Origin of the sequence: Rummeliibacillus sp. G93 (genome assembly GCF_023515935.1) — a bacterium.
GTDB classification, from domain to species: Bacteria; Bacillota; Bacilli; order Bacillales_A; family Planococcaceae; genus Rummeliibacillus; species Rummeliibacillus stabekisii.
Genome location: NZ_CP097314.1, coordinates 1728387 through 2189759, shown reverse-complemented (window position 1 = coordinate 2189759; position 461373 = coordinate 1728387). Strand labels below are relative to the sequence as shown.

The 461373-nt window shown below is 36.3% G+C and carries 455 protein-coding genes, 17 tRNA genes, 1 other RNA gene, 5 pseudogenes, 2 riboswitches and 4 other annotated features (2 of these 484 running past the window's edge); of the genes and pseudogenes, 368 read left to right on the top strand and 110 right to left on the bottom strand.

Annotation, left to right across the window (positions count from 1 at the left end):
* The 4 genes from sppA to M2M59_RS10915 form a co-directional block, all read left to right on the top strand.
* Positions 1-72, top strand: the 3' end of a protein-coding gene (gene sppA / locus M2M59_RS10930; RefSeq protein ID WP_249774592.1) for a signal peptide peptidase SppA. Its footprint begins 939 nt before the window's first position; 72 of the gene's 1011 nt are visible here — the last part of the coding sequence; the start codon falls outside the window, past its left edge; the stop codon is at positions 70-72.
* A 13-nt stretch (positions 73-85) separates the two neighbouring features.
* The gene (locus M2M59_RS10925) at positions 86-622 is read left to right on the top strand and encodes an RDD family protein (RefSeq protein ID WP_249774591.1); all 537 of its coding nucleotides are present in this window, start codon (positions 86-88) and stop codon (positions 620-622) included.
* Positions 623-843: 221 nt separating this feature from the next.
* Positions 844-1350 (top strand): thiol peroxidase, encoded by a 507-nt coding sequence (tpx, locus tag M2M59_RS10920; protein ID WP_147196000.1) that lies wholly within the window; start codon positions 844-846, stop codon positions 1348-1350.
* Between the two features lie 63 nt (positions 1351-1413).
* Positions 1414-2349 carry a class I SAM-dependent methyltransferase gene (locus M2M59_RS10915; RefSeq protein WP_249774590.1) on the top strand — a complete coding sequence of 312 codons (936 nt, stop codon included), beginning with the start codon at positions 1414-1416 and terminating at the stop codon, positions 2347-2349.
* 50 nt (positions 2350-2399) lie between these two features.
* On the opposite strand, the gene M2M59_RS10910 is transcribed toward M2M59_RS10915, so the two are convergent.
* Positions 2400-2858 (bottom strand): universal stress protein, encoded by a 459-nt coding sequence (locus M2M59_RS10910; RefSeq protein WP_066788870.1) that lies wholly within the window; start codon positions 2856-2858, stop codon positions 2400-2402.
* Between the two features lie 231 nt (positions 2859-3089).
* Here M2M59_RS10910 and ald point away from each other — a divergent pair, with 231 nt between their 5' ends.
* A complete protein-coding gene (gene ald, locus M2M59_RS10905) occupies positions 3090-4202 on the top strand; it encodes an alanine dehydrogenase (protein ID WP_066788867.1) in 1113 nt (370 codons plus the stop codon).
* 110 nt (positions 4203-4312) lie between these two features.
* Here ald and M2M59_RS10900 read toward each other — a convergent pair whose 3' ends face one another.
* Entirely contained in the window at positions 4313-5410 is a 1098-nt protein-coding gene (locus M2M59_RS10900) for a M24 family metallopeptidase (protein ID WP_249774589.1), read from the bottom strand.
* 148 nt (positions 5411-5558) lie between these two features.
* Here M2M59_RS10900 and M2M59_RS10895 point away from each other — a divergent pair, with 148 nt between their 5' ends.
* Together M2M59_RS10895 and M2M59_RS10890 are read left to right on the top strand one after the other, a co-directional pair.
* Positions 5559-6239, top strand: coding sequence for a metal-dependent hydrolase (locus tag M2M59_RS10895; RefSeq protein WP_249774588.1), 681 nt, complete (start codon positions 5559-5561; stop codon positions 6237-6239).
* Positions 6240-6304: 65 nt separating this feature from the next.
* Complete coding sequence (locus M2M59_RS10890) at positions 6305-7615, top strand: DRTGG domain-containing protein (RefSeq protein WP_150284808.1); 1311 nt, start codon at positions 6305-6307, stop codon at positions 7613-7615.
* Between the two features lie 87 nt (positions 7616-7702).
* On the opposite strand, the gene M2M59_RS10885 is transcribed toward M2M59_RS10890, so the two are convergent.
* Entirely contained in the window at positions 7703-8020 is a 318-nt protein-coding gene (locus tag M2M59_RS10885; RefSeq protein WP_223823560.1) for a YtpI family protein, read from the bottom strand.
* Between the two features lie 178 nt (positions 8021-8198).
* Here M2M59_RS10885 and M2M59_RS10880 point away from each other — a divergent pair, with 178 nt between their 5' ends.
* From M2M59_RS10880 to M2M59_RS10840, 9 genes are all read left to right on the top strand, one after another.
* Positions 8199-9134 carry a DHH family phosphoesterase gene (locus tag M2M59_RS10880; protein ID WP_249774587.1) on the top strand — a complete coding sequence of 312 codons (936 nt, stop codon included), beginning with the start codon at positions 8199-8201 and terminating at the stop codon, positions 9132-9134.
* Positions 9135-9161: 27 nt separating this feature from the next.
* The gene (gene dnaE / locus M2M59_RS10875) at positions 9162-12248 is read left to right on the top strand and encodes a DNA polymerase III subunit alpha (protein WP_249774586.1); all 3087 of its coding nucleotides are present in this window, start codon (positions 9162-9164) and stop codon (positions 12246-12248) included.
* Positions 12249-12318: 70 nt separating this feature from the next.
* The gene (locus M2M59_RS10870) at positions 12319-12681 is read left to right on the top strand and encodes a VOC family protein (RefSeq protein WP_249774585.1); all 363 of its coding nucleotides are present in this window, start codon (positions 12319-12321) and stop codon (positions 12679-12681) included.
* A gap of 210 nt (positions 12682-12891) precedes the next feature.
* Positions 12892-13539 carry a FadR/GntR family transcriptional regulator gene (locus tag M2M59_RS10865; RefSeq protein WP_249774584.1) on the top strand — a complete coding sequence of 216 codons (648 nt, stop codon included), beginning with the start codon at positions 12892-12894 and terminating at the stop codon, positions 13537-13539.
* A 1-nt stretch (position 13540) separates the two neighbouring features.
* Complete coding sequence (gene accD / locus M2M59_RS10860; RefSeq protein ID WP_066788844.1) at positions 13541-14398, top strand: acetyl-CoA carboxylase, carboxyltransferase subunit beta; 858 nt, start codon at positions 13541-13543, stop codon at positions 14396-14398.
* Positions 14398-15354 carry an acetyl-CoA carboxylase carboxyl transferase subunit alpha gene (gene accA / locus M2M59_RS10855; RefSeq protein WP_066788841.1) on the top strand — a complete coding sequence of 319 codons (957 nt, stop codon included), beginning with the start codon at positions 14398-14400 and terminating at the stop codon, positions 15352-15354. Before accD ends, accA begins: the two co-directional genes overlap by 1 nt.
* 138 nt (positions 15355-15492) lie before the next feature.
* Entirely contained in the window at positions 15493-16452 is a 960-nt protein-coding gene (pfkA, locus tag M2M59_RS10850; RefSeq protein WP_066788838.1) for a 6-phosphofructokinase, read from the top strand.
* Between the two features lie 18 nt (positions 16453-16470).
* Positions 16471-18231, top strand: coding sequence for a pyruvate kinase (pyk, locus tag M2M59_RS10845; RefSeq protein ID WP_249774583.1), 1761 nt, complete (start codon positions 16471-16473; stop codon positions 18229-18231).
* A gap of 70 nt (positions 18232-18301) precedes the next feature.
* Positions 18302-18691 carry an FxsA family protein gene (locus M2M59_RS10840; protein ID WP_249774582.1) on the top strand — a complete coding sequence of 130 codons (390 nt, stop codon included), beginning with the start codon at positions 18302-18304 and terminating at the stop codon, positions 18689-18691.
* Here M2M59_RS10840 and M2M59_RS10835 read toward each other — a convergent pair.
* Complete coding sequence (locus tag M2M59_RS10835; RefSeq protein ID WP_249774581.1) at positions 18672-19730, bottom strand: AI-2E family transporter; 1059 nt, start codon at positions 19728-19730, stop codon at positions 18672-18674. The two genes, M2M59_RS10840 and M2M59_RS10835, sit on opposite strands and share 20 nt — an antisense overlap.
* Positions 19731-19884: 154 nt before the next feature.
* Between M2M59_RS10835 and citZ the strand changes: the two genes are divergently transcribed.
* From citZ to M2M59_RS10760, 15 genes are all read left to right on the top strand, one after another.
* On the top strand, positions 19885-21000 hold the full coding sequence (citZ, locus tag M2M59_RS10830) for a citrate synthase (protein ID WP_147195974.1): 1116 nt from the start codon (positions 19885-19887) through the stop codon (positions 20998-21000).
* A gap of 183 nt (positions 21001-21183) precedes the next feature.
* Positions 21184-22449, top strand: coding sequence for an NADP-dependent isocitrate dehydrogenase (icd, locus tag M2M59_RS10825; RefSeq protein ID WP_066788824.1), 1266 nt, complete (start codon positions 21184-21186; stop codon positions 22447-22449).
* Between the two features lie 75 nt (positions 22450-22524).
* Positions 22525-23463: a malate dehydrogenase gene (gene mdh / locus M2M59_RS10820; RefSeq protein WP_249774580.1), complete on the top strand. Its 939-nt coding sequence runs from the start codon at positions 22525-22527 to the stop codon at positions 23461-23463.
* A gap of 118 nt (positions 23464-23581) precedes the next feature.
* Positions 23582-24028: a MaoC/PaaZ C-terminal domain-containing protein gene (locus tag M2M59_RS10815; RefSeq protein WP_249774579.1), complete on the top strand. Its 447-nt coding sequence runs from the start codon at positions 23582-23584 to the stop codon at positions 24026-24028.
* Positions 24029-24056: 28 nt separating this feature from the next.
* Positions 24057-24767, top strand: a complete 711-nt coding sequence (locus tag M2M59_RS10810) for a response regulator transcription factor (protein WP_066788816.1) — start codon at positions 24057-24059, stop codon at positions 24765-24767.
* Entirely contained in the window at positions 24767-26302 is a 1536-nt protein-coding gene (gene pnpS / locus M2M59_RS10805) for a two-component system histidine kinase PnpS (RefSeq protein ID WP_249774578.1), read from the top strand. Before M2M59_RS10810 ends, pnpS begins: the two co-directional genes overlap by 1 nt.
* A gap of 315 nt (positions 26303-26617) precedes the next feature.
* Entirely contained in the window at positions 26618-29242 is a 2625-nt protein-coding gene (gene polA / locus M2M59_RS10800; protein ID WP_249774577.1) for a DNA polymerase I, read from the top strand.
* A 12-nt stretch (positions 29243-29254) separates the two neighbouring features.
* The gene (mutM, locus tag M2M59_RS10795; protein ID WP_249774576.1) at positions 29255-30127 is read left to right on the top strand and encodes a bifunctional DNA-formamidopyrimidine glycosylase/DNA-(apurinic or apyrimidinic site) lyase; all 873 of its coding nucleotides are present in this window, start codon (positions 29255-29257) and stop codon (positions 30125-30127) included.
* Between the two features lie 15 nt (positions 30128-30142).
* Complete coding sequence (coaE, locus tag M2M59_RS10790; RefSeq protein ID WP_147196136.1) at positions 30143-30736, top strand: dephospho-CoA kinase; 594 nt, start codon at positions 30143-30145, stop codon at positions 30734-30736.
* A 148-nt stretch (positions 30737-30884) separates the two neighbouring features.
* Entirely contained in the window at positions 30885-31907 is a 1023-nt protein-coding gene (locus M2M59_RS10785; protein WP_066788803.1) for a glyceraldehyde-3-phosphate dehydrogenase, read from the top strand.
* A 201-nt stretch (positions 31908-32108) separates the two neighbouring features.
* A complete protein-coding gene (nrdR, locus tag M2M59_RS10780) occupies positions 32109-32588 on the top strand; it encodes a transcriptional regulator NrdR (protein WP_066788799.1) in 480 nt (159 codons plus the stop codon).
* 21 nt (positions 32589-32609) lie between these two features.
* Positions 32610-34412: a DnaD domain protein gene (locus M2M59_RS10775; RefSeq protein ID WP_249774575.1), complete on the top strand. Its 1803-nt coding sequence runs from the start codon at positions 32610-32612 to the stop codon at positions 34410-34412.
* Position 34413: 1 nt separating this feature from the next.
* Positions 34414-35358, top strand: a complete 945-nt coding sequence (gene dnaI, locus M2M59_RS10770; RefSeq protein ID WP_249774574.1) for a primosomal protein DnaI — start codon at positions 34414-34416, stop codon at positions 35356-35358.
* Between the two features lie 58 nt (positions 35359-35416).
* Positions 35417-35651: a binding site (T-box leader), on the top strand.
* 98 nt (positions 35652-35749) lie between these two features.
* The gene (gene thrS / locus M2M59_RS10765) at positions 35750-37672 is read left to right on the top strand and encodes a threonine--tRNA ligase (RefSeq protein WP_249774573.1); all 1923 of its coding nucleotides are present in this window, start codon (positions 35750-35752) and stop codon (positions 37670-37672) included.
* 241 nt (positions 37673-37913) lie between these two features.
* Positions 37914-38132, top strand: a complete 219-nt coding sequence (locus M2M59_RS10760; protein ID WP_147195958.1) for a hypothetical protein — start codon at positions 37914-37916, stop codon at positions 38130-38132.
* A 401-nt stretch (positions 38133-38533) separates the two neighbouring features.
* On the opposite strand, the gene M2M59_RS10755 is transcribed toward M2M59_RS10760, so the two are convergent.
* Positions 38534-38881 (bottom strand): DUF2019 domain-containing protein, encoded by a 348-nt coding sequence (locus M2M59_RS10755; protein ID WP_249774572.1) that lies wholly within the window; start codon positions 38879-38881, stop codon positions 38534-38536.
* 115 nt (positions 38882-38996) lie between these two features.
* Between M2M59_RS10755 and M2M59_RS10750 the strand changes: the two genes are divergently transcribed.
* From M2M59_RS10750 to M2M59_RS10725, 6 genes are all read left to right on the top strand, one after another.
* On the top strand, positions 38997-39461 hold the full coding sequence (locus M2M59_RS10750) for a hypothetical protein (protein ID WP_249774571.1): 465 nt from the start codon (positions 38997-38999) through the stop codon (positions 39459-39461).
* Positions 39462-39857: 396 nt separating this feature from the next.
* A complete protein-coding gene (locus M2M59_RS10745; protein ID WP_147195951.1) occupies positions 39858-40205 on the top strand; it encodes a hypothetical protein in 348 nt (115 codons plus the stop codon).
* 67 nt (positions 40206-40272) lie between these two features.
* Positions 40273-41256, top strand: a complete 984-nt coding sequence (locus M2M59_RS10740) for a 3-oxoacyl-[acyl-carrier-protein] synthase III C-terminal domain-containing protein (protein WP_249774570.1) — start codon at positions 40273-40275, stop codon at positions 41254-41256.
* Between the two features lie 188 nt (positions 41257-41444).
* Positions 41445-41807: a hypothetical protein gene (locus M2M59_RS10735; RefSeq protein WP_249774569.1), complete on the top strand. Its 363-nt coding sequence runs from the start codon at positions 41445-41447 to the stop codon at positions 41805-41807.
* Between the two features lie 120 nt (positions 41808-41927).
* A complete protein-coding gene (locus M2M59_RS10730; protein WP_249774568.1) occupies positions 41928-42425 on the top strand; it encodes a barstar family protein in 498 nt (165 codons plus the stop codon).
* 24 nt (positions 42426-42449) lie between these two features.
* A complete protein-coding gene (locus tag M2M59_RS10725; RefSeq protein ID WP_249774567.1) occupies positions 42450-42833 on the top strand; it encodes a hypothetical protein in 384 nt (127 codons plus the stop codon).
* A 77-nt stretch (positions 42834-42910) separates the two neighbouring features.
* Here the strand turns inward: M2M59_RS10725 and M2M59_RS10720 are convergent, their stop codons facing one another.
* Positions 42911-43633, bottom strand: a complete 723-nt coding sequence (locus M2M59_RS10720) for an HAD-IIB family hydrolase (protein ID WP_249774566.1) — start codon at positions 43631-43633, stop codon at positions 42911-42913.
* Positions 43614-44822, bottom strand: a complete 1209-nt coding sequence (locus tag M2M59_RS10715; RefSeq protein ID WP_249774565.1) for a glycosyltransferase — start codon at positions 44820-44822, stop codon at positions 43614-43616. Before M2M59_RS10715 ends, M2M59_RS10720 begins: the two co-directional genes overlap by 20 nt.
* Positions 44823-45019: 197 nt before the next feature.
* Positions 45020-45162, top strand: a sequence feature (ribosomal protein L20 leader region).
* An 88-nt stretch (positions 45163-45250) separates the two neighbouring features.
* Here M2M59_RS10715 and infC point away from each other — a divergent pair.
* From infC to rplT, 3 genes are read left to right on the top strand one after another with little or no spacing between them, the layout of a single operon-like run.
* Positions 45251-45757 carry a translation initiation factor IF-3 gene (infC, locus tag M2M59_RS10710; RefSeq protein WP_066788772.1) on the top strand — a complete coding sequence of 169 codons (507 nt, stop codon included), beginning with the start codon at positions 45251-45253 and terminating at the stop codon, positions 45755-45757.
* A 32-nt stretch (positions 45758-45789) separates the two neighbouring features.
* The gene (rpmI, locus tag M2M59_RS10705) at positions 45790-45990 is read left to right on the top strand and encodes a 50S ribosomal protein L35 (protein ID WP_066788770.1); all 201 of its coding nucleotides are present in this window, start codon (positions 45790-45792) and stop codon (positions 45988-45990) included.
* 42 nt (positions 45991-46032) lie between these two features.
* A complete protein-coding gene (rplT, locus tag M2M59_RS10700) occupies positions 46033-46392 on the top strand; it encodes a 50S ribosomal protein L20 (protein ID WP_066788767.1) in 360 nt (119 codons plus the stop codon).
* A 107-nt stretch (positions 46393-46499) separates the two neighbouring features.
* Here rplT and M2M59_RS10695 read toward each other — a convergent pair whose 3' ends face one another.
* The gene (locus tag M2M59_RS10695; RefSeq protein ID WP_066788764.1) at positions 46500-46937 is read right to left on the bottom strand and encodes an RrF2 family transcriptional regulator; all 438 of its coding nucleotides are present in this window, start codon (positions 46935-46937) and stop codon (positions 46500-46502) included.
* Between the two features lie 169 nt (positions 46938-47106).
* On the opposite strand from M2M59_RS10695, the gene hmpA (M2M59_RS10690) reads away from it, so the two are divergent.
* The 7 genes from hmpA (M2M59_RS10690) (at position 47107) to argF (ending at position 53863) form a co-directional block, all read left to right on the top strand.
* A complete protein-coding gene (hmpA, locus tag M2M59_RS10690; RefSeq protein ID WP_147195935.1) occupies positions 47107-48294 on the top strand; it encodes an NO-inducible flavohemoprotein in 1188 nt (395 codons plus the stop codon).
* 166 nt (positions 48295-48460) lie between these two features.
* Positions 48461-48700 carry a hypothetical protein gene (locus M2M59_RS10685; protein WP_147195933.1) on the top strand — a complete coding sequence of 80 codons (240 nt, stop codon included), beginning with the start codon at positions 48461-48463 and terminating at the stop codon, positions 48698-48700.
* Between the two features lie 413 nt (positions 48701-49113).
* A complete protein-coding gene (locus M2M59_RS10680) occupies positions 49114-50754 on the top strand; it encodes a DUF5776 domain-containing protein (protein WP_249774564.1) in 1641 nt (546 codons plus the stop codon).
* On the top strand, positions 50755-51102 hold the full coding sequence (locus M2M59_RS10675; RefSeq protein ID WP_249774563.1) for a DUF1294 domain-containing protein: 348 nt from the start codon (positions 50755-50757) through the stop codon (positions 51100-51102).
* Between the two features lie 54 nt (positions 51103-51156).
* Positions 51157-51600 carry a dUTP diphosphatase gene (dut, locus tag M2M59_RS10670; RefSeq protein ID WP_147195929.1) on the top strand — a complete coding sequence of 148 codons (444 nt, stop codon included), beginning with the start codon at positions 51157-51159 and terminating at the stop codon, positions 51598-51600.
* 68 nt (positions 51601-51668) lie between these two features.
* Entirely contained in the window at positions 51669-52757 is a 1089-nt protein-coding gene (locus M2M59_RS10665) for a M42 family metallopeptidase (protein ID WP_249774562.1), read from the top strand.
* A 137-nt stretch (positions 52758-52894) separates the two neighbouring features.
* A complete protein-coding gene (argF, locus tag M2M59_RS10660; RefSeq protein WP_249774561.1) occupies positions 52895-53863 on the top strand; it encodes an ornithine carbamoyltransferase in 969 nt (322 codons plus the stop codon).
* A gap of 73 nt (positions 53864-53936) precedes the next feature.
* Here the strand turns inward: argF and sspI are convergent, their stop codons facing one another.
* On the bottom strand, positions 53937-54143 hold the full coding sequence (gene sspI / locus M2M59_RS10655) for a small acid-soluble spore protein SspI (RefSeq protein WP_066788746.1): 207 nt from the start codon (positions 54141-54143) through the stop codon (positions 53937-53939).
* 116 nt (positions 54144-54259) lie between these two features.
* On the opposite strand from sspI, the gene M2M59_RS10650 reads away from it, so the two are divergent.
* The 8 genes from M2M59_RS10650 (at position 54260) to M2M59_RS10615 (ending at position 65077) form a co-directional block, all read left to right on the top strand.
* Positions 54260-55021: a TrmH family RNA methyltransferase gene (locus M2M59_RS10650; protein ID WP_249774560.1), complete on the top strand. Its 762-nt coding sequence runs from the start codon at positions 54260-54262 to the stop codon at positions 55019-55021.
* Positions 55022-55413: 392 nt separating this feature from the next.
* Positions 55414-56451 carry a phenylalanine--tRNA ligase subunit alpha gene (gene pheS / locus M2M59_RS10645; RefSeq protein WP_066791894.1) on the top strand — a complete coding sequence of 346 codons (1038 nt, stop codon included), beginning with the start codon at positions 55414-55416 and terminating at the stop codon, positions 56449-56451.
* Between the two features lie 17 nt (positions 56452-56468).
* Entirely contained in the window at positions 56469-58874 is a 2406-nt protein-coding gene (pheT, locus tag M2M59_RS10640) for a phenylalanine--tRNA ligase subunit beta (protein ID WP_249774559.1), read from the top strand.
* Between the two features lie 511 nt (positions 58875-59385).
* Positions 59386-60414 (top strand): ABC transporter ATP-binding protein, encoded by a 1029-nt coding sequence (locus tag M2M59_RS10635; protein ID WP_147195922.1) that lies wholly within the window; start codon positions 59386-59388, stop codon positions 60412-60414.
* The gene (locus M2M59_RS10630) at positions 60395-61342 is read left to right on the top strand and encodes an ATP-binding cassette domain-containing protein (protein WP_249774558.1); all 948 of its coding nucleotides are present in this window, start codon (positions 60395-60397) and stop codon (positions 61340-61342) included. Before M2M59_RS10635 ends, M2M59_RS10630 begins: the two co-directional genes overlap by 20 nt.
* Before the next feature lies 1 nt (position 61343).
* Positions 61344-62306 carry an oligopeptide ABC transporter permease gene (gene opp4B, locus M2M59_RS10625; protein WP_249774557.1) on the top strand — a complete coding sequence of 321 codons (963 nt, stop codon included), beginning with the start codon at positions 61344-61346 and terminating at the stop codon, positions 62304-62306.
* A gap of 28 nt (positions 62307-62334) precedes the next feature.
* Positions 62335-63249 (top strand): ABC transporter permease, encoded by a 915-nt coding sequence (locus M2M59_RS10620; RefSeq protein ID WP_249774556.1) that lies wholly within the window; start codon positions 62335-62337, stop codon positions 63247-63249.
* Positions 63250-63262: 13 nt separating this feature from the next.
* Entirely contained in the window at positions 63263-65077 is a 1815-nt protein-coding gene (locus tag M2M59_RS10615; RefSeq protein ID WP_249774555.1) for an oligopeptide ABC transporter substrate-binding protein, read from the top strand.
* A gap of 327 nt (positions 65078-65404) precedes the next feature.
* Here M2M59_RS10615 and rnhC read toward each other — a convergent pair whose 3' ends face one another.
* Entirely contained in the window at positions 65405-66349 is a 945-nt protein-coding gene (gene rnhC, locus M2M59_RS10610; RefSeq protein ID WP_249774554.1) for a ribonuclease HIII, read from the bottom strand.
* Between the two features lie 88 nt (positions 66350-66437).
* On the opposite strand from rnhC, the gene zapA reads away from it, so the two are divergent.
* From zapA to uvrC, 12 genes are all read left to right on the top strand, one after another.
* On the top strand, positions 66438-66710 hold the full coding sequence (gene zapA, locus M2M59_RS10605) for a cell division protein ZapA (RefSeq protein WP_066788715.1): 273 nt from the start codon (positions 66438-66440) through the stop codon (positions 66708-66710).
* The gene (locus M2M59_RS10600) at positions 66703-67242 is read left to right on the top strand and encodes a CvpA family protein (protein WP_066788709.1); all 540 of its coding nucleotides are present in this window, start codon (positions 66703-66705) and stop codon (positions 67240-67242) included. Before zapA ends, M2M59_RS10600 begins: the two co-directional genes overlap by 8 nt.
* A gap of 128 nt (positions 67243-67370) precedes the next feature.
* Positions 67371-69074 (top strand): DNA polymerase/3'-5' exonuclease PolX, encoded by a 1704-nt coding sequence (gene polX, locus M2M59_RS10595; RefSeq protein WP_249774553.1) that lies wholly within the window; start codon positions 67371-67373, stop codon positions 69072-69074.
* A gap of 14 nt (positions 69075-69088) precedes the next feature.
* Positions 69089-71455, top strand: a complete 2367-nt coding sequence (locus M2M59_RS10590; protein ID WP_147195913.1) for an endonuclease MutS2 — start codon at positions 69089-69091, stop codon at positions 71453-71455.
* A gap of 16 nt (positions 71456-71471) precedes the next feature.
* The gene (locus tag M2M59_RS10585) at positions 71472-71885 is read left to right on the top strand and encodes a DUF350 domain-containing protein (RefSeq protein ID WP_066788703.1); all 414 of its coding nucleotides are present in this window, start codon (positions 71472-71474) and stop codon (positions 71883-71885) included.
* 272 nt (positions 71886-72157) lie between these two features.
* Complete coding sequence (locus tag M2M59_RS10580; protein ID WP_147195911.1) at positions 72158-73840, top strand: AMP-binding protein; 1683 nt, start codon at positions 72158-72160, stop codon at positions 73838-73840.
* A gap of 91 nt (positions 73841-73931) precedes the next feature.
* The gene (locus M2M59_RS10575) at positions 73932-74516 is read left to right on the top strand and encodes a fatty acid metabolism transcriptional regulator FadR (protein ID WP_066788700.1); all 585 of its coding nucleotides are present in this window, start codon (positions 73932-73934) and stop codon (positions 74514-74516) included.
* A gap of 60 nt (positions 74517-74576) precedes the next feature.
* Positions 74577-75350: an enoyl-CoA hydratase gene (locus M2M59_RS10570; protein ID WP_249774552.1), complete on the top strand. Its 774-nt coding sequence runs from the start codon at positions 74577-74579 to the stop codon at positions 75348-75350.
* A gap of 21 nt (positions 75351-75371) precedes the next feature.
* Positions 75372-76145, top strand: coding sequence for an electron transfer flavoprotein subunit beta/FixA family protein (locus M2M59_RS10565; RefSeq protein WP_066788698.1), 774 nt, complete (start codon positions 75372-75374; stop codon positions 76143-76145).
* Positions 76146-76175: 30 nt separating this feature from the next.
* Positions 76176-77153 carry an electron transfer flavoprotein subunit alpha/FixB family protein gene (locus M2M59_RS10560; protein WP_249774551.1) on the top strand — a complete coding sequence of 326 codons (978 nt, stop codon included), beginning with the start codon at positions 76176-76178 and terminating at the stop codon, positions 77151-77153.
* A gap of 160 nt (positions 77154-77313) precedes the next feature.
* Positions 77314-77628: a thioredoxin gene (gene trxA / locus M2M59_RS10555; RefSeq protein ID WP_066788693.1), complete on the top strand. Its 315-nt coding sequence runs from the start codon at positions 77314-77316 to the stop codon at positions 77626-77628.
* A 67-nt stretch (positions 77629-77695) separates the two neighbouring features.
* Positions 77696-79495 carry an excinuclease ABC subunit UvrC gene (gene uvrC, locus M2M59_RS10550; protein ID WP_249774550.1) on the top strand — a complete coding sequence of 600 codons (1800 nt, stop codon included), beginning with the start codon at positions 77696-77698 and terminating at the stop codon, positions 79493-79495.
* A gap of 55 nt (positions 79496-79550) precedes the next feature.
* Here uvrC and M2M59_RS10545 read toward each other — a convergent pair whose 3' ends face one another.
* A complete protein-coding gene (locus M2M59_RS10545; RefSeq protein ID WP_066788683.1) occupies positions 79551-79973 on the bottom strand; it encodes a DUF2507 domain-containing protein in 423 nt (140 codons plus the stop codon).
* A 274-nt stretch (positions 79974-80247) separates the two neighbouring features.
* Here M2M59_RS10545 and M2M59_RS10540 point away from each other — a divergent pair, with 274 nt between their 5' ends.
* From M2M59_RS10540 to M2M59_RS10415, 27 genes and pseudogenes are all read left to right on the top strand, one after another.
* Positions 80248-80856 (top strand): succinate dehydrogenase cytochrome b558 subunit, encoded by a 609-nt coding sequence (locus tag M2M59_RS10540; protein ID WP_066788680.1) that lies wholly within the window; start codon positions 80248-80250, stop codon positions 80854-80856.
* Between the two features lie 61 nt (positions 80857-80917).
* A complete protein-coding gene (gene sdhA / locus M2M59_RS10535) occupies positions 80918-82669 on the top strand; it encodes a succinate dehydrogenase flavoprotein subunit (protein WP_066788678.1) in 1752 nt (583 codons plus the stop codon).
* A gap of 2 nt (positions 82670-82671) precedes the next feature.
* On the top strand, positions 82672-83445 hold the full coding sequence (gene sdhB, locus M2M59_RS10530) for a succinate dehydrogenase iron-sulfur subunit (RefSeq protein WP_066788675.1): 774 nt from the start codon (positions 82672-82674) through the stop codon (positions 83443-83445).
* A gap of 188 nt (positions 83446-83633) precedes the next feature.
* A complete protein-coding gene (locus M2M59_RS10525; RefSeq protein WP_147195901.1) occupies positions 83634-84074 on the top strand; it encodes an acyl-CoA thioesterase in 441 nt (146 codons plus the stop codon).
* 84 nt (positions 84075-84158) lie between these two features.
* Positions 84159-84377, top strand: coding sequence for a helix-turn-helix domain-containing protein (locus M2M59_RS10520; RefSeq protein WP_147195899.1), 219 nt, complete (start codon positions 84159-84161; stop codon positions 84375-84377).
* 75 nt (positions 84378-84452) lie between these two features.
* Positions 84453-84920 (top strand): MarR family winged helix-turn-helix transcriptional regulator, encoded by a 468-nt coding sequence (locus M2M59_RS10515; protein WP_066788665.1) that lies wholly within the window; start codon positions 84453-84455, stop codon positions 84918-84920.
* 1 nt (position 84921) lies between these two features.
* Positions 84922-85716, top strand: a complete 795-nt coding sequence (racE, locus tag M2M59_RS10510) for a glutamate racemase (protein WP_249774549.1) — start codon at positions 84922-84924, stop codon at positions 85714-85716.
* Between the two features lie 81 nt (positions 85717-85797).
* Positions 85798-86391, top strand: a complete 594-nt coding sequence (locus M2M59_RS10505; RefSeq protein WP_150284757.1) for an XTP/dITP diphosphatase — start codon at positions 85798-85800, stop codon at positions 86389-86391.
* Between the two features lie 14 nt (positions 86392-86405).
* On the top strand, positions 86406-86906 hold the full coding sequence (locus M2M59_RS10500) for a metallophosphoesterase (RefSeq protein WP_249774548.1): 501 nt from the start codon (positions 86406-86408) through the stop codon (positions 86904-86906).
* 77 nt (positions 86907-86983) lie between these two features.
* Positions 86984-87057, top strand: a tRNA-Arg gene (locus M2M59_RS10495).
* 538 nt (positions 87058-87595) lie between these two features.
* The gene (locus tag M2M59_RS10490; protein ID WP_147195894.1) at positions 87596-88042 is read left to right on the top strand and encodes a YhfM domain-containing protein; all 447 of its coding nucleotides are present in this window, start codon (positions 87596-87598) and stop codon (positions 88040-88042) included.
* A 294-nt stretch (positions 88043-88336) separates the two neighbouring features.
* Entirely contained in the window at positions 88337-88723 is a 387-nt protein-coding gene (locus M2M59_RS10485; protein ID WP_249774547.1) for an RNA polymerase sigma factor, read from the top strand.
* Positions 88696-88839, top strand: a complete 144-nt coding sequence (locus M2M59_RS16530; RefSeq protein WP_371923781.1) for a sigma factor-like helix-turn-helix DNA-binding protein — start codon at positions 88696-88698, stop codon at positions 88837-88839. Before M2M59_RS10485 ends, M2M59_RS16530 begins: the two co-directional genes overlap by 28 nt.
* Positions 88832-89746: an anti sigma factor C-terminal domain-containing protein gene (locus tag M2M59_RS10480; RefSeq protein WP_147195890.1), complete on the top strand. Its 915-nt coding sequence runs from the start codon at positions 88832-88834 to the stop codon at positions 89744-89746. Before M2M59_RS16530 ends, M2M59_RS10480 begins: the two co-directional genes overlap by 8 nt.
* 136 nt (positions 89747-89882) lie before the next feature.
* A complete protein-coding gene (locus tag M2M59_RS10475; RefSeq protein WP_249774546.1) occupies positions 89883-90374 on the top strand; it encodes a YjdJ family protein in 492 nt (163 codons plus the stop codon).
* 502 nt (positions 90375-90876) lie between these two features.
* Positions 90877-92061 carry a sensor histidine kinase gene (locus M2M59_RS10470; protein WP_249774545.1) on the top strand — a complete coding sequence of 395 codons (1185 nt, stop codon included), beginning with the start codon at positions 90877-90879 and terminating at the stop codon, positions 92059-92061.
* Positions 92058-92732, top strand: a complete 675-nt coding sequence (locus tag M2M59_RS10465) for a response regulator transcription factor (protein WP_249774544.1) — start codon at positions 92058-92060, stop codon at positions 92730-92732. Before M2M59_RS10470 ends, M2M59_RS10465 begins: the two co-directional genes overlap by 4 nt.
* Before the next feature lie 302 nt (positions 92733-93034).
* Complete coding sequence (locus M2M59_RS10460) at positions 93035-94066, top strand: alpha/beta hydrolase (RefSeq protein WP_249774543.1); 1032 nt, start codon at positions 93035-93037, stop codon at positions 94064-94066.
* A 194-nt stretch (positions 94067-94260) separates the two neighbouring features.
* Positions 94261-95025, top strand: a complete 765-nt coding sequence (locus tag M2M59_RS10455) for a class I SAM-dependent methyltransferase (protein WP_249774542.1) — start codon at positions 94261-94263, stop codon at positions 95023-95025.
* Positions 95026-95690: 665 nt separating this feature from the next.
* Positions 95691-95936 (top strand): hypothetical protein, encoded by a 246-nt coding sequence (locus M2M59_RS10450; protein ID WP_147195882.1) that lies wholly within the window; start codon positions 95691-95693, stop codon positions 95934-95936.
* Positions 95937-96037: 101 nt separating this feature from the next.
* Positions 96038-96700: pseudogene (locus M2M59_RS10445) on the top strand (HAD family hydrolase).
* Between the two features lie 492 nt (positions 96701-97192).
* Positions 97193-98179 (top strand): LacI family DNA-binding transcriptional regulator, encoded by a 987-nt coding sequence (locus M2M59_RS10440; protein WP_249774541.1) that lies wholly within the window; start codon positions 97193-97195, stop codon positions 98177-98179.
* 241 nt (positions 98180-98420) lie between these two features.
* Positions 98421-99704, top strand: coding sequence for a histidinol dehydrogenase (gene hisD / locus M2M59_RS10435; protein ID WP_249774540.1), 1284 nt, complete (start codon positions 98421-98423; stop codon positions 99702-99704).
* Positions 99705-99766: 62 nt separating this feature from the next.
* Positions 99767-101089: a GntP family permease gene (locus M2M59_RS10430; RefSeq protein ID WP_147195876.1), complete on the top strand. Its 1323-nt coding sequence runs from the start codon at positions 99767-99769 to the stop codon at positions 101087-101089.
* Positions 101090-101309: 220 nt separating this feature from the next.
* A complete protein-coding gene (locus M2M59_RS10425) occupies positions 101310-101822 on the top strand; it encodes a class I SAM-dependent methyltransferase (RefSeq protein WP_249774539.1) in 513 nt (170 codons plus the stop codon).
* 821 nt (positions 101823-102643) lie between these two features.
* On the top strand, positions 102644-103462 hold the full coding sequence (locus M2M59_RS10420; protein WP_249774538.1) for an MBL fold metallo-hydrolase: 819 nt from the start codon (positions 102644-102646) through the stop codon (positions 103460-103462).
* Between the two features lie 32 nt (positions 103463-103494).
* A complete protein-coding gene (locus M2M59_RS10415) occupies positions 103495-104082 on the top strand; it encodes a nucleotidyltransferase family protein (protein ID WP_249774537.1) in 588 nt (195 codons plus the stop codon).
* Between the two features lie 84 nt (positions 104083-104166).
* On the opposite strand, the gene M2M59_RS10410 is transcribed toward M2M59_RS10415, so the two are convergent.
* A complete protein-coding gene (locus tag M2M59_RS10410; protein WP_249774536.1) occupies positions 104167-104988 on the bottom strand; it encodes a purine-nucleoside phosphorylase in 822 nt (273 codons plus the stop codon).
* A gap of 346 nt (positions 104989-105334) precedes the next feature.
* Between M2M59_RS10410 and M2M59_RS10405 the strand changes: the two genes are divergently transcribed.
* From M2M59_RS10405 to M2M59_RS10335, 14 genes are all read left to right on the top strand, one after another.
* On the top strand, positions 105335-106696 hold the full coding sequence (locus M2M59_RS10405) for an amino acid permease (RefSeq protein ID WP_371923780.1): 1362 nt from the start codon (positions 105335-105337) through the stop codon (positions 106694-106696).
* A 250-nt stretch (positions 106697-106946) separates the two neighbouring features.
* Complete coding sequence (locus M2M59_RS10400) at positions 106947-107942, top strand: tetratricopeptide repeat protein (protein ID WP_249774534.1); 996 nt, start codon at positions 106947-106949, stop codon at positions 107940-107942.
* Between the two features lie 105 nt (positions 107943-108047).
* Positions 108048-109340, top strand: coding sequence for a trigger factor (gene tig / locus M2M59_RS10395; protein WP_066788625.1), 1293 nt, complete (start codon positions 108048-108050; stop codon positions 109338-109340).
* A gap of 322 nt (positions 109341-109662) precedes the next feature.
* Entirely contained in the window at positions 109663-110928 is a 1266-nt protein-coding gene (gene clpX, locus M2M59_RS10390; RefSeq protein WP_066788621.1) for an ATP-dependent protease ATP-binding subunit ClpX, read from the top strand.
* 172 nt (positions 110929-111100) lie between these two features.
* Positions 111101-113428, top strand: a complete 2328-nt coding sequence (gene lon, locus M2M59_RS10385; RefSeq protein ID WP_249774533.1) for an endopeptidase La — start codon at positions 111101-111103, stop codon at positions 113426-113428.
* The gene (gene yihA / locus M2M59_RS10380) at positions 113425-114006 is read left to right on the top strand and encodes a ribosome biogenesis GTP-binding protein YihA/YsxC (protein ID WP_249774532.1); all 582 of its coding nucleotides are present in this window, start codon (positions 113425-113427) and stop codon (positions 114004-114006) included. The genes lon and yihA overlap by 4 nt, the downstream gene beginning before the upstream one ends.
* 353 nt (positions 114007-114359) lie before the next feature.
* Positions 114360-115724 (top strand): glutamyl-tRNA reductase, encoded by a 1365-nt coding sequence (gene hemA / locus M2M59_RS10375; RefSeq protein ID WP_249774531.1) that lies wholly within the window; start codon positions 114360-114362, stop codon positions 115722-115724.
* A 91-nt stretch (positions 115725-115815) separates the two neighbouring features.
* Positions 115816-116646 carry a cytochrome c biogenesis protein CcsA gene (ccsA, locus tag M2M59_RS10370; RefSeq protein ID WP_066788609.1) on the top strand — a complete coding sequence of 277 codons (831 nt, stop codon included), beginning with the start codon at positions 115816-115818 and terminating at the stop codon, positions 116644-116646.
* Between the two features lie 18 nt (positions 116647-116664).
* Positions 116665-117597, top strand: a complete 933-nt coding sequence (hemC, locus tag M2M59_RS10365; protein ID WP_147195858.1) for a hydroxymethylbilane synthase — start codon at positions 116665-116667, stop codon at positions 117595-117597.
* Positions 117587-118351: a uroporphyrinogen-III synthase gene (locus M2M59_RS10360; RefSeq protein WP_249774530.1), complete on the top strand. Its 765-nt coding sequence runs from the start codon at positions 117587-117589 to the stop codon at positions 118349-118351. Before hemC ends, M2M59_RS10360 begins: the two co-directional genes overlap by 11 nt.
* Positions 118348-119331 (top strand): porphobilinogen synthase, encoded by a 984-nt coding sequence (gene hemB, locus M2M59_RS10355; protein WP_249774529.1) that lies wholly within the window; start codon positions 118348-118350, stop codon positions 119329-119331. Before M2M59_RS10360 ends, hemB begins: the two co-directional genes overlap by 4 nt.
* Entirely contained in the window at positions 119331-120623 is a 1293-nt protein-coding gene (hemL, locus tag M2M59_RS10350) for a glutamate-1-semialdehyde 2,1-aminomutase (RefSeq protein ID WP_147195852.1), read from the top strand. Before hemB ends, hemL begins: the two co-directional genes overlap by 1 nt.
* A 135-nt stretch (positions 120624-120758) precedes the next feature.
* The gene (locus tag M2M59_RS10345; RefSeq protein ID WP_249774528.1) at positions 120759-121406 is read left to right on the top strand and encodes a hypothetical protein; all 648 of its coding nucleotides are present in this window, start codon (positions 120759-120761) and stop codon (positions 121404-121406) included.
* Between the two features lie 320 nt (positions 121407-121726).
* Positions 121727-121940: a binding site (T-box leader), on the top strand.
* A 48-nt stretch (positions 121941-121988) separates the two neighbouring features.
* Complete coding sequence (locus M2M59_RS10335; RefSeq protein ID WP_249774527.1) at positions 121989-124637, top strand: valine--tRNA ligase; 2649 nt, start codon at positions 121989-121991, stop codon at positions 124635-124637.
* Positions 124638-124706: 69 nt separating this feature from the next.
* Here M2M59_RS10335 and M2M59_RS10330 read toward each other — a convergent pair whose 3' ends face one another.
* Together M2M59_RS10330 and M2M59_RS10325 are read right to left on the bottom strand one after the other, a co-directional pair.
* The gene (locus M2M59_RS10330; protein WP_249774526.1) at positions 124707-125501 is read right to left on the bottom strand and encodes an ATP-grasp domain-containing protein; all 795 of its coding nucleotides are present in this window, start codon (positions 125499-125501) and stop codon (positions 124707-124709) included.
* 4 nt (positions 125502-125505) lie between these two features.
* The gene (locus tag M2M59_RS10325) at positions 125506-126372 is read right to left on the bottom strand and encodes an ATP-grasp domain-containing protein (RefSeq protein ID WP_249776005.1); all 867 of its coding nucleotides are present in this window, start codon (positions 126370-126372) and stop codon (positions 125506-125508) included.
* Between the two features lie 85 nt (positions 126373-126457).
* Between M2M59_RS10325 and M2M59_RS10320 the strand changes: the two genes are divergently transcribed.
* A complete protein-coding gene (locus tag M2M59_RS10320) occupies positions 126458-127702 on the top strand; it encodes a bifunctional folylpolyglutamate synthase/dihydrofolate synthase (protein ID WP_249774525.1) in 1245 nt (414 codons plus the stop codon).
* An 84-nt stretch (positions 127703-127786) separates the two neighbouring features.
* The gene (locus tag M2M59_RS10315; RefSeq protein ID WP_249774524.1) at positions 127787-129493 is read left to right on the top strand and encodes a sensor domain-containing diguanylate cyclase; all 1707 of its coding nucleotides are present in this window, start codon (positions 127787-127789) and stop codon (positions 129491-129493) included.
* A 428-nt stretch (positions 129494-129921) separates the two neighbouring features.
* Here M2M59_RS10315 and M2M59_RS10310 read toward each other — a convergent pair whose 3' ends face one another.
* From M2M59_RS10310 to M2M59_RS10300, 3 genes are read right to left on the bottom strand one after another with little or no spacing between them, the layout of a single operon-like run.
* Entirely contained in the window at positions 129922-131316 is a 1395-nt protein-coding gene (locus M2M59_RS10310) for a pilus assembly PilX N-terminal domain-containing protein (protein WP_249774523.1), read from the bottom strand.
* Positions 131313-131774: a type II secretion system protein gene (locus M2M59_RS10305; RefSeq protein ID WP_249774522.1), complete on the bottom strand. Its 462-nt coding sequence runs from the start codon at positions 131772-131774 to the stop codon at positions 131313-131315. The genes M2M59_RS10310 and M2M59_RS10305 overlap by 4 nt, the downstream gene beginning before the upstream one ends.
* 3 nt (positions 131775-131777) lie before the next feature.
* Positions 131778-132212 carry a type IV pilus modification PilV family protein gene (locus tag M2M59_RS10300; RefSeq protein ID WP_249774521.1) on the bottom strand — a complete coding sequence of 145 codons (435 nt, stop codon included), beginning with the start codon at positions 132210-132212 and terminating at the stop codon, positions 131778-131780.
* Between the two features lie 401 nt (positions 132213-132613).
* Between M2M59_RS10300 and M2M59_RS10295 the strand changes: the two genes are divergently transcribed.
* The 26 genes from M2M59_RS10295 (at position 132614) to pheA (ending at position 153816) form a co-directional block, all read left to right on the top strand.
* On the top strand, positions 132614-134014 hold the full coding sequence (locus M2M59_RS10295) for a VanW family protein (RefSeq protein ID WP_249774520.1): 1401 nt from the start codon (positions 132614-132616) through the stop codon (positions 134012-134014).
* A gap of 11 nt (positions 134015-134025) precedes the next feature.
* The gene (locus tag M2M59_RS10290) at positions 134026-135690 is read left to right on the top strand and encodes a GspE/PulE family protein (protein ID WP_249774519.1); all 1665 of its coding nucleotides are present in this window, start codon (positions 134026-134028) and stop codon (positions 135688-135690) included.
* A gap of 11 nt (positions 135691-135701) precedes the next feature.
* Positions 135702-136745 (top strand): type IV pilus twitching motility protein PilT, encoded by a 1044-nt coding sequence (locus M2M59_RS10285; RefSeq protein ID WP_249774518.1) that lies wholly within the window; start codon positions 135702-135704, stop codon positions 136743-136745.
* A complete protein-coding gene (locus M2M59_RS10280) occupies positions 136742-137950 on the top strand; it encodes a type II secretion system F family protein (RefSeq protein ID WP_249774517.1) in 1209 nt (402 codons plus the stop codon). The genes M2M59_RS10285 and M2M59_RS10280 overlap by 4 nt, the downstream gene beginning before the upstream one ends.
* A 36-nt stretch (positions 137951-137986) precedes the next feature.
* On the top strand, positions 137987-138532 hold the full coding sequence (locus M2M59_RS10275; protein ID WP_249774516.1) for a type II secretion system protein: 546 nt from the start codon (positions 137987-137989) through the stop codon (positions 138530-138532).
* Positions 138533-138677: 145 nt separating this feature from the next.
* Entirely contained in the window at positions 138678-139658 is a 981-nt protein-coding gene (gene pilM, locus M2M59_RS10270) for a type IV pilus biogenesis protein PilM (RefSeq protein ID WP_249774515.1), read from the top strand.
* Positions 139655-140242, top strand: a complete 588-nt coding sequence (locus tag M2M59_RS10265; RefSeq protein WP_249774514.1) for a hypothetical protein — start codon at positions 139655-139657, stop codon at positions 140240-140242. The genes pilM and M2M59_RS10265 overlap by 4 nt, the downstream gene beginning before the upstream one ends.
* Positions 140239-141096, top strand: coding sequence for a hypothetical protein (locus tag M2M59_RS10260; protein WP_249774513.1), 858 nt, complete (start codon positions 140239-140241; stop codon positions 141094-141096). Before M2M59_RS10265 ends, M2M59_RS10260 begins: the two co-directional genes overlap by 4 nt.
* A 12-nt stretch (positions 141097-141108) precedes the next feature.
* Positions 141109-141864 (top strand): prepilin peptidase, encoded by a 756-nt coding sequence (locus M2M59_RS10255; protein WP_249774512.1) that lies wholly within the window; start codon positions 141109-141111, stop codon positions 141862-141864.
* Between the two features lie 84 nt (positions 141865-141948).
* On the top strand, positions 141949-142578 hold the full coding sequence (locus M2M59_RS10250) for a hypothetical protein (protein WP_249774511.1): 630 nt from the start codon (positions 141949-141951) through the stop codon (positions 142576-142578).
* 94 nt (positions 142579-142672) lie between these two features.
* Positions 142673-143284, top strand: coding sequence for a Maf family protein (locus M2M59_RS10245; RefSeq protein WP_249774510.1), 612 nt, complete (start codon positions 142673-142675; stop codon positions 143282-143284).
* A complete protein-coding gene (radC, locus tag M2M59_RS10240) occupies positions 143274-143972 on the top strand; it encodes a RadC family protein (protein WP_305882080.1) in 699 nt (232 codons plus the stop codon). Before M2M59_RS10245 ends, radC begins: the two co-directional genes overlap by 11 nt.
* 95 nt (positions 143973-144067) lie before the next feature.
* Positions 144068-145084 carry a rod shape-determining protein gene (locus M2M59_RS10235; RefSeq protein ID WP_147195809.1) on the top strand — a complete coding sequence of 339 codons (1017 nt, stop codon included), beginning with the start codon at positions 144068-144070 and terminating at the stop codon, positions 145082-145084.
* Positions 145085-145098: 14 nt separating this feature from the next.
* On the top strand, positions 145099-146001 hold the full coding sequence (gene mreC / locus M2M59_RS10230) for a rod shape-determining protein MreC (RefSeq protein ID WP_147195807.1): 903 nt from the start codon (positions 145099-145101) through the stop codon (positions 145999-146001).
* Positions 146001-146528, top strand: coding sequence for a rod shape-determining protein MreD (gene mreD / locus M2M59_RS10225; protein WP_066788529.1), 528 nt, complete (start codon positions 146001-146003; stop codon positions 146526-146528). Before mreC ends, mreD begins: the two co-directional genes overlap by 1 nt.
* 23 nt (positions 146529-146551) lie before the next feature.
* Positions 146552-147223, top strand: coding sequence for a septum site-determining protein MinC (gene minC, locus M2M59_RS10220; RefSeq protein WP_066788527.1), 672 nt, complete (start codon positions 146552-146554; stop codon positions 147221-147223).
* A gap of 1 nt (position 147224) precedes the next feature.
* Positions 147225-148022, top strand: a complete 798-nt coding sequence (gene minD, locus M2M59_RS10215; protein WP_066788525.1) for a septum site-determining protein MinD — start codon at positions 147225-147227, stop codon at positions 148020-148022.
* Between the two features lie 187 nt (positions 148023-148209).
* On the top strand, positions 148210-148731 hold the full coding sequence (locus M2M59_RS10210) for a peptidoglycan DD-metalloendopeptidase family protein (RefSeq protein ID WP_147195805.1): 522 nt from the start codon (positions 148210-148212) through the stop codon (positions 148729-148731).
* A complete protein-coding gene (locus tag M2M59_RS10205; RefSeq protein WP_184117454.1) occupies positions 148731-149351 on the top strand; it encodes a M50 family metallopeptidase in 621 nt (206 codons plus the stop codon). Before M2M59_RS10210 ends, M2M59_RS10205 begins: the two co-directional genes overlap by 1 nt.
* A 35-nt stretch (positions 149352-149386) precedes the next feature.
* Positions 149387-149461, top strand: a sequence feature (ribosomal protein L21 leader region).
* A gap of 13 nt (positions 149462-149474) precedes the next feature.
* Positions 149475-149783 carry a 50S ribosomal protein L21 gene (gene rplU / locus M2M59_RS10200; RefSeq protein ID WP_066788515.1) on the top strand — a complete coding sequence of 103 codons (309 nt, stop codon included), beginning with the start codon at positions 149475-149477 and terminating at the stop codon, positions 149781-149783.
* Between the two features lie 15 nt (positions 149784-149798).
* Complete coding sequence (locus M2M59_RS10195) at positions 149799-150140, top strand: ribosomal-processing cysteine protease Prp (RefSeq protein WP_066788512.1); 342 nt, start codon at positions 149799-149801, stop codon at positions 150138-150140.
* Positions 150141-150152: 12 nt separating this feature from the next.
* Positions 150153-150449 (top strand): 50S ribosomal protein L27, encoded by a 297-nt coding sequence (gene rpmA / locus M2M59_RS10190; protein ID WP_066788509.1) that lies wholly within the window; start codon positions 150153-150155, stop codon positions 150447-150449.
* Between the two features lie 198 nt (positions 150450-150647).
* Positions 150648-151184: a Spo0B domain-containing protein gene (locus tag M2M59_RS10185; protein WP_249774509.1), complete on the top strand. Its 537-nt coding sequence runs from the start codon at positions 150648-150650 to the stop codon at positions 151182-151184.
* Positions 151184-152473, top strand: a complete 1290-nt coding sequence (gene obgE, locus M2M59_RS10180) for a GTPase ObgE (protein ID WP_147195800.1) — start codon at positions 151184-151186, stop codon at positions 152471-152473. The genes M2M59_RS10185 and obgE overlap by 1 nt, the downstream gene beginning before the upstream one ends.
* Before the next feature lie 18 nt (positions 152474-152491).
* Entirely contained in the window at positions 152492-152947 is a 456-nt protein-coding gene (locus M2M59_RS10175; RefSeq protein WP_066788500.1) for an ACT domain-containing protein, read from the top strand.
* Positions 152948-152958: 11 nt separating this feature from the next.
* The gene (gene pheA, locus M2M59_RS10170) at positions 152959-153816 is read left to right on the top strand and encodes a prephenate dehydratase (protein WP_249774508.1); all 858 of its coding nucleotides are present in this window, start codon (positions 152959-152961) and stop codon (positions 153814-153816) included.
* A 41-nt stretch (positions 153817-153857) separates the two neighbouring features.
* Here pheA and M2M59_RS10165 read toward each other — a convergent pair whose 3' ends face one another.
* Entirely contained in the window at positions 153858-154391 is a 534-nt protein-coding gene (locus M2M59_RS10165; RefSeq protein WP_184117457.1) for a transcription repressor NadR, read from the bottom strand.
* Between the two features lie 204 nt (positions 154392-154595).
* On the opposite strand from M2M59_RS10165, the gene M2M59_RS10160 reads away from it, so the two are divergent.
* The 10 genes from M2M59_RS10160 (at position 154596) to M2M59_RS10115 (ending at position 163485) form a co-directional block, all read left to right on the top strand.
* The gene (locus M2M59_RS10160; RefSeq protein WP_249774507.1) at positions 154596-155750 is read left to right on the top strand and encodes a pyridoxal-phosphate-dependent aminotransferase family protein; all 1155 of its coding nucleotides are present in this window, start codon (positions 154596-154598) and stop codon (positions 155748-155750) included.
* A 213-nt stretch (positions 155751-155963) separates the two neighbouring features.
* Positions 155964-157277, top strand: coding sequence for a LysM peptidoglycan-binding domain-containing protein (locus tag M2M59_RS10155; RefSeq protein ID WP_249774506.1), 1314 nt, complete (start codon positions 155964-155966; stop codon positions 157275-157277).
* Positions 157278-158138, top strand: a complete 861-nt coding sequence (locus M2M59_RS10150; RefSeq protein WP_066788485.1) for a phosphotransferase — start codon at positions 157278-157280, stop codon at positions 158136-158138. It abuts the gene before it with no gap.
* 125 nt (positions 158139-158263) lie between these two features.
* Complete coding sequence (ruvA, locus tag M2M59_RS10145) at positions 158264-158884, top strand: Holliday junction branch migration protein RuvA (RefSeq protein ID WP_249774505.1); 621 nt, start codon at positions 158264-158266, stop codon at positions 158882-158884.
* A gap of 19 nt (positions 158885-158903) precedes the next feature.
* The gene (ruvB, locus tag M2M59_RS10140) at positions 158904-159908 is read left to right on the top strand and encodes a Holliday junction branch migration DNA helicase RuvB (RefSeq protein ID WP_147195788.1); all 1005 of its coding nucleotides are present in this window, start codon (positions 158904-158906) and stop codon (positions 159906-159908) included.
* Between the two features lie 19 nt (positions 159909-159927).
* A complete protein-coding gene (gene queA / locus M2M59_RS10135) occupies positions 159928-160977 on the top strand; it encodes a tRNA preQ1(34) S-adenosylmethionine ribosyltransferase-isomerase QueA (RefSeq protein ID WP_249774504.1) in 1050 nt (349 codons plus the stop codon).
* Between the two features lie 3 nt (positions 160978-160980).
* Complete coding sequence (tgt, locus tag M2M59_RS10130) at positions 160981-162123, top strand: tRNA guanosine(34) transglycosylase Tgt (RefSeq protein WP_147195784.1); 1143 nt, start codon at positions 160981-160983, stop codon at positions 162121-162123.
* A gap of 44 nt (positions 162124-162167) precedes the next feature.
* The gene (gene yajC / locus M2M59_RS10125) at positions 162168-162440 is read left to right on the top strand and encodes a preprotein translocase subunit YajC (protein WP_066788467.1); all 273 of its coding nucleotides are present in this window, start codon (positions 162168-162170) and stop codon (positions 162438-162440) included.
* Between the two features lie 136 nt (positions 162441-162576).
* On the top strand, positions 162577-162807 hold the full coding sequence (locus tag M2M59_RS10120) for a hypothetical protein (protein ID WP_147195782.1): 231 nt from the start codon (positions 162577-162579) through the stop codon (positions 162805-162807).
* A gap of 45 nt (positions 162808-162852) precedes the next feature.
* On the top strand, positions 162853-163485 hold the full coding sequence (locus M2M59_RS10115) for a DUF421 domain-containing protein (protein WP_066788463.1): 633 nt from the start codon (positions 162853-162855) through the stop codon (positions 163483-163485).
* Here M2M59_RS10115 and M2M59_RS10110 read toward each other — a convergent pair.
* On the bottom strand, positions 163480-164997 hold the full coding sequence (locus M2M59_RS10110) for a putative polysaccharide biosynthesis protein (RefSeq protein WP_147195780.1): 1518 nt from the start codon (positions 164995-164997) through the stop codon (positions 163480-163482). The genes M2M59_RS10115 and M2M59_RS10110 overlap by 6 nt on opposite strands.
* 83 nt (positions 164998-165080) lie before the next feature.
* Here M2M59_RS10110 and M2M59_RS10105 point away from each other — a divergent pair, with 83 nt between their 5' ends.
* The 13 genes from M2M59_RS10105 (at position 165081) to M2M59_RS10045 (ending at position 182796) form a co-directional block, all read left to right on the top strand.
* On the top strand, positions 165081-165380 hold the full coding sequence (locus tag M2M59_RS10105; RefSeq protein WP_066788457.1) for a post-transcriptional regulator: 300 nt from the start codon (positions 165081-165083) through the stop codon (positions 165378-165380).
* 539 nt (positions 165381-165919) lie between these two features.
* Positions 165920-168187 (top strand): protein translocase subunit SecDF, encoded by a 2268-nt coding sequence (gene secDF, locus M2M59_RS10100; protein ID WP_147195778.1) that lies wholly within the window; start codon positions 165920-165922, stop codon positions 168185-168187.
* A gap of 133 nt (positions 168188-168320) precedes the next feature.
* Positions 168321-169736: a S8 family serine peptidase gene (locus M2M59_RS10095; protein WP_249774503.1), complete on the top strand. Its 1416-nt coding sequence runs from the start codon at positions 168321-168323 to the stop codon at positions 169734-169736.
* Between the two features lie 120 nt (positions 169737-169856).
* Complete coding sequence (gene recJ, locus M2M59_RS10090; protein WP_249774502.1) at positions 169857-172214, top strand: single-stranded-DNA-specific exonuclease RecJ; 2358 nt, start codon at positions 169857-169859, stop codon at positions 172212-172214.
* Entirely contained in the window at positions 172205-172717 is a 513-nt protein-coding gene (locus M2M59_RS10085) for an adenine phosphoribosyltransferase (protein WP_066788449.1), read from the top strand. Before recJ ends, M2M59_RS10085 begins: the two co-directional genes overlap by 10 nt.
* 160 nt (positions 172718-172877) lie before the next feature.
* Positions 172878-175070, top strand: coding sequence for a RelA/SpoT family protein (locus tag M2M59_RS10080; RefSeq protein WP_150284688.1), 2193 nt, complete (start codon positions 172878-172880; stop codon positions 175068-175070).
* Between the two features lie 18 nt (positions 175071-175088).
* On the top strand, positions 175089-175535 hold the full coding sequence (gene dtd / locus M2M59_RS10075; protein ID WP_249774501.1) for a D-aminoacyl-tRNA deacylase: 447 nt from the start codon (positions 175089-175091) through the stop codon (positions 175533-175535).
* A 375-nt stretch (positions 175536-175910) separates the two neighbouring features.
* The gene (gene dinG, locus M2M59_RS10070) at positions 175911-178697 is read left to right on the top strand and encodes an ATP-dependent DNA helicase DinG (RefSeq protein ID WP_249774500.1); all 2787 of its coding nucleotides are present in this window, start codon (positions 175911-175913) and stop codon (positions 178695-178697) included.
* A 98-nt stretch (positions 178698-178795) separates the two neighbouring features.
* Positions 178796-179278: a cell wall elongation regulator TseB-like domain-containing protein gene (locus tag M2M59_RS10065; protein ID WP_147195768.1), complete on the top strand. Its 483-nt coding sequence runs from the start codon at positions 178796-178798 to the stop codon at positions 179276-179278.
* 380 nt (positions 179279-179658) lie between these two features.
* Positions 179659-180954: an asparagine--tRNA ligase gene (asnS, locus tag M2M59_RS10060; protein WP_066788436.1), complete on the top strand. Its 1296-nt coding sequence runs from the start codon at positions 179659-179661 to the stop codon at positions 180952-180954.
* Positions 180955-181043: 89 nt separating this feature from the next.
* On the top strand, positions 181044-181775 hold the full coding sequence (locus M2M59_RS10055; protein WP_150284686.1) for a DnaD domain-containing protein: 732 nt from the start codon (positions 181044-181046) through the stop codon (positions 181773-181775).
* 15 nt (positions 181776-181790) lie between these two features.
* On the top strand, positions 181791-182453 hold the full coding sequence (gene nth, locus M2M59_RS10050; RefSeq protein WP_147195764.1) for an endonuclease III: 663 nt from the start codon (positions 181791-181793) through the stop codon (positions 182451-182453).
* The gene (locus M2M59_RS10045) at positions 182446-182796 is read left to right on the top strand and encodes a YpoC family protein (protein ID WP_249774499.1); all 351 of its coding nucleotides are present in this window, start codon (positions 182446-182448) and stop codon (positions 182794-182796) included. Before nth ends, M2M59_RS10045 begins: the two co-directional genes overlap by 8 nt.
* Before the next feature lie 85 nt (positions 182797-182881).
* On the opposite strand, the gene M2M59_RS10040 is transcribed toward M2M59_RS10045, so the two are convergent.
* Positions 182882-185548 carry a penicillin-binding protein 1A gene (locus tag M2M59_RS10040; RefSeq protein ID WP_249774498.1) on the bottom strand — a complete coding sequence of 889 codons (2667 nt, stop codon included), beginning with the start codon at positions 185546-185548 and terminating at the stop codon, positions 182882-182884.
* Between the two features lie 35 nt (positions 185549-185583).
* Positions 185584-186192, bottom strand: a complete 609-nt coding sequence (recU, locus tag M2M59_RS10035) for a Holliday junction resolvase RecU (RefSeq protein ID WP_249774497.1) — start codon at positions 186190-186192, stop codon at positions 185584-185586.
* 171 nt (positions 186193-186363) lie between these two features.
* Here recU and M2M59_RS10030 point away from each other — a divergent pair, with 171 nt between their 5' ends.
* The 12 genes from M2M59_RS10030 (at position 186364) to M2M59_RS09975 (ending at position 201493) form a co-directional block, all read left to right on the top strand.
* Positions 186364-186540, top strand: a complete 177-nt coding sequence (locus tag M2M59_RS10030; RefSeq protein WP_184117458.1) for a hypothetical protein — start codon at positions 186364-186366, stop codon at positions 186538-186540.
* 113 nt (positions 186541-186653) lie between these two features.
* A complete protein-coding gene (locus M2M59_RS10025) occupies positions 186654-187019 on the top strand; it encodes a YppE family protein (RefSeq protein WP_249774496.1) in 366 nt (121 codons plus the stop codon).
* A complete protein-coding gene (locus M2M59_RS10020) occupies positions 187012-189294 on the top strand; it encodes a DEAD/DEAH box helicase (RefSeq protein WP_249774495.1) in 2283 nt (760 codons plus the stop codon). Before M2M59_RS10025 ends, M2M59_RS10020 begins: the two co-directional genes overlap by 8 nt.
* A gap of 2 nt (positions 189295-189296) precedes the next feature.
* The gene (locus M2M59_RS10015; RefSeq protein WP_249774494.1) at positions 189297-190556 is read left to right on the top strand and encodes a ribonuclease H-like domain-containing protein; all 1260 of its coding nucleotides are present in this window, start codon (positions 189297-189299) and stop codon (positions 190554-190556) included.
* A gap of 58 nt (positions 190557-190614) precedes the next feature.
* Positions 190615-190938 (top strand): cell division regulator GpsB, encoded by a 324-nt coding sequence (gene gpsB, locus M2M59_RS10010; protein WP_066788409.1) that lies wholly within the window; start codon positions 190615-190617, stop codon positions 190936-190938.
* A 67-nt stretch (positions 190939-191005) separates the two neighbouring features.
* Positions 191006-191389: RNase P RNA component class B (gene rnpB / locus M2M59_RS10005), an RNA gene on the top strand.
* Positions 191390-191472: 83 nt separating this feature from the next.
* A complete protein-coding gene (locus M2M59_RS10000; RefSeq protein ID WP_249774493.1) occupies positions 191473-193209 on the top strand; it encodes an EAL domain-containing protein in 1737 nt (578 codons plus the stop codon).
* 2 nt (positions 193210-193211) lie between these two features.
* A complete protein-coding gene (locus M2M59_RS09995) occupies positions 193212-194339 on the top strand; it encodes a THUMP domain-containing class I SAM-dependent RNA methyltransferase (protein ID WP_249774492.1) in 1128 nt (375 codons plus the stop codon).
* A gap of 142 nt (positions 194340-194481) precedes the next feature.
* A complete protein-coding gene (locus M2M59_RS09990) occupies positions 194482-196383 on the top strand; it encodes an ATP-dependent DNA helicase (RefSeq protein ID WP_249774491.1) in 1902 nt (633 codons plus the stop codon).
* Positions 196384-196567: 184 nt separating this feature from the next.
* The gene (locus M2M59_RS09985) at positions 196568-199369 is read left to right on the top strand and encodes a response regulator (protein WP_249774490.1); all 2802 of its coding nucleotides are present in this window, start codon (positions 196568-196570) and stop codon (positions 199367-199369) included.
* A gap of 11 nt (positions 199370-199380) precedes the next feature.
* Positions 199381-200214, top strand: a complete 834-nt coding sequence (locus tag M2M59_RS09980) for a CheR family methyltransferase (RefSeq protein ID WP_249774489.1) — start codon at positions 199381-199383, stop codon at positions 200212-200214.
* Between the two features lie 124 nt (positions 200215-200338).
* On the top strand, positions 200339-201493 hold the full coding sequence (locus M2M59_RS09975; RefSeq protein WP_147195743.1) for a fused response regulator/phosphatase: 1155 nt from the start codon (positions 200339-200341) through the stop codon (positions 201491-201493).
* A gap of 64 nt (positions 201494-201557) precedes the next feature.
* Here M2M59_RS09975 and M2M59_RS09970 read toward each other — a convergent pair whose 3' ends face one another.
* From M2M59_RS09970 to M2M59_RS09955, 4 genes are all read right to left on the bottom strand, one after another.
* The gene (locus M2M59_RS09970) at positions 201558-203159 is read right to left on the bottom strand and encodes a b(o/a)3-type cytochrome-c oxidase subunit 1 (RefSeq protein ID WP_249776003.1); all 1602 of its coding nucleotides are present in this window, start codon (positions 203157-203159) and stop codon (positions 201558-201560) included.
* A gap of 116 nt (positions 203160-203275) precedes the next feature.
* Positions 203276-203758: a cytochrome c oxidase subunit II gene (locus tag M2M59_RS09965; RefSeq protein WP_249774488.1), complete on the bottom strand. Its 483-nt coding sequence runs from the start codon at positions 203756-203758 to the stop codon at positions 203276-203278.
* A 22-nt stretch (positions 203759-203780) separates the two neighbouring features.
* Positions 203781-203906, bottom strand: coding sequence for a cytochrome c oxidase subunit 2A (locus tag M2M59_RS09960; RefSeq protein WP_147195739.1), 126 nt, complete (start codon positions 203904-203906; stop codon positions 203781-203783).
* A gap of 444 nt (positions 203907-204350) precedes the next feature.
* Complete coding sequence (locus M2M59_RS09955) at positions 204351-204806, bottom strand: chemotaxis protein CheX (protein WP_147195737.1); 456 nt, start codon at positions 204804-204806, stop codon at positions 204351-204353.
* Positions 204807-205141: 335 nt separating this feature from the next.
* Here M2M59_RS09955 and M2M59_RS09950 point away from each other — a divergent pair, with 335 nt between their 5' ends.
* The 20 genes from M2M59_RS09950 to M2M59_RS09855 all read left to right on the top strand — a co-directional run bounded on the left by M2M59_RS09950 (position 205142) and on the right by M2M59_RS09855 (position 216726).
* A complete protein-coding gene (locus tag M2M59_RS09950) occupies positions 205142-208759 on the top strand; it encodes a dynamin family protein (protein WP_249774487.1) in 3618 nt (1205 codons plus the stop codon).
* A complete protein-coding gene (locus M2M59_RS09945) occupies positions 208714-209571 on the top strand; it encodes a sulfurtransferase (RefSeq protein WP_249774486.1) in 858 nt (285 codons plus the stop codon). Before M2M59_RS09950 ends, M2M59_RS09945 begins: the two co-directional genes overlap by 46 nt.
* 66 nt (positions 209572-209637) lie before the next feature.
* Complete coding sequence (locus M2M59_RS09940; protein ID WP_249774485.1) at positions 209638-210906, top strand: hypothetical protein; 1269 nt, start codon at positions 209638-209640, stop codon at positions 210904-210906.
* A 198-nt stretch (positions 210907-211104) separates the two neighbouring features.
* Positions 211105-211176 (top strand) — tRNA-Gly (locus M2M59_RS09935).
* Between the two features lie 77 nt (positions 211177-211253).
* Positions 211254-211330, top strand: a tRNA-Arg gene (locus tag M2M59_RS09930).
* A 4-nt stretch (positions 211331-211334) separates the two neighbouring features.
* Positions 211335-211411, top strand: a tRNA-Pro gene (locus M2M59_RS09925).
* A gap of 19 nt (positions 211412-211430) precedes the next feature.
* Positions 211431-211506 (top strand) — tRNA-Ala (locus M2M59_RS09920).
* Positions 211507-211526: 20 nt separating this feature from the next.
* A tRNA-Met gene (locus M2M59_RS09915) sits at positions 211527-211600 on the top strand.
* A gap of 9 nt (positions 211601-211609) precedes the next feature.
* Positions 211610-211702: transfer RNA gene (locus M2M59_RS09910), tRNA-Ser, on the top strand.
* Between the two features lie 29 nt (positions 211703-211731).
* A tRNA-Met gene (locus M2M59_RS09905) sits at positions 211732-211808 on the top strand.
* Between the two features lie 152 nt (positions 211809-211960).
* A tRNA-Met gene (locus M2M59_RS09900) sits at positions 211961-212037 on the top strand.
* 3 nt (positions 212038-212040) lie between these two features.
* Positions 212041-212117: transfer RNA gene (locus M2M59_RS09895), tRNA-Asp, on the top strand.
* Between the two features lie 30 nt (positions 212118-212147).
* Positions 212148-212223 (top strand) — tRNA-Phe (locus M2M59_RS09890).
* Positions 212224-212229: 6 nt separating this feature from the next.
* Positions 212230-212305, top strand: a tRNA-Thr gene (locus tag M2M59_RS09885).
* 10 nt (positions 212306-212315) lie between these two features.
* A tRNA-Asn gene (locus tag M2M59_RS09880) sits at positions 212316-212392 on the top strand.
* A gap of 3 nt (positions 212393-212395) precedes the next feature.
* A tRNA-Ser gene (locus M2M59_RS09875) sits at positions 212396-212486 on the top strand.
* Between the two features lie 9 nt (positions 212487-212495).
* A tRNA-Glu gene (locus M2M59_RS09870) sits at positions 212496-212567 on the top strand.
* Positions 212568-212819: 252 nt separating this feature from the next.
* Positions 212820-214520 (top strand): ABC transporter ATP-binding protein, encoded by a 1701-nt coding sequence (locus M2M59_RS09865; protein WP_249774484.1) that lies wholly within the window; start codon positions 212820-212822, stop codon positions 214518-214520.
* A gap of 96 nt (positions 214521-214616) precedes the next feature.
* Positions 214617-215258 (top strand): Yip1 family protein, encoded by a 642-nt coding sequence (locus tag M2M59_RS09860; RefSeq protein ID WP_184117459.1) that lies wholly within the window; start codon positions 214617-214619, stop codon positions 215256-215258.
* A gap of 184 nt (positions 215259-215442) precedes the next feature.
* The gene (locus M2M59_RS09855; protein ID WP_249774483.1) at positions 215443-216726 is read left to right on the top strand and encodes a Na+/H+ antiporter NhaC family protein; all 1284 of its coding nucleotides are present in this window, start codon (positions 215443-215445) and stop codon (positions 216724-216726) included.
* Between the two features lie 24 nt (positions 216727-216750).
* Here the strand turns inward: M2M59_RS09855 and M2M59_RS09850 are convergent, their stop codons facing one another.
* Both M2M59_RS09850 and hmpA (M2M59_RS09845) read right to left on the bottom strand, forming a co-directional pair.
* The gene (locus tag M2M59_RS09850) at positions 216751-216978 is read right to left on the bottom strand and encodes a hypothetical protein (protein WP_147196719.1); all 228 of its coding nucleotides are present in this window, start codon (positions 216976-216978) and stop codon (positions 216751-216753) included.
* Between the two features lie 111 nt (positions 216979-217089).
* The gene (gene hmpA / locus M2M59_RS09845; protein ID WP_249774482.1) at positions 217090-218277 is read right to left on the bottom strand and encodes an NO-inducible flavohemoprotein; all 1188 of its coding nucleotides are present in this window, start codon (positions 218275-218277) and stop codon (positions 217090-217092) included.
* 308 nt (positions 218278-218585) lie between these two features.
* On the opposite strand from hmpA (M2M59_RS09845), the gene M2M59_RS09840 reads away from it, so the two are divergent.
* Entirely contained in the window at positions 218586-219257 is a 672-nt protein-coding gene (locus M2M59_RS09840) for a TerC family protein (protein WP_066788352.1), read from the top strand.
* 99 nt (positions 219258-219356) lie between these two features.
* On the opposite strand, the gene pepF is transcribed toward M2M59_RS09840, so the two are convergent.
* Positions 219357-221174 (bottom strand): oligoendopeptidase F, encoded by a 1818-nt coding sequence (pepF, locus tag M2M59_RS09835; protein ID WP_147196723.1) that lies wholly within the window; start codon positions 221172-221174, stop codon positions 219357-219359.
* 161 nt (positions 221175-221335) lie between these two features.
* Positions 221336-222709, bottom strand: coding sequence for an NADP-specific glutamate dehydrogenase (gene gdhA / locus M2M59_RS09830; RefSeq protein WP_249774481.1), 1374 nt, complete (start codon positions 222707-222709; stop codon positions 221336-221338).
* 159 nt (positions 222710-222868) lie between these two features.
* On the opposite strand from gdhA, the gene M2M59_RS09825 reads away from it, so the two are divergent.
* Positions 222869-223333 (top strand): YaiI/YqxD family protein, encoded by a 465-nt coding sequence (locus M2M59_RS09825; protein WP_150284666.1) that lies wholly within the window; start codon positions 222869-222871, stop codon positions 223331-223333.
* Between the two features lie 62 nt (positions 223334-223395).
* Here M2M59_RS09825 and M2M59_RS09820 read toward each other — a convergent pair whose 3' ends face one another.
* The gene (locus M2M59_RS09820) at positions 223396-224187 is read right to left on the bottom strand and encodes a squalene/phytoene synthase family protein (RefSeq protein WP_249776002.1); all 792 of its coding nucleotides are present in this window, start codon (positions 224185-224187) and stop codon (positions 223396-223398) included.
* Positions 224188-224375: 188 nt separating this feature from the next.
* Between M2M59_RS09820 and M2M59_RS09815 the strand changes: the two genes are divergently transcribed.
* The 3 genes from M2M59_RS09815 (at position 224376) to coaW (ending at position 226670) form a co-directional block, all read left to right on the top strand.
* Complete coding sequence (locus M2M59_RS09815) at positions 224376-225110, top strand: SDR family NAD(P)-dependent oxidoreductase (RefSeq protein WP_147196727.1); 735 nt, start codon at positions 224376-224378, stop codon at positions 225108-225110.
* A gap of 33 nt (positions 225111-225143) precedes the next feature.
* The gene (locus M2M59_RS09810) at positions 225144-225563 is read left to right on the top strand and encodes a MarR family winged helix-turn-helix transcriptional regulator (RefSeq protein WP_066788341.1); all 420 of its coding nucleotides are present in this window, start codon (positions 225144-225146) and stop codon (positions 225561-225563) included.
* Positions 225564-225845: 282 nt separating this feature from the next.
* Positions 225846-226670 (top strand): type II pantothenate kinase, encoded by an 825-nt coding sequence (coaW, locus tag M2M59_RS09805; protein WP_147196729.1) that lies wholly within the window; start codon positions 225846-225848, stop codon positions 226668-226670.
* 72 nt (positions 226671-226742) lie between these two features.
* On the opposite strand, the gene M2M59_RS09800 is transcribed toward coaW, so the two are convergent.
* Complete coding sequence (locus tag M2M59_RS09800) at positions 226743-227135, bottom strand: reverse transcriptase-like protein (protein ID WP_147196730.1); 393 nt, start codon at positions 227133-227135, stop codon at positions 226743-226745.
* Positions 227136-227215: 80 nt separating this feature from the next.
* On the opposite strand from M2M59_RS09800, the gene M2M59_RS09795 reads away from it, so the two are divergent.
* The 4 genes from M2M59_RS09795 (at position 227216) to M2M59_RS09780 (ending at position 232470) form a co-directional block, all read left to right on the top strand.
* Positions 227216-227407 carry a zinc-finger domain-containing protein gene (locus M2M59_RS09795; protein WP_147196927.1) on the top strand — a complete coding sequence of 64 codons (192 nt, stop codon included), beginning with the start codon at positions 227216-227218 and terminating at the stop codon, positions 227405-227407.
* Positions 227408-227978: 571 nt separating this feature from the next.
* Positions 227979-229349, top strand: coding sequence for an aspartate kinase (locus tag M2M59_RS09790; RefSeq protein WP_249774480.1), 1371 nt, complete (start codon positions 227979-227981; stop codon positions 229347-229349).
* Between the two features lie 243 nt (positions 229350-229592).
* Positions 229593-230900, top strand: coding sequence for a hemolysin family protein (locus tag M2M59_RS09785; RefSeq protein WP_147196734.1), 1308 nt, complete (start codon positions 229593-229595; stop codon positions 230898-230900).
* A 358-nt stretch (positions 230901-231258) separates the two neighbouring features.
* On the top strand, positions 231259-232470 hold the full coding sequence (locus M2M59_RS09780; RefSeq protein WP_249774479.1) for an MFS transporter: 1212 nt from the start codon (positions 231259-231261) through the stop codon (positions 232468-232470).
* Between the two features lie 311 nt (positions 232471-232781).
* Here the strand turns inward: M2M59_RS09780 and M2M59_RS09775 are convergent, their stop codons facing one another.
* Positions 232782-232979 (bottom strand): cold shock domain-containing protein, encoded by a 198-nt coding sequence (locus M2M59_RS09775; protein WP_066788321.1) that lies wholly within the window; start codon positions 232977-232979, stop codon positions 232782-232784.
* Between the two features lie 327 nt (positions 232980-233306).
* Here M2M59_RS09775 and M2M59_RS09770 point away from each other — a divergent pair, with 327 nt between their 5' ends.
* The gene (locus M2M59_RS09770) at positions 233307-235187 is read left to right on the top strand and encodes an ABC-F family ATP-binding cassette domain-containing protein (protein ID WP_249774478.1); all 1881 of its coding nucleotides are present in this window, start codon (positions 233307-233309) and stop codon (positions 235185-235187) included.
* Positions 235188-235205: 18 nt separating this feature from the next.
* The gene (locus M2M59_RS09765; protein ID WP_066791884.1) at positions 235206-236330 is read left to right on the top strand and encodes a conserved virulence factor C family protein; all 1125 of its coding nucleotides are present in this window, start codon (positions 235206-235208) and stop codon (positions 236328-236330) included.
* A gap of 411 nt (positions 236331-236741) precedes the next feature.
* Here M2M59_RS09765 and M2M59_RS09760 read toward each other — a convergent pair whose 3' ends face one another.
* Positions 236742-237629, bottom strand: coding sequence for a LysR family transcriptional regulator (locus M2M59_RS09760; RefSeq protein WP_147196740.1), 888 nt, complete (start codon positions 237627-237629; stop codon positions 236742-236744).
* Positions 237630-237777: 148 nt separating this feature from the next.
* Between M2M59_RS09760 and M2M59_RS09755 the strand changes: the two genes are divergently transcribed.
* The 4 genes from M2M59_RS09755 to M2M59_RS09740 all read left to right on the top strand — a co-directional run bounded on the left by M2M59_RS09755 (position 237778) and on the right by M2M59_RS09740 (position 241886).
* Positions 237778-238518, top strand: coding sequence for an acetoacetate decarboxylase (locus M2M59_RS09755; protein WP_147196741.1), 741 nt, complete (start codon positions 237778-237780; stop codon positions 238516-238518).
* A gap of 67 nt (positions 238519-238585) precedes the next feature.
* Positions 238586-239611, top strand: coding sequence for a ketopantoate reductase family protein (locus M2M59_RS09750; RefSeq protein WP_249774477.1), 1026 nt, complete (start codon positions 238586-238588; stop codon positions 239609-239611).
* A gap of 386 nt (positions 239612-239997) precedes the next feature.
* Positions 239998-240561, top strand: coding sequence for a GNAT family N-acetyltransferase (locus M2M59_RS09745; RefSeq protein ID WP_147196744.1), 564 nt, complete (start codon positions 239998-240000; stop codon positions 240559-240561).
* 134 nt (positions 240562-240695) lie between these two features.
* Positions 240696-241886 carry a hypothetical protein gene (locus M2M59_RS09740; RefSeq protein WP_249774476.1) on the top strand — a complete coding sequence of 397 codons (1191 nt, stop codon included), beginning with the start codon at positions 240696-240698 and terminating at the stop codon, positions 241884-241886.
* 40 nt (positions 241887-241926) lie between these two features.
* Here M2M59_RS09740 and M2M59_RS09735 read toward each other — a convergent pair whose 3' ends face one another.
* Entirely contained in the window at positions 241927-243138 is a 1212-nt protein-coding gene (locus tag M2M59_RS09735) for an NAD(P)/FAD-dependent oxidoreductase (protein WP_249774475.1), read from the bottom strand.
* A gap of 236 nt (positions 243139-243374) precedes the next feature.
* On the opposite strand from M2M59_RS09735, the gene M2M59_RS09730 reads away from it, so the two are divergent.
* From M2M59_RS09730 to M2M59_RS09710, 5 genes are all read left to right on the top strand, one after another.
* The gene (locus tag M2M59_RS09730; protein WP_249776001.1) at positions 243375-244799 is read left to right on the top strand and encodes a hypothetical protein; all 1425 of its coding nucleotides are present in this window, start codon (positions 243375-243377) and stop codon (positions 244797-244799) included.
* Positions 244800-244833: 34 nt separating this feature from the next.
* Entirely contained in the window at positions 244834-245415 is a 582-nt protein-coding gene (locus M2M59_RS09725) for a hypothetical protein (protein ID WP_371923779.1), read from the top strand.
* On the top strand, positions 245412-248609 hold the full coding sequence (locus tag M2M59_RS09720) for an AAA family ATPase (RefSeq protein ID WP_249774474.1): 3198 nt from the start codon (positions 245412-245414) through the stop codon (positions 248607-248609). The genes M2M59_RS09725 and M2M59_RS09720 overlap by 4 nt, the downstream gene beginning before the upstream one ends.
* Before the next feature lie 130 nt (positions 248610-248739).
* Positions 248740-249879 (top strand): cation:proton antiporter, encoded by a 1140-nt coding sequence (locus M2M59_RS09715; protein WP_249774473.1) that lies wholly within the window; start codon positions 248740-248742, stop codon positions 249877-249879.
* Positions 249880-250038: 159 nt separating this feature from the next.
* Positions 250039-250109 (top strand) — tRNA-Ala (locus tag M2M59_RS09710).
* Positions 250110-250353: 244 nt separating this feature from the next.
* Here M2M59_RS09710 and M2M59_RS09705 read toward each other — a convergent pair.
* Positions 250354-250668 carry a CHY zinc finger protein gene (locus M2M59_RS09705; protein WP_249774472.1) on the bottom strand — a complete coding sequence of 105 codons (315 nt, stop codon included), beginning with the start codon at positions 250666-250668 and terminating at the stop codon, positions 250354-250356.
* A gap of 108 nt (positions 250669-250776) precedes the next feature.
* Here M2M59_RS09705 and M2M59_RS09700 point away from each other — a divergent pair, with 108 nt between their 5' ends.
* The 6 genes from M2M59_RS09700 (at position 250777) to M2M59_RS09675 (ending at position 258027) form a co-directional block, all read left to right on the top strand.
* A complete protein-coding gene (locus M2M59_RS09700; RefSeq protein WP_249774471.1) occupies positions 250777-251502 on the top strand; it encodes a ZIP family metal transporter in 726 nt (241 codons plus the stop codon).
* A 95-nt stretch (positions 251503-251597) separates the two neighbouring features.
* Positions 251598-252239: a PAQR family membrane homeostasis protein TrhA gene (locus tag M2M59_RS09695; protein ID WP_249774470.1), complete on the top strand. Its 642-nt coding sequence runs from the start codon at positions 251598-251600 to the stop codon at positions 252237-252239.
* 401 nt (positions 252240-252640) lie between these two features.
* Positions 252641-253732 (top strand): transglutaminase domain-containing protein, encoded by a 1092-nt coding sequence (locus tag M2M59_RS09690; protein WP_249774469.1) that lies wholly within the window; start codon positions 252641-252643, stop codon positions 253730-253732.
* A 186-nt stretch (positions 253733-253918) separates the two neighbouring features.
* Positions 253919-255262 (top strand): sigma 54-interacting transcriptional regulator, encoded by a 1344-nt coding sequence (locus M2M59_RS09685; protein WP_249774468.1) that lies wholly within the window; start codon positions 253919-253921, stop codon positions 255260-255262.
* A 140-nt stretch (positions 255263-255402) separates the two neighbouring features.
* Positions 255403-256749, top strand: coding sequence for a branched-chain amino acid transport system II carrier protein (gene brnQ / locus M2M59_RS09680; RefSeq protein ID WP_249774467.1), 1347 nt, complete (start codon positions 255403-255405; stop codon positions 256747-256749).
* A 171-nt stretch (positions 256750-256920) separates the two neighbouring features.
* Positions 256921-258027 (top strand): PRK06851 family protein, encoded by a 1107-nt coding sequence (locus M2M59_RS09675; RefSeq protein ID WP_249774466.1) that lies wholly within the window; start codon positions 256921-256923, stop codon positions 258025-258027.
* Positions 258028-258495: 468 nt separating this feature from the next.
* Here M2M59_RS09675 and M2M59_RS09670 read toward each other — a convergent pair whose 3' ends face one another.
* Together M2M59_RS09670 and M2M59_RS09665 are read right to left on the bottom strand one after the other, a co-directional pair.
* Positions 258496-258903 (bottom strand): hypothetical protein, encoded by a 408-nt coding sequence (locus tag M2M59_RS09670; protein ID WP_249774465.1) that lies wholly within the window; start codon positions 258901-258903, stop codon positions 258496-258498.
* Positions 258904-259055: 152 nt separating this feature from the next.
* On the bottom strand, positions 259056-259880 hold the full coding sequence (locus M2M59_RS09665; RefSeq protein ID WP_249774464.1) for a non-homologous end joining protein Ku: 825 nt from the start codon (positions 259878-259880) through the stop codon (positions 259056-259058).
* Between the two features lie 180 nt (positions 259881-260060).
* Here M2M59_RS09665 and M2M59_RS09660 point away from each other — a divergent pair, with 180 nt between their 5' ends.
* The 17 genes from M2M59_RS09660 (at position 260061) to M2M59_RS09580 (ending at position 278548) form a co-directional block, all read left to right on the top strand.
* Positions 260061-261872 carry a DNA ligase D gene (locus M2M59_RS09660; protein ID WP_249775999.1) on the top strand — a complete coding sequence of 604 codons (1812 nt, stop codon included), beginning with the start codon at positions 260061-260063 and terminating at the stop codon, positions 261870-261872.
* A 106-nt stretch (positions 261873-261978) separates the two neighbouring features.
* Positions 261979-262200 (top strand): WYL domain-containing protein, encoded by a 222-nt coding sequence (locus tag M2M59_RS09655; RefSeq protein WP_147196773.1) that lies wholly within the window; start codon positions 261979-261981, stop codon positions 262198-262200.
* Positions 262201-262759: 559 nt separating this feature from the next.
* On the top strand, positions 262760-263056 hold the full coding sequence (locus M2M59_RS09650) for a WXG100 family type VII secretion target (protein ID WP_147196775.1): 297 nt from the start codon (positions 262760-262762) through the stop codon (positions 263054-263056).
* Positions 263057-263339: 283 nt separating this feature from the next.
* Positions 263340-266765: a type VII secretion protein EsaA gene (gene esaA / locus M2M59_RS09645; RefSeq protein ID WP_249774463.1), complete on the top strand. Its 3426-nt coding sequence runs from the start codon at positions 263340-263342 to the stop codon at positions 266763-266765.
* The gene (gene essA, locus M2M59_RS09640) at positions 266755-267228 is read left to right on the top strand and encodes a type VII secretion protein EssA (RefSeq protein WP_147196779.1); all 474 of its coding nucleotides are present in this window, start codon (positions 266755-266757) and stop codon (positions 267226-267228) included. The genes esaA and essA overlap by 11 nt, the downstream gene beginning before the upstream one ends.
* A complete protein-coding gene (locus M2M59_RS09635; protein WP_249774462.1) occupies positions 267218-267481 on the top strand; it encodes an EsaB/YukD family protein in 264 nt (87 codons plus the stop codon). The genes essA and M2M59_RS09635 overlap by 11 nt, the downstream gene beginning before the upstream one ends.
* On the top strand, positions 267481-268770 hold the full coding sequence (gene essB, locus M2M59_RS09630) for a type VII secretion protein EssB (RefSeq protein WP_249774461.1): 1290 nt from the start codon (positions 267481-267483) through the stop codon (positions 268768-268770). Before M2M59_RS09635 ends, essB begins: the two co-directional genes overlap by 1 nt.
* Before the next feature lie 12 nt (positions 268771-268782).
* Positions 268783-273243 (top strand): type VII secretion protein EssC, encoded by a 4461-nt coding sequence (gene essC, locus M2M59_RS09625; RefSeq protein WP_249774460.1) that lies wholly within the window; start codon positions 268783-268785, stop codon positions 273241-273243.
* Between the two features lie 2 nt (positions 273244-273245).
* Complete coding sequence (locus tag M2M59_RS09620) at positions 273246-273656, top strand: hypothetical protein (RefSeq protein ID WP_249774459.1); 411 nt, start codon at positions 273246-273248, stop codon at positions 273654-273656.
* A 13-nt stretch (positions 273657-273669) separates the two neighbouring features.
* Positions 273670-273975: a WXG100 family type VII secretion target gene (locus M2M59_RS09615; protein WP_066788226.1), complete on the top strand. Its 306-nt coding sequence runs from the start codon at positions 273670-273672 to the stop codon at positions 273973-273975.
* Positions 273972-274640 carry a DUF5081 family protein gene (locus tag M2M59_RS09610; protein ID WP_249774458.1) on the top strand — a complete coding sequence of 223 codons (669 nt, stop codon included), beginning with the start codon at positions 273972-273974 and terminating at the stop codon, positions 274638-274640. Before M2M59_RS09615 ends, M2M59_RS09610 begins: the two co-directional genes overlap by 4 nt.
* Positions 274637-274948, top strand: coding sequence for a hypothetical protein (locus M2M59_RS09605; protein ID WP_249774457.1), 312 nt, complete (start codon positions 274637-274639; stop codon positions 274946-274948). The genes M2M59_RS09610 and M2M59_RS09605 overlap by 4 nt, the downstream gene beginning before the upstream one ends.
* Positions 274945-276075, top strand: coding sequence for a pre-toxin TG domain-containing protein (locus M2M59_RS09600; protein WP_249774456.1), 1131 nt, complete (start codon positions 274945-274947; stop codon positions 276073-276075). The genes M2M59_RS09605 and M2M59_RS09600 overlap by 4 nt, the downstream gene beginning before the upstream one ends.
* A gap of 60 nt (positions 276076-276135) precedes the next feature.
* Entirely contained in the window at positions 276136-276906 is a 771-nt protein-coding gene (locus M2M59_RS09595; RefSeq protein ID WP_249774455.1) for a hypothetical protein, read from the top strand.
* Positions 276907-276918: 12 nt separating this feature from the next.
* Entirely contained in the window at positions 276919-277170 is a 252-nt protein-coding gene (locus M2M59_RS09590) for a hypothetical protein (protein WP_249774454.1), read from the top strand.
* Between the two features lie 29 nt (positions 277171-277199).
* Entirely contained in the window at positions 277200-277586 is a 387-nt protein-coding gene (locus M2M59_RS09585; protein ID WP_249774453.1) for a hypothetical protein, read from the top strand.
* Between the two features lie 452 nt (positions 277587-278038).
* The gene (locus tag M2M59_RS09580; protein ID WP_249774452.1) at positions 278039-278548 is read left to right on the top strand and encodes a GNAT family N-acetyltransferase; all 510 of its coding nucleotides are present in this window, start codon (positions 278039-278041) and stop codon (positions 278546-278548) included.
* A 114-nt stretch (positions 278549-278662) separates the two neighbouring features.
* On the opposite strand, the gene M2M59_RS09575 is transcribed toward M2M59_RS09580, so the two are convergent.
* The 3 genes from M2M59_RS09575 to M2M59_RS09565 all read right to left on the bottom strand — a co-directional run bounded on the left by M2M59_RS09575 (position 278663) and on the right by M2M59_RS09565 (position 280699).
* Entirely contained in the window at positions 278663-279133 is a 471-nt protein-coding gene (locus M2M59_RS09575) for a VOC family protein (RefSeq protein ID WP_249774451.1), read from the bottom strand.
* Between the two features lie 613 nt (positions 279134-279746).
* On the bottom strand, positions 279747-280241 hold the full coding sequence (locus tag M2M59_RS09570) for a GNAT family N-acetyltransferase (protein ID WP_249774450.1): 495 nt from the start codon (positions 280239-280241) through the stop codon (positions 279747-279749).
* A gap of 140 nt (positions 280242-280381) precedes the next feature.
* Positions 280382-280699: a hypothetical protein gene (locus tag M2M59_RS09565; RefSeq protein WP_249774449.1), complete on the bottom strand. Its 318-nt coding sequence runs from the start codon at positions 280697-280699 to the stop codon at positions 280382-280384.
* 305 nt (positions 280700-281004) lie between these two features.
* Between M2M59_RS09565 and M2M59_RS09560 the strand changes: the two genes are divergently transcribed.
* The 3 genes and pseudogenes from M2M59_RS09560 to M2M59_RS09550 all read left to right on the top strand — a co-directional run.
* Positions 281005-281394, top strand: coding sequence for a VOC family protein (locus M2M59_RS09560; RefSeq protein WP_249774448.1), 390 nt, complete (start codon positions 281005-281007; stop codon positions 281392-281394).
* Positions 281395-281459: 65 nt separating this feature from the next.
* Positions 281460-282044: a GNAT family N-acetyltransferase gene (locus tag M2M59_RS09555; RefSeq protein ID WP_249774447.1), complete on the top strand. Its 585-nt coding sequence runs from the start codon at positions 281460-281462 to the stop codon at positions 282042-282044.
* Between the two features lie 82 nt (positions 282045-282126).
* Positions 282127-282657 (top strand): annotated as a pseudogene (locus tag M2M59_RS09550) (DinB family protein); the annotation flags it as partial.
* A 181-nt stretch (positions 282658-282838) separates the two neighbouring features.
* Here M2M59_RS09550 and M2M59_RS09545 read toward each other — a convergent pair.
* Complete coding sequence (locus M2M59_RS09545; protein WP_147196815.1) at positions 282839-283018, bottom strand: hypothetical protein; 180 nt, start codon at positions 283016-283018, stop codon at positions 282839-282841.
* A 33-nt stretch (positions 283019-283051) separates the two neighbouring features.
* Positions 283052-284041, bottom strand: coding sequence for a zinc-dependent alcohol dehydrogenase family protein (locus tag M2M59_RS09540; RefSeq protein ID WP_249774446.1), 990 nt, complete (start codon positions 284039-284041; stop codon positions 283052-283054).
* 566 nt (positions 284042-284607) lie between these two features.
* On the opposite strand from M2M59_RS09540, the gene M2M59_RS09535 reads away from it, so the two are divergent.
* A complete protein-coding gene (locus tag M2M59_RS09535) occupies positions 284608-284859 on the top strand; it encodes a hypothetical protein (protein WP_147196818.1) in 252 nt (83 codons plus the stop codon).
* Entirely contained in the window at positions 284856-285368 is a 513-nt protein-coding gene (locus tag M2M59_RS09530) for a DinB family protein (RefSeq protein ID WP_147196820.1), read from the top strand. Before M2M59_RS09535 ends, M2M59_RS09530 begins: the two co-directional genes overlap by 4 nt.
* Before the next feature lie 116 nt (positions 285369-285484).
* On the opposite strand, the gene M2M59_RS09525 is transcribed toward M2M59_RS09530, so the two are convergent.
* Both M2M59_RS09525 and M2M59_RS09520 read right to left on the bottom strand, forming a co-directional pair.
* On the bottom strand, positions 285485-286108 hold the full coding sequence (locus M2M59_RS09525; RefSeq protein WP_147196822.1) for a LysE family translocator: 624 nt from the start codon (positions 286106-286108) through the stop codon (positions 285485-285487).
* 233 nt (positions 286109-286341) lie between these two features.
* On the bottom strand, positions 286342-286485 hold the full coding sequence (locus tag M2M59_RS09520; RefSeq protein WP_249774445.1) for a hypothetical protein: 144 nt from the start codon (positions 286483-286485) through the stop codon (positions 286342-286344).
* Positions 286486-286768: 283 nt separating this feature from the next.
* Here M2M59_RS09520 and M2M59_RS09515 point away from each other — a divergent pair, with 283 nt between their 5' ends.
* Positions 286769-286951 (top strand): hypothetical protein, encoded by a 183-nt coding sequence (locus M2M59_RS09515; RefSeq protein ID WP_147196826.1) that lies wholly within the window; start codon positions 286769-286771, stop codon positions 286949-286951.
* A gap of 122 nt (positions 286952-287073) precedes the next feature.
* On the opposite strand, the gene M2M59_RS09510 is transcribed toward M2M59_RS09515, so the two are convergent.
* Entirely contained in the window at positions 287074-287604 is a 531-nt protein-coding gene (locus M2M59_RS09510; RefSeq protein ID WP_249774444.1) for a GNAT family N-acetyltransferase, read from the bottom strand.
* Positions 287605-288061: 457 nt separating this feature from the next.
* Between M2M59_RS09510 and M2M59_RS09505 the strand changes: the two genes are divergently transcribed.
* Positions 288062-288415, top strand: coding sequence for a YunG family protein (locus M2M59_RS09505; RefSeq protein ID WP_249774443.1), 354 nt, complete (start codon positions 288062-288064; stop codon positions 288413-288415).
* A 794-nt stretch (positions 288416-289209) separates the two neighbouring features.
* Here the strand turns inward: M2M59_RS09505 and M2M59_RS09500 are convergent.
* The 3 genes from M2M59_RS09500 to M2M59_RS09490 all read right to left on the bottom strand — a co-directional run bounded on the left by M2M59_RS09500 (position 289210) and on the right by M2M59_RS09490 (position 292366).
* Positions 289210-290238, bottom strand: coding sequence for a GerAB/ArcD/ProY family transporter (locus tag M2M59_RS09500; protein ID WP_249774442.1), 1029 nt, complete (start codon positions 290236-290238; stop codon positions 289210-289212).
* Positions 290235-291653 carry a spore germination protein gene (locus M2M59_RS09495; protein WP_249774441.1) on the bottom strand — a complete coding sequence of 473 codons (1419 nt, stop codon included), beginning with the start codon at positions 291651-291653 and terminating at the stop codon, positions 290235-290237. The genes M2M59_RS09500 and M2M59_RS09495 overlap by 4 nt, the downstream gene beginning before the upstream one ends.
* A 455-nt stretch (positions 291654-292108) precedes the next feature.
* Entirely contained in the window at positions 292109-292366 is a 258-nt protein-coding gene (locus M2M59_RS09490) for a hypothetical protein (protein ID WP_249774440.1), read from the bottom strand.
* Between the two features lie 322 nt (positions 292367-292688).
* On the opposite strand from M2M59_RS09490, the gene M2M59_RS09485 reads away from it, so the two are divergent.
* The 4 genes from M2M59_RS09485 (at position 292689) to M2M59_RS09470 (ending at position 294687) form a co-directional block, all read left to right on the top strand.
* On the top strand, positions 292689-293126 hold the full coding sequence (locus M2M59_RS09485; RefSeq protein ID WP_249774439.1) for a hypothetical protein: 438 nt from the start codon (positions 292689-292691) through the stop codon (positions 293124-293126).
* A gap of 83 nt (positions 293127-293209) precedes the next feature.
* The gene (locus M2M59_RS09480; protein WP_184117461.1) at positions 293210-293383 is read left to right on the top strand and encodes a hypothetical protein; all 174 of its coding nucleotides are present in this window, start codon (positions 293210-293212) and stop codon (positions 293381-293383) included.
* Between the two features lie 132 nt (positions 293384-293515).
* Positions 293516-293839, top strand: coding sequence for a holin (locus tag M2M59_RS09475; protein ID WP_249774438.1), 324 nt, complete (start codon positions 293516-293518; stop codon positions 293837-293839).
* A 2-nt stretch (positions 293840-293841) separates the two neighbouring features.
* Positions 293842-294687 carry a GH25 family lysozyme gene (locus M2M59_RS09470; RefSeq protein WP_249774437.1) on the top strand — a complete coding sequence of 282 codons (846 nt, stop codon included), beginning with the start codon at positions 293842-293844 and terminating at the stop codon, positions 294685-294687.
* A gap of 75 nt (positions 294688-294762) precedes the next feature.
* Here M2M59_RS09470 and M2M59_RS09465 read toward each other — a convergent pair whose 3' ends face one another.
* Complete coding sequence (locus tag M2M59_RS09465; RefSeq protein WP_249774436.1) at positions 294763-295002, bottom strand: hypothetical protein; 240 nt, start codon at positions 295000-295002, stop codon at positions 294763-294765.
* 456 nt (positions 295003-295458) lie between these two features.
* On the opposite strand from M2M59_RS09465, the gene M2M59_RS09460 reads away from it, so the two are divergent.
* The 14 genes from M2M59_RS09460 to msrB all read left to right on the top strand — a co-directional run bounded on the left by M2M59_RS09460 (position 295459) and on the right by msrB (position 306204).
* Positions 295459-295659 carry a hypothetical protein gene (locus M2M59_RS09460; RefSeq protein WP_249774435.1) on the top strand — a complete coding sequence of 67 codons (201 nt, stop codon included), beginning with the start codon at positions 295459-295461 and terminating at the stop codon, positions 295657-295659.
* 17 nt (positions 295660-295676) lie between these two features.
* The gene (locus M2M59_RS09455) at positions 295677-296549 is read left to right on the top strand and encodes a hypothetical protein (protein ID WP_249774434.1); all 873 of its coding nucleotides are present in this window, start codon (positions 295677-295679) and stop codon (positions 296547-296549) included.
* A 272-nt stretch (positions 296550-296821) separates the two neighbouring features.
* On the top strand, positions 296822-297661 hold the full coding sequence (locus M2M59_RS09450) for an SMI1/KNR4 family protein (protein ID WP_249774433.1): 840 nt from the start codon (positions 296822-296824) through the stop codon (positions 297659-297661).
* Positions 297662-298076: 415 nt separating this feature from the next.
* Positions 298077-298277 (top strand): hypothetical protein, encoded by a 201-nt coding sequence (locus M2M59_RS09445; protein ID WP_249774432.1) that lies wholly within the window; start codon positions 298077-298079, stop codon positions 298275-298277.
* A gap of 280 nt (positions 298278-298557) precedes the next feature.
* A complete protein-coding gene (locus tag M2M59_RS09440) occupies positions 298558-298995 on the top strand; it encodes a BrxA/BrxB family bacilliredoxin (protein ID WP_147196843.1) in 438 nt (145 codons plus the stop codon).
* Entirely contained in the window at positions 298983-299771 is a 789-nt protein-coding gene (locus M2M59_RS09435) for a class I SAM-dependent methyltransferase (RefSeq protein ID WP_249774431.1), read from the top strand. The genes M2M59_RS09440 and M2M59_RS09435 overlap by 13 nt, the downstream gene beginning before the upstream one ends.
* Positions 299772-300268: 497 nt before the next feature.
* The gene (locus M2M59_RS09430) at positions 300269-300850 is read left to right on the top strand and encodes a YpjP family protein (protein WP_249774430.1); all 582 of its coding nucleotides are present in this window, start codon (positions 300269-300271) and stop codon (positions 300848-300850) included.
* A 419-nt stretch (positions 300851-301269) separates the two neighbouring features.
* Positions 301270-302214: a thymidylate synthase gene (locus M2M59_RS09425; RefSeq protein WP_249774429.1), complete on the top strand. Its 945-nt coding sequence runs from the start codon at positions 301270-301272 to the stop codon at positions 302212-302214.
* A gap of 12 nt (positions 302215-302226) precedes the next feature.
* Complete coding sequence (locus M2M59_RS09420) at positions 302227-302706, top strand: dihydrofolate reductase (RefSeq protein ID WP_150284610.1); 480 nt, start codon at positions 302227-302229, stop codon at positions 302704-302706.
* A 223-nt stretch (positions 302707-302929) separates the two neighbouring features.
* Complete coding sequence (locus tag M2M59_RS09415) at positions 302930-303769, top strand: DegV family protein (RefSeq protein WP_066788113.1); 840 nt, start codon at positions 302930-302932, stop codon at positions 303767-303769.
* Between the two features lie 73 nt (positions 303770-303842).
* Complete coding sequence (locus tag M2M59_RS09410; RefSeq protein ID WP_249774428.1) at positions 303843-304658, top strand: GDSL-type esterase/lipase family protein; 816 nt, start codon at positions 303843-303845, stop codon at positions 304656-304658.
* Positions 304651-305232 (top strand): YpmS family protein, encoded by a 582-nt coding sequence (locus tag M2M59_RS09405; RefSeq protein ID WP_066788105.1) that lies wholly within the window; start codon positions 304651-304653, stop codon positions 305230-305232. The genes M2M59_RS09410 and M2M59_RS09405 overlap by 8 nt, the downstream gene beginning before the upstream one ends.
* A gap of 14 nt (positions 305233-305246) precedes the next feature.
* Positions 305247-305780, top strand: coding sequence for a peptide-methionine (S)-S-oxide reductase MsrA (gene msrA / locus M2M59_RS09400; RefSeq protein ID WP_066788102.1), 534 nt, complete (start codon positions 305247-305249; stop codon positions 305778-305780).
* On the top strand, positions 305773-306204 hold the full coding sequence (msrB, locus tag M2M59_RS09395; RefSeq protein WP_147196855.1) for a peptide-methionine (R)-S-oxide reductase MsrB: 432 nt from the start codon (positions 305773-305775) through the stop codon (positions 306202-306204). The genes msrA and msrB overlap by 8 nt, the downstream gene beginning before the upstream one ends.
* A 52-nt stretch (positions 306205-306256) precedes the next feature.
* Here the strand turns inward: msrB and M2M59_RS09390 are convergent, their stop codons facing one another.
* Positions 306257-309220, bottom strand: a complete 2964-nt coding sequence (locus M2M59_RS09390) for an EAL domain-containing protein (RefSeq protein ID WP_249774427.1) — start codon at positions 309218-309220, stop codon at positions 306257-306259.
* Between the two features lie 302 nt (positions 309221-309522).
* On the opposite strand from M2M59_RS09390, the gene M2M59_RS09385 reads away from it, so the two are divergent.
* The 5 genes from M2M59_RS09385 to M2M59_RS09365 all read left to right on the top strand — a co-directional run bounded on the left by M2M59_RS09385 (position 309523) and on the right by M2M59_RS09365 (position 313137).
* Positions 309523-309744, top strand: coding sequence for a YozE family protein (locus tag M2M59_RS09385; protein ID WP_066791881.1), 222 nt, complete (start codon positions 309523-309525; stop codon positions 309742-309744).
* A gap of 101 nt (positions 309745-309845) precedes the next feature.
* Positions 309846-310550, top strand: coding sequence for a purine-nucleoside phosphorylase (gene deoD, locus M2M59_RS09380; protein ID WP_066788093.1), 705 nt, complete (start codon positions 309846-309848; stop codon positions 310548-310550).
* Positions 310551-311598: 1048 nt separating this feature from the next.
* Positions 311599-311979, top strand: a complete 381-nt coding sequence (locus M2M59_RS09375; protein ID WP_249774426.1) for a VOC family protein — start codon at positions 311599-311601, stop codon at positions 311977-311979.
* Positions 311980-312183: 204 nt separating this feature from the next.
* Entirely contained in the window at positions 312184-312561 is a 378-nt protein-coding gene (locus M2M59_RS09370) for a VOC family protein (protein WP_249774425.1), read from the top strand.
* Positions 312562-312786: 225 nt separating this feature from the next.
* A complete protein-coding gene (locus tag M2M59_RS09365) occupies positions 312787-313137 on the top strand; it encodes a YunG family protein (protein ID WP_249774424.1) in 351 nt (116 codons plus the stop codon).
* Between the two features lie 342 nt (positions 313138-313479).
* Here the strand turns inward: M2M59_RS09365 and M2M59_RS09360 are convergent, their stop codons facing one another.
* From M2M59_RS09360 to M2M59_RS09340, 5 genes are read right to left on the bottom strand one after another with little or no spacing between them, the layout of a single operon-like run.
* Entirely contained in the window at positions 313480-313779 is a 300-nt protein-coding gene (locus M2M59_RS09360; RefSeq protein ID WP_249774423.1) for a spore coat protein, read from the bottom strand.
* Between the two features lie 12 nt (positions 313780-313791).
* Positions 313792-313989, bottom strand: coding sequence for a hypothetical protein (locus M2M59_RS09355; protein WP_249774422.1), 198 nt, complete (start codon positions 313987-313989; stop codon positions 313792-313794).
* Between the two features lie 17 nt (positions 313990-314006).
* Positions 314007-315143 carry a zinc-dependent alcohol dehydrogenase gene (locus M2M59_RS09350; protein WP_249774421.1) on the bottom strand — a complete coding sequence of 379 codons (1137 nt, stop codon included), beginning with the start codon at positions 315141-315143 and terminating at the stop codon, positions 314007-314009.
* A 22-nt stretch (positions 315144-315165) separates the two neighbouring features.
* On the bottom strand, positions 315166-315528 hold the full coding sequence (locus M2M59_RS09345; RefSeq protein ID WP_249774420.1) for a spore coat protein: 363 nt from the start codon (positions 315526-315528) through the stop codon (positions 315166-315168).
* Between the two features lie 16 nt (positions 315529-315544).
* Complete coding sequence (locus tag M2M59_RS09340; RefSeq protein ID WP_249774419.1) at positions 315545-315784, bottom strand: spore gernimation protein GerQ; 240 nt, start codon at positions 315782-315784, stop codon at positions 315545-315547.
* A 920-nt stretch (positions 315785-316704) separates the two neighbouring features.
* Between M2M59_RS09340 and M2M59_RS09335 the strand changes: the two genes are divergently transcribed.
* From M2M59_RS09335 to M2M59_RS09320, 4 genes and pseudogenes are all read left to right on the top strand, one after another.
* Positions 316705-316854, top strand: a complete 150-nt coding sequence (locus M2M59_RS09335) for a hypothetical protein (RefSeq protein WP_184117462.1) — start codon at positions 316705-316707, stop codon at positions 316852-316854.
* 135 nt (positions 316855-316989) lie between these two features.
* Positions 316990-317487 (top strand): hypothetical protein, encoded by a 498-nt coding sequence (locus M2M59_RS09330; protein WP_249774418.1) that lies wholly within the window; start codon positions 316990-316992, stop codon positions 317485-317487.
* 181 nt (positions 317488-317668) lie between these two features.
* Complete coding sequence (locus M2M59_RS09325) at positions 317669-318106, top strand: nucleoside 2-deoxyribosyltransferase (protein ID WP_147196864.1); 438 nt, start codon at positions 317669-317671, stop codon at positions 318104-318106.
* 325 nt (positions 318107-318431) lie between these two features.
* Positions 318432-319124: pseudogene (locus tag M2M59_RS09320) on the top strand (aspartate/glutamate racemase family protein).
* A gap of 441 nt (positions 319125-319565) precedes the next feature.
* Here M2M59_RS09320 and M2M59_RS09315 read toward each other — a convergent pair.
* Complete coding sequence (locus M2M59_RS09315) at positions 319566-320360, bottom strand: SDR family NAD(P)-dependent oxidoreductase (RefSeq protein ID WP_249774417.1); 795 nt, start codon at positions 320358-320360, stop codon at positions 319566-319568.
* 156 nt (positions 320361-320516) lie between these two features.
* Complete coding sequence (locus M2M59_RS09310) at positions 320517-321362, bottom strand: aldo/keto reductase (protein ID WP_249774416.1); 846 nt, start codon at positions 321360-321362, stop codon at positions 320517-320519.
* 617 nt (positions 321363-321979) lie between these two features.
* On the opposite strand from M2M59_RS09310, the gene M2M59_RS09305 reads away from it, so the two are divergent.
* From M2M59_RS09305 to M2M59_RS09275, 7 genes are all read left to right on the top strand, one after another.
* Positions 321980-322384, top strand: a complete 405-nt coding sequence (locus M2M59_RS09305) for a DUF2512 family protein (protein ID WP_190323429.1) — start codon at positions 321980-321982, stop codon at positions 322382-322384.
* A 121-nt stretch (positions 322385-322505) separates the two neighbouring features.
* Entirely contained in the window at positions 322506-324005 is a 1500-nt protein-coding gene (locus tag M2M59_RS09300) for a lmo1851 family serine protease (RefSeq protein ID WP_305882078.1), read from the top strand.
* A 152-nt stretch (positions 324006-324157) separates the two neighbouring features.
* Positions 324158-325057 carry a CobW family GTP-binding protein gene (locus M2M59_RS09295; RefSeq protein WP_249774415.1) on the top strand — a complete coding sequence of 300 codons (900 nt, stop codon included), beginning with the start codon at positions 324158-324160 and terminating at the stop codon, positions 325055-325057.
* Between the two features lie 177 nt (positions 325058-325234).
* Positions 325235-325978 (top strand): CAP domain-containing protein, encoded by a 744-nt coding sequence (locus tag M2M59_RS09290; RefSeq protein ID WP_249774414.1) that lies wholly within the window; start codon positions 325235-325237, stop codon positions 325976-325978.
* 278 nt (positions 325979-326256) lie between these two features.
* Positions 326257-327675, top strand: a complete 1419-nt coding sequence (locus tag M2M59_RS09285) for a spore germination protein (RefSeq protein ID WP_249774413.1) — start codon at positions 326257-326259, stop codon at positions 327673-327675.
* Entirely contained in the window at positions 327672-328703 is a 1032-nt protein-coding gene (locus M2M59_RS09280; protein WP_249774412.1) for a GerAB/ArcD/ProY family transporter, read from the top strand. The genes M2M59_RS09285 and M2M59_RS09280 overlap by 4 nt, the downstream gene beginning before the upstream one ends.
* A complete protein-coding gene (locus tag M2M59_RS09275) occupies positions 328691-329782 on the top strand; it encodes a Ger(x)C family spore germination protein (protein WP_249774411.1) in 1092 nt (363 codons plus the stop codon). Before M2M59_RS09280 ends, M2M59_RS09275 begins: the two co-directional genes overlap by 13 nt.
* A 48-nt stretch (positions 329783-329830) precedes the next feature.
* Here the strand turns inward: M2M59_RS09275 and M2M59_RS09270 are convergent, their stop codons facing one another.
* The gene (locus tag M2M59_RS09270) at positions 329831-331189 is read right to left on the bottom strand and encodes an MATE family efflux transporter (protein ID WP_249774410.1); all 1359 of its coding nucleotides are present in this window, start codon (positions 331187-331189) and stop codon (positions 329831-329833) included.
* Positions 331190-331264: 75 nt separating this feature from the next.
* Between M2M59_RS09270 and M2M59_RS09265 the strand changes: the two genes are divergently transcribed.
* Positions 331265-332347, top strand: coding sequence for an undecaprenyldiphospho-muramoylpentapeptide beta-N-acetylglucosaminyltransferase (locus tag M2M59_RS09265; RefSeq protein ID WP_147196886.1), 1083 nt, complete (start codon positions 331265-331267; stop codon positions 332345-332347).
* A gap of 102 nt (positions 332348-332449) precedes the next feature.
* On the opposite strand, the gene M2M59_RS09260 is transcribed toward M2M59_RS09265, so the two are convergent.
* The gene (locus M2M59_RS09260; RefSeq protein WP_066787918.1) at positions 332450-332998 is read right to left on the bottom strand and encodes a GNAT family N-acetyltransferase; all 549 of its coding nucleotides are present in this window, start codon (positions 332996-332998) and stop codon (positions 332450-332452) included.
* 605 nt (positions 332999-333603) lie between these two features.
* Between M2M59_RS09260 and dapF the strand changes: the two genes are divergently transcribed.
* From dapF to odhB, 6 genes are all read left to right on the top strand, one after another.
* The gene (gene dapF / locus M2M59_RS09255; protein WP_249774409.1) at positions 333604-334575 is read left to right on the top strand and encodes a diaminopimelate epimerase; all 972 of its coding nucleotides are present in this window, start codon (positions 333604-333606) and stop codon (positions 334573-334575) included.
* Positions 334576-334598: 23 nt separating this feature from the next.
* Positions 334599-336332: a sensor domain-containing diguanylate cyclase gene (locus tag M2M59_RS09250; protein WP_249774408.1), complete on the top strand. Its 1734-nt coding sequence runs from the start codon at positions 334599-334601 to the stop codon at positions 336330-336332.
* A 143-nt stretch (positions 336333-336475) separates the two neighbouring features.
* Positions 336476-337156: a response regulator transcription factor gene (locus M2M59_RS09245; RefSeq protein WP_147196892.1), complete on the top strand. Its 681-nt coding sequence runs from the start codon at positions 336476-336478 to the stop codon at positions 337154-337156.
* Positions 337153-338571 carry a HAMP domain-containing sensor histidine kinase gene (locus M2M59_RS09240; protein WP_249774407.1) on the top strand — a complete coding sequence of 473 codons (1419 nt, stop codon included), beginning with the start codon at positions 337153-337155 and terminating at the stop codon, positions 338569-338571. The genes M2M59_RS09245 and M2M59_RS09240 overlap by 4 nt, the downstream gene beginning before the upstream one ends.
* Positions 338572-338802: 231 nt before the next feature.
* Entirely contained in the window at positions 338803-341613 is a 2811-nt protein-coding gene (locus M2M59_RS09235; RefSeq protein ID WP_249774406.1) for a 2-oxoglutarate dehydrogenase E1 component, read from the top strand.
* A gap of 31 nt (positions 341614-341644) precedes the next feature.
* Complete coding sequence (odhB, locus tag M2M59_RS09230) at positions 341645-342895, top strand: 2-oxoglutarate dehydrogenase complex dihydrolipoyllysine-residue succinyltransferase (protein ID WP_249774405.1); 1251 nt, start codon at positions 341645-341647, stop codon at positions 342893-342895.
* A gap of 964 nt (positions 342896-343859) precedes the next feature.
* On the opposite strand, the gene M2M59_RS09225 is transcribed toward odhB, so the two are convergent.
* The 8 genes and pseudogenes from M2M59_RS09225 to M2M59_RS09190 all read right to left on the bottom strand — a co-directional run.
* Complete coding sequence (locus M2M59_RS09225) at positions 343860-344285, bottom strand: ferritin-like domain-containing protein (protein ID WP_249774404.1); 426 nt, start codon at positions 344283-344285, stop codon at positions 343860-343862.
* 461 nt (positions 344286-344746) lie between these two features.
* Complete coding sequence (locus M2M59_RS09220; RefSeq protein WP_256467858.1) at positions 344747-345838, bottom strand: Ger(x)C family spore germination protein; 1092 nt, start codon at positions 345836-345838, stop codon at positions 344747-344749.
* A gap of 512 nt (positions 345839-346350) precedes the next feature.
* The gene (locus M2M59_RS09215; protein WP_249774402.1) at positions 346351-346851 is read right to left on the bottom strand and encodes a P-loop nucleotide/nucleoside kinase family protein; all 501 of its coding nucleotides are present in this window, start codon (positions 346849-346851) and stop codon (positions 346351-346353) included.
* A gap of 411 nt (positions 346852-347262) precedes the next feature.
* Positions 347263-347733, bottom strand: a complete 471-nt coding sequence (locus tag M2M59_RS09210) for a DinB family protein (protein WP_249774401.1) — start codon at positions 347731-347733, stop codon at positions 347263-347265.
* Positions 347734-348143: 410 nt separating this feature from the next.
* Complete coding sequence (locus M2M59_RS09205; protein WP_249774400.1) at positions 348144-349310, bottom strand: Ger(x)C family spore germination protein; 1167 nt, start codon at positions 349308-349310, stop codon at positions 348144-348146.
* A complete protein-coding gene (locus M2M59_RS09200; RefSeq protein WP_249774399.1) occupies positions 349303-350766 on the bottom strand; it encodes a spore germination protein in 1464 nt (487 codons plus the stop codon). Before M2M59_RS09200 ends, M2M59_RS09205 begins: the two co-directional genes overlap by 8 nt.
* Positions 350763-351917, bottom strand: coding sequence for a GerAB/ArcD/ProY family transporter (locus M2M59_RS09195; RefSeq protein ID WP_249774398.1), 1155 nt, complete (start codon positions 351915-351917; stop codon positions 350763-350765). The genes M2M59_RS09200 and M2M59_RS09195 overlap by 4 nt, the downstream gene beginning before the upstream one ends.
* Positions 351918-352493: 576 nt before the next feature.
* Positions 352494-352680, bottom strand: a pseudogene (locus tag M2M59_RS09190) (cysteine hydrolase); the annotation flags it as partial.
* Positions 352681-353043: 363 nt separating this feature from the next.
* Between M2M59_RS09190 and M2M59_RS09185 the strand changes: the two are divergent.
* Positions 353044-353265, top strand: coding sequence for a polysaccharide deacetylase family protein (locus M2M59_RS09185; protein ID WP_249774397.1), 222 nt, complete (start codon positions 353044-353046; stop codon positions 353263-353265).
* 123 nt (positions 353266-353388) lie between these two features.
* Positions 353389-353628 (top strand): polysaccharide deacetylase family protein, encoded by a 240-nt coding sequence (locus tag M2M59_RS09180; RefSeq protein ID WP_249774396.1) that lies wholly within the window; start codon positions 353389-353391, stop codon positions 353626-353628.
* A 132-nt stretch (positions 353629-353760) separates the two neighbouring features.
* Here M2M59_RS09180 and M2M59_RS09175 read toward each other — a convergent pair whose 3' ends face one another.
* Together M2M59_RS09175 and M2M59_RS09170 are read right to left on the bottom strand one after the other, a co-directional pair.
* Complete coding sequence (locus tag M2M59_RS09175) at positions 353761-354609, bottom strand: MBL fold metallo-hydrolase (protein ID WP_249774395.1); 849 nt, start codon at positions 354607-354609, stop codon at positions 353761-353763.
* 230 nt (positions 354610-354839) lie between these two features.
* Positions 354840-355535 (bottom strand): VC0807 family protein, encoded by a 696-nt coding sequence (locus M2M59_RS09170; protein WP_249774394.1) that lies wholly within the window; start codon positions 355533-355535, stop codon positions 354840-354842.
* 241 nt (positions 355536-355776) lie between these two features.
* On the opposite strand from M2M59_RS09170, the gene M2M59_RS09165 reads away from it, so the two are divergent.
* The 3 genes from M2M59_RS09165 to M2M59_RS09155 all read left to right on the top strand — a co-directional run bounded on the left by M2M59_RS09165 (position 355777) and on the right by M2M59_RS09155 (position 357255).
* On the top strand, positions 355777-356055 hold the full coding sequence (locus tag M2M59_RS09165) for a hypothetical protein (RefSeq protein WP_249774393.1): 279 nt from the start codon (positions 355777-355779) through the stop codon (positions 356053-356055).
* A 189-nt stretch (positions 356056-356244) separates the two neighbouring features.
* Entirely contained in the window at positions 356245-356445 is a 201-nt protein-coding gene (locus M2M59_RS09160) for a cold-shock protein (RefSeq protein ID WP_147198058.1), read from the top strand.
* Between the two features lie 180 nt (positions 356446-356625).
* Positions 356626-357255, top strand: coding sequence for a CPBP family intramembrane glutamic endopeptidase (locus M2M59_RS09155; RefSeq protein WP_249774392.1), 630 nt, complete (start codon positions 356626-356628; stop codon positions 357253-357255).
* 459 nt (positions 357256-357714) lie between these two features.
* On the opposite strand, the gene M2M59_RS09150 is transcribed toward M2M59_RS09155, so the two are convergent.
* Positions 357715-358107: a DUF1259 domain-containing protein gene (locus tag M2M59_RS09150; protein ID WP_147198063.1), complete on the bottom strand. Its 393-nt coding sequence runs from the start codon at positions 358105-358107 to the stop codon at positions 357715-357717.
* Positions 358108-358276: 169 nt separating this feature from the next.
* Here M2M59_RS09150 and M2M59_RS09145 point away from each other — a divergent pair, with 169 nt between their 5' ends.
* From M2M59_RS09145 to M2M59_RS09130, 4 genes and pseudogenes are all read left to right on the top strand, one after another.
* Entirely contained in the window at positions 358277-358888 is a 612-nt protein-coding gene (locus M2M59_RS09145; protein WP_249774391.1) for a histidine phosphatase family protein, read from the top strand.
* Positions 358889-358944: 56 nt separating this feature from the next.
* Complete coding sequence (locus M2M59_RS09140) at positions 358945-359562, top strand: NUDIX hydrolase (RefSeq protein ID WP_249774390.1); 618 nt, start codon at positions 358945-358947, stop codon at positions 359560-359562.
* A 30-nt stretch (positions 359563-359592) separates the two neighbouring features.
* Positions 359593-359941 (top strand): annotated as a pseudogene (locus M2M59_RS09135) (DUF6176 family protein).
* A 56-nt stretch (positions 359942-359997) separates the two neighbouring features.
* A complete protein-coding gene (locus tag M2M59_RS09130; protein WP_249774389.1) occupies positions 359998-360372 on the top strand; it encodes a P-loop NTPase fold protein in 375 nt (124 codons plus the stop codon).
* Positions 360373-360688: 316 nt separating this feature from the next.
* Here M2M59_RS09130 and M2M59_RS09125 read toward each other — a convergent pair whose 3' ends face one another.
* Both M2M59_RS09125 and M2M59_RS09120 read right to left on the bottom strand, forming a co-directional pair.
* The gene (locus M2M59_RS09125; protein WP_249774388.1) at positions 360689-360970 is read right to left on the bottom strand and encodes a hypothetical protein; all 282 of its coding nucleotides are present in this window, start codon (positions 360968-360970) and stop codon (positions 360689-360691) included.
* Positions 360971-361002: 32 nt separating this feature from the next.
* The gene (locus tag M2M59_RS09120) at positions 361003-361947 is read right to left on the bottom strand and encodes a bile acid:sodium symporter family protein (RefSeq protein WP_249774387.1); all 945 of its coding nucleotides are present in this window, start codon (positions 361945-361947) and stop codon (positions 361003-361005) included.
* Positions 361948-362122: 175 nt separating this feature from the next.
* Here M2M59_RS09120 and M2M59_RS09115 point away from each other — a divergent pair, with 175 nt between their 5' ends.
* The 4 genes from M2M59_RS09115 (at position 362123) to M2M59_RS09100 (ending at position 364674) form a co-directional block, all read left to right on the top strand.
* Positions 362123-362482 carry a YnfA family protein gene (locus tag M2M59_RS09115; protein ID WP_150284567.1) on the top strand — a complete coding sequence of 120 codons (360 nt, stop codon included), beginning with the start codon at positions 362123-362125 and terminating at the stop codon, positions 362480-362482.
* A gap of 150 nt (positions 362483-362632) precedes the next feature.
* Positions 362633-363523 carry a LysR family transcriptional regulator gene (locus M2M59_RS09110; RefSeq protein WP_147198077.1) on the top strand — a complete coding sequence of 297 codons (891 nt, stop codon included), beginning with the start codon at positions 362633-362635 and terminating at the stop codon, positions 363521-363523.
* Between the two features lie 84 nt (positions 363524-363607).
* Positions 363608-363973 (top strand): CidA/LrgA family protein, encoded by a 366-nt coding sequence (locus tag M2M59_RS09105; RefSeq protein WP_223823546.1) that lies wholly within the window; start codon positions 363608-363610, stop codon positions 363971-363973.
* Entirely contained in the window at positions 363973-364674 is a 702-nt protein-coding gene (locus M2M59_RS09100; RefSeq protein ID WP_249774386.1) for an LrgB family protein, read from the top strand. Before M2M59_RS09105 ends, M2M59_RS09100 begins: the two co-directional genes overlap by 1 nt.
* 53 nt (positions 364675-364727) lie before the next feature.
* On the opposite strand, the gene M2M59_RS09095 is transcribed toward M2M59_RS09100, so the two are convergent.
* The gene (locus M2M59_RS09095) at positions 364728-365474 is read right to left on the bottom strand and encodes a glucosaminidase domain-containing protein (RefSeq protein ID WP_249774385.1); all 747 of its coding nucleotides are present in this window, start codon (positions 365472-365474) and stop codon (positions 364728-364730) included.
* Positions 365475-365655: 181 nt separating this feature from the next.
* Between M2M59_RS09095 and hutG the strand changes: the two genes are divergently transcribed.
* From hutG to M2M59_RS09075, 4 genes are all read left to right on the top strand, one after another.
* The gene (gene hutG / locus M2M59_RS09090) at positions 365656-366603 is read left to right on the top strand and encodes a formimidoylglutamase (RefSeq protein WP_249774384.1); all 948 of its coding nucleotides are present in this window, start codon (positions 365656-365658) and stop codon (positions 366601-366603) included.
* Between the two features lie 14 nt (positions 366604-366617).
* Complete coding sequence (locus M2M59_RS09085) at positions 366618-367169, top strand: NAD-dependent epimerase/dehydratase family protein (RefSeq protein WP_256467856.1); 552 nt, start codon at positions 366618-366620, stop codon at positions 367167-367169.
* 107 nt (positions 367170-367276) lie between these two features.
* Positions 367277-367702, top strand: coding sequence for a DUF4871 domain-containing protein (locus M2M59_RS09080; protein ID WP_249774382.1), 426 nt, complete (start codon positions 367277-367279; stop codon positions 367700-367702).
* A gap of 70 nt (positions 367703-367772) precedes the next feature.
* Positions 367773-368393, top strand: a complete 621-nt coding sequence (locus tag M2M59_RS09075) for an NUDIX hydrolase (RefSeq protein ID WP_249774381.1) — start codon at positions 367773-367775, stop codon at positions 368391-368393.
* A gap of 125 nt (positions 368394-368518) precedes the next feature.
* Here M2M59_RS09075 and M2M59_RS09070 read toward each other — a convergent pair whose 3' ends face one another.
* The gene (locus M2M59_RS09070; protein WP_249775997.1) at positions 368519-369400 is read right to left on the bottom strand and encodes an SDR family oxidoreductase; all 882 of its coding nucleotides are present in this window, start codon (positions 369398-369400) and stop codon (positions 368519-368521) included.
* 175 nt (positions 369401-369575) lie between these two features.
* Between M2M59_RS09070 and M2M59_RS09065 the strand changes: the two genes are divergently transcribed.
* Positions 369576-369743: a hypothetical protein gene (locus M2M59_RS09065; RefSeq protein ID WP_249774380.1), complete on the top strand. Its 168-nt coding sequence runs from the start codon at positions 369576-369578 to the stop codon at positions 369741-369743.
* A gap of 116 nt (positions 369744-369859) precedes the next feature.
* On the opposite strand, the gene M2M59_RS09060 is transcribed toward M2M59_RS09065, so the two are convergent.
* Positions 369860-370255 (bottom strand): hypothetical protein, encoded by a 396-nt coding sequence (locus M2M59_RS09060; RefSeq protein ID WP_066787817.1) that lies wholly within the window; start codon positions 370253-370255, stop codon positions 369860-369862.
* A gap of 303 nt (positions 370256-370558) precedes the next feature.
* On the opposite strand from M2M59_RS09060, the gene M2M59_RS09055 reads away from it, so the two are divergent.
* Entirely contained in the window at positions 370559-371797 is a 1239-nt protein-coding gene (locus M2M59_RS09055; RefSeq protein WP_249774379.1) for a D-serine ammonia-lyase, read from the top strand.
* 319 nt (positions 371798-372116) lie between these two features.
* Positions 372117-373310: a NupC/NupG family nucleoside CNT transporter gene (locus M2M59_RS09050; protein ID WP_249774378.1), complete on the top strand. Its 1194-nt coding sequence runs from the start codon at positions 372117-372119 to the stop codon at positions 373308-373310.
* Positions 373311-373385: 75 nt separating this feature from the next.
* On the opposite strand, the gene M2M59_RS09045 is transcribed toward M2M59_RS09050, so the two are convergent.
* A complete protein-coding gene (locus tag M2M59_RS09045) occupies positions 373386-373550 on the bottom strand; it encodes a hypothetical protein (protein ID WP_158512583.1) in 165 nt (54 codons plus the stop codon).
* 114 nt (positions 373551-373664) lie between these two features.
* Here M2M59_RS09045 and M2M59_RS09040 point away from each other — a divergent pair, with 114 nt between their 5' ends.
* The 5 genes from M2M59_RS09040 (at position 373665) to M2M59_RS09020 (ending at position 380135) form a co-directional block, all read left to right on the top strand.
* The gene (locus M2M59_RS09040; RefSeq protein ID WP_249774377.1) at positions 373665-373835 is read left to right on the top strand and encodes a hypothetical protein; all 171 of its coding nucleotides are present in this window, start codon (positions 373665-373667) and stop codon (positions 373833-373835) included.
* 184 nt (positions 373836-374019) lie between these two features.
* Positions 374020-377739, top strand: coding sequence for a hypothetical protein (locus tag M2M59_RS09035; RefSeq protein ID WP_249774376.1), 3720 nt, complete (start codon positions 374020-374022; stop codon positions 377737-377739).
* Positions 377740-378043: 304 nt separating this feature from the next.
* Positions 378044-378598, top strand: coding sequence for a short-chain dehydrogenase (locus M2M59_RS09030; protein WP_249774375.1), 555 nt, complete (start codon positions 378044-378046; stop codon positions 378596-378598).
* 111 nt (positions 378599-378709) lie between these two features.
* The gene (locus M2M59_RS09025) at positions 378710-379234 is read left to right on the top strand and encodes a hypothetical protein (RefSeq protein ID WP_249774374.1); all 525 of its coding nucleotides are present in this window, start codon (positions 378710-378712) and stop codon (positions 379232-379234) included.
* Positions 379235-379736: 502 nt separating this feature from the next.
* Positions 379737-380135 carry a DUF2283 domain-containing protein gene (locus tag M2M59_RS09020; protein ID WP_249774373.1) on the top strand — a complete coding sequence of 133 codons (399 nt, stop codon included), beginning with the start codon at positions 379737-379739 and terminating at the stop codon, positions 380133-380135.
* Between the two features lie 396 nt (positions 380136-380531).
* Here M2M59_RS09020 and M2M59_RS09015 read toward each other — a convergent pair whose 3' ends face one another.
* Both M2M59_RS09015 and M2M59_RS09010 read right to left on the bottom strand, forming a co-directional pair.
* Entirely contained in the window at positions 380532-381023 is a 492-nt protein-coding gene (locus M2M59_RS09015; protein ID WP_249774372.1) for a GNAT family N-acetyltransferase, read from the bottom strand.
* A gap of 78 nt (positions 381024-381101) precedes the next feature.
* Positions 381102-381620 (bottom strand): DinB family protein, encoded by a 519-nt coding sequence (locus M2M59_RS09010; RefSeq protein ID WP_249774371.1) that lies wholly within the window; start codon positions 381618-381620, stop codon positions 381102-381104.
* Positions 381621-382369: 749 nt separating this feature from the next.
* Between M2M59_RS09010 and M2M59_RS09005 the strand changes: the two genes are divergently transcribed.
* Positions 382370-382798 (top strand): ester cyclase, encoded by a 429-nt coding sequence (locus tag M2M59_RS09005; protein ID WP_249774370.1) that lies wholly within the window; start codon positions 382370-382372, stop codon positions 382796-382798.
* Between the two features lie 133 nt (positions 382799-382931).
* Here the strand turns inward: M2M59_RS09005 and M2M59_RS09000 are convergent.
* Positions 382932-383005, bottom strand: a tRNA-Arg gene (locus M2M59_RS09000).
* 111 nt (positions 383006-383116) lie between these two features.
* A complete protein-coding gene (locus tag M2M59_RS08995) occupies positions 383117-383584 on the bottom strand; it encodes a PTS sugar transporter subunit IIA (RefSeq protein WP_249774369.1) in 468 nt (155 codons plus the stop codon).
* Positions 383585-383667: 83 nt separating this feature from the next.
* Between M2M59_RS08995 and M2M59_RS08990 the strand changes: the two genes are divergently transcribed.
* The 4 genes from M2M59_RS08990 (at position 383668) to M2M59_RS08975 (ending at position 388728) form a co-directional block, all read left to right on the top strand.
* Positions 383668-384651, top strand: a complete 984-nt coding sequence (locus M2M59_RS08990; RefSeq protein WP_249774368.1) for a LacI family DNA-binding transcriptional regulator — start codon at positions 383668-383670, stop codon at positions 384649-384651.
* Between the two features lie 173 nt (positions 384652-384824).
* A complete protein-coding gene (locus tag M2M59_RS08985; RefSeq protein WP_249774367.1) occupies positions 384825-386228 on the top strand; it encodes a sucrose-specific PTS transporter subunit IIBC in 1404 nt (467 codons plus the stop codon).
* A gap of 71 nt (positions 386229-386299) precedes the next feature.
* The gene (locus tag M2M59_RS08980) at positions 386300-387787 is read left to right on the top strand and encodes a glycoside hydrolase family 32 protein (protein WP_147198116.1); all 1488 of its coding nucleotides are present in this window, start codon (positions 386300-386302) and stop codon (positions 387785-387787) included.
* Positions 387784-388728, top strand: coding sequence for a carbohydrate kinase family protein (locus tag M2M59_RS08975; protein WP_249774366.1), 945 nt, complete (start codon positions 387784-387786; stop codon positions 388726-388728). The genes M2M59_RS08980 and M2M59_RS08975 overlap by 4 nt, the downstream gene beginning before the upstream one ends.
* A gap of 93 nt (positions 388729-388821) precedes the next feature.
* Here M2M59_RS08975 and M2M59_RS08970 read toward each other — a convergent pair whose 3' ends face one another.
* From M2M59_RS08970 to M2M59_RS08960, 3 genes are all read right to left on the bottom strand, one after another.
* A complete protein-coding gene (locus tag M2M59_RS08970; RefSeq protein WP_147198120.1) occupies positions 388822-389010 on the bottom strand; it encodes an H-type small acid-soluble spore protein in 189 nt (62 codons plus the stop codon).
* A gap of 17 nt (positions 389011-389027) precedes the next feature.
* Positions 389028-389201: a hypothetical protein gene (locus M2M59_RS08965; protein WP_184117469.1), complete on the bottom strand. Its 174-nt coding sequence runs from the start codon at positions 389199-389201 to the stop codon at positions 389028-389030.
* Between the two features lie 119 nt (positions 389202-389320).
* Positions 389321-391345, bottom strand: a complete 2025-nt coding sequence (locus M2M59_RS08960) for a bifunctional 2',3'-cyclic-nucleotide 2'-phosphodiesterase/3'-nucleotidase (protein ID WP_147198122.1) — start codon at positions 391343-391345, stop codon at positions 389321-389323.
* A gap of 493 nt (positions 391346-391838) precedes the next feature.
* Here M2M59_RS08960 and M2M59_RS08955 point away from each other — a divergent pair, with 493 nt between their 5' ends.
* The 6 genes from M2M59_RS08955 to M2M59_RS08930 all read left to right on the top strand — a co-directional run bounded on the left by M2M59_RS08955 (position 391839) and on the right by M2M59_RS08930 (position 396914).
* Entirely contained in the window at positions 391839-393947 is a 2109-nt protein-coding gene (locus M2M59_RS08955; protein ID WP_249774365.1) for a bifunctional diguanylate cyclase/phosphodiesterase, read from the top strand.
* Positions 393948-394141: 194 nt separating this feature from the next.
* Positions 394142-394744, top strand: coding sequence for a hypothetical protein (locus tag M2M59_RS08950; protein ID WP_147198126.1), 603 nt, complete (start codon positions 394142-394144; stop codon positions 394742-394744).
* A gap of 82 nt (positions 394745-394826) precedes the next feature.
* The gene (locus M2M59_RS08945) at positions 394827-395042 is read left to right on the top strand and encodes a DUF1540 domain-containing protein (RefSeq protein ID WP_150284543.1); all 216 of its coding nucleotides are present in this window, start codon (positions 394827-394829) and stop codon (positions 395040-395042) included.
* Between the two features lie 148 nt (positions 395043-395190).
* Positions 395191-395412, top strand: coding sequence for a DUF2829 domain-containing protein (locus tag M2M59_RS08940; protein WP_249774364.1), 222 nt, complete (start codon positions 395191-395193; stop codon positions 395410-395412).
* Between the two features lie 92 nt (positions 395413-395504).
* Positions 395505-396257, top strand: coding sequence for a 3-oxoacyl-ACP reductase (locus M2M59_RS08935; protein ID WP_249774363.1), 753 nt, complete (start codon positions 395505-395507; stop codon positions 396255-396257).
* A 147-nt stretch (positions 396258-396404) separates the two neighbouring features.
* Entirely contained in the window at positions 396405-396914 is a 510-nt protein-coding gene (locus M2M59_RS08930) for a QueT transporter family protein (RefSeq protein ID WP_249774362.1), read from the top strand.
* An 84-nt stretch (positions 396915-396998) separates the two neighbouring features.
* On the opposite strand, the gene M2M59_RS08925 is transcribed toward M2M59_RS08930, so the two are convergent.
* Both M2M59_RS08925 and M2M59_RS08920 read right to left on the bottom strand, forming a co-directional pair.
* Entirely contained in the window at positions 396999-399215 is a 2217-nt protein-coding gene (locus tag M2M59_RS08925; protein ID WP_249774361.1) for an MMPL family transporter, read from the bottom strand.
* Between the two features lie 163 nt (positions 399216-399378).
* On the bottom strand, positions 399379-400005 hold the full coding sequence (locus M2M59_RS08920; RefSeq protein ID WP_147198139.1) for a TetR/AcrR family transcriptional regulator: 627 nt from the start codon (positions 400003-400005) through the stop codon (positions 399379-399381).
* A 396-nt stretch (positions 400006-400401) separates the two neighbouring features.
* On the opposite strand from M2M59_RS08920, the gene M2M59_RS08915 reads away from it, so the two are divergent.
* Together M2M59_RS08915 and M2M59_RS08910 are read left to right on the top strand one after the other, a co-directional pair.
* Entirely contained in the window at positions 400402-403008 is a 2607-nt protein-coding gene (locus M2M59_RS08915) for a cation-translocating P-type ATPase (RefSeq protein WP_249774360.1), read from the top strand.
* Between the two features lie 153 nt (positions 403009-403161).
* Complete coding sequence (locus M2M59_RS08910) at positions 403162-403545, top strand: RidA family protein (RefSeq protein ID WP_147198143.1); 384 nt, start codon at positions 403162-403164, stop codon at positions 403543-403545.
* Between the two features lie 1044 nt (positions 403546-404589).
* Here the strand turns inward: M2M59_RS08910 and M2M59_RS08905 are convergent.
* On the bottom strand, positions 404590-405888 hold the full coding sequence (locus tag M2M59_RS08905; RefSeq protein WP_147193329.1) for an NCS2 family permease: 1299 nt from the start codon (positions 405886-405888) through the stop codon (positions 404590-404592).
* An 86-nt stretch (positions 405889-405974) separates the two neighbouring features.
* A riboswitch (purine riboswitch) is annotated at positions 405975-406075 on the bottom strand.
* Between the two features lie 133 nt (positions 406076-406208).
* On the opposite strand from M2M59_RS08905, the gene M2M59_RS08900 reads away from it, so the two are divergent.
* Positions 406209-406358 (top strand): hypothetical protein, encoded by a 150-nt coding sequence (locus tag M2M59_RS08900; RefSeq protein ID WP_184117471.1) that lies wholly within the window; start codon positions 406209-406211, stop codon positions 406356-406358.
* Between the two features lie 40 nt (positions 406359-406398).
* Here the strand turns inward: M2M59_RS08900 and M2M59_RS08895 are convergent, their stop codons facing one another.
* The gene (locus M2M59_RS08895) at positions 406399-406590 is read right to left on the bottom strand and encodes a hypothetical protein (protein ID WP_147193330.1); all 192 of its coding nucleotides are present in this window, start codon (positions 406588-406590) and stop codon (positions 406399-406401) included.
* Positions 406591-406724: 134 nt separating this feature from the next.
* Between M2M59_RS08895 and M2M59_RS08890 the strand changes: the two genes are divergently transcribed.
* The 5 genes from M2M59_RS08890 to M2M59_RS08880 all read left to right on the top strand — a co-directional run bounded on the left by M2M59_RS08890 (position 406725) and on the right by M2M59_RS08880 (position 410087).
* On the top strand, positions 406725-406928 hold the full coding sequence (locus tag M2M59_RS08890; protein WP_221297921.1) for a DUF3797 domain-containing protein: 204 nt from the start codon (positions 406725-406727) through the stop codon (positions 406926-406928).
* A gap of 218 nt (positions 406929-407146) precedes the next feature.
* Positions 407147-407281 (top strand): hypothetical protein, encoded by a 135-nt coding sequence (locus M2M59_RS16475; protein WP_256467855.1) that lies wholly within the window; start codon positions 407147-407149, stop codon positions 407279-407281.
* A gap of 258 nt (positions 407282-407539) precedes the next feature.
* Positions 407540-407623, top strand: coding sequence for a putative holin-like toxin (locus M2M59_RS16525; protein ID WP_223823582.1), 84 nt, complete (start codon positions 407540-407542; stop codon positions 407621-407623).
* 324 nt (positions 407624-407947) lie between these two features.
* Positions 407948-409081 carry a DUF4145 domain-containing protein gene (locus M2M59_RS08885; RefSeq protein WP_249775996.1) on the top strand — a complete coding sequence of 378 codons (1134 nt, stop codon included), beginning with the start codon at positions 407948-407950 and terminating at the stop codon, positions 409079-409081.
* A 142-nt stretch (positions 409082-409223) separates the two neighbouring features.
* On the top strand, positions 409224-410087 hold the full coding sequence (locus tag M2M59_RS08880; RefSeq protein WP_249774359.1) for a pyridoxamine kinase: 864 nt from the start codon (positions 409224-409226) through the stop codon (positions 410085-410087).
* A gap of 24 nt (positions 410088-410111) precedes the next feature.
* Here M2M59_RS08880 and M2M59_RS08875 read toward each other — a convergent pair whose 3' ends face one another.
* Entirely contained in the window at positions 410112-410651 is a 540-nt protein-coding gene (locus tag M2M59_RS08875) for an ECF transporter S component (RefSeq protein WP_249774358.1), read from the bottom strand.
* Positions 410652-411033: 382 nt separating this feature from the next.
* On the opposite strand from M2M59_RS08875, the gene M2M59_RS08870 reads away from it, so the two are divergent.
* Positions 411034-412671 (top strand): catalase, encoded by a 1638-nt coding sequence (locus M2M59_RS08870; RefSeq protein WP_249774357.1) that lies wholly within the window; start codon positions 411034-411036, stop codon positions 412669-412671.
* Positions 412672-412722: 51 nt separating this feature from the next.
* Here the strand turns inward: M2M59_RS08870 and M2M59_RS08865 are convergent, their stop codons facing one another.
* Positions 412723-413319 (bottom strand): GNAT family N-acetyltransferase, encoded by a 597-nt coding sequence (locus tag M2M59_RS08865; protein ID WP_249774356.1) that lies wholly within the window; start codon positions 413317-413319, stop codon positions 412723-412725.
* Positions 413320-413580: 261 nt separating this feature from the next.
* Between M2M59_RS08865 and M2M59_RS08860 the strand changes: the two genes are divergently transcribed.
* The 10 genes from M2M59_RS08860 to M2M59_RS08815 all read left to right on the top strand — a co-directional run bounded on the left by M2M59_RS08860 (position 413581) and on the right by M2M59_RS08815 (position 419696).
* Complete coding sequence (locus M2M59_RS08860; protein ID WP_249774355.1) at positions 413581-414363, top strand: MBL fold metallo-hydrolase; 783 nt, start codon at positions 413581-413583, stop codon at positions 414361-414363.
* Between the two features lie 11 nt (positions 414364-414374).
* Positions 414375-414605: a hypothetical protein gene (locus M2M59_RS08855; RefSeq protein ID WP_249774354.1), complete on the top strand. Its 231-nt coding sequence runs from the start codon at positions 414375-414377 to the stop codon at positions 414603-414605.
* A gap of 38 nt (positions 414606-414643) precedes the next feature.
* The gene (locus M2M59_RS08850) at positions 414644-415384 is read left to right on the top strand and encodes a PHP domain-containing protein (protein WP_249774353.1); all 741 of its coding nucleotides are present in this window, start codon (positions 414644-414646) and stop codon (positions 415382-415384) included.
* Positions 415385-415552: 168 nt separating this feature from the next.
* Positions 415553-415981 carry a GNAT family N-acetyltransferase gene (locus tag M2M59_RS08845; RefSeq protein ID WP_249774352.1) on the top strand — a complete coding sequence of 143 codons (429 nt, stop codon included), beginning with the start codon at positions 415553-415555 and terminating at the stop codon, positions 415979-415981.
* A gap of 15 nt (positions 415982-415996) precedes the next feature.
* Positions 415997-416527, top strand: a complete 531-nt coding sequence (locus M2M59_RS08840) for a GNAT family N-acetyltransferase (protein WP_147193338.1) — start codon at positions 415997-415999, stop codon at positions 416525-416527.
* A 444-nt stretch (positions 416528-416971) separates the two neighbouring features.
* Positions 416972-417742 (top strand): GNAT family N-acetyltransferase, encoded by a 771-nt coding sequence (locus M2M59_RS08835; RefSeq protein WP_249774351.1) that lies wholly within the window; start codon positions 416972-416974, stop codon positions 417740-417742.
* Positions 417743-418038: 296 nt separating this feature from the next.
* Positions 418039-418389, top strand: coding sequence for a DUF2200 domain-containing protein (locus M2M59_RS08830; RefSeq protein ID WP_147193340.1), 351 nt, complete (start codon positions 418039-418041; stop codon positions 418387-418389).
* A 160-nt stretch (positions 418390-418549) separates the two neighbouring features.
* Positions 418550-419026, top strand: coding sequence for a DUF2975 domain-containing protein (locus M2M59_RS08825; protein ID WP_147193341.1), 477 nt, complete (start codon positions 418550-418552; stop codon positions 419024-419026).
* A gap of 10 nt (positions 419027-419036) precedes the next feature.
* Positions 419037-419252 (top strand): helix-turn-helix domain-containing protein, encoded by a 216-nt coding sequence (locus tag M2M59_RS08820; protein WP_066787531.1) that lies wholly within the window; start codon positions 419037-419039, stop codon positions 419250-419252.
* Between the two features lie 69 nt (positions 419253-419321).
* Positions 419322-419696, top strand: a complete 375-nt coding sequence (locus M2M59_RS08815) for a DUF3997 domain-containing protein (protein ID WP_147193342.1) — start codon at positions 419322-419324, stop codon at positions 419694-419696.
* A 102-nt stretch (positions 419697-419798) separates the two neighbouring features.
* Here the strand turns inward: M2M59_RS08815 and M2M59_RS08810 are convergent, their stop codons facing one another.
* From M2M59_RS08810 to M2M59_RS08790, 5 genes are all read right to left on the bottom strand, one after another.
* Positions 419799-420434, bottom strand: coding sequence for a response regulator transcription factor (locus M2M59_RS08810; RefSeq protein WP_249774350.1), 636 nt, complete (start codon positions 420432-420434; stop codon positions 419799-419801).
* Positions 420409-421455, bottom strand: a complete 1047-nt coding sequence (locus M2M59_RS08805) for a sensor histidine kinase (RefSeq protein ID WP_249774349.1) — start codon at positions 421453-421455, stop codon at positions 420409-420411. Before M2M59_RS08805 ends, M2M59_RS08810 begins: the two co-directional genes overlap by 26 nt.
* Positions 421452-422144, bottom strand: a complete 693-nt coding sequence (liaF, locus tag M2M59_RS08800) for a cell wall-active antibiotics response protein LiaF (protein ID WP_147193345.1) — start codon at positions 422142-422144, stop codon at positions 421452-421454. Before liaF ends, M2M59_RS08805 begins: the two co-directional genes overlap by 4 nt.
* Before the next feature lie 93 nt (positions 422145-422237).
* Positions 422238-422891: a PspA/IM30 family protein gene (locus tag M2M59_RS08795; protein ID WP_147193346.1), complete on the bottom strand. Its 654-nt coding sequence runs from the start codon at positions 422889-422891 to the stop codon at positions 422238-422240.
* 14 nt (positions 422892-422905) lie between these two features.
* Entirely contained in the window at positions 422906-423250 is a 345-nt protein-coding gene (locus M2M59_RS08790) for a lmo0954 family membrane protein (protein ID WP_147193347.1), read from the bottom strand.
* Positions 423251-423422: 172 nt separating this feature from the next.
* Between M2M59_RS08790 and M2M59_RS08785 the strand changes: the two genes are divergently transcribed.
* The gene (locus M2M59_RS08785) at positions 423423-423986 is read left to right on the top strand and encodes an NUDIX hydrolase (RefSeq protein ID WP_249774348.1); all 564 of its coding nucleotides are present in this window, start codon (positions 423423-423425) and stop codon (positions 423984-423986) included.
* Positions 423987-424054: 68 nt separating this feature from the next.
* Here the strand turns inward: M2M59_RS08785 and M2M59_RS08780 are convergent, their stop codons facing one another.
* On the bottom strand, positions 424055-424339 hold the full coding sequence (locus tag M2M59_RS08780; RefSeq protein ID WP_066787509.1) for a winged helix-turn-helix transcriptional regulator: 285 nt from the start codon (positions 424337-424339) through the stop codon (positions 424055-424057).
* A gap of 125 nt (positions 424340-424464) precedes the next feature.
* Here M2M59_RS08780 and M2M59_RS08775 point away from each other — a divergent pair, with 125 nt between their 5' ends.
* The 4 genes from M2M59_RS08775 to M2M59_RS08760 all read left to right on the top strand — a co-directional run bounded on the left by M2M59_RS08775 (position 424465) and on the right by M2M59_RS08760 (position 427397).
* Positions 424465-425082: a nitroreductase family protein gene (locus M2M59_RS08775; RefSeq protein ID WP_249774347.1), complete on the top strand. Its 618-nt coding sequence runs from the start codon at positions 424465-424467 to the stop codon at positions 425080-425082.
* A gap of 148 nt (positions 425083-425230) precedes the next feature.
* On the top strand, positions 425231-425818 hold the full coding sequence (locus M2M59_RS08770; protein WP_249774346.1) for a Maf family protein: 588 nt from the start codon (positions 425231-425233) through the stop codon (positions 425816-425818).
* Between the two features lie 22 nt (positions 425819-425840).
* Positions 425841-426317 (top strand): metal-dependent hydrolase, encoded by a 477-nt coding sequence (locus M2M59_RS08765; RefSeq protein ID WP_147193352.1) that lies wholly within the window; start codon positions 425841-425843, stop codon positions 426315-426317.
* Between the two features lie 189 nt (positions 426318-426506).
* Entirely contained in the window at positions 426507-427397 is an 891-nt protein-coding gene (locus tag M2M59_RS08760) for a 3-hydroxyacyl-CoA dehydrogenase (RefSeq protein ID WP_147193353.1), read from the top strand.
* A gap of 90 nt (positions 427398-427487) precedes the next feature.
* Here M2M59_RS08760 and M2M59_RS08755 read toward each other — a convergent pair whose 3' ends face one another.
* Positions 427488-428018, bottom strand: a complete 531-nt coding sequence (locus M2M59_RS08755; RefSeq protein ID WP_249774345.1) for a ribonuclease H-like YkuK family protein — start codon at positions 428016-428018, stop codon at positions 427488-427490.
* A gap of 152 nt (positions 428019-428170) precedes the next feature.
* Positions 428171-430114: a catalase gene (locus M2M59_RS08750; RefSeq protein WP_249774344.1), complete on the bottom strand. Its 1944-nt coding sequence runs from the start codon at positions 430112-430114 to the stop codon at positions 428171-428173.
* 253 nt (positions 430115-430367) lie between these two features.
* On the opposite strand from M2M59_RS08750, the gene M2M59_RS08745 reads away from it, so the two are divergent.
* The 6 genes from M2M59_RS08745 (at position 430368) to M2M59_RS08720 (ending at position 434751) form a co-directional block, all read left to right on the top strand.
* Complete coding sequence (locus M2M59_RS08745) at positions 430368-430568, top strand: cold-shock protein (protein WP_066787490.1); 201 nt, start codon at positions 430368-430370, stop codon at positions 430566-430568.
* A 102-nt stretch (positions 430569-430670) separates the two neighbouring features.
* Positions 430671-430973 (top strand): YunC family protein, encoded by a 303-nt coding sequence (locus tag M2M59_RS08740; RefSeq protein ID WP_147193355.1) that lies wholly within the window; start codon positions 430671-430673, stop codon positions 430971-430973.
* Positions 430974-431328: 355 nt separating this feature from the next.
* On the top strand, positions 431329-432459 hold the full coding sequence (locus M2M59_RS08735; RefSeq protein WP_147193356.1) for a betaine/proline/choline family ABC transporter ATP-binding protein: 1131 nt from the start codon (positions 431329-431331) through the stop codon (positions 432457-432459).
* Positions 432460-432484: 25 nt separating this feature from the next.
* Entirely contained in the window at positions 432485-433120 is a 636-nt protein-coding gene (locus tag M2M59_RS08730; RefSeq protein ID WP_147193357.1) for an ABC transporter permease, read from the top strand.
* A 12-nt stretch (positions 433121-433132) separates the two neighbouring features.
* The gene (locus M2M59_RS08725) at positions 433133-434053 is read left to right on the top strand and encodes an osmoprotectant ABC transporter substrate-binding protein (protein WP_147193358.1); all 921 of its coding nucleotides are present in this window, start codon (positions 433133-433135) and stop codon (positions 434051-434053) included.
* A 5-nt stretch (positions 434054-434058) separates the two neighbouring features.
* A complete protein-coding gene (locus M2M59_RS08720) occupies positions 434059-434751 on the top strand; it encodes an ABC transporter permease (protein ID WP_249775995.1) in 693 nt (230 codons plus the stop codon).
* Positions 434752-434798: 47 nt separating this feature from the next.
* Here M2M59_RS08720 and M2M59_RS08715 read toward each other — a convergent pair whose 3' ends face one another.
* The gene (locus tag M2M59_RS08715; protein ID WP_147193359.1) at positions 434799-435362 is read right to left on the bottom strand and encodes a flavodoxin family protein; all 564 of its coding nucleotides are present in this window, start codon (positions 435360-435362) and stop codon (positions 434799-434801) included.
* Between the two features lie 155 nt (positions 435363-435517).
* Here M2M59_RS08715 and M2M59_RS08710 point away from each other — a divergent pair, with 155 nt between their 5' ends.
* Positions 435518-436093, top strand: coding sequence for a superoxide dismutase family protein (locus tag M2M59_RS08710; protein WP_249774342.1), 576 nt, complete (start codon positions 435518-435520; stop codon positions 436091-436093).
* 339 nt (positions 436094-436432) lie between these two features.
* On the opposite strand, the gene M2M59_RS08705 is transcribed toward M2M59_RS08710, so the two are convergent.
* Complete coding sequence (locus M2M59_RS08705; RefSeq protein WP_249774341.1) at positions 436433-437482, bottom strand: DUF5105 domain-containing protein; 1050 nt, start codon at positions 437480-437482, stop codon at positions 436433-436435.
* Positions 437483-437774: 292 nt separating this feature from the next.
* Positions 437775-437990, bottom strand: coding sequence for a hypothetical protein (locus M2M59_RS08700; protein WP_147193362.1), 216 nt, complete (start codon positions 437988-437990; stop codon positions 437775-437777).
* Between the two features lie 247 nt (positions 437991-438237).
* Here M2M59_RS08700 and M2M59_RS08695 point away from each other — a divergent pair, with 247 nt between their 5' ends.
* On the top strand, positions 438238-438573 hold the full coding sequence (locus tag M2M59_RS08695) for a nucleoside triphosphate pyrophosphohydrolase (protein ID WP_249774340.1): 336 nt from the start codon (positions 438238-438240) through the stop codon (positions 438571-438573).
* Positions 438574-438666: 93 nt separating this feature from the next.
* Positions 438667-438767: riboswitch (SAM riboswitch) on the top strand.
* A 129-nt stretch (positions 438768-438896) separates the two neighbouring features.
* Positions 438897-440000: a 5-methyltetrahydropteroyltriglutamate--homocysteine S-methyltransferase gene (locus M2M59_RS08690; protein WP_249774339.1), complete on the top strand. Its 1104-nt coding sequence runs from the start codon at positions 438897-438899 to the stop codon at positions 439998-440000.
* A gap of 51 nt (positions 440001-440051) precedes the next feature.
* Here the strand turns inward: M2M59_RS08690 and M2M59_RS08685 are convergent, their stop codons facing one another.
* Positions 440052-440465 carry a PH domain-containing protein gene (locus M2M59_RS08685; protein WP_249774338.1) on the bottom strand — a complete coding sequence of 138 codons (414 nt, stop codon included), beginning with the start codon at positions 440463-440465 and terminating at the stop codon, positions 440052-440054.
* Between the two features lie 183 nt (positions 440466-440648).
* Here M2M59_RS08685 and M2M59_RS08680 point away from each other — a divergent pair, with 183 nt between their 5' ends.
* The 7 genes from M2M59_RS08680 (at position 440649) to M2M59_RS08650 (ending at position 445988) form a co-directional block, all read left to right on the top strand.
* A complete protein-coding gene (locus M2M59_RS08680; protein ID WP_249774337.1) occupies positions 440649-441614 on the top strand; it encodes an NAD(P)H-dependent flavin oxidoreductase in 966 nt (321 codons plus the stop codon).
* 111 nt (positions 441615-441725) lie between these two features.
* On the top strand, positions 441726-442397 hold the full coding sequence (locus tag M2M59_RS08675) for a reverse transcriptase-like protein (protein WP_249774336.1): 672 nt from the start codon (positions 441726-441728) through the stop codon (positions 442395-442397).
* Positions 442398-442440: 43 nt separating this feature from the next.
* Positions 442441-443103, top strand: coding sequence for a response regulator transcription factor (locus tag M2M59_RS08670; RefSeq protein WP_244946649.1), 663 nt, complete (start codon positions 442441-442443; stop codon positions 443101-443103).
* Entirely contained in the window at positions 443093-444139 is a 1047-nt protein-coding gene (locus M2M59_RS08665) for a sensor histidine kinase (RefSeq protein ID WP_249774335.1), read from the top strand. Before M2M59_RS08670 ends, M2M59_RS08665 begins: the two co-directional genes overlap by 11 nt.
* A 63-nt stretch (positions 444140-444202) precedes the next feature.
* Positions 444203-444781, top strand: a complete 579-nt coding sequence (locus M2M59_RS08660; RefSeq protein WP_244946623.1) for a YdhK family protein — start codon at positions 444203-444205, stop codon at positions 444779-444781.
* Between the two features lie 112 nt (positions 444782-444893).
* Positions 444894-445214, top strand: coding sequence for a four-helix bundle copper-binding protein (locus M2M59_RS08655; protein ID WP_147193370.1), 321 nt, complete (start codon positions 444894-444896; stop codon positions 445212-445214).
* A 174-nt stretch (positions 445215-445388) separates the two neighbouring features.
* Positions 445389-445988 (top strand): YdhK family protein, encoded by a 600-nt coding sequence (locus M2M59_RS08650; RefSeq protein WP_249774334.1) that lies wholly within the window; start codon positions 445389-445391, stop codon positions 445986-445988.
* A 291-nt stretch (positions 445989-446279) separates the two neighbouring features.
* Here M2M59_RS08650 and M2M59_RS08645 read toward each other — a convergent pair whose 3' ends face one another.
* The 5 genes from M2M59_RS08645 to M2M59_RS08625 all read right to left on the bottom strand — a co-directional run bounded on the left by M2M59_RS08645 (position 446280) and on the right by M2M59_RS08625 (position 448214).
* Positions 446280-446495 (bottom strand): DUF3006 domain-containing protein, encoded by a 216-nt coding sequence (locus tag M2M59_RS08645; RefSeq protein WP_249774333.1) that lies wholly within the window; start codon positions 446493-446495, stop codon positions 446280-446282.
* A gap of 94 nt (positions 446496-446589) precedes the next feature.
* Positions 446590-446829, bottom strand: coding sequence for a ComEC/Rec2 family competence protein (locus tag M2M59_RS08640; protein WP_249774332.1), 240 nt, complete (start codon positions 446827-446829; stop codon positions 446590-446592).
* A gap of 23 nt (positions 446830-446852) precedes the next feature.
* Entirely contained in the window at positions 446853-447113 is a 261-nt protein-coding gene (locus tag M2M59_RS08635; protein WP_249774331.1) for an MBL fold metallo-hydrolase, read from the bottom strand.
* 296 nt (positions 447114-447409) lie between these two features.
* Positions 447410-447607, bottom strand: a complete 198-nt coding sequence (gene tatA / locus M2M59_RS08630) for a twin-arginine translocase TatA/TatE family subunit (protein WP_066787432.1) — start codon at positions 447605-447607, stop codon at positions 447410-447412.
* A 91-nt stretch (positions 447608-447698) separates the two neighbouring features.
* Positions 447699-448214: a hypothetical protein gene (locus tag M2M59_RS08625; RefSeq protein WP_249774330.1), complete on the bottom strand. Its 516-nt coding sequence runs from the start codon at positions 448212-448214 to the stop codon at positions 447699-447701.
* Between the two features lie 147 nt (positions 448215-448361).
* Here M2M59_RS08625 and M2M59_RS08620 point away from each other — a divergent pair, with 147 nt between their 5' ends.
* The 5 genes from M2M59_RS08620 (at position 448362) to M2M59_RS08600 (ending at position 451607) form a co-directional block, all read left to right on the top strand.
* Positions 448362-448769 (top strand): hypothetical protein, encoded by a 408-nt coding sequence (locus M2M59_RS08620; protein WP_249774329.1) that lies wholly within the window; start codon positions 448362-448364, stop codon positions 448767-448769.
* Positions 448770-449134: 365 nt separating this feature from the next.
* Positions 449135-449473: a hypothetical protein gene (locus M2M59_RS08615; protein WP_249774328.1), complete on the top strand. Its 339-nt coding sequence runs from the start codon at positions 449135-449137 to the stop codon at positions 449471-449473.
* 41 nt (positions 449474-449514) lie between these two features.
* Entirely contained in the window at positions 449515-450276 is a 762-nt protein-coding gene (locus M2M59_RS08610) for a class I SAM-dependent methyltransferase (protein WP_249774327.1), read from the top strand.
* 86 nt (positions 450277-450362) lie between these two features.
* Positions 450363-451007: a hypothetical protein gene (locus tag M2M59_RS08605; protein WP_249774326.1), complete on the top strand. Its 645-nt coding sequence runs from the start codon at positions 450363-450365 to the stop codon at positions 451005-451007.
* 78 nt (positions 451008-451085) lie between these two features.
* Positions 451086-451607, top strand: coding sequence for a P-loop nucleotide/nucleoside kinase family protein (locus tag M2M59_RS08600; protein ID WP_249774325.1), 522 nt, complete (start codon positions 451086-451088; stop codon positions 451605-451607).
* A 150-nt stretch (positions 451608-451757) separates the two neighbouring features.
* On the opposite strand, the gene M2M59_RS08595 is transcribed toward M2M59_RS08600, so the two are convergent.
* Positions 451758-452192: an Rrf2 family transcriptional regulator gene (locus tag M2M59_RS08595; protein WP_249774324.1), complete on the bottom strand. Its 435-nt coding sequence runs from the start codon at positions 452190-452192 to the stop codon at positions 451758-451760.
* 183 nt (positions 452193-452375) lie between these two features.
* Here M2M59_RS08595 and M2M59_RS08590 point away from each other — a divergent pair, with 183 nt between their 5' ends.
* Complete coding sequence (locus tag M2M59_RS08590) at positions 452376-453014, top strand: NAD(P)-dependent oxidoreductase (protein ID WP_147193377.1); 639 nt, start codon at positions 452376-452378, stop codon at positions 453012-453014.
* Between the two features lie 126 nt (positions 453015-453140).
* Here M2M59_RS08590 and M2M59_RS08585 read toward each other — a convergent pair whose 3' ends face one another.
* Positions 453141-454055 (bottom strand): EamA family transporter, encoded by a 915-nt coding sequence (locus M2M59_RS08585; protein WP_249774323.1) that lies wholly within the window; start codon positions 454053-454055, stop codon positions 453141-453143.
* A 184-nt stretch (positions 454056-454239) separates the two neighbouring features.
* Between M2M59_RS08585 and recQ the strand changes: the two genes are divergently transcribed.
* Positions 454240-456009, top strand: coding sequence for a DNA helicase RecQ (gene recQ / locus M2M59_RS08580; RefSeq protein ID WP_249774322.1), 1770 nt, complete (start codon positions 454240-454242; stop codon positions 456007-456009).
* 121 nt (positions 456010-456130) lie between these two features.
* Here recQ and M2M59_RS08575 read toward each other — a convergent pair whose 3' ends face one another.
* Complete coding sequence (locus M2M59_RS08575) at positions 456131-456421, bottom strand: hypothetical protein (RefSeq protein ID WP_066787410.1); 291 nt, start codon at positions 456419-456421, stop codon at positions 456131-456133.
* Between the two features lie 385 nt (positions 456422-456806).
* Here M2M59_RS08575 and M2M59_RS08570 point away from each other — a divergent pair, with 385 nt between their 5' ends.
* From M2M59_RS08570 to M2M59_RS08560, 3 genes are all read left to right on the top strand, one after another.
* The gene (locus M2M59_RS08570) at positions 456807-457004 is read left to right on the top strand and encodes a DUF6501 family protein (protein ID WP_066787407.1); all 198 of its coding nucleotides are present in this window, start codon (positions 456807-456809) and stop codon (positions 457002-457004) included.
* Positions 457005-457190: 186 nt separating this feature from the next.
* Positions 457191-458054, top strand: coding sequence for an AAA family ATPase (locus M2M59_RS08565; RefSeq protein ID WP_249774321.1), 864 nt, complete (start codon positions 457191-457193; stop codon positions 458052-458054).
* A gap of 10 nt (positions 458055-458064) precedes the next feature.
* The gene (locus M2M59_RS08560; RefSeq protein WP_249774320.1) at positions 458065-459966 is read left to right on the top strand and encodes a vWA domain-containing protein; all 1902 of its coding nucleotides are present in this window, start codon (positions 458065-458067) and stop codon (positions 459964-459966) included.
* A 709-nt stretch (positions 459967-460675) separates the two neighbouring features.
* Here M2M59_RS08560 and M2M59_RS08555 read toward each other — a convergent pair.
* Positions 460676-461373 carry the 3' portion of a murein hydrolase activator EnvC family protein gene (locus tag M2M59_RS08555; RefSeq protein ID WP_249774319.1) on the bottom strand. Its footprint extends 682 nt past the window's final position, so 698 of the gene's 1380 nt are visible here — the last part of the coding sequence; its start codon lies beyond the right edge, outside the window — the gene reads right to left on this strand; its stop codon occupies positions 460676-460678.

Sequence of the window (461373 nt, the reverse complement as noted above, 5' to 3'; positions counted from 1 at the left end):
AAAGAAGCAATTAGCAAAATGTTGTCTACTAGCAGCGCGCCAAGAATGATGTACTTATACGGTGAAGAATAAAGGGGGCGTTGAAATGTCAGAGACACTAAATGAATCTGCAACAAGTTTAAGCCCACTCGAAATAAAGAAAGTACCAGAGTACCATTTAAAGGCAGCAGGTTTTTGGACTCGTTTTTGGGCTTATTTGATTGATTTGGTCGTGATCAGTTCGTTTACAGCCTTAACTATCGGCCCACTTTTTGATTTGATGGGTTGGGATGATGCACGAATTCTTTATCTATCTCCCTACAAATTTGTTGCAGCCATTCTGTTTTATGGTTATTTTGTTTTAATGACGAAGTGGCGAGCTCAAACACTCGGAAAGATGGTTTTCGGTATTAAGGTAGTAAGTGACAAAGGAATCCCATTAACATGGGGTACTATACTTTTTAGAGAATGGATAGGGCGCTTTATATCTGTAAAGATTTTAATTTTATATATTGTGGCCGCATTTACGCCGAAGCATAAAGCTGTCCATGATTATATTGCAGATACTGCTGTCGTTCATGAGAAAAGCTATGAAAAGGTAGAAAAAACGATTGCAATAGAGCAGAGTGCGCATACAGTTTAATTACCGTGACTGAATTTGCGTTAATAAGATAGATTCCCCATACTCAAAAATTGAGAAGCAAAGAATTTTTGGGTTTGGGGATAATAGTATGTAAAATCGTGAGAGTTCTTAATCTCAGTGGGTGTAACAGAAAACATACTGAGTCAAGTTTCATGATAAGAGTCTTCCTAGTTGCAACAAGCTAAAAGATTCAAGTAATATTAAGTCAAGGAGGCGTTGAAATGGTACAAGTAACATTTAAAAATAATCCCGTAACATTAGTAGGTCCAGAAATTAAAGTTGGTGACAAGGCACCTGAGTTCACTGCATTATCTACTGACATGCAAGAAAAACATTTATCAGACTTCGCAGGCAAGAAAGTTTTAATCAGTGTGGTTCCATCATTAGATACAGGTGTTTGCGATGCTCAAACTAGACGTTTCAATGAAGAGGCAACAGGCTTAGGTGAAGACGTTGTGGTTCTAACAATTTCTTGTGACCTTCCTTTTGCACAAAAACGTTGGTGCGGTGCAAACGGTATAGAAAATATTTATACTTTATCAGATCATCGCGATTTGTCATTTGGTGATGCATATGGCGTACATATGCAAGAGTTGCGTTTGCTAGCACGTTCTATTTTCGTTGTTGACCAAGATGGAAAAGTGGCATATGTAGAATATGTGCCTGAAGGAACAGACCATCCTGATTACGACCATGCAATTGATGCTATCAAATCACTTAGCAAATAAGTAAATTTCTAGCTGGGGACCCACTCTATCGTCGAGTGGGTTTCCGTTTTGAAGGAGAGCATTATGGAAACTATTGAAGTCCTTTTTTCATTTATAGATAAAGAAACAGAAAAACATGCAGAATCAGATCAATCAACCTATCTAGACGGTTTATTAATAACGTTAAACAGATGGCTAGATGCTGAAATAAAGCCTGAAGTTGAACCAACAAAAGAAGAAATTCGTAAAGCTATCCAGTTGGCGATTCTTAAAGGAATGAGACAAAGCTCTCAACCGAATCATCAGATGACGCCTGATTCGCTTGGCCTTTTGGTAGGTTACTTTGTGGAACAGTTTTTCGAGAAAGAAATCAAAGAAGATCACCAAATTACAATGCTTGATCCAGCGATCGGCACAGCGAATTTGCTGATGACGGTTATGAATCTCTTAGGTGACAAGATTGAGGGATTCGGTATTGAAATTGATGAGCTTTTAATTCAAATTGCGGCATCATCTGCAGAGTTAGAGGGGCAGCCATTGTCGTTATATCTACAAGATGCTCTTGAAAACTTGATGATTGATCCAGTAGATGCTGTTATTTGTGATTTGCCAGTAGGCTATTATCCAAACGAAGAAATAGCTAAGCAATATGATGTAAAAGCTGACGAAGGAATGACATATGCCCATCATTTGTTCATTGAGCAATCGTTGAGATATACAAAAGATGGCGGATATTTATTCTTCTTGGTGCCTGATCATCTATTCGAATCAGAGCAATCACAGCTTTTAAATAAGATGATTGCTAAAACTGCTTGGATACAGGCAGTTGTCCAACTGCCGGATACTTTGTTCTCAAGTAAAGCACATGCAAAAAGTTTATTTGTTTTGCAAAAGAAAGTGGATGGCGGAAAAGCCGTCAAAGAAGTGTTGCTTGCAAAAGTGCCAAATATGAAAAACATGCAAGCATTAGAGCTGTTCTTCGCTAAAGTGCGCAAATGGAAAAAAGAAAACAAAGCATAATTAAAAAGATAAAAGCCTGCAGAGCAACTAAATGCTCTGCAGGCTTTTTATTATTTGCTTTCTTCTACTGAATCTGTGCGTACCACAAGCACATCACATTTTGCAGATCGTACAATGCTTTCAGATACACTACCGATTAAAAATCGTTCAACTGTATTGAGCCCTGTAGCACCGCAAATAATTAAATCTGCATTTACTTTTTTAGATACATCTCTAGTAATAATTGTTTTAGGTGAACCGTATTCGATTAAGATATTGACATTTTTTATACCAGCAGCTTCTGCTTCTTTCTTGTAGCCAGCTAATAGCTCATCCGCGAATCCTTGCGCGCGTTCTTGAATGGAACGGTCATATGCTTCAATGGCTGCAAATGAACGTGTATCAATAATATTGACTAAATAAAGTGAAGACTCATTACGATTAGCTACTGCAACGGCCTTTTTGAATGCATACTCCGCTTCTTTTGAACCATCTACTGCCACAATAATGTTTTTATAATCTAATGCCATATTCGATTCCTCCTTTTTATAAATCTAGTATACCACCATTTCCCATCAATTTACGTTCACTTTTTTACATATTTAAGAAGATTATAAAAAGTAGTGAACGAGCCGCTATTATTAATATTCAAAATTATTGACAAAAATAGAAGAATATTTGTTACAATAGACATGTTATTATGTGAACATTCAAATACATAACAAACAATGATCACTTTTTTATATTTAGGAGGATGGGATATGAAAATCGGTGTTCCAAAGGAAATTAAAAACAACGAAAACCGTGTAGCAATGACGCCAGCAGGTGTTGTGAATTTAACAATGCATGGTCACGAAGTTTTTATTGAGACGAATGCAGGTCTAGGATCTGGCTTTACAGACGAAGACTACAAAGCTGCAGGTGCTCACATTGTAGAGACTGCTGCTGAAGCATGGAAACAAGAAATGGTGATGAAAGTAAAAGAACCGATCTCTTCTGAATTCGGTTATTTCTATGAAGGACAAATTCTCTTTACTTACCTACATTTAGCTCCTGAGCCAGAATTGACTCAAGCATTACTAGATAATAAAGTGGTTGCGATTGCTTATGAAACAGTTCAATTACCAAATCGCAGTTTACCGCTATTATCGCCGATGAGCGAAGTAGCTGGACGTATGGCAACACAAATTGGGGCGCAATATTTAGAAAAACAAGAAGGCGGCAAAGGTATTTTACTTGGCGGTGTACCAGGGGTTACTCGCGGTAAAGTAACAATTATTGGTGGCGGTATGGCTGGAGCAAATGCAGCGAAAATCGCTATCGGCATGGGCGCAGAAGTAACAGTTATTGATCTAAGCCCTGAACGTCTTCGCCAGTTAGATGATCAATTTGGCACAGATGTACAAACATTAATGTCAAATCCGTACAACATTGCAGAGTCTGTAAAAAATTCTGATTTAGTTATTGGCGCTGTACTAATTCCTGGTGCAAAAGCTCCTAAACTGGTAACAGAAGAGATGATTAAATCAATGTCTCCTGGTTCTGTTGTTGTGGATATTGCAATTGACCAAGGCGGTATTTTTGAAACTTCTGACCGTATCACAACACATGATGAGCCAACTTACATCAAGCATGGCGTTGTACACTACGCAGTTGCGAATATGCCTGGTGCAGTTCCACGTACTTCAACTATGGCCCTAACAAACAACACAGTGCCATTTGCACTTGAAATTGCAAACAAAGGCTATAGCCGCGCATGCCTTACAAATGAAGCGTTGAAAAAAGGGGTTAATACTCTTGATGGAAATGTAACATTTGAGGCAGTAGCAGAAGCATTAAACTACCCATATGTATCTGTTGATTCATTATTATAAGTAGATAGATTAAAGGCAAACCAACTTACAGGTTTGCCTTTTTTTGAGTTTCATGAGATTTACACAAAAAAGAAGGATGAGTTGTGTTCATCCTTCTTTCATAGTAATCATTATTTTGGTTGAATGATTTGCAATTCTTTCGGGAAGCTTGTAAGCACTTCTACGCCGTTTTCTGTCACATATACATCATCTTCAATGCGTACGCCAGCCGTGTCGTTTTTATAAATTCCTGGTTCAATGGTAAAGACCATACCTTCTTGCATCGCCATTTCATTCGCGCCATGCACCGAAGGGAATTCATGCACTGAAATGCCAAGACCATGTCCTAGACGGTGTGTAAAATACTCGCCGAATCCAGCATCTTCAATTACTTTACGTGATGCATGATCAAGTTCTTTAGCGAGTACACCTGGCTTAACCAGTTCAATTGCTGCTTCATTTGCTCTTTTCACTGTTTCATAAACTTCTTTTTGGGCATCTGAGATTTCGCCGAATGCAACGGTTCTCGTAATATCTGAACAATAGCCTTCATAAACAACGCCTAAATCAAAAAGTACAAGATCGCCTTTTTGGACTTTTTGAGTTCCTGGTGTCCCATGCGGAGAAGCTGCATTTAATCCTGTCAGAACCATTGTGTCAAATGACATATAAACGCCTTTTGCCTTCATTGCTGCTTCAATGGCAGATAGTATTTCGATTTCAGTTTTGCCTTCAGCTATTTCATTGCAACCAACTTCAATCGCATAATCCGCTAATTTTGCTGCTTCACGCAATTTTTCCAATTCGTCCTCAGATTTAGTGAGGCGCATTTGGTTTAGTTGTTCATCTAGACCAACATATTTTGTGTCGTTAAAGAAATGTTGAAGAGCTTCTAAACGTTCTACTGTTAAGTGTGATTTTTCAATTGCAAGTGTGTGTAATGGGACGTTTCGGGTATTAGTAGTATGGTGGAAGATTTCCCATGCGTTTTCTGTATCCTCATGGCCTACAGCTTCAAACGCCCACCCAGCAGCTTTTGCATCAGGCACTTCCATTTTAGGGCAAATCATAAATGGTTCTGCTTCTTTAAAAATCATGATACCCAACAAGCGTTCATGTGGGTCACTACGGAAACCTGATAGGTAAAAGACATTGTCTGGCGTAGTAATGAATGCCGCGTCAATATTTTTTTCTTGTAAGTATTGTTGAATCAGCTGCACTTTATTCATAAAAAAATCCTCCCTTTAGAGACTAGAGACTTTGAGTGTTATTTATTGAGTATAAATACTCTCCCTATACAGTCTATCATAAAAAGAGGGAAATGAAGTACCAAGCGAGAATACAACTATGAGAAACTTTTGAAAGGAAGATTACTTTATGAAAATTTCATTCCATGGACATTCGATTGTTAAAATTCAAACCAACAACCATACTATTTTAATTGACCCTTTTATCACTGGAAATAGCCAAACCGATTTAAATGTAGATGATCAAAATCCGGATGTCATTTTACTGACTCACGGACATAATGACCATGTAGGAGATACAGTTGAAATTGCTAAAAAATCCAATGCACTTGTGGTAGCTCCGAATGAATTAGCAGATTATCTGTCATGGCAAGGATTAGAAACACATCCAATGCATATTGGCGGAGCACGTCAATTTGATTTTGGTAAGGTCAAGCTTACTCAAGCATTCCATGGCTCATCTTATGTAACAGAGGACAAGCAAATTATTTATACAGGTATGCCTGCGGGGCTCCTTTTATTTATCGAAGGAAAGACAATTTACCATGCAGGTGATACAGCTTTATTCAGTGATATGAAATTAATCGGAGAGATGCATCCGATTGATATAGCATTTTTACCGATTGGAGATAATTTCACAATGGGGCCTGAAGATGCTGCAAAAGCTGTCGAATTTTTAAATCCACAAGAGGTTGTGCCTATTCATTACAATACTTTCCCTGTAATTGAACAGGATCCACAGGCTTTTTCTAACATGGTAGGCAATGGTTCTGTAAGAATTATGAATGCCGGCGATCAATTTGAATTGTAACTATAACAGTTTGAAGTAAATATGGTACACTTAAGCCAAGAGACCGTTTAGAAATAGGTGATTTTTTGGCTACAAAACATGAAAAAATACTCCAATATATTGAATCATTGCCAGTGGGCGATAAAATTTCAGTCCGCCAAATCGCAAAAGAAATGTCTGTTAGCGAGGGTACTGCCTATCGCGCGATTAAAGAAGCTGAGTCAAGGCGTCTTGTCAGTACGATTGAACGTGTGGGCACCATCAGGATTGAGAAAAAGAAAAAAGAAAATATTGAGCGGCTTACATTTGCCGAGATTGTCAATATTGTGGATGGACAAGTATTAGGCGGCATTAACGGTTTGCATAAAACCCTTACGAAGTTTGTAATTGGCGCCATGAAACTGGAAGATATGATGCGCTATACAGAAGCAGGGAGCTTGCTTATCGTCGGCAACCGGGCGCGTACGCATGAGATGGCTCTTAAAGAAGGAGCTGCTGTCCTCATTACAGGTGGTTTTGATACCACTGATGAAGTGAAAAAACTGGCAGACCAGCTTGAGCTTCCTCTTATTTCAACAAGCTATGACACATTTACAGTTGCAGCGATGATTAACCGAGCCATTTATGACCAGTTAATCAAGAAAGAAATTTTATTAATTGAGGATATCGTGATTCCGTTAAAAAGAACATCCTACTTGAAGACAACAGATACAGTAAGAGAATATAACTTATTGAATGCTGAAACTACTCATGGCGGATTCCCTGTAATTGATAAGCATGGCAAAATTGTAGGTATTGTAACATCACGTGATTTGATTGGTAAACATGAAAGTGATCATATCGATCGATTAATGACCCGAAATCCAATTACAGTATCATTAAAAACGAGTGTAGCAACAGCTGGCCATCAGATGATTTGGGAAGGGATTGATTTGCTTCCTGTAGCAGATGAACATGGCATTTTGCAGGGGGTTGTAAGCAGACAGGATGTCTTGAAAGCACTGCAAATGGCACAAAGGCAACCACAGCACGGAGAGACGATTGATGATTTGGTGAAGAAGGAAATGGAGATGGACGTGTCAAACGACGAGATGGTGATCAAATTTAACGTGACACCTCAAATGACCAATCAATTTGGCGCGATTTCATACGGAGCTTTTACTACATTAATCGTCGAATCGGGTTCCTTCGCACTCAAAAAAGTTAAACGTGGTGAAAGTGTAATGGAGAATATCTCGATTTACTTTATTAAACCGATCCAAATCGAGTCAACAATTACAGTAAAACCACGAATTTTAGACATGAGCCGCAAGTTCGCTAAGATGGACTTTGAGGTTTATAGTGAAGACTTGCTTGTCGGCAAGGCTTTAGCTACTTTCCAATTGCTTGAGCGATAAGGGATAATCCACATGTGGGTGAAAATATAGCGAAACGTATAGACGTAATCGGTTAAAGAAGTGAAAAAAGTGATGCACAGCTGTGCATCACTTTTTGTTCAATTTTTCTTCTTCAGCGATATATTGACCATAATGGCGTACTCGTTTGCTGTAGCTTATGAACACAAAGAAGCCAAATACAATCAAAATAGCGCAAATCACATATGTAAGTACTGTATGATAAAGGATGATTTGGTTTATGCCAAACAAGACTAACAATACTCCAAGCGATACACCTGCACGGCCTGCATACCACTTTTTGCGAATCGGTAAGTTTGTTCGGAATTGTTTTGTTTTGAAATATAGGTAAAATACAACCGTTATCACGACTAATAATGCTAAAATAATATTTACTATATTACTCATCGTGTTCCTCCTAAATGCAAAGCTATCTTTATTCTACTGATATTGTGTAGAAAAAGATAGTAGAAAGTAGGAGACGAGAGTTTGTAATTAAATGTGCAGACAGATAATTAATAGATTAGCGAAGAAAGCACAATTCAACTATTGGAGCTTCATTTATCGTTTAAAGGAGACAAAAAATATGAAAAAAGAGATTATCGATACAATTGCTGAGTACGACACGATTATAATTCACCGACATGTTCGTCCAGATGCAGATGCATACGGCTCACAGTTAGGGTTAAAAGCTATTTTACAAGCAACTTATCCAGAGAAAACAATCTACGCGGTAGGAGAGCACGACCATGTCTTTAGCTACTTAGGTTTGCCTGATGAAATATCGGATGAGGCCTATAACAAAGCTTTAGTCATTTGCACTGATACAGCCAACACGGAACGAGTTGATGATCAACGTTATCATACCGGTGACTTTTTAATAAAGATTGACCACCATCCCAATGATGATCAATATGGCGACCTACTATGGGTGAACACTGCTGCTAGTTCAGCGAGTGAAATGATTTATGAATTGTATAAGGAAGGTAGCGAAACAGCCGGGTGGAGGATGAATCAAAACGGTGCCAGGTTATTATTCGCAGGTATCGTGGGGGACACCGGACGTTTTATTTATCCAAGTACAACAGAAACTACCTTCAAAGTAGTGGGTGACCTCATTTCCTATGGTTTTGATCGGACTGAGCTTTTTAATAGTATGTATGAATTGGATCCTAATCTGTTACAACTACAAGGATATATTTATCAAAATTTCGCAATGGATGAAACAGGCGCGGCATATATAAAATTGTCAAAACAACTACTAGAAGAATATGGCGTGAGCGCAAGCGACACTTCAGCATTAGTCAGCACGCTTGGCGATATTAAAGGAATTAAAGCATGGGCCATGTTTGTAGAGGAAGATAGCCAGATACGTGTTCGATTACGTTCTAAGGGTCCTATCATCAATGAATTGGCTAAAAAATACCGTGGTGGAGGTCATCCTATGGCATCTGGTGCCACAATCTATCAGTGGTCAGAGGCTGACGAAGTGATTCAACAATTAAAAACACTTTGCCAGTAAGGATTAAAAAGAAAGGTAGAGATGATAATGCAGCCTGTCTATTCACAAATCGTTACAGCGGCTGATATGCTCAAAAGTACCATACGCATCGATGAACTCCTTACATTTTTAAAAAGGGAAGGGGCCAAGGCAGCAGCGATTACTGATTCTAAATTATATGGTCTATTGCCTTTTTGGCGAGCATTCAAGCATAGTTCAATACACCCTGTCATTGGCTTAACGGTACAAGTTGAGTTCTCCGCTGGTATATGCAGGCCGCTTGTACTGTATGCCCAAAATAACGAAGGATATCATCACCTATTGAAAATCAGTTCGTCGACATCATTGCGAGAAAACGAAGCATTGCCACTGCGATGGCTGCATGGGTATCGGACAGGTTGCATTGCTTTGCTTCCTATTAATGATGAGAATTGGCAACAGGAAAAGGTATTTGAGGATATCGAGCAAATTGCGGAAATCTTTGATGCAGAGCACTTTGCCATTGGCATAGACCGACCAGGTGGAATTAAATCGCCTAGGGAAGACCAAATAGTTCACTATTGTACAGAACGTGCTATTACGATTTGCGCCACTCATTTGAGCACTTTTCTACAAGAAGATCATGCTGATGCATTTCAAGTGGCCAGGGCGATCGCATCAGGAACCAAAATGGCAGATCAGGAAAAACTGACATTACGAGAAAGACAGCAATATATACCTACTTCAGTTAATTGGAAAGAGTGGTTCCATGACAAAGAAGAGTGGTTAAAGGCAGCAGAAACTTTGCTTCTTTCTTGTCAGGTAGAACTAGATTCCAAGAAAAGCTATATGCCCAAATTCCCTACACCTGATGGAGTAGATGCAACCGATCTTTTGAAGGATAAATGTCTAACAGGATTACGCGAAAGAGTTCCGAATGCAAACGAAAATTATCATAGCCGCCTACAATATGAATTAAGTATTATCACTAAAATGGGGTTTGCAGATTACTTTTTGATTGTAGCTGATTATATTGAATACGCAAGGAGCAAAAATATATTGACAGGACCCGGCCGGGGATCTTCTGCCAGTTCATTAGTGGCGTATACAATGCGTATTACAGATGTCGACCCATTGCAATATGGTTTGCTTTTTGAACGATTTCTAAACCCAGAACGTATTACACTTCCTGATATAGATGTCGACTTCGCCGATTATCGTAGAGAAGAAGTCATTCATTATGTAGCAGAGAAGTATGGGGCAAACTATACATCGCAAATTATTACATTTGGAACATTATCTGCGAAGGCAGTCGCAAGGGATGTAGCGAGAGTATTCGGCTTTAATACTGAAGAACTATCTTATATATCCTCACTCTTGCCAAATAGGCCTGGGCTGTCATTGCAAGAAGCGTGGCAGCAATCAGATGTACTCAGAAACCATGTCAATTCTAGCGATCTGCATAAGAAATGGTTTCAAATAGCTCTTCAATTGGAAGGTTTACCGCGAAATGCATCAACACATGCGGCGGGCGTTGTGCTATCGCCAGAGCCGCTTGTCAACATTGTCCCGATAGAAAAAGGCAATGAAGGGCTCTATTTAACTCAATGGCCGATGGGAGATGTAGAATCTGTCGGAATATTAAAGATGGACTTTTTAGGACTTCGCAATTTAACAATCCTAGAGAGAATACGCTCTATGATTTTATATAATGAAGAACGCTTTTTACAGTTTGAGAAAATTCCATTACATGATTCGAAAACCTTTGAATTACTGAAAAATGGTGATACCAATGGTATTTTTCAATTAGAATCAGAAGGAATGAAGCAAGCCCTTAAAGAGATTAAGCCAACTTCCTTCAATGATATTGTTGCCGTGAATGCTTTATATCGACCCGGCCCTATGGAATTTATTCCTGTCTATAGTAAAAGGAAGCATGGGCTAGAAAAAGTTGAAATGCTGCACCCTGTGCTAGAGCCGATCTTAGGTGAAACATATGGTGTCATCGTCTATCAAGAGCAAATATTGCAAATTGCCTCCCGTATGGCCGGATTCTCGATGGGAGAAGCTGATCTCTTACGCCGAGCTGTAAGTAAAAAAAAGAAGGAATTGCTAGATTCAGAACAAGAACACTTTGTATCAAGTAGTATTGAACAAGGGTTTGACAGAAAAGTAGCAGAGGAAGTTTATCAGCTCATTGTCAAATTTGCTAATTATGGATTTCCAAAGAGCCATGCGGTAGCGTATAGTATGATCTCATATCAAATGGCATATTTGAAAGCTCATTTTCCGGCCTATTTTTATGCAGCCATGCTCACATCTGCTATGGGTAATCAAGAACGATTCAATAAAATTCTGCAAGAGGCGAAGCAAAAAGGCATTGCTATTCTATCACCTTCCATCAATCGTAGTGGACGTTCATTTTACGTACAGAATGGATCCATTCGCTATGCTCTCTCAGCTATTAAAGGCGTTCCACATCCATTTTTAAACAAGCTAATAGAGCTGAGAAGGAATGGTCATGGAAATTGGCAGGATATATTTGATTTAGCTTTAGACTTAACAGCTGTCCATTTTAATCGTAAAACCGTAGAGCCACTTATTAAAGCTGGAGCGCTAGATGAATTCGGCAAGGATCGTGCTGTACTGTTGGCTACGATTGATGCGGCTGTGAAGCATGCGGAATTGTATCGACCAGATCAAGAAACAACATTATTAGATGATGACTCCTTCTTCTTTGGAAAGCCAAAGCACGCTAATGCAAGCCCAATCCCAGAAAAATTAAAGCTCCAGTACGAAAAAGAAGTGCTCGGTACATATATATCGTTGCACCCGATTCAAAAGGTGAAGCAGGCTCAACATTTGGTAACACCAGCTTTTGATAACCTAAAAGGGCTAACAGGAAGACATTTTGTGAAAGTGGTTGGTTTAGTAACAGAGATAAAGCAAATTCGGACGAAAAAGGGCGAATTGATGGCTTTTGTACAACTAGAAGACGAGACGGGTATCCTTTCACTTACCGTGTTCCCGAAAGAATATCTTCAGGCAATCGAATGGCTAAAGGAAGAACAGATTATAATGGCAGAGGGCAACTTGGAGCAAAGAAAAGGGCAGGTTCAGGTAATCTATAAAAAAGGGACCGTCCTTTCATCGTAAAAAAGAGGATATTGAGTTGATTAAAAAGAATACCCCCTAGAGAAGGAAAAAATTTGCTGGAGGGATTTTTATGATACTCGGATTGCACCACGCTCAAATTACGATACCTAAAGGAACTGAAGATCAAGGGAGAGAATTTTATTGTGGCATTCTCGGATTGTCAGAAAGGGAAAAGCCTGAATCACTGAAGGGTAGAGGTGGTTTTTGGTTGGAAGTCGGAGATCGAGAAGTCCATGTTGGAACAGAAGAAGGCTTTGACCGATTAACAACAAAAGCCCATCTGGCCTATCAAGTGAAGAATCTATCAAGCTGGAAAGAAAAATTAGAGCAGAACGGAATTCAGATTATTGAGGGTGTTCCAATTCCTGGTTTCAACCGTTTTGAGTTCAGAGATCCATTCGGAAATAGAGTTGAAATGATTGAGGCGCTTTAGTTTGTCAGCCTATCTTTTTAACTCTTTTACAAACTTTGCTGTAAAACCAAAAATCACTATGAAATCATAGAGAATTTGTCTAAACTGTGTGACTATCGCACAGTTTTTTTCTATAGCACTTTACTAAAATATATATTTTTTGCTATCATTATAAACAAAAGTGGTCTGACCACATTTTTCGACAATTTATTTATAGTAGGGAGATATAGCATGAGCGCTGAAAAGCCTGCTACAAAAATGTTTATCCAAATTGTGCGGGAATTACGGGGGATTATTCAAGATGAAGAAATTCCACCCGGGGGCAAAATCCCATCAGAACGAGTGCTGGCTGAACGATTAAATGTTGGGCGTTCATCCATAAGAGAAGCGCTCCGTAGTCTAGAATTGCTGGGTTTAATTAAGACGCGCAGAGGTGGAGGTACCTTTGTAGCTGATTTTAATAACCATCAATTAGTCGAAGTATTGGCTATGTTTATTCTGCAAGAAGAAAAAGATATTAGAAACGTGCAAGCGGCACGGATGATTATTGAGCGTGATGCCATTCGAATAGTGGCTGAGGATGAGGCGCTCAGAAGTCTGCCGGTTTGGGAAAGTCTGTTAACGAATGTGATTATGAATGGAAAGATTGAGCGTGAAGACGTCATGAGAGAAATTATGATTGCATCACAAAATAGGCTTGTCTTAAAAATTTGGATTCTCTTAAAACAATACAGTAATGAACCCTATAAAAATCAATCAACGGCCGAAGAACAGCCGATAATTAAAATGTTTTTGAGTGAACTGATGCTAGGCCATACACAAAAAGCGATTGTGGCTTTTGAGGAATGGGCAGCGCTACTACATAAAGGGAGAGAATGACATGAGTATTCGCGATATATTTAAGAAAAATAAACCTAATCGAAAAACGATGACAAGCAAGGGACAACATGATGTACCTGAAGGAATTGTGACAAAATGTCCTGAATGCAATCATGTTATGCTGACAAAAGATTTGCAAAAAAATCAAAAAGTTTGTCCGAATTGCCAATATCATCACAAATTAACTTCCCAAGAACGTATAGAGGATTTCTTGGACGAAGGCACTTTCGAATCATTTGATGATCATTTGCAAACAGTCAATCCGTTAAATTTCCCCGGGTATGTTGAAAAAGTGAAATCTGATATGAAAAAGACAGGCTTAAATGAAGCTGTTTTAACGGGCACAGGCATGTTAGAAGGAAATAAAGTGGTTGTCGCTGTGATGGACTCTTTCTTCCGCATGGGGTCTATGGGATCTGTAGTCGGTGAAAAAATCACAAGAGCGATTGAAAAAGCGACAGAGCTTGGTGTACCATTTATTATCTTCACTGCTAGCGGCGGTGCGAGAATGCAAGAAGGTGTAATATCGCTCATGCAAATGGCTAAAACTAGCGTTGCATTAGAACGTCACGGAGCAAAAGGAAATTTGTTTATTTCCATCATGACTCACCCTACAACAGGGGGAGTATCTGCTAGCTTTGCATCCCTTGGTGATATTAACTTGGCGGAACCACAAGCGCTGATTGGTTTTGCAGGGCGCCGAGTAATCGAACAAACTGTAAGGGAAAAATTGCCGAATGATTTCCAAACAGCGGAATTCTTACTGGCACATGGTCAACTAGATGCTGTTGTCCCTCGCTCTGATATGCGTAAAACGGTTGGCACTTTAGTGAAATTGCACGTGAAGGAGGCAGTCTAATGGTAAAAACATTACCTTTTGAAGAACCACTTGTTCAATTGAAAACAAAAATTACTGAGTTGAAGGAATATACTTCTGACGCAGAAGTAGATTTAACAAAAGAAATTACACAATTAGAAGAACGATTCACCAATCTTGAAAAAGATATATATCATAATTTAAAACCGTGGGATCGCGTGCAAATCGCGCGCCATCCTGAGCGTCCGACAACACTTGATTATGTGAAGGTTTTATTTGACGATTTTATCGAACTTCACGGTGACCGTAATTTCGGTGATGACGAAGCAATCGTAGGGGGAGTCGCTTCATTTGAAGGAACACCAATCACGATTATTGGCCATCAACGCGGGAAAGATACAAAAGAAAACATTCGTCGCAATTTTGGTATGCCTCATCCCGAAGGTTACCGAAAAGCGTTACGCTTAATGAAGCAAGCTGAGAAATTTAAACGACCTATCATTTGCTTCATTGATACAAAAGGAGCTTATCCCGGAAAAGCAGCAGAAGAACGCGGACAAAGTGAAGCGATTGCTCGGAATTTATTAGAAATGGCAGGATTGAAGGTACCGATTATTAGTGTTGTTATCGGTGAAGGAGGAAGCGGCGGTGCACTTGCTTTAGGTGTTGCAAACCATGTGCATATGCTGGAAAACTCCACTTACTCTGTTATTTCGCCTGAAGGTGCCGCTTCTATTCTTTGGAAAGATGCAACGCTAGCTCAAAAAGCGGCAGAAGCGATGCGTATTACGGCTCCAAATTTAAAAGAAGAAGAGATAATTGAAGAAATTGTTCCAGAAGTTTTAGGAGGCGCACATAAGGATATAGATACACAAGCATCCTATTTGAAAGAAGTTCTTTCCAAATCATTGAGTGAGTTGAAAACACTAGATGAAGAACAATTAATCGACCAACGCTACAACAAATTTAGGAAAATTGGTGTTTTTTCCGAAGAATAGTACAAAAAGACGTCTGACAAGTGCAATTAATGGTATATTATAAAGTAAAAGGCTGTTTTAAACGAAGAAAAGTCGTTTGAATCAGCCTATTTCTTTCATTCTATAGGATCAATCCTATCAGCAGGAGGATTTATACAAATGAAAAAAATTGGTGTGTTAACAAGCGGTGGAGATGCGCCTGGTATGAATGCAGCTGTTCGGGCAGTTGTCAGAAAAGCAATTTTTCACGGCATGGAAGTCGCGGGCATTTATCACGGCTATCAAGGGTTAATCAATGGTAATATTGAAAATCTAGACGTAGGCGATGTAGGTGATATCATCCAGCGGGGTGGCACGATGCTACATTCCGCCAGATGTCTAGAATTTAAAACAGAAGAAGGGCAAAGAAAAGCAATCAGCCAGCTTAAAGAGCATGGCATCGAGGGCTTAGTCGTTATCGGCGGAGATGGTTCTTATCGAGGAGCCTTAGCTTTGAGCAAATTAGGTTTCCCTAGCGTAGGTGTTCCAGGAACGATTGATAATGATATTCCTGGCACTGATTACACCATCGGTTTTGATACAGCTTTAAATACCATTATTGAAAGCATAGACAAAATCAGGGATACAGCAACTTCCCATGAGCGCTCGTTCATTATTGAAGTAATGGGACGCGATGCAGGTGACTTAGCATTATGGGCTGGCCTTGCTGGCGGTGCTGAAACTATCCTTATTCCAGAAGTTCCATCAGATATTGATGGACTTGTCAGACGCTTAGAGCAAGGATATGAACGTGGCAAAAAACATAGTATTATTATCGTCGCAGAAGGTGTTATGTCTGCAGGCGAGTTAGCTACACTATTAAAAGAAAAAGCGGATATAGAAACAAGAGTATCAGTATTGGGACATATTCAACGCGGTGGTTCGCCGACGGGTCGCGATCGTGTATTAGCCAGCCAACTCGGTGCAAAGGCAGTGGAAGTTTTAATGGAAGACCGAGGCGGAGTGGCAATTGGCATTCGTAACCATCAGGTGGTAGACTATGAATTGAGTGAAGCGTTTAATAAAGCACATAAAGCGGAATTATCTATGTATACCCTTTCGCAAGAACTATCGATCTAAAATTGGAGTGGTACTATAATGAGAAAAACTAAAATTGTTTGTACGATTGGACCAGCTAGTGAATCTAAAGAAACACTGATTGCCTTAATTGAAGCTGGAATGAATGTGGCTCGATTAAACTTTTCACACGGAAGTCATGAAGAACATGGAGCGCGAATTAAAACGATTCGTGAAGCAGCTCAAGCAACGGGAAAAGTAGTAGCAATCTTGCTTGATACTAAAGGACCTGAAATACGTACACATAATATGGAGAATGGCGCTATTGAGCTTACTGCAGGCCAAACGATTGATATCTCTATGTCTGAAGTGCTTGGCAATGAAAAAATGTTCTCAATTACGTACGAAAAATTAATTGAAGATGTGAGAGAAGGTTCTGTCATTCTACTTGATGATGGATTAATTGAACTTCAAGTGACAGGCATAGATAATGAGGCAGGCATTATCCATACGCTTGTCGTGAACGCAGGAGTACTTAAAAATAAAAAAGGCGTGAATGTTCCAGGCGTTTCTGTTCAATTGCCAGGAATTACTGAAAAAGATGCAGAAGATATCTTATTTGGTATTCAGCAAAATGTAGACTTTATCGCAGCTTCTTTTGTACGTCGACCATCAGATGTAATGGAAATTCGTCATTTGCTAGAGGAAAACGAAGGCAGCCATATCCATATCATTCCTAAAATCGAAAACCAAGAAGGCGTTGATAACATTGATGAGATTATCCAAGTCTCTGACGGCTTAATGGTGGCTCGCGGTGACTTAGGTGTAGAAATACCAGCAGAAGAAGTACCTGTTGTCCAAAAAAGTTTGATTTCTAAATGTAATTGTGCTGGCAAACCGGTTATCACAGCTACTCAAATGTTGGATTCTATGCAACGCAACCCACGTCCAACACGTGCAGAAGCAAGTGACGTAGCCAACGCTATACTTGATGGTACAGATGCTATCATGCTTTCAGGAGAAACAGCAGCAGGCCTATATCCTGTAGAAGCTGTTAAAACGATGGACAAAATTGCCCACCGAATTGAGGAAACATTAGACCACCAACGTTTCGTTAATGAGCGTAGCAAAGAAAAAGGAACAAATCTGACAGAGTCGATTAGCCAAGCAGTAGCAGATACTTCATTGAACTTGCAAGTTGCGGCCATCTTAGCGCCGACTGTAAGTGGAAACACAGCTAAAATGATTGCGAAATACCGTCCAGGTGTTCCAATTATCGCTATGACGTCTTCACAAGAAGTTTGCCGCAACCTGGCTTTAGTATGGGGCGTCGTACCAGTAGTAGGACCAAAAGTTACATCAACAGATGAAGTATTGGAGCAAGCAGTCCATTCTAGTCTAGAAAAAGGATACGTAAAACATGGGGACCTAGTTGTCATTACAGCAGGTGTACCAGTAGGTGAAGCTGGTACAACCAACTTAATGAAACTGCATGTAATTGGAGATATGATTACAAAAGGGCAGGGCATCGGCAAGACTACAGCAATCGGTAAAGCACTAGTAGCACGCAATGCTGAGGAAGCATTAGCACAAGATCCGACAGATCGCATTATAGTAACAATTGGTTCTGATCGGGATATGATGCCTGCCTTAAGTAAATGTGCTGGTTTGATTACAGAAGAAGGCGGTTTAACAAGTCATGCCGCAGTAGTTGGCCTGAACTTAGGCATACCAGTTATCGTAGGGGTTAAAGACGCCACAAAAATTATTTCAGAAGGGCAAGAAGTATCAATGGATGCCGTTTCTGGGGTAATCTATTACGGTTCTTCGCGTATACTGTAGTTTGACAGTTGCTAATTAGCCATGACTATATTCAGTAATGGTGCTTCTCCAACAAAAAGAGGTGAAGGACATGAAAAAGTTTCTCCTACTATTAATCGCAATTCCGTTCATTGAACTGATTTTTGTGATGCTTTGTGGAAAGATGATTGGGCTTTTACCCACACTATTGTTGATCCTTTTCACAGGAATATTAGGTGTATATATGGCGAAAACAAAAGGATTAAAAGCCTTTGAACAGCTACAGAAGTCGATCAAAAACGGACAAGCTCCTGGTGATGCCATTATTGATGGAGTATTAACGTTGATAGGTGCTATTTTATTAGTCTTGCCTGGCTTTGTTTCGGATATTTTAGGTTTATTGCTTATGCTTCCATTCGTACGGAAAATGGCGAAACCCGGAATTTATTACTGGCTACGTAAAAAAATGAAGAGTAAGCAAACTATCTTGATGCAAAGATAGGATGTTGCTTGAATTTAACGGCTATTAAAAGAACAAATGGACTGATGATAATGCCTGCTACTCCAAAAAGTAATAAGCAAATGGCACTGATGATAAATGCATGGACTGAACGGATTTGCATGGTAGAAGCCCACATCATAGATTCTGCAAATTGCCTGATTAGTTGAATAGCCACATAAATCACGAGAAGTTGGATACCTAGAGCAACTTTTCCTATAATGATGAATACGGCGCCTAAAGGAATTAGAAATAAACCTATTCCTAAAAAAGGCAGAAAGTCACAAACAGAAACTAAGAAGGCTTTACCGACAGGTTGTTCGAAACCCAATGCATAAAATGATATCGACAGTAATGCAAATGTTAATATAGCAAGCCGAATTTCGACACCAATGAAATAGCTGAATAATAAAGCAGCTTCTTCAAATATCCTTTGAATAGATTCTCTAAAACGAGCAGGAATATAGACAAAAAACCATTGTCTATTCCTGCTTGTTTCATATAGAGCAAAGTAGAAAGCAATGATAAATATCGTTACTTCCACTAGATTTTGCATAATATCTTGGATGGATTGAAAAATCTTCGATAACATAACATCGATTAGAGAAAGTAATTGATCTTGAATTTGAGCGATAATTCCTGATGGAATATGAATCAATGCAGACATTTCGGATAAGCGGCTTTTAAGCACAGGCAACGTATCGATTAGAACAGTTGCTATAAATAAAAAGACAGCAGCAATGCTCGCAATAATGAAGATTTCAGCCAGTAATGCTGCTAAAAAAGAGGGGACTTTCAAACGTTTATGTAAAAAATGAAGAATAGGCGATAGAAAGTATGCGAACACAATGGCGAGCGTAATTGGCAATATGGCCCAAGAAAATAGAGCTAAAAGCAGTACAAAGCCCCAAAATTTGAGCTTTGATTGCAATTTTTTATCAGAAATTTTTATAATTATTCCTCCAACTCCCACTAATTCCTTTAAGTTACATTTAATCGAAAATTCTATTAATTGCTTAATAAATGCATAGATAATCTCCAAAAATCCAATTTTTTAATGAATGAGTGTTTTTCATTCACAAATACGACAAAGTTTATTATAATATCATTGTAAGCGATTTACTTATAGGTTCATATGGATCACGTTCAATGTTGATATTATCAACATAATTTGGTACAAAAAGGAGCGAGATAAAATGGCAACAACTAAAGGTTTAGAAGGCGTTGTAGCAGCTGAAACAAAAATTAGCTCAATCATTGATGATACTCTTACATATGTAGGCTATAACATTGATGATTTAGCTGAAAACGCATCTTTTGAAGAGGTAGTGTACTTACTATGGCACACACGCTTGCCTAAAGCGGACGAACTAGCAGAAATGAAACAACAGCTAGCTGAGCAAATGGAAGTGCCACAAGCAGTGCTAGACCACTTCAAAACTTACGACATCAAAGCAGTACATCCTATGGCTGCCTTGCGTACAGTAGTTTCTTTACTAGCTTTATATGATGAAGATGCTGAAGTTATGTCAGACGAAGCGAACTATCGCAAAGCAATCAAATTGCAAGCTCGCATGGCAACAGTTGTAACAGCATTTGCTCGTATTCGTGCAGGCAAAGAACCGATTGCACCGAAAAAAGATTTATCTTATGCGGCAAACTTCTTGTACATGCTTTCTGGTAATATTCCAGAACCAATCGAAGAAGAAGCATTCAATAAAGCTTTAGTGCTTCATGCAGACCATGAACTAAATGCTTCTACATTCACTGCTCGTGTATGTGTAGCTACATTATCTGATATGTATTCAGGTGTTACTGCAGCGATTGGCGCTCTTAAGGGCCCTCTTCATGGTGGTGCCAATGAACAAGTGATGAAAATGTTATCAGAAATTGGTTCTATTGATAATGTTGAATCTTATATCCAAAATAAATTAGACAACAAAGAAAAAATCATGGGCTTCGGACACCGCGTATACCGCCAAGGCGATCCTCGCGCGAAGCACTTACGTGATATGTCTGAAAAATTAACAAAACTTAACGGCAATCCTGAACTTTACGAAATGTCAGTGAAAATTCACGATATGATCGTAGAGCAAAAACACCTTCCAGCAAATGTTGATTTCTTCTCTGCATCTGTTTATGACGCGTTAGGTATTGAACACGATCTATTTACACCAGTATTTGCGGTTTCACGCGTATCTGGTTGGGTAGCTCATATTCTTGAACAATATGCGAACAACCGTCTAATCCGTCCACGTGCAGAATACGTTGGACCAGGCATGCAAACTTATGTGCCAGTAGAAGAAAGATAGTTTGCAAGATTTGGTAAGTAAACGGCAAACATTGGAATATTCCTAATGTTTGAGCGTTGAACCCAGCATTACAGGCAGCGGCTGCCAAGAAGGTGTCGTGCACGTAAATGTAGGGTAAAATAAATAGGGCGACGCTTCTATAGCGCTTGCCCTATGTGTATGAATATAGGAGGCAAGGAACAAATGGCTAATGACAAAATCGTAGTAGAAAATGGTGTACTAAACGTACCAAACAATCCTGTAATTCCATTTATCGAAGGTGACGGTATCGGTCCTGATATCTGGGCAGCTGCTTCACGCGTTATCGATGCTGCAGTAGAAAAAGCGTACAATGGTGAAAAGAAAATTGAATGGCTTGAAGTTTTAGCTGGCCAAAAAGCATTCGACAAAACAGGTGAATGGCTGCCACAAGAAACTTTAGACAAAATCAATGAATATTTAATCGCTATTAAAGGTCCTCTTACAACACCAATCGGTGGAGGTATCCGCTCTCTAAACGTGGCGCTTCGCCAACAACTTGACCTTTATGTTTGCTTGCGTCCTGTACGTCATTTTGAAGGTGTTCCTTCTCCAGTTAAACGTCCAGAAGATGTTGACATGGTAATCTTCCGTGAAAACACTGAAGATATCTATGCTGGTATTGAATACAAAGAAGGTTCAGATGAAGTGAAAAAAGTCATCAACTTCCTTAAAACAGAAATGGGCGTAAACAAAATCCGCTTCCCAGAAACTTCTGGTATCGGTATTAAACCTGTTTCAAAAGAAGGTACAGAACGCTTAGTACGTGCTGCAATCAACTATGCAATCAAAGAAGGCCGCAAATCGGTTACTTTAGTTCATAAAGGTAACATCATGAAATTCACTGAAGGTGCTTTCAAATCATGGGGCTATGCAGTAGCTGAAAATGAATTTGCAGACAAGACTTTCACTTGGAACCAATATGATGCTATTAAAGAAGAAAAAGGCCAAGAAGCTGCTGATAAAGCTCAAGAAGAAGCATTATCTGCTGGTAAAATCCTTATTAAAGATTCTATCGCTGATATCTTCTTACAACAAATCTTGACTCGTCCAAAAGAATTTGATGTTGTTGCAACAATGAACTTAAACGGCGACTATATTTCTGATGCACTGGCTGCACAAGTTGGTGGTATCGGTATTGCTCCAGGAGCGAATATCAACTATGTATCTGGACACGCTATTTTCGAAGCTACACATGGTACAGCTCCTAAATATGCTGGTTTAGATAAAGTAAACCCATCATCAGTACTACTTTCAGGCGTATTAATGCTTGAACACTTAGGCTGGAAAGAAGCTGCTGATTTAATCACTGCTTCTGTGGAAAATACAATTGCTTCTAAAGTTGTAACTTATGACTTTGCGCGTCTAATGGACGGTGCGAAAGAAGTAAAAACATCTGAATTCGCAGATGAACTAATCAAAAATATGTAATTTAACAAAAAGGAAAAGGGAACAGTTTTGCTCCCTTTTCCTTTTTTTACACTATACGAAAAGGAGCGGGTAAGAATGGCAACTAATCGAAAAAAAATTTCCGTTATTGGAGCAGGTTTTACTGGTGCAACAGCTGCATTTTTATTAGCGCAAAAAGAATTGGGTGATGTTGTTTTAGTTGATATTCCTCAAGCAGAAAATTCTACGAAGGGTAAGGCTTTAGATATGGCAGAAGCTGCACCTGTACTAGGATTTGACGCGAAAGTCATCGGCACAGCAAACTACGAAGATACCAAAGGTTCGGATATCGTCATTATTACCGCAGGTGTTGCTAGAAAGCCCGGTATGAGCCGAGATGATTTGGTGCAAATCAATCAATCTGTCATGAAATCTGTTACTGCAGAGATTGTAAAGCATGCGCCTAATTCTACTATTATCGTGTTGACCAATCCGGTCGATGCGATGACATACACCGTATATAAAGAGTCAAGCTTCCCGAAAAATCGTGTTATTGGCCAGTCAGGAGTTCTAGACACTGCACGCTTCCGCACGTTTGTCGCTGAGGAATTAAATCTTTCTGTTAAAGATATTACTGGCTTCGTGCTTGGTGGTCATGGCGATTCAATGGTGCCACTTACCCGCTATTCGTATGCTGGGGGAATACCGCTTGAAACATTAATTCCAAAGGAACGCCTAGATGAAATTGTGGCTCGCACACGGACAGGCGGAGGAGAAATCGTCAACTTGCTTGGTAATGGCTCTGCGTACTACGCGCCGGCTGCTGCTCTTGTAGAAATGGCTGAGGCCATCTTACGTGATCAACGTCGGATTTTACCTTCCATTGCCTACTTGGAAGGTGAATACGGCTACAATGGGATATATCTTGGAGTACCAACAATTCTCGGAGGCGATGGCATCGAGAAGATTATTGAGTTGGAATTAACCACAGATGAAAAAGCCTCTTTGGACAATTCGGCTGAAGCTGTAAAAAATGTGATGAATGTACTTTCCTAGCATCTAAAGCAGGGGATGGGCAATAGTTGCCTATCCCTTTTAATTTTGGATAATAACTCGATTTTTCAGTCAATTGCTGATACTATGGAAATATAGAAAGCTCTAAAGGGGGGTTCTTGTGTTACTCGATAAAAAAAGAAAACTCGGAAAAAGTTTAGAAGAACTAGCCGTAGGCGATTCAATCTTGCTGACAGAGAAAATTGAAGATAAAGATCTCTTGTTGTATTTAGGTCTTACCAATGACAATAACCCATTATACATTCAACATGACTATGCTGCGGAAACATCTTTTGAAAAACCCGTAGTGCCTGCAATCATGCTTGCAGGTGTTGTTAGTTCTGCCGTTTCTAAGCATCTGCCAGGACCAGGCTCCTATATAAGAGAGCAACACTTCCAATACCCAAAACCCTTGTATCATTACGATACGATAAGTATTGAGTTAATATTGAAAGAAATCAAACGTGAGCAATCTGAAGTTATTATTTCAGTCGAAGGAAAAGACAGTAAAGAAGAGATTGTATTAAAAGGAACTATTGTCGCAGTTCCGCCTACACATCCATTATAAAGTTTTCTACTACTGCGGAGGCAAAAACATGAACCCAAAGGTTTTAATTATTGAAGATGAAATTTCGATATCAACATTATTAGAATACAATTTAAAACAAGCAGAATATGATGTAATTACAGCTTTAGATGGCCAAGAAGGCTTAAAGCGTGCTATAGAAGAACAACCAGATTTGATTTTGCTAGATCTGATGTTACCAAAATTAGACGGTATGGAAGTTTGCAAAGAACTTCGTGTACAGAAGATCAACACACCTATTATTATGCTGACAGCAAAAGACGATGAATTTGACAAAGTGCTAGGGCTCGAATTAGGCGCAGACGATTATATGACAAAGCCTTTTAGTCCCCGTGAGGTCATTGCCCGCGTTAAGGCAGTTTTAAGACGATCAAAAGTAGGCGAACGGCAAGCGAAAGAAGAGACAAGTGAGCTAGTTTATCATATGGGACATCTTAAGGTGCTTCCAACACGCTTTGAAGCCTATTTAGACGGAAAACCACTTGAATTTACACCAAAGGAATTTGAACTATTAATCTATCTATTACAAAATAAGAATAGAGTGCTTACCCGCGATCAATTATTAAGCTCTGTTTGGCATTATGATTTTGCTGGCGATACGCGGATTGTAGATGTCCATATCAGCCATTTGCGTGAACAGATTGAAGAAAATAGCCGAAAACCTAAGTACATAAAAACAATTCGTGGTTTAGGCTATAAATTTGAGGAGCCTAAAGTTTAATGCACTCATTGCGATTCCGTTTACTGTCTATATTTGGTACATTATTTCTTGTTACATTGGCTGGTCTGGGCTTTACACTAGGGCAGCTTTTTCCGCTTTTAGTAAAAGATTCGATGGCCACCAATACATTGGAGTCTAAAGAAAATGTGTCACAAGCCATTGAAAAGCTGCCTTATCCTATTACTCAAACAGAAAAAAATCAGGTTATAGATTCAATTGCCCACAATACAAAAGCGCAAGACTTAACAGATATCCGCTTACAGCTTTGGTTGTTAATCGGCATTATTTTTGTAGTGGCATTTATTTTGTTGTTATTTGTGACCGACCGTTTAATTAAAAATCTAGCAAGGCCTATTGATCATGCGAGAAAGACAGCCCTTCAATTAGCTGAGGGTAATTACCGTGCAAGAACATACGAAATAACAGGCTCACCTACGCTCCGATTAAGCAAGGCGATGAATGTCCTAGCAAGAAGTTTGCAGGAAATCATGACGACAAGAGAGATAGAACAAGAACGTTTAAAAACCTTAATTGAAAATATGGGAAGCGCGCTAGTGATGATTGGTAGGAAAGGTGAAATTACCATTACCAACCGTATTTTTACGGAATTGTTTCATCAGGAGTACGCAGAGATACAGCAACAGCAATTCCGTCATTTGGGATTGCCGGAAGAGTTGGTCGATTTTGTAGACCATGTATTCATGACAGAAGTGCCATATAGAAAGCAGCTGCATTTAAAAATACAGCAAGAATTCCGCGATATAGAAGTATATGGAGCGCCGGTAGTTGGTGAACATGGCCTTTGGCTTGGCGTTGTAATCGTAATTCACGATATTACGGAAGTGGTCATGCTTGAACAGATACGCAAAGATTTTGTAGTGAATGTTTCGCATGAACTAAGGACCCCTGTTACGTCGATTAAAGGTTTTTCAGAAACACTCTTGGATGGTGCTTACAATGATCAAAGCACTTTACTGTATTTCTTAGATATAATCAACAAGGAGAGCAATCGGCTACAAATTCTTGTCAATGATCTTCTAGACTTATCGAAGATTGAGCGACTAGGATTTACGGTCAATATGGAAAAAACAAGCTTGCGTGATATTATTGTTCAAACGGTTGAAATGATTCACTCAAAGTTAGAAGCGAAAGAGATGGAGTTTGAAGCAGAAATAGACCAAGATGTCATCATTAATGGAGACCCCCATCGGTTGGTCCAAATACTCTTGAACCTTATGGACAATGCCATCAATTATTCAGAAGAAAATTCAAAAATTATATTAAGGCTTTATAAAAAAGGACATGAGGGAATTATTGAAATAGAAGATGAAGGGGTAGGTATCCAAGAAGAGGAGATTCCTCGGGTATTCGAACGTTTTTATCGTGTGGACCGTGACCGTAGCCGTAAATCAGGTGGTACCGGTTTAGGCCTAGCAATCGTCAAGCATTTAGTAGAAGCACACCATGGCAAAATACAAGTTGACAGTGTTGAGGGAAAAGGAACAACCATGCGACTGTTTTTCAATCTAGCGTAAAACGAGGAATTAGTTTCCTCGTTTTTTTTATTTGGTTAAAATGCATTTTGCTCTTTTTAAATGAAGTATAAGGGTAAAGATTACTATCTATAAATGCGTGTGTGCCGCTTACTCTCGATTAGATTAAGTAATTTCCACTGAGTCATAAATAGGGTCTGCGTCTTTTTTTCTTTCCAGAAGCATGCATGGTAAAATATGAAGAAGAGCAAAGTGTATCTATCAAAGTGGGTTATCGACAGAATGAAGAAAAGCCTCAGTATATAATTTGTTGAATGATAACTATACGAAGAAAAACATATCTAGGAGAGTGCCAAAATGACAAAGGAAAAATTGCTGTTATTGGATGGAAATAGTCTGGCATACCGAGCATTTTTTGCGCTGCCGTTGTTAACGAACGACCAAGGTATTCATACCAATGCGGTGTATGGCTTTACCACCATGCTACAAAAGATTTTAGAAGAAGAAAAGCCAACAAAGATGCTAGTAGCATTTGATGCAGGGAAAACCACATTCCGCCACAGCACCTATTCAGAGTATAAAGGTGGGAGACAAAAAACGCCGCCGGAACTATCGGAGCAATTCCCTTATTTAAGGAAATTGCTAGATGCGTATCGTATTAAACAATATGAATTAGATCTCTATGAAGCAGATGATATCATCGGGACACTAAGTAAAGAAGCAGATGAGCAAAAACTCGAAGTGATTATTGTATCAGGTGACAAGGATTTAACGCAGCTCGCATCTGATAACACAACCGTGTATATTACACGCAAAGGAATTACAGATATCGAACATTACACACCAAGCCATATTGAAGAAAAGTATGGGCTAACACCTCATCAAATTATTGATATGAAAGGCTTAATGGGCGATTCATCCGATAATATTCCAGGAGTGCCAGGTGTCGGGGAAAAAACAGCCATCAAATTGCTTAAACAATACCCGACCATTGAAGAACTCTTTCAGCATATCGATGAAGTTAGTGGTGCCAAGCTGAAGGAAAAACTGGCAGCAAATGAAGAACAAGCAAAAATGAGTAAGGAGCTTGCAACCATCAATCGTCAAGCACCGATAGATATTAAGATTGAAGAGTTAAATTATGAAGGACCTGATGTCGATACGCTGTTCTCTTTATGGCAAGATCTATCCTTTAAGTCTCTGATTCAAAAGAGCGAATTTGAAACCGAGGAAAAGGAAATTGAAGCCATCGAACTGGATATCGTCGAAACAATAACAAAAGATCAATTGGCAAGTCCAATGGCGATTCATTTGGAACTTGAAAATGAGAGCTATCATACATGCAAACGTTTTGGTCTGGCCTTATCAAACGGAAACAAGACGTATTATATCCCATTTGAACAATTGCAAAATTCACCCGAGTTAATTGATTGGCTTCAGGATGAAAATCAGAAAAAATATGTTTTTGATTCCAAAGCGATACAATCAGCTCTTTATCGAAGCGATATCCATTTAAAAGGAGTAGAATTCGATTTAATACTGGCGGCTTATATCGTGAATCCAGCAATGTCTACAGATGATTTGGCAGCTGTAGCAAAAGAATTTGGTTATCGCGATGTCCAAACCAATGACATTATTTATGGTAAAGGTGCGAAGAAAGCGATCCCGAGCCAAGAAGTCATTGCAGAACATGCCAGCAGAAAAGCGAATGCTGTTTTCCACTTGCAGACAAAGCTTGAAGAACAATTAAAAGAGAATGAACAATTTGATTTATACCGAAATTTGGAATTGCCGCTCGCTTCGATTCTTAGTGAAATGGAAAGTGAAGGAATTACAGTAGATCGGGAACGACTTGTTGAGATGGGCCGAGAGCTTGCTGAAAAATTAAAGAGTATTGAAGAAGAAATATACCAAGCAGCTGGCGAAAAATTCAATATCAATTCACCTAAACAGTTGGGTGTTATTCTATTTGAAAAATTAGGCCTGCCGATAATTAAAAAGACCAAAACCGGCTATTCTACAGCTGCTGATGTGCTCGAAAAATTGGCACCGGAGCATGAGATTATCCAGCATATTTTAGAATACCGTCAACTAGGAAAGCTGCAATCCACTTATATTGAGGGCTTGTTAAAAGTGATTTTAGAAGATGGGAAAATCCATACACGCTATCAGCAAGCATTAACCTCTACTGGACGATTAAGCTCTATTGATCCTAATCTGCAAAATATCCCAGTGCGTTTGGAAGAGGGACGAAAAATCCGCCAAGCATTTGTGCCTTCTCATCCCGAATGGAAGCTATTTGCTGCCGATTATTCGCAAATTGAATTGAGAGTTCTCGCACATATGGCGAATGATGAAAATCTGAAAAGCGCTTTTGTGCATGATCAAGACATTCATACAAAAACGGCTATGACGGTATTCCATGTAGAAGCAGATGAAGTGACTTCCGATATGAGACGTGCCGCAAAAGCAGTAAACTTTGGGATTGTTTATGGTATTAGTGATTATGGGTTATCTCAAAACTTAAATATTACGCGAAAAGAAGCTGCAGACTTTATCGAACGCTATCTATCCAGTTTCCCAGGCGTTAAAAAATATATGGCAGAAAGTATTCAAGAAGCTAAAGAAAAAGGATTTGCAGCAACCATCTTAAATCGTCGCCGCTATCTACCTGATCTGCATAGTTCTAATTTTAATCTACGAAGCTTTGCAGAACGGACAGCAATGAATACACCAATCCAAGGCAGTGCAGCAGATATTATCAAAAAAGCGATGATAGATATGGCAAAAGCTTTAAAAGAGCATAACCTAAAAGCAAAAATGTTGTTACAGGTGCACGATGAATTGATTTTTGAAGCACCGAATGAAGAAATCGCCATACTAGAAAAATTAGTACCTGAAGTGATGGCGAATGCCATTAAACTCCAGGTGCCACTAAAAGCAGAATTCGCTTCAGGCGATACGTGGTATGAAACAAAGTAAGGAAGTGATAACATGCCTGAATTACCAGAAGTAGAAGGTGTTGTACGTTCGCTTCAACCTGTCGTGGCGGGAAAAACTATCCGTCACGTCGAGGTTTCAAATACGATCTGTACATCGATCAACAAAGGGAAGGCGTGTATTATAAAAGGAATGGACCCTGAGACCTTTTCTAACAGGTTGAAAGAGACAAAGATAATGGATGTTGAACGACGATCCAAATATATATATTTCTATTTGGAGGATGGGGCAGATGAAGCGATTCTCGTGAACCATTTAGGCATGACAGGCGCATGGTTTCATGTCCATTCGCTCAACGAAATCAAAGAAGAAAAGTTTCGTAAGCATATCCATGTCATATTGGCTTTTGAAGAAGATGAATTTCTTGTTTATGCGGATATTAGGCGGTTTGGGGAGTTAAGGCTCCTTGATTCGATTGCGGATTATCCACCTTTGCTTGAGATTGCTCCTGAACCATTTTCACCGGGGGCACTGGAATATTTCCTAATGAAATCTGCCTTGCCTAAATATGCGAATAAACCTGTGAAGGAAGTAATCATGGACAGTCATGTCGTAGCTGGATGTGGCAACATATATGCAACAGAAGCGCTTTTTCGCATGAAAATTCATCCGAACAGGAAAATGGCGCGCATTAGTGAAAAGCGGAAAAAAGACTTATTCGCACACATTGTCGCTATCTTACAAGAAAGTATAGAAGCAGGTGGTTCTAGTATATCAGACTATCGGAATATAAATGGAGAAGCAGGGAGCATGCAAAATCGTCTTCAAATGTACGGTAGGAAAGCGTGTCCAATATGTCATACTAATACAAAACAAATGGTAATCGCGGGCAGGAATTCGGTCTATTGTCCGCATTGCCAACATTAAAGGTGAGTGAGTAATTTGATTATCGGCTTAACTGGGAGCATTGCCAGCGGAAAAAGTACAGTAGCGAAAATGCTGGAGGAAGTAGGACTGCCGATTGTAGATGCAGATCTTGTAGCGCGCATCGTTGTGGAACCAGGTACCCCCACATTGGAGAAAATAAGCGAAGTGTTTGGCAAAGAAGTACTACTAGAAAACGGTGAATTAAACCGTGAAAAATTGGGAGAGATCATCTTCCATAATCCCGCTAAAAGGGTAGAGTTAAATTCGATTATGCATCCAGCAATACGGCAAGAAATGCTGAGACAACGCGATGAACTAACTGAGGCAGGGGAGCCACATATCGTAATGGATATTCCTTTATTGTTTGAAAGCCATCTGCAGCATTTTGTTGAAAAAATCCTTGTTGTCTCTGTGACAGAAGAGAACCAATTAACTCGCCTGATGGAGAGAAATCATTTGTCAAAGGAAGAAGCGTTAGCACGAATTGCTACGCAGCTGCCTCTCTCTGAAAAAGAAAAAGGTGCAGATGCAGTCATTTATAACAATCGTGACTTAGAGAATACACGTACACAATTGTTAGCTATTCTAAAAGAGTGGGACATTATTTAATCAAAGTATACAATTGTCTGAAAATATACTGAAAATATAAACTTTAAGCTATAAGCACTATAATAGGTTTTCCTTTCTGTTTAATGTGTTATACTATTTGTGAGATAAGTAATTAAGTATAACGCGCTAAACAGGGAGGATTTTTTTCATGACAGTTTCTATCGCTATTAATGGTTTTGGTCGTATCGGCCGTATGGTTTTCCGCCAAGCGATTTTGCAAGATGATCTTAATATTGTGGCAATTAATGCTAGCTATCCTGCTGAGACATTGGCTCATTTGGTGAAATATGATACAACACACGGTAAATTTGAAGGTGAAATCGAAGCCACTGAGAATGCTTTGATTGTTAACGGCAAACACGTACAACTTGTAAGCGACCGTAATCCAGCAAATTTACCTTGGAAAGAGTTGGGTGTTGATCTTGTCATTGAAGCAACAGGTAAATTCAATGAGCGTAGCAAAGCAGCTTTGCACCTTGAAGCAGGCGCAAAAAAAGTTATTTTAACAGCGCCGGGTAAAAATGAAGACATTACAGTAGTAATGGGTGTAAACGATGATAAACTTGATCTTGCAAAACATGATGTCATTTCTAATGCTAGCTGTACAACAAACTGTCTAGCGCCTGTCGCGAAAGTACTAAACGACACATTCGGAATTGAGAACGGATTAATGACGACTGTCCATTCTTATACGAATGACCAAAAAAATATAGACAATCCACATAAAGATTTGCGTCGTGCAAGAGCATGTGCTGAATCTATTATTCCTACATCTACAGGTGCCGCGAAAGCGCTAACACTTGTATTGCCGGAATTACAAGGGAAATTGCACGGTATGGCATTACGTGTTCCAACACCAAACGTATCACTTGTTGACCTTGTTGTAGATTTGAAACGTGATGTTACAGCTGAAGAAGTGAATGAAGCATTCCAACAAGCAACTGAAGGTTCGCTAAAAGGAATCCTTGAATTTACAATGGAGCCTCTTGTATCAAGCGACTTCAACAGCAATCCATCTTCTGCAATTATTGACGGTCTGTCTACGATGACAATTGGTGACAATAAAGTTAAGGTGCTTGCTTGGTATGATAATGAATGGGGTTATTCTGCGAGAGTAGTAGACTTAACGAAAAAAGTAGTCGCAGGTTTAAAAGAAACTGTAAATGTATAGAATTTAATGTCAGATAGCCTTCTAACCTACTACTAGGTTAGAAGGTTTTTTATTTAGTTATGACCTATAAGTACTCAAAAAGAGGCACATGCATTCTATTTATACTCTTGTTCCGTTTTTGGTACACTTTTTTCGGCTATTTCGCACATTTTTTGATATAATAGATAAACTAATATGTTGCGTAATCAGGAGAGAAAAATTATGAAATGTCCAGCTTGTCAATATAATGGAACAAAAGTGATCGATAGCCGGCCTGTTGATGATAATAAAGCGATACGCCGCCGAAGAGAATGTGAATCTTGCAGTTATCGCTTTACTACATTTGAAAAAGTAGAAGAAATGCCGCTGATTGTCATCAAAAAAGACGGCTCACGCGAAGAATTTAGCCGTGAGAAAGTATTGCGGGGGCTCATCCGTGCATGTGAAAAACGGCCAGTCGCTTTAAATGTGTTAGAGGAACTGGTTTTTAATATTGAACAATGTCTCCGTAGGATCGGCAATGCAGAAGTTCGTTCTGAGGATATTGGCGAGATGGTCATGGAGCGTCTCTCTAAAATAGATGAAGTTTCGTATGTCCGCTTTGCATCTGTTTACCGCCAATTTAAAGATATTAATGTGTTTATTGATGAATTAAGAGAGCTGATTGAAAGACAGTCAAAGGAAACCGAAAGTGGACACTAATCAAGGTGGAGATGTTGGCTAATGAACTTATTTAAAGAACTGCAACCAGTTGATCGCTTAACTATTCGTGTGCCTTTTCCCTTGTCCAGCTATGATCGAAAATTAATTACATTACTATATCAACCGTTGATCGGTGCAGAGCCGATCAGCCTTTATTTTTTATTATGGGCAGAAGGAGAGAATATAGAGGATTACTCCATGTCCCATTATCATTTAATGAATTCATTAGATTTGCCTATTGCGCGTATCTTTGAATCAAGGATTGCACTAGAAGCAATTGGTCTTTTACGCACATGGCGTAAAGGCGAGCAAGAAACACGTTCTTTTATATATGATGTCATGCCGCCGCTTGATGCCGCTGCTTTCTTTGATGACCCGCTTCTTTCCATGTTTTTGTTTAGCAAGATTGGCGAAACGGCTTACCGTAATTTGCGCCAGCGTTTTGTGACAAAAGGGTTATCGAACTTTGGATATCAAGAGGTGTCACGTTCATTCACGGATGTGTATCGTCCCGTTTCGCATAATATCCCATCAGATGGTATCCAATTGACAGGATTACAGGAAAAGCCGAAAGAGCTTCCGTTCCACTATGAAGAATTCGATTTTCAATTGCTGCGGACGAGTCTGTCTGAACAGCTTGTCCCTTCTTCCATTCTGACTGCAGAAATTAAAGCTACGATTGCAAAGTTGGCCTTTTTATATCATTTGACTCCATTTGATATGCAAAAAGTGATTCTTCTAGCATTAGATGACGGGATGAATTTAAGTGATCTACGATTGAAGAAAGAAGCAGCTGATTATTATAAACTCACCGTTTCAAAAGAGCCACCGTCCATGCAGCCGATTGCCCAAAAACAAGAAGTATTTGAGCATACGCCAATTATAGAAGAAGACTTAAATCCGATGGAAATGGAATTAATCCGATGGTTTGAATCTTCTTCACCCATCGATGTCCTAAAAGATGTAGCGGGCGGTAGAGAACCGTTCCCAAATGATATTCAATTAGTGGAAGACTTGGTAATGCAATATGAGATGTCAACGCCTGTTGTTAATGTACTCATACATTATGTTTTTCTGCGCAATCACGGAAAGTTGAACCGCAAATACATTGAGACCATTGCCTCTCATTGGCGACATACAGGTGTAAAAACAGCGCGGGAAGCAATGAAATTAGCGAGGGAATTTGAAGAACAAAAAAGCAATGACCCAAAACAACAGCTTCCTAGCGAAAAGAAAGATTATACAAAAGAATATAAAGTTCTCAAAGCAAGCGCAGGTGCATTTTATCATTTAGCTCATTTTGTAGACAAGGATTTTCAAAATCCTGCTGCTTTAAAAAAAGAGGCTATTACAATACTGGAGCAAGCCTCACCGAAGGAATTGCTAAGCATGCTTGTAAAAGGGAAAACGCCGTTTGAAAAGGATGTCAAGGTGGTAGAAGATTTCACAGCCAAATATGACGACATCAAGAAACCAGTTATGAATACATTAATTCATTATGCTTACTATGTCAGTAACGCTAATTTAAATAATTCTTTTCTTCAGTCTATCGCAACAAATTGGCGAAAGAATAATGTTCAAAGTGCTGAAGGGGCGTTCAAATTTGCGGAGGATTATCAGCTCCAAAAGAATCGAAAGCAATATACCCCGAAAAATCAAACATACAACCAAAAGCAAAATGTACCTGACTGGTACTATGAAAATAAAATGAAACAACAGCAGAAAAAAGAGGAAAACAAAGAAACAACTCATACCGATTATGATAAGAAACGGCAAGAAGTAATGAAAAAATTAGGATTGAAAGAAGGAGAGGTGGATTCATAACATGCAGCCGATTAACAGAGAACTGAAAAAAATGATGGATTCACAATTTCAATCACGCTATAACGAAATGCAAAAAGAAATCTTAGAAAATCAAAATGTTCAAAAGTTTCTCGCTGAAAACGATCAAGTTGCCAATAGGGAAATGGTCGAAAGAGGTTTAGGCAAGCTTTATGAATATGTCAATCAGCATCATGACTGTAGTGCTTGCGAATCTGTCGCTCTCTGTAAAAATGCGATCAATGGCTTCATTCCAAAGCTCACAGTCATTAGAGGGCAAATCGATCTTGAATACATTCCATGCCAAACTAAGAGGATGGAAGATAACCGTCGCAGGGCAGCTTCGATGATTTCTAGTATGCATATGCCTAAGGATGTATTGAAAGCTCGTATTGATGACTTGGATAAAAGCAATCCTTCTAAGGCGACAATCAGTGATGTAGCAGAACTGTTTATTCAAAAAGTACGCAAAACAGGTGAATTACCGAAGACAGGCTATTATATATATGGCAACTTTGGTGTTGGTAAATCATATGTGCTTGGCGCCATTGCCAATGAACTGGCAACCATGGAAATTAAAACAGTTATGGTATATGTCCCAGATTTTCTAAGTGAATTAAAGAGTGCTATTGGTGATCAAACGCTGTCAGAAAAAGTGGATTTCGTCAAAAAAGCACCCGTCTTAATGCTGGATGATATAGGGGCAGAGAACTTGTCTGCTTGGACGAGAGATGAAATTATTGGTACCATTCTTCAATATCGGATGAATGAGGGTTTGCCAGTCTTCATTACCTCCAATTATGACTATGATCAATTGGAGAAACATTTCGCGACAACACAAAAAGGGGAAGTAGATGTCATGAAAGCAGCTCGTATCATGGAGCGCGTCAAGGCACTTACTACAGACTTCGAGATGATTGGTGAAAACAGAAGGCTTTATCAAGATTAAATGATTTTACTTGATTTTCAAAAAGATTCAGTTTATAATTTCAAACATAATCTAAATATTAAATGCTTAGAAAAGGACAACAATTGTCTGTACGGCTTAAAGAGAGAGAAGCAACTGGTGAGAGCTTCTTAGTAACGGCATTCAATTTACCCCCTTGGAGCAGCGTCAGTGAAAGAGAACAGTAATTGTCGCCGGAAGCGGTCCGTTAACCGATCTTGAGCTTCGTCTATACAAGGATTTTCTTGTGTAGAAGGAAGAAGGGTGGAACCACGAGCACAAACCTCGTCCCTTTGCGGATGAGGTTTTTTTGTGTATTTAAAAACAAATGGACAAAAAATCTCCTAAGCTTGTGGCCTAGAGCTCTTGAAAAAACAAAAAGGAGAGATGAAAAATGATTAAATTAACATTCCCAGATGGCTCAGTAAAAGAGTTTGAAAAAGGCATTACAACAGATGAAGTTGCATTATCTATCAGTCCAGGACTACGCAAAAAAGCAATCGCCGGCAAATTCAATGGTGCTTTAGTAGACACAAAAACACCACTTGAAAGTGATGGTACTATTGCTATCTTAACACCGAATGATGAAGAATCATTAGAAGTTATGCGTCATTCAACTGCACATTTACTTGCACAAGCTGTAAAACGTTTATTCGATGGCGTGAAACTTGGTGTTGGACCAGTCATTGAAGGTGGCTTCTACTATGATATCGATTCACCTGAACCAATCACTTCAGACGATTTCCCGCGCATTGAAAAAGAAATGAAAAAAATCATTTCAGAGAATCTTGAAATCGTTCGTCACGACGTATCACGTGCAGAAGCGCAAAAACGCTTTGCAGATGATGAATACAAAGTGGAACTTCTTGAAGCTATTCCTGAAGATGAACAAGTATCAATCTACGAACAAGGCGAATTCTTCGACCTTTGCCGTGGTGTCCATGTACCTTCAACAGGAAAAATTAAAGAATTCAAGCTGCTTTCTATCGCTGGTGCTTATTGGAGAGGAAACTCCGACAACAAAATGCTTCAACGTATTTACGGTACTGCTTTCTTTAACAAGGAAGATTTAAAAGCACACCTACAAATGTTAGAAGAAGCAAAGGAACGTGACCACCGTAGAATTGGGAAAGAGCTTGAATTATTCACTAACAACAAATTAGTAGGCATGGGCCTTCCATTATGGTTGCCAAATGGTGCGACAATCCGTCGTACAATCGAACGCTATATCGTTGATAAAGAAGTCTCTCTTGGCTACAAACATGTTTACACACCAGTTCTTGGCTCAAAAGACTTGTATGTAACTTCAGGCCACTGGGATCATTACCAAGAAGATATGTTCCCGCCAATGGAGATGGATAACGAAACACTAGTGCTACGTCCAATGAACTGTCCGCACCATATGATGGTGTACAAATCATCTATGCATTCATACCGAGACCTTCCGCTACGTATTGCAGAGCTTGGTACTATGCACCGTTACGAAATGAGTGGCGCTGTATCTGGCCTTCAACGTGTCCGCGGCATGACTCTAAACGATGCACACTTATTCGTTCGTCCAGATCAAATCAAAGAAGAATTCAAAAAAGTAGTGGAACTTATCTTAGCTGTATATAAAGATTTCAACTTGGATGACTACGAATTCCGTCTGTCTTATAGAGACCCACAAGATACTGAAAAGTACTTTGATGATGATGAAATGTGGAATAAAGCGCAAAGCATGTTGAAAGAAGCAATGGATGAATTAGAATTGGATTACTATGAAGCTGAAGGGGAAGCGGCATTCTATGGCCCTAAACTAGATGTTCAAGTAAAAACTGCTATCGGCAAACAAGAAACATTGTCCACTGTACAGCTTGACTTCTTATTGCCAGAACGCTTCGACCTGAACTATGTAGGAGAAGACGGCAAACAACATCGTCCTGTTGTTATTCACCGCGGTGTCGTATCAACAATGGAACGCTTTGTTGCATTCTTGATCGAAGAATATAAAGGTGCATTCCCAACTTGGTTAGCACCAGTGCAAGTTCAAGTGATCCCTGTTTCCAACGATGTGCACTTCGATTATGCGAAGAGCGTACAAGAAAAACTTCAAGCAAAAGGCTTGCGTGTGGAAATGGATTACCGAGACGAAAAACTGGGTTACAAAATCCGTGAATCACAAATGAAAAAGATTCCGTACATGCTTGTACTAGGAGACAAAGAAATGGCTGATGGCAGCGTCAATGTCCGCAAGTATGGCTCTAAGGATTCTGAAACTGTTCCATTTGATGAATTCCTAAACAAAATTTTAGAAGACGTACAACATTTGGGCTAGATGTATCAAAAGCGGCTTTTCGTTTATTAGACGAAAAGCCGCTTTTTGATTTCAAATAAATTTAGATAATTATTCTTAAGTAGTTTATTTTTATTTAAAAGTAAGTTACTATTTTTTTAGGCTATTTTATTAAAATTTTACTTTAAGAATTCAATCTCAAGAAGGTATCTTGCTGCTCTTCTTATGTCATCTATAAAGTATGGAGAATATTTATAGTTGATGGCAAAAGGAGGGATATAAAGTGCACATATTAATTGGTATTTTATTAGAATTGATAGTAGCAGTAAGTTTAATTTGGCTAATCAATTTGTTAATAAAAGATTATAAAGAGAGTAAATCGAGTTTACCTAAAACCATTATTTCGATAATACTTGAGGTTACTTTAGGGGTTCCTGGTTTTTATGTTACATTTGTGATCGCTTGTTTTCTATTTGGAATTATTCTTTTGTTTTATTATTAAACTCTAAGATTTATATGTGAATTTTAAATTATTCATTATGAGACAAATAAATTTAGGAATTTAGGGGACAACAAAGGTTAAAAGGGGACTTATATATTGAATTACTTTAAACTTTTTATCTTTATTTTTATATTTATATTTTCTGCTTTTTATTTGCAAGCTATTTGGGATATGCAAAAGGATTTAAGTATTAGTACGATCATTTTATCAATCGTATGTATTTATTACTCGATAGTAATGGCATCTAGATTAATGGAAACAACAAAAATTTTCGTATTACCTATCTTCGTAATCATTAGTCACTTTATTACAAATGGGATTTTAAAGATGGATCATCTTATTAAATAATATATAAAAAACGTAAAATTCAAAGGACTACTAACAAAAATCTTTTGAATTTTTTATTTAAGATAGTCTTTTAAATTTCCTTCATCCCATTCGCTAAGTAATATTTCCGTACTAAAACCAAACAGATCAGGTTTCCTCGCTAAAGGTTTTAATACCTCTTTTGCTTTTTCCTCATTTACTGATAGAAAGTGAATAGCAGACTTGAACTTTACATAATCATTTGGATGATCAAGTAACTTCTCTAACTCATTAGTGTCTATTCTTTTTAGTTCTTTAAAGTTTTTGAAACATATATCATATAATCTATTTGTTTTCCTAGGTTTTTCAACAACTTCAAATGCAGAATTTCCATAATCAATAGCAGATTTAATACACTTTTCTATCAAGAGATTTATATTCATAGAACACTCCATTGATTAGGAATAAATTTTACTTTTAATATTAAATATAATACCGGTTGAATTCAAGTTTATCTATAGAGGTTATTAAACTTTTAGCAAAAAGGAGAGATAAGGAATGATTTATCAGAGAAGAGATTTGGAATTGTTAGAGGACCGGTATGAAAATGAATTTGTACTTTCTGTCCTAACAAATGAAGAACCAAGAGAACTAAATCATATGTTAGAAGCAAAACCAGAAACCATTTTTAAAGATTATTGGGAGAAACAATATAGTTTTGTAATTTTATTTTCTAATTTCATGTTAGCAAAATTAGGCCTAGAATATCTACTTCTTAAAAAGAACAACTCATTTTCTTTAATAAGTATCTCAAGAAAAAATAACTTTAATAAAATCCTAAGCATTCTTAGGGAATATGAATATGTGAATGGATTTTGTTTTTTCATGATTAAATCATTAGACGGTTTAAATTTCGAGTTAGCAATAGATAGTCAGGAAAGAGTAAAAGTAACTCAGTTATCAAATAATGAAATTGTTATTTTTCAGTTTGATGTAGAAGAAGTAATTTTAATTAAGTATTAAATTCTTTGAGGTCCTAAAGTTAGTGAATTATTTATTCAGATGAAACATAACTATAGAGAGCTATAATAATAAACAAAAGAAAAGAAGCAAAGTAAGATTTATAGTATGTAAAGGTGAGTTAAAGCTCTTAATTCCAACTATATCTAAGTCAACGCTTCTGTTAAATGCTAGTAGAAAATTATTATGTTAGATGTCTTTGTAGGTATAAAGTATACTTAATTTAAAAATATACAGAGACAATTTTATGTGAAAAATATGTGAAAAATACGTCTTTATATCCTCTTTTATCAAAAATGATTTTGCAACTTTATTATTAGTTTGTTAAAATGTTCTAGGGAAAAGGTAAAAACACCATATTTTCTTAAATATTTATATTAAAAGGGGAAAAGTAAGACTATGTCAGTATCCACTTATAAAATCACAAAAAATATTTCAGCTAAAAAAGTAGAAGTAACTGTGGGAGAACAAATGTCAATCCCAGAAGCACAACGTTTTGCTACCGAATTTCAACAAACAGTTGCTTCTGTTGATGCAAGTAATTTTGAGCTGGATGTAGATTGCACAGGCATGAAAGTCCTGAATCAAGAAATGGCTGAATCATTAGAAGGCGCTATGGGACTCTATCTTCAAGCAGGATTCAAAAAAGTTATCTTTGTAGTGCAAAATAACACAATATTAAAAATGCAATTATCACGTATTGCCCGTAAAGCGGGATTAACAAATGCTGATGTTATCAACAAATAAATAAAAACTGAAAAGGTTATAGTAATTTACTATAGCCTTTTTGAACATCAAAGGAGAATTTTGCAGCATGAATAATATTAAAATTAAAGATGTGGCTATTTTTCATCCTCAAAATAGTGTAGATAATGATTATTATACTGAACATTTTGATAAACAAGGTAAAGATGTTCGGGGTCTTTTAAAAGCAATGGGAAGAGAACGTCGATATATAAACGATGATCCAAATGAAACGCCCTTAACAATGGGAATTAAAGCGGTGAATGCTGTTTTAGAAAAAACAAAGCTTACTGCAAAAGATTTGGATATGATTATTTTTACCTCACAAACGCCAGAAACTACTTTACCTTCAAATGCTATTCGATTATTTGATGCTATTAAACCGAAAGCAGAAACAATTGTATACGATTTGAATGCGAATTGTGCAGGTATGACGGTAGCACTAGAACAAGTCAGTCATTATATGAAGTCTAATACTTCGTTACAGTATGCATTAATTGTCGGAGCGGATTATTGGTCCTTAATTAGTGACCCTGAAGATCCACTATGTTATACATGCTTCGCCGATGGTGCTGCGGCTATGATTATAGAAAGAACAACAGAAGATGTTGGTTTTATTGATTCTACATATCATGTAAATACAGTTTTTGCTGAGAAAATGATGTATCCAGCAGAAGGATTAACAAAGGGGATTAGGGAAACAGGTGACTTAAAGTATGCTAGAACCATTCCTTTTGATGGTGGCATAGTTTTAGATGCGACCTATGGCATGCTTGAGACCCTATTTAAAAGGAATAACGTAAATCCTAGTGAAGTAAAATACTGTTTTTCACAATTTGCATTAAGTAACATTAAGAAAATTAAAGAGCATTTTAGCTTAACTGATGAACAAGTGGTATACGTAGGGGATGAGTTTGGCTATACAGGTACAAGTAGTCCCTTTATAGCTTTACACGAAGGGGTAAAGTCTGGCCAAATAAAGCGAAATGATTATGTGATTTTCTGGACAATTGGTGCAGGGTTTGAACTCGTGGCAACACTTATAAAATATTAAACGTGTATATCTTACATTTATGTTAAGAATTTAAACGACAAAAGTAGACCTTAAGCTCTTATAGAGTTTAAGGTCTTTTATAGTATTATTAATAATAATGTGTATGTATGTAAATAAGAGTAAAATAGATTTAGATATTTCGAAAACGCCAATTTGTAGTATTTAAAAATATATTAAAGAGGTGATGTATGAAAATTTTAGAAAATATTATAATTCCTTTGTTTCTTAGTATTTTGCTAGTATACGATTTCTTTCCTAGTTTGCAAAACATCTTCTATATACCAAGATCACTTTTAATTGCCTTGATGTTAATTGCTATAGTTTTATTCGCTATTATAAATTATACCAACAAAAATAAAGAGAAGACCTCTGTGAAATTTAAGGTATTCATTACTGTTTATTTACTAGCGCTTACAGCTTTATTAACTGCACTAGGAGGCCATTCTTTATCAGGGATTTCTATAAAAAACCCTCTTATTTGGTTGATAGCAATTGTTACAGTTCTAGAAGGCTTTAAAACTAAAAAACAGCAAAATAATATTTTGGATTAGTTAATACAATAAGACACTGGAGTACTTCATCTTATCTTCCATTAACATGGAACTAATTATTTCTTATTTATTGTCAAGGCAATAAAAAACTAGAGTGATACAAATTATTAGGAGAAAAACATGAATACAATTGATTTTGAAAATATTGAAGTACTTTTTCATATGACATATGAAAAGAAATTATTTAAAAATTTATATGAACATACAATAGAATCTTACAAAAACAGTGAGAATTTTACTTCTTTAATAGAGGGAGAGAAATGTAAAAGTTTGAGGCGCTTTTATAAAGAATTTGCGAAAAAACTTGAATTCCCCCCTTACTTCAACAATAATTGGGATTCTCTTGATGAATGTCTTAATGATTTAGAATGGCTAAATAGCAAACAATACGTGTTGTTTTTCCAAGATTTCCACTTACTATTAAGTAAAAATGATAAAATACAAAAAAGAATTTTTATGGGTTTATTAGGTTCATCGGTTAAAGAGTGGAGAGAAGGAAGGAATTATGATTCGTTTCCTACTTTACCTAGTCCTTTCCATATTGTTATTCATGGGAATGATGCTGTATTGAATGAACTAAAATCCAATAAGGGAATAAATGGAATTCATTTATTCTAATTACAAATATAAAAGAGGTTAAGTATGGGGTATAAAAAAACTGTTTATCTTGCATTTTTCTTTTCAGAAATAAAATGTCATAGTAAAGCCATTTCAACTCTGAAAAACGGTTTGGATACATTGACTGATAAAAGAGAGAGATCAAGCGTTATGATTAATATAGGGATGGAGTTAACAAAAATTAAGAAGTATAAAGAGGCAGTTAAATACTTTCATAAAGGATTATCAATGGTAGAAAATGAAGTTTTAGAATACCATCCAACCTTTATATATATCCTTAAAGTTATCCATGATTATGAAGAAAATGGACTTTATCAAAAATGGTACTATAATTTTATTAATCGTGTATCCTATGATAAAAAATTTAAACGAATTATAAAAAAATGTGATGAACCAGTACCTAGATAAACTAATTCTAAATTAACTTGGTATCATTAGAAGACAATATAAAACGGCTTTCGTGTATTCGAACGAAAGCCGCTTTCTTATTTCTTCACAAGTGAATAAAAATGTTCCCAACCTTCTAATATACCTGCAGCAAATTCATGTTCTGCAAAGTGAATGTTTGGATAACCGCGTAGTTTTTCGAGTTCAGGCTGATGGTTAGCAACGACGACAGCTGGAAATCCTTGAGTTAGCATATCTTCGTCATTTCCTGAATCACCTGCTGCAAGTACTCTTGCTGTTCCGGATGCATATTGTTCTATTACATATTGCAGAGCAGAGCCTTTATTAGCTCCTTCTGGCAATATATCAAAGTCTTTCCCTGAACTATATATGCAATGGCAAGGGGTCTCTGCATTTTTTAATTGCAGTATAGCTGCTTCTACTATATTTTCATCTTGAATGGTGTAGGATAGGCGATTTTCATTAGGTACAGGATGTTTTGCAATTGAAGGAAGGAAGGTCATGATGAATTTGATATGTTCCGGCTGCCAGTGTGCCTGTGTTTTCTGTTTCCAGCCAATATCTTGTTGGAAATCAGGCCCTGTGTAGATGGTAGCCCCAGCATCGCAAACCAAAATATCCGGCAGGGGAATCCCATGTGCTTCTAACAATTGTAGTGTAGATTGTTTGTGCCTACCTGTAATAAAAATAGTAGAGAATGTTCCTTCTATTGTACGAAGCAGTGTACGAAGAGCTTCTTCGTCACCAACTAATGTATTATCTAAATCAGTTGCAATAATGTTATTTTTGAATGCATTCATGTTGTAACTCCTTATAGATAGTGCTGATTTGGCCAGCAATTTCGCACCAGTCAAATTGCTTTTCAGCATTTGTTTTAGCATTATACCCAAGCACTTTATTTAATGCTTCATTGTTTAAGAGGATATTCATCGCCTCAGCGAATTTTTCAGCATCGCCTCTCGCTACATGAAGACCAGTGCGTCTAGGGAGAACGACATCTTGCAATCCGCCAACTTTAGAAGCAATAACTGGGCAACCGCATGCTTGTGCTTCAGCTGCCACCATGCCGAATGATTCGTAGAATGATGGAACAATAGTTGCAATGGCATTGCGATAATAATCGGCAAGTTCTTTTTCTGTTTTTGGCCCTAAGAATAGGATACGATCTTCAAATCCTTTAATTGCCTCGCGTAAATCTTTGTTTTTAGGATCGTTTGTCATGTGATCGATGGCATTTTTACTCCCACCTATGACAAATAATTTAATATCATCTGGCACTTGATGGTTCTGTAATAATAATTTGAAGGCTTCAAGTAAGACATAAATGCCCTTTGGTTTTTCCAAACGGCCGACATATAAGTAGTATGGATCCTGATGAAGATTAAGCGGGGTCTCAATATACCTTGCAGAAACGCCAATGGAAACCACTTTGATAGGAGCAGGGGATGGAACTGTGCTCTCCATCAACTCTTTTTCATTTTGAGTGGTAGCAATAATTTCATCAGCTTCTGTAAGCACCTTGTTCTCCATTTGAAGACGAATTTGACTTGCTTCGCCAATACCATTTTTCTTAGCTATGCCGAGTGAATGATTAGTGTGCACCCATGGTATGTTAAATTCGTTCTTGAGCATGCTGCCTAAAATACCTGACATCCAGTAATGCGTGTGTACGAGTGAGTATTCTTCTATATGAATAAGCTGTAGCATCTCTTTATAAAAAGCAGGCAGTAAGTCAAAGATCTTTTCTTTTTCAATGGCTCCTATATGACCTGCAGCAATGCGTATTACGCGATTATTCTTTCCGAAGTGTTCTATTTGAGGCGACTGTGCATTTGACCAATGTGTAATCACATCTACTTCATAATCTTTTTCTTCTAAAGCCAGCGCCAGTTGTTTTACATAGTTGTTTTGCCCGCCTGCTTGTTTACTACCAAGTGGAACAAGCGGATCACCATGTTCTGAAATAAATAATATTTTTTGTTTCAACATTTTTCTCTCCCCCACTAAAGTAATTAATAAAATTTCTGAAAACCTAGCATATGTTGTTCTATAGCCTTTTAGACTGGAATTGAAACATTGCGAAGTAAGATAGCGAGAGTTTGTGTCGAGTAAAAGAAGATTTGTATTATTAATTGACAGTGTTTTGCGAGCATGTTATTATAGTTAAGGTTATGAATACAAGTTTGTGGTTGAAGTAGAGGCTGCCCGCTTCTCACCTGTTCGATTTTTGATGTTGACAGGTACTATGATAGAACGGATCACGCATTTTCGCGTGTACATATATCTCGCGGGCGGACATTTCGACTAATGTCCGCCTTTTTTTGTGGACATCGAAAGTACCGTACCGATCATCGGGCAACTAGCCCAAACCATGTATTCGCGACACTACTTGGAGGTGGATTGTTATTAGCAAAGACATGTATGTAAACGAAGGCATTCGCGCACGTGAACTTCGTGTAATCGACCATAATGGTGATCAGCTTGGAGTAAAAACACGCAATGAAGCCTTGACAATTGCAGAACGTGCAAATTTGGATCTTGTCCTTGTGGCTCCTCAAGCCAAGCCACCAGTAGCTCGTATCATGGATTATGGTAAATTCAAATTCGAGCAACAAAAGAAAGATCGCGAAGTACGCAAAAACCAAAAAGTCATCGTGATGAAAGAAGTAAGATTAAGTCCTACAATCGATGAACACGATTTCCAAACAAAATTGCGTAACGGAATTAAGTTCCTTGAAAAAGGGGACAAAGTAAAAGCTTCTATCCGCTTTAAAGGCCGTGCAATTACGCACAAAGAAATTGGCCAAAAAGTATTAGATCGCTTTGCAGAAGCTTGTGCCGACGTTGCAACGGTTGAACAAAAACCGAAAATGGAAGGCAGAAGTATGTTCTTAGTGCTTCAACCTAAGAACGAGAAAAAATAAGTTTTAGTCGAACAGTTTAGGAGGAATTCGAAATGCCAAAAATGAAAACTCACCGTGGCGCAGCTAAACGTTTCAAAAAAACGGGTACTGGTAAATTAAAATATGACCGTGCTTACGGCAGCCACTTATTCGCAAACAAATCTACAAAAGCTAAACGTCACCTACGTAAAGCTAACATCGTGTCACCTGGTGACTACAAACGCATTAAATCTTTACTTACAAACATTAAATAATAATATAATATATTCAGTAATGAATAGCAGGAGGTAATTTGTATGCCACGCGTAAAAGGCGGTACTGTAACACGCGCTCGTCGTAAAAAAGTTTTAAAATTAGCTAAAGGTTACTTTGGCTCTAAACATACATTATATAAAGTTGCTAACCAAGCAGTAATGAAATCTGGTCAATATGCTTATCGTGACCGTCGTCAAAAGAAACGTGATTTCCGTAAACTATGGATCACACGTATCAATGCTGCTGCTCGCATCAACGGTCTTTCTTACAGCCGTTTAATGCACGGTTTAAAAGTAGCTGAAATCGAAGTTAACCGCAAAATGTTAGCTGATCTTGCTGTAAACGATGCAGCTGCATTCGCTCAATTAGCAGACGCTGCTAAAAAAGCTGTTGCAAAATAATTATAAAAAAAGCCTATGATTAACTTCATAGGTTTTTTTGTGCTTTTTTTGATAATAAAAAACCTTCGTTCTTGAATAAACGAAAGGTTTTTTTATTATATATTGAGCTAATCATTAAACAATATAGCAGCAATTTCCTCTTTCGAATGAAGAAAATCGGCTAATGTATATTCATCCAAGACCGACATATATGCATGGAGGGCTTTATTTAGCGCGCCCTTTAAGCTGCATACAGGTGAAATGATACACCCAACGGATTCCGGGTTGAAGCAATCGACTAAATAGAGATCTTCTTCTGTTTCCCGAATCACTTTGCCTAGTACAATTTCTTCTGGTTTTAATGCAAGACGAATACCGCCACCGCGGCCTCTTATTGTTTCTATATATCCAAGTTTGCCTAGCTCATGTGTCACTTTCATTAAGTGATTTTTCGATATGCCATAGGCTTCTGATATTTCTTTGATTGTGGCTAATTTTTCTGCATCCATCGCACCGAGGTAGAGGAGGACACGTAAAGAGTAATCAGTATACAAAGTTAATCGCATGAGGATCACCACCATTTCTATATATCCATTATACCATGTTAGACTGAATTCATCTTTTTTAAAAGATATATTTGAAATATGTCTTTTTTGTTAAAGATGTATTTATAATATTGCTTTAAGAATTAGATAGGTGTATCTTTGAGTTGTTAAAAGAAAAGGAGTGTTTGATATGTTATCACAACAAACTATGGATATTGTAAAATCAACTGCACCAGTATTAGAAGTACACGGAAATAATATTACAAAAACCTTCTATAAAAATATGTTCGCAGCACATCCTGAATTATTAAATATTTTCAACCATGCAAACCAAGCAAAAGGACGTCAACAAGCAGCACTAGCAAACACAGTGTATGCAGCTGCCGTACACATTGAAAATCTTGGTGCTATTATGCCGGTTGTTAAACAAATTGCACATAAACACAGAAGTTTAGGTATTAAACCAGAACATTATCCAATTGTTGGCGAACATTTACTAGGTGCAATTAAAGAAGTGTTAGGTGATGCAGCAACAGATGATATCATTAATGCGTGGGCAGAGGCATACGGCGTCATCGCAGATGCATTTATCTCTGTAGAAGAAGAAATGTACCAAGAAGCTGAAAAACAACAAGGTGGTTGGAGATTCTTTAAAGAATTCGAAATCGCTGATAAAGTAGTAGAGAATGAAGAAATTACATCATTCTACCTAAAACCAGTAGATGGTAAAGTATTGCCAGAATATCAACCAGGTCAATATATCACAGTCCAAGTAACAATTCCTGGTGATGAATTTACTCACAATCGTCAATATAGCTTATCTAGAGCCGCAAATAACGAAGCATTCCGTATCTCAGTAAAACGTGAAGACATTAATGACCCAGAAGGTAAAGTGTCTCTATACTTGCACAACCAAGCTAAAGTAGGAGACCGCATTCAAGTAAGCGCACCAGCTGGCGACTTCCAATTAGATTTAGCTTCTAAAGCGCCAGTAACATTTATCGCAGGCGGCGTGGGTATTACACCGCTAATGGCAATGTTCGACACATTAGCAGCACTTGACGCAAACAGAACAACAACATTGATTCATAGCGCTCGTACTTCTAAGTTGCATGTATTTGATAACGAGATCCAAGAAAATATTGCGAAAATGTCAAATGCAAGTTATATCGCATTAAATACAGATGAAGTAGGCTATATCACAAAAGAATTCTTACAAGAAAATGTGAGTCTTGAAAATGATGTATATGTGTGTGGTCCAGCTGTATTTATGGAAGCTATTATCAACCAGTTGTATGCATTAGGCTTCAAGGAATCACAAATTCACTTTGAATTCTTCGGACCTGCACAACAATTGAACGTTGCTGTTAACGCATAATTAAATGCTATTCAATCAAGGGCTGATGCTTCGGTCCTTGATTTTTTAGATTGGACAGTAAAGCTACTAACTGTTAAACAAACAAGTATTCCCCTGTTGGGTTTGATGATATAATGGAATAAGATCATTTAAGGTCTGAAAATTAGCTTTATTAAGGAGAGTTAAGATGGATAAACAAGGTCAAGAAATGTTTTTGCGCTTTATTTTACAACGAGTTCAAGAGGGTAAAGAAGAGGAAGCAAGAGAAATTCTTTTAGAAAATTTCAAAAAGCAAGATGAGGGAACGTTTTCACAAGAAGATATTCAAGAATTCATACCGAAAATGATTGCTCTATTAAAACCTGAAAAACTAGAAGAAGTTAAAGCTGCGGTAAAACAATTTTCAGGGAGCTTTGGCGAAAAATAAACTATAGCTATCTTAATAACGCCATGTAAAAGGCAAGATTTCGTTCTACGATATCTCGCTTTTTTATATTAAGAAATCATTCCTAATTTAAAATGAACGAAATATCGAACGATAGCATCATACATATGTAACACAACAACTACTAGATGAGATGTCCTATAATTGCAAAGTACTATTGTAAAAAAATATTGTAAACAAACATCCAGGTTAAATTTATCTAAAAAAAATACTATTACTAGTTCAAATTGTATTCTTATTTTACAAGATAAGCATAATTTTTATATTTAAATGAGACGTAATTGTAAGTTTTGTAACAATATTGATAAAAATATTACCTGTTAATTCTACTAAAATTTTGCTATCCTTAGTAAGGTCAATATTTAGTAATATTACTAATACTAGGAGGAATAGGAATGAGGATTCTTAAAAATATAGTTATGCTAATGGCAGTAGCTATATTTTGTTTAGTAGGTACAAATGTCGCATTAGCTAAAGAACCTGTCATCGCAGATATATCGAAATGGCAAGGAAATATTAATTGGAGTCAAGCAAGTAAGGATTTGGATTTTGTCATTATCCGTACTCAAGACGGTAGTTTAGAAGATTCATATCATAAGAGCTATGAAAAATCAGCACAAGAACACGGAATACCATTCGGTGTATATGGTTATGCGCGTTACACAAATAAAGCGCAAGCTGAAGAAGAAGCCGTTAATTTTTATACAAGAGCTAGCAAGCAAACAAAATTCTATGTAGTTGATGTAGAAGCTACTGATAGTGGTTTCACAAGAAGCGATATTGTCGCAAATACAACAGCTTTCATAAACAAACTAAAAGCTATTAGCAATAAACCTGTAGGTCTTTATACAGGTGACGCTTACTATAAACAATATGGATTGCAAAACGTAAAAAACAGAGATTTCCTATGGATTGCACGCTACGGTAACAATGATGATGTAGCTGAGAATTGGGAAAAGCCAACAGTGGAAGATTATGATCTTTGGCAGTATACTAGCCAAGGGAATGTTTTAGGTATTGCTGGAAATGTAGATTTGAATAAGCTAAAAGATGGTAAGACGCTAGAAACTTTCTTCAAACCAGATATCACTTTAGCAGGAACTTCAAGCTATTATCGTACAAACCCTAAAAAAATTGTAGTGAAAAAAAGCTCTGCAACCCTTTATAACAGTGTGAACTTTTCTTCATCTACTAAAGTTAAAACAGTAAAAGCAAACACAATTCTATCTACTAAAGCTGTAAAATATACGAAGGGTGGAACACCTCGCCTTCAAACAACAGATGGCAAGTATATTACTGCAAATCGAAAATATGTGTCAAAAGTAGTTTCAAATATTAGTGATTTTTATACAACTCCACCGGCAAAAATTGTTGTTTCTAAAGCTAGTGGCGCTAGTACTTATAGTACCACAAACTTTACTTCTTTAAACAAGTTGAGAACATTACCTAAAAATACATTGCTTGATATTACAGGTGTTGAATATACAGCAGGCGGCACACCAAGATTAAGAACAGCTAATGATACGTATATTACAGCGAACAAACAGTATGTTAAAAAGGTTATATCTTCAATTGACAATTACTATACAGAAGCACCAGAAAAAGTAGTTATCCAAAAAGATAATGTAACAAACTATAATAGCACGACATTTAACAGTGACACAAAAACAGGTAGCTATGATAAAGGTGATGTTGTAAACATTACAGATGTTGAATATACAGCAGGCGGCACACCTAGATTAAAAACTAGCAAAGGCACATATATCACTGCAAATAAAGCATATGTGATAAAAACAATCTCAACAGTTGACAATTATTTCACTAAAGCACCTGAGAAAGTGATTGTAACAAAAGCCTCTGCAACTTTATACAACAGTACAGTTTTCTCATCAGCTACAACTGTTAAAACTATCAAAAAAGGCACGGTCCTTGATATTGCCGGAATCGCATTTGATAAAAATGGTACACCACGATTGAAAACTACTTCAGGCCAATACTTAACAGCCAATAAATCGTATGTACAGGAAACAAAATAATTGATTCCAAAACACGCCATTCAGCAAAAGATTGAATGGCGTTTTTATTTTTATAAATATCACATAAGGGAGAACTCTATTTTGAAATCTACCTATTATATAATCTATTTTATTGTTATCTCATTCATTGGTTTTGTCACAATGGGGGTGGATAAAAGAAAGGCAATTTATAAACGATGGCGTATCCCTGAAAAAAGGTTATGGTTTATTGCCTTGATAGGTGGTGCTGTTGGAACATGGCTAGGCATGATGGTGTTTCATCACAAATCTAGAAGAATTCATTTTGTTATCGGTTTTACAGTGTTAGCAATTATCGATATTAGTATAATGTTATTTCTTTTCAATTGATTTCTTTTTCGATACGATGGAGAAGAAATATTTATAAAAGGCAGGTTAAAAAAGATGGATTATTCATTAACATTAAAAATACAACGCATACATAAAGATGCCAAAATACCATATCGCGCTAATCCGGGGGACGCAGGTTTAGATTTATTTGCTGTGGAAGATACCGTGATCAAAGCGGGTGAATCTGCGTTAATCCCAACTGGTATTATCATTGAATTGCCTATGGGGACAGAAGCACAAATACGCCCTAGAAGCGGCTTAGCATTAAAGCATTCCGTAACGGTGCTAAATAGCCCTGGTACAATCGATGAAGGATATAGAGGGGAAATCAAAATTATATTAATTAATCATGGACAAGAAGATTTCTTGGTAGAAAAACATATGCGAATCGCTCAAATGGTAATTGCACCAGTATTAGCCGTGAACCTTGAAGAGGTAAACGAAGTTTCTCAGTCAGATCGTTCCCAAAAAGGATTTGGTTCTTCAGGTAAGTTTTAATTTTATTTTGAAAATTACCATTGTTAGCATTATAATGAATAAGTATTGATACTTAGGGGGGCGAAATAGTGGTTGTATTAGATGAAACTTTAACGATGTTTAAAGAATTAACAGATGCACGCGGTATTGCGGGTAACGAAAAAGAAGCACGCGATGTTATGACAAAGTACTTGAAGCCATATGCAGATAAAGTGGAGAATGACAATCTTGGCAGCGTGATTGCAGAAAAAGTCGGGAATCCAGATGGACCGAAAATTATGCTTGCAGGGCATTTAGATGAAATCGGCTTTATGATCACGCAAATTGATGACAAGGGATTTTTGAAATTCCAAACGGTTGGCGGCTGGTGGTCGCAAGTAATGCTTGCTCAGCGTGTCCAAATCGTAACGCGTAAAGGTGAAACAATTGTGGGTGTTATCGGTTCAAAACCTCCGCATATCTTGCCGGCATCAGCACGTAAGCAACCTTATGAAATTAAAGATATGTTTATTGATATTGGAGCAACTTCTAAGGAAGAAGCGGAATCATGGGGAGTACGTCCAGGTGATATGGTAACGCCATACTTTGAATTTACTGTCATGAAAAATGAAAAGCACTTACTTGCAAAAGCATGGGATAACCGCATTGGCTGTGCGATTGCCATTGAGGTATTAAAAGGATTAAAAGACGAACAACATCCAAACATCGTCTACAGCTGTGGGGTAGTGCAAGAAGAAGTAGGACTACGTGGTGCAAAAACAGCTACACATAAAATTAACCCGGATATCGGTTTTGCAGTTGATGTTGGCATTGCAGGAGATACACCAGGAGTAACGCCAAAAGAATCAAACAGCAAAATGGGTGACGGACCACAAATCATTATTTATGATGCATCTATGGTTGCTCATAGAGGTTTAAGAGACTTGGTTGTAGATACAGCGGAAGAAAATAATATTCCTTATCAATATGAAGCAATTCCTGGTGGAGGTACAGATGCAGGTTCTATACATTTAACAGCAAATGGTGTGCCTGCTTTATCTATTGGAATTGCTACACGCTATATCCACTCGCATGCAGGAATCTTACACCGTGATGATTTTGACAACACAGTAAAATTAATCATAGAAGTCATCAAAAAATTAGATCGTGAGACTGTGAATAACATTATTTTTGAATAGTAATTCTGAAAAGGGAAGTCAAAACTTATTGGCTTCCCTTTTTTTGTATGTTTAAAGTATTATAAAAATACACTTGAATTTATAATTATACATATATACAATAGACAATAACCAATTAGTTGGAAGGGGATGTACAGATGAAATTGTTGGATAAGATGCAATTTAGAACAGTAACATCGTTGAAAGGTAAAGATTTATTGGAGTTAAGGGAATGCACAAGTTTAGAAGTAAGCCAGCTTATAGATCTGGCCATTAAGCTGAAAAAGATCACAAAAGAAGAAGTTTGTCCGCCGTTATTAGAAGGCAAAACACTAGGGATGATTTTCGAAAAAAGCTCCACGCGTACCCGTGTTTCCTTTGAAGTAGCAATGAATCAGCTTGGCGGAAAAAGTATGTATATGAATGCAAACGATCTTCAACTAGGTCGTGGTGAGTCGATTTTAGATACTGGTCATGTTCTCTCAGGATATTTAGAAGGCATCATGATTCGGGCAAATTCTCATGAGAAAGTAGTTGAACTTGCAAAACATGCATCCATTCCTGTTATTAATGGACTTACAGACCTAGCTCATCCTTGCCAAGCATTAGCTGATTTGGAGACAATTTATGAAGTGAAAGGGACATTCAAAGGACTTAAACTTGCCTACATAGGCGATGGCAATAATGTTGTCCACTCATTAATGAATGCCTGCGCACATGTTGGGATGGATTTAGCTATTGCTACACCAAAAGGATATGAACCTAACCAAGATATCATGAACGAGGCCAAAAACATTGCATCAGCAAATGATAGTACCATTCTGCATACGTTTGATCCAATTGAAGCGGCATCAAATGCTGATATCATCTATACCGATGTTTGGACTTCGATGGGGCAAGAAGATGAATGCGAAAAACGTCTGCAAGATTTTAAGGAATTCCAAATAAATGATGCACTTGTCGCACATGCTAAATCCGATTATATATTTATGCATTGTTTGCCTGCACATCGCGAAGAAGAAGTGACTTCGTCTATTATTGATAGCGGCCATTCTGTTATCTACCAGCAAGCAGAAAATCGTCTTCATGCTCAAAAAGCACTGCTTGTCTCTATATTAGCCGATTAAGCAATAATAGAAAATCTTTCTCGTACGATAGAAAAAGTAGCAGCTTCTTATGGAAGAAGTGCTACTTTTTGGTTTAAGCGAAAGCTCTTGAAAGTTCGTTCATGAAAGAATCTTGTTCTTTTTTATCAGCTTGCTGCCACCATGTTTCAAAGAATACGCCAAGACCTGGAAGTAAATGTTCTTCACCGCGTTTAATCGCATCTTCCACAATATTTTTTAATTCGTCTGGGCTGTTTCCTGTCACATTATGCTTAATGGCATCGCGTATTTGGAAATTCATTCGGCATCCCTCCTGACAATATTTTTGCCATTTACTCGATTGTTATACATACTTTTGTTAAACTGAAAGAGAGTAATGATTACGAAGTATTAACAGAGGTAAAGGCGGAAAGAATGATGAAAAGAATAGAATCTCCCCAAAATTCACTTGTGAAGTATTGGAAGAAGCTAACGACAACACGTAAAGAGCGTGATCGTTCAGGTGAATTTATAATAGAAGGTTTCCATTTGATTGAAGAAGCTTTGAAAAGTAATGTAGATATATTAAACCTAATCATCCGCGAAGATGTTGAAATTCCTTCCCATTGGAATCTGGATCAGCTTTTTATTGTGGAAGTAACTCCGCAGGTAGCAGCAGAATTTTCGGAAACGGAACATTCCCAAGGCATCTTCGCTCATGTAAAAAAACCGAGTACCCAAGATTCAGAAAAAGCTAGCTGGTCCAAGTTGTTGCTAATTGATGCCGTGCAAGATCCAGGCAATGTGGGCACTATGATCCGTACTGCGGACGCTGCTGGCATTGATGCTGTAATTTTAGGCAAGGGTACAGCAGATCCTTATAATCCAAAGACTGTCCGCTCTACACAAGGCTCCATTTTTCATATCCCTGTTATCACTGGTGATTTAACAGAATGGATTGATACCTCGAAGGAGAAAGGAATTCCGGTTTATGGAACTGCATTACAAAATGCTGTTTTATATCATGAGGTAAAAAAAGAAGGCAAATTTGCTTTAATTATGGGCAATGAAGGTGCAGGCATACATGAAGATTTGTTGGCTAAAACAGATAAAAATGTCATAATCCCTATACTGGGTCAAGCTGAATCTTTAAATGTAGCTGTTGCGACGGGTATCGTACTGTATTATTTCGCTACCTAAACGAATGGAAAATCGATAAATATGTGTGTGATTGTTCGCATAAAAAGAATTTCTTGATGTCATGTAGATGATTGATTATAATGAATTTGTATAAGGATTATAAAAAATGCAAAGATCGGGAAGAGTACATTTTACAAGCATTTTAGGGAGTGCATGCCTGTGACTGGAAGCATGTGCAATGCAAGTTAAATGGAAGTTCACCCCGTTAGCAGCCGCCAGGACCAGCAATATGCTGTAAAGGTGAGCCGGTGAATAACCGTTAAATCAATGAAGTGGTTGTATGGTGTCCCAACTGGCACATCTGCAATAACTAGGGTGGTATCGCGAAGTATTCCTCGTCCCTTTTTAGGGGCGGGGTTTTTTTATTTTTGGAAGGAGGAATTAATTTGGCAATGCTAGAACAATTAACTCAGCTAAAAGAAGAAGCATTAAGCAAGGTTTCGGCTGCTGAGGACATGAAACAATTAAATGAAGTGCGTGTAGCATTTCTAGGGAAAAAAGGTCCCATCACAGAGTTATCAAAAGGGATGGGGAAACTACCTGCAGATGAACGTCCAAAAATGGGCGCTTTAGTCAATGAGGTGCGTGCAGAAGTGCAGCAAGCGCTAGATGCTCGTAAAGTGGAACTAGAAGAAGTGGCGATCAATGAGCAGTTAGCGAAGGAAGCAATTGATATTACATTGCCAGGACGCCCAGTTAAAGTTGGTGGAGCTCATCCTTTAACACGTGTGATTGAAGAAATTGAAGATTTATTTATCTCTATGGGATATGAAGTGGCAGAAGGGCCAGAAGTAGAGAAAGACTACTATAACTTTGAAGCGCTAAACTTGCCAAAAGGACATCCAGCAAGAGATATGCAAGATACTTTCTATATATCTGAAGAAATCCTTCTTCGTACACATACATCACCTGTGCAAGCTCGTACAATGGAAGCGAAAAAAGGTGAATCAATTAAAATCATTTGCCCAGGGAAGGTTTTCCGACGCGATAATGATGATGCAACACATTCACACCAGTTTACTCAGATCGAAGGCCTAGTGGTTGGCGAAAATATCCGGATGAGCGATTTAAAAGGTACATTAGATCTTTTTGCAAAGAAAATGTTTGGCGACGACCGTGAGATTCGTTTGCGTCCAAGCTTCTTCCCTTTCACAGAGCCATCAGTTGAGATGGATATCTCTTGCTTTAAATGCGGAGGAGAGGGTTGTAATGTCTGCAAACATACGGGCTGGATTGAAATCCTTGGAGCAGGTATGGTCCATCCTAATGTATTAACTATGGCGGGTTATGATCCGAAAAAAGTATCAGGATTTGCTTTTGGTATGGGACCGGAGCGTATTGCCATGCTGAAATACGGTGTAGATGATATACGCCATTTCTATACAAATGATGTACGCTTTTTATCACAATTCCATCGCGTTGAAGAGTAAGGAGGAAGACGAGAGAGATGTATGTATCACTAAAATGGCTATCACAATATGTGAATCTTCAAGAGTTAAGTCCAGAAGAAATAGCAGAGAAAATTACCCGTTCAGGGATTGAAGTAGAAGGTGTCCACCATTTATCAGAGGGCTTAAAGAAACTGATGGTGGGAGAAATTAAAGAGAAAGTAAAACACCCAGATTCTGACCATTTGAATATTTGCCAAGTAGACTTCGGTGAGATTGAATTATCACAGATTGTCTGCGGGGCACCTAATGTAGAAGAAGGACAAAAAATTGTAGCAGTTCGTCCAAATGGCTATGTCGGCGGCAAGAAAATCAAAAAAGGTAAGCTTCGTGGTGAAGTGTCCAACGGCATGATTTGCTCATTGCAAGAGTTAGGGATGGACAGCAAAGTAGTACCGAAAAAATACGCAGATGGAATATTTGTATTGCCTGAAGACACGCCAGTTGGAATGGATGCAATCGAAGCGTTAAGCCTGGATGATGTCGTACTAGAATTAGGTCTTACACCAAACCGTTCTGATGCCATGAGCATGCTTGGGGTTGCTTATGAAGTTGCTGCTATCCTATCAGAAGAAATCAATCTGCCGGAGCCGACATACACAGCTTCTAATGAAAAAGCTTCTGATGTTTTAAAGGTAAGCGTTGAAGCGAAAGAACAAAATCCTATGTATACTGCAAAAGTAGTGAAGAACGTCAAAGTTGGTGAATCGCCATTATGGCTTCAAGAACGTTTAATGGCAGCAGGCGTACGTCCGTTAAATAATGTAGTGGATATTACAAACTATGTGTTAATGGAATATGGCCAACCACTTCACGCATTCGACTATGACGCACTTGGTACAGGTGAAATACTTGTTCGCTTAGCAAACGATGGTGAAAAAATTACAACACTTGATGGCCAAGAACGCGAATTAACAAAAGAGAACTTAGTCATTACAAATGGTAAAGAAGCTGTAGCAGTTGCAGGTGTTATGGGCGGTTTAGATTCTGAAGTAACCGATACTACAACAACTGTTGTTATTGAATCTGCATATTTTGAAGGTCAATCAATCCGTCAAACAGCAAAATCACTTGGATTAAGAAGTGAAGCAAGTGCTCGATATGAAAAAGGCATTGATTCAAATCGTGTCATCCCAGCAGCTGAACGTGCGGCACAATTGTTAGCAGAGCTAGCAGGTGGCGAGGTATTGGAAGGCACTGTAATGGTAGATGAATTAGAAAAAGAACCAACACGTGTCGTGGTGTCTCCTGACTTTGTGAATGCACGCTTAGGAATGAAAATTTCACTAAACGAAATGGTTTCTATTTTAAAACGTTTAAAATTCACTGTTGAAACAGCAAATGGACTTCTATTTATTGATGTGCCGACACGCCGTCAAGACGTTAAAATTGAAGAAGATGTTGTGGAAGAAATCGCTCGGTTATATGGGTACGATGAAATTCCAGCTACTCTTCCGGTTGATGAAGGAAAATCTGGCGGATTAACGCATTATCAAGCGAAAAGACGAATTGTCCACCATTTAATGCAAGGTATTGGCCTTGAGCAAGCATTAACTTATTCGTTAACATCTGATGATCTTTCACAAAAATATGCAATAGAAACGGCGCAAACTACACGTTTATTAATGCCAATGAGTGAGGAAAGAAGCACGCTGCGACAAAGTATCTTACCACATCTTATTGAGGCTGTGACGTATAATGTGTCGCGTCAACAAGATACCGTAGCATTGTATGAAATTGGTTCAGTCTTTTTAGGGCAAACGGAAGAAGGCCTGCCACATGAAGAGGAACATATCGCCATTGCTTTAACAGGCGATTGGCTTAACCATAAATGGCAAGGCGAAAACAAAAAAGTAGATTTCTTTGTACTAAAAGGAATTTTAGAAGCGATGTTTGCAAAATTGGATATTGAAGGAAGAATTTCTTTAGAAACTGCTGTTATCGATGGAATGCATCCTGGACGTACAGCAAAAGTTCTTTTAGATAACAAGTCTATCGGTTTCCTTGGTCAAATTCATCCATCTGAGCAAAAAGCACAAGGCATTAAAGAAACTTATGTAGCTGAATTGAATATAGAGGCTCTTCTTAATACAATCATTGAGCCGTTAAAATATGTACCAGTTCCACGTTTCCCATCCGTTTCACGCGACATTGCACTAGTTGTTAATTCAGCTGTAAAAGCGGGAGATTTGGAAGAGATTATTCGACGTGCAGGAGGAGATCTGTTAAAAGATATCCATGTGTTTGACTTGTACGAAGGAGATAAAATGGATGCGGGTAAAAAATCACTTGCCTTTACATTGACGTACCAAACGCCTGAGCGTACATTAACAGACGAAGAAGTGGTAGGCGCACATGACCAAGTATTGAAAGAGCTAACTGAAGCGGGTGCAGAAATCCGCTAATTATCTAAACACAAGCAAAGTATTTCTTTGCTTGTGTTTTTTTAAAAAAGAAAATTTATCACTTTAAAGTAGAAGAGAGTATGGAAGAATTTTTAAAAAGTAGTTTTTAAAATAAAATCCCTATGCTATAATATTAAAAAAAGTTATCTGACTAAATAAAAATTTTGGACTATTCAATTATAAAGAATATATGATTCTTGAATACATATTGAATTTCTGATTTTAGTTAGTTGTATTAAATAATATAGTTATATAAATCGGAGTGATGTTTGGACGAACTGAATTGAAAAGAAGTTGTTAGCATATGAATGTAATACGGGATAAATTTAACTTAAATTTAAAAAGTGTAAACGAATTGTAAAAATATATAGACAAATTAGAAATATATGATATATTAGTAAAAATAAGAAGTTTAGAGTGTCGAAATATCTGAGTAGAAACCTAACGTTTTTTTAAATTAAATTATTAGAATTTTCATTCCTTACTTACTATTTAGAAAGGAGTATATATTATGAAATCGAAGAATGATATTTTAAATATAAAAAATTTACATACTAGTTTTAGAATCAAAGATCATTATTATCATGCGGTAGAAGATATATCGCTTACACTAAAGGAGAATGAAGTGTTAGCCATTGTAGGAGAATCAGGTTGCGGAAAAAGTACACTCGCTACTTCAATCGTTGGTCTTCACCCGCCAGGCAATACCAAAGTGACTGGTGAGATTCTCTATAAAGGAAAAAACTTAGTAGAGTTTAAGGAAGATGAGCTTAATAAAATTCGAGGAAATGATATCGGTTTTATCTTCCAAGATCCTTTAGCAGCTTTAAACCCTTTAATGAAAATTGGTGAACAAATTGCTGAAACATTAAAATATCATACGAAGCTTGATGAAAATAAACGCAAAGAGCGTGTATTAGAATTGTTAGATCAGGTTGGTATTGTCAATCCAGCACGTGTAGCGAATCAATTTCCTCATCAGCTTTCAGGAGGTATGAGACAGCGTGTGGTAATTGCCATTGCAATTGCTTGTAAACCGAAGATTATGGTTGCGGATGAACCGACAACTGCGTTAGATGTAACGATTCAAGCACAGATTCTCGATTTGCTGAATGATTTACAAGAAGAGACAGATGCAGGGATTGTCCTAATCACTCATGACTTAGGGGTAGTCGCAGAGGTGGCAGATCGAGTAGCTGTTATGTATGCTGGCCAGATTGTTGAATTAGCAACAGTAACCGAGTTATTTAGAAACCCACTGCATCCTTATACAAGGTCATTATTAAACTCGATACCACAAGCTGACAGCAACAACGAGCGATTAGAAGTAATCCAAGGTATGGTGCCAACATTAACGAAAATGCCGCGTAAGGGTTGCCGATTTGCACCCCGTGTGCCATGGATTGATGAAACCAAGCATGAAGAGAACCCAGCATTGCACGAAATTTCTAAGGATCACTTTGTAAGGTGCACTTGCTGGAAGGACTTCCATTTTGAACATCAAGAAGGAGGACTGCAACATGAGCTTCATGCAAATTAAAGATTTAAATGTACATTATCCAATTCGCGGAGGTTTTTTCAATACAGTGGTTGACCATGTATACGCGGTGGACGGTGTATCAATGGAATTTGAAAAGGGTAAAACATACGGCCTTGTTGGCGAATCTGGTTCTGGGAAATCGACAACAGGAAAGGCAATCATTGGTCTTGAAAAAATTACATCTGGTCAAATTATTTACGAGGGCCAAAATGTGACCAATCAACGTCGCAAAAGGAATAGCGCGTATAATCGCGATATCCAAATGATTTTCCAAGATTCTACTTCTGCTATGAATCCTAGAAAAAGAATTCAAGAGATTATAGCAGAGCCTATTAGGAATTTCATGAAGGTATCTCCGCAAGAAGAAAAACGCAGAATTATTGAATTGCTTGAAATTGTCGGCATGTCTGAAGAGGCCTTGCTTAAATACCCACATGAATTCTCAGGTGGTCAAAAACAACGTCTAGGCATTGCACGAGCTGTCGCTTGCAATCCCAAAATGATAATTGCTGATGAACCGGTATCAGCACTGGACTTATCTGTACAAGCCCAAGTACTCAACTTTATGAAAGACATTCAAAATGAATTCGGGCTTAGCTATTTATTTATCTCGCATGATTTAGGGGTTGTTCGTCACATGTGTGACCATATCTCAATTATGTATAAAGGTAGATTTGTAGAAAGTGGCACGCGACAAGAAATTTACGCTAACCCTCAACATGTCTATACAAATCGTCTACTATCTGCTATTCCAAATATAGAACCAGAAACAAGAGATGAACGAAAAATTAAACGTCGGGCAGTCGAAGCTGCTTATAAAGCTGACTCCCATAAATATTTTGATGAAAAAGGTAAAGTGTATCCATTAAAAGACCTCTCGCAAACGCATAAGGTTGCTATGATGGGTGCGGAGAGAGGAGGAATGTAGTATGTGGAAAACAATTGTACGACGCGTACTCGTCATGATTCCTCAACTATTTGTCTTAAGTTTACTAATTTTTGGTTTAGCAAAATTAATGCCAGGTGATCCGTTCACTGGTATGATTACGCCGCAAACCGATCCTAATGTTATTGAAGAATTGAGAGAGAAAGCAGGTTTGAATGATCCATGGTATGTTCAATATTATCATTGGATTGTCAATGCCTTCCAAGGCGATTTTGGTGATAGTTATGCGTTCAAAGATAGTGTATCAAGCTTAATTGGCGAACGTGCTATGAACACATTTTGGCTTTCATTATTTACTGTTTTCTTAGTGTATTTGATTGCAATTCCACTTGGTATTTATGCTGGACGCTTTCAAAACTCGCTTTTTGATAAAGGAACTGTGCTTTACAGTTTTGTATCGTATGCAATACCAACATTCGTACTTGGTCTATTAATTCTATTCTTCTTTGGATATAGGCTGGATTGGTTCCCAACAAGTGGATCAGTAGACGTTAAATATGATCCAGGTACATGGGGCTACTTTATGAGTAAGCTGTATCATCTTATCTTGCCTGGATTTACAGGAGCTATTTTAGGGACCACAAGCGTTATTCAATATTTACGTTCAGAGGTCATTGATGCGAAAACGCAGGATTATGTAAAAACTGCCCGCAGTAAAGGTGTACCAATGAAGAAAATATATTCGAAACATATTTTCCGTAATTCACTTTTACCGATTGCAGCATTTCTAGGTTTTACAATAACTGGCTTGTTAGGCGGCTCTATCTTTATAGAAACAATTTTTGGTTACCCTGGTATGGGGCAACTCTTTATAGAATCGTTGGGACAGCGCGATTACTCTGTAATAACTGCCTTGGTTATGTTATTTGGTTTCCTTGCGTTACTGGGAAGTCTATTATCAGACATTATTATGAGTATTGTTGACCCGCGTATTCGTATTGAGTAAAAAATTGTTGGAAGATAGGTGAGAAAATATGGTAAATGTTCAAGGTCAACCAATAAATAAAACTGAAGCAAAAGAAAGTAAACCTGCTACAGGGTTACAGGTTATATTTCGTGAATTTTTAAAAGACAAATTGGCGACGATTTCTTTAGTATTATTACTAATTATTATTTTCGGTGCATTTATTTGGGCGCCATTTATTGATAAAGATGCATTAATGCAAATTAATTTAAGAACTATCTTTATGGAACCAGGTGAGGATGGCTACTTTCTGGGTACAGACCAAGGCGGAAGTGATGTCCTAGGCCAGTTGGTGATAGGAACGAGAAACTCATTGTTCATCGCATTCTCCATTACAGCAATTACAATGGTGGTCGGTATATTACTAGGTTTGATAGCTGGATATTTCGGTGGGTTGATTGATAATATCATTATGCGTGTTACAGACTTTGTCATCACATTACCAATGTTAATGTTAATTATTGTTTTCGTCACAATTGTGCCAAAATACAATCAATTTACGTTCGTTCTTATACTGAGTGCCTTCTATTGGGTAGGTACTGCAAGGTTAATTCGAAGCAAAGTGCTTTCCGAAGCACGAAGAGATTATGTTAACGCATCGAAAACAATGGGAACAAGCGATTTTTCGATTATGATTAAAGGGATATTGCCAAATATAAGCTCCCTTTTAATCGTTGAATTAGTGTTAAGTTTAGCCGGAAATGTAGGGATTGAAACAGGCTTGTCTTATTTAGGCTTTGGTTTGCCACCGAATGTGCCAAGTTTAGGTACGCTAGTAGGTTATGCAAAGAGTCCTGATGTTATTTCTAATTACTGGTGGGTTTGGTTACCCGCATCATTATTAATTTTGATATTGATGCTGGCAATAAATTATGTTGGACAGGCATTCCGCCGTGCAGCAGACTCTAAACAAAGATTAGGTTAAGGGAGGAAATTAGATGAAGAAGAGAAGTAGATTGTTACTCACTGTGCTTGCGGCATTAATGCTTGTATTAGCAGCTTGCAGCGGCAACGGTGACAAGGGCAAAGATAAAGGCAAAGATTCAGGTGGCAAGACAGCGGTTAAAGTGGATACTAGCAAGTTTCCGCTTGAAGCAGAAAACAATGATGAAGCTATCAAGGGTGGCACATTAAAAGTAGGTTTACAAACCGATGGACCATTCAAAGGGATGTTTTTATATGAACTATATGAAGATGCATATGATGATCAAATCCTTCGATATACGTCTAATACATTATTCCCTACAAAAGAAGACTTCTTACTAGATGATGATGGTCTCGCTAAATTAACTGTAGACGATAATGCTAAGAAAGCAACAATTACAATTAAAAAAGATGTGAAATGGTCTGATGGTGAGCCATTCACAGCGGATGATGTTATTTATCCGTATCTAATCATTGGTAATAAAGATTATACAGGTATCCGTTATGATGCGGACTTCCAAAACATCGTAGGTGCAAAAGAATACCATGCTGGAAAAGCGAAAGATATTTCTGGTATCAAAAAAGTAGATGATCACACAGTTGAAATTTCATTTAAGAAACTATCACCAGCAATCTACTCTGGTGGTGATGGACTATGGGGTTATGCAGCTCCGAAACATCAATTAAAAGATATTGCTATTAAAGATTTGCAAAAATCTGATGCAGTACGTAAAAACCCAGTTACATTAGGTGCATTCGTCATCAACAAAATTGTAAAAGGTGAATCTGTTGAACTAGTTGCGAATAAAAACTACTGGAAAGGTCAACCGAAAATTGACAAAGTCGTTATTTCTACTGTTTCTTCTGCAACAGCAGCAGAAGCAATGAAAACTGGTAAGTTTGACGTTTTAGCACCGAACTATCCAGCAAATGACTACAGCACTATTAAAGATTTTAATAACATCACAGTTTTAGGTCGTCCAGAGCTTGCATACTCTTATATTGGATTTAAACAAGGTAAATGGGATTCTAAGAAAAGTGAAGTTGTAGTAGATGAAAATGCAAAGCTTGCAGATCCTAACCTGCGTAAAGCTATCGCTTACGGTATGGATATTGAAACAGTAGCAGAACAATACTATGAAGGCTTGCGTACTCGCGCAAACTCATTGATTCCACCAGTATTCTCAGCATATTATGATGATTCTTTAGAAGGATACAAATACGATCCTGAAAAAGCGAAAAAAATCTTAGATGATGCAGGTTATAAAGATAAAGATAATGACGGCTACCGTGAAGATAAAGACGGTAAACCATTAACAATTAATTTAGCGGGTATGGCTGGTTCTGATAAAGATAACAAAATTGTTCAATATTATATTCAAAACTGGAAAGCAATCGGATTGAAAGTAGAATTAACTACTGGCCGTCTAATCGAGTTCAACGCTTTCTATGACAAAGTAAAAGCAGATGATAAAGATATCGATATGTATATGGCTGCATGGGGTACAGGTACAAACCCATCACCAATCGGCTTATACTCTAATAAAGCTCCATTCAACTATGCTCGTTGGACTACACCTGACCTAGAAAAAGAATTGGAAGCAATCGATTCGAAAAAAGCATTAGATAAAGAGTATCGTGCAGAAGCATTCCGTAAATGGCAAGAAACAATGTATGAAGACGCAGTAACAGTTCCAATGTACTTCCGTACAGAAATCGTTCCAGTTAATAAACGTGTGAAAAACTGGTCAATTGATTACTTGGATGAATGGACAGATCGATTAGCAGAAATCGAGTTAACTGCTGACGAACCGGTTAAAAACCAATAATAAAAAAAGTTGACCAGTCATTTAATGGCTGGTCAATTCTTTGTTTTAGAGGTAGTCCAAGCTCGCACAGTAAGTTGTAACTCCTGCTTTGTAAGCATTTCCTTAATATAACTATTAGAGATGGTTATTCAGTTGCTAATCAAAATTATTGAATTCAATATTGTTTTTCAATGCAGAAATAATTCCGTTTTTTATCTAGGGAATGAATGAAATAAGGTAAGAAAAGAATTTGGACCATAGATAAATCCTGCGAATAATGATGTTTGATCGACCTAATCATTCGCGGAGGTTTATGTATGGTTTTTATATTTAACTTTTGCTTTTGATTTACACAGGACGCGATTTCGATGCAATTCGAGAAGCCTTTCCAGTATTAGCAAAATGCCATTTTGTTATATTATTAAGTGCTTCCTCACCTTGCGCTAGCAAAATTTGTGCGGCTACTTCATCAACCTTAGGTCCAGCACCTTTTGGTAAAGTGGTGCCTACAAGTTTGCTCAATTTGTCCATTTCATTTAAAAAAGCACATCTAGCTAGAATAGAGGCGGCTGCTACTGCTACGTGTAGCTGTTCCGCTTTCGTGGCAAACAAAACCTGATCTCTAACGACTTCGTTATCGCCTTTTAAGTAATTATAATAGGTATTTCTCTCTGCGAATTGGTCTATTAATATATGATCTGGTTTGTCTGGTGCTATTTTTTGAAGTAGCTTTAATAATGCTTGATTATGAAGTTTGGCTTTCATCTTTCCTTGAGACATGCCTGAAGCTTGCATGGCATTGTATTTTGGATTTCGTAAAATGAGAACATGGTGGTGCAGGCTCGCTTTTAAGTCAGGAGCGATTTTACGCATATAGTCATCCGTCAGCATTTTGGAGTCTTTAACCCCAAGTTCTTTGACAAGCTGGATGCGTTCTTTTGGTACATACACAGCTGCTACAGTTATTGGTCCAAAATAGTCGCCAGTACCTGTTTCATCTGATCCTACTACCGATAAATCGGCAAAATTTGGAGGCAACAAATCACCTTTTGATGACGTCTTCTTTACAGATGAGGCTGGATCTATGCCACCCTGGCTCCATTTTTCTGCTTCACGATCTCCGCCGTTGCCCTGAAACATTACTTTACCTGAGCGATAGACAGTAATCGCACAATCTGGCATCTTGGCTGCGAAAATAACGCCAGGGGCCTTTCGTTCGACCATATGGCGAGAGTAAGTGCTCATGACTTCTTTCTGTACTGTAGCGTTGAGGTTTAATACAATAGTAGACATTTTATCAAATTCCCTTCTTCTCTATGAATTCACAACATAGACACTTCATGGTATTATAAGAAATAGGACTAAAAAGGAGGTTTCGGCTTTGTCAGAGCAAAGTAAAAATCGAGTTTCAGTTGAAATATATGGCCATATCTATCACATGGCTGGAACAGAAACAAAAGAACATATGCGCTCTGTAGCGGATACTGTTGACCAAAAAATGCGCGAAATAAAGCAGGCAAACATCAGCCTCGACAGTGCCAAATTAGCCGTCCTCACTGCTTGCAATGCAGTCAATGATTATTTAAAATTAAAAAATCAAGTGGAATTGCTTGAAACAGAATTGAAAAAATTAAAGGATGACGTGAATGGTTGATTTAATCATAATTATATTATTGCTTGCTGGATTAATAAATGGAGCTAGAAAAGGCTTTGTGCTTCAGCTAATCCAAATGGCCGGCTTTTTGGTTGCTGTACTCGTTGCATACTTTTATTATAAACCGCTTGCGGAGAAATTGGTGCTATGGATTCCATATCCTTCCGTTAGTGAAAATAGTACATTAAAGTTTGCGGTAGAGCAATTAAACATAAGCCAAACTTTCTATCAGTTGTTAGCATTCGCCTTGATTTTCTTCGTGGTGAAATTTGCTATACAAATCATTGCATCACTGTTTGATTTCTTGCGATACATACCAGTACTTGGCGGATTGAATCGGTTATTAGGTGGTGTATTAGGCTTTATAGAAGCATATTTGCTAATCTTTATCGTGCTATATGTATTTGCATTGCTGCCACTCGACCGTATACAGAACTACATCGAAAAATCTATCTTAACAAAGTTAATCCTTGAGTACACACCGATCATATCGAAGGCATTTCAGCATATGTGGTTCGTTTATATGAAATAAAGGGTAGGAACTTTCCATGGGGAGCGCTCTTTATCCAACTGAATGTGAGTGTATCCATCGGGATAAATCAAATAAGGCTTCTCTCTGCAGCAAGGGAGAGGTCTTTTGTATATATCAGGAGGGATTATATGAATAAAAAAAATATTATCCATACATTAGAACAAATTGCGCTTTATCTCGAATTAAAAGGTGAAAATCCATTTAAAATTGCAGCATTTCGTAAAGCTGCACAAGCATTAGAGACCGATACAAGAAGTATGAGTGAGATCGATGACATAACTGCTATCAAGGGAATCGGCAAAGGAACTGCGGCTGTCATTACAGATTTGCTTGAAAATGGACGTTCCGAAGTACTGCTAGAATTGCAAAATGAAATTCCTAAAGGGTTGCCACCATTATTAAAGCTACCTGGGCTTGGTGGGAAAAAGATAGCGAAGTTATACAAAGAGCTTGGTGTTGATTCTGCGGAAAGTTTGCGGGTAGCATGTGAAGAAGGAAAAGTAGCTGCTCTTTCTGGCTTTGGTAAAAAAACGCAAGATAAAATAATGAAAGAACTGCAAAGTTTTGGCGAAAAAGCAGAAACGCATCCTATTTGGCTTTTGGATGAGCTAGTTACACAACTCAATGTATTGCTGGAGGAAATACAAGAAATTGATGAATTTTCTGTTGCAGGCAGTTTTCGTCGTGTGAAGGAACAAAGTAAAGATATTGATTTCATTATCGCTACTGAGAATCCGGCCGCTGTGAAAGAAGCGTTGCTTTCCAAGTTAAGCTATCAAGAAATCATAGCTTCTGGAGACACAAAAATCTCGGTAGAGCTACAAACTGAAGGAATACAAGTGGATTTCCGCCTTGTTTCCAATGAAGAATATGCAACAGCTCTTCATCATTTTACAGGATCCAAAGACCATAATGTTCGCATGCGCCAAATCGCCAAAGAGCATGGGGAGAAAATCAGTGAATACGGAATTGAACAGCAAGACGGGAGAGTCTTGACATTTGATTCCGAAACGGCGTTTTTCGCTCATTATAATCTTCCTTTTATTCCGCCAACAGTGCGTATGGGCGGCAAGGAATTTGACCGATTAGATCAAATACCTGATTTAATAAAGCTTAGTGATATACAAGCAGATTTGCATATGCATACAACTTGGTCAGACGGCGCTTATGCAGTTCATGAAATGGGACAAGCGTTGATTGATAAAGGCTACCAATATGGTGTGATAACAGACCATTCTCAATATTTAAAAGTGGCGAATGGTCTGACGCCAGAACGACTAAAATTGCAACGTAAAGAAATTCAACAATTCAATAGAGAACACCCTGAATTTACCCTATTAGCTGGGACGGAGATGGACATTTTGCCTGACGGGTCACTTGATTTTGATGACGAAGTAATGTCAGATCTTGATTTTGTGATAGCTTCCATCCACTCAAGCTTCAGCCAACCACAGGAAAAAATTATGGAGCGTCTTCATGAAGCGTTAAAAAATCCGCACGTCGATATGATTGCTCATCCTACAGGGCGAATCATCGGCAAAAGAGACGGTTATAACCCAGATGTGCCCCAATTGATTGCGTGGGCGAAAGAATATGGTAAAATTTTAGAGTTAAATGCTAATCCGTATCGCTTGGATTTATGCATGGAGCATTTAGAAATGGCAGCTCGTGCTGGTGTACCGATTGCCATTAATACAGATGCTCATGCAATTGACCAATTACGCTTTATGGAAGTTGGCACAAAATACGCCCAAAAAGCTTGGCTGAAAAAAGAAAACATTGTTAATACATGGTCACTGAAAGACTTTATGACTTATTTACAGAAAAAATAGGAGGTGTACTTTTAGTGATAGGAACACGAGCACTAAAAACACTAGAGTTTGATAAAGTGCGGGCTCAAGTTGCGACTTACTGCACGTCATCTCTTGGAAATCATGCTATTAGCGAGCTGGCTCCAGAAACAGAGTTTGATCGTGTTAAAGCACTTTTAGATGAAATGGATGAGGGACTTTCCATTTTGCGTATCAAAGCGAACGTACCGCTTGGCGGCATTTTTGATATCCGTCCTCATGCTAAACGCGCTCAAATAGGCGGCATGCTGAGCCCTCAAGAATTAATGGAAATCTCAAGTACTATTCGTGCGAGCCGCATTTTCCGAGAATTTATTGAAGATATAGAGGAAGAGGGGGATATTCAAATCCCCCATTTTAGCCAAAAGAAAAGTGAAATTCCAATTTTGACTGGACTTCAACATGAAATCAATTCATGTATTGATGACAATGCGGCAGTCATGGATTCTGCAAGTTCTGAGCTTCGCAGCATTCGTCAGCAGCTTCGTGCCCAAGAAGGCAGAGTTAGAGAAAAATTGGCAAGCTTGACGCGCGGGAGCAATGCATCAAAAATGCTGTCTGACTCGATCGTGACAATTCGAAACGATAGATTCGTTCTTCCTGTTAAGCAAGAATATCGCTCACATTATGGCGGCATTGTCCATGACCAATCTGCATCAGGGCAAACATTATATATCGAGCCAGAAGCAGTTGTTCAAGCCAATAATGAGATCCATCGCTTAAAAGCAAAAGAAAAAGTGGAAATTCAAAAAATCTTAATCCATCTTTCTGCTCTTGTACAAGAGGTAGCACATGAACTTTTCGGATTGGTTCGCCTTCTCGGCGAGATTGATGCTATCTTAGCTAAGGCAAAGTATGGACAAGCGAACAAATGTACCATGCCAGTGATGAATAATGATGGTTATATCAAATTAACAAAAGCTCGGCATCCTCTATTGCCAATCGAAAGTGCTGTTGCCAATGATATCGAATTTGGCAGTGATATAACAGCTATTGTTATAACAGGCCCAAATACAGGTGGTAAAACGGTTACATTAAAAACTGTGGGCTTATGCACATTAATGGCTCAAGCGGGTATCCCGGTCCCTGCTCTTGATGGTTCAGAGCTCGCTGTGTTTACACAATTATTTGCAGACATTGGCGATGAGCAATCAATTGAACAAAGTTTATCTACTTTTTCGAGTCATATGGTCAATATAGTTGAAATCTTAAAAGAGTTTGACGATCAATCGCTTGTACTATTTGACGAATTAGGAGCAGGAACAGATCCTCAAGAAGGAGCTGCCCTGGCTATTTCCATTTTAGATGAAGTTCATGGAAGAGGTGCTCGCGTTATGGCCACCACTCACTACCCAGAATTAAAGGCGTATGGTTACAATCGTCCTGGGGTTGTGAATGCTAGCGTCGAATTTAATGTAGAAACGCTTAGCCCAACATATAAATTGTTGATTGGTGTGCCTGGTCGTAGTAATGCCTTCGAAATTTCTACTAGGCTTGGTTTGCCTGAAAACATTATAGAGAACGCAAAAGCATATACAGGTACAGACCGCCATGAAGTGGATGCCATGATTGCCTCGTTGGAAGAAAGCCGTCGCAAAGCAGAGGCTGACGCTGAACGCTCTCACCACTTGATGGTAGAAGCGGAAGCATTGCAAAAAGATCTCGACGAAAAGCTAAGAGAGTATGAAGAAACAAAAGAAGAGCTAGTTAAAAAGGCGAAAGAAAAAGCACGCAAATTAGTAGAAGAGGCTAAAAGGGAAGCGGAAGAAGTCATCGGTGAGCTTCACAAAATGCAAATTAACGCGAATAAAGCGATTAAAGAGCATGAAATCATTGATGCCAGAAAACGCCTTGAAGAAGCAGCTCCTAAGGAAAACCGTGTCTTAAAGAAACAGCGTCAAGTAAATGCGCGCGCAGTTAATTTGCAAAAAGGTGATGAAGTAAAAGTAATTAGCTATGGCCAAAAAGGGACATTAATTGAACAGGTGTCAGACCATCAATGGATTGTCCAATTGGGTATTCTGAAGATGAAGATTGACACATCCGATTTAGAATATGTAAAACCTGAAAAAACGAAGGAATCCGTAAACGTATCTGCAGTCCGTAATCGAGATTCCAATGTCAAATTAGAACTTGACTTGCGTGGTGAGCGCTATGAAGACGCAATGATGCGCACTGAAAAATATTTAGATGATGCCATGTTGTCAAACTATCCTAGGGTATCTATCATTCATGGCAAGGGAACAGGGGCTTTACGTCAAGGGATCCAAGCTCTTTTAAAACGTCATAGAGGCGTCAAAAGCTACCGTTTTGGTGAAGCTGGCGAGGGTGGTTATGGCGTCACGGTTGTCGAATTAAAATAGCAAATGAGGGGAATTCATGCTACTGAATAGTTTTTGGCACCACCCAATGGTCCAAACTGCGGGTTACTTTAGTCTTGTTGTACTGTGCCTTGTCATCGCAATGGCCATTTTTGAACTTGTGACAAAATATAAGAATTGGCAAGAAATCAAAAACGGCAATATGGCGGTGGCATTAGCTACAGGAGGGAAAATATTGGGGGTTTGCAATATTTTCCGCTATTCCATCGAGCGGCACACATCGCTCCTTGCCATGATTGGCTGGGGAATGTTTGGTTTTGTTTTATTGATTTTCGCATATATTCTTTATGAATTTCTTACGCCTACGTTTAAAATCGACCATGAGATCGAACAGGACAATCGCTCAGTTGGCTTTATATCCTTTACCATCTCAGTAGGTTTATCATTCGTTATAGGCGCAAGCATTTCATAGTAGTTTAGGAGTCTGGAATGGAAAAATTAGCAAAAGTCTTAATGGTAGTCTGCCTATTATTTATTCTTACAGGGATTATTTATCTTTTCTTGCATTAAACGAAGTAGAACCAAGCATAAAGAGCTTGGTTCTTTTTTTATAAACTATGTTCGATTTATATAATAATCTTCTATTCTCTAAAGAAAAAATGAATAATAATTGAAAGCGCTCTCGCATTAAATTATAATTAAAGTTAGAAATATTCTAATTAATAAGAATAGGGGGCATTTCGTGTGACGGAAAAGATTTGGCTAAAGAATTATCCTCCTGACATACCTGCAAGATTAGCGTATGAAGAAATTCCTTTACAAGAATATTTAACAAGAGCAGCTGAGAAATCGCCAACGAAGATTGCCATACATTTCTTAGGAAAAGAATTAACGTATCAAGAACTGTACGAATCATCCTTAAAATTTGCGAATTATTTACGAAAGATTGGCATTGAAAAAGGGGATAGGGTAGCAGTAATGCTCCCAAATTGCCCGCAAAACGTCATTTCTTATTTTGGTATTTTGTATGCAGGGGGTATTGTGGTACAGACGAATCCGCTCTATACAGAAAGAGAAATAGAATATCAATTAAAAGATTCAGGTGCCAAGGCTATTGTTTCACTGGATATCCTTTATCCACGCATTATGAAAGTGTGGAAAGAAACGGATTTAGAAAATATGATTATTACCGCTGTAAAAGACTATTTGCCGTTTCCTAAAAACATGATCTATCCATTTATTCAAAAAAGGGATACTGGCTTTACCGTGTCAGTACAGCATAGTGGCTCCAACCATCTTTTCGCTGAAATCATAAAAATCGGTGAATTGAATCCCGTTAAGTTGGATTTTGACTTTACAGAAGATGTAGCATTATTGCAATATACTGGGGGGACTACAGGATTTCCGAAAGGCGTGATGTTAACGCATCAGAATCTTGCATCAAATGTCCAAATGTGTAGGGCATGGATGACGAAAACTGTTCCGGGAGAAGAAATCATTATGGGTGTTTTGCCATTCTTCCATGTTTACGGTATGACAACTGTCTTGCTTTTAACAGTCATGAATGGCGATCGAATGGTCTTAATGCCAAAGTTTAATGCGAAAGATACATTGAAAACAATACAAAAACAAAAACCAACGCTCTTCCCAGGTGCGCCTACTCTCTATATTGGTTTGCTCAATCATCCTGAGCTAACCAAATTTGATTTATCATCCATTAAAGCTTGTATTAGCGGCTCTGCACCGCTGCCTGTAGAAGTTCAAGAAAAGTTTGAACATATAACGGGCGGCAAATTAGTGGAAGGCTATGGTTTAACCGAATCCTCACCGGTTACTCATGCTAATTTTATTTGGGGTGGCAAACGTGTAAAAGGATCGATCGGTGTACCTTGGCCAGATACAGATGCCATGATCTTTAAAATGGGAACGACAGAAGCTGCAGAAATAAGAGAAGTGGGTGAAATTGCAGTTAAAGGTCCTCAAGTAATGAAGGGCTATTGGAATCGGCCGGAAGATACTGATATGACGCTTATTGATGGATGGCTTCTTACGGGAGATATAGGCTATATGGATGAAGAAGGCTATTTCTATGTAGTAGACCGCAAGAAAGACATCATTATTGCTGGCGGCTTTAATATCTATCCTCGGGAAGTTGAGGAAGTACTATATGAGCATGAAGCTGTGCAAGAATGTGTGGTTCTTGGAGTACCGGATCCTTATCGTGGAGAGACGGTAAAGGCTTTTATTGTATTAAAGGATGGCTACAAAGCAACAGAAGAAGAGCTTAATAAGTATTGTCGAGCGAAGTTAGCTTCATTTAAGGTTCCAAGAATATATGAATTCCGTTCAGAATTGCCTAAAACAGCTGTAGGGAAAATTTTAAGAAGAACACTTTTGGATGAAGAAAAAACACAAGTTACGCAATGACTCTTTCTTGACAATCCGCGCGATTGAATATAATATGAAAATATGAATGAATAGTCATTCATATTTTCATAATTACGCGGTGGTGATTGATTTGAAGAAAGACAAACCAAAATACAGACAAATTATTGATGCTGCTGTCATAGTGATTGCGGAAAACGGTTATCACCAAGCGCAAGTTTCCAAGATTGCTAAGCAGGCAGGCGTTGCAGATGGAACAATTTATTTATACTTTAAGAACAAAGAAGATATCCTCATTTCTGTTTTCAGTGAAAAGATGTCTGTCTTTGTGGAAAATTTAAAAGTAATTATTCAAGAAAGCATAACAGCCCAGGAAATGTTGGCAAGGATGATAGAAGGGCATTTTAAGGTTTTATCGGAAGATCATCATTTGGCAGTAGTTACGCAATTAGAGCTACGCCAATCCAACAAAGACTTACGCCTCAAAATTAACCACATATTAAAAGAGTATCTAGACTTGCTGGATGATATATTGCAAAGGGGTATCCAAGCAGGTGAATTTATAGAAGATATGGATTTGCGGTTAGTTAGGCAAGTGATTTTCGGTACAGTTGATGAGGTGTCCACAACATGGGTCATGAAAGATCAAAAATATGACCTTGTTGAAATGGCGCCACGGGTACATGAAATTTTGTTAAAGGGCATTCAGACACAATAAACAGAGGCAAAATACACTATTTTGCCACATACATAGGGAAAACAAAGGAGGATTTGGAGAATGCAATATCTAAGTTATAAGGTGGAAGAAGGCGTTGCGGTTACCGCAATTAATCGACCGCCAGCAAACGCGCTCTCCCGGGGGTTAATTGAAGAGGTAGACGAGCTTCTCAATGCAGTTGAAAATGATGCAAGTGTACGTGTCATCTTGCTGCATGGAGAAGGTAGATTCTTTTCGGCTGGAGCTGATATTAAGGAATTTACAGAAGTATCTTCCGGCGAAGAATTTCAAACGATGTCAGCGAGAGGGCAAGAAGTCTTTGAAAGACTTGAAAATTTCTCGAAGCCTGTGATTGCAGCAATACATGGTGCAGCACTAGGCGGTGGTTTAGAGCTTGCGATGAGCTGTCATTTCCGCTATGTGAGCGATACGGCTAAGCTAGGATTGCCAGAGCTACAACTTGGGTTAATTCCTGGTTTTGGTGGTACGCAACGCTTGCCTAGATATGTAGGGGCAGCAAAAGCAGCTGAAATGATGTTCACTAGCAATCCAATTACTGGAGAAGAAGCAGTGAAATGGGGCTTAGCGAATCTGGCATTTTCAGAAGAGCAATTACTAGAAGAGTCGCTTAAAACTGCAAAGAAAATAGCGAAGAAGAGCCCAATTGCTTTAAAAGTGGCCATTGAAATGTTGCAATTTTCTAAAACCGCTCAATTTTATGAAGGCGTCCAAAAAGAGGCGGAAGGGTTTGCGCATATCTTCACCACACAAGACGCTAAAGAGGGAATCGCTGCATTCATCGAAAAAAGGGAACCTGTTTTTAAGGGACAATAAAAGTATTAGGGGGTAAGTACTATGAATATTTATGTATTAGTAAAAAGAACTTTTGACACAGAGGAAAAGATTGTTTTAAATGGTGGAGCAATTCAAGAAGATGGAGCAGAATTCATCATCAATCCGTATGATGAATATGCAATTGAAGAAGCAATCCAAGTACGCGATGCACAAGGCGGAGAAGTTACAGTCGTAACAATTGGTGGAGAAGATGCTGAAAAACAACTTCGTACAGCTCTTGCAATGGGAGCAGATAAAGCTGTGTTAATTAATACAGAGGATGACGTAGAAGATTTAGATCAATATTCTGTCGCACATATTTTAGCTGAATACTTAAAAGACAAAGACGCTGACCTTATTTTAGGTGGTAATGTAGCAATTGATGGTGGATCAGGACAAGTAGGGCCACGTCTAGCTGAACTTCTTGGCATTAACTATGTAACTACTATTACAAATCTTGAGATTGATAGCGACACAGTCAAAATTGTACGTGATGTTGAAGGAGATTCAGAAGTCATCGAAACATCATTGCCATTATTAGTTACAGCGCAACAAGGTTTGAACGAACCACGCTATCCTTCTTTGCCAGGAATTATGAAGGCAAAGAAAAAACCTCTAGAAGAATTAGAATTAGATGATTTAGATATTGATGAAGATGATGTAGAAGCAAAAACAGAAACAGTCGAAATCTTCTTACCTGCCGAAAAAGAAGCGGGTCGTGTCTTGCAAGGTGAATTAAAAGACCAAGTAAAAGAACTAGTTCAACTACTTCATACAGAAGCAAAAGTAATCTAAGCTACGATTTATTGCGGAGGAGGAAAACATATGTCAAAAAAAGTATTAGTATTAGGCGAAGTACGTGAAGGATCTTTAAGAAATGTTTCATTTGAAGCGATTGCAGCAGGGAAAACAATTGCGGATGGTGGAGAAGTTGTAGGCGTTTTAATCGGCGACTCAGTAGAAAACGTGAGTGCTGAAATGATTCAGTATGGCGCAGATCGTGTTATTACTGTGGAACACCCTCATCTAAAACAATATACTTCAGATGGTTTCAGCCAAGCATTTATGGCTTGTGTAGATGCTGAACAACCGGAAGCGATTGTTTTTGGTCATACGGCACTAGGTAAGGATTTATCGCCAAAAATTGCAAGTAAATTACAAAGCGGCTTAATCTCTGATGTAACTAAAATCGAAGGAGAAGGCGAAGACGCTGTATTTATCCGCCCGATCTACTCTGGTAAAGCATTTGAGAAAGTAAAAGTTAAAGAAGGCGTCCTATTTATAACAATTCGTCCAAACAATATTGCTCCATTAGAAAAAGATGAATCTCGCACTGGGGAAGTTTCAAGCCAAGCAGTAGATATCACAAATTTGCGTACAGTAATCAAAGAAGTGGTACGCAAAGCATCTGAGGGCGTAGACTTATCGGAAGCGAAAGTCATTATTGCAGGCGGACGCGGTGTAAAGAGTGAAGAAGGCTTTAAGCCATTGCAGGATCTTGCTACACTATTAGGCGGAGCAGTTGGTGCTTCACGTGGTGCTTGTGATGCTGATTACTGTGATTATTCATTGCAAATAGGCCAAACAGGTAAGGTTGTAACACCGGATTTATATATTGCATGCGGTATCTCAGGTGCAATTCAACATCTTGCAGGGATGTCAAACTCTAAAATTATCGTAGCAATCAATAAAGATCCAGAAGCAAATATCTTCAAAGTAGCAGATTACGGTATTGTAGGCGACTTGTTCGAAGTGGTGCCAATGCTAATTGAAGAATTTAAAACGATTTTAGTGAATGCATAATAAGTTGAAAGCTCTGCCACGAAGCAGAGCTTTTCTTTTAAAATGGAAGTGTAACAGAAATTAAATAAAGACCAAGTGAAATAAATGAGCAGAATTTTCGCTTTGTCTAGTTTCTTTATGCTACACTACCGATACATACCATTTAAGGAGGAAATGTAACATGGCAATTGTACATTCAACAGACGCAACATTCTCAAATGATATTTCAAAAGGTTTAGTTTTAGTAGACTTCTGGGCAACATGGTGCGGACCTTGTAAAATGATCGCTCCTGTTTTAGAAGAATTGGACCAAGAATTAAATGACAAAGCAACAATTGTAAAAGTGGATGTTGACCAAAACCAAGAAACTGCTAGCCAATTTGGTATTATGTCAATCCCAACACTTGTTTTATTTAAAGACGGTCAACCGGTTGATAAAACTGTTGGGTTCCAACCAAAAGAAGCATTAGCAGAATTAATCAACAAACACGCTTAATTCTTCTGTTCTATAAACAAACCCGGGTCCTACTCTTAGGCACCCGGTTTTTTTTAGAGGTGATACAATGAATGATTTAATTAAACAAAAACTAGCTATTTTACCTGACCAGCCAGGCTGTTATTTAATGAAGGACAGGCAAGGGACCATAATCTATGTAGGTAAGGCGAAAGTATTGAAAAATCGAGTTCGTTCGTACTTTACAGGTTCTCATAATGGTAAAACGCAACGACTTGTAAGTGAGATTGAAGACTTTGAGTATATTGTTACTTCCTCCAATAAAGAAGCTTTTATTTTAGAGTTAAATCTAATTAAATTGCACGATCCTAAATATAACATTATGTTAAAGGACGATAAAACCTATCCATATATTAAAATAACCAATGAAAAAAATCCGCGCTTGCTAATCGTAAGAAAGGTCAAAAAGGACAAGGGTAAGTATTTTGGCCCCTATCCTAATGCTTATGCAGCTACTGAGACAAAGAAGCTGCTGGATCGTCTTTATCCCTATCGAAAGTGCCAAAATATGCCTAACCGTGTTTGTCTGTACTATCACTTAGGACAATGCCTAGCACCTTGTGTAAAGGATATCGAAAAAGAGACATATCGGCAGATGACTGCTGAAATCACTAATTTTTTGAACGGTGGGCATAATGCAGTAAAAAAAGACCTAGAGCAAAAAATGATTGCTGCTTCTGAGAAATTGGATTTTGAGCGTGCGAAAGAATATCGAGATCAAATCGCCCATATTGAAGCGGTAATGGAAAAACAAAAAATCACAACTAATGATTTTACAAACCGTGATGTTTTTGGCTTTGCTGTTGATAAAGGCTGGATCTGTGTTCAAGTCTTCTTTGTAAGACAGGGCAAGCTGATAGAAAGAGATGTTTCCCTTTTTCCGACATATGGAGAGCCTGAGGAAGAATTCTTAACATTTGTAGGTCAATTCTATGAAAAGAATGAGCATATTCAACCGAAAGAAGTCTTACTGCCTAAGGGTGTGGATGGAGATATACTTCAAGAAGTGCTAGAGGCAAAAGTACTGATTCCTCAAAAAGGAAAGAAAAAAGAGTTGGTTGATTTGGCATCTAAGAATGCGCAAATTGCTATCAGTGAAAAATTCCAGCTGATTGAAAGGCAAGAACAACGAACAATTGGTGCATGTGAGGAACTTGGCAATGCAATGAATATCACAATCCCATTACGCATTGAAGCATTTGATAACTCTCATATTTTTGGAGCCGATACTGTATCCGCCATGGTTGTGTTTATTGATGGTAAGCCGAATAAAAAAGAATACCGCAAATTCAAGATTCAAAGTGCAAACGCCCATGATGATTATGGTGCAATGAAAGAAGTAATCCGTAGACGATACTCACGTGTTTTGAAAGAGGGTTTGCCGCTGCCGGATTTGCTTGTTACAGACGGAGGCAAAGGGCAAATGGAGATAGCCAGAAGCATATTAGAGGATGAGCTAGGTTTAGATATTCCAATTGCAGGTCTTGCAAAGGATGATAAACACCAAACTTCCCAATTGCTTTACGGCAATCCGCCTGAAATCATTCCGCTAAAGCGTACAAGCGAGGCTTTCTATCTATTGCAGCGTATCCAAGATGAAGTACACCGATTCGCTATTACCTTCCATCGGTCATTGCATGAGAAAAATGCCATTACTTCTATCTTAGATGAAATTCCTGGTGTCGGGCCCAAAAGGAAACAACAATTATTGAAACACTTTGGCTCGATTAAAAAGATTAAAGAAGCTGATATTGAAGCTTTTCGGGAAGCAAAGGTACCTGAGAAACTAGCACAGGTGATCGTAGACTTTTTTGCTGAGAAAGAGAAATCCTTAAATAACAAAAAGTAGATAAGCGAGCTTATCTACTTTTTTAATAGTACTTATAAATGTTAGAGGTCTGTAATCATCCCTCAATAGGATCCTTCAAATCCCATTTAATATGAAATTTAACATGGCTTTGTTTGGGTTTTATTTCTTCCGCACATTCTGTAAGAAAGCCACATGCTTGTTGTTGGCTTTGGGCTAAGAATCCCGCTTCAAGGCGGAAACAACGTTGGTTGAACTTTAAGTGTTCATCTGTTCCTGCCAATGTACAAAATGCTTCATCTTTTGACAGCTTGTCGATTGTCAAGTCACCCCAGCCTGCTTCTTTAAAAAAGACCGGGACTTGGTCTAAATCTGTTGCTGGGAACTTACGGGCCAACTCTTTTCCGCACCAGTAAAGGATATCTTCTTCATTTTTTCCCAAAATAGAGGAAAGTACATGGTCACGGATGAGTTCATAGCCAAACTGAGTGACTTCTTCTTTATTTGTTTCGGTAGGCATGGCAATTCCTTCTTTCTTATATTTTTTAACGGTTTTTTGATTAAAAAGAAGCCTTGGTTATAGAAGAGAAATTATGTATCTTTTCTAGAATAATATGTCTTATCGCAACATTTGAAAATAGCTTTGTTACCTTGACGCTTATGAGGGATGAGAGTACAATAAACTTGTCATAATATTGTACCATTATGAAACAAGCAGTCAATAGAATGTCCGTTACAATCTAGTGGCGAAAAATTGACAGTCTTCGTTTCCAGTACTGAGGGGGGTAACAGTCTTGTCGAAAGATCGAGAGTTTTATTGGCGTCGTCTGCATTCTCTTCTTGGAATCATTCCAGTAGGGATTTTTGTGACGCAACACTTGTTAGTAAACTTCCAAGCTACAAACGGTGAAGAATCATTCAACAAAGCTAGTGATTTCATGGGGAATCTTCCATTCTTATGGTTCCTAGAGTGGTTCATAATTTACATTCCATTAATGTTCCATGCATTCTATGGTGTGTACATTGCGTTCACTGCTAAACCAAATAACCAACGTTTTGGCACATTCCGTAACTGGATGTTCATGTTACAACGTATTACAGGGGTTATCCTAGTAATCTTTATTGCATGGCATATCTTCCAAACACGTATTCAAAAGGCGCTTGGCACAGAAGTAGACTATGATATGATGGTAAAAGTACTATCTAACCCATTCATGGTAGCATTCTATGCATTAGGTATTATTTCAGCTACATTCCACTTAGCGAATGGTATTTGGTCATTCTTAGTAAGCTGGGGAATTACACAATCTCCAAGATCTCAACGAATTGCAACTTATATCACAATGATTTTCTTTGTAGTGTTATCTGTAATCGGCATTTCAGCTCTATTTGCATTTGCATAAGATGATAGACTGATAGACGTGAAAGCGCTTGATTACTATTTGAACGAGGAGTGAGAAAAACATGGCTAAAAGCAAATTGATCGTCGTTGGTGGCGGTTTGGCCGGCTTAATGGCTACTATGAAAGCTGCCGAAATGGGCACTGAAGTTGAATTATTCTCGTTAGTTCCGGTAAAACGCTCACACTCTGTTTGTGCGCAAGGCGGAATTAATGGTGCCGTTAATACAAAAGGTGAAGGTGACTCACCTTGGATTCACTTTGATGATACAGTGTATGGTGGGGACTTCTTAGCAAACCAACCACCTGTAAAAGCAATGTGTGACGCTGCACCTGGCATTATCCACTTATTTGACCGTATGGGCGTTATGTTTAACCGTACCCCAGAAGGTTTACTAGATTTCCGACGTTTCGGCGGTACACAACATCACCGTACAGCATTTGCTGGTGCGACTACTGGTCAACAACTTCTTTACGCACTTGATGAACAAGTTCGTCGTTGGGAAGTAGAAGGACTAGTGACTAAGTATGAAGGCTGGGAATTCCTTGGCTTAGTTCTTGATGATGAAGGCGTTTGTAAAGGTATTAAAGCACAAGACCTTACTACACACGAAATCAGAGCATTCCGTTCTGACGCTGTAATCATGGCTAGTGGTGGTCCTGGTATCATCTTCGGTAAATCAACAAACTCAATGATCAACACAGGTTCTGCTGCATCTATCGTTTACCAACAAGGCGCAAAATACGCTAACGGTGAAATGATTCAAATTCACCCAACAGCAATCCCAGGCGATGACAAATTACGTCTAATGTCTGAATCTGCTCGTGGTGAAGGCGGTCGTATCTGGACTTATAAAGACGGTAAACCTTGGTACTTCTTAGAAGAAAAATATCCTGCATACGGAAACTTAGTACCACGTGATATTGCAACACGTGAAATCTTCGACGTATGTATTAATCAAAAATTAGGTGTTAACGGAGAAAATGTTGTATACCTTGACCTTTCTCACAAAGACCCTCATGAATTAGATGTTAAACTTGGCGGCATCATCGAAATTTATCAAAAATTCGTTGGTGATGACCCACATAAAGTACCGATGAAAATTTTCCCTGCTGTTCACTATTCAATGGGCGGATTATGGGTAGATTACGATCAACATACAACTATTCCTGGCGTATTTGCAGCTGGTGAATGTGATTACTCTCAACACGGTGCAAATCGTCTTGGCGCGAACTCACTATTATCTGCTATTTATGGCGGTAGCGTAGCTGGTCCAAATGCAGTTGAGTACATCCGTGGACTTGACAAACATGTTGAAGACCTACCATCTTCTCTATTTGATAGCGCAGTAAAAGAAGAACAAGAGAAATGGGATGAAGTACTTCGTCTAGATGGTACTGAAAATGCTTACTTACTTCACAAAGAACTTGGAGAAGTAATGACAGAAAACGTAACAGTTGTTCGTTACAACGACAAGCTTGAAAAAACTCTTGTGAAATTGCAAGAACTAAAAGAACGTTATAACAACATTAATATTAACGATACATCTAAATGGTCAAACCAAGGTGTTCAATTCACTCGCCAATTGAAAAACATGCTTGCACTTGCAAATGTTATTACAAAAGGTGCTTTGCTTCGTGACGAATCACGTGGGGCTCACTATAAACCTGATTTCCCTACTCGTGATGATGCAAACTTCCTTAAAACAACAATTGCTGAATTCACGCCTTCATTTGATCCAAAAATTAGCTACGAAGAAGTTGATGTTTCACTAATCAAACCTCGTGAACGTAACTATGCGAAAGGAAGTCACTAATAATGGGTAACGAAGCGCAAAAATTTGTTGAAGTTGAAGTTCAACGACAAGACAATGCGGACTCTAACCCTTACTGGGAAAAATTCCGTGTTCCTTATCGTCCAAACATGAATGTAATCTCTGTATTGATGGCAATTCGGGAAAATCCTGTAACGACTGACGGCAAACAAACAACACCTGTTTCTTGGGACATGAACTGTCTTGAAGAAGTATGTGGCGCTTGTTCAATGGTAATTAATGGACGTCCACGCCAATCATGTTCATCATTGGTTGATCAATTGACACAACCAATTAAATTACAACCAATGAGTACTTTCCCTATCATCCGCGACTTGCAAATTGACCGTAGCCGCATGTTTGATTCATTGAAAAAAGTAAAAGCATGGGTTCCAATTGATGGTTCTTATGATTTAGGTGAAGGTCCTCGTATGCCAGAACGTAAACGTGAATGGGCATATGAATTGTCTAAATGTATGACTTGTGGAGTCTGCTTAGAGTCTTGTCCGAATGTAAATAGCCATTCAGACTTTATCGGTCCTGCACCACTATCTCAAGTTCGTTTATTCAACTCACACCCAACTGGTGCGATGAATAAAGACGAACGCCTAAACGCAATCATGGGCGATGGTGGACTTGCTAGCTGTGGTAATGCTCAAAACTGTGTAGTTGCATGTCCAAAAGGTATTCCTTTGACTACATCAATTGCAGCACTTAACCGTGACACTACAGTTCAAATGTTCAGAAACTTCTTTGGTTCTGACCACATGGTGGACTAGTTTTTAAGAATGATAGAAGCTCCGTACAATATTCATTGTGCGGAGTTTTTTATCTTTATTTTGAGATTCATAATGCTACGCTATTTACTAAAAAGTTTACAACTATGGATAGTAATAGATTTTGAGTTACATGTTCTGTATAATTAATGAATAGCTATTCATTTTTTCTTTACAGAGGGGGAATTGCCATGTTAAAAAGCTACATAAACAATATCGAAAATTGGAAAGAAGATTTTACTTTTTATGTACCGATTGAGGTACGTTTTTCAGAGACAGATTTATATGGCCATATGAATAACACTGTCCCGTTCGTTTATTTCGAGCAAGCGAGGATTGATTACCTAAAATCGTTAGGATTAATGCAAGAATGGTTAAATAATGGTGAAACGATACCTGTGGTAGCAGATTTGCAATGCGATTTTGTAAAGCAAGTTTATTTCGGAGAACAGTTGAAAGTCTATGCCAAAATTGCAGACATGGGCGCGTCTTCAATGGATATCCACTATTTAGCGGTAAATGAAAAAGACGAGATTTGTTTTGGGGGCCGCGGGGCAATGGTACAAATAAGTGCTAAAACAGGTAAATCTGTCCGTTGGCAGGAAGAACAATTGGCAAAGCTAACACGATAAAGTCAAATAGCCCCTGAAATGCCGTCACAGCTAACCATGTCCCTACATAAGTTACAATGTGAGGGGATTGGAGGGGCGCCCGGAATGAGTCGTTTTAATCATTCAATATTAACGAAAAGAGAACACGAAATTTTTCTTCTATTAATGAAGGACTATGCTACAAAGGAAATTGCCAAAGAGCTGGGCATCAGCGAGAAAACAGTACGAAACCATATTTCCAATACAATCCAAAAATTGGGTGTATCTAGTCGTGCTCAAGCAATGCTTGAACTCATAAGATTAGGAGAGTTTTCGCTAGACTAAAAAGGATACTTGCCATTTTCCTAAAAAAACTTCACAATAGGAATAAGTAATCCTTTTGAGGAGTGGATAAACTACATGTCGAACCAAGAGCCACAACAATTTCAAACAAACGAACAGATTGCATTATTAGAAAAGAATCTGCGCCACATTGCTGCTCTAATTAAGCAAAGAGGCAGAGAAATATTAAGTAATTATACAATTACCCCACCACAGTTTATCGCTCTACAATGGCTTCATGAGTTAGGTGACATGACAATCGGAGATCTTTCGAATAAAATGTATTTAGCGTTCAGTACAACGACCGATTTAGTAGATCGTATGGAAAAAAATGCGCTTGTGCAGCGTATTCGAGATACTCAAGATCGTCGTGTCGTTTGTATCCATTTGCTTGAAGAAGGAGAGCGCATTATTGAAGAAGTAATTGAACAACGCCAAAATTATTTGGCAGACCTAGTAAAAGACTTTTCTAGTGACCAGGTTCAATCTCTATCAATATTGTTAAGTAAATTATACGAAGAAATGAACCAGGATAGAGGCGGTTAAAGTGAATGCTCCCATCGGAGTTATTGATTCAGGAGTAGGTGGGCTAACCGTTGTCAAAGAAATGCTGCGCTATTTGCCAAATGAGTCGATTATTTATTTAGGCGACACTGCGCGCTGTCCTTATGGAACAAGATCTAAAGAGCAAGTCATCGAATTTACAAACCAAATTGTCGAGAAGCTTTCGAAAATGGATATCAAAATGCTTGTCATTGCTTGTAATACGATTACAGCTGTTGCTTTAGAAGGCTTACAAAAGCGTTGTCCCTTCCCTGTCATTGGTGTCATCAATGCAGGAGCTAAGGCGGCGATTAAAGCGACAAAGACACGCAGTATCGCGGTTATTGCTACACCTGGCACAGTAAAAAGTGGAGCATACGAAAATGCAATATATTCGTTGAATTCTTCTAGCTCTATCACAGCGCTCGCTTGTCCAAGGCTTGTGCCGCTTGTGGAAAGCGGCCAATACCAGGGCGAGTTTGCACTTAATCTAGTAGAAGAAACACTAGCTCCATTGAAAAATAGTAGGTTTGATACAATGATTTTAGGCTGTACACATTATCCAATTATTCAAGAATTGATTGAAGAAGTAGTTGGAGAAGAAGTGCATGTGGTATCTTCGGCAGAAGAAACTGCAAAGCATGTGGAAGAAACACTTGAGTTTCTGCATATTGAAAGAATGGATGAACACCCACCTAAGCATCTTTTCTATACAACAGGTTCGGTACCTATTTTTCAGTCCATCGCAAGCAGTTGGTTACCCTTAAAAGATTTGCAAGTCAAACGAATACAACTATAGTGCGAAGCCCGAGACATCATGTTTCGGGCTTTTCAATTGGAAACATGCTAAAATAACCTAGAGAAGAAAGGGGCGTACATAATGAAACAAATTATTATTGCAACAAAAAACAAAGGAAAAGCAAAAGACTTTGAAGCTATTTTTGAGCCATTAGGATTTGAAGTACTAACATTATTCGATGTGGCACCTGACATGGAAATCGAAGAAACAGGAAGTACATTCGAAGAAAACGCCGTATTAAAAGCTGAGACAGTCGCTAATCGATTACATACCTATGTTATAGCAGATGATAGCGGCCTTGAAATAGACGCTCTACACGGCGAACCAGGCGTATATTCAGCGCGTTATGCAGGAGACCATGATGACGAAGCAAATATGGATAAGGCCCTTCGGAATTTAGAAGGCGTTCCTACAGAAGATCGCACAGCCCGTTTTACATGCTGCCTAGCTATCGCAGGTCCAGATGTGCCGACAGAAACAGTGAAAGGTACGTGTGAAGGCGTGATTTTGACTGAAAGACGAGGCGATCAAGGCTTTGGATATGACCCGATCTTTTATGTGCCAGAAAAAGAAAAGACGATGGCAGAAATGACGCCAGCAGAAAAAGGTAGTTTATCACATCGCGGCAATGCAATCCGCAAGCTTGCAAGTGATTTGCCTACTTGGCTCCAATAGGGAGGGAAACACCTATGAAAATATTGGTTATGAGCGATACACATGGCGATGCAACTATAATACAAGAAGTGAAGAAACAAAACTTAGATGTTGATGCCATCTTTCATTGCGGCGACAGTGAGCTTCCGTTTGATGCGTCAGAACTGAAAGATGTGTTTAAAGTCAGAGGCAACTGTGATTATGATATGAACTTTCCTACTGAAGTCATCAAGGAAATAAACGGTGAGATTATTTTTATAACACATGGCCATTTGTTTGGCGTCAAATCGAATTTAAACGCCTTATCATTCCGAGCGAGAGAAGTTGGAGCAGATGTAGTGCTGTTCGGTCATTCCCATATCCTAGGTGTAGAACTGGTTGATGAGATCCTTTATGTCAATCCAGGAAGCCTTTTACTGCCAAGAGGACGTAAAGAAAAAAGCTATGCGATAATCGAAAAGACTGGCAATAGTTGGTCTGTTTCCTTTTATACAGAAGAAAAACAAATTATTGCAGAAAAAAATTTAGTAATTTAGTAAATTAGCGTTGACTTATTCTCTAAACCTGCTATAATAAATATTGTCCTCATGATAATACTTCATGAAGACAACTTGTCCCAGTAGCTCAGCTGGATAGAGCATACGCCTTCTAAGCGTACGGTCGGGAGTTCGAATCTCTCCTGGGACGTAATTAAAAACGGGTATAAACCGCGTTATTTCAACGCCTTCTGGCGATTAAGCAATCGGTCAAAGTAACGGTCAATTAACCGTAAACACTCAACTTCCGGCCTTAATCGACAGGAGGTTTTTTGTTGTCTAAAAAGCGGACTGGCTACGTGGAGCTACCGATTTAAACAGTATTTTCAAAGGTGAACAAAAACAGCCAAATCATCGCGCAGATTTTACGATTGAAAAGCGCTTAATTCGTCAACCAAATGCAAGTCGCCGGATTAAGACCACGCACTATTAGCGATTATGAAATGTATGTGAATGGCTTTAAAAAAAGACCGACATAGTTACATGAAGGATATAAATGCTGACGCTATATACGATTGACTTGTGTCAATGAATATAAAGCCACAGACAAAATTAATTCGCTTAAAGTGTTTGAGGGCGTTCCTAGAGCGTTGCTTTGATAATGGTTTGTTACGGAAGATATGCTATAATCATAAGGGAAAAATTGGAGCTTTTCCAAAAAATAAACTTCTAATTATATAAAAGGGGATATTGCCTTGAAAAATTTTAAGTTTTTAATTGTTTTTATAGGAATCCTTTTAATTTTCATATCGGGTTGTACAAATCCAATAAAAAATGAAGAACAAAATCTCGTGGTTCAAAAGCGTATTGGTGATGAAAATAATTATGAAGAATTTAAAAAAATCAGCAACAGTGAGCAAGTAACAAAAGTGAGAGAGATATTAAATAACATTGATTGGGAAAATGTAAAAGTAGATATGCAACCTGCTCAACCTGCTGATTATAAATTTGCCTTTCAATATAAAAATCCTAACATAGAAGCAAAAGCTGTATTGTATGAACTTTGGATAAGGCCAAATAAAGATAAGGTAGAACTTGTCATTGACGCTGAAAGTAAATACGCTCACTTAGACAAGAATGAGTCAGCAGAACTCTTCGAAATTCTCTCTGGCGAAAAAACATCTGAACTAAAATAATTATTTGATCCCAGCTTGAGGTCTTTTATTAACCGTTTAGTTTTCCTACCTGGATTATTGACTACACCCTCCAATACAGATAATGCGGTCATATATACTTTCTACTTAAGTATTGAATCAGATTCATCTTTCTTTATGCTATTTGCTGACTAGGGGTTATTAGATGAATGATATAGAGTTTTTAATATGGCAAGTTATCGGATAGTCTTAAAAGAAGGCTATCTTTTTTATGAATTGTTTTATGTATTGTTTACTTTTTAGAAACTCATTCGTTAATTATTTAGGAGGGTGGTTATGGATGAACAATTAGGAATGTACATAAATAAAAAATTGAAAGCTGTATATTTTCTTTTAATAAAAATGGGGGCTATCAAAGAGGATGCGGAAGATATCATTCAGGAAACTGCTATTCAGTTTGTCCAATATTTAGATACAATCCAGGAAGATTATATTGATGCGTGGCTTTTCAGAGTTGCAATCAATAAATATTACGATAGCCTAAGGAAGCGTAAGTATAAAGATAAATATGTGAATTCCGTTAAGATAGAAGATTTATTAGATTGGACAACACCAGAGGACATAATGATAAAAAATGAATTACATACAATGCTGTCAGAGTGTCTAGGTAAAATACCACAAAAGATGCGGAACTTTTGCTCCTCAAATATTGTGGAGAATTGACCTTAAAGGATATAGCTATTATTTATGGTACTACAGATAAATCAATTAAAACAATGTTAGTCAGAGCAAAAAAGAAAGTTAGAAAAGTGATTGAGGAGGTTCAACGTTTTGGATAAAGATTCTATTTTCAATAAGAATGATGGGTTCCAACCACTTATAAAAAAAGCTAAAAGGAAATCATTAAAGAAGACAATTATTATATCCACAATAGTTACGATAGGTGTCTTATTAGTTATAGGGTTTATTTTTATTATTGCGCATTATCAAATGCAGCGTTCGATGTCGGAATATCTTTCAGTGAAAAGGGACCAAAGCGAAGTTTATGGTGCGAATATACGTTATGATAAATCTACAACTAGTTATAATTTAGAATCTTCTATTAATCAAGATCAATATGTAAAAGATGTTGCGGGAATTCCGTACACATGGTATAACGAACAAACTTGGTTTAAAATCTACGATTCTCCAACAACTATTTATAATAATGAGATAACAGCTTCTTCAAATAATGAGCAACAATATTATCGAAATGGACAAAGAGTGGTTAATTTTTATGTCCCCGGTGGAAAAAAGATAGAGGATGACAGGGAATTTCTAAGGTCTTTACCATTATTCAACATTGTGGAATTAGCTATTTCATTTAAGGAAGAAATGAGTACCCATCAAATGCTAAATCAATTTCCAACTGCCCAATGGGCGTGGGTTCAAAACCCGGATGCAGATATATCAATAATGCCTAGGTATGTAATAGGTGACTACGCATATGGTTTTACAATTACAGCTCCTAAAAAAGGGATAGAAGGGATAGAAAAAGACGTAGAAAACTTCAGGGTGAGATTATCAAATCTGTCTAAAGAAGATGAAAAAGATACTCATGTAAAACCACTTTTAAAATCAATCCGACAAAAAGGCGCTGTATTGGTTAGTGGCGTCATTGTAACAGGAAAGGTCCAAGATTTGTTGCCGTTAATTAAAAAAGATTCGGTAAATCATGTGAGTGTAGGTGTCATCATACCCTATTAATAGTAAGTGCTAGATTAAAAGTTAATATAACTTAAGTTCAATTCTTTTTTTCTCTAACGAAATAGTTAGAGGATGAAGTAAAGAAAATCAAATGTGACGAAAACTATATAAAAAGGATATTGAAGGGTGATTTTATTTGCTAAGATTTTTCATTCAGTTTGGTATGACCATTATCTTATTATTTTTGTCTACTATTGTTGCATGGTATGAGGGTAGCGCAATTATTGAAAATCCATGGGAATGGAAGTATTCAACCCCATTCTCTCAATTATTACATGGAGAAGTACATAGAGGTAGCGATATATCACAATTAGACTATTTTATTTATGCGATAAAATACCAACCCACTTATCCAGTTATTATGACAATAAGCAGTTTATATTTGCTAATTCTAATAGGATATTATTTCTTAAAAGAAAGGCATAAATGGTTTTCATCTTATTTATTCATTTTAAGTGGAGGATTATTTTTCCTTAGTTATTTAATTTGTAATTCTCCAACCATAGGTGGAAAAATTCATTTGTTTGTTTTATTAGTGAGTGGTTTTTTGTGTATAGGGTGTGCCGCAATAATTTACTTCCAAGTTATTAATTGTAATTCTCCTAATTTGAAAGATATTACAAACTAAACACGAATAGATAGTAAGGTAACCAATATGAAATTTACAAATGTCAGAGAAAAGCCCGAAATAATAAAAAGAATACTAAGAAATTGTGAAGAAGTAAGTAGAATGCAAAGGAAGAATAGCAATAAAATGAAAAAGATTTCCCAACTTTTAAGTATGGTAGAGAGTTTTCTGAATGGAAAACTAACTGATTTACGTTTTAGGATGTTTTTTCACTTTCAGAATTTGCTGCTTTAATATTTTTATTGCTGGTTTAACTATTGTTCAACAACTGGGCCATTTATTTGAATAAAGCCTTAGAATAAATTAATGAATTTGGGTTAAAATTTAGGTAAAATTGTAAACTGAAGTACATAATCTAAAAGATGCAATCATGCCTGGGATTTTAAAGAAAAACTATACAAGTTTCTCTCGTAGAGTTAACATACCATACAATTATACGAATGAAATGGCAAAGGATTTTAGGAATAATGGTATAGACGCGGAAGTTGGGGGATATAAAAGTATGAATGCAATTAGGGAGCAAAGAAAATGGCGTTGGTTGGACTATGTTCTATTTCTTATTCGTACAATATGGATTACGAATATTGGCTACTTGATAGTCGTAGGAACGACAGGCTTAAACAAGTGGATTTTACTTTTTTGGGCTATTAGTTTATACATAATACCCCACCTCTTTTATAGGCCTGGGCTTATAAAATTCCCTAAGTATGTATTTGCTGAGGTATTGCTAACGGGTTCAGCTTTTATTTACCTTTCGATCCAATATGAAATATCAGAGACTTACAGTTTTCTATTCTGGCCTATGCTTACTGTAGCTTATGCTTGTCAAGTGAAGCCGTTAATTTGGTTAGGACCTTTCTTATATATTTCTATATTTTTTGCTGGCACATTGGCCGGTGATCTCTTCGCTGATGAGGGTTTCTTTGCTCGCTTCATTGATACAACTATTTTTTATGGTATCGGGTTATGTTTAGGAAGGATGACACTTGTCAATAACGCAAATAAATCGTTAATAACTTCCATTGAGGAAAAAAACGAAGACTTGGAATATTACTCAAAAAAGATTGAGGAACTGACGATTAAGGAAGAACGAAATCGAGTTTCACAAGATTTGCATGATACAGTAGGCCATATTTTCACTTCAGTCATAACGAGTTTAGATGCTCTTCCTTTTCTATATCGGGCAGATAAATTAGAAGCAGAAAAAAGTATAAAAGAGATTTCGGATTTAGCACGAGATGGATTGCATGATGTGAGAAAGACAATTCACCAGATGTCGCCCGTGCCTCATCAAACACTTATTGAATCTGTGCAAGAATTGATTATTGATTTTATGAGACATACATCAACGGATATAAAACTGATAGTCGAAGGAGAAGCGACCAAAGTTGGCGAAAGGGTAAAGTTTGCGATTATTCGTTGTATACAAGAAGGGCTTACAAATGCGAAAAAACATGGGCAGGCTACCATTATTAATGTGACTATTTCGTTTAATCAAGAAGGATTAATTCTACTAATTGAAGATAATGGAATGGGCTTTAGTGAATTGCATTTAGGGTTCGGCTTACATTCAATGAAAGATCGAATATCAGCGTTGGCAGGTACAGTGGAATTTTATTCGAAATTGAATGCTGGTATGAGAATAACGTGTCACATACCTACGGCAAAGGAAGTGTCATTATCATGATAAAAGCGGCAATCGTCGAAGATCAAGAGATTTTAAGAAAGAGCTTAAAAATTGTGATAGAAAGCATTTCTGACATTGAGATTATTGGAACTGTGGAAAATGGAGAGAAGGCCATTGCTTTATGTGAAAGGGAAAATGTTGATATTCTTCTAATGGATATTCAAATGCCGGTGATGGATGGTGTAAAGGCGACAGAAGAAATTAAAAAACAATGGCCCCATATAAAAATTATTATACTTACTACTTTTCAAGATGTTACACACGTTTTGAATGCCTTACATGCTGGTGCAGAGGGTTACATATTAAAGGCTGTTGATCCTGAATTTTTGGTTCAGGGAATTAAAATGGTGTATCACGGAGGTTCTCTTATTCCTCAACAATTAGCCAAAGAAGTGTTTGGTCAGATACAATTAACTAAAAACGAACACTCGGAACAACTCGATCATAATTCTATGAAAAACCCATATGATTTAAATAATCAAGAATTAAAAGTATTAAAATGTTTAACTCAAAGATTGTCCAATAAAGACATTTCAGAAAAGATGTTTCTTTCGGTAGGAACTGTGAAAAATTATGTTTCTAACATTTATTCGAAATTAAATGTAAAAAACAGATCTTCAGCTATTATGAAAGCAATGGAAGAGAGTCTTATAGAAGATAAGAAATATTGAAAAAAGAGAGTGTAGACAAAGTCAAATTAACTTTGTCCACACTCTCTTTTTTTATTGCAACTAACTTGAACTTCATGGGAAATTCATAAGGAGGTCCACCATTTACATGGATCGCCTAATAGATTATAGCCAATCGTCATAATTGGTCGTTTTTTCAAAATAGTGATGACTTATTATTGACTTATTGACACTACAGTATATGACCTTTTATCTGTAGAGTTGAAATATGAAATGAAACAAGCATGTTTTAAATAAAGATTCGATAATTCAACTTACAAAAAATGTAAGAAAGGGAAGAACAGATGAAAATCATAAAGAAGCTAATAAAATATATTGGAGCCATTATTTTAATAGGGCTAATCATAGCACTTTTTTGCCCTACTTGGACTTCGCATATAAAAGGTGATAACAGTATAAGTGCATTAGAACAAGTAGAGATAAATGGAAGTAATCATGAAATAATGATACGTGGCACTGATAAGGATAATCCTGTTATTATTTTTGTACATGGAGGACCTGGATGCTCGGAAATACCATATGCAGAAAACTACCAAGACTTACTGGAAACTAAATTTACGATTGTTAATTATAATCAGCGAGCAAGTGGAAAATCCTATCATTTTTTTGAGGACTATTCTAATCTTTCGTCAGACATACTAGTGGATGACTTAATGGCTTTGACGGATTATATATCAGAGCGGCTCGACAAAGAAAAAGTAATACTAATTGGTCATTCTTATGGTACATATATTGGCACGCAGGCTGCTCATAAAGCACCTGAGAAGTATGAAGCATATATTGGTATTGGACAAATGAGTAATCAAGTAGAAAGCGAGATTGAAAGCTTAAACTACGTTATTAAGCAGGCTGAAAAAGCTGGTAATACAGATGATGTAATATATTTACAAGGGTTAACTGAAAAAATTAAAAATGGCGAGATGTTTACCCCGCGGTATTATGTTATTAAATATGGCGGAAGTGTCAGACTCATTGAAAACCCCGATGGAGATAACTTAGGTATATTACTCAGTAGTGAGTATAACTTATTAGACCTAATCCGTTATAATCGTGGGTTGGCCTATTCTCAGAAGTCTTTGTTAGAGGACATATTAAAAAATTCATTACCTACTAACGTAACGAAACTTGAATTACCGGTTTATTTTATTATGGGCAAATATGATTATATGACTACAAAAAATGAGGCGAAAAAATATTTTAATATGATTGAAGCCAACAAGAAAGGATTTATTACTTTTGAGCAATCAGCGCATTATCCACAATATGAAGAGAAGGGAAAATTTTATAAATGGATGCGCGATACATTTTTAAAATAAATAGGGTAGTTTTTTCTTACATTGAAAGGGAAAGTGTGAAGAATTGCGACTTTAATGTTATATAAAAAGTCATAGGCTATGCATTTGATAAACTTTCAAGAGAAATAATACTTTATATTTTTGTGGTAGCAGGATTATTTAAAAAAATAAAGAACAATTAAAGGTTATCAAACTTTTTTAGTGGAGGTAATAAAATGAATGAGCAGAGTTCCCAAAATAAAAAAGCTTGGGAGTATAGAGCGTATGAATTTTGGAACAAAAGAGATGGAACACCTGAAACTAAAGCAAAGATAATATTAAAAAATCCTGAAATACAACTTAAAAAACATAAAGAGTTCTTTCAAAACATCAAAGGAAAAAAGATTGCCAATTTGTGTGGTTCAAATGGCAGGAAAGCAGTTCCATTAGCGATAATAGGTGCTGTAGTCACTGTGTTTGATATATCAGAAGAAAATAAAAAGTATGCTCTTGAACTAGCAGAAAATGCAAATACGTCTATTGAATATATTGTTACGGATATTTATGACATTGATTTAGTTAAGTCTGAAAATTCTTTTGACATGCTTTATTTAGAGGGAGGAATTTTGCATTACTTTAATGATATTGATAAGTTTATGTCCATTCTCTTTATTTTGCTAAAGGAGGGTGGGGAAATGGTTTTAAGTGACTTCCACCCATTAAGAAGGTGCATAGTTAAAAACCCTTTAAATGATAGTGAATATCAAATTCAACTGAATTACTTTAATAAGGAATTGCATAATGGAGATATAGCTTATAAAAATCATTTTGATGAGAATGAACAAAAAGAGTTTCCTAATGTTTCAATTAGATTATTTACACTGAGTGAAATAATAAATTCTGTCATTAAAACAGGTTTTAAGTTAAGGAAGTTTGATGAACATAGAGGTTGGGAAAATGAGAATATACCTTGGGAGTTCACTATTTCAGCTTTTAAATAAATAGCAAAAGTTTGAACTAATATTGATATGCTTCAAGCCTTGATATAATAAGGTTTGAAGCAATTTTAGTTTTTAAAAAAATGGAAAGAATCCGAAAGGGAAAGGAGCTACTTTTACACTGATTTATTCATCGAGTAGTTCCTCAAAGATTGAGATGAATTTTGAAGAATCACCCTCACGAAGTTCCTTTAAAGTCGAAGTGGTGATATCAATTGAAGCCCAAGCAGCGGGAGAGAAATGTACGCCTACATTAGAAAATTCAAGGGAGAAATTAAATTGGAAAAGACAAATGTTATAACAAAGCCTCTTGGCGATTAAGTAATCGGTCAAAGTGACGGTCAAATAACCGTAAATACTCGACTTCTCGTCTTAATCGACAGAAGTTTTTTTATTGTCTAAAAAGCGGAATGGCATGAGTCTGTTGGTTTAAACGGTATTTTTGCAGATAAACAGAAACAGCCGAATCCTCGCTAGTGGAAAAGATTGAATTGGAAAGTAAGACGGGTGCAAGATTAATAGACATCGAGGTTATTCGAGAGAGATTAAATCCATAGTTATAAAGACAATTGTAGTCAATACCTTGGCAGTTATCCGCCTTTTTTGATGACATACTTAATTTTGCTATAATCAATTAAAAGAATGGATAAATGGTGGGGGCAGTATAAGTGACTGATGTTTTAGCTGGTACTTTTCTTTTAATTGTTGGCTTTTTACTTATATGGATTGGTTTATTTCGCTTTGATTGGATTTATAAAGGTTTCAAAGAATTGGATAAGGGCAAAATTGGTTTACTTCCAACATGTATAGAAAAATACGTGGATTATTGGTTTTATAAGATAGTTATTATTAGTATGGGCTTACTTCTTATTTTTCTAGTTGGGTTTGGTGTAATTGAATGGTTACGTAGCTAAGTGGCAATTATAACTTAAGGAATACATAATTGAAATTATAAAATCTAAGCAATTATTAAAATGACAAACAAATATATGAACTGTAGTAGGAGCTGAATAATATGAAAGCAATTATTTTTGATTTTGATGGTACATTAGCGGATTCGGGTGAATGTGGATTGCTAGCTACACAGAAGGCGTTTAAAGAATGTGATTTGCCCATTCCGACCAAAAAAGAAATCGATTATTATATGGGTATTCCCATTGAACAGTCGTTTCATGAAATGACCAATCATACATTAAACGATGAGCAATTTGCAAAGCTATTACAACTTTTTCGCCTATCTTATAAAACCTTAGAGGAACAAACTATTTCAGCCTTTCCACATTTAAATGAGGTATTGAGCACATTCCATAAGAAAGGCTTATTATTATTTGTTGTATCAAGTAAAAAGACAGATGTGTTACATCGAAACTTATAAAAGCTAGAGATGGATCGTTTTTTTACAGATTGGATTGGGTCCGATCAAGTAGAGCATTATAAACCACATCCAGATGGTATCTTAAAGATTGTAGAACGATATTCGTTAAAAGTTACAGAATGTGTAATGGTTGGTGATGCAATTTTTGATATACAAATGGGAAAAGCTGCAGGTTGTGAAACAGTAGCAGTGAATTGGGGAAGTCATTCTAAGGAACAATTGCTGAAAGAAAAGCCGAGCTTTTTTGCTCTTGAAGTAAGGGATTTATACAATTTAACGAAGTTAATGTCAATTGATAGCTAATTTTATACACGGTGAACCCAAAAACAATTGTAGAATCAATATCCTAGTAGTATTTAATGAATACTCCAGAGACGTAATAAATTTATGAAACATAAAATGCTTCAAATCTTTTCTTATAAAAGATTTAAGCATTTTTATTTTTGAAGAATCAATTAGAAAACATACAAATATATCAATATCCCTTACCACCGATAACCCATCCTGCTGCTAGAATGATTTGTTTTTTAAGCTTTTATCGGCTGAGAAGGATAGCTAGTAAGATATGATAGTGCCAGAGCTACCCAACACTATTAAAACCTGTCCGACATATGAGGGAAAATACTGCTTCCCTAAAAACTGTATGTAAATAGATTATTTAGGTCTTGCTTTCCACCCAACTTCTAAGGTAGTTTGTTTATGAGAATAATTTATCTATGGGTCAGTGCAAGAGAGATATTCAGCTTACGCTAATTTGGTGAGATGAAATTTGGATTGAAAGAGGTTATGTACATCATGAAACAAGGAGTTACTGCCAAGGATGTAGCAAAGTTGGCTGGTGTTTCGCAATCTTCAGTATCAAGAGTTTATTTTGAAGGTGCGTCAGTATCTGCAAAAACTAAAGAAAAAGTTTTAGCAGCAGCAGAAGAGCTTGGCTATAGACCAAATGAATTTGCACGAAGTTTGATTACAAACCAATCCAAGATAATTGGATTAGTGATGAAAGGCGTTCAAAATCCTTTCTATCCGCAGGTCTTGAAATTATTTACAACTTCCCTAAAAAAACATGGCTACAGTGTACTATTTGTTTATACCAATAATGATGAAATTCAAAAAGAAGATATTGAAATATTATTCAATTATAACGTGGCGGGTGTAGTCATAACTGATGCCTCTCTTTCTTTGTCGGTTACAGAAGATTTCATCAAGTATCAAATACCATTAGTGTTATTTAATCGAAAAATAGATAACAATAAATTTTATTCAGTATGCTGCAACAACTATGAGGCAAGTAAAAGGATTGCTGAATATCTTTTAAGTATAGGTTGTACAAAAATGATTTATATTTCAGGGAATGAAAATACATCTACAAGTAGAGAACGTGAAAAAGGATTTAGTGCTATGTTACAGGGAAGTAAAGTACTCTATCAGAAGTACAGTTCTGATTATACGTATGAAGGCGGGTATAACATAGCCTGTGAAATTATTGAAGAAAAGCAATTGCCAGATGCGTTTTTTGTGGCCAATGACATTATGGCATTAGGGGTAGTAGATGCATTAAAGGATCATCAAATTGCTATTCCAAATGAAACGAAAGTGATTGGCTTTGATAATATTGAGATGGCAGCTTGGCCTACATACAATCTAACGACATGGGAGCAACCAATTACAGAAATGGTAGAAGAGACTGTAAAATACTTGCTTAATGAACTAGAAGAATATTCAGGTGAAGCTAAAAATCTCGAAATTGACGGATCTCTTATTTTACGAAAAACAACTTAATACTAGAAAATTGTAAAAAGGATTTTTTACTTAAGCATCTTGCTATTTGAAAGGCTTCATACAACGTTTTGTGTGAGGGTCTTATGAGAATAGAAGGATGCTTTTATTATTGCTTAAAGCGTGAAGGTAAAGTAGTAAAAATAAATACTTGTTGACAACCATTTGTTTTTAGAATAATCTTACTTATATATTTTCTGCATACGTATGCAAAAATGAATTTTAAACAAAAGGGGATATAAAAATGGTTAAAGTACTGAAAGAAGGAAAATCAAAAGAAGAAGTAAGCATAAATGACTCAAAGGTATCTCAAATTGTATCGGAAGCCATTCAAGATATAGAAAAACGAGGAGATCAAGCAGTTTTTGAACTATCGGAAAAATTCGATAAGTGGACTCCTGAATCGTTTCGTTTAACTGATGCACAAATAAATGAAATCGTTTCCAAAGTTCCTAGTGATGTAATTGAGGATATTAAATTTGCTCAAAAAAATATCCGTGAATTTGCAGAAGCACAATTAGCTTCTTTACATGATGTGGAAGTAGAAAATATCCCGGGTGTAATTTTGGGTCACAAAAATATTCCAGTTAACAGCGTTGGATGTTACATACCTGGTGGTCGCTACCCAATGGTTGCATCAGCCCATATGAGTGTTTTAACAGCTAAAGTAGCAGGTGTAAAACGTGTAATTGCATGTACGCCACCTATTAACGGGGAAATTCCGTATGCTACAATTGCAGCGATGTCTTTAGCAGGTGCTGATGAAATTTACCTTCTAGGAGGTATTCAAGCAATGGCAGCAATGGCAATTGGTACAGAAACGATCCAATCAGTAGACATGATTGTTGGACCGGGGAATGCTTTCGTTGCTGAAGCAAAAAGACAGTTGTATGGTCGTGTAGGGATTGACTTATTTGCGGGTCCAACAGAAACATTAGTGGTTGCTGACCATACTGCTGATGCAGAAATGATAGCAACGGACCTTTTAGGACAAGGTGAGCATGGGCCTACTTCTCCTGGAGCGCTTATTACAACTTCTGAAGTATTAGCTGAAGAAACTGTTAAAGAAATTGAACGTCAATTGAAAACATTGCCTACTGCTGATGTTGCGCGTGTATCTTGGGAAGATTACGGTCAAATTCTTCTAGTAGATTCTATTGAGGAAGCTAGAATTGAAGCAGATCGTCTTGCTTTTGAGCATGTAGAGATATTAACTGAAGATCCAAATTACTTCCTTGAAAATATGACGAACTATGGTTGCTTGTTCTTAGGACCAGAGACAAACGTTGCTTATGGCGACAAAGTAATTGGGACTAACCATACATTACCGACTAAAGGTGCTGCTCGTTATACAGGTGGCTTATGGGTAGGGAAATTCATTAAGACTGTTACCTATCAAAAAATAACACAAGAGGCAAGTGCTTATATTGGAGAATATGCAGCGCGTCTTTGTCAGTTAGAGAACTTTGCAGGACATGCAGAGCAAGCTCTTCTACGTGTGAGAAGATACGGAAAAAAGAATGATTAACACTAAGCCTAACGGAAAGTGAGTGAAAACAAAAAAGCACAAAGGGGAATTGAGGGGAAAATATGTTAGGGATGATTGGATTATTTGGCGGATTGGCACTATTAATATTTTTAACAATGAAGGGTATGAATTTACTCATTGTTGCACCTATAACTGCATTGATTGTAGGACTATTAAATGGGCTTCCGCTATTCCCACAGCTTACAGAGAATGAGGGGGCAAACTTTTTAACAAATTATATGTCAGGTTTTACAGGCTTTATTGCATCTTGGTATTTAATGTTCTTAACCGGTGCTATATTTGGTAAAGTCATGGAAGATAGTGGAGCAGCGGATAGTGTTTCGCAGTGGATTGTCAATAAAATAGGTATGAAACAAGCAGCATTGGCAATTGTCGTTGCCTGTGCGGTTTTAACCTACGGTGGCGTGAGCTTGTTTGTTGTAGCCTTTTCCGTTTACCCTATGGCACTTAGCCTATTTAAACAGGCAGATTTGCCAAGGCGTTTTATTCCAGCGGCTTTAGGTTTTGGTTCCACAACATTTACTATGACATCTGCAGGTTCACCAGAGATTCAAAATTGGATTCCAATTCAATTTTTAGGAACCACCCCATATGCAGGATGGGAAGTCAGTTTTATCGTGGCTGTGTTTATGATGGTATTCGGTTATTGGTGGCTTAAAAAGATGATCAACAAGGCTTTGGCGAATGGTGAACGGTTCGTTAGTAGAGAGACAGATATACTTACAGAAACTCGGACAGATTTACCAAATCCTATTTTAAGTATTGTCCCACTACTTGTTGTATTGATTATTTCTTTTGCTTTCCATAAATCATTAGGAACGTCAGCTTTGATTATCGCATTAACTGGCGGTATATTAGCAAGTTATCTTATCAATAGAAAGTTTTTCCGGAATTTTGGTGGGGCAGTAGGAGAAGGGGCAATGGGAGCTATTATTGCTATTGCAAATACAGCTGCAGTTGTCGGTTTCGGTGGTGTCGTAAAAGCAACTCCTGCTTTCGAATCAGCCGTAAAGGTTATGACAGATATACCTGGAAGCCCACTAGTAGGTGGTGCTCTAGCAGTAGCTGTTATTGCAGGCTTAACGGGTTCTTCATCGGGTGGACAAGCTATTGCACTACCGTTATTAGCACCACATTATTTAGATTTAGGAGTCAATCCAGAGGCGTTACATCGAACAGTAGCCATTTCTTCGGGTTCACTTGATTCGCTTCCGCAAGGTGGTTATGTTGTAACGACCATTCGTTCAATCTGTGGAGAAACTCACAAAGATGCTTATCCCGCATTTGGCGCATTAACTGTTATATTACCGATATTAGGGGTTATATTAGCCGTAATCTTATTCTCTTTCGGTATTGGCATTTAGAAATATATTAGAATGGATACCCAACAAATGATTGAAAAATTGTTTGTAGGGTATCTTTTTTTCTTGCCCCAAATAGAGGACTACTTTATATAAAACGAGAATTTATCTAATAGAGGAAACTATTGTTTTGAGAGGAGAATGCATATTGAGTGAATGGAGAGAGCTTAATGAGGACTCAAAGACCATATGGGAACAGAACGCTAAACACTGAGATGAGTACATGGGAAATGAAAGCAACAGATTTCACCAAGAACTTATTAGACCCTATACTGAAAAATTATTAAAAGTGAAAGACAAACAAACTATATTAGATATTGGTTGTGGAAATGGAAATTTTTCAAGGAGACTCGCCGAATTAGGAGCTCATGTGGTTGCTTTTGATTATAGTGAGCAAATGGTAGAAAGTACGAAAAACAGGTCTGAAAACTATTTGAATCAAATAGACTATAGGGTGGTTGATGCTACTAATTATGATGAATTATTTTCGCTTGGTAATAAAAAGTATGATAGTGCAGTAGCAAATATGGCCTTAATGGACATAGCTGATATAACTCCATTAGTAAATTCTCTACATAAGTTGTTAAAGACAAATGGAACTTTTGTTTTCTCTATTACGCATCCCTGCTTTCAAACACCTGGTCTAAGAAAGATCAATGAAACAGAAGATATTGAAGGGAAGATAATGATTAAAAATAGTATCCAAATATCAAAATATCTAAGCCCTGAATCATAGAAAGCTATTGGGATTAAGGGGCAAGCCATCTCACACTTCATGTTCCATAGACCATTATCATATTATATGAATTTATTTTTTGAAGCCAGTTTTGTATTAGATGGTTTAGAAGAACCTAGTTTCCAAAAACAAAGAGATGAAAATAAGTTTGATTGGAATGAGTTTCCCCCTGTTCTCATATTAAGGTTTAGAAAGATTTAATCTTTTCCCTAATAATGGAGGAGGTCTCTCATTTGATCGGTTTAAAAAATCCCTGTGAAGTAGTGGCCTATAAAGAAATTAAAAACGTATTATTTTGTTAGAATAATACGTTTTTGAGTGGTCATGCATTATTATTAGTCACTTTTGTTCTCTCTGCTACCAGTCTTGAGTTTGTTCTGATGATCGTGTTGTTTCGCTTTTAGTTGATGTTTTTTAGTCAAGTGGGACTTGTTTTTCTGAGTGCTATTTCGTTTTCCGCCGCCACAGCCGCAACCCATAGATATTTACCTCCTTGTTTGAAGTTTCTCAAATGCCTTTGCTTATAGTTGGAATCTTATTCTGTCAAGGTGAAATAGCTATATTAAAAGATAAGTCTATACCAATAAAAATCAAGGTATAGATTGATATGTTCATTTCAATATATACAAAAAGAAAAATTTTGCTTGGACAAATGTACCTGATTATTATTAGATATTGTTCGAAGAAAACATAAATCAAAAAATTACTAACGACAATTATCTTTCAGTCATAAGAACGGTGGTCATTAGAAGCTTTAAATCATACAATAATTGTCTATTACCTTGGTTTCTAAAATGTATCCAAAATGGAGGGTGTTTAATGTGAGTTATTATATTTGTAATACATGTGGCGTTCAGCATGATCAATCTACACAGGAACCGAACGAATGCAAGATTTGTACTGAAGCTAGACAATATGTAAGTGTGAATGGACAATCTTGGACTACTTTAGAACAACTTGTCCAATCTAAGCGATATATAAATGAATTTACTCCTGAAGAAGAAAGATTACATAGCATTAAGACAGTACCTTCTTTTGGAATTGGCCAAAATACATACCTGATTCAACATGGGAAATTTAATGTACTTTGGGATTGCATTACTTATATTGATAAGGAAACAATTACGAAAATTAATGAACTAGGTGGAATCCAAGCAATAGCCTTATCACATCCCCATTATTATTCTAGTCAAGTAGAATGGGCAGAAGCTTTTAATGCGCCCATTTATATTCATGAAGATGATAAAGAATGGATAACGAGAACAAGTAAACAAATAGTCTTTTGGACAGGTGATCAATTAAAGCTGCATGAAGGTATTGTGTTACATCGTTTAGGTGGCCATTTTAAAGGAGCTACCATTCTTGAATGGCAAAATAAAAAAGAAGGCGTTTTATTTGTCGGAGATATTGTCCGTGTAGTGGCAGATCGTCAATGGGTTACTTTCATGTATAGCTATCCAAATTTTATTCCGTTACCAGCAAACACTGTTGACCGTATGGCAAACCGTTTGAATTCTATTCAATTTAATAAGTTGTATGATGCATTCCATCGTGTTATTTCGGATGATGCACAAAATCGAGTTCAACTATCAGCAAAAAGATATATTGCAGCACTGGAAGGAAAGCTATTCAACACTTAATATTAAAACATTATTTTTAGGCAGGTGGAATAATGGTACTAGCAGAGGAAAAAGATATTATAGAAGTTATTAAAAAGGATAGCTGGATGATGGATGTATTAAAGACTGCAAAAATATTAGATTTGCCTGATTGGTGGATATGTGCAGGTTTTGTGAGATCAAAAGTATGGGATGTCTTACATGATTTTAATGCAAGAACCCCTTTACCTGATATAGATGTTATTTACTTTGATTCATCAAATATAAAAGAATTAGAAGAAAAGAATCTGGAAAGAAGACTTAAAGCCCTTATGCCCAATATCCCTTGGTCAGTAAAAAATCAGGCACGAATGCATCTTTTAAATAATATGGCTCCTTATACGTCATCTATTGATGGGATATCCAAATTCCCTGAAACGGCAACTGCATTAGGGGTTAAATTAGATGAAAAAGATAATGTACTTTTAGCGGCTCCATGGGGAGTTAAGGATGTAATCAATTTGAAGGTAAAACCTACTCCTTATTATTTAGAGAAAGATACGAGAAGTAGCATTTATGCAAACAGGGTTACCAAGAAAGACTGGAAATCCATCTGGGGAAAAATAGAGGTTTCTGAAATTGGTTATGATACTCTAAAATAAAGAAAATACTCATTAACAGAGAAAACACACGCCATCTTTAGAGAAGTTGGCGTGTGTTTTTTATTCCCATGTTAACGGGAGTGATTATTCAATTTCTTCAAGTAAACCTTTAATCAAGCCAACGAATTTTGTGTTGACTTGGCTAGCTACTTCAATTACTTCCTCGTGGTTTAATGGTTGGTCAAGAATGCCACATGCCATATTTGTTAGACAAGAGATCCCAAGTACTTTCATGCCAGCGTGTTTTGCAACGATCGCTTCTGGAACAGTAGACATGCCGACTGCATCAGCGCCAAGAGTTCGAATCATGCGGATTTCAGCAGGTGTTTCATAAGTTGGACCGCTCCACCAAGCATAGACACCTTGTTTAATTTTAACATCCTGTTTCTTAGACACGATGATTGCAAGTTTACGTAAATCTTTATCATACGCCTCGGATAGATCGGGGAAGCGTGTGCCTAGCGTATCATTGTTTGGACCGATTAACGGGTTAGTACCTGTCAAATTAATATGATCTGTTATTAGCATTAAATCACCAGGTGTGAAGCCCGTATTAACAGCGCCACAAGCATTTGTCACAATGATGCTTTCAATTCCAAGCGACTTCATTACGCGTACAGGGAAAGTGACTTCGTCTAATGTAAATCCCTCATAATAATGGAATCGTCCTTTCATTGCTGCTACTATTTTGCCGCTTAGCTCTCCGACAACTAGCTCATTAGCATGGCCAATGGCTTCTGACTTCGCAAAATGTGGAATTTCACTGTATGGGATATGAACTGGATTTTCTATTTCATCAGCAAGATTTCCTAAGCCTGAACCTAAAATCAAGCCGATTGTTGGTGTGCTGTTAATTTTATTTAAAATATAGTCTCTAGCTTCATTAATTGCGTCTAATTGATGCATTATATAGTCCTCCTTCAAATGAGCAACAGCGCTCATTTGCACGTTATACTTTTAGCTTAAAGCAATAAAGGCTCAATGTACACTGAATCATTTCGCAAATTATCTCTTGAAATTTAAACTCAAAAGAGATCATAACGGAAAAGATAAAAAACAAAAGAGTTTTACGGAAAAATTCTCTTTTCCGCAAAGTTACTTGATGACCGTCCTTGTTTTTTTGGGAAATACAATTGTATTTATAAGTGAAATTGAGTACACTTAGAGGGTGAAAATTATTTTAAGAAAGTTTGTTTTCTATGCTGAAATGCAGAGATAACTAGACATCTAGATGAACAGAGGGGGTAAAATTATGGCGAATGAAGAATTGAAAAGGGGACTTAAATCTCGGCACATACAAATGATTGCACTTGGTGGAACTATTGGTGTGGGGCTGTTTATGGGTTCATCAAGCACCATCGGTTGGACAGGTCCTTCTGTTATGCTTGCCTATGCGATTGCTGGTATATTCGTATTTTTTATTATGAGAGCTATGGGTGAGATGCTATATCTAGAGCCAATTACAGGTTCCTTTGCGACTTTCGCTCATCAATACATACATCCACTTGCAGGCTATCTGACTGCATGGAGCAACTGGTTTCAATGGGTTATTGTAGGGATGTCGGAAGTAATTGCGGTCGGCTCATATATGCAGTATTGGTTTCCTAACTTGCCGCCGTGGATACCTGGCTTAATTGTCATTGTTATTTTAGGTTTGGCAAATTTAGTTTCAGTAAAGTCATTTGGCGAATTTGAATTTTGGTTTGCTCTAATTAAAATAGTAACGATCATATTAATGATAATAGCTGGATTTGGATTAATCTTCTTCGGTCTTGGCAATGGTGGACATGCAGTTGGGTTCTCAAATCTATGGTCAAATGGCGGGTTCTTTACAGGTGGATGGAAAGGTTTCTTCTTTGCCTTATCACTTGTGGTTGGCTCATACCAAGGTGTGGAATTAATCGGAATTACTGCTGGGGAAGCAGAAAATCCAAAGAAATCACTGAGTAAAGCAATCAACTCTATTATATGGCGAATTCTAATTTTCTATATTGGTGCTATCTTTGTGATTGTAACAGTTTATCCATGGGATCAATTAAAAGAAGTGGGTAGCCCATTTGTTGTTACCTTTGCAAAAGTTGGTATTACAATGGCGGCTGGTTTCATTAACTTTGTGGTGATTACAGCAGCTATGTCAGGCTGTAATAGCGGGATTTTCAGTTCTGGCCGAATGATCTATACACTTGCAGAAAATGGTCAAGCACCAAAAATATTTGCGAAGGTTTCTAAAAATGGTGTGCCATACTGGAGTACAATCGCAGTATTAATCGGCTTAACAGTAGGGGTTGTGCTCAACTTTGTATCACAATCAAAAATATTCGTTTATGTATACAGTGCTAGTGTTCTACCTGGGATGATGCCTTGGTTTGCCTTATTGATAGCACAAATTAAATTTAGAAAAGTGCATAGCGATCAAATGCCATCGCACCCATTCAAAATGCCATTTGCGCCAGTTTCTAACTACGTAACGATTTTATTCTTACTTACTGTATTGGTAGGTATGTGGTTCAATAAGGATACACAAATCTCCCTCATTGTCGGCATTATCTTCTTATGTATAATGACAGCATTATTCTTTTTATTAGGAATGAATAAAAAGCGTGTTAAAGAGTAATTTTCTAAAAAAATTAGACTGTAGACTAACTCATATTATTGGGTGTCTACAGTTTTTTTATTTTTAAATATTCCTCTCTACTATTAGAGAGGGATTTATCTTTTATAACTCAAATTTGTTTATTTTATATCAAAATAACATATAGCTATAGAAACCTACATGAGCGAAATATAGACCAAATTGTCGAAGGAAATTATTTTGGGTCAAAATGTTTTTATGCTATGATGAATTTTAAGGGGAGTGAACACAATTGCGCAGAAAAAAAGGAAAACTTCAGAAGCATGAAAATGTTATTGTGTTCCCAGGAACGGTGGAGAGACTCGTAGCCGAGGGCCAGCAGTTCGCTGAAAAGTACCAATATGACCAGGCTGTTGAATGCTTAAGAGAAGCTTTGCAATACACCGAGGGAGACGAGGCATTGCTCAGTGTTTATGCATTCTCTTTGTATGAAATAAGGAACTTTAAAGAAGCGAAAGCCGTTTGTGAAAAACTCCTCGCGATTGGGCCGCAATTATACATAGAAACGATGGAACTTTATTTAACTGTGCTAATGGAGTTGAAAGAATACAAACAAGTAGAAACCCTTATTGAGTCTTTACTTGAAGAAGATGTCATTCCGCCCGAATCGCAAGAACAATTTATCCGTATTAAAAACCTCAATGCTGCTATTGCAAAAGCAAAAATAGAAGACAGTCTTGATGATGTAGAGATAGAGCATGCCAGTGATGAATTTGAAGTAGATACATTCTTTTCTAAAACAACAATTGAGCAGATGCAAAAGCTGCAAGCAGCTAAAGAAATGAATATACGCCCGATTAAAGATTTATTGGTGGCGATTATTGAGGATGAAAGGTCTCATCCTTTGATCCAAAGCTTTATTCTCTACCTTCTTGTCGCACAAGAAATCCCTGCGATAGTAGAGGTAAAAAAATTGGGGCATTCAAAAGTAGTGAACACAGAGGAATTGCTGTTACCGGATGAATTACCAGTAGCAAAGAAAGTGTTTGAATTGGTAAGCGATGCGCTCGACCAAGAACCTTCTACTTTACAGATGGTCCAATATCTATTGGCCAGGCATATCTTTGCAGCCTATCCTTTTGAATGGTTTAATTATGGAGCAGAAGAGATTGCAGAAGGGTATATTGACTTCGTACATGGAATGTTCGGCGTTGTCAAAGAGACAGATTATGACTTGATGGAGTTATTAAATACCCTTGAAGAGCAATCTGAACTGTTCGATACATGAAATCAGTTGAAAGTATAGCTATCTATGATATACTAAAAAAGTTGAGAAAGTCGTATTAACGAATAAATTGTCCAACATGTGAATTTAATTTTGGAGGTATTATACATGTCAGCAAAATGGGAAAAACAAGAAGGCAACACTGGAGTATTAACAGTAGAATTGCCTGCTGAAAAAGTAAATGCAGCTTTAGATAAAGCATTCAAAAAAGTTGTGAAACAAATTAACGTACCAGGCTTCCGTAAAGGTAAAATGCCTCGTCAAATGTTCGAAAAAAGATTCGGTGTAGAATCATTATACCAAGATGCACTAGAACTTTTAGTGAACGAAAACTATCCATTAGCAATCGATGAAACTGGTATTTCTCCAGTGGATCAACCAGAAATCGATTTCGAAATGGAAGACCTAGGCAAAAACAAAGACTTCAAATTTACTGCAACAGTTATTGTAAAACCAGAAGTTGAACTAGGTGATTACAAAGGCTTAGAAGTGAAAAAACAAGAAACAACTGTTACAGACGAAGAAATTGAACAACAATTGAAAGATCAACAAACTCGTCTTGCAGAACTTGTTGTTAAAGAAGATAGCGCTATCGAAAATGGCGATACAGCTGTAATCGACTTTGAAGGTTTCCAAGATGGCGAAGCTTTCGAAGGCGGCAAAGGCGACAACTACTCACTTGAAATCGGTTCAGGATCTTTCATTCCAGGATTCGAAGAACAATTAATTGGCGCAAAAGCTGGCGAAGAAAAAGAAGTAGTTGTAACTTTCCCAGAAGAGTACCACGCAGCAGAATTAGCTGGTAAAGAAGCTACTTTCAAAGTAAATGTTAAAGAAGTAAAAGGTAAAGAACTTCCTGAATTGGATGATGACTTTGCACAAGAAGTAGATTCAGAAGTGAAAACACTAGATGAACTACGCACAAAATTAAAAGAAAAAACAGCTACTGAAAAAGCTGCAGCAGCTGATACAGCACTACGTGATGAACTAGTAGAAAAAGCTGCTAATAACGCAAAAATCGATATTCCAAATGCAATGATCGAAACTGAAATCGATCGTATGATGCAAGAATATGATCAAAACTTGCAAATGCAAGGTTTAAACCTTGATCTTTTCTACCAATTCTCTGGTCAAGATGAAGCTGCATTGCGCGCTCAAATGAAAGAAGATGCAGAATCTCGCGTACGAGTAGCATTAGTTCTTGAAGCGATTGGCGAAGCTGAAAAAATCGAAGCAACAGAAGAAGACATCAATGCAGAATTAGAAAAAATGACTGAGCAATTCAAAATGGATGCAGATCAAATCAAATCAATCCTAGGCGGCACTTCCGTACTAGAACATGATGTGAAAATCCGCAAAACTGTAGAATTCTTAGTTGATAACGCAAAAGTAACTGAATAATACAGTTTCTATGTAAACTTGAACAAGGTACGGGTTCTGTATCCGTACCTTGTTTCTTCACATATATGAAATGTAACTTCAACCAGAACGGTACCCCACACTGATTGGTCATGTTCCAACTGGGCTTTTAGGGGTAAATACCCCCACATAAACTTCTCGCTTTTTCATTTCAAAAGTAGGGTTTTTACAACCCATCAAAGCGGAATAAATTTTATAAATCATAACGATACATACTATAAGTAATTTTTGTAGCAAGAATTCATTATATTTGATAATATAAATGGAATCTTGTAACATTGTTGCTTGAATAGGGGTGAAATAATTGTTCAAATTTAATGATGAAAAAGGCAATTTAAAATGCTCATTCTGTGGTAAACCACAAGAACAAGTTCGTAAACTTGTGGCAGGGCCAGGCGTCTATATTTGTGATGAATGTATTGACTTATGTTCTGAAATCGTTGTAGAGGAACTAGGCACTGAAGAAGAAGTAGAGCTTAAAGATATTCCAAAACCAAAAGAAATTCTTGAAACATTGGATGATTATGTCATCGGACAAGAACGTGCGAAAAAAGCATTATCTGTAGCTGTATATAATCATTACAAACGTATAAATACTCAAAGCAAAGTAGACGATGTTGAATTATCTAAATCAAATATCGTTTTAATCGGACCAACTGGTAGCGGTAAAACATTGCTTGCCCAAACGTTAGCACGTATTATTAATGTTCCTTTCGCTATTGCTGATGCGACTTCATTAACTGAAGCAGGATATGTTGGGGAAGATGTAGAGAATATTCTTCTTAAATTAATCCAAGCTGCAGATTATGATGTAGAACGCGCTGAAAAAGGAATTATTTATATAGATGAGATTGATAAGGTAGCCCGCAAGTCGGAAAACCCATCAATCACTCGAGACGTATCTGGTGAAGGTGTTCAACAAGCATTGTTGAAAATCTTAGAAGGAACTACAGCTAGCGTACCACCACAAGGCGGCCGTAAACATCCGCACCAAGAGTTTATCCAAATCGATACAACTAATATCTTATTCATCGTAGGCGGAGCATTTGATGGAATTGAATCCATTATTAAACGCCGTATGGGTGAAAAGGTTATCGGTTTTGGCTCTAATCTTAAAAAAGATGCAGACGACAAAAATCTAATGAAACATTTAATTCCAGAGGATTTATTGAAATTTGGCTTGATCCCAGAATTTATTGGCCGTTTGCCTGTACTTGCGAGCCTAGAACTTTTAGATGAAGATGCACTTGTTCAAATTTTAACTGAGCCAAAGAACGCGTTAACAAAACAATATCAAAAAATGATGGAGTTAGATGACGTAGAACTTGAGTTTGAAAAAGATGCATTGTACGAAATCGCTAAAGAAGCAATCGAACGTAAAACAGGTGCACGTGGTTTGCGTTCCATTATTGAAAACATCATGCTAGATGTTATGTTTGAACTGCCATCACGTGATGATATAGCGAAATGTATCGTAACGAAAGAAACAATTACAGAAAAAGCAAGACCAAGACTTGTATTAAAAGACGGTACAGAGTTAGATCCAAATAACAAAAAAACGTCTGCGTAAGAACTGATCCAATAGCTGGTTCGATCAAGTGCCAATCAGCACTTGACCGGCCAGTTTTTTGAGTTTTAGGCGAATTGACTAACTTGTAACAATATGAATGAAATAATTTGAATGAACCATACTTATAACGTGCTTTTATAGTTAGAACTTAAAGTCGGAGGTGATCGCTCGTATGGCAGAAGTAACTAGAACACAAGACTTACCACTTTTACCGCTTAGAGGGTTGCTCGTGTATCCAACAATATTGTTACATATTGACGTAGGTCGCGTACGCTCAATTGAAGCATTGGAAAAAGCAATGGCGGATGATCATTTGATCTTCCTTGCTACCCAAAAAGCAATGGATATCGAAACACCAGAAGAAGAAGATTTATATAAAACAGGTACTGTAGCATATGTAAAGCAAATGCTTAAACTTCCTAATGGAACTTTACGTGTGTTGGTTGAAGGTCTTCATCGAGCAAAGATTGAAACAATAACTGACCATAAAAAATATATGACAGCGAATATTGAAAACTTTATTGATTCAAAGGAAGCAGATTTGGAAACTCAAGCTCTAATGCGTACGCTGCTTTCTTATTTTGAAAAGTATACGAAAGCATCAAGCAAGATTTCTCATGAGTCGTTTGCTACAGTTGCAGATATTGAAGAACCAGGTCGATTTGCTGACACTGTGGCATCTTATTTGCCACTCAAAATGCACGGCAAACAAGAAATCCTTGATACAATTGATGTCAAGGAACGTTTAAGTATTTTGATTAATCGTTTGCATGATGAACAAGAAGTATTAAATTTAGAGCATAAGATTAACTCAAAAGTTAAGCGTGCCATGGAAAAAACTCAAAAAGAATTCTACTTGCGTGAGCAAATGAAAGCAATTCAAGAGGAACTTGGCGACCGTGAAGGGAAACAAGCAGAGGTAGCGGAGTTACGTACGAAAATTGATGCAGCGAAAATGCCTGAAGAAATAAAATTGGTAGCCCTTAAAGAATTAAGCCGTTACGATAAGATCCCTGTTGCATCTGCTGAGAGCGGTGTAATTCGCAACTATTTAGATTGGCTTGTGGCCCTTCCTTGGAGTAAGGCTACGAAAGATAGAAGGGATATTCATGTCGCTGAAAAAATCCTTAATCGGGACCATGAAGGTCTAGAAGATGTTAAGGAAAGAATACTTGAGTATCTTTCTGTTCAACAGCTTACAAATTCATTGCGCGGACCGATCTTATGTTTAGCAGGTCCTCCAGGAGTCGGTAAAACGTCCTTGGCAAAATCAATTGCAGAGTCGTTAAATCGTAAATTTGTACGAATATCGCTTGGTGGAGTACGGGATGAATCAGAAATCCGCGGACATAGAAGAACCTATGTCGGTGCTATGCCTGGACGTATAATTCAAGGTATGAAAAAAGCAGAAACAATCAACCCCGTATTTTTATTAGATGAGATCGATAAAATGTCTAATGATTTCCGTGGGGATCCATCAGCTGCATTGTTAGAAGTACTTGACCCAAATCAAAACAACACATTTAGCGACCACTATTTAGAAGAACCATACGATTTATCGAATGTCATGTTCATTGCGACAGCTAATGACTTAAGTACAATTCCTGGCCCGCTTCGGGATCGTATGGAAATAATCTCAATTGCAGGGTATACAGAGTTTGAGAAAGAGCAAATTGCTATTAACCACTTAATACCAAAGCAAATGAAAGAAAACGGCCTATCTAAATCACAGCTGCAAATCCGTGATGATGCCATTCTTGACCTGATACGGTATTATACACGAGAAGCAGGTGTTCGAAGTCTTGAACGAGAAATTGCTTCTTTATGTAGGAAAGCTGCGAAACAAATCGTTTCAACAGAAAAGAAACGAGTTGTGATTACAGCGAAAAATTTAGAGGATATGCTTGGCAAACACCGCTTCCATCATGGTCAAGCAGAACAAGAAAACCAAGTTGGCGTTGCAACTGGGTTAGCATATACAGTAGTAGGAGGCGATACGCTTCAAATTGAGGTTTCGCTTACTCCAGGTAAAGGCAAAATTCAACTTACTGGTAAACTAGGTGATGTAATGAAGGAATCAGCACAGACTGCATTGTCTTACGTGCGATCAAAAGCTGATCAACTCGGCATAGACCAAGATTTCTTCGATACGCATGACCTTCATATTCACGTGCCAGAAGGAGCTGTTCCTAAGGATGGTCCTTCAGCTGGAGTAACAATGGTGACTGCTATTACATCTGCTATCACCAAAAAGCCGATTCGAAAAGAAGTAGGAATGACTGGGGAAGTCACTCTACGAGGAAGAGTATTGCCAATTGGGGGCTTAAAAGAAAAATCTCTTGGCGCCCACAGAGCAGGTTTAACAACCATCATTTTACCGAAAGATAATGAACGTGATATAGATGATATACCAGAAAGTGTGCGAAAAGGGCTTACGTTTAAGCTCGTGTCAAACGCGGATGAAGTATTAAACATCGCGCTCGACGGAGGGATTTCATGAAAGTCAATAATGTAGAAATGGTCATTAGTGCTGTAGGACCAAAACAATATCCAGAGGATGGTCTGCCAGAGTTTGCTCTGGCAGGTCGTTCAAATGTTGGTAAATCTTCATTTATCAACAGAATGATTGGGCGCAAAAGTATGGCGCGTATTTCATCTAAACCAGGTAAAACACAAACACTCAACTTTTATAAAATTGAAGAACAATTATTCTTTGTCGATGTTCCTGGCTATGGCTATGCCAAAGTTTCTAAAACAGAGCGCGAAGCATGGGGCAAAATGATCGAGCAATATTTAACTGGACGAAGCATTCTGAAAGCAGTTGTCCAAATTATCGATATCCGCCATGAACCAACTGATGATGATTGTATGATGTACGACTTTTTAAAACACTACAACATTCCAACCATTGTTATTGCTACGAAAGCTGATAAGATTAAAAAGGGAAACTATGAAAAACATAAAAAAATTATAGAAGAAGTCCTGGACATGGATCCGAACGATCCGCTTATTTTATTCTCATCAGAAAAAGGAATGGGTATGGAACAAGCCTGGGCTGAAATTGAAAAAAGAATGTAAGATACATAAAACGCTGCAAATATGCAGTGTTGTCTATGTAATCGAAATTTGCTCTTGTAGAATCTACAGGAGCAAATTTTTTTGTTTAGTTCCGTTTGTTTGAATTAATGAATTATGGGGATTATAAGTAGTAGCAGGTTTTACAAAGTGCAAAGGTATTAAAAAACTGAAAATTACGTTATAAAACAGGTTAATTGTACTTCGAAGTATAATTTGCTAAAATATAAATTATAATAATTCTAAACAACAAGATGTCAATACGTCATAGGGTGTTCACAATTTATAAACAAGAATGATGACGATTTATGATATAATAGACATCGTGAAAATGAACGTGTGAGGTGTAGAGATTCATGCATACCATCGTAGTAGGCTTGAATTATAAAACAGCGCCCGTCGAAATTCGGGAAAAATTTTCTTTTACTGAAAATGAAATACCAGAAGCGATGAGAGCATTACAAAGCCAAAAAAGCATATTAGAAAACGTGATTGTTTCTACATGTAACCGTACAGAGATTTATGCAGTAGTAGACCAGCTGCATACTGGCCGTTATTACGTCAAACAATTTCTTTCTACATGGTTTAAAGTTCCTGTTGAGTCATTCGAAAGTCATTTATATATCCGTGAAGAAGATGAAGCAATGATGCACTTATTCAAAGTTACTTCAGGTATAGATTCAATGGTTTTAGGTGAGACGCAAATACTTGGACAGGTAAAGACAAGCTTTTTACAAGCGCAAGAACTTGGTGTGACAGGCACTGTTTATAATAGATTATTTAAACAAGCGGTTACATTTGCGAAACGTGCGCATGGCGAAACAGCCATCGGTGAAAATGCTGTGTCTGTATCGTATGCTGCAGTAGAACTGGCAAAAAAAATATTTGGTTCTCTAGAGAATAAACATGTAGCTATACTTGGTGCCGGCAAAATGGGTGAGCTTGCAGTCGAAAACCTTTATGGCAGCGGCGTTGGGAAAGTAACTGTTATAAATCGTACGTTCTCTAAAGCAGAAACCCTTGCAGAAAAATTCCATGGTACAGCTAAATCCATGCAAGAACTACAATGTGTATTACTAGAGGCAGATATTCTAATTAGCTCGACAGGTGCAACAGAATATGTTATTGATCATGAATTAATGCAATTTGTTGAAAAACTTCGCAAAGGCAAACCTTTATTCATGGTTGATATTGCTGTGCCTCGTGATTTAGATCCGCGCATTGGTGATATTCCAAATGTATTCTTGTATGATATTGATGATTTGCATGGCATTGTTGAGGCAAACCTCGCAGAAAGAGAACGCGCAGCAAGCCAAATTGTTTCCATGATTGATACAGAAGTAAATGATTTTAAAGATTGGATGACAACTCTAGGCGTTGTGCCTGTTATTGCAGCCCTTCGTCAAAAAGCTGCTCGCATTCAATCTGAAACAATGCAAAGCATCGAAAATAAAATGCCAGATTTAACAGACCGTGAGAAAAAAGTATTAAATAAACATACAAAATCTATTATTAATCAATTGCTCAAAGATCCGATTCTACAAGCGAAAGAAATGGCCGGTTCACAAAAATCAAAAGAACAGTTAGCGCTGTTCCAACGTATTTTTGGTATTGAAGAGGATGTACAAGATGAAGTGAAAAAACAACAGCTTCAACAAAAAGAGCGAATGGATAAAACAGTATTAGAAGCACAAGCATCTGATGCAAAATGGTCATATTAAGAAACTTTAAGAAGAGCGTTTTCGTGTCTATGTGGTAAACTATAGGTGCGGAAACGCTTTTTTTAAGATTTATGTCGCAAAGGAGCATATTATGGCTGATTTGACGATGACAAGGCTGCATGAAGCAATGGTCGTCTTATATGCGATCAGTCTTGTCTTTTATTTTATCGATTATTTAAATAAAGACCCGAAAGCCCATCGCATTGCGTTTTGGTTAATTTCTGTAGTATGGGTACTTCAATCAGCATTTTTAGGACTTTATATTATACAGACGCATCGATTCCCAATACTTTCGCTATTTGAAGGAATTTACTTTTACGCGTGGCTTTTAATTACTATTTCGATTTTTTTACATTGTTTATACCGAGTAGATTTGCCTGTCTTCTTTTTAAATGTGATTGGTTTTATATTTATGACTATCCACACATTTGCACCAAATCAGTTGGCACTTTCGCCAGTCGGCAAGTCACTTATTTCTGAATTGCTCTTTTTCCATGTCACATTTGCCATCTTATCCTATGTAGCCTTTTCGCTGTCCTTTGTTTTTTCAACATTGTATCTCATTCTTTACAATGTATTGAAGAAGAAAAAGTGGACAAAGCAATGGACGCGTTTACCATCATTAGATCAAGCACAAAAAGGCATGACGTGGGCTATATTGGTGGGTATACCTATTTTGCTGATTAGTTTAATTCTCGGGCTTCAATGGGGTTATTCATCGTTAGAGCATTTCACTGTTTTAGATACAAAGATTATAGGGTCTTTTCTCTCTCTATTAATCTATTGTTTTATATTATATGGCTATCGAAAAGGAAAGCTTCATACGACGATGTATGCTTGGACAAATGTGTATGCCTTCCTTGTTATCATTGTAAATTTCTTTTTGGGAAGCCGTTTGTCAAGTTTTCATTTTTGGTATTAATAGAAAGGTTGGATGTACGTGCGTAAAATTACTGTTGGATCAAGACGAAGCAAACTAGCATTAACTCAAACAAATTGGTTTATTGACCAATTGAAGAAAGCTGGGGCGCCGTTTGAATTTGAAGTGAAAGAAATTGTGACAAAAGGCGATAAAATTGTTGATGTTCAATTGTCTAAAGTAGGCGGCAAAGGCTTATTTGTAAAAGAAATTGAGCAAGCTTTATTTGACAAAGAAATCGACTTTGCTGTCCACAGCATGAAAGATATGCCTGCAGTACTTCCAGAGGGGCTAGTTATTGGCTGCATTCCGAAACGTGAGGATCCACGCGATGCCTTCATTAGCAAAAATCATGTGAAATTTGCAGATTTACCAAAAGGAGCAGTTGTAGGTACGAGCAGTTTGCGCAGAAGCGCACAATTGTTGCTTGCACGTCCAGATTTGGAGATCAAATGGATTCGCGGTAATGTAGATACTCGTTTAGCAAAACTAGAAAACGATGAGTACGATGCGATTATCCTAGCAGCTGCAGGGTTGAAACGTTTAGGCTGGAGTGATGAGGTTGTTACAGAATACCTATCAACTGAAGTATGTCTGCCAGCAGTAGGGCAAGGTTCGCTTGGAATTGAGTGTCGAGCTGATGACGAAGAGCTACTATCTGAGCTGGCGAAATTAACAGACAAAGCAACGTGGGAAGAAGCTCATGCAGAGCGGGCGTTCCTTGCTGCAATGGATGGCGGCTGCCAAGTACCAATTGCTGGCTTTGCACGTTTTGAAAATGATGGCGTGAATTTCAAAGGCCTAGTAGCTGCTCCTGATGCCTCTGTTTTTTATAAAGAATCAGTTGCTTCAAAAGATGCAAAAGCTGCAGGAGAAGAAGTGGCAGAAAAACTAACAAGCCAAGGCGCATATGAGTTAATTCAAAAAGTAAAGGCTGAGCAAAATGCCAACTAATCTGCCATTGAGTGGACATAATATTGTCCTGACTGGCACGAAGATGACACATTCAGTATCTTCACATATTTTAGAAAGGGGCGGCAATGTATATCATTTGCCGCTCATTGCTGTACAAGAAGCCACTTCTTCAAATGATGGTGAAAAATTAGCGAAAGCCTTAAACAGCGAATGGCTAATCTTTACTAGTCAAAATGCTGTAGAAGCATTTTCACAAAAGCTTGCCCGCGCTTCATTAAGCATAGAAAAAAGCAGAGCCAAGATTGCTGCAGTGGGTGAGAAAACTGCAAGTGCATTAGAAAAAATAGGTTTTCAGATTGATTTTATGCCGTCTACATACAGTGCGGATAAATTTGTTGTCGAATTTCCTAAAGTGGCTGGGAAGGTTGAAAGTTGTCTATTCTTGAAAGGTAGTTTAGCAAAGGCTACTATAAAGAAAGGGCTGCCGTTTCCAGTCGATGAATGGACGGTTTATGAAACCATTCAAAATACAGAGCATATCAGTGAATTAACGACATTAATCCAAAAATCAAAGGACGCAACAATTATATTTGCGAGTCCTTCTGCTGTGGATGTATTTAATAAATATGTCGTACCGCAAACAAGCTGGAGAGGTTATCAAATCGCAGCTATTGGACATGTTACTGAGCAGGCTCTCTTAAATGCCGGAGCAATGGTAGATGTTAAACCAGAAAAATATACGATGTTGGCCATTATAGAAGAATTGGCTAAAAAGAAAGGACGATCATCATGACAGATTTACATTACAAAAGACATAGACGTTTACGCCAATCTAGTGCGATGCGTGCGATGGTAAAAGAAACTTACTTACACAAAGAAGACTTTATTTATCCAATCTTTGTTATCGATGGCGAAAATATTAAAAATGAAGTGTCATCAATGCCAGGTGTATTTCAATTCTCACTTGATCGTTTAGGAGAAGAAATGGATGAAGTTGTTTCTCTTGGTATTCCATCTGTTATTCTTTTTGGACTTCCAGCAGAAAAAGATGAAGTAGGGTCACAAGCTTATCATGATCATGGCATCGTCCAAGAAGCTACTCGTTTTATTAAGAAAAATTACCCTGAAGTTGTGGTAGTTGCTGATACTTGTCTATGTGAATTTACTTCTCACGGCCATTGTGGCGTTGTATCAGAAGATGAAAAAATCTTAAATGATCCATCATTAGATTTATTGGCTAAAACAGCGGTTTCACAAGCAGAAGCGGGAGCAGATATTATCGCACCTTCTAATATGATGGACGGGTTTGTAGCTGCTATTCGTAAAGGATTAGATGAAGCGGGTTATGAAGATGTTCCGATTATGTCTTACGCAGTAAAATATGCATCTGCTTATTACGGTCCATTCCGTGACGCAGCAGATGGTGCACCACAATTCGGCGACCGCAAAACGTATCAAATGGATCCATCAAACCGTATGGAAGCAATGCGTGAAGCTGAATCTGATGTAGAAGAGGGAGCGGACTTCTTAATTGTAAAACCAGCCTTGTCTTATTTGGATATTATGCGAGATGTTCGCAATAACTTTGATTTACCTGTTGTTGCCTACAATGTAAGTGGTGAATATGCGATGGTCAAAGCAGCTGCAATTAATGGCTGGATCGATGAAAAACAAGTCGTATTAGAAACATTACTTGGCATGAAACGTGCAGGCGCTGATTTAATCATTACTTATCATGCAAAAGATGCAGTTCGTTGGATGGAGGAGAAATAATGACACGTTCACATGAAAAATCAAAAGCAGCTTTTCAGGAAGCAATTCACTTAATGCCGGGTGGCGTCAATAGCCCTGTTCGTGCATTTAATGCGGTAAATATGGATCCGATCGTAATGGAAAAAGGGAAAGGTGCAATCATTACAGACGTAGATGGCAATGATTATATCGACTACGTATTGTCATGGGGTCCTCTTATCTTAGGTCATACACATCCTGATGTGGTAGCTGCGATTCAACGTGTAGCTGAATCAGGTACAAGCTTTGGTGCTTCTACTGTGATTGAAAATGAATTGGCTAAAGAAGTAATCAAACGTGTACCATCTATTGAAATGATTCGTATGGTTTCTTCGGGTACAGAAGCGACAATGAGTGCTATACGTGTAGCGCGTGGTTATACAGGTCGCGACAAGATTTTGAAATTTGAAGGCTCTTATCATGGCCATGGCGACTCATTACTTATTAAAGCAGGCTCAGGTGTGGCAACACTTGGTTTGCCGGATAGCCCTGGGGTGCCGTTAAGTATTGCTCAAAATACGATAACAGTTCCTTACAATGATTTAGAGTCTGTAAAACAGGTCTTTGAGATGTATGGAGAAGATATCGCAGCGATTATTGTTGAACCTGTAGCGGGAAATATGGGCTGTGTGCCACCGCTTCCAGGCTTTTTAGAAGGATTGCGAGATATCTCTACAAAAGCAGGTTCACTATTAATTTTTGATGAAGTTATGACAGGTTTCCGTGTTGGATTCAACAGTGCTCAAGGATATCTTGGGGTTACACCAGATTTGACTTGTCTTGGGAAAGTAATTGGTGGTGGTCTGCCGGTTGGAGCTTTCGGTGGTTCTCGTGAAATCATGGAACACATTGCACCAGCAGGACCAATTTATCAAGCAGGAACATTATCAGGCAATCCGCTTGCTATGACAGCTGGCCTTGAAACGTTGAATCATTTAACGCCAGAGTCGTATGACTACTTCAAAAAGTTAGGTGACCAATTAGAAGCAGGCTTCCGTGAGGCAGCTGAAACATACAATATCCCGCACACAGTAAATCGTGCAGGGTCTATGATTGGTTACTTCCTAACAAATGAAAATGTTATTGATTTTGAAACTGCTAAAACATCTGATCTGCAATTATTTGCAGAGTACTATACGCTAATGACAGAAGAAGGGATTTTCTTACCGCCATCCCAATTTGAGGGTGTTTTCCTTTCAACGGCGCATACGGAAGAACATATTGCACAAACAGTGAAAGCCTTCCAAAAAGTATTTAAACAATTAGCACGTTAAGACATTCAGCAGAGCGTATATGCTCTGCTGTTTTTTTATTTCTTAATTCTATTTTAATATATTAATTAGATAACTAGCTGGTTCTATAAACTCATTAGTATACATATAGATAAAGATAGAGGAGGGAATGTAAATATGAAAAAGATTACCTGGGAAATAAATGAATCATTCGTTTTTCCTGAAATATATGGTAAACCAACTAGCTTAAACAAAGTGAAAATTACACCCCGTTGGGAACAGCAAGAGGATGAATTATCCGTATCACTTACTGGTATTTATCACATTGCCGCTAATGTGGAATTCGATGACACTCAAGAGGTAATGCAGCAATTAGAAAACGAGAGTACGCTTGTAGATGAAGTGGATGTTGAAGGTAATGAAGGCTATTTTGAGTATGCTATTCCTCTAAATGTAAGCTTGCCAAATGATAAGATTGACCAATCAACCGTTGTCCTAAACACAAAAAATCTTCAAACAAAAGTGTCCGATAATGGAATTTGCGTGATTAGTTGTCAGGTAGATTGCGAATATAAAAATGTTGAAGAAAAAGAAGTGGTTGAAACCCCAAGAGTGGAAGCACAGTCAGAAGTAGTTCAAAATGAAGAGGTCCAATTAGCGGAGACGGAAAAAGTTGTACAACTTACAACGAATGAATCGCCAATGGACCTTCTAGAAAAGCCAATTGTAGTAGATCAAGATGAATCTATCTTAAGTCAAATACTGTGGGATTTAGAGGAACATTATTCGGTTGAGGAAATACCATTAAATAATGTCAGAATGTAGTAAGTACCAAAGACCTATAAAGAGCAGTAGGATGATAATATCCCAGGTTGTCGGAAAAATAATGATTCGTACGAATTGAAAGCATGTGAATGGGATAATAATCCCTTTACAATAGAAACGTGTTTTCCGCAACCAAGGCGGCAGCAAGTATGGATTATATCGTCTTCTCATGTAGAAGCTCCTTTCTATTTTAATGAAAAACCCATTCCTAGTATTTTATGTAGCTAGGGATGGGTTTTTGTAGGTCATTTAGAGAAAAGTAGCTTTGCGAAAAAACTTGAAAAATTAGGGACTATTCGCTACAATGTATACAGCTATATATATATGCTTTGAAGGGGAGGAGTAGAACGCTCCTACTTGTTAGAGAGGGAACGGTTGGTGAAAGTTCCTCAAGTAGACGTTTGAATGTAGCCCTGGAGCAGTTTTTGTGAACATTGAAGTAGCAAAAACCGGTGAAGAGCCGTTATACAATGAAGAGTCAGTTTTTTTATGCTGAAATTAAGGTGGTACCGCGAATATTCCTTCGCCCTTTTATAGGGTGAAGGATTTTTTTGTATAACGAGCATTTAAGGAGGAGATCTAATGGAAGAACAAAACACATCCATGTCGACTAAATATGAACCACAGACGATTGAAAAAGGCCGCTATGAATGGTGGTTGAAAGGCGATTATTTTAAAGCGCAGCCTGACAGCGAGAAAAAACCTTACTCAATTGTTATTCCGCCCCCAAACGTAACAGGGAAATTGCATCTAGGCCATGCATGGGATACAACATTGCAAGATATTTTAATTCGTATGAAACGTATGCAAGGGTATGATGCGCTTTGGCTACCTGGAATGGACCATGCAGGTATCGCTACACAAGCAAAGGTGGAAGCGAAGCTAAGAGAACAAAATATCTCTCGCTATGATTTAGGACGTGAAAAATTCCTTGAAAAAACATGGGAATGGAAAGAAGAATATGCTGGCACAATTCGTGAACAATGGTCAAAACTAGGTTTATCTCTAGACTATTCACGCGAACGTTTTACATTGGATGAAGGTCTTTCAGAAGCAGTAAAAGAAGTATTCGTTAAATTATATGAAAAAGATTTAATCTACCGTGGTGAACGAATCATAAACTGGGATCCACAAGCAAAAACAGCATTGTCAGATATCGAAGTAATTTACAAGGATGTTCAAGGTGCTTTCTATCATATGGAATACCCACTAGCAGATGGCTCAGGTAAACTTGAGATTGCGACAACACGTCCTGAAACTATGCTAGGTGACTCTGGTATTGCTGTTAATCCGAACGATGAACGTTATGCACACTTAGTTGGCAAAACAGCTATTCTTCCGATTGTCGGCCGTGAACTTCCGATTGTAGCAGATGATTATGTTGATATGGAATTCGGTACAGGCGTTGTTAAAATGACGCCAGCACATGATCCGAATGATTTCGAAGTCGGCAACCGTCACAATTTAGAACGCATTAAAGTAATGAATGAAGATGGTACGATGAATGAATTGGCTGGCAAATACCAAGGTATGGACCGCTTCCAATGCCGCAAGCAGCTCGTGAAAGACTTACAAGAGCAAGGCGTCCTTATCAAGATTGTTGACCATATGCATTCTGTTGGCCATTCTGAACGTACAGGAGTAGTAGTAGAGCCTTATCTTTCAAAACAATGGTTTGTAAAAATGGCACCTCTTGCAAAAGAAGCGCTAGAATTACAGGAAAAAGAAAACGAAAAAGTAAACTTTGTACCAAATCGTTTTGAAAACACCTACACACGCTGGATGGAAAATGTCCACGATTGGTGTATTTCACGCCAACTATGGTGGGGCCATCAAATTCCGGCTTGGTACCACAAAGAAACAGGCGAAGTGTACGTAGGTAAAACTGCTCCTGCAGATGAAGAAAATTGGACGCGTGATGAGGATGTCCTTGATACATGGTTCTCATCTGCTTTATGGCCTTTCTCCACAATGGGCTGGCCAGATGTAAATAGTGAAGATTTTAAACGCTATTATCCAACAAGCGCATTAGTTACAGGCTATGACATCATCTTCTTCTGGGTATCACGCATGATCTTCCAAGGGCTTGAGTTTACAGGTGAGCGTCCATTCAAAGACGTTTTAATCCATGGTTTAGTACGCGATGGGGAAGGACGTAAAATGTCCAAATCACTAGGTAACGGGGTTGATCCAATGGATGTAATCAGTCAATATGGTGCTGACTCACTTCGTTATTTCCTAGCAACAGGATCATCACCTGGCCAAGATCTTCGTTATACAACTGAAAAAGTTGAAGCTGTTTGGAACTTCTCCAATAAAATTTGGAATGCCTCACGTTTTGCTTTGATGAACATGGATGGCATGACATATGAAGAGATCGACCTAACTGGTGAAAAATCAGTTGCGGATAAATGGATTTTGACACGATTAAATGAAACCATCGAAGAAGTAACAAGACTTGCTGATAAATACGAATTCGGTGAAGTTGGCCGCCATTTACACAGCTTTATCTGGGATGATTTCTGTGACTGGTATATTGAGATGGCTAAATTACCGCTTTATGGTGAAGATGAAGCCGCGAAGAAAATGACACGTTCAGTTCTAGCTTATGTTCTCGACAATACAATGCGTTTGCTTCATCCTTTCATGCCTTTCATCACCGAAGAAATTTGGCAAAATCTACCGCATGAAGGCGAGTCTATTACTGTTGCTTCTTGGCCTGCAGTAAAGGATGATCTTCACTTTGCTAAACAATCTCAGGATATGAAATTGTTGATGGACATTATTCGTGCTGTTCGTAACATCAGAGCAGAAGTGAATACACCAATGAGCAAAAAAGTACCGATGTATATTTCTGCAAAAGATGCCCAAACACTGGCTGTCCTAGAAGAAAACAAAGCATATATTGAAAAGTTCTGTAATCCAGAAACACTTTCACTAGGTGAAAATCTACAAGTCGACATGAAAACCATGTCAGCTGTCGTGTCAGGCGCTGAAATTTTCTTACCGCTTGAAGGTCTAATCGATGTGAAAGCAGAAATCGAACGACTTACAAACGAATTGAAAAAATGGGAACAAGAAGTCAAACGTGTTCAAGGTAAACTAAACAATGAACGCTTTGTATCCAAAGCCCCAGAAGATGTAGTTGCTGCAGAGCGTGAAAAAGAAGCAGACTACCTAGAGAAATTTAATACAGTAGAAAAACGTATTGCTGAATTAAAGAATATGTAAAGAAAAAGCCGCCCTTTTGGATAGGGGCGGCTTTTTTTGTGAATAGAAAGTATTGCAGCTCAAAAATTTTTATATACTGGCAACCAAATAATTCAACAAAATCTCTGCTAAATCATCGTTAAATAATTTATAAAAAGATCTTGCGCCGACAGGATCCTCGATTTCATTTAACATCCAATCACCGTTCGGAAGAAGTAAGAAGTCAATGCCGATATAGTCACTTTGCAGAGCTTTTTGCAGAAGCAAAATTTGTTGCGTTTGAGTCTCTGATAAAGAATATTTTTCAATTGATCCGCCACGTGTGTAATTCGAACGGAAATCATCATTGCCAACGCGTTTGACGCAGCCAATGATTTGATCACCAACAATCCATGCTCGAAGGTCTGTGGCATATGTTTCGATATAAGGTTGTAATAGTGTTGGTCTATCATGCCATTTCTTTTCATAATGCGAAAGTTGTTCAGCGTTCTGGCATAGTGCAACTTCATCGCCGCCATGCCCATCTACTGTTTTGATGACAACAGGGAAGTCCCGCACTTCGTCTAATATTGGAACAGTAGGAATACCGAGGGAATTAGCAAACTCTATTGTTTTTCTTTTATTATTTGCCAGGTCATTCACAAATGGTTTATTTACAATTCTAATTCCTGCTGATTGTATCTTAGATGCAATAGATGCTGAGCGTGTGCGGTTCCATACAAATAGAGGATTATCCAAGCGAGCTAGAAAACTGTCGATATCTAAATCATCCACAAAGATTAACTTTAAATCCAGATCTTTTCTCTTAGCAGCTTCTATCATTTCTTCAATAAAAAATCTATTATTGAAGGCATCCTGCTCCTCATATAAGATATATGCTTTCATATGATCACCCAATTATCTTCAAAATATATTGAATAAATGGCACACCGACATTGATGCCAGTCACTTCATATAAGTTGCGAATATGCGCTGCAGCGTTCACTTCACATACGAGTGGCACTTCGTTGGGTCCAAATAGAAGGTCAACACCTGCAAATTCGGCGCCAACTGCTTTTGCCGCACGGAGCGCAATATCTTTTTGCTCCTTTGTTAATGCAATTTTTTCTGCAACGCCACCGTTTGTGATATTCGCCCTGAAATCTGTTTCCGAATGGCGATACATAGCAGCTGCTACCTCATCGCCGATTATATTGACGCGAATATCTCTGCCACGGCTAGAGGAAATAAACTCTTGAAAGACAAAATCAACGCCTCTCAATTCATCTACTTTTTCATAGAAGTCCTTTTCGGTTGAAATAAGATACACTTTCATGCCGAATGAGCCGTGGCCTTCTTTTATAATCATAGGTAAGCCCAACGTTTTAAGAACATTTTCAAAATAACCGCTATCTCTTATGGTGAATTTAGGATACACCTTTGGTGCAATGATAGTTGTTGGCATTGGTATTCCTTTACTAGCAAGCTGTATGTATTGTTTTGCTTTGTTATCGCATGTTTCAATTACTTCTGGGTCATTGAATATAGGAATTCCTTTATTTTTTAGGTAAGTGGCTAATAAAATATCTTTATCTAAGAAAATCACAAAGTCAGGCTTTTTCTCTAGTTCCTCGTCAAGCTTCATCATAATCTCATAGTTTTTAAAAATCATGGGTCTCACATCAAGAGCTTCCGCCGCTTCCGCCATCAACCTTGCTTGATCTAAAAACTTATCATTTATTAAGCTACCATTATATATAATCCAGCATGTTTTCATCATCAAAACCCTCTCACACAAGTGCTATAATATATTTTAAAGTGTAGCATGAAAAATGTAGAATACATAGAATGGAGTTTTTACCTTGATACCTAAATTAGACTATTATAAGGAACGTTTCCATATATCGAGCGATTCAGAAATCAAACCGGGATTAACTGCAATTCAAGAAGCACTAGAGTTAGTAGGACACCCGGAAAAAAACTTGCCGATTATCCATTTAGCAGGCACTAACGGCAAGGGGTCTACGCTTACAATGATTGAGCGAATAGCTCAAAGCCATGACTTAAAAACAGCCTCTTTCATGTCACCATGCATGAAGGACGTACATGACCAAATCAAATTAAACGGGGAGCCAATTGCGCCTGATGAATTAGCTGCCATTTTTAGTATCATGAGAGATGCAGATTTAGACGGAAAATGTACTGATTTTGAATTACTAACAGTTGCAGCTTTTCTAGCATTCCAGCGTTTTCAAGCGGATATTGTGTTAATTGAATGCGGAATGGGTGGACGTTATGACAGCACAAATGTTGTGATGCCCATCGTTTCAGTTGTGCCTAGCATTGCGTTAGAGCATACAAACTTTTTAGGTGATACACTAGCCAGTATCGCGGGCCATAAGGCAGGCATTATAAAACAAGGTAGACCGATAATTACAGGCGATCTGCCAGAAGATGCAATGGCAGTTTTTATAGAAGAAGCCAAGCAATGTGAAGCACCGCTTTTTGTATATGGAAAAGATTTCTCTGTTGAGGGAGAAGAGAAATCAGAAACCTATATCGCACCAAATTTTCGAATTAATAATCTAGACCGTAGCTTGCCAGGAATGCACCAGCGTAGCAATATGGCGCTAGCAATCACAGCATTCCTCCAAGTTGCACAGCATCTACATATACAAGTTCACCCAGAGGCTATTCAAAATGGGATTAGCCATGCGGAACTTGCAGGCCGCTTTGAGAAAATTTCCAGCAAATTATACATTGATGGAGCTCATAATCCCGCAAGTGCAAGAACACTAGTAGATACCGTTAAAGAACAGTTCAGAGGTCAAAAGATACACTTTATTGTAGGTATGTTGAGAGACAAGGATGTAAAAGGTGTTTTGCGTATTTTAGAAGAAGTAGGGAATGGTTTTACATTTGTTGATGTAGATAATGAGCGTGCGATGCCTGCTGAAAACTTATATAACTTATCTAGTAGTCATGTTAAAGAGGTCTCAAAGAAAAATATTCGTCATATAATAGAGGAAAAAAATGATGAAATAGTCATTATAACCGGCTCTTTATATTTGCTTGCAAGTTGGCGAGAGGAACTATTAAATGGGTAAAAATGTCTATTTTTGATAATTGAAACTATTTTAACTTGTGGTATAATTTACATTATCTATTTGCTGAATGGGAGGAAAGCAGGAGTGAAAAAGTCGTTTGCATTTCAACTTGTGGTCTTCATGATATGGATCGTTTGCATACCTCTCAGCATCTATACGGTATATCAATATTATCCGCCGAATGAAGCTACTAATTGGCCATTGTTAGCAGGTTTTACGGCATTAAGCCTTTTAACCTCGGCGTTTCCAGCATTCATTAATGGAACTCCCTTTTTCTTAACACAATGGGTAAGTCTCGCTTTGTTTTTGCGTTTTGGATTATTTATTGAAATAGTAGTTTTTCAGATTTCATTAGTTCCTTTACTATATAATTTGAAATTAAATCGCAATATGTTATATCGGATTCCATGGAATTCTATTATGTTTTTCCTTGTATCACTTCTCAGCGGATTAGCCTTTTTGTGGCTTGGTGGAGATATACATTCCATGAACACAGTGGACATTGTAGGATATGGTTTGCTCTATATTGTTGTAAACATCACAGCAAATCATGCTCTTATCAAAATCAGTGGGATACTATTAGGACAACGGATAAGATTCTTTACAATTGATGATACTTGGGATTATCTTATTTGTGCGTTTGCACTTCCGATGGGTCTTAGTCTTTATCTGCTTGGTCAGTATGTAGGTGTACTTTCAATAATCCTTCTTGGTATTCCATTTTATATGGCCACGCGACTATTGCAGCTTTATACCACTACGAGTAAAGTTAATAAAGAACTTTCAGAAGCGGCTCATTTTGGCCACCAATTAGCAGATCAACTGGATTCGGAAGAAACGCTAGACTTATTTATTGAACGCGTACCGAAAATGGTTTCTATAGATGGACTTTATTTGATTGATCGCCGACAGCAGACGGGTACATTATCTGTACTACGAGCTTATGAAAATGGAAAACAAATCTTAAAGAATGCAACACATAAAGAATTAAGCCATAGTTTGTTATCTGAAACGATAGAAAGTGCAGATAAAACTGTATTTTGTAAACGTGAAGAATGGTTGCCATATAGTGGTTCCTTTTTACTTCCGAATACGCAAAGTGCTCTGGTTTTGCCGTTTTGTCGAAATCATCAATTGGAAGGTGTACTACTGCTAACATCACGTAAGAAGAATAATTTCCAAGACTATCAGGTGAAAATGCTTGAATTAATTAGCTCCTACTTTATTGTTTCATTAGAAAAGGCTCGGTATGTAGAAAAAGCAAAACATAGCAGTGAAAGATGTGGTTTGACAGGGTTATATAATTATCGTTATTTTGAAGATTATCTAAATTCCAAGATGAATGAATTGAAGGAACACACCATTTCCAACCTGTCTCTTATTATGCTCGATATCGACTATTTCAAAGGTATAAACGATCGATATGGTCATGAGAGCGGTAACGAAATACTTCGTGGTTTAGCCGCAGTCTTGAAACGAGAAGTCGGGGAAAAGGGTACACTTGCACGCTATGGCGGCGAGGAATTCGTCATCCTCTTGCCAAACTATACAAAACAACAAGCATTGCTACTAGCTGAAAAGCTACGCGAGCGAATTGAAATGCAACCGTTTGAAATCGTGCCGGACCTGCTTGAAAACGTCAAGCACCTGATTGTCCACATCACCGCAAGCATCGGCGTATCTTCAGCTTATGAAGATACCGACAATGCTACAAACCTACTCCGCAACGCTGATCATGCAATGTATAAGGGAGCGAAGGAGCAGGGGAGGAATAAGGTGGCGGGGTTTTAGATATAAACAAGTAAAAGGTTTCTTTTAATGAACTGCACCTCTATTGTTAGATCCGTTTAACAATGGGGGTGTAGTTTTTTAAAGAAGAAATTAATAAATGAACAAAAAGAAATAGATAGTAACCTTGGTATATGTTCTTAGAATGATTGAAAGATGAAAAACAATGACTCACTCAAACAGGAAATGCATTACGGGGGAGAATTAATCTCTTAATAAGCGAAAAAAAGAAAATTAAGAAGTACATTAATTACTATAATATTTAATAATGATAGAATTAACAAAAACTGGCCAGCATGAGTAAAATAACTTGCCAGCCAATTAACTGTATAAATAAAACTTTAACATGAAGGGATTACTATTTTTAATACCAAACTCATTTTTAATAGTCATTCGTTAAAGGATATTGTTTTGTTTATTTTCTTTTAAAGTTATTTTTCTGTTAATGAACCTAGGAGGGTAGTTAATTCTTTAGGTTCATTATAGGATACTGATGTATCTTCAATCTCATAATTAGGATCATATATAAGTGTAGTATTACCACTAGCTTCAAATATCTTAGAAATAATAACTCCTCTTATATCAGTATTTCCAGATGTTCGGAAAGTTGCATTCGGTGCTAAAAAAAGTTTAGTATCAAGGGTTGAATTACCACTTATAGATACATCATTTCCACCTGTATAAATATTCCCTTGTATACCATTATTCCCAGAAATATTTATGTTGGAGTTTTTACTATAGAGCGAGCTATATATAGTTGAATTCCCTGTAAAGTCTAATGTATCTATACCTTTATAAAAAACTTTGACTTTTGAATTATCTTGTGTATTTCCATTTAGTGTGCCCTTTCCATTAACTGAAAATTTATCTTTAATATAAATGGCTAATTTTCCTTTCCCGACTATATTAATATCATTGGAATAGTCAAGGCTATTAACAAGTAACTTTTTATTTGTATCTCCGACATCTATAGTAAGTGAAGCATTTCCCGACAAGTTTATATTGTCGAATTTCATATCAGTGGTCATTGCTAATACTTTATTATTGTTGCCAGATTCGATTATAGAAGGATTTGATTGATATGATAATTTTTCTAAATTAGTATATTCTTCATCCGGAAAGTCAGGGAGTTTTACTTTTATAGGGGTAGCATAATCTATCTTTATATCTTTTGGAATGACTATATCATTTAAGTTACTAGATTCAGTTGCAACCCCACCTCCAATAACTTTTGCATTTCCACTCATAGTAATATTCTTTGAAACATGCACAACATATTTACTGAACATATTTTGCGAGATGTTTTCAACATTTGCATCAAATATTACTTTATACTCCTGTGTGACTGTTCGGTTTTTATTTCCAATTATACCTTTTGAATTTAACGTATATATTAATGGGCCATCACTTTTGGAATTTGTTACCCATACGTTAGCTTGGGGTATTTTATTAAAATTTTTTTCAAACCCACTAATCGTACTGGGTATAGGTGAAATATTTTTTAATACTAATTTATAAAACTCTTCTTCAAACTTATATTTTGTTTTTTGTTCAGGGGAAAGACGATTATATATGTCTTTAATAGAATTATATGCATCATAAACTATCTTATCCAAATTCACTTTCGTTTGAGTAATTCCTGACTCGGCAATATAGTAAGCTGCTTGGTCGATTCTTTCATGATCGGCTTGTTTCATAGTAGAAGCTGTTGTACTCATTAAGCTTATTGCTAAAATAGAAATTAAAGCTATTACAAAGACCGCCAAGATCAACGTATAGCCTTGTTGGTTCTTAAGGGGCGTTAAGTATTTGTATATTTTTTTCATTGGTTAGCACTCCTAATGTATACAGTAGTTGTAACTTGACTACCCTTTAAATTTTTAATAATTATTATATATCGGTCACCTGTGTTGCTAATAGAGAAATCATTTATATTATTTGCATAAATAGAACCATTTAGTTTTATAGATTTTGATTGCTTATCAAATATGTACTGTTTATTGTTTACACTTATTCCAGTATATAAGATTTCGTTCTGCTCATTTTTAATATTTGTTTGGTTAGTTAGAGTAACGTTGTTTGTCTTTCTTATATCTTTCGTAATAGTTTTTAAAACATATGAAATTTCCTTCAGCTGTTGATTTGTTGTAAATTGCTTATTATATTGCTCGGTACTTTTAACTTGTATATTTATTATAAAAATTGCTAGAAAACCGATAATTACAATTGATGCAAGTATTTCAACAAGGGTAATTCCTCTTTGATTTGTTAATCGTTTTTTCATAGATTAATTTTCCTTCCAAACGATTATTTTTTCCATTAAAGCTTTTTGCTTATTATCCAAATTTGATGTCACTTGGATTACAATACTTTTTAATGGGGTGTTACGGCTTTTAATGGACAAAGTAACTTTGTAATTCTCAATTGTTTTAGAAAATTTAGTTGCTGAATTTAACTCTGCTATATAATTTAGACTAGGACCAGTTAAAGTTTTTACATCAAGGCCACCTTTTGTACTTGCGTTATAAGCTTTTTCCATCTCTGTTTGCGCAATATAAGTAGCATCCACAATTCTTTCAGAATTTTTGGTAGTCTTAGAGGTTTGAATGAACAAAGTAAAAAAAGACAAAAGGATAATAACTATGAGTGCGAAAGAAGCAATTACTTCTATAAGGGTGGCACCTTTTTCATCAACGATTATTTTTCTGTTTTGGCTTGCCATTTCTGCTGTCCTTTCTGCCGTTTAGCTAGTGACCTCGAGAAGGGAGTACTAATTCTTCCAAGGTACACCTGCTCAGCTAATGGTTTACTTTTGTTAAATTAAAGGTATGTACCAATATTTGGAGCTTTTAAAAAATAATTCAATAGAAAGATTGGCTAGGATGTTTGTTGATTAACGTAAATTTTTCTTAGAGATGAGTGATTGAATTGTAAAATTAAGAGATTGATTTATTTATTTTACATTTAGTTCACAAAGGTTTCTATGATTTTTATCATATTAACTTAATTGAATTTCCAAATTATTTTTTGTTTAAGTGTAAAAAGTCATATCTTTTGCTCCAAACACCATTTATAATAACAATATCTTAGAAATATAAATTAAGCAACGAGATAGGTGATGAGATGAAAGTCACTCCAATATATAAAATTATTACAGGTTTGTTCTTACTCTCCATAATACTAGCATCCGCGAGTTATGTGAATTTGCATGTTTTTGCTGCTTCTAGTGGTTCGACAATCGGATCTGTCGCTGTAGAGGACTTATCAGATGGCGAAGTTAAAAAGCAATTAAACCGTGTAATAAATAAATGGAAGAATACAGAGCTATCAGTCCTAGTGGGTGAAGAAAAAGTCCTTTTGAAAGCAGAAGATTTCCAATTTGATATTGATGAATCTATCAGTACATATAAAAAACGCACTGCAAAACCTTGGTATGCATTTTGGGAAAAGAAGCCGATTGTTCATGAACCATTACAGGTTAGTGCTACTGATTCCTTAGTGGACAAAATAAGTGAACATACAAAACAAAATAGCGATGAGATTGTATCGCAAGTACTTGAAGCAGCTTCTTATTTAAGGAAATTCCCTCTTAAGATAAAGGATGCTGATTTTTCAATCGAAGATGGTGAACGAATTTCTTTCCAAGCTGTTCCAGTCAAGGATGCTGATTTAAGTAACATCGTTGCATTAGCTAAGCAATTAGATGGTTTTATTATTGAACCTAACAAACCTTTTTCTTTCAATGGATTCGTAGAGCAAGCAGAAATTAGCAACGATGACTCATTAAGCCTCGTGGCCTCTGCTTTATATAGTACTGTTTTACAAAGTTCATTCGAAATTACAGAACGCCATCAAGCTGAAGAAATACCGACATACGTCAAGCCAGGTTATGAAGCGATAGTTAGCCCATTTTTAGAGAAAGATTTGAAATTTATTTCTCACGGAACAGTCCCTGCCAAGATAGCTGCTACGGTCAGCGGCAATGAATTAAAGGTATCGCTTTATTCATTGTCTGGAAGCCCTGAAGTATTAGTTTACGAGAAAGATAGAAGAGCCATTGAACCACGTACCATATACCGCTATATGTCCAATTTAGCGGAAGGGGATAGTAAGACTGTAGAGAAAGCGAAACCAGGTTTACAAGTTTACATTTATCGAACGATAACAGATAAGAATGGTAAAACAGAAAATCAATTAATGAGTCAAAATTATTATCATCCAATAAATCAAGTCATTGAAACATCGGCAAAACAAACTGCACCAATAGATAATAGTTCTGAGCCTACTACAGATGGATATGTGGAGAATCAGCAGGGGACGGATCAGGGATTAGGTGAACCACAGCAAGAGGAGTCTACAAGCCAACAACCTATGCCTAGTAAGGACAAGAATTCAAAAGATGATTCAGAGTTGAATTCTTCAAAAGAGCCTCAAGCAACCACAAGTAAAAATGGAGGTAGTGTTCCAAAAGGAAGCCATTACAATAAAACAGGTGATATTGTTACTCCGAATGATTCCAAATAAGGGGGATTCTCATGGTACTTTCAAAAAGAAAAAGGCTTGGTGATTTATTAGTTGAAGCAGGCGCCATAACCTCACAGCAACTTGACTACGCCCTTCAAAATAAATCGAAAGATGAGAAACTGGGCGACTTTTTGATTCGGGAAAATTTGCTTACAGAGCAACAGCTGATTGAGGTGCTGGAGATTCAGCTAGGTATACCTCAGATTAGTATTAGTCAATTTGTGATTGATCCTGAGCTTGTGCACCTATTGCCTAAAGAAATTGCAAAACGTTCGCTCATTATGCCTTTAACTCGTGAAAAAAATAAGTTGTTGATTGCAATGGCCGATCCAATGGATTATTTCTCGATTGAAGAAGTCCGTATGGCAACTGGCTGTCAAATTGAGACAGCAATCGCCTCAAAAGATGAGTTAAATAAAGCCATTAGTAAGTACTATGATTTGCAGGAGACTATGGATGCAGCTCTTAATGATTTAGTTCCAACTGAAACATTTGAAGAGCCGGAAATGTTTGACGATGATTCACCGATAGTCAAATTAGTCAATCAAATCATCTCTAATGCAGTAGTACAAAGAGCAAGTGATATACATTTTGACCCCCAAGAAACGGAGCTGCGGATTCGATATCGAATTGACGGAGTTTTGAGAACAGAGCGGTCATTGCCACGCAATATGCAAAATATGATCATCGCCCGTATTAAAATTATGGGTAATTTGAATATTACAGAAAACCGATTGCCCCAAGATGGACGAATAAAAGCGAATATTAATCTTCATCCTGTCGATATTCGGCTTTCTACTCTGCCAACAGTATATGGCGAAAAAGTCGTTATGCGGGTACTAGACTTAACTAACTCTCATGGAGATTTGCAAAAGCTTGGTTTTTCTTCAGTCAACTTGACCCATTTTAAAGAAGTAATTAGTAAACCAAATGGTATTGTCTTAATTACAGGTCCTACTGGTTCAGGGAAATCTTCTACACTATCTACTACACTTAACTATTTAAATAGTGAGGAAGTGAACATTATTACCGTAGAAGACCCAGTGGAATATCAAATTGAAGGTGTGAATCAAATACAAGTCCGTGAAGAAATTGGCTTGACCTTTGCTGCAGGTTTACGTTCCATTCTGAGACAAGACCCTGACATCATCATGATAGGTGAAATTCGAGATACCGAAACGGCCCAAATAGCTACACGTGCGTCTTTGACAGGTCATCTAGTACTGAGTACGTTACATACAAATAGTGCAGCAGAATCTATTTCACGCCTATTCGATATGGGTATTGAACCATTCTTGCTATCATCTTCAGTAGTTGGCGTCGTGGCGCAGCGTCTTGTACGCCGAGTATGCAGGGATTGCGGAAAGTACGAAGACGTTTCATCTGAAGAAAAAGATATTTTTTCAAATCATGACATAACCATTTCACATGTTAAGCGTGGGGGCGGCTGTCCATCTTGCAATAACACAGGGTATAGAGGGCGTTTTGCTATACATGAATTATTAATCGTAGACGAAAAAGTGAAAGAATTAATTTTGAACAGAGCTAGTCTAGCGGAAATCAAAAAACATATGGCAACACATGGTTATCGTACATTGCTTGAAGACGGGCTTATAAAAGTGGCGGATGGCCTAACAACAACCGAAGAGATTCTTCGAGTAGCAACTGATGAATAAGGTGTGATGAAATGACAAAATCAATCGTTGAATTACTAACATATGCAGATGAAGCCAATGCATCCGACCTGCATGCCACTGTCGGCGTGCCACCATATTACAGAATCAATGGAGCATTGCAGCCATATGGGGAACAAATACTAACGCCGGATGATTTAAATAAGATGATTTTAGAAGTTTTGCCACCTCATCGAATGGAAGAATTCGAGACAAAAGGTGAAGTAGACTTTAACTATTCACTTCCAGGGCGATGCCGTTTTCGAATGAATGCCTATCATCAGCGAAATAGCTCCACATTGGCAGCGAGGAAAATCACAGCGGAAATTCCTACAATCGATGATTTGGGCATGCCTGCTGTATTAAAAGAATTGTGTCAAAAACCTCAGGGACTCATTCTTGTGACAGGGCCAACAGGATCAGGTAAATCAACGACACTAGCAGCAATGATTGATTATATTAACAAGCATCAAGCGAAACACATCATTACATTAGAGGACCCTATTGAATATTTGCATAAGCATGGACAATCGATTGTTAATCAGCGAGAAGTAGGATCTGATACTAGGAGCTTTGCCAATGGACTGCGAGCAGCTCTTCGCCAAGATCCAGATATTATTCTAGTAGGCGAAATGAGAGATTTAGAGACGATTTCAACAGCTATTACAGCTGCTGAGACAGGGCATCTCGTTATGGCGACATTGCATACAAGCAGTGCGCCGACAACAATTGACCGTATTATTGACGTCTTCCCGCCGCATCAACAAGGCCAAATTCGTATACAGCTTGCCAATGTGTTGCAAGGCATTATTTCTCAACGCCTGTTTAAACGGATTGACAAACCAGGGCGCGTTGCTGCTACCGAAATCTTAATTCAAACACCTTCTGTCGCCAATCTAATTCGCAATGACAAAGTGCATCAGCTGACTAACATTATGCAGACAAACCGAGCGCTAGGTATGCATACAATTGATAGTTCGATCCAACAGTTGCTCGCAAAGCGCTTAATCGACTTCGAAACAGCGAAGGTATATATGAATGCGGGTGATTTTGCATGACGGTCTACCGCTTTACAGGACGGAATATACAGGGTGTCATGGAAAAAGGCTCGATAGAAGCTGAGTCGAAACAATTAGCGATAAAGAAATTACGTGACCGTGGCATTAACCCTCGGCAAATAGATGAATCGAAAAGTATTCTGCATAGGGATTTGACTATTGGTAAAGCGATGAAAAATGAAGATTTCGTTATTTATTGCCGGCAATTTGCAACACTAATTCGTGCGGGGATTTCTATTGTAGAGGCAACCCATATACTAGCGGACCAAACATCAAGTAAAGGCTTGAAGAAAGCGTTAAAGGGTGTCGAAGAAGACATACGTTCAGGGATTGCCTTCTCGGCCGCTGCTGCCAAGTATCCAAAAATCTTCCCCGTTCTTTTTGTCAACATGATGAAAGCAGGGGAAGCAACTGGTAATCTTGATGAAACGCTGGACCGTATGGCGTTTAGTTATGAGAAGTCATTTAAATTGAAGAAGAAAATCCAATCAGCAATGAGTTATCCGATTGTACTTGTTATTTTGATTATTCTGGTATCTGCGTTTATGCTTTTGTGGCTTGTGCCACAATTTACAGCAAATTTCGCGAGCTTTGGAGCAGAATTACCCGCTATTACATTAATGGTTCTAGGGTTTAGTAATGCGTTAAAGGCCTATTGGTGGATTTTCTTTCTCGTAGGGAGCGCTATTATTGGAGCCTTTCTATACCTCTTTCAAAAGAACCCAAAGTTTAACTTTTATGTTCATTATATTTTGTTGAAAATGCCGATTTTCGGGAAAGTGCTGCAAAAGTCAGCCATAGCTCGGATGACGCGGACGCTCGCTTCACTTTTCAGCAGCTCAGTGCCAATTCTAAATGCATTAAGTATTGTCGAGAAAGTTATCGGCGATCCAGTGATTGAAGAGGTTGTTCATAAATCGCGTACCTCACTTGAAAAAGGAAGCTCGTTAGCAGAACCATTAAAGGAAAGCTGGGTCTTCCCACCCCTCGTTACGCAGATGGTCTCAATCGGTGAACAGACTGGCTCCCTCGACTACATGCTTGAGAAAATAGCTGAGTTTTATGAAGACGATGTGGACCGTACTGTAGATTCATTAAAAGCGTTAATCGAACCAATTATGATTATCCTCTTAGCAGGTATCGTTGGTTTTATCATGGCAGCTGTTCTGTTGCCGATGTATAGCTTGTACGAACAAGTTGGTTAGAAAAGCAGTCCACATTGAGAGGGGGTGAAAAGGAAATTGACAGATGAAAAGAAAGCAAATTTCCTAGGTGAAGAACCTACATACAAAAAAGGAGGAATTATTATGTTTGATAAAATGAAATTAAAATTAAAAAAAGTCATGAAAAATGAAGAAGGTATGACCCTAATTGAGTTGTTAGCAGTGTTGGTAATTATAGCAATAGTAGCTTTGATTGCAGTACCTGCGATTGGGAACATAATTAATAACTCAAAAGATAAAGCGATTCTAGCGGACGCTTCAAATATTATAGCTGGAGCTAAAATTGCGGTCCAAGATGGGGCTTGTACTGAGGCTAAGACTGATACCTCTGTAACCTGCTCTGAAACTAATTTAAAAGATGGATATGTTGAGAATGTAAAAGGATCAGGATTTTCAGCTACTAGAGGGACAGATGGTGCATGGACTGTAACTTATCCGGAATTAGCCAACATTAAAAATGATAAATTTAAGCCTTATGAAAGTAATGCAACAAGTAAAACTACTGTTACTGAAAAGAAAATAAATGATGTTCTAGGTAAAACAAACACTAAAGCAACTGATTAATACTAGAACAGCAGCCTTGGCTGCTGTTCTCCATCTCTTTAATCTTTCGCTGAAGAAAGCAACAAAAGCAAACCCCAAACAGTTGCTTTCTCCACCGAAGCATTAAAGCTATAAAGCTTTTTCTTTTCTCCTAGGGGGTACTGATATGTTGTTTAAAAAGAAAAGACGCCATGTGGCGCTCGTATATAATGATTTTATGTTAAAGGCACTGGCATCAAACAGTGATGATTTGTCTCAAGCTAGATACTTTTCCGTTGCACTTGAGGAAGGAATGGTCGTAGAAGGCATCATTGAGGATGAATTTGCCTTTTTTGAGTTGTTAAAAGTACAGGTGAAGAGTTGGGGCATTAAAGGATATGATGCCCGTTTTTATGTACCTGAGAGTACGGTCATGATGAAGAGCATTGACCATCCTTCTGACCTAAAGGGCAAAAGTGAAATAAGAGCATTTGTTGAGATGGAGATAGGGCGGTCGATTCATTTGCCCTTTGAAAATCCATTGATTGATGTATATGATGCAGATGAAAATGATGGTAAGGCTACTGTTTTCGCCACGAATGCGGATGAAGTAAGGAAAATTACAGGACTCTTGGATGATGCAGGCCTTCATCCGTCTGTTGCTGATATTAAGGTGATCTCACTGCTTCGCCTTGTAAATGAAGCGATTGATGGTTTGATTGAATCGACGACACTTCTTATAGATTGGAGCATTAATGAACTGTCACTCGCTATTTATTCTGGAGGAGAAGTGGAATTTTTGCGTTTCCAAACAGTCGAGACAGAGCGTGCGAAATGGAGAACACGCATGACGGAAGAAGGCTTTGATTATGTTTATGAAGATGATGTCATGAACTACCATGCTGCGCTTATGGAGCCTTTAGCTGAAATCGAGCGGATTATTAATTTTTATCGATACTCATTAAATAAAGGGGAAAAGGGTGTGGATCGGCTGTTATTGACAGGGGATAACCCAGAAATAGCATATATAGCGGACATGCTTGAAAGCCAATTGAATTTACCTGTTGATGTGTTTGATGATGAGTTAATGGCAAAGGTTACGCCTGACTTCCATGCACAGCAAGCAGGTTTAGTTAGCCTTGCAATGAAGGAGGCTCCAACAGCATGATTCCAAATATTAACCTCCTTCCAAAAGTTGAACGTAGGACGTCCAATAGATCGTTATTATGGCTCTCTGGCACGATTTTGTTTTTGATCTTCCTTGGCGTAGTATTTTATTATTACTCATTGCAAAGTGATGTTAATTCACTCACTCAGCAGCATCAAAACCTAGCAAGCCAGATAGAAGCTTCGCAAAAAGAATTGGCCACTCTGCAGACAGCGGGACAAGGCTCATTTGACCAATCTGTACAGTATGTCGAATCGGTATCCTATCCGGTAACGCCTATTATTGACAGCGTGAAAGGCTATTTGGCCTCTTATGAGAAGCTGACTTCACTTACATACGGTGAAACAGGTGTGACCGTCATTATTGATTTTGAAACGCTCCATGGCATCGCTACATATGTCCAAAATGTTATGACAGACCCATTAGTTAGCGATGTACAAGTAACTAGTGTCGAGTCCTTCGACCCAGCAAAAAAAGAGTATGATGAAGCTGTAGAAAGCGATCATTTAATCCCACGTTACAAGGCGACGATGGTGCTTTCTATTAACAGAGCAAAATTACTGGCAGAAGGTGATACTCAATGAACTCACTCGGACAAAATAAAAAAGTGACAACCATTCTAGTTATTGCGCTCGTCTTCTTAATAGCATTTGCGATATACTACTATCTTCTTATGCCGAAAATGGAAGAGAGAGATGCACTGAATGCGCAGATAAAAGATACACGAGCAGAATCTGCTACGCTATATAATCAAATTAAAACAATGAAAGACAATCAACAAGCGACGAAAAAAAGCCCGACAGAGTTGATGGCTAAGGTACCGACATCAATTGAATTGAGTGATTTAATTAAATCGATAGAACAAGTCGAATTGGGCAGTGATACGCAGATAGTGGATATGGCGTTTAACAACTATGATGCGTCAGTAAAGGAAACTCTACAAACTACAATTGAAGATAATAATTTGGATAACGGCCAATCAACTAATGCTAACAATACATCAGATGGCCAAGCCCAAGCAACAGGCGATATAAATACAGATGAAAATACAAATACTCAGACAACAACTGATGCTGCAACGAGTAATAATACAAATACTGAAAATGCAAACGAAGTGGTAACAAACGAACAAAATAATGATGAGACATTGCCTGTTTCTCCGATTTCGCTTGATAGTCTACCAGATTCATTAAAGTTGGTTACGATGAATGTGACGGTCGCAGCGAAAGGTGAAAAAGAAATTAAAGAGTTTTTAAAGGAAATTGAGATATTGCCGCGAATTATGCGTATAGATGCAGTGACGTATGAATCCCCGAATAAAGACGTTGAAGCATCAACAGAATCAGAAGAAAATACAAAGGACGAGTTATTGCAAGCGACCATTCAACTTACAACTTTCTATTATGTCGGTCAAGTGGATGATCAAAACGTGAAATAGGAAGTGACTAATTTGGACATTGTGTATGCATTTGTATGTATGATTTTTGGCTTTGTTTTTGGTTCTTTTTTTAATGTCGTAGGACTAAGGGTGCCACGGCATGAGTCTATTGTTTCGCCACCTTCTCATTGTGAAAGGTGTGGCCGGCGTTTGTCAGCTTTAGACTTAGTGCCTGTCTTGTCCTATCTATTCCTAAGAGGGAAATGCCGAACTTGTGATGCGAAAATTGGCTTTTTCCATCCTTTTATGGAATTGTTGACAGGCCTTTTTTTCGGGCTTGCTTATTTGCATTTCGGGCCTTCTCGAGAGCTAATTGTCGCTCTTCTCTTTATATCATTATTGGTGATTATCACCGTTTCTGATATCGTCTATATGTTAATTCCTGATAAAGTTTTATTGCCTTTTGCGATTATATTGATCATTTTACGAGTGGTATCACCACTTGAACCCTGGTGGGACGCATTTGCGGGAGCGGTCATTGGCTTTAGTATTTTATTTTTGATCGCACTTGTTTCAAAAGGAGGAATGGGTGGCGGAGATATAAAGTTATTCTTTGTCATTGGCCTTGTACTTGGTATTCAGCATACAATGCTGGCACTCTTTCTATCAGCACTCATTGGGCTTGTAGCAGGCCTTTTCGGTATAGTATGGCAGAAAAAAGGACGCAAACAGCCAATCCCTTTTGGTCCTTGGATTGCGTTAGCAAGTGTAATCGTCTATTTTTACGGCGAGAACTTGCTCGAATGGTACAGTAATTTGTTTTTTTAAAGAGAAAAGTTTTTAGGACAAGGCGACAGCAGTCTTGTCTTTTTTTATGCCATTTCTGATAGGGTAATAGGGAGGAGTGATGACATGAAATTTAATCGTGGCAAGAAACGAGAAAAGACACATTTTATGATGGCTGCAGTAGTACATGGCATTTTGATTGGAGTAGCAGGGGTATTGCTCTTCTTTTTCATCCTAAATGCTGCTGAAAAACGGACAATCGCTGAGGAAAAGGAATTACCGAAAAGCAGCGCATTGCAAAAAGTAAAAAATACGAGTAGCGAATCAAAGTTCTATGCCATGCAATACGGCGTGTATTCATCTGAACAAGCTGCAAATGATTTTCTAGCAGGTCATCCTGAATTAGTGAACGTCGCAATTGTGCCGGCAGGAAAACAATATTACTTATGGGGTGGGATTGACCATAGAGAAAAGAATATCAAAAAAATTGTCAATAAAGATTCCTTCATCAAACCTTTCGCATTGTCAGGAGCTAGTTGTGATGAACAAGGATTAAAAATGTTACCACAGATGCTTAGAGCCGACAACTTGTCGAAATTAAATTTTAATAATTCTAAAAAAGCAACAGTATTACCAATGAATTGGAATACGAATGTGAAGGCAGTTACTAAAGGATCCAAAGAATTAGAAAGTGTAAAATTGCAGTTATTGGCTCATTATGCAGCCCAAAACGACTGCCTTAATATTAAATTTTAAACTGTTAAAGCATACAAAAAATAAATTTCACCTATTTTCCGTAATTTCCCTTATTTGTACTGGTCGATTATGATAGCAAAAAGGGGGAGAGCACATGTCTATCGTTTTAAAGAAAAATATCATTCTATTGAATCCTGAGGGAAATTGTGAAGAACTTTTTGAAGAGCTTCAACTGCCTTTTTCAACCACACATCAACACATCCCGGTGGGTGATCATTTGCCGGAAAATCCTTTCGAATATGCTAATACAACCGTTGTCATCAAATTGCTTCGTATGAAAGCACCTCATGAGTCGCTTTGTTATTTGCATGTGAAGCGCGTTATTAGCATAGAGGGCATTCTTTTGCCATTGCCCCAATCCAAAAATGAAGCAAGAAACTTTCTAAAACGTTTATCTAATAGGCAACACCGCGTGACGACAGCTGTAGGGATCCGATATGATCAACAGCTCTCGTCTTTTGTTGTTGCATCAGATGTGACGATGAAATGCTTGTCAGAGAAAATAATCCAACAATACATTGAAACAGGGGAACCTTTCGAACAAGATATTGGTTATAATATTATGGGAGTCGGACAGAACTTAGTCAGTAGGATAGATGGCTGCAAATATAATGTTGCAGGCCTTCCTACCAAAATATTAAAAGACTTTTTGAGCGAAAAAGGGATTATGTCGGCATCAGAGGAGGCGGAAGTGCATGGCCACTAATATGGACCTTCCCATGATGATCCGCGATGTGCATGTTGATGATAGACCAAGAGAGCGTCTTAAAAGGCAAGGAGCCGAAAGTTTATCGAATCAAGAACTCATCGCTATATTGCTTCGGACAGGCACAAAAAAAGAATCGGTGCTTCATCTTTCTAATCGTATATTGACGCACTTTGAACGGCTGCATGAGCTGAAAAATGCAACAATTGAAGAAATCACCGCAATTAAGGGGATTGGTGAGGCAAAGGCGATTCAACTTTTAGCTTCCATAGAACTTGGCAAAAGACTACATAAGCAGAGGACAGACGAACGCTATACGATTCGTTCTCCAAAGGACGCAGCGAATTATTTAATGCCGGATATGACATCGCTTTTGCAAGAAAACTTTGTGACGCTCTTTTTAAATGTCAAAAATCAAATTATTCATCAGCAAACGATTTTTATCGGTAGTTTAAATGCAAGTATTGTGCACCCACGGGAAGTATTTCGTGAAGCGGTAAAACGTTCGGCTGCTTCTATCATTTGCGCACACAACCACCCAAGTGGTAACCCTGCTCCAAGTCCGGAAGATATAGACGTGACGAAGCGTTTGCAAGAAGCTGGTTTAATTATGGGGATTGAGCTTCTTGACCACGTAATTATAGGAGATCATCAATTTATAAGTTTAAAAGAGAAAGGTTATATGTAGTACTGTAATTTTTCCTACTTATCCGTTATAATGAAACGTATGATTTTCAAGACTTCTTAAAGTTTATGGCTAAAAATAGAAAGGAAGAACAAAACGTGTTTGGATTAGGTGGAAAAGATGTCGGGATTGACCTCGGCACAGCAAATACATTGGTATTTTTAAAAGGAAAAGGCATTGTGCTTCGTGAACCATCAGTAGTAGCGAAGAATACAAAAACAGGTGAAATTGTAGCAGTTGGTAATGATGCGAAAAATATGATCGGTCGTACACCAGGATCTATTGTAGCTATTCGTCCGATGAAAGACGGAGTTATTGCAGATTTCGACATTACTACAACAATGATTGAGTATTATATGAAAGAAGCAATGAAAGCTTCAGGCGGCAACTGGAAAAAACCAAATGTGATGATTTGTGTACCATATGGTATTACTTCAGTAGAACAGCGTGCCGTTATTGATGCCTCTCGCCAAGCTGGCGCAAAAGAAGCATACACAATTGAAGAACCATTTGCAGCTGCAATTGGCGCAAATCTACCAGTCTGGGAACCTACAGGTAGTATGGTAGTTGATATCGGTGGCGGTACATCTGAAGTAGCGGTAATTTCATTAGGTGGTATTGTAACAAGTGAATCTGTCCGTGTTGGCGGGGATGCGATGGATGCTGCTATAACAGCTTATATCCGTAAAACATATAATCTGACAATCGGTGAACGTACAGCTGAAACTATCAAGATGGAAATCGGTTCTGCTAGCCCAGAAGGTGAAGTAGAGACAATGGAAATTCGCGGTCGCGATCTTGTGACAGGACTTCCTAAAACTATTGAAATCACATCTATTGAAATTGTAGATGCTTTAAAAGAGTCGATTGCGGCTATAATTGACGGCGTAAAGAAAACACTAGAACAAACGCCACCAGAATTATCTGCTGATGTAATGGAACGAGGAATTGTACTTACTGGCGGTGGCGCGCTGCTTAAAAACTTGGACAAAGTGATCAGCGACGAAACAAATATGCCTGTATTTATTGCAGAAAACCCATTAGACTGTGTAGCGATTGGAACTGGTATGGCACTTGACAATATCGATTTAATGCGTCGCCACCAATCAAAATAAGGGGGAAATAGGCAATGCCACAGTTTTTTTCGAATAAGCGATTAATATTGCTGCTTGTCGGCGTAATCCTCTTAGTGGCATTGATTAGCTTTACCTTACGTGATCGACAAGCCTCGCTTCCCGAGCAGATTATTAAAGATACGGTTGGTTTTGGACAATCGATTGTTGCTAAGCCTGCAAGCTATATTACAGGATTAGTCAATAATGTAGACGATTTAATGAATACGTATGAAGAGAATAAACGTTTAAAATCGCGCTTGGAGGAATTCGGCACATTACAAGCTAAAGTCAATGAATTAAAAGTAGAAAATGACAAGTTAAAAGATTTAGTTGATAAAAAAGATGATTTGCGCAACTTCAATCCGATTCAGGCTAATGTAATTGCGCGAAACCCTGACCAATGGGAAGAAAAGCTGATTTTAAATGAAGGTTCAATGAACGGCGTAAAAGTAAATATGGCAGTGCTTACATCTAAGGGATTGATTGGTAAGATAGTACAAACTACACCTTATACATCCCAAGTAGAACTTCTATCGACAAATAATACAAATTATCGTGTATCTGCTGTGATTGCGAATAAAAAAACAGAGGCATTTGGTTTAATAGAAGGGTTTGATCCAAAGCGCAGCGAATTAGTCTTAAAACGGATTGATTCAAGCCTTGCTGTTAAAAAAGGTGATAAAGTAACGACATCCGGCCTTGGCGGTATATTTCCTAAAGGTATCTTAATTGGAGAGGTTACAAAGGTTTCTACAGATGACTATGGGTTGACAAAACTTGCTTATGTTAAACCGGCAGCTGATTTTTCTATGCTTGATCATGTGGTAATTGCCAAACGCCAGTCAATTGCTATTGACGGTTCAGATGGAGCTAATACAGACAAATCAACTAAAACAGACGGAGGAGATCAAAAGTAATGGCGCGATTTCTAATTCCGTTTGTTGCTGTTGTGCTCTTCTTTTTGGAACCTGGTTTTTCATTGTATTCACCCATCGAATGGCATGGCCATCTCTATTATTTAGTGCCTCGGTTTTTAATTCTGTATTTAATCTTTTTGTCAATTTATTATGATCGTAAGCGTGCAATGATGTATGGATTAATATTTGGGGTATTGTATGATATTTTCTATATTGATATTATTGGATTATATACATTCTTGTATCCGTTCATTTGTTTTGTGGCGGGTTCTACAGTGAAATATATACATCAACATCTTGCTATTACTACCATTCTTTCCTTAGTGCTTGTAGCGCTTTTGGAAATTGTCTTGAACCAATTTTTCTTACTCATTTCTTTTACGTCTGTACCCTTTACAGAATTTTTAAATCAACGGTTGATTCCAACCATGATTGCGAATTCTATTTATCTCATCATGCTCGGATGGACGTTTAAGTATTTAATCGAAGCTCGTGTGTTATTAAAGGCAAATCAATCAACGTTATAGCAGAGAAGCGTGAGGTGAAGCATTTGACAACTAAGCAGCTAGTCTTAATTAAAGGAACGAAAGAAGGGCTCGTGCTTCAGCTAGATGATCAGTGCGCTTACTCTGATTTATTAGATGAATTAAAGCGCAAAGTCACAGAGGAAGGGCTCGAAGGACAAGCAGAAGTTACTATCCATGTAGGAAATCGATATTGCAACCAAGAGCAGCTGAAAGAAATTCTCCATATTGTTCAAGAATCAAAGTCATTAAAAGTGACAAAGATTAAGAGCGACGTAATTACGATGGAAGAATGCAATGAAAAGCTTTTGAGAAACCAATCATCTACTTACATAGGTATTGTACGATCTGGACAAGAAATAAAGGCTGACGGTGACCTTGTTGTCATTGGGGATGTAAATCCGAATGGCAAAGTGGTTGCTGGCGGCAGTATTTATGTAATGGGCCGATTAAAGGGAATGGCGCATGCGGGGTTTAACGGCAATCGCGATAGTGTAATCGCAGCCTCATGGCTTGAAGCGACACACCTAATGATTGCCGATTTAATGGAATTAATGACCAATGAAATTACCATTCTCGCAAACAAACCTGAAATGGAATGTGCGTATATTCATACAAACGGCCGCATTGCGATTGATCGGTTGCAGGATTTACGAAATCTGAGACCAAATTTATCGACATTTAAGGGAGGAAGCTAATGTGGGTGAAGCTATTGTAATTACTTCGGGTAAAGGTGGAGTAGGTAAAACAACTACTACAGCTAATTTAGGTACTGCATTGGCACTTCAAAATAAAAAAGTTTGCTTGGTCGATACGGACATCGGTTTACGAAATCTAGATGTTATTCTAGGGTTAGAAAATCGGATTATTTACGACTTAGTAGATACGATTGAAGGACGTTGTAAGGTCCATCAAGCATTAGTGAAAGATAAGCGCTTTGATGAATTGCTTTATCTTTTGCCTGCTGCTCAAACGTCTGATAAAAACGCTGTGACACCACAACAGATGAAAACTCTGATAGACGAATTAAAGCTTGAGTTCGACTATGTTTTAATAGACTGTCCAGCAGGGATTGAGCAAGGCTATAAAAACGCAATAGCAGGAGCTGATCGTGCAATTGTTGTGACAACTCCTGAAATTTCTGCTGTTCGTGATGCTGACCGCATTATTGGATTGCTTGAAAAAGAAGAGATTGAACCGCCGAAATTGATTATCAACCGAATTCGGCCGCAACTGATGAAAAGTGGAGATGCACTAGATGTAAATGAAATCACAACACATCTTTCCATTGATTTACTCGGTATCATCCCAGATGATGAACATGTTATTCGTTCTTCTAACAAAGGTGAACCAATCGTTATGGAACCATCTACACAAGCAGCTATTGCTTACCGAAATATTGTTCGCCGTATTTTAGGTGAATCTGTGCCGCTTATGACATTAGAAAATGAACATAAAGGTGTCTTTGCCAAAATCAAAGCCTTGTTCTCAAGATAATTGTCTATAGCTACATAATGTAAAAGTCTTTTGGAAAAGAATTTCCGAAAGGCTTTTTATTTTATTGTCTTGTTTCCTAGCCTAGTACAAGAAAATTAGTAATAGGTTTGGATTGATTATAATTCTGTACTGTTTATCCACACTGCCTCATAAACTATTAGAAAAAGTCTTTTGGGGGTGTGGAGTTTTGAAGAAATGGAAGATTGCTGTATGGATTGCGATTATGTTATTTACCGTTCTTTTTTTGGAGAAAAAGCAAATAATAAAGAGCGATGTAACAGATTACGTTCTTTCAAATGATGACCTATTTATATTAACAAAGTGGACAAAGAGCGTATTCCATGAGGAGGAAAAGGTGCCTGTTATGGCTCCGGTGACAGATGCGTATATCAGTAACTATGATACAATGCAAACTTTTTCAAAGGGCGTTTTGCTCTCTTATGATAAACCAATGACTATTTACGCGAAGCATGACGGCTTTGTCACATTTACAGGCAACACAAAGTCTCTAGGCAAAACGATGACTGTTACATATGATACGGGAGAGAGGGTCACGTATGGCTTATTGAAGACATTAGATTATTTGCCGTATACCTCGCTTAGAGAAGGCGAAGCCCTATCATCAATGGAGCCGGGCACGTTTTACTTGCAGGTGGAACGCAAGGGTGCCGTTTTAGATCCTGGTTCATTAAAAGAATGGCTACAATAATGCTGAAAGTGAAGCTTCACCCAACACTTTTGCCTATCATCGTTTGGCTAGTTCTGACAGGACAGTTTGCAAACTATGCACTGTTATTTTTATCATTGTGCATTCATGAGTTAGGGCACCTGATAGTTGCATATCTTGTGGGGGCCAATATAAAATCCTGTGTGATCATGCCTTATGGAGGCGAAATACAATTCAGCAAGAGCTGGCAAATGACCAAACAACAACAGTTGCTCATTACCATGGCAGGTCCGTTTGCCACTCTTCTCTTATTCCTCCTAGCACTCTTTTTTTTGCCACAAAATTTGAGCGTGCCCTTGCAAACAATTCAGCTTTTATTACTCTTATTGAATTTATTGCCGATTTGGCCGTTAGATGGAGGACGGATCGTTGAAATCCTGTGGAGTGAAAAAAAATCAATTATCCAAACAAAAACGTCTTTTTTAGCTTTTTCTATGTCCTGTTGTTTCCTGTGCATGCTAATGGCATTATTATATATACCGGAATCTTTCTTTTTTATTTTGATACTTATTCTCTTATTCATTCAAAATATACAGGCATTTCGATACCGTCGATATGAACAAGCTTTCGAAAACATCGTATTAAATAGGTTGACGCCATAGTTTTGGTATGATAAAATTTCTAATGTTATGTAGCACCCGTGCTACAACCGCGCTGAAAAGGTTTAAGCATCAATTATGATCACCTATTGAAGGCGAGTCTGAGTTATCTAAGGAGGTGCAGTTATGTACGCAATTATTGAAACTGGTGGTAAACAAGTTAAAGTAGAAGCTGGCCAAGCAATCTACGTTGAAAAAATCAACGCACAAGCTGGTGAAACAGTTACTTTTGACAAAGTTCTTTTTGTTGGTGGCGATGACGTTAAAGTTGGTGCTCCATTCGTTGAAGGAGCAACAGTTACAGCTAAAGTTGAAAAACAAGGCCGTGCGAAAAAAATCGTTGTTTTCAAATTGAAAGCTAAAAAGAACTACCGTCGTAAACAAGGTCACCGTCAACCATACACAAAATTAGTTGTTGAAACAATCAACGCTTAATGATGGGGTGATATTGTGATCACTATTACAGTTCATAGCGATGAAAATCGAAAGTCATATGGCTTTGAAGTCTCAGGTCATGCCTATTCAGGCGATCCTGGTCATGATTTAGTATGCGCCGGCGTATCTGCCATTGCTTTTGGCAGTGTCAATGCGATTGGACAAATACTTCAATTACAACCGGGGATTGAGCAAGGCGAAAACGGGGGATATTTATCCTGTGTTATCGACCAAACGACTCTTGATGCTGAGCTTGATGCAAAACTGCAAATTATTCTCCAAACAATGGTAACGCAATTCTATACGATGGTTGCCAGTTACGGAGATTTTATCGAATTAAAATATAAGATGATCTAGGAGGTGGAACATATGTTACTAGTATCTTTAGATTTGCAATTCTTCGCTTCTAAAAAAGGTGTAGGTTCTACTAAGAACGGTCGTGACTCTGAGTCTAAACGTTTAGGCGCTAAACGTGCTGATGGTCAATTTGCTACTGCTGGTTCTATTTTATACCGTCAACGCGGTACTAAAATTTACCCAGGTGAAAACGTAGGTCGCGGTGGTGACGATACTTTATTCGCTAAAATCGATGGTGTTGTAAAATTCGAACGCCTAGGTCGCGATAAACGTAAAGTCAGCGTATACCCAGTTGCTCAAGAAGCTTAATAGCAGGGTATGAAGACTAGACGGCTGTCTCAAGAGTGTATCTGCACCTTGAGACAGCCTCTTTCTTTATAATAATCATACCTTATCAAAATCGGCTTTCGCTCTATTTTGCGAAAGTCGTTTTTTCAAATAGAAGAAAAATATTTCTGGAATTGGTATACTAATATTACAATTGTTCAAGCAAAGGAGCGTGAAGTCTTGTCGAAGCATCAATCACTCAACGTAAATGAAGTGCTGCGCTTTGCGAACCATGATTTTATGAATCAACTTCAATTAATCAAAATGAACCTTGATTTGGGTCGCCTAGAAGAAGCGAAAAATGCTGTTGAACAAACAGCAGAGCAATGCAAAACCTTCTTTTCAATCAACAAAATGGGTTTGCCAAAGACAATCGACTGGATTCATACACTAGAATGGCGCTATCCAAGTATTCATGTGAACGTAGAAACTAACATTGATGAAAAGATTAACCAAGAAGCAGACAATGTGGTATGCGATTATTTAGAAGGCGCTATTTCACATATCTATGAAGCGCTTGATCCATTCGTAGACCAACAGCTATCGTTGCAAATATATGCTAGTAACCAACAATTTGAAATAGAATTTCATTTAATTGGCCATTGGAGCCAAAAAGAGCATTATCATATTCTAAAGCACCCATTCATCATGAATGAAGAAATTTCTTTTACACAAAATGAATGGCATATGATTATTACGAAAAAGGAGGGAATTTAATGTTTGTCGATCACGTAAAAGTTTATGTTAAAGGTGGAGATGGCGGCGATGGAATGGTAGCCTTCCGCCGTGAAAAATTTATTCCAAACGGTGGCCCGGCAGGCGGTGACGGAGGGAATGGCGGAGATGTTGTATTTATCGTAGATGAAGGTCTACGTACATTAATGGATTTCCGTTTTAAACGTCATTTTAAAGCAGACCGCGGCGAACATGGTATGAGCAAAAATATGCATGGCAAAAGGGCTGGAGCTATGTATGTATCTGTTCCTCCAGGTACTGTTGTGACGGACGAAGAGACAGGTCGCGTTATTGCGGATTTAGTAGAACATGGACAAAAAGCAGTCATTGCTAAAGGTGGCCGCGGTGGTCGCGGAAACTCTCGTTTTGCTACACCTGCAAACCCGGCTCCGGAACTTTCAGAAAAAGGTGAGCCTGGCCAAGAGCTAAATGTAGTTTTAGAACTAAAAGTATTAGCTGATGTTGGATTAGTTGGATTCCCAAGTGTGGGCAAGTCAACCTTATTATCTGTCGTGACCTCTGCTAAGCCTAAAATCGGCGCTTATCATTTTACTACAATAGTGCCTAACTTAGGAATGGTACGTGTAGAGGATGGACGAAGCTTCGCTATGGCAGATTTGCCAGGTTTAATTGAAGGCGCATCAGAAGGAGTTGGACTTGGACACCAATTTTTACGTCACATTGAGCGTACTCGTGTAATCGTCCATGTAATTGATATGTCTGGTATGGAAGGTCGAGATCCATATGAAGATTATTTGACAATCAACAAAGAGTTAGAACAATACAATATGCGATTGACTGAACGACCGCAAATTATTGTTGCCAATAAAATGGACATGCCGGAAGCGGAAGAAAACCTAGAAGAATTCCGTACTAAAGTAGGAAGCGATGCTAGAATATTCCCGATTTCTGCTGTTTCACGCCAAGGCTTGAAAGAAATGCTATTTGCTGTAGCAGATCTATTGGATGAAACGCCAGAATTCTCATTGAATGAAATCGAAGAGGAAGAAACTGAAGCAACGGTTCTTTACAAACATGAGGCAAAAGGCAAGGACTTTGTTATTACACGTGATGATGACGGAGCATTTGTGTTATCTGGGGATTCAATTGAACGCCTATTCAAGATGACAGACTTTAGCCGCGAAGAATCTGTTCGCCGCTTCTCACGCCAAATGCGAGGTATGGGTGTGGATGATGCTCTACGTGAACGTGGCGCTCAAAACGGCGATACGGTTCGTTTGTTGAAATTTGAATTTGATTTTGTTGAGTAGGATTCGGGGGGGAAAAGGATGAAAAATATAGCAGATCAACGCTATTATTTAGTACGCGAAGATGTGTTAACAGATGCCATGCAAAAAACATTGGAAGCCAAGCATTTATTGCAAACAGGTGCTGTTTCTTCCATATGGGATGCTGTGAAACAAGTCGATTTATCAAGAAGTGCGTTTTATAAGTATCGAGATGCTGTTTTCCCTTTTCACTCCATTGTACAAGAACGCATTTTAACTGTTTTTTTGCAGCTTGAAGACCGTAAAGGAACGTTAGCAAGGCTTTTAAACACTGTAACCGACGCGCATTGTAATATCTTAACAATCCATCAAACAATCCCTATCCAAGGCCGTGCAAATGTGACACTTTCACTTGATGTAACGGTAATGGAAGGGGAATTGGATGAGTTAATCCAACGTCTCAAAAAATTAGACTTTGTCGAATCGGCGGAGGTAATTAGCTCAGGCGCTTTATAGGAGGGAGTTTATTGTCACAGGATCAACGTGTAGCTTATTTAGGACCAGAAGGAACTTTTACACATTTAGCAGCACAGCAACTCTTTTTAGATGATCAGCTTTCTTCATTTCAAAGTATTCCTGCTTGTATTGAAGCAGTTGCGAGTAAGCGCGTGAGTTATGCAATCGTGCCGCTTGAAAATGCGCTAGAGGGTACTGTACCTCTAACAATAGATTACTTGTTTCATGAAGCGGAATTATATGTCGTAGGGGAAGTATTGACGCCGATTGAACAGCATCTTTTAGTGCATCCGCAGCAAGCTAAGAATTGGGAAACATTAACGGATATTTATTCGCACCCGCATGCACTAGCTCAGTGCCATAAATATTTGTACAACCATTTTCATGGAGTTCCGTTGCGTGAGACAGCTTCTACTGCTGCTGCAGCCAAGTATATTGCTGAGCATCCGAATGAGTGCATCGGAGCGATTGGCAACAAAGCGGCTGCTGAAACGTATAAGTTGAAAATTGTAGAACGTTATATTCATGATTTTCACTTTAACCATACACGATTTTTCATATTAGCGAATGAAAATCAACGCTTGTTGCAACAGGGCCATGAGGAACAGATAAAGACCACGTTAATGATTGAACTGCCTAGCGACCGTTCAGGAGCTTTACATCAAATATTATCTGTCTTCGCGTGGCGTCAAATTAATTTGAGCAAAATCGAATCACGTCCATTAAAAACAGGCTTAGGTGATTACTTCTTTACTTTAGATGTATTGGAAGACGAAAATGCGCCAATGATGAGAGGTGCAATGGAGGAACTGGCTGCGCTAGATTGCACTGTGAAAACTTTAGGCAGCTACTTTACATATAAAAAGTAACAAAAAAAGTGTCCAGACATGATGGACACTTTTTTGTATCTCTAATTATTACTTAGAAGATAATTTTTTTGTTGTAAAAGGCTTTCGGCCAGGTCTAATTGCTCTTCTGTAGGAGCAGATATTGTATGCAGATGTGAACCGCCTGTTAATGCCGATAAGGGTGTAGCATTGGTCTCACGTGATTTTTGAAGGAATTGTTGCACCTCAAAACGATTTTTAACCATTATAGCCGCGGTGATTTCACCATATAATGGATGTTCTACTGTCACATCTTTCACAGTAATGCCTGCATCCACTAGCGTGTTCAACTCATCTTCTGTTTGGTCAGCTGTATGGTGAACTGCGATTTGGCGTTCAAATACTTGCTGCTTAGACTCTATGCTCATATAAAGATAGCCTTGGCTCGTAGCGATGATAGGCTCATTGCGGGCTTTTAATAAAGCAATGTCATTTACTATTACTTGCCGAGATACATTTGTTTTCTTGGCAAATTCTGTTCCAGTAATGGCTTGTCCAGTTGTTTTCAGTAAATCTAATAAATAAGCCCTGCGTTCTTCTCCTAATAATTTTTTCATACATAACACCTCAAAATAGCTTAAGTGTCTTTAGTGTACCATGAAATCAATTGTCGTATCTGTTTAATTGGCACTTGTATGTAGCAAAACTTATGTCGTCTTGCTGTGCTAAGCTCTCCTAGACACCTACTATCATAATCTTTGGTATAATAAATTTAGGAAAAGATAAAATACCTTTATTAAACTGTTAAAGGAGAAAAATGTATGTATTCAAATATTCTAAGACATCCAGGTCCAACACCTATACCGAAGAAAGTGCAGCTTGCAATGAGCCAAGATATTATTAGCCATCGAAGCGAAGAATTCGTTAAGCTATTTCGTGAGACTACTAATCGCGTAAAACCTATCTTTGGAACAAAACAAGAAATCTTACTGCTCCCATCTGGTGGTACTGCCGCATTAGAAGCAGCTGTTGTTAACACTGTTTCCCCTGGTGAGGAAGTTGTCGTAGTTAGTATCGGTGCCTTTGGTGATTATTTCGTTTCTATTTGCGAAAAACATGGGTTCCATGCGCATGTATTAAGAAAACCTTGGGGCGAAGCATGTACCGCTGAAGATCTTGCTACATTTTTAGAACCTTTATCAAATATTAAAGCTGTATTTGTCACTTATAATGAAACTTCGACAGGTATCTTAAATCCGGTTAAAGAACTGGCGAAAGTTGTACGTGAGAAATCAGATGCATTGTTTATCGTAGACGGAGTAAGCTGTATTGGTGGGGTTCCTGTCAAAATGGATCAATGGGGCATTGATATATTGGTAACAGGATCACAAAAAGCAATGATGCTGCCGCCAGGTCTTGCTTTTGTTAGTGTCAGCGACAGAGCGTGGAAAGTAATTGAAGAGAATGAAACCTCTGCCTATTATTTGAATTTATTAAGCTACCGAGAATGGGCACAAAAAGGTATGACGCCAAATACACCAGCAATTACATTGATTTATGGTCTTTCTGCAGCATGCGATTTGATTGAAGCAGAAGGCTTTGATCAAACAGTTGCTCGCCACGAACTTATGAAGGATATGGTACGTGCAGCTATGAAAGCTTTATCTATTGGGGTGTTAACTTCTGATGAATATGCTTCACCTACAATCACAGCTATTATGGCACCTGAAGGAATAAATCTTTCTCAATTCCTTGGACATTTAAAGAAACAATATCATCTTGATTTTGCTGGGGGACTAGGCGAACTACAAGGGAAAATCTTCCGTTTTGGTCATATGGGATACTGCTTCCCAAGTGATATTTTGCAAGCTATTTCTTTAATAGAAGCAGGTTTGCAAGATTTTAATTATTCTTTCGAACCGGCTGCAGGTATATCTGCAGCACAAAAGGTTTTTCTGGAAGCACAAAAAAAATAAAATAATCTTCAGTTATGAGATTATAAACCTGTTCCTGAATGTGGGAACAGGTTTTTTTGTTGTACAGCTAATAACTAAACTCCCTTTTTCAAGAAATTTCTTCTAGTTTGTCGATTTGTTGCATAGTGTAACATGAAAGGCCAATCAAATGACGAATTAAGTGTCCAATTCCCGATGCTTTTCATATGGTAAGGAGACGGAAGGAGGAAAAACGTGCGCGTTCATACTGTCAAAAAGGGCGATACATTGTGGAAAATTGCAAGGCAATACGGCATTTCCTTTGAAGAATTAAAACGATTAAACGCCCATCTAGCGAATCCTGACTATATTGTTCCTGGTATGGAGCTATTCCTGCCTGAACCAAAAAAAGAGGTGCCAAAAGAGCACCACACACCGCCGGTGAAAGAAATGCCGAGAGTAAAAGAGGTGCCGCACCAACCAAAAGAGCTGCCGGTTGTCCCCCCGAAGGAACAAACGGTGTTGCCGCCAAAAGAGCACCATGTACCAAGACCGAAGGAACAACCAAAAGAGCATCATGTTCCAAAGCCAAAAGAGCAACCGAAAGTAATGCCGCCAAAGCCGCCGATGCCTGTTAAAGAAAAAGAAGTTCCGGTTCCTATTCCAGTTCCGGTACCAGTACCTCCACCGGAGCCAGTGCCAATGCCTCATCCACACCCGTTTGAAGAAAGTCGACCTGTAAGAGCTAGAGTGGAGATCATTGAGCAACATGAAGAACAATTCATCATTCAACCTAAAAGAGAGGTAGTTGAGTACAAACCAAGCTTACCTCCAGTACCGCCTGTAATGCCATACTTACCTCAACCCCCACTGCCTCCAAAATATGAAGGATGTAAGGAAGAGGTATATCAACCTTGCTACCCTATAATGCCAATGCCAATGCCAAAACCGGTCCCACATTTCTGCAGCAGTTGTGGTTGCGGAGGTGGCCATCCAATGATGCCAATGCCGATACAGCCACTTTGGCATGCACCTGCACCCCATTGGATGGGCCCAATGCAGCCACAGTGGCAAATGCCGGAATCTACAAGAGAGTGTGAATCAACAACGTTTGATCAGCATGCAGTGCCAATGCCACCACAGAACATAAGTGGCTGTAGCAGCTGTGGCGGAGGACAACAAGTGATGCCATGGCCAATGCCTGCACCGCAGTGGGGACCGCCAATGGCACAACCAATGCCACAGTGGCAAATGCCTGAAAAAACTCAAGAATGTGAATCATCTTCATTAGATACACCAAAACACCATGACTTCCATGGGCATGATTATTATGGTCAATTCCCGCAGCAAATGGAGCAAAGTGGCATGCCGCCAAATATGGCTCCTCAATATGACCAGCAGTGGCAGTTCGATCCTTATGCTATGCCTCAAGCCATGCCGTATTATCCAATGCCACCTCACCAATGGCATGGAGCTTGCAACTGTCCAGCTTGCTTATCGGCTCAAGGATACTCCTACCATCCATACTATGCGCCACAATTCCCGCAAGCGGGTTATGAGACCTATTAGTTGAACAATTTTCAGATAAAAAAAAGAATCAAAAAAAATGTTTGGCAATGTCAAGCGGGCAATAAAGAAGTAATGGTCAAAAAATATGAGCATATACTGGTTGCGAAAAAAGTGAAAGCGGTTCATGATACGCTTGCTGACATGGAATTTCCACATACGTTACCTAATACAAAGTTAGAAAATAATATTCTGACTCAACCATGGGTGAAAAACGCACGGCGATTTAACTATAAATCAAAAATAGATCGCAAAAAATCTCTTGAGCTCATTCACCAATTGCACAAAACGGGGAAGAATAATAATTGGTCTAAGGCTGATTATTATTTGCCCGCTTATGATTTGCAATTGAAATGGCAAGAACGCCTTCAGAAATTCATTATGCATATTCCACAAATCTCAATATACTTAGGCAACGAAAAATGTGACCAACTTGTTCTTTATGCAAGAAAAGCGCTCAAAGAACTGCAAAATGTAGAGCCTTTGACAAGCAAAAAAACAATTTTGCATGGGGACGTCGTTCACCATAACTTTTTAAAAGATGCCAAAGGGAAAGACTACATGATCGATTTTGACCTTTGTGCGTACGGCCACCCAGAAGAAGAGCTCATCATGTGGATGCATCGCGTTTTGCCGCATGTCCAATACAATTTAAAATCGCTCCTAAAAGAGCAGCCGTTATTATCAGACTTTCCTAAAAGCTATTTGCAAGCATTGCGTTATCCGAATGAGTTGTTGCGTGAATGGTTGTATGTAAAAACAGTCGAAAATGAAAAGCAACAAACGTTTGTGGAGGATTTATTACGCTTTACGGAAGTGGCGCTCTCTTCTTGGCCAAAATTATGGTATGATTGTGGTAGGTAAAATAATGATATTTTTATATTTTAAGATAGGTCTTTCAGGGCCTATCTTTTTTAAGGCGAAGGCGAACATGCATCCGCCGTTTAAAAGTGCTATAATGAATATCGTTACGCAAAAAGGAGAATGTTATGTACGACTACATAATTGGCACGGCTACACGTATTACCCCCGAATATATTGTCGTTGAACAGCAAGGGATTGGCTGGCAGTTATTTACGCCGAACCCGTTTGCTTTTCAAATGGACAAGGCCGATGTAAAGTTCTATACACATTTGCATGTTCGGGAAGATGCGCAGCTATTATTTGCCTTTCAATCACTAGAAGAGCGAGAGTTATTTCGAAAGCTGATTCAAGTGTCCGGTATTGGACCAAAAGGAGCGCTTGCCATATTAGCTAGTGGCAATCCACAACAAGTTATCCAGGCGATAGAACAAGAGGATGAGAAGTTCCTTGTTAAATTCCCTGGCGTTGGGAAGAAAACTGCTCGCCAAATGATACTTGATCTAAAAGGAAAGCTTGGCAGCCTGCTTGATAATATAGAATTAGCAAGTGCCCAAGATGAACTGCCACTATTTGGTATTCATCATAATAAGGATGAGTTAGAGGATGCTTTGCTAGCACTTGCAGCATTAGGTTATTCTGAAAAAGAATTAGCCAAAATTCGCATACCGCTTGAAAATAATGAGGGCTTAAATACAACAGAAGATTATATGAAACAAGCTTTGAAGTTACTGTTAAAACAACAATAACGGATAGGAGGTAAATAAAATGGAAGAACGAGTCGTATCAAGCGAAGCTACTGCGTTTGATGAAGGTTTGGAGTTGTCATTGCGCCCACAAAATCTTGCGCAATATATTGGTCAGCAAAAGGTCAAAGACAACCTAAAAATCTTTATCGAAGCGGCAAAAATGCGAGAAGAAAGCTTAGACCATGTCTTGCTTTATGGACCTCCGGGGCTTGGGAAAACAACCTTAGCCGCTGTCATTGCGAATGAAATGGGTACAAATATCAAAATGACGAGCGGTCCAGCAATTGAACGTCCTGGCGACTTAGCAGCGATTTTGAGCTCCTTAGAACCTGGCGATGTGCTATTTATTGATGAGATTCATCGTTTGCCTCGAGCAATAGAAGAAGTTCTATATCCAGCAATGGAAGATTTTTGTTTGGATATTGTGGTCGGTAAAGGGCCAGAAGCAAGATCTATTAGGTTGGATTTGCCTCCTTTTACATTAGTTGGCGCTACCACTAGGGCAGGAGCGCTATCTGCTCCACTTAGAGACCGTTTTGGTGTATTATTACGATTAGACTACTATGATGAGTATTCTTTAGCAGAAATAGTGTGCAGAAGTGCAGAGCTCTTCGATGTCGTGATTGACCAAAATGCTGCAGGCGAATTAGCAAGGCGCTCAAGGGGTACCCCGCGAATTGCCAATCGCTTGTTAAAAAGGGTACGCGATTATGCCCAAGTGATCGGAGACGGGGTAATCTCTCACTTCCTATCACAAGATGCATTAGAACGTCTGCAAGTTGATCCACTGGGACTAGACCATATAGATCATAAATTGATTGTAACTATGATCGAAAGATTCCGTGGCGGGCCGGTCGGATTAGATACGATTGCGGCAAGCATAGGTGAGGAATCAACTACCATTGAAGACGTTTATGAACCTTATTTAATGCAGATTGGTTTTATTCAGCGTACACCAAGAGGACGAATCGTTACAGCTCTAGCCTATAGTCATTTCGGTTACGAAAAAACACAAGAATCTTAATATAAAGAAGGAAAGACAAATGAAATTAGAAGACTTTGATTATGAATTACCAGAAGAATTAATTGCCCAAGTACCACTTGAAGACCGTACTTCTAGCCGGTTGATGGTATTAGATCGTGAAACAGGCGAGGTATCACATCATCATTTCAGAGATATTGTCAATGAACTCCAAGAAGGAGACTGCTTAATCTTAAATGATACACGCGTGCTTCCTGCCCGTTTGATTGGTGTGAAAGAAGAAACAGGTGCCCATATTGAGGTATTATTGTTAAAACAAACGAGCGATGATGAGTGGGAAACATTAGTCAAACCTGCAAAACGCGTAAAAGTAGGAACTGTTCTTACTTTTGGCGAGGGTCTGTTAAAAGCTACTTGTACTGGTGAGTTGGCGCATGGTGGTCGAATGTTTAAATTTGAATATGAAGGCATTTTTATTGAAATCTTAGAAAAACTAGGAACAATGCCACTGCCGCCGTATATCCATGAAAAATTAGAAGACCAAGAGCGCTACCAAACGGTTTATTCAAAAGAGCTTGGATCAGCAGCAGCACCAACAGCAGGACTTCACTTTACAGAGGAACTATTGGAGGAAATCCGACAAAAAGGCGTGAAAGTTGCATTTTTGACATTGCATGTCGGCATAGGAACATTCCGTCCAGTAAGCGTCGAGAATATTGAGGAACACGATATGCACGCTGAATTCTATCACTTAACTGAAGAAACAGCCAGCATTATTAATGAAACACAGGCTAATGGTGGACGTGTAATCGCTGTCGGTACTACTTCTACTAGAACACTTGAAACAATCGCGCATCGCAATAATGGAAATATAGTCGCTGAGTCTGGTTGGACTACCATATTCATTTATCCAGGGTTTGAATATCTAGCTGTTGATGGTATGGTGACGAATTTTCATTTGCCAAAGTCTACATTGGTAATGATGATAAGTGCCCTTGCAGGGAGAGAAAATGTTCTGAACGCTTATAAAACTGCTGTAGAAAACAAATATCGTTTCTTCAGCTTTGGCGATGCCATGTTCATCCGACCTAAAAGAAAGAAAGGAAATTAAATTATGTCTCAAGCAATTCGATATGAGCTTATTAAAACAGATAAGCAAACAGGAGCACGTCTCGGCATCGTGCATACACCGCATGGTTCTTTTGAAACACCAGCATTTATGCCAGTAGGTACACAAGCGTCTGTCAAAACGATGGCGCCAGAAGAAGTAAAAGAAATGGGTGCCGGTATTATTTTGAGCAACACATATCATTTATGGCTGCGTCCTGGCCATGAAATCATTCGTGAGGCTGGTGGCTTGCACAAATTTATGAATTGGGATCGCGCAATATTAACAGATTCTGGCGGCTTCCAAGTATTTAGCTTAAGCGATATCCGCCGCATTGAAGAAGAAGGCGTTCATTTCCGTAATCACTTAAATGGTGATAAGCTATTCCTAAGTCCAGAAAAAGCAATGGAAATCCAAAATGCTCTAGGTTCTGATATTATGATGGCATTTGATGAATGTCCTCCGTATCCTGCAACTTTTGAGTATATGAAGAAATCTGTTGAACGTACATCACGTTGGGCTGAAAGATGTTTAGAAGCGCATGCAAGACCACAAGATCAGGGTTTATTCGGTATTGTTCAAGGTGGGGAATTTGAAGAACTTCGTAAGCAGTCTGCAAAGGATCTTGTGTCGCTTGATTTCCCTGGCTATGCAATTGGTGGATTATCCGTTGGGGAGCCAAAGGATATTATGAACCGCATGTTGGAATATACAACTCCGCTCTTACCAACAAACAAGCCGCGCTACCTAATGGGCGTGGGTTCTCCTGACTCATTGATAGATGGAGCTATTCGTGGGATTGATATGTTTGACTGTGTACTGCCAACACGTATTGCCCGTAATGGTACATGCATGACAAGCCAAGGAAGACTGGTCATAAAAAATGCTAAATTTGCTCGTGATTTTGGACCGCTTGATCCTAACTGTGATTGCTATACTTGCAAAAACTACTCACGTGCATATATACGGCATCTAATTAAAGCGGATGAGACATTCGGCATTCGTTTGACAAGTTACCACAATCTGTATTTCTTGCAAGATTTAATGCGCCAAGTGCGCCAAGCAATCCGTGAAGATCGCTTAGGCGATTTCCGTGAAGAATTCTTCGAACAATATGGTTTTAATAAACCAAATGCGAAAAACTTCTAAACCTAGTATAATGAAACAGAGAGACAAAAGGGGGATTTTTGGACATGCAATTACAAGCTTTTCTACCAATGATTATTATCTTCGTGCTTATGTATTTAATGTTGATTCGTCCTGCTCAAAAGCAGCGTAAAAACACTCAAAACATGCAAAGCAACTTGGCAAAAGGAAACAAAGTTGTAACAATTGGTGGGCTTCATGGTATCGTTGAAGCCATCGATGATGCTTCAGTCGTTCTAAAAGTAGAAGATGGCACAAAAATGCGTTTTGAACGTGCGGCCATCGGCAAAGTTTTAGATGATGCAGCTGCTGTAAAGTAGTCTCGTGTATAAAACGCGTAGCTATTGGAATGCTAATAATGTAAAAAAAAAGCCTTTATTTCTTTAGAAATAAAGGCTTTTTTATTTTATACGTCGAATAATAAACATATTCATCTTTTTTAAAGGAAGCGATTATTTGCCTAAAAAACAATGGAATACTAAAAAGAAAGCACAGCAAATGGGCTATGATGATACAATTCACGAAAGATTAGCAGCTAAGCAACGAATGGCCCAAAATAGATTTGGCAATAGAAAGCCGAAAATGCCGACTAAGCCAAAGTGGGTTCGCTCTTTAGGATATATTATTTTTATTATCTTGATAGCCGCTCTCATAGTGATAGCCTTCTATATATTTTTGAATGAATAATTTTACGGGGAATGCAAAGTATAAAGAATAAAAGGGGTCATAAGATTGAACGATTTAATGGTTGTTTCTTTTCGTATGTTCCTTCTTTACTTTATTCTTATCATTATAATTAAGCTAATGGGAAAACGTGAAGTTGGCGAATTAAGTATGATTGATTTAGTCGTATTTATATTATTAACAGAAGTAGCTGCATTTGCAGTGGAGGATAAGAAGAGAAACTTTTTCGAGTCGTTGCTGCCTATGATCGTTTTGCTTGTGCTGCAGGTGGTCATTTCCTTTATCTCTCTGAAGTTTAAAAATGTTCGAGATATCATTGATGGAGATCCCACTCTCATTATTCGAGATGGGGTGCTTCAGGAAAAGGAAATGAAAAAGCAGCGGTATAATTTAGATGATTTATTTCAGCAATTGCGAGAACAGCAAATAGGATCGATCCAGAGTGTGGCCTATGCCTTTTTAGAGTCATCAGGAAATTTAGCTGTATTTAAAAAAGGTGAGATGCATCCTATATTGCCGCTCATCGTTGATGGCGAAATACAGACAAAGCACCTCATCCTTATACAGAAAGATAAATTATGGCTTATAAAAAAATTAGAGGAAGCTGGATATAAAAATCCAAAGGATATATTCTATTGCTGTTTTGAAGATGATTCCCTTCATGTTCAATTAAAATCATAGTCTTCTGCGTATTGTTTTTGTTAAGTAGCGGAAATCGTTGACGCGGATTTGGTCAGCGAGCATTAAGACAACAAAAACTAAACCAAGCGTAATAGAACAATTCATCCAAAGATTTAATTGGTCTGTCGGCAGGATGTATTCTCGGAAAATAACTATCAACACAGATGCCCAATAAGGGATAATGACTAGCTTAAAACCTGTATCCACAAATTTCTTTTTTCGAATTGTTGCAATATGCAAAAATGAAGTAATGAGTACACCAAACCCAATGGCAATAATGGCGCCGGTTTCAGCTATTTGCGGCTGGGAAGCAAGCGCGAGCATGACAACCAGCTTTCCGATGCCGCCATACACAGAATTCATCATCGCTGCTTTAGCTTCATCTAAAGCCTGCAAGATAGAATTCAGAGGGCTTTGTATATAGTAAAAGAAAAAAATAGGTGCTAAAATTTTCATATAGCCTCTGTCTTCAGATAAATTAAAAAGTTTCACGGCTAAAGCATCTCCATAAAGATAAAAGAAAACAGCGCTAAAACAACCGACGATGGTCGACAACCTAAGCGCGATATGGACTCGTTCTCTCAATAGAGAATTCTTTCCTCTTGCTACAGCATCGCTGACAGCTGGAATCAGCACAACAGCTAAGGCTGCAGGAATAAAGGCAGGGAATAATAGTAATGGTATATGAACACCTGAAATAATGCCATATTGCTTCGTGGCAGCAGCAGCTGTTAAACCAGCTATTGTAAGGGCCTTTAAAAAGACAATTGGTTCTAAAAACCAAGTAAATGAACCAAAAAGGCGACTGCCTGTAGAAGGCAATGCAATGCCAAGTATTGGTTTTGGAGAAGAGTAGCCTTTCGATCCAACAATAATTCCTTTTCTCTTCGCATGGAGGTATTTCCAGTATAAGTAAAGTAATGCTACCGCCTCAGCAAGTCCAGTAATGACCATTGCGTAAGTGGCTGTGAGCGCAGGAGATTCTTGGTTTACCCCGTAAGGCAAAAGCCATGTGATCATGGCGATGCGGATAATTTGCTCAAGTGTTTGGCTCCATGCAGTTTCACCTATGCGAGCAAGTCCTTGGAATAAACCTTTTAAAAGTGCAGACGCCATAGATAGCGGCACGGTAAATAAAGAGACATATAATAGCATGGCCACTTTTGGGTCATGCAATAAATCTTTAGCGATATAAGGTACTGCAAACATGATGATGGGGAAGAAAAGCAAAATAGATAAATAACTTAACAGCCTAGAAGTACGCATCAACTTGCTGATTTCCAAACGCTTTCCCTTTGCTTCTAATTCAGCGACAATTTTAGCGATGGCAATGGGGATGCCGAGCTGTACTAGGGATAAGAAAAAGATAAATGCGGGATAGGCGGTCATATAAACGCCGACAGCTTCTTCGCCTGCAACGCGCATAAATTGCATACGATACAAAAAACCTAATAGTTTAGATAGTAGTACGGCGCCCATCAATAAAAAGGTGCCATGAAAAAATGATGTCATAAGTTCCCTTCTTTCTATCAATACATTCTGCAAAATAGTAAATTTAAACTTGTACGTTCAAAACTTGAAAGGGCGTGAGTAGTTTGGTAGTTCAATATGAAAAACTATTTAATAAAGTAATGCCTGTGTTAGCTATGAGGAAAGCTGATTTTCGTATGGAAGGTTTAAAAAGTATTACAGAGCAAGATATATGGCGTTATTTAGTATTGAAAAAGTGGAAAAAATATAGCGAAGCAGATTTAGCTTTGCATAAGGTAATTGCAGATATTTTTTCTTTAACTGCTGCTCAGTATATGACCTTTAGCCAAGTGGAAGAACTAAAAACCTCAAATTGGTTTGCCCCAATTAATGAGGATGAATTAAAACTATTAATTGGAAGATAGATAAATGGGGTTTTATGGTTTTTATGTTTCATTTATAATGTAGAAACAAAAAATTTTATTGATGATATTTTTCCTTTATCTGTATGTCAAAATAACATGGATATTGATAAAACTCCTTCTAAAATGACAGAAAGTATCGAAGATTGATTTGACAGGTAGGCAATCGTGTTTCATAATAAACGTGTTATACATTCAAATTGAGAAAACGAAACAATAGAAGGAAAATTACAGAGAATGCTGCTTAAGTGGCGAATCAATCGCGTAATTGTGCATTTGTTTTGAACTAGGACAAACTTTTATACAAAGTAGTAATGAACAATTTACACAACCATACATAACTTATGATTCGTTTACTTTGGTCAGTAATTTTACTGCAAGTGTTTCCGCATGACTGGGTACTTTGTGCCTTTCTCAAAACAGTAAATATAAGAGTTTTGTCAAAGAAAGTGGCCCACTCATGCCCGATTGGTTCAACTAATCAATCAGTAGAGATTAAACCTTTGCTGATTAAAGTTTCACTTTATTAGGAGGAAGTTTTAATGAAATTGAAAAGCCGAATCGTCGCGTTTCTACTGATTGTCGTTGTAATCGGCTCTCTTATGGGAACGACCGTAAAAGGCGTACTAAGTAACATTAACTTAGGCCTAGACTTGCAAGGTGGATTCGAGGTGCTTTATCAAGTTGAGCCGCTGAAAAAAGGACAAAAAATCACTGAAAGTGATGTAAAAGCAACTGCTGATGCGATCAGCAGACGTGTCAATGTCCTCGGCGTAAGTGAACCGAGCATCCAAATAGAAAGCGGCGACCGAATCCGCGTTCAATTAGCGGGCGTCAAGGACCAAGAGTCAGCGAGAGATGTTTTGTCAAATCAGGCAAACCTTACTTTCCGTGACGTGAATGATAAAGTATTGCTTGATGGGAATGACCTTCAACAAGGCGGAGCTAAGCCATCTTTTGATGAACAGGGCCGTCCAATGGTTACCCTAAAACTGAAAGATCCGGATAAATTCGGACAAGTGACAAGCAAAATTGCAGCAATGGGCACACCAAATAACTTATTAGTCATTTGGCTAGACTTTGAAGAAGGCAAATCTTCTTATAAGAAAGAAGCTGTCAAAGCAGATCCTCAATTCGTTTCTGCTCCACAAGTAACAAAGGAAATCAACTCTAAAGATGTCCAAATTACAGGGAGCTTTACTGTACAAGAAACGAAAGACTTAGCAGGTATTTTGAATGCCGGTGCTCTTCCAGCGAAGCTGAAAGAAATGTACTCCACTTCTGTGGGAGCACAGTTCGGTGATGAAGCGCTAAAAAGCACGGTAATGGCTAGTATCATTGGTGTAGCAGTTATCTTTATCTTTATGCTATTAGTTTACCGTTTACCAGGTTTAGTAGCAGACATAACGCTACTGATCTTTACATTTATCACATTAGTTATTTTTGATTGGATCAATGCTGTATTGACATTGCCGGGTATCGCAGCGTTAGTGCTCGGGATAGGTATGGCAGTTGATGCTAATATCCTTATGTATGAGCGGATTAAAGAAGAACTGCGTGTCGGCAAAACAGTCAAAGCCGCATTTAAATCAGGCTCTAAATCTTCATTTACAGCTATTTTCGATGCCAATATTACGACATTGCTTGCGGCCGGCGTATTATTCGTCTTAGGTGTAAGCTCTGTAAAAGGTTTTGCGACAACATTAATCATTTCTATTCTAGTCAGCTTCTTGACTGCAGTATGGGGGACACGTGTCCTCTTAGGACTACTGGTGAATAGTGGCTACTTAGATGGAAAAGTTCGATGGTTCGGCGTCAATCCAAAACGCGTCCATAAAATTGAAGAAGGCGTGGATACACTTGATTTAACAACACGTTTTGATCGTCTCGATTTTGTGCACAACCGCAATAAATTCTTTGCTTTGTCAGCAGTTTTAATCATCGCAGGGATGATTGTGTTAGGCATTTTCCGTTTGAATCTAGGTATTGACTTCTCTAGTGGTTCCCGTGTAGAAGTTCAATCAGAACATTCTCTCACAACGGATGGTGTGGAGTCTTATCTTAAAAAGGCTGGTTTTAAATCAGATGATGTCGTAATTTCCGGTAACAAAGATCGGGCTGTCATCCGTTATAAAGATGACTTCACAAAAGATGAAGTGAAACAGATGAAAGCGGACTTCAAGAAAGAATTTGGTCATGAGCCAGCAATCAGTACCGTGTCCCCTACAATCGGTCAAGAACTGATTAAAAATGCGATCAAAGCATTAATTTATGCAGCGATTGGCATAATAATCTACGTTGCATTCCGATTTGAATGGCGAATGGGTGTTGGTGCGATTGTCTCGCTATTGCATGATGTATTCTTTATGGTGGCGATCTTTAGTTTATTCCGTATAGAAGTAGATATTACATTTATCGCAGCTGTACTGACTATTGTCGGTTATTCGATTAATGACACCATCGTTACATTTGACCGGATTCGTGAAAACTTACACCGTGTGAATAAAATTAAGAGTCCAGATGAGTTGGCGCATATTGTAAACAAATCACTTCGCCAAACATTAGGACGTTCTGTAAATACAGTATTAACTGTGATTATCGTTGTAGTTGCGTTAATGATTTTCGGCGCAAGCTCTATCACTACGTTCTCGATCGCTTTATTGATCGGTTTAATTACAGGTATTTACTCTTCCATCTACATCGCTGCACAAGTTTGGTATGTATTGAAAGTGCGTGAGATGAAGAAAAAAGGTAATGTAGATGTAGGCAAAAAGAAAAAACAATGGGGCACAGACGAGCCTGTTGTGTAAAATTTTAATCCATCCACTTGATGATGATCGTGTGGATGGATTTTTTTATATTTCTAAAAAATTTTTATAACGTTTTTACTGGAGTTGATTTATAATCGAGCTTGACGCTATACCTAAAACAGGAGACTACATAATGAAGAATAATAGATTGCTCATCAGTTTATTGACTACATTCGCGCTTTTAATTCTATGCTTTCCTTATTTAGCAAAGGCAAGCAATCCTACAACTCAACAAGCTATGATTATTTATCGCAACTCAGTTGGAGAAAAACAGGTTTTAACTGCAGCAAAACATGTAGAACAAAATTATCATCACTTACAGACAATTGCTGGCACTTTTAATAAAGCAGATATTAGGAGACTCAAAAAGAGCTCCTCAATTGTAAAAGTTGAAACAATAAAAAAAGATACACATCTCTTTTCAATGCCTGAGAAAAAACAAGGCAGTGAGATACCATCAGCACTTAATTGGAATATGTCTTTAATCCATGCAAGCAATGCATGGACGAATGGGCTTAGTGGCAAAAGTGTAAAGGTTGCACTCATAGATACAGGAGTGACTTCCAAAGTCAATTGGCCAAATGTTTACCGCTATTCATTCGTTCAGGATGTACGTTCAACTTTAATAGACGAAAGTTCTCCTTATGATAACGATGGCCATGGTACCTTCATCGCAGGCATTCTATTAGGTAATGCAAGAAATAACTTATTAGGTGTTGCGCCGGATATGTCACTATACAGTTTAAAGGTTTTTAAACCTGATGGAGCGCCCATTCAGGCAATATTAAAAGCGCTTGATTGGTCAATTGCACATAAAATAGATATTGTAAATCTATCACTTGGTATGAAAATGGATGATGCTATTTTAAGGAATGCTATTGCAAAAATATCAAAAGCAGGTATCATCTTAGTGGCAGCAGCGGGGAATGATGGCAATGGGGAAAATGTTGAATATCCCGCACGTTATAGCCAAGTTATTGCCGTCTCATCCATAGACAAGCAAAGCCGTATTTCATCTTTTTCGAACACGGGTACACAGATAGAGTTTGCAGCACCTGGTAACAGTGTTTATTCTACTGATCTTCAAGGAAATAGAAGATTAGGTTCAGGCACATCATTTGCCACGCCACATGTGACTGGTTTTCTCGCATTACTGAAGCAACAATATCCCCGCGCGACCAGTAGTCAATTAAGGAAAGCTCTACGGGACTATACGATTGATTTGGGTGTAAAGGGGAAGGATCCTTTATATGGCTATGGATTGATTGATTTCAGTCATCCTCTGCCGAATGACGTACAGGATATACAGATAAGCAATATTACCAGCTCTTCTGCAGTAGCTGTAATTAAAGCAACTAAAAGTCTGAATAGCCAAAGTGGAAACTACCGTATTTACTTAAACGGAAGCTATGTAAAAACTATCAATACAGATCGCTATAAATTCACTAATTTGAAGAAAAAAACGACGTATAAAGTGGAAATCAAGACAAGAGGGAAAGATGGAAGGCTGTCGCCTGGAGTTGAAAAGACATTCCGTACGCAATCCTAACAAGTAATTTTGGTATTGGTATAAGAGCGGTAACTCTAGCATGTAGAGGTCTTATTTTGGCCATTCTGCTTTCAATCTATAAGCTTACTTCTGTATAATAGAATGATAGGGAGTGACGAAATGACAGCAACAGAGAAGAGATGGCGTATCAATCGCCCTGATGAACGACTTGTGGAAATGCTAGAAAAAGAGCTTCGTTTATCACCTATCTCAGCTAAAATATTAGTCGCACGCGGTTTTGACACTGTTGAATCTGCGCGTGCTTTTTTAATGGTCGATGAACATTCAGTACACGATCCTTACGATTTGTATGGTATGCACGATGCAGTAGATCGTATAAAACAAGCGATACAAAATAAAGAAAAAGTTTTAATATATGGAGACTATGACGCCGATGGCATTACAAGCACTACGGTTCTAAAAACGGCTTTAGTAGATTTGGGAGCTGATGTCCATCACATTATTCCTAATCGTTTTATTGATGGATATGGACCAAGTGAGCGATTGTTTCGACAAGCATATGAAGATGGATTTCAGCTGATTATTACTGTCGATAATGGAATCGCGGGCAATCATGAAGTGCAAGTCGCTAAAGAGTTGGGGATGGATATCATAGTGACAGATCACCATGAGCCTGGTGAAGAGTTGCCTAATGCAGATGTGATTATCCATCCGAGACATCCGGATGGCCATTATCCTTTTGGAGAGCTTGCTGGTGTTGGGGTAGCATTTAAAGTAGCACATGCTCTCTACGGTGAGTTGCCGCAACATCTCCTCCCCTTTGTCGCGATTGGTACAGTTGCCGATTTGGTGCCATTATTGGATGAAAATCGTTATTTAGTGAAAGCGGGAATAGAAGCGCTTCAACAATCTAAACAACCTGCTATTCAAGCACTTTGCCAAATTGCTGGTGTTAAAGCACAAGATATTGATGAAGAGACAATTGGTTTTGGTTTTGCACCACGGCTAAATGCATTAGGCAGACTCGGAGATGCTGCACCGGGGGTCGACTTCTTAATGACGCAGGATAAAGAAGAAGCGCAGTCTATGGCGAACTATTTAAATGAACAAAATAAAGAACGACAAGCAATCGTGGCGAACATTACCGAGCAGGCAATTGAAATGGTGGAGAATGATCCTGAGATTGGCGATGCAAAAGTACTAGTCCTAGCTGATGAAGGATGGAACCCAGGTGTTGTTGGTATAGTCGCATCAAGGCTTGTAGAAAGATACTATAAACCGGCAATCATACTCTCAATAGATCTCGAAAAAGGGACTGCTAAAGGTTCTGCCCGCAGTATTGAAGGCTTCCATATGTATAAGGAGCTTGCGAAAAATAGCGAAATATTGCTAGCATTTGGCGGTCATCCAATGGCAGCAGGAATGACACTTGCTGTAGAAGAAATTGACGAGCTCCGCATCCGCCTTGATGAACAAGCGAGGGCAGGTTTAACAGATGAAGACTTCACTCCAGTCCTAAATATTGATATTCCGCTTGCTGTAGAGGAAATTGACGTTACTTCTATTGAAGATGTACGTCGTTTGTCTCCATTTGGTACTAGTTTTGCAAAGCCTGTCTATGCGATTGAAAATGCGACAATCCAGTCAATGCGCAAAATTGGAGCAGACGAGAATCATATCAAACTCCAAATCGCATCCAGGAATGGCGATTTAGATGCAGTTGGTTTTCATAAAGGATATTTGGCTGATGAATTGACGTATGGCATTAAAATAAATTTTGCAGGCGATTTGCAGATCAACGAGTGGAATGGCCGGAAAAAACCCCAGCTTATGCTTGCAGATGTCCAAACAGATGAATGGCAATTATTTGATCTACGGGGCATCCGCCAAGTTTCGAGATGGCTTCAAAGTATTCCTTTAGAAAAAGTTACATTTATCGCTTTTCAAAACAGAACCCTGCAGTATTTTGATTCCCTCATACCTGCTGAAATAATGATTTATGAAGAAAAAATGACTCCGCAGCAAATAGAAAGCTATGTTGTGCTGCTCGATTTACCAACAAACGCTTCACTGCTTGAAAAATTATTAGAAGAAGCAAATCCAAGACGTGTTTATGCCCATTTTTATATTCCAGAGTCACATTACTTTGATGCTATGCCAACAAGAGAACAATTTGTTTGGTACTATTCCTTCTTAAAGAAAAGGCGTACATTCCATCTGAGAGAGCATTTAATGGAATTGGCAAAACATAAAGGCTGGAGCCGTGATTCGTTAATTTTTATGACACAGGTGTTTTTTGAACTAGGATTTGTTACAATAGAAAATGGTCTCGCTCAAATTGTGGACAATCCACCGAAAAAGGATTTAACAAGCGCGAACATTTATCAAGAACGGCAGCAGCAAATGGAATTGGAACAAACTTTATTGTATGCGCCTTATAAGGATTTAAGAGAGTGGTTTGACTCGCGGATGAAGAGTCAAACAGTTTCTGAGGAGGAACATAGCAAATGGATTTAAAACAATATGTGACAATCGTAGAGAATTGGCCAAAAGAAGGCATCTCTTTTAAAGATATCACTACAATTATGGATAATGGTAAAGCATATAAATATGCAACTGACCAAATTGTCGACTATGCTAAAAAAGTGGGCGCTGAATTAATCGTAGGTCCAGAAGCTCGTGGCTTTATTACAGGATGCCCTGTTGCTTATGCACTTGAGATTGGTTTTGCTCCAGTTCGTAAACCCGGCAAATTGCCACGTGAAGTCATTTCAGCTGATTATGGCTTAGAGTATGGCAAGGATACTTTAACTATGCATAGCGATGCTGTAAAACCAGGCCAAAAAGTGCTGATTGTCGATGATTTATTAGCGACTGGCGGAACAGTGGAAGCTGCAATTCGCTTAGTAGAAGAATTAGGCGGCGTTGTGGTAGGCTGCGCATTCCTTATTGAACTAGAAGAACTTCATGGTCGCGATAAAATTGAAGGGTATGACGTCTTCACTTTAATGCAATATTAATTTTTTATAATAGCGAGTCTGTGGTCAAGTAGATTATAGACTCGCGAAATTTGTCGAAATATCAATATTTCGGGACTAATAGCCTTTACAAACAGGCTATTTTTTTTATACAATTAACTTTATACTCAATCGGCAAATTTATGAAATAAGGTGGGCAATCATGGCGAAAGATCAAGTGATGACAGTCGAAGAAGTTTTCGCAATACTCTCATCATATATGAATGATGAACATGTAGCATTTGTAAAAAAAGCATACGAAGTGGCAAAAGAAGCGCATAAAGAGCAATTTAGAAGCTCTGGTGAGCCATATATCCTGCACCCTGTGCAAGTTGCGGGCATTTTAGCTGATCTCCAAATGGATCCAGAGACGGTTGCAGCGGGCTTTTTACACGATGTCGTAGAAGATACATCTGTTACGCGCGAAAACCTTGTGGAAGAATTCAATGAAGAAGTCGCCATGCTTGTAGATGGCGTGACGAAATTAGGGAAAATCAAATATAAATCTAAAGCAGAACAGCAAGCTGAAAACCATCGCAAAATGTTTGTCGCTATGGCCCAAGATATCCGAGTAATTTTGATTAAATTAGCGGACAGACTACATAATATGAGAACGTTAAAACACTTACCTGTAGAGAAACAGCGCCGTATTTCAAAAGAAACACTCGAAATATTCGCTCCACTAGCACATCGCTTAGGGATTAGTGCGATTAAATGGGAGTTAGAGGATACAGCTTTGCGCTACTTGAATCCTCAGCAATATTATCGAATTGTCAACTTGATGAAAAGAAAACGCGTAGAACGTGAGAACTATTTACAATCAGTCATGGATGAAATCAACGATCAGTTAGGTGAAATCCACATCCATGCAGAACTTTCGGGCAGACCAAAGCATATTTACAGTATTTACCGGAAAATGTCTATGCAAAATAAACAATTCAATGAAATATACGATCTTTTAGCCGTGAGGGTAATTGTAGATAGTATTAAAGATTGTTACGCTGTCCTTGGTACAGTCCATACTCTCTGGAAACCTATGCCAGGAAGATTTAAAGATTATATAGCTATGCCAAAACAAAATCTTTATCAGTCTTTGCATACCACTGTGATTGGTCCATATGGCGATCCGCTTGAAGTCCAAATTCGCACGAAAGAAATGCATAAGATCGCAGAATTTGGGGTAGCTGCACACTGGGCTTACAAAGAAGGTAAAAATGTTGATCAAAGCAAATCGAATATTGACAATAAATTAACATGGTTTAGAGAAATTCTTGAATTCCAAAATGAATCATCGAACGCTGAAGAATTTATGGAATCGCTAAAATTTGATTTGTTTTCTGACATGGTTTATGTATTCTCGCCTAAGGGTGATGTAATCGAATTGCCTGCAGGTTCTGTTCCTATCGACTTTGCTTACCGTGTCCATTCAGAGATCGGTAATAAAACCATTGGTTCAAAAGTGAATGGTAAGATGGTGCCCCTAGATACGAAGTTGAATACAGGCGATATTGTTGAGATTATGACTTCAAAACAATCGTTTGGTCCAAGCCGTGACTGGTTGAACATAGCCCAATCATCTCAAGCGAAACATAAAATTAAGCAGTTCTTCAAAAAGCAATTACGCGAGGACAATGTGACTAAAGGGCGCGAAATGATTGAAAAAGAGATTGCTGAGCAAGACTATGATCCAAAAGAAATATTAACACCTGAAAACTTTAAACGCGTATGTGAAAGATTAAATTATGCCAGTGCAGAAGAGATATTTGCGGCAGTTGGATTCAATGGAATGACGGCTGTACAAGTAGTCAACCGCTTATCTGAACCATTGAGAAAGCAACGTAGTCAAGAAGAAACGCTGGAAAAAATCACAAAAGAAATGAAAGTGCCTCAAAAAGAAAAAGTAACCGAAACAGGTGTTGTGGTAAAAGGTTTGGAAAATTTATTGATCCGTTTGTCTCGATGCTGCAATCCGGTGCCGGGTGATGATATTGTCGGTTTTATTACTAAAGGGCGAGGTGTTTCTGTGCATCGTGCAGATTGTCCTAATATTAAAGCTGAGGATCAAGAACGGTTGATTGATGTTGAATGGAGCAAAAACCTAGAATCAGAACAAAAACTATTTGATGTAGATATTGAAATATCAGGTTTTGATCGTGAAGGTTTACTGAATACAGTGATTCAAGTAGTTACTGAAACAAAAACGCCAATTATTGCTATTAGCGCCCGTACTGATCGGAATAAGATTGCAACAATCAATATGACGTTGAAAATTCGCCATATCCATAACCTGTATAAAGTGGTAGAACGCATTAAACAAATTCCAGATATTTATCTAGTGCAACGTGTCATACATTAAAATTGGAGTGACGATTACATGAAAGTAGTAGTACAACGAAGCAAAGAAGCCTCTGTTACAGTGGACGGAAAAGTAACAGGAAGCATCGAACAGGGCTTTGTTTTGTTAGTCGGCATTACACATGGAGATACGAAAGAGGATGCAGACTTTATTGCTAAAAAAATCGCTAAAATGCGCATTTTTGAAGATGAAAACGGCAAAATGAATCTTTCGATAAAAGAGTATGGTGGAGAAATTCTTTCCATTTCGCAATTTACTTTATATGCGGATACAAAGAAAGGAAATCGTCCAAGCTTTACAGATGCTGCCCGGCCTGAAGAAGCTCATCTTTTATGGGAGTATTTCAACAGCACTCTATTTGCTCTTGGCCTACATGTCGAAACTGGCATCTTCGGTGCTATGATGGATGTGAAGCTGACCAACAGTGGACCAACAACTATAATTATTGATTCAAAAACCCGATGATTTAAAATCCTCGGGTTTTTTTCTCTCTTCGGATAATGGTAGGTAGAGGAGGTGTAAAATAACTTATTTAAAGTGAAAATGATGTTGAGATAGAACAATATTAGCCCCTAATTGAACCTCATCGACTCGATTAATTTCATAAAATGGTGTTTCTTCCTGGACAGTGATTCCCACGGAAAACATCGTCTGAAGCATAAAAAAACTAAATGTTGTAAGCAAGTTCTTCATTCATTTTTTCATTTACTAAAATACTACAATCCTAGCAACTACTTTTTTGCTAAAAATCAACGAATAAAACCTAACACCAGAGTCAGCTAAACTGGCTTAAATATGATAAAATCTTGTATATACCATTACGGAAAGTTGTGAAGAAGATTGGAAAGCCAAACGTATGCAATTGTAGATTTAGAAACAACAGGTCATTCCTCACAACAAGGGGACCGAATCATTCAAATTGCCATAGTCTTGATGAAAGACTGGGAAATACTATCAACCTATACGACCTTCATCAATCCTGAGCAAAGAATTCCTTATTTTATTCAGGATTTGACACATATATCTGAAAAAGAAGTGAAAAATGCCCCTACTTTCGAAGAAAAAGCAGAAGAAATATATGAAATACTACAGGATACAGTGTTTGTTGCTCATAACACCGATTTTGATTTGCCTTTTTTACAAGCTGAGTTTAAAAGAGCAGGATTGCCAAATTGGGTTGGAAAGCATTTAGATACAGTAGAGCTGGCTAAAATTTTATTCCCAACAGCCTATAGCTTTAAACTTCAAGATTTAGCACTAGAGCTCGGGATAAGATTAGCTAATGCACATAGAGCGGATGATGATGCAGCCGCGACAGCATATTTATTAAAGGCATGTTGGCACAGGCTTTTAGCACTGCCTTTATTGACTCTTGAACAGCTTCATGAGCGTTCTTTTCAACTTAAATCTAATATTTCAAGATTGTTGTTAGATGCTATTCATATAAAAAGAACTCAACAGAGTGCTACTTCGGATCATCATTTTTATTATCGGCGTTTAGCGTTAAAGCAGCCGCCTAATGATGGAGAAGATAGACAGGAAATCATTGATTATCCAGTAACCTTTCAAGAAAAGAAGCAGCTTTTTGAAAAAGCATTTCAACACTTTGAAGTGAGAGAAGATCAGTTCAAAATGATGGATGAGGTGTGGGAAGCCCTCCTGAATAAAGAGGAAATTATGACAGAAGCCTCTACAGGAATTGGCAAAACACTCGCATATTTGATACCTTCCATTATTTATGCAAAAAAATATCATTGTACGATGGCAATTAGTACATACACATCTCATTTACTTGATCAATTATTGCAAGAAGAATTGCCGAAGGCCGAGTCAATATTACAGAATAAGGTGTCAGCTGTTATCGTAAAAGGGATGGATAATTATATTGATTTAGATCGTTTTTGCGATTTGCTTGAGGTAAAGGATGTTTCTTACGATGAGAATTTCACCAAATTACAATTGATTGTCTGGCTCCAAGACACAGAAACAGGAGATTTAGGTGAAGTAACACTAACAGGTGGCGGAAAATATTTCGTCGATAAAATAAGGCGGATGGAAACAACAGCGGAAAACAGGAGGAGAAGAAAACCGACTTTTGATTTTTATTTGCAAACACTCCATGCGTGCAAAAAAGCAGATTTAATCATTACAAATCATGCTATGGTGCTTGCTGATTTAAATCGGCCTGACCCAGTTTTTAAAAATGTGAATGGATGGATTTTAGATGAAGGTCATCAATTTATCCAAGCGGCGACAAATCGTGCGGAAAAAGTCTTTTCATACTCTAAATGGAAGCATTTATTTGGCCAGTTAGGTTCATCCGAATCAAGCGGTATTGAACATCCATTCTATCTTAATTTAGTGAGTAGTCATACAATATCAACAAGACAGCTAACAGCATTGGATGAGCAATTTAAAGATTTAACTTCGTTGTTTGATAAGTCGATTATGGCCTTGTTAAGAGGGCTACCTTCAGAAAAAACAAAAAAAAGCCATCATAAACAAAGCTACTTACTATCACAGCTTAATTTACAGACGACTGTATTTAAAGAGTATAGCTATCGGTTGAATCAATGGCTTTCACTTGCCAACTATATGACCAATGCTTATTTGCGTTATCCTGATGAATTATCGACAAAGCAAAAGGTACATCTTGCTGATTGGCAATACCAATTGAATGAACTGCAAGTCTATCTAGCTGAATGGGACTCAATTTTCTTGCAACAGATTGAAAATGATGCTGCTTGGATGGAGCTAGACCTAAGAAACCTTCCCGGCAGTGTACATGTCTATAAAAGACCAGCAGAAGTGGAAGAGTCAGTAGCGAGAATTTTCCAATCCTTCCGCCAGACTGCTGGCATCATATGGGCATCAGGGACGTTAACGGTACCTAAAAATCCACGTTTTATTGCAGAGCAATTGGGTCTTGAAAAGACGGTTCCGCTACACCAATTCCAAGCTCCATCGTCTTATTATAGCGGTGCAAGTGTCTATGTTGTAGAGGATATGCCAGACATACAGAATGTATCTCAAACTGTTTATATTGAATCTGTAGCAGAAGCGATAGTTCAGACGGTGCTAGCAACAAATGGCAGATGTTTTGTATTATTTACATCACAAGACATGCTTCGAAAAACAGTTGATCTTATACAAGAAACTGGTACTCTGGATGATTATATGTTGTTTGCACAAGGTATGTCTTCGGGCAGCAGGATGCGACTTCTAAAGATGTTCCAGCGTTTCGAGCGTTCAGTGCTGTTTGGAACTAATAGCTTCTGGGAAGGTGTAGATGTCCCTGGTGACGCATTATCTGCTGTCATCGTTGTGCGGTTGCCTTTTTCTTCACCTGAAGATCCTTACTTTAAAGCGCGTGCCGCAAGAATTACCCAAAAAGGTGATAATTCGTTCTATAAATTATCACTCCCAGAAGCTATATTACGCTTCAAACAGGGCTTTGGAAGATTAATCCGATCATCTGAGGATAAAGGTGTTTTAATAGTGCTCGACAGGCGTATAGAAACCAAATCCTACGGTAAAGAATTTACAAATGCATTGCCAAATGTGCCTGTGAAAAAAGTAACGCTCGATGCTATGGTTTTAGAGTTGGAAAATTGGTATAATAGCTAGTTTGAAGTGGGTTTCTTGGAGCTGAAGGCTATGATTCATCTCCAAGAAGCAAGCTCGATATCCAAAATAAAATAAACAAAGAAATATAAGGTGATTGTATGAAAAATTGGATAAAATTCTTCGCTATATTTTTACCGCTATTAGCTCTCACAATTCTGGTGATTGTTGGATGGAAAGCATTTTCGCCTTTTTATCAAACAGAGAAAACTGCGAAAGCGGCAGTTTTGCATAAACAAGAACTGTCATCCGTCACGGAGTCGTATGTATACCATGGAAAAGAATCTTATGTGACGGTAATTGGTAAAGATAGCTCAGGAAAAAGAAAAGCACTGATTGTGTCACAAGAGAATAAGAAGGAAAAACCAACAGGAATTTATTTGAAAGATGGGATTTCCAAAAAAGACGCAATAGCTGAAGCATCTAAAAAAGGAGATGTGAAAGAAATTCTTCACGCCAAACTAGGTATCGAAAAGCCTGGAGTTGTTTGGGAAATTACCTACAAAAATAAAAAGGGTCAATTGAATTATGTGTATATCCTCTTTGAAGATGGTCGTTGGTGGAAACGTTTAACGAATCTATAGAAAAAATATAGATGATTAATATGATTGGACCTTTGATTGGGTAAAAAACAGGAGTTCTTAAAGAATTTATCCTTTTTACACGAAATTTGCTGAGAATTTGTATATAATGGTGTTATAGTATTGACGCTTCACATTTCCTTTGAAGATTCAAGGTGACAGAAACCGTAGGTAATGAATTAGTCCATTGTGATTACTAACTTAGGTAACGGCTGATTCATATCACCAATCGTTTCGGCTTAATGAATTGCGGCTCAGCCTTTACTTCAATTAGAATTGTGAGTGTAAGAATTTCGTCGCTTATGTGATGAGAAGTTCAATGAAGTTGCTTATTATGATTTTTAAAATTATCATAATAGATATTTAGCATGCTGGAGGACAATATGAAAAAAATTTCTATTCAAGACATGCCAAAACATGTCGGCGAAACAGTAAAAATCGGCGCTTGGCTAGCAAATAAAAGATCAAGCGGAAAAATCGCTTTCTTGCAATTGCGTGATGGCTCTGGCTTTGTGCAAGGAGTTGTTGTAAAAGCGAATGTGAGTGAAGAAACTTTTGCTGCGGCAAAATCTATTTCACAAGAAAGCTCTTTATATGTGATTGGTGAAGTAACTGAAGATACTCGTTCTTCTTTCGGTTATGAGCTACAAATACAAGAAATTCAAGTAGTTTCAGAAGCTCATGATTATCCTATTACACCTAAAGAACATGGTGTTGAATTTTTAATGGACCACCGTCATATTTGGTTGCGTTCAAAAAAACAACATGCCATTATGGTAGTGCGAAATGAAATCATTCGTGCAACGTACGAGTTCTTTAATGGAGAAGGATTTAAAAAAGTGGATCCGCCTATCCTAACAGGTTCTGCTCCTGAAGGAACTTCAGAATTATTCCATACAAAATATTTTGATCAAGATGCATTCCTTTCACAATCTGGGCAACTATACTTAGAAGCTGCAGCTATGGCGTTAGGGAAAGTATTCTCATTCGGCCCAACTTTCCGAGCTGAAAAATCAAAAACACGTCGCCATTTAATTGAGTTCTGGATGATTGAAGGCGAAATGGCATTCTATGAGCATGATGAATCGCTAGAAGTACAGGAACAATATGTTGCATATATCGTGCAATCTGTTCTTAAAAATTGCAAACTAGAATTAGAATTACTTGGACGCGATACAACCAAGTTAGAGAATATACAAGCTCCATTCCCACGTATCTCATACGATGAAGCAATTGAATTATTGCATGAAAAAGGATTTGACGATATTCAATGGGGTGAAGATTTTGGTGCTCCGCATGAAACAGCAATTGCTGAACACTATGATAAACCTGTATTTATCACATGTTACCCAGTAGGCATTAAGCCGTTCTATATGCAACCTCACCCAGAACGCAATGATGTTGTATTATGTGCTGACTTAATTGCCCCAGAGGGTTATGGAGAGATCATTGGCGGTTCAGAACGTATCTATGATTATGAACTAATGAAACAACGTATAGCGGAACATGGTTTGGATGAAGAAGCTTATGCATGGTATTTAGATTTAAGTAAGTACGGTGCTGTTCCTCACTCGGGCTTTGGATTAGGCTTAGAGCGCACAGTTGCTTGGATTACTGGCGTTGAGCATGTTCGTGAGACAATTCCGTTCCCACGTCTACTTAACCGTATTTATCCTTAATAAATTTTAATTTTCAAGGCATGGCAAGAAGAATCGCATTTGCGCTTCTTCTTGTTCTATTTAGTGACTAAAAGGGAGGGGTTCTTGAAATGAAAGAAACGGAACGGCTCCAAGTATGGATTGAGCAGGGAAATGTAACCATTTCTCAGCTTTTTTTTCAATTCTACAAATTGCTTCAGATTTCGGATGAAGAAGCCATGCTGATCATGCATTTAAATGCATTTCAAGAAAGCGGCAATTCATTTCCAACACCAGCTAATATTGCGGAACGTATGACTATGAGTGAAGATATGATCGCTACAAATATGCAACGGCTTATGCAAAAAGGGTATATGGAAATACATCAAAAGTTGGACGAGCAAGGTGTTTTATATGAAGTAATAAGTCTGATGCCACTTTGGAAGAGAATACTTGATTATATGACCACTCAAAATCAAAAAGATGAAACTACAAATGAAAAGTTAAAAGAGGGACAATTATTTCAACTTTTTGAGCAGGAGTTTGGACGTTTTTTATCGCCAATGGAAACAGAAATGATTTCTATGTGGCTAGATCAAGATCGTCATACACCAGAGGTTATCCGAAAAGCTTTAATGGAAGCAGTACTTTCTCAAAAGCTAAGTCTGCGCTATATCGATCGCATTTTATTTGAATGGAAGAAAAATCATGTTAAAACGATTGAAGATGCAGAGAAACATTCGAAGAACTTTCGTAAAAATACTGTAAAAACAACCAAGGATTATCAAGCCCCTAAAGAATCAGACATAAAGAAACCAAATAATAATATACCTTTTTACAATTGGCTTGATCAACAAAAGTAAAAGGGGAGGGTTAGAATGTTATCAAAAAAACAATGGACATACTGTTTAGAAGAAATGGATAAGATGTTTCCAGAAGCACATTGTGAACTAATTCATAGTAATCCTTTCGAGCTTACTATCGCTACGTTGCTTTCTGCTCAATGTACAGATGCTCTTGTCAATAAAGTCACACCATCTCTATTTCAAAAGTATAAAAGACCAGAGGATTATTTAGCGGTCCCAGTAGAAGAGCTTGAACAGGATATCCGTTCTATAGGTTTATTTCGCAGTAAAGCTAAAAATATCCAAAAGCTATGTCAAAGACTTTTAGAGGTCTATCAGGGAGAGATCCCAGATACACGCGAGGAATTAGTGACGTTGCCTGGGGTAGGGAGAAAGACAGCAAATGTTGTATTGTCAGTTGCTTTTATGCAACCGGCATTTGCAGTTGATACACATGTAGAAAGAGTGACGAAACGTCTAGGATTGTGCAAATGGAAAGATAGTGTGCTACAAGTGGAAGAGACGGTCATGAAGAAGACCCCACCGGAAAGGTGGTCTAAAGCACATCATCAACTTATATTCTTTGGTCGTTATCATTGTAAAGCGCAAAGACCACAATGCCACATTTGTCCATTACTTGAGCTTTGTCGCGAAGGACAAAAGCGATTAAAGAAAGGTCTTGTCAAGAATGATTGAATGTAAGAAAGAAGCAATAGAGAAAGATCGTGTAGACGAATGGTTTCAGCAATGGCTGACATTAGAAAAAAAAATCCATGCAACACATTCAAAACGGGAAGACGCAAAAGCTTATATGTTAGAAGCAATTCTTTTATATGAAGGATTCATCATTCAAGCTTCTAAAACATCGGAGCAACAATTGATCAGTGAAACATATGAAGTATTGCCGATTAATGGGTTAGAAAGATTGGCCTTTATTAAAAATAGGCCAGGTCAATATGCTTGCTATCGTCAACTGGCTGAATTGTTTGGTGAAACGAAGAAAAGGTGTGCTAGGTTAAGGCTTAAACATGCTAAGTGAAAAGTGTATTATAATCCACTATTTTATATTTATGAACAATAAAAAAAGCGTGAGAGATTTAATCTCTCACGCTTTTTTTATTCATTTAATGATCTTGATCATTTTGAGAGTTACCCCTGTTACCTCTGTTATTGTTTGGATTATTCTCCTGCCCATTGTTGCTATTTTCATTCCTATTACCGTTACCATGACCATTTCCCACACTATTTGTATGAGCATTTACCTGTTCGTCATTTGAGTTACCATCATCTTGCCCATTGTTGTCACCGGGTTCTTGTTCCTGAGCTGGAGGCTCGTTTTCATTCCCATCTCCTGGCTGTTCTTCTTCAGTTGGTGGGGTAGGCTGTTCAACCTCACCTGGTTGCTCTGGTGACTCATTTTCATCTGACTTAGGTTCTTCAGGCTCTTTTTCAGGTGCTTTTATTTGAATCGATGTTGTAGCAGCATCACTTATTTTGCCATCCATTACTGCGACTACAGAAAATACATAGGTTTTGCCATCTTCTGGACCACCATATGTGTAAGATGTATTCGATGTTTCTGTTAAAGACTGGCTGCCTCCGCCATCTACCGAAACAGATACCTTATACCTTACTGATTGATCTTCTGGATGATCATGTGACCAAGATAAATTAACTGCCTTTGCATTTTCATCATAAGTTGCTTTTAAACCAGAAGGTGCATGAAGTTCTTCGTCTTCTTTTTTCTCTTCTTCTGGGTCTTTATTCTCAGCAACCGGTTGTTGACCTTTTACATAAAGCTCATTGCCTACTCTTACGACAGAATTAGGCTGCTTGAAATTAGGCGTTTCTTTATTGGCTGATATCTGAGACATAATTGTTTTAAATAGTTTTTGAGGAAGCAATTTCTCCTCGTTTGTCGTAATTGGTGATTTATAGTCGGTATAACCGCCCCAAACAGCGATTGAATAATTGGTTGTATAACCTGCAAACCATGAATCTGGCACGGCGGAAGCAGGAAGTCCATATTCACTGAATTGAGCAGTACTATAGTTGGTTGTACCCGTTTTCCCCGCTACATCAAGGCCCGGGATTCCAGCTGCTGAACCACTCGCACCGTATTTAGAACTTACCACATCACGGAGCATGTCAGTTACCATGAATGCTGTATAGTCGCTCATAGCAGGCACAGGGTCAGGTGTATACGATTTGGATGTTTTGCCGTCTCTGTATACAATTTTCTTAATTGCATGCGGTGCTGTGTAAATACCATTATTACCAAATGCAGCGTAGGCACTTGCCATTTCAATAGGAGTTAAGCTAATCTTCCCACCGCCAATTGCATCTGCTTCATATAATTCGTTCGTGTTAATGCCAAGGTTTTTAACAAATGCTTTGGCTTTATCTGCACCAACTTCTTTGAAAGTTTTTACTGCAGGTATATTTCGAGAGTTATATAGTGCTTGTCGAATGGTTACAGATCCTTTATATTGATGGTCGAAGTTGTTAATTGGTTGGCTTGAGCCCGTATAATTCATTGGTTCATCCACAATTGTTTTGCCAGTTGACCATTTTAAATTCTCAATAGCAGGACCATAATCTACTAACGGCTTCATCGTAGAACCTGGTTGACGTTTGTTCAATGCCTCTGCATAGTTGAAGCCACGTTCAGGACCGTAGTTGCGACCGCCACCAACAGCGACAATTGCACCTGTTTTAGTATCAATAACAGATAGGCCAGCTTGAATATCTTTAGTAGGGAAGTTAGCGCTATTATTCATTGTGCTTTCAACTACTTTTTGTGCGTTTGTATCAAGTGTCGTATAGACGCTTACACCTTCCTCTAACGCTTTTTCATCTTTATTTTCACTTAGTTCTTTTAGTACAACATCAATGAAGGCATCGTATTTAGACGCAGTAGTCTGTCTCTTGCTTTCAGGGAGAAGGCCTTTTTTGATGTCTACTTTTCGTGCTTTTTCCATCTGTTCTTTAGTAATGACTTTATGCTGATACATTAAGCCTAAAACAATATTACGACGTTTTTCTGCTCGATCCGGATTTTTAAACGGATTGTAGGCGTTTGGCGCTTGTGGCATGCCGGCAAGCAAGGCCTTCTCGTCTAATGTTAGATCTTTTAAATTTTTTCCATAAAATTTCTTGGCTGCTGTCCCAAAGCCAAATGTTTGCCCGGACATCAATACCTTATTGAAGTACATTTCAAAAATCTCTTCTTTTGAATACTCGCGTTCCAATTGGATTGCAAGGTAAGCTTCTTGGGCTTTACGTTTAAGTGTTTTGCCGTTATTTAAGAAAGAGTTTTTGATCACTTGTTGAGTTAAAGTACTGCCGCCTTGTGCGCCAAAACCAAACCTAAAGTTGGCAAGCACGGCCCCTCCAAGACGAACAAAGTCGATTCCGTGGTGTTTGAAGAATCGAGAATCCTCTGTTGCTAAAATGGCATCGCGCATATCTTTTGGAATATTGTCATAATCGACATGTTCGCGTTCTTGATTCCCCATTGTATAGAAGACCTTACCATTTGAATCAAAGAATTTAGTTGAAACAGGGTCTTTTAGCAACTCTTCATCTAATTTAGGCGCTTGCGCCGCATAAATGGCAAAAATAGATGCGCCAATTACAAATAATGCTATACCTAACGCTAAAACAGCGATTATAATCTTTTTGAACAAAGAACGATTTGGTTTTTTACCGTTGCTTTTTTGTTTGTTGCCCCTTCTTTTTTGTTCTTCTAGTTGCTTTCGCTGTTTCCGTGAATTAACTTGTTGATCCACAGTATTTCCTCACTTTCTCATAACTTAAATTCAAGCTATGGTAGCAATGTTGTGATTGCCTTTAAATAATCTAATCGAGGAGTAAGCCCAAGATGTATTTCGGTAGCTTGCTCCTCAAAATCAGATAATGGAATGGATTTTCTTCCGCCATCCAACATTCGTTTCCATGCTGCTAACAGCATGTCACATGGTACTATAAAATAACGATCTAAGGAAGTAAAGCGTACAATTAAGAAACTGATTCCTTGTTGATTCGCTATGCCCTCCATATGTTTGACCTGATGAGCATGGACGTTTTTTAAAGGGAAAGAAGTCTTATTTTCTGTCTCTTTTGCATCAAAGTCAATATAGGCCCCATTAAAAACACCATTATAATCCGTTGTAGATGGTGTGCGAAAATAGGCTTCGCGTATAACAGCAGCGCTTCTGGATGGATACTCTACTTTGACGATTTGGACAGGAACAGGTTTCTTATGAATTACCGCAATGTTTCTCTGCAGATAATACACGTTGGTTTCATCAATATAATCTTCCAATGATTTACCCCGGTTACTATAAGAGATGTTTTTCTCTTTCCTCGTTTTTTTGCTTTCGTCTGGCGTAGGAGCCGTGTATTTTTTTCCATTCGGATATCGAATTGCCATAATACCACCTCGTCTGCCATCTATCATACCACAAACACGAACATAAACATTTGACAAATACATTGTCGGAATTTAAAAAATTAAACTTTAATCGTCGAATGAACACTTGTTTTGTCCACTTCCCCGAATTTAGTAATCAACATGGTAATGTAATAGCAAGGGGGCGATAATATGCGGAAAATTGATCACTTATTGAATCTAATTGAAATGGTAGATGAACTTTTACGGAATAGGGTGAACCACGAAGAAGAGATGTATACCAAAACGCATGAAAAAAATATAGCACTTGTAGCAAACCGCCTTGATATGATAGAAGAACAGAAAGAATATTTGTTCGCTGTTAAGTAGTAAAAGACAAATATATTTGTTAAAATAAAAACAGCTAGAAAAGAAAACCTTGTTAAACAGGTTGAAGAAAATTAATAAATTAATTAGTTCATATAAATTAAACGGAGATGTGAATGATGATTGAAAAGATGACAGAAGAATTACTAAATGAATGTAAAGAAAGCTGGCAACGGTTTTTAAATATGCGAGAAACAAACACATCTCCGGACTTTTTTAAGGAAGTTAAGCCATATGCTGACGCATACCATGCAAAATTAGCCATTTGGCAAGCAGAAGTAGAGAAATGGCTTGATCTCCATAAACCAAAACATGTCCATAAAATTCAAATAAAAAATGCAGTCGATGCGATGGACCAATTTATTGTCCAATCTTTTTATCAGCAAACCAGCAGGAAAAGGCTCTATCAATCTATTCAATCTGTTACCTATACATTGGAAACATTGCAGCGAGCGTTAAAAAAGGATGATACAGATGCTTAATAAGAAAAAAAACATTCAGGAATTGCTTGAAGAATGGCAACGAAGTAAAGAAATGCAAGACCGAATTGAATATGTACACACAATTCCAGCAAAGCAAGCAGATTTAGTCAAACTGCCAAGCAATTTGCATCCATCATTGAAAAAAGCGTTAGAAAAAAGAGGAATAGACCAATTGTATGCTCATCAACGGCAAGCATTTGATTATGCGATGAAGAACGAATCCTTTACTGCCGTAACGCCTACAGCTTCAGGAAAATCATTATGCTACCATTTACCCGTGCTGCAATCAATCATGGAAGATCGAACAGCAAGAGCCCTCTATTTATTCCCTACCAAAGCTTTGGCACAAGACCAAAAAAGCGATTTAAACAAGTTAATAGAAGACAGTGAAGAAGAAATATTAAGTTATACATACGATGGAGATACAGCGCCTGGTATCCGGCAAAAAGTCCGAAAAGCAGGCCATATTGTGATGACGAATCCAGATATGCTGCATTCAGGGATACTGCCGCATCATACAAAATGGGTTTCATTATTTGAGAATTTGCAGTATATCGTTGTAGACGAATTGCATACGTATAAAGGGGTCTTTGGTTCACATGTCGCTCATGTGCTAAGGCGCCTTTTACGTATTTGCCATTTCTATGGTAGCCATCCGACTTTTATTTGCACTTCGGCTACTATCAAAAATCCGCGAGAACTTGCTGAAAACCTAACCAATACAGACCATAAACTGATTGCAAAAAATGGTGCGCCTGCAGGTAAAAAAACTTTTTTGTTTTATAACCCGCCCATTATCCATCCGACATTTGGTGTGAGAAGAAGCGCAATACTTGAAGTGCGAGACTTGGCAAGGGAATTATATAATGCAAGAATACAAACAATCATCTTTGCTAAGAGCAGAGTGCGTGTTGAGATGCTAGTCACCTATATGAAATCCTTAACCGTAAAAAAAATTCACGATGAAAGTATTAGGGGATATAGAGGGGGCTATTTGCCATCTGAACGTAGGGCGATAGAGAAAGGGCTTAGAGATGGTACCATCCAATGTGTTGTATCGACGAATGCTTTAGAGCTAGGTGTAGATATTGGTCAGTTGCAGGCATGTATCATGACTGGGTATCCAGGCAATATCGCCAGTGCTTGGCAACAAGCAGGCCGTGCTGGCAGACGACAGGATGATGCGTTAATCATATATGTAGCGCAATCAACTGCCTTAGACCAATACATTATCAAAAATCCATCTTATTTATTTGAAAGCTCGCCAGAGGAAGCGCGCATCTATCCAGAGAATATACTTATATTAATGGACCATCTAAAATGTGCAGCATTCGAGTTACCTTTTCAAGAAGGTGAAAAATACGCTGAGTTCGAAATAGATGATTTTCTAGACTACCTTTGCGAAGAAGGCATTCTAGTGAAATCTTCGGATAAATGGCATTGGATGAGCGACAGTTTTCCCGCACATGATATTAGTTTGCGCTCTGCCTCTCAGGAAAATGTAGTCATTATTGACCAAACTATTCCTGCCCATACAAAAGTGATTGGAGAGATGGATAGATACAGTGCAATGACATTACTGCATGAAGAGGCGATATACCTTCACCAAGGCATTCAATATCAAGTTGAAAAATTGGATTGGGAAGAAAAGAAGGCTTACGTTACAGAAGTGGATGTAGATTATTTTACAGATGCAAATTTAGCGGTAGAATTAAAGGTAATAAGTGAAGATAAAGAACGAACAATAGGCCATCTACAAGTCGGTTTCGGGGATATAATGACACTTGCCACTGCAACCATCTTTAAAAAAATTCGTTTTGGTACACATGATAATATCGGTAGCGGTCCCATTCATTTGCCTCCTGAAGAATTGCATACAAGCAGTACATGGCTGTCGTTTGACCAACCAGAAAGCTGGAAGGAAGATGACTTAACAAATGCTATGACTGGTGTTGCCTACGCAATGAATAGTTTTATTCCTTTATTTTTGCAAAGCGATATTAGCGATGTACATGTTGTTCCGCAAGTAAAAGCGACGCATATTGGCAAACCAGCATTCTTCGTCTATGATAGATATCCAGGCGGAATAGGGCTTAGTGAACGGGTTTTTGATTTATGGGAAGAGTTGATTGAACATGTTTACAGTCATGTCGCAAGCTGTCCTTGCAAAAATGGTTGTCCTTCGTGTATTGGAGCCCAAGACTTAGAAGGCGAAGGCAAGAAACAAGTACTCTCATTTTTACAAATGATCACACATGCAGAAATGGATGATTAATCTTGTCATACGAAAATAAAATACTCCAGATGAAAAAAATGATTAAAAAATCCTCTTCAAAAGCGGAAGAGAAAAAAACGCCATTCGCAAAACCAAGTGACCCTGCATATACAAAAGACTGGGAAATGGCAGGACTGAAAAGAATAGAAAATCAATTTGGAATGGTTTTTTTGCTTGAAACCCATTATCCACTTGAGACGAAACATGGAGATTTCCTCCTGGGAGATCTATATAATGCATTCCGATTATGGAGCATGCCTGATAATTCACATCCAATAGAACTTACAAAAGACGATCAACTTATTTTTTATGATACTGAAACAACAGGATTGCGTGGCGTTGGAACACAGATCTTCCTCAACGGAATATTAGAAGTATCACAAGCCGGATTTATACTAAAGCAATATGTTTTAGCTGAACCAAGCCATGAAACAGCATTTTTATATGAATCTAAGCTTTGGGAACCCAATAAAACGCTTGTCACTTACAATGGCAAGAGCTTTGATTGGCCTCAACTCCAAACGCGTTTTACGTTGCATAAAAAAGATTTGCCGAACTTGCCTGAACAAAGGCATATTGATCTTTTACATGGTTCCAAAAGAATTTGGAAAAATGATCTTTCGCGTATGAAATTAACGCAAATAGAAGAGGAAAAATTAGGCTTCAAACGGGTTGGAGATATCCCTGGGTATCTGGCACCAATCATTTATTTAGATGCAATTAAAAGCGGTAATCCTGATGCCTTGCTGAAGGTGTTAGATCATAATAAATATGATTTATTATCATTGGTTACCCTATACATCCATGCAACAAATTTATTGTGTGAAAGTGAAGAGGATGAATCATCTACTACTATTACAAATATCGGTAAGTGGTATGGTGATCTTTCTGACTATGAAAAAGGTAGCAGAGTATTAGAAAAGGTAACAAACCAATTTAATAGTAATGAAGCAGGCTATGCCCATTATCATTTGGCGTTTCAGAGAAAAAAACAACATCTCTATGAAGAGGCGTACCAATCTTTTATGAATGCAGTTCCTTTTCTCAAAGAAAGTGAACAGCTTATTGCATATATAGAGCTCGCAAAAATAGATGAGCATAGGCGTAAAGATTACCAATCAGCTCTCTATTACGCCTATAAAGCAGAGCGGACCCTAAATAATATGCAAAGTCTGGATAGAGATAAAAAATTGAAAAAGTTTAATGAAATTAGCCATAGGCAACTGCGGCTAAAAAAGAAGCAATCATTGCACGGGAAATAAAAGGAACGTCGAATGAATTATGCTATAATGTTGAGACAGACGTTTATATGGAAGGAAGATGAATATGGATATGAAACTATCTGCGAAAGCTATTTTAGATAAAGACTTTAAAACGGGAATCAGAGGATATAGCCAAGACGAAGTAGATCAATTTTTAGATATTATCATTCAAGATTATGAAAAATTTGAAAAAGCTTTGGCAAAAAAACAAGAAGAGGTGGATGCGTTAAAGGATGAGTTAAAAAATGCGCAGTCACAAGCTTCTACTGATGGAAGAAGACAAACTTCTTCATCTTCGTATGCAACAAACACTAATTTTGATATTTTAAAAAGAATTGCCAATTTAGAAAAACACGTTTTTGGCGATAAATTATATGATTAATCTTATTCAACTAAATAGGTCTTGAAAAATTATAACAATACCTGTATAATAGTTGACGTCATCATAAAAGAACAAGTAATCGCTGCAATGTTAAACATTGTTGAGGAAAGTCCATGCTCGCACGGCTCTGAGATGAACGTAGTGTTCGCGCTTAGCGAATCAATAAGCTAAGGCAGTCTATAGGCTGACGGCAGGAGGAAAACCTAAGTCCTTTATGGATATGGTTGAAACTCCTTGAAAGTGCCACAGTGACGAAGCTGCATCGGAAACGTTGCAGGTGGAACGAGGTAAACCCCGCGAGCGAGCAACCCAAATTATGGTAGGGGCATTCTCCAAAAAGAAATGAATGGATGGAGAGACGGAAATTTATTTCCGTAGATAGATGATTACTACCCATTAGTACAAGGCATAGCGCCGTTATAGTACTCGGGCACAAAACATGGCTTACGTTCTTTTAATGATGCTTTATATTTTATATGAATATTTGGCTCTCCAGTTATTGGAGAGCCTTTCTTTTAGGAGATGGTGTATAAAATGGATCAGCATATTGCAAAAAATACTATTCATACAGAACATCTCGCCAAACTTTGTCAATACATAACACCTAAAATTCTGGATTCTATATCAGAAGGAATCATGATTACAAATTTAAAATCTCAAATAATTGATGTAAACCCTGCTTTTGAGTTTGTAACGGGTTATAAAAAAGAAGAAGTTATAGGTAAAAAACCTGATGTACTTCAATCAGGAAACCATAAAAAAGACTTCTATCAAAAGATGTGGGCTAGTATCGCCAGTGAAGGCGAATGGCAGGGAGAAATATGGAATCGTCGCAAAACAGGAGACGTATATCCAGAATGGTTGAAAATCACTAAAATAACCAACGATGAAGATACTATCATTGGGTATTGCGGCATTTTCTCAGATTTATCAGATGAGAAAAATGTGGAGAGCGAGCTGAAAAAACGTGCTACAACTGATATGCTGACAGGCGTCTCAAACCGCTTCGCTTTTACTGAACGTATGAATGTATTGCTAAGTACATCTAAAACGCATAATTATCAGCACGCTGTATTATTTTTAGATTTAGATCGTTTTAAACAAGTTAATGATACACTAGGCCATGCAATTGGAGATCAATTACTGGTTGAGGTTACAAGACGTATAAAGACATTACTTAAAAATAAAGATATATTTGCACGATATGGCGGTGATGAGTTTGTTTTAACATTTACAGACATTCACCATCCAAGAGAAGCGTTACATTTGGGCGAGAAGATCATTCAATTGCTCGAAAGTCCATTTTATATCCATACCCACGAATTATTTATCACAGCTAGCATCGGTATAAGTGTTTATCCCCATGATGGAGATGATACAGAAACATTGCTCAACAAAGCAGACATTGCCATGTACTATGCAAAAGATCATGGGAAAAATCAATTTTCATTTTACTTTGATGATTTGAAAACAGACGCAAAGAGAACGTTTACGCTGGATAGTGAACTGAGAAAAGCGATTAGCAATAAAAATGAGTTTGAGATATATTACCAGCCTAAAGTCAATTATCAAAAACAGCAGATTATTGGAATGGAAGCATTGGTCCGTTGGCATAATGAGATATTAGGAAATGTGTCTCCAGGTGAATTTATCCCTTACGCAGAGGAGACAGGACTGATTATTCCTCTTAGCGAAATTATTTTAGAAAAAGTATGCCTGGATGCTCATGAGCTAATAGGGTATGGCTACAAAATGCCAATTGCCATTAATATATCGAGTATCCATTTTCATCAACCGAATTTTATTACTTCGATACAGCAAATATTAGAAAGAAATAATTTGCCAGCAAATCATTTTGAATTAGAATTGACTGAAAGAACAATCATGAATAATGAAAAAGAAACAACGCGTAAATTAATTCTGCTAAAACATATGGGTTTTAAATTATCTCTTGATGATTTTGGTACAGGTTATTCTTCTCTTAGCTATCTAGTCGAATTTCCGCTTGATTGCGTAAAGATTGACCAAAGCTTTATCAAACAAATTTGCAGTGTTAGTGATAAGCAAGCGATTGTGCATGCGATAATCCAGATGGCGCACAGATTACAAATGAGCGTCATTGCAGAAGGTGTTGAGCAGCGTGATCAAGTTAAATTGCTCGGTGAAATGGATTGTGATATGATTCAAGGATATTATTATTCAAAACCGGTTCCATTAGATGAGATAATGGAGTTCCTTGAATTTTGGGAACTAGAAATAGAAGGGAAGTAAGTATGACTAAATATCAACTAGTAGCGACAGCAGCCATGGGGCTTGAGTCGATTGTGGCCGATGAACTAAAAGCCTTGGGCTATCATACAAGAACAGATAACGGGAAAGTTTATTTCGAAGGCGATGAGAGAGATATCGCTAAAACCAATTTATGGTTGCGCGTAGCGGACCGCGTAAAAATTGTAGCTGGAAGCTTCCCAGCTAAAACTTTTGAGCAATTGTTTGAGGGAGTAAAAGCGATTGAATGGGAAAAGTATTTGCCTGTTGATGCCGAATTTCCGGTTACAGGAAAATCTGTAAAGTCTAAATTATTCAGCGTTCCTGACTGCCAAGCGATTACAAAAAAAGCCATTGTGGAACGGTTGAAGGGCCACTATATGCGTTTAGGCTTTTTGGAAGAAACCGGCGCTAAGTTTAAAATTGAGGTTTCTATCCTAAAAGACATTGCAACATTGACAATAGATACTAGCGGAGCAGGGTTACATAAAAGAGGCTATCGTCTTGATCAAGGTGAAGCCCCTTTGAAAGAAACGCTTGCTGCTGCTTTAGTATATATATCAAAGTGGAATCCGAATCGACCATTTGCAGACCCATTTTGCGGTTCAGGAACGATTGCTCTTGAGGCTGCTATGATTGGACAAAACATGGCTCCTGGTTACAACCGTGACTTTATTAGTGAAGAATGGCCGTGGATAAAATCTAGTATATGGAACGATGTGCGTATGGAAGTTGAGGATGTAGCCAACTACGATCAACCACTTCAAATCTTTGGTTCTGATATTGATCATAGAATGGTTGAGATTGCACAATCAAATGCACGAGAAGCTGGGTTTGCTGACTTGGTATCATTTAAGCAAATGCAAGTAACGGATTTTACAACAATCTTATCGGATGGTGTAATGATAGGAAACCCGCCGTATGGTGAACGTATCGGTGAAAAAGAGACTATTGAAAAAATGGTTCAGGAAATGGGTAAGATGATGAATAAATATCCAACTTGGTCTGTTTATATGCTCTCTTCCATGGAGAATTTTGAAGAATTATATGGTAAGAGAGCTACAAAGAAACGTAAGCTTTTCAATGGTTTCATTAAGACGGATTACTATCAGTTTTGGGGTAAAAAATCTTGAAAACAGTGACTAAATAGTAGAGCTATAACATATTTTAAATTTAGATAAAGTTGTCTATAATAGGATTATTAAAGATTTAAGTGCGTATGTAGCGGATGGGGAAACCTATCCGTTTCGTTGTCTAGTCGAGAGGGGAATAAGAATGAGACAGTCAATACCATTTGCCTTATCCAAAGATAAGTCTTTCTTTGATTCATTAGGAGACTGGATAGGCGATATTTTGTATGACGAACTTCCTGAAAAAGGATTCGAATGTCGTGATGAACAAATTTTTATGGCTTACCAAATTGAAAAAGTGCTTCGTGAGAAAGCGGTGCTCTTTGCTGAAGCAGGAGTGGGTACCGGTAAGACAATCGCTTATTTATTGCCTGCGATTGCCTATGCACGCTATACGGGAAAGCCTGCTTTAATTGCATGTGCTGATGAAACGTTAATCGATCAACTGGTTAAAGCTGGTGGCGATTTATATAAATTACAGGATACACTTGATATGAAGATAGATGTTCGCCTGGCAAAGTCAAGAGATCAATATCTATGCATCAAACGCTTTGAAGAGGCTGAAAAGTATGCTGATGGCCCTTATCTGGACGACATTGCAGAAACAATGCCTGAAGGTGTTTTCGGCCAAGGAACATTAAATCTCTATGGCCAACACAGCGATTACCCAAATATAAGCGATGAAGAATGGAATCTTGTGAATTACAATTCTATTCAACAATGTTCTGTTTGCGAATTGCGCAATAGATGTGGCCAGACACTGCATCGGGCACATTACCGAGAATCTACAGACCTAATCATTTGTTCGCAAGACTTTTTAATGGAGCATATTGCCACAAAAGAATCCCGTGAACGAGAAGGACAATTGTCGCTGTTACCTGAAGTATCGATGATTGTACTTGATGAAGGGCATTTGCTTGAGTATGCTGCACAAAAAGCGCTGACATATAAAGTGCAAGATTATACCATTGTTCAATTAATTGACCGTTTAATGGTTGACGGTCTACGCGAAAAAACGTTATACACAATGGAACAATTGCAAGAGGGGCATGAATTGTTTTTTGATCAATTGCGAGATGATGTTATTGAATCAGCCGATGAACGTAAAAGAATTAATAAATCTCCTCAACTATTAGCGTTAGGAAAAAAAGTAATCAATATTATTGAGGTGCTTTTAGAAGAATTTGTATTTGAATCAGAACTATATGTTATTCCGGAATATGAATTAAGAATGGCTGAAGAATTTTTAGAACAATATCAATCAGCAATGAAGATTTTTGCAACTAGCAATGATGCAGTCAATTGGCTAGAAGAAACGGATGGCAAAGAAACACTAGTCATTATGCCGAGATTGATTACTGAAGTTTTAGAAGAGAAATTATTCACCAAAAAAGTTCCTTATGTCTTCTCTTCTGCCACTCTGTCAGTTAACAAGGATTTTAGTTATATAGCAGGAAGCTTAGGTATTAAAAATTATCACTCTTTCTCTGTACCTTCTCCATTTGATTATGAAGAAGTGATGAAAATTTTCTTGCACCAGAGTCCACAGCAGGAAAAAGCTCAAAAAGTAGAAGAACTATTAATGGACAAACAGCAAACACTTATACTATTTAAATCTCAAAAAGCTATGCTCGAATTTAAAGAAAAACTGCCGGATGAGTTCAAGTCAACAATTGGCTTTGAAGGAGATCGTGAATTATCGTCCATTGTTCGGGACTTCCAAGAAGGCAAGCTCAATGTTTTATGTTCTTATCATCTTTGGGAAGGGTTAGACTTGCCGAAACAAGCATTAACGCGAGTAATTATTTTTGATTTGCCATTCCCGCCGCACGATCCATTATTTGATGCTAAACGGGCTTTTGCAAAAGATCCTTTCCAAGAAGTAGATTTACCTTTTATGCTACTTCGTTTACAGCAGGGGATGGGACGCTTGATTAGAACATCAGAAGATTACGGTGAAATCCATTTGTTATTTAATGAAGAAGAAGTAAAATATCAAGAAGAATTGATTCCAATCTTGCCGGCTAAACTAGCAGAATACAAATAACCATGACCCTTAAAGTATGCTCTTAGCATACTTTTGGGGCTTTTTTCGTTTTTTTCGTAATCCGGAACATTTTTTAGCATAAACTATCGAATAGTGATAGAATATATTAAGTATACTATTCTTTACTACTAGGATTATTTACAAATTTTTATATAAATCAATATTAAGAAAGGCGGGAGATTATATGGATTATAAGAAAAGGCAATGGATTGGCTTTGGATTAATTATCGTTTTCCTATTGATTCTGTTATCAACGATGATTTCCAACTTAAATTCATTAAGAAAGAATATGACCGAGATTGTCGATGATCGCTATGAAAAGGTGAAAGTTGTCTTAGACATGAGACAGCTCTTTTCCCAATCAGACCGAGAAATCTTGTATGCTGCGCTAAATGAAGGTAAGAATAAAGCTGAAAAAAGCGTTGAAATATTAGAGAAAAACCAAACAGCTATTATGAAGGATATATCTCAGTTAAGCTCGGTAGTTAATACTGCAGATGGAAAAAGATTGTCACAGCAACTAAATGATCAGTATCAATCTTATACTGCAACTGAAACTAAGATTATTCAAGCGGTGACTAATAAAGACAACAATGCAAATCTCGAGTCTCTGATGAATGACCAAATGGCTAAACGTAGTGAAGTAACGAAGACACTCAATGATTTTAAAACGTATCAAGAAAAGTTAATGGATACAAAAGTAGATGAATCTCAAAAAAGTTATGAGAGTACTTTATTCTTAAGCATTATAGGATCAGTGATTGGAATTATCTTCGTTTCAGCAATCCTGCTATGGATGCTCCGCAAACTTTCTCAAGATTTGTCATCTATTGCTGGTGTCATTAAAGATATTGATTATCATAATTTATCTAGTATCCCACGGATTAATATCAGCACAAAAGATGAGATTGGTGATATTGCTCATTCATTTAATGCAATGGCAGAATCATTAGAGCAATATAATTTGAATGAGAAAAAATATACACAAGAAATGAATGACCAAAACTGGATTCAAACCGGTTTAGCAGAAATCGGTACAATGTATCAACGCATTGAAGATATTCAAGTTTTAGCAAATCGACTTTTAACAAAATTAGCGCCAATGATAAATGCTTCATTCGGAGTCTTTTACCTTCGAAAAGGTGATGGAAAAGATACTCGATTTATCAAGCTTGCTGATATCGCGGGAGACGGAGAAAATATTGGCCGGGAAGCTTTCCGGGTCGGAGAAGGTATTATTGGCCAATGTGTGTCTGAACAAAAATCACAAGTTATTACACATATACCCGATAACTATCAATTAGTAACCACAGGGCTTGGTCAAGTTAGCCCAAAAAGTATTTTAATTGCACCAGTTATCTTTGAAGAACAAGTAGTAGCAGTCATTGAAATGGCTAGCTTAGAAACATTTACACCAGTTCAAGAAAAATTCATCCAAAAAGTGCTTGAAACATTAGGCATTACGATTAATAGCGTTGAAGGACGTATGGAAATTGAACGTCTCTTGAAAGAGTCACAAGCACAAACGGAAGAGCTTCAAGCCCAATCAGAAGAGTTGCAAGCTCAATCAGAAGAATTGCAAACACAAGCTGAAGAGTTGCGAATGATTAATGAACAGCTATCAGAAAGAACATATGAAGCTGAAGAAAAATCGCATCAGCTAGAAGAGACGAAGAAAGAGTTAGAAGAGCAAGCTTTAGAGCTGCAGCGCAGTTCGCAATATAAATCCGAATTTATGGCGAATATGTCTCATGAGCTTAGAACGCCTCTTAACAGTATTATTATTTTGTCTGAAATGCTTCAAGATCCTAAAGATAGCAGTACAGCCGAAGAAAAACGTGAATTCGCCCAAATTATTGGCTCATCCGGTCAAGACTTATTAACCTTGATCAACGATATATTAGACTTGTCAAAAGTTGAAGTCGGAAAATTAGTAGTGGAATTTGAAGAAATGAATGTTAGTGAGATTCCTGATCTTCTTTACCAAAACTTTAAGCATATTGCGAAAAATAAAGGCTTATCCTTTGAAGTGAAAATGGAGGACAATATTCCAGCGCTATTCTATACTGACCATCAACGATTCCAACAAATTATGAAGAATTTACTTTCAAATGCCTTTAAATTTACGGATGATGGTTCTGTAGATGTTCATTTCAAAAAAGCAGATATGGAACGGGTTTACAAACATGTTCAAGGTGCAAATCCAACTATTGATTGGATTGAGATCAATATATCAGATACAGGTATTGGTATCCCGAAAGATAAACAAGAATTAATTTTTGAGGCATTCCAACAAGCGGATGGTGCAACTATTCGCAGATATGGCGGCACTGGATTAGGTTTATCTATCAGTAGAGAGTTTGCAAAATTGCTTGGCGGGAATATAATTTGTGAAAGTGTTGAAGGGCAAGGAAGTACCTTTACATTATTCCTTCCAAATTTACCTGAAGGCGTAAATGTAATGGAAGAAAGCGATGTTACGGATCTTATTGCAGCTACAGTAGAAGCAGAACGATGCCAGGAACAAGATAAAACATTGGACACTTTAGTAAGCTTCAGCGAAGAACAGCAGAAAGAACAAGCAAACTCAAATAAATTAACAGATAAAAAGATACTAATCGTTGATGATGACAACCGAAACATCTTTGCCTTACGTAAAGTATTAGAAGCAGAAGGCATGAATATAATCACTGCGCAAAATGGCTATGAATGCTTAGACATCCTTCATGAAGAAAATACAATTGATGCCGTCCTAATGGATATCATGATGCCAGGCATGGATGGTTACGAAACAATGCAGCTGATTCGCCAGCAAGAACAGTATCAAGAACTGCCAATTATAGCCTTGACAGCAAAAGCAATGAAGGGTGACCGTGCTAAATGTCTAAAAGCCGGTGCATCTGACTATGTAAGCAAACCATTAAAAGTAGATCAATTATTGTCTGTGCTTCGTGTATGGCTCACATCAACGGTGGTAACCAGATAGCGGTGAAAACTATGAAAGATTCTATTACACAAGAAGAAAGAGAAGAAATTGAAATAAAGTTACTGTTGCAGGCGATTTTTGATGTTTCGGGTTTTGATTACCGTGATTATATGCGCTCATCTATTAAGCGAAGAATAGAGAATCGAGCTCGCATAGAAAATGTAAGGACGATTAGTTATTTAATCGAAAAGGTTTTATATGAAAAAGGGTTTGTAGAAAAATTAATTGATGATTTCTCCATCAATGTAACAGAAATGTTTCGAGATCCTGAGTTTTTTGAAGCGTTTCGTTTACAGGTAATTCCGCATTTGAGAAACCTTCCTGAAATCAGGATTTGGCATGCAGGCTGTTCAACAGGCGAAGAAGCCTTTTCCATGGCTATCTTATTAGAAGAAGAAGGCCTTTACGATCGAGCAAAAATCTATGCGACGGATATAAGTGAGAAAGTTTTATCTACTGCAAAAAAAGGCATTCTTCCGTTGAACCGCATGCAAACCTATACTCGGAATTATTTAAATGCTGGTGGGAAACATGAGTTTTCTAAATACTATACTACAGATTATGATTATGCTTATTTAGACGAAAATCTAAGAAAAAACATTGTTTTCTTTCAACATAATTTAGTAACAGATGGGTCATTTAACGAATTTCATATCATAATTTGCAGAAATGTTATGATTTATTTTACAAGTGATCTTCAACTAAGTGTGAACCAATTATTCTATGAAAGCCTCTGTAAAGGGGGCTTTATGGGAATTGGTAGCAAGGAGTCTCTGCGGTCAACTCAGTTTTCAGATAAATATGCTGTTATTTCAGCTAAAGAGAATATATACAGAAAGATCTAACAGAAGGAGATGCTTATGCATTTCCTTTCCTTGTTTTATTTAGAGTGATGCTTTACATTTTTTTATTTAATGATGTTTAATTTTCTACTATTAGGGTATTACATTATCAGTAAGGGGGAGAAGAATGACAATATTAATAGTAGATGATAATCAAATCAATCTCTTTTTAATAGAGAATATACTTAAACGTGCAGGTTATACAGACTATTCCTCTCTTACATCTGCCAAAGCCATGTTCGATTATTTAGAAACAGAAGTAAAAGAATCAACAAACACATCTGTTGATTTGATTCTTCTGGATATTATGATGCCTGAAATGGACGGAATTGAAGCATGTAAGATACTACAAGATAACCCTAAGTTTAAAGATATACCAATTATTTTTGTGACAGCTATTGAAGATTCAAAAAAAGTTGCCGAAGCGTTAGATGTCGGCGGCATTGACTATATTACCAAACCAATTAACAAAACAGATTTGCTAGCCAGAATTCGTGTAGGCCTTCGATTAAAATACGAAAAAGATTGGCATAAAAAACATGAAAAGAAAATACAAGATGAACTTGAATTATCCATGCAAGTGCAAAGAGGGCTTCTTAGCAAACCTTTAATAGAAGAAAGATTTAATGTCAATGCATCCTATTTGCCTGCAAATCAATTAGCCGGAGATATGTACTATTGGCAAAAGATAGATGAAGATCGATATGGTGTAATCTTATTGGATGTAATGGGCCACGGCATTACATCATCTTTAGTGTGTATGTATATATCTTCTGCATTACGAGATGCTATTCGCAAAAACCCCGACCCTGTGGCACTAATTGAAGAACTAAATAGATGGATGAATATACTGAATCAAGAAAAAAATACGTTCCATTATTATTTTACTGCCATATATTTAGTTATTGATACGAAGAATAATACTATTGAATATGTGAATGCTGGCCATCCACCTGGGTTTTTATTAGTCGAAGATCAAAGAATTATTACCTTATCGACCAATTGCTGCCCTGTAGGATTGTTTAGAGAAATGAAAGTGAAAAAAACAACCATTGAATTTAAAGAAAAAATTCAAGTTCTTATTTATACGGATGGGGTAATGGAAGCATTAGATGATATCAATCATGATGGGCTAGAAGAATTGAAGAAATTAGTGATTAACCAGAAGTTTGATAATATTCAAATGCAGGAACCTATTGAGTATGTATTACCTAAAGAACTGCAAATTGATCAACCTGATGATATGTGTGTAATTATGATTCAAGCGGGAAATATATCGTAGATACATATACAGGAAAAAAACGTTCTATTTCAATTAAGAAATAGAACGTTTTTTATTTGCTAGATTACCAAAGCTTATAGCCTTTAGAACCTAGTGGAGCATTTTGTATAATATCATAGATAGGGAATGTGTAAGCAATCAATATTAATGCTGCTAGAATTACAAGCCATACTTTGAAATTTTCCAAAATAGCAGGTGTTTTCTCTGCTTGTGGAGAAATTTCAGCGATTGGGAATTCTTCTTCACCTTTAGGTGCAAACCAGCAAAGTTTTACAAAGATATACAAGAAGATGATAATACCAATGAACAATAATGTGCCACCAACAGCTTGAGCAACTTGGTAAGATGCCCATGTCTTAGCAATTTCTGCACCGCCATAATCAGAGAAAGCAGAACGGCGAGGTGCACCCAGTAAACCTTCAATATGCATGGAGCTAGACATAATGGCCATACCAACAACCCAAACGATTGTTTGGATAATACCAAGGCGATTTAACTCTTTTGTAAACACTCTTCCTCTTAAGTGAGGAACCAGCCAATAAGCCGCACCGAAAAATGTTAGAATAACGGTAGTTGCCACTGTTAAGTGGAAATGTCCTGTTACCCAAATGGTATTATGGATAAGTTGGTTCATTTGGTTAGATGCATTGACAATACCACCAGCGCCTGCTGGGATAAAGATTAACATACCCATAAACGGAGCGAAGAATCTTGCATCTCCCCAAGGTAATTTTTTTAGCCAACCAAACAGTCCTTTAGCACCTTTTGAACGTCCGGCTAATTCAAACGTTGCAAACATTGAAAATGCTGTCAATAAAGAAGGAATAGATACCATCATAGTTAGAACTACTTGAACATATTTCCAAGATGGGTCAATACCAGGTTCAGTCAATTGGTGATGAACTCCGACTGGGATAGAGAATAATACGAATAAGATAAATGCAAGGCGAGCAAGAGAATCTGAGAAAATTTTCCCGCCAATAATTTTTGGAATGATGGTATACCATACCATGTAAGCTGGTAATAACCAGAAATACACAAGTGCATGCCCGAAATACCAGAATAAAGTACGTGATAAAAGAATATCAACTCGTTCTACTAGGCCAAGTGACCAAGGTAACAATTGGAATAATACTTCAGCAGCTACCCCGAGAGTTGCAACAAACCACATTAAGTTATTGCAAACGACCATGAATGAAAGTAAAGGTGAAGTTTGTTTTGGATTTTCTTTGCGCCATTGTATCCAACGCATTGCTTGTGCAAGTCCTCCGATCCAAGAACCAACAATAACAAGTGTTAGGCCTAAATAGTAAATCCAGTGTGCTTGTAATGGGGCATAGAAAGTATAGAGAACAGATGCTTCATTTAAAAGAACCATCGCAGCTGCCATTGCAGTACCTGCTGTCATGACCCAAAATCCAATCCAACCTAGTAATCTTTGTTTATTTGATAGGGTACCAGATGTACGGCTAACAGCTGCAATTTGAAAACCATAGATAAAGAATGTAGTAAGTATTAAACCTAGCAAAACACCATGTACAGTTAAAACTTGATAATAGCCAATGCCAAAGGGTAATTCAAAATGCCCTGAACGAACTAAAACTTGCAATAGACCTGCAGTTCCACCCAAGAATAGAGCTATGAATGCAACATAAATATGAGCCATAGAAAGTTTAGCATCTTTAGGATTTACTTTAAGAAGCTCAGCTGTTTTTCTATTAACCTTACTTGCAACGGTTAGACTATCATTTTTGACTTTTGATTGATCGATGACTGTTTGACTCATTTTTTATCCACCACCTTAAGCATAGAATGCATTTGCGCATGGCCAACTCCGCAATATTCGTTACATACAATTAAATACTCGCCAGCTTTATCGACTGTTGTCACATATTCAGAAACATAGCCAGGTTCTAACATCATGTTGACATTCGTACCGGATATTTCAAAGCCATGTACAACATCTTTAGAAGTAGCTATAAACTTAACCTTAGATCCTACAGGTACTTCTAGTTCTGGTGGGTTATAGTAAAAGGCAGAAGCGAGAACTACTATTTCATAATCCCAATCTTTACCGGAAACTTTGTGAATACCAGGTTTGTTAAATGGTGCAATTTGATCTACCTTTTCATGATTTATTGTGTTTTTGGCACTTGGTGGATGACTGCCGTTATGAAATGCCATGATTCCTGTAATTAATAAAAATACGATTAAAGATCCGCCACCAAATAAAAGCCAATACTTTTCATATTTATGCAGATGCATTTTTTTCCCTTCTTTCCTTTATTTAAAAACGTTCTAAAAATAGGCCAAAGCATGCAGCCCACGTAATTACTATAAAAGCGCCTAACGCAAATACTAAATAGAGTGTTCCTTTTAGGTTTTCTTCTTCTTCATGTTTCTTGGGTGCCATCGAAATCGCTCCTTTCAATTAAATCAAAACATTTATTCTGCAAAAGTTTGCAAGAGAGGAGCTTCTTAAATAAATAATCTAGAACGAGATGAATTAAGTTTTCACTTCATCCCTAAGAGTGGGCTGTGACTAACCGAAGAAAGAAGGCTTCTCTGAATAAAGTTTTGTTTTATTGTTTGAGTAAATGATATAAAAAAAATATAGGTTTAGATGTGATAAAAATCACACCTTCTTACAAAAAGTGTGAAAGAAGTGTGAATAGGAATGTGTGTTTTAGAAGGTTAACTAGCTGAGATGATAAAAATCTAGGAAGAATAGTGATATGAGGAGGGGGGTTGAATGGGAGCACCTTTGGAGAGTGATTAAAAACTCCTAGATTTGTCTTTAACAAACTATGAGTAATCTGGATATAAAAAAAGAAGCTTTGAAAAAAGCTTCTTTTTTCTAACTCGGATCCATCGCTAGCAATATGGTTAACTTTCCGATGGCATCTATTTCAACAGGGAGTATGATTGCTTGATTATAGCCAAGCAGTTTTGTATGGCCCACCATAACAGTTGGTGGTGTAATATCTAATACTAATTGTTGTGCAGCAACATATGTACAAAGATTGCCAGCAATCATATTGCCAAACTCTCCTGTAAAAGATTCCAGCATTTCACCTTCAAGCTTCATTCCGAACATGGCTTCACTAATAGTACTGAAAGTTTCTGGAGAGGAATCTATAATGATTCTTCCCTTTAAATCTCCCACCATGCCGATTAAAACTCCGATTTCGGATTGTTCGTAAGGTTCTTTAGAAATGGATGGAGCTGAGACATGGACGTCGTTCGGTAATACAGTTTTAAGTGATTGAATCATGCTATTGAGTATAGTTTGTACTTGTATCGATGTGCTCATTGAGAACTCCTTATGTTATGACCTTTTTAATATAGTATCACGCAGCAAAAGAATTGAATAGTTGTTGACGTCACATAGTTTTTTTATTATGATGAAATTAACAAATGAGAATGATTTTCATATTCACTGATTATTTTCTTTAAAAGGAGCGTTTCAGATGGTTTATGCATTCATTGGTGCAACACTTATTATTTATGGGGCAATAGGCAAATATATTTTTAATCAAACCTCTACGCATTTAAAATAATTTTTTCAATCCTTCTAATAATAGAAGGATTTTTTTATTATAGGCATGGTAAAATAGCGTTAAGGCAAAAAAGGAGGAAATGATTTTCATGAGTCATTTTGAAGAACAACTACATCTGCTGCTAAAACAGACTGCAATGCAATATTTAATCTATCAACATAACGAAGACCAGGAAAGGCTTCAAAAAACGAAATTATTTGCTGAAAAGCTAATTAATAAAGAATATATGATTGCCTTTGCAGGTCATTTCTCTGCAGGTAAATCTACTATGATTAATGCGCTGACAGGGGATGATCTCCTTCCTTCTTCTCCTATACCAACAAGCGCAAACGTTGTAAAAGTACATAAATCGGATGAGAACTATGCCATTGCATACCTAGTAGATCAAGATCCTATCAAATTTGATGACGGATATGATATTAAAACAGTAAAAGAATTCGCTAAGAACGGTGCCTTGGTTTCTCAAATTGAAATTGGCCATAAAGATTCTGTTTTGCCAAAAGGCATAACAGTAATGGATACACCAGGTGTGGATTCGACTGATGATGCGCATCGTTTATCTACGGAAACAACGCTGCATTTGGCTGATATTGTTTTTTATGTAATGGACTATAATCATGTCCAATCAGAATTAAACTTCCAATTTACAAAGAATTTAATGAAGCATAATCCTAATGTTTATCTTATTGTGAACCAAATTGATAAACATAAGGAGAGTGAACTAACCTTTCAGGAATTTTCCGATTCGGTGTATCAATCGTTCTCAAATTGGGGCGTAGAACCCAAAGGGATTTACTTTACCTCATTAAGAGACTTTAATCTTCCTTACAATGATTATAATAAAGTAAAAGAAATAGTCATGAATAGTATGGAAGGTTGGCAAGATCATTTAATTGCTGGAGGTAAGACAGCCCTTGAGCAGCTTCAAATAGAACATGCACAATATTTAGAAACTAATAAAAAACAGCTATTAGAAAATAATGAAGCCATTTTATCGCAAGAAGAGTGGGAAAATAACGAAGAGATTACAGCAGACTTTGAAGTTGTACTTCAACAGTTGAAATTGTATTCAGCATCAAATTGGCAAAAGAATTTTGATCACAGCCGTGATGAATTATTAGAAAATGCTGCTATAATGCCTTTCGAATTACGAGAAAAATTGAAATATTATTTGGAAAGTGTACAGCCAGATTTCAAAGTTGGTATGCTTTTTTCTGGTAAAAAAACGCAAGCAGAAAAGGATCAGCGCAAGGAATCTCTGTATTCACTTTATAAAGAAATAGCGTTCTCCCAAATTTCTGGTCATATGCGTTCTTTAATGAAGAGCTCATTGAAATTAGTTAATGCTTTAACCGATGATTTTTCTCATGAAATCGATGATTTTGATTTGCAGCCACCATTTTCCGTAATTGAAGAACAAGTGAAACTTGATTCTGGTATTACAGGGGATGCGCTTTTAAACTTTGCCAATCGTGTAGCAAGTGCCACAAAGAGGTGGTATAAGCAAGACACGGATCAATGGAAGTTTGAAAAAAGCGCTTATATAGAAGAGTTGTCCTTTACGACAGTTGAGCCCTTAAAGAAAAAATGTGCAGTCTTGAAAAACAAAGTAGAAGTAATTGATGGCGCAAAAGCAATTGAAGAACAGGAAAAATATTTTGCTATCCAAAAAACGGTCTCGATTCAGACAATGAATCCTGAAGCAGATCAATGTGTATCTGAGTGGGAGCAAGAACATGAAAAGGCAATGGGCAATATCCGGCCGTTTGATCCATCTATGCTCGTAAAAAAAGAGGAGCAGGATCAAGAAGAGGAATTGGAGGATAAAATTTCATCTCCATCTATACACTCGACAACTGCTCTTCAAAACGCTGTAAGGACAGCAAGCGCTATTGAACCAATTCAAGGATTTTCAGAGGTTGCAAATTATTTAAAAAATAAAGTGAACCGCTTAAAGCAAAAAGACTTTACAATTGCACTTTTTGGAGCATTTAGTGCAGGGAAATCTTCTTTTTCAAACGCATTGATGGGGCAAAAAGTGCTGCCAGTGTCACCAAATCCTACGACAGCTGCTATTAATAAAATTCGTCCTATTTCAGAAGGCCATCCGCATGAAACGGCAGATGTCCACTTAAAGACTATTGGACAATTAGAAAATGACATTATTGCAAGTTATGAAGCAATTGGTATTACGATTCGTTCGCTAAATGAAGCATATGAGCGGGCAGAAGAGGCTTTGGCTAAACCACTCGACGATGAAAGACTGCATGTTCATAAATCCTTTGTGCGTGCCTTCAAAGAAGGCTACCCTACATTTAAAGAAAAATTGGGCAATACTATCAGGACAAACCGCGAAGAGTTTGAAAAGTTCGTAGCCGAAGAAAGCAGAAGCTGCTTTGTCGATAGTATTGATTTCTATTACGATTGTGAATTAACCCGTTTAGGTGTGACATTAGTAGATACACCGGGAGCAGACTCTATAAATGCACGGCATACGGGGGTTGCGTTTGAGTATATTCGTAATGCGGATGCTATATTATTTATCACGTATTACAATCACGCATTTGCAAAAGCCGATCGAGAATTTTTAATTCAACTTGGTCGCGTGAAGGATGCATTTGAACTAGATAAGATGTTCTTTATCGTTAATGCAATTGATCTTGCAAAGGATGCAGAGGAAGCAGAAGACGTAAAAGATTATGTGAAACAAGAACTCCAACGTTTCGGCATTCGCCATCCAAGACTATTTGGTGTTTCGAGTTTATTAGCATTGCAAGAAAAATTAGAAAGTCAGGATTTACATTCTGGTTTGCCATTGTTTGAAGAGAATTTCCATCATTTCTTATCAGAAGAATTGACAGCACTAGCAGTTCAAGCACTAGCTGAAGAAACGGAAAAAGCCCAAGAAAGACTTCGGATATTGATTCAGCAAACTGAAGACAATATGAAGCGAAAAGATGAACGTCTTGCTGAACTAGCTAAGTTAGAACAGTATATCCACACAAGATATATCCACTCTGCAGCTCAAACGATAACAAAAGATACAAAACAGGAACTGGATGAACTGCTCTACTTTGTATTACAGCGAGTTTACTATCGATACCCGGATTTCTTTAAAGAAGGCTATAACCCTACAACCTTCGCATCAAAATCATCTTCAGTTGCATTGGCCATTGCTTTGAAAGAAGTCCTAGCAAGTTTAGGGTTTGATTTTGAACAAGAAATGCGTGTTACTAACTTTAGAATTGCGAAATTTATCATGAAAAAAATTCACGAACGAGACCAAGATGATATGAAACAGCTCAAAGACATTAATGCTAGTTTTTCATTTATGCCATTTGAGGCAGAAGAACCTAATATTTTAGAATTCGTTGGTCCTTTTTCTGATAGCAAACCATATGAATCCGTTAATAAATATTTTAAAAATAATAAGTCCTTTTTTGAAAAAGGCGATAATTTGAAGTTGCGTGAAGCACTTGAAGAGCTAACTAAACCAGATGCCAAAAAGTATTTAGATGAACAATCAGCACGCATGAAAAAATGGCTTGAAGACATTATTGGAAAACTTGCTGAAGAATTGCGTCTACACATCTCGAGACAAGCTATTAACCAAATTGATATTGAAAAAACGTTGCTTCATGAAGGTACGAAGCTTGAAGAATGGAAACACATTTACAACACACTAATGAATGGGGTGGAGAAGTGATGGGTGAAGTTTTTCTTTCAGTAAAGGATATTCCTCTTGACTCTCAAGGAAAATATAAATGGATTGATGCTCGTTTTAATCTCCAGAATTCTGCCGAAGGTTCGACTGTTTATCAAAAACAGCACATTGGAGAAGCTGTTTTCTGGGATTTGGAGAAGGATTTATCAGACATGGAGCAACATGCGGGACGCCACCCAATGCCAACGAAAGATAAACTACAGGCTCTATTTGAAAGAAGTGGATTGCAAATGGACGATTCTATACTAGTCTATGATCAAGGCGGAACACCATTTGCAGCAAGAGCGTGGTGGTTACTAAAGTATGGCGGGTTTCAGAAAGTACAGATTGTCCAAGAAGGGTATAATGCTTTAGTTAATGAAGGCTTTAAAACGTCGAACGAATTGCCTGTTGTCCAACAGACAAGCTTAAACTTAAAATGGCAGGAACACCTATATGCAGACCGCATAGCAGTAAAGGAAATCGTAGATGGTCATGTGGATAGAACATTGCTTGATGCCCGATCGAACGCTCGCTATAAAGGAGAGATAGAGCCGATAGATCAAATTGCCGGCCACATCCCAGGAGCAATAAATTATGATTGGGAGCAATTATTACAAGATGGTAAACTTTGTCCTAATGAATCATTGTTGGAATTAGTATCTAAGAAAGAACCGATTACGGTTTATTGTGGAAGTGGCGTCACTGCTGCCCCGTTATTCGCTATGCTAAAGGAAATGGAATATGAAGACATACAGTTATATACTGGAAGCTACAGCGATTGGATTCAACACTTTGATATAGAGAAAGTTTAATATAAACATCCGCATTTTAGGAATGCGGATGTTTTTTATTTCAAATTACAAGGGATTTCTTTTTTTATGTCGAATGTTCTCGTTAAGAGTGTTGGAAGCGGGGGGATTAGTATAATTACTAGAGATCATGCATTAGAGATGATTACTGAAAATTTTAATGAGTTCTTTGATGAGTTAGAAAATATGAACCAATTAGAAACAGAAGCATTAAAAAATGAAATTCAAGGACGAAATATGTATATTCAGCAGCTGAAAAGTGAAAAAGAACTATTGTTAAAAGAAATAGGCATCATCAAGAAGGTAAATAACAACCTTTTAGAAGAAAGGAAGAAATTACGAAAGGAAATAGATGCGAAAAATAAAATCATGGACTTCACGGATGGCATGACCGTTCTACTTAATAAAAAATGTACCCTAGGGGAAAAGCAAAAAGTAATTGAACATCTATTTAGAATAGGCATTGACGATGAAAATTCAAAGTTATATATAGAAGAATTTATTGACGTTCTTTCCAATTGTTTAAGTTTATTAGATGTGAATCAAAGCAAAAGAATAAAAAGTCTTTTAAAGAAAAATATTGATTTTTATCATGAGCTTTTTTCAAATACAACTCCTCAAGCTCAATTAAAAATCTTACACATGTACAAAGTGAAAAATTGGATTGAGCTGCTAGAAAATTTCTTAGAAAGAACTGTGCAATCTAATAGCTTAAAGCGCTTTTCTGATATAGAAGGTCTAAATCTACTTTTATACATAATTTATTATAAGAAATTAAGCAAACTTGAACAAAATAAAACGTTTAAACTTTATTATCATGATCAGAATAAACCACTTTCTGCGAAGCTATATAAAAGTTATCATGACTATTCGCTAAGCAAAACTTTACGAGAGCTAAACAAATTTATTTCTATCATTAGTGAAGAACAAAAAAATATAGACTTGTTGAAAGGAGAAATTATACAATATTTCCTTGAGAAAGTTTTTACTGCAAAGGAAGTAGAAAATTATAGAATGTTTAAGAAGTACAATATTCAAACTGCGGAGAAGAAAACTAAACAATTCGGTATAAACTTTAGTGAATTAAGAAAATATGGTTATCAAATATCTGGTCGGACAGATGAACAACGTTGGCAAGCTTTAAATGATTTTGTAGAAGAATACGGTTTAGAGGTAACTGTAGCAGAGTTATCAAAGAGAATTAAACTTAAATCCAGAGAAGAAGACCAAAAAAAGTATTCCAATGCACTTTGTAAATGGAACAGCGATTTGGAAAAGTTAAAAATACAATATTATCGTGGAGATTTTCCTTGGCCGAATTTTGAAAAAAAAAAGTAGTGTTATCGGTGTGTGAAAATAGACTGTCTTACGCTATCCAACCCATTTATATTTATATTGATTTTTTGAAGCTTAGCTTGTAGACTTATTAAGGTAGTGCTTCTGAAAGAAATGGTATAAACAAGATTGTTTATAATTTTTTTAAGAAAAGTATTGCATTTATAAAAATGTCGGTATATAATTAATCTTGTCTTTAACGCGGAAGTAGTTCAGTGGTAGAACATCACCTTGCCAAGGTGGGGGTCGCGGGTTCGAACCCCGTCTTCCGCTTAATAGTAGAATGGTCTGGATTACTAGTAGGACATACATAATTTTCGGCTTTTAGCTTGAAATTCTATTTCTAACAAGCGCCCATAGCTCAATTGGATAGAGCGTCTGACTACGGATCAGAAGGTTGTGGATTCGACTTCTGCTGGGCGCACCATTTCCGGGAAGTAGCTCAGCTTGGTAGAGCACTTGGTTTGGGACCAAGGGGTCGCAGGTTCGAATCCTGTCTTCCCGACCATTTATATTCTATACACATTGGGGCCTTAGCTCAGCTGGGAGAGCGCCTGCCTTGCACGCAGGAGGTCAGCGGTTCGATCCCGCTAGGCTCCACCAATTTTAATATTTAATACTATGGCGGCCTAGCTCAGCTGGCTAGAGCGTACGGTTCATACCCGTAAGGTCGGGGGTTCGATCCCCTCGGCCGCCATATTTCCCTGGAGGAATACCCAAGTCTGGCTGAAGGGATCGGTCTTGAAAACCGACAGGCGGGTCAAACCGCGCGGGGGTTCGAATCCCTCTTCCTCCTCCATTTTCTCAAGAGCATACTCATATTATTATCGCGGGGTGGAGCAGTTCGGTAGCTCGTCGGGCTCATAACCCGAAGGTCGCAGGTTCAAATCCTGCCCCCGCAACCAAATGATTTGGTATTTTACGAAAGCATATTCGTATTATTATCCTGGGTGGAGCAAATTGCAATACGAAGGTTGCGATTAACATTGACGCAAGCGAAGCGTGGAAGATGTTATTATGCTTTGTTGATTGAAAAGATTATATTCTATACTATTATCGCGGGGTGGAGCAGTTCGGTAGCTCGTCGGGCTCATAACCCGAAGGTCGCAGGTTCAAATCCTGCCCCCGCAACCAAATGGTCCGGTAGTTCAGCTGGTTAGAATGCCTGCCTGTCACGCAGGAGGTCGCGGGTTCGAGTCCCGTCCGGACCGCCATTTTTTAGTTTAATATATTCTTATTTTGATGGGTCGGTAGCTCAGTTGGTAGAGCATTAGATTGAAGCTCTAAGTGTCGGCAGTTCGATTCTGTCCCGACCCACCATCAAATGCCGGTGTAGCTCAGTTGGTAGAGCAACTGACTTGTAATCAGTAGGTCGAGGGTTCGACTCCTTTCGCCGGCACCATATTTACTATTCCGAAGTAGCTCAGTTGGTAGTAGCATCTGACTGTTAATCAGAGGGTCGCAGGTTCGAGTCCTGCCTTCGGAGCCATATGGGGAAGTACTCAAGTGGCTGAAGAGGCGCCCCTGCTAAGGGTGTAGGTCGGGCAACCGGCGCGAGGGTTCAAATCCCTCCTTCTCCGCCATACAATAATGGCCCCTTGGTCAAGCGGTTAAGACACCGCCCTTTCACGGCGGTAACACGGGTTCGAATCCCGTAGGGGTCATTACATAACCTAACCTTCAGAGCATTCTGTATTGTTCTGAAGGTTTTTTGTATGCAAAAAGATGTTTACCATTAATTTTGAAGTGTGCCAGCCTTTATTCATTAAAAAATATAATAGCTTTCCATAGACTGTTTGCTAATATGAGGTTTAAACCTATCTTGACAATTAAATTAGGTAAAATGGGTCGCTTTCTATATAAAAGTTCTGTATGATATTTAGGATAACGAAATTTTCAGAAAGGACTTCATACATATGCTAAAACAGTTTTTTAGTTACTACAAACCACATAGGAAATTGTTTATAATTGATTTTTGTTCAGCCATTATAGTGGCTATTTTAGAGCTAGCGTTTCCTGTAGCTGTTCAAAAGTTTATTGATACGCTGCTTCCTACAAACAACTGGGGAATGATCACGAAAGTAGGAGGCCTTTTGCTCCTGGTGTATCTATTGAGTACCATCTTAAACTTTATTGTTAATTATCTTGGTCATAAACTTGGTATAAATATTGAAACTGATATGAGAGAAGAATTGTTTACACATGTTCAAAAGCAGTCTTTCCGGTTTTTTGATAATACTAAAACCGGCCATATCATGAGCCGAATAACGAATGATTTATTTGATATTGGCGAATTTGCACATCATGGGCCAGAGGATTTCTTTATCGCTATCATGACTTTTATTGGCGCTTTTTGGATCATGTTTACCGTGAATCCAACGCTTTCATGGATTGTGCTTGTAATGGTTCCAATTTTAATGGTTCTTGTTTATGTATCTAATGTAAAAATGAATAGGGCATGGACGGGTATGTACGGAGAAATAGCTGAAATCAACGGACGAGTAGAGGATAGCGTTTCAGGTGTTCGAGTAGTACAATCGTTTACAAATGAAACCTATGAAAAAAATCGTTTTAAAAAACAGAATGGATTATTTCGCCTCGTTAAATTAAGTGCTTATAAAGTCATGGGAGCGACAAACGCTAGTATCTATTTTATGACGAGGCTCTTGACTTTACTAGTCCTTGTAGTAGGAGCATGGCTAAGTTTTCATGACAAATTGTCATATGGTGAGCTGGTTAGCTTTATCTTGTATACAAATGTGTTAATTAAGCCGATTGATAAAATCACAGCATTACTGGAGTTGTATCCGAAAGGCATGGCGGGCTTTAAACGCTTTCAAGATTTACTCGCTCGTGATCCCGAAGTTCAAGATAAGCCGAATGCTTTAATTGCTCCACATTTAAAAGGTGCTATTTCCTTCAATAATGTAGATTTTAGTTATGATCATTCAAATGAAATTCTACAGAATTTATCTTTCGATTTAAAAGCAGGCGAAATGACGGCTTTTGTAGGGCCTTCAGGAGCGGGGAAGACAACAATTAGCTCGCTTATCCCACGTTTTTATGATGTTAATAGTGGTTCAATTACCATTGATGGAATAGATATTCGTGATATGACGAAGCATTCATTGCGCAAACAAATTGGTATAGTTCAGCAGGATGTATTTTTGTTTACTGGTACCATTCAGGAGAATATTGAATATGGCAAACTAGGAGCCTCATTTGAAGAAATTCAATATGCTGCAGAAAAAGCAAATCTTTCCGAACTAATAGAAAGTTTGCCAGATGGCTATCAAACAGAAATTGGCGAGAGGGGATTAAAATTATCAGGCGGGCAAAAGCAACGTTTAGCGATCGCTAGAATGTTCCTTAAAAATCCTCCTATTTTAATCCTAGACGAAGCGACTTCAGCACTTGATACACAGACCGAAAAAATTATTCAAGATTCACTAATGGAATTGGCGAAAAACCGTACTACTATCGTTATTGCTCACAGACTTGCAACAATTCGGAATGCTAATCGTATTATGGTAGTAACAAAAGATGGTATAGCAGAAGATGGAACGTTTACTGAATTGATGGAAAAAGGCGGCATTTTCGCGAAATTAAATGCTTAGATATATGAAAGTTATGGAGGATAGTTTAGCCTAATATAAAAGAGGTATATGAACTATAAAGACTTTTTAAAAAGAAAAAGGAGAGTATTATTTTCTATGAATCAACCTGACGACTATAAAATTCAGCCATTCTTTTCAATATGGCTCCATCCAAAGAAAACTGCCAGCTATGTGATCGAACATAAGAATTGGACATATGTTATTCTCTACGTCATACTTGGCGGAATGGCGAGCACAATGATAGGCTTGTCTGGACAAGAGTTATATCCTTCTTTTTCTATTTGGCTACTGTTGCTTGGCTGTATTTTAGCGGGACCATTCATAGGGGCAGTCAGCGTCATTATTTCTTCAGGCGTCATTTGGCTTGTAGGGAAATTATTTAAAGGAAAAGGAAGCTTTGAAGATATATTTAAAGTAATTAGTTTATCATCGATTCCTAATATTACTCTTGCTCCATTTATGCTAGTATGGATGGCTAATGCTCCTCAAAGTTTTTTTAATATGAACGATGAAGCATTAACAAATGGTGCTGCGATTATTAGTATTGTGCTGTCATTAGCGGTCTTTATAGTCACTATTTGGACGTTTGTCATCCAAGTGGGAAGTGTCGCAACTGCACATCGCTTTTCGAACTGGCGATCATTTTTTACGCTCGTATTGCCAGGCATTGTAATTGGATTAATTCTTATCGGAATTGTTTTGCTACTTGTCATTACATTTGGTTTTATTGTGTACTAATCCTAAGCCGGATTTCCTCAAGTAAGGAAATTTCGGCTTTTTTGCATGTTTTAATGATTATGAGGGAAGTAAATATTTATTGGAAAAAGCGCGAAGGGAAAACTGAAAACAATAAAAATTTACATTGTAAAACCATTTCGGTATGATTAACTTTGTGTATTTAAAAAGTGGAGGATTTTTTAGAATGAATCATGGCAACAAGTGGGCTTTATTGCCTTTTCTTATTTTTATACTCTTATTCATTGGTTCTGGCCTTTTGACAAAAGACTTTACAGCTATGCCACTTAATATGGCTGTTGGAATTGCCTGTATAGCTGCTTTTGTAATGAATCGCCGAGATGGAACAGAGAAAAAGCTAGAAGTATTTTTAAAAGGTGCGGGAAACAAAGATGTCATGCTAATGGTTTTAATTTTTCTTTTAGCAGGCGCATTTTCAAGTGTGGCTAAAGAGATGGGCGCCGTGGAATCAACCGTCAATCTAGGATTAACATACCTGCCACAGAATTTTTTATTAGTAGGGTTATTTATTATTGGCTGTTTGATTTCATTGTCAATGGGCACCTCGATGGGGACTGTAGTGGCGTTATCTCCTATTGGCGTGGGGATAGCAGAGGCTACTGAAATCTCAGTAGCATTAACCATGGCAACAGTGGTAGGAGGAGCCATGTTCGGCGATAATCTATCAGTTATATCAGATACCACTATTGCAGCTGTTCGAACACAAGGTACAGATATGCGTGATAAATTCAAGGTGAACTTTTGGATTGTGTTGCCTGCAGCTGTGGTAACAGCAATTATTATAGGGATCTTGACAGCAGGAAACAGTCATGCACTTAAAGACTCCTATGATTATTCAATCCTTTCTATAATTCCTTACATTATCGTGCTGGTTGCAGCCATAATTGGAGTGGATGTAATAAAAGTGTTGCTAGGAGGCATTATTGTATCTTTTGCAATTGGTTTGATAAACGGCTCATTAAGTTTTCTATCGTTTGTAGAAGCGGCGAGTAAAGGAATAGCTGGTATGGAGGATATAGCTATTATTGCAGTATTAATCAGCGGACTTGTAGCATTAATACAGCATGCTGGAGGTATTGACTTCCTTCTAACGTTTATATCCAAAAGAATTCGTTCAAAAAAAGGGGCAGAATTCGGCATTGCAAGTTTAGTGAGTGTGACTGATATCTCGACTGCTAATAATACAATTGCGATTTTAATGACAGGACCTCTAGCAAAAAAAATAGCAGATCAATATGAAGTCGATCCTAGAAAATCTGCAAGTTTATTAGATATATTTGCTAGTGTATGGCAAGGATTTGTTCCCTATTCTCCTCAGTTACTAGCTGCGGCGAGTGTTGCAGGTATCTCAACGGTAAGCATTATGTTTTATTCGTTTTATCCTATTTTAATGGCTGTTTGTGCAGTAGGGGCTATTTTAATCGGTTATCCGCGTTTAAAGAAAAAATAAGGATGTGCAATTATGAACACATCCTTATTTTTTATTGAAAATATTGTCTTCTTGTAAAATTTCACGTGAAATTGCAATCGCACCTTTTTTTCTTAAGTGCATGATCGCTTCTTCATCAGCTGTTAGTATTTTTTCAATATATTCATCTTGCTTTTCGCTTGGAATATGCATACCTTTAAATTCATCTCTTAGAGCATATTCATAAATTTCCATTTCTTCGTTAGAAAGAAACGTATTTGCTTTAGAATCCATATGTTATAACACCTTCAAAATAGAATTTGTAATTTAATTATACACCAATGAACAAGTTAAATAGCAACTGAAACATCATGAAAAAAGATTAAGCTTAATCGCTTAATCTTTTTATATTTCAGGTGTCTCCGTATCAATTGTCATAGATGGACCAAAGAATTCGTAGAAGATGTGGTCTTCCTGTAGTCCCATAGCTAGCAAATGTTTAACCATGGCCACCATAAAAGGAATGGGTCCGCATATATAGACATCTGTAGAAGTGTCAATATGCTTTTCCAAAAACTCTTTTGATACAAAGCCATCAGTCTGAGTAATTAACTCATGGTAGTATAGCTGTGAATGGTCATTCGCTAATTCCTTCAAGGCATCACTAAATGTTAATAAATCTTGGGTGCTAACACTTTGGATAAAATGGATTTTTTCCTTATTTTCTTTAACAGCTGATTGAACCATACTAAAAAGTGGTGTAATTCCAATGCCGCCAGCTAAAAAGGCGACAGAAGTGTCAGCTTTTGTGTGGTAGAAAAATTCCCCTGCTGGTGCGCTGATTTGTATTTTGTCTCCTACATTTAATGAATCATGCAAATAGTTGGAAACAATGCCCGCTGGGTCAGTTATGATTTCGCGTTTAACAGAAATTCGATATGAATCTCCATCATAGGTTTTAGACAAACTATATTGCCTCTTATGTGCATACTTTTGCCCGGGAATTGGTACATGTACTGTAATATATTGACCTGGCTTATAGTCAGGTAGTGGTGCATCATCAGCGGGTTTTAAGTAGAATGAAGTCACTAATCTATTTTCTGGAATTTTATCAACAAGGGTAAAGTCTTTAAAGAATCTCCATCCGCCAGGCTTATTTTCTGTTTCCTTGTACATCTCTTCTTCAGTATTGATGAAGGCATCCGCTAACACCCCGTATGCCTCAGTCCACGCATCCATGATTTTTGGTGTTGCTGCGTCGCCAAGTACTTCTTTAATGGCGATTAATAAATTCTCACCCACGATTGGATAATGCTCAGGTTTAATGCCAAGACTTCGATGTTTCTCAGAAATTTGTCTAACGACAGGCATAATTTCCGAAAGGTTTTCAATGTGAACAGCTGCAGCATATACGGCATTAGCTAACGCTAATTGCTGACGTCCTTGTTTTTGGTTTGTTTGGTTAAAAATATTTAATAGTTCTGGGTGTATTTCGAAAAGCCGTTTGTAAAAGACCGTTGTAATCTCTTTACCGTGTGCCTCTAAGGCGGGGGCAGTAGATTTAATAATTTCCATTGTTTCTTTACTAAGCAATGCCACCATTCCTTCCATTATACATATAGGTTATTTTTTGCTTAATACTTAAAAATATACCTTATTTAATGTTCATTAAACTTGGTTAGAAGTATGATTATACTCTCTCATTAGATGAGTAATAGAGGTTGAAATGGGGGATTACTTTATACCGGATTTTCTTGATAAGAGTTTATTGAGGGTTCAAGATGACGATGCATAGAAAGAATACCTCGTACATAAAAATATAAATATCGAAGTTTTTTGCTTTTTATTTTGAGGGAGTAATGTACAATAAACTAGAGAGCTTTTAGAAAGTAGGAGAATAAATGGAAGCAGAATTTATTGCAAAGATTGTATCAATTATTTTGCTAGATATTGTATTAAGTGGAGACAATGCAGTAGTCATTGCACTCGCTTGCCGAAACCTAGCAAAAAACCAACGAAAAAAAGCCATATTGATTGGAACAGGCGGTGCAATCGGTTTACGGATCGTCTTGACATTTATTGCTGTTTGGCTACTACAAATTCCATTCGTAAAAGTGGTAGGCGGCTTGCTCTTATTTTATATCGCGTATGATTTAATTCGTTCAAAAGAAGAAGATCCGGATATAAAAAGCGGCAATAACTTATTCGCTGCTGTACGCACCATCATAGTTGCGGATTTCGTTATGAGTCTTGATAATGTTTTGGCTATTGCAGGTGTTGCCAATGGTCATAATGGCCTTGTTGCATTAGGCCTGCTTGTTAGTATTCCTTTAATTATTTTTGGTAGCCAAATCATTATTAAATTAATGGAGAAATTCCCTATTTTAATATGGATTGGCGGTTTGCTCATTGCTTATACGGCAGGGCATATGATTGTCAATGACAAATATGGACATCGACTAGTTGAAGCTACAACACCACTAATGAATATAATTATCCCAATCATTAGTATGGTCTTACTTATACTCGTAGGGCTCTGGACAAAAAAGAGACAAGTTAGGAATATAAAATAAAGTGTATGCATCGTCTATGATTCACTCGCTAATTACTCTAAAATGGAGAACAAAAAAACGTAACAATGCTAATAACAGCATTGTTACGTTTTTTCTATATTAGTTTGTTGTTTGATGAATTTCTGCAGTTAATTCTTCTAGTTGATCAATTAAAGAACCAATGAATGCGATGGTTTCTTGTAATGGTTTGTCAGTAGTGATATCTACATTGGCCATTTTTGCAAGTTCAACAGGCGATTTTGTACCCCCTGCTTGCAATACTTTTAACCAATCTTCCACAGCGGGCTGGCCTTCTTCTAGGATACGTTTTGATACCTGTGTAGAAATGGTAAGCCCTGCACTGTATGTGTATGGATAAAGGCCCATATAGTAATGTGGTTGGCGCATCCATGTCAACTCTGCTCCATCGTTAATTTCAACATCGTCGCCCCAGAATTCTTCTAAAACCGAGCGCGTAATGTTGCTTAAAATAGCTGCATTTACACTTTCACCTGCATCGATTAATTCATACACTTTACGCTGGTAAGCAGCTTCCAATAAGTGTGTCACAAAATTATGATAGTACGTGCGTGCAATAATGCTTGAGATAACCCAGCGTTTAAAGCGGGGGTCCTCTGAATTCTTTAACAGATAATTCGCCATAAGCATTTCATTCAATGTAGACGGTGCTTCAACAAAGTATTTAGAAGAATCACTATTGAATAGGGTTTGATGTTTTTGAGCATTTCTAAAATGCCCTGCATGGCCAAGCTCGTGTGCTAAAACGAATACTTCATTCATGCGTTCAGTCCAAGAAATCAAGATATAGGAATGGAATCCATATGGACTTGAACAAAAGGCACCAGTTGATTTTCCTTCATTATTGGCGAAATCGATCCAGCGCTCATCAAAAGCGGCATCAATCATGGCAAGGTAATCCTCACCCATGACGCCCAGCGCTTTCTTCATATAATCACGAGATTCTTCGATCGTAACTGAAGGTTCATAACTTGGATCCAATGGGATTTTTAAATCGGCAAATGTCATCTTGCCAATGCCATGCTCTTTTTGGAGAAGCTTAGCATATCTTCTCATATGAGGTGCTAATTCTTTCATAATCAAATCGATTTGGCGGTGATATAAATCTTGCTCAACTTCTTGGTCAAATAATAAATAGTCCGTTACTGAATCATATCCACGTAAATCAGATAGAGTTTTTTCTGTTTGAACATGGGTATTATATGTTTTAGCAGTAGTATGTTGATAATCAGCCAGCTTTGTTGAGAAAGCTTTGAATGCTTCGCGACGAACTTCTGTATCTGATTCCAACTCCCAATCTCCTTCGAAAAGGTTATAGCTTAGTGGGTAGCTTTTACCGCCAACTGTAAAGTGATCAAACTTCATATCTACTAGTTTGGTTGTATTGTATAATCCGTATGGCGCATCTAATGTTGAGCTAAGTGCTGCCAGCGTTTTTTCTACTTCTGGGTGAAGCTGATGAGCTTTTTTGGCAATTAATCGATTAAGATAGTGTGCATATGTCGGCTCTATTTCTATCGCTTTTTCTAATTCTTCTGATGAAAGTTCCAATATTTCACCATCTATAAATGATACTAGACTAGCAAACTGAGAAGAAACCGTGCTAAATTTACTTGCTCGGATTTGCGCTTCATTGTTTGTTTGATCTTCTTCAAGCTGGAGAGAGACATATGTTGCATAAGGGATTAGTGAGGAGACAAGTGCCTCGCAGTCACGTATGACTTCTATTACTTGTTGGGCGTTGTTAATATTCCCCTTATGCTTAACGTTAAATTCATTTGTGTCTTTTATAAGCTTTTTTACGCCTTCCTCATAAGCTTCCTCATTAGAAACCAGATGAGTCAAATCCCATGTTTCTTCTACAGGTACTTCATTACGCTTTAGTATATTTTCGACCATCTTTACCACTCCTTTATTTCGTAACACGAATCATCTCTATTATAAATCTTATATTCTATAAAGTAAAACATTTCTGACAAATTGGATTGGAAGTCAAGTTATTGCTTTTGATAATAACAAAAATAAAACTCTATAAATATAAAACTTCAATTTATCACTTACTATATAATTCCTTGAGCAATCATTGCATCTGCTACTTTTAGAAAACCAGCAATATTGGCGCCAATCAAAAGGTTTCCGTCATGTCCGAATTCTTTTGCTGCGTTTTTACTGTTTTCGTAGATTGATTTCATAATATCATGCAGCTTTTCATCTACTTCTTCAAAAGTCCAAAAGATTCTCATGCTATTTTGAGCCATTTCTAACGCAGATACAGCTACACCGCCAGCATTAGCGGCTTTAGCTGGAGCAAATAATATATCATTAGCCAAAAATGCTTGAATGGCTTGTAAGGTTGAGGGCATGTTAGCTCCTTCACCAACAGCTTTGAGACCATTTTTAATTAGCAATTTAGCCGATTCTTCGTCGATTTCATTTTGAGTAGCGCAGGGGAGGGCAATGTCACATGGAATAGTCCAGATGCCTTTGCAGCCTTCTTTATAGGTTGCATTCGGACGGGAGACTACATATTCTTTAATACGGCCGTTTCTCATCTCTTTGATGTCTTTGACAACCGATAAGTCTATGCCATCTGGATCAAAGATATATCCATCTGAATCCGAGCAAGCAGTTACCTTGGCGCCTAGCTGCTGCGCTTTTTCTATAGCATACGTGGAAACATTACCTGTTCCGGATACGACAACCGTAGCATCTTCGAATGCTAGACCCTTTTCTTTCAGCATTTCTTGCACAAAGTAAACAGTACCATATCCAGTAGCTTCTTTTCTCGCTAAAGATCCTCCAAATCTAGGGAGTTTGCCTGTAATGACACCAGGTTCGTATGCGCCTCGTATTCGATTATATTGGCCAAATAAAAATCCAATCTCACGTGAGCCAACTCCAATATCGCCAGCAGGAACATCGACATCGGGTCCTATATATTTATGTAATTCCGTCATAAATGCTTGGCAAAATCGCATGATTTCTGCATCAGATTTTCCTTTAGGATCAAAATCGGCACCGCCTTTTGCGCCGCCGATTGGCTGGCCTGTCAAAGAGTTTTTAAATATTTGCTCAAAGCCTAAAAATTTCACGATACTTTCATTGACAGAAGGATGAAAACGAAGGCCCCCTTTATAAGGTCCGATTGCGGAACTGAATTGAACGCGGTAGCCACGGTTTACTTGGATTTTTCCACTGTCATCTTCCCACGAAACACGGAATTTCACTACACGCTCTGGTTCTACAATCCGTTCTAAGAGGCTTGCTTTCATATATTCTGGCTTCTTTTCAAATACGGGTGTTAATGAGTAGAGGATTTCTTTCGCTGCTTGAAGAAATTCGGGTTCATGACCGTGATGTTCTTTCAGGTTATTGAATACTTTATCAATATAGGAAGTTGCGATTTGCTTTGAATCTCTCATATTGGTAACCATTTAATACCCCCATATAATTAGACTTATCTCTCTATATTATACAAAATGATGTGAATTTTCAATCAATTATTATTATAAAAATACGGAAGCGTTAACATATGTGACAGATCAGTACTTTACTGTTAGCATGAAAAGTGAAAGTGTTGAGGAGTGAATGGAATGCCTAAAATTTGTATTGATGCAGATGGCTGTCCTGTAGTACCTGAAAGTATTCAGGTTGCAAAAGAGCTTGAACTTGAAGTAATTGTTTTCTGTGATACAGCGCACTTGATACAGATAGACGGAGTGCAGACCGTTATTGTTTCAAAAGGAGCCGATGCGGTTGACTTTGCTTTAGTAAATCAAATCCAAAAAGGGGATATAACTATTACCCAGGATTATGGTCTAGCAGCAATGGTGTTAGCTAAAGGAGGTTATGCTATTAACCAAAATGGCTTACAGTATACATCAGAGAATATTGACCAGCTTCTTTATGCAAGGCATTTTAATCAAAAGGTGCGCCAAGCAGGTGGAAGAACGAAAGGGCCAAAGAAAAGAACGAAAGAAATGAATGGGCGCTTTATCGAGAAATTTAGAAGCCTTTGTCTATCTATTCTTGAAAATAAAGCTGGCGGCATTTATTAACCGCCAGCTTTATTTTTTTCTAGATTGATTTTACTTGAGACTTAAAATTGGTGTGAAGAACTTTAATTTATATCTGAAGTTACTTCTTCTACAGTTTGTTCTACTTCGCTCCGCGTCATTTTAACATGGCCTTTTCTCATTGCATCGAGTGTTTTGTGAGCTAATGCTAAAGGAATTTTACAAAACATCAAGATACTGCGTTTTTTAATGCTTTTATTATATTCATCAGCTTTTGCCAGGTTTTCCTCTGCATATTTAAATAAATCATCGCGTGTCCAGCCTTCAGGCATGAAGCTTACGCCACGTTCACTGTCTTCATCCTGGTTCCGCAAAATATTAACAGCTTGTAGTCCTCGCCCATAACCAATAGCGAGATCACGATCAGTCTCAACTCCAGCTCCCCATAGCCATATATCTGATAACATGGTGCCTACCAAGCCAGCTACATAATAAGTATATTCATCGAGGTCTTCTTTCGTTTTAACAATCCATCCTTTTGCAGCCCATTTGGCCATACCTTCTGCCATTTCACTAGTAGAATCTGCAACTGTCTTGCGAATACCCTCTGGACAGAGTGATAGCCAATCAAAAAGGCGGAGAGAAACTTCTGGTAATTTGTCTTTATAAGGAGCGATCATTAATTGATAGGCATCCTCGTTTGCAGAAGATTTTAATAGTTGGCTAATCTCATTTAACAAGTCTGTTTTTACGGTAGTCGGCAATTCTTCATGATCTTCGATTTCATCGATTGCCCGCATGCACAAATAGGCAGCAGCCACTGTTGTTTTCAAGTCCTTTTTCAAAAATGTAATAGGAATAAAAAACGTACGGCTTGTCTCCTTTAAAACAGTCATTGCTTCTTTATATATATCTTTGTGTGCTTCCAATTAAAACTTCCTCCGTTCACTTTCAAACATATTCTATAACTATCCTATATCAATTAATGAAAAATGAAAAATATAATCTATAGTTTTGCTAAAACAAAATTATTATGATATTATTTAGATGCTTAAATACTTGAAAATAAAAGGAGATTTTTTACATGGGACGTTTAGAGAATAAAATTGCAATCATTACAGGTGGAGCTTCTGGTATGGGTGCACAAATGGCAAAATTATTCGCATCAGAAGGCGCAACTGTTATTGCGGCTGATATCAGCGAACAAAATTTAGCTAATGTTTCAGAAATTGACGGCGTTGAAGGTATGAAACTAGATGTGACTTCAGATGAAAATTGGGCTGAATTGACTAAAAACATCGTAGATAAATATGGTCGCATTGATATTTTAATCAATAATGCTGGTATTTCATCTCAAAAATCACCTGATGATGTTACGGCAGATGACTGGGCTTTATTGCATAAAATCAACTCTTTTGGACCATTCCTTGGAATCAAACATGTAAAACCGTATATGATTGAAGCAGGCAAAGGTGCAATTGTAAATACTTGCTCATATACTGCATTAATCGGTTCAGGTACGAACCCATATACAGCATCTAAAGGTTCACTTCGTGCGATTGCACGTGCAGCAGCTGCTGAACTTGGAAAACATAACATCCGTGTTAACACTGTTTTCCCTGGTGTAATTGAAACACCAATGACTGCAAATATTGGTCAATTTAAAGAAGCAATGGATGGTTTAATCCGTGCTACTCCAATGGGCCGTCTAGGTAAACCAGAAGAAGTAGCGAATGCTTCTTTATTCTTAGCATCTGATGAAGCTTCTTATATTACAGGTGCAGAATTAGTTATTGACGGTGGATATTCAGCACAATAATGATTCGTAAATTTAGAAAAGAAGGTGATGCATATGACCGAAAATCCTTCCTTATTTGAATTGCTTCATGAAATGGATAAAGTAAATGGGAAAATGATTATCCGTTGGAAGAAATTATTTAAAGTAAATATCGGTATTTCTCATATTTTGGTTCTGAGTTATCTAAAAGAACACGGCCCAAGCAGACCTTCTGATATTGCAAAATATCTAGAATTTGCTCCTGCATCTTTGACGCATTTATCGGACAAGTTAATTGCCAATCACTACTGTGTCCGAAACGCAAGTTCTAAGGATCGTCGTATTACATTTTTAGAAATCACTGATGAGGGATTAAATGTACTCAAAGAGGCAACAATCCTAGGTCAAGATATGAAACGAGAATATTTTAAAGTTTTATCTGATGAAGATATTAATCATCTATTAGCTATTTATACAAAATTAAATGATCAATAACTAAAAGTCCCCATTTTTCGCCTACAAAATTTAGGTTTAAGATTATTGGCATTCGTTAAGAGTAGCCATTATCTTGCTTCTAAACACTCAAAAAGATCCATTCAGTTGGATTAACATAAGTACCCATAAGAAAGGTTTAACTCTTTCTTATGGGTACTTTACTTTTCTGTTTTTTTATAATAACGAGCTCGTAATGGGACTTTTTGGAGAAGCTAAAAAGCTATTTGCACAATTTCTTCATACAGAGTAAAGTAGGAGTGGGCGGAAAAAGGAGATTAATATATGTCACAAGCAATCGGTTTAGATGCAGGAGGAACTCTTACAAAACTTGCATATTTAGATGAAAACAACCAATTAAAATTAAAGCACTTTCCTTCTAATAACATGCCAGCTATTATAAATTGGATTAATTCGAAGCATAATATAAAGGAAATTGGAATTACTGGAGGCCGTGCCGAACAAGTAAAGACAATGCTTGACCAAGATACAAACTTACATTATATAGTTGAGTTTGAAGCTACATTAAAAGGTGTTCGGTATCAGCTGGAAAAAGAAAACCACAATTTCGACAAATGTATCATTACAAATATTGGTACAGGCACATCTATCCATTACATGAATCAAATAGAGCATATGAGAGTTGGGGGAACAGGAGTCGGAGGAGGCACCTTAATTGGCTTGTCAGCTCTTACTACAGGTATTATCAATTACCAAGAGATACTTCAACTTGCTAAAAAAGGAAGTAGAATGGGTATTGATCTTTTAGTACAAGATATTTATCAGGGGATGGAAACACCAATCTCTCCTACCTTGACTGCCAGCAATTTTGGCAAGGTTGGAATTAATGATGTTTTAGAATATAAGACAGAGGATATTTTAGCAACTATTCAAGGATTGGTTGGTGAAGTAATTACTACGCTTAGTATTCAACTTGCAGAGCAAAATGAAGTAGAGCAAATTGTATATATCGGCACAACATTAGATAATAATGAAAAACTACGAGATATTATCGCCGACTATACGATATTAAAAAAGAAAACGCCTGTATTTTTAGAAGATCATGGTTTTAGCGGAGCAATTGGTGCGTTAATTAATGTTACACAATAGTTTTACTAGTTACTTTTGAATATGCAAATAATGCCAGTAGCAAGCTCAACAGCGGTTGCTGCTGGCATATTCCTATGCATTATTTTTTTGTATACCTTCTCTCGCCAGGGCATCAGCAGCTTTATTTTGCGTATCAGGAACCCACTTGATAAAGAAAAAGTCGAACTCTCTTATTAAAACAAGTGCTTTTTCCAAGTATGGCTGATATTCTGCATTTTTCACAAATTCTTTTTCTACAGAAGCCACGACAATTTTGGAATCGGATCGAAATGATACCATCCCCTTCGTTAACTTTTTTGCTTCTTCTAAGCCACGTACAAGTGCCATAAATTCAGCTACATGGTTATTGGCCATACCTATAGGCTCGCTCAATTTTATGAAATGGTCTTCCCCTTTAATAAAGATCCCTATGGCACTAGGGCCTGGGTTTCCAGCACTTGCTCCATCAATGTAAACTTCTAGCATGTCTAAACTCCCTTCACTTGCATGTTATCGCTTATTTTTAGTAAAATGAAACGTATACGAAAAAGAGGTGATATATTTTGATCAACCAGGTCACCGTCGTTAAAGAAATCGATGAATTATTAGAAAATTATTGTGATGGCTGCCTCGCCAAACAACAACTGCGTACAGAACGCGGTAAAGCCGGTGCTCATAAATTTTGTATTGAATCCTGCACAGTTGGCGAACAATTGCACTTCTTAGGACAAGAATTATTAAAAGTCTATAGTAAATAGATTGTACTATAAATTAGAGTATTGAGAGTATTTTTCTCAATACTTTTTTTGTACTAGGAATTCTTAATGGGATGAAGGAATATAGATAATTTTAACAAAGGTGAAGCCTACAAAAGGTTAAAATGAAAGGATAGATGTTTTTTTAGAGGATTATGTAAAGAAAATACTTGTCGAGCACTTTTTGATATATATTTTATAGAATAATGAAACAATGGTCATTGTAACAGCCTCTAGCTATAAATGGTAAAGCATTAGAAACAGCACATTTATTTTTCCAGACGTTTAGATGATTAATTACGGTCATTGGAAATTAAAAAGAAGTTATATAGAAGCAGGGATACTGAATGCTGATATCAAATACTAAAGAGAGTTTGTAAATAATCAAAAAAATTTCTTCTTTATTGAACTCTGCCTACCTATAAGTATAAAAGGCCAGCTTACATATAAAATTTAAGTTAATGTTAAGAAAAATTAGATAAATATTTTTATATTTATTGACTAAATATTGTATTATTTATACACTGTTTTAAAACATTATTCAAAATGTTGTACATAATTGGGAGATGATTTGATGAAAGTATGTAAATTTGGCGGTACTTCAGTAGCGAATGCGGAACAAATAAAAAAAGTTGCATCAATCGTTAAATCGGACAAAACAAGACGCTTAGTCGTTGTATCCGCTCCAGGAAAAAGATTTCCGGAAGATATCAAAGTAACAGACTTGCTTATCGATTTGGTTAATGGTGTCATTGCCGGAGTTGATTATCAAGAGAGACTTGAAAAGGTTGTATCTCGTTTTCATGTGAATGCAGTTGACCTAGGGTTAGATGATACGATTATTGAAGAATTAAGAAGAGATTTGAACACACGCATTCATTATAGTATACAGATCAGCGAGCAATATTTGTTTGATACAATAAAAGCTTGCGGTGAGGATTATAGCGCCAGAATGATTGCAGCATATTTGAATAAAATAGGGGTAAAAGCAAGATATATTAGCCCAAAGGAAGCGGGGCTTATTGTAAACGAAGCCCCATCTAGAACAATGGCAATAGATGAAGCGTATAAGAATCTAGCAGCTTTGAAAAATTCAGAAGATATTGTTATTTTTCCGGGTTTTTTTGGATTCACAAAAGCGGGTAGGCTACGGACATTTGACCGAGGGGGTTCAGATATTACAGGCTCTATTTTAGCAGCGGCTGTTCAGGCAGATGTATATGAAAATTTTACGGATGTAGATTGTGTATTTACTGCCAATCCTAAAGTTGTCAACCACCCTTCAGAAATTCAGGAGATTACATATAGAGAAATGCGAGAATTGTCTTACGCAGGCTTCTCGGTGTTTCATGATGAAGCACTGATGCCAGTGGTGAAATTGGGTATACCGGTTCATATAAAAAATACAAATAATCCAGAAGCAAAGGGAACAAAAATAGTTGAAAAAAGGAACGTAAACCCACATGCTATTACAGGTATTTCAGCTGATGCTGGATTTTCAATCTTATATATCAGCAAATACTTAATGAATAGAGAGATTGGTTTTGGCCGTAAACTACTCCAAATTCTTGAAGAGGAATATATCTCTTATGAACATACACCTTCTGGTCTTGATGATATTTCTGTTATTATAAGGAGCCATCAATTAACACCTGAAAAGGAAGAAAGGATTATTAAGAGGGCATACAATGAATTGCATGCAGATGATGTTTATTTCCGGCATGGATTTTCAATGGTCGTTCTTGTAGGAGAAGGAATGAATAATAGTACGGGGCTAGCCGCAAGAGCAGCGACTGCCATTTCAAGAACAGGGGCTAATATAGAAATGATCAATCAAGGATCATCTGAGGTTAGTTTAGCGTTTGGTATACTTGAAAAATACGAAGATACGATTCTTAGATCACTATATGAAGAATTTTTCGCAATGGCAGCGTATGCCAATTAAAAAATAAACTTATATTAAAAGGCAGTTGCCTAAAGATAAATCAAAATGCATCATTTCTATTAATAACATACATTCATCTGCACATCATAGACAAAAGAGCATTGAATGACAAAATATTAAAATTTTTCGTTAAACAATGGTTAGCATTTGCATTTTTGAATGTTTAACCTTTTAATAAGAAGTAGTTGAAAAAACAGGAGGTGAACTCTCTGCGTTAAAACAAATAACGTAGAGAAATCATATTTGGACAGTGAGATAGCCAGTAATTTAGTTCTGTTTGTGCTTTTAATTGCAATGACAGGGTTTTTTGTCGCCACAGAATTTGCGATTGTAAAAGTAAGGCAAACGCGAATCGATCAACTTATTACGGAAGGTAATAGAAAAGCTATAAAAGCCAAGAAAGTATTAAGTCATTTGGACGAATACTTATCAGCTTGTCAATTAGGTATTACGATTACAGCCCTCGGCTTAGGCTGGATTGGAGAACCAACAGCCCATAAAGTCTTTACACCCCTAATGGAGATGGCTGGTATTGATGGAAGCTTAGCTAAATGGCTTTCTTTCGCCTTTGCCTTTGCGGTTGTCACGTTTGCGCATGTGGTTATTGGGGAATTGGCGCCAAAAACTTTTGCAATCGAACAGGCAGAAAAGATTACATTAAGGTTTGCAGGTCCTTTAATTATTTTTCACATTGTAACTTATCCACTCATCAAAATATTAAATGGTTCAGCAAGAGTGTTAACAAGTCTCTTTGGCTTGAAGTTGTCAACAGAGCATGAAGAGGCACATAGCGAGGAAGAATTGCGCATGATTTTATCAGACAGCTATAAAAGTGGAGAAATAAATCCATCTGAATATAAATTGGTTAATCGCATTTTTGAATTTGATGAACGAATTGCTAAAGAAATCATGATTCCTCGTACTGAAATGATTGGCTTTAATAAAGAAACCACATTAAATAATGTATTTGAATTAATGAATGAAGAACAATACACTCGTTATCCGGTCATGGATGGTGATAAAGACCATGTCATCGGCATTGTTAATATGAAGCATCTCTTATCAGCTATTGTGATGGATGCCGCAAATGGTCAAAAAACCGTTGAAGAGTATATGCAGCCTGTCATCCGTATTATTGATACGGTACCAATCAATAGCCTTTTACTAAAATTTCAAAGGGAAAGCATTCATATGGCCATTTTGTTAGATGAATACGGAGGTACGTCAGGTCTCGTAACTATAGAGGATGTTATAGAAGAAATTGTTGGAGATATTCGAGACGAATTTGATGAGGATGAAGAGCCTGAAATTCAAAAGGTAGCTGACGGCCATTTTAAATTTAATGGAAAAGTGCTATTAGAACAAGTTAATTCTATGTTAGGTGTTCAAATAGATGAAGAAGATATAGATACAATTGGCGGATGGTTTATGTCACAACATGATAATATCAAGGAAGGCGTATTTTTTGAGAAAAACGGTTTCCAATTTATTGTAAAAGAAGTGAATAAACATCAAATCATTCGTGTCGAAGCAAAAAAAGTAAGTATTTAAAAGGATTATTAGCCATTAAATTAGACTAAAACCAGTAGGAGGATATTATGTTCAAAATATGAGCATAAATCCTCTATTCTTTTATATATTAGATTTGTTAAGGTGAAATATAAAGTATTTAGATAGGGTAGGAAAAAGCCCTAAATATGTGGCTATTAATTACTTATTACTGTAGAGTGTAACATATTGAAAAGCATGCTATAATTCTAAGAAATATTTTTTGATAATACAAAACTTTTGATGAATCTAAATCCCCCAGATTTATCTCATATATGAAAGGAGTCAAAATTTAATGAATAGTCCAATATAATATTCCCCGATTAAGCCAAAATCCAAATGAAATATCGGGGGATATATAATGAAATTGAATAGAAATTTTTTTTTATTACTATTGGGTCAATCACTCGCAAATATAGGAGATGTTTTATATATAGTCAGTGTAATAAGTACAATTTTTGTATTAACAGGTTCAGCAATTGCAGCATCGTTCGTGCCTTTTACAATTGCTTCTTCCATGTTTATATCCAGTCTGCTGACACCTCTCCTGGTTGAGAAATTAAATCTCAAATGGTTACTTGCTGGGTCACAAATTGCAAAAACTATTTTACTCTTTATTCTTGGGTTTATGTTAATAGGTCTAACAGCAACCAATTATTATTTTATCTTTTTAATAATAGGATGGATTGCTTTTTTTGACGGTTGTGCAAATCCAATAAGACAGACATTGACTCCTTACTATGTTAAACCTGAGCATCTAATTCAAGCTAATGGAATTTCTGAAACTGTTACGCAAGTAATACAAGCAGGTATGTGGTTCGTAGGAAGTTCATTGTTGATTATTGTGAGCTCTCAACAACTTATTTGGTTAGTTGGTTGTTTATTTATAATTGCAAGCATATTACTTTGCCTTTTAGAAAGTGTTAGCAATCATGAAACAACCGAGATAAAAGGGAAATTAGAAAAGATTAAAGAGGGTTGGAAAACTTTATCTAATACTCCAGTGTTAAGAAGGATTGCTTGGATAGAATTTTTGGAAACAATTGCAGCCACAGTTTGGATAGCTGCTATTTTATATGTGTTTGTCAGCGATGCATTAAACGTTGAAGAAAAATGGTGGGGATTTATCAATGGAGCTAACTTTTTAGGTTTGATTTTAGGAAGTGCTTATTGTATTAAATTTTCTTCTTTTGTAGAGAAGAAAATAGGAACCTTTATTTTTGTTGGTTCATTCTCAAGTTTCTTATTCACAATATTATTTAGCCTAAACAGCATTCCTATTATATCCTTACTTTTATCACTCTGTGTGGGACTCTTTGGACAAATTAAAAAAATTCCTCAACAAACGGTTATACAAACTAGTGTATCAAAAGAACAGTTGTCAACTGTTTATACCTCCTTAGGGGCTATCGGAACTGGGATTTTTGGTGTTGGCTCTCTTGTTATGGGAGTATTAGCAGATTTTTTAGGAATCAGAATGGTATTCGTTATATCGGGCCTATTACTTGCGATTGTAAGTACAATTGCTCACAAAAATAAGCAATTGTTTGTTAGAAATGTTATGGAACGATAAAATTAAAGATGAAGTATTTTATTAACTAAAACTTCCTTATTTTTAACGACTGTATGATAATTTATGAATTAGGACCATCACTTTTGATGGTCTTTTCTGTTGAACTTATTGTACGAGGCTTTAGTAAAAGAAGAAAGGGTGCTACATATTAGATATGTAGCACCCTTAAATTTTTTTATCTTATTTATTAAGTCTTGATAAGTAATTAGTTGATAGCTCCATTTTTATATACAGCAGCATTAAACGCTAACTATAAAACTGATAGAAACTTTATCTTAACTTACAAAAATTTCGCAAATATCATTGTTGATTTATAATTTAACAACATTTGCTGCTTGGGGACCGCGATTTCCTTCAATGATATCAAACATTACTTCTTGTCCGTCATCTAAAGTACGAAAGCCTTCTTGTTGAATGCCGGTGAAATGGACAAAAACGTCATCGCCGTCATATTCTATAAAACCATAGCCTTTATCGTTATCGAACCATTTTACCTTTCCTTGATGCATTCATGATCCTCCTCACAACAGTCCATATTTAATTAAATTCATTGCTGAACACTGATTAAACTCTGGATGAAATCTTTAAACGAGCAAGTTAAGGCTCATTCTAGTATTCATCAGTGATGGGTAAACTATACATGATTATATAAAAATTGTCAAATAACTCTCACAATAGATGAGCTAAGAGCTTTTTAGGCGAGATTTGAGCCTAAGAGAAGTATACTAAATAGATCATGTCTATTATGCGGAATCAAAGCTTTCAAATGGCTGAAGAAAGGCTTTAAAATATGGTAGACTTTATATATCAACTCCATTAGAAAGAGAAGGAAAATTATGAGTCACTTAATTGTATCTAATTTTACTAAAACAGTAGGAGATAAAACACTGTTTAGAAATATTGATTTTACTATAACAGAAGGTGAAAGAGCAGGACTTATCGGTATTAATGGTACGGGGAAATCCACATTGCTGTCTATTTTAGCAGGCGATTTGGAAGCTGATACGATAGAACTTGACCATCCAAATAAATATAGGATTGCATACTTGCCACAAAATCCCACTTTTAAAGAAGGAGAAACCGTTTTACAGGCGGTCTTTTCTGGCGATTCCCCAATACTCGCTCTTAATAGAGAATATGAGGAAACAGTTTTTGCTTTAAGCAGCCAGCCCGATTCAACATCGCTGCAAGAAAAGCTATTTCGGCTTCAACAGCAAATGGAACAACAACAGGCATGGGATATTAATGCATTAGCTAAATCATCATTGACAAGGTTGGGCATCGATCAATTTGAAGAACAAGTGAGTCACTTATCTGGTGGCCAGCAAAAACGTGTAGCCTTAGCCAAAACTCTTATAGAGCCGGCAGATCTCTATTTATTGGATGAACCAACGAACCATTTAGATGTTCAGTCAACGGAGTGGCTTCAAGATATGGTTTCTCGTTTAAAGGGAGCAGTCATTTTTATTACACATGATCGTTACTTCCTTGACGCTGTGTCAACCCATATTTATGAGTTGGCAAACCAAACACTATATAAACATACAGGGAATTATGCAGCCTTTTTAGAAGCGAAGGCACTAAGGGAAGAGATAGAGAAAGCAACAAATGCGAAGATGCATAATCGTTACCGTTCCGAGCTTAAATGGATTCGTAGAGGAGCAAAGGCACGATCTACAAAACAGAAGGCTCGTATTCAACGCTTTGATGAATTATCCAAGAACCTGGACAAAATAGAAGAGGAAGACTCATTAGAAATTGGTCTTGCAACAGCACGATTAGGAAAAAAAGTGATCGAAGGTAATGAAGTTTCAAAAGCTTATAACGAAAAACAATTAATAAGCCACTTCTCCTTCCTTTTACAACAAGGTGATCGTATTGGTATTATAGGCCCAAATGGTGCTGGGAAAAGTACATTATTGAATATCCTGGCAGGCAATATTCAGCCGGATGAAGGAACTATTGAATTCGGCTCGACTGTTCGAATTGCACATTTTACACAGCAGCTTCCTAAAATGGACGGCAATATGCGTATGATTGAATACATTAGAGAAACAGCAAATGATATTGAAGATGCTTCAGGTGAACACCACTCTGCAGCTGCAATGCTAGAGCGCTTTTTATTTCCAATGCACTCTCACGGTACGATCATTCAAAAGTTATCTGGTGGCGAAAGAAAAAGATTGCACCTGTTAAAATTACTAATGGAACAACCGAACGTTTTATTGCTTGATGAACCGACAAATGATTTGGATATTGAAACTCTATCGATATTAGAAGACTTCATTGAACAATTTCCGGGTGTGGTTGTAACCATATCACATGATCGCTTCTTCCTTGACCGAATTGCGAAGAAGTTATGGATTCTAAAAGATGGAACAGTAGAACAAAGTCTGGAGGTATATAGCGATTACTTAGCAATTGAGCAAATACAAGAACAGCAATCAGAAAAAATTGCTCAAACTCCAAAGGCTAAACCAAAAGAAAAAACACAAAAGAAAAAGGTAACTTATAAAGAAAGATTAGAGTGGGAATCGATGGAAGGGGAAATTGCAAAAGTGGAAGAAGCCATTATGGCATTAGAAGAGGAAATTGCTAAAGCCGGCTCAGATTTTACTTTGCTTCAAAATTTAACTTCTGACTTAGAGCATCAAAATGCAAAATATGAAGAGCTCATAGAAAGATGGGAGTATTTACAAGGGATTATGAACGAATAGGAAGGAATGAAAGAAAATATGAATATTAAAAGTATAGAACCTACACCAAGCCCAAATACAATGAAAGTCATATTAGACCAAGAGCTTCCTTTTGGGACAGCCCATAATTATTCTGAGAACAATAAAGAAGACGCACCACAAGTAATCCAAGAAATATTGAAAATCGAGGGTGTGAAAGGCGTTTATCATGTTGCAGACTTTTTGGCAGTCGAACGAAATGCTAAGTATGATTGGGCTCAGCTATTGGCCGCAGTGCGCAATGCTTTTGGAGAAAATAACGAGCTTTCAGAGGCTCAAAAAGTGGACGAACATTATGGCGAAGTATATGTACATGTCCAAATGTTTAAAGGTATGCCATTGCAAGTAAAAGTGTTCGATAGTCTATCTGAACAACGTTTTGGTCTTTCAAAAAGATTTGTTGATGCATTTAACGATATGCTGAAAAAAGATGAAAACTATATTATGGAGCGTAAATGGGTAGATTATGGTGTCCGTTACGGTGATAAGGATCAAATTGGACAGAGCATGGTGGATGAACTGGAGGCCGCATATCCTGAAAAACGTATTCAAGAAATAATCGATGCAAGTAAAGAAGAAAAGAACATAGTAACAAGAGAAAAACGAAAAATTACTATTCAGGAGTTTGAAGCAGATGATTGGGAGACACGTTTCCAATTGCTTGATCAAATGGCTGACCCGGATACAAGTGACCTTCCATTATTGGAACTTGCGTTAAATGATGAAAAAATGTCAATACGCCGCTTGGCAACGGTATATTTAGGAATGATTGAGGACAAAGCAGTCGTACCATTTTTAAGTAAAGCATTAAAAGATAAAAGTGCTTCTGTTCGTCGCACAGCTGGAGATTGCATGAGCGATCTAGGGTTTGTTGAATTTGAACCAGCAATAATAGAAGCTCTGCAAGACAAAAATAAGCTTGTTCGATGGAGGGCTGCCATGTTCTTATATGAAACAGGTACCCCAGCAAGCCTTGAAGCATTAGAAAAAGCGAACAACGATCCTGAATTCGAAGTGAAGCTGCAAGTGGAAATGGCCATTGCCCGTATTTCTAAAGGGGAAGAGGCCATGGGATCTGTCTGGAAACAGATGACTGAAGCTCGAGCAAATAATGATGTAAAATAAGTGGATTGAATCGAACCTATTTTAAAAGAAAAATGCCAGCATAATCAACTGTGATATGCTGGCATTTCTATATTATATTAAGAGCTGATTATATCTTCTCTCCTTCGTCCTTTTGAAAAGTACATGGAATAACTATTATAAAATGATACAACACTAAACATAGCTAGCAGAAGTCGGATGACTATACTATAAATGGGTGCAAAAATGCTTGCAGTTAGTAATAAAAGTCCTAATACGCAGAGGAAAATGGCTGTATTCAAATCCTTCATGTAAACAACAACTCCTTACTTTTGTATGCTTATAAATTCGCTATGAAGGATGGATTAACCTCTTTTTTTTGAAAATTTTCACATTAATTGTCTGTTTATAAAAATTGCTTAAATATCCATCGTTAACACTTTTAATCTATTTTCAAGTAATTTTGAACATTTTAGAGTTCTCTTTAAAATAAGTAATAATAAAGTCTCTAAATTCTTTTGCTGATGGGGATAATAAACCATCTTTTACCCATGACAGGCCGACAGTGTAGGTAGGGCGGATATCAGCTATCTTTACGTAATGTAAATGGTATTTTCTGCATACCGAAATGGGAAGTAACGCCACACCTTGTCCAAGTTTAATGATTTCTGCCAATAGGCTAGAATCTACTTCAAAATTATTTATTGGTGTAAAACCTTCTTTTTCGCACAGCTCGTTTGTAAATCTACTGTATTCTTCATTACCGGCTAGAGATATAAAAGGTTCATTTGCAATATCTCTTAAAGAAATCTCCGAATGATCTGCCAACTTGTGACTAATAGGTAATACAAGGACAATATCCTCATCTACCAAAACGCAACTTGTTATTTCTTCATCCACTATAGGCGGACCTGCAATACCTAAATCTATATCCCCCTTTTTCAAGCTTGTTATAATGCCACGTTTAACTCCAATACCCTGTTGAATTTTTGTATCAGGATTGAGTGCGATATATTCACTAATTAGTCCTGTGAGAAAACGAGGATTGGAAATAGATATTTTAATTGTGCTTGTATTTTCTTGATCCTTTGACTGAATCTCCATTTTTGCATTTTCAATTTCTGTAAAAATTTTATTCACATGTTTCAAAAGAATTTTTCCTGACGAACTTAAATGAATATTTCTTCCTTTCCGGTCAAATAACTTTGTCCCTAATTCATCCTCGAGTCTCTTAATAGTAAGGCTTAACGAAGGCTGAGCAATATTTAATTGTTTGGCAGCCTTAGAAATATGCTCAGTGTAGGCGACTGTCTGAAAATAGTGTAACTGAAGTAACTCCATGTTTTGAATACCACCTATTTATTATAATAAATACATTTATATATTATTATGTATTAGATTAAATGTAAAATACGTTTTAAAATGATGAGTGTTAGGAACAAAAAGAAGAAAATATAAAGTATCTAATTTCAAAGGGAGTGTTTATTAGATGAGGAAGGAAGAAGTAGTTAGACAGTTTACTACTCCGTTAGATGCAGGGGCGTTCCCGGTTGGACCATATCATTTTTATAACCGAGAATATTTAAATATTTTATATAGAACTGACCTTGAAAGTTTAAAGAAAATCGTACCCGAACCTTTAGAGATTAAAGACCCACTCGTGAGATTTGAAATAATGAAAATGCCAGATGTAACTGGTCTTGGATCCTACACGGAATGCGGGCAGGTCATACCTGTAAGCTTTGAAGGAGAAGAGGGTGATTATCTACATGCCATGTATGTAGACAGCTTTCCGGCAATTGCATCCGGTAGGGAGATAGCGGCATACCCAAAAAAACTAGGCAAGCCTAATCTATATATAGATTCAGACGCCTTGGTTGGAACATTAGATTATGGTTCCTTGAGAGTAGCAACAGCTACTATGGGTTACAAACATTATCCTCTCGACCATTCAGAGGCACTAAAAGAAATTGTTAAACCAAACTATATGCTTAAAAAGATGCCTGGATATGATGGGTATCCAAGAATTTGTGAATTGGTCCGAAGCCAAATTACAGATGTGAAAATTCTTGGAGCCTGGTCAGGACCTGCGAGGTTGGAGCTGTTTGCCCATGCATTGGCTCCAATGGCGGATTTGCCTGTACTTGAGGTAGTGTCAGCTTCACACATCCTGACCGAGCTTTCATTAGCGTCGCCAACTGTTATTTATGATTATCTAGCGGATAAATAGGCAGGCATTAATAATTGGTCAGAAAAAAATAGGTGTTCTAAAATGAAAAAGATAAGGGGAATTTAAAATGCGAATTGCAGTGTTAGGAGCAGGTTCTTTAGGAACTATTGCCGGTGCTTATATTGCTGCCGGCGGACAAGATATAGAATTGATTGATGTTTATCAAGCACATGTAGACGCCTTAAACGAGACTGGAGCAAAAATAACTGGTACTACAGATTTTCATGCAGAGGTAAAAGCGATTACACCAGAGAATATGTCAGGGGTATATGATTTAGTGCTACTTTTAACAAAGCAGCTTTATAACCATTCAATCTTACAAGACTTGTTGCCATTTTTGAATGACCAAAGCACAGTACTTTCATTGCAAAATGGTATACCTGAAGAACAGGTAGCATCTATTGTTGGGAGAGAACGAGTAGTTGCAGGTTCTGTAGAATTTGGTGCGACTTTTATTAAACCAGGTGTATCAGAGCTAACAACGGAGTTTAATCGCTTTAAAGAATATGCCTTTCAGATTGGTGAATTAACTGGCGAAGTAACAGAAAGAATAGAGCAAATCAAAAAAATCTTAGATCTTGTAGGTGGTACTCATATTTCTACTAACCTAGTTGGAACAAAATGGTCCAAACTGTTAATTAACAATGCATTTAGCGGCTTATCTGCATCTCTTAATACAGAGTTTGGTGGGGTACTTGATCATGAAATTAGTGTAGAAAGTGCAGTGCATATTGCAGATGAAACAATTAAAGTGGCACATGCAAATGGTGTGGAATTTGCTGATATGGGCGGTTTTGATATAGCTTCATTAGAAGTGAAAAGTGGAAAAGATATTCCTGAACGTATTCAAACACTGCGTGATATTATGAAATCGTCACGACTGTTAAAGGCAAGTATGCTGCAAGATTTGGAAAAGAACAGAAAAACTGAAATTGATTATATAAATGGGGTTATTCCTCGTTTAGCACTAGAAAAGGGAATACCGACTCCATATAATGATTTGGTTGTCAGTTTGGTGAAACAAGCTGAAGAAACCAAAGAATTGCCGATATTCGATTCTAATATTAAATTTTTTGAGGAATTAAATAACTAATAAATAATTTAAAAAAGAGTGTAAACCAATCCGGTTTACACTCTTTTTCTTATAATACTGGGAATCACTCATATAGATAGAAATTTGGGGTTATAATAAAATTGCAAGTACTCAATAATATTATTCTAAAAAAGTAATAGGTATATATGTAAAAAATTCTAAAACCAAATTTATCATTTTTAATATTAATTAATTTTTCAAAATTGAGGTTATTTAAGTAGTTAATATAGGTGAAAATTAATATTTTCATTAAAAAGAGGAGGTATCGTTTACGTTTAGCAATTTAGGCAATAGAAGAGAGGGGAATATTATTATTTGAATTGTGTCTAACTTGTGTCTATAATGTATATATTCTATTGTAAAATAAATTCAGGGAGGTTATTCAAGTGGTATCTATTACATTAGTTCCGCATGATATAAGCTTTGCTGAAGAGATGTCTAATATGACAAGCGATCCAGCAATTCGGCAAGCTCTTGGTATGACAGATGCCCAATGCTCATTGGAAGGGACACGTGATTTTATACGCCTTGTTCAGCTAGAAGAAAGAATGGGCCAACAAGTTTCACGTATGATTTTTAATGAAAGAAATCAATTAATAGGTGTTATTTCATTAAAGTTGATTGATGAATTACAAAAAACCTGCCATATTGGTACGTGGATAGGCAAAGCTCACTGGGGAAAAGGATATAATGAATTGGCTAAGGCAGAGATATTAAAAATTGCCTTTTTGCAATTAGATTTGGAATATGTATTTGCGGGAGCGCGTTTAGGAAATATACGTTCTCAAAAAGCACAAGCCAAACTACCTTATATAACATTGCATGTTGAACGCCAATTTGAACATGAATGGAAGAAACTTGAACAGCAGGAACGAACCCCATGTATCTTAAATATGATTCGAAGAGAGGATTTCTTAAACTGGTATGAGCAATATAAGGCTGTCAGCTAAAATCTTGCTGAGAATATAAAAGTTATCTAATTCACCTTTTTTGGTATTAGATAACTTTTTTCCATTGTATGCTTTTTTCTCCTGCTATCTATGGTAAATTAATAGAGAGAATGAAAATGAATCAGGAGGCATATATGAGCTTCAAGAAAATCACCGTGTTTATCGGCATAGTGTTAGTCCTTTTAGGAGGAATATTTGGTTTTCGTCATTTCAAAACAACTAAAACAAGTGCTAAAACGAACCTCACATTTCAGGATATAAAGAAAAAAGATTTTTTACATAAACAGCAGGCTGTTTTATATGCTTCTCACACAACAGAACTACTCCAAGAGGGAAAAGGGAGCGGCCAAGCTATTTTTATAGATGAGGATGGCAATGCACAACGCTTACGGTTAGACGGACTGGAAAGCGGAAGTACATACTATCATAAAAAGAAGCTTTATATAGAAGACGCTAATCAAATTTTTTTAATCGGAAAGAATACAAAAAAGCAAAAGATGCCTAGCGAATTGAGAGGTATAAAATCGGGTTATCTGCCAGCAACGGATCAGTTTTATAGCTTGTATAATACAGGTTTCAGCACGAAATATGATTACAAAACATCTATTCGTTTCGGCAATAGTAAAGAGAAACGATTCCACGTATCACAAGTCCCTAGCTTTATCTCTGGTGTAGGGGAATTATCAGACCGTTTAGTTGTACTCACCCAAAATTTAATTAATGATCATTTTTCATTGCAAGAAGTATTTCTTCGAGAAAAAGAGGCCAAAGTTATAAAACTAACAGAACTTCCATTAAAACATCCATCTAATCTAGATATAATAAGTCCGATTATGGCAGATAAAAACAGCTACTATTTTGTAATGACGGATTATCAATCAGAAAAACGAGAAGACCTATCGTTAATTATTTATAATAGACAAACAAAAGAAACTGAAATTAAACCATTTATCAGCTATCGTTCAGAAGAACAAGTAGATAATGGATTGCCTAATAACTTTAACCATTCTTCTTATCTATACAAAAATCATTTTTATTATGTAAACGGTTTAGGAGAAGTGTATCGGTATAATTGTAGGGATGGAAAAATACAGAAATATTTGAACTTAGAATTTGAGTCAACGGCGAATCACAGGCTTGAGCAAGTTAGATTCCAAAATGGCCGAATCCACCATCTTTATTCAGATGAGGAAGGGAACTTTTTTATAGAAACATATAACTTGTCTTCGAAAAAAAGAGAAAAACTTCAAAAAATCAAAATGAATGGTTTAATCCCTCAAAATGATAAAGATTACTTTTTAACTAGTATTGAAATATTAAACTAGAAAACGATTCTCTAAGGAGAATCGTTTTTCTATGAAGAAATTAAGATATGCCGTATTTGCGGTTCACTTGAATGGTCTTCGTCTTCGAAGAGGACTTATGAAGAATCAAATCACGAATGACTTTAGAGCCTATCATGCTATACACTGTTCCATTGCCTCCATATCCTAATAGGTAATATTGATGCTTATTCGTAGGGTGTTCTCCAACAAAAGGTAAATCATCTTTCGATTCTCCAAATGTCGCAACATAGGAATATTCAATCTCTAAAGGCAGCGTTGGAAATAACTTCTGTGCTTCCTCAAGCAGTTTTTGAGATTGCTTTTTTAGTAATTCATCGCTTATATCACTATTAGGATTCTCTTCATCTAAACCGCCGACAATAATTGAACCATCAATTGTAGTTCTCAAATAGAGATAAGGTCGTTTTGTTTCCCATATGAGGGCTTTTTTATACCAACTTGTTAAGTCCTTGATTGGTTTTGTTACAATGACGTACGAACGGTTGAGGATAGCTCCTTTTCTCTTACCTACTGGTGTTGGCTCATAGCCGGTTGTATAGACAATATGCTTTGTACTGAAAACACCATCTGATGTTTTAACGGATAGAAGTTCGCCGTTTTCTTCGACATTTAATACAGAAGTAAACGGTAATAGGTGACCACCAAGATCTTCAATTTTTCGTAATACACCAAATACTAGTTTTAAAGGATTCACTTCTGCATCATGATATGTTAAAAGGGCGGCAGGTTTTTTAAATGGCATCTTACTGCCTATTTCATCCTCATTCCAATAGTCACAATCAAATCCATTCTTTTGTAATGTTTTATATTCGCGCTGTATTTTAGCAATATCCTCTTCTGTACTTGCATAGCAGATACTAGGTCTGCGTATAAAATCTGCTCCATCAGGCAATTGGGCAGTCAAAGACTCTAGATCCGACATGGCCATATCACAAGATTTATAAAAAGATATAGCTGCCTTTTCACCGATTTTATCAATTAATTCACAGAGCATAATGTCATTTTCATATTGAAGCAATCCTGTATTGGCGCTCGTACTACCTTCTCCGAAGGCTCTTTTCTCTAATATAGCAACCTGTAAACCTTCTTTTGCAAGCGCATAAGCAGTTAAGCAGCCAGACATGCCCCCGCCTACTATGATAGCATCATAAATTTCAGATGGTGTTACTTCTTTCGGTTCAAAAGAAAGGACTGTATTTGGCCAATAAAGTTTTCCGTCATGTATTTCCATTTTATTCACTCACTTTCTATAGGAGTTTTTACCCTCTTTTGCTTAAAGTCTAACGTGCTATGATATAGTTATATATAGAATAAGATACAGCTAACAGGTTGTTAAAAAGTGCATGTATAGAGTTGAACAACATAGATGCACTAATATAGCTACTTTTCACCTACAGTGCTTGAAGTATGCTCTAATTAATGACATTTTCATAAAATAAAAAATAACTGGGGGTGTAGTGGTTGGAAATGTTGGAATCTTTAAAAAATATGAAGTCAATTTCAATTTTTAACGAGAACATTGAACGTGGGGAATTTCATAAAACTATGCGGGATATTGCTTCACTTTCCGGTGTATTAAATGAACTATCTGCCAAACAAATGTATCAATCACCTTTGGAAATTATTCAGTTTTTACGTATGCTCGAATTGCTAAAACTACAAGCAGTTGGTTTAGCGGAAGCTATTGATGATGAAGATATGTTACTCTCTCGCTACTGCGAGTATTATCAGGAGGGGGTAGCGCCATCAAATGAGCGAGTTAAACAGATTATCAATACGCTTTCAAAGCACAGCTGGATTTCTAAGGAGTCAACTCAGCTAAAATTACTTGACCGAGGCAAAAGGATGATCGACTCATTAATCAGGCTAGCTAATGATTCACTTGCTTACCATATGCAAGATGATATCTCACGTTTGCTATATCAAGCTAAGCGAGACGCAGAGATTAGTGAAGCTTATGATTCTCAAGGGGTATCTGGCGGTCATACGTTAGCTTCAATGATTCAAAATTTAGAAGATGCTATAGACCAAATCGAATCAAGGCAATTAGAGTTCTTGGCAGATAAAAACGCATTGCCTCAGTTAGAAAAAATTCATTTTCTGATGATGGAACTTGATAAAAAGTTATCCGAACGCTTATTAGAAGAAGATGTATTAAATCAAAGCCCACTTATAAGCAGAGGGAAATCTTCCCTCAAAAAGGGAACAGCCCTAAGTAGTGGTCTGTTAAATAAATATAATCGTTTTACTTTGATGAATGATACACCTTTGACAGGAAACATTTCACTTGAGAAAGTACGTCAATTTATCATTGCTATGTATGAGCCTTCTAACGACTCTAATATTCCGAATGCTCACGAAATTCTGAGCTTTATGGAGCAGGGGCTTTATGAAGATGAAGTAATTGATGGTATATGGTTGCCCATAAAATTTACAGCACCCATCAGTCCTTTAGATATTGAGGAAAGTATAGACTATTTGGAGAACTATGAACCTCAAATCTCAGATGAAGATATAAAGCAAAGTGAAATATTATTCGAAGAGTTATTAATTAATCAAGATGAAATAGATGAAGCTTTTCAAGAAGCATCATGGCAAATGACCAAAGCCATGATTTCAACGGATAATGTAGAACAGTATTTAGAAAATACGGAAGAAGCTGAAGTAGAACAACTAATAATAGAATCAGCATCTCCTGGTTGGGGAGATAGCATCCGGACAATGCTCGCGCTGTCTGCATTAGTAGGCAATCACAAAATAACAGAGGAATCAAAAAAGGCAGTCCAAACATATGACAAAGAATGGGAGTGGATTAATGATGACGATAGAAAATATACACTCAAGCAATATAACCCAGAATCTAAATCCGTTATCAATGTTGCAAAATCTTAGAGCGTTTTTAACAACTGAAGAGGAGCTTGTGTTTATGCAGCTATTGTTCTCTTCTTCCTCTGCCATTCGAGGTCAAAATTATGGTTTGAAGAAAAAAGAAGCTGAAAAAATGCTAGGTATTAAGAATGATGATCATGCATTTTACTCATTTATCAATCGCTTGAATCAAGCAATCGCTAGATATTTTAAAGTAATTTATGATGAAAAAAGAGACCAGCTGATTATCATGATGCGAGTACCAGCTAAACAAGCAAAAACTACTTTAAATAAAGAGGCGCTTGCCATATTACTTTATATGTTTTATCAACAAGAGGTCTTAAGCCATGAATTTACCCTACTCCAGCAATTACTTACAGATTTTGGTCACGAAATGCAGCATGCAAGCCGTAAACTACAGAATAATATAGATATTTTAAAAAAGATTGGTGCTGTAGAAGAAGTACATCGAGCACAGCAGGAACAGGCATATAAGGTAACGGCGATCGGTGTACATATGTTTTCCAACTCTTTCTTAAGAAGAGCGACAGAGTTTGCTCAATCATCACAGTTAAGCAAGGAAGAAGTGGTTAAATTCTTTAGACGCTATAATTTATATGAGCAGGAGGAGAACCAATGATTCCATACAGTTTGCAATTTAGTGGCATCCGAGATTATAGACCAACGAAAATCTCTTTTGGAAGTGAAAGTGAACATGTATTGATTGCTGGTCCAAATGGTGCAGGGAAATCAACTATTACATTCGCAATAGGAGCTGCTTTGTACTCTTCTCAAGTTGACATTGAAGGTCTCCGTTCTGCCAACTTGCCTCCTGATCAACCATGGCATGCAGAGGTATTTCTAACATTCCATAATACAGGGCTTTCACAGATTGACGCTCCGTCATATGTGGGTTTTCAGCTTTTGATACAACAAAAACCAGGAAATGTGATCCAACGGCAATACGCTGTGTATACAGGGGAATTTCCTGAAGAGATGGAGTTGACAACGACATATCGATCAGGCGATATCCAAAAAAGTAATCTATCCAAGTATAGGGAAGATTTGCAATATAAGTACCAAATACATCCAGATGTATTTTATCTTATATGGTATCAAAACGAAGTCAATCAATTTGCGGCTATGTCACCTGAAGAGCGTTTTCGGCGGTTCAGCGAAATGTACCATATAGAAGAAATGCAAAGGGAATGGGAAGCAAGCGTTGAAAGCTTTAAGCAGATCGAAGCAGATTTCAAGTTAACAATTGGCAATCTGAAGTTAATCGAAAGCCAATTAAAAATGGCAGAGGATGCCTATAAACACTTTAGTAATAATAAAAAAACGTTGAAAAAAAATGGTGAGAAAAATGTATGGTTAATGCACTGTATTCGAGAAAAATTACGAGTTGAAAAAAATAGACATGAAGAAGATATAGCCATAAAGGAAAGGTATATAAATGGGCTAGTAGAAAAACGAGAGATCATGCAACAGCAGTTGGCAGAATTAAAGGATAGAAAGACACTAAAACAACAGCAACTGAACGAAGCGGAGCAATACATTCAACAATTGAAGAACAGTGAAAAAAAGCTAAATCAAAAAAATGAAGTTATAAAAAAACAAATTCAACGATTGCAAGAAAAATTGAAAGACACAGAACAACTCCGAAAAAAAATGATGTATACCGAAGAAGAAATAGTCGTAGAAATGGACAAGTGTAAAATACGAGAGAAACAGCTGACTAAAGATATCGATTCATTCGTACATGAAAAAAGGCTTCATTCCAGGACAATCAACGACTTACAGTATAGAAAAGTACAAGAAGAATTATCGATACAGTCTCTTGATGAGCGAGAAGACGACTATCAAAATATATTATCTCTTTACATAAGCAGCCATCAAGTAGAAGTAAAGCTGTTGGAAAATAAAAAGGAATATAATGACTTAGCAAAAGAATTGCCAAGAATTGAAGAAGCAGAAACAATGTTGACTGAAGAAATTAAATTGCTAAAACAAGATAAAATGCTATCCCGTCGCCAATTAGATGCAATATCAACCCTTAGGAAGCAAGGAATCACTGCCTATACATTGAGAGATTTAGTAGAGTTGGATGAACGTGCAACTTTGAAAGATGAAATAGTACTTGACCCTATTAAATACACTATATTTTACATGGCAAGGACATGTCAGCCCGCGAATGATTTATACCATGTGCCTTTGCCATCCATCATACCAACTAAGTTTATAGACAGTTTGCCGACAATAAAATTAAAAATAAAAAAGGGACTCAAAGAGCAAGAAGTGATTTTAGCATCAAAAGTACTTTTTTGGGTGGATCAATTTTTACAAACCACCCCTCTCTTGAAGATGAATGGTATTGAAGATGCACGAGGCGTCAGAGGGAGTCAGGAAAAGAATACATTCATTCTTAGTACGAGATCTTCAGAAGAAAGATTGATTTTATTACAAAAAAGATTCGAACATAATCAACAAAAAAAATTGGAGATTAAAGTCAATTTAGCGAAATATGAAAAAGAAATTGGTGACTTGCAAAGTGTATTAAAAGATGTAAAAAAAGCAGAAGCATTCAATTTAGAGCTAGACCAACGAAACGATAAAGTAAAGCTTATTGCAGAAATAAACAAGCAGCTGGAAGAACAGCAAAAACAATCAGAGGATGTACAAGAGAAAATAATACATCTACAGCAAGAGTTCGCATTTGTAGTGCATCGCATGCAATTTCTAGAGCAACAACTTAATATTTATTCGCGGATTGGTGAATTAAAAGAAGAACAGCAGCAATTAACCAACCTAGAACAAGAAGAAAGAGATATACTAGACAAATTAAATCTTATTCGAGCGAGTAAAGAAGAGTATTACGTTAAAGTGCAATCATTGCATGATTTTACAAGAGATTTTAACCGCAATATAAGAGATTTAGGGTTTGATATAGATGACAATAAACGGGAAATGACTAATGTGGAGAAGGATAGAACACATTTAGAAGAAAAAATAGAAGCTAATCAAGCGGAAATTACCCGCTACGAAATACTTCTGCAGGAGCTAAAACACCTCATTCCTGATTTATACGAAATAGCAATGCAGAAGCAAATTGATACTAGCCTGTCGATGCCAATACTGCTCTCGGAAAATGAAAAAGCGCGAGTTGCCTTTGAAAATGCACGTAAGGGAGAAGTTGATCCACAAGCCGAAGAAAACTATAAAAAACGGAAAGAAGAGTACGAGAAAAAACAATCTGATGCCGCTTTGATGGAAGAATTAGTAGAAGAAAAAAGGCTATTGTTAGTAGATAAAGAAGATAAGTTGGATACAACGGTCCATGGACTTGTTGAAGCTTTGAACAAGAAATTCCAAACCTATATGAGCCTATTTAACTTTGAAAGCGAAATCATGTGGGAACGATATAAAGACAAACGGGGACGAGCTATTTTTAAATTATATGTAAAGGCGCATAAAGCGGGTCATGGCAGAAGGCTAGAAGATGTGAGTGTAAAAGCGAGAAATGGAAAATATGGAAGGGGTGTATCGGGCGGGGAAGAATCATTAAGCTCACTCCTATTTGCACTCACCTTATTGCAACATTTAGATACAACACCAGGTTATATAATACTAGATGAATTTGATAGTGCATTAGATGAAAACCGAAAAGAAAAGGTTTTTGAATTGTATGCTAGAGAACTAGAGCGCAAGCTTATTATCTTGTCACCTAAAGCACATGATGACAGGTACTATGAAAAGTATAGCAAGGTTTTCATCGTCCAGCATAACGCTGTAAAAGTGGAAAGTGCAATCAAAGGTATACAGCTTGTAAAATAAGACTAATTCTTTTACAGATGGCATGGAGTATAGTATACTAGGTGTATAAATTAATATTTAAATGTAACACATGGTGGAGTCAGTCAATCTGGCACCGCCATGTGTTTTTTTATTTTCAAGGAGGGAAAATGTGTTTATTTTACAAATTGTGCTTGTATTACTAGCGACTAAATTGGCCGGCCATTTGAGTGTTAGGCTAGGGCAGCCATCTGTATTAGGGAAGATTATTATTGGTATTGTTATTGGACCTGCTTTATTAGGATGGATTGACGATACGGATATTGTGAAACAGTTCAGTGAAATCGGTGTTATCCTCCTTATGTTTTTGGCGGGGCTTGAAACAAATTTATCGGATTTAAATCGAAACAAAAAGGCTGCGTTACTAGTTGCAGTAGGTGGTATCATTGTTCCTATTTTATTGGGATATGCAGGATCCATTTATTATGGCTTATCAACAGCGCAAGCTATATTTATAGGATTGCTTTTATCCGCTACTTCCGTCAGCATTTCGGTACAAACATTAAAAGAACTTGGTTGGTTAAATAGTAAAGAAGGTTCTACTTTGCTAGGTGCGGCAGTTTTAGATGATATTATTGTCGTCGTCTTGTTGGCAGTAGCAATGAGTTTCTTTGGGGACTCTGATGTTAGCATTACTTGGTTGATCGGTAAAAAAGTCATCTTCTTTGCTATCATTATTTTAGTATCAATCTGGGTTGTACCTGCGTTTTTGAGACTGTTTTCAAAATTAAAAGTAACAGTGCCATTGCTTAGTGGAGCGTTAATTATTTGCTTTGGCTTTGCCTATTTCGCAGATTCTTTAGGTATTGCAGCGATTATTGGATCGTTTTTCGCGGGGATTGCCATATCTCAAACCAAATTTAAAGAGGAAATTGAGGAAAAGGTTGAGCCGATTGCAAATGGCTTATTTGTACCATTTTTCTTCGTAAGCATTGGCTTATCCGTTAGTTTTGCAGGTATCGGAAATCAAATATGGCTTATCGTTGTATTTTCATTGATTGCGCTTCTTTCGAAATTCATCGGGTCAGGTCTTGGTGCTAAAATCTCAGGCTTTTCTATGCGTTCATCAATGGGAATAGGAGCAGGTATGATATCTCGTGGTGAGGTTGCATTAATTATTGCAGCAATGGGACTAGATTCAAAACTATTGCCACCAGAGTATTATACGCCAATGATTATTGTTGTCGTTATTACAACATTAGCTACACCTCCACTCCTTAAAGGAATATTTGGGAAGAGACAAGAAAACTAGAATACAAAAAACGCTCAATCATCTGATTGGGCGTTTTGTATATAGACTTAAGATTGTTATTAACTAATAACAAGATAATATTCTCTTGTTTGAAACACAGAGAATAAGATATAATAAATCTATAAAAAAGGGGCATTAGCAAACTCCAAATATTTACTCGGGGATATAGTATAGCGGGAATACGCCACAATGGCATTGTGGAATCAGGGGTTCGATTCCCCTTATCTCCATTAAAATTACGTTGTTTTTAGGTCGGTTTTTAACCAACACACTCCATCAATTCAGTAATTTGAATTGTGGGGTGTTTTTTAGATTTTTTGGATAAATCAATTAAAAGCCAATACTCAAAAGCGTTAAGTACACAAATGCAAAGCAGAAAAGATGATGATAATAAAAAAGTTAAACCAAAATATATTTAATGTCACATATACGTCGGTTTTTGTAGTAAAAACGGGTCAATAAATTTAAAAATTTTCAATCCATATCAAAATAAATTGGGTAATGATTCACACAGCCGTCATTAAACTTTGCATTGCAAGAAGGACAGTGATTTGTATTCATATACTGATGAATGGTGAGTTCAGTTTTACAAACCCCACATAATATGGCTTCTACATCAAACTTTTCTTTAGTCCATTTTTGAATTGGATGATCGGCAATTTCATCATGGCATTTATAACAAGGATAATATTCGCCGCAGCAAGCAAATTTGATAGCAATGACATCGAGAACTGTATGATAGTGAGTACACCGTGTTTCTTGATCAATAACATTTCCTAAGACTCGCAATTTACAATCTCCTTCAAGTTTTTCTACAATTGTAACATATCCCTTTCCAACAACTTGAATAAAATGAAGCTTATATCCATATATTTAACAGAATGTGGAGGTGGATATATGGGGATAGGAATTATTGGCTTTTTGGCAACTGTCAGCGGCCTTGGTGTTGGAGGTATACTTGCAACTATTTTTAAAGGAACAATACGAAAAGCGGCTGCTATTAATGGCATTTGCGCAGGTATTCTCCTAGGGCTGCTTTTTATCGAAATCATTCCAGAAAGCTTGCAGTTAAGTGGTGTGATGATATTTGGCATAGGTGTATTTTGGGGAATAATTGCGTTTAGCGTATTGCATGGATTCATGCACGGTGAGATGGAATCAATGAATTTTCAAAGGGAGCAACATGGTAGGGCAGGAGCTATTTTAGCCTTAAGTATAGCAATTCACAATCTACCTCTAGGTTTGTCATTAGGATTCGGCGAAACAACTGGAATGAGTAGTTCATTACTGTTTCCTATTGTTTTACATAATATTCCTGAAGGGCTGGCAATATTTATTCCTTTATCACTTGCAAAGATATCATTTAAACGACACATATTCATTCTGCTAGCAGTGTCATTTCCAGTAGGACTTGGAGCAATTCTTGGAAGTGTCATTGGAGCGTCCTATCCAATTTTTTGGGCTATTCTTCTTAGTTTCTCTATAGGAATGATTATAAGCGTAGTTTGGAAGGAAATTATAATGGAAGCAGCAGGACGCACTTCATTTTTATATGTTTTGAAATATCTTATTTTGGGTATGTTCGTCATGGCGAGTTTTCTTTTCTTTTTTCCACCAATATGATAATTGTAATAGTCAATCAGTGACATTGGGCAGTTGGAAATATACCTAAGAACTTTCATAATAATTATACAAGCAACAACAAAGGGGGAAAAGTTATGAGCGAATCAATAAATATGGCAGAACATGATAATCATAACGAGGAGTTTTGGAATGTCATCACACATGGTATAGGGTTTTTGCTTTCCATTCCCGCTTTAATTTTGTTAATGCACAAAGCAAATGTTGTTTCATCATCAATATATATGGCAAGCTTTATAGTATTTGGATTAACAATGATGATTCTTTATCTGTCTTCCACTTTATTTCACGGATTCAAGAAATATAAGCATATTTTTTCAAAGTTAGATCACTTTTCTATTTATCTTTTCATAGCAGGTACATATACGCCAATCGCATTAATTGGGGTTGGGGGCAAGCTAGGCATAACCATTTGCTTAATTGAATGGATTCTGACATGTATTGGAATTTTCTGTAAATGCTTCTTCATCTATCGCTACAAAAAGCTATCCTTATTATTCTATATAAGTATGGGATGGCTTGTAGTTATTGCTATTAACCCATTAGTTGCACATATTACATGGACGGGATTTTTGATTTTGCTAGCAGGTGGCATTTTTTATACAGTCGGTGCTTATTTTTACCAAAACAATAAAATTCCCTACAACCATGCAATTTGGCATTTATTTGTCTTAGCAGGTAGTGCATCGATGTATTGGTGTATTATTGATTATTTATAAACTTCAAAAGCGCAAGAGGCTGGGACATAAAAAATTAGCTCCTTCCAATGTTGAATAATTGAACTTTATATAATAATTTTAAATGGAACGGAACACGGTTGATCGTAATTTTATGTAAGTTTTTCATTATGACTACATTCAAGAGAAAAATTATTAAAAAAAACCGGCAAATGTGAAATTGATTTCACATAGAGTTCGGTTTTTTTAATACCTAAAATACTCTTGTCTCAGTATTTTTTCTTGTGGTAAATATCAGGATACTGCATAACATAGACAATACGTTGGATAGAGTGGCAAAATATGCTTCTTTCAATTTAGTGATTTTGTATTATAGTTAATATATAGATTCACTTAAAATGATATGTTTTTGATAGATTATAATATTGAAAGAAGGAAAGCATATGAAGAAATTTCTTGCCGTATTGCTTGGAATCTTCATTTTTTTAGGTGCTGCCATTTATTATATCCATTTAAATGTATATGCATCAGGTGGTACGCCGAAAGTTGAGTCTCAGCAGCAATTAAAGCACGAAATCTTAAAAAACTTGAATGAAGTAAAACCAGACTTCACCATTCAAACAAAATACCCCATTTATAAGGCTAAAGAAGCAGAACAACAGCTGAAAAGCGTTTTCAAAGAAATAAGCTCTGTCGGCAATTATGGTTTTGGTAATTTAGATGGTTACTCTTACTATATATCTTCCACTATGGGTTTTACTAAAATCGAAATAAAAACATTCTATTTAACTACTGCAGATCAAGAGAAAAAGATACACCACAAAGTAAAAAAAATAATTCAAAATAATCATGTTCAGAAGATGACGGATTTTGAAAAGGTATTTTTCATCAATGGCTATTTGGCCTCACATATTGAGTATAGCGAAAATGCAACTCATGGTGGTCATTCTGCATATGCTGCATTATTTGACCATAAAGCAGTATGCCAGGGATACGCATTAGCTGCAGATTTGCTTTTAAGAGAATCAGGACTGCAAACCAAATACATTACAGGTAAAGTTAAAGGTGAAAACCATGCCTGGAATAAAGTAAAGCTGGATGGTAAATGGTACAACCTTGATATCACTTGGAATGACCCTATGCCTGACCGAGGTGAACGATACAGACTTAACTACTTTTTGATTAGTGATAATCAACTTGCAAAAGATCATATGTGGAATTATGACTCGCTCTTTCAAGCGAAAAGCAAAAAATACGAAGGTTTGATGAATGCTCAAGCATTTACAGTAGACAACAATAATGTTTTTTATACATTACCAAATGATTCAAATCTATATAAGTGGAATACAACTACAAGACAAAAATCAGTTCTTCTTCAGCACGTGATGCCTCTACAAAACATAGAGGCAAAGGACCACTGGTTACTATTAAAAGACTACACAGGCAATATGTCCAAAGTGAAAGAAGATGGAACAAAATATAGCGGAACGATTTTCGCTAGCATTAACCAATATACAGAGTCAGCCAGCAAATGAATAGCAAAATGGTTAAATGTATTAAAAAGTCTAATATATATGTAGATTAACTTTTATTCAATCTCAAACCTTTCGAACTGCTTACAGTTTGAAAGGTTTTTTACTAGTTCTATAAAGTTTGGTTACGTCCAGAGTTTCGAAAATTGTGATATTATTATAGAAAAATATCCAAAAGGAGTGCGAGTGATGCACTTACAAGGAATTACGCCTCTACATGATTATGAGAATATTTTGATCGTTAATGAAGAAGGAAAAACAATCTTTTATGATATGGCTGATCTATCTATACTTCAACATTTAGGATTTAAACCTGAGAACTTTATTGGGGAAAAAGTGACCCATCTATATAAAGATTTACCTAACGAAGAAAGTACCATATTAAGCGTGCTTCAATCAGGGGAGCCGTTGTGTGGTGTAACCCAGCGATTAACCGCACAGAATGGTTTTTCATATTCTTCCTTTAATTCTACGTTTCCGATTAAAGTGAATGGGAAGACAATGGGAGCAATAGAGTTTTCCAAAATTTATTATGGAAATGGAATTATACAAACTCTTGAAAGTTATTCATCTCACAAAATTTATCGAAAAAATAATACCATTTACACGATTGATGATTTATTAACTTGCAGTCCATCTATGCAACATATTAAAGATATCATTAATAAAATTTCTAAAACCGATTCACCAATATGGATAGAGGGTCCACAAGGCACGGGAAAAGAAATCATTGCTCAGTCTTTACATAATTTAAGTGATCGATTTACAAAGCCATATATATATTTTAATTGTAGTGCCATCGAACAAGAGAATATTGATGCTGTTTTATTTGGTCATTCTGAACATACAAAACCTAGTATTCTTAAAGAGGCCCAGGGTGGAACTTTGTATATTGATGATGCTCATAAGCTGCCATTAACTACACAAGTGAGACTATACAGAGTTATTGAAGAACAAGTTTTTAATGTAAATAGTAATGACCCAACAAAAGTAAGTGTTCGTTTGGTTTTTGCCACACCAATAAAAGGGGAAGAATTAATTAAAGAACAAACACTTAGAGAAGATTTTTTCTATCGTATGAGTGTAGTGTCGATTCAAATGCCTCCCTTAGTAGAAAGAAAAGAAGATATTAGTGTATTGGTACATTATTTTATTCATTTCTTTAATCAACATATGCATGTCCAAATTACTCATATAGATGAGAAGGTGCTTGAGCTTTTTGAGCAATATCCATGGCCAGGGAATGTTAGGGAACTAAAAAATGCAATTGAAACAGCATATAACCATACAGAAGATTCTTCTATAAAAATAGAAGATTTGCCTAAACGTATTGTAGATTTTCAACAGGAATCAAGAGTAATAAATAAATATGAAAGTAAAGGTAATCTAAAAGAATGTGTAGATTTTTTTGAAAGGGATTTAATTGTTAAGGAATTAAAAAATTCACATGGCAAGTTAGCTGAAACTGCAAGAAAATTAGGGATTTCAAAACAATTATTAAAGTACAAGATGCAAAAATATCATTTAAGGTAAAAAAATTTTTACGGAGGAGGGGAAATTTTTCCCTTCTTTTTTTATCTGAATATTTAATTTAAGATAAAAAAGTCAACAAAATTTGACACTTAATGTTCTTGGGGAAGGACAAATGTTTACTTGAAAACGGAGGTTTTTCAATGTCTAAAATGTTTCAACACAGTATAATTGTCGGGCTCGCTTTGTTTGCGATATATTTCGGTGCTGGGAATTTGATTTTTCCACCTTCCATTGGTAATGTATCTGGCACTAGTTGGATACCTGCTCTTATTGGGTTTTGTATAACAGGCATTGCATTACCGCTCATGGCGGTCATTGCCACCCTAAATGTAGGCGGAAAATTTGAAAACTTAACAAAACCTATTAGCCCATGGTTTCATAAAGTGTTTAATTTATTGCTCATGGTAGGAATCGGTATGTTTGTTACTATTCCACGTATGGCAGCTACTACGCATGAGTTAGGAGTATCTAAAATTTTTCCTTATATACCTTCTTTCGTTACGATTGTTTTATTTTTTGCCGTTAGCTTCTATTTCGCAATGGATCGGTCGAATGTAATTGATCGTATAGGGAAATGGCTTACACCTGTTCTTGTTGTTGTTTTAGTCATCATCGTTTTTAAAGGTATGTTTAGTCCAATTGGTATGCCGGCTCCTCCTTCAGTGAAAGATGCTTTTTCGAATGCATTTATTCATGCATACCAAACTGGAGATGTCGTAACAGGCATTTTCTGTGCACCCATCTTTCTCGCTGCCATAGTGGGGTATGGTTATAAAGGTGCTTCTATGAAAAAGATTGCATGGCGAGGAGTAGCAATTGCTGGGGCAGGGTTATTCATTGTCTATGGAGGTTTGTTATATCTTGGGGCAACAGGGAGCAGTATATTTCCAAAAGATTTGGCTGATACAGCGCTTGTATCGGAGCTAATCCACACGATCTTGGGGGGCTTTGGAGGTGTACTCTTAGCGATCGCCATTGCTTTGGCATGTCTGACATCGGCTATAGGTGTCATTGTAGTAATAGCGGAATTCTTAGATGATTTAACTAAAAAAGTGTTGAGCTATAAAGTATGGGCTGCGATTGTTTGCATTACTGGTATTTGTATGGGGTCGTTAGGTGTAGCTAGAATAGTTGATTATACTATGCCGATTTTCACAGCTCTTTATCCGGTCGCCATTGTATTAATCTTGCTTGGTACATTCAATCGTTTTGTACCTAATTCAGGTTCCTATAGAGGAGCGATACTTTTGACGTTTATTGTTAGTCTTGTTGAGACCTTTGGAGGGATAGGTATTAAAGTGCCATTACTATTTAACGTCTTAAAGTATTTACCACTCAGTGAGAATGGATTTGCTTGGTTGGTTCCCGCTATTTTAGGATTTGTAGCAGGCGGTCTATTATATAGAAAGAAGTCATCTCATCATGAATTAAATCAAGCTATTGAAGATAGGGAAAAAGAAGAATTAAAATTAGAGAAGATTCAATAGGTAGAATAAACTTAGAGTTGAGTATTATTTCTTTTGAGGTTAAGAAATCAGCAATTTATAGATAAAGTAATGTTTTCCCTCTTTAAAAGTTTTGTTAGGCAGTCACCTATAGGCCCTTCTTAGCATATGCTAATTAAGTAATACATCTACTATGAGAGGGGCAATACATCATTGAAAGGAAATGAATTTCATTATTTTGCAGGGGGCAATACCTCAAAGGGTTTTTATAGTTTATTTGAATCTGCACTTAACAAGTTAGATAAGTTATATATCTTAAAGGGAGGACCAGGAAACGGCAAGTCGACTTTAATGAAGAAGATTGCTGGGTCAATGGTGGCAGCAGGCTTTGATACAGAATATCTTCACTGTTCATCAGATGCTGATTCATTGGATGGTATAGTCATCCCTTCTTTAAAAATTGGAATAGTTGATGGAACAGCTCCCCATGTAATTGAGCCAAAGATTCCAGGTGCTGTTGAGGAATACGTTAATCTAAGTGCAGCATGGGATACCAAACAGCTTGCAGAAAATAAGGATGTCATTCAACAATTATCTGCTGAAAAACAAAAAGCTTATACTACTGCGTATGAAAACTATAACAAGGCGCTTGCAATCCATGATGAATGGGAAGCTATATTTATCAGCAATACAGACTACGATCAGTTAGATGAATTAGCAGAAGATCTTCAAAAACAATTTTTTGGCGATCTAACTTTAAATAAAGATTCAGCAATCTTTCATAGATTCTTAGGTGCTGCCACACCTAACGGAGCAGTTGATTTTGTACCAAACCTTACAGAAGGTGTGCGCAAGCGCTATTTCTTAAAAGGAAGACCAGGTACTGGTAAATCTACACTACTCAAAAGATTAGCTAAAACGGCGAAAGCAAAGGGCTTTGACGTAGAAATATACCATTGTGGTTTTGATCCAAACAGTCTAGATATGTTGATTTTTAGAGAATTAGGTATAGCAATCTTTGATAGCACAGCGCCTCATGAATATTTTCCTACCCGGGAAGGTGATGAAATCATTGATCTATATAACCTAGCCATCACTTCGGGTACGGATGAAAAATATGAAAGCGAACTTCAAGAGATTCAAGAGGCCTATAAAAGTTCAATGGATGAAGCGACAGTCTACTTGGCAAAAGCAAAAGCTGCACATGAAAAACTAGAAAACATTTATGTAAATGCTACTGATTTTAAGATTGTCGATCAAATTACAACTCAATTAGAGGAAGCTATTCAAAATAAAGCTGAAGTGTTCAATAGATTGTAAGGAATCCTCAGCCCTTAATAACAAAATTAGGATAAGAAATATTATAAAAAGAGGAAAAAGCAATTGCGTTTGCAACACCAACTCGATGAGACTTTACAACTGCTGACATTACAGTTAGAAAATTAGAAAATAAAATGCTTTCTATTAAAGAAACACAGGAAAAGGTTATTCAACTTATTACTGAGAAGCTTAAATAACGATTAGTTGGGTTATCTTTATTAAGCTCCAATTTGATGCTTTAAGCATTAAGTTGGAGCTTTTATTTTTGATAACAAATGGTGGTTCACAAGCTGAAATTTAATAGTTTACATAATTATTATGAATGAAACTCAATGTCGAATAACCGTTGTCGAAATTTGGTTGGTAGTTAAAGTGATACTTAATTAAAAAGTAAACAATTCCTGTACTTCATTCGACATGATTCACCAGAATGAGATAAAAGGGCAAGTAAAAAGGTTTTCTGTCGAACTATAAAAATTTCTTTTGTTGAGCGACTTTTCTAACAGGCTTAAAGAAAGATTTATACTGAAGCAATGTATACATCATCACTATTACAGTCCAAACAACAAAAAGAGTGCCGAAAAGATTAAAGAAGGAATGAGAAGCGAGAAAAAATGTATACCAACTCAATAGACAAAAAACAATCATTCCAATATATGCCCACTTCTTTAATTGCATATAGCCGTATGCTATACCCAATACAATGCTGGCTAGCAATATACGAAGCAAATCCTCTGGAAAGTCAGAAATGCCGAGAATAGGTGCGTGTTCAATTGAAAGAGGCAACTGCTGGGTAAAAAAAGTAATGAATATTAAGAAAGTGCTTCCTAAGATGAATAAAAAGCTAATATAAGTAACTCCCGCTGGCCTTTCCATTTTAAACCTCACTTTCTTAGAACAGATTTCTTTAATATATAATGAAAGTACTCTAAGTATGTCTTTAGAATTAAACCTTTTAAGGCATCTTGAAATCGACTTAATAAGGAAATGCTAAAAGACCTTCAGAATTATCTCTGAAGGCCTTTAACTTAAGAAGTTTTTTCTTTCAAAGTTTTGCGTTTACGTGTTGTTTTCTTCGGCTTTGTTTTATCAAGGGATGCTTGTAATGCTGACATTAAATCCGTGACATTATCAGGCAAAGGCCGCTTAGCTTCAGATGCAGTAACCGTACTGTCTGCTTTTTTCTCTTCAATTAAATCCATCAAACGTAGACGATATTCATCCTGATATTTATTAGGGTCAAATGCTGTTGTGAGTTGATCCACTAATAGCAAAGCAGTGTCCAATTCTTTTTGAACAACAGCTTGTTCACTTGGAATGTTTGGTACTTCACCGATGCTTCTTACTTCGTCTGGAAAGTGAATGGTTTCCATTACAAGTGCATCTTTAAACACTCTTACGATGGCTAATTGTTCTTTTGAACGAATAATTATCTTGGCCACTCCGATTTTACCTGATTCTTCTAGCGTTTTTCTTAATAAAGTGTATGCTTTACTGCCATTAGCATCTGGTGACATATAGTAACTTCTTTCAAAATAGATTGGATCAATTTCTTGAAGTTTTACAAAATCGATTATTTCGACTGCCTTGTCTTCATTTTCTTTTCGTAAATTCTCAATGTCTTCTTGATCTAATACCACAAACTTATTTTTTGCATACTCATAAGCTTTAACAATTTCATCCTCTGTGACCTCTTGATCACACCCCTCACACACCTTTTTATAGCTGATTGGAGTATTGCATTTTTTATGAAGCTGGCGTAGCTTCACATCTTTGTTTTCTGTTGCAGCATGCAATTTGATTGGAATATTTACCAATCCAAAGCTGATACTTCCTTTCCAAACGGTATGCATAATCATCACCCTCTTTTCCTTTAGTATTGAATGGATGTTAGGTTTTATGTATGCCAAATTAAATTAAGTGAAAACTACTGAGCGTATAAGTTTTTCATATCTAACAAAATGGGGAAGTAATTAATGCTAGTTGATTCAGGATAAATGGAAAAAGAAAGAAGGTGCACTTTTTTGAAACCAATGCTTTTAACAGCTACAGAGACTATTCCTTCTGGTGCTGACTGGCTATTTGAAACAAAATATGATGGGTTTCGCTGCATTCTTGAATGGAATAAGGATATAGAGCTATATAGCAGGAATGAAGGGAATCTAAGTAAGCAATTTCCTGAGATTTTAGATTTTTTAGCATCTATTAAAGAGAAAATGAAAAGTTATTTACCATTAGCTCTGGATGGCGAGCTAGTTTATTTAGCCAATGATTACAAAAGTGAATTTTCTATCGTACAAAGCAGAGCGCGTCTTCGTAGCAAGGAAAAAATTAATGATCAACGCAATCATTTTCCATGTCAATTTGTTGTTTTCGATATATTACAAATAAAGGGAAAAGATATCACGAATCTTTCTTTCTTAAAGCGAAAAGAAAAGCTAAAGGATCTATTTGAAAAAGTATCATTACCAGTTACGGTGATGCAGAATAATTTAGCATCAGTGCAAATGGTAGAACCTTTTGACAATCCCAATCAATTGTGGAAACAACTAGTTATATATAATGGGGAAGGATTGGTTGCGAAAGAAATATCAAGCCAGTGGATAGAAAATACTCGTACCAATAGCTGGCTAAAAATAAAAAACTGGCGATATGTAAATGTTATGGTTACCGCATATGAACAGGAAAATAACTTTTTTATAGGAAGTGTTCTTAGTGAAAAAGAATTTGTAGAAGTTGTAACATTTAAACATGGCATGAAAGAAGAGGAGATAAAAATTCTTTCCCAGTTATTCAAACAAAATGGAGTCAAAATAAACCAAAACCGGTGGGAGCTATCTCCATCGATTGTTGTTAAAATTGCCTGCATCGATTTTGTTGGAGGGAAATTGAGAGAGCCTAGATTTGAAGCATTTCAGTTCAATATAGAGCCAGAAGATTGTACATGGCATAAACTAGAAAAGGATCTATACCCCTTACCTTCCTCTGTTGAAATAACTCATCCCGACAAACCAATTTTCCCATTGGTAAGGATTAAAAAGAATGATTATTTGTACTACTTGCAAGTTATTTCCCCCTATCTATTGCCATTTTTATTCAATCGTCCACTCACATTAATTCGTTACCCACATGGTGTGCCGGGAGAAAGCTTTTACCAAAAAAGTGCCCCAGTCCATGTACCTTCATTTGTGACAGTAAAAGATGATCAGCTATATTGCAATAATGTTGAAACGCTTCTTTGGCTTGGAAATCAACTAGCAATTGAATATCATATTCCTTTTCAGCCAGTGAATTCAAGTGGTCCCACGGAAATTGTCTTTGATCTCGACCCTCCCTCTGTTGAAGCATTTCATTTAACCCTTGAGGCTGCACAACAAATGAAAGTAATTTTTGATGGGCTAGGTTTCTTATCTTTTATAAAAACATCGGGAGGTAAAGGAATGCAGATCTATATCCCATTACCTGCAAATTCTTTTACCTATGAAGACACAGGATTGTTTACAAAGTTTATCTGCGACTTTTTAATCGAACAAGCTCCATCACTTTATACAATTGAGCGGCTCAAAAAAAATAGGAGGAAAAAACTCTACTTGGATTATGTCCAACACCGTGAAGGAAAAACCATTATCGCTCCTTATTCACCAAGGGGGAACGAAAGCGGGTTTATTGCAACCCCTCTTGAATGGGAAGAAGTGAAACCAGGCTTAACACCGGACCAATTTACAATACCAGTCATGATCGAAAGGGTACGCGCTAAGGGAGATTTATTCCGTCATTTTCGGAAGAATGTGAACAACAACGAGGAAGCGCTAACGCGATTTTTGAGAGAATTAAAAGGGGAGTAAAGAGAACGTCTATTTTAAAGTCATACCAAACATTACTAATTGAAGTAAGTACGTTTGTTCGGTATAATTAATAAGAACATATATTCTTATTTTTGGAGGCAATGAAATGAAAGAGCAGCTGATAAAAGCCATGCAGTATAACCAATTGATCGAGGTGGTATATATGGCTAAGGGTGGTAAAATGACTAAGAGGCGAGTTCGAGTAATTAAGATTGTAGGCAACAAGTTTCAAGCGTATTGTTTCAGTAAGGGTAGTATTCGCACGTTTATCATTGAGAATGTTCTCGCTATGTTTCCAATAGTCTGTCAAAAGAAAAATGTGATTTGAAAAAGAAAACTCCTCAAGGATTTCTAATATAGATTATAACCTTCAAAGCAAAAACGTCAGTATACTTGCTTGGAGGTTTTTTTGTAAAATAATATAACCTATTTAATTATTTTGATATAATTTTATATCCATTATTATGCTGTATTTATATGTAATTGGATAAATAAGAGAAAAGAAAGAGAAGCTCAGTTAGTTTATGGAGCAAATGTACTTGGAGTATTATATAGCTTGGAAAGATATTTTCTAATATTTAAGATAGTTTTAAGTATTTTTGCCTATTTAATTTTAAAAAATTGTCCGATAGTTAGCCCTCTAAAGAGAGAGTTGAGAAAAAAAGGTACTTTTGGATTAATGTGATTATCATTTACCATTATGGAAAAAAACTCTTGATATAGCTGGTTTCATACATAAGGAATATGTTATCTCATATTCGAGATAATAAGTATATTAATATAATTTATGTTGACCATAGTGACCTTGTCAAATAAAATTTTTATAGTAATCAATTTTCCATTTGCTAAGTATGGAGGAAATTTTAAGAAATAAGGAGCTGTTGAGAATGTCAGGACAAATTCGTATGACCCCCCAAGAATTAAAAAGTAAAGCTACAAAATATGGGTCAAGCAGTGATCAAATTAGAACAATATTAGATGAGTTATCAAACCTTCAAGAACAATTACGTTCTGAATGGGAAGGTAAAGCATTTGAACGATTTGACGACCAATTCGAACAACTGAAACCAAAGGTTAAGAACTTTGCACAACTACTTAATCAAATCAAAGATCAACTTGACCAAACAGCAGATGCTGTAGAACAACATGATGTACAACTTTCTAAAAACTTCGGATTACAATAAAAATTCGTTATCCAGCATTTTGCAGTCTTACCTTCACCTCTAACAAAACAACAAAAGTGAGGGTTAACTGCCCGGAGAACAAATATTTAGCAAGATCGGAATGTTTGCGAACGGAATAATGCTCAGCTGTGTAGAAACGACTGCTGAGTGAGGTGTCATTTTATTCAACGATGGTTCACTGGTGTAAACGAAATAAATTAGTAGTAAACCTACTAGCTTGAGGACCGTTGAAAACTTTCGACGGTCCTATTGCTCTTTAGATGAAAAATAATGAGGTGTAGAAATGAAGAAATATCGGTTGCCATTTTTTATTGTTTTAGCTCTCCTTTTAGCGGCAATCATTGCATACATACCATTTCAATCGGCAACAAAAGAAAGAACAGAAAAAGCAGATTTTAAAATGGATGTCGCAATTGTTAATCTGGATGAACCTGTAGACTATAATGGGAAGAAATATAACTTTGGAGAAGAATTTAAAAAGAGTTTGGAAAATGACGATTCACATCGTTTCCATTTAGTAGATACAGCAGAAGCAGAGGATGGCATTGCAGATAAACGTTATAATATGGCAATTACCATTCCAAATGATTTTACAAAAAGAGCACTTTCAATCGATAAGGTAAGCCCTGAGCCAATAGAGCTTTCCTACAAATTAAACGAATCAGATAATGAAATTACAAAAGCACAGGCTCAAAAAATATCAGGTGACTTATTAAACTCATTTAATCAAAAAGTAATTGATGTCTTTTTTGCAAGCGTGATAGGGAACCTGCAATCTGCTCAAAATAATGTAAAAGGCATTGTGAAAAAGCAAGACCAACTAGCAGCAACTTACACCTCAGATATCCATGATCCATTAAGAGACTATTCTTCTACCTTAACGCAAATTGAAGACAGCACGAATGGAACAAGAAACTCATTTGTAAAACTGAACAAAGGGTTAAACAACTTTGCACAAGAAGCTCAAAAAAGTGTCAATGGTACTTCAGGATTATCGAATACGATGACAATGATGCAACAGTATATAACGGATGGAAATGATGGACTTAATTCGCTTATAAGCAAAATTACCGAAAACAATGATTCTTTAATGGCCGGCAATACTGAGGAATCATTAGAATATATCAAAGACCAACAAAAACAATTAAACGAATCATTTGAAGCAGATACAGGTTTACTAACAGAGATTCAAACATCTTTAAATTCTACAAGAGATGAAATATCTCGCTCTACCGTAACTTTAAAGGAACGAATTTATAATGATTTATCGAAAGAAGCTTCAGATTTAATTAATGAATCATTAAACGATTCCTTATCAGATCCTAAAAATGAAGCAAAATTGAATGCTCTTTTCTCTGTTCCTAAGGGCACGATTGAAAAAAATATTTTAAACAGCATTGATCAACTACCTTCCCTAGACGAAGAGCAATTAAAAGATTTAGATGTATCTGATACAACGAAAGATCAATTACGTAAGATTATGGCTGCAGCTAAACAATATGCTGTTGAAAACAAGCATCCTATTATTTCAAATGGCCAGTTATCTATTAATGATTATATGCAACAAATGAAACAAAAGCTTGCGACCGAAGGAGCAGTAATTGCTGATGAAGTAAATATTCCTGCGCAAGAAGCTGGCAGCCGAACATTCGCTATTAGTGCTCCAAATGGATTTGTAACAAAGAATATTGTATTAATGCTGCCAAATGGCGTTGTTTTAAATAATATTCAACCAGGTAAAATTGATTTGCCCACCGTACCGCAAGGAAAAATGAAAGTATATGCAACGTTTGTCTTAGCTGATTACGCTACAGATATTCTGGCTCCAGTTCATTGGTCTTGGTCAATTAATAGCCATAGCGAAGAGACAAATACAGCATTGATGAAGAATATGGTGACACGTGTGTCACTGCCAGCTAATTCACTAAATACAAACGAGGCACCTGTTCCCTCGCAAGATGCACCAATTATTGAAGAGGATGCCCAAGAAACAACTATCGAAAAACCAGAAGTTAATAAAGATACTGGCAAGACAAATGAATCTAATCAAACAACTGATAAAAATGAAGAGTCAACGAACGAACCAAAGGAATCAGAGGAAAAGAATCCAAATGTACAATCAAACTCTTCTAAAAATGCAACGATTAAGGAGAAACAATCCACAAAAACAGGCGATTCAGACGAAAAAGAGTCACCTAAAAAACCAAAGAGTACCGAAACAAAAACTATTACCGATAATGCGATACACCATGAGGTTACAACAATACTTGCATCGCAGGAGGATATTCCGACTCAACTAGTCATGTCCATTTGGAATTATCAGCGATTACAAGCATTATTGAACCTTTATTATAGTATCGATGTAACGAATCCGGAGCAATTTGCACAATTAAGCCACTCCTCATTTGAGCAAGTAGGTAGTGCGAATGCTGATTCCCTTTATTATGCTCTTTCGAATAAAGGGATGAAGGAATTCATCATTTCTACTCTTAAACAAACATTAATAGACCGTACTACTGCAAAACTAACGAATGATATGGAATCTCTTAATAAACAAGTCATTTCTTATAATGATGCACTGAATGGTATTGCAGAGAAGATACCTAACCTATCGCAACAACTAAATGATTCGAAAGAAGTCGCAGAACAACAAGTAGCTGATATTGATGCACTAATACCAACTGCTGCAGAATGGAAAGAAGCAAGTGGTCATCTAGCTGATACTGGTTCGAAGTTAACTGAGCAAAATGAAAAAGGAGGAAAAATAAGCATAGAATTGGAGGATGGTCTTAGTGATTTATTAACCACAAGCGACACGGTAGCTAGTCGAGCAGAGGCAGCATCTCTTCAAGCTGGCACTGTTTATGATACATTTGATGGCATAAATCAAAAAGCAGAGCAAATTAAAATAGGCGGAACAAACATTGCTCACAAAGCTGATCAGTTAGCTGATAATCTTATTCAAAAGGTATCAAATGATAATGATTATGCATCAAACTTTAGCAATGTCCTTGCGAATAGCAAAATTGGTAATAAATCAAATGAAGCACTCTATGCATTCTTATCAAGCCCTATTGATATGTCAAAATCATCGATAAAAAATGCACGAGATACTCGTTCTACATTCTATTTACTTATAATTTCTGCATTCTTAGCTTTGTTTACAGCATATGTAATTGCTGGATTTAAACGATTCAGCTTTAAGAAATCAGATTTTGAAGACGCTGCACAACAAAGTATAATGGCAACCAATTTGCCAATCACTTTATTTACGACAGTTATTGCTGCTATAGAAGGGTTAATTGTTGGTGCGATTTCCCTAAGCATTAATAAGTCAGCCATTGTTTCACCGTCAATATGGATGGCGCTTACAGCATTATGTATGGTTTTATTCGTACTTGCAGCAACATACTTACTTCGCCAATGGAAAATGGTTGGTATGTTTATTATCTTATTGGTGATTAGTATGTACCTATTCTTTACTGAAGCGCTTGGTTTTGACTTTGAAAGATCCCATATTATTCAACAATTTTCCCGTCTATCACCATTGCATTATTTAGAAAAAGCAATTTCAACTATTTTAAATACAAATAGTAGCAGTCTTTTAACCATATCTATAATCGTTATTTTAGGTTTGATTTTCTTTGTATTAAACCTATTTGTTTTTAAATTTAGACGTCCGAAAGAAGAAGTGATATATGAAGCGTAAGGGGATTATATTACTGTTAATTGTTATCGCTTGGATCATGCAAGCAGTGTCTGTCCAAGCTGATGAAAAGAATGGACAGTTAGACATTGATATCCATCGCATTAATCAAAACAAAACAAAAGTCGACAGAACCGATCATTCTGTTGAAGGGACGGAAGATTTATTTACTGATGAAAGTCTTCAACTGGATAAAGAGATCAGACAAAAAGAGACAGATAAGAAATCAGAGACGCTACATTCCCTTTTTCGAAATGACTTTATGGAACAACAAACACCTTCAACAGATCAATTATTCAAGCAGCCGATTAGTCTGAGTAATATACAACGAGAAGAAACTGCAGAGAGTCCAGCGATTAGCTGGCTCTTTGTCACTATTATTGCTCTGATTATCAGTCTTTTTTGTACAGGACTGTTCCTTTTACTTAAAAAACTAAGTGTAGGTGAAACATATGATGAATCATAAACGCGTCACAATTGATTTTATGCAGATCGGTGGCGGCAGCTACGATATTGCCATTTCTCAAAAAATGACTGTCAAACAATTATTGCAGGCTCTTGCCGCAAGTTTGCATACTTCAATCGATTTGAATAGCGTTATTAAATTACCTTTAAAACAAAAAACAATGATGCCTGAAGACAGATTCATGGATTATTCAATATCGAATGGAGAACTACTGGTCGTCTACATCGAACAAGACAAAAAAGGGGAGTCATAATGGAAGACAAATTAATATTAGGAGCGGTCGAATTATCTGCAAAAAAGAAAGATGACCGACTAATTCTATCTTTGCCACAAGCTGATACCTCTCTTCGCAATACACAGGAATTACAGCTTTTAAATCAAGACAAAAATTACTTTATACAAGCTGATGCTCAGGTGCAAGACGAGAACTTAGAGTTTCATTACTTATTAACAGATATGCGTTTTTTTGAACAGATAAAACAATTAGACCGAGAGCACAAATTACGCATGCTCTTTAATATAGGGCGTTTCAGCTCTATGTTAAACGGGCGTACAACTCTCGTTTTACATCCGGATAATCTAGTCTTTGATATCAACTTAATGCCTTATATGCTTTATCGTGGCATAAAAAATATTCTTCCGCCATTCCAGCATGAAGAAGAAGTGTTTTTAAAGGCTTATAAATGTCTAGCGATTGCTACGTTTTCTAAGGAATTTAAATTTGATGATCTTATGAACGGTGCTTATGAACGAGCAAAGCAGACATCCTTCGAAAAAGCTGTACATCAGTCACAGAACGTAGAAGAGCTGCAAGCATTATTAAAAAAATATTATGAGGAAGAACATAAGAAAGCAGCTCTAAAGTTTGAAAAAGTATCAAAAGCTCAATTTAAAGGTTTTAAAATTGCAACGATTGCTTTAGGTGTTGTTAGTATTGTGTTAATTTCTCTTGTTTTATATGCTTTTAGCTCTAAAATCCCAACAGAAGAGCTGTACAACCAAGCAAATGCATCCTATATCAATGAAAATTATATAGATGTAAAAGAATCTTTGAAAGACCAAAAAATAGAGGATATACCCAAAAGTATAAAAAAGATTTATGCGATTTCTAGTATTAAAACTAGTTTGCAAGAGGAAGAAAAACAAACAAACGCAATAAATTCTATATCGTCTATTTCAGATGAGCGTCTTTTAAATTATTGGATTAATATAGCAAGAAACGATTTTAATGGAAGCTTAAAGATTGCAAAAAGCCTAGATGTAAACGATTTGAAAAAGTTCAGCATCATCTTGTATGAAAATCAGTTGAAAAAAAATACAAAGATGAATCAACAAGAAAAAGAGGATAAATTAAAAAATCTTGAAGTTCAATTAAATGAAATAACTGAAGAAGAAGCAGCTGCACAAGAAGCTCAAGAATCTGAAACGCAAAAAGCAGCTGAAGAAAAACAAAAACAAATAGAGGCACAAGAAAAACAGAAAGTAGAAAAGCGAAAGAAGGAAAGCAAGGAAAAACAAGATAAAAAAACAGACAAAGAATAGGAGGTGAAGGAAATGAAATATATATTGACGGTATCTAAAGGAGACTCCTTCCATCGATATGAATTCCTCGCATCTCAACCAGAGGAAATCACGATTGGTGGAAATACAAAAGCAACTATTACGATGTCATCTGCAAAGAGCGAGATTATTTGCAAGTGGGATGGCCGAGAGTTAACTGCGGATGATAGATTACTAAACTTTAACCAAGTCGAAACGATTGGATCCCTCTCACTTATTGTCTATGAAATGGAAGAAATGTGTTTTGATTTACTAGATATAACACAGTGGACAATCGGAAATGTGGAAGATGATTCAATTTATTTACATAAGGAGAATCCAGGAAGAATATTTATCCAAAATACAGGGCAGCAGGAATATTCCTTCTTTGCTGTTAATAGCAAGCTTATTGTCAATATGTACGCTAAAGAAGAAGGACAATTTTTTGATGGTGATCTGTTAGCAATTGCCGATATTTTATTCACTATTCAGGATTCACAGTTATTCGTGTATAGTCCGAAAAACAGCTGTAAGATTCATTTGCCAAGCTTGGCCATTAAACATCCAGTAGTAAAACATACGTATCATCGTTCACCGCGTGTCCGATACCACCAACCTGATGAGGAAAAAATTATTGCCAATCCGCCAACAAGGCCATCTAAACCAAGCGAACAGCTGGGAAGATTGATTGTGCCGCCATTAGTGATGTTGGCTGCCATGATTTTGGTATCCATCTTTAGGCCTTATGGTATTTATATTGTTGTTATGCTTTCAGCGACCATTGTGACTGTCATTTTCTCGGTTACCTCTTATGTACGAAATGTGAAAAAATACAAAAAAGATATGAAAGAACGAGATGAAAAATTCAAAGCATATCTTCTAGAGAAATCGAAGGAATTATATCTTGCACAAAAAGAGCAGGCGGATGCATTAACCTATCATTTTCCACAGATACCTGAGCTATTACAGCTGTTGCAGGAGCAATCTGCAAGAATGTATGAAAAAACGCCATTTCATAATGATTTCTTATCCTATCGCTTAGGTAAGGGACCAGTGGATGGTAGCTTTCCCATCAAAATTAATGTAGAAGAATTCACTTTAGAAGAAGATCCGCTGATGGAAAAAGCCATTGAATTAGAACGTCAGTATAATCATGTTGACGATGCACCGGTTATAGCTGATTTAAGAAGCGGTGCAGTAGGTTATATCGGAAAACGTCCACTTGTCTTGCAGCAACTGAAACAAATGATCGCACAACTAGCATTCTTTCATAGCTATCATGAATTGCAGTTTGTGATGGTCTTCAAAGAGCAAGAGAGGCAAGAATGGGATTGGATGCGTTGGCTTCCACATGCGAGCTTACAAAATATAAACGTCCGTACATTTGTCTATCACGAACGTTCTAGAGAGCAAGTAATGAACTCACTTTATCAAATGTTAAAAGAACGCAAATTGGAAACGGAAAAGAAGAATACCCGAGACGCAAAAGTTTTCATTCCACAAATCGTTTTAGTGATTACAGATGAAACCATTATTATGGATCATACCATAATGGAAATTCTTCAAGATGATTGCAGGCAGCTGGGTGTTTCTGTTGTATACGTGCAAGATGTTGTAGAATCGCTACCTGAGCATGTATCAACAATTGTACGAGTTAAAGATTCAACGACAGGGGAATTATTTATTCAAAATAATGAATTGAAAAAGCAATCATTTGAATTGGATTCTGTTGTTTCAGATAGTCTGCTTGAAGAGTTGACGAGAAGGTTAGCAGGCTATGAACATCTGCAAAGTCTAGAAAATCGTATTCCTGAGAGTATAACGTACATGGAAATGTACGGTGTGCAAACAGTTCAAGATTTGCAAGTATTAGAACGCTGGCAAAAACATAAACCGTATAAAAGTCTAGCTGTACCGCTTGGACTTAGAGGAAAGGACGATTTGGTTTATCTTAACCTTCATGAAAAAGCACATGGACCGCATGGTTTAGTAGCAGGTACTACAGGTTCTGGTAAATCGGAAATCATCCAGTCATATATTTTATCTTTAGCAACTAACTTTCATCCTTATGATATCGGTTTCTTATTAATCGACTATAAAGGAGGGGGGATGGCAAATTTATTCAAAGATTTGCCGCATTTACTTGGCGTGATTACTAACCTAGATGGTGCTCAATCTATGCGAGCGTTAGCATCGATTAAAGCCGAGCTTCGAAAACGCCAGCATATTTTTGGTCAACATGAGATTAACCATATTCATCAGTATCAAAAATTGTATGAAGAAAATAAGGTACAGGATCCAATGCCTGAACTCTTCATTATTTCGGACGAATTTGCAGAATTAAAAGCCGAACAGCCTGATTTTATGAAAGAACTAGTATCAACAGCGAGGATTGGACGGTCTCTTGGTATTCATTTAATCTTAGCAACTCAAAAGCCAAGCGGCGTTGTAGATGATCAAATTTGGTCAAACTCGAAATTTAAACTCGCTCTTAAAGTACAAAATGAAAGCGACTCAAACGAAGTTCTCAAAACGAAAGATGCAGCTGAGATTACACAGCCAGGGCGAGCTTACTTGCAGGTAGGGAACAATGAAATCTACGAGCTTTTCCAAAGTGCATGGAGTGGAGCTACCTACAAAGGCAACCAGACAGCAGAGGATGTAGAAGATTTTACTATCTATACAATTAACGAGCTAGGTCAGTATGAGGTGTTAACAGAGGATTTAAGTGGCTTATCGCAACAGGACGTACCAAAACGGCAATCCACAGAATTAGAGGCAGTAGTTGAAGAAATTCATCAAGCTGCAATAGTACAGAGCATTCAAGCACTGCCAAGACCTTGGCTGCCACCGCTAGAAGATAGAATTAGCCGACATGAATTAGGCGATGTAGTGAAAGAAAAGCAACGTTTAACAGCAAAAATTGGGATGATTGACTTGCCTCATGAACAAGCGCAAATACCATTTGCACTGGACTTTGCACGAGATGGTCATGTCGCTATTTTTGCAAGCCCAGGCTATGGGAAGAGCACTATGCTTCAAACAATAGCCATGCAAATAGCGGAGAATTATACACCAGAAGAAGCCCATTTTTATTTACTCGATTTTGGAACAAATGGTTTACTGCCACTTCGTAAACTACCGCATGCAGCAGATATGATTCGTTTAGATGAAGAATTAAAGCTGCAAAAATGGATGAAACGCATGTCAGAGCTTATCAAGGCACGTAAAAAGCTTTTAAGTCAAATCGGTGTCTCAAACGCTGCGATGTATAAGGAATTAACGCATGAAGAATTACCTGATATTCTGATTTTCGTAGATGTAATGGATGCTGCAAATGAATCACCATTAAAAGATGATTTTGATAGTTTGATGACAATCATTGCACGAGATGGGGCAGGCCTAGGCATCTTCCTTATTCTAACTGCAAGTAGGCAACTAGCTATTCGTACACCAATCTTGATTAATATCAAAACTCAAATCGTACTGTATATGATTGATCAGTCTGAAAGCAGAGGAATTATGGGGAAAGCAGATGTATCCATTGAAGAGATGCCAGGCCGTGCGTTGATTAAATTAGATGAGGTCACACTCATGCAAGTAGCACTACCTGCAGAAGGTTTGGATGATGTGCAAATTGCCGAAAACCTACGTAAGGCAATTGATGAGATTCAAAATCAGTGGCATGGTAAAAAGCCTGCACCAATTCCGATGGTACCAGAAATCGTAACAGAAGATTTCTTCTGTGCACTGCCGTCTGTTAAGGATGCATTAGGAAATAATAAATGGCCAATTGCCGTGGATATGGAAAAGGTAGAAGCGGTGTCAATTGACTTTAACTCACATCAGCATTTACTCGTTATTGCGGATACTGAAAGAAGGTTTATGCAAGCATTTGAAACCATTTTATATGCAATGGATCAATCGAATATTGTTCCTCAGCTATTAATAGTCGACCAAGTAACAGCCGTCTATAGTTCCTTGCATAGTGGCCAATCGCAATATGTCCAAAACAATGATGATGTAGCTGCATTAATTGAACAATTACTTGAAGCACAGCAGGCGAGACAACAATCTTATATCGAACAAAGAGAAAATGGCATTACTTCTTTAAAAGCGTTTGTACAACAACTAAGCCCTATTGTTGTGTTGTTTACTGATATGGAGGCAATTATTAATCAACTGTCATCCACATCGCAGTCTCAATTAGCGAAGGTTATCTCAGAAGGGGCTACTTACGGCCTGCATCTAATTTTCGGTATGAATAGCCAAATGACAAGAAGCTATGATGAAGCTTCAACGGCTTTGAAGAAATTAAGTACAGCATTATCAATGGTCCGATTAAATGATCAATCCGTTTTAGAAGTACAAAGACCATATCGTGAAAAAGAGTTGAATGCTTCAGAAGGCTATATGATAAAAGGTAATCATGTTGAGAAAGTGAAACTATTATCCGCAATGAAAGTAGGGGTGTAGACATGGCGTGGGAAGATTTTAATATACTTGATTTCTTTTTATTAAATGGGAATGAAAAGAAAGCTAAACAATATCGTCAATTATCCCGTGCTCTAACTAATGATAAGGAAAAGTTGGAAAGTCGCATGGATGATATAGAAGATTCTACAGATGCATATCAGCAAGAACATCCATCGTTAAAGAGCGAAGGATTTCCTGCAAATTTATATAAGACAAAACAATCACTCGTTGACCAGAAGATGCTAAAGCTAATGGAAGAGTTAAAAGGTGAAAAAAAATCCTATACCTCAGCGATTAATATTGCCAATGAACGAGCTGGACATTATCAAAGGTTGGGAGAGGAAGAGAGAGAAAGAGAAAGAGAACGAGAAAAAAGAGAAAGAGAAAGAGAACTAGAAAAACAAAAAAAGTAATAGGAGGGTCAATATGTCTCAAGATGTTGAAATTAATGGCAGCCAATTAAATGAAGCTATTGCTCAAGCAAAAGTAATCAAAAGAGCACTTTACGACGCAAAAGCAAGTGCTGAAGGTTTTTCCAGTACATTAAGCGGTTCAGAATGGTCGGGTCGTGCCAAAGATGAATTCACAGCTTTTTTGGATATCATCATCCAATATCATGATGACATTTGTGGGGCAGCTCAAAAAAATCTGGAATCCCTAGAGAAATTAAAAAAACATATGGATGAGTTGATGCAAGAAGACATTGTTGTTGAAGTGGAGGGGATTGGATGACAGCAAAATTTACTGCAGAGGAATTACTACTCCTTGCCTCTGCATTTGATTGCCGCATGCTTTTTGGCTTGCCGGATAGGCAATTGCTAGTAATGAATAATCAACAAGGCTTTGGTGAGGCAAAACAAGGCCTTGTTGATAAAAATATTATGGATGTGGAAGGTAAGTTAACAAAGGATGGCTTCACTCTTGTACAGGTTTTAGAGCAATATGCTTCAAGCGACCGTTATATAAGGCTTGATAACCTGATGACAGGTTTTGGCAAGGATGAGCACCTCATTACTATCAAATGGCTCGAAGAGGGGAAATTCCAGTTGTTTGTTCACCAGGATATAGCTTTTCTAAAGAGAATTATGGAAGGTTACCCACTCTTTAATCGCGAACCCTTACAGGAGGATACGAGCTATTTAAAGAGGCAAATTCAAATGGAAGAGACTGAAGAATACTTTGAATCAGGGAACCCGACTATTCAATTGGAATGCTTTACTATCAATTATGAAGAACAATCCTCAACTGCTGAGCAATGGATGTTTTTTGAAAATAATGGGCAGCTGCAAGGTATTGATATAGAACATAATATAGCCTATCAGCTAAGCCAATATTTTCTTGTGAAGAAAATTTACGATTTTTATCGTTTTCCTTATAAGGAGGCCCACATCCAATGAGTCACGAAATAAAGATGAGTGTAGACGAAATGGTGTCTTTTCTGAAATATATTGAAAAAATTATTACAGAATTAGAGGTCAATATGAAACCTGCTATCGAAAATTTGAATAATATTCAATTCTACCTAGATGGCAAGGCAAAAAAGATTATGGGTTCCTATACGGATGCGAATAATCGGATGCTGGAGTTAAATAATTTATATAGCCGTGCTTTCTCTGTAGTCAACGGCATTATGAATAGCATGATAGAAGAAGATGAAGCCCTTGCCACAGAAATAGCGAAAGGACTGGGGCTGATCGAAGAGTGAAGCTATTATACGAAGCGGACAAGTGGTCAAAAGTTGCTAGCGCTTTAGAAAAGGTTAATGAAGCCCACAAATACGATAATAAATATGAAAAGTCAGATGATCTATTCAAAGACTCCAAAGCTGAAATATCAGAAAAGGATATAGATCATGCCATTTCTTTTAAACCCAAAACCTATGAACCAGTGGCGAAACCCATTCGCCAAGATTATAAAAAGTTATATGATTATGCTAAGGGTATTGGCAAAGTAATTGATGAAAAGGTAGATGATCCCTTCTATAAATCGATAGACGGGTATATTCAATCAATGGCTGACCTAAATATATCTTCTTATAATACAACCAACACGATACATGTTGAAGAAGGCTGGTTGTTCAAGACCGATAAAGCAAGCATTACAATAGATGATCTATATGAAGCAGACACCACTTATTCAGAAAATCTAAAAGAAGAATATAATCAATGGAAACTGCAAAATAAAGATCAAGAAGATGTTTCAGAAGAAGATTATCGTACTGCGGCTCTTAATACAGGAGCCTTCGAATACGAAGGTTTACGAGCAGGCCAAGAGAAGAAGGAATTTTGGTTTAACCTTATTGCTGCAGGACTTGTCATTGGCTTGACGATTGTCTGTCCCCCAGCAGGATTAGTAGCCGGTGGTATTTACACTGCTGTTGATGTGGGCGGAGCCATAAAAGGGGAAGATCTGATTTCGGGAAGAAAGCTCTCGGATGAAGAACGAATCATGCGAGGCGTTTTTTCCATTGCTCCTGCAGCAGGCGGACTGGCTATACGTATGACTCTCAAAAATGTTCCCGCTCTTGCTAATGTGGTGGTTAAAACATCGAAAGCTCTGGATAAAGCTGCCAAGCCAATCAAAAATTCTGTAGACAATCTTGCATTGAAAACAAAACAAACTGCAGCAAACGCCATTCGAAATGCAAATCATCTGGGAAGACAACATGCCAACCAGCTAAAATATATGCTGAAACATCCAGTGAACGCAGCAGTAACGTCCAAAGCAGGAGAAACGACCATCAAGAAATCAGCTAAATTCATCGACGAAGCATTGCGGCCAGTACATATCAAGACAGTGCAGACAACAACAGGTGAGAAAGTAGTCGCATGACTTCAACGGGGTGAAAATGCAGGGAAAGTTTCGAAGAAGGCTGATGATTATGTTGCTAGGATGAAAGCGGATAAAGAAATAATCTCAGTTAAAAATGAAAATCTTAAATTTGAACATGTTGGAGAATATTTTGATCATATAAATGAAATTGGAAAAAGAAATGATCTAACTACAGAGGAAAAGCTTCAGAGAATTCATAAGGCTTATGATGCTTTAGGAGATGCAAAAGGTGATATTACTGTAGTATCAAACACAAAATATTTAATGAACGAAGCATTTGATAGTGATACAGGTAGAATGCTTATTGATTGGCCGCCTAAAATGGGCTTTATCGAAGACTCAATACAACCTATAAATAGAAATAATCCACTTCCAGAGCAATGGGATAGGATTGGTGGGAAAGGAGGCGAAAATTTTACCACACTGCCTGATAAAGGTAATCCATATTCATATGATCAAAGGGCAATACCATATTTAGAGAATCCATTTGCAAGACATACAGGAAACTTTGATAATGAAATTTACTTTAATGCAATAGATGCAATTAGGAGTAATGATCTTATAGAATTAAATGAAATTATTGGTGCTAATGGAAAAAAGGCGATAGACCAAATGGACTTTGATAGATTAACAGCTCAATACAAACAATTCCAAAAAAATATTAATATGAACATTGGAAACGTTGATGCGACATATGGGTTAAAAGGTTTTGCAGCCCCATGGCTTAATAGTAAAACTGGTGAAGTGTTAATGAAGGGTGGAGCTGAACAGATTGTAACACCAATAAATGGATTGGCATTAGAAAATTTGGGGATTATATCAAAATACTAAGAGGTGAAGGTTTTGACAAAAGAAGAATTCGTTGATCGTGTCAATAAAGAAAATATAAGACCTGGAGATTACGTAATAACTCTAAACAGAATAACGGATGCACCTTTAGTGATGGGTTGTGTACCTGTAAATGGTAGTTGGAAAATATTTGAAACATTTGAACGTGGAGGACACTATATAATTAAGGAATTTGACAATGAGAATGATGCATTTGAATATTTTTACGAACTAGTACGCAGAACATCTGAAAAATTTAATAGATAGGATACATGATTTTAAAGGAGTTAAAACTATTGAATATAAAAATAAAGAGAAATACTGGCATAATGGGTGGAGCAACATCTGTATCTTTAAAAGTAAACAGTCAAGTAGTTAAAAAGTTGAAAAACAATGAAGAGTATTCAATATCTTCAGCTGAAGGGAAAGTAAAAGTTAAAGCAAATCAATGGTTTTTCGGGAGTGAAGAAAAACAAGTAGAGAGTGGCAGCAAAGTAAATATTAAAATAAATAACACAGCTTTATTATTATATGTTATTTCACTAATTATTGTATTTGCAGGTGGCTTTACGAGTATAATTGCTTTTACTTTTATAGGATTGATTGGAATTGTAATTACAGTTATTTATTCTACAAAACGATGGTTTAAACTTGAAGTTGAAAATACTGTTAATCAAAACTGAATATTTAATAGTAAATAATCAGTCTTGCGCCAATGAACAAGTCGTTGTTTTTTGGCGCTCCTTTGTAATTCAGTAACGTTACGAGATATAGTTTAACTCCATAAGTTAAAAGTGACAAAAATGAAAATAAACAAATTGTACCCCTTATAATTGAGGTTTTTGGAGGGGAATAAATTGACTAAGGAAGAATTTATTGAGCGTAATAATAAAGAAAATATTAAACTTGGCTCTTACATAATAGTTTTACTGAAGTAACGGATATACCATTTAGTAATGGGCTGTGTACCTGATAATGGGAGGCGGAAAATATTCAAAACTTTATAACGTGGAGGTCACTATATAATTAACGAATTAAACAATGAAAATGATGCATTTGATTATTTTTATGAGCTAGTCCGCAGAACATCTGAAAAATTAAATAGCTAGAAAATAAAATGTTAGGAGGTTTAATAATGTTAGAAAGCAAAAGGACAATTCTCGTTAAGTACACAGAAGATGAGATGGGATATTTAGAGAAATTGCTTAGTAATCCCAATATGGTGAAATATATTGGGAATGGGAAAGTACGTAGTAGGGAACAAACACAAATTTTTTTCAATTGGATTGTTGATCAGTATAACATAAATGAAAATTATGGTCTTAAGATCATTAAAGACAAAACTTCTAGTAAAAATATAGGCCACGCGGGACTCGTTCCACAAATTGTTGAGGGAAAGGAATTTGTAGAAGTAGGTTATTGGATTGAAGAAAATTATTGGGGAAAGGGATATGCATCGGAAATTGCTCAAAGCTTGATAACCTTTGGTTTACAAGTTTTGAAACTTCCTGAAATAATTGCTCTTATTCAAAAAGAGAATATTGCTTCAGAGAAAGTAGCCCTTAAAAATGGCATGAAAAAAGAAAAAGAGATAATGGTAAATGGGAAAATTGTTAATTTATATAAAATCTCATTGAAAAAATAAAAAGAAAAAAACACGCTTGAAGGTTTTCAAACGTGTAAGTAAATGGAGGTAATTAGGCAGTTGGCAGACCGTCTAGTTCAATTATAATCCGTTTTTCACTTAATTATTCACAAATCAATTTAAACCTTTTTCTTTAATTTGTTCCCATGTTTTTAATGACATTTGTTCAAATGCCTCCTCGAAGTTTAATCTAAGAGGTGATATACATTCCAGGCTATTTCCATCTGGGTCTTCAAAATATATAGCTGCATGAGCTTGTGGATTATTATTTAACACTAGTGGTTGCTCCTCATCAGAAAACCCAAAAGCTGATTTTATAGCTATGCCTCTTTCTTCTAACCAATTTTTAATATCATTCATATTTGGTCTGTCAATTCGAAATGCAACATGTCTTAGCGATGGATGATAAGGAGTTCTCACTTTTTCTGTTTCCCATAAACCTAACCAGCTTTTTCCTTTATCAATCCAAAAAAACACTACTTTTTCTGATTGATAGGCAATCTCTAGATCCAATTTTAGATAGAATTCAACTGATCTTTGCAGATTTCTAACTGGTAAATGCGCTTCATACAGTCCTTTAATCATAGGATTTTACCCGCTTTCATTTATGAAATTGTACTTTTAATATAAAGATAATTCATTTTATATGATATACAACTTTCGATTGAACTTAGTTTTAAATTAGAAAACAGATTCCTTTTACTCTACACATAGGCAAATTATTGGGTATCAGTTGACTGCAAAACCGCAAAATTAAATTCAAAGGGGGGCCTGGAGCAGCCCTTTTTTATTTTGCATTAAGCAAGTGGAAAAGTGGATTTAAATCATTTAGCTGGCAAAAAGAAGCTAGCTTGATATATAGGTGAAGAATCCAAGAAGGATGAACCTAAAAATAAAAATACAGAAAACATTATGGAAGGAGAGTTGACTATCACATAGTATGAGGAATTAAAAAAGAGAACGGAAGAACTAGAAAAGGCGTTGGGAAAAAGATAGAGAAGTGAGCGGTATTCATAAAGCTGGTCGGTCCTGGGCTAAAAAAGAAGGGATTATGGATGGGAAAAACACTAAAAAGTTTGTAACACTAGCAATGCTGTCAAGTGTACTATTTAAACAATTCAATAAAAAGAAGTAGTACTAGCAGCCCCTATGGCAGAGATTCAAACTCTATCAAGGGGCAAATTAATTTGGTAGGGTATTAAACTGTTAAATGCAATATATGCTGCGGACCTTTAGGGCCTTCATAAAATTCATTCTTATCTTCAAACCCTGTCTTCAAGTAAAGGTTGTAAGCAGGAATGTTTTTCTTATTAACACCAAGCACTATTTCATTAATTTCTGGTAAATTTTCTTTCACAAATTTAGGCAATAGCTTGAGCCCCATTTTTGCTAAACCCTTTCCTTGATTTCTCGAATCAATTGAAAAAGCAGTGAGTAAACGGGCATTAGAATTGTTGCTGTACTTCAAAAGCTTAGCCCCATCTTCTAAAGCAAAATAACCAACAGGTAAATGGTTCTCCATAATTAATAAATGTTTAGTACTATTAGAAACTTGGGGGTTTTGAATCTTATCTAATGGCATACTTGTGAATTCCAATTGTTCTGTTGATAAATGGTAAGCTGATAACTGCTTCTCATATGTATTTTTGTATTCAACCAATTCAATTGAATTTTTTAAGGTTTCTGTTTGCATCCAGTCGACCTCCTAATATTTAGTTATTTCAGTATAATCTAATAATAGGTTATATACAATAAATATAGAGGATGGATAAAACTCTAAGAACCAAATCTCTCTAAAGTAATGAGACGAAACTTAATTAGGCGAAAGAATAGTTAGCTTTTTGAGACGAGTTTACGTCTTCTTTTTTTCTTTGCTTTTTTCTGTTTGTAAGTTATATAAGAAGTTTTTAATGATGCGTAACTTCCGATGGCAGAATAACCATAAAACCATCCCATAAATAGGCCAGCAAGTAAATCGCCTCTATGACTAATAAATACTGAAATAAATAATCCTAGCACGAGAGCAACTGTTGGAACCCAGAAAGGCTTTATATGAAAAAATCTTTTTAAAATCTGTGTAATAATCATAACAACAGGGACTGCAATCACTGCATCCCAAAAGTTTGTATGTATCGTTGGAAAATGTTCCATTGTGCACCTCACTGTATAAATATATTTGTTTACAATATTTCCATCTAGGCAGGGGATTATACTAGAGAATTAATCTGCCTCGAACTTAGGCGAGCTAAAAGGGAGCTTTTCGGAGTCTACTTACACACTTGAATTAAATATTTGTCCAAAGTCAAAGCCTATACTAGAAGAGAGATAATATGATTGATACAGATAACTTGTATAAAAGCCTTTATTATCCACTATTTAAAGGAACACCAAATAAAAAGGGATTTAAACGTTTTCTATAGAAGTTATTAGTAATTTTAAAAAAGGTGGTCTTTGTTATGAATATAAATACAAATGCATCTCCAATTGCCTGTAAAATAAACAATGTTTTCATTCATGTTAGTGACCTGAAAAAATCTTCAGAATGGTACTGTAACTTACTTGGTATTCCATTTATTGAAGATCGTATTGAATCACCTGTATTCAATATTCCTCTTCCTTCAGAGACTGGACTTACACTGGATGATCATAGTTTTGACCCTGGATTTAAATTAAATCCCTCAGATCATGTATTATTTAATTTTTTCGTAGAGGATATTGATGAAGCGTACGATTTTATTGTGGGCAAACAGATTACCATTACAAAAGAAATTGAGCGTATTGGTGATTTCGCTTATTTTAACTTTAGCGATTTAGATGGCAATATATTAATGATTTGTAATAACTAAATATCAAAGAGTCATGGTTTTTGCACATGGCTCTTTAACTAAAATAATAAAGGAGACCAAATTTGATGAGAACAAATAATTTTCCATTAATAGAAACGGATAGATTGATCTTAAGAGAGGTTAGCAAGGATGATGCGGATGATCTGCTAATATATTTATCTGATAAGGAAGTAATGAAGTATATGGGGCTAGAGCCATTTCATTCTGTTGAGGATGCATTAGATGAAATTGCGTGGTATAAGTTAATATTTGAAAAGGGAACAGGAATGAGATGGGTAATTTCGTTAAAAGGGCAGGATAAGGTAATCGGTAGTTGCGGTTTTCTAAATAGGGCTACACAGCATTACCGTGCTGAAATCGGATATGAATTAAGTAAAGAACACTGGGGAAAAGGAATAGCCAGTGAGGCCATAGAGGCAGTTATTAGTTATGGATTTAAAGAGTTAAATTTACATAGAATAGAAGCATTAATTGAACCACTTAATTTACCTTCTCAAAAAGTATTGGAAAGAAAGGGGTTTATAAGAGAAGGACTTCTGAGGGGCTACGAGTTTACTTGCGGGAAATTCGATGATGTTTATATGTATTCGTTGCTGAACCAGGATTTTAAAAGAAAAGAAGAAATAGGTAATCACTCTACTTCTGTTTAAGTATTTATTTTTGTAGGAAAAGTTTAGGTTAGCTCATTTTTAGCGATTTACCACATTGGAGGTCAAAGCTAGGAGGGATTGAATGGATATTGGAAATGAATATCTGAAAGTTATAAAAGAGAGATTTAAAAGAGTAAAAGATTTAGCAGATAAAACGATAAGTCAATTATCAGAAGAAGACCTTCATTGGAAAGTAAACGAAGCTTCCAATAGTATTGCCATAATAGTTAAACATGTGAGTGGAAATATGATATCTAGATGGTCCGATTTTTTAACGTCAGATGGTGAAAAACCTAACAGAAATCGTGATCAAGAATTTAAAGAAGATATGCCATCTAAACAAGAAATGATCTTAATTTGGGAAAAAGGATGGGATACCCTACTAAATACATTAAAAGAATTAGAGAGCCCAGATTTATTAATAAATATAACCATTCGCGGAGAAAAACACACTGTGTTAGAAGCAATTGAGAGACAAATGGCTCATTATTCTTATCATGTGGGACAGATTGTTTATATTGGTAAACAAATAAAAAGTGAAAATTGGAAAACTCTAAGCATCCCGGTAGGTAAATCAGAAGATTATCTTCAACAGATGCTAAATAAACATCAGTCTTCTAAACAGAAGAGCATAGACAGTGAATTATTATTAAAAGAGAGTAGCCTAAAGTTGCTCTCTTTGTTCCTAGTTTACGACATATTTCCACCTTCACTATAGTAAGTCACGATATTAAGAGAGTTGTCACTACAGGGGAGAAAGTTGAGAGCAAAATAAAAAAGACAGGTTTACCTGTCTAATCATTTTTCTTATCAATCTTGTTAATAATAACACGCAGTAAATCATTCTTTTCTTGTTGAACTTTAAGTAATTTAACTAAAAACCAAATAATAAATGCAACTGGAATTAAGTAAAAAATGATTGGTAGGATAAAAATAAATAAGTTGAACACAGCTACTCCAGTTCCCATCCCCATTAAAAACCCCCCTTTTTTTCTCATACTATATCCTTAGCTCGTTAAGAATACTTTTCCTCTAGATATTTTAGTAGTCTCAACAATATCAATAGCCTTTTGTACATCTAATAAGTCAAATGTAGAATCTACCTCCATCAAACGCAATTTATTTTCAGCTAATAATGATATTAAAAGTTTAAAAGTATCTTGCCACTTATCTACTGATACATCTTTATTCCAATTTCTCAAATGAAATAAATTTGCATTCACTTTTGCTTTTTTTAGAATATCTGCCCAGTTTACCTGTTCACCTGATAAAAGACCAATGGTAATGAAATCTCCATTAGGACGTACACTAAAAGCTAGGTCGTTTCCCGATGAACCTCCTATAGAATCTATAGCAGCATCAGCCCCCAGTCCGTTTGTTAATTCCATAACTGTTCCATATAGGGGAACCTTAGAAGTATCTATTACATTAGAGGCACCGAGACGAAGTAACTCATCTGTATATTTATTGTTTCGAGTTACTGCAATCAACCGAAAACCTAAAATCTTTGATAATTGAGCAAAAATATGACCAATTGCTGAACCACAAGCATTAACCAATAAAACATCATGTGGTTTTAATTTTAAAGCCTCTGTACAAACCAACCATGCAGTAATGGGATTAATGTACATTTGTGAGGCAGTAAAATCATCTATGAAATGAGGTATAGGGACGGCAAATTCCGATGACGTCTTTACAAACTCTTGCCATGTACCTTCCCCGCGTAAAGGTAGCACACGTTTACCAATGAGATTGGTAGAAACTAAAGAGCCTACTTCTTCTACAATGCCCACTCCTTCATAGCCTGGAATATTAGGTAAAGATATACGGTGAGAATATGACCCTCTAATTGGTATTAAGTCAGAAGGATTGATAGGCCGGGCTAACATTCGAACAAGGACTTCATGATCCTTGGGTGGTTCGATATTTTTAGACTCAACTTTTAATACATTTTTAGGACTACCAAAATCATAGAATTTAATACATTTTCCTTCCAATATTAATGTCTCCTTGAGATAAATTAGTTTTGTTTAATTATATCATTGTAAAAATAGTCTATTGTCATAAAAAATTATTCCACAAAATGAAGATTGTGGGGTTTATTTTTTGTTTGATTGGGTAAATACCCATTAGGTACTTTTTAAATCATTATTTTTATAGAACTGTAGGAGGGGCGAATGGAAAATCATATTGAACAACTTAAGATGGAATTTCAGGCACTAAGTGTAGATTTGAATAATTTAAAACGAGAAATCTATGAGGTACTTGAAAGTTTTAATACATAACAGTCCATGTTTTCTACCTATTTTTTACTTAGTATATTCAGTAGAAAATATTATCTTTTAAAGGAGCTTATTTAGCTCTTTTTCTTTTTGCTTTTTTCTTTATTTTTTGTGTTTATGTATGGTCTAGGATTCACCTATTCATTGCTATATAAATTCTCAGTTGAAAAAATAAATACGATGATAAAGGTAATTATTTCTTTCTGTCGAATCTATAACAAAGCTTTATAAATGAAACTGAAGAGGAGATGGACTAATAATTATCGAGAGGAATTTACACTTTGAAACTTTTACCATGGAAACAGTATGACACTTGGTCATGGAGGGAATTTACATTACTTCTTTTGCTCGAATTTTTATTTGTAATAGTAGTTGTTAAATATGGAATTCAATCACTTTATCAATTGTTGTTTAGCAATACATTATACTCAGGAACATTGACAGGTTTGACGATTGCCATTGTACTTTTAACGGGATTAACAAAAGCATCATCGTTAAGGTTTTTAAATACTTTTAAAAGGGGCAAATTATGAGCAAATGTGAAAAAGAAATACTATTGAAAGAGTTTGGTAGCTGGCTTGATTTTGTGAAACAAATTGATGAATCTATCTGGGATAAACCCCTGGGTGAAGGTAAATGGGCAGTCTGTGATGTAGTTAGCCATATCTTACTTTGGGATAAATACTTTTATGAAGAAGCTATTAAACCAATTGCTGAAGAAAAGCCAGTAACGGTTGAACACCTAGATTTTGATCTCTTTAATCAAGAGGCACGTGAGTTTGCTAAAACAAAAACCAACCAAGAGTTGGCCAAGCTAGCAAAAGAATATCGTAAATGTATTATAAACTCTATTCAGGAACAACCGGCAGAAAAGTTTACAAGGCAGAATAAAGATGCTCAAGGAAATAATTTCGTTATCAAAAACTACTTAAAAGATTTTATTTGGCACGATCAACATCATATGAAGCAAATAGCTGAGATAGGAAAGAAAAGGAAAGAAAAGCAGGATAGGTTTATAACCTTTAAAGGTATTATTTCATAATTAAAGCTCCTTCCCATATTTGGGGAGGAGCGAAGTTTTTCTTTCGCTTAGTATTTTTATTAGCATCCGTTAAATATCATTGTCCTTAATCAACAATTATTAAACTTGAAGCGCTTCTAATGATTTGGACGAGTAAATAGCAACTTTGCACCGAATCCGATTAAAACGATACCTGTTATTTTATCAATCGTACTCTGAACTTTAGTAGACATGAGCCATTGCCTTATATAACCTAATAAGAAAACTATTGCAGTAAACCATAAGATTGATAAAAGTGCGTAACCACAGCCCATAATTATAAATTGGAGGCTTGTATTGAGACCTGGTGATACAAATTGAGGTAAGAATGTTAAAAAGAAAATAGCAACCTTAGGGTTTAATGTATTAGAGATTAAACCTTGTTTAAAGGCAGATTTTTTTTGAGGAATCACATTCGTTACACTTTCGGAAGCATTTCCTTTTTTCTTTTTAATAAACGATGTTGCTCCTAGGTAAATCAAATAAAAAGCCCCTAGAAATTTAATAATCTCGAATGTAATTGCTGATTTCATTAAAATAATAGAAAGTCCAAAAGCGGCAGCCAAGGTATGGATTATTGAACCACTCGTTAAACCAAGAGCCATCTTTAGTCCATCATTCTTTCCGGTACTGATTGTTCTTTTTGTGATTAATGCAAAGTCTACACCTGGAGACATAACAATAAAGATCGTTAGTAGTAAATATCCGAGAAAGTCGTTCATACTTGATCTCCCATTGAAAAGTAATAGTTTATACTAACGTATTTATATTCTTATTTCAACCAGTCTAGGGAAAAATAAGACAAGATTAATGACATGTTATTTTAAGAATGGTGTAAGAATTTAGTATGATTAACTAGTAGGAAGATTGTAAATGCTATTGAGTGCAAAGGTACACAAAAATGGACGAAAAAGACCAGAGAACAGTAAATGTTAGCTGGACTTTTTGTTTGAAATTATTTCGATGTTTCACTATGTTTTTTCGTCTTCTCAGTCCTCGCAAATAACCAATAAATAATAGCAACTATACCGATTAGTGCCAAGGCAAGCCCTCCAAGCATCGCCATTGCTAAAATAAATCCAATATCCCCAAAATTCATTTTAAGTCTCCTTTTTATAGGTAGTATTAGTTTTGTATCTCATCATTATTACTGTTCATTAATGGCAAGATTCCCCTTTAGCAAGCGGATGTTTTTTGGGCGAGCTGACTCGATTAAAGAAAAGTAATGCGTATAGTCTATTGGTTAGTACGAATAGATGTTGTATAAACATTCGATATTAAAGAATTAGAACCATTTAATGATGCTATTTCGAAGGAAATAGAATCAACATTAGATGTAAAGCTGCCATCTACATATGTAGAATTAATAAGAAATAAAAACAGTGGAACTTCAGCTTTTAATACAGACTTTAAATGGAATTGCTATAGATGATGGAATTGGTGAAAATAATTATTTACTTAAAGAATGGGAACTACCGAAAGGACTAATTCTATTAGGCGTTGATGGTCACTCTTGGGTAGCTTTAGATTATCGTAATTATGATGGTGATAACCCGCCCGGTTGAAGTCTTCATCGTCATCCTCATATTCATCATTGTCTTCCAAAGGTTCTGGCTCTTTGTATTCCGAAAAGCCTTATGAGTGCATGTTAAAAGCCTACAGTTCAATCTATGTAGGCTTGAAAAAGTTAATCTGTAACTAATTTTGAATATAGGCTTAAATCAATAAATTTCCCATTTGATTTTTCACACTTTCTCATTGTTCCTTCAAATGTAAAGTTCAATTTTCGTAAGACTTTTATAGAGTTAATATTTTCTGGTTCTATCTTTGCTTCTATCCTGTTTATATTTAATGAATTAAATGCGTACTCTATTAAAGAAGAAATGGCTTCAGGTGCGTACCCTTTGCCCCAATATGCTTTACTAATATCGTAACCGATTTCTACTTTTGCGTTTTCAAAATCAATAGAATTATAACCACATGAACCGATAATTTGATTTGATTCCAATTCAATTATTGAATAACGAATAGCTCTCTTTTCTTGAGATAGCTTATCAAGTAAATTAATCATTTCTTTCGCTTGGCTTATATTATTGAAACTATTGATATTCATAAACTTCGTCACTTCTGGATCTGACCAAATTTTAAATAAGCTTTCTGAATCTGAAGTTGTCATTTTCCTTAAAAATAATCTTTCTGTGTATAATTCTTTAATCAATATTTTTACCTCCGATTTTATTTTATTATGGGGAAAAGATATTGATATCTGCGCATAGTCCAGTCCCTTCTTTGTAATATCAATTTTATTGTAATAGTTCACATATATTGACACAAGTATGTTGATAAAATCACCAAGTAATTTAGAGTTCTAGCAATTATTTTTGTGTTGTACTTTAGGTCTTAATAGGTAATGTGTTAGGAGTTATTTATGTTGAATAACTTTAATCAGTAAATAGTTTTTGCAAGTATATTTTATTTGTATTTTAAATTGGTATAGTAAAGATGAAAAAATAAATTGAACTAGAGTTTTTGGTGATTATGCATGAATTAGCCAACACCGAGATTTATTACTTGCGGTGGCTACGTAACTGCAAATCGTGAGTATGTAAAGCATATACAAAGGGAGAGAAACCTCAATTATAATTAGTAAAAGAATAAAAGGGTGGGAATTCTATATGGAGAATAAAACATATAATACTAAAGAAATATTGGAGGTTTTGTTTAAATCCTGGTCTTTAGAATCTAGTTCAAAATGGAGTAAAGAAAATGCCGCAATGGGACAATGCGGCGTAACGGCATTAGTTGTAAATGACTTATTAGGCGGAGAAATAAATAAAACTAAATTGCCTGGTGGCTGGCATTTTTATAACATTATTAATAGAAAGCGATATGATTTTACTGATTCTCAATTTAAAGAAGATATCCTGTATATGGATACTCCTTCAAATAGAGAAGAAGCCTATAAAGATACCAATGAAAAACAGTATAAGTATTTAAAACAACAGGTTTTCCTTAATTTAAGTAAATAAAATAAATATCAAGATATTATCATAAATAAATAGACGGCCTCTCATGTACTAAAAAAACAGGAGACTAGCCGCTTTTTTTATTTTATTTTGATTCGGGTCCATACTATTTTTTCATAGCTTTAACCGAGATTATCCAAGTTGTACTTTTTCCTTCAGGTTATGTATCTCCATAGCGCCTAGTTTTCTATTGACATTCAATTTTTCTTCTTTAGCTTCTTTTATTTAATTTCAAACCACATTCTGAAGGGTTTCGTACCTGGCTACTTTAAACGTGTAAATCGTACGTCGTATAAGTATTAGATAAATATAAAAAGGGAGTTACTGGCGTCTTTGACTACACTCCCTTTTAATTTATTAGAATTTCTGCGTATACTTAATTTCTGAATGCCTCGGCTCACCATTATGCCAACTAATCTCCTGCTTGCCATATCCACTTGGCGATGCATCCACTTGGATAATTCAGCCTCCAGCAGCAACATTTACAGCATTATCATGTAAATCAATTTCTACAACCATGTCAGGTTGAATTTTTTGACCATATTACGCCTTTGCTCTGATGTTTTTTACAAAATGAATCCCAATTCGAATTCGGATATTTTGATATTAAGTTGAATAAAAGTTGATGGACGGATAATAACCGTCATCACCGCCTATCTTAACAACACACTCCTCAACTAAACGCAGATATAATCATTAATTTATTATTGAATACCACAGGCTATAATTGAGTAACGTTCTTCGAATATTAACCATAAACAACTGCTAAACAATAAGAAACTAACAACGAAAAAGAACTATTTTACATATTTACCTCTTCTTTTATTGTTCCAGATAATAAATAATGGTAATAATACAGTGACCGGAATATATAAATACTGGAAATGATCTCTAAGAAATTCTACAACACGGATATTTATAAAGCCTATGCTTCCGAAAAAAAGAATAATATGCACTAAAGCCATCGCCAATTTTGGATGCTTCCGCGCTTTTTGAAAATATATTATTCGTATATTTAAAATAATTAAGCTGCATGAAATAATGCTCCAGGCGAGCCACATATATAGAAAGAAAACATCTAGCCTTTTGACAAAAGTAACTTCAATTGATTTTAAAATGTATAATACTGGCTCAGTAATATATGGCAAGGATGCTTTGGCGAAGTACATTTCTACAATAAGAATTATAAAAGCGACAAATAGTGTAATAGTAAGTTGGTAAATTAAGATATCTTTAAAACGCACCTTATCTTCGGTCAATACAAATTTTCGTAATATTAAATAACTCTCTAAACCTGTAAATGAAGATAAGCCAAAAAGGGTCCCCTTTATCCATTGGTGACCAGTACTTGTTCCAATAGGAAATATTTGAGAAAAAGATAACTGTGGTAAAGTATAAAATAAAAAAAATACAAATATAAAGACAAAAGGTATTAAAAAAACGGGCATGTTTACAACAGTTGAGGGTCTACTGACGCTGATATAATAAGAAATAAACAACATTATTACTAATGTAATCGAATTAGGTGTTTTCTGTTCTACCCATATATTCAAGGTATATTGCATATAAATGAAAGAGAAGATCAGTAAAAATATCCAAATTAAAATAAAAATCCACCGTGTTAGTTTCCCAGGTTCAAAGTATTTGTAGAATTTTTCATATAAGCATAACTGAATAAAAATAATTACTGCAGAGATTAAGAACATTATCCAACTATCACGACCGCCAGCATTAATAATTATTTCTGGATATGCAATAAATATAATACCTGTTGTTCTAAAAAAGAGCATGAGAAACAGCTGAACTTTTGTAATGGTAAAATTCATGTTTTCTTTCCTTTCGGATCAAAACTGCTTGGTTGTGAAGTTGATCTTGAATGCTTCTTGCGGTATACAATTTGTGGAATTTTCTTAGGCTCAAAAGGCACAATTGGCGAAAAATATGGTGATTTTAAAGAGCTTAAATTACATAAATGTATCGTAAGAATTAGGAAGCCAGCCATTATGCCGAAGAAACCAAAGAGCGCAGCTGCGAACATAAATGGGAAACGCAACACTCGCACAGAGGTATTTAACTCTACCGATGGTACGACATAGCTAGATATTGCAGTCAATGCTACAACTATTACTACCATGTTGGAAACTAAACCAGCGTTGATTATGACATCTCCAACCACTAATCCACCGACAATACCTATGGTTTGAACCAAAGATTTTGGTAACCGAATACTAGCCTCTCGAATTAACTCAATGATCATTTCAACAATTAATGCTTCAACTATTGGCTTAAAAGGAATTTCACTTATATTTATTTTGAGTTTCTTGCTTAATTCGATAGGGAGAATTTCATAATGATAACTGACTATAGCAATATACAAGGCAGGTAGATAAACAGCTGTAAGGAAGCTAGCGATTCGAACCATTCGATAAAAGGACCCTACAATAACACGGCTATTAAAATCATCAGGCGATTGGTAAAAAGAAAATAATGTGACAGGTGCAATATAAGCAGTAGGCGAATAATCGGTCATTATAACAATTTTTCCTTCAGAGAGATTAGCAAATACTCGGTCTGGTCTTTCTGTATTCATAATTTGAGGGAAAGGGGAATAGGGAGAATCCTCAATGAAATCATTCAACTGGCCAGATGTATATAATCCATCCGCTTGTTCTTTTATTCCTTCTAACTTTCTTTCTAAAGCAGAGAGATTGTCTTGGTTAGCAAAACGGGCTAAATACATATAATAAATATCTGCTTTGTTATCTATTCCAACAGTCACTTTTTTTACGATTAAATCAGGCACACGCATTCTTTTTCTAATGAGCGCCAAATTTGTGTCCTGATCTTCAACAAAACCTTCATGAGCACCTCGTAGGATAGCTTCGTTTATTGGCTCATCTGGAGATCTATGAGGTAAATTTGGCATTGTGAAACATACCATTTCTTGAGATCTCAATAAAAGTAGCACCGCGTATCCTTGACAGACATATTCTACTAACTTTTCGAGGTTATAACTTTCTTTATAAGTGGCGGTTGTCGCATCCCAGTCTTTTTCATTAAATGTTGTTTGCACTTTCAACGTATTCACTATATCTTGTACATCTTTTACATTGGCCATTGAACTATAGTAGCAAAGAATGGCATATTGATCTTTGGGGAACGAGATTTCTCTAGCTACAAAATCAACTGAATTATAAAAAGTGGCTTTTAATTTTTCAATCATCGATTCTAGTTGGAGCATAACTTCCTCCTCTTAGTCTTTTGCTTTTGAATACAATAAGACCATTACTTTCTCTCACACATCTTATTTTTTCATTATGTGATAACTTATTCTGTTTCAAACAAATAAAAGCTTTTGTAAATATATAAGAAATGCAAATATGAGAAAGAAAAAGTATTGGGTTTTTATATACAAAAAAACACAAACATGCTAAATATACTTAGTTTAATAAATGGCTTATCGAACAACCGGGAGCATCGAATTTACGCACTTACTGCGTTTATTTGGTGTTCCTTTTTTATTGCTTTAATAAGGGGGGCTAGTAATGGAAGAATGGGCAGTTAACTTGCTTGCAAGAATATAAAAAGAACCGCACAGCGTTACATCAGATAAAAGGTATATTTAAGACGGTATCTTTTAAATGTAGAAAATCAACTTTTAATAAAACTAACCAAAAAGTAACCGAAAACTAACATTTAAAATGAAAATCCGCCTCTTTTTTTGTTTTTCCTCGCAATGATATTTATATATTTGCGACGGTCGGTTAATGAGTCTACAAATGAATAATTGTGATGGTTTGTGAGATAATCATTTAATCGTTTAAGTGCAAAGTCATGCAAAACATTGAACGTATCTTGCACTTGAAGGACAGCAGCTTGTAATGAATCAGCAAGCTTTAAACTATCTAGCATAAAAGTGGGAATGCAAAAATGATAAGCAAAACTATTGTCCATTCCTGATATTCTCGAAATGGGGGATATAAGCCAAATGATTTCCAGTATGCCAAAGTACGTGGCATAATTAATGGGCGAATTGTTGCCATAGCTCTTCTTTTGAGACTCGGTTATCTATGTAAATATTGTTTTTAAAACACCTTGATTTATGGGGTCCAAATAAGACAATAATTTTTAATTTGTATGCAATGTACTTTATATTGAGTTGAGCTGGCGAAGTTATCTTTTTGCTTAAATATAGATTTTTTTATAAAAAGGTATTTTGTTGAAGAATTATGTTAAAGTAAAAAAGGTTTTTAAATTAACAACTTCGAGGAAAAAAATGCTTAAACTATTATCGATTAATATAATACCAGTAATAATAATACGTGTTTTATTATTTTTCTTAACACAAACTACGTGGCCTATTATTTATTTAGTCAAAATTTTCTTTGAACTATTTACCCCCATCCTACTACTGAGATTGAATTACAAAGTGGCCGTAAAAAAAGAGAAAACTTATTTTATATCCAATTCTTTTCTTATTCTTTTTAGTAGTTTGCTTGGAGTAGCGTTAGGCTACTTATTCTGGGGATTAGATGCTAGTGGATTTTCACTCCAAGACGATTTGGGGCAAAATATATTAAAAAACCCTGATAACGAAACAGCCGGAATTGTTAAGTTAGAGGCAATAATCAACGTGACACTTAGTATTTTGGGGAGTCTACTTTGTTCTATCATTTTAATTATGAGAAATCGCAAAAAATCTACTATTCTTTAATCAGCAAATATATGGAGTTATGATGGGTAACTAAGCACACCTAAAAGGTGTGCTTTTTATTTTAGGGAAAATGGGGTGTTGCAGTGGACGTGACAACAATTGAACAAATCGCCGGGAGCCAATTTATTTGGACTATATGCAGCATTCTATTGTGTGTAGCTGCATTGTTGTACTTAAAAAGCGAAAACAAAGAGAGAGAAAAAAAGTTAGAAGAAACTCAAAAAGAGCAGAAAGTGAATCAGAACGCCGATACCTAGAACTGAAAGAAGAGTCACGCAAACGAGAAAAAAACTTATGGCCAACTTAAAAAGTCTTACTGAATCTCAAGAGAAAGTGTAAAAGCGATTGAAGGATTAAGCCAGTCTTATACCGGTCTTAAAAGTGACTTTTTGCATTTAGCAAAAAGAGTAGAACTGAAAGAAGAAAAAAGGTATTGGAGGAACAACCATGTTAGCAGTATTAGTTTTAGCGACCATTATTGCGCCAACTGTGATAGCTTTAGAGAATTAGTTAAAAGATCCTTACCAACTAAAAAGAATTACATCCCGCTCATCGCATTCGTGATGGGTATTTTTATTGGAATAGTTTCATTTCCGTTTACAGAACTTGAGGTCACATTACGACTTTGGGCAGGTGGGATTGCTGGTCTAGCAAACACAGGTTTGTTTGAAATCACAAATTATCGAGAAGGTTTAAGTAAGGAGGGTAAGTAATTATGGGTAAAATCGTAGACATTTCTAAATGGCAACCAGAAGTGAACTATAAAACTTTTGCAACAGAGATAGACTTGGCTATCTTACGAGTACAAGATGGCTCTACAACAAAAGATAAGGTCTATCAAACGGATGCTGCAGGATGTGAGCAATATAAAGTTCCGTATGGTGTATATGCATTTACACGCTTTATTTCTGTAGGAGATACCAAGGTTGAAGCAAGAGATTTTTATAGCCGTGCAACAGCTAATGGGCGTAAACCATTATTCTTTGTTGCTGATGTTGAAGATAAAACAATGAGCGATATGAAAGCAGGAACCAATGCCTTCATAGCAGAGTTACGTCGCCTTGGAGCTAAAAAGGTGGGTGTTTATGTAGCACATCATCTATACAGTGAATTTAATTTGGACTATTCAAAAGCTGATTTCGTGTGGATTCCTCGCTATGCAAATTATGGTGTTTCAGTGATTAAACCTAATTATCCATGTGATCTACAACAATACACAGATAAAGGTAAGATTGCGGGCATTGCTGGCAATGTTGATTTAAACCGTTTAAATGGAACAAAAACTTTAGATTGGTTTTTGGGAAAAGAAGATGTGAAGGCAGTTTCAAAGCCAGTAAACCAAGGTTATTACCCCAAGAAATATGACAGGTTAGTTTCTCTAACAGACTTTGGTATCTATGAAGATAAAGAGTTTAAGAAAGAACTGAAACGCCATAATAAGGGCACTAAACTTGATATCATCGACATTGCTCGTACTAAAAATGGTACACCACGTTTTATAGTATGCGGTGGCTATTGCACGGCTAATCGTAAGTATGTAAAGGCGTATACAGTTAAGTAATATCATACTGTCCATACAGTTATAGATACGTTAAAAGACCAGGGCTATTAACACCTGGTCTAATTTTATTTCTTCCTAATCGAAATCTTTTACCCTTTCAATAAATGGTTTACCATCCACTATACCGTTATTAAATAATTCTTGAGCAGTTTTAAATCTTTGGGTGTAGGAATCTTTAGAACGCGTGAGTAAAAAACTTAACTCTTCACTATAAAGTCTACTAATCCACCATTCTTCACCATTGTAATCTAAGCTTACTTCTTGATTCTCATCTTCAATAGCTCTTCTAACATCTTCCCATTCCTTTTGATTCATTTTATGTTCCCTCCTTTTTAAACTAATCTCAATCACTGCATTTTCCATTTATACATCCTTATAACCCAATTGCACTAAAGTTAATAGCAAAAATTCTCTAGAATTCTTATCCAGACAGGAATCAGAGTTTATAGAAATAAAGAGTTCAAAAGAGAATTAAGCCCTATAAAATTACTAAGCTAGATAAGTTTGATAGTACTCTATCAAAAGAATAATAAAAGGATTCACTGGGTTTATTTAACGTATATACCAAGTGTGCGTATACTTATTCAAGTGTAAAAATGAATCTAAAAGTCTCCTACTTATACATAGGTCTTTAGATTCGTATTTACGATATTCCTTATAAGGAAAAATTTTAATGGTATAATAGTTAACGGTTTACTATTATGGTAAGTTATTTACAAATAAACATAAGAATAATAGTGATTTTATTTTATTTATGAAAGGGTGGTTTTTTTGAAAGGATACATCGGAGTATTTGTTTTAGTAGTAGTTCTAAGTATTATTTTATTAACTGTTTTCAATGCTGTCTTTACAGGTGGCGGTGATATTTTACAAGAAACTCTTATGGCCTCAACAATGGTCATTTCTGTTTTACTATCAGTAATAATTACGCAGTTATTCTATTTAATTAATTTATTCAAAAATAAAAAATAACGAAATGAGGAGACAGCATGAAAAAACTAATAGGTATTTTATTGTTATCAACGTTATCATTTAATTTAGTATCTCTTGATGTGAGTGCTAAAGAATCCGAAGAAATTAATGAGGAGAATCCTATTATTGAACCAATTGAATTGAATACTAACCAAATTCAAGAACTTCAAGATTTAGGATTTGATAACGATGAGATTTATTCCATGTCTAAAGAAGAATATGATAATTTTGGAAACCTAAATGGTGAGCTAACAGATAAAGATGAAAATTATTATAAAGTGGTTACAAATCTTGAAGGAGAGATTATAGAATCAACAGAAATCTCGGAAGAAGTAGCAGAAAATTTACTAGATATCCAAAATAACCAAATTTCTCTCTTAGCAGCCAAAGTCAAAGAAACAAAAACAACAGGTTTATTAAAGATGTCACTTTCTTCTTCAAAATTATCAGGTGGTAAAATTTTATTGAAAAATTCTTATAGATGGTTAAAAGCTCCGGCTATTGGTTTGAAAGATGTTGTAGCTATATCTCATGGAGCTAATGCAGTTAAAGTTAAGGGAACTTTAGTTTCTAAACATAAGTATAGTGATGGCCAGGGAGTTCATAATGTTAAAGCGAGTGCCACTAAACTAAATTATTATGGAGTAGCAAAGACATTTGATGTAAAGGTAATTGGTGCGGATGTCTCACCGTATGATCAACATGGATATATTTCGGTGCAAGTTGAAAAAGCAAATAAAAATGATATTAAATCAAATGGTTATGGTCATTATACTCATGTTACATTAGGTATAACTGGAACCGTTGATATAAAGAGCGGAAACATTTCGATTGGCGGAGCTATAAAAAAGACTGCTATGAATGATGTAATGGTTACTTTTAAATATTAACATATTTAGACTGCCTTTTTGGCAGTCTTTTTATTTATTTAAATATTTATCTAAGGTCAAAGGTCAAAAAAACCAAAAATATATATCTAAATTTAGATAAAGTGCAAAAACAATAGTTTAAAAGCTAATAAGAAGCTAATCCAACATTCTGTAGTTCATATTATGCATTTTAGCTATAAACAGGTAAATGCACATATTATAAAAGAATATTACGAAATTTTATGGTAATATTTTAAAGAAGAGTATTATTTTATAGTAAATGAAGGGCTAGCATGTTTGATTATATTTGGGATAAAGATGAGGAAATAGACATCGAGGAATTAGAACTTTTTAATGATGCTATTTTGAAAGAAGTAGAATCAACATTAGGTGTGAAACTGCCATCTACATACGTTGAGTTGATGAAAGAAAAAAATGGTGGAACTCTAGCATATAATGAACTTCATTCAAAAAAAGTCCCTGAGGGTGAGCTTTTAATACAGAGTCTAAAAGGAATTGCTTTAGATGATGGAATTGGTGAAAATAATTATTTGCTTGAAGAATGGGAACTACCTGAAGGACTTATTTTATTAGGCGGTGATGGTCATACATGGGTAGCTTTAGACTATCGAAATTATGACGGTGATAATCCGCCTGTTTATTGTATAGAGTCAGGAAAGAGAAAAGGGAAACAAATATCAGATGCCTTTGAAGGGTTCTTAAAACAGTTAAAAGAACCAGAACCTTTGGAAGATGATGATGACGAAAATGACGATGATGATTTGGATTTTAGCCGGATTTATACTAAAGAAGAATTAGGTAAGTATATAGAAGAAGGAAGCTCATTATTTCATATTTCAGGAGGATTGGAACAATTTGCTCGTGAAAAAGGAGATATGAATTGGTATATTGACCAATGTCTAAAAGCGTTAAACAAAAAAGAGCTGGATCACATTTCTTGGACAGTAGGAGAGTGCGTCTTAATTAAATTAAAGGTTGAGCCTAAAGAAAACTGGCCAATTAACAGTTTAAAAGAGATTGTAAATCATCTAATGACAGTTCCATTGTATGATGACGTTCCAGATTTTACTGCACAAAGACTAGGAAAACGATTACAAAGAAAAATCTCTTGAATAATAAAAGCTGGTACTAAGTTTCCGCCACCGCCCCCATGGCCAGGATCACTTATCAAAACATTTGCCTTATTAGCGCTAACAAAATTTGTAGGGATTGTCATACAAGCGCATAACAATAAATAATATATAATTTTTGATATTTTTTTCAAGAAAAATTATCCTTCTTTCTATAATTGTAATATACTGTAATAATACCTCACCTTTTAATATATTTAACTGTTATTACATAAAAAGGTTATAACGTACTATTCAATATAGTTAAGTATTACCAGTAAAAGATTTGATAATTTGAATTGATAAAAATAGCTAAGGAAAAAAGAATTACGAAATTTCTAAAGATACATTTATGTCATTAATAGTGGAAGGTATTTCCCTATATATGCTGAATTTTGTATATAAAGGGGGATATATTATGCAAAAATATTTAGTGGAAATAATAATGAGCGATGGGCAAAGTTTTAAACTAAGAACGAATACGGATGTAAGAGAGATCGATCCAGTGAAGGTTGACGAACTTGGCGGCAGTGAAATGTTAATAATTGATGATGAATTAATGCTTGAGGTGGGGCAAATCGAGGAGTTACCGATGTTTCCTATAAAAGTAAGAAATTAAATGAGCTACTATTATATTCTGAAATGCAACAACGCGGCCTTCCATGTCATTAAACATGTGAATAGCCGCGTTTTATAATAAGAGAAAGTTTGTTTTAAAAGCATTATTGAATATCATTAGAAATACAAAAATGAAAATCACCAAAAAGTCACGAGAAAATCACCAAAAAATCACGTAAAAAATGAAAATCCGTGAAAAAATATGTAATTCGAGATAAAATAGAAGAGCACAAACCTTATAATTCAAGGGATTATGAAGGAATATGAAAGGGGACGAAATTATGAACCCATACGAAGAATATATGCAAGGCATTGTACAACCAATGCGAGATGAATTAGTGAACGCCGGTTTTACGGAATTAAGAACCCCGGATGAAGTGGCTGAACATATGCAAGAATCGAAAGGTACCTCATTGATTGTTATTAACTCTGTATGCGGATGTGCGGCCGGTCTTGCACGTCCAGCAGTTATTGAAGCTATACAGCAAGCTGAGTATAAGCCGGACCACTTAACGACAGTGTTTGCTGGTCAAGATGCTGAAGCGACAATGCAAATGAGGGGCTTCTTTGAGGAAGTGCCACCAAGCTCTCCTTCTATTGCTATTTGGAAAGATGGACAGTTGGCTTACTTTATTCCGCGTGAACAAATTGAAGATCATGCAATGGAACAAGTGCGCGATCATTTAGTAGGCGTGCTAGATCAAATATGTGCGGAATAAAAACTATAGTAACAACAGTGGGAAGGCCCAACCAGCATTCATTTGAATTAGCGGAAAAAGCCTGTAAAGTACTTAAACTACCATTCATCGAAAGAAAGAAGAAGTCTCTTCAAAAAATAGCGGAAGAACATCATGCAAATTTAATTGTTGCGGGTAAACTCTCATATGAGTATCTTCCATTTGAATCTGAGGAACCCTTTTTCTTTCATCCTAGCTCAGCTGCCTTTCGCTTGAAACGGATAGCGAGGGGTGAGCATGAGCCTTTCTTGGATGTAGCCAAACTGCAAAAAGGAGATACCTTTTTAGATTGTACGTTAGGGCTTGGCTCGGATAGTATTGTGGCCGCTTATGCAGTAGGTGATATAGGATTAGTCATTGGCTGTGAAGGCAATCCGAATGTAGCGTTTATTGTACGTGAAGGCATGCGGTCGTATGACAGAGCGCAATTGCCGCTACTTTCTTGTATGGATCACATACAAGTTGTTAGTAGTTTAGCGATTGACTATCTTAAACAGCAACAGGATAATGCATTCGATGTCGTTTATATGGACCCTATGTTTGAAGAGACAATAGAGGAGTCAAAAAACTTTTCACCGTTGCGTGTTGCAGGACTGCAAAATTCATTAACAGATGAATGGGTGGAAGAGGCAAAAAGGGTAGCAAAAAAGCGAGTTGTGTTAAAAGCTCATTTCCGTTCTCCGTTGTTTGATCAATTTCATTTCAAACGAGACATTCGCTATAATTCAAAATTTCATTATGGTGTGATTGAACTATAGGCCTGCGATTATTCGCAGGCTTTTGTTATACAAAAAAACAGTGGATACTATCCACTGTTTTCTCCTGAATTTCAGGTTTGTAGTTTGTTTTAAAAATTAGGGTACTCTAAACTAATGACCAAAACTAGCACTCAGTAAGGGTTTACATCCCTTACTGAGTGCGTTTGTTTTATAATCGCATTAGTCTGTAATACAAAGAGACATTAAATAGAATAATAGCAATAAAAACCCGATACCCATTGCGATTGACATAAAATTTGCCCTCCTTTTGTACAAAAACGAACGCTTTATTTTGCATTAAGGGCAGTGAATAATTAAAAATGAAGCCCGTAAATGCCCGAATGGTTCTACTACCAATCTGATTGTCCTAGATTGCAGTGTCACTTTATTTCTACTATATTGTACAATGATTTAGAAAAAGATGAAACCTTTACTTCTGATTTTCGTATATACTAGTAAGTGAAAAGACAATATTTGTTCAACGGCAGGTGAAAAGTATGAGAAATAAACTTCAAAAACTCCTTGTATCAACAGTCGCCGTTCTGACTTTAGGTGTTATCACATCTAATCACTCCATTTGGGAAAACTTATTAGAACACGGCGAAAGTCATAAAACGCCTTATACAAAAGATGTTTCAAAAGAATACATACAACATGCTCAGCCAGAAGTAGACCAATTCACAATGTCTGGTCAGCTAATAGATCAAGCAAAAGAACAATCATATTTAAAATTTGGGAATCGTATTGGTCCTAAGATAAGCAATGAATTTGATCATATTATATTTCCCAAGATTGAAGAAGCTATTCATATGACAGTGGATCATCTGAATGTCAACGAGATGCGTGACTTGGCGATGACCGAAAAACCAAGTGGTGACTATTCTGAAAAGATTTTCCATATTTATCAAGCATCATCAGGACAAGATATGATTCGTTTCCATGTACGCACGGAACGCAGACCAGTAGATGGCTATTACTACAATTTTCATTATCACACTTATAAAGACAAATTTACTTCTCATAACAATCTAGGTGAGATTTATTGGTCTAAAGACACACCACCAAAATGGTTAAGTTAAATTCTGAATATTAAAGAAAATATTTTGTGAACTCAATAGAAGTATAAGTTATCTATATTTCTACCAATTACTTTAAAACATCTTATCTTTTGCAATAACAGTTTGTCAGTAAAGATAAGTTCGTGAATGGCTTCTTTTTTAAAAGGAAACAAGTACTTTAAAACAGATATGCTTATAAAGATTTGGCGTCAATAGAAATAACAAAATGCTAAATTGTTAAATAAAAGCCAGATGCAAAGTAAAAATGCATCTGGCTTTTAATATTATTTATAATAGATATCTTTTAGTAAATGCATGTATGTACATAGAATGCTAACTAAAGAATTGAAAGTTAATACTATCTGGCTTTTTGTTTTATTTTACGTCATTTCTCGTCAATGTTATCATGAAATAGATAAATAAATTGGAGGCTATACTTAATGAAACAATACCAAGACCTTTGCCGCCATATTCTAGAAAATGGAATTGAAAAGGGTGACCGTACGGGGACTGGCACAATTAGTGTGTTTGGCTATCAAATGAGATATGATTTGCAAGAGGGTTTCCCCTTAATGACAACTAAGAAAACCTCTTTCCGATTAATTGCAACCGAGTTGTTATGGTTTTTAAAAGGTGATACGAATGTACGTACACTAATCGAAGAAAACAATCATATTTGGGATGAATGGGCTTTTGAAAAATGGATTAAAAGTGATGCATATGAGGGGCCAGATATGACAGACTTTGGGCATCGTGTATTAACAGATGAGACGTTTAAAAAACAATATGAAGAACAGATGGCCATTTTTCAACAGAGAATATTAGAAGATGAAGCATTTGCAAAGGAATTCGGCGATCTTGGTCCCGTTTATGGCAAACAGTGGCGCTCGTGGCCTGACGGTATGGGTGGTACGATAGACCAAATACAAAATGTTATTGAATCTATTAAGAAGAATCCTGATTCCAGACGGCATATTGTAACAGCTTGGAATCCTGCAGAAGTAGAGGACATGGCGCTGCCTCCATGCCATTCATTCTTTCAATTTTACGTAGCGGAAGGTAAACTCTCTTGCCAGCTATATCAACGAAGTGCAGATGTTTTTCTAGGTGTTCCTTTCAACATTGCTTCGTATGCACTTCTTACCCATTTAATCGCTAAAGAATGTGGTCTAGAAGCTGGGGATTTTGTTCATACGCTGGGTGATGCTCATTTATATAAAAACCACTTGAATCAAGTGAAGGAGCAACTTTCTCGCAAACCCAAGACATTGCCAAAGCTTGTTATTAAAACGGACAAGAATTCAATTTTTGATTATGAAACCAAAGATTTGGCTATAGAAGGATATGACCCTTACCCGCGCATAGCAGCGCCTATTTCTGTCTAAGGAGATGAGTTTATGATTTCATTAATTGTAGCGCATGATGAAAATCGAGTGATTGGTTATCAAAATAAAATTCCTTGGTATTTGCCAGAGGATCTTGCATTTTTCAAAAAAACAACAATGGGTAAACCAATGATTATGGGGCGTAAAACATTCGAATCTATCGGCAAGCCATTGCCTGGAAGAACAAGTATTGTCGTGACAAGAGATCCATTATATCAAGTAGAAGGAGCAACGGTGGTCCATTCTTTTGAAGAAGCTTTGAAAGAAGCGGAAAAAGAAAACAAAGAAATTATGGTAATCGGTGGAGAGCAATTATTTAAAATGGCACTTCCAGTTGCAGATATCTTGTATATAACGAAAATACAACATGCCTTTAAAGGGGATACATACTTCCCGGTCTATGGTGATGAATGGAAGAAAGCTTCTGAGTCAGAGATACATGAAACAGAAGACCATATCAAATATTCTTATATTGTCTATAAAAAATCATAACCTAAAATAACGTAGAATATCTATAGTGGATATGGGTAATCATTTAATTATGGTGTTATTAAACTTTCAAGGTATCTCTGCATATTGTATAGATAAATACTTCACAAAAAGTTCTTATTCTCCCCCAAACAATTGACAAATGTCACATGTTTGAACAGCTGTAGACGGGTAAAATAAAGTATAAATACTTAAAACAGTGGATGGAATAAAAGGAAGTGTCATTATGGGACGAATTCAAATTGTAACAGATTCGACTGGAGAATTAACTAAAAGTGAAATTGAACTATACAACATTCATGTGGTACCGCTATCAATTCAAATAAATAATGAAACATATATAGATGGTGTTAATTTAAATCCGATTGAATTTTTAGAAAAAATGGCAGAGTCTACTGAATTGCCTAAAAGCTCTCAGCCAGCAGTAGGGGTGTTTAAAGAGTTATTTGATGAGATTGGGAAGAATGGCGATGAAGTATTAGTTATTACTATGACAGGAAGTATGAGCGGCACCGTGAAATCTGCGGAAGCTGCAGCTACCATGACTGATACAAATGTAGTCGTTGTTGATTCTCGATTTACTTCATTTGGGCTTGGCTTTCAGGTGTTAGAAGCAGCACAGATGGCTAAAGAAGGCAAAAGCATGGATGAGATTTTACAAAGAATCGACTATGTGCGAGAACATACCCACCTTTTTGTTGTAGTAGATACACTAGAAAACCTGGTTAAGGGCGGACGTATCGGAAAAGGGATGGGCATGATCGGTTCTTTATTAAACATTAAACCGATTGCCAACTTAGAGACAGGCGACTATAATCCTGTAGCAAAAGTGCGAAGTCATAAACAAGTAGTCAAATATCTAACCAATCAATACATCCAAGACACAGAGGGACGTGTTGTTCGAGGTGTTGGCATTGCACATGCGAATGGTTTAGAGATGGCAAACCCTCTAAAAACTAGGATTGAAGAGACAGGCTATCATGATGTAAAATTTGGCTATACGTCGCCAATTATTAGTACACATACAGGGCCAGGTGCAATTGGCTTTTCTTACTATACTGATTAATTTAGGCGGCAGGGAAGTTCCCTGCCTTCTTTCATTTTGAGCGACAGAGCCGATGTGAAAGGAGGGCAAAATAATGAAAAAGTGGATAGTTTATTTGCTGTCTGTTGTAATGCTCGCTGGCTGTGAAACACAGGACGCCGTGCATAATATAAAAGAAGAAACCAAAAAAATATTGGTGACACAAATGTTTAAACCCAAGGATGTCCAGTACGTAGCACTCGGGGATTCGCTAACCCAGGGAGTAGGCGATGAAGCGGAAAATGAAGGATATGTGGGCCGTTTAAAAACCGATATGGAAACATGGCAAGGCGTAAAATCTGTGACAATCCACAATGAGGCTAAAAAAGGTAGAAGAAGCGATCAACTCATTGACCAATTACAATCTGGCAAGCTTGACGATACACTGAGAAAAGCTAATATAATCACGTTGACTATTGGCGGCAATGATTTAATGAAGATTGTACGTGAACATATCACAGAATTAAAAAAGAAAGACTTTGATAAAGGAAGACCCAAATTTCAGCAGCGTTATGAGACCATAATGCAAATGATTAGGGAACGTAATCCCATAGCTCCTATCATCTTGATCGGTGTATATAATCCGTTGACGATCTTTACCAAAGAAGAGTCGGAAATGAACACGATCATGGATGAATGGAATTCTGATATTAGAGGCTTTGCGGAGAATGATCCATATGCTGTTTTTGTAAATGTAGAGGATTTATTTGATACAAACGCGAATTTGGTTTATCATACTGATTTCTTTCATCCCAATGCTAGAGGGTATGATCAAATGACTGCTCGCATTATCGAAACACTTGAAGAAGAAAATCTAAAAAAACTATCACAAGGACAATTTGATTTTCAGGAGGATAGTATAGATGAATAAATGGAAAATAGCCTTTCTATTGCTCTTTACACTTGTGATTGTAGCTATTGTATCATTCTTCTATTTAATTACAAGACCGATTGATACAACACCTAATCCAACTGTTAAGCAATTACCCAATGGCAGTCATTTAGAAGTACAAACGACCAAAAAAGATTTTGAAAATATGGCAAATCGATTGATTGAAAGTTCGATGAAAACGTCTAAAATTCCAGTCACAATGGAAGTTGATCAAGATGTCACATTAAACAGTACATTGACCGTATTTGAAATGGAATTGCCTATTACCATGACGTTTGAACCTTCATTAGAAGAGGGTAATTTACTCTTGAAACAAAAAACTGTTGAAGTCGGCATGCTTGATATACCGCCAAATACAGCTCTCAAACTATTGAAGGACTCCGTTGATTTGCCTAGCTGGATGGTCATTCAGCCGAAAGAAGAACAAATTTATTTTAATCTTACTGATATTGATATCCCTCTTGGTGAAAACTTAATAGGGCATGTACAAGCAAAAGAATTCAATTTAGATAAGAATCGCATTATACTTGATGTAATCATTCCTACTAAATAGGGAGGGCGTAATATATGTCAACATCTATTGCAACATTTGCAGGAGGCTGTTTCTGGTGTATGGTAAAACCATTTGATGAACAGTCAGGTATTGAATCCGTCATATCAGGCTATACAGGAGGTTATGTTGAAAACCCAAGCTATGAACAGGTATGCACAGATTTAACTGGTCACTATGAAGCAGTACAAATTACATTTGATCCAGAAGTTTATCCATATGAAAAGTTAGTTGAAACATTCTGGACCCTTATCGATCCAACCGATGCAGGCGGCCAGTTTCATGATCGAGGCAAATCCTATATGACAGCGATATTTTATCATGATGAAGATCAAAAGAGAATTGCAGAAGAGTCTAGAAAGAGACTAGAGGAATCAGGGAAATTTAATAAACCCATTGCGACGAAAATATTAGAAGCTAAAAAGTTCTATCCAGCCGAGGATTATCATCAACATTATTATAAAAAAAACCCGACTCATTACGAGCTTTATTCCATTGGGTCAGGAAGAACAGCATTTCAACAGCAAAATTGGGGGTCTCATAATGAATAAAGAGGACAAATTGAAAGAGTTAACACCGCTGCAATACCATGTTACTCAAGAAAGAGGGACAGAAGCTCCTTTCACAAATGAATATGATGAGCATTTTGAAGAAGGGATTTATGTAGACATTGTTTCTGGAGAACCGCTCTTTACGTCGAAAGACAAGTATAACTCTGGGTGTGGTTGGCCTGCATTTACTAAACCTATCAAAGAGGAACAAGTTTCCGAACATAAAGATACAAGCTTTGGTATGCAGCGTGTAGAAGTACGTAGTAAAGAGGGGGATTCTCATCTTGGTCACGTATTCCCAGATGGGCCACAAGAAACAGGTGGACTTCGTTATTGCATTAACTCAGCAGCTCTTCGTTTCATCCCTAAAGAAGATTTAGCTTCTGAAGGCTATAGCGAATATGAAAAGCTGTTTGATTTATAAAAACAATAAAAGAAGGCAACAGCGCAATACAGCGTTGTTGCCTTTTTGGGTATTACTTATAAATAGAAAAGTATTCTACCGGGTTTGTGTAGATAAAATCTGTGTCTGGGATCTGTTTACTGGATTCATTTAATTTGTTTAATAGATGTATCGTAGAAGCAAGAGATGTTTCATCCTCTTCCTCTAGTAGAAATGCAACACCGTATGCAAAAAGAGAACCCTTCACTTCATTTTGCCATTTGAGTACTCCATTTAAAATGAACTTTTTGTTTAAAAGACTAAAACAAAATTGATATTTCATCTGGGGTTGTATGGCCAAATTCATCGAAGAGATAATTTTCATACCGCCAAAGCTGATATTTTCGATGAGAATCTTGTTTGTACCTACTTCGACTTTTTCGTTTTGCATTTCTATTAAGGTCATATCTGCTTGAACGTAAGTAGGTAATTGAAAACGTATAAATGCACGCCGTTCTTGGTCAATTATAGTGAGTTTATAGGCACTACTAGGAGAAAGAGAGCCAGTTTTTAGAATTTGATAGAAATCTTTTTTTTGTAGAGGCTTTGAAAAAAGATAACCCTGTATATAATGGCAGCCATTATGGAGTAAGAATTGTAACTGTTCATATTCTTCCACACCTTCAGCCACAACAGTCATTCCCAGCTCTTTCGCTAAATGGATAATCGAAAGTATGATGCCTTTATCCACACTACCCTCACTGGTTATATGCCGTGTGAAAATTTGATCAATCTTGATAATATCCGGTTTAAAAGTCCGAATTGACATAAGGGAAGAATAACCTGTCCCAAAGTCATCTATTGCTATTTTAATCCCTAAATCTCTTAATTGTTGAAGTGAAGACAACACATTTTTCTCATTCTGCAGAAGAGTACTTTCAGTGATTTCTAATTCGATAAATGTTGCTGAAATATCATATCGAGTAAGTAGAGTTTTTACATATTCGGCTAACCCTTTTTTCATAAAGCGTGTTGGTGAGATATTAATAGCAATTGGTTTTAAATCAATTCCCTCGTCTTTCCAGTTTTTAAGCTGGGCGCATACTTTTTCAATCACCCAATCTGTAATAGCATTTATGAGGTGGTTTTCTTCCGCCAAAGGTATAAACTCACCGGGCGAAACATATCCCCATTCAGGATGATTCCAACGCAATAGTGCTTCCGCTCCGTATATAGCACCACTGATCGGTTCAACTTGAGGCTGATAAAAAATTTCAAATTCCTCATTGTTAATCGCTTTCCGCATATCTTGATCTAAATTATATTTTTTATAAGAATGGATACTGTCTGTATATGAATATACTTGATAGTTTGCTTTACCTTGCCGTTTTGCATGATATAATGCTGAGTGCGCATTTTCCAGTAATGTTTGCTTATCCGTACCATCTATACCATAAAAGCTAATGCCAATACTTGTTGATAGATGCATTTCAAATTCCTGTATGGTTAATGGTTTTCTACTTACAGTAATAAGCATTTCAGCTAATGAGTATACCTCTTCCTTATCTTGGATTTTCCAAAGTAATACGATAAAATCATTGCTATTGAGCCTTCCGAAATAACTGTTTGGAGGCATTAGTTTACTAAAACGATTTGCAAGAGTTTTCAACGCTTCATCACCGATATGATAGCCTAAAGAATCATTTATTATATTTAGCCGGTCAATATCCAAATAAAGCAAAGCAAATGGGTGTTTTCTGTTACATAAGCTTTCCATCACTTCGTAGATACTATGCTGATTTGGTAAATTTGTAATAGCATCATAACGTGCCAAATGGTTGATTTTCTCTTCTAGAAACTTTTCATGGGTGATATCAGTTACAAATCCAAAAAGAATTGTTGCATCTCCCTTTTCATTCGTGGTGGGGATTGTTTGCTCGAACAGCCATTTAACATCACCTGCACCATCAATTAATCGATAGGTAAACTTTGCACTTTCTCCTTTCGCGCTTTTCTCTAAGTAAGGACCGATTTCATGGTGATGACAAGGGTGGACCATATTTCTCCAGATATCTTTATCTGTATATAAAGTTTCTAACGGAATTTTTAGGATATCTTCCATTCCTTTGGAGGAAAAAATCATTTTTCCCGTTTCTGCATCCCTCATCCAAATGCCAGCTGTTAGATTGTCAAAAATAAAGGCATAACGTGCTATAGTATCCTTCAGTTCCGATTCTAGCAGTTTCTCTGCTGTCTCATCTTTAATGACGCCATTTAGTTTATAAGGAATTCCATTCTTCCATAGGACGACTGCTTTCACTTTTATGTAGCGGAGATTGCCCGTTAAGCCATGATAAATACGAAATTCAGTTGTGTAATCTTTCCCTCTAATAGCCTTTTGCACTTGATCATAAATTAATCTATAATCATCTGGATGAACTAATTTAAAGGGTTCTTCCATTTTCATGCTGGGTGTTTGTGGCAATCCAAAGAGTTTAAAAAAGTGCTTTGAGCATTTAAGGCGGTCTTCAGCTATCCAATATTCAAAACTTCCAATTTCGGCTATTTGCTGAGCGTTGTTTAAATGCTTTTGGCTGGAAAGTAAGGTGTCTTTTAATTTCACTTGTTCAGTCATATCACTCATCACTAAATAGACAGCCTCTACCTTCTCTTCGTAAATTAATGGGATAAATGTAAATAAGACATGAAGCGTCCCGTATTTATAATTAGTAACTTCGATCTCATATCGTTGGGTATTGCCTGAGACAGCATGTAAAAATGCTGTATGTATAGTTCTGTATGATTTCTTTGCAATAGATTCAAAATCTTGTATTTCATTTATTTCCTCACCCAAGATATGGAAAGTTTCTTTATTCTGTATAATTACCTTCCCACTGGACGAAAGAATTAGAAAAGTATCTGGATGGTTTTCTGCTAGTGATGAAAGCATATTTAATAGAGCAAAAGTGATTGGACTTTCTTCTTGAGAAAAAGGGTTACTATTAGGTATTAACGATGAGTTTAAATGAATTAAATTTTCGAAATTTTTATCTGCCAATTCAATCACTTCCTTCTATTTTTTATTAAATATATAAAATAGTTGATAATTATGAATTATAAGTGCAAAGAACTAGAAAGTGAATAGGTTTAAAGGCTAAAAAAAGATATTTTTCATGCTGTATTAGTAAAAATGGCATTGCTAGCATGATATGATAGACTAGTGAAAGTAGATTCCCTTATTTCCTTAATTAGAAACGCAAAGTGTATTACTTTGCACTTGAAAATTCAACTTTCTGTGTAAATTAGAGGCGAACGGGTACAATTATGTTAAATATTCTTACTGAAACGGAGGGGAATCAAGTGAAACCTTCATTTTACCAATATGTATTAACATTTAGAGGAGGAAAAAATGATCCAAAGGCAGACTTTGCGGAAGCAGCATTTGATGATCATAGTTTTCCTAAAGCAGAGGAGGATTTCTCCGCTCTGTCGAAATATATAGAGGAAAACGATAATGACCAATTAAAAGCCACAGTTTTTGATGAGTTATGGCAATTATATGAAGAAAAATTTTCAGAATAATATTTGTCAGATGTCAGACGTTCTTGCTACAATAAGGGTGTATGTATTATAAATATTGATTATAATAAATGTGTTATAGTCAAAAGAAAAGGGGATACAAAATGAGTATTCATATTAATGCCAAACAAGGCGATATTGCAGAGATCGTATTACTTCCAGGAGATCCACTTCGTGCAAAATATATTGCAGAAACTTTCTTAGAAGATGTTACTCAATACAACGAAGTTCGTAATATGTTCGGCTATACAGGTACATATAAAGGCAAACGTGTTTCTGTACAAGGTACAGGCATGGGCGTACCTTCCATTTCAATTTACACAACAGAGTTAATGCAAGAGTACGGATGTCAAAAACTGATCCGTGTTGGTACTTGCGGCGCTCTAAAACGCGATGTAAAGGTTCGTGATGTGATTCTTGCTCAATCTGCTACTACAGACTCTAAAATGAATGAAATTATCTTTAAAGGCATTGATTATGCGCCAACAGCTGATTTCGATTTATTAAAAAAAGCTTACAAAGCAGGAGAAGAAGCAGGTTTACACTTGCGTGTCGGTAACGTTTATACTGCTGACCTTTTCTACGGAGAAGACAATCAAAACGAAAAATTAGCAGATTATGGCGTATTGGCAGTCGAAATGGAAACAGCTGCACTTTACACACTAGCTGCTAAATTCAACCGTCAAGCACTATCTGTTCTTACAGTATCTGACCACCTTCTAACAGGTGAAGCTACTTCATCTGAGGAACGTCAAACTACTTTCAATGACATGATGGTAGTTGCTCTTGAAGCAGCTATTCAAGATTAGTTGATATATCAACGTTTTAAGGTGCAATAAAGTTAAATCAAATAAAGCAGGCGACCAAAAAACGACCATTTATTAGGATGTCGTTTAGCGAGTCGCTTGCTTTTTCTTTGCCTTTTGCGAAGTGATAAAGGTATATTATGCTCGTTTAATTTCGGTATAGCCATGTTCTTCTTGTATATTCTTTCATAAAGATTAATAACAGTGTCTTATTAACCGCTTTTTGAATCAGTATATGAATGGAGCCTTAAAGTACTGTCACAAGTTAGTTTGCTAACTTTATAATAAACAAAGTCCTCACTTATTTATTGCATTGAAAAAGAAAAAATCCATTACCGAAGTTACAAGTTTCTTTCCTCCATCCAATTTGTATTTCTTGAGCTGGATAGTGGTAAGGTGGGAAATAAGGATTTTGGTAATAGACTGTTGTATTAGGTACAACTAGATTTCATGCAAAAAACTCCTATCTATTGTTATTTAATCGTTGTTCGCTCACTATAGTGAAATGAATACCCATATCACAATCAAGGATTTAGTCAAGGATCCTTGATTTCGTTAAGATTATTGCCGTTTGGTATCCGATGTATTCCCCTCGAAAGTCTTTTTTTCTGATATGCTATGCATACGGATGACGGTCTTTGATTTATAAAAATCTTTAATCAAGACCATGAACTCTCTGGCATTCTTGATAATCAAAGGGTGGTATTAAATCAAAAATTGTTTGCATGGCATGAAGATCTCTCTTTTAGCTCTTCTAGAAGATTTCTATTCATTTACATCTTTAGACGGATCTTCTCCAAAAGATTTAGAACTTCCTTCCATAAGTAAATGACATAAGCTATTCGATCGCGATTAGTTATGTTAGGACCTTTTCCATGTAAAGATAGAACATGGTGAATAAAACAATCCCCCCGCATTAATCAGAATATAATCCATTTTCTCTTTATATTCTTCAGGTAACAGAAAAAAATATCTTTCATTCTCTTTTAAAAGGAGATTTTCGTGTCAATATGGAAATCTATATATCAACTAAAAGGAGAATAGATAAATTATGATTAAGCCAAAGATTGATAATTCTGTTACTGTGTTACTAGTATCTAATTTTCAAGAATCTAAACATTATTATGAAAATGCATTAGGATGCGAAGTAAATGAACAATGGGCAGTTCGAGATGATTTCGGATTAGGTTTCAAATTAGTAGAAGCTATGAATTCAGAAGATATCCGTCCTAATAAAGGTATTTGGAATTCCTATTCATATGTAAAAAATCATGATGTTTTGGATGCACTATATGAAGAGTTCAAAACGAACGGTGCAATTATTGTGTCACAACCTCAATTGATAGAATATGACTGGGGTTCTTGGAAAGATTTTTCCGTCAAGGATTTGGATGGTTATATTTTGGGATTTGGTTCAGGTCAAAAAAGTTAATACTAGTGGTGTTATCTTTATTGTTAAATAAGCTATAAATGTAAGATTAATCTCTTGTTCTGTAGTATTGAGTAGAGGAAAGGAAGGGTTTGCAAAAGAAAACTACTATATCAACATGTAGGTGTGTTAGCGAACCCTAACAAATATAGAGAAAGGTTAAATTGTATATTCTAAAGAAAATTGAATTTGAAAGGAGAATATTTTATGGAAACTAATATGATTCAAAAAGTGGGACAAGTCGGGATACCTGTTAAAGATTTAGATAAAGCAATTCATTTTTATAAAGACATACTTGGTCTTTCTCTTTTATTTAAAACTGATAGCATGGCTTTTTTTGAATGTAACGGTCTGCGACTTCTGTTAAGCCTCCCAGAAAAAGAGGAATTCACTAACTCAAGTTCAGTTATTTATTTTCAAGTTGAAAATATTAATAAGATTTATGGGTATTTAGTAGGTGAAAATGTTACTTTTATCGATGAACCACATGTTGTATCGAGAATAGGGCACACAGAAACATGGATGGCATTTTTTAAAGATACAGAAAATAATACTCATGCTTTAATCTGTGAATTACAAATTTAATAAAAGCATGGTCTAAAATTGGCGATTTTTTTGGTATTACCTGACCAAACAAGGATAAGGAATTGAGATAGATTCACTTCACCAAGACAGAAGAAGCAAGATAATTCGCTAATATAAGATTTGGGAATTTGTAATTAGGATATTACATGGCAAATCAACAGTATGTAAAAGTCTATACAAAGGGAAAGAAATCTAAATTAAAGGAATGAAAGGGTGCAGTTCAAAATGGAGAATAAAACATATAAAACTAAAGAAATATTGGATGTTTTGTTTAAAACATGGTCTTTAGAATCCAGTTCAAAATGGAATAAGGAAAATCCTGCACTCGGACAATGCGGCGTAACAGCATTAGTAGTAAATGATATATTAGGTGGAGAAATAAATAAAACTAAGTTGCCTGGTGGATGGCATTTTTATAATATTATTAATGGAAAGCGATATGATTTTACTGATTCTCAGTTTATAGAAGAAATCATATATAGGGATATTCCTTCAAATAGAGAAGAAGCATCTAAAGATACTAATGAAAAACAGTATAATTATTTAAAACATAATGTTTTGTTTAATTTAAGTTAATAAAATATACAGGATGTTATTATAAAAATCTGCAACATCCTATTTTAAAAAAGCATTAGACTATCTGCATTTTTTTATTTTAGTTTGGATCTGACCTTGGTGCTTGTGGTATTGGAAATGAGAGGGTATATGAAGTGTATATCCTAGTGCAATAGAGCATCTTCGTTATTTTGATATTGCACCCTTTGTGGATCACTTCATGTACCGCTTACCTTTAAGTGTATAAAAAAATGACTGCAGGGAAAATCAACTTTCGTCGACTTTGTCTACAGTCTGATAGCCACCTTTAGGTTAAATCTCTTTTATGTTAATTATAAAAAATATACATTATTTGATGTATATTTATAGAGTGGGTAAGTTAATTACGGTTTCAATATTTTGTAGATTTAATTCGGTTTGCTTGTCACGATCCCATGCTTGGTACCAGCCTTTTTCCATTACATAATTTAAAATTATTTCATGCATATCAAGAGATTCCTCTAAATGACGAATAAGGGTAGCTTTAATCTCTGGCGTTCCTGACTCAGTAATGGCCATGGCATAATTTCTTATGCCACTCTTAGCTGAATTGAGTAAATCCATTGCTACTACTTGTTCAGTCAGAGCATCCATGCCAGTTAACTTTTTTATTATAGTATTCATGTCTTTCAACTCCTAATTAGGCTTTGCTTTAGATAGGATGGAAGCAAACTCCTGTAATTGTCTAGTGGAAGTATCAACGTCTTGTTGCAATATTTTTTTTAGTCCTTCATCAGAAACTAGGCCTTTCATTGTTTTGGACTTAGTTAAACAAAGGGTTTTATATGTGGCGATTTCTTGTACCTCAAGGACTTCATGTAATGCATAATCCACTTTATAAACCTCCTTTATTAGGGTTTGAGAAGGACCTTAATACAATTATCAGTCCTTCTGTCAAAGATTTCATAACCACGTTTAGCATCACTCAATGGCAGTACATGGCTCACAACATCGCTTGGATCGATTTTTCCTGTAGAAACTAACTCAAACATATATGGCATATAGTGGATAACTGGAGCTTGTCCTGAGCGAATATTCACATTACGTTGAAAAATATCCCCTAGTGGGAAACCATTGTACCTTCCTCCATATACACCTGTAACTTGAATGGTTCCACCTTTTTTTACTGCTTGGGAAGCAATGATAAATGCGCTCATAGTGCCACCTTGAAGCTTTAATCCGCTCGCAAGGAACTCTAAATCGCTCATTTTCCCATCCATGCCCACTGCGTCAATAACAACATCGGCTCCACCCTTAGTCATTTCTAAAAGATGCATTCCAACATTTTCGTATTGTTCAAAATTTACGACTTCTACGTTATTTGTACGTTTAGCATGTTGCAAGCGGTAATCAATATAATCTACAGCTATTACACGCTTTGCTCCTTTAAGCCAACAAAACTTTTGAGCAAAAAGACCAACTGGACCACAGCCAAGTACAATTACAGTATCCCCGTTTTTAACACCTGCATTGTCTACGGACCAGTAACCCGTAGTCATTGCATCAGCGATAACGCTTAATTTTTCATCAGGTTCTTCACATTTTTCCGGAATTTTAAAGTGGGTGAAGTTGGCAAAGGGCACTCGTAAATATTCGGCTTGGCCACCAGGGTAGCCGCCAGTTGTACCAGAGTATCCGAAATAAGCTCCCATTTCTCCATTATCATTGGAATTATCGCATTGGCTTTCAAGTTGATTTTTACAATAGACACATTCACCGCAGGCAATATTAAAAGGAATAATGACTCTGTCTCCCTTTTTTACCTTAGTTACTCCAGGTCCTACCTCTTCAACAATTCCCATTGGTTCATGCCCGATTACATAATCCTTTTGCAAATTAGGAATCATTCCATGAATTAAATGCAAATCAGAGCCACAAATTGCTGTGCTTGTTACTTTAATAATCATGTCATCTGGCTTTTCAATCCGAGGATCTGGAACTTCTTTCACTTCCACATTCTTAATTCCTTGATAAGTTACTGCTTTCATCTAGAACCTCCTAAGTTTATTGTTAATCGGGTGTTCGATCAAACATACCTTTTCTATTCGTTTCACCTGGGAACAGTTTCATGTTGCCAACCATTATGGTATTTTTAGCTGATAGCTGGTCGAGTTGATACTGTTCATTCAATTCATAAGGATGAAACCATTTTTTATTAATCATCAGCTCCGTTATTTCCTGATGCATAGCAATCCCTTGCAATAGTTGTTTACGTAAAAGTGCTCTAAGATTAGGTGAAGCGGTCTCGGTTAAGGCTACGGCCGTATTCCGAACACCTTCTTTTGCACGAAGTAAAAAATCCATAGCAAAAGTTGTATCTGCTAGTTCGGGTATGTTCATAGAGTTTCTTGGGTCTAAGTGATCATTATTCAAATTGGCTACCTACCTTTCAGTTAACGATTGGAGTGGGACGATTTTGAGGGACAGGTGTTTGAAATGGTGCAAGTTCATAGATTGTCTTTAACTCAGTAAGAGCTTGTATGGATTGTTCCACATCCTTTTGCATTAAAGCCTTCAGTTCTTGATCAAATACCAGCCCTTGCATTAACTTTGACTTCGCTAAACAGAGTGTTTTAAAGTTAATGGCTTCATGTAAATCCAACGACTCATGCGGTGCTAATTTTTTCATCCAGTTTAACCTCCTTTTTAGGTACATTGATATTTTTCCAGTTGAAATTTTATTTATACATGGATATTTTCATGGTGGAATCGAGCATAGAAGCAAAATGGCATTATATTATTAAATATTCCTAAGGATTTATAGTAAGCCGAGTCCGTTTTGAACTAACACTTACAGTACTTGGACGCTTGCCACTTAAACCATTACGCAAGAAGTATACGTTTTCTTAATCACTGTCAGCCGCGCGTTTAAGAAACTGGTTGAGTTAAAAATTATTAGCAAAGGAAATAAATTGAAGCTTAACGGATTCAAAGGGGCGTACGTTTATCTCAAAATGGCATATCGAGAGGAAGCGACTGAAGCCAATGAGGATAAGGTTAAAAGGTAATGAGGAAGAAGGTAGTATTAAATCTTTTAATATTCTTTACCATCCATCTTAGATACTTCTGTTATTTTTGCTTTTAAATCTCCACCAGGAGTTGTGTCGTTTTCTTTCTTTGGTTTAACTTTCAGACTTGCATAATAGATTAAATATGAAAATGGCCGCAAAAATAAAGAAAAAAACAGGTGACTAAGCGACTAAAAAAGCGACCAAGTCGTGAAATTTAGATAAATTTATTGATTTTAACTGCAATTTAAAGATACTATATATACAAATAAACTCAGTTAAATCAAAAATTTTATTAATCGTTAAACATAATATAGGTCACTCCAACTAACGGATGATAGCTGCTTTTGAAATGGCAATTCATGACTAGTTGTGTCTTATTTTAAAGCAGTGACCATAAGTGACGTTTAAAATATAGTTATGATTGGCCATTTTTTGGGTTTAATTTTCATTAAATAATTGGAAGGTTTACTTCGTTAAAAAAGAAAATTATGTTTGTTGAATATATTCTCTTTAAAGACAAAGAAAGTAGGTGAGCAAAGTGGGGAAATATCAACTGGATACCAAAGGTCAGGTAGCTGTTACTAAGTATCACGAAAAAAATAAACCTGCCAAATTTGATAAAAAGCAGCAACTTGAAAAAATACGTGCGGAGTATTTGAAAAAGAAGCAACAACAAACTGAAAAATAATGCGAATGAAAACATAGGAGTCTACAATCTTCCTATGTTTTTGTTTTTTGATAACGCAAAAAATCCCCATAAATTTCAGCATTAGAATAAAGATAATATTTTTGGAAAGGATTTTTACATACTTCTGAAACTATTGTGTCTAAATTACGTAGATATAGTAATTATTTGTTGATAGGAGCGCTTATTATTTTATCTTATTATTTTTTATGTGGTTTAGGTGCATTTTTAGTAATAGTTTCATTGTCTTATTTTGTCCTTATGTATAGCCTTAGAGAATTTGAATGGACAATTTTAAAATTTTTTGGACTCTTTCTAATTGGTATTTTTCTCTTATGGATTACTATTCCAAGTTTAAAATCTGTATTAACGAGGGATTTTGAAGTTCTTAAAGGAAAATGTACTGTAGAAATCACATCATCAACATTTGGAAGACACACTAATGATACAACCATCAATGTGCTTGATACAGATGAACAATTTGAGTTTCAAGGGATTCCTGATCTTGATGCTTATGGCACATCCATACCTTTTTATTGTAAGGTTACGGTGACCAAAGACCACATGTGGGGAATGAAATATAAAATTTATGATTTAAAAACGAGAAAATTATTGGAATCTCGCTTAGGTGAGTAAGGATTTTTTTACTAATATATTATACATATAGATAATAAATTAATGCAGATAAGGCAAAGGGCGAGTGTTTTCAATACGGCCCAAATCTTAATTTAATGATTTTACTTGATATTTAATGATAATATTTAAGGAATAAACTTTATTAAAAAGTTAATCGTTGTTTGAAAATAGGAGGAACAAAATGGCTAAAATTTATCTTGCAAGTCCATTCTTTGATGTAGATGGTAGAGAGGAAATTGTACATGTAGAAAAAGCAGAACAGGTATTGAGGGCATTAGGGCACACGGTCTTCTCACCAAGAGAAAGTCAATTACCTGAATTCGAATTTGGTTCTTTTGAATGGAGAACATTCGTATTTAAAAACGATATGGAACACATTAAATGGGCGGATATGATATTTGGGATTATCGGAGAAAACTATGATGATACCGGTACAGCATGGGAATTAGGCTATGCTTATGCTATGGGTAAACCTGTTCTACTGTTTAATCCAAAAGGAGAAATCATTAATTTGATGATTACTGATAGTTTACATGCTTATTTTGAAGATTGGAATGAAGTTGAAAGTTATGATTTTGACACTCTTCCAAGTAAACCTTATTTAAAAGAAGTGAAATAAAGTAGGTGAGGGCTAATGCCCTTACCTTTTTTTATTGTGAATGAACTTGCTGTTAAATATTTCAATACAATGTATAAGAATTAATTTTCTATAATAAAAATAGTTTCTAATTATTTAAGGAAGAGATATAGGACCGGGAAATACAAGAAAACTTTAATGATTTCTAAATGCCTATCGTATATGAAAAAAGGATCTATGAGTAAGATTATCACAGACATTTCTAACAGTGCTTTACTACAAGAAGGAAATGGTTCTTAAAATATAGAATTTAAAGAATATAGGATGTTAGTCCTACACATACAATCTATAAGGAGGGATTAGTGCATTGAAAACAATAGGATTAATTGGCGGTATGAGTTGGGAATCATCAAATGAATATTACCGTTGAATAAATGAAGAAATAAAGAATAAATTAGGTGGATTACATTCAGCCAAATGTATTTTATATAGCGTTGACTTTGAAGAGATTGAACGTTATCAAGCAAGTGGAGATTGGGAAAGTGCCGGACACACTTTGGGGGATGTGGCATTCTCTTTAGAAAAGGCAGGAGCAGATTTTATTGTTATTTGCACAAACACAATGCATAAGGTAATAAATTATATTGAAGAAAAAATAAATATACCAATTCTACATATTGCTGATGCAACAGCAAATGAAATAAAGAAAAATAAATTGAATTCAGTAGGATTACTTGGAACTAAATATACAATGATCCAAGACTTTTACAAATCAAGAATTGAAGACAATGATATAAAGGTATTAATTCCAGTTTATGAGGATATAGATCTTATAAATAAAGTGATTTATGAAGAATTATGTTTAGGGAAAATCAATCATGCGTCAAAAGAATATTTTAAAAAAGTTATCAAGAATTTAATTGATAGAGGAGCCGAAGGAATTATATTAGGATGTACAGAGATTGGATTATTAATAAAAGAAGAGGATTCCGAAGTTCCAATATTTGATACAACAGTAATTCATGCTTTTGAATCAGTTAATAAGGCAATTGGAAAATAAAAATTTCTTCTTTATCTCATCGAATATCTTGAAAGTAGGGTGGAAAAGGTGCAAAAAGAATATAGCCATTAGAAAAATCAGATAAATCAATAGAATAAAACATAAATTGGTGATTTTCAGTTGCTTATCAATAGTGTAGGGGCCTCTCCAGACATATATGCACTAATTGCTAGTATTCTTAATCTTCATATATATTACAAGGAATTTCTTAATGTACATTATGGTAAAATTTGCCGGCGAATTTCACAATCTTCATTCTATTTTGGGTAATATATTTGGAATGGAAACACTTATAATACATCTGCTTGGTGCTTCTTTCGATGCGGTCATAACTCTAATATTTTTATTTTTCAATACAAAATCAAGAAACTTATATACCCCATAGGATTGCTCCTATAGGGTATATTTTTTAAAACTTAATCGGTTTATTGATACATATTTTTAAAACACACTACGAACTAACCCACCGTCTATTCGCAAGGCAGAGCCATTAATGGCTGAGGCTAGGGGACTGCTTAAGAAAGTGACAAGATGGGCAATTTCTTCTGGTCGGATTAATCTTTGAATGATAGAGGTTGGACGATTTTCTTTCATGAATCGAGTTTCCGCTTCTTCCATTGTCAAATTTTCGTTAGGATAAAGCGTGTTTAACATTGTTTCTACTCCTTCAGTTAGAGTAGAGCCCGGCATAACCGTATTAACTGTCACGCTCGTTCCTTTCGTTAGCTCAGCTAAACTGCGAGAGAGTGAGAGCTGCATTGTTTTCGTTGCACTATAATGAGCCATTTCAAGAGATGGCATGATCGCTGCTTCACTGGCAATAAAGATGACTCTTCCTGCTTTCTTTTGAATCATTTGATTTAAGTACCAACGGGTAAGTCGAACACCACTCATGATATTCGTTTCAAAGAATTTAAACCATTCTTCATCAGAGATATCAAAGTATTCGGCAGGTTCAAAAATTCCCAGGTTATTAATAAGGATATCTATTTCCGCATAATCCTCAATCATTTTTTGGCAGCCTTGTTCTGTTCCTAAATCAGCTACTGCTGAATGAAGAATTGCATCTGGATATTTTGATTTAATTTCTTCAATAGTTTCATTCACTTTTTCTTCACGACGTCCATTAATCAGTACAGTAGCACCTTCTTCTACTAGCGACATAGCGATCGCTTTCCCAATGCCTGAAGTAGATCCTGTAACTAATGCCGTTTTTCCTTTTAAATTCAGTTGCATGTAGTTCCCTCCCAGATTGTTTTCTTAGACATTAACTTATCTTTTATAGAATAAATTTTGTTTAAATTTTTCTTCGTATGGAACACTCCACATACTTTAAATACCTTAGAAAAAAGATATAGACGAATAGTAACGTCTATATCTCCTTATTTCTTATTAAAAGTCAAAGTTGTCCGGATCTGGACCAACGCGATGATCTTGATTCAAGCTATCAATTTGTTCCATATCTTCAGCTGTTAGCTCAAAATCAAATATTGATGCATTTTCAACAATACGATGTTCTTTAGTCGATTTTGGAATTGTCACGATGCCATTTTGCAAGTCCCAACGTAGAATAATTTGTGCAATAGATTTATCATATTTATTGGCAATTTCCTTAAGCTCTGGGTTATCCAATAATTGACCTTGCATCAATGGAGACCAGGCTTCCAGTTGAATACCATGTTCTTGACAGAATGACTTAAGATCTTTTTGAGTCAATCGTGGGTGGCATTCCACTTGGTTGATCATCGGTTTAACCTCTGCATCCTTCATTAAATCTTCAAGGTGATGAATTTGGAAATTACTCATCCCAATTGCTTTAACTCGTCCATCTTTGTAAAGAGTTTCTAAAGCTCTCCATGCATCTTTATATTTACCTTCTACAGGCCAATGAATCAAATATAGGTCTAGATAATCCAATCCGAGTTTTTTAAGGCTCGTTTCGTACGCTGCTAAAGTAGATTCATACCCTAAATCGTCGTTCCAAACTTTCGATGTTACAAATAATTCTTCTCTAGATATGCCGGCTTCTTTAAGTCCTTCACGGATTCCTTGGCCAACTCCTTCTTCATTACCATAAATAGCTGCAGTATCAATGCTGCGGTAACCATGTTTAATGGCTGTTTTAACAGCATTAACTAAATCTGGCCCTTCCTCTACTTTAAATACGCCTAGACCAAACCATGGCATTTTTAAGCCGTTATGCAAAGTTGTTGTATCTTGTAAGTTTTTCGCTACCATAAATAAACCTCCTGATTGTTATAAACTGAAATGGACTTAATTATATTTTCGTCATACAGGAACCAACTCTATCTTGTCAAATAACGTTTATTTATCCTGTTTAAAAGTGAAGAAATGTGATATTAACACTTATATCTCTTCCCTTTAAATCAGAAAAAACACCTTATTATGCCACATATTGAATGTTTCAAATATGTTTTCAAAAGAGCATTTATAGAACCTGTACGAACTAATAGTATTACCAACAATAAAGTTAACCATTACTCAAAATGTTCGATTGTCCCACATGATTTGAACGTCAAGATGATCAATAACGAATTGTTAATGGTTAAAGCTTGCTGTACAAAAGCTATTATGAAATATATTCACCATAAAGAAAAGTACGTACTTATAAGTGCTATAGATACTTACAAGTTCCAAAGGTACATTTTAGTGCCTATAGATTAGTTCATGATGTAAGAAGTAGCGTTTGACAGAAAATTTTAGGCTATGCGAGTAAATCAAATGGAGTAATACGTATATCATCACCCAAAAAATTCATACTAACCCATGATTGATCTAATCAATCAACTCATTTAATCATTTATATGTTGTGTCATGCGAAAGGGGATAGAATGATGAAATATGTGAGTGCATTCATACTAAAGCTAATTATGACTGCAGCAATACTATTAATCATTAATACAGGCATTTATGGAGGAGATGTTTCTACGACTCTCTGGATTAGCCTTGTCCTTGCCATTTTTGCTTTTGTTTTGGGAGACATTCTTATCTTCACCGTCTTTAGTAAGCGCTATGCCTATGTAATGGGCAATACTATTGCCACCTTTTCGGATGCTGTTTTAGCATTCGTCATTATTTATTTCATGGGTTCAGCTTTATATGTAGAGACTGTGGATATTCTTGCCGCATCATTGTTATCCTCTATTGTGCTTGGGGTAGGAGAATGGTTATTCCACAAGTATATGGAAACAAAGGTGCTTGAACCAAAACCAGTGAGTTGCAATGTATCTTTTGATTAAGTGATGTGAAAAGACTGCCAAGGAATTTTTGGCAGTCTTTTTCTTTTCGTTCGCTTTAATTCCTGCTATTATGATAGAAGGTGTGTTTTATACACTCTTAGATTGAAAGTGGTGAACGAATATGGATGATAAAACGAAGCAAGAACAAGAACAAAATGAACCACAATCAGAACAAGATACTAATCATGGGAAAGTCACAGGAAAATACATACGTATGAAGCCATTTGCTTTCATCATGATGATCATGGTTTTGGTTCTTGGTACATCAGGTATAACGATTTTTGCGTTAACAGTTGGCGAAGATAAAGTAGTGGAAGTTCGCACACCAGCACATGGCGAATTTCAAAAGTTGTTTAATGCATACGATGAGCTATCAAAAGGTTATTACAAGAAAATTGATACAGACAAGCTAGTAAACGGTGCAGTAGACGGAATGATCAGCGCATTAGGAGATCCATATTCTGACTATATGAATAAAAAGGAAGCTTCAGCGTTTAATGAAAGCATTTCTTCTAGTTTCCAAGGCATAGGTGCTGAGGTGCAAGAGAAGGATGGCCATATTGTGGTCGTATCACCGATTAAAAACTCGCCTGCAGAGAAATCAGGCATCAAAACGAACGATATTATTAAAAAAGTAGATGGCAAATCTATTGATGGAATGACAGCATCACAAGCCGTATTATTAATTCGCGGTAAGAAGGGGACAGAGGTTACACTTGAAATCCAGCGTGGAAGTTCTAGTAAGCTAACCACTTTTAAAATTACTCGTGCAGACATTCCGGTGGAAACTGTATATGCTGAAATGATGAAAAATAAAATTGCTCATATTCAAATCACAAGCTTCTCAGATGGTACTTATAAAGAGTTGCTTAGTGCATTAGATGATATGGAAGAAAAAGGTATGAAAGGGTTGGTTCTGGATGTTCGTCAAAATCCAGGTGGCTTGGTTGAATCAGTAGAGAATATTGCAAATCTATTTGTTCCAAAAGGACAACCAATCGTACAATTCGAAGACCGTTCAGGCAATAAACAAGTCTATAAAGCAGAAGATGGCCGTAAGGTAAAAGTGCCAACAACTGTTCTTATCGATGGAGGAAGTGCATCAGCTTCTGAAATCTTAGCAGGAGCATTAAATGAGTCCTCCCATATCAAATTAGTAGGTGAAACTTCATTTGGTAAAGGGACGATGCAAACCGCTGAGAATCTACCGGACGGATCTAATCTTAAATTCACAATGGCGAAATGGTTAACACCAAAAGGTAACTGGATTCATGAAAGGGGCATAAAGCCTAATGTAAAAGTGAACTATCCAAGCTATGCATCACTTCCTTATTTGGACCCTGATAAAACCTTCAAGGAAGGTGCATTATCTGATAGCGTTAAAGTTGCTGAAAAATTACTTCAAGCTGCAGGTTATAACCCTGGTAAAATTGATGGTTTATACGATGCCTCAACGAAGTTAGCGGTGGAACAATTCCAGAAAGACAACAAGTTGAAGGAAACAGGTATTCTGAAAGGCGATACAACGTACGCATTAATGAATAAAATTCGCTTGAAAATCAAAAAAGAAGATCCACAGCTGAAAAAAGCAGCAAGCATTGTAAAAGCTGAAATGAAATAGATTAGTTAAGGAGCTGGCATTCATTTGTCAGCTCTTTTTTGAAAAGACTCTATCACTATATTTAGTGAAGATACATTTACGAACTGTTTGTCCCTTTTTGGAGGGAAATACATTCTCTGCTGAAAGAGCAGTTAAATAGAAGGAGATTTAAAATGAAAGATGTATATTTATTCAGCGGTTTCTTAGGAAGCGGCAAAACAACCTTATTAATGGATACCATTCGCCAATTGAAAGAACAGAATTTAAAACCAGCCATTATCATGAATGAGCTAGGGGCTTTAAATTTTGATTCACAAGCAATCGAGGAAAATATACCTTTAAAAGAAATGCTAAATGGATGCATTTGTTGTACAGGTGCCGAAAAAACGGAGGCACAAATTCAATCACTGTTAGCAGATTCTGAGTTTGATGTGCTTATTATAGAAACCACTGGAGCGGCTCATCCAGTAGAAGCATTAGATGCAGTCTATTCACCGCTATTTGCAAATGAGTTAAATATTAAAGGTATTGTCACTGTCGCTGATAGTAAACGTTGGTTGGAAAGAGAAGGTATGTCAATCCAAACACGTTCCTTATTTTTAGAGCAGATTCGCCATGCACATTTGATTTTGGCAAATAAGATGGATTTACTGACAGAATCAGAAAGGGCAAAAGTTACTTTTGAGATGCAGAATATTAATTCACATGCGCTGATCGTTCAAACAACCAATGCCTCTCTACCGATTAAGTATCTTCAAAGATTACAAGCTACAGCTAGGCCGGCTTCTATTCAACAAGCAACCATTGGGGAGCATTTGCATTTAGGTTCTCGTCTTGTTACTTTCAATTCTGAGGAAAGTTTTACACAAGAAAAATTTGAAGAATGGATTAAAACGCTTCCTAATTCTGTTTATCGAATGAAGGGCTTTGTACCAATCGAGGGAATTAGAAATCCTATGCTGTTTCAGTATGCATATGGATTAACACAATGGCTTCCTGAGTATGTGAAAATGGAACCAAATCTAGTGATTATCGGAGAAAATGTGAATGAATTAGACCTGCCTAAAGCCTAAAATATTGAGATGTCAACCCTCTTAGAATAGCAATAAGGTGATAGACTTCAACTATCTTCCAAATAAAACCCTATAACTCTGCGGTCTCAGCTCCTTGTTGGAGAAAGTGGCAATCCTTGGCGACTTTTTTGCTTGATTCTTCGTTTAAGCTTGGAACACGACAAGGAGGAATGCAAGATGAACAAACTAACAAAATGGGCAATCCCATTCAGCTTACTTTTAACAGCAGGAGTGCACAGCGGAGCAATAGATGCTTCAGCTAAAACCGTTACGAAAGAACATACGAAGCAAACTTCGATGTCAAATCATACATGGCATTATCAATCAACTAAATATAATACACATCGTTATATTATGTTGAATAACTGCTTTACAAATGGTACAAATGCGAATACGCATAAACCTACAACTAAGCCGAATACAGATACATCAAAACCGAATACAGATACATCAAAACCAAATACAGATACAAACACAACAACACCGTCAAAACCAAATACTGATGCACCAAGCAAACCATCTACTGACTCTAATGCAACATCTGCTTCTCAATTTGAAAAACAAGTCATCACTTTGACTAATGCAGAACGTGCAAAAGAAGGTCTGCCTGCTTTACAAGCAGATACAAAATTGATGGGCTCTGCGAAAGCTAAATCTAAGGATATGGCAGACAAGAATTATTTCGATCATACAAGCCCAACTTACGGTTCACCTTTTGACCAAATGAAATCTCTTGGTATTACGTATAAATCAGCAGGCGAAAATATTGCCAAAGGTCAAAAGACACCGGAAGAAGTAGTGAAAGCTTGGATGAATTCAGAAGGTCACCGCGCTAACATTATGAACAAAAACTATACACATATTGGTGTAGGTTATGATGCAAAAGGAAATGTCTGGACACAACAATTTATTCAAAAATAGAATAAAGTATTTGAACTGAGATCAAAGCATCCTGATTTCAAAGATAAGAGGCTCTCGGAATATTTATTATTCTGAGAGCTTTTTTATGTCTTCATAAATCAAAAACTAGCCTAATATGCAACCTATATATGAATTAATTGGAAATAAAGGATCAGTCATTTATTGGCTGTTTTTTTGTTTGAAATGTAATTTTATATTCCATACTGAAAAGAGAAAGAATGACAAGGTAACTAGAAGGTGCCAACCATATTCATCAAGAATGAAAGAGGAGGTATGAAATGCTCCAGCTAGAATCGATGGTTGAAAAATTAAAAGCAACTTTTTATAATTCAGTTGATTTTATAGCAAGAGAAATCTCGTTTCCAAAAGATCAATATGCAATTCTTTGCTATTACAGTTCAATGGCGAATAAAAAAGATGTACAAGATATAGTGAATGTGTTGAAAGTACAGACAGCTTTTAACGAAAAAGATTGGGATGCAACAACCGCTTCTCAAAAAGAAGCATATAATCTAGAAACATTAGTTGAATATGTCTGTCAGGGATATACTGTGCTCCTTTTATTAAATTCTCAACAAATGGTTCGTTTCACCATGCCTAACTTGCCTCATCGTTCTCCTGATGAACCGACAAATGAAGCCATCTTACGTGGTGCCCATGAAGGGTTTATAGAAGATACTGACGTAAACTTAGGGCTTATTCGTAAAAGGATGCGAGTACCTGATTTAATTGTAAAGAAGATCACTGTTGGTACAGACAACAAAGCGGATGTTTATTATATGTATTTAGCTCGTTTTGCTAACCAGGAAAACCTAGCAGATTTAGAGCGAAGACTCAATAATATGAAAGATAAAATAGATGGATTATATGCTTCAGGCCAATTGAATGATTTTATTGAAGATAATCCGATGTCACCTTTTCCGCAAATAATGAATACTGAAAGGCCTGACAGAGTATTTGCTAATCTTACAGAAGGGAAAATTGTGATGATGTCCGATTTTTCACCAACTGCTTATGTTACACCTGTCACATTATTTTCATTTTATCAATCGCCTGATGATTTTAATAGTCGTGTAATCGTAGGTTCCTTTTATAGAATGGTTCGGGTTTTTAGTTTTATCACAGCTATTTTTTTGCCTGCCTTCTATATAGCAATCGTCAGTTTTCATTATGAAGTCCTGCCCATTGAATTAAGTAAAAAATTAAAATTAGATATCAGTGAAATACCCTATAGGCCTATATTTGAAGCTTTAATTGTTGAAATTATCATTGAGTTAATTCGAGAGGCTAGTGTACGCTTACCTCAAGCTTTAGTTCAAACAATCGGCATTGTTGGTGGTTTGGTTGTCGGAGATGTCATCATCAATGCAGGGTTGGTTTCCAATATGGTTGTTATTGTTGTTGCATTAACTGCGATTTCTAGTTATGTCGCACCGTCGGTTGAACTTAATACCTCAGTCCGTGTGCTGCGCTTTCCGTTTATGTTTGCAGCAGCATTATTAGGATTCTTTGGTATATTAATTGGAGCCCTAATACTAGGCGTACATTTATGCAACTTAGGCTCTTTGAAATCACCATACATTTATCCAATTGTTCCATTTGATCCAAAGAAAACGAAACAAATCCTATTTCGTGGGAAACACACAACGTCAGGTACACAGCCAAGCAGTTTTGATCCGAAAGGGAAGAAACTATGAATTTTACTATAACAAAAGTCCAATTATTTGTAATGCTCTTTTTTAGAACGACTGGAATAATCTTTATTGCTTATTCAGAAGCGCTTCTTAATGCTGGTGGACGTGATGCTTGGATTATGTTCTTTATTGCAGCTGCCTTTGTTTTTCTACAATTATGTGTATACGAAAAATGTTATAAATACTTCGAGTTAGGAAAAATTACACGTTGGATTTATATTTTCAGTTGGTTTATTTTATTAATTTTATCATTAGTATATATTCAATATACTTTAAATATTTGGGTTCTTGGGAATACCCCAAATTATGTTACCTTGTTGCTGATGCTTTTAGTTTCTTATTACATTAGTGTCAGTCGGCCATCAACCGCTGTAAATATGCCAGTTTTCATTATTCCTTTCGTCTTTGTATTTGTATTCTTTCTATTATTTGCTGTACCTGAATTAAGGGTGAGTCAACTGTTTCCGATTGGTAAAAGTTCAGGGCACGAATGGATTATGGGGATGCTTTATGGGTTAGCTTCGTTTACTGGTTTAGAAGGTTATTTAGTATTAAGGAAATATGTATTGACTGAAGATAAAATGCGCTTCAAAGATATACTTATTTATCAAACCATCATAACTGTGTTTTCTGGTTTTTTGATGTTGGTTGTTAAAATGTATTTTGCGCCAGCTTCATTGCCATACATCACAGAGCCCACCTTATATATTTTAAAGTCCATTGAAGTTACATTTGTTAAGAGACTAGATATTTTCTTCCTTTATATGTGGCTAGGCTGGAGTCTTATCTCATTCAGCTTGATTGTATTTAATATTCGTATAGCTTATTTTCAAAAGGAGCGAAAACATAAAAAAATCCCCATGGTTGTATTACACCTCTTAATATTTTTCAGCAGTATAGCTTTTTTGAATATACGATCTGTAGAATTTTTAAGAGCTCATTTTCAATATATCTATATTCCTTTTACTGTTATTTTACCGGCATTCATCATTTGGAAAAATAAAAGGAGGGAAACAAAATGCGCAAAATAATTGTTTTTCTTCTTTTAAGCTCTGTATTCCTTAGCGGATGTTGGGATCAACGTTTGTACAAAGAGCTCTCTGTTATTTCTGTAGTAGGCGTAGATGGAACCGTTGGAGATTTAAAAGCCTTTTATGCATATCCTAGCTCGAGTGATGACCCTACAAAATATATAGTGCTTGAGGGCGTGGGCAAAACAGCGAGAGAAGTGAGGATTAATGCGAATAAAAAAACTGAGCAAACAATGGATATAGCGGAATTGACTACCATATTAGTTAGTGAAGAAACTGCTAAGAAGGATTTATATTCTCTTTTAGATGTATATTATCGATCTGCTGAGAGTCCTATGACAGCTAAAGTTGTGATTACTGATGGATCGACAAAAAAGTTTTTGGAACTTAAAGAAAACTTCCCGAAAGAGATTGGTGAGTATTATTTAGACTTTATACAGTCTTATGAAAAATCCTCAATATATCCCGTAACAAATTTAGAAATTGCAGCAAATCAGATGTTTAGTGAAGGTAGAGATCTTGCATTACCGTACTTAAAAACTAGTGGTGATAAAGGGCTGCCTGAAGGAGAAGGAATTGCATTATTTAATGGTAAAAATTATACGGGTGAGCATCTAACGCTAAGAGAATCCACTTTTGCGACACTAATAGGCTATAAGAAATCAGATATTGTTGAGTTAGCATATCTGATGCGTAAAAACGGAAAAAATATATCTGTTGGATTTAATGCTATCCGTTTTAAGAAGAAAATGAAAGTAACGCGGAGTGGGAATAACATAAAGGTTAAATATAACATTTATATGCCTATTGTAATGACGGAATATCCTCCAGATCATTTAGATCGAACTAAAAGAAGAAAAGAATTAGAGAAATTTATTGAAGGTAGAGTTGAGAAGGATATAGCTAGGATGTTTAAAAAAAGCCAAGAAGCGTCGTCTGATGTAGTTGGAATCGGAGAGGATATACGAGCCTATTATCCAAATTTATGGAAAGACGGAAAATGGAAAGAAATATATAAAGACATCAAAATAGAAACAAAGGTAGATGTTAAAATCGTGCGTAGTGGAAGTATTAGATAATTAAAAAGGGAGTTCCCGTCTTATTGGAACTCCCTTTTTTTAATATAGCTATAAAACTTGTGCGTTTTCCATCTTACGCTGTACAAACCGAAGCCGAATACTTAATGTGACAGCACCCATTGCCAGCCCTGCAATCAAACCAATCCAGTAACCATAAGGGCCAAGGTTGGTCATATTTGCTAGTAATATACCGACAGGCAAGCCGATGATCCAATAAGAGACAAGTGCCATAATGAATGTAATGGTGACATCTTTATATCCTCGCAGTGCGCCTTGGATTGGCGCTTGGATGGCGTCTGAAAGCTGGAAGAAAGCAGCATATGTTAAGAAATGGCCAGCAAGTCTTACCACTTGCACATCATTGCTGTACACGCTAGCTATATGACCTTTGAATATAAGTAAAACAGTAAGAGAAATCATACAAAAAGTAACCGCAGTGATTGTACATAAACGACTATATGTTTTGGCATCTTGAAATCTCTTGGCGCCTGCTTCAAATCCAACTAAGATGGTCGCACCCATCGAGATACTGAGCGGAATCATATAAAGAAGACTGGCGAAGTTCATTGCAATTTGGTGTGCGCCGATCACTTCTGTACTATATTTGCTCATCATCATTGTGACGACAGAAAAGATACTGCTTTCTGCAAATATAGCTAAACCAATCGGCAAGCCAAGCTTAACAATTTCAAACGCTTTGGTTGGATTTGGTCTAGGTAATTTTGAAAAAAGTGAAAAATCTGCAAACGGTGTCTTTTTCATTGTAATAATGATGGCAGCACCACAGATTAGCCAATAGGTAATGGCAGATGCTACACCAGAACCAACACCACCCAATTCGGGGAATCCTAAATGTCCGAATATGAATAAATAGTTAAAAACAATATTGATGGGTGCTGCCATCAATGTAATTAACATGCTAACCCTCGTTTGGCCGAGTGCATCAATGAAGCATCGCAATACACTGTAAATGAATAGTGGCAATAAACCAAAGCACATGGCGATTAAATAATGGTAGGCCACACGGTAAACATCTGGCTCAAGCGACATGCCTTTCAATAATGGTTTCAAGCTAAGCGTTAATCCAGTAAAGATAATGATGGCTAACAGAATCGCTACATAAAAACCTTGTTTAACAGTAGCAGATGCTTCTTTCTCTCTTTTTGCACCTACAAATTGTGCTACAATAGGTGTGATTGATGTTAAGATGCCTGATAAACCAGTATAAACAGGAAGCCAAATAGAAGAACCAATTGATACGCCAGCTAAATCTTGTGTACTGTATTTACCAGACATCAATACATCAAAAAATGACATGAGGTATAATGCCACTTGGGTAATTAAAATTGGCAGCACGATGGTCGACATTTTCTTCCATTTCGTGCCTACTTTTGTTGTTTCATGCATTTTGTTCAACTCCATTGAATATGAATGTTTCTAAAAGGGATAATAAGACGTTGATTTACTTTAAGGAGATTTAAAATGACAAATCAAACAGTAATTTTAACGGGCGGGGGCACAGCAGGCCACGTCTCGCTCAATCAAGCAATCATACCATCTTTTCTAGAAAAAGGCTATGAGGTTCACTATATAGGTTCAAAAGAAGGGATAGAAAAAGAGATTATCGGCCAGGCATTTCCCAACTTGCCTTATCATCCGATATCTAGCGGTAAATTAAGACGCTATTTCTCTATGAAAAACTTTACGGATCCTTTCCGTGTCTTAGCAGGGATTTCGCAGGCCTTGTCTATTATGAGGCGCGTAAAGCCAGTAGTAGTATTTTCAAAAGGCGGTTTCGTGTCGGTGCCAGTTGTGATGGCGGCCAAAATGTCAGGCATTCCAGTTATCGCACATGAATCTGACGTAACACCAGGCCTTGCCAATAAATTGGCTTTGCCATTCGCTTCACATATCTTCACTGTTTTCAAACAAACGTTAAAACATTTACCTGCAGAGAAATCGGCATGTACAGGTTCTATCATTCGTCCTGCTTTATTTGAAGGGAGCAAGGAGAGGGGCCTACAATTATGTGGGTTTGGGGCAGATAAAGAGACCATCATGATCATGGGGGGGAGCCAAGGCTCTAAGTTCATTAATGATGCGGTTCGTGCCAATTTAGTGGGACTTCTAAAGAAGTACAATATCATCCATCTATGTGGGAAGGGGCATATCGATACAGCACTAGTTGACCTGCCATCTTATAAACAATTTGAATATGTAACAACTGAATTGCCAGATTTACTGCATGCAACTGATTATGTAGTATCTAGAGCAGGGTCTAACTCTATCTTTGAATTTTTAGCACTTCAAAAACCGATGCTATTAATCCCTCTTTCTTTAGAAAAATCTCGCGGTGATCAGATTTTAAATGCCAAACTGTTCTTTGAACAAGGATTAGCCGAAGTACTGCAAGAAGAAGAGGTCAATCAACAAAGCTTCTTAAAAGCGCTTCAATTGTTAGAAAAACATAGTGATTCGCTAATCAAAAATATGCAGGAAGCAGAATCTCCAAAAACACCAGATGAAATGGTGGATCTGATACTTCAATATGCAAAAACGGAATAAGATACTCAGGCAAGGCAGTTCAAAGGAATAATTTCTGTAGTAATATTAAAAGCCCCTCATTCTATATAGAATAGAGGGGCTTTTGTTGGCAATACCGGTAATTTACATGGCTTGTTCTGTGGACTCGCCATTTCGGGTAGCCATATATAAATAAAAGGTATCCTTTTGGATTTTGAATAACTCAAATTGTTTCTCGCCTTGATTAATTTCCTTATATAGAGATGGGTGGCTTTCTTTAGCATCTACAGCATAACCTAGCTTTAATGCAGCACGAATTGATTTAGTATTTTCTTTGCGGATTTTTAAGAACACACATTGAAAATCGAGTTCAAAAAATAACTCTTCTAAAAACAATTCTTTCGCCTTTTGATTATAGCCTTTACCTTGATAAGGTACGCCAATCCATGTTCCTAAGAAGCCTGCGCCGTCTTGCACATCATACAAGGTAATACTGCCAATTGGTTGGCCCCAATCGTCTAAAATCGTGCGAGAAACTACTTTACCGTTTTCTTCATCTTCCATAAGCTGGTTTGTCATAAACCAGAATTCATCGGCTGTCTTAGCCTTTTGACGAACAAAAGGGAAGACAGATGGGTGACTTAACAACTCAAAAAGCTCATTACATTCTTGTAATTCACGTCGCTTAATCATATTGAACGCCTCCTTTTGGGGGTGAACATCGAAAACCCAGTTCTAGCCCCAACGAAATTTTTCATTTAATGTTGCATAAAAAATTTCGGGGTGGGAATCGAACCCACTAGAACCAGCGATCACTGGTGGCGCACCATTTGCCTTCCCTATTGATTCTATATATTATAGACTCATTTATGAAATTATTTTGCTCTTTAACTATACTAAGATTTGCGCAAATTGCAAAGAAAAAAATACAGTTTTTAATAAAAAATTTGAACAAAGAATGATAATTGTGAACACCGTTTTTTTGCTGGAGGGAAACATAATATTGGATGAAAAGTATAGTGTTATTCCCTTATTTTCTTTAATATTCACTTAATTATGGAAAATTAATATAAATTGCGTATAATATAGAGTTAAGAATAGATAGTTTTTACTATAATGCCCTATGTTTTTACTGATTATTTCTATAATGTAGCTCTTGCTTAAGGATTTTGCAAGAATTATTCATTGAAATTTGGGCATTCAATTATGTTTATAAAAGTACAAATAATGATGTATTAGTGTCCTATGGCTGCTTGTACAATTACATATTAGACTTACACGAAAAGAGGGGACCAAATATGATTTTAGACATTCAAAAAGTCCACGGTTCAGGAAATACTTTTTATTTATATGAAACTAAAAATGAGAAAGAACTGGATTGGGCAAATTTAGCCATATGGCTTTGCGACAAAGATATAGAAGATGGCGCAGATGGACTGCTCGTTGTGTCGCCATCTTCTATCGCATTAGCCAAAATGAGAGTATTTAACGCAGATGGCACAGAAGCATCGATGTGCGGCAATGGACTTCGATGTGTTGCACGCTATGTATTAGAAAAACATAATCTCTTGGAAGCCCAAATTGAAACGATGAAAGCTATTTTACATGTTGCAAAAGAACAGCCTTTAGCGGAAGGTATTCCTACTTACAGTGTTGAAATTTCACCTGTTTCCTTCGAACTCACTTCACTTCCAATGAAATATGAAAATAAAACAACTCTTATTAATGAGATCAATGTTGAACTTGATGAGCAGCTACAATTTACTGCCATTTCAGTGCCGAATCCACATTTAATTTCTTTTGTTCCAAAAGATTTAATAGCCACTTCGTCACATCAAGAGAAAGTGGCATCCTTTTTAAATGGCCCAAATAGTATTTGTCCAGATGGCGTAAATGTGAGTTATGTATATACAATGGGACCTGACGAGATATATGTACGCACTTTTGAAAGGGGAGTAGGCTTTACAAATGCTTGCGGCACGGCTATGACTGCTTCTGCATTAGTATCTCGCCTACTGAATTATACATCCAAAGAAAAAATTACTGTCATGAATCCAGGTGGGTTCGTCAAATGTATGGTCGGTATAAAACAAGATGAGCAATATAATTTGAGATTAATAGGTAACGCAACGATTACTGCATTATATACGTTAAAGTCTGAGGGCGCTCAATATTCATTTGAAAGCAAAGAAGAGACAGTAGAACAGCTCGCCTACCAAAAACTTAGTCATGAAGCGAAGGAAAAACACAAGACATTATTTGGCGATTGATGTTTGATGAGGAGGGAAAATGCATGATGCAAGAAGCATTTATTACAAGAGAACAATTTTATGCAATGTATCAGTTAGACCAGTCTCTTGTTTTTCTCATGAAAAAGGATGTTAACGGTTATCAATACGTTTATACAAACCAAGCAGCTAAGGATTTTTTTTCAGATAATCTGGAAGGTAAATATTTAACAGAAATAGTTAATCGAGTATCTGTGCCATTAATAGAGAAAAATTATGAAGAGGCCATCGCTAATCATAATCAAGTGGCTTATCATGATTTCTATTTGGAAAATGACAGAATTCAAACAAATAAAACAGTTTGTACCCCCATAAAATACAATAAAGATACATATCTATTAGCTTCAACTTCAAAAATTGAAGAACTAAAAATCGGAACTTCAGAAGGAAATGCCAGTAATACAGCAGCTTTTAATAGCTTGAAAATAAGCCCATCAATGATGAAGCACCTCTTTGATACGTTCAACGTTGCAGTAAATATATGTATTACTGACACGCAGGGGGTCATTGAATATGTCAATGCCAGTTTCGAACAAACAACAGAGTATTCTGCTTCGGAGTTGATCGGGAATACCAATGCCATGTTGAACTCGAGAAAACAATCTCGCGCATTTTATAAAGAATTATGGTCCCAAATATCGAGCGGTTTTATATGGCGCGGAGAAATGTGTAATCGAACCAAGTACGGCAGAAACTATTGGCTAGATACAACGATTGTGCCTATCACAGATGAACAAGGGGAAATTAAGCATTATTTAGGTATAAGTTTTGATGTATCTAATAAAAAAATGCAAATGACGAAATTAAAAAATACTGAAAAGCTTTTTCAGCTTATTACAGAACATACCAAAGACTTTATCGTCATAACAAGCGATGAGGGTATTATTCAGTATGTTTCACCTAATCATGAGGCAAAACTAGGCTATGGGAAAGATGAGTTAATAGGAAAGTTTTATATGGATCTACTGTCAAAAGGTAGTGCTGAAAAAATGCAAAAAGAGCTGGCGCAACATGGAGAATTCGATAGTATAAAACTAGAATTAGAAATTTGTTCAAAGGATCGCCGTACCTTTTGGACTGAAGCACAATTGACAAAAGTAAGAGATTCAAAACGTAAGGGTATATATCAAACTGTTCTAGTAGCTCGTGAAGTAACAGAACGAAAAGAAATGGAAGAACAACTGCGATATTTAGCTTATCATGATGCCCTGACGAAGCTTCCTAATAGAAGATATTTAATCGAGAAAGTTACCGAATACATCCGGATTGCAGACAGTTCAGGAAGCTCTTTAGCTCTATTATTTATTGATGGCGACAATTTTAAAGAAATTAATGATACGTATGGACATGAAATAGGTGATGAATTTATAAAAAGCTTTGGAGAAGCACTTTCTTCAAGTGTAAGAAACAGTGACCTTGTGGCAAGGATAGGTGGAGATGAGTTTATTATCGTCTTAACTGATTTATCGATAGATGAGATGAAAAGGAAAGAGCAAATTGGTCAAACAATCAGACGTATACAAGACATTTTGCATACTGGTTGGATGATAGGACCACATACCTTTTCCCCTACTTCATCTATTGGGGTTGCCTGCTATCCAGAGCATGGTTCTACTGTAGCTATGTTACTAGACCAGGCAGACCAGGCATTATACTATGCTAAAAGAGTAGCAGGAAAAGACTCTTATCATTATGTGAAGAGTATACAAGAAACCAGAGATTCAACCTTAGTACGTTAGCTTGTCCACCATCTATAATAAGCACTTTTACAAACAGTTTTGTTGTTGATTATAGAACGTACCAATCGAAACAGCGTTTAAACGTACAATTCGTGTCATAAATTATGTGACACCTCAAACTAGTAAGAATGGTGGCAGTATGTATGAATAAACGAATTTTATTAATTGAAGATGAAAAGAATATCGCAAGATTTATAGAACTGGAGCTTTCTCATGAAGGTTTTAGTGTATCAACATGCTTTGATGGTCGTGAAGGTTTACGAAAGGCGCTAGAAGAAAATATGAAAATCGATGTGATTCTCCTTGATGTCATGCTCCCTGGTTTAAATGGCATTGAAGTATGTAGAAGAATTCGAAGCCATTCCCAGGTGCCTATAATACTTATTACTGCGAGAGACGCAGTAATGGACCGGGTGGCTGGTCTCGATGCAGGTGCAGACGACTATATTGTAAAACCATTTGCCATCGAAGAGTTGCTTGCTCGTATACGTTCTATTTTAAGGAGAACAGCAGCCGCCCCAGAAAGTAGAGACTTGCTAAAATATAAAAATATCACAATAGACCAAGCTGCCTATACAGCATATGTAGATGAAAAAATGATTGAGCTCACCAAAACAGAGTTTGATTTATTGCGCCTTCTTATTGAAAACAAAAATCGAGTTTGTACAAGAGACCATATACTGGAGCGCGTTTGGGGTTATCAAAGTGATGTGGAGACAAATGTCGTAGACGTTTACATACGACATTTAAGAGCGAAACTTCCTGACAGTGCCAGCACATATATTGAAACAGTGCGGGGCGTAGGGTATGTGATGCGTGAATGAACAGAAAAAATTTATTCTCTTTCCGTAGAACATCGTTGAAAACTAAGTGGGCACTTACCTCGGCGGTTGTGATTTTCATTAGCTTTGCCATTATTTGTTCCGTGTTGTACTGGTCCATGCACACATGGTTATTATCGCAAGAACATCAATCAGTCAATCGGACAATGGATGATTTACAAGTCTTCTTTGAATCTCAAGGAAGTGGCATGACAATTGATGAAATTCGCTCGAATCGTGGATTAATGAATTCAATTATCGATAAAAATCAAACAGTACGTATTTTAAATAAAGATGGCATTGAAATTTTGCGGATTAACGATACCATTAATCAAATACCAGAAATCAAGAAACAAGTACCCTCACAAGGCTATATTGTAGAAAAGGAAAAATTAGAAGGAATAGATTGTTTTGTGGCTACAAGTAAATTGCAAATGTCGCCTTTTTTGGGGTATATACAATTGACACACCCTTTAGACTCTTTTCATTCATTGATGAATTATCTTTTAATGGCGATGTGCATACTCGGTTTAGGGGCATTAATTATTTCCTTTTACATTGGTCATTTTCTTGCGAACTTTCTTTTAAGACCGCTTCATGAGCTAAGATTAGAAATGCTGAATGTCGCGGAGGAAGGGTTTGGTACGCCTATACTAATGGAATATAGCTATGAAGATGAGATTGGTGATTTGCTTCAAGTTTTTCGCAAGATGATGGCAGAATTAGAGCAAACATTTCTATTACAACAGCAATTTGTCCAAGACGCTTCCCACGAACTTCGAACACCTATTCAAGTAGTAGAAGGGCATCTTTCATTAATCAAAAGATGGGGGAAAGATGATCCAGCCGTTTTACAGGAATCTTTAGAAACCTCTTTAATAGAAATTAAGCGAATGAAAGATTTAGTAGAAGAAATGTTAGAACTAGCTAGAGGTGAGGGTGTTGCCCAAGATTCTCATTGCAACGTGGAAGAGGCAATAATAGAGATAGTTGAAGAACAGCTACATTTATATCCATCAGTGAAGATTGAAATAGTGAAGCATCACTTTACAAATGTCTATGCAGCGATATCCCAACATGCATTGGGCCAAATCGTCCGAAATCTGCTTCAAAATGCCATTCGTTATAGCAACCTTGATGCCAAAATTTTTGTCTGCTTGACAATTGAAGGGAAAAATTGCAAAATCGAAGTCGAAGACCATGGTATTGGTATAGCTGAGTCTGATTTACCTTATATCTTTGAGCGATTTTATCGTGTAGATCAAGCAAGATCTCGAGAAGAGGGCGGCACAGGTTTAGGATTGAGTATCGTTCATATGCTCGTCAATAAATATGGCGGCAAAATTTTTGTTTCCAGTAAATTAGGGGAGGGAACTAAATTTCAGATAACATTCCCGTTAGAAAACAACCAAATTTGATGTCTTTTATGTAATTATTACATCATTCAAGAAAAAAAATGCTCAATTCTCTCAAAAACATTGAATTTTTTGTGAAGAGTAGTAAGATTGAAAGGAAAATTGTTCTTTTAAACCAATCTAACTTGCTGTACCGAATTGGCTGGAAGAATGATAAAATATACAGTGGATTTTCTGAAATTAAAACTTTAATTAATGGAACTGCCACTTGGCAAAAAGTTGGAGGTAATTCTCATGTCAAACAACGATTCACTTGCAAGTTCGCCGTGGGCTGCGTTTTCTGGTCCTAACCTTGGCTATGTAATGGATATGTATGATCTTTATCTGACAAATCCTGAAGAAGTAGACCAAGACCTTGTAGCACTTTTCAAACAATATGGTGCACCTTCTGTAAATACTTCAAATTCAACTGCAACTTCAACTGTTGATGCAGGCAATATTGAAAAAGTATTGGCTGCCGTACAGTATGCAGAAGCCATCCGTGAAATCGGTCACTTAGCAGCTGATCTTTACCCATTAAACAACCAACCAAAAGATTTTTCTCGCATTGAAGCAAATGCATATGGATTGACAGATGCAGACCTAATTAATATGCCTGCTTCTATCTTATTAAAAGACGTTCCTGCAAGCGTTCACAATGCGCTAGATGCAATAAATTATTTGAAATCAATCTATACAGAAAAGATTGCCTATGAATTTAGCCAAGTAGTAAATAAAGAAGAAAAGAATTGGATTCAATCAAAAGTTGAAAATGGCGCTTTAAAAACCAATCTTTCAGCTGATGAGAAAAAAGAAATTCTAAATATGTTAAATAAAGTAGAAGGATTCGAACAATTCCTTCATAAAACTTTTGTCGGCGTTAAACGTTTTTCTATTGAAGGAGTAGACTCATTAGTTGTACTAATAGATGAACTCATTCGTCGCTCTGAAAATCGCGGTACGAAAGATGTAGTAATCGGTATGGCACACCGTGGTCGCCTAAATGTGTTAACACATAATGTGCATAAACCTTATCAAATGATGCTTGCAGACTTTGCACATGTACCAAGCGAGTTATTCTTGCCAAAAGACGGCTCATTAGAAGCAACAAGAGGCTGGTCTAACGACGTGAAGTATCATCTTGGTGCAACATATAAAGCACCAAACGGATCTACTATTAAAATGGCTTACAATCCTTCTCACTTAGAAGTAGTGAGTCCTGTGGTTACTGGTCAAGCACGAGCAGCACAAGATGCTACAGAAAAACCAGGCCTTCCTGAACAAGATAAATCTAAATCTCTTGCTATCTTAGTGCACGGTGATGCAGCATTTGCGGGGCAAGGCATTGTGACAGAAACGTTAAACTACTCTCGTACATTAGAATTTAATACTGGCGGTTCTGTGCATATTATTGCAAATAATATGATCGGTTTTACAACTGAACGCCAAGATTCACGTTCTACTGTTTATGCATCAGATCCTGCAAAAGGTTATGAAGTACCAGTTATTCATGTCAATGCTGATGCGCCAGAAGCAGTCGTGCAAGTGGCTCGTTTTGCAGTTGAGTACCGTGCAATGTTCGGCAAGGATATTGTCATTGATTTGATTGGTTATCGCCGTTATGGCCATAACGAAATGGATGAACCAATGATCACCAATCCAACAATGTACAATATTGTTCATAATCATGAGACTGTTCGTGCTTTATACGGCAAACAACTTGTTTCTGAAAATATTGTGACAGAAGAAGATGTTACAAAACTTCAAAAAGATATTAAAGATGAGCTACAAACAGCGCTAGATTATGTCAAAGAAGTGGGCAAAGGCCACGAAACAAGCCTTGAAATGCCAGAAGCTGTGAAAAATGGCGCACCAAAAGACATTGCAACTGCTGTTGAAAAAGAGCGTCTTGAAAAAATGAACGAAGAACTTCTGACATTCCCAGAAGACTTCCATGTGTTTAAAAAACTAGGGAAAATTTTAAACCGTCGCCGTGATCCATTCCAAGGAAAAGGTAAAATTGACTGGGGTCATGCTGAAACACTTGCTTTTGGTACAATTCTGCAAGAAGGCACACCAGTACGCATTTCTGGTCAAGATGTACAACGCGGTACGTTCTCTCAACGTCATCTTGTGTTACATGACGAGCAAAACGGCAATGAATATGTGCCATTGCACCATATTTCAGGTTCACAAGCATCATTCGCACCAATCAATAGTCCATTATCTGAAGCGGCAATGGTTGCTTATGAATATGGCTACAATTTAGAAAATGAAAAAGCGCTTGCTATTTGGGAAGCACAATATGGTGACTTTGCGAATATGGCACAAGTCATGTTTGATAACTTTATTTCAAGCACTCGCTCAAAATGGGGTGTTAAATCAGGCGTTGTTATTTCACTACCGCATTCAGCTGAAGGCCAAGGGGCAGAGCATACAAGTGCTCGTCTAGAACGTTTCTTGCAATCATCAGCTGAAAATAACTGGACTGTAGTAATGCTTTCAAGTGCAGCAAACTACTTCCACTTATTGCGACGCCAAGCTAAAACATTAGGCACAGATGCTGTTCGTCCACTCATCATGATGAGTCCGAAGTCACTTCTGCGCAATCAGCTTGTTGGAGCAGATGTAGAAGAATTAACAAACGGCGAATACCGCCCAGTAATTGAACACAATACAACAGGCCAAGATGCAGAGAAAGTGAAAAAAATCGTATTTGCATCTGGTAAAATGGCAATTGATCTTGCTGAAAAAATTGGTAGTGGAGAAGGTTATGAGCACTTGCACTTAATACGTGTAGAACAATTATATCCATTCCCAGAAGAAGAAATCGTAGAAATTCTAGCGAAATTCCCGAAAGTCAAAACGCTTGCTTGGACGCAAGAAGAGCCAAAAAATATGGGTTCTTGGTCATTTGCAGATCCATACATGCGCGAATTAGCTGGTAAAGGCCAAAAAGTGGTGTATGTTGGTCGTGACGCGCATTCAAGTCCTGCAGAAGGCGATGCGGATTCTTATAAAGAAGCGCAAGCAAAAGTTATTGATGAAGCATTATCAAGTAAGTAAGCAACGTTAAAAGACAAAGGAGGAAATGAAAGTGGCAGACATTATTGTTCCAGAATTAGCAGAATCAATTACAGAGGGTGAAATCGTACGTTGGGTTAAGCAAGTAGGGGACCACGTAGATAAAGGTGAATTTATCGTTGAGTTAGAAACAGATAAAGTCAATGCAGAAATCATCTCTGAAGAAGCAGGCGTTTTAACTGAAATCCTGGCTCAAGAAGGCGATGTAGTAGAAGTAGGAGCTGTTATTGCTAAAGTAGAAGCAGGCGGAGCAGCTGCAGCACCTGCACCAAAAGAAGAACCAAAACAAGAAGAAGCTCCAAAAGCGGAAGAGCCAAAACAAGAAGCTCCTCAAGCCGCAGCACCTATAGTGGAAGAAACAACTTCAAATGACCGTGTAATCGCTAGCCCAGCCGCTCGCAAATTAGCACGTGAAAAAGGCATTAATCTTAGCGAAATTTCACCAGTAGATCCGCAAGGCCGCGTACGTGTTCAAGACGTAGCAGCTCATGGAACTGCATCAGCTGCTGCTCCTAAAGCAGCGGAAGCACCAAAAGCAGCACCAGCTAAAAATGTTGACGATTCTCGCGTAGAAGTTGTGAAAATGACTCGTCGTCAACAAACTGCTGCAAAACGTTTACTAGAAGTTTCTCAAAGCACTGCAATGCTAACAACATTTAACGAAATTGATATGACAAATGTTATGGCGCTTCGCAAACGTAAAAAAGATGCTTTCCAAGAAGCACACGACGGCACACGCCTAGGCTTCATGTCATTCTTCACAAAAGCTGTAACAGCTGCTCTTAAAAAATATCCAGCTGTAAATGCTAAAATTGTCGGCGACGAATTGCACTACAATAAATTCTATGATATCGGCGTAGCTGTAGCGACTCCAGATGGATTAGTTGTTCCAAACGTTCGTGATACAGACCGTAAAAACTTTGCAGAAATTGAAGCAACAATCGCTGAACTAGCAACAAAAGCGCGTAACAAAAAGTTAGCTCTTTCTGACCTAGAAGGTGGTTCATTTACTATCACAAACGGTGGTGTATTCGGTTCATTAATGTCTACACCAATCATCAACGGCGACCAAGTTGCAATCCTTGGTATGCACAACATTGTCAGCCGCCCAATCGCTGTTGGCAACGAAGTACAAATTCGTCCAATGATGTATGTAGCACTTTCTTACGATCACCGCATCATCAACGGTCAAGAATCAGTTGGCTTCTTGAAAACAGTAAAAGACTTAATCGAAAACCCAGAAGATTTATTGTTAGAATCTTAATAAAACCTTTAGTATCAAAGGTAAGAAAGGTTTTAAGAATTGTAAAGAAAGCTCCTGAGAAATCAGGGGCTTTTTTGTTCGCCTTTTTAAGTGTGGGCACATTTTGGGCACATAAACTTTTCTTTGAAGTCTCATTTAGATAATTAATGAGTAAAATCAAATGTTTTTTTGATTATTTCGGAAGTCAAGTGAGTGATGATATTCCTTGTAGTTTCAATATGAGCATGGCCTAGTTCCACTCCTGCAGCGAATAAAACAGAAGCGCATGAATGTCTTAAGCCATGCAAAGTGATGAGGGGGAGTTTATATCGCTTACATAGAGAAAATTCAAAAAAGCTAATCGAAACTAGGTATCTATTATATTCGGCTGATGACAATGTATTGTTAGTTTTACATGGATGTTCAAATAAAAAAGCCAAGAGGTTGTTTTCCTTTTCATTGGTTTGATGGATTCCAAGAGTATAATCCAGAAATGCTGCAATAAATATTGGAACTGCCAACAAATGAATGGGAGCAAATGTGACTGTTCTAAATAATAAATTTGGAAAGTTAAGAGATGTGTAATAAGACGGCCAAAGGAAAGAGTGAAACAAAAATAAGAAGCAATAAAAGAATCCACTCCAAATGATTGTTATATTAACTCTCTCCTGCTATTGCGAGGATTTTTCAAATAGAGTAACTGCAGAGAAAGTTAACATAAGAATAATGAAGCTTGTAATTAGATTAGATGTCTTTAAACCGTAATTAGCAAATGCTGAAGAAAGTATGTAGCTAATTACAAAGCTAAAAAGAACTATGAAAATTAGGCTTGTCTTTTTTTTTCACTAATTATTTCACCTCTCTTTTAATTAGGATATACGTTAGTAAAAGAAAAGGGTTTCAAAATGTTTTGAATAATATTTAAATTTCTAAAATCTTTAGTGCGGTAGCAAGGTGACTCAATAGTCAGCTTGCTACCACACAATTATTGATGATTCATGAAATATAAAAACCAAACTGCATGATTTTGTTCATCAGCAGAGGCTTCTGTAAAAGCATTTCTAATGATGGTATTATTATATTTCCTCGCGATTGTGTGATAAAAATCAACGGTTTCCTGTTCATCTATAAATGCAGCTAATACGCCACTTTTATAATCTGTGGGACATTGTTCCGTAATTTTTGGAGTAGGCTGACGTCCAGTTAAAGAAAAATAAATCTGAGAAAAAGTATGATAGTGTCTGATTTCATCATTTCTGATTTCGAGTATTCTATTTTTAATCTCAGCATTTGGAGCCTGATTGGCTAATACCTCATAGCAGTAAATAGCACTATATTCACCATTAATTGCTTTCATAACATCATTGATGATTTGCATGTTCGTAAGAGATTGCATGGAGTTATTATTCATTCAAAAATCACCTCAATTTAATATATGGGTGCTATAAAAAAATGAACCTTATCCAATAGGAAAAGAATAGTTCGTAAGATTTTGTAATTAGAAAGTAAGAGTCCTTGTTTGAATTAGTTATTGTAACGATTACCGTTGCAGTAATGAGTCTAACTATCAAGATGGCAGGGAAGTGCAAAACGAATGAATGAAGAAAGTGTATGTCTTTGTGCAAGATCACATGTGGATTTGCATGATATTGCTCGACAACTAAGTAGATAACATAGCATGAGAGCCTTCTAGAATCTCATTTGTTATTATTGTCGAATTATTTAAGTAGATTCTCCGCCAAGTTGTTATGGTAAGCAGGAGATTACTTGGCATAATGACAGCCGACTCAATCGGATATTAAATATCACATAAGATTAGTGAGAGTTAAAATAAAAGGGAGTTCCATCAAAAATGATTGCAACTCCTTTAAATTATCTGATACTTCCACTACGGACGATATCCACATTTACTTTTGTTTCAATTTTGAGGTCTTTATATATATCCTTCCATTTGCCTTCTCTCCATAACTGTGGATGATAGGCTCTGATATCTTCCCCGATGCCTGTAACATCAGAAGATGCTTCTTGGCACGTTTTAAACATTCTAGCTATGTCTTTTTCTACTTTGCCTTTAATAAACTTTTCTAGTTTTTTTCTTTCATCTTCTTGGTCTAAATGGTTTGGCGGATATTCTGTTAAAACTATAGGCATGTTTATATTATATTGGACCTTAATATTATCTCCATCCTGCATTATTTTCTTTTTTTTCTTAAAGTCGATGATATTAAATCCAACTTGTACTTTTTTTTCGTTTTTATCCCACATATATGCTAATTCGACAAAGTTTGCTTTCCTATATCCTAATAATATAGCGAAAATAGATTCTCTAAGTGTCAGATGCTCACCTGTGTATTTTTTTCCATTAAATAAAGCCATTCCTTCTCCTTTGGGCAGGCCATGGTCACCGCTAATTATTAAGTAGGGTAAGCCTAGATCTCTTCCTTCGCTATACATGAGGTTAGCGGCAATCTCCAAATCTGTTTTAGGATATATTGTTGCGTCCTCAAAAGCCGTAATCAAATCATAATAGTATTCACCGATTTCCTTAGACGAAGTATCTTTTATTTCCAAAAATTTTTTTGGTGAACCCTTAGTAATGACTACTTTAGCATTCATCGGACTTTGAGCTGAGCGATAATAAACATCTAATAGAGCATATAAATCCTTCTGAGCGCTTTCTTCATTTACTAATAAAGTAGTCAATTCAGCATTATCCATTGTTTGCTCAGTTTTTTTATTAGCATCTATTCTTGTTTCTCTCAATGTTTTACCGGTTCCTTCAAGTACTATATATTTAGTGGGGTCACTATTTGAACTAGGGTATGCAAAGTAGCTTTTTATATCTCCAATATGTCCTTCTATTCCTATCACGGATATCACGGAGAGTTCTTTATACAAACGTTGATCCCAACATCCACTAAGTAAAAAAGTGTTAATAAGAAGAAAAACAGTCACTTTGCGCATATAGTTTCTCTCCTTTATAAAAATTTCATTATAAATAACTCTTATTTTTCAGTATGTAACAAATTACAAAATTTCAACCAAAGAACAGTCACTATAAAATATTTATACACTCAAATATGCAGTACTAATCCACGATTTTTCATCATTGTAATCTAAGCTACTTCTTGATTCTCATCTTAATATATGGAGTTATTCTATTTAATTAATTTATTTAAGCTTAAGAGAGGAACACGAATTGAGGTATTGACGACCGTGGAGATATTGAATTGCTAATTATTGATTGATGATGAAATGCTACTTGCAAATTGGGCAAGGAAAAGGGGTAATTCGAATAATAAGGATGAAAAGTTATTTACTATAAAATGAACGAGCAAAAATGCCCCGTACGAATTTAGAACGGGGTTAAAAAAATAACAATTAAGCCATTTAAAAATCAAAAGGGTTTTTATCGGCAGATTAATACAGCTAATTACTTTATTATTCTGTTTTATAGCGCCGCCGGGTTGCACTCCTTATGATTCTTTTCCACTAAACTCTATTATATTAATTCCCTCGGATGCCTCTGGTGCTTCGAAATATTTAGAAACATGATTAAACGTCTCTTCTGTGTCAAAAATTGCTCTTTCAGGTTGTTCGATACGCCTTTGGGCAATTTGACGTAAGCATTGCTCATTATTTAAATTCAAAAAGATTAGTTGGTGGTTTGCATTGACTTCTGACGCTATATCTAAACACCATTTTCGCTGTTTTTGAGTGTTACCTGGAAAATCCATTACTACATTTGTCCCAACACTTAATATGTTTTGGACATGCTTTTTCACCAACGGCTTAATTTGAGCTGAGAATTTCAGATAGTCATCAAATGATGTGATCTGATTGGGATAAAGAGAAGCAAGCCATTCGTCCTCAGATAACAGTACTGCATGTTGTTCTCTAGCTATTTGTATTGATTTCGTGGATTTTCCCGCTCCCATTTTTCCAGTGAAAAAATATAAAGTACCCAATTTTTCCATTATGTTTATCCTCCAAGCTAATTTTAATAATTGTTTTTCTACCTTGTAAATTTACAGTAATAGCAATTTTCTTCTTTGAGTATGATTTATCCTTTTCAAATATTGAATATCTAAATTCTGATAGAAAATAATTTATATAATGAAAATTAATAAAATAATAGAATATATGAATTTTGATTTAATAAGAATAAGCTTTTATCTTACTATATTAAATTTAAACCAGAGATATACTTCTACCGCTAATAGATCAAATATTAATCGAAAACACAAGACACAGAAGTTTTATATAAAACCTAAAGAACCATTGGTTTAAGGTGTTTTAAGGATTAAATGTATAAGAAAACTCCTGAGAAATCAGGAATGATTTTTAAAAAGCCTATCCCATAAGAGTGAAAACTCCTGTTAGAAAAATTAATCCCAAATACTTGCTCGTGGAATATTTGCAGTTCTTAAATAATCTAGCAATTGCCCAGTATGAATTGATTCATGGTATGCAACTCTTAGTAACATATCGCCTAAACTTCTTATGTAACCTGCATCAGAACGATCAATTTTGATATTTGTTAAATCTTCTTCCGAAAATGATTTAATAGTCTCTAAGAATTCATTTCTAAAAGGTTCTGCAAAGTTTATCTCCATTCTTACAGTGGAAAAAGGTTGTTTCTCGAAAGGAGAATCAAATGCTGCTAGACTTCCTTGATTTTTGATAGCTAAATGGTAATAATGTTCACTTTCTAGTACATGCCTTATTATTTCGACAATGGTCATAGCCTCATTATCGGGTTTCCAATGTAAAAGATCTTGGGGAATAGATGTCCAAATCTTAATACTTCTTCTTCGTATTTCCTGGAAATTAAAAAGAATTAAATCAATTGAGTTCATAATTTGTCCTCCATTTATTGGTGTAAGTTAAATATACACGAATAAAAGTTCTGATAAAAGAGTGAAAATTTTAAAAATTTTTATCTAGACATTATATTGGCTTGGGAGTAGGGGTAAGGAATTGGATCAATTAATACAATAGTAATTTCAGGGGAGATAAGGAATTAATTATCCATATAAAGAAAAAATCCAAGAGTTTTAATTATTGTTCTTGGATTTTCTCATTGATATCTTTTTGGTTCTGTTAATCAAAAAAATTAATAATTGCTTTCGATACTATATTTGAGGGTTTAAGTGGGGGGATATTAGTGTCAAACAATCAAAATAGGCTAAGTCAATTTCTAAATAAATGAATCAATTTTCTAACACAAAGGGATAATGAACTAAAATGAACCACCGTGAACTGCTTTTTATCTTCTAATTGTTTCATTAGAATTCTTTCTTCCAGAGTTTACCGAAAGAATGTCTACGTTTATATTACGAATAGAATTCTCGTTTAACTCAACCTTCCCATTGCTTTGAAATTTTTTCCATGCGTTAACATCTTTTCGATATAAATATTCGGATAAACGGAAGATATCGCTATCAATATTTAATCCTGCTATAAAAGTATCTTTAATATTCTTTTTTACTTCCTTTTTCACTTTTTTTCTAATTACTTTTTCTTTTATATCCCCTTGGAATCCTCTTAGCTCTACTTTCAACTTCACCTTCACGTCAAAGGAAACCGAATTTCTATTCACAATAGGTTCAACTTTTACACTATCCACTTTTCCATTAGCTGTAATAAATCGCTTTTCACCAGACTCAGAATCCGTAAGTATCATTGTCAGTTCTGCTCTTTTTGTTTTCTTATCCATCCATCCTAGTCCTTTTACTTTATCTCCTGAAATATTACCTTTAAATTCCTTTGGAGATATGACACTAACTCCATTGATATTCGTAATTTTGTCCTTTTCATCTTTTGTTTCCCAATTTTTTGAGATTGAAACAGAGGGGATGTTCGCTTCATAACCTGGCTCGGCCAATTTCAGTACTAACTCACGAACATTCAATGGTTCAATTGTAGAATCTTGTTTAAATGAATTTACTGGATCGGATAATTTAGATAATGAAACGGCCTTATTAAGAATGGGTGTTATTAACAAAACATCTTTTATAGACTCTTTCGTGCTATATACCCACGTTTGATATCTTGTATCATGAAATCGTATAAATGAATTAATAAATGAATTCATTTCCCCAGATTTAATCAACTCTTCAGAAAACACAATATATGCAAGATGCCCCCAATAAAGCTCTTCATCCATCGTTTTGTATAAATTATAAAATGCTTCGTGATCTGTTTTACCAGAAGCATGACCTACTTCAGCTTGAATCGCTTGAGGATCTGCAGGTTGATCAGATTTAGCTATGTTCGCAAAATTAATGATTTGCGTATAAATTTGGTATTCTCCATCTTTATAATCTAAACCAATTCCGTAAAGATAGAGCATTCGTTCAGGTTCTTTTGAATCCCAACATCCTGATACTAGAGTCGTGAGCATAATAAGGAGTATTAATATTTTCTTATTCATCATTTTCCTCTTTAGTTTTTGGTTGATCTTGTGTCTGTGTAGTCCTTGTATCATCGATAGTTTTTAAAGCTTCTGGACGCTTCGTATATTTATATGCCGGTAATCGAAACAGAGACTTGAATATGGTTGACCAACTTAGATCTGTTGTAATATTCATATATGGATATCCTAAAGTGCGTATATTTGATAGATAAACAAGTACAAAGAAGAACGATAAAAAAAAGCCAAAGAGCCCTAAAAATGCAGAAAGTAAAATAAAAAAAACACGTAAAATACTAATGGCAGTTGCAAGGTTTTGATTAACTAACGTAAATGATGCAATAGTCGAAATCGCAATAACTACCACCATTGCTGGGCTTGTAATACCTGCTCGAATAGCAGCATCGCCAATAATTAATCCCCCCACGACCCCAATCGTACCACCTAAGACTACAGGAAGACGCAAACCTGCTTCACGGAATAACTCAAACATAGCTAACATGAGAAGTATTTCAAGTGCTGTAGGGAATGGTAATCCTGTATTTGACTGAACAACGGTTGCTAAAAGTTGGAATGGTAACTGATTTTGGTGATAAGTGGTTAAAGAAAGCCAAAATGCTGGTAGGAGTGCCCCGATTAACAAACCAACTATTCGCATAACTCTTTCTACTGAACCATACCCAACTGTATATTCATTATCTTCACTCGTCTTTAATAATAAGAATAAATTCACTGGTGTAATGATTGCATAGGAGGCTCCGTCTACAAATATGATAAACCTTCCTCTAGTTAGGCTTTGAACTACAAAATCCGGTCTTCCTGTATAATCGTGTCTAGGAAAGAGAGGCGCACTCTTTTCTACTAGCTCCATTAATTTATCAGCACTAAATATTGCGTCTGTTGTCACTTGCTTAAACTGCTTTTTTAGCGCATTTAATTTTTCTTTATTGGCAACATCGTCAAAGTATAGGATGGCCACATTTGTTTTTGATCGTTCTCCCACTTCGAATTTTTCCACGCATAATGAATTTGTTGGTAACCTTTTTCTAATAATTGCTATATTTACAGCTATATCTTCAATAAAGTTATCTCTAGGTCCTCTGATTGTCACTTCTGCTTTTGTTTCTTCGGGATTACGATTTGGTTTTTTAGCTATATTACTGGAAAACAGGATTTCGCCTTCTTCAAAATAGAGAAGAACAAAACCTGTATAAACTTGTAATATTGCTTGTTGTTCATCTTTTACTTTCGTTAAATCTGGAACGTATAAATTTGATTCCACATGTGCTTCAAGTGATTCATCCTTTAAATTACTGCATAAGAACCCAACCCGCGGAACAATAACCTCATTTAATAACTGCAGATCTATCATGGCTTCGCAAGTGATAAGATGAATGGTATGCCCGTTAAATGTATACTGTTGAAACTTCACATCAGCTGATTTCTGAAATAACTGCTGTAAAGAGTTTAAATTCATGTATTTTGTGTTGTTTTTACTTGGTTCGATTGTTTTTCACCACTTTTCTTGTTGTTTTTATCTTTACCTTTAGTTGATGATTTTCTCGAAGTTAGTGCAATAATTGTCAAAAATAAGGATAATATGATAAAGAAGAAAAAAGTACTTATTAAAAAATATTTTTCATTAATAATAATAAAATCATTCTCTCTAATAAGGGTTAACGCTAAACATATGAAAAAGAATGGCGGAGCTAGTTTCGACCAAACTTGCTTTTTATCGTCCTGTACATTCAATATTTCTGCACATACATATAAGATAAAACCTACCCTTAAGAATGTTCCGGTTAGCCATTGGTAAATAGAGAAGAAGTCTACATGTTCGATAAAACGCCCTATTGTTGCTAAACCCCATTCTTCATATGCAGGATACCTTTGTTTTGCTGCTTCTGATGGTCCGAATTCTGTAATTGCACCAACAAGAGGACCTATTGTTAAGCCCGTCAATATCACAAGCATTAGTCCAAAGTGATACCATCGCATACGTTTTTGTATTTTATGTTGAATAAATAGAAGCATTAATAATTCGACAAATCCAGATGAGGGGTATATCGCCCCCGTTAAAACTGGCTGAAATCCATGTTCAAAAAACGGTCTTAATAACCCGTAATCTTTCACTTGTAAATTGACAAACGCCACAAAAAACCCTAAAACAACGACACCCGTTAAAACAAATACATTTACGATGACAATTGTTTGTAAACCTGAAGCAGCAAGAAACATAATCAAAATTGTAAATACGATTAACAAAACAATAAATGGTGTATTGCGTAAAAAAGTTGTCGAAACCCACAGTAATGTTTCTCTCATTGTGAATGCTGCAAGGAGTAGTAAATATAAGGCAGTAACGTATAAAACTATAGCGGTTAAAACCTTCCCTACTCTTTGTTTTAACCAGTCTTTAATTGGCTCTTGATTCGTTTTTTTATGGACATATACTAAAAGAAAGGTCCATACAAAAGTCCCCAATACTCCTAAAAGAACAGAAGCCCAACCATCTCTTCCAGCGCTTGCTAAAATTGAGGGAATAATCGTTACATGGTTTTTTAAACCAATAAATGTCATCGTCAAGAATACAACATGTAGTATACTAATTGATCCTTCGTTCCTCATTTTTATACCTTCCATTTTTAGTGATATACGGTAGTGTTGACAACAATAAATAGATTTATAAGTAAATATGTGTAAAATACTTTTAAATTGAATATATTTAACTCGAGCTAGAGAGCGTTTAGGAGGAAGACTGGAGAAGGTTAGATAAAAAAGAATTAAAAACGTTTAAAACATTCAAGGCTAATGCAACACCTAGTATAGATATTGCTTAAATGTGGGAGGTTTTCTGAACAACAGTTTATCTATATCTGACCAGAAGGGTCGTAAATTGATTAGCACTAAGAAAAAAACGATATTTAGTACATGTATTGAGCAAAACTGTATATCAGTGCTTTTCCATCACAACTCTTAGGTAAAGTAAAAAGAGTGAGGAATAATATTAATAACTTGAGCAAAAAGAGAAAAGAGTGGTTTACACGAAGCGTGATTGAAGAATAAAAAGTTATTTTAAGTATGAAATTAGCAGTTAGAAGGGGAGCTACACATAGAGAGATTAACTTTTAATTGTATTTATAAAGCCAAATTAGATGAGATAACTCCTTAAATGGACGGGGTTAAAATATTTCATAGCATTTTTTAAAAGATAACATTGTTAATTAATTGTTCAGTTGTAAGTATAGTCGCAAATTCATTATGTAATGTAGATAGGGGAACAATTGTATATAGTGTCGGGACTAGAATGTTTTTCATTTTGGTCTATTAAACCTAAGGCTGTAGTAGCATCTGAGAATAGGTAAGTAATGAAACCTAAATTCACACTCATCCCTTCCAGAATTGCTATATTTCCTCGCAAATAGGCTATAACTTAAATAATATCCTAATTTATTCAAAGACTAAAAGAGCATTTTACTTGGTGGGGCTTAGTTTAGTATTTTATTAATTGACGTTTTTTTTAAAAAAAAAGCATAATTGGTTATTTTCGCAGAAGATAATCAAAGGAGAATATCTGAAAAAATTATTGTATAGGAAGTGAAGTATTGAAAAGCAAATATATTTTTGTATTCACACTTTGTATTTTATTTGTTTCTTCTTTCTTTATTATAAAAAAAACTTTTGCAGATAAGGGAAGACGGTATTACGAAGAAGCTGGGCATATTGTTTGGGATGTTAAAACGAAAAAAAGATTGTGGCGCTTACTTTTGATTACGGTCCTCATCCAACGTATACTCCTGAAATTTTAGATTTATTATCAAAATATAATACAAAAGGAACCTTTTTTATTGTTGGACAAAATGCAGAAAAGAGTCCTCAAGTGGTCTTAAGAATGTTTGAAGAAAGTCATGATTTAGCAAATCATACCTATACCCATCCTTTAACAGCAGGGGTATCACATATATTAAAGGAATGAAACAAACAAACTAATGAGGTAATTTATAGTATAACCGGCTTTACTCCAAAATTGTTTCGCCCAGTAGAGAGAAGATATACAGATAGTTTAATTAATGAAGTTGTGAAGGAGGGATATAAAGTCGTGATGTGGTCTTGGCATCAAGATACAAGAGATTGGGCGGATCCTGCAGTTAATACCATTGTGAATACTGTGTTCAAAGGAATAGAGCTAGGGGATGTCATCCTTTTTCATGATGGTGGTGGAGATAAAACACAGACAGTCGAAGCCTTAAAGATAATCTTACCAAAGCTTCAAAGCAAAGGATATGAATTTGTAACCATTTCGGAGATTTTAAAAGAACAGAAAATGTTAAAAAAATAAAACACTTATTTTGTTAGAAGAATATTACGAAAGAAAAACAAGTATATTTTTTTACGAAATAAAAGCCATCTCATTTTAATATAAATGAGATGACTATTGTTTAATTAATGTATTTTAAAAAGTTATAAATAATCATTTAGAATTAATAATATGATCATTAACAAATGCTTTTATGAAAAAGAATTCATTGTCATTAGGATCTCTTTTATATTCTGCCTTAAAGCATTCTAAAGAATTTTCTAATGAGGTAGACTTTACAACTCGACTTGCTGTTGTTAACTCTTCCCAATATATATTCATTTCTTTGGCATCACAGATTGATTCATGTCCAAGTAGGAACCATTCAGCATCGTATTTTTGAATGTCTTGAATCATTTTTGTTAACAATGATTGCTTAAAATGAAATAGAGAATTTGTGGTTGTACCATAGGCGCAGTCTCCTAAAAAAATGACTTTTTCATCGGGAATGTAAATAATTGTTGAGTCGTCTGTATGGGTACTTTGGATTCTTTCAAGTATGCAAACTTTATTTCCTAAATCAATAGTTAGTGTTTTTTCGAAGATTACATCTGGAGAATTCAATTTAAAAGTATTCCTGCTTGGAATTTCGGTTTGTATAATCTTCATACATTGCGTACTCATTTGATTATTATTCACATACTTTTGGAGTGAATTATCATCATAAGAATAACTTTGCCATTCTTTTATCAATTCGTTTGTTTGACTATTTACTATAATAGTTGCATCGAATTCATTCATTCCTAAAATATGATCCCAATGTGCATGAGTAATAACCAAATATTTAATGGGAGGTGCATTTAGTTTCTCAATTTCTTGTAAAAATTCTTTTGCATGCTGAGTAGCGTTTCCAGAATCTATTATTAGGCTCCATTGGTCACCATATATAAATCCTAATGTTGGTCGATCTCTGTTATCTTCATTAGGTAAATAATAAATTGCATCACTTAATTTATTTAGCATGATATTTCTCCTCTACATAAGATATTAATTATATGAAAGAGAAAATCTTCGTGAGAATTCTAAAATGAATAAGGTAAGATTTTCTCAGTTATTTTTTTACCATTGGACTTGTACCTCCTTTTTACACTTAAAATGGAAGAATGGTATTTGTTGCTTGGTAGTGAGAGTACCGGAAATAAAAATTTAACAGGCTAAAATTAAAGTTTAGTATGAGATCTATCTCACAAAGATTACTCAGCAACCATGTTTGATTCTTCTCTAGTTATATTGTTGTTATTATGTAACTGATTTTCTTGCTTAACAATATAATTTCGAACTGGGATGTTTATATAAATGAACAGCCCGATAATTATTCCTGAAAAAATCCAATTTGCAATCTGTTTAAATACCAACATTTCTCCATAGCCGTCAAGCCCATAATTTTTAAGTAGAAATACAGTTAAACCTGACATAAACAGACCTCTGATAATATAAATTACTTGAATGTATTGAAACCATTTAAAAATTCCTTTTTGAAAAAATAATGTTTTACTTGCCTTTCGTTCATGCCCTTGTAAATATACAAAATCAATTGCGAAGTATAATGATACAGGGCGCTTCATTACTAGTAAAACAAAATAAAGAGAGGAATAAAAAAGACTTAAGTAAACACCATTCCAAATCATTTGCTCTGCTGAACCAGATAGAAGATCAACTGTCGTACCAATTGCTAGTGTCACTAAAATAAATATACCTGTAAAGTTAAACTGTTTATCAATAATAAAACTATAAATGGTATATACAAATCCCGGAATAGTTGTAATTAGCATTGCTATATAGTCACCAAAAGGTTCCCTGCCGAATTTCCAAATAAAATATGGTAAAGCTGCATAAAAAATAAGGTCCGTTAAAATAGACTTTTTGTTTGACTGCTGTTTTTTAGCCATATTCCCTCCAAATCTTCAAATTATTTTCCTAATACACATTAAAAACATATTAACATAAATATCCATAAAATATTTATCTTATAATAAAAAATTTTCAGTTTTTCGTAAACGAATTTTTAGTTTGGATCATTGGAGGTACCGGAACGAAAGTATTACAGGATAAAGAAGGGCATTATCGGCATGAATAAACAAAGTATGTTATAATATAAATTGTAATTACTACTATTTAGGGGAGATAAACATGCTAACTAAAATTAAAAAAGTTAAGTTTCAACCCGAATTTAAAAATCCAGTTTATGAGGTAATTCTTGATTGCCCAGAAGAAAATAAACTCTACATTAAATTTGATTATAAATATAAAAATAAGACTTTTATGCCTTCTCGTGTAAATTATAATAAACAAGATAAGGGTGTAAAGCTTGCTTGGTATACTCAAAAAGTTGAGAAAATGACCGTACAAGAGTTTTTAGGCCAAATTGCTCGAAAGGTAAATAAAAAGTACAATTTCCAATTTAAATAAAACAAAATTTATTTTGATAAAAATAATGTTAGACAAATGAGGATTTACAGTATATAATTAAGTTAATAGGAAAAAAGTTGAATTCGCATATTACAAAAAGTAATCGTGTCTGTTCGGTACTTTTTGTAATATGTGAATTTTTTCTTTTAAAAGCTTATATATTAATAATTTATAATGGAGGTCATTTAAATGACACAAGGTACAGTAAAATGGTTTAACTCAGAAAAAGGTTTCGGTTTCATCGAAGTTGAAGGCGGAGCAGACGTATTCGCTCACTTCTCAGCAATCCAAGGTGAAGGATTCAAATCTTTAGAAGAAGGCCAAAAAGTTGAATTTGAAGTTGAAGAAGGCCAACGCGGACCACAAGCAGCAAACATTGTAAAACTTTAATCTTTAATTTAGATTAGAATTACAAAAAAAAGAGAAATCCTTTCGAGGATTTCTCTTTTTTTTGAATAATATTACATATATATACATAATATACATAAAAAATTATTTTAATAGCGTTGGTATGTTATTTTAGTTAGATTTATATACTCTAAACTGATTATCAAAGAAAGGAAGAACTAAATGGGGTTAATCAAAAAATTTAAACCAATAATTATATCAATATTGTTCGCATTAGGAATATTAATGTTTTACATATTAGGAGGAGTTATTACACAGGTATTAAAAATGAATGAAATTAACTCCTTACTTGTTAATGGGATTTGTGTATGGTTATCTGTCATAACTGCTTTAATATACATCTGGAAATCTAATTTTCGATTTAGCGATATAGGATTTAGAAGTATTGAAAAAAAATCAAAGAATAAGATTTTATTTTATTTTCCAGTAATTATTATAGAAGTAATTGGATTTTTTGTTGGAGTTCGCAATGTTAGTGTAGACTACATATTTGCTGCTGTATTTTTTACTTTAGCGGTCGGGTTTGCGGAGGAAATTTATTTTAGAGGTTTGATTTTAAAAACTTTAGAAGGTGTAGGAATAAAAAAGGCTATTATTATCTCTTCCTGTATTTTTGGTGTAACACATTTAGGGAATTTAGCAGGTGGTGCAAATATTTTTTATACGATTATTCAAGTAATATTTGCATTTACAATTGGTATCGTCTTTGCAGAAATTTTTTACCTTACAAAGAGCTTAATTCCAGTTATCCTATGGCATTTTTTCCATGATGCTTTTGGTTTTTTACAGTAACAGCCTCAAATTAACGAGACAATTTTATTTGCAGGGATTCAGACTGTAATTTTAATTTTATATGCGCTTTATATGTGGAAAATGATTAAAGAAGAAAATAGAAAAAGGTTAAATTGGGAATATAATAGAGCAGCTAGTTAATTAAAAATCGTAAAATGCTGTACAAATTCATGTGAATTAGTACAGCATTTATGTTGTTCTTTTTTATTTTAATTTGACATTATGTTTATTTAAGATAAAAAAATCTGATTTGGTTTTAAATACCTTTAAAACATTGTTTCCGTTGTCTTATCTTAGAATCTGAATGGATTCGTAAAAGAATAAGGGGGAAGTGCTATTTTCTTAACAGTGATTGTTTAATAGCATGACATTCGGAAGTTAATCGATACATACCGAAAATAACGGGAGTCGCTTGAATCAAACCATTACGCATTAAGATTTTATGGAACTGATAGTAGATTAATGTTTTAAAACGCGAAATGCTTCTGCCACTTTATTAGCAAACGATAAGGGATTTTCTACAGATTGGAAATGAACATATAAAATAGTCGGATTCGTAAAAATCCAATGATTATGAATAGCGCTTATGGTTAAATTGTTTCGAACCAATAAATTAACAAAGGCAGGGAGTTCTTCTTCTAATACAACAACTTCTCCAAGGTTCAGTGCATTGCCATTTTGGTCTAATGACTCAAACGTTATCCCTGCATGGAGTACACTCTTACTGGGACGGCCTTGAATCGTCACAAGAAGATTTCGGGCAATTTCTACTGAACAAACTCCATGTTTCATGTTTGCTTGCCCATCAACAATTTGAGCATATTGTTGGCATAAATATTGAAAGTTCGCCATATCAAACACCTCATTTCCTCTAAATATTATGAAGCATCATTAAAGGCTAGAACACTAGGCCAACGATTAATCTGACAAATTGAAATATCTATTATCTTAAAAGTTTAAAAGTAAAAGCAATTCCGATTTTACTGTTTTTACTTTATCATGAGAGTAGGGGGAGATTATATTGAGTCAAACACTATACCTGCTTCGACATGGAGAAACAGAATATAACACGCAAGGTCGTTATCAAGGAGAATTGGATTCTCCGTTAACCGACGATGGTAAATTTCAAGTAAAGCAAAATGCAAAAATGCTAAAAAGTATTATTGGAGATCCAAATGAGTGGAGGATTATTTCGAGTCCACTTGGGAGGGCAATTCAAAGTACAGAAATTATCTGTGAAGCAATCGGTTTTGATGTTAGTAAAGTAGAGATTGATCATCGCTTAAGCGAGGTTGCTGTAGGATCGTGGGCTGGTTTAACAACAAAGGAAATTGAAAAGACTTGGCCACATCTTATTAATAATAACGATTTATATAGTTGGTATTTTAATTCACCAGATGGAGAGAGTTATGATTCGGTTGTAAATCGTTTAACGGATTGGCTTGAATCTATCAAAAACGAACCTAAAGTAATTGCGGTGTCACACGGATTAACCGGGAGAATATTGCGTGGAATATATGCGGGGATATTAAAAGAGGATGCTTTAAAACTAGAATTATCTCAGTCAGTATTCTTTAAATTATCGAATAAAGAGATACATAAAATAAGTCTAGAATTCGATGAGTTTTATTAGATTTCTAAGCTCATTTTAATATTCTATAAACAATTTAATTGGTGGTGGCATAATATTTGGAACTTAAATGGCTAGATTGGGCGAAGCAGCTTCAATCCATTGCACAGGCAGGCCTAACCTATTCTAAAGATGCTTATGACATGGAAAGATTTGAATTGATCAGAAATATTAGCGTTGAAATTTTAGCAAAGCATACAAATCTTGAAAGCGAATTGATAAAAGAGCTTTTTGCCAATGAAACGGGTTATCAAACGGCCAAAGTTGATATAAGGGCAGTAGTGTTTAGGGAAAACAAAATATTAATGGTTAGAGAAAACACCGATGGACATTGGGCATTACCTGGCGGCTGGGGGGATATCGGATTAACGCCAAGTGAAGTTGCGATAAAAGAAGTAAAAGAAGAATCGGGGTTCGATGTTAAAGCAACAAAATTAATAGCTGTACTAGACAAGAAGTGTCATCCACATCCTCCTTCGCTATATCATGTTTACAAAATATTTATTCAATGCGAAATTATTGGAGGAGAGCCCCAAGATGGTATTGAAACAAGTGCAGTTGAGTTTTTTGAAGAAGATGAATTGCCATCTTTATCAACAGCAAGGAATACAGAAACACAGATTCAATTAGCTTTCAAGCATTTGCACAATCCTCTAGAACCTGTTTCTTTTGATTGAAAATTATCTAGAATATTGAGGTGAGAGAATATGAATATTGAGCTGACTAGATTTAAGGTAAAGGAAGGAAAAACAGAAGTAGTAGATGAATGGTTAAAATTTTTTGAATGAAAATATGAAAGATGTACTAGTTACACTAGAAGGCGAAAGAATGTATGTTGAAACGATTTTCAGAGAAACACTTAATGGAGATGAATACTTGTATTGGTATTCCGTTCAAGGTGAGGGTGGCAAAGATGTCGATGAGTCAGAGCATTGGATTGACAAAAAGCATTTACAGTACTGGGATGAATGTATAGATACAAATTTCAAACCTGTTGACCTTACTACAGAGGTTGTTATGATACCTGAGAAAATTAGAAGTGTTATGACAGTTTGAAATGTTGATGTGAACGTTCATATGAAAATAGATAATTAACATGGAGGGATGCATCCATGTCTATTAAAGAACTGGCAGAAAAGGTATCATCTCAATTTCTAACACGTTTAAATAAAGATCGTCCTTTCATAATTGGGATAGACGGACTGAGTGGGGCAGGGAAAACTACATTAGTGAAAGAACTTGCACGAGAATTGGATAATCAAAAGTATAACCTTACTACTTTTCATCTAGATGACCATATTGTTGAAAAAAATAAGCGTTACCTAACAGGGCAAGAAGAATGGTATGAATATTATTATTTACAATGGGATATAGAATGTTTAAGGATCAATTTATTTGAACAACTACATAGGATAGTGAAATATTATTTCTATCGTTCTATGACAAATATACTGATCATTCTTCAATTAAACAGATTAGATTATTAACCAACAGTATTGTCTTAATTGAAGGAATATTTTTGCAAAGAGCAGAGTGGAGAAGCTACTTTGACTTTATTTTATATTTGGACTCCCCTCGTGAATTAAGATACAAAAGAGTATTAAATCGTGATTCATATATTGGAGATTACCAGGCACGACTCAATAAATATAAAAAAAGATATTGGTTAGGTGAAAACCATTATCTCGATAAAATAGATCCCATTAGAAAAGCAGATATAGTTATAAAGGGGTAAATAAAAATGGTAGTACGATTAATAAAAGGTTAAAAGAGGGGGCAGTATGCCACCCTCTTTTAAGTTATCTAATTCAATGATAATTTAATCGTCGGTCTAACTATGTTCTTAATAAAAATCATTAATTCTTTCAATAAAAGGCTTACCATCAACAATCCATTGTTAAATAGTTCTTGTGCTGTTGCAAACATTTGTGTGTAAGAGTCTTTAGAACGTGTAAGTAGGAAGCTTTTTTCTTCTCCGTATAATCTACTTACCCACCACTCCTCTTCATCTTTATAATATAATAAAATCTCCTGATGTTCATCTTCAATCGCTTTTCTAACTTCTTCCCATGATTTCAAATCCATTTTCCTTCCCCTTTTCTAAATTAACTATTTTCCTAAGTTTCTTGTGATATTGCACTGTTCATAACCAATTTACTAAAAACGGATGCTAAGACTTGTTGAAATAACATGCCAAATACAACGGGCATGGCTACCTTGCTTGGAAAGTATGTGGTGGCAACAATAACGCCAACTGCAATGTTTCTCATCCCCCCCGTAAATACTAAAGAAGTCATCTGAGGATGATTTTTTAAAATATAACGTCCGATCAGTAAAGCAAACATATATCCAGAGACAGCAATAAATAGGACTAGAAGCAGGACTGAAACGAGATGAGAATCAAAGTTTTTCAGGTAAGGAGCGATTGCACCACTATTAATCATGACAACAGAAAATAAACACAGCTTAGATAAAGGAGCAAGTTTCTGGCCAAATTTCTTAGGTATTTCCCCCTTAGAAAGTTCATTTGCTAAGATTCCCAAGATTGTAGGCAATACAATCATTAAAAGTAAATTAATGATCAAAGACGCAACATTTAATTGAATCTTTTCACCTGAGACAAAATGCAGAATAGAGGGAATGATAAATGGCGAAAGCAACGTATCAATCAAAATAACGGATAACCCTAAAGGTAAATTACCCCTACATATATTGATCCAAATAACACTTGTTACACCAGTTGGAACTGCAACAGAGAGTACAAAGCCGACAGTCAATAAATGATCATCGAATATGACAGTTGATAATAGATAAGCCCATAAAGGCATCAAAATGTGTAGAAATGCAATAGAGAATAAGATAATGACAGGATGCTTAACAAAAATTTTTACATCTTTAAATTTCATATTTAAGCTTCCCGCGAATGTCATAAAAGCAAACAGCCATGAGACAAGGAATAATAGATGATGTCCAATATGCTCTAGCAGAACACCTAGGACTAAACTTAATGGTGTCAAAATAGCAATGTATTTTTGAAGAAATACATTTAGTTTTTCTAACATGCAAAAGACCTTCTTTTTTTATAATATATTATTATTTTAACTTAATTAACTCACCAAGGGAAAAATCTGTAGAAAGGAGGAACAGACTATTCAAATTTCTCTTCTTTGATTAGCAGATGCATAACAGTAAGATAAGCTTTACTATTATCAATTACTAGATTTACAGTATGGTATGATGAACTCTGGGACAATTGAAGAAGAGGATGTGAGTACCATTTCAATTTTGCTATTTATTTTAGCGGGGCTTGCTGAAATTGGCGGAGGATATTTAATATGGCAATGGTTGAGAGAGGGTAGGCCTTTGTCGTTTGGGATAATCGGTGGAGTTATTTTATTCTTATATGGCGTTCTTGCTACTTTCCAATCCTTTTCAAGCTTCGGAAGAGTATACGCTGCTTATGGTGGAATTTTTATTTTTCTGTCCGTTTTATGGGGATGGGGAGTTGATCATAAGACACCAGACTTGTATGACTGGATAGGTGCGGGGATTTGTTTAGTTGGAGTAGCAGTGATGCTCTTTGCACCGAGACATTAAAAAGCAGACACAAAATTTTGCCCGTAGAATACGTTTAAACTACCTAGAGTGCTCATCTTAGGTTGACCGGAATGGGCCTTTGCACCGATTTTAGCATATACTATAAGAAGTGAGTTTCTAGCCATAACAGCAGTTTGAGGAGTTGAATTTATGGAGCTTAGAGAGTTAAAGTATTTTATTGCGGTTGTGAAAAATAAAAGTTTTACTAAAGCGGCTGAAGATTTGCATGTGACACAACCGACACTTAGCAAAGTAGTGAAGTCGCTCGAAAGCGAATTTGATGCGGCTTTATTTTATCGCTATCCAAGGCATATCGAATTGACCGATGTTGGTGAAATTGTCTATGCCCAAGCACTAAAAATGCTAAGCATAGTTGAAGAATTGGATACTGCATTGGAAGATGTATTACAAATGAAGAAAGGTACGATTAAAATTGGTATGCCACCGCTAATTGGCATTCTTTATTTGCCGAAACTTTTAAAAGGATTTCAGGAACGATATCCTCATATTAGCATTGAACTTGTGGAACGTGGGGCAAATATTATTAAAGAATTGGTAGCAGATGGTGTTTTAGATATTGGCTTTGTAATGCTACCAGCCGATGAAAGTGACTTTCAGGTGATTCCCTTTGCATCACAGAATCTTATGCTAATTATCAATAAGTCGCATCATTTGGCAGGAAGTAAGGAGATTAGCTTAAGGGAACTGACTAATGAAAAAATGCTTTTATTTAGCCAAGATTTCACGCTCCACGATCGTATAAAGCAAGAATGTGAGCAGGCGGGTTTCACTCCTCAAATTGCTTATGAAAGTTCACAGTGGGATATCATAAGCCAGATGGTAGAATACAATTTAGGCGTTGCAATGTTCCCAAAATCATTTGCTGAGAAAATTAATCAAGAAAAAGTGAAAGCCATCCCAATTGTTAAGCCTCAAATACCCTGGGAGCTTGTATTGATTGCAAAGAAAGATCGTTATATGTCACATGCAACTAGAGGATTAATTGGCTTTATTACATCCAACCATTCCAATTTGGAATAGTAAACATAAAAAAACGATATTTTACGAATGGTGATATGTGAGGTAAAGTGTTCTTATAAGTTGAGCTTAGAAAAGGTGAGCAAAGTGAAAAAAATAAGTAAAATAATTATTCAAATAGTGTTCCTTTATGGGATTCTTTTGATAGGAGAGGGCATTTCAGCTGTACTGCATTTGCCAATTCCGGGAAGCATCATAGGTCTCGTACTATTATTTTTAGCACTTAAATTTAATATAATTAAATTAGAGTGGGTTGACCTTGGAGCTGGATTATTGACTGGGGAACTTGCTCTATTCTTTATTCCTTCTGCCGTAGGTGTTATCCAATATGATCAAATTTTTGGCGTTGTCGGCATTAAATTGGTGACTGTTATTATTTTAAGCACCATTCTTGTTATGATCTGTACGGGAGCAGTGGCAGATTATTTACATAAAAAGGATGTGAAAGAATAATGAATATTTTTATTGCGTTCATCAGCCTCATTGCCACGATTGCTATCTTTCTAGTAAGTAAGAAAGCATATCAGAAAACGCATCGGCTCTTGCTTTCTCCACTAATTGTCAGCCCCATGTTCCTTGTTATTCTATTACTTTTAACAAGAACTTCATATGAACAATATAATCTAGGGGGTTCAGTGCTAACAAAATTATTAGGTCCTGCAACAGTTGCATTTGCTGTGCCAATATATAAAAATCTAGAATTGATAAAGAAACATGCAAAGATTATCGTAGCAAGCCTATTTACAGGTTCATTGGTTGCTATTCTATCATCCTTCTTTTTTGCAGTATGGATTGGATTGTCAGCAGATATGATAACTAGCTTAGTTCCGCGTTCCATTACAACACCGATTGCCATGGATATTTCTAAAATGATCGGTGGCGAACCATCTATGACGGCCGTATTTGTTATTGTCACAGGTTTGACAGGCAGCATTACAGGTGCGATCATCATTCGATTATTCCGTATCAAAACAACTGCTGCAAAAGGGTTGATGCTAGGAATGGGAGCGCATGGTTTAGGGACTTCAAAAGCCTTCGAAATGGGGGAATTAGAAGGGACTTTTTCAAGTGTAGCAATGGTAATAGCTGCATTGATAAGTATCCTATTGTCTGAAACCTTTTTTCCACTACTCCGCTTGTGTTTTGCTATGTAAAAAAACTCACTTTTTACTTCTGTGAAAAGTGAGTTTTTTTGTAATATCTTATTTTATTGGTAAATCTTTAACTTTTGACCATTGTCCAAATCATTGGTGTCCAATTGATTCCATTGTTTAATAGAGGTAACTGCAACGCCATATTTATTGGAAAGAGAACGTAATGTTTCTCCATTTTTAACGATTACCTGTTTTGGGTTTTTTGGTGAATGATCATACTGCGTAAGATGGAATTCTTTAATCAATGCATTTAATTTTTGGTGATAGCGTGTATCTGTTGCATAGGTACCAGTGAGATACTTTGTTGCATCTTTATAGGATTTCGTTTTACTTTTAAATGTTTTTTGATAGTATTTAGTGTTCCAAGAAGTCCCGTTGTGCAGTAGCTCAGCGTAGTCTTCTAAAGACGCTTTATAGCTTGGGTATTTTCGGAATTTTGCTTTAATCCGATGCATTTCGCCTTTGCCATTATCTTCTGATGTTGTCATCTTTACTGCTTGTCTTTGATATGTTCCTTTTATGCCAAAGAGATTATGATTTGGTGGAGAGCTTAAACCACTTTTACCACCGTTGCTTTCGAGTACCGCTTGGGCAATCATAACAGAAGCATATAAATCATGTTCTTTTGCAATATCGCGAGCATCATCAGAGATTAATCCGATAAAACTTTCAATACTTTGTTCTTTTGGAGTAGGCTTTGGCGTCTCTTCAATTGAATTATTGTACTGAGAAATGATAATGAAAATTGAAGTCGCAAAAAGAATGGTCGCAAATAAAGTGAATAAGAATGTTTTTTTCATTATTTAACGGTTCTCTAATAACCTTCCTCCTTTTTATAGGATGCTATCTATTAGTTTAACAAAAGTATAGAAAGTTTTCTATTAGATTGTTTATCGAGATAGTTTCTGATTGAATTATATTGTCATAATCTTTTGTATACGGTAGATTAATGGTAACTAAGAAAGAAAAGAGGGTGTATGAATGTTTAAAAAAACAGATGATGCTATTTGGGACGGACGTTTGGATGATACGGAAAACAGAGAAAGCTTCCGTTATCATCAAGTGGTGAAGTGCCAGGTTTTAGATGGAACTGAAGAAAATGTAGAGGATATGGTAACGCTTATTGGATTTGCTTGTGATGAAGGGGTAAGAAGGAATCACGGAAGAGTCGGGGCAAAGAAAGCACCAGATGAAATTCGCGCACAATTAGCAAGTATGCCGTTCAGAGGTCCTTTAAATGCAACTGTAATAGATGCAGGCACGATTGTTTGTGAAGAAAATGAATTGGAAGCTGCACAAGAAGAATTAGGGAAAACAGTTGCAACAGCGTTAAATGAGGACGTGCCTTGCATTGTACTAGGAGGAGGCCATGAAACCCTTTATGGTCAGTATCTTGGGGTAAGAGAACACGCCGGCAAGGAAGCCAAAATTGGTTTACTTAATATCGATGCTCATTTTGATATGAGGCCTTATGATGAACAACCATCCTCTGGCACGATGTTTAAGCAAATATTGGATCAGGATCCAAATGCGAAATATTTTGTCTGTGGTATTCAACGTTATGGTAATACGACAGAGCTATTCCGACGTGCAGATGAGCTGGGTGTTACTTATCTGTTTGAAGATGAGATGACAGATGAAGCGACGAAATCTTCAATCAAAGCTTTCGTCAATGATTGTGATGTAGTCTTGCTGACCTTATGTATGGACGCTATCAGTGCTGCACATGCACCAGGTGTGAGCGCGCCTGCTCCTTTTGGGTTGGACCCACTAACCGTACGCACACTGATCCGTGAGATATGCAAAGAGAAGAAAGTGACTAGTTTTAGCTTATGTGAAGTAAATCCGTTAGTTGATGAAAATAATCGTACGTCAAAATTGGCTGCCCATATTATAAATGAAGCAACGATGTCTTTTTGGGGAAGATAGGACTTCTTAGGTGTGTGAAGGGTTCGTTAAATTGGGGTTTCGTACGGCCTTTTTATATCTATGGGCCAGGAAATAACCTAGACCGTGAAACATATATCTTTAAACGTCTGTTAAATAATTCTCCTATTATCATTCCGGGCAAAGGTGAAAACGTAATACAGTTTGGGCATATAGATGACTTGGGGGAGACTTTAATTCGAATGTCTGGAAACAGTAAAAGTTTCGGGCAAATATACAATGTTGGGGATGGCAGCTCTATTTCGCTAGAGGGTTGGGTAAAAATGTGCGCCCAAATTATTGGGGTGGAGCCGAGCATTGTTTTAGTGGATGCAAAAGAAACGGGTTACTTGTCAAGGGAGTGGTTTCCATTCAGAGATGTCTCGCTATACGGATCTACTGAGAAGCTGTTGAATGATTTTGGTGCAAAACAAAAATATTCATTGTTTGAAGGATTAAAACAAACATTTACTCACTTATCAAAAGAGGAATTAATAGATTCTTACACAATGTCAAATGTAGAAAAGGATATCCTTGAAAGAAGAGGATACAGTATTAATGTTAGATAAGTGGAATTGCATAAATAATGAAATATTGATATCAGTATAATAATGTACTTATAAAAGTGAGGAGGATTTTTACCATAAAAAAAGTAAGTACTTTCGCTGGTTTATTTTTGCTGATAATCGCTTTATTTGGCTGCAGTAACAAGAATGAAACTAGTCAACAATGGAAAGAGAGTGATATTTTCGAGTCAGGCAATTATAAAATGATTGGTATAAAGAGGCGGGTAGGTTTTATATATGATAAAAAGAACATGCCTATCGTGGAAGGGCAGCAAAATAAATATATGTGGCATTTATGGGGAGAAAAAAATCAACTAGAAAAGAAGTTTAAAGTGCTAGGTACGCATGAAGGAAGTAAAAAAGACGTAATTATTGTTCCTGAGACAATAAATAACTTACAAATAAGTCCTAATAATAGTGCTGACGTTAGTATTCCAACCAGCATGGAATTAAAGAAAAGTGGAATGTGGAAACTTGATGTTCTCTTGGACGGTAAACTCTTCGATACTATTTATGTAAAGGTAAATAATAAATAAACCATCAAACTTAGAAGCTATTCACCTTAAGTGAAAATAATATTAGAATAATTTATAATGAGGAAAATAGATGGAAAATGAATTTTTTAAAATATTTGATGAGGAAAGAAATATAATAGGGGTTGCTTCGCGTAAGGATGTCCATGAGCTTGGGTATTGGCACGAAACCTTTCATTGTTGGTTTGTCACGAATATTGAGGGAAAGGACTATATCTATCTGCAGTTACGCAGTGATACTAAACAAGACTATCCGAACCTATTGGACATTACTGTAGCCGGGCATTTACTGGCTGATGAAACTGCCCGTGAAGGTGTTAGAGAGATAAAAGAGGAAGTAGGTATTGATATACCCTTTCATGATTTAGTGCCATTAGGACTCATTAAATATTGTGTTATAAATGAAAATTTCATTGATAAAGAATTAGCACACCTCTTTTTGTATAAAAGTGCGCATAATCTTAATGACTTTACTATTCAACCAGAGGAAGTTTCAGGTATGGTCTTAGTGGAATTTAATGATTTTAGTAAGCTTTGGTTAGACGAAAAACAGGAAATTAAAGCTAGCGGTTTTAAAATTGATAAAGAAAATAATAGAGCTGATTTCGTTGAGTATATCGGTAAGAATCAATTTGTCCCTCACCAAATTTCGTACTATATAGAAGTTATAAATAAAATAAAAGACCAAATTTGATGGTCGCAAGAGAATATATCTACAGGCAACATAGTTCTAGTTTCTGAGCAAATGAAGTCTATTAATTAAGCCTGTGATAGTCCTTAGAAAAATAAGGATAAAGGATATGGGATATTCCCTTTCCTTTATCCAAAAATCTGGCCGCCGTTGACATGCAATGTTTGGCCTGTGACAAATCGAGAATCATTCGAAGCCAGGTAAACAAACGTTGGTGCCACTTCAAACGGCTGCCCTTGACGATCCATTGGATTTCCTGCAAGCACCACCTGATCTGGGGAGAAGCTTGATGGAATAAGTGGCGTCCAAATTCGTCCTGGAGCAATAGCATTTACACGAATGCCTTTTGTAACTAAGTTTTTGGCTAATGAGCGAGTAAAGCCAATGATAGCTCCTTTTGTCGCACTATAATCAATTAATTGTTCATGCCCATCAAATGCTACGACTGAAGATGTATTAATAATGGATGCGCCAGGTTGTAAATAAGCAAGCGCTGTACGGGTTGTGTAAAAAAAAGAATATATATTTACTTTAAATGTATCTTCAAACTGTTCGTCTGAAATATCCTCTAGATGGTTTTGTTGAAATTGAATACCAACATGATTACAAAGAATATCTAGTTTTCCAAATGTGCTTACTGTTTTTTCGACAATAAGACGGCATTGTTCTTTTTGACGGAGATCACCTGGCAATAACAGCACTTGACGGCCTAATTCTTCTATTCTTTTTTTCGTGCGTTCTGCATCCTCATGTTCATTTAAATAGGAAATAGCAACATTTGCACCTTCTTTTGCAAAAGCTATAGCCGCTGCTGCACCCATACCACTGTCACCGCCAGTGATTAATGCTACTTTTCCTTCTAATTTTCCGCTCCCTTTATCATTAGGATTTTCAATGATGGGTTGTGGTACCATTAGCTTTTCGACGCCTGGCTGTCGAAATTGCCGTTGCTCTGGTACTGTAATGGCAACATCTTGATACTGCGTAATCTTACCGTAATTTGGATTCATTGGATATGTTGACTCATTTGTTTCACGGTGGTCCAATTATCATTTCCCCCTCTAATTTACAAACTAACTATTCAAAGTACAGTATGAGAGACTGATTCAAAAGGTGCTTACTGTGAGGCACCAATATACAGTGACTTTGAATAAGATAGAATGAATACAATAAGGAGATGATGGATTGGAGAATTATTATTTTAATGAGCATGTAAAATTCTTATTAATTAATGAATCGGATGAAAAGGTAGAAGTAGCATATGAAGAGTCCGTTTTTGATTTACCTTTAATTGGGCCAAGACCTCCATTTTATGCTCATCCACGCTATACGGAAGAATATCCGTTGCTTTAAAGGGATTAATAAGAGCTGTACACAATTTGTGCAGCTCTTTCATACGTAACTGTGGAACGAGTGGATGGAGTCTCTGCAAGGGGGGAGGAAAGAGAAGAGCAAAAGCATACGAGCTATTACTCTGCTTGAGGGAGAGTGTTTTTTCCATATTCCATTGAATCAATTGCTTTGATTAGTTTGTCAGTGAAATGCTCTGTTTTAAGCTGATAACGGTGAAGCTTTTGATTTAATTGTAAAATCTTTTCAGTAGATGCATACAGATTAGATTCAGTATCATCAAAGTAGGATGTGATTGCATCTAAATCAAAAATTGCTTCCTGATCAGCTACAAAACCAGCATTTTCAATGAGCTGTTGATAAATCTCTCTTGTTTGCTCTTGTTCGACAGAAATAAAATCCACTAAGTTTTTACGAATGGACGAAATCATTTCTGATGTGTTTTGGAATTTATATATAATTTGTTTCATTTCATTTAATTGGTTAGTATAATTATTTGTTACTTTTTGAGTCATTCTATCGTTTCCTTTCGTGGTCTAAATTTACTATATAATATTGTATACCCATTCTGCAAAAGAATACACAAATGTAACGAAAATGTAATATTTAGAATTTGTATGAAAGCGTTTCAATAAGATAAACATCTAGAAATAATCGATAAACCCTTATTTTAAAGGCTTTCAAGGTATTTGTAACTAGACAGAATATTTATAGGATTATAAAAAGATATATATTAAATAAATGTTACATTAATTAAGTCTTTTTGCTTATAAATGATTATTTTTTTCTTTACGTAAAAGATAAAAGGAGATTACAAGATGACTAAAAATTTTTCTTTACCACCAGAATTAAGGGATTCGTTAATAGCTGCAAGTCCTGTTGTATGGCTTAATCCCCAAAAAAACGAATCCTATTTAATTGATCACGCTATGATCGAAGAAGCCGAAAAGAGATTGATTCGTTTTGCTCCTTACATTCAAAGAGAATTTCCAGAAACATTATCTCTAAACGGGTTCATTGAATCACCACTGCAGCCAATGCTACAACTAAAAAAAGAAACGCTTATAAAAGGTAATATCTTTATTAAAAGAGATGATGGATTGCCAATCAGCGGCTCAATTAAAGCCCGAGGTGGTATACATGAAGTGTTATATTTAGCTGAAAAAGTCGCTTTAAAACATCATTTAATAAGTATGGAGGATGACTACTCTATCTTTGCTGAGCAAAGAATGAAAAACATACTGAGCAAATACAAGATTGTCGTAGCATCAACAGGAAATCTAGGCTTGAGCATTGGCATTATGAGCCGGAAACTTGGCTTTGATGTGATTGTACATATGTCGCATGATGCAAAAGAATGGAAAAAAAGCAAGTTAAGAGCGGTTGGAGCGCAAGTTATAGAACATGCTGGGGATTATAGTTTAGCTGTTGCTAGGGGCAGAGACGAAGCAGAGCGAGAAGCGAACAGCTATTTTATTGATGATGAAAACTCTAAACACCTATTTGCAGGCTATGCTGTAGCAGGACGCCGACTAAAAAAACAGCTAGACGAGCAAGGCATTAAAGTGGACGCCAACCATCCGTTATGTGTTTACATCCCATGTGGAGTAGGTGGGGGACCAGGAGGCGTATGCTACGGCTTAAAAGAGTCCTTTGGAGAAAATGTATATTGTTATTTCGTAGAGCCAACTCAATCTCCTTGCATGCTGCTAGGTATGGCTACAGGCCAGCATGATCAGATATCTGTATATGATCTAGGCTTGACCAATAAAACTATTGCCGATGGTCTTGCGGTTGGGCGGCCTTCTTCTTTTGCAGGTAAATTATTAGAGCCCTTATTGGATGGGATCCTCACTGTAAGCGATGAAGAGTTAATTACCTATTTAAAAGAACTTTATCAAACAGAAGGTATTTTAATTGAACCTTCGGCGGCAGCGAGTATGAAGGGCCTATTTGCTTCATTACCATCCTCTGCTAATAAAGAAACAACACATATTATTTGGGCAACAGGTGGAAGTATGGTGCCTCAAGAGGAACAGAAAAACTATATTGAGTAACAATAAATAAACCTAGTCAAAGCAGCTAGGTTTTTTATTTTTCTGTAAATTAGACAAGAGTCATGTTTTTGAATAATAATTTGAAATGTTTATGATAATTTTAGTATTTTGAATGTATATATAGATATTGATTTATGATATCACGAATAGTAATATCATTTTTATGATTAACCAGTAAATAAATTATCAGAAATGTTTAAGAATATTGCCTGTAGAAATTTATGAAAACGTTTTGATTAGATGGATAGTAGTTTGGGCATGACTATTTAATATATTTGTGATGGTTTGATTGCTGATCTTTATGCTAGGAGTTGCCTATATGTTTTTCATGTTAAATATTTTAGGAGTCATTATTGTAATGGGCATTGTTTATTTATGTTCGCCCCGCAAAAAAGAAGTAGCATGGAGAGCGATCGCTACCTTGTTAGTGCTTGAAATACTGATTACGTGGTTTATGTTAAAAACCACTATCGGTGGCTGGATTATTAATAAAATTGCCTCATTCTTTACATGGCTGATTGATTGTGCAAATGAGGGGATTGCATTTGTCTTCCCGAGTGCCTTGGCGAATGATACAGTCGACTTTTTCTTCAGCGCGTTATTGCCGATCATCTTTATAGTTACCTTCTTTGATATTTTATCTTACTTTGGAATACTGCCTTGGATCATTGATAAAGTCGGCTGGCTAATATCGAAAGCATCAGGTTTGCCAAAGTTGGAAAGTTTCTACTCTATTCAAATGATGTTTTTAGGGAATACGGAGGCGCTTGCAGTAATTCGTGGACAATTGGCGAATCTAAAAGAGCACCGTTTACTAACGTTTGGTATTATGAGTATGAGTTGTATTAGCGGATCGATTGTAGGGGCATATCTGTCTCTCGTGCCTGCAGAATATGTATTTTGTGCTATACCGCTAAACTGCCTGAACGCTTTGCTTGTTGTAAATATGTTGAATCCTGTGAAGATTTCTAAAGAAGAAGATATTATTTATCAACCAGCAAAAGAGGAGAAAAAGGACTTCTTCTCAACTATTTCGAATAGTATGTTAATCGGCATGAATATGGTCATTGTTATTGCTGCTATGCTCGTTGGTTATGTAGCTTTAACAGCTGCAGTGAATGGCTTATTAGGAATTTTCGTTCATGGGCTGACCATTCAGAAAATTTTCTCTTATATTTTCAGTCCTTTTGCTTATTTACTTGGTTTACCGACTAAAGATGCGCTTTATGTTGCTCAGTTGATGGGTACAAAGCTTGCTACGAACGAATTTGTGGCTATGATGGATCTAAAGAAACATTTAAGTTCATTAGCTCCTCATACAGTTGCAGTAGCCGCTACCTTCTTAACGTCATTTGCAAACTTTAGTACAATCGGAATGATTTATGGTGCTTTCAGCTCTCTTTTATCTGAAGAAAAATCAGCGATTATCGGTAAAAATGTTTGGAAATTATTGATAAGTGGTATTGCCGTTTCACTTTTGAGCGCTATGCTTGTAGGTTTATTTGTTTGGTAATAGATGAGTTCCTATTCCTTTGGGGTAGGAACTTTTTTGATAAATCAATAATGGATAAAAAAAGATGGATTCAGATTAAATAATCTGTCCATCTACAATGATTTGACCTGTTTTTTGGTCATATTCCACTTCGCCCATAGCACCGAGATTAATGCCCTTTGGCAACTCTCTAGTTTCTACCATTTGTCTTTCGTTAATAATTGCTAAGTATTCACCATTTACCAGAACTACTTTCGTCATATTAATCCAACTCCTTAAATGTTTTGTTAATTAAGAATACCCGTTCGATAGAAAGTTAAACATGCAAATATAAAATAGAGACACTATAATGAAAAATAACAGGAGGAATGAATGATGCAAAAACTAAAACTAGAAGATATAGAATTTATGCTACAAGAAGCAAAGGGAAGCTTAAAAGAATTACAAGAAGTTGATTTGATTGATGAGCAAACAAAAGAATTAATTTTGCTTACAAAGGAACAAATTGAAGACTTAGAAGAAATGAAAAAAGAAGCTTTAGAATAAGGTAGCTAAGTTAAGGTATCATATAACTCAGTAAAGAAAGTTAGTGAAAAATGAAACGCGGAGTTTTTTTATTGTTTTAACATACTTTTAACTCAGAATAAATGAATACAATCTTTTTATTAGGAATAGTCTACCTCCTCCTACATATATATTATAAATAGGTCTTGCTGGAGGAGGAATATTCTTGAATGAACAATTAACAAAACGTGCAAAGCACTTTTTTAAATATGTTGAAGAATTTACGGCTTTGGAAAATCCTGCTGTCCGTTCGATAAAAGATTACAAACAATTTTGGAATATCAATGATTTATACTTGTACGAATTGCTAGATTCAAAAGTGCAGCTAAAGCAGCGAGCAGAGATACATAAACCTATTCTAGAGCAAACATTTCTGGTCGCACCCAAGCCATATCCCGAAATATCCCCAAAAATTGCCCTTATTTATAAAAAGGAACATACCGCACCTGTGTATAAGCACGCTTTCCAACTAGAAGAGAATTTATTACAGAAAGAAGGAGCTAACCGGAATCGCCATTCTAAAACTATAGAATGGACTAAGTGGGTTGTTAGAAAAAAGAATTACGATAAAGCCTCCAGCCTTTATAATGAGCTTTGTGAATGGGTTGAAAAACTCAAAGGAGATAGCGATTTAGAGGTTGTATTGGCAAAAGGCTTATTTAATTGGCAGGATGGAGAGCATGTGATTGAATTGCCTGTATTCACACAATCACTTGTTTTAAATAAGAATAAGGATACCATTACAATTAATACGAAAGACGCCACTTATTCCTTTGATCAACATTTATTGGAGAATTTTTCTGAAGAGCAACAAACACAGGTTGCAGCTTTGTTAGATAATATAGTACCTGACAAATTCTTTAATGATGAGTCTGAAATTCTAAATAAAATTGCCCCCTATTGCCATCCCGAAGCTGAGGTAGGGGACCAAGCACATGAGAAGAAACCAATATTAATCGATGAATCTTTCATTATCATCCGCAACAAAAATCAAATTCGTTTAAAAAAGGACTTACAGAACTTAGTACAAGACCTTGAACATAAAAATAGTGCACCAACTGAAGCACTTTATTCAGTATTGGGCTTATCACAGAAAAAAAGAGAAAGCAGCAGCGGAGCCAAAGGACAACTCTTTTTGCCGCTAGATGTACCAGAAGAACAAAAGCAAGTAGTAAAAAAGTTAGAACAAATGAGTGCTATCAGTGTCCGAACGAGCAATAATTTTTCTAAGGCAGAAGCTATTAAGAACTTAATCGCCCATTACTTAGCTAATGGAAAAAAAGTGTTGGTAGCTACAAATCATGAAGAACTAGCCACAATTAAGAATGAATTGCCCAAACATCTTCATCCGTTATGTGTTCACATAACAAGCGACGTAAAAAACTCTAAAGAACAAATTGAGCAATCGATTCAAGTAGTAGGGGAACGGCTTGATAATACCAATATGCGAAAAGGGTTTGAAAAGGTAAAACAAAAGCAACTAAGACTTCAAATGAGTGTCGAGCAAGAGCAAGCTAGCTTAAATGAGCTACGGCAATATCATTTGTCAGAAGGAAAGCCTTTCCTATTCGAGAATAAAGAATGGTATAAACATGACGTAGCCAAATATTTAGCCACTGACCCAAAACCATTTGAGTGGATCCGAGATGATTTGCCACTTGTTATGAAATTCCCGCTTACTCATGAAGAATGGAAAGAATTTGGTCGTATTCATAATTCTCTTACAAAAGAGGATACCATTTTGCTCCATACGACTGTACCATCTCCAGGTGAAATGATGAATGAAGCTACCTTTAAAATATTGTTAGAAGAAGAACACAAACTAGAAGAATCAATTGACGTACGCCATATCCTGCCGATCGAGTTAGAATCCTCAAAAAAATCATCATTGCTCATTATGCAAGCTTATGTGGATGATATTCTAACAAATTATGAAATAGTGGACGATGAAAGTGTTCATGGGTTCTTGGAGGATGTGTTAGGAGACGAAAAAAGGAAAGATGATTGGAAGAAGGTAATTGAACAAATTAAAGCATTAAATAAAAAAGCGTTAGAGATGTATCATGAAATAAGTCATCATCAAATAAGACTACCTAAGAAATTAACGGTTGATATTAAAAAAGATTTAAGAATGGTTAGAGACCGTATGCTTGCCGGAAAGAAGCCAAATGCACTTTTTATGTTTGGTAAAGGCAAAGCTACGCGATACTTATTTGAAACGCCTGTATTGAATGGAAAACCACTTCGCAATTTTGAGGATGTAGCAATTATGCTACGCTATATTGAATACCGGATGTTAATTACACAGCTATCTAGAATGTATAATGGCAAAATCAGTGAAGTGAGATTCCCGCAAATTGATATTAGGCACCCGCAATTCCCTCTAATTTTGCATGAAAAAATAGAATTGCTGGAACATCTTATAAGTATTGCTGATACAGATATGGCCTTATCCCAAAAATTGGCGGCAGAGAAGTTGGAGAAAACTAATCTATTTGATCAACTAAGTTACGAAAAATTAAAAATAGAAATCTCACATACACTAGCTTATTTAAAATATGAAAAATGGCAAGAAAATTTCTTTGATAAAACCCAACAGCTTCGTACAAAAGCTCAAATTAAACATATGCATCCAATATATAATGCTTTCCTTAATGCAATGGTAGAAAAGGATGCTTTGAAATGGAAAGAACTTTTAACTGAGTTGAAAATACAACGGATTTTGCAGCATGATATTCATAGGTGGAAGCAATATATAGATATATTATCTCACAGTCTACCGCTAACCGCAGGTGATTTAATTGATCTTCTAGGTGAAGCGAAAGTGCCAGAAGACGATGCTATTGAATCTTTTGTGCTGAAAAAGATGGCGACATGGCTATCAGGTAGCAGACACTTGCAGCCGAATATATTACATGCAAAGTTAAAACAGGAAAGAGTACTTCAAAAGAAATTAACGGAAGAATTAATACAGCCAGTCTCTTGGCTGTCGACGCTTAAACAAATTACTCCAGCAGAAAAAACAGCAATCACAAATTGGCGATTTTATAATAAAAAAATGAAAAAAGACAGAGCTAAATTTGCTCCGCATTTTAAACAGGAAGCAGACAATATTCTTAAACAAGCGCAATCAGCTATTCCAGTATGGTTAATGCCGATATCAGAGGTAACTAAGTATTGGTCTGTTCCAGGGAATTATTTTGATGTTGTGATTGTCGACGGAATGGGAAGCCTTTCAGATCTCCAAGTATTATTGCGAGGTGAAAAAGCTATTATCTTTGGAGATGAGGCTACTTCTAAAAAATTGTCATCCAAATTAAGCCAAGAGGAAATTGCGGTATTAATGAACAATTACATTAAAAATTTCCCGAATTACTCGTTGTATGACGGAACAATGTCTATGTTTGAAATTGCTCAACATCAATTATCGGACAAAGCAAAAATAGAATTGCCGAATACTACATCCTTTATTCTATCGACCGAGGACCATGCGACAACATCTACCTTTGTAGCAGACTTGCAGAATGAACTGATGACGAGAGGGTATCGTTTCATGCCTACTATTAAAACGGGACCATTGACAATTGACTTGGCATTAGAGAGTTCTCATGGACGCTTAGCGATCATATGTGGAGGAAGAAAGTGGACTAATCAATCAGAAATTGATGAGTTAGAATGTTGCCAACATCAGATGGAGCAGGCTGGTTGGACATTCTGGCATATAAGCGGTAGAGAATACTACTTAGATCATTCAAAAACAATGGAAAAATTACTAAGTCTTATAAACTTCATGAAAATCAAACCGCAGAGTCTGGTGCAAAATCAACCAACTCCCAGTCTCCACTTTCAAATTAATCAAAAGCCTACTTCAGTGGACCAAAATTAAATGGTGAACTGATGATAATAGCTTTAAAGGAATATAGCATTTTGACTAGGGGGTTCTCTTAGTCAAAATGCTTTTTTTGACCACTTAACGTGTATGCTTTAATTAGATATTGCATAATAATGAATTTTACAGCTAAATGGAAGTCTTATCAGTCTTGTAAAAGGGGTGCTGTTTACATATATATTTATTTAGGACATTATAAGAATGTGAGAGAAGGTTGAACAGGTTAAAGTCAAACAACATTGTGTAGCTGTTCTGTTTGGATTATGTACGCGTTTAACTTATATAAGAGAGGTGTAAATGAATGAAGCATGCGTTGATTGTTGGAGGAACAGGGATGTTATCAAACACATCTCTTTGGTTAGTGAGTAAAGGCTATCATGTATCTGTAATTGGACGGGATGCTAAACGAATGGAAAGCTTAATTAGCAAATCAATCGATTCATCACTCATGACACCTGTATTAGTGGACTATAATGACGAAACTCTTTTAACAGCGAAACTAAGAGAAACAATAGAATGTAATGGGCCAATTGATTTAGTCATAGCCTGGATACATTCGTATGCTGAAAGCGCATTAGAAGTAATTGCAAATGAAATCTCAAATCAAAGCGACCGATACTGGCAACTATTTCATATACTAGGGAGTAGTAAAAACCTAAGTGAAGTAAAAGGGAAATTTAGTTTGCCTCACCCAACTCGTTATCGCCAGATACAGCTTGGATTCATGCTTGAAAATGATCAATCGAGATGGCTTACAAATGATGAGATTTCACAAGGAGTAATTGATTCTATAAAAAGCGGTAAATCTATTAATATCATAGGAACGGTTGAACCTTGGGATAAACGCCCTATTTAGCATTTTTGACATGGTATTCTGTTTTTAAAGACAACTATCTAAAGAGCTTATAAGTTCAAGGATAAATATGAATCAAAACATCATGTAATTCATATTTAAAGGAGTATATTTGTGATTAACCGGAAGTTAAAAGATGTAGATACATTAGAAAATCAAGGGAAATGGAATGAAGCTAAATCAATATTAATAAAATTGTGTAAAGATAACCCTTTAGAACCGAAATACTTTATTAGACTAGGTTTTTTATGCTGGTATCTATTAGTTGAAGGTCATACGCTAGATGGAGAAAGAGTCAATTCAAAAGAATTGGTTATTACTTTAGAGGAAGTTACTAGTTTCGGATTAGAAAATTTTATGGATAATGAAAATTTTCTTTGGTGTTTTGGTTATATGATTTTTCAGTTTCCTTATTATTTTGGTGACTATGACTCTTGGGAGAAGAAAGGATGTAAAATGTTGGAACGTGCTTACAGATTATGCCCTAATGATCCAATTTTTAAATATTCTTATTTAAGCTCTTTTCCTAATACTTTTAAGAAGTTTACCGTTGAACTATTAAACGTACAAGCTGTATTAGATTATAGATTTCAAGGAACAGGATTGTTATCACAGTATTTTAAAGATATATGGAGTTAGCACAAATACAAATATTGCTTATAAATGTTGATACCTAAAACGAATCCAATGTAATAACATTTAGATAACAAAGTAGTTAGATTTTGAAGCAATAAAGAAAGGAATAGCATGGCATTAACTATTGCCATGCTATGAAATTATAAAAATTGATAGTAAATCTTTTCTTTTTAATTTTATTCTTAATAAGTATAGGAAATATTTTTTATAGTATTAAATTGACAGAGAGGAAATTAAACAAACGGGGTTCGAACTATGTAAGCGTGCTGATTTTTGGATTAACTTTATTTGTGGAATAATTGAGCTATTACCCTTTAAATTCCAAAAATATTTTCTTATTACTCAATCAGTCCTGATATTAATCTTATTAATATTTCTATATTATACCTATCTTTCACGTTGAATGACTTTGGTATCCAATTGGCTGCTTAAGTATTGTATATCACAATTACATATTTATTCTGGTCTAAAATAATGAAATTAAATAAAGGTAGGTAAAAATGAAATGAATAGTATTCTAAAAGTCGATAAAGAAGTAGAAATAGCATATATAAATATTTTATCTTCAAGTTTAACTGGTAGAATTATTAAAACTGAAGAACTTGAAGAAAACACAGATTTTCAATTCGATTTAGATGAACAAGACAGGGTAAGAGGGATTGAAATATTTGGAGACACTTTTGAAATTTTAAAAGATATGTTGGAAATTATAAAATTTGAATTAAAAGGTGAGAAATGTTATTGGGGTAAAGAAAAATCAAGCGTAACGCATGATATTTTTTATAACGGAATTGAATTACATTTCGGAAATAATGATTACACTAATTTTATTGGTTTAACCATCATTGATATGGAAAAATATCCATTTACTTATCTAAATGAGGAAAATAATAATTATGCTTAATTTGGAACTTTTTTAAGAGGATTAGGTGTTGCAGTTTTTGATATACAGTATCTATATTAGTTCTCAGGAGAAATCTATTCTATGGAAAACTATTATGTATGTTGGTATTTTCTTTTTACTAGGCACACATTTATAGTATATTGCCTTGGTATGTAGTTAAAAGTTTATTTATAATATTAGGTGTTTGTCTTTTTGTAAGTTGTATAGTTCATATCTAAGTTTTATAGTAATCTTCATTGAAAAAGCCGGACTTTTATTGAAAGGCTAATTTAGCCTTCTATAGTAGTTTGGCTTTCTCAATTTTAAAAGATATTTATCACACACTTCTAAAAGTTTGGAGATAGCGGAAAGAGAGAGTAACCTCAATTATTGATTGAAAGTAGATTTGTACTAATATTACAAATCTCTTTTCATTATCCAAGATCCCCCGGCATCTTCATAAACTTTGATAAATCCGCTCTTTTCATAAAGTCTTAAAGCATTTTGATTTAGAGGATCGACGCTTAACGATATAGCCGGATAACCAATAGAATGAGCAAACTGAATCATATTAAATAACAAACTTTTGCCGATTCCTTTCCCTCTATATTGATTCTTTATTGCCATTCCAAGCTCAGGTGTATTCTCATCCACAAAGCCATAGCCAGCATTATCTTGGTCTAATAACCTTATCCATACTGCTCCTACAGCATTATTTTCTTTATCTATAGCAACTAGTGCATGGTCATTTTCTTTGCCCCAATTTATCAAGTATTTTTCTATATTGGGTTCTTTCAATATATCTAGACTAGGTGCAGGTTGACCTTCAGAAACAAATATAGACTGGTGCAGCATTTCCCATAAGAATGGAATATCTTTTTCCGTAGATGGTTTAATTGAATAATTCATGCTAGTCACTCCTTAAAAATCTAAAAACTAAGTTAAATATTTTTAATTCTTTGTTTAAAAACCTAGATTCGTCAAAAACTATTTTGTAGAGTTTATTTCATATAGATAGAAAACATAATCAGTAGGTACACCTGAGAAACCTTGTTGGCGTATCATAGCAGAAAGATTTCCGCGGTGATATGTTCCATGGTTGACTACATGTTGAACCAATTCGGAAAGATGAGTATTTAATCGTCCGAATTGAGGATGTTCAGGGGAAATTTCTTTATCCAAATCACTTTCACTATTAAGAAATCCTTGATATTCCTTTGCTAATTGATAAAACAACTTTTCCATTTCCTGTAGACCTTTATTCTTTGTATGCTCTTGTACTTGAGCGATTGAAGCTTGAATCTCACCCATAGTTTTTTGACGCATTACACCTAGCCAAATGGTATCGACCATATAAATATGATTAAAAGCCGCTGCAAGCGAAGGAAAAATACTTTGAACTTCCTGATTAAAAATTTCCTCAGGCAATTCCTTTAACCTGTCGAATAATTTGTTATTAGCCCAAACGTGATAATCATACAACTGTAATGCATGATGTTTTTTCATTTATATTCCTCCTACAATTTTTCAGTAAGGTAAAAACCTTATCTTTTCATATCGGATGTGGAAGTGGATAGGGATATCCTATATATTCTACTAATTTATTGAAATTCCTTCATATTCAGAAATTAACAGTATAATACATCTCTATTCGCCAATTGTATAAATACAAAGTATCGAAAGTAATATATATTTGACCTTAATTCATTTAATTCTTAATCAATCTACTCATAAAATAGATTTAATATTACTCTTAATTTGAAATAAATAGAAGTATTAAAGTATGATGGACTCAAGTATTACTAAACGGGTGGGAAAATATGAGATATTATTTCCAGAGCTATAAGCATGTGCTGAAAAAAGACATTATGTTAGTTTTAATTGCTTTGGTTTTGTTATTCTTTACATTTGGCTATTGGTTGGTAATTCCAGTCTTTTACGTTAGTCTTACCATTTCAAATATAACCAATAGTATTATTATTAATTATTTATGTATATTATTTTCAGTAGGGTTTTTATTTTCTTTATATTTTTTACCGATAAATTTAAAGGTTGCGAGAAATATAGCAGTTACAAAGAAGCATAGTTTTCTTAGCTGTTTTCTAGTGATAGAAGTAATATGGATAGTATTTGCTGCTATTCTTTTTGGAATAGCTATAATAATTTTTTTCATTTAAATTATATATAACTAAGAAAAGTTTAATGAAACCATCTCTACTATGATAGTATTGGATTTATTAAAAGGGGGTATTTAAATGACACCAGAACAAATTGTTAGAGTATTTTTTAAAGAAGTACGATCAGGTAATAATCCTGATTACTCAAATCAACTAATGGCAGAAAAAGTATTGGCACATCAAATTGTATCTGAAGAAGAACAAACAGTGGTGAGAACACCTAAGGACTATGCTGAACATGTAAGAGAAATGATTGAAGCATATGGTGATTTTTCATTAGAGATTCAAGAATTTTTAGTAGATGGAAATAAGGTATATGTTCGATGGAAACAAAAAGGTACGCACGTAGGAGAAATCGATGGATATCAACCTACAGGCCTCCCAATATTACAAATGGCAAGTGCGGTATATAGAATAGAAAATGAAAAAATTTCAGAGTATTGGATTCAGATTGATAGGTTAGGTACTCATAAACAGTTAGAATCCAATAAACCCTCGTTCATCTAAGGAGTACATAATTAAGGTATTATAAGCAAGGACAAGTTTCTCTTTGTATAATAAAAGTCTCTTGTGTTGCTCACCTGTTAGACATAAAAAAACAAACCCCTTGATATATCAAGGGGTTTGAAGAGTATCTTAATGCCCTTAACAGGATTCGAACCTGCGACCTAAAGTTTAGGAAACTTTTGCTCTATCCTACTGAGCTATAAGGGCGTAGCGATATATTAACAATCACTATTCTACTATAAAAACTGTAAACGAAAAAGTATTTTTTTCGAAAATCGAAAAAGCATTGGATTATTGCCTATCCAATGCCTTATTAAATTATTTTTTCTTTATTTCGACTCCGTGTTTTGTGATGGCAACTTTTTCATCATCACTTAAATTAGTGAAAACTACAGAAGAGATAATGGAAGGAACCTTCTTTTTGATTGTATCAAAGTCGACATCCATTAAACGATCACCTTTTTTGACTTTTTGTCCGTCTTTAACAAAGGGAGTAAAGCCAAGTCCATTTAAAGAGACAGTTTCAAGACCTATATGGAGCAGGATTTCTCTTCCTTGATCGTCTAATAAGTTGATAGCGTGCTTTGTTGGAAAGACACTGATGACCTTCCCATTTACAGGTGATACTACTGTAGAATTTGTAGGAACAATGGCAAAACCATCTCCCATCATTTTTTGTGAGAAAACTGGATCTGGCACTTCTTCTATTGGAATAATTCTTCCTTCCAATGGCATTGTCAATGATGGAGCTCCAATGGTATCCTTTTTAAAAAACCCTTTAAACATATTTAAACCGCCTTTCATCTTTTTAACGTCTATATTCCCATTTCTGTTAAAAAGTAAAAGTGTTTTGTAGGAGGAAACAATACGTGACAATTAATGAAATTGCCAAACGAGCGAATGTCTCAAGGACAACCGTCTCTCGTGTTATTAATGGGACTGGTTATGTTCGGGATGAGTTAAAGAAGCGGGTGTTACAGGTAATAGAAGAAACAGGCTATATTCCAAGTGAAAATGCTAAATCATTACGTACAAAAAAGACCAATATTATAGGTGTGATTCTACCAAAAATCAGTACAGAAACATCGAGCCGTTTGATGAATGGTATCGATCAAGTATTGGCACCAAAGGGTTATCAAATACTATTGACTATTACGAATCAAGAACCTGCAAAAGAAATTGATTTTTTGCATTTGTTGAAGGGAAGAAATGTTGATGGCATTATTCTTTCTGCAACTCATATCGATGAAGCTTTGCGTGAAGAAATAAAAAAATTAAAAATGCCCTTTGTTATGGTTGGCCAAGAAATGGAGGGAACAGCGGGTGTTGTGTTAGACGACTTTCAAGCAACATACGATTTGGTAAAACTATTCATTGAGAGAGGTCATAAAGAAATTGGTTTTATTGGAGTTACGGAAGAGGATCGAGCAGTGGGTTACCTCCGCAAATTGGGCTACCTGAAAGCTTTGAAAGATAATGGCCTGGAAATAAAACACCATTGGATGCAAGAAGGGAATTTTGATGCTGCTTCCGGTTTTCATGCGACCGAAAACATGGCTGAAGAAGGAGAGCTTCCTTCGGCTATTATAGCAGTAACGGATCGTTTGGCTATTGGTGCAATGCAATATGCGAAGGGACAGGGGCTATCAATCCCAAGCCAATTGGCAATAGCTGGTATGGGTGCTTCTGAAATCTCTACTTATATAGAGCCACAATTAACAACAGTCGATTTCTCACAAGTTGATGCTGGGGTAGAGGCTGCTAGCATTTTACTGGAACAACTTAGTGGCCAGAAAACAGACACAGTAACAGTCAAAAATAATTATAGAATTCTTGTAAGAGAAAGTATATAATGTGGGGGTAATTGTACAAGCCCTCTTTTTTTCATTTATAAGGAATCGATTCCATAACTAACAACATAAGATGGAAATGAAAGCGTTGAACTCGTTACAGAGATGACAATATAAGATGTTTAATATTGTAAAAAGAGTGGAATCGTTTTCAATAAGAAAAAAGGGGTGGGTATATGTCTGAAAATCGGCAAATTGCTGAGGAAGTAATAGAAGCAGTTGGGGGAAAGGATAATATTGAATCTGTTGCTCACTGTGCAACTCGGTTGCGCTTAATGGTGGCAGACAAAAGTAAAATTGACCAAGAAAAAGTGGAGTCAATTGCAAAAGTAAAGGGTGCCTTTTTTAATTCTGGCCAGTATCAAATTATTTTTGGGACTGGTACAGTCAATCGTATTTATGATGAAGTGACTCAGTTTGGCTTTACGACACGATCTGCTTCTGAGCAGAAAAAAGAAGCAAGGAAAAAAGGATCTCGACTACAACGTATGATTCGAACATTTGGTGATGTTTTTGTCCCTATTATTCCAGTACTTGTAGCTACAGGATTGTTTATGGGTGTGCGTGGACTTGTCATGCAAGAGCAAATATTGGGGCTCTTTGGCATGAAGCCTGACGATGTTTCGGAGAATTTCATTTTATATACACAGGTTTTAACGGATACTGCATTTATATTTTTACCTGCATTGGTTGCATGGTCTACATTCAAAGTATTTGGCGGTACACCGATCATTGGACTTGTGCTAGGGTTAATGCTTGTCAGCCCTTCATTACCGAATGCCTGGGATGTTGCAGGTGGCGATGTAAAGCCGATACACTTTTTCGGATTTATTCCAGTAGTTGGCTACCAAGCTTCTGTAATTCCTGCATTTATAGCTGGGCTCATCGGTGCAAAGCTTGAAAAGTTTTTGCGTAAGCGCATACCCGAAATTCTAGACCTTATTTTAACGCCGTTCTTAACTTTGCTTGTAATGAGTGTTTTATCACTGCTCATTATCGGCCCAATTTTCCACTCTGTTGAGCAATGGATTTTATCAGCAGCGACTGTTATATTATCTTGGCCATATGGAATTAGTGGAATTTTGCTTGGTGGGCTCAATCAGTTAATCGTTATAACTGGTGTACACCATATATTCAATATGCTTGAAATTCAACTATTATCGAAGTATCATGATAATCCCTACAATGCAATCGTGACCTGCGCCGCTGCTGCTCAAGCTGGCGCAACATTAGCAGTTGCTTTAAAAACCAAATCGGCTAAATTAAAGGCTCTTGCTTTTCCTTCGTCACTATCTGCTTTTTTAGGGATTACGGAACCTGCTATTTTTGGCGTCAACTTGCGTTACGGTAAGCCTTTCCTTATGGGATTAATCGGCGGAGCGGTAGGAGGATTTTTCTCATCCTTACTCGGCTTAAAGGGAACAGGGATGGCTATTACAGTATTGCCTGGAACGCTGCTGTATTTAAATGGTCAGGTATTCCAATATATCTTTGTAAATTTACTGGCCGTTGCGGTAGCCTTCATCTTGACATGGTGGTTCGGCTATTCCGATGATGCCAAAGAAGAAAGTAATGAATAGATTAGTAGTGAGGCAAGGTTTCTTTTGTTCTCACTTTAAAAATATATCGTAGTACGGAGGTTCGTTTTGCCATGTCAGAACAATTTGGCCACCTGATTAATCGAGCTTATGACGAAGTAAAAAAATATAAAGAATTAGTGCTAAGTGATCCTTATCGTTTATCCTATCATTTAATGCCATCTGTCGGATTTTTAAATGATCCTAATGGGTTAATACAATACAAAGGTTTTTACCACGTTTTTTACCAATGGAATCCATTCGGTACTATGCATGGTTCAAAGTTTTGGGGACATTTCTCATCACCAGACCTAGTGCATTGGCAAGAGGAGCCTATAGCTCTTGCGCCTACAGAATGGTATGACAAAGACGGCTGCTATTCAGGAAGCGCTGTTTGTGATAATGGCCAACTTTACCTCATTTATACTGGTAATGTTAAAGGCGAAAATGGTGAAAGGGAAACGTACCAATGCTTAGCAGTTTCGACAGATGGCGTGAATTTTGAAAAAAAAGGTCCCATTCTTCGAGTGCCTGAGGGATATACAGCACATTTCAGAGATCCAAAAGTTTGGAAACATGAAGGACAATGGTATATGATACTAGGTGCTCAAAATCTGGAGGAAAAGGGCTCTGCTGTATTATTTACTTCACCTGATCTTTATCAATGGGAAATGATTGGTGGCATAGCAGGTGCTGGTATAAATGGTTTGGAGGAGTTGGGGTATATGTGGGAATGTCCGGATTTATTCCCACTCAATGACCAGCATATTCTATTGATTTCTCCACAGTCTCTAATAAAAAATGGAGAAATGGCTCAAGAGTTGTTCCAATCAGGCTATTTTAATGGGGAGTTTTTGTATGAAACCCATCAATTCAAGCATGGTCCTTTTAAGTTATTGGACTATGGATTTGATTTTTATGCTCCGCAAACTTTTAAGGATATACACGGAAGAACAATCCTTTTTGGCTGGATGGGTATTACCAATGAGATAGAACAGCTCCAGCCAACTATAACCAATAAGTGGCTGCATGCTTTAACAATGCCAAGGGAGCTTCAGTGGAGAAATGGACGCATATTCCAAAGACCACTGGAGGAGTTGCAACTGTTGCGTAACAATGAAGTGTTGTATAAGGATATACAGATGAAACAGCAAGCTATTCAATTCGAGGGGATTCAAGGCACTTCTGCTGAGCTATTTATAGAGTTCTCTCCAAGAGACTGCCACGATTTCCAGATTGACCTACGCCATGAAGCAAGGTTGACCTATGATGATCAAACAAAAGAAGTAACGCTATATAGAAGGAATATTGATAATAGTGGAGAGCAATCTAGAAAGTGTAAAATTGAAGGTCTGTCCAATCTTCATTTCTTTATGGATGAGTCGTCTATAGAAATATTTATTAACGATGGCGGTGAAGTGATGACAGCCCGCTATTTCCCAAAACCTGAGGATCACTCTATTACTTTTGAAGGTGATGCTACATTTAGTATTACTAAATGGGATCTTCTCCAACATAAGAATGAAGAGTCCTCACCTCAACAGGAGTTGATATTTGCATGAATGGTGTTCTATGTTTCGGCGAAGCGCTTATCGATTTTATACCGTTAAATGAAGATAATATAACCTATCACAAAGCTCCAGGAGGTGCCCCTGCTAATGTTTCAGTAGGTATTGCTAAACTTGGCGGGCATGCTACATTCTTAGGTAAGGTAGGGGAGGATGTATTAGGTCGATTTTTGCAAGAGACATTAACAGACTACAAAGTGAATACGAAATCCTTAATGTTTTCAGCAGAAGCTAGGACAGGATTGACTTTCGTGACATTAGAACCTTCCGGTGAGCGACATTTTAGTTTTTATATTCAACCAAGCGCAGATCAGCTGATTACAAAAGATGAAATTAGTGCAGAGCTCTTTGTAAATCATAATATTTTCCACTTTGGATCTATTTCACAAATCAATGAACCATCCAAATCAGCCACAATGCAAGCAATACAGTTAGCTAAAGATAATAATATGACTATTTCTTATGATCCTAATTATCGTGAAAGTCTATGGCTACATGAAAATGATGCAAGAGAAATAATCTTATCTACTATCCCATTGGTGGATGTGTTGAAAGTATCCGACGAGGAGCTAACATTTTTAACTGGCTGCAAGACAATTGAAGAAGGGATAAAACGGTTACCGAATATCCCTTTGGTCTTGATAACAATGGGGAGCAATGGTTGTATGTATTCTTTTAAAGAACAATTAGGCCATATATCTGCGATAAAAGCGAAGGCGATTGATACGACTGGTGCTGGAGATGCATTTGTATCGGGCATACTCTATTCCTTATATACCTCACAACAGCCGCTACAGCAATTAGCTGTAGAAGAATTGGAAGCAATGATTCGTTTTGCAAGTATATCTGGTGGCTTGGCTACAATGAAAAAAGGGGCGATGTCTGGATTGCCCACATTAGAAGAGATTCAATCCTATCAATTAGATGTTGATTAGTACTACCCCCATTAGAGTATTCAACAACCAAATATGTGTGAATTGCGAATGAAAGGAATGCCCACTGGCCAATCTAACCAGTGGGCAGTTTTTTTATTGAAGTGTTTTGGCTTCTTTTAACTCAGCGATATCAACCTCTGAACGCTCTTCTAATGAACGTCTTAAATGGACTGTTGCTGTTTTTTCATTTACTAATTTGTCTATCCAGACAGAAACACCGTTATATGTTACTTCAAATTCCTGCGGAGAGGCGACTATTTCTTGTGCTCGTTGATAATCCAAAGTAATATCCCCCTAGTCTATAATGTAGGTTTTGTTGCATTTTTTGTTTTGTGTTTATAGGCTTTCTCAAGCTCCAATAATTCTTCTGCCGTTTCTTCTTTGACTTGTCTAGGTGCAATAAGTTGATTTTTAGGCGTTTGAGCCATACGTCCTGAATTGTGGCTTCTTCCTTGCTTATTGTCTCTTCCCATTTTGGCATTCTCCTTCCTTTTATAAAAGCATTCTTAATATGGCATGTTGTTTTTGCTTTTATCCATAAAGGCTACGGGGAATAGAAAAACCGCAGCAAATAAATGCCGCGGCGATAAGATTAACGATTTAAATTTAGTTGGAAAATGCCAAATCCTCTTACATCAGTTTTACCTGTATAAGTGAATAAGCTTCCTTCTTTAATATAATCCACAGCTTGCGGAGAAGTTGTGAATGTTACATTTACTTTTTGAGCAATTGGCGCGATGGACCAGTTATTGTCTGCTGTAGGTGTAATTTCTTTAACTTCAGAAATATAGTCCATGAGAATTTGACGGTTTTCATCTGCTGAGTCTACTACTAATTCACTCTCTGAAATGCCAGGGAAATGACCGCCGCCGCTTGCACGATAGTTGTTTGTTACCACAATGAATTCTTGATTTGGATCAATTGGTTTTCCATCATACGTTAAGTTGACGATACGGCTTGAAGTAGGATTTTCCAACTGTCCAGTAGTTGAGTACTTCGCAGGCTTTGTAACATCGATTTGATATTGTACGCCATCGATTACATCAAAGTTGTATACAGGGAAGGTTGGATTTAATAATGATTGTTCTGTTGTTTTAGATGTATCAATCGTATTGAATGCACCTGCAACCATTTCTAGCCATTCTTTTACATTAGAGCCTTTCACTTTTAAAGCTTTAAGCGTGTTGTCATATAAATACAAATCGCCGGCACTACGTATTGTTAAGTCGCCTTTTTTGATATCTGTGTATTCGTCTTTACCATTACGGCCTGCTTTAAATGGTGCACCAACAGATAAAATTGGCAAATCTTTTAACTCTGGTTTATTTAAAGCCACATATTTTTCAACAAACCATTTTTGTGCACTTGTTACAACTTGGATAGATGGATCATCTTGGACTAGTGCGAAATAGCTGTATATATCGTCAGTTGTTTTGCCGATTGGTGTGTTGATATATTTAAGTGTTGCTTCATGGTCTTTTAAGATAGCTTTTTTAATCTTTTCATCTGCTTTTTCTTCAAGGACTGATCGTGTTTGCGCTTGTGATTTAGATTTTGTAATCGCCCATTTTCCTTTGATCTTCTTCAAAGTTAAGTCGATAATTCCTAATGCGCCGCCACCAAAGCCAGCTTGTACTGCAGGTACACCGTTAATTGTTCCTTTTTTGTTATCTACACCTTTCGCAGCATTGCCTTGTTCATCCTTAAAGATAGAGTCCAAACTAGCAATATCCTTTGCTGGGAAGACTTTATGCGTATGTGAGAAAGTTATAGCATCGATTCCTTTTACTTTGCTTAATGCATAGATTGTATCTTCTGTATTTGTCACATCTTTGTTAAAGCCGGAGTGAGGCATTGCGATGACTACATCTGCGCCTTTCTTTTTCATGATCGGTACATATTTCTTTGCAGTCTCAACAATTCCCTTTACAATTACTTTGTTATTTAGATTAGCTTTATCCCATTCGCTGATTTGAGGCGGTACAAAGCCGATATAACCAACTTTGATGGTTTGTGTTTTCCCTGATTCGTCTTTTACTTTTTTGTTGACGATTTTGTATGGTGTAAATTGATTTTTATCATTATTCGGATTATTATCGTGATCATCTTTGTATACATTTGCATTTACAAAACCAAATGTGGCATCATTATAAACTTCTTTTAGGAAATTTAGACCGAAGTTGAATTCATGATTTCCAAGTGAAGCCATGTCATATTTCATAATGTTCATTGCTTTTATCATTGGATGGACTTCATTCTTTTTCAATGGATCGATTGTTGCTTTGTATGTTCCAAGCGGTGTTCCTTGAATAAGGTCTCCATTATCTACCAATACAGAGTTCTTCACTTCTTTACGAGCTTTATTGACAAGCGTTGCTGTTTTCGCTAATCCTAATTGAGGAGCTACGCTATTTTTGTAATAGTCAAAGTCTAATAAGTTCGTATGCACATCCGTTGTTTCCATGATCCGTAGTTTTACCTGTGATTGTACCTTTGTTTTTGCCGTTTTAGCTTGCGCTTCTGTTTCCATTATCGGTGTTAAAGAAGATGCAATTAGGCTTAGAGCAAGTGCGCTTGATAAAACTTTAAGGCCTTGGAACTTTTTTGTTGATTTCATACATTTCACCCATCCCTTTTAATTTTTTAAACCCCTTCAAAATATACCATAGAAAATATACTGATAAATTAGCATTTTTCCTCCAAAACAAAAACAGTAAAATATACATAATAAGCGTTTCTGACTAAACAAGTAAATAGTATCGGAGGACTAAAGTGGGATGTTCGTTTTAAAGAAAAAATAGTTAAAAAAGGTTTAATCAATAGAATATCTTCATTTGAGTTAGGAAAAATTCATAGGAATTATTTTATTTATTAGACAAGCTCCTTCTTATTCTTAATCTTGTGGTAAGTAAAAATAAAACTCATATGACCATTCTATTGGTATTTTTATTCTTTGCTAGAAATTTGTATAATTAGTAGGTATAATGTATCTGAAAGAAGAACTGTTTTTAAAAAAGTATTTTGTAATCTTCCTAACGGACAACTTTTTTCCTATAAAAATTGCTTTAAGAGGAGGGATTTCTATAACAAACTTTGATTATGGAGGCTTCTTGAAAAAATTTCGGTGGCCGATTGGATTGCCTATTTTTTTGCTTGTAATCTCGTTTTTATTTAATAAGCAACTCTACGGTGTATTTGGTGCAGAAAATTATTTATCCATTCATTTAATGGTTGAGATATTTATTATTGTTTTTTCCTTTTCGATTGCTATTCAAGCATGGCTGATCGTACCATATGTTTTATCGAATAAAAGATTATATATTGGAGCCCTTTTTTTATCTTTAGGTTTAACGGAGTTGTTCCATACTTTAACTTATCAAGGGATGCCGTTTTTTCTAGAGAGAAGCTCTAATTACTCAGCTACATGGTTTTATATCATAGGACGCCTGTCATTAGCTGTTGGTTTGTTAAGTATATACCTGTTAAAGCCGAAAAATTCTGTGCTCAAAAATCGCTATATAGTATATGGTTTATCATTAGCCTATACCGTTTGTTGGTTGGGAATTATATACTCTCCCAAAGCATTGTTGCCAAATCTATTTATTGATGGAGTAGGGACTTCTCAGATAAAAAATGGGCTACAATATGCTGCTGCTTTTATACAACTTTTCTTTGTGGCTTATATTTTTAAAAGCAAAAATAATGTACAGAAAAAAGAAGTTGAAATGCTGGTACTTGGTTCTTTTTATTTAATATTAGGAGACCTAGTGTTCACCACCTATATCAATGTCTATGATTTCAGAGCTATGATTGGCCATTTATTTCAACTAACAAGCTATTACTTTTTTATGAAAGCACTTCATCATACTTCAGTTGAAGAACCATTTGAGTTGTTAATGGAAACTCAGGAGGAGCTGGAAAGTTCTCAGGATTCTTTAAGATACACGATGGATCATGATGAGCTCACGGGTTTGCCTAAACTGCACTATATAGAAACTAAACTAGCAGAAATGTTAAATATTCATAAAAAAGCTGCTGTTTTAATGATGGAAGTAGATCGTATAAAGGTTATAAATGAATCGTTTGGTAGTAGGTTTGCTGATCAAATTATTCAAGGAATTTCTAAAAGATTGAATTGTGTAGAATCGCAGAAGAGGGTACTAGGCAAAGGAAATAACGGTGAATTTATTCTTATTGTTCCAACTGTGTCAAATAGAGAAGAAGTCACCGCCATTTGTGAAAAAATTACACAATTAATGGAAGTTCATTTTCCCGTCCAGCATCATCAAGTGAAAGTAGATTTAAATATCGGAATTGCTATTTATCCAGAGCATGGCAGAAATGCAAGCGATCTATTTAGACATGCTCAAGTTGCTATGCATCAAGCAAAACATCAAATAAACCGAGTACTTTTTTACGAAAAAAATATGGAAAAATGTTCAGAACAAAAAATGTTGCTAGAGCATGATTTACACAAAGCACTTGAAAATCAAGAACTCTTCCTTGATTATCAGCCACAGATTGATGTAAGAACAGGAGAAATAGTATCTGTTGAGGCATTACTCAGATGGAAGCATCCAACAAAGGGGATTATTTCTCCTGCTGATTTTATTCCGATAGCTGAAGAATCAGGGCTAATTGTGCCAATAGGTGAATGGGTGCTTCAACAAGCATGTAGCCAAGTGAAAAAATGCCAGGAGGATTGCCAGCTAACGATTGGTGTATCGGTAAATTTATCGATCCGCCAATTCTTCCAGCATAATTTAGCTCATACAGTCAAAAGGGTTCTGGCAGAGACACAGCTTCATCCTGCTTGTCTAGAACTTGAAATTACTGAAAGTATGACGATGGATAGAAAACATGCAGTCGAAACGTTATGCGAGTTAAAAGAATTAGGAATTAAAATTGCGATTGATGATTTTGGAACAGGATACTCATCTATCGCCTATCTGAAAGATTTGCCAATTGATACATTGAAAATAGATCGTTCATTTGTTATGCAAATACCAACAGGGGATACTGTTCTTATTTCGATGATTATTTCTCTGGCAAAACATCTACATTTAACAATTATTGCAGAAGGAGTGGAAGAAGAGCTCCAGTGGGAATTTCTTTCAAGAGAAGGATGCAATCTTATCCAAGGTTACTTATGTGGAAGGCCGATGCCGCTCCATCAAATTATAGAAACAATTCATTTTCAACAAGCTGCCCAAATTTAAGTAAGCAGCTTGTTTATTTTTTTGAAAAGAAGGTATTATGTTTGAGGGAAAAATATGATTTGAGAACTCGGTTTGTAAAACCATCCGACTATCAGGTAAATTCCATATTAGAGATAAAATATCAATTTTTGCAACGATTCTTTTTTAATGGGGTATTTATGCTACGATTAATAAAACAACTTGGAGGTTATAGTATGAAAAATTTAGTCAAAAAATTTGTAAAAGGTACGATCGCGACTAGTGTACTTGCATCTGGTTTATTAATTGGTACAGCGTCTTTCGAAACGAGTGAATTAGCAGGTACTCAGACTGTTCAAGCAGCTAGCAAAAAAGTTTCGAAAAAAGGGGTTTTTACACTTTCAAAGGGATTTACACTAAAAGAAGCCCAAAATGAATTAAGACCTGAAGCTGCAAGATTAATCCGTATTTACGGCGAATCAAACAGAACAGGAAAAACAACAACATTTAATAAATATGCAAAGAATCATATAGCACCTAAAACTGATACAAACTATTTACTAGGCTATAAATATTCAACGGATAGATACAAAGAAAGAATAAAGCTCAATCGTAAATCTAATAGCAAAAAAATCATTCATCTTTACGGCAAAAATTTAAAGCTGGCAACAACCTCAAAAGTAAAAAACTATGACTCAAGAAAAGGGACAGGTTGGGCAAATATTCGATATCAATTCCAGCCTAAAGATTTTAACGCAATGGGTAACGTATCGGTAACTCTTAAGTTTACCAAAGTGAAGAGCGGTAAATATGTACTTGAAGATATTCATTTCTATTAAGCCTTATAAATGATTATGGCTTGGGCATGCTAATCCAGAGCAATAAACATTGTTCACTTCATAAATATGAGGAGGATAGCCTATGCCAAATGTACAAGTGAATTGTTCTGTTTCCGATTGTTTTTTCCATAAGGTTGGTAATGTTTGTGGTGCATCAGCGATTAATGTCGATATGGATTACCACTCCAGAGATAAGGATACAGAGTTTGCAACAGAGTTTGATTTTGACAAGATTTCCGAAAAAGCTAACACTTCTAAGGATACTTGCTGTAAAACTTTTAAACCAAAAGAAAAGTAAAAGATAACTCATGAACAATTGGCAGCTATGCGATTCATAGCATTAGGGATTCCACTATAACGTGGGTCCCTTTTTTTAGTCATTTGATTTCCATAATATAATCTCGTATACTTTTTTCTGTATAACTAAAGAGTAAAGGAGACGCGTCATGACATTTGAAGAAATACTACCGCGTATGAAAGCAGGAGAAAAAGTGATAAGAAAAGGATTTAATGGAGCTGAATTATACATAAAATTAGTAGGGGAAAGCACGCATCATGGTGAAAAGCTAAATCCGTATTTTTTAATTAATGTATCTGGTGAAGGCTACACTATGTTCACGCCGACAGTTTGTGATTTATTAGCCGAAGACTGGGAAATTGTCGAATAAGACACTTCTCACTAGATGAGTGGAAATGTATTATATATGAATATAATTGAGAGTCCATGGATTGCCATGGGCTTTTGTAATGAGGTGCAAAAATGAAATTTGATTTTAAAGGCAAAACCGTTTTTGTTACGGGAGCAGCGTCTGGAATTGGGCACGCACAAGCAAGGGCGTTTCTTGAAAGTGGAGCGATGGTATTTGCGATGGATTTAGACGAAGAGGGATTGAATTCTATAGCGAATGAATATAAGCGAAATTTTGCTTATTCAGTAGGTAGCGTAGCGGATAATAGTCAGGTAGTGAAAGCTGTCCAAAAGGCCATTTCGCTTTTTTCTAAAATTGATATCTTGCTAAATACAGCTGGCATTTTAGATGGCTATGCAAAGACATTAGATACAGATGAGGCTTTGTGGGATGCTATTTTAAATACAAACCTTAAAGGAACATATTTAGTAACGAATGCAATTCTTCCACAAATGATTGAGATAAAATCAGGGGTCATTATCAATATGGCTTCCATTGCAGGCCTTGTAGCAGGGGGAGGCGGAGCAGCATATACAGCTTCTAAACATGCAATTGTCGGTTACACTAAACAGCTAGATTTAGATTATAGTAAAATGGGTATTCGTGCTAATGCGATTGCTCCAGGTGCTATTCAAACACCTATGAACAAAGCGGATTTCCAAGGCGATGGAGAGATGGCAAAATGGGTGGCAAGAGAGACACCTGCAGGTAGATGGGCCCAACCAAGTGAAGTGGCAAACCTTACACTGTTTTTAGCACATGACGCCTCAGACTATATACATGCTGCAGTCGTCCCGATTGATGGAGGTTGGATTGCAAAATAATGTTTTCTATTTAACAACTATTTGATATACTTTTCAAGTAAGCAAATTTGCTTGCACTGCGGCACTTTTGGTTAGGCATAGTCTAATCTCCTTTGGTCGCAGTTATGACTAAAATAGCTTTTGGCTATTTTACAAAGGAGAATGAAAATGAATAAAACGTTTTACAATGTATCTACACGTACCTCTGTTACAGAGATCACCAAAACAGCCCTCGTTGCCGCCCTTTATGTTGCGGTCACCACCGTTTTAGCTGTCGTCAGTTTTGGCGCCATCCAATTTCGTTTAGCTGAAATGTTTAACTATCTAGCACTTTATCATAAACGTTACATAGTAGCCGTCACTCTCGGTGTTATTATTGCTAATTTTATGTCTCCGACATGGCCAATCGATGTGCCAGTTGGTGGGCTTGCTACATTTTTAGTCATTCTTTTATGCCGAGCGGTAACGAAAAAAATCAAGAATGATATTGTAAAAATGACAGTCACAGCTTTAATTTTTGCTTTTTCTATGTTTACGGTTGCCGGGCAATTGTCTATTCTTTATCATCTACCTTTTTTCTATACATGGTATACAGTTGCGCTTGGTGAGCTGCTCTCGATGGCAGTAGGTGGCGTAATTATGAATATATTAAAAAAGAAAATTGATTTTACAAAATAAAAGCTTCACTAAAAATGCTCTTCTCAATTTAATGAGAAGAGCATTTTTTTATAGTAAATGTTTTCTTTTTAATGTCCCAACAAGTTATTCTTCTTCACTATCCTTCATTTTCCATCTATGCCCTGGCCAGTATGCATAACGGCCAAGCACAGCAGTGATAGCAGGAACAAGGAGAGGACGAACAACAAATGTGTCTAATAATACGCCGATTGCTGTCACGATCCCAAATTGCAGGAGTACTTGAATAGGCAAGGTAGCCAAGACTGCAAAAGTTCCAGCTAGAATTAAACCTGCAGAAGTAATCACGCTGCTTGTTTCACTGACCCCATTTGCGATGGCTAATCGATTACTTTGTTTATTTTTGTTTTTCCAAATACTTGATATCATAAAAATATTATAATCTTCACCTAATGCAACTAAGAAAACGAATGAGTATAAAGGAATTAAGCCCTGAATTGCTGAAATGCCTAATACATCGTGGACCAGTATCCAACCAGCGCCCAACGCAGATAAATAAGAAAGTAAGACTGTTAGGATCAGGTATACCATCGCCACAATAGATCGCAAGTACATTAACAACAATGCAGCTATAATAACGATTACTGTTGGTACAATTACTTTCATATCTCGTTCGGTTGTCTTCACTGTGTCATATTGCTTAGAAGTTTCGCCACCTATCCAGAGATGATCCTGTGGTTGCACACCTGAGTCTTTTAGTATGGTAGAAACCTTCTTGTTTAATTTTGGTATAGTATCAACAGCTTCCATACTGTAAGGGTCTTCTTTTAAAGTAATATCATAAGAATGATATTCTTTGTTTTTAACCCCTTCTTTTTTCTCTGAAACTTCTTCGATATAGGATAGCTTGCTCAGCTGATCTTTAATCACAACTTTTTTACCTTCTGTATTGATGATTAATTGTAAAGGTGCTAGCTTTCCTTGTGAAAAATGTTCGGACATTAAATCAAAACCTTCTCTAGAAGGCATATCTTTTGGAAACGATTCTATTAAATCCTGTGTATATTGAATACGTGGAACGAAGGATGCTAATGCGCCTAATAGGACAACACTTAAAATAATGACAGTCCACGGTTTTCTTGTCACCCAATTGCCAATTTTTCTGCTGAACTTTCCGTGGGGAGCGATTCTTCTGACTTTTTTTCCTTTCTTTTCTTCTAGTTTCTTCGACATTTCCTCTGTTCTTGGGATGAAAGGGTAAAATGCTGCACGCCCAAGAATACCTAACAAAGCAGGTAACAGTGTTAATGCCGCCATACCCATAATGAGGATAACTAAACTAAATGGAACTGCGAAGCGATGGAACGATCCATATTGTGCAAGCAGCAAAGTACTTAGGCTAAGCACGACGGTTAATGCACTTACTAAGATAGCTCCGCCTGAATGTTTAATGGCATGTTCTAAGGCTGTAAATTTATCCTCTTCCTCTAATAAACATTCTCTGTATTTGGACACTAAGAATAAACAATAATCTGTTCCTGCGCCGAATAATAATACGGTCATAATGGATACGGCTTGTGAATCAACTGTAATAAAGCCTTCTTTAGCGAGAAATCCTAAAAGAGGATTCGTCACACCATAAGCAAATCCTACACCTATCAATGGCACTAACGCTAAGAGTGGGGAGCGATATAACAGCACAAGCAATATTAATACTAATAAAACCGTACCAATCAGTAACGTCACATCTGCTTTACTGAATAAGGCAGTAGCATCTGTAGAAATTCCTACAGGACCAGTAAAACGAACATGTAAGCCTGAGTCACTAATTTTACGATCAAATAAAGATTTAGAGTCTACTTTAGATAAATGTTTTTTTAATGTAGACAAATTACTATCTAATTCCTCGGTTGCTGCTTTTTTATCCATGAATATAGGCGTTACAATTGTTTGGCCATCTTCAGATGCAGATGCTTGTAAACCTTGCGGTGGAAGCTTTCCAAGCGGAGGAAGAAAATTTTGAGCTGATAAAGGATGTTTTTCTAGATGTTGATATAATGATGAAATCTTTTGGTAATCTTGGGTGGTCAACCCGTCTGTCCGATGCCATACAATTAACAATGGTGTACCTGTATTATCAGGGTATTGTTCTTTTGCAATTTTTTCTGCTTTTACTGACATAGCATTGTCAGGTAAATTAGCGGCACCATTATCTGTTTCTTTGTTAACGCTTGGAAAAACGGCTGTAAGTATGGCTACTAAAAGAACCCAAACTGCCAAAGTAATCCATCTTCCTTTTTTACTTGAGACAGCCATTACAAATTCGATAAAAAACTTTTTCATTAAGAAGAGCCCCTTTCGGAAGGATTTAATTTAATTATATATACTGGTTAGTTAATTATCAAATCTATTTTCTTATTAATATATGATGACCTAATATCCCAGTATGTAAACATACGTTAAGATAAAAAATTCCCGCTATAAAAACTAGCGGGATAAGCCTATATTAATTTTTAAAGAAGCCATTCCAAAAAACATCTAATATTTGAACAGCGGATGTCTCAGTTGACTCGAATATGGAAAGCCCATCTGCTTGCTTATAATTCCCCACCCGAATAAGTGCAAGATAAGCATGCGCTGCAAATTTTGTATTTACATGAGGTATTTCTCCCGAGTCTATCGCTTTTTTAAATTCATTTTCAATCCCTTCGTACATTTTTTCTTCTGCTTTTTTCATTTCACTCATTTGCTCTTCTGATAAGGATTGTTTAGATTCTCTCATAAACCCATCCAAGTCAAGGGTGGTGGTTGCTTTTAAGTGTGCCGTTGTCACATCTAATAAACGATCATACAAGGGCTTATCTGAAGTGAGCAAAAATAGAATTCGTTCTTGAATTCTTTCCATTAGTGCAACCATTGTTTCTTTAAACAATTCAGCTTTGGTTTCAAAATAGTAATATACGGTTGCTTTAGTCGTTTCAGAATTTCGAGCAATGTCATCCATCGAGACCCTTTGATAGCCATTCTCCAAGAATAACCGTGTAGCAACTTGTAGGATTACTTCCCTTGTCGATATATTATTATCTTTTTGTTTCGGCCTTCCAACAGGGCGACCTCGTTTTTTAGAAGCCATAATCCTTCTCCTTATCTATTTCTACATAGTTTTGAAATCCATCACAAGAATGGCGTTCAAATTTATTTTTCGTAATTTATGTCCACTGATATTTTACCATTGAATTAGCAAGAATTCTAAAGAATAAGTGTAATTAACATTAAGATGACTGCGCCAGTTTTAAGCTTCAATTGTTTAACAGGAGAATTTTTTTTTGAATTGTAATGACAAATCTATTCATACAATAAGATTGCTAGGAATACGATAGTAGAAGTTAAAGGTGGAGATGGAGGTTGAGATCATCACAAGTTTAATAGATTTTATTCACCTGGATTCTCGTTTTTAAAAACACCCAAACGTTTAAAACTCTATTCATTCGCTAAATAAGCTAAAACAATACAAAAAAAGGAGAAAAATATGAAGGAATTCCACCAACAAACATCTGCACAAGTAATGGATTTGCTTTCTGTGACAAAGGAAGGCTTGAATGAACTAGATGTTCAGCAAAGATTAGAAGAATATGGACCGAATGAATTAGAAGAAAGCCAGAAGGTTAGTACAGTAGCTGTGTTCTTTGGCCAGTTCAAGGATTTGCTTGTCATTATTTTAATGGTTGCTGCGTCCATCTCATTTCTATTAGGTGAGGTGGAAAGTACAATTGTTATCATGATAGTGGTTATACTGAATGCAGTTTTAGGTACCGTCCAGCATGTCAAAGCTGAACAATCACTAGATAATCTGAAAGCCTTAACTTCGCCTGTGGCAAAGGTATTGAGGAATAATGAAATCATCGAAATATTGTCTGAGGAAATAGTAGTCGGCGATTTGCTATATTTAGAAGCAGGCGATTATATTAGTGCAGACGGTAGGTTAATAGAAAGCTTTAATCTTTTAATTAACGAAAGCTCTCTCACTGGTGAATCGTTGGCTGTTGAAAAAACTAACGATCCTATACTCGATGAAGGTGTGACAACAGCAGATAAAAGAAATATGGTATTCACCGGTAGCTTTGTGACGAATGGACGCGGGACGGTTGTTGTCACATCAACAGGAATGAATACAGAGATTGGCAAGATTGCTAATCTCCTTGGAACAGCAAAAGAGAAGAAGACCCCACTTCAAATTAGTCTTGATCATTTTGGCGAGAAGCTTGCATTAGGCATCACACTCATCTGTTTAGCTATCTTTACGATTGACCTTATACGCGGTCGTGCCTTGGTGGAATCTTTTATGTTTGCTGTTTCGCTGGCAGTAGCTGCTATTCCTGAAGCATTAAGTTCTATTGTGACGATCGTTCTTGCCTTTGGTACTCAAAAAATGGCCAAAGAGAATGCCATTATACGAAAGCTTTTTGCAGTAGAAAGCCTTGGTAGTGTATCTGTCATTTGCTCGGACAAGACCGGTACCTTAACGAAAAATAAAATGATGGTTCAACAAGTTTATATTGATAAAGAAGTACAAGCATTTAATGAACTGAATATGAAAAACAAATTGCATAAACAATTTATTACTCAATCGCTCCTATGCAACGACTCCTTCGTAAGGGAAGAGAAGGAGATTGGGGATCCTACTGAGATTGCACTTGTAAAATTAGGTAAACACTATAAATTGGACGAGCTTATGCTTCGTAAACAACACCCAAGAATGGCCGAAATCCCTTTTGATTCTGACCGAAAATTAATGTCAACTGTTAATGAAGTTAATGGTAAAAGAATGCTTACGACAAAGGGTGCTTTAGATGTCCTTTTACAACGGATGAATAAGATAGAGACGTCGAATGGCATCGTTGAAATGACAAGCGAGGACAGACAAAGAATTGAAAAAGCCAATCACAACTTTTCAACTAAAGGGCTGCGCGTTTTGGCGATTGCTTATAAAAACGTGAGGCCAAAACAAACAATTGATTTCGAAGATGAACATGATTTAATCTTTCTAGGATTAGTAGCCATGATGGACCCACCAAGAGACGAATCAAAAGCTGCAGTAGAGAGCTGTATTCAAGCAGGTATAAAACCTGTAATGATTACAGGAGATCATAAAATTACTGCAACAGCCATTGCTTCTCAAATTGGCATTTTAAAAGATCCAAGTGAAGCCATTGAAGGGCATGAAATTGAAAAATTAACAGATAAGGAACTACAAGATTATGTGGAGGATTATTCTGTTTATGCCCGTGTGACACCTGAACATAAAATTCGGATCGTTAGAGCATGGCAGGAAAAAGGCAAAGTAGTTGCAATGACCGGGGATGGAGTGAATGATGGTCCCGCTTTAAAGCAAGCAGACATTGGAGTTGCAATGGGCATTACCGGAACAGAAGTGGCGAAAGATGCTTCCTCTATGATTTTAACTGATGACAACTTTTCAACCATTGTCAAAGCAGTCGCGAATGGTAGGAGCCTTTACACCAATATCAAGAATGCTATTCTTTTCTTACTTTCTGGAAATGCCGGTGCTATCTTTGTTGTTTTGTATGCCACCGTCTTTGGGTTATCTGTCCCATTTGCCCCTGTTCATCTTTTATTTATCAACTTGTTGACAGACAGTTTGCCCGCAATAGCCATTGGTCTTGAACCAAATAATAAAAAGCTGATGAAGGATAAGCCGCGAAACATACACGAACCATTGTTAAATAAAAGGTTTACGACACAAGTAGTGCTTGAGGGCTTACTCATCGCTATATCTACTATTATCGCATTTCGGTTAGGTCTTTCAACGGGAAGTACTTTGACTGCCAGTACCATGGCATTTGCGACACTTTGCTTATCTCGTTTGATTCATGGCTTCAACTCACGATCAAAAGAATCTATATTTGCCATTGGAATCTTTTCAAACAAATATACATGGGTTGCCTTCTTAATTGGGGTGATTAGTTTACACCTTGTTTTATTCCTACCATCCCTAACTACTGTTTTTAAAGTAGCACCATTAAGCGGCTTGCAAATGGGCTATATTTACACGCTATCGAGTCTACCCTTCATAGTGAATCAGTGGTTTAAGGTTTTGTTTGTAAGAAGGAAATAAGTGAATTAACCGATCCTTTGCAGAAAGGGTCGGTTTTATTTGTGAAAATATAGTAAATGGTGTAACAAATATTAAATTTAAATGCCATCGATGGAACTTTTAGAAAGTTTAATATATTATTGTTATATACCTATTTAAAAAGGAGATTTAACAATGCAAAGAAAAGCATATACAGCAAAAAGTGCAACCTCATCAGGGCCATATTCACACGCAATAGACGCGGGAGATTATGTGTTTTTCTCGGGTCAGACAGCTAAGAATACACCAACTGCTAAAGATCTAACTGGAGATATTGCTGCACAAACAAAACAATGCTTTGCCAACTTATTAGAAGTCATGGAAGAAGCAGGACTTTCCCATGAAGATGTGGTAAAGGTAAATGTTTATTTAACAGACATGAACAATTTTAATGCCATGAATGAAGTGTATAAAACATATTTCATCGAACCGTATCCTGCAAGAACTTGTGTAGCAGTAGTTGCATTGCCACTAGGCGCAGAAGTAGAAATTGAACTGATCGCTAAAAGATCAAATTAAGAAGAAATGGCCAACAAGCAGCTTAAGCTGTTAGTTGGCTATTTTAATTGGGATAAATCTTAATTAGAGTTTGAAATGCTCTAAATAGAAAGTCTTGGTGACCTAAATTGAGAATGAGTGACCTAAATGAGAGTCGGAGTGTCCTTAATTGGGGAATGAGTGACCCAAAAGAGAGTCGGAGTGTCCTTAATTGGGGAATGAGTGACATAAAAGAGAGTCCGAGTGTCCTTAATTGGGGAATGAGTGACCCAAAAGAGAGTCCGAGTGTCCTTAATTGGGGAATGAGTGACCTAAAAGAGGGTCCGAGTGTCCTTAATTGGGGAATGAGTGACCCAAAAGAGAGTCGGAGTGTCCTTAATTGGGGAATGAGTGACCTAAAAGAGAGTAGGAGTGTCCTTAATTGGAGAATGAGTGACCTAAAAGAGGGTCCGAGTGTCCTTAATTGGGGAATGAGTGACCTAAAAGAGGGCGAGTGTCCCAAATTGGGGAATGAGTGACCTAAAAGAGAGTCCGAGTGTCCTAAATTGGGGAATGAGTGACCCAAAAGAGAGTCCGAGTGTCCTTAATTGGAGAATGAGTGACCTAAAAGAGGGCGAGTGTCCTAAATTGGGGAATGAGTGACCCAAAAGAGAGTCCGAGTGTCCTTAATTGGGGAATGAGTGACCCAAAAGAGAGTCGGAGTGTCCTTAATTGGGGAATGAGTGACCCAAAAGAGAGTCGGAGTGTCCTTAATTGGGGAATGAGTGACCCAAAAGAGGGCGAGTGTCCCTATTTGGGGAATGAGTGACCTAAAAGAGAGTCGGAGTGTCCCTATTTGGGGAATGAGTGACCCAAAAGAGAGTCGGAGTGTCCTTAATTGGGGAATGAGTGACCTAAAAGAGGGCGAGTGTCCCTATTTAGGGAATGAGTGACCCAAAAGAGAGTCCGAGTGTCTTAATCGAATAATGCGAAATATTTACATACCAATTAAAGTACACATCCATCCGCACTACGCCCTAAAGATCCAAAAAGCGCCAAATGAGAAATATCCATTTGGCGCTTCTGCTATTTAACTATAAAAATAAAATACAAAATGAACAATAGTGCAAGAACATACATTATCGGATGGAGCTCTTTACCACGTTTTTGCATAAGCAAAGCTAATGGATAGAGAATAAAGCCGAACGCTAATCCAAGTGCAACACTAGAAGTGAGTGGCATCATAATAATGGTTAAAAATGATGGAATCGCTACTTCTGCACGTGACCAATTAATGTTTTGTAGATTCATAGCCATTAATCCGCCCACAATAATTAAAGCAGGTGCTGTTACCTCGTTTGTGATAACGGAAAGGATAGGTGAGAAGAATAATGCGATCGCAAAGCATACGGCAGTAATGACAGAAGTAAAACCTGTTCTTCCGCCTACTGCAATACCAGCAGATGATTCAACACTGGTTGCAGGTGTTGAGGTACCGAGTATTGCACCAATTGCTCCAGCAGAAGAATCGGCCAGCAGTGCACGTCCGATTTTCGGAATTTTGTTGTCTTTCATAATGCCTGCTTGGCTAGTTAAAGCAATTAAAGCACCAGCAGTATCGAAAAACGCAACAAAAAGGAAAGTGAAAATCACGGCTAATACTTCAGGAGAGAAAATATCATGCAGGTGAGGAAATACCACACCAAAAGTTGGTTTAAGACTTGGGATTGTCCCCATAATATGTGTTGGGATTTTTACTAAGCCAGTCAACATACCTATAATAGTAGAAATAATCATCCCGTAAAAAATAGCACCCTTCACATTGCGGACTAACATAAGGATGGTGATGACTAAACCAAAAACGGCAAGGCCAGTTGTCGGAGAAGTTAAGTGACCTATGGATACAAAAGTATCTTTATTTGGGATAATAATTTTTGCATTTTTAAAACCGATAAATGCGATGAAAAACCCAATGCCCGCTGCTATGGCATGTTTCAAATCTTCTGGTATCGCATTAATTATTTTCTCCCGTATTTTTAATAAACTTAAAATGATGAAAATGACGCCTGCTACAAAAACCCCAGTCAAAGCAACTTCCCATTTAATTCCCATACCTATGCAAACAGAGAACGTAAAAAAAGAATTCAACCCCATACTTGGTGCAATAGCTATCGGATAGTTTGCTAGAAGTCCAATAAGTAATGATCCTATGATAGCAGTTAGCGCAGTTGCGGTGAAAATAGCCCCCTTGTCCATTCCAGTTTGGCTAAGGATTAAAGGATTGACTACCAAAATATAAGCAATTGAAAGGAATGTGGTAACCCCAGCCAATGTCTCTTGCTTATAGCTGGTATTCCTCTCAGTAAATTGAAAAAAGTGTTTCATGATGTCTATCTCCTATTCTTTTATATAAAAAAACTTTGGCTACCAAGTGCCAAAGTCATCTACAAAGGAATAAAAAATAATTATTTCATTTATTTGATATTCCTTGTAGACAAGCTATTTATGGTAGCTGGTAGAAACGATCAAGCCTTATTCTTGAACTTATACAAGGATATTTAGGTTTTAAAAGTAATAGAAAGATAATATCAAGATTTAATGTATACGTCAATATAAGCTGCAAAATTTATCGAATAATGTCGAAGTTGAATAATGTATAAATGATGAAAATAAATACAAGATAAGCTTTGATAGGAGGTTTTCTAATGGTAAATAAAAAAGGCAACAAGCAACATAACAAGGGGAAAGAAGAATACAGTAATGAATTTATAGAGGAAGAAAAAGTGCCAAAAAAGATGACGTTTAAGGAAAAAAAGGAAAAGGCCATTGAAGTTGCAAGCCAAAATTTGCAATGATATTTAGAAGCCTTAATGAAAATCATTAAGGCTTCTAGTATTACTTGTTTACTCTCTCATCCGATTGCTTATTGATTTCAGCAATGGCTTTTTCTCTCCATTCAGCCGCAAATTCTTCACGGAAGTTGTCAGGACTATTATACGGAGAATTAGTATTTCGGTAATCTTTAGCATTAGGCAGTTGGCTATTATTGTTTTTATTCTTTGCTTTATAACCACACTTTTTTGGCATGTTAGATCACCTCCTACATAAAATAAGTTGCTCTTTTTCCTTCATTTTATGCTAAGCCTTTTGCCGCTCTCTTTTCACATATTAGCCAGTATTGCATATGCTAAATGGTATATGAAGAGGGAAGGGGACAGAAAATGAGTTATAAATACAAAGAAGCAGAATATGATAATCTAAATTTGATTAAGAAATTAGTGAGCGATTACGAAATATGCCCAGAGTGCGGAAGTGTAGGAAGCAGCGGGAGAGATGGAACAATGAAATACAATAACAAACAGGGTAAATTTGAAAGAACATGCAAGTGTGGATGGGAAGCCAAAGTTGAGATAGAAAAGTTATAAATAATCAAAACGATCAAGCCAAAGTAAATGCGTTGAATGTTGTAATAATTAAAAAATACATAAAATGTTTTTTCTAAATTAAATAATGGCAGAAAACTCAGTAATCAACTTTCAAAAGTTTAGTTGTAAATTAGCTTCTCAAAAGGAATTTATTCCTATTTGGGAAGCTATAAAATATGTACATACAAATAATTATTTTCTAAAAGAGGTAGATATTATTGTTACATTCAGGTGGAATGAGATTGTTTGATCCAAAAGTATTATCGAGAGAAGTGAAAAATGGTGATAGTATAGGGGATGATATTATAAGGAAACAATTGAAACAATATTTAGGAATTGAATTACATATCTAATAGTAGTAAACCGCTTAATGTATAACATATGAGCGGCTTTTTTATGGTTAAAAGCGATAAAAAGAATAAGTAAAATGGGATATTTGTAATTAAAATAAATAAATTATTTTCAATAATACGATTTTATAGCAAAAAGAACGTATGTTTGGTATAATGTTGATAGATAGTACGGTACTCAAGGGTGGTTGGCTTGCTCCTAAATAGATCAGACTAATTTGTCCATAACGTGTGGCATCGTCTGTACAAGGAGGTGATGCCATGACGGTATATGAATCATTAACGTTTGCGATTGCATTCGCTACCTTAATCATTACAATTCTGTCATTTAACCATAAAAAATAACCCATCCTTGAGTTAACGGCTCTGATGGGTTGTCATATCCTAAATGAGCTAATCCCCCCTACCGGGAACCAACTATCATCTATTTAACCGTCCGATGCTCCAACATCGGCGGTCTTTTTAATATATGCAGTTCTACTTTTAGTATACGAGTATACTGACTATATTTCAAGTTTTGTGTCCGGACATTCACAATAGTAGATGTCTTGTTGATCGATTGGTAGTTTCGTTTTTAACTAAAGATGGTATGAAAAGGAGAAAGACATGAAATTTGAAAAGTGATTTTAACTCGACCATAGATAAAAGATAGGATGTGTATGTCTTGTGATGTTAGAACGTATAGAGGAATACAATGATAAAGAAAATGAAGCAGATTCTTATTTTTATGCATTTTTAGAACCGATTTCACCCAAAATGGCTCAATTGGCTAAAGAACTAGAAAATACAATTTTCAATAGTCCACGCATGATGTTGACTCATTCTAGGGTGTTATCGGAGTACATCTTGAAGCAAGCCATTAAAATTAAAAAGTTTGAAGAACCAGCAGATAATCTGCTAGACAGAATTAATTTATTACAGCATAAAGGGTGCTTGGCAGAAGACATTTGCAATGCCTTACACCATGTGAGGAAAATGGGTAACCAAGCAGCACATGAAACCCGAGCATTCCGATTCTCTGAAGCCTTATTATCATGGGAAGCACTATATAAAATTATCAAATGGTATGTGGACACATATGTAGATGCAAAATTTAAAGTCCCCCCTTATCAAGATCCGCTACCGACAAATCAAAACCAATCTGCAACAGAAGTAATTGAAGATAGATTACAATCACTTGAAGAACTTCTTATGTCGCTAAAAGAAAGAGAAGAAGGAAAAGAAGAAGAGGAAGAAGAAGTACAAGGAGACGAGGATCGAGTTATTCGAGCAATATCCTATCAGGGTCAGCAAATTGATATACCTTATTTTCTTAGAGATATTTATTTGTTGCCACAGCGATTTCCTCATGCAGAGAAATTCTTAATCCGCTTAGGTGCAGAGCAACAGGTCCGTGTGATGAGTGAACTGCCTAGTAATTTAAATGATTTAAAGCAACATTTAAAAAGAAACCAAGAGCAGAATATAGAAAACCTTTTTAAGGATTTAAAAGTATTTGTTGAAGAAGAAGTAGAGCGTAGAAGAGTCCAAATGGAAAACGAGGGAAAATTATTTTTATTTTTTAAGGACCAGTACATTGTTATAACTGACGAACTTTCTATTATCAAGCTTTCAAACAACGAATTTCGAGGAATTCCTCAACTTATCAGGCAGTTAAATGAGGATGATATTTGTACAGTAGGTCAGCTCCCAAAGGAATTAGTGATTTTAACTAAATATGATAAGGTTGGTAAGGGGACGGTTGAAAAATTATTTAATCAATTGATTGAAAAGCAAAAAAACATTCAGAAAGCAGCACTGTAATAAAAGTTTTAAGTTAGATAACCCAATTGTTTGAGAAAAGAACATTGGGCTATCTTTTTTAATGCTAGTTTAATTACCAATGATAAGTGAAAATGATATACTACTTATACTTACAATTTTTTGTTTTAAGTAGGGAGGCAATATGAAGAAGGTTGCAATCATACAAGATCTATCATCTTTCGGCAAATGCTCACTAACTGCTGCTATTCCAGTACTTTCTGTAATGGGCGTACAGGCTTGTCCTTTGCCAACAGCTATATTGTCAGCACAAACAGATTATCCTAGTTTTTTCTTTGAAGATTTTACAGATAAGATTCCTCACTTTATTGAAGAGTGGAGCAGTATGGATGCGAAATTTGATGGTATACATACAGGATTTGTCACCGGAAGAAAACAAATAGATCATATTTTTAAATTCTTGGAAAAATTTCAAACCGAAAATACACATCTATTGGTAGATCCAGTGATGGGAGATGGGGGAACAGCCTACAAACTTTATACCGATAATTTACTATCTAGAATGAGAGAGCTCGTAAAATCAGCGTATGTTATCACACCAAATGTTACAGAGTGCTGTTTATTAACAGGTTTATCCTATGAAAAATTATATAATTATCAAAATGATGATTTTATACAAGCGTTAGAAGAAGCAGGTAAGAACCTACAACTAGTAACCGGAGCTAAAGTAATTATTACTGGAGTTACTCCGCCTAAGTACGAGGGGACAGGCCGCTTCATTGGGAATATGTACATAGATAGAGAAGCAATAAACTATAAAGCTATGCCGTACAATGGATTAAGTTATTCGGGTACTGGTGATTTGTTTGCTTCGGTCATTATGGGTGGGTTAATGCGAGGAGATCATCTTAGTGATTCAGTACATCTTGCAGAATCGTTTCTAGCTGCTGCCATACAAGATACTTCAAGAGAAGACGTCCCCAAAATAGCTGGAGTTAACTTTGAAAAATTTTTAGGTATGCTTCTTAAAAAAAACACACCTCTCTAGTGCTAGAGGTGTGTTTTTTTGTTCTCATTTAAATGTTGGTATTTTTTTTAAGAACATACAGACCGGAATGGATACAAGTAGTCCAATAGCATTTTGAACAATGTCTCCAGGAATAGATGCGGCTGGTGCAATCCAATTTCCATAAAGGAAGCCTTCACCAATAAAGTAAACAGCAATCATTGGAGGCATGGAAATAATCGTTGCAATAAGGTTGAGCATTAAGCTGTTACCACTTCGTCCTCTTGACCAAGCGATCTTGCCTACAATAAAACCTTGTAAGCCACGTGCAACAAAGGAAATTGGTGCCCAAAGCGTCCAGCCTGAAACCAAATCAAACAGTCCCATCCCAAAAGCGCCGGCAATTGCTCCTTTTTTTGGGCCAAATAAAATGGAAATAATAAATAGCATGCCTGTACCGATATGAACCAACCCGCCATTTGCTGTAATCGGCAACTTTATATTTAGTAGCATGGTGGCTACGAAAACTAAAGCTATTGACATGGCACTTGTAATTAAATCAAACGTTCGAATTCTATTTGTGGAATGCCCCATAGTTTTTTGCATACTTTTCCCCCTAATAAATCCTCAGCTATCACCTTAAAAATAAAAAAGCTGAATTCTTTAAATTATTTAATAAACTGAACTGTAAATAAGATTATCAAATGGTTGATCTTTTTAAAAGTATCAATTTTCAAAAATTTAAAGGGGTCAGTACGATATGAAAACCTCTAAAAATAAACAGCTATATAATAATTTTTTAAAATTATAAATACTATAAACCTCGATAGTCTACTTATGCTAATAAAAAGTTAGACACTAACACGAAACTATATATCCTACTAAATTGTCGTAGTTCCTTTTTTAAATTAACTAAAAATGAGTTACTTGGTATAAATTTTGGGGAGAAGGGGTAGAAAAGAAGTAGAAGTAAAAGGAGGTAATAGGTTTGTCTGAGAATAAAAAACAAAATAAAAAGCAAGAAGTAGAGCGCGAAACATTAACGACTCGGCAAGGTCATCCTGTAACGGATAATCAAAATATCCGAACAGTTGGTAACAGAGGTCCAGCAACACTTGAAAATTACCACTTCATTGAAAAAATATCACATTTCGATCGTGAAGAAGTACCAGAACGTGTTGTACATGCCAGAGGAAGCGGTGCATTCGGCTATTTTGAGACATATGGTAAAGTAGGGAATGAGCCAGTTGAGAAATATACAAGAGCAAAGGTATTCTCTGGTAAAGGTAAAAGAACACCTTTGATGGTTCGCTTTTCGACAGTAGCAGGTGCTAAGGACTCACCTGAAACTGAACGCGATCCTCGTGGTTTTGCTGTGAAAATGTATACAGAAGATGGAAACTGGGATTTGGTCGGCAATAATTTAAAGATCTTTTTTATTCGTGATGCGATGAAGTTTCCGGATATGATTCACGCCTTTAAAGCAGATCCAGCTTCAAATGTGCCAAACCCACAAAGAATGTTTGATTTTGTAGCGAGAACACCTGAAGCTACACATATGATTACTTTCTTGTTCTCTCCTTGGGGAATTCCAGCAACATATCGCCATATGCAAGGTTCTGGTGTTAATACGTATAAATGGGTGAATGAAAAAGGCGAAGCAGTATTAATAAAATACCATTGGGAACCGAAGCAAGGTATTCGAAATCTAACACAAGAAGAAGCACATCAAATTCAAAGTAAAAATGTAGGGCATGCAACGCAGGATTTATATGAGACAATTGAGCGTGGAGATTATCCAGAATGGGAATTATATGTTCAAATTATGGAGGATGATTATCATCCAGAACTTGATTTTGATCCTTTAGATGATACAAAGCTTTGGCCGGAAGACAAATTCCCATGGCAACCAGTTGGGCGCATGGTATTAGATCGAAATCCGGTTAATTTCCATGAAGAAATTGAACAAGCTGCATTTGGTACAGGTGTTCTAGTAGATGGCATGGATTTCTCTGATGATAAAATGCTTCAAGGCAGAACATTTTCTTATTCAGACACACAACGTTACCGTATCGGGTCGAATTATCTTAAATTAGATGTCAATGCACCAAAAGTTCCTGTGCATACAAACCAGCAACGTGGCCAAATGGATACTAGAGATCCTCAAGAGTCTGGTGAAAATCCTCACATTAATTATGAGCCATCAGTACTTGGTGGTTTTAAAGAGGCAAGCAAAGAGGAACGTATACAACATCGTCCATCTTATAATGCTCAAGTTATGAGCGAGCCAATTGACCGACCAAATAACTATGGACAAGCAGGCGAAACTTACCGAAGTTTTAAAGATTGGGAACGTGATGAGCTCATCAACAACTTATCTAATGCGCTTGCTATTTGTGACAAAAGAATTCAAGATGCTATGATTGAACATTTTTCACAAGCCGATGAAGATTATGGTCGTCGTGTTAAAGAAGGTATTCAAGAAAAAATGAAAGAGTTAAAACAAACTGAAACAAAACTTCCTGGCCGAGAAGCGGGAATTTCTAAATATGGGGAAGGCACTAGAGCTGCTAATGAAGCTACAAAAGAAGCTGTAGATAAGAGCCATAAAGCTGATCCATATTAAATAAAAGTGATAAAGCCTCCCTACACCAATTATGGTGTAGGGAGGCTTTATTTAGGAATTATTAATGGGTAGAAAAATAAACTTTTCAAAACAAACGCACTCATGAATCCGCTTATTATCTTTAAATTGTTCGATATTTTCCCCTACATAATGAGCGAAAGTATTTACTAAGTATAAATCAGGTATGCAGCTTTTAATGTGGGAATGCAACTCATCTTCTTCCAAATAAACGTGATAATAGGAATCTACAATATTAAATTGCATTTTTTTATACCAGTTTTGTACCCAAAGATCATTGCGAGTCCATGCCTCCAAACGATTTAACCCTAATTTCATCGCTCTATTTTCAGCTGCAACGAGTAGTTGCTGTCCAATCCCTTGTCGGTAAAAATCAGGATGGACGGCGATATGCCAAATCATTCCCCCTAAACCTTCACCGCGAGAACATACCGTTTGCTCTTCTGCATATTCAACATCAATCAAACCAACAATTTGCCCATCATGCTCTGCAACTAGCTCAATAGATGGATTTTGATAGTGTTCTTTCTTCGCTAAAACATTATCAAAATAAGCCGTCTGCAAAAATGCAAGCGCACGACATCTTACCCAACCAGTTTCATCTCGCTTGATATAGTCTCTAATTATCAATTTTTCCTCCGTTTTTAAGGACCACGCAGTTTATAGGGCAGTTATACGTGAACCCTTACAAGTAATGTACCCCGCATATTGTATTTAAGTTTTTCATTATATAACGCCCCCTTTACTTATAGTTATTTTAATTATATCAGAATATTAAGATTTTACGAGGTGTTAATATAAAATCCATTTAGTATCACAAATTAAAGGATTTGGTGTATAAGCAAACGAATGTTATAAAGAATACATGTAAATTAACTTGGAGGCTTAGTTATGCTGAACGATAAATGGTTTACTGTGCAACAGATTGATACACATACATATGCAATTAGCGAATATGGACACTGGGAGAAAGTACATTCATTTTTATTGTTAGGTAATGATAAAGCTGTACTTATTGATACAGGACTAGGAATTGATAATATAAAAAGAATTACAAACCAATTAACAGATTTACCAATTGAAGTTCTTACAACACATGTCCATGCTGACCATATAGGAAGCCATGGAGAGTTTGAACATATTTTTGTCCATGAAGGGGATAAAGATTGGTTAGTGAATGGTATTAAAGGCTTGTCTATTGAGCAGATACGAAAAGATATAAGCAGAGGTATAACATTACCTACCCCTAAAACATTTGATGCAGTAACATATAAACCATACCAAGGAGAACCAACAGGCTTATTACATCATGGAGATGTAATCGAGTTAGGGAATAGAAGGCTGGTTATCTACCATACGCCTGGGCATTCACCGGGTCACCTTTCGATTTTTGATGAAACTAATGGATATTTGTTTACAGGAGATTTATTATATGATGAAACACCAATATATGCTTTTTATCCATCGACCAACCCTGTAGATTTAGTCAACTCGTTAGATAAAATATCAAAGATTCCAAATGTCACGATCGTTTTCGGATCACATAACACATTAGGACTCAAACCTAAAATTTTAGAAGAAGTAAAATTGGCAGTTGAGTATTTGTGGGCAAATAAGCTTGTTAAATTTGGTACAGGTATCCACCAATTTAACGGGTTCAGTATTCATTTTTAGGGGCGTTTTAAATGGACAATAGTATGGATTATGGTTTGGCTATTTTAAAACCGGATGGAGTAATTAAGCCAAAGGTATACGACAGTTTTAAAAGAGAATTAGGAAAAAACAACCTGGAGATTGTTTTTGAAAAAAGGGCTCAACTACAAAAAAAGATATTCTATCTCATTTTTCCTCTCCATTTAATATGGATGAGTATGCTGATTATTTATCTAGTGGTGAAATTATTTCCTTTCTGGTAAGAGGTCATGGAGCTTCACACAAATTAAGAGAAATTAAGTTGGAATTCCGTAAAGAATATGGTTTTACATCAAATGATATGAGAAATCTTTTGCATACTGCTGATCATGGTAACGAATATAATTTGCAGTTTAAGTTGTTATTTCCTTCCTGCAACATTGTTGTATATTCGCAGTATGCTGATTTAACTGTGAAATTAAATGGTTCTAATAATGAAATACTTAATCAATTACTAAAAATAGATCAGGAATCTAATTTAAAGCATATTGGGTTGTTATGTGAAGATTATTCTATAATTGAAATAGTAAGGGAATTTAATAAACTAAAAAGCGGAAAACTAGAAGTGATTATGGTTTATGTCTATAAAACTAATTTTAAAGATATCAATATTGAATTACTAGGATACTTACCACTGAAAAAGACTCCAACAGTTAATGCTAGACCTATGCATGGATCCATAACTGAATTTTTCGAATGGATACGATATAATGAAGGTTTAGTTATCCTTAATTATCTGCCTTTAAAGAACATAAGCTCTGAGATGTTAAATTATTTGAAGGCTTTAAATTTATGTGGAGTTCAAGTTTACGATCCTAGGCGTACTTTGACAGAAGCTGAAATTCTTGAAGATATAGTAGAGGATGATTTTGGCCTTTTTGTAAGTGGAGGTACTAATGGATTTGATGTAGCTGGTGCAATCTCAATAGGAAAATACGAATTTAATCAATTAACCAATTTATATTTGCCAGAAGAAAAAGTAAAACCTCAAAAATTGCATTAAAGCAGGGAAGAACGCTATTCAGTGCATAAGAAGACATACGATAAAAAAGATGGTAGGGTCAAAAGCGGTTTGGTTCGCTAAATCGTTTGAAGATAGGAAAAAGGTGTTTACAATAATTATATGTGAGGCAAGATAAGAATTTCCCTCTCAGAATAAGGAGATTTTAAAATGTATAATTTTAAAAAGATTGATAACGAGAATTTACTTGAAACATTCCCATTAATAACTCAACTCCGTACAGATATAAGCGAAAAGGACTGTATAAGTCTATTTAAAGTAATGCAAAGTGAGGGGTATCAAATGATAGCTCTTACTGATCACGGAGTTATTAAAGCTATAGCTGGCTTTAAAATCCAAACAAATTTTTATAACAAAAAACATTTGTTTTTATATGATTTAGTAACAGAATCCTCAGATAGATCAAAGGGATACGGAAATGCAATGATGACATATCTAGAAGAAATAGCTCTAAAACATCAATGCATATATATTGCATTAGAATCGGGATTAGCTCGATTAGACGCACATAGATTTTATGAAGATAAAAATAACTTTGATAAATTTTGCTATTCGTTTAGAAAACCTCTAAATACATAGAAGGGAGCGTATAAGATGAAGGAGCTAGACTCAGAAAGAGTAAGGATTGTACCATTAGACGCTGAAAGCTTAAGATTATTTATTGATGATATATGTAAGCTACAGGATGTTTTCCATTTGGAAAAAAGTGAATTACTTTTGGATGAAGAAATAAAAGATGCGATGAAATATAGATTATCTAAAGTATTGATAGATTCCTCAAACTATTATTGGCATACAAATTGGCTCATAATATCCAAGGAGCTAAATTCTATTATAGGAGGAATTATGTTAAAAGGGTTACCCGATGAAAATGGTGAGGTTATTATTGGGTATTTCACCTTCCCTTGTTACCAAGGGAAGGGATATATGACAGAGACAATTAAGATATTAGCGTCTTGGATTTTAGATCAGCCTCTCGTTAAACGTGTAATTGCTGATACGGAAAAGAAAAATAAAGCTTCACACAAAGTATTAGAAAAAAATGGAGCGAGATTATATAAAGAAACTGAGGACTTATATTTCTGGGAGTTATCTAAGAAAACTATGAATCTTCACATAGAGTGATTTCCTAACTAAATTATAGTTTAACAATAACGAGCCTTGATCAATTATTGCCCAGACTTTTTTCCCTATTCTGCAGTGATTTAATAATCGCAGGAATTACAACAAATACAACTATCCCGACTATTATTGCTTAAAAGTACGTGGGCTAATAACATTTGTTAAGAAAAGCAACAGTAGAGTAACAAGAAAAAATATTCGACAATAGAATAGAAAGTTCTTCAAGACTATTCACCTCCTAATGAACATGTTAATTCCCTATTCAATAAGTATTTTCGTTACTATGTATGTTCCTAGGTTTAAATTAAACATTTTTAATATTAACAAAATAGATTATAATATATCCCTTGACTAAGATGTATACCATTTTAATTATGCTATATTAAAAGATATGTTGAATGAATATTGAAGTGATTTATTGACAATATTTGAAGGGGTTTATTGGTAATGATCATACTAGATACAAATGAATATAAAAATGTAAAAATAAATTTAAATGGCACTAGATGTCCAACGTTTGTTTATTCAATATTGGATGGATACATTCCAGGGAAAGTTTATGCAGATTCTCATTTGCATCAAACAGTCCTTTTTGAAACAACAATAGGTATCTATTCTATAGTAGGTGCAACAGAAAACGTAGAATTTAATAATTTTCTTTTTAATCTTTATAGAAGAAGGAAAGAAGAAGGCTTACGATTCACCCTCTTTACTTCTTCGGAAATATGGGATTCAGTAATAATGGGGGAGTTTGAAAAAGAAATAAGACATTTGGTCAGATTTTCATTTAATTATGATGCTAACAAGGAAGTAGCCAATGTAATCAAATTACCTATTAACTATTCTCTAAAAAAGATAAACTCAGCAGTAATAGAGAATAGCCAGGAATTTGATAAGAATTATTATGAGGCGTACTGGGGATCTATTGGCAATTATGAAGAGAAGGGCTTTGGGTTTGCTATTCTCCATGATGCAAAAGTAATTAGCGAATGCACGTCAATTTTTGCTTCTGAACAATTTGCGGAAATTGATATTGCTACTCATAACGACTATAGAGGACAAGGGTTAGCGAAAATTATCGCTAAGATTTTTATTAACCATAGTTTGAAAAATAATATAATTCCTCGATGGGATTGTGATATATCCAATACAACATCTATAAAATTAGCAAAGAAGTTAGGATTTACTAACCCTATAAAATATTCAATTTTTACATAGAATTTAACACGTTTAAAGGAGCGATTAACATGTACGAAGTAAAAAATGCTTACTTTTTTCTGTATGATACTTCCACTCTCATTCTAGCTGGTTGTTTTATTCTTGCATTTTTTTTAACAATATTTTGGATTAGTCGAAAGAAAAAAGTGAAAAATAGTAACGATTAAGCTATTCAGCTGAAAGAGGAATTGCTTTAGAAGGTTATGGTATCTTGGCAGTAGCGGGAAATTTAATTAGTGTGCTGTATTTAACATACAAGAAAAAATATTTAGATAAAAGCGAAGGGTAGAGATACTATGGTTAAACATAAAATATATACAATGAGCGTTGCCAGTGTTTATCCTCATTATGTTAATAAAGCAGAGAAAAAGGGTCGGACTAAGAAAGATGTTGACGAAATCATTTGCTGGTTGACAGGTTATAACGAGGGAGAGCTAAAAGGACAATTGGATCAAGGCTCGGATTTTGAGACATTCTTTGCAAAAGCCCCTCATTTGAATCCAGCACGAAGATTAATTAAAGGGGTAGTTTGCGGTATCAGAGTAGAAGATATTGAAGAACCATTGATGCAAGAAATTCGTTATTTAGATAAGATGATTGATGAGCTAGCTAAAGGGAAAGCGTTGGGGAAAATTTTACGCGGATGAGTTCTCATAAGGATGAAAAGACCGCCAATTTGGTGGTTTTTTATTTGTTTTAATATTAAAGTAACGATATTTATTTAATGTAATATAATATTTATTTATTGTTTTTCAATAAATTATGTGTTAGTTTTTTAGAGAGGAATAAAAAAGTGAGGTGTTCTTTTTGAAAACAGGATCAACATTATTTTTGAAAATTGCTATTTTCTTGATGGGAATTCCAGTTCTTGCTCTCTGTATTTATTTAGTGTCTTGGTTACCAAATAATCCAGTGAATCCCGATTACAGCGGTATGTTATATCCTGTTTTGGTAGTGATTTTTGTATCAGCTATTCCATTTTATCTGGCTCTGTTTAAATCATATTGTCTGTTAAATTATATTGATAAGAATCAATCTTTTTCTCAGATATCTATTAATGCTTTAAAGAGTATAAAGTATTGTGCCGTTACTATCAGTTTTCTATATGTAGTCATCATGCCATTCGTTTATCTTATTGCAGAAAAGGATGACGCTCCAGGTTTGATTGTCATGGGGATGGTACCAATTTTTGCTTCTTTAGTAATTGCAGTCTTTGCAGCAGTTTTGCAAAAGCTTTTACAAGAAGCCGTATATTTTAAATCAGAAAACGATTTAACAGTCTGAGGTGAAAGTAATGGGCATAATAGTAAATGTTGATGTGATGTTAGCTAAAAGGAAAATGAGTGTTACTGAACTTTCAGAGAAAGTAGGCATTACGATGGCGAATCTTTCAATACTGAAAAATGGAAAAGCAAAAGCAATCAGGTTTTCAACCTTAGACGCAATTTGTAAGGCATTGGAATGTCAACCTGGCGATATTCTTGAATATAAAAGTGATGAAGAAGTTTAAACAGCAGTTGCTTTTAATTAATATTCGAATATAAATAAATATTGGTTATCTGAGGCAGGTTTTATCAAAATGAATAAAAAAGTTATTCTATTCTTTGGGGTTATGTTATTAGTTAGTGGTTGTGCAGGCTTAGCTGATTATGATGTTGATTTGCCAGGGAATTACTCCATCATTAGAACTTCTGGACATGAAATCACCATTGCTCACAAAACTGATATTGGGTGGGGGCCAGCCGTAGTTCCTACTGAAATAATTAAAGCGGGTTGGAACAAAAACTATGTAATTGCTAAACAGAAAGATTTAGAAGGTAACGAGTTATATTTTTGGATAATCAATATAAAGACAGGAAATAAAGAAAAATTTCTAAATAAGAATGAGTTTAAAATTAAGTTAAAAAAATATAATATAAACGTAAAAATGAAAGATGTGGATTCTTTGAGATGAAAAGCCAGTATTCTCTCAGCGATAGCGACACAATTTGCCCAAAAAATCAAAAACCCAAGGATCTGAAATTAAATGATTCTTGGGTTTTGATATGTAAGAGCTTTAAGCTTCTACTAGGTGATGGTTAAATGCATAAACAACAGCTTGGGTGCGATCTTGTACTTCTAATTTGGAGAGAATATTACTAACGTGTGTTTTAACAGTTTTTAAGGCAATAAAAAGTTCATCAGCAATATCTTGATTTGTTTTACCCTGTGCTATTAACAATAATACTTCATGTTCACGTTCAGTCAATTCTTCATGAAGTGGACGATCATGTTTTTGACGCATTCTTGCCATCATTTTACTCGTAACCTCTGGTTCTAAGATGGGCGTGCCATTGAAAGTACTTCGAATGGCATCAGCGATTTGCTTGGCGTTAGTTGTTTTCAATAAATAGCTAATAGCGCCGGCCTCTAATGCTGGGTAAACCTTGTCGTCATCCAAGAAACTGGTGACAATCATAATTTTAGCGTCAGGCCATTCATTCACTATAGCTTTAGTGGCCTCAGCCCCTGATAAGATTGGCATCACCATATCCATCAAAATAATATCTGGTCGATGCTTCAAAGCTAATTGAACTGCTTCTTCTCCATTAGCAGCTTCAGCAATGACTTCCATATCAGGTTGTGCTTGCAAATATGCTGATACTCCAATTCGTACCATCTCGTGATCATCGGCTAGCAGTATCTTGATCATTGGAGATAACCTCCTTTTCCACTGGAATTTGAATTTCAATCACCGTACCTTGCGATGGTACTGAGACAATTTTATATGTTCCACCGATTTCGACTGCACGCTCTTCAATATTGTGAAGGCCATATGAGCCGGCTTTTTCATCAGTTGTTTTGAAGCCGATTCCATTGTCTTGAACACGGAAAATAACACGCTGATCTCGTTCGACAAGAAGCAGCTCCATTTCGGTTGCTTTTGCATGACGTAAAGTATTGGAAAGTGTCTCCTGAGCAATCCTGAAAAGATGATCTTCTGCACCTTTAGAGAGGGACACTTCCTCTAATCGTTTGTGCATTTTGAACGTAACTTTTTGCTGTAACTCGGCTAGCAATTCCTCTAGCCCTTGTTTTAACGATTTGTTTTTTAATGCAACAGGACGAAGGTGAAGTAATAGTGCCCGCATTTCAAGCTGGGCTTGCTGAACAATTTCTTCCGATTGCTTTAATAATTTTTTAGTTGATGGTGTTGCATCTCCTGCTGTTTCATTAATGGTCGAAAGTAGCATAGAAGCTGCAAAAAGTTGTTGAGAAACAGAGTCATGAAGTTCCCGGGCAAGTCGGTGCCTTTCCTGTACAATACGTTCTTGAATGAGCTGATCTTGGTTAACTGCCTTATCATTTGTCAGCTTTTGCAAGCTTTTACGCTGAGTAGCTATCAATTCACTTATCTCATTTAATGACTTTTGAATTGAAAGGGGGCCACTCCAATTAGGCGGGATAGGATCACTTTTTTCAATATTATGAAGTGCATTTTCAAACGTTTTACTCTGCTGGCGAAGGATGAATATACCCCCTATAGAGATGCTTAGGCTAATCACAAAAAGCAGAATAAGGAATAGAATAGCGACCGGCAAATTCCAATACTTTTCTTCCCAAAGTGTTTTCCATTGAGTGAAATGGCCATCAAAAAGAATAAAGAAAATAAACGAGAAAATAATTATTTCTCCGAAAAACAAGCTCATTGTTCGGGCTAAAAATTTCGTCATTGGCGAATCACCTCGACATTCCCAAATAATGTGGAAACCGTGATGATGAGTTCAGCCGAAGAATCCTCTGCATACTCATAACCATTTCTAACGGCAATCGTATCGTTCCAAACTCTAGGATAACTTTGTCCGATACAATGCAAATCACCGATAAACGTAGAATAATGCAGGCGTACAGGTATTTCATAAGGCACAAGTACTTTCACTTTTCCAAAGCCTTGCCGTACAGATATTAATGAAGCCCCTTTAGGTAAAACAGTCTGAGTCACATCAATCAGCAGATCACCGGCAAGGCTTTGTATATGTACATCTTGCCATTCGTATGACTCAATAGGTGTACCTTGAAATGAAAATAATTTATTCTGAATAAATGAGTTCGCTTGTTCTGCCGGTTGTTTAGATACAGATATATGAAATTCATCACCTTTTCGAAGTTTCCATAGAAGGTATAATAACACTCCGATGATAACTAGGCGTAAGCTCCACATTGAGAGTAGGGCAATACCCAAAAAAATGACACCTAACCAAAACAGCCATTTGCGCTTTCTGCGTATGCTGACATACATAAAAAAAGCACCTATAATGGCAAACATTATACTGCCATTTCCAAAGAAAGTAGCTTCAATAAAAATTAGCAAAAAGGCCGTAATACCAAGCATTGTAAGTGTTTTAGTTGAAAGGTGGGTCATTGGTTGCCTCCTTTCCAGTTAATTAAATAAGAAAAAAGAGAAGTACCAGCTTCTCTTTTTTAGTATAACGATAGTCCAGAAGAAGTCCAATCATTATATGGATTGGGTTGCCTCATTTTTTGAGTTATTTGCTTCCAGTCGCGCTAAGCGTTCTTCCATAGATGTGATTTCATGTTGACTGTCAATTTTTTGGCCAAGGTGATCGATATAACTCTCCATAGCTTCAAAAGTTTCAAGTCGACCATTTATTTTGTTTGAAGATTCTGGTTGGAGAAACTGGTTCATTTGATTATGTGCACGAACGACATTTTCTTTACCCATCAATTGTAATTGACGCACTTTCATATCTTTGATTTTATGCTTCATTTCTTCATACTTACGTTCCAAGCCAATGAGCTCTTCGGTAGATTTATCGATACTGTCCTGAAGAACGGTGCTACGTTGTGAATACGCATCAAATTCTTGTTGGGCAAATGCGATTAAGTCTTGTTCACCGCTTTTATTAGCCAAATCCAGTTGCATGCTTCGTTTATTTTTCATTTCATTTGTATCTGCTAATTCTTTTTCGAGTTTTTGTTGCAATGTACCTTGTCGCTCTAATAATTTGCCTGTTTCCTCTGTTTGCTTTTCTGCTTCACGGATATACTGATTTAACATCTTAATTGGATTTTTATCCTCTTTTTTATCAAACATTTCATTTAAATCTGCTTCAACTGTATATTTTAGGCGTTGCCATAAGTTAGCCATATTTTTTCCTCCTCTTATTTTGTGATTTCATTCCATTGTTTTTCAAAGTTTGTAAATGGATCATCTGATGCAGTGAAAGTTTCGTTTTCAGAATGTTTCCACTTACGATAAACCACCCAAATAACAGCTAGTGCTGCGATTCCGATGAATCCAGGAATATTAGCTGCAGCTGTTAATAAACCTGAGATGGCAACAAGTGCCCAAATAATTTTTGAAAAAGTGGAACTGCTTTGTAAATAGAAATGCACCCCCGTAAAAAGAATAGCGGCCGAGATAGCCAATCCTGTTAATGGACCTAATGAACAGAGAATGGTAATGGCTGCAATGCTGCCAATGACGAATAAACCAATTTTTTTCATTGTTTTTTCCTCCTTCGTTTGTACCTTTATGTTACGCTGAATTTCGTTTTGTCCAAACGGCCGGAGTATTGATTTTACTCTAGGTCTTGAGGCTGAGATGCTCTAAGACTATTTTGACCGCAACTTCTAACTTCGATAGAATATAAAAGAAAATACAAAAGGAGATATACATATGACTATTCGTAATGAATTGATGGCATATTGCCCGTACAATGAGCAAGAAAAAAAAGATAAAGAGCTTATGCTTCGCTATATAGATCAATTTTCAGATGTTTTGACAAGAGAAAATGAATTTGCACATTTTACTGCATCAGCTTGGATTGTGAATAAAGCGCGAACAAAGGTATTAATGGCATTCCATAATCAATATCAATCGTGGGCGTGGATGGGTGGACATGCAGATGGAAATGCAGACCTTTTACATGTTGCCTTAAAAGAAACAGAGGAAGAAACAGGGCTAAAAAATATTAAGCCTTTAATGTCGGATTATTATTCAATTGAAATTTTAGGTGTGGACGGACATATGAAGAAAGGGAAGTATGTTGGTACACATGTGCATCTGAATGTTACCTTTTTAATAGAAGCAGATGAAGGCGAAGGTACAACTATAGCGCCGAATGAAAATAGTGCGATTGAATGGATGAATTTAGATGAAGCAATTGAAAGAAGCTCTGAACGATATATGAAACAAGTCTATACAAAACTAAATGAAAAACTTAGAAATGTGCAGGATTAATAATATTCAAATGACTTGTTATTGAAAATAAAGAAAACTCCACACTAAGTGGAGTTTTCCTTTATTTTTTAAAGCTTTTGCCAATCATTGAAGGCACAAATGACTTTTTGAAAAGCATATCCTTTGTTTGTTAGCGAATACGAAACCTTTTTTAGTGATGCTTCAATATAATCTTTCTCGACTAAATGGGCATCTATTAATTCTTGGAGGCGCTGTGATAATAGTTTGTCCGATATACCAGGGATGGCAGAATAGATTTCATGATATCTTTTCGGGCCATCTAATAAAACGTGAATAATCCGCACCATCCAGCGTTTTCCTAAAAATTCAATTGTTTCATGGCAACAGTCCAAATCAAATCCCTCCCTATAAACTAATTGTAGCATACAGGCACGAAATATTGACAAATTAACTTACTTAAAGTAATATATTTTCGAATACAATAACTAACTTAAAGTAAGTTTTGGAGGATACTATAATGACAAATTCAGTATATAAAGTAATGCAAGAACGTAAATCTGTACGTAAGTACGACCCTGATTTTAAAATTTCAGCAGATGAGTTAAGATCAATTTTATTGGAAGCTACTTCAGCACCTTCTTCTAGTAATCTTCAACCATGGCGTTTTTTAGTCATTCAAGATGAAGCGAAAAAGAAAGACTTGCGCAAAATTGCTAATAACCAAGAACAAATTGAAACTGCATCTGCGGTAATCGCTGTTTTAGGCGATATTAAAATGTATGAAAAAACAGAAGAAATTTACATGAAAAACGTAGCAGAAGGGCATATGGAGCATGAACGTGCATCACTATTAATCCAAAATGCGCAAAACCTTTATCCTAAATTGCCAGAAGAGATCTTAACAAATATTGCTACATTTGATGCTGGTCTAATTTCTATGCAAATCATGCTATTAGCAAAAGAGCATGGTTATGATACAGTGCCAATGGGCGGTTTTGATAAAGTGAAGTTTGCAGAATACTTCAATCTTGAAGAGAATGTAAAACCTATGCTATTAATCTCAATTGGGAAAGGGTCTGCACCTGCTTACGGATCATCTCGATTAGACATTGATGATATTACTACATTTATTTAATAAGTATGATAATGCTCATCCACCTGTTTGGATGGGCATTTTTTATACAATTATAGCTATGCCTAATATGAAATTTGGAGTATGAGCTACTTTAAAAAGAATTTTCTTTTGCTTTCATTTTAGGTATGATAGGACAAGGAGTGATGTTATGAACTTTACGACAGAAAAATCATTTATTTTGGCTTCAGCTTCCCCGAGGCGAAAGGAACTTTTCGAACGTTTGAATGTACCATTTAAGATTTTAGTGGCAACTGTAGAGGAAACGAGTATAAAAGATGATAACCCAGCTCAATATGTGAAGAAAGTGGCGCTACTTAAAGCAACTGATGTAGCGAAGAGAAACCCAGGGCATGTAGTGATTGGAGCGGATACTATCGTAGTAAAAGGACAAGAATTGCTACATAAGCCAAAAGATGCAAATGAGGCCATCAAGCATCTCAAACAGCTCCGCGGAAATGTGCATGAAGTGATGACAGCGGTTGCTATTATAGATGATGTTGGAAATAAAACAGCCTTTGTAGAAAAGACAGAGGTATATTTTAAACAAGTGCCCGATACCCTTATTGAGGCCTATGTAGCAACAGGAGATTGTTTTGATAAGGCTGGAGGTTACGGTATTCAGACAGATGGCGTGTTTTTGGTTGAAGGAATAAAAGGAGATTATTTAAATGTAGTGGGATTGCCCTTAGCTCGGCTTACAGAATTGCTAGTGGATACAAAGTTGATTTCTATTTAAAAAATAAGAAAGAGGATGAAGCATGACAGGAAAGACACACATCATTGGCGGTATTGCAGCATGTCTTGCTTTTGGTCAAACAAGTGTAGATTCACCATTACTTTTGGGAACGGCTGGCGCAATCGGCGCATTAATTCCTGATATTTGCCATGGAGGAAGTATGATTGGCCGTACATTTCCCGCATTGTCCAAATTGATAAATGGATTATTTGGGCACCGTTCATTTACACACAGTTTACTATTTTTATTGATTGTGGCTTGGATATTACATACATACGTAACCAATGATGCAATTAAAATGGGCCTTCTAATCGGCATGGCGAGCCATTTTGTGCTTGATATGTGTACAAAGCAGGGGATCCAGCTATTTTTCCCAATAAAAGTGAAAGTTCGTTTTCCTTTAACAACACGAACAGGGAGCAAAATAGAAGGAGCAGTGGCGCTTTGCTTACTCATTGCATGTCTTTATTTCAGTTTTGAAATAATGCATTTGCACTAATAGATAGAACAAACCTGCGAAACCATGCATGTTTGTTCTTTTTTTCTTCAAATAAACCGAGCCTTTTCCTATATACAAGTAGCAGCACCAATCTGCAAATATCGACAAAATTTAATGAGGTATGGTAAATTGAAGATGTATGAACGGATAATCAAAAAGTTCTATATACAAATTGAAGGAGTGGTACAAATGGAATTTCAACACATTACAGTTGCAGGCAGTGGTGTATTAGGTAGCCAGATTGCCTTTCAATCTGCTTTTCATGGTTTTCAAGTAAGTGTCTATGATATTAATGAAGCTGCGATTGTTAAAGCGAAAGAACGTTTGTTAAAATTGCAAGATGTGTATGCAGATTATTTTAAAGATGAAGAAAATGCAAAAGCTGCATTAAGTCGAATAACATATAGTACAAGCCTACAGGAAGCAGTAAAGGATGCAGATTTACTTATTGAAGCAATTCCTGAGTTGACTGAAATTAAAATCAGCTTCTATCAAGAATTGGCATCTGTAGCTCCGCAAAAAACAATCTTTGCCACGAACTCTTCCACTTTGCTTCCAAGTCAATTTGCTGAATATACTGGAAGACCAGAGAAGTTTCTAGCACTCCATTTTGCAAATGAAGTGTGGAAGAACAATACAGCTGAAGTTATGGGACATAGCGGAACAGACCAACAGTATGTAGATCAACTAGTTGAATTTGCCGGAGAAATCGGCATGGTGCCACTTCGTATTCTGAAAGAACAGCCTGGCTATATTTTAAATTCGCTATTAGTTCCATTATTAAATGCCGCACAAGGCTTATGGGCAAAAGGTGTAGCGGATCCTGAGACAATCGATAAAACATGGATGCTTGCTACAGGAGCTCCTATGGGACCGTTTGCAATCTTAGATGTTGTTGGTATTGAAACGGCTTATAATATTGTATCCACATCAGCAAAAGCACATCCAGAACTTCAACCAATTGCCGACCGGTTGAAGAATGAATTTATTGACCAAGGGAAACTAGGAAAAGGGTCCGGCGAGGGGTATTATAAATATCCAAACCCTGCTTATTTAGATCCGAATTTCTTGAAAGCATAAAAATAAGAGAGGCAATCACTGATATGATTGCTTCTCTTGTTTTGTTTTAAGAAGTATTTCTCGGGAAATTTTTCTCATTTTTCTAATAATTTATTTCGTATAGCGATTAGCATAACAAGAAGCAACAAAAGCATCTGGTTTTATTTTGGGTTCTACTCCAATTGATTCGATTCGATTTACCATTTCATGTACAAATTCACGGGTTTTGTTGCGTTGGCCTGAACCGATATCGATATGGCCCTCCATTGTAAAAGTTGCACCATTATAAATATTCGGTAAAATAATCTCGATCAGCTGCTTCTTTCTTTCCTCTGTAAAAAGAGACACGATTTCTTCTGTAAAAGAGAGTTCTAAAGATATGCGTTCATGCAGATGTACCATTTTACGAGGCACAAGTACACGCCTCATGCATGCCCAGACTCGTTTACCTTCATCCACCACCACGATTCCAGTAATGAAAATGGTATCTACTTTATGCACTTGAGAATCTGTCCCGACAATTAATCTATATTTTCCTAATGGGTTACGATTCATAAAATATGCAATTTCACGAAATACGTCTTCAAAATCCATATTCTTTTCTTGGAGATTTTGAAAAGGGTCGGCTTTAAACAGATCCATTTAATCACGCTCTTTTCAATAGGTATATAATAGTATATACAGAAGCAGTGAGGTTGTGATTAATCTGCTTCGCATAATACGCTAATTTTCTACAAGAATACCCAAAGAAAAGGCAAACCATACTTCATGTTTTGCCTTTATATTTACTTTGCTTAGTCAATTATTCTTTCCCAAAATCGGGCTTGTGCTATACCTTCAATAAACTGTTCAAATTCCGTGAATGTTAAATCATATACGCCTTGTTCTTCCATCTTTATACGCGTATATAATAGTGATTCTGGACTTAAAACGGCTAATGCAAGCGGCTTGTGGTGTACATAAGTCATTTCGACAAGTTCAAGCACTTTAGATGGAATAGTTGGATTTGGACTTATTAATATTGATGAATCGTATTGTGCTGAATCAACGGTGCTATAAGTTTCAGACGCCTTTAGCACCTCATTTATACGATGTGCTTTTTTATCAATAATACTGTAATTAATTTTATGTTCTACAAGTTGTTGGACCCATTCTGTTAATTGCTGCGTATTAGGAGTACCATTTAAAATAATGGCGACACTTCTAGTATCAGGTTTGCATACTGTATCTGCCATTGTTAGGGCAGGAGACAACTTGGTTGATTTTACTTCTAGGTTTTTGATAGGAATCTTAGCCCCTACATTATCAGCTACTTTTTTAGCTAAATAATGATCGATATGATTAATAAAATCCACCGCATTATTTTTGACTTCCTGAGATTTACATTTGCCGATTTCATAAGTAAAAGCTTCTAATAGGTGTTGTTGTTCATAAGGCATTAAGCTATTCAAAAACTGCTTTGCTTGTGAGTAGTGATCCTGAAAACTTTCTGTTTGCTCTCCACGCTTGTTACCACCCATGTTTTCTTGACTTTCTTCAAAAAAGCCTTGATTTCTGGGTGTGGGAGCATTTTGCTCATTGGTAGCCTCTGGGATAAGAAAGTCATTATTTTTGTTGTTTTTGTTTTGGAAAGGACATATCGGCTGGTTAATGGGTATTTGAAGAAATTTAGGCCCCCTTAGCCGTTCTACCTGTGCATCTGTATAGGAGAGTATCCTGCCTTGTAAGAGCGGATCTTCAGAGATTTCGATACCTGGGACTAGGTGCCCTGGATGAAAGGCGGCATGTTCAGTCTCTAGAAAGCCGTTGTCGACATTCCGGTTTAACGTCATTTTTCCAATAATTTTAACAGGCACGTCTTCTTCAGGCCAAATTTTAGTGGGATCAAGAATATCAAAATCATAAGAAAATTGATCTTCTTCCGAAATCAATTGCAAACCTAATTCCCATTCTGGATAATCACCTTTCTTGATTGCTTCTAATAGATCTTGGCTTAGAAAATTGGGATTTTTGCCACCAATTTTTTGTGCTTCATCCCAGACCAATGAATGGACGCCAAGTGAAGGTTTCCAGTGAAATTTGACAAATTGAGTCTTTCCTTTCCTATTTACCAAGCGGAATGTATGAACGCCAAATCCCTCCATCATACGATAAGAGCGGGGAATTGTGCGATCGCTCATCTGCCACATGACCATATGTGCAGTTTCGGGATTTTTAGCGGCAAAGGTCCAAAATTGATCATGTGCGTTTGTACCATTTACAAATTCTTGATTGAAATCCGGCTTTAAGGCACGTACAAGTTCGTGGAATTTCCTAGTATTTTGTATATAGAAAATAGGGACATTATTTCCGACTAAATCAAAATTGCCTTCTTCCGTATAAAACTTTGTTGCAAAGCCTTTGACATCTCTTTGAGTATCATTAGTTCCTCGTGAACTCTGCATGGAAGAAAAACGAACGAATACAGGTGTTATATTAGATGGATTTGTAAGGAAACTCGCTTTTGTATATTCTTCTAGGGACTCATATAATTCGAACTGACCGTATGCCCCAATTCCGTTGGCATAAAGAACCCGTTCAGGGATTTGTTCTGAGTCAAAGTTTACTTTTTCACGCAAATAAAATTCTTCCTTAATTGTATTTCTTTCCAGTTTCTTTTTCGTTTTTTTATTTATGCTACTATTCACTTTTTTATCCGCTAAAATACTTCTTTCATAATCATCATCTCTTTTTTGCATGCAAATGCCTCCCATATCAATCTACCTTTGTAAATAGCCGAAACAAATATCCCTAAAACATAATAGACAAAAGAATTATTGGACAACTGGTAAAGCATGATGTATAATAAAGACAATAATTAAATCGGCTCATCGTAAACAATACATTCACCTAGTAAAAAGTGATCGTGTTAACTCGATACTTCTTTGCTAGGTGAATTTTTTTGCAGGGGATATGTATTAATTATTAATATTTTTTAGGAGGTCATTACACATGACACAAGGTACAGTAAAATGGTTTAACTCTGAAAAAGGTTTTGGATTCATCGAAGTAGAAGGCGGCAACGATGTATTCGTACACTTCTCTGCAATCCAAGGCGAAGGCTTCAAAACTCTTGACGAAGGCCAAAAAGTTGAATTCGAAGTAGAAGAAGGCAACCGCGGACCACAAGCAACTAACGTTGTAAAACTTTAATATTTATAAAAGCATCCTCTTAGAGGGTGCTTTTTTTGTTTCAAAAATTGAACGCACCCCTTGGAGGTCATTCCCATATGTATAGAATGAGGAGGGAATATGATGGTTTCAACTGAAACGTATATTATTGAGGGCCATTCTTTTATTGCTGTTTCTGTTTTTTTGCCTAAAACCACTTTGCTGACAGTATCAAATGATAAAGGCTATATCATGTGCGGAGCATTGGATGTAGGTTTATTAAATCAACAGCTGGCGGACAGGAAAATTGTTGCTGGCAGGGCGGTAGGCGTGAAAACTATTGATCAGTTATTAAACGCACCACTTGAATCAGTTACCTTTGAAGCAGAGGCATTAGGAATTACAAAAGGGATGATTGGCAAGGATGCATTATTAAAAATGGTATAATGAAGGAAAATAAACATAGGTTTCTTTTTCTCTTCTATACATCTATTACAAGCGTATTCCTAATGGAGTGCGCTTTTATTGTGTATAAATATTTCTAAGTATCGCTTTAAATTCTATTATCATTTAATTATTATCTTTAAATACTTTCTAAAAGATTAAATCCTATTGAATATAAGAACTAGTAGTTAGCTGCAGAAAAAGTCAACATGGATAAAAATTGAATTTTAAGTTATTAATTAATCGCTTGGTTGCTTACTTTTATGCTGTTAATTTGTAAAAATATTTTGTTTTGTTAGAATAGTTTTATGGGTATAGGTTATAGAAGTTAAATAGATAGAAAGAAGAGGGGATATAGATGTTGAAGATTGAGCATTTAACAAAGAAATATCGGGGAGGAAAAAAAGCAGTAAATGACTTAAATCTTGAAATAAAAGAAGGGGAATTTATTGCGTTTATTGGCACAAGTGGCAGTGGGAAAACGACTGCTCTTCGCATGATTAACCGAATGATTGAGCCTTCAAGTGGAACTATTACATTAAACGGAAAGGATTTATCAAAAATGAATCCTGTTACATTGAGAAGAAGCATTGGCTATGTCATACAGCAAATCGGTCTAATGCCACATATGACTATTCGCGAGAATATAACACTAGTTCCAAAACTATTAAAATGGTCGAAAGATAAAAAAGATGAAACAGCCGAGAAGTTAATCGGCCTTGTCAATTTGCCGGAGAATTATTTAGATTTATATCCTGTACAGCTTTCGGGTGGACAACAGCAACGTATTGGCGTGCTCCGGGCGCTTGCCGCAAATCAAGATATCATCTTAATGGATGAGCCCTTTGGAGCGCTTGACCCTATCACACGGGATACACTGCAGGATTTGATGAAAGATTTACAGCAACGTTTAGGTAAGACTGTCATCTTTGTCACACATGATATGGACGAAGCCATTAAACTTGCTGACCGAATTTGCATTATGCACAATGGTGAAATGGTTCAATTTGACACACCAGATGAAATTCTTACACACCCAGCAAATGATTTTGTTAAAGAGTTCATTGGTTCGCACAGGCTTATCCAGGAGAAACCAAGCGCAAAAATAGTAGATGATGTAATGATTAAGCCTGTCTCTATTACTCTTGAAAAGAGTTTAGATGAAGCCATTAAATTAATGGTATCAAAAAGGGTTGATACACTGTTCGTAACAGATGGTCATGGACGTTTATTAGGCTATTTAAATGTAGAGATGATCACATCAGCTAGACATACGACCCAAAGTATTGCTGACACAATGAACCGAGAAGTAGAGTTTGTGAAAACAGGAACAAAGCTGCAAGATTCAGTGCGTCGTATTCTAATCCGAAATTTAAAAAATATCACAGTGATTGATGAAGAGAAACGATTAATTGGTTTGATAACACGCGCCAATATAGTAGATATGGTGTACGACACTATTTGGGGAGAAGAGAACACAGAACAATAGTTAATAGAAGAAAGGAATGGAAATTATGATTGAATTTTTAACGGAAAATAGTGGCGCGATTATTCAAAAGACCTTTGAGCATTTCTATATCTCAATTATTGCTTTGTTGCTGGGCATTATTGTGGCCGTCCCCCTTGGTATAATCCTATCTAAAACTGAAAAAGTGGCCAAAGTAGTACTTGGCATTACTAGTATTCTTCAAACGCTCCCTTCATTAGCCATTTTAGCTATGATGATTCCATTTATTGGCGTTGGTAAGGTACCCGCAATTATCGCCCTCTTTATTTATACTCTGCTTCCCATCCTAAATAACACATACATAGGTATGCGCTCAGTCAATAAAGATTTAGTTGCTGCAGGCATCAGTATGGGGATGACTACAATTCAGACCATCCGCTTAGTAGAATTGCCCATTGCCATCCCTGTTATTATGGCAGGTATTCGCTTATCAGCTGTGTATGTGATTTCATGGGCTACGCTTGCTTCTTATATTGGTGCTGGGGGTCTCGGCGACTTTATCTTCAATGGGCTAAACCTCTATCAGCCTGATTTCATCATAGGCGGTGCAGTGCTTGTTACATTGCTTGCGCTCATTAGTGACTTTATTTTATCAAAAGTTGAAAAATGGGCTACGCCTAAGGGATTAAGGATTGTACGATAGGAGGAAATGAATATGAAACAATGGTTAAAAGGGATTGTCGCTATCTTGCTTTTGTTCACAATTACTGCATGTAATAAGTCAAACCAAGATGTGGATGAGATCAAAGTAGCTTCTATGGTAACAACCGAAAGTCAAATTATGGGTAATATGTTGAAGCAATTAATCGAGCATGATACGAATGAAAAAGTAGAGCTTATTAATAATTTAGGATCAAGTGTTGTAGCGCATCAAGCCATGCAAAATGGGGATGCCAACATTTCTGCCGTTAGATATACAGGGACGGATTTGACGGGGGTACTACAAGCAGAACCGCTTAAGAATCCTCAAAAAGCATTAACGTTTGTACAAGATAAGTTTGATAAAAAATATAATCAAACGTTCTTTGATTCGTATGGATTTGCCAATACGTATGCATTTATGGTGACTCGTAAAACAGCAGAGCAATATCATTTGAAAAAATTAAGCGATTTAAAGAAGGTTGCTAGCAAGCTCCAAGCTGGGGTTGATACATCTTGGATGAACAGGCCAGGGGATGGTTATAAGGCTTTTGTAAAAGAATACGGTTTTGATTTTAAAGATGTTTTCCCTATGCAAATTGGGCTTGTCTATGATGCCGTTTCAGCCGGAAAAATGGACGTTGTGCTGGGCTATACAACAGATGGCCGTATAGCAAGTTATGATTTAGTAATTTTGGAGGATGATTTACACTTTTTCCCTCCATATGATGCCAGTCCTTTTGCAACAAATGAGCTACTAGAAAAAAAACCAGAAGTAAGAAAATCCATCGAAAAATTAATCGGAAAGATTTCGACTAAACAAATGCAAAAGTTAAATTATGAAGCTGATAATAATTTAATCGAGCCAGCAGTTGTCGCCGAAAAATTCTTAGAAGAACATAATTATTTTGATGAGAAAGGGGGAGATGGCCAATGAAGGATATGACAAAGTTGAATACATTTGAGCAATTTATGTATTACTTTCAAGAAAACGGTATGTATGTGTTAACCCAGTTTATGACCCACTTTTTAATATCTGTTTACGGTGTACTGCTAGCGGCATTGTTTGGTATTCCGATTGGGATACTAATAGCAAAATATAAAAAGCTCGCAAGTCCTTTGATTACAATAGCAAACATAATCCAGACTATCCCGGCCTTAGCTTTGCTTGCGATTCTTATGCTTGGTATGGGGCTGGGGAAAACAACGGTTATTGTTGCCGTATTTCTATATTCTTTATTACCGATTATTAAAAACACATATACAGGCATCACAACAATAGATAATAATTTAATTGATTCCGGTAAAGGCATGGGTATGACGCGTTTGCAAGTGCTTTATATGATTGAATTACCTCTATCCTTGAAGGTAATTATTGCAGGAATTCGTATTGCTTTAGTCATTGCCATCGGAATTACAGCTATAGGGGCATTTATTGGAGCAGGGGGTCTTGGCGATATTATCATCCGTGGTACAAATGCGACTGACGGAACAGCCATCATTTTAGCAGGAGCTATTCCTACCGCATTTATGGCAATAATAGTTGATGTTTTGCTAAGTGTTGTGGAAAGGCGAATGGATCCAATGAGAAGACGTAAGGGAGATCAACTTAAGTTACAGTCTTTACAAGAATAAAAACTTCGGCTTTAAAAGAGGGATTGGCTTATGCCAATCCCTCTTTATTAATGTGCGTTTGATTTTGATTCCAATTTTAGCTTTTCGTTTAACAACAAAGCTTCAGCAACTGCTTGTTCGTCTTTCACAACGTCACCTGGTCTTCTGCCTTGACCGATAATGTAAGTAGAAAAGTTAATGGAGAGAAAATCAAATGTGTATTTAAATTGTTGGATAAGCGGCAATGCTTTAATGCGTGGAATGTCGCCACCCACTGTTACTACAATTGCGTTAACAGTCTTTAAGTGTTCCTTCAATTCTGGATAACGCTCGTCACGGATGGCTTGGCTGAGGCGGTCAATCATGTTTTTCATTAATCCAGTCATGCTATACCAATAAACAGGTGTAGAGAAAATCAATACATCACTTTCTAGGATGGCTTCAATGATTTGATCATAATCGTCAGCAACTGGTCTAAAACCTTTCATATCATGTCTCAAATCATGGATAGGTTCAATCATAATATCTTTTAAGTAGATGCGTCTGTGAGTTACATTTTTTGTTACGATATCAGTGAGAATTTCTGTATTACCATTAGCGCGAGAACTTCCTATAAAGGTAGTAATTTTCATGCAATTTCTCCTTTCTATCGTTCTTATTCTCTATTATAACTTAATAAAGTGTTCAATTGTTAGAAATTTCAAAAAGTAAACAAAAAGAAAGAATCACAAACATATCGAATAAAAATAGGCTTAGCTGGCCACTCTGAGAGAAAGGAGTGTTTTAAATGAAATTATTAAAAAATACTTGGCCTATGTTAGTCGCTCTTCTCATTCTAACCGGGTGTTCGACAAACAAACAAAAAGTAGACAACTTAAAACCAGTAAGTGGAGAAAAAAATACAACCATTCACGCAACGGCTAAGTTTCTTAATACAGAGGGTAAAGAGTTAGGGAAAGCAAATTTGACAGAAAATGAAAAGGGCGTACAAATCGATTTGAAGTTACAGGGTTTACCACCAGGAGACCATGGGATCCATATTCATGAAAAAGGGATATGTGAGAAACCAACATTCGAATCTGCAGGAAGTCATTTTAATCCAACTCACAAAGTTCACGGATACTACAACGCAAAAGGTTATCATTTAGGCGATCTTCCAAATATACAAGTGGAAGAGGATGGAACAGTAGATGTAGGTTTTGCGACAAAGGCCTTCACTTTAAAAGAAGGAGCACATAATACATTGTTTGATAAGGATGGAAGTGCATTTGTTATTCACGAAAAAGCAGATGACTATAAAACTGATCCAAGCGGTAATTCAGGCGCACGAATTGCGTGCGGAGTAATTGAAAAAAATAATTAACATCTTAAAAAAGCTAACGCCATATCATATTGACTACCAGACGAGAGAGCGACAAAGCCACCTCCAAGCTGTCGCTCATTATTCTCAATAAGTAAGAGACGATTAAGTATGTTGCTTCAGCAATGGAGACCATGATAAGCTGTCAATTGGTTGCGTCTTGATGTTGAAGAAATTGTGTAGTTACTTATATCTAGTGTTATCTGTTAAGGATTAGAACTTTTTCTAGGAAATATGGGTAATAACATTATAAAAAATCAGTAATGGCTTCTGCGTACAGAAGAATATTTATTTAACCAAAGTAAAACCGCTTGAATCTTATCATTCAAGCGGTTCTTTTATTTAATAAGTCTGTAATACGAATGCTTTAAGCAAATCATCGTATTCGCTATTCATATCTTGGTCTGTCTTTTGAATTGTCCATTTACCATCTGTTTCTTTTAAAATAAGTGCATATTCACGACTATCTTCTTTCAAACTCGTATTGTTCATAATTTGATCAATACGGCTAAATGTGTAATTTAAAGCATCTTCTTGTGCTTTTTTATATTCTTTATAGCTATATTTATTTTGGTTTTTCTTAGCAAATTGTTCGCTTACTTTTCGAGATTGTTTATAAAGATCTGATGTGTCGAAATTTTTAAAGCTAACATTTACTTTAGCCTGTTTTGAATCACCATAAGCAATTTTATAAGTAGGCTCAATTTTTTTATTTAAAGCGTTTCGGTATTTTTCAATAAACATTTTTTCTAAACGCATGGATGGTGTAAACTCACCAAAGCCTTCCTTCAATTGATTGGCAAGTTCTTCATCAAACTTTTGGCTGTCTGCTAAGACATCATTTGTGAGTAAGGATTTAAAATCTGGATTGTCATTGCTTAAGAAAACTTGATCAACATAAGCTGCTACAGCTTTCTTGGCATTCTCTGAATCATTTTTATACTTCGACGGATCCACTGATACTACTAACTCTTTATGTTTCTCACCTTTGTCATCATAAATGCGCGGTTGATAATGAAGCTCATACTTTTCTTCTTTATTGACAGGGTAAAAGAGGTCACCACTCGCTTTTTTCTCAGGAGAGATACTTCCTGATAGTTCTTTAAAAGATTCTTCATCCGGTGGATTTACATAGACAGAGTCAATTTTTTCATCATCTTTGCTACCATATAAACTAAAGTTTGAAGAATTTACTGGGATTTCATTTTTAGATTTATTTTGGACTGTCACATTTAATTTGAGATATGTTTTTTCATCGGTTTCATCATACTTGGTAATTGTTACATATTCTCCAGAATTAACTTTAAACGCAATATCACTCGCTTCGCTTCCAGATTTGTTTGTTTTTTTGCTGCTTCCACATGCCGCTAAGGCAAAGGTAAGAATAGCCAATAGGCTTAGCAGCCACAAATTCTTTCTGTTAATAGGAAACCCCTCCGTTTTCTTTTTAATTTGCTGAACCAAATGGTAACCAATCTTTCACAATAGAATCATCATTCTAAGGTATTCAACTGCAAAATTTTTGTGAAATGCTTATAAATAAGCAGTGAAAGGGTATGGATTCTTCTAGTTGCCGTATGTATTTGTTCGTATTCCGCCCCTTGAGAAAAGAGACTTTCACTCTCATGAAAGTCTCTTATACATGTCTTGCACGGATGTATGTGAGTAATAGAGAAGCACTAGCCTAGCCAGGATAGCGCTCTTCACTTGAAGAGGTATCCTTTGTATGATGGTTGTGTTTTTCATCTTCAACTTGTTGATTTAACTCCTCCATTGGGATGGGATCAACCGTTTGCATTTCAGGGTCTTTGTCGTAGATACTTTCTTTATCAGACTTTACTTCATCTGGTGTATCCAATGGTCCTTCTTTTAAATTTTCGGCTTTGTCATTTTCTTTCATTTTCATCATCCTTTCTTACTTTACATATAGCCTCAATTCAAAAAGTTAAACCATTTTTTAAACAGAATTCGGCAATTTTTGTGTGTAATCGGTAATAGTGGTGATCAGCTGATGGTTTCCTATAAAGGATAAAATGTATTACTTCTAAATTCTAGTTTTTCTTATAAAATAGTGTAAAATAGAGAAAAAAGAAACAGTACTAAAAACTCTATTTATACTAAAATACTCAGAGGTAGGTGAGTACAAATTGCCAATTTACAATAAATTAGTCCGAGATTTTATCCCGCAAATCATCGAAGGAAAAGGGAAAAAATGTATAGTTGAACAATTGAGTGAACAAGAGTTACTACAGAAAATGAAGCAAAAATTCATAGAGGAAGCCTATGAAGTACAAGAAGCAAAAAATAAGGAAGAGATGAAGGAAGAATTGGCAGACCTTTTGGAACTTATACATACAGCATTAGAAGTTTATAATATTTCATTGAAAGAATTGGAAGAATCACGTTTAGCTAAAGCTGAAAAAAGTGGACGTTTTTCAAAAGGTATTTATTTGGTTGAGGTGCAAGATGAGGAGAATATATAGTTGATTTAAAATCAAATTTAAAAATTTTTAAAAAACATTGACAATTCTATTTATTGCGTTATTATATATTTATACAAACTTAATATGTTGATTTTCTTATCTAGAGAGGTGGAGGGACTGGCCCTTTGAAGCCTCGGCAGCGGACTATTAAAGTACTGTGCCAATTCCAGTAGCGTAAAGCTAGCAGATAAGAGGAGCGTTTTTTTCGTATGGTATTCCAACCCTCTTCTTATTCATTGAGAAGAGGGTTTTTTCTATTTAGAGGATAGAAGAGTTGGAGTCAATTAGTCAATTAACTAAATGAAACTAAGGGAGAGATTTTGATGACAAAGACGTTAGTAAAAGCACCATTTAGAGCTGATCATGTAGGTAGTTTATTAAGACCAGAAAGCATTCACCAAGCACGTAAGGACTATCAAGAAGGTAACATATCCGCAGAACAATTACATCAGATTGAGACGGAAGAGATCAAAAAAGCGGTGGATAAACAGATTGATGTTGGTTTACAAGCAGTAACTGATGGTGAGTTTCGACGTAGATTTTGGCATACAGATTTTCTTGAACATTTAAACGGTGTTGAAGGATATATCCCAGAACACGGCTTCAAATTTAAAGGAGAAGAAACAGAAAAATATGATGTTCGTAATAACGGAAAGATTTCTTTCAACTCAAATCATCCGCATATTCAAGATTTTCTAGAGTTCAAAGAAATTGTAGGAGATCGGGCAATTCCAAAACAAACGATACCTAGCCCAAACCAATTATTCAATGCTGGCATAAGAAACCTTGACATCTATCCAGATATCGAGGAATATGCGAGTGATATTATCCAAACTTACCGGGATGCAATCCAGGCCTTCTATGAAGCAGGTTGTCGTTATTTGCAGTTGGATGATGTCTATATTGCGGGACTGAATGCTGAGAATATCCCATTTAACGACAGTGGATATTCACGTGAAGAATTGATTAACCTTGCGCTTCGGGTAGCAAATGGAGTGTTAGAAGGCAAACCGGAAGATTTAATAGTAACTACCCATTTATGCCGGGGGAATTATCGTTCAAAATGGGCGTTTGAAGGAAGTTATGCTAAAATTGCTCCAACTTTGTTCGTAAATGAAAAAGTGGACGGATTTTTCTTAGAATATGATGACAATCGGTCTGGCGACTTCACACCACTATCCTATATTCCAAAGGGCGGGCCGCAGGTAGTTCTGGGAGTATTTACTTCAAAATTCGGCGAGTTGGAAGACAAGGAAAACATCAAAGCTCGTGTAGAAGAGGCAACACAATTTGTACCACTCGAGCAGCTATGTATCAGCCCACAGTGTGGATTCGCTTCAACCCATCATGGTAATATTCTAACGGAAGAAGAACAATGGGCAAAATTAAAGTTTATTGTTGATATATCAAAAGAGATTTGGGGATAAGAGAGTGGGAACAGCTAGTAAAGCTGTTCCTTATTTTGATTCATAGAGGATTTACTGATTTAGCTTGGAGTCTAATTCAATTTTAGGGTTAATACTTTTTAAAGTAGCTAAAAATTGCAGCTGCTCCTTTGGAGATACAAGTGCCATTTTATTGTTTGCGTCATAAATGATCTCCAATCGATCTATTGAAAGGGCAGGGGCAGCAAGCAAATTTTTGGTTTTAGCAATTGTTTTAATCTCTTTGATAGGAACGTTCTTTTTGAAGGGGCCATTTCGAATAATCAGGTAGCTTTGATTAACTTTATATCCTGTACAAAACCAACCCCATATGAGCAAAATTGCTAACGGAACAGTAAAAACAAGGACTACATAATCTCTTCCTGCAACAAGAGGTGCGAAACAAGCAATGATTGTACCCCAATATAAAGGGTATTGCCATAAATCTTTTTTAGATGGGTAATACATCTTGTTAAATCCTTTCGCTAATTTATTTTTAAAACATTCATATATGGAAATTAATTCTTTATATTACTTTATCAAATGCAGACCCGCATTTCATTCTATTTTAGTTCCAATAATATGAAAATTCTTTGCATTCCCTTATACTAATAGAAAGAAAGGTATATACAATACATGGGGGTGTCCAAATTGAAAACACGTGTTACAGAGATTCTTGGAATTAAGTATCCCATTGTCCAAGGTGGTCTTGCTTATTTGGCTTACGCCGATTTATGCGCTGCGGTTTCAAATGCTGGCGGGCTAGGACAGATTACAGCCGCTACTTTGGGATCTAAGGAAAAGCTTCGAGATGAAATCCGAAAAGTGCGCACATTAACAGATCGTCCTTTTGGCGTCAACTTCGCTATTTCAAAACATCAAAATGCATATGAAGAGCTTTTAGAAACCGCAATTGAAGAGAAAGTACCTGCTATTTCTATTACAGGTGGTAATCCAGCACCAGTGTTAAAACGCGTTAAAAATGAAGATATTCGCACTCTAGTCTTGGTTTCAGGAGTAAGGCAAGCTCAGAAAGCGGAAGAACTAGGAGCAGATATATTGATGGCAGTTGGTCAAGAAGGTGGCGGCCATTTAGGACGCGAAGATATTGGCACAATAGTTCTTGTACCGCGCGTTGTTGAATCCGTATCTATTCCTGTTCTTGCTAGTGGCGGTATTGGCGATGGTAGAGGATTGCTTGCAGGCCTCTCGCTTGGTGCTGAAGGTATTGAAATGGGTACACGTTTTATCGCCACTAAAGAATGCGTCCATGCAAGTGAAGTGTATAAGCAAGCGATTATTCACGGAAAAGAAACAGATACTGTCGTAATCAAGCGGTCACTTGGTGCTCCTGCCCGCACCATTAAATCTCCTTTCACAGAAAAAATACTTCAAAAAGAAGAAAGCGGAGCAACTTATGAAGATTTGAAAGATATGATTAGTGGTGAAGCGAATTGCAAATATATTTATGATGGCGAGCAAGAAAGTGGTTTTGGTTGGGCTGGCCAAGTAATTGGTTTGATTGATCATGTGCCGTCTGTCGCTCAACTATTTGACGAGGTGATAGAAACAGCAGTAAACGGGCAAAATCGATTAGCTCAAATTTTAGGCGAGTAGCCTATTGTAGCCTCTTTATTAGAGGCTTTTTGTGTTAGGTGAGCTACTATATCATAATTAATCTGTATATTGGTGACAATAAGCTAAAAAGATAAAATGACGGAGGTTTCAATGAAAATTACAATCGAATGGACTTACAAAATTCCACGTGGTGGTATGGAGACAGTCTTTCGCTCTGATCAAATGGAAGCTGGAAAAGCACTTAAAATGGCGGAAGATATTGAGAAAACAGGACGTATTAAAAATTTACTGTTGATAGACCCACATGGTAGTACATGGACAATGAAAGAGTTAAAACGCTATTTGAAAGAAATTGAAGAGGAGCCACACAATATTACAGTTTATTTTGACGGCGGATATGATTTAAAGACTGCGGTTTCGGGACTTGGTTGTGCTATCTACTTTGAACAAAATGGTAAACAAAAACGACTGCGAAGAAACGTACAGGCGGTTGGTCATAAATCAAACAATGAGGCAGAGTATGCAGCGCTACATTTGAGTATTATCGAATTGGAGCTTTTAAATGTACATCATATGAATGTACGCTTTTTGGGAGATTCACAAGTCGTAATCAATCAAATGAGTGGTGAATGGGCGGTGCTAGAGCCAAATTTACTAAGTTTTGCAGATCGTATAGATACTGCGCTAAAAAAACTAGGCATTGAAGCAGAGTATGAACATATATCACGTAAAATGAATGGTGAAGCAGATCGTCTTGCTTCACAAGCATTGCAAGGCATCGAAATTGCCGCACAAGTAGAATACGTATTAGAGAGTGACTAATTATTGAAAACAGACATTAAGAAAAAGAGTGAGTAGCTTGAAAGTGTTAATAATAGATGATGAACAAAAAATAACAGATGTCTTAACATCTTATTTTGAGAGAAATGGAGATCAAACCTGTGTAGCAAATACAGGGGAAAAGGCTATTGAGATGATGGACAATATACCGCTTGATATGATTATTTTGGATTTAATGCTACCGGATATGGATGGGGAGGAAATCTGTCGGTATGCCAAATTGAACTATCAAATACCCGTCATCATGCTGACAGCCAAAATATCAATTGAAGATAAGGTGAACGGCTTTAACAGTGGTGCAGATGACTATGTGGTCAAACCATTTCATCCAAAAGAGATACTGATTCGGGCTGAAAGACTCCTTCCCTTAAAAACACAGCAAGATGTGATTAGATTTGGAGACCTAACTATTCTTAAAGAATTGAATACAGTTAAAAGACAGGAGGAAACGATACAACTAACACAGCATGAAGCAACGATTTTATGCTTGCTTGCTGAAAATCCTAAAAAGGTATATAGCCGGGAAGATTTACTGTACAAAATGGTTGGTGGTGTACAAGAGAATAATCCTCGTGTTGTTGACCAGCATATAAAAAATCTCCGTAAAAAGCTGAACTATGACTATATACAAACAGTTTTTGGTATTGGGTATAAAATGAACGAAATGGCGGATGAAGATGAAATTTAAAGTTAGAATCGCCTTTATTATTGCTGCATTTTCTTTAACAATGCTTCTTATAATCACTGCAATCCTGTTATATAAAGGGCATGAACATTTAATGATGTTACAACTTAAAGATGCGGAAGAAATTATTCATCATTTTGACATGGCGCTTGCTGAAACAGCTGTCTGGTCAATCGGTTTGTTGTTTATCATTATTTTAGTGTCCAGTTTTTTCATAGCTCGGACTTTGACTAAGCCAATTCAAGAGTTGAATCATTTTGCTTTACAGTTAGTCAAAGGGAAAAGAGATTTGAATATTGCCTATACAATTGATGATCAGATTGGCCAATTAGGACAGTCCTTGAAAACATTAGATAACACATTGAGTGTTTATGAGGTTCGGCGAAAAGAAATGACACAAGATTTAGCCCACGAAATTCGTAATCCTTTAGCATCTGTGAAGAGTTATTTGAGCGCTTTTGAGGATGGCGTATGGAAGGCAACTCCGAAAAGGCTTGAAGCGTGTATTGAAGAAATTGATCGTCTTATTTTGCTGGTAGGTGAGCTGGATACGTTAAATGATATTAATAGTCCAACTTTTAAAATCAACAAGCAACTTCATCAGGTTGCTCCCATTATAGAGAGTGCTGTCATATCTCTTGCAAGTGAACTGCTTGAAAGAAAAATAGAAGTAAATTTGGCGCTGGACCAGAGTATTTTTGCTTCTGTCGATTCATTACGCTTAAATCAAATCCTGCATAATATCATTAAGAATGCACTTTTCCATCTTCCGGTAAAAGGGACTCTGGAAATTCAATTGATGAATAAATCACAAGAGGAACTTCAAATAATTATCTCAGATAACGGATGTGGTATGGACGAAGAAACATCCAGCAAATTATTTGAACGAAATTATAGAGGGCAAAATAATTATAAAGGTTCTGGAATTGGCATGACGATTACGAAAAAGCTAGTCGAAGCACATGGTGGACAAGTTTTTGTCAAAAGTCTTCTAGACAAAGGTACTACATTTACGATTTCTCTACCTATTTCTTCATAATTTCTACATATGTTTACGATATCTTTGACATGTTAATAGAAGTAGATAGAGGAGGAGTTTAAATTGAATAAAAAATGGACCATGGGATTCTTATCCATTACAACTGCATTTGCATTAGTAGCATGCAATGATCAACAAGGCGACCAAAAGAAAGGAGAGCAAGCAAAGACAACTGAACAACAGAATACGAATTCCGATCATATGAATATGGATCACTCTAGTTCAGGAGAAGTACCAACTGGATTGCAAGAAGCTAAAAATCCAACCTTTAAAATAGGCTCCAAAGCAATAATGCATACCGACCATATGCCTGGAATGGAGGGAGCGAAAGCAACAATTGTTGGGGCATATGACACAACAGTTTATTCAGTATCTTATAAGCCAACAGATGGTGGTAAAGAAGTGAAAAATCATAAATGGGTCATCCAGCAAGAAATCAAAGATGCGGACAATAAAAAGTTCGCAAAAGGTGACGAAGTGACATTAGAAGCAGATCATATGAAAGGAATGAAGGGTGCAAAAGGCATCATTGATTCCTCGAAAGATACGACCGTTTATATGGTTAACTATACGCCGACAAATGGCGACAAAGAAGTGAAAAATCATAAATGGGTTACAGAAGATGAACTAACTAAAGAATAAACACAAAACCCTCCAATCGAAAATTCAGGTTGGAGGGTTTTGTGTTTATGAAATTTATAGGTGGGAATAATAAAAAAGAGAGCAAATTAAAAATATAACAGGAGGTATTATTATGAATTATGAAGAGTGTATTCAAGCTTGTATAGACTGTATGGAGGCGTGCAATCGATGTTATGATGCATGTTTGAAAGAAGAAAATGTAAAAATGATGGTAGAGTGTATTCGAATGGACCGCGAATGTGCTGACATTTGTGCGCTAGCTATTAAATCAATGCAATCTAACAGTCCATTTGCTTCATTAATCTGTAAACTATGTGCGGAAATTTGTGAAGCATGCGGAAATGAATGTAAAAAGCATGACCATCAACACTGCCAAGAATGTGCAGAAGCCTGCTATCGATGCGCAGAAGCTTGCCGTAGTATGGCAAAATAACTATCCATTTCGTGAGAGCTAGAGTACCTCTAGCTCTTCTTGTTGTTTGTGTATCAAAACAAATGTATTAAACGCTGTTTAATCCTCGCCGTCTTTTTACATTGTTTTTTATTGAAAGAAATAAAATAATGATGAATGTACATACTACCCATATCAAAATTATGGGAGGAAAAAATGATTAAGAAACCAGTTACGCTAGTGTATATTTTACTGACAGTTTTAGTGCTTGCTGCTTGCGGCAATAGCGATACAAAAAAAGTTAACAAAAATATAAATTTAGCTCCAGATGATCATTTAAACATGGAAACTAAACATTCCGTTACGGATAATACTGATGTGGAAGATTACAACTCAGGGATTGTCCCTCCAAACATAAAAAAAGCTTCGACACCAGCATATCCTGTCGGTAGTCGAGTAACCGTATTGGCCACCCATAAAGAAGGGATGAAAGGAGCAAAAGGGACTATTGTGGGTGCTTATGATTCAACAGCATACCAGGTAGATTATGCAAAAACATCAGATGTTCGAGAAGTAATGGGCTACAAATGGATTGTGCAAGAAGAGATACAAAAATCGAACGATAAACTGTTGCAACCAGGAGAACATATTACGTTAGAAGCGGATCATTTACCAGGAATGAAGGGAGCAAGAGCAAGGATTATTACGGGCAAAAAAACAAACGTCTACATGATTAATTATCAACCGACTACAGAAGATGCGAAAGAAAGAAACTATAAATGGGTAATAGAAAGCGAATTAACGAAAGAGCAATAACTATTTTTAATTTTTATTAATTGATGACCACAGAATTACAATTTTATAGTTTACTAATATTAAATGAAAAAGTAAAACAAATGAAAAAGCGAGAAATGATTGCTCATCCCTCGCTTTTCCTTATGATATATATTTACTTACATTATGTACTTTTATGATATCATATATTTTGCTGAAAAAACAATTATATTCTGTTATTCTTGAAAGAATAGTCGTATTGGGAAAGTGGAAGGACGTATGATCCATCATCATGTTTTTGAATATACGCCCAAAGCCATTCAACTTTAATAATCATTCTTCAAATAATTCGTCCGCCAAATTATCAATTTCTATTTTTAAACGTTTAGTTCCGTCGGCATCTATGGAAATAGTGTCATTCTCGATTATTAATAAATCACCTACTTGTACTTCCTTTGGTAATAATTTTTTAGGGTAATTCACAGTTACTCCATCTATTTCAATGACAGCTAATTCTCCCTTAAATCGTTCCACAACCCCTTTTTGCACTTATTTCGCCTTCTTTACACCTTTATTCTTCTCATTAATTCTGTATGTAATTGTGCCTTGTTCGTCTGTTCTGTAAATTTTAGCATGAGCTTTTTTAAGCGGTTGAGTGTGCCTCTGCTGTTGAATGATGATAAGGGTTATCTAAGCCCACGCTAATGGCAGCATATGTTGGGTTTGCTTGTGATAAGATATTAGCATTTGTTGATTCTTTAGCACCGTGATGGCTAACTTTTAACACATCCACTATAGGAATCAAATGAGCAGCCAACATATCTTTTTCAGCTCTTGTTTCCGCATCTCCTGTAAATAAAAATTTATTTGCGCCATATTGCATTAGTAGTACTGCACTCCAATCGTTTAGATCACTCTGTGCATATTCTTTTGTAGGACCAAAGAATTGAAGCTTAGCATATTTTCTTCAACTGGTATTGATATACCTTCTTTTGCTACATGTATTTTTAGTTGTTTTGCATTTACCGATTGTAGTAAGTTCCGATAAGCAATGGTTGTATGTGTTAAGCGAGGAGCAAAGACGGATTTAACAGGAAAAGCTTCTATCACATCTGCTAAACCGCCAATATGGTCAGCGTCCGGGTGAGTTGAGATGACTGCATTCAATTATTTAACATTAAATTTTTTAAGATATTGTATAACATTTTCACCTTGTCCTTTCTCCTTGACCAATATCTAAAATAGATACCTTTACTTGTTCAGCAGAATCAAATTGATTGGGAGTTGGGTTCCCGTTTACTGGCTGTTTTGTTAATTCTGAGCACCCGGTAAGGACTAATAACCCTACTAGTACAAAGTAGAAATTGCGTTAATATTTTTTTGTCCTGTTTATATGTCCTTCTTCCTTTTTTCTTTAATGAAACAACTAAAAAAGAGCAAAACATATGTTTGCTCTTTATAACTTAATTGAGTTTATTTTCATCGTCTGTTTTTTTGGTGACAGTAACTTCATCTCGCAAATCTTGGGTTGAATTTTTAAATTCTCGAATAGTATCACCAGCTGCTTTGCCGATTTGAGGTAATTTGGAAGGTCCGAATACAATCAATGCAATAATAAGAATAACGATTAATCCGGGCACACCGATACTAGCTAGTCCCATAAGAAACCCTCCTATTAATATAAAATTGCTATTGCTTGCTTTTAGTATACCCTCAAACGACAGATATGAAACACACAGCTAGAAAAATGTTTTATTGAATTTGTTGTAACTCTTGTTCAATTCTTTTTTTCTCTTCTATTAATGCGTCTGCAGGCAACATAGCTTCATAACGCATATCCACATACTTTTGCTGGATTGCCATATATTCTGATTGTATCTTCTCGATTGCTATATGAATGTCATTAATTAATGGAGCTATTTTTTCTTTGTCTTCTTCAAGCATAATATATTCATCATTATTTAACATCACTTCTACTTTAAAGCGTTCATTTTCAATAGAAAGGTTAAAAAACAATTCAGCAAGATGATGTTTAAAATGTTTTTGATACGCTTTTTTTATTGGACTGCTTTCAGGCAAATCCTGAAATAACTTTCCGATAGTTGCCCTGTTTTCAAATATCTCATCATAATCAATTAAACCAATCTTCTTTAGAAAACGAGTGAATTCAATATCAAACTTAGATTGAATAACCCTTAATTCTGCATCTAAATACTTTAACTTGTCTTCATTGCGCAGCATTCTTTTACGCAGTTCACTTTGTTTCATAGATATGCCTCCTTTTCCCAACAATACTATCATATCAGATATAGCCATATGCACCGAAGGTTTTGAAAAAAAGAATATCGGAAAAATACTCATAAGAATAATGAAAGATGGAAATAGCTGATAAAAAGCTAAGAAGAAGGTGATGTGATGAAGTGGTTAAAATGGAGCAGTATGTGTTGTATTTTGATGCTTTTTGGTTGTATGGCGCCCAATCATTCCGTCCAAACAGGCGCCGTTGACAAAACTGGAACATTACAATTAGTAAAATCTATACGCGATGAGGAACTATATCAAAAAGGGAAAGAACTATTTGATAATGGAGGAAGTATAAAGATATCAGAAAAGGAATTGGCAAATTTAAAACCATACTACATTCAATTTAGAGATGATAATCAAAATGCAGTAGTGAGTAATTACTCCGTATGGATAGATAGAAAAAAAGACCGCGTATTTTTTACAGACTATCAGCGTCCATATTCTTATTATCAGGTAGAAGATGAAGATAAAGAATTTCTTGCAAAGCTACTCTCAAAAACTGATCTAGCTAAGGAATGATATACTAGTAAGAAAAAGTGGAGTGTAGAAAAAGATGTGGATTTGGTATGTGGTTAGTTTAGTTATCAGTTTATTTGTGACTTTTATTATTTTCAAAATAACGCATGTCGTATTGTTTGTTTTCCCCCCGTTGGCTGTCATTCTTGTTCACTTATACTACAAGAGAAAACCTAACAAAGGTAAGTAGATAACACAATTTATACTATTTATTAAGGCTCAAATAAAAATTTGAGCCTATTTATGTGAAAAGAAATCGAAGTAATACTTGATAATAATTTAAATAGAAAAAATATTTATATTTATTAAAAAATAGCTAATTAATCTGTTAAAATTATATAAGTAAATACAATATATGGAGGTAAAAAGTGAAACAGAAGAGTTGGTTAATTATAGCTATCACTATCGCCATTGAGGCAGCCATTACATTCTTTGCAGCTACGAAATTTTCTGTACGTTTCATCGAAGTAATGTTTTTTATAGGCTTGGCATGTACTATTATCATCTACTATTTTTCTAGCAGTGGGGGTAGGGCTTCTGAAATTCGTTCAACTCAATTGCGAGGTGAGACGGGCTATATTCAAAAAAGTGAGCCTTTTGTGTTCAAAAGAGGTCCTGTATTTAATGCTTCTATTTTATATTTATTGATTGGGTTACTATTATTTATTTTGCTTGTTTCGGGTGTAATTCCTCCAGCTGGGAATTAATAATCTAGGAAGAACCGAAACATAGTTAAGGAGAGTTTAAAGTGAATGAAGAGAACGAATATACGAAAATAAATTCGGAAATGTGGAATGATTGGGCTTCTTCGGGGGGCGAGTGGTCATTGTCAATTAGCCACGATGATTATGTAAAAGCAACTAAAGGGATATTCGAAATGTATCTCACTCCATGTCAACCTGTTCCTAAAGAGTGGTTTATCCCTTTAGAGGGTGCTAAAGTCTTGGGGCTTGCAAGTGGAGGAGGTCAACAATGTCCTATTTTCGCTGCTCAGAAAGCAGATATTACAGTTTTTGATTATTCGGATAATCAGCTTGAGTTAGATAAAGAAGTTGCGAAAAGAGAAGAGTATACAATAAATATTATCAAAGGAGACATGGCTAAACATCTACCGTTTGAAGATGAGTCTTTCGATATGATATTTCACCCCGTCTCTAATTGTTTCGTTCAAGATGTGGAACACGTGTGGCGAGAGTGCTATAGAATTCTAAAAAAAGGTGGTGTTCTACTCTCTGGTTTTGCAAACCCTGCCCTCTATTTATTTGGTGAGGGAGTGGATGAACTGAAAGTAGTACATAAACTACCTTATAATGGGTTAGAAAATAATGAAGAGAATCATGAGGATTTAAGAAAAAATGGCGGTATACAATTTAGTCATTCATTAGAATCTCAAATCGGTGGTCAAATCAAAGCTGGATTTCAGTTGAAAGATCTTTATGAGGATTATCATCATAAAGGAACATTAACACAATATATGCCGTGTTATATTGCTACTAAAGCTATTAAGTAATATATCATAAGGATAGGGCGCTCGTTTGATGGCGTATTGAAAACAATGATGGTATTGATCAGATTGTAGAGGGAGGGGAGAGGGCTTTGATTAAAAATCAAATTGAATATTATGAAGAGGCATCAAGGTGTTTTAATCCACTAAAACACTTTCAAATGCGTACTCAGGAAATGGAGAATAAATCGAATTATGGAGTGAGAACTGCTTCAAAGTGGAATGAAATTGTAGGGCAGTATCTAAAGGATGAGATTTACCCGGTAGTCCATCCAATTGGACAAGAGACATTCTCATTGTATGCAGTGTTTCCAACAGGAATATTTGAATATGCCTTAGATATAGATGGTGCTACTGCGCTTATAAAAAAAGAAGGTATCAACCCAACAATTTTTAATCCAACTCAAATTATTGCTTCGGTTGACGAAGGGAATATAAATAAAGATTTGAATAACATAAAAACGAATCATAAAAATCCTGTCATGATACTTCAAAGTCAGCGTTTAATGGGGAATATGCCTCATTGTATCAATGGTAATCATCGTATTTTTGAAGCTCATCGAAATAATGAAAAGTCCATTGAAGTGTACCATTTTAAAGAACTAGAATTTGTCCCATTTTTCTATGATGATCTAAGCAAGGCGATGTACTATTTGGAAATGGATTTTAATAATGTAATCAATGATAAAAGAGATTTTTTGAAAGATCCCTATGGTGCTTTTGCAGATGCTTTTTAAGATTAGATTTGGTGGATTTCAGAAGTATTAAGCAAATGAGTAATTGATATAAAAAAATATAAGAAATGGTGTTGAACAATGTTTTTTATTCAAATGTCTGGCTTCCCTGGCTCGGGAAAGTCCACACTATCTCGACAAATTGCTAAGAGAACAGGTGCAGTTATAATAGACCATGACATTGTAAAATCTGCATTATTACATTCGATAGAGAATATTCCGGTTGATGTCAAAACAGGTAAGATATCATACAATATTGATTGGTCTTTAATTGAATTTCATTTATCTCAAGGCCAAAATGTAATATTTGATAGTCCCTGCCTTTATAAAGAAATAGTTGATAAAGGAATAGGTTTGTCTAAAAAGTATAGTGTGAAATATAAATACATTGAGTGCTACCTTAATAACTTTAAAGAAATAAATTATAGATTAATAAAACGAGAAAGCATGACAAGTCAAATAAGAGAGATACGTTCTGAAGAGGCTTTTAAAAAAACCTTAGAAAGTAGCAAAAAGCCAACTGATTATGAATACTTGGTTGTTGATACTGGTAAAACTATGGACAGCTATATGGATAAGGTTATGAATTATATTAACGAATGAATTATATTCTTTCTTTGTATAATAGAAGTGATAATTTATTCAAAAAGTTCTAGAGCATATTTATTATGAAGAAGATATTTTTTGGGCTGTCAATCTAATGATAACAAAAGGTGTAATAGAAAACAGAAAAGCATTCATATGAATGCTCTTTTAACAGATATTTTCTTTATCATTGATATCCTTCACTACATCCTCTAAAGTAAGACTATTTAATACCTTCTCCATTGCTGATTGGGCTGTTATAAATAAAGGTTCAATTGTACTCTGGATGTTCTTTCCTACTGGACATTCGGGATTTGGATTGTCATGTATAGAAAACAGCTCTTTTTCCTGAACCACATTCACTGCTTTATAAACATCAAACAGTGTAATGGCAGATAGATCCTTTGCGAGTTCGGCTCCTGCTATGCCAGGTTGGACATTTACCAACCCTGCGGTTTTAAGCATGCCCATAATTTTTCGGATGACAGCTGGATTTGTATTTACACTACCTGCTAAGAATTCTGAAGTACTTCTCTCATTTTTATTGATTGCAATAAGAGCTAATATATGAATGCCTACTGAAAATCGACTACTAATGGACAATATTTTCACCCTTTACTTATAGATGTACCACAATAATACACCTGTAATTCTTTTTATTACAAGTATATTAAAAATAAATGAACGGTTAGAAAGAAAATAAAAGTGTTGACATACGTTTTAAATGTAATTATTATAGTTACAAGTAACTGTGGTGGTTACATTTTATATATGGAGGTACTTAAAATGAAAATTGGTATTATTGGTGCAAATGGTAAAGCTGGAAGCCTTATTTTAAAAGAAGCTATTAGTCGTGGACATGAAGTGACTGCTATTATAAGAAACGCTTCAAAAATTGGTGACAAGAACATTGAGGTTCTGGAGAAAACTATATTTGACCTTACATCTAATGATTTAAAAAACTTTGAAGTAGTTGTTAACGCATTCGGTGCGGCTCTTGGAGAAGAACAAGCCCATGTGGATGCTGGACATGCATTAATTGAGGCACTAAAAGGCACTGATACAAGAGCAATTATTGTAGGGGGAGCTGGTAGTCTTTATGTAGACGAAAACAAAACAGTTACAGTAATGGAAACACCTGATTTTCCTGAGATATTTAAACCAACTGCAAAAGGACAAGGACGAAATTTACAAGAATTAAAGGAAACTTCTAATATTAAATGGACATTTATTAGTCCTTCAGCAGTGTTTGATGCGGAAGGAAAAAGAACTGGTTCATATAAATCTGGAGAAGATCATCTCTTAGTTAATTCAAAAGGGGAAAGCTATATCAGCTATGCTGACTATGCTATAGCAGTATTGGATGAGATTGAAGACCCTCAACATATAAATGAACGGTTTACAGTTGTTGGAGAAGCAGAATAATATCGACAAATGGATTTATCTACACCCTCTAGCTTCTATTAAAAAGAGCATTGAATTACTTCAATGCTCTTCTTTAATGTAATAAAGCTATTAAATTATTATTAAAAACAGTAGCATCTCTTTGTACTAAGCCTCATCCGCATCAGCAATACCAAGAATAATAATACCAATCATTACAATAGCAATTACAAAGTAATGCTTTGGTGTTAACTTCTCTTTTAAGAAGATACGAGACAAAATGACAGAGAAAATACTGTAAGAAGCAATAAGAGGTGCGGCAATGATTGCGTATGATCCCATTGCATAGACATAGAAGAATTGGCCGGTTGTTTCTAAAATGGCAGCTAATCCTTTATCTCGTTCCTTAAATACATTGAAAGAAACTTTTTTGAATAATTTTAAATAAATAAACACGAAAACAGCGCAAATAAAGAATGTATATTCATATGCTAACAATGCAGTGTCTTCAGACATTAATTTTAATTCATTCAGATAAATACCATCGGCAAATGTGCCTGCCCCATCTAAAAGGGCATAAATAATTGGGAAAGACACAGCCATAAAACCAAGCTGATATTTTTTATCTACTTTCACTTGATTCAGGCGCATCATTTTATCTTCCTCATGTTTTTCGACTACAGCAATACCAATGACACCTATAGTAATTACAATAACACCCAAAATATGAATCATATCAATGTCCTGTTGAAAGAATATAAACAGTAAAATGGCTGTAATTGCACCAGAGGAGTTTTGGACCGGTGATGCGATCGATAGTTCAAGATAACGCAATCCTACATAGCCAACAGTCATTGAGACGATATAGAAGAAAGAGACAGGCAAATATTTAACCATATCAAACAGATGGAAGTCTATATCTTTATAAAGATAAAAGATGGTTGCATGGATACCCATAACAAGACCGACCATTACAACAATTTTCAAATGGCTGAATCGATCTTCGCTATTGGATCCTTTTTTATAAAATAAATCTGCTCCTCCCCATGCTAGAGCAGTCAAGATTGAAAATAAAAACCACATATACAATTGGCTCCTTCTTTTTTTATATAACTTTAATATTATACGGGGAATTATAGAATCTGAAAAGAAATTTTTTGTTTCGTAAGGTTAAATGATTGGAATTATTCATTTTATGAAACCTCCAAGCTAAACGCTAGACATGTTACAATAGGGGTAATATCAAGTATAAAAAGGAGCCGACATGATGATAGAAAAGGCAATAGAATATCTAAAACATTACTACGGCTACAACCAATTTCGGTCAGGGCAGGAAAAAGTAATAGAAACCATTTTATCGAATGAACCATGCCTATGCGTTATGCCAACAGGTGGCGGGAAATCTGTATGTTACCAAATACCCGCACTGATAATGGAAGGGACGACAATCGTCATCTCTCCTTTAATCTCATTAATGCAGGATCAAGTAGATACATTGAGAGAAATGGGCATTGAAGCGGCCTATATCAATTCTTCTCTAAATGATTATGAATACAGTGAGACAATGATGAATCTTAAAGAGGGGCGATATAAGCTTCTATACATAGCACCAGAACGATTAGAGTCTGAGAGTTTTAGTAACTTGCTTGCCACTCTTTCAGTGCCACTTATTGCCATTGATGAAGCACATTGTATTTCACAATGGGGACATGATTTTCGGCCAAGCTACCGTGCAATTGGACGACTTATACATTTATTTAAAGAAAAACCAGCTCTTGCTGCGCTCACGGCTACTGCTACTCCTGCAGTAAGAGCAGATATTTGCGCTCAATTGGACATACCTGAAGACAATACGGTACTGACAGGATTTGAGCGTGACAATTTAAGTTTTTCAGTCATGATTGGACAGAATAAAGAGCGTTATCTTAAAGACTTTTTGAAAAAGAATCACTCAGAAAATGGTATTATTTACGGTGCTACTCGAAAAACAGTAGATCATTTATTTGAGGTTCTGAAAAAAGCGGGTATTCCTGTTGCAAAATACCACGCTGGTTTATCTGAACAATTACGCCAAACAGAACAAAACCGATTCTTGCATGAAGAAGCATCTGTTATGGTGGCAACAAATGCTTTCGGAATGGGTATCGATAAATCGAATGTCCGATTTGTTATTCACTATCAAATGCCGAAAAATATGGAAAGCTATTACCAAGAGGCAGGAAGAGCAGGTCGGGATGGTTTGCCAAGTGAATGTATTTTGCTATATTCTTCGCAAGATGTCCAAACACAGCGTTTTTTAATTGATCAAAGTGAGGACCGTGAGCGAATAGCGAGTGAACTGCAGAAACTTCAGAGCATGGTAGATTATTGTCATACAGAAAGCTGTCTTCAGCATTATATCGTCCATTATTTCGGTGATTCTTCTGCAGAAGCTTGCGGGAAGTGCAGCAACTGTACAGACGAACGAGAACGAACAGATGTTACAGTGGATTGCCAAAAAATCTTGTCTTGTGTCATCCGAATGGGACAGAAATTCGGAAAAACAATGGTAGCTCAAGTTCTAGTCGGCTCGAAGAATCAGAAGATGCGGCAATTTGGCTTTGACAAACTCTCGACATATGGTTTGTTAAGTGACATGAGTATTAAAGACGCAACTAATTTTATTGAATTTATGATTGCAGAAGAGCTGTTGGCAGTAAATCAAGGTAGCATGCCAACCATTTTCGTTACAGAAAAAGGGAAAAATGTATTGCTTGGAGAGTGTAAAGTTAAAAGAAAAGCAGTAATTGTATCCAAGGCCATTTCAGTAGATGATCCTTTATTTGAAGATTTAAGGATATTTCGGAAACAGTTGGCTGATGAAGCACACGTTCCGCCGTTTGTTATTTTTTCTGATAAAACACTGCGTGACATGTGTGCGAAAATGCCTAGCAATGAGCAAGAATTTTTAGAGGTAACCGGTGTAGGGGAGAATAAGCTTGAGAAATACGGTGAGTTGTTTTTGAATAGAATCGCCGCATTCCAGGTTAACCAATGAGGAATCTAAATGATATAGCGTTTTGAAGAATCAAATTCTTTTTTTAGGCGTAAAAACGCATGCAAAAAGCCCAAAGCAAATTGGTGACTTGAGAATTTGCTTTGGGCTTTTTTAATTACGTTTAATTCGTTGTCAAATGCGCATGCTCTTCATCTAATAAAACAATACCGGTCACACCATTAACCGTTTCAGAATGAATAATTTTATCTTTCAGTATCGGCAGTAGCTTGGGGGAAAGTGCTACATGGATGCCTTCTACCTCCATGATAATATCCGTGTGAATAGGCGTATCAATATCCGCTGCATATTGTAGCCCATCCCTGTTTGCAACTGCGTAAAAACGTAGCAAATGATATTTGTTGTCTTTTGTTAGGTTTGTAATGAACTTTTTTCCTTGAACGGTTAGTTTCATCGTGAAATCATCCTTTTCGCAAATTCAGAAGTCCTCCTGCATCATGCCGAGCTCTATGACTCCATTATTCCACGGCACCATCCAATTTAAACAACGGAAATTTATTTTCTAGTCATCCATTCGGCGACAATAAAGAAAATAATAAAAAAAGCAAATGCAACTGCAAAGAACCACATAGGTAACCCAGCTACCATGATTTACACCCCCGATTATATGCTGTCCTTATAGTAGCATATAGAGAGGGCTTGTATCATCAATCTGAATAAACGATAAGCTTTATAAGACAAATAGTAAAAAATCGTTTAAAATGGAGGAGCAGTATAGCTGACAATCTCAGTTATGAATTATAGAAGTTTTAAATTTTTAAAAGGGGCTAATAAATAGTATGATTCATTTAAATTGGAAAGATGCACCAACTATCAAAACAATTCGTTGTACCAACACAGATGCAAAAAAATACTTAGTATCAAATGTTTTAACAGTTGGTAAAGAGTATGAAGTGAAAAATGAAACAGAAGAGTTCTACTTCATTATTGATAATACAGGTCTTGTTGGCGGTTACTATAAAGACTACTTTGCATAATGAAAACACTTCACATTCTTACAATGAACGGTGTGAAGCATCAGTTCAAACCATTAATTCATAGATATGAGTAATGGTTTTGAGAACATAAATGCGGATCACTACATGACTCTGCTTTTCGCATCCTTCTAGGAAGCGAAAAGTTTTTTTATATCATTTAAGACAATATTGAAAGGGGTTTTTGAGATGCAGCAACTAATACAAAAGGAAAGAAAAAAACGAAAAACCAGAGAGTATAATGAAGAGCAACTACTTTTAATTGGTGAGGGAGGATATATTTCACCTAATGACCATCTGTGGCTTGATGTGTTATTTACAGTGACGTTAAAAAAGCCAGTTTTGCTGAAAGGACCAGCAGGTGCTGGAAAAACTAAAATGGCCGAATCCATTTCAGATTTTTTCCATCAGCCCATGCATAGCATTAACTGTTCTGTAGATTTGGATGCTGAAAGCTTGCTTGGTTTTAAAACAATAGTACAAAAAGATGGTGAAACGTTTATCGAATTTATAGAAGGTCCTGTCATTAAAGCGATGAAGGAAGGTCATCTTCTTTATATCGACGAAATTAATATGGCAAAGGCAGAGACACTTCCAATCTTGCATAGTGTTTTGGACTATCGGAGAATGCTGACAAATCCTTTTACCGGTGAAGTGATTGTTGCACACCCAGACTTTAGTGTAATTGCAGCTATCAATGAAGGATATATTGGTACTGCGCCGATGAATGAGGCACTGAAGAATCGATTTGTATCATTTAGCATTCCTTATTTAAACGGGGAACAGCTAGAGGAATTATGGAAAGAAAGATTTCCTGATTTATCAGAAAACCTACGTATTTTGATGTTGCAATTGGCGGAAGACTTAAAGCAACAAGTCATTAATGGATTGTTGAGTGAAGAAGCAGCTTCTGTAAGAAGCTTGCTCGATGCAACAGAACTAGCACAGTATATGGATCCGCTTCGAGCTATTCGCTACGCAATAGCTGAAAAACTTGATGATCCAAGCGAGAAAGAATTAGTGTTAGAATTAGCGAAAACATGGATGAAGTGAGGGGTCAATTGTGGCTGAGCTAAGTCGGTTTATACAATTTAATAACGAACAGATCAATCCCCGTCAGATGCTTCAGTATGAACAGCTCTCAAAAGCTTTATCTAATACACCCTCATTACAATTAACTGAACGTCAATTGATTGAGTTAAAGCCGCAGGAGCAACAAATTGCTATGAGTGTTTTTTGGAGACATCGTAGCAAGCAAATCACACATCTAGGTCGACTTTCAGATATTTATTTGCTTTCGATTGGTTTTTGGAGAGAGTTTAATGTACGAGTGTGGTTGGAGATGGAAGAAGAATTCAAGGATCATCCTTATAAAAAGCTAATAAAGCAACTTGCTTTAATGATTGAAGAATTTCGATTAATGGATGTGGTTGAAAAGAAGCGTCCGGGGACCAAACAAGCCTTTGAGACTCGTCGCAAGGCTTATATTGAATCACATAAACACCGTTTTGAAGTTAACAGCCAAAAAGGCTTTATAGCAGATAGTTTTCTTTCTTACTTATTTTTAGCAGCGCACGAAGGTATGATCCGTTTGCCTCAATCTGAAGTGGCAGATCAATTTGAGCCTGTTTTAATGCTCTTTCAAGAAATCTATGACGTCAGAAACACAACACAAAGTATAGCATTAGCAGTAAGAACTGTTTTTGCTATTGAAGAATATTTGGCAAGGGACCTTGTCCTGGATTACTATGCATTAATGGATGCCATTCCTGAGGCTTCTAAGTTCCATGAACATAAAGGTGTGAAAGAACAAGCATGCGGTGATAAAGACAATGCCAAGGAAACGATTGAGCAGCTTTTTAGAACGTGGCACAGAGAGACACAGGAAGAGAATGGCGTACATCTACGATATGAATTAGAGCGCGGTAATGCAGGCAAGGCATTGAGTATAGAAGCTGAAGAAGGACAAGAAGGTAATCAGATTTCTGAAGAAGGGGTAGGGAGTGCTTCCGATTCATCGGGCAAGGTATTTGAAAACGATCCTAATGATATAAAAAAACTTCCGCGAACAACAAAGAAAGCAAAGAAAGAGTACGGAGAACAAAATGCCAATGTTATTTTTGAAGAAAAACGCATACAGCCTGCTAAAGACTTTCAAAGCTTAGAAATGTTAAGTGTATGGAGAAAGGAACAATCGCCAAGTGTAAAAGCACTGACTGCTGAATTTCGCAAAAGAATGGCACAAAAAGAAATCGCAAAGAGAGATCACTTAACAAAGGGAAGACTAAATGCCTCTAAATTAATGTCACTTGTATTAGATGAACATCCAAAGCCCTTCTATCAAAAAAATGCCAAGTCAAAAGAGCTCGATGCTGTATTCGGATTGTTAATTGATGGATCAGCTTCCATGATGGATAAAATGGATGAAACGAAAAAAGCTGTATTGTTATTTCATGATGTTCTAAGACAAATGAAAATTACGCATGAAATTGTTTCGTTTTATGAAGATGCGTATGAAGCAACAGCGGAGGTACAGCCAAATACATTTGAATGGTTGCATAAGCTACAGGATGGGCAGAAGGACAATGGTCTTTCTATAATGGCTTTAGAACCTCATGAAGACAACCGTGATGGCTTTGCAATCCGTTGGATGATGAAGCAGTTAAAAAATAGAGATGAAAAGCACCGTTTCTTGCTGATCTTCTCAGATGGTGAGCCTTCTGCATTCGATTATGCACAAAATGGGATTAAAGATACGGCAGAGGCCGTACTGGAGGCTGAAAAGCATGGTATCCAAGTACTGCATCTCTTTTTAAACACAGAGATGCCTAGCGAGGAGCAGCTCCATCTTTTTCACACAATTTATGGTACGCACACAGTTTCAGCTAATAGTGTAGAAAAGTTTACTGAAGTAACTATCAGGCTGCTTCGTAAATTAATTTCGCTTGTTATTTCGGCTGAGTAGAAGAGTGTAAATTTTCTTTAAACCTATTTATAAATAAATATGCTCTAGCGATAGAATGCTAGTCAGTGAAAAAAACAGGAGTACATCCTAAAAAAATTGATATTAGAGAAATTCCTTTTTCTTCATTCATAATAATCAACTATGTTAGATATTAGAAAATCAACAGACTTGCCTTTATTATTTGAAAAGAGGTGAAGCTGATTTGAAAAAAATAGATCACTTCGCCTAACAATTGATGAGGAACCTTTTTTAATAAGGTACAATGACTGCAGTTATAAAAATTAATATACCTAGTAACAAGATTAGTATTTTAACTATATACCATGGAGACTTTTCTAGAATAAAGTCAAGTATAAAATATATAATGAAGCTAATAATTCCTACATCACCAAAACCTGGATTACTTGTAGTATCACCGACATCATTCATTGTTTTTTTCAGTGAGTGGCTTTACTATACTTGAAACCACCATAAATAATAAAAAGTCCAATGAGACCTAAAATAGTTTTGAAAATCATTTTTTCACCTGTAGTTATCATTATTATTAGTAAGAGTAGCGTTTTTTTAGATTTTTAGATAATCAAAATCTTATTTTACATCTTTCAATTAATGTTTTAATTAAATAAAAAAGGGCTATTCATTAGAATAACCCTTTTTTATTACATAATTTTAGCAGTGGTGGAGACAAAATTCATTTTTTCATTCTGCATTAAAATGAAATGTAACGTAAAGGATTTACTAGTCCCACTTTTTGCCCTTGCCAAGATGTGTTATGCATTTCAAAATGTAAGTGGCTACCAGTTGAACGGCCAGTAGAACCCATATAACCAATTACTTGTCCTTTTTTAACAGATTGTCCAACGCTTGTATTATAACCGCTTAAATGCCCGTATACGGTTGTCCAAATATGCCCGTCAATTGAGTGAGTGATCATTATTACATTCCCATAAGTAGATAATGGGCTTGCGCGGAAGACAACGCCATCTGCAGCAGCAACGATTGGTGTACCTTGTACATTTGCAATATCTGTTCCGTAGTGGACTTCAGCACCTGCACCAATATCACGGACACCAGAATTAGAAGTTATAGTGCCAGTTGTTGGTCTAGTCCAAGTACCGCTTGATACATTAGATGAAATTGCTGGTTCACTGTGCTTGGAAACCGAAGCTGTTTTTGCAATACTTGGTTTTTTTACATGTGAATTTGTTTGCCGGGCTGATTTAACTTGACGAGCTCTTTCAGCCTCTTGACGGGCTTTTTCAGCTTCTTGACGAGCTCTTTCAGCTTCCTGACGAGCTACTTTCGCTAAACGTGCTTGTTCTTTTACGATGCTTGCTTGTACTTTCTTGCTAATTGTGAGTGCCTCTGAATATTCCTTTTCAGCTAACCGTTTACCAGCTAGTAATT

Bases quoted from the DNA above. Each gene is read 5' to 3' on its own strand.
- M2M59_RS10925 (WP_249774591.1), top strand. From the start codon at position 86: ATGTCAGAGACACTAAATGAATCTGCAACAAGTTTAAGCCCACTCGAA.
- tpx (WP_147196000.1), top strand. From the start codon at position 844: ATGGTACAAGTAACATTTAAAAATAATCCCGTAACATTAGTAGGTCCA.
- M2M59_RS10915 (WP_249774590.1), top strand. From the start codon at position 1,414: ATGGAAACTATTGAAGTCCTTTTTTCATTTATAGATAAAGAAACAGAA.
- M2M59_RS10910 (WP_066788870.1), bottom strand. From the start codon at position 2,858: ATGGCATTAGATTATAAAAACATTATTGTGGCAGTAGATGGTTCAAAA.
- ald (WP_066788867.1), top strand. From the start codon at position 3,090: ATGAAAATCGGTGTTCCAAAGGAAATTAAAAACAACGAAAACCGTGTA.
- M2M59_RS10900 (WP_249774589.1), bottom strand. From the start codon at position 5,410: ATGAATAAAGTGCAGCTGATTCAACAATACTTACAAGAAAAAAATATT.
- M2M59_RS10895 (WP_249774588.1), top strand. From the start codon at position 5,559: ATGAAAATTTCATTCCATGGACATTCGATTGTTAAAATTCAAACCAAC.
- M2M59_RS10885 (WP_223823560.1), bottom strand. From the start codon at position 8,020: ATGAGTAATATAGTAAATATTATTTTAGCATTATTAGTCGTGATAACG.
- M2M59_RS10880 (WP_249774587.1), top strand. From the start codon at position 8,199: ATGAAAAAAGAGATTATCGATACAATTGCTGAGTACGACACGATTATA.
- dnaE (WP_249774586.1), top strand. From the start codon at position 9,162: ATGCAGCCTGTCTATTCACAAATCGTTACAGCGGCTGATATGCTCAAA.
- M2M59_RS10870 (WP_249774585.1), top strand. From the start codon at position 12,319: ATGATACTCGGATTGCACCACGCTCAAATTACGATACCTAAAGGAACT.
- M2M59_RS10865 (WP_249774584.1), top strand. From the start codon at position 12,892: ATGAGCGCTGAAAAGCCTGCTACAAAAATGTTTATCCAAATTGTGCGG.
- accD (WP_066788844.1), top strand. From the start codon at position 13,541: ATGAGTATTCGCGATATATTTAAGAAAAATAAACCTAATCGAAAAACG.
- accA (WP_066788841.1), top strand. From the start codon at position 14,398: ATGGTAAAAACATTACCTTTTGAAGAACCACTTGTTCAATTGAAAACA.
- pfkA (WP_066788838.1), top strand. From the start codon at position 15,493: ATGAAAAAAATTGGTGTGTTAACAAGCGGTGGAGATGCGCCTGGTATG.
- pyk (WP_249774583.1), top strand. From the start codon at position 16,471: ATGAGAAAAACTAAAATTGTTTGTACGATTGGACCAGCTAGTGAATCT.
- M2M59_RS10840 (WP_249774582.1), top strand. From the start codon at position 18,302: ATGAAAAAGTTTCTCCTACTATTAATCGCAATTCCGTTCATTGAACTG.
- citZ (WP_147195974.1), top strand. From the start codon at position 19,885: ATGGCAACAACTAAAGGTTTAGAAGGCGTTGTAGCAGCTGAAACAAAA.
- icd (WP_066788824.1), top strand. From the start codon at position 21,184: ATGGCTAATGACAAAATCGTAGTAGAAAATGGTGTACTAAACGTACCA.
- mdh (WP_249774580.1), top strand. From the start codon at position 22,525: ATGGCAACTAATCGAAAAAAAATTTCCGTTATTGGAGCAGGTTTTACT.
- M2M59_RS10810 (WP_066788816.1), top strand. From the start codon at position 24,057: ATGAACCCAAAGGTTTTAATTATTGAAGATGAAATTTCGATATCAACA.
- pnpS (WP_249774578.1), top strand. From the start codon at position 24,767: ATGCACTCATTGCGATTCCGTTTACTGTCTATATTTGGTACATTATTT.
- polA (WP_249774577.1), top strand. From the start codon at position 26,618: ATGACAAAGGAAAAATTGCTGTTATTGGATGGAAATAGTCTGGCATAC.
- mutM (WP_249774576.1), top strand. From the start codon at position 29,255: ATGCCTGAATTACCAGAAGTAGAAGGTGTTGTACGTTCGCTTCAACCT.
- M2M59_RS10785 (WP_066788803.1), top strand. From the start codon at position 30,885: ATGACAGTTTCTATCGCTATTAATGGTTTTGGTCGTATCGGCCGTATG.
- nrdR (WP_066788799.1), top strand. From the start codon at position 32,109: ATGAAATGTCCAGCTTGTCAATATAATGGAACAAAAGTGATCGATAGC.
- M2M59_RS10775 (WP_249774575.1), top strand. From the start codon at position 32,610: ATGAACTTATTTAAAGAACTGCAACCAGTTGATCGCTTAACTATTCGT.
- dnaI (WP_249774574.1), top strand. From the start codon at position 34,414: ATGCAGCCGATTAACAGAGAACTGAAAAAAATGATGGATTCACAATTT.
- thrS (WP_249774573.1), top strand. From the start codon at position 35,750: ATGATTAAATTAACATTCCCAGATGGCTCAGTAAAAGAGTTTGAAAAA.
- M2M59_RS10755 (WP_249774572.1), bottom strand. From the start codon at position 38,881: ATGAATATAAATCTCTTGATAGAAAAGTGTATTAAATCTGCTATTGAT.
- M2M59_RS10750 (WP_249774571.1), top strand. From the start codon at position 38,997: ATGATTTATCAGAGAAGAGATTTGGAATTGTTAGAGGACCGGTATGAA.
- M2M59_RS10745 (WP_147195951.1), top strand. From the start codon at position 39,858: ATGTCAGTATCCACTTATAAAATCACAAAAAATATTTCAGCTAAAAAA.
- M2M59_RS10740 (WP_249774570.1), top strand. From the start codon at position 40,273: ATGAATAATATTAAAATTAAAGATGTGGCTATTTTTCATCCTCAAAAT.
- M2M59_RS10735 (WP_249774569.1), top strand. From the start codon at position 41,445: ATGAAAATTTTAGAAAATATTATAATTCCTTTGTTTCTTAGTATTTTG.
- M2M59_RS10730 (WP_249774568.1), top strand. From the start codon at position 41,928: ATGAATACAATTGATTTTGAAAATATTGAAGTACTTTTTCATATGACA.
- M2M59_RS10725 (WP_249774567.1), top strand. From the start codon at position 42,450: ATGGGGTATAAAAAAACTGTTTATCTTGCATTTTTCTTTTCAGAAATA.
- M2M59_RS10720 (WP_249774566.1), bottom strand. From the start codon at position 43,633: ATGAATGCATTCAAAAATAACATTATTGCAACTGATTTAGATAATACA.
- M2M59_RS10715 (WP_249774565.1), bottom strand. From the start codon at position 44,822: ATGTTGAAACAAAAAATATTATTTATTTCAGAACATGGTGATCCGCTT.
- infC (WP_066788772.1), top strand. From the start codon at position 45,251: ATGTATGTAAACGAAGGCATTCGCGCACGTGAACTTCGTGTAATCGAC.
- rpmI (WP_066788770.1), top strand. From the start codon at position 45,790: ATGCCAAAAATGAAAACTCACCGTGGCGCAGCTAAACGTTTCAAAAAA.
- rplT (WP_066788767.1), top strand. From the start codon at position 46,033: ATGCCACGCGTAAAAGGCGGTACTGTAACACGCGCTCGTCGTAAAAAA.
- M2M59_RS10695 (WP_066788764.1), bottom strand. From the start codon at position 46,937: ATGCGATTAACTTTGTATACTGATTACTCTTTACGTGTCCTCCTCTAC.
- hmpA (WP_147195935.1), top strand. From the start codon at position 47,107: ATGTTATCACAACAAACTATGGATATTGTAAAATCAACTGCACCAGTA.
- M2M59_RS10685 (WP_147195933.1), top strand. From the start codon at position 48,461: ATGGATAAACAAGGTCAAGAAATGTTTTTGCGCTTTATTTTACAACGA.
- M2M59_RS10680 (WP_249774564.1), top strand. From the start codon at position 49,114: ATGAGGATTCTTAAAAATATAGTTATGCTAATGGCAGTAGCTATATTT.
- dut (WP_147195929.1), top strand. From the start codon at position 51,157: ATGGATTATTCATTAACATTAAAAATACAACGCATACATAAAGATGCC.
- argF (WP_249774561.1), top strand. From the start codon at position 52,895: ATGAAATTGTTGGATAAGATGCAATTTAGAACAGTAACATCGTTGAAA.
- sspI (WP_066788746.1), bottom strand. From the start codon at position 54,143: ATGAATTTCCAAATACGCGATGCCATTAAGCATAATGTGACAGGAAAC.
- M2M59_RS10650 (WP_249774560.1), top strand. From the start codon at position 54,260: ATGAAAAGAATAGAATCTCCCCAAAATTCACTTGTGAAGTATTGGAAG.
- pheS (WP_066791894.1), top strand. From the start codon at position 55,414: ATGCTAGAACAATTAACTCAGCTAAAAGAAGAAGCATTAAGCAAGGTT.
- pheT (WP_249774559.1), top strand. From the start codon at position 56,469: ATGTATGTATCACTAAAATGGCTATCACAATATGTGAATCTTCAAGAG.
- M2M59_RS10635 (WP_147195922.1), top strand. From the start codon at position 59,386: ATGAAATCGAAGAATGATATTTTAAATATAAAAAATTTACATACTAGT.
- M2M59_RS10630 (WP_249774558.1), top strand. From the start codon at position 60,395: ATGAGCTTCATGCAAATTAAAGATTTAAATGTACATTATCCAATTCGC.
- opp4B (WP_249774557.1), top strand. From the start codon at position 61,344: ATGTGGAAAACAATTGTACGACGCGTACTCGTCATGATTCCTCAACTA.
- M2M59_RS10620 (WP_249774556.1), top strand. From the start codon at position 62,335: ATGGTAAATGTTCAAGGTCAACCAATAAATAAAACTGAAGCAAAAGAA.
- M2M59_RS10615 (WP_249774555.1), top strand. From the start codon at position 63,263: ATGAAGAAGAGAAGTAGATTGTTACTCACTGTGCTTGCGGCATTAATG.
- rnhC (WP_249774554.1), bottom strand. From the start codon at position 66,349: ATGTCTACTATTGTATTAAACCTCAACGCTACAGTACAGAAAGAAGTC.
- M2M59_RS10600 (WP_066788709.1), top strand. From the start codon at position 66,703: ATGGTTGATTTAATCATAATTATATTATTGCTTGCTGGATTAATAAAT.
- polX (WP_249774553.1), top strand. From the start codon at position 67,371: ATGAATAAAAAAAATATTATCCATACATTAGAACAAATTGCGCTTTAT.
- M2M59_RS10585 (WP_066788703.1), top strand. From the start codon at position 71,472: ATGCTACTGAATAGTTTTTGGCACCACCCAATGGTCCAAACTGCGGGT.
- M2M59_RS10570 (WP_249774552.1), top strand. From the start codon at position 74,577: ATGCAATATCTAAGTTATAAGGTGGAAGAAGGCGTTGCGGTTACCGCA.
- M2M59_RS10565 (WP_066788698.1), top strand. From the start codon at position 75,372: ATGAATATTTATGTATTAGTAAAAAGAACTTTTGACACAGAGGAAAAG.
- M2M59_RS10560 (WP_249774551.1), top strand. From the start codon at position 76,176: ATGTCAAAAAAAGTATTAGTATTAGGCGAAGTACGTGAAGGATCTTTA.
- trxA (WP_066788693.1), top strand. From the start codon at position 77,314: ATGGCAATTGTACATTCAACAGACGCAACATTCTCAAATGATATTTCA.
- uvrC (WP_249774550.1), top strand. From the start codon at position 77,696: ATGAATGATTTAATTAAACAAAAACTAGCTATTTTACCTGACCAGCCA.
- M2M59_RS10545 (WP_066788683.1), bottom strand. From the start codon at position 79,973: ATGCCTACCGAAACAAATAAAGAAGAAGTCACTCAGTTTGGCTATGAA.
- sdhA (WP_066788678.1), top strand. From the start codon at position 80,918: ATGGCTAAAAGCAAATTGATCGTCGTTGGTGGCGGTTTGGCCGGCTTA.
- sdhB (WP_066788675.1), top strand. From the start codon at position 82,672: ATGGGTAACGAAGCGCAAAAATTTGTTGAAGTTGAAGTTCAACGACAA.
- M2M59_RS10525 (WP_147195901.1), top strand. From the start codon at position 83,634: ATGTTAAAAAGCTACATAAACAATATCGAAAATTGGAAAGAAGATTTT.
- M2M59_RS10520 (WP_147195899.1), top strand. From the start codon at position 84,159: ATGAGTCGTTTTAATCATTCAATATTAACGAAAAGAGAACACGAAATT.
- M2M59_RS10515 (WP_066788665.1), top strand. From the start codon at position 84,453: ATGTCGAACCAAGAGCCACAACAATTTCAAACAAACGAACAGATTGCA.
- M2M59_RS10505 (WP_150284757.1), top strand. From the start codon at position 85,798: ATGAAACAAATTATTATTGCAACAAAAAACAAAGGAAAAGCAAAAGAC.
- M2M59_RS10500 (WP_249774548.1), top strand. From the start codon at position 86,406: ATGAAAATATTGGTTATGAGCGATACACATGGCGATGCAACTATAATA.
- M2M59_RS10485 (WP_249774547.1), top strand. From the start codon at position 88,337: ATGGATGAACAATTAGGAATGTACATAAATAAAAAATTGAAAGCTGTA.
- M2M59_RS10470 (WP_249774545.1), top strand. From the start codon at position 90,877: ATGAATGCAATTAGGGAGCAAAGAAAATGGCGTTGGTTGGACTATGTT.
- M2M59_RS10465 (WP_249774544.1), top strand. From the start codon at position 92,058: ATGATAAAAGCGGCAATCGTCGAAGATCAAGAGATTTTAAGAAAGAGC.
- M2M59_RS10460 (WP_249774543.1), top strand. From the start codon at position 93,035: ATGAAAATCATAAAGAAGCTAATAAAATATATTGGAGCCATTATTTTA.
- M2M59_RS10455 (WP_249774542.1), top strand. From the start codon at position 94,261: ATGAATGAGCAGAGTTCCCAAAATAAAAAAGCTTGGGAGTATAGAGCG.
- M2M59_RS10440 (WP_249774541.1), top strand. From the start codon at position 97,193: ATGAAACAAGGAGTTACTGCCAAGGATGTAGCAAAGTTGGCTGGTGTT.
- hisD (WP_249774540.1), top strand. From the start codon at position 98,421: ATGGTTAAAGTACTGAAAGAAGGAAAATCAAAAGAAGAAGTAAGCATA.
- M2M59_RS10430 (WP_147195876.1), top strand. From the start codon at position 99,767: ATGTTAGGGATGATTGGATTATTTGGCGGATTGGCACTATTAATATTT.
- M2M59_RS10425 (WP_249774539.1), top strand. From the start codon at position 101,310: ATGGGAAATGAAAGCAACAGATTTCACCAAGAACTTATTAGACCCTAT.
- M2M59_RS10415 (WP_249774537.1), top strand. From the start codon at position 103,495: ATGGTACTAGCAGAGGAAAAAGATATTATAGAAGTTATTAAAAAGGAT.
- M2M59_RS10410 (WP_249774536.1), bottom strand. From the start codon at position 104,988: ATGCATCAATTAGACGCAATTAATGAAGCTAGAGACTATATTTTAAAT.
- M2M59_RS10405 (WP_371923780.1), top strand. From the start codon at position 105,335: ATGGCGAATGAAGAATTGAAAAGGGGACTTAAATCTCGGCACATACAA.
- tig (WP_066788625.1), top strand. From the start codon at position 108,048: ATGTCAGCAAAATGGGAAAAACAAGAAGGCAACACTGGAGTATTAACA.
- lon (WP_249774533.1), top strand. From the start codon at position 111,101: ATGGCAGAAGTAACTAGAACACAAGACTTACCACTTTTACCGCTTAGA.
- yihA (WP_249774532.1), top strand. From the start codon at position 113,425: ATGAAAGTCAATAATGTAGAAATGGTCATTAGTGCTGTAGGACCAAAA.
- hemA (WP_249774531.1), top strand. From the start codon at position 114,360: ATGCATACCATCGTAGTAGGCTTGAATTATAAAACAGCGCCCGTCGAA.
- ccsA (WP_066788609.1), top strand. From the start codon at position 115,816: ATGGCTGATTTGACGATGACAAGGCTGCATGAAGCAATGGTCGTCTTA.
- M2M59_RS10360 (WP_249774530.1), top strand. From the start codon at position 117,587: ATGCCAACTAATCTGCCATTGAGTGGACATAATATTGTCCTGACTGGC.
- hemB (WP_249774529.1), top strand. From the start codon at position 118,348: ATGACAGATTTACATTACAAAAGACATAGACGTTTACGCCAATCTAGT.
- hemL (WP_147195852.1), top strand. From the start codon at position 119,331: ATGACACGTTCACATGAAAAATCAAAAGCAGCTTTTCAGGAAGCAATT.
- M2M59_RS10345 (WP_249774528.1), top strand. From the start codon at position 120,759: ATGAAAAAGATTACCTGGGAAATAAATGAATCATTCGTTTTTCCTGAA.
- M2M59_RS10335 (WP_249774527.1), top strand. From the start codon at position 121,989: ATGGAAGAACAAAACACATCCATGTCGACTAAATATGAACCACAGACG.
- M2M59_RS10330 (WP_249774526.1), bottom strand. From the start codon at position 125,501: ATGAAAGCATATATCTTATATGAGGAGCAGGATGCCTTCAATAATAGA.
- M2M59_RS10325 (WP_249776005.1), bottom strand. From the start codon at position 126,372: ATGAAAACATGCTGGATTATATATAATGGTAGCTTAATAAATGATAAG.
- M2M59_RS10310 (WP_249774523.1), bottom strand. From the start codon at position 131,316: ATGAAAAAAATATACAAATACTTAACGCCCCTTAAGAACCAACAAGGC.
- M2M59_RS10305 (WP_249774522.1), bottom strand. From the start codon at position 131,774: ATGAAAAAACGATTAACAAATCAAAGAGGAATTACCCTTGTTGAAATA.
- M2M59_RS10300 (WP_249774521.1), bottom strand. From the start codon at position 132,212: ATGGCAAGCCAAAACAGAAAAATAATCGTTGATGAAAAAGGTGCCACC.
- M2M59_RS10295 (WP_249774520.1), top strand. From the start codon at position 132,614: ATGAAAGTCACTCCAATATATAAAATTATTACAGGTTTGTTCTTACTC.
- M2M59_RS10290 (WP_249774519.1), top strand. From the start codon at position 134,026: ATGGTACTTTCAAAAAGAAAAAGGCTTGGTGATTTATTAGTTGAAGCA.
- M2M59_RS10285 (WP_249774518.1), top strand. From the start codon at position 135,702: ATGACAAAATCAATCGTTGAATTACTAACATATGCAGATGAAGCCAAT.
- M2M59_RS10280 (WP_249774517.1), top strand. From the start codon at position 136,742: ATGACGGTCTACCGCTTTACAGGACGGAATATACAGGGTGTCATGGAA.
- pilM (WP_249774515.1), top strand. From the start codon at position 138,678: ATGTTGTTTAAAAAGAAAAGACGCCATGTGGCGCTCGTATATAATGAT.
- M2M59_RS10265 (WP_249774514.1), top strand. From the start codon at position 139,655: ATGATTCCAAATATTAACCTCCTTCCAAAAGTTGAACGTAGGACGTCC.
- M2M59_RS10260 (WP_249774513.1), top strand. From the start codon at position 140,239: ATGAACTCACTCGGACAAAATAAAAAAGTGACAACCATTCTAGTTATT.
- M2M59_RS10250 (WP_249774511.1), top strand. From the start codon at position 141,949: ATGAAATTTAATCGTGGCAAGAAACGAGAAAAGACACATTTTATGATG.
- M2M59_RS10245 (WP_249774510.1), top strand. From the start codon at position 142,673: ATGTCTATCGTTTTAAAGAAAAATATCATTCTATTGAATCCTGAGGGA.
- radC (WP_305882080.1), top strand. From the start codon at position 143,274: ATGGCCACTAATATGGACCTTCCCATGATGATCCGCGATGTGCATGTT.
- mreC (WP_147195807.1), top strand. From the start codon at position 145,099: ATGCCACAGTTTTTTTCGAATAAGCGATTAATATTGCTGCTTGTCGGC.
- mreD (WP_066788529.1), top strand. From the start codon at position 146,001: ATGGCGCGATTTCTAATTCCGTTTGTTGCTGTTGTGCTCTTCTTTTTG.
- M2M59_RS10205 (WP_184117454.1), top strand. From the start codon at position 148,731: ATGCTGAAAGTGAAGCTTCACCCAACACTTTTGCCTATCATCGTTTGG.
- rplU (WP_066788515.1), top strand. From the start codon at position 149,475: ATGTACGCAATTATTGAAACTGGTGGTAAACAAGTTAAAGTAGAAGCT.
- rpmA (WP_066788509.1), top strand. From the start codon at position 150,153: ATGTTACTAGTATCTTTAGATTTGCAATTCTTCGCTTCTAAAAAAGGT.
- obgE (WP_147195800.1), top strand. From the start codon at position 151,184: ATGTTTGTCGATCACGTAAAAGTTTATGTTAAAGGTGGAGATGGCGGC.
- M2M59_RS10175 (WP_066788500.1), top strand. From the start codon at position 152,492: ATGAAAAATATAGCAGATCAACGCTATTATTTAGTACGCGAAGATGTG.
- M2M59_RS10165 (WP_184117457.1), bottom strand. From the start codon at position 154,391: ATGAAAAAATTATTAGGAGAAGAACGCAGGGCTTATTTATTAGATTTA.
- M2M59_RS10160 (WP_249774507.1), top strand. From the start codon at position 154,596: ATGTATTCAAATATTCTAAGACATCCAGGTCCAACACCTATACCGAAG.
- ruvA (WP_249774505.1), top strand. From the start codon at position 158,264: ATGTACGACTACATAATTGGCACGGCTACACGTATTACCCCCGAATAT.
- ruvB (WP_147195788.1), top strand. From the start codon at position 158,904: ATGGAAGAACGAGTCGTATCAAGCGAAGCTACTGCGTTTGATGAAGGT.
- queA (WP_249774504.1), top strand. From the start codon at position 159,928: ATGAAATTAGAAGACTTTGATTATGAATTACCAGAAGAATTAATTGCC.
- tgt (WP_147195784.1), top strand. From the start codon at position 160,981: ATGTCTCAAGCAATTCGATATGAGCTTATTAAAACAGATAAGCAAACA.
- yajC (WP_066788467.1), top strand. From the start codon at position 162,168: ATGCAATTACAAGCTTTTCTACCAATGATTATTATCTTCGTGCTTATG.
- M2M59_RS10110 (WP_147195780.1), bottom strand. From the start codon at position 164,997: ATGACATCATTTTTTCATGGCACCTTTTTATTGATGGGCGCCGTACTA.
- secDF (WP_147195778.1), top strand. From the start codon at position 165,920: ATGAAATTGAAAAGCCGAATCGTCGCGTTTCTACTGATTGTCGTTGTA.
- M2M59_RS10095 (WP_249774503.1), top strand. From the start codon at position 168,321: ATGAAGAATAATAGATTGCTCATCAGTTTATTGACTACATTCGCGCTT.
- recJ (WP_249774502.1), top strand. From the start codon at position 169,857: ATGACAGCAACAGAGAAGAGATGGCGTATCAATCGCCCTGATGAACGA.
- M2M59_RS10085 (WP_066788449.1), top strand. From the start codon at position 172,205: ATGGATTTAAAACAATATGTGACAATCGTAGAGAATTGGCCAAAAGAA.
- M2M59_RS10080 (WP_150284688.1), top strand. From the start codon at position 172,878: ATGGCGAAAGATCAAGTGATGACAGTCGAAGAAGTTTTCGCAATACTC.
- dtd (WP_249774501.1), top strand. From the start codon at position 175,089: ATGAAAGTAGTAGTACAACGAAGCAAAGAAGCCTCTGTTACAGTGGAC.
- M2M59_RS10065 (WP_147195768.1), top strand. From the start codon at position 178,796: ATGAAAAATTGGATAAAATTCTTCGCTATATTTTTACCGCTATTAGCT.
- asnS (WP_066788436.1), top strand. From the start codon at position 179,659: ATGAAAAAAATTTCTATTCAAGACATGCCAAAACATGTCGGCGAAACA.
- M2M59_RS10055 (WP_150284686.1), top strand. From the start codon at position 181,044: ATGAAAGAAACGGAACGGCTCCAAGTATGGATTGAGCAGGGAAATGTA.
- nth (WP_147195764.1), top strand. From the start codon at position 181,791: ATGTTATCAAAAAAACAATGGACATACTGTTTAGAAGAAATGGATAAG.
- M2M59_RS10045 (WP_249774499.1), top strand. From the start codon at position 182,446: ATGATTGAATGTAAGAAAGAAGCAATAGAGAAAGATCGTGTAGACGAA.
- recU (WP_249774497.1), bottom strand. From the start codon at position 186,192: ATGGCAATTCGATATCCGAATGGAAAAAAATACACGGCTCCTACGCCA.
- M2M59_RS10030 (WP_184117458.1), top strand. From the start codon at position 186,364: ATGCGGAAAATTGATCACTTATTGAATCTAATTGAAATGGTAGATGAA.
- M2M59_RS10025 (WP_249774496.1), top strand. From the start codon at position 186,654: ATGATGATTGAAAAGATGACAGAAGAATTACTAAATGAATGTAAAGAA.
- M2M59_RS10020 (WP_249774495.1), top strand. From the start codon at position 187,012: ATGCTTAATAAGAAAAAAAACATTCAGGAATTGCTTGAAGAATGGCAA.
- gpsB (WP_066788409.1), top strand. From the start codon at position 190,615: ATGAATATGGATATGAAACTATCTGCGAAAGCTATTTTAGATAAAGAC.
- M2M59_RS10000 (WP_249774493.1), top strand. From the start codon at position 191,473: ATGGATCAGCATATTGCAAAAAATACTATTCATACAGAACATCTCGCC.
- M2M59_RS09995 (WP_249774492.1), top strand. From the start codon at position 193,212: ATGACTAAATATCAACTAGTAGCGACAGCAGCCATGGGGCTTGAGTCG.
- M2M59_RS09990 (WP_249774491.1), top strand. From the start codon at position 194,482: ATGAGACAGTCAATACCATTTGCCTTATCCAAAGATAAGTCTTTCTTT.
- M2M59_RS09985 (WP_249774490.1), top strand. From the start codon at position 196,568: ATGGATTATAAGAAAAGGCAATGGATTGGCTTTGGATTAATTATCGTT.
- M2M59_RS09980 (WP_249774489.1), top strand. From the start codon at position 199,381: ATGAAAGATTCTATTACACAAGAAGAAAGAGAAGAAATTGAAATAAAG.
- M2M59_RS09975 (WP_147195743.1), top strand. From the start codon at position 200,339: ATGACAATATTAATAGTAGATGATAATCAAATCAATCTCTTTTTAATA.
- M2M59_RS09970 (WP_249776003.1), bottom strand. From the start codon at position 203,159: ATGGCTCATATTTATGTTGCATTCATAGCTCTATTCTTGGGTGGAACT.
- M2M59_RS09965 (WP_249774488.1), bottom strand. From the start codon at position 203,758: ATGCATCTGCATAAATATGAAAAGTATTGGCTTTTATTTGGTGGCGGA.
- M2M59_RS09960 (WP_147195739.1), bottom strand. From the start codon at position 203,906: ATGGCACCCAAGAAACATGAAGAAGAAGAAAACCTAAAAGGAACACTC.
- M2M59_RS09955 (WP_147195737.1), bottom strand. From the start codon at position 204,806: ATGAGCACATCGATACAAGTACAAACTATACTCAATAGCATGATTCAA.
- M2M59_RS09950 (WP_249774487.1), top strand. From the start codon at position 205,142: ATGAGTCATTTTGAAGAACAACTACATCTGCTGCTAAAACAGACTGCA.
- M2M59_RS09945 (WP_249774486.1), top strand. From the start codon at position 208,714: ATGGAAACACATTTACAACACACTAATGAATGGGGTGGAGAAGTGATG.
- M2M59_RS09940 (WP_249774485.1), top strand. From the start codon at position 209,638: ATGTCGAATGTTCTCGTTAAGAGTGTTGGAAGCGGGGGGATTAGTATA.
- M2M59_RS09865 (WP_249774484.1), top strand. From the start codon at position 212,820: ATGCTAAAACAGTTTTTTAGTTACTACAAACCACATAGGAAATTGTTT.
- M2M59_RS09860 (WP_184117459.1), top strand. From the start codon at position 214,617: ATGAATCAACCTGACGACTATAAAATTCAGCCATTCTTTTCAATATGG.
- M2M59_RS09855 (WP_249774483.1), top strand. From the start codon at position 215,443: ATGAATCATGGCAACAAGTGGGCTTTATTGCCTTTTCTTATTTTTATA.
- M2M59_RS09850 (WP_147196719.1), bottom strand. From the start codon at position 216,978: ATGGATTCTAAAGCAAATACGTTTCTTTCTAACGAAGAAATGGAAATT.
- M2M59_RS09840 (WP_066788352.1), top strand. From the start codon at position 218,586: ATGGAAGCAGAATTTATTGCAAAGATTGTATCAATTATTTTGCTAGAT.
- pepF (WP_147196723.1), bottom strand. From the start codon at position 221,174: ATGGTCGAAAATATACTAAAGCGTAATGAAGTACCTGTAGAAGAAACA.
- gdhA (WP_249774481.1), bottom strand. From the start codon at position 222,709: ATGGTTACCAATATGAGAGATTCAAAGCAAATCGCAACTTCCTATATT.
- M2M59_RS09825 (WP_150284666.1), top strand. From the start codon at position 222,869: ATGCCTAAAATTTGTATTGATGCAGATGGCTGTCCTGTAGTACCTGAA.
- M2M59_RS09820 (WP_249776002.1), bottom strand. From the start codon at position 224,187: ATGACTGTTTTAAAGGAGACAAGCCGTACGTTTTTTATTCCTATTACA.
- M2M59_RS09815 (WP_147196727.1), top strand. From the start codon at position 224,376: ATGGGACGTTTAGAGAATAAAATTGCAATCATTACAGGTGGAGCTTCT.
- M2M59_RS09810 (WP_066788341.1), top strand. From the start codon at position 225,144: ATGACCGAAAATCCTTCCTTATTTGAATTGCTTCATGAAATGGATAAA.
- coaW (WP_147196729.1), top strand. From the start codon at position 225,846: ATGTCACAAGCAATCGGTTTAGATGCAGGAGGAACTCTTACAAAACTT.
- M2M59_RS09800 (WP_147196730.1), bottom strand. From the start codon at position 227,135: ATGCTAGAAGTTTACATTGATGGAGCAAGTGCTGGAAACCCAGGCCCT.
- M2M59_RS09790 (WP_249774480.1), top strand. From the start codon at position 227,979: ATGAAAGTATGTAAATTTGGCGGTACTTCAGTAGCGAATGCGGAACAA.
- M2M59_RS09780 (WP_249774479.1), top strand. From the start codon at position 231,259: ATGAAATTGAATAGAAATTTTTTTTTATTACTATTGGGTCAATCACTC.
- M2M59_RS09775 (WP_066788321.1), bottom strand. From the start codon at position 232,979: ATGCATCAAGGAAAGGTAAAATGGTTCGATAACGATAAAGGCTATGGT.
- M2M59_RS09770 (WP_249774478.1), top strand. From the start codon at position 233,307: ATGAGTCACTTAATTGTATCTAATTTTACTAAAACAGTAGGAGATAAA.
- M2M59_RS09765 (WP_066791884.1), top strand. From the start codon at position 235,206: ATGAATATTAAAAGTATAGAACCTACACCAAGCCCAAATACAATGAAA.
- M2M59_RS09760 (WP_147196740.1), bottom strand. From the start codon at position 237,629: ATGGAGTTACTTCAGTTACACTATTTTCAGACAGTCGCCTACACTGAG.
- M2M59_RS09755 (WP_147196741.1), top strand. From the start codon at position 237,778: ATGAGGAAGGAAGAAGTAGTTAGACAGTTTACTACTCCGTTAGATGCA.
- M2M59_RS09750 (WP_249774477.1), top strand. From the start codon at position 238,586: ATGCGAATTGCAGTGTTAGGAGCAGGTTCTTTAGGAACTATTGCCGGT.
- M2M59_RS09740 (WP_249774476.1), top strand. From the start codon at position 240,696: ATGAGCTTCAAGAAAATCACCGTGTTTATCGGCATAGTGTTAGTCCTT.
- M2M59_RS09735 (WP_249774475.1), bottom strand. From the start codon at position 243,138: ATGGAAATACATGACGGAAAACTTTATTGGCCAAATACAGTCCTTTCT.
- M2M59_RS09730 (WP_249776001.1), top strand. From the start codon at position 243,375: ATGTTGGAATCTTTAAAAAATATGAAGTCAATTTCAATTTTTAACGAG.
- M2M59_RS09725 (WP_371923779.1), top strand. From the start codon at position 244,834: ATGCAGCTATTGTTCTCTTCTTCCTCTGCCATTCGAGGTCAAAATTAT.
- M2M59_RS09720 (WP_249774474.1), top strand. From the start codon at position 245,412: ATGATTCCATACAGTTTGCAATTTAGTGGCATCCGAGATTATAGACCA.
- M2M59_RS09700 (WP_249774471.1), top strand. From the start codon at position 250,777: ATGGGGATAGGAATTATTGGCTTTTTGGCAACTGTCAGCGGCCTTGGT.
- M2M59_RS09695 (WP_249774470.1), top strand. From the start codon at position 251,598: ATGAGCGAATCAATAAATATGGCAGAACATGATAATCATAACGAGGAG.
- M2M59_RS09690 (WP_249774469.1), top strand. From the start codon at position 252,641: ATGAAGAAATTTCTTGCCGTATTGCTTGGAATCTTCATTTTTTTAGGT.
- M2M59_RS09685 (WP_249774468.1), top strand. From the start codon at position 253,919: ATGCACTTACAAGGAATTACGCCTCTACATGATTATGAGAATATTTTG.
- brnQ (WP_249774467.1), top strand. From the start codon at position 255,403: ATGTCTAAAATGTTTCAACACAGTATAATTGTCGGGCTCGCTTTGTTT.
- M2M59_RS09670 (WP_249774465.1), bottom strand. From the start codon at position 258,903: ATGGAAAGGCCAGCGGGAGTTACTTATATTAGCTTTTTATTCATCTTA.
- M2M59_RS09665 (WP_249774464.1), bottom strand. From the start codon at position 259,880: ATGCATACCGTTTGGAAAGGAAGTATCAGCTTTGGATTGGTAAATATT.
- M2M59_RS09660 (WP_249775999.1), top strand. From the start codon at position 260,061: ATGCTTTTAACAGCTACAGAGACTATTCCTTCTGGTGCTGACTGGCTA.
- M2M59_RS09655 (WP_147196773.1), top strand. From the start codon at position 261,979: ATGAAAGAGCAGCTGATAAAAGCCATGCAGTATAACCAATTGATCGAG.
- M2M59_RS09650 (WP_147196775.1), top strand. From the start codon at position 262,760: ATGTCAGGACAAATTCGTATGACCCCCCAAGAATTAAAAAGTAAAGCT.
- esaA (WP_249774463.1), top strand. From the start codon at position 263,340: ATGAAGAAATATCGGTTGCCATTTTTTATTGTTTTAGCTCTCCTTTTA.
- essA (WP_147196779.1), top strand. From the start codon at position 266,755: ATGAAGCGTAAGGGGATTATATTACTGTTAATTGTTATCGCTTGGATC.
- M2M59_RS09635 (WP_249774462.1), top strand. From the start codon at position 267,218: ATGAATCATAAACGCGTCACAATTGATTTTATGCAGATCGGTGGCGGC.
- essB (WP_249774461.1), top strand. From the start codon at position 267,481: ATGGAAGACAAATTAATATTAGGAGCGGTCGAATTATCTGCAAAAAAG.
- essC (WP_249774460.1), top strand. From the start codon at position 268,783: ATGAAATATATATTGACGGTATCTAAAGGAGACTCCTTCCATCGATAT.
- M2M59_RS09620 (WP_249774459.1), top strand. From the start codon at position 273,246: ATGGCGTGGGAAGATTTTAATATACTTGATTTCTTTTTATTAAATGGG.
- M2M59_RS09615 (WP_066788226.1), top strand. From the start codon at position 273,670: ATGTCTCAAGATGTTGAAATTAATGGCAGCCAATTAAATGAAGCTATT.
- M2M59_RS09610 (WP_249774458.1), top strand. From the start codon at position 273,972: ATGACAGCAAAATTTACTGCAGAGGAATTACTACTCCTTGCCTCTGCA.
- M2M59_RS09605 (WP_249774457.1), top strand. From the start codon at position 274,637: ATGAGTCACGAAATAAAGATGAGTGTAGACGAAATGGTGTCTTTTCTG.
- M2M59_RS09595 (WP_249774455.1), top strand. From the start codon at position 276,136: ATGAAAGCGGATAAAGAAATAATCTCAGTTAAAAATGAAAATCTTAAA.
- M2M59_RS09580 (WP_249774452.1), top strand. From the start codon at position 278,039: ATGTTAGAAAGCAAAAGGACAATTCTCGTTAAGTACACAGAAGATGAG.
- M2M59_RS09575 (WP_249774451.1), bottom strand. From the start codon at position 279,133: ATGATTAAAGGACTGTATGAAGCGCATTTACCAGTTAGAAATCTGCAA.
- M2M59_RS09570 (WP_249774450.1), bottom strand. From the start codon at position 280,241: ATGCAAACAGAAACCTTAAAAAATTCAATTGAATTGGTTGAATACAAA.
- M2M59_RS09565 (WP_249774449.1), bottom strand. From the start codon at position 280,699: ATGGAACATTTTCCAACGATACATACAAACTTTTGGGATGCAGTGATT.
- M2M59_RS09560 (WP_249774448.1), top strand. From the start codon at position 281,005: ATGAATATAAATACAAATGCATCTCCAATTGCCTGTAAAATAAACAAT.
- M2M59_RS09555 (WP_249774447.1), top strand. From the start codon at position 281,460: ATGAGAACAAATAATTTTCCATTAATAGAAACGGATAGATTGATCTTA.
- M2M59_RS09545 (WP_147196815.1), bottom strand. From the start codon at position 283,018: ATGGGGATGGGAACTGGAGTAGCTGTGTTCAACTTATTTATTTTTATC.
- M2M59_RS09530 (WP_147196820.1), top strand. From the start codon at position 284,856: ATGAGCAAATGTGAAAAAGAAATACTATTGAAAGAGTTTGGTAGCTGG.
- M2M59_RS09525 (WP_147196822.1), bottom strand. From the start codon at position 286,108: ATGAACGACTTTCTCGGATATTTACTACTAACGATCTTTATTGTTATG.
- M2M59_RS09520 (WP_249774445.1), bottom strand. From the start codon at position 286,485: ATGAATTTTGGGGATATTGGATTTATTTTAGCAATGGCGATGCTTGGA.
- M2M59_RS09505 (WP_249774443.1), top strand. From the start codon at position 288,062: ATGGAGAATAAAACATATAATACTAAAGAAATATTGGAGGTTTTGTTT.
- M2M59_RS09500 (WP_249774442.1), bottom strand. From the start codon at position 290,238: ATGAATTTTACCATTACAAAAGTTCAGCTGTTTCTCATGCTCTTTTTT.
- M2M59_RS09495 (WP_249774441.1), bottom strand. From the start codon at position 291,653: ATGCTCCAACTAGAATCGATGATTGAAAAATTAAAAGCCACTTTTTAT.
- M2M59_RS09490 (WP_249774440.1), bottom strand. From the start codon at position 292,366: ATGGACAATAGTTTTGCTTATCATTTTTGCATTCCCACTTTTATGCTA.
- M2M59_RS09485 (WP_249774439.1), top strand. From the start codon at position 292,689: ATGCTTAAACTATTATCGATTAATATAATACCAGTAATAATAATACGT.
- M2M59_RS09470 (WP_249774437.1), top strand. From the start codon at position 293,842: ATGGGTAAAATCGTAGACATTTCTAAATGGCAACCAGAAGTGAACTAT.
- M2M59_RS09465 (WP_249774436.1), bottom strand. From the start codon at position 295,002: ATGAATCAAAAGGAATGGGAAGATGTTAGAAGAGCTATTGAAGATGAG.
- M2M59_RS09455 (WP_249774434.1), top strand. From the start codon at position 295,677: ATGAAAAAACTAATAGGTATTTTATTGTTATCAACGTTATCATTTAAT.
- M2M59_RS09450 (WP_249774433.1), top strand. From the start codon at position 296,822: ATGTTTGATTATATTTGGGATAAAGATGAGGAAATAGACATCGAGGAA.
- M2M59_RS09445 (WP_249774432.1), top strand. From the start codon at position 298,077: ATGCAAAAATATTTAGTGGAAATAATAATGAGCGATGGGCAAAGTTTT.
- M2M59_RS09440 (WP_147196843.1), top strand. From the start codon at position 298,558: ATGAACCCATACGAAGAATATATGCAAGGCATTGTACAACCAATGCGA.
- M2M59_RS09435 (WP_249774431.1), top strand. From the start codon at position 298,983: ATGTGCGGAATAAAAACTATAGTAACAACAGTGGGAAGGCCCAACCAG.
- M2M59_RS09430 (WP_249774430.1), top strand. From the start codon at position 300,269: ATGAGAAATAAACTTCAAAAACTCCTTGTATCAACAGTCGCCGTTCTG.
- M2M59_RS09425 (WP_249774429.1), top strand. From the start codon at position 301,270: ATGAAACAATACCAAGACCTTTGCCGCCATATTCTAGAAAATGGAATT.
- M2M59_RS09420 (WP_150284610.1), top strand. From the start codon at position 302,227: ATGATTTCATTAATTGTAGCGCATGATGAAAATCGAGTGATTGGTTAT.
- M2M59_RS09415 (WP_066788113.1), top strand. From the start codon at position 302,930: ATGGGACGAATTCAAATTGTAACAGATTCGACTGGAGAATTAACTAAA.
- M2M59_RS09410 (WP_249774428.1), top strand. From the start codon at position 303,843: ATGAAAAAGTGGATAGTTTATTTGCTGTCTGTTGTAATGCTCGCTGGC.
- M2M59_RS09405 (WP_066788105.1), top strand. From the start codon at position 304,651: ATGAATAAATGGAAAATAGCCTTTCTATTGCTCTTTACACTTGTGATT.
- msrA (WP_066788102.1), top strand. From the start codon at position 305,247: ATGTCAACATCTATTGCAACATTTGCAGGAGGCTGTTTCTGGTGTATG.
- msrB (WP_147196855.1), top strand. From the start codon at position 305,773: ATGAATAAAGAGGACAAATTGAAAGAGTTAACACCGCTGCAATACCAT.
- deoD (WP_066788093.1), top strand. From the start codon at position 309,846: ATGAGTATTCATATTAATGCCAAACAAGGCGATATTGCAGAGATCGTA.
- M2M59_RS09375 (WP_249774426.1), top strand. From the start codon at position 311,599: ATGATTAAGCCAAAGATTGATAATTCTGTTACTGTGTTACTAGTATCT.
- M2M59_RS09370 (WP_249774425.1), top strand. From the start codon at position 312,184: ATGGAAACTAATATGATTCAAAAAGTGGGACAAGTCGGGATACCTGTT.
- M2M59_RS09365 (WP_249774424.1), top strand. From the start codon at position 312,787: ATGGAGAATAAAACATATAAAACTAAAGAAATATTGGATGTTTTGTTT.
- M2M59_RS09360 (WP_249774423.1), bottom strand. From the start codon at position 313,779: ATGAATACTATAATAAAAAAGTTAACTGGCATGGATGCTCTGACTGAA.
- M2M59_RS09350 (WP_249774421.1), bottom strand. From the start codon at position 315,143: ATGAAAGCAGTAACTTATCAAGGAATTAAGAATGTGGAAGTGAAAGAA.
- M2M59_RS09340 (WP_249774419.1), bottom strand. From the start codon at position 315,784: ATGAAAAAATTAGCACCGCATGAGTCGTTGGATTTACATGAAGCCATT.
- M2M59_RS09325 (WP_147196864.1), top strand. From the start codon at position 317,669: ATGGCTAAAATTTATCTTGCAAGTCCATTCTTTGATGTAGATGGTAGA.
- M2M59_RS09315 (WP_249774417.1), bottom strand. From the start codon at position 320,360: ATGCAACTGAATTTAAAAGGAAAAACGGCATTAGTTACAGGATCTACT.
- M2M59_RS09310 (WP_249774416.1), bottom strand. From the start codon at position 321,362: ATGGTAGCGAAAAACTTACAAGATACAACAACTTTGCATAACGGCTTA.
- M2M59_RS09305 (WP_190323429.1), top strand. From the start codon at position 321,980: ATGAAATATGTGAGTGCATTCATACTAAAGCTAATTATGACTGCAGCA.
- M2M59_RS09300 (WP_305882078.1), top strand. From the start codon at position 322,506: ATGGATGATAAAACGAAGCAAGAACAAGAACAAAATGAACCACAATCA.
- M2M59_RS09295 (WP_249774415.1), top strand. From the start codon at position 324,158: ATGAAAGATGTATATTTATTCAGCGGTTTCTTAGGAAGCGGCAAAACA.
- M2M59_RS09290 (WP_249774414.1), top strand. From the start codon at position 325,235: ATGAACAAACTAACAAAATGGGCAATCCCATTCAGCTTACTTTTAACA.
- M2M59_RS09285 (WP_249774413.1), top strand. From the start codon at position 326,257: ATGCTCCAGCTAGAATCGATGGTTGAAAAATTAAAAGCAACTTTTTAT.
- M2M59_RS09280 (WP_249774412.1), top strand. From the start codon at position 327,672: ATGAATTTTACTATAACAAAAGTCCAATTATTTGTAATGCTCTTTTTT.
- M2M59_RS09275 (WP_249774411.1), top strand. From the start codon at position 328,691: ATGCGCAAAATAATTGTTTTTCTTCTTTTAAGCTCTGTATTCCTTAGC.
- M2M59_RS09270 (WP_249774410.1), bottom strand. From the start codon at position 331,189: ATGCATGAAACAACAAAAGTAGGCACGAAATGGAAGAAAATGTCGACC.
- M2M59_RS09265 (WP_147196886.1), top strand. From the start codon at position 331,265: ATGACAAATCAAACAGTAATTTTAACGGGCGGGGGCACAGCAGGCCAC.
- M2M59_RS09260 (WP_066787918.1), bottom strand. From the start codon at position 332,998: ATGATTAAGCGACGTGAATTACAAGAATGTAATGAGCTTTTTGAGTTG.
- dapF (WP_249774409.1), top strand. From the start codon at position 333,604: ATGATTTTAGACATTCAAAAAGTCCACGGTTCAGGAAATACTTTTTAT.
- M2M59_RS09250 (WP_249774408.1), top strand. From the start codon at position 334,599: ATGATGCAAGAAGCATTTATTACAAGAGAACAATTTTATGCAATGTAT.
- M2M59_RS09245 (WP_147196892.1), top strand. From the start codon at position 336,476: ATGAATAAACGAATTTTATTAATTGAAGATGAAAAGAATATCGCAAGA.
- M2M59_RS09240 (WP_249774407.1), top strand. From the start codon at position 337,153: ATGAACAGAAAAAATTTATTCTCTTTCCGTAGAACATCGTTGAAAACT.
- M2M59_RS09235 (WP_249774406.1), top strand. From the start codon at position 338,803: ATGTCAAACAACGATTCACTTGCAAGTTCGCCGTGGGCTGCGTTTTCT.
- M2M59_RS09225 (WP_249774404.1), bottom strand. From the start codon at position 344,285: ATGAATAATAACTCCATGCAATCTCTTACGAACATGCAAATCATCAAT.
- M2M59_RS09220 (WP_256467858.1), bottom strand. From the start codon at position 345,838: ATGCGCAAAGTGACTGTTTTTCTTCTTATTAACACTTTTTTACTTAGT.
- M2M59_RS09215 (WP_249774402.1), bottom strand. From the start codon at position 346,851: ATGGAAAAATTGGGTACTTTATATTTTTTCACTGGAAAAATGGGAGCG.
- M2M59_RS09210 (WP_249774401.1), bottom strand. From the start codon at position 347,733: ATGAACTCAATTGATTTAATTCTTTTTAATTTCCAGGAAATACGAAGA.
- M2M59_RS09205 (WP_249774400.1), bottom strand. From the start codon at position 349,310: ATGAATAAGAAAATATTAATACTCCTTATTATGCTCACGACTCTAGTA.
- M2M59_RS09200 (WP_249774399.1), bottom strand. From the start codon at position 350,766: ATGAATTTAAACTCTTTACAGCAGTTATTTCAGAAATCAGCTGATGTG.
- M2M59_RS09195 (WP_249774398.1), bottom strand. From the start codon at position 351,917: ATGAGGAACGAAGGATCAATTAGTATACTACATGTTGTATTCTTGACG.
- M2M59_RS09175 (WP_249774395.1), bottom strand. From the start codon at position 354,609: ATGCTAAATAAATTAAGTGATGCAATTTATTATTTACCTAATGAAGAT.
- M2M59_RS09170 (WP_249774394.1), bottom strand. From the start codon at position 355,535: ATGGCTAAAAAACAGCAGTCAAACAAAAAGTCTATTTTAACGGACCTT.
- M2M59_RS09165 (WP_249774393.1), top strand. From the start codon at position 355,777: ATGCTAACTAAAATTAAAAAAGTTAAGTTTCAACCCGAATTTAAAAAT.
- M2M59_RS09160 (WP_147198058.1), top strand. From the start codon at position 356,245: ATGACACAAGGTACAGTAAAATGGTTTAACTCAGAAAAAGGTTTCGGT.
- M2M59_RS09155 (WP_249774392.1), top strand. From the start codon at position 356,626: ATGGGGTTAATCAAAAAATTTAAACCAATAATTATATCAATATTGTTC.
- M2M59_RS09150 (WP_147198063.1), bottom strand. From the start codon at position 358,107: ATGGCGAACTTTCAATATTTATGCCAACAATATGCTCAAATTGTTGAT.
- M2M59_RS09130 (WP_249774389.1), top strand. From the start codon at position 359,998: ATGTCTATTAAAGAACTGGCAGAAAAGGTATCATCTCAATTTCTAACA.
- M2M59_RS09125 (WP_249774388.1), bottom strand. From the start codon at position 360,970: ATGGATTTGAAATCATGGGAAGAAGTTAGAAAAGCGATTGAAGATGAA.
- M2M59_RS09120 (WP_249774387.1), bottom strand. From the start codon at position 361,947: ATGTTAGAAAAACTAAATGTATTTCTTCAAAAATACATTGCTATTTTG.
- M2M59_RS09115 (WP_150284567.1), top strand. From the start codon at position 362,123: ATGAACTCTGGGACAATTGAAGAAGAGGATGTGAGTACCATTTCAATT.
- M2M59_RS09110 (WP_147198077.1), top strand. From the start codon at position 362,633: ATGGAGCTTAGAGAGTTAAAGTATTTTATTGCGGTTGTGAAAAATAAA.
- M2M59_RS09100 (WP_249774386.1), top strand. From the start codon at position 363,973: ATGAATATTTTTATTGCGTTCATCAGCCTCATTGCCACGATTGCTATC.
- M2M59_RS09095 (WP_249774385.1), bottom strand. From the start codon at position 365,474: ATGAAAAAAACATTCTTATTCACTTTATTTGCGACCATTCTTTTTGCG.
- hutG (WP_249774384.1), top strand. From the start codon at position 365,656: ATGTTTAAAAAAACAGATGATGCTATTTGGGACGGACGTTTGGATGAT.
- M2M59_RS09075 (WP_249774381.1), top strand. From the start codon at position 367,773: ATGGAAAATGAATTTTTTAAAATATTTGATGAGGAAAGAAATATAATA.
- M2M59_RS09070 (WP_249775997.1), bottom strand. From the start codon at position 369,400: ATGAATCCAAATTACGGTAAGATTACGCAGTATCAAGATGTTGCCATT.
- M2M59_RS09060 (WP_066787817.1), bottom strand. From the start codon at position 370,255: ATGACTCAAAAAGTAACAAATAATTATACTAACCAATTAAATGAAATG.
- M2M59_RS09055 (WP_249774379.1), top strand. From the start codon at position 370,559: ATGACTAAAAATTTTTCTTTACCACCAGAATTAAGGGATTCGTTAATA.
- M2M59_RS09050 (WP_249774378.1), top strand. From the start codon at position 372,117: ATGTTTTTCATGTTAAATATTTTAGGAGTCATTATTGTAATGGGCATT.
- M2M59_RS09045 (WP_158512583.1), bottom strand. From the start codon at position 373,550: ATGACGAAAGTAGTTCTGGTAAATGGTGAATACTTAGCAATTATTAAC.
- M2M59_RS09040 (WP_249774377.1), top strand. From the start codon at position 373,665: ATGCAAAAACTAAAACTAGAAGATATAGAATTTATGCTACAAGAAGCA.
- M2M59_RS09030 (WP_249774375.1), top strand. From the start codon at position 378,044: ATGAAGCATGCGTTGATTGTTGGAGGAACAGGGATGTTATCAAACACA.
- M2M59_RS09020 (WP_249774373.1), top strand. From the start codon at position 379,737: ATGAATAGTATTCTAAAAGTCGATAAAGAAGTAGAAATAGCATATATA.
- M2M59_RS09015 (WP_249774372.1), bottom strand. From the start codon at position 381,023: ATGAATTATTCAATTAAACCATCTACGGAAAAAGATATTCCATTCTTA.
- M2M59_RS09010 (WP_249774371.1), bottom strand. From the start codon at position 381,620: ATGAAAAAACATCATGCATTACAGTTGTATGATTATCACGTTTGGGCT.
- M2M59_RS09005 (WP_249774370.1), top strand. From the start codon at position 382,370: ATGACACCAGAACAAATTGTTAGAGTATTTTTTAAAGAAGTACGATCA.
- M2M59_RS08995 (WP_249774369.1), bottom strand. From the start codon at position 383,584: ATGTTTAAAGGGTTTTTTAAAAAGGATACCATTGGAGCTCCATCATTG.
- M2M59_RS08985 (WP_249774367.1), top strand. From the start codon at position 384,825: ATGTCTGAAAATCGGCAAATTGCTGAGGAAGTAATAGAAGCAGTTGGG.
- M2M59_RS08980 (WP_147198116.1), top strand. From the start codon at position 386,300: ATGTCAGAACAATTTGGCCACCTGATTAATCGAGCTTATGACGAAGTA.
- M2M59_RS08975 (WP_249774366.1), top strand. From the start codon at position 387,784: ATGAATGGTGTTCTATGTTTCGGCGAAGCGCTTATCGATTTTATACCG.
- M2M59_RS08965 (WP_184117469.1), bottom strand. From the start codon at position 389,201: ATGGGAAGAGACAATAAGCAAGGAAGAAGCCACAATTCAGGACGTATG.
- M2M59_RS08960 (WP_147198122.1), bottom strand. From the start codon at position 391,345: ATGAAATCAACAAAAAAGTTCCAAGGCCTTAAAGTTTTATCAAGCGCA.
- M2M59_RS08950 (WP_147198126.1), top strand. From the start codon at position 394,142: ATGAAAAATTTAGTCAAAAAATTTGTAAAAGGTACGATCGCGACTAGT.
- M2M59_RS08945 (WP_150284543.1), top strand. From the start codon at position 394,827: ATGCCAAATGTACAAGTGAATTGTTCTGTTTCCGATTGTTTTTTCCAT.
- M2M59_RS08940 (WP_249774364.1), top strand. From the start codon at position 395,191: ATGACATTTGAAGAAATACTACCGCGTATGAAAGCAGGAGAAAAAGTG.
- M2M59_RS08935 (WP_249774363.1), top strand. From the start codon at position 395,505: ATGAAATTTGATTTTAAAGGCAAAACCGTTTTTGTTACGGGAGCAGCG.
- M2M59_RS08930 (WP_249774362.1), top strand. From the start codon at position 396,405: ATGAATAAAACGTTTTACAATGTATCTACACGTACCTCTGTTACAGAG.
- M2M59_RS08925 (WP_249774361.1), bottom strand. From the start codon at position 399,215: ATGAAAAAGTTTTTTATCGAATTTGTAATGGCTGTCTCAAGTAAAAAA.
- M2M59_RS08920 (WP_147198139.1), bottom strand. From the start codon at position 400,005: ATGGCTTCTAAAAAACGAGGTCGCCCTGTTGGAAGGCCGAAACAAAAA.
- M2M59_RS08915 (WP_249774360.1), top strand. From the start codon at position 400,402: ATGAAGGAATTCCACCAACAAACATCTGCACAAGTAATGGATTTGCTT.
- M2M59_RS08910 (WP_147198143.1), top strand. From the start codon at position 403,162: ATGCAAAGAAAAGCATATACAGCAAAAAGTGCAACCTCATCAGGGCCA.
- M2M59_RS08905 (WP_147193329.1), bottom strand. From the start codon at position 405,888: ATGAAACACTTTTTTCAATTTACTGAGAGGAATACCAGCTATAAGCAA.
- M2M59_RS08900 (WP_184117471.1), top strand. From the start codon at position 406,209: ATGGTAAATAAAAAAGGCAACAAGCAACATAACAAGGGGAAAGAAGAA.
- M2M59_RS08895 (WP_147193330.1), bottom strand. From the start codon at position 406,590: ATGCCAAAAAAGTGTGGTTATAAAGCAAAGAATAAAAACAATAATAGC.
- M2M59_RS08890 (WP_221297921.1), top strand. From the start codon at position 406,725: ATGAGTTATAAATACAAAGAAGCAGAATATGATAATCTAAATTTGATT.
- M2M59_RS16525 (WP_223823582.1), top strand. From the start codon at position 407,540: ATGACGGTATATGAATCATTAACGTTTGCGATTGCATTCGCTACCTTA.
- M2M59_RS08885 (WP_249775996.1), top strand. From the start codon at position 407,948: ATGTTAGAACGTATAGAGGAATACAATGATAAAGAAAATGAAGCAGAT.
- M2M59_RS08880 (WP_249774359.1), top strand. From the start codon at position 409,224: ATGAAGAAGGTTGCAATCATACAAGATCTATCATCTTTCGGCAAATGC.
- M2M59_RS08875 (WP_249774358.1), bottom strand. From the start codon at position 410,651: ATGCAAAAAACTATGGGGCATTCCACAAATAGAATTCGAACGTTTGAT.
- M2M59_RS08860 (WP_249774355.1), top strand. From the start codon at position 413,581: ATGCTGAACGATAAATGGTTTACTGTGCAACAGATTGATACACATACA.
- M2M59_RS08855 (WP_249774354.1), top strand. From the start codon at position 414,375: ATGGACAATAGTATGGATTATGGTTTGGCTATTTTAAAACCGGATGGA.
- M2M59_RS08845 (WP_249774352.1), top strand. From the start codon at position 415,553: ATGTATAATTTTAAAAAGATTGATAACGAGAATTTACTTGAAACATTC.
- M2M59_RS08840 (WP_147193338.1), top strand. From the start codon at position 415,997: ATGAAGGAGCTAGACTCAGAAAGAGTAAGGATTGTACCATTAGACGCT.
- M2M59_RS08835 (WP_249774351.1), top strand. From the start codon at position 416,972: ATGATCATACTAGATACAAATGAATATAAAAATGTAAAAATAAATTTA.
- M2M59_RS08830 (WP_147193340.1), top strand. From the start codon at position 418,039: ATGGTTAAACATAAAATATATACAATGAGCGTTGCCAGTGTTTATCCT.
- M2M59_RS08820 (WP_066787531.1), top strand. From the start codon at position 419,037: ATGGGCATAATAGTAAATGTTGATGTGATGTTAGCTAAAAGGAAAATG.
- M2M59_RS08815 (WP_147193342.1), top strand. From the start codon at position 419,322: ATGAATAAAAAAGTTATTCTATTCTTTGGGGTTATGTTATTAGTTAGT.
- M2M59_RS08810 (WP_249774350.1), bottom strand. From the start codon at position 420,434: ATGATCAAGATACTGCTAGCCGATGATCACGAGATGGTACGAATTGGA.
- M2M59_RS08805 (WP_249774349.1), bottom strand. From the start codon at position 421,455: ATGACGAAATTTTTAGCCCGAACAATGAGCTTGTTTTTCGGAGAAATA.
- liaF (WP_147193345.1), bottom strand. From the start codon at position 422,144: ATGACCCACCTTTCAACTAAAACACTTACAATGCTTGGTATTACGGCC.
- M2M59_RS08795 (WP_147193346.1), bottom strand. From the start codon at position 422,891: ATGGCTAACTTATGGCAACGCCTAAAATATACAGTTGAAGCAGATTTA.
- M2M59_RS08790 (WP_147193347.1), bottom strand. From the start codon at position 423,250: ATGAAAAAAATTGGTTTATTCGTCATTGGCAGCATTGCAGCCATTACC.
- M2M59_RS08785 (WP_249774348.1), top strand. From the start codon at position 423,423: ATGACTATTCGTAATGAATTGATGGCATATTGCCCGTACAATGAGCAA.
- M2M59_RS08775 (WP_249774347.1), top strand. From the start codon at position 424,465: ATGACAAATTCAGTATATAAAGTAATGCAAGAACGTAAATCTGTACGT.
- M2M59_RS08770 (WP_249774346.1), top strand. From the start codon at position 425,231: ATGAACTTTACGACAGAAAAATCATTTATTTTGGCTTCAGCTTCCCCG.
- M2M59_RS08765 (WP_147193352.1), top strand. From the start codon at position 425,841: ATGACAGGAAAGACACACATCATTGGCGGTATTGCAGCATGTCTTGCT.
- M2M59_RS08760 (WP_147193353.1), top strand. From the start codon at position 426,507: ATGGAATTTCAACACATTACAGTTGCAGGCAGTGGTGTATTAGGTAGC.
- M2M59_RS08755 (WP_249774345.1), bottom strand. From the start codon at position 428,018: ATGGATCTGTTTAAAGCCGACCCTTTTCAAAATCTCCAAGAAAAGAAT.
- M2M59_RS08750 (WP_249774344.1), bottom strand. From the start codon at position 430,114: ATGCAAAAAAGAGATGATGATTATGAAAGAAGTATTTTAGCGGATAAA.
- M2M59_RS08745 (WP_066787490.1), top strand. From the start codon at position 430,368: ATGACACAAGGTACAGTAAAATGGTTTAACTCTGAAAAAGGTTTTGGA.
- M2M59_RS08740 (WP_147193355.1), top strand. From the start codon at position 430,671: ATGGTTTCAACTGAAACGTATATTATTGAGGGCCATTCTTTTATTGCT.
- M2M59_RS08735 (WP_147193356.1), top strand. From the start codon at position 431,329: ATGTTGAAGATTGAGCATTTAACAAAGAAATATCGGGGAGGAAAAAAA.
- M2M59_RS08730 (WP_147193357.1), top strand. From the start codon at position 432,485: ATGATTGAATTTTTAACGGAAAATAGTGGCGCGATTATTCAAAAGACC.
- M2M59_RS08725 (WP_147193358.1), top strand. From the start codon at position 433,133: ATGAAACAATGGTTAAAAGGGATTGTCGCTATCTTGCTTTTGTTCACA.
- M2M59_RS08720 (WP_249775995.1), top strand. From the start codon at position 434,059: ATGACAAAGTTGAATACATTTGAGCAATTTATGTATTACTTTCAAGAA.
- M2M59_RS08715 (WP_147193359.1), bottom strand. From the start codon at position 435,362: ATGAAAATTACTACCTTTATAGGAAGTTCTCGCGCTAATGGTAATACA.
- M2M59_RS08710 (WP_249774342.1), top strand. From the start codon at position 435,518: ATGAAATTATTAAAAAATACTTGGCCTATGTTAGTCGCTCTTCTCATT.
- M2M59_RS08700 (WP_147193362.1), bottom strand. From the start codon at position 437,990: ATGAAAGAAAATGACAAAGCCGAAAATTTAAAAGAAGGACCATTGGAT.
- M2M59_RS08690 (WP_249774339.1), top strand. From the start codon at position 438,897: ATGACAAAGACGTTAGTAAAAGCACCATTTAGAGCTGATCATGTAGGT.
- M2M59_RS08685 (WP_249774338.1), bottom strand. From the start codon at position 440,465: ATGTATTACCCATCTAAAAAAGATTTATGGCAATACCCTTTATATTGG.
- M2M59_RS08675 (WP_249774336.1), top strand. From the start codon at position 441,726: ATGAAAATTACAATCGAATGGACTTACAAAATTCCACGTGGTGGTATG.
- M2M59_RS08665 (WP_249774335.1), top strand. From the start codon at position 443,093: ATGAAATTTAAAGTTAGAATCGCCTTTATTATTGCTGCATTTTCTTTA.
- M2M59_RS08655 (WP_147193370.1), top strand. From the start codon at position 444,894: ATGAATTATGAAGAGTGTATTCAAGCTTGTATAGACTGTATGGAGGCG.
- M2M59_RS08650 (WP_249774334.1), top strand. From the start codon at position 445,389: ATGATTAAGAAACCAGTTACGCTAGTGTATATTTTACTGACAGTTTTA.
- M2M59_RS08640 (WP_249774332.1), bottom strand. From the start codon at position 446,829: ATGCAATATGGCGCAAATAAATTTTTATTTACAGGAGATGCGGAAACA.
- tatA (WP_066787432.1), bottom strand. From the start codon at position 447,607: ATGGGACTAGCTAGTATCGGTGTGCCCGGATTAATCGTTATTCTTATT.
- M2M59_RS08625 (WP_249774330.1), bottom strand. From the start codon at position 448,214: ATGAAACAAAGTGAACTGCGTAAAAGAATGCTGCGCAATGAAGACAAG.
- M2M59_RS08620 (WP_249774329.1), top strand. From the start codon at position 448,362: ATGAAGTGGTTAAAATGGAGCAGTATGTGTTGTATTTTGATGCTTTTT.
- M2M59_RS08600 (WP_249774325.1), top strand. From the start codon at position 451,086: ATGTTTTTTATTCAAATGTCTGGCTTCCCTGGCTCGGGAAAGTCCACA.
- M2M59_RS08590 (WP_147193377.1), top strand. From the start codon at position 452,376: ATGAAAATTGGTATTATTGGTGCAAATGGTAAAGCTGGAAGCCTTATT.
- M2M59_RS08585 (WP_249774323.1), bottom strand. From the start codon at position 454,055: ATGTGGTTTTTATTTTCAATCTTGACTGCTCTAGCATGGGGAGGAGCA.
- recQ (WP_249774322.1), top strand. From the start codon at position 454,240: ATGATAGAAAAGGCAATAGAATATCTAAAACATTACTACGGCTACAAC.
- M2M59_RS08575 (WP_066787410.1), bottom strand. From the start codon at position 456,421: ATGAAACTAACCGTTCAAGGAAAAAAGTTCATTACAAACCTAACAAAA.
- M2M59_RS08570 (WP_066787407.1), top strand. From the start codon at position 456,807: ATGATTCATTTAAATTGGAAAGATGCACCAACTATCAAAACAATTCGT.
- M2M59_RS08565 (WP_249774321.1), top strand. From the start codon at position 457,191: ATGCAGCAACTAATACAAAAGGAAAGAAAAAAACGAAAAACCAGAGAG.